General features: G+C 61.4%; 381 protein-coding genes, 2 tRNA genes, 2 pseudogenes and 1 riboswitch (1 of these 386 only partly in view). Of the genes and pseudogenes, 173 read left to right on the top strand and 212 right to left on the bottom strand.

The window, feature by feature from the left end; translation table 11 throughout:
• The 4 genes from LGH70_RS06220 to LGH70_RS06205 form a co-directional block, all read left to right on the top strand.
• A partial coding sequence (locus LGH70_RS06220; RefSeq protein ID WP_226183717.1) for a tetraacyldisaccharide 4'-kinase occupies positions 1-794 on the top strand: 794 nt, incomplete at its 5' end.
• Positions 787-2,832 carry a putative porin gene (locus LGH70_RS06215; protein WP_226183715.1) on the top strand — a complete coding sequence of 682 codons (2,046 nt, stop codon included), beginning with the start codon at positions 787-789 and terminating at the stop codon, positions 2,830-2,832. The genes LGH70_RS06220 and LGH70_RS06215, both read left to right, overlap by 8 nt.
• A gap of 40 nt (positions 2,833-2,872) precedes the next feature.
• A complete protein-coding gene (locus LGH70_RS06210; protein WP_226183713.1) occupies positions 2,873-3,484 on the top strand; it encodes a MiaE family protein in 612 nt (203 codons plus the stop codon).
• An 83-nt stretch (positions 3,485-3,567) separates the two neighbouring features.
• Entirely contained in the window at positions 3,568-4,029 is a 462-nt protein-coding gene (locus LGH70_RS06205) for a hypothetical protein (protein ID WP_226183711.1), read from the top strand.
• A 115-nt stretch (positions 4,030-4,144) separates the two neighbouring features.
• Here LGH70_RS06205 and LGH70_RS06200 read toward each other — a convergent pair whose 3' ends face one another.
• Entirely contained in the window at positions 4,145-5,998 is a 1,854-nt protein-coding gene (locus LGH70_RS06200; protein ID WP_226183709.1) for a glycoside hydrolase family 2 protein, read from the bottom strand.
• A 238-nt stretch (positions 5,999-6,236) separates the two neighbouring features.
• Complete coding sequence (locus tag LGH70_RS06195) at positions 6,237-7,514, bottom strand: asparagine synthetase B (protein ID WP_226183707.1); 1,278 nt, start codon at positions 7,512-7,514, stop codon at positions 6,237-6,239.
• Positions 7,515-7,750: 236 nt separating this feature from the next.
• Here LGH70_RS06195 and LGH70_RS06190 point away from each other — a divergent pair, with 236 nt between their 5' ends.
• From LGH70_RS06190 to LGH70_RS06180, 3 genes are all read left to right on the top strand, one after another.
• A complete protein-coding gene (locus LGH70_RS06190) occupies positions 7,751-8,989 on the top strand; it encodes an ABC transporter permease (RefSeq protein WP_226183705.1) in 1,239 nt (412 codons plus the stop codon).
• A 38-nt stretch (positions 8,990-9,027) separates the two neighbouring features.
• Complete coding sequence (locus LGH70_RS06185) at positions 9,028-9,447, top strand: hypothetical protein (protein ID WP_226183703.1); 420 nt, start codon at positions 9,028-9,030, stop codon at positions 9,445-9,447.
• Between the two features lie 442 nt (positions 9,448-9,889).
• A complete protein-coding gene (locus LGH70_RS06180; protein ID WP_226183701.1) occupies positions 9,890-10,555 on the top strand; it encodes a hypothetical protein in 666 nt (221 codons plus the stop codon).
• Positions 10,556-10,648: 93 nt separating this feature from the next.
• Here the strand turns inward: LGH70_RS06180 and mtaB are convergent, their stop codons facing one another.
• The 3 genes from mtaB to LGH70_RS23785 all read right to left on the bottom strand — a co-directional run bounded on the left by mtaB (position 10,649) and on the right by LGH70_RS23785 (position 14,379).
• Positions 10,649-11,989, bottom strand: coding sequence for a tRNA (N(6)-L-threonylcarbamoyladenosine(37)-C(2))-methylthiotransferase MtaB (gene mtaB, locus LGH70_RS06175; RefSeq protein ID WP_226183699.1), 1,341 nt, complete (start codon positions 11,987-11,989; stop codon positions 10,649-10,651).
• 85 nt (positions 11,990-12,074) lie between these two features.
• Entirely contained in the window at positions 12,075-12,473 is a 399-nt protein-coding gene (locus tag LGH70_RS06170) for a hypothetical protein (protein WP_226183697.1), read from the bottom strand.
• A gap of 49 nt (positions 12,474-12,522) precedes the next feature.
• On the bottom strand, positions 12,523-14,379 hold the full coding sequence (locus tag LGH70_RS23785; protein ID WP_226183695.1) for an LTA synthase family protein: 1,857 nt from the start codon (positions 14,377-14,379) through the stop codon (positions 12,523-12,525).
• A 277-nt stretch (positions 14,380-14,656) separates the two neighbouring features.
• Here LGH70_RS23785 and LGH70_RS06160 point away from each other — a divergent pair, with 277 nt between their 5' ends.
• The 3 genes from LGH70_RS06160 (at position 14,657) to LGH70_RS06150 (ending at position 18,906) form a co-directional block, all read left to right on the top strand.
• Positions 14,657-16,846, top strand: coding sequence for a glutamine synthetase III family protein (locus LGH70_RS06160; RefSeq protein WP_226183693.1), 2,190 nt, complete (start codon positions 14,657-14,659; stop codon positions 16,844-16,846).
• Positions 16,847-17,343: 497 nt separating this feature from the next.
• Complete coding sequence (locus LGH70_RS06155) at positions 17,344-17,946, top strand: hypothetical protein (protein WP_226183691.1); 603 nt, start codon at positions 17,344-17,346, stop codon at positions 17,944-17,946.
• A gap of 522 nt (positions 17,947-18,468) precedes the next feature.
• Positions 18,469-18,906, top strand: coding sequence for a hypothetical protein (locus LGH70_RS06150; RefSeq protein WP_226183688.1), 438 nt, complete (start codon positions 18,469-18,471; stop codon positions 18,904-18,906).
• 278 nt (positions 18,907-19,184) lie between these two features.
• Here the strand turns inward: LGH70_RS06150 and LGH70_RS06145 are convergent, their stop codons facing one another.
• Entirely contained in the window at positions 19,185-19,685 is a 501-nt protein-coding gene (locus tag LGH70_RS06145; RefSeq protein ID WP_226183686.1) for a DUF6252 domain-containing protein, read from the bottom strand.
• A gap of 157 nt (positions 19,686-19,842) precedes the next feature.
• Between LGH70_RS06145 and LGH70_RS06140 the strand changes: the two genes are divergently transcribed.
• Complete coding sequence (locus LGH70_RS06140; RefSeq protein WP_226183684.1) at positions 19,843-20,277, top strand: hypothetical protein; 435 nt, start codon at positions 19,843-19,845, stop codon at positions 20,275-20,277.
• A 14-nt stretch (positions 20,278-20,291) separates the two neighbouring features.
• On the opposite strand, the gene LGH70_RS06135 is transcribed toward LGH70_RS06140, so the two are convergent.
• Complete coding sequence (locus tag LGH70_RS06135; protein ID WP_226183682.1) at positions 20,292-20,807, bottom strand: hypothetical protein; 516 nt, start codon at positions 20,805-20,807, stop codon at positions 20,292-20,294.
• 184 nt (positions 20,808-20,991) lie between these two features.
• On the opposite strand from LGH70_RS06135, the gene LGH70_RS06130 reads away from it, so the two are divergent.
• On the top strand, positions 20,992-25,680 hold the full coding sequence (locus tag LGH70_RS06130) for a PAS domain-containing protein (protein ID WP_226183681.1): 4,689 nt from the start codon (positions 20,992-20,994) through the stop codon (positions 25,678-25,680).
• A 55-nt stretch (positions 25,681-25,735) separates the two neighbouring features.
• A complete protein-coding gene (locus LGH70_RS06125; RefSeq protein ID WP_226183679.1) occupies positions 25,736-26,707 on the top strand; it encodes an NAD(P)H-quinone oxidoreductase in 972 nt (323 codons plus the stop codon).
• 233 nt (positions 26,708-26,940) lie between these two features.
• Here LGH70_RS06125 and LGH70_RS06120 read toward each other — a convergent pair whose 3' ends face one another.
• Both LGH70_RS06120 and LGH70_RS06115 read right to left on the bottom strand, forming a co-directional pair.
• Entirely contained in the window at positions 26,941-27,558 is a 618-nt protein-coding gene (locus LGH70_RS06120; protein ID WP_226183677.1) for a thioredoxin family protein, read from the bottom strand.
• A gap of 39 nt (positions 27,559-27,597) precedes the next feature.
• On the bottom strand, positions 27,598-28,086 hold the full coding sequence (locus tag LGH70_RS06115; RefSeq protein WP_226183675.1) for a TlpA disulfide reductase family protein: 489 nt from the start codon (positions 28,084-28,086) through the stop codon (positions 27,598-27,600).
• 658 nt (positions 28,087-28,744) lie between these two features.
• Here LGH70_RS06115 and ispG point away from each other — a divergent pair.
• From ispG to LGH70_RS06080, 7 genes are all read left to right on the top strand, one after another.
• Positions 28,745-30,745, top strand: coding sequence for a (E)-4-hydroxy-3-methylbut-2-enyl-diphosphate synthase (gene ispG, locus LGH70_RS06110; protein ID WP_226183673.1), 2,001 nt, complete (start codon positions 28,745-28,747; stop codon positions 30,743-30,745).
• An 80-nt stretch (positions 30,746-30,825) separates the two neighbouring features.
• Positions 30,826-31,200, top strand: coding sequence for a hypothetical protein (locus LGH70_RS06105; protein WP_226183671.1), 375 nt, complete (start codon positions 30,826-30,828; stop codon positions 31,198-31,200).
• Positions 31,200-31,496, top strand: a complete 297-nt coding sequence (locus LGH70_RS06100) for a hypothetical protein (RefSeq protein WP_226183670.1) — start codon at positions 31,200-31,202, stop codon at positions 31,494-31,496. Before LGH70_RS06105 ends, LGH70_RS06100 begins: the two co-directional genes overlap by 1 nt.
• On the top strand, positions 31,462-31,899 hold the full coding sequence (locus tag LGH70_RS06095; protein ID WP_226183668.1) for a contact-dependent growth inhibition system immunity protein: 438 nt from the start codon (positions 31,462-31,464) through the stop codon (positions 31,897-31,899). Before LGH70_RS06100 ends, LGH70_RS06095 begins: the two co-directional genes overlap by 35 nt.
• Before the next feature lie 32 nt (positions 31,900-31,931).
• Positions 31,932-32,594 (top strand): Rossmann-fold NAD(P)-binding domain-containing protein, encoded by a 663-nt coding sequence (locus tag LGH70_RS06090; RefSeq protein WP_226183666.1) that lies wholly within the window; start codon positions 31,932-31,934, stop codon positions 32,592-32,594.
• 119 nt (positions 32,595-32,713) lie between these two features.
• On the top strand, positions 32,714-33,367 hold the full coding sequence (locus tag LGH70_RS06085; protein ID WP_226183665.1) for an HAD family hydrolase: 654 nt from the start codon (positions 32,714-32,716) through the stop codon (positions 33,365-33,367).
• A 93-nt stretch (positions 33,368-33,460) separates the two neighbouring features.
• The gene (locus LGH70_RS06080; RefSeq protein WP_431357417.1) at positions 33,461-33,781 is read left to right on the top strand and encodes a DUF6984 family protein; all 321 of its coding nucleotides are present in this window, start codon (positions 33,461-33,463) and stop codon (positions 33,779-33,781) included.
• Positions 33,782-33,785: 4 nt separating this feature from the next.
• Here LGH70_RS06080 and LGH70_RS06075 read toward each other — a convergent pair whose 3' ends face one another.
• The gene (locus LGH70_RS06075; RefSeq protein ID WP_226183663.1) at positions 33,786-34,247 is read right to left on the bottom strand and encodes a Cif family virulence factor; all 462 of its coding nucleotides are present in this window, start codon (positions 34,245-34,247) and stop codon (positions 33,786-33,788) included.
• 120 nt (positions 34,248-34,367) lie between these two features.
• On the opposite strand from LGH70_RS06075, the gene LGH70_RS06070 reads away from it, so the two are divergent.
• From LGH70_RS06070 to LGH70_RS06050, 5 genes are all read left to right on the top strand, one after another.
• Positions 34,368-35,096 carry a phytanoyl-CoA dioxygenase family protein gene (locus LGH70_RS06070; RefSeq protein ID WP_226183662.1) on the top strand — a complete coding sequence of 243 codons (729 nt, stop codon included), beginning with the start codon at positions 34,368-34,370 and terminating at the stop codon, positions 35,094-35,096.
• A 164-nt stretch (positions 35,097-35,260) separates the two neighbouring features.
• On the top strand, positions 35,261-35,437 hold the full coding sequence (locus LGH70_RS06065; protein WP_167856268.1) for a DUF6728 family protein: 177 nt from the start codon (positions 35,261-35,263) through the stop codon (positions 35,435-35,437).
• A gap of 122 nt (positions 35,438-35,559) precedes the next feature.
• Complete coding sequence (locus tag LGH70_RS06060; RefSeq protein WP_226183661.1) at positions 35,560-35,928, top strand: MmcQ/YjbR family DNA-binding protein; 369 nt, start codon at positions 35,560-35,562, stop codon at positions 35,926-35,928.
• A gap of 137 nt (positions 35,929-36,065) precedes the next feature.
• Positions 36,066-36,509: an Rrf2 family transcriptional regulator gene (locus LGH70_RS06055; protein WP_226183660.1), complete on the top strand. Its 444-nt coding sequence runs from the start codon at positions 36,066-36,068 to the stop codon at positions 36,507-36,509.
• Positions 36,510-36,580: 71 nt separating this feature from the next.
• A complete protein-coding gene (locus LGH70_RS06050) occupies positions 36,581-37,231 on the top strand; it encodes an NAD(P)-dependent oxidoreductase (protein ID WP_226183659.1) in 651 nt (216 codons plus the stop codon).
• A 240-nt stretch (positions 37,232-37,471) separates the two neighbouring features.
• Here the strand turns inward: LGH70_RS06050 and leuS are convergent, their stop codons facing one another.
• On the bottom strand, positions 37,472-40,252 hold the full coding sequence (gene leuS, locus LGH70_RS06045; RefSeq protein WP_226183658.1) for a leucine--tRNA ligase: 2,781 nt from the start codon (positions 40,250-40,252) through the stop codon (positions 37,472-37,474).
• A 407-nt stretch (positions 40,253-40,659) separates the two neighbouring features.
• Between leuS and LGH70_RS06040 the strand changes: the two genes are divergently transcribed.
• Entirely contained in the window at positions 40,660-41,253 is a 594-nt protein-coding gene (locus LGH70_RS06040; RefSeq protein ID WP_226183656.1) for an FMN-dependent NADH-azoreductase, read from the top strand.
• Between the two features lie 125 nt (positions 41,254-41,378).
• On the top strand, positions 41,379-41,912 hold the full coding sequence (locus LGH70_RS06035; RefSeq protein ID WP_226183654.1) for a hypothetical protein: 534 nt from the start codon (positions 41,379-41,381) through the stop codon (positions 41,910-41,912).
• 21 nt (positions 41,913-41,933) lie between these two features.
• Here LGH70_RS06035 and LGH70_RS06030 read toward each other — a convergent pair whose 3' ends face one another.
• Positions 41,934-42,626 carry a spheroidene monooxygenase gene (locus LGH70_RS06030; RefSeq protein ID WP_226183652.1) on the bottom strand — a complete coding sequence of 231 codons (693 nt, stop codon included), beginning with the start codon at positions 42,624-42,626 and terminating at the stop codon, positions 41,934-41,936.
• Positions 42,627-42,738: 112 nt separating this feature from the next.
• Positions 42,739-43,251: a pyridoxamine 5'-phosphate oxidase family protein gene (locus tag LGH70_RS06025; RefSeq protein ID WP_226183650.1), complete on the bottom strand. Its 513-nt coding sequence runs from the start codon at positions 43,249-43,251 to the stop codon at positions 42,739-42,741.
• A gap of 145 nt (positions 43,252-43,396) precedes the next feature.
• Here LGH70_RS06025 and LGH70_RS06020 point away from each other — a divergent pair, with 145 nt between their 5' ends.
• Positions 43,397-44,011 (top strand): acyl carrier protein phosphodiesterase, encoded by a 615-nt coding sequence (locus LGH70_RS06020; protein ID WP_226183648.1) that lies wholly within the window; start codon positions 43,397-43,399, stop codon positions 44,009-44,011.
• A 670-nt stretch (positions 44,012-44,681) separates the two neighbouring features.
• Here LGH70_RS06020 and LGH70_RS06015 read toward each other — a convergent pair.
• Entirely contained in the window at positions 44,682-45,197 is a 516-nt protein-coding gene (locus LGH70_RS06015) for an FKBP-type peptidyl-prolyl cis-trans isomerase (protein WP_226183646.1), read from the bottom strand.
• A 235-nt stretch (positions 45,198-45,432) separates the two neighbouring features.
• On the opposite strand from LGH70_RS06015, the gene LGH70_RS06010 reads away from it, so the two are divergent.
• Positions 45,433-45,924 (top strand): hypothetical protein, encoded by a 492-nt coding sequence (locus LGH70_RS06010; RefSeq protein WP_226183645.1) that lies wholly within the window; start codon positions 45,433-45,435, stop codon positions 45,922-45,924.
• 41 nt (positions 45,925-45,965) lie between these two features.
• Here the strand turns inward: LGH70_RS06010 and LGH70_RS06005 are convergent, their stop codons facing one another.
• Positions 45,966-47,951 carry an AAA domain-containing protein gene (locus LGH70_RS06005; RefSeq protein WP_226183642.1) on the bottom strand — a complete coding sequence of 662 codons (1,986 nt, stop codon included), beginning with the start codon at positions 47,949-47,951 and terminating at the stop codon, positions 45,966-45,968.
• Positions 47,952-48,057: 106 nt separating this feature from the next.
• Between LGH70_RS06005 and LGH70_RS06000 the strand changes: the two genes are divergently transcribed.
• A complete protein-coding gene (locus tag LGH70_RS06000; protein ID WP_226183640.1) occupies positions 48,058-48,612 on the top strand; it encodes a hypothetical protein in 555 nt (184 codons plus the stop codon).
• A 10-nt stretch (positions 48,613-48,622) separates the two neighbouring features.
• Here the strand turns inward: LGH70_RS06000 and LGH70_RS05995 are convergent, their stop codons facing one another.
• Both LGH70_RS05995 and LGH70_RS05990 read right to left on the bottom strand, forming a co-directional pair.
• Positions 48,623-49,222 (bottom strand): hypothetical protein, encoded by a 600-nt coding sequence (locus tag LGH70_RS05995; RefSeq protein ID WP_226183639.1) that lies wholly within the window; start codon positions 49,220-49,222, stop codon positions 48,623-48,625.
• 258 nt (positions 49,223-49,480) lie between these two features.
• Positions 49,481-50,101, bottom strand: a complete 621-nt coding sequence (locus LGH70_RS05990; protein WP_226183637.1) for a hypothetical protein — start codon at positions 50,099-50,101, stop codon at positions 49,481-49,483.
• A 304-nt stretch (positions 50,102-50,405) separates the two neighbouring features.
• Between LGH70_RS05990 and LGH70_RS05985 the strand changes: the two genes are divergently transcribed.
• Positions 50,406-51,341: an alpha/beta fold hydrolase gene (locus LGH70_RS05985; RefSeq protein WP_226183635.1), complete on the top strand. Its 936-nt coding sequence runs from the start codon at positions 50,406-50,408 to the stop codon at positions 51,339-51,341.
• A gap of 69 nt (positions 51,342-51,410) precedes the next feature.
• Here the strand turns inward: LGH70_RS05985 and LGH70_RS05980 are convergent, their stop codons facing one another.
• The 11 genes from LGH70_RS05980 to LGH70_RS05930 all read right to left on the bottom strand — a co-directional run bounded on the left by LGH70_RS05980 (position 51,411) and on the right by LGH70_RS05930 (position 60,071).
• Positions 51,411-51,782, bottom strand: coding sequence for a hypothetical protein (locus LGH70_RS05980; RefSeq protein ID WP_226183633.1), 372 nt, complete (start codon positions 51,780-51,782; stop codon positions 51,411-51,413).
• Between the two features lie 142 nt (positions 51,783-51,924).
• Positions 51,925-52,701 carry an ethanolamine ammonia-lyase subunit EutC gene (eutC, locus tag LGH70_RS05975; RefSeq protein WP_226183631.1) on the bottom strand — a complete coding sequence of 259 codons (777 nt, stop codon included), beginning with the start codon at positions 52,699-52,701 and terminating at the stop codon, positions 51,925-51,927.
• 125 nt (positions 52,702-52,826) lie between these two features.
• On the bottom strand, positions 52,827-53,249 hold the full coding sequence (locus tag LGH70_RS05970; protein WP_226183629.1) for a DUF1810 domain-containing protein: 423 nt from the start codon (positions 53,247-53,249) through the stop codon (positions 52,827-52,829).
• 92 nt (positions 53,250-53,341) lie between these two features.
• Complete coding sequence (locus LGH70_RS05965) at positions 53,342-53,857, bottom strand: hypothetical protein (protein ID WP_226183627.1); 516 nt, start codon at positions 53,855-53,857, stop codon at positions 53,342-53,344.
• Positions 53,858-53,882: 25 nt separating this feature from the next.
• Positions 53,883-54,365 (bottom strand): cupin domain-containing protein, encoded by a 483-nt coding sequence (locus LGH70_RS05960; protein WP_226183625.1) that lies wholly within the window; start codon positions 54,363-54,365, stop codon positions 53,883-53,885.
• Between the two features lie 50 nt (positions 54,366-54,415).
• Entirely contained in the window at positions 54,416-55,798 is a 1,383-nt protein-coding gene (locus LGH70_RS05955) for an ethanolamine ammonia-lyase subunit EutB (RefSeq protein ID WP_226183623.1), read from the bottom strand.
• A 172-nt stretch (positions 55,799-55,970) separates the two neighbouring features.
• Complete coding sequence (eat, locus tag LGH70_RS05950; protein ID WP_226183621.1) at positions 55,971-57,311, bottom strand: ethanolamine permease; 1,341 nt, start codon at positions 57,309-57,311, stop codon at positions 55,971-55,973.
• Positions 57,312-57,365: 54 nt separating this feature from the next.
• Positions 57,366-57,866 (bottom strand): PPC domain-containing DNA-binding protein, encoded by a 501-nt coding sequence (locus tag LGH70_RS05945; protein WP_226183619.1) that lies wholly within the window; start codon positions 57,864-57,866, stop codon positions 57,366-57,368.
• Between the two features lie 133 nt (positions 57,867-57,999).
• Positions 58,000-58,863 carry an aldo/keto reductase gene (locus LGH70_RS05940; RefSeq protein ID WP_226183617.1) on the bottom strand — a complete coding sequence of 288 codons (864 nt, stop codon included), beginning with the start codon at positions 58,861-58,863 and terminating at the stop codon, positions 58,000-58,002.
• A 159-nt stretch (positions 58,864-59,022) separates the two neighbouring features.
• Positions 59,023-59,373 (bottom strand): hypothetical protein, encoded by a 351-nt coding sequence (locus LGH70_RS05935; RefSeq protein WP_226183615.1) that lies wholly within the window; start codon positions 59,371-59,373, stop codon positions 59,023-59,025.
• 182 nt (positions 59,374-59,555) lie between these two features.
• On the bottom strand, positions 59,556-60,071 hold the full coding sequence (locus tag LGH70_RS05930; protein ID WP_226183614.1) for a hypothetical protein: 516 nt from the start codon (positions 60,069-60,071) through the stop codon (positions 59,556-59,558).
• A 150-nt stretch (positions 60,072-60,221) separates the two neighbouring features.
• On the opposite strand from LGH70_RS05930, the gene LGH70_RS05925 reads away from it, so the two are divergent.
• A complete protein-coding gene (locus tag LGH70_RS05925) occupies positions 60,222-60,713 on the top strand; it encodes a hypothetical protein (RefSeq protein ID WP_226183612.1) in 492 nt (163 codons plus the stop codon).
• A 188-nt stretch (positions 60,714-60,901) separates the two neighbouring features.
• Here the strand turns inward: LGH70_RS05925 and LGH70_RS05920 are convergent, their stop codons facing one another.
• Positions 60,902-63,202 carry an efflux RND transporter permease subunit gene (locus tag LGH70_RS05920; RefSeq protein ID WP_226183610.1) on the bottom strand — a complete coding sequence of 767 codons (2,301 nt, stop codon included), beginning with the start codon at positions 63,200-63,202 and terminating at the stop codon, positions 60,902-60,904.
• A gap of 159 nt (positions 63,203-63,361) precedes the next feature.
• Here LGH70_RS05920 and LGH70_RS05915 point away from each other — a divergent pair, with 159 nt between their 5' ends.
• From LGH70_RS05915 to LGH70_RS05895, 5 genes are all read left to right on the top strand, one after another.
• Entirely contained in the window at positions 63,362-63,613 is a 252-nt protein-coding gene (locus LGH70_RS05915; RefSeq protein WP_226183608.1) for a hypothetical protein, read from the top strand.
• 233 nt (positions 63,614-63,846) lie between these two features.
• Entirely contained in the window at positions 63,847-64,407 is a 561-nt protein-coding gene (locus LGH70_RS05910; protein ID WP_226183606.1) for a hypothetical protein, read from the top strand.
• 156 nt (positions 64,408-64,563) lie between these two features.
• Positions 64,564-65,034, top strand: coding sequence for a nuclear transport factor 2 family protein (locus tag LGH70_RS05905; RefSeq protein ID WP_226183605.1), 471 nt, complete (start codon positions 64,564-64,566; stop codon positions 65,032-65,034).
• A 23-nt stretch (positions 65,035-65,057) separates the two neighbouring features.
• Entirely contained in the window at positions 65,058-65,852 is a 795-nt protein-coding gene (locus LGH70_RS05900; RefSeq protein WP_226183603.1) for a thymidylate synthase, read from the top strand.
• A gap of 526 nt (positions 65,853-66,378) precedes the next feature.
• Positions 66,379-66,558, top strand: coding sequence for a hypothetical protein (locus LGH70_RS05895; RefSeq protein ID WP_226183601.1), 180 nt, complete (start codon positions 66,379-66,381; stop codon positions 66,556-66,558).
• Here the strand turns inward: LGH70_RS05895 and LGH70_RS05890 are convergent.
• The 3 genes from LGH70_RS05890 to LGH70_RS05880 form a co-directional block, all read right to left on the bottom strand.
• A complete protein-coding gene (locus LGH70_RS05890; RefSeq protein WP_226183599.1) occupies positions 66,555-67,367 on the bottom strand; it encodes an aminotransferase class IV in 813 nt (270 codons plus the stop codon). The two genes, LGH70_RS05895 and LGH70_RS05890, sit on opposite strands and share 4 nt — an antisense overlap.
• A 158-nt stretch (positions 67,368-67,525) precedes the next feature.
• Positions 67,526-68,656 carry a DNA-processing protein DprA gene (gene dprA, locus LGH70_RS05885; RefSeq protein WP_226183597.1) on the bottom strand — a complete coding sequence of 377 codons (1,131 nt, stop codon included), beginning with the start codon at positions 68,654-68,656 and terminating at the stop codon, positions 67,526-67,528.
• A gap of 172 nt (positions 68,657-68,828) precedes the next feature.
• Positions 68,829-69,191: a MerR family transcriptional regulator gene (locus LGH70_RS05880; RefSeq protein ID WP_100336180.1), complete on the bottom strand. Its 363-nt coding sequence runs from the start codon at positions 69,189-69,191 to the stop codon at positions 68,829-68,831.
• Positions 69,192-69,455: 264 nt separating this feature from the next.
• Between LGH70_RS05880 and alaS the strand changes: the two genes are divergently transcribed.
• The 4 genes from alaS to LGH70_RS05860 all read left to right on the top strand — a co-directional run bounded on the left by alaS (position 69,456) and on the right by LGH70_RS05860 (position 74,485).
• Positions 69,456-72,140 carry an alanine--tRNA ligase gene (gene alaS, locus LGH70_RS05875; protein WP_226183595.1) on the top strand — a complete coding sequence of 895 codons (2,685 nt, stop codon included), beginning with the start codon at positions 69,456-69,458 and terminating at the stop codon, positions 72,138-72,140.
• 89 nt (positions 72,141-72,229) lie between these two features.
• On the top strand, positions 72,230-72,454 hold the full coding sequence (locus tag LGH70_RS05870; RefSeq protein WP_226183593.1) for a hypothetical protein: 225 nt from the start codon (positions 72,230-72,232) through the stop codon (positions 72,452-72,454).
• Between the two features lie 123 nt (positions 72,455-72,577).
• Positions 72,578-73,468 (top strand): energy transducer TonB, encoded by an 891-nt coding sequence (locus tag LGH70_RS05865; protein WP_226183591.1) that lies wholly within the window; start codon positions 72,578-72,580, stop codon positions 73,466-73,468.
• 45 nt (positions 73,469-73,513) lie between these two features.
• Positions 73,514-74,485, top strand: a complete 972-nt coding sequence (locus tag LGH70_RS05860) for an LIC11966 family surface protein (RefSeq protein ID WP_226183589.1) — start codon at positions 73,514-73,516, stop codon at positions 74,483-74,485.
• A 152-nt stretch (positions 74,486-74,637) separates the two neighbouring features.
• Here the strand turns inward: LGH70_RS05860 and LGH70_RS05855 are convergent, their stop codons facing one another.
• On the bottom strand, positions 74,638-75,057 hold the full coding sequence (locus LGH70_RS05855; protein ID WP_226183587.1) for a spore germination protein GerW family protein: 420 nt from the start codon (positions 75,055-75,057) through the stop codon (positions 74,638-74,640).
• Between the two features lie 427 nt (positions 75,058-75,484).
• On the opposite strand from LGH70_RS05855, the gene gatB reads away from it, so the two are divergent.
• Together gatB and LGH70_RS05845 are read left to right on the top strand one after the other, a co-directional pair.
• Positions 75,485-76,942: an Asp-tRNA(Asn)/Glu-tRNA(Gln) amidotransferase subunit GatB gene (gene gatB, locus LGH70_RS05850; protein ID WP_226183585.1), complete on the top strand. Its 1,458-nt coding sequence runs from the start codon at positions 75,485-75,487 to the stop codon at positions 76,940-76,942.
• 144 nt (positions 76,943-77,086) lie between these two features.
• Positions 77,087-78,223 carry a TlpA disulfide reductase family protein gene (locus LGH70_RS05845; protein ID WP_226183583.1) on the top strand — a complete coding sequence of 379 codons (1,137 nt, stop codon included), beginning with the start codon at positions 77,087-77,089 and terminating at the stop codon, positions 78,221-78,223.
• A 140-nt stretch (positions 78,224-78,363) separates the two neighbouring features.
• On the opposite strand, the gene LGH70_RS05840 is transcribed toward LGH70_RS05845, so the two are convergent.
• The 4 genes from LGH70_RS05840 to LGH70_RS05825 all read right to left on the bottom strand — a co-directional run bounded on the left by LGH70_RS05840 (position 78,364) and on the right by LGH70_RS05825 (position 82,950).
• A complete protein-coding gene (locus LGH70_RS05840) occupies positions 78,364-79,203 on the bottom strand; it encodes a hypothetical protein (RefSeq protein ID WP_226183581.1) in 840 nt (279 codons plus the stop codon).
• Positions 79,204-79,273: 70 nt separating this feature from the next.
• Positions 79,274-79,792, bottom strand: a complete 519-nt coding sequence (locus LGH70_RS05835) for an acyl-CoA thioesterase (RefSeq protein ID WP_226183743.1) — start codon at positions 79,790-79,792, stop codon at positions 79,274-79,276.
• A 172-nt stretch (positions 79,793-79,964) separates the two neighbouring features.
• Complete coding sequence (locus LGH70_RS05830) at positions 79,965-82,142, bottom strand: M43 family zinc metalloprotease (RefSeq protein WP_226183579.1); 2,178 nt, start codon at positions 82,140-82,142, stop codon at positions 79,965-79,967.
• Between the two features lie 154 nt (positions 82,143-82,296).
• Positions 82,297-82,950 carry a protein-L-isoaspartate(D-aspartate) O-methyltransferase gene (locus tag LGH70_RS05825; RefSeq protein WP_226183577.1) on the bottom strand — a complete coding sequence of 218 codons (654 nt, stop codon included), beginning with the start codon at positions 82,948-82,950 and terminating at the stop codon, positions 82,297-82,299.
• Positions 82,951-83,122: 172 nt separating this feature from the next.
• On the opposite strand from LGH70_RS05825, the gene LGH70_RS05820 reads away from it, so the two are divergent.
• From LGH70_RS05820 to LGH70_RS05805, 4 genes are all read left to right on the top strand, one after another.
• Positions 83,123-84,541: a sugar transferase gene (locus tag LGH70_RS05820; RefSeq protein WP_226183575.1), complete on the top strand. Its 1,419-nt coding sequence runs from the start codon at positions 83,123-83,125 to the stop codon at positions 84,539-84,541.
• Positions 84,542-84,814: 273 nt separating this feature from the next.
• On the top strand, positions 84,815-85,405 hold the full coding sequence (locus LGH70_RS05815) for a riboflavin synthase (RefSeq protein WP_226183573.1): 591 nt from the start codon (positions 84,815-84,817) through the stop codon (positions 85,403-85,405).
• Between the two features lie 28 nt (positions 85,406-85,433).
• Complete coding sequence (locus tag LGH70_RS05810; RefSeq protein ID WP_226183570.1) at positions 85,434-86,159, top strand: phosphodiester glycosidase family protein; 726 nt, start codon at positions 85,434-85,436, stop codon at positions 86,157-86,159.
• 69 nt (positions 86,160-86,228) lie between these two features.
• A complete protein-coding gene (locus LGH70_RS05805; protein ID WP_226183568.1) occupies positions 86,229-86,429 on the top strand; it encodes a hypothetical protein in 201 nt (66 codons plus the stop codon).
• 69 nt (positions 86,430-86,498) lie between these two features.
• Here the strand turns inward: LGH70_RS05805 and LGH70_RS05800 are convergent, their stop codons facing one another.
• Complete coding sequence (locus tag LGH70_RS05800; RefSeq protein WP_226183567.1) at positions 86,499-87,083, bottom strand: phosphatase PAP2 family protein; 585 nt, start codon at positions 87,081-87,083, stop codon at positions 86,499-86,501.
• 2 nt (positions 87,084-87,085) lie between these two features.
• A complete protein-coding gene (gene hemF, locus LGH70_RS05795) occupies positions 87,086-88,042 on the bottom strand; it encodes an oxygen-dependent coproporphyrinogen oxidase (protein WP_226183566.1) in 957 nt (318 codons plus the stop codon).
• A gap of 232 nt (positions 88,043-88,274) precedes the next feature.
• Between hemF and LGH70_RS05790 the strand changes: the two genes are divergently transcribed.
• A complete protein-coding gene (locus LGH70_RS05790) occupies positions 88,275-90,389 on the top strand; it encodes an alpha-ketoacid dehydrogenase subunit alpha/beta (protein WP_226183565.1) in 2,115 nt (704 codons plus the stop codon).
• Positions 90,390-90,619: 230 nt separating this feature from the next.
• On the opposite strand, the gene tamL is transcribed toward LGH70_RS05790, so the two are convergent.
• Complete coding sequence (gene tamL / locus LGH70_RS05785; protein ID WP_226183564.1) at positions 90,620-93,139, bottom strand: translocation and assembly module lipoprotein TamL; 2,520 nt, start codon at positions 93,137-93,139, stop codon at positions 90,620-90,622.
• 5 nt (positions 93,140-93,144) lie between these two features.
• On the opposite strand from tamL, the gene LGH70_RS05780 reads away from it, so the two are divergent.
• Positions 93,145-93,888, top strand: a complete 744-nt coding sequence (locus LGH70_RS05780; protein WP_226183563.1) for a TrmH family RNA methyltransferase — start codon at positions 93,145-93,147, stop codon at positions 93,886-93,888.
• Positions 93,889-94,047: 159 nt separating this feature from the next.
• On the opposite strand, the gene LGH70_RS05775 is transcribed toward LGH70_RS05780, so the two are convergent.
• The 8 genes from LGH70_RS05775 to LGH70_RS05740 form a co-directional block, all read right to left on the bottom strand.
• Positions 94,048-95,202, bottom strand: coding sequence for an outer membrane beta-barrel protein (locus LGH70_RS05775; RefSeq protein ID WP_226183562.1), 1,155 nt, complete (start codon positions 95,200-95,202; stop codon positions 94,048-94,050).
• Positions 95,203-95,222: 20 nt separating this feature from the next.
• Positions 95,223-96,098: a hypothetical protein gene (locus LGH70_RS05770; RefSeq protein WP_226183561.1), complete on the bottom strand. Its 876-nt coding sequence runs from the start codon at positions 96,096-96,098 to the stop codon at positions 95,223-95,225.
• Positions 96,079-96,654 (bottom strand): RNA polymerase sigma factor, encoded by a 576-nt coding sequence (locus LGH70_RS05765; protein ID WP_226183559.1) that lies wholly within the window; start codon positions 96,652-96,654, stop codon positions 96,079-96,081. Before LGH70_RS05765 ends, LGH70_RS05770 begins: the two co-directional genes overlap by 20 nt.
• Before the next feature lie 289 nt (positions 96,655-96,943).
• A complete protein-coding gene (locus LGH70_RS05760; protein WP_226183557.1) occupies positions 96,944-100,306 on the bottom strand; it encodes a CHAT domain-containing protein in 3,363 nt (1,120 codons plus the stop codon).
• A 60-nt stretch (positions 100,307-100,366) separates the two neighbouring features.
• A complete protein-coding gene (locus LGH70_RS05755) occupies positions 100,367-103,294 on the bottom strand; it encodes a caspase family protein (RefSeq protein ID WP_226183555.1) in 2,928 nt (975 codons plus the stop codon).
• A gap of 225 nt (positions 103,295-103,519) precedes the next feature.
• On the bottom strand, positions 103,520-103,879 hold the full coding sequence (locus LGH70_RS05750; protein ID WP_226183553.1) for a CoA-binding protein: 360 nt from the start codon (positions 103,877-103,879) through the stop codon (positions 103,520-103,522).
• A gap of 140 nt (positions 103,880-104,019) precedes the next feature.
• Positions 104,020-105,588 carry an NAD(P)/FAD-dependent oxidoreductase gene (locus LGH70_RS05745; protein WP_226183551.1) on the bottom strand — a complete coding sequence of 523 codons (1,569 nt, stop codon included), beginning with the start codon at positions 105,586-105,588 and terminating at the stop codon, positions 104,020-104,022.
• A gap of 149 nt (positions 105,589-105,737) precedes the next feature.
• Positions 105,738-106,145, bottom strand: coding sequence for an acyl-CoA thioesterase (locus LGH70_RS05740; RefSeq protein ID WP_226183549.1), 408 nt, complete (start codon positions 106,143-106,145; stop codon positions 105,738-105,740).
• 178 nt (positions 106,146-106,323) lie between these two features.
• A riboswitch (cobalamin riboswitch) is annotated at positions 106,324-106,522 on the bottom strand.
• Positions 106,523-106,638: 116 nt separating this feature from the next.
• Between LGH70_RS05740 and LGH70_RS05735 the strand changes: the two genes are divergently transcribed.
• A complete protein-coding gene (locus LGH70_RS05735; RefSeq protein ID WP_226183547.1) occupies positions 106,639-107,949 on the top strand; it encodes an MFS transporter in 1,311 nt (436 codons plus the stop codon).
• A 60-nt stretch (positions 107,950-108,009) separates the two neighbouring features.
• Here LGH70_RS05735 and LGH70_RS05730 read toward each other — a convergent pair whose 3' ends face one another.
• The 3 genes from LGH70_RS05730 to LGH70_RS05720 all read right to left on the bottom strand — a co-directional run bounded on the left by LGH70_RS05730 (position 108,010) and on the right by LGH70_RS05720 (position 110,443).
• The gene (locus tag LGH70_RS05730) at positions 108,010-108,279 is read right to left on the bottom strand and encodes a hypothetical protein (protein WP_226183545.1); all 270 of its coding nucleotides are present in this window, start codon (positions 108,277-108,279) and stop codon (positions 108,010-108,012) included.
• An 81-nt stretch (positions 108,280-108,360) separates the two neighbouring features.
• Complete coding sequence (locus LGH70_RS05725; protein WP_226183544.1) at positions 108,361-109,320, bottom strand: tetratricopeptide repeat protein; 960 nt, start codon at positions 109,318-109,320, stop codon at positions 108,361-108,363.
• A gap of 145 nt (positions 109,321-109,465) precedes the next feature.
• Positions 109,466-110,443, bottom strand: coding sequence for a tryptophan 2,3-dioxygenase family protein (locus tag LGH70_RS05720; RefSeq protein WP_226183542.1), 978 nt, complete (start codon positions 110,441-110,443; stop codon positions 109,466-109,468).
• Between the two features lie 206 nt (positions 110,444-110,649).
• Here LGH70_RS05720 and sdaAB point away from each other — a divergent pair, with 206 nt between their 5' ends.
• The 7 genes from sdaAB to LGH70_RS05685 all read left to right on the top strand — a co-directional run bounded on the left by sdaAB (position 110,650) and on the right by LGH70_RS05685 (position 116,859).
• The gene (sdaAB, locus tag LGH70_RS05715) at positions 110,650-111,330 is read left to right on the top strand and encodes an L-serine ammonia-lyase, iron-sulfur-dependent subunit beta (protein ID WP_226183540.1); all 681 of its coding nucleotides are present in this window, start codon (positions 110,650-110,652) and stop codon (positions 111,328-111,330) included.
• A gap of 36 nt (positions 111,331-111,366) precedes the next feature.
• Positions 111,367-112,902: a TolC family protein gene (locus LGH70_RS05710; RefSeq protein WP_226183538.1), complete on the top strand. Its 1,536-nt coding sequence runs from the start codon at positions 111,367-111,369 to the stop codon at positions 112,900-112,902.
• Positions 112,903-113,008: 106 nt separating this feature from the next.
• Positions 113,009-114,394 (top strand): efflux RND transporter periplasmic adaptor subunit, encoded by a 1,386-nt coding sequence (locus tag LGH70_RS05705; protein WP_226183536.1) that lies wholly within the window; start codon positions 113,009-113,011, stop codon positions 114,392-114,394.
• Positions 114,395-114,546: 152 nt separating this feature from the next.
• Entirely contained in the window at positions 114,547-115,536 is a 990-nt protein-coding gene (locus LGH70_RS05700; RefSeq protein WP_226183534.1) for an NAD(P)H-dependent glycerol-3-phosphate dehydrogenase, read from the top strand.
• A 6-nt stretch (positions 115,537-115,542) separates the two neighbouring features.
• Positions 115,543-115,995 (top strand): hypothetical protein, encoded by a 453-nt coding sequence (locus tag LGH70_RS05695; RefSeq protein WP_226183532.1) that lies wholly within the window; start codon positions 115,543-115,545, stop codon positions 115,993-115,995.
• A gap of 38 nt (positions 115,996-116,033) precedes the next feature.
• The gene (locus tag LGH70_RS05690; RefSeq protein WP_226183530.1) at positions 116,034-116,429 is read left to right on the top strand and encodes a DUF4259 domain-containing protein; all 396 of its coding nucleotides are present in this window, start codon (positions 116,034-116,036) and stop codon (positions 116,427-116,429) included.
• Between the two features lies 1 nt (position 116,430).
• Entirely contained in the window at positions 116,431-116,859 is a 429-nt protein-coding gene (locus LGH70_RS05685; protein ID WP_226183528.1) for an EamA family transporter, read from the top strand.
• Positions 116,860-116,868: 9 nt separating this feature from the next.
• Here LGH70_RS05685 and LGH70_RS05680 read toward each other — a convergent pair whose 3' ends face one another.
• The gene (locus LGH70_RS05680; protein ID WP_226183526.1) at positions 116,869-117,303 is read right to left on the bottom strand and encodes a hypothetical protein; all 435 of its coding nucleotides are present in this window, start codon (positions 117,301-117,303) and stop codon (positions 116,869-116,871) included.
• Between the two features lie 295 nt (positions 117,304-117,598).
• Here LGH70_RS05680 and LGH70_RS05675 point away from each other — a divergent pair, with 295 nt between their 5' ends.
• The 3 genes from LGH70_RS05675 (at position 117,599) to LGH70_RS05665 (ending at position 122,079) form a co-directional block, all read left to right on the top strand.
• Positions 117,599-118,753, top strand: a complete 1,155-nt coding sequence (locus LGH70_RS05675; RefSeq protein ID WP_226183524.1) for an MFS transporter — start codon at positions 117,599-117,601, stop codon at positions 118,751-118,753.
• A 254-nt stretch (positions 118,754-119,007) separates the two neighbouring features.
• Positions 119,008-120,702 (top strand): catalase, encoded by a 1,695-nt coding sequence (locus LGH70_RS05670; protein WP_226183522.1) that lies wholly within the window; start codon positions 119,008-119,010, stop codon positions 120,700-120,702.
• A gap of 189 nt (positions 120,703-120,891) precedes the next feature.
• Positions 120,892-122,079: a glycoside hydrolase family 88 protein gene (locus tag LGH70_RS05665; RefSeq protein WP_226183520.1), complete on the top strand. Its 1,188-nt coding sequence runs from the start codon at positions 120,892-120,894 to the stop codon at positions 122,077-122,079.
• Between the two features lie 18 nt (positions 122,080-122,097).
• On the opposite strand, the gene LGH70_RS05660 is transcribed toward LGH70_RS05665, so the two are convergent.
• From LGH70_RS05660 to pdxH, 4 genes are all read right to left on the bottom strand, one after another.
• Positions 122,098-123,618, bottom strand: a complete 1,521-nt coding sequence (locus LGH70_RS05660; protein ID WP_226183518.1) for a hypothetical protein — start codon at positions 123,616-123,618, stop codon at positions 122,098-122,100.
• A 268-nt stretch (positions 123,619-123,886) separates the two neighbouring features.
• Positions 123,887-124,474 (bottom strand): Maf family nucleotide pyrophosphatase, encoded by a 588-nt coding sequence (locus tag LGH70_RS05655; RefSeq protein ID WP_348533736.1) that lies wholly within the window; start codon positions 124,472-124,474, stop codon positions 123,887-123,889.
• Positions 124,452-125,783 (bottom strand): DUF1015 domain-containing protein, encoded by a 1,332-nt coding sequence (locus LGH70_RS05650; RefSeq protein ID WP_226183514.1) that lies wholly within the window; start codon positions 125,781-125,783, stop codon positions 124,452-124,454. The genes LGH70_RS05655 and LGH70_RS05650 overlap by 23 nt, the downstream gene beginning before the upstream one ends.
• 128 nt (positions 125,784-125,911) lie before the next feature.
• Complete coding sequence (gene pdxH, locus LGH70_RS05645) at positions 125,912-126,562, bottom strand: pyridoxamine 5'-phosphate oxidase (RefSeq protein ID WP_226183512.1); 651 nt, start codon at positions 126,560-126,562, stop codon at positions 125,912-125,914.
• A 248-nt stretch (positions 126,563-126,810) separates the two neighbouring features.
• Here pdxH and LGH70_RS05640 point away from each other — a divergent pair, with 248 nt between their 5' ends.
• From LGH70_RS05640 to LGH70_RS05630, 3 genes are all read left to right on the top strand, one after another.
• Positions 126,811-127,377 carry a YqgE/AlgH family protein gene (locus LGH70_RS05640; RefSeq protein ID WP_226183510.1) on the top strand — a complete coding sequence of 189 codons (567 nt, stop codon included), beginning with the start codon at positions 126,811-126,813 and terminating at the stop codon, positions 127,375-127,377.
• Between the two features lie 64 nt (positions 127,378-127,441).
• Entirely contained in the window at positions 127,442-129,886 is a 2,445-nt protein-coding gene (locus LGH70_RS05635; RefSeq protein WP_226183508.1) for a DUF349 domain-containing protein, read from the top strand.
• A 42-nt stretch (positions 129,887-129,928) separates the two neighbouring features.
• A tRNA-Thr gene (locus LGH70_RS05630) sits at positions 129,929-130,001 on the top strand.
• Positions 130,002-130,560: 559 nt separating this feature from the next.
• Here the strand turns inward: LGH70_RS05630 and LGH70_RS05625 are convergent.
• On the bottom strand, positions 130,561-131,649 hold the full coding sequence (locus tag LGH70_RS05625; RefSeq protein ID WP_226183507.1) for a PAS domain-containing sensor histidine kinase: 1,089 nt from the start codon (positions 131,647-131,649) through the stop codon (positions 130,561-130,563).
• A 539-nt stretch (positions 131,650-132,188) separates the two neighbouring features.
• Between LGH70_RS05625 and LGH70_RS05620 the strand changes: the two genes are divergently transcribed.
• Entirely contained in the window at positions 132,189-132,440 is a 252-nt protein-coding gene (locus LGH70_RS05620) for a hypothetical protein (protein ID WP_226183506.1), read from the top strand.
• Positions 132,441-132,997: 557 nt separating this feature from the next.
• The gene (locus tag LGH70_RS05615; protein ID WP_226183505.1) at positions 132,998-133,492 is read left to right on the top strand and encodes an ankyrin repeat domain-containing protein; all 495 of its coding nucleotides are present in this window, start codon (positions 132,998-133,000) and stop codon (positions 133,490-133,492) included.
• An 83-nt stretch (positions 133,493-133,575) separates the two neighbouring features.
• On the opposite strand, the gene LGH70_RS05610 is transcribed toward LGH70_RS05615, so the two are convergent.
• Positions 133,576-133,851: a hypothetical protein gene (locus LGH70_RS05610; RefSeq protein WP_226183504.1), complete on the bottom strand. Its 276-nt coding sequence runs from the start codon at positions 133,849-133,851 to the stop codon at positions 133,576-133,578.
• A 318-nt stretch (positions 133,852-134,169) separates the two neighbouring features.
• Here LGH70_RS05610 and LGH70_RS05605 point away from each other — a divergent pair, with 318 nt between their 5' ends.
• A complete protein-coding gene (locus tag LGH70_RS05605) occupies positions 134,170-134,619 on the top strand; it encodes a LytR/AlgR family response regulator transcription factor (protein WP_226183503.1) in 450 nt (149 codons plus the stop codon).
• Positions 134,620-134,712: 93 nt separating this feature from the next.
• Here LGH70_RS05605 and LGH70_RS05600 read toward each other — a convergent pair whose 3' ends face one another.
• Complete coding sequence (locus LGH70_RS05600) at positions 134,713-138,579, bottom strand: PAS domain-containing protein (protein WP_226183502.1); 3,867 nt, start codon at positions 138,577-138,579, stop codon at positions 134,713-134,715.
• A 184-nt stretch (positions 138,580-138,763) separates the two neighbouring features.
• Here LGH70_RS05600 and LGH70_RS05595 point away from each other — a divergent pair, with 184 nt between their 5' ends.
• Complete coding sequence (locus tag LGH70_RS05595; protein ID WP_226183501.1) at positions 138,764-138,988, top strand: hypothetical protein; 225 nt, start codon at positions 138,764-138,766, stop codon at positions 138,986-138,988.
• A 7-nt stretch (positions 138,989-138,995) separates the two neighbouring features.
• Here LGH70_RS05595 and LGH70_RS05590 read toward each other — a convergent pair whose 3' ends face one another.
• Together LGH70_RS05590 and LGH70_RS05585 are read right to left on the bottom strand one after the other, a co-directional pair.
• Positions 138,996-140,075, bottom strand: a complete 1,080-nt coding sequence (locus LGH70_RS05590; protein ID WP_226183500.1) for a DNA polymerase beta superfamily protein — start codon at positions 140,073-140,075, stop codon at positions 138,996-138,998.
• A gap of 8 nt (positions 140,076-140,083) precedes the next feature.
• Entirely contained in the window at positions 140,084-140,881 is a 798-nt protein-coding gene (locus LGH70_RS05585) for a nucleotidyltransferase domain-containing protein (RefSeq protein WP_226183498.1), read from the bottom strand.
• A gap of 174 nt (positions 140,882-141,055) precedes the next feature.
• Here LGH70_RS05585 and LGH70_RS05580 point away from each other — a divergent pair, with 174 nt between their 5' ends.
• The 4 genes from LGH70_RS05580 to LGH70_RS05565 all read left to right on the top strand — a co-directional run bounded on the left by LGH70_RS05580 (position 141,056) and on the right by LGH70_RS05565 (position 145,905).
• Positions 141,056-141,865, top strand: a complete 810-nt coding sequence (locus tag LGH70_RS05580) for a hypothetical protein (protein ID WP_226183497.1) — start codon at positions 141,056-141,058, stop codon at positions 141,863-141,865.
• Between the two features lie 115 nt (positions 141,866-141,980).
• Positions 141,981-143,723, top strand: a complete 1,743-nt coding sequence (locus LGH70_RS05575; RefSeq protein ID WP_226183495.1) for a M28 family metallopeptidase — start codon at positions 141,981-141,983, stop codon at positions 143,721-143,723.
• Positions 143,724-143,906: 183 nt separating this feature from the next.
• Positions 143,907-144,419 carry an energy transducer TonB gene (locus LGH70_RS05570; RefSeq protein WP_226183493.1) on the top strand — a complete coding sequence of 171 codons (513 nt, stop codon included), beginning with the start codon at positions 143,907-143,909 and terminating at the stop codon, positions 144,417-144,419.
• A 28-nt stretch (positions 144,420-144,447) separates the two neighbouring features.
• Complete coding sequence (locus tag LGH70_RS05565; protein ID WP_226183491.1) at positions 144,448-145,905, top strand: MBL fold metallo-hydrolase; 1,458 nt, start codon at positions 144,448-144,450, stop codon at positions 145,903-145,905.
• Between the two features lie 19 nt (positions 145,906-145,924).
• Here the strand turns inward: LGH70_RS05565 and LGH70_RS05560 are convergent, their stop codons facing one another.
• Positions 145,925-147,226 carry a hypothetical protein gene (locus LGH70_RS05560; RefSeq protein ID WP_226183489.1) on the bottom strand — a complete coding sequence of 434 codons (1,302 nt, stop codon included), beginning with the start codon at positions 147,224-147,226 and terminating at the stop codon, positions 145,925-145,927.
• Between the two features lie 19 nt (positions 147,227-147,245).
• Positions 147,246-149,867 carry a polynucleotide kinase-phosphatase gene (locus tag LGH70_RS05555; protein ID WP_226183487.1) on the bottom strand — a complete coding sequence of 874 codons (2,622 nt, stop codon included), beginning with the start codon at positions 149,865-149,867 and terminating at the stop codon, positions 147,246-147,248.
• A gap of 27 nt (positions 149,868-149,894) precedes the next feature.
• Between LGH70_RS05555 and LGH70_RS05550 the strand changes: the two genes are divergently transcribed.
• Complete coding sequence (locus LGH70_RS05550; RefSeq protein WP_226183486.1) at positions 149,895-150,326, top strand: hypothetical protein; 432 nt, start codon at positions 149,895-149,897, stop codon at positions 150,324-150,326.
• Between the two features lie 42 nt (positions 150,327-150,368).
• A complete protein-coding gene (locus LGH70_RS05545; protein ID WP_226183484.1) occupies positions 150,369-150,920 on the top strand; it encodes a hypothetical protein in 552 nt (183 codons plus the stop codon).
• 4 nt (positions 150,921-150,924) lie between these two features.
• On the opposite strand, the gene LGH70_RS05540 is transcribed toward LGH70_RS05545, so the two are convergent.
• From LGH70_RS05540 to LGH70_RS05530, 3 genes are all read right to left on the bottom strand, one after another.
• Positions 150,925-151,362, bottom strand: coding sequence for a DUF5991 domain-containing protein (locus tag LGH70_RS05540; protein WP_226183482.1), 438 nt, complete (start codon positions 151,360-151,362; stop codon positions 150,925-150,927).
• Positions 151,363-151,457: 95 nt separating this feature from the next.
• Positions 151,458-153,431 (bottom strand): OmpA family protein, encoded by a 1,974-nt coding sequence (locus LGH70_RS05535; RefSeq protein WP_226183480.1) that lies wholly within the window; start codon positions 153,429-153,431, stop codon positions 151,458-151,460.
• A 176-nt stretch (positions 153,432-153,607) separates the two neighbouring features.
• Entirely contained in the window at positions 153,608-154,015 is a 408-nt protein-coding gene (locus LGH70_RS05530) for a winged helix-turn-helix transcriptional regulator (RefSeq protein ID WP_226183479.1), read from the bottom strand.
• A 167-nt stretch (positions 154,016-154,182) separates the two neighbouring features.
• Here LGH70_RS05530 and LGH70_RS05525 point away from each other — a divergent pair, with 167 nt between their 5' ends.
• Positions 154,183-154,563, top strand: a complete 381-nt coding sequence (locus tag LGH70_RS05525) for a DoxX family protein (protein ID WP_226183477.1) — start codon at positions 154,183-154,185, stop codon at positions 154,561-154,563.
• A gap of 151 nt (positions 154,564-154,714) precedes the next feature.
• Positions 154,715-154,972, top strand: coding sequence for a hypothetical protein (locus LGH70_RS05520; RefSeq protein ID WP_226183475.1), 258 nt, complete (start codon positions 154,715-154,717; stop codon positions 154,970-154,972).
• A gap of 41 nt (positions 154,973-155,013) precedes the next feature.
• Here LGH70_RS05520 and LGH70_RS05515 read toward each other — a convergent pair whose 3' ends face one another.
• From LGH70_RS05515 to LGH70_RS05500, 4 genes are all read right to left on the bottom strand, one after another.
• A complete protein-coding gene (locus LGH70_RS05515) occupies positions 155,014-156,420 on the bottom strand; it encodes a 3' terminal RNA ribose 2'-O-methyltransferase Hen1 (protein WP_226183473.1) in 1,407 nt (468 codons plus the stop codon).
• Between the two features lie 237 nt (positions 156,421-156,657).
• The gene (locus LGH70_RS05510; protein ID WP_226183471.1) at positions 156,658-157,365 is read right to left on the bottom strand and encodes a M48 family metallopeptidase; all 708 of its coding nucleotides are present in this window, start codon (positions 157,363-157,365) and stop codon (positions 156,658-156,660) included.
• Between the two features lie 155 nt (positions 157,366-157,520).
• Positions 157,521-163,520 (bottom strand): carboxypeptidase-like regulatory domain-containing protein, encoded by a 6,000-nt coding sequence (locus LGH70_RS23525; RefSeq protein ID WP_262905233.1) that lies wholly within the window; start codon positions 163,518-163,520, stop codon positions 157,521-157,523.
• Between the two features lie 153 nt (positions 163,521-163,673).
• Positions 163,674-164,528, bottom strand: a complete 855-nt coding sequence (locus tag LGH70_RS05500; RefSeq protein ID WP_226183469.1) for a DNA/RNA non-specific endonuclease — start codon at positions 164,526-164,528, stop codon at positions 163,674-163,676.
• A gap of 327 nt (positions 164,529-164,855) precedes the next feature.
• Here LGH70_RS05500 and LGH70_RS05495 point away from each other — a divergent pair, with 327 nt between their 5' ends.
• The 8 genes from LGH70_RS05495 to LGH70_RS05460 all read left to right on the top strand — a co-directional run bounded on the left by LGH70_RS05495 (position 164,856) and on the right by LGH70_RS05460 (position 175,050).
• Entirely contained in the window at positions 164,856-165,560 is a 705-nt protein-coding gene (locus LGH70_RS05495; protein WP_226183467.1) for a hypothetical protein, read from the top strand.
• Positions 165,561-165,636: 76 nt separating this feature from the next.
• The gene (locus tag LGH70_RS05490) at positions 165,637-166,623 is read left to right on the top strand and encodes a PspA/IM30 family protein (RefSeq protein WP_226183465.1); all 987 of its coding nucleotides are present in this window, start codon (positions 165,637-165,639) and stop codon (positions 166,621-166,623) included.
• 311 nt (positions 166,624-166,934) lie between these two features.
• Entirely contained in the window at positions 166,935-168,713 is a 1,779-nt protein-coding gene (locus tag LGH70_RS05485; RefSeq protein WP_226183463.1) for an OmpA family protein, read from the top strand.
• 104 nt (positions 168,714-168,817) lie between these two features.
• Entirely contained in the window at positions 168,818-169,594 is a 777-nt protein-coding gene (locus tag LGH70_RS05480) for an ABC transporter permease (RefSeq protein ID WP_226183461.1), read from the top strand.
• A 158-nt stretch (positions 169,595-169,752) separates the two neighbouring features.
• Positions 169,753-170,577: an ATP-binding cassette domain-containing protein gene (locus LGH70_RS05475; protein WP_226183459.1), complete on the top strand. Its 825-nt coding sequence runs from the start codon at positions 169,753-169,755 to the stop codon at positions 170,575-170,577.
• Positions 170,578-170,711: 134 nt separating this feature from the next.
• On the top strand, positions 170,712-172,079 hold the full coding sequence (locus tag LGH70_RS05470) for a sigma-54-dependent transcriptional regulator (RefSeq protein WP_226183457.1): 1,368 nt from the start codon (positions 170,712-170,714) through the stop codon (positions 172,077-172,079).
• 73 nt (positions 172,080-172,152) lie between these two features.
• Positions 172,153-173,271 carry a porin gene (locus LGH70_RS05465; RefSeq protein ID WP_226183455.1) on the top strand — a complete coding sequence of 373 codons (1,119 nt, stop codon included), beginning with the start codon at positions 172,153-172,155 and terminating at the stop codon, positions 173,269-173,271.
• A gap of 12 nt (positions 173,272-173,283) precedes the next feature.
• Positions 173,284-175,050, top strand: a complete 1,767-nt coding sequence (locus LGH70_RS05460) for a sensor histidine kinase (protein WP_226183453.1) — start codon at positions 173,284-173,286, stop codon at positions 175,048-175,050.
• Between the two features lie 87 nt (positions 175,051-175,137).
• On the opposite strand, the gene LGH70_RS05455 is transcribed toward LGH70_RS05460, so the two are convergent.
• Positions 175,138-176,448 carry a hypothetical protein gene (locus LGH70_RS05455; protein ID WP_226183452.1) on the bottom strand — a complete coding sequence of 437 codons (1,311 nt, stop codon included), beginning with the start codon at positions 176,446-176,448 and terminating at the stop codon, positions 175,138-175,140.
• 314 nt (positions 176,449-176,762) lie between these two features.
• Positions 176,763-177,035: a hypothetical protein gene (locus LGH70_RS05450; protein WP_226183450.1), complete on the bottom strand. Its 273-nt coding sequence runs from the start codon at positions 177,033-177,035 to the stop codon at positions 176,763-176,765.
• A 245-nt stretch (positions 177,036-177,280) separates the two neighbouring features.
• Between LGH70_RS05450 and LGH70_RS05445 the strand changes: the two genes are divergently transcribed.
• On the top strand, positions 177,281-177,826 hold the full coding sequence (locus tag LGH70_RS05445; RefSeq protein WP_226183448.1) for an RNA 2'-phosphotransferase: 546 nt from the start codon (positions 177,281-177,283) through the stop codon (positions 177,824-177,826).
• Positions 177,827-177,832: 6 nt separating this feature from the next.
• Here the strand turns inward: LGH70_RS05445 and LGH70_RS05440 are convergent, their stop codons facing one another.
• A complete protein-coding gene (locus LGH70_RS05440) occupies positions 177,833-178,300 on the bottom strand; it encodes an RES family NAD+ phosphorylase (RefSeq protein ID WP_226183446.1) in 468 nt (155 codons plus the stop codon).
• Positions 178,301-178,389: 89 nt separating this feature from the next.
• Positions 178,390-178,833 (bottom strand): Xre family toxin-antitoxin system antitoxin, encoded by a 444-nt coding sequence (locus LGH70_RS05435; protein WP_226183444.1) that lies wholly within the window; start codon positions 178,831-178,833, stop codon positions 178,390-178,392.
• Between the two features lie 141 nt (positions 178,834-178,974).
• Here LGH70_RS05435 and LGH70_RS05430 point away from each other — a divergent pair, with 141 nt between their 5' ends.
• The 5 genes from LGH70_RS05430 to LGH70_RS05410 all read left to right on the top strand — a co-directional run bounded on the left by LGH70_RS05430 (position 178,975) and on the right by LGH70_RS05410 (position 186,022).
• Positions 178,975-179,667: an HD domain-containing protein gene (locus tag LGH70_RS05430; RefSeq protein ID WP_226183442.1), complete on the top strand. Its 693-nt coding sequence runs from the start codon at positions 178,975-178,977 to the stop codon at positions 179,665-179,667.
• Between the two features lie 60 nt (positions 179,668-179,727).
• Positions 179,728-179,970, top strand: coding sequence for a hypothetical protein (locus tag LGH70_RS05425; protein ID WP_226183441.1), 243 nt, complete (start codon positions 179,728-179,730; stop codon positions 179,968-179,970).
• Positions 179,971-180,083: 113 nt separating this feature from the next.
• A complete protein-coding gene (gene gyrA, locus LGH70_RS05420) occupies positions 180,084-182,672 on the top strand; it encodes a DNA gyrase subunit A (RefSeq protein WP_226183439.1) in 2,589 nt (862 codons plus the stop codon).
• 175 nt (positions 182,673-182,847) lie between these two features.
• Positions 182,848-183,987 carry a tetratricopeptide repeat protein gene (locus LGH70_RS05415; protein WP_226183437.1) on the top strand — a complete coding sequence of 380 codons (1,140 nt, stop codon included), beginning with the start codon at positions 182,848-182,850 and terminating at the stop codon, positions 183,985-183,987.
• A 1,039-nt stretch (positions 183,988-185,026) separates the two neighbouring features.
• Entirely contained in the window at positions 185,027-186,022 is a 996-nt protein-coding gene (locus LGH70_RS05410) for a hypothetical protein (RefSeq protein WP_226183435.1), read from the top strand.
• 82 nt (positions 186,023-186,104) lie between these two features.
• Here the strand turns inward: LGH70_RS05410 and LGH70_RS05405 are convergent, their stop codons facing one another.
• From LGH70_RS05405 to hisG, 12 genes are all read right to left on the bottom strand, one after another.
• A complete protein-coding gene (locus LGH70_RS05405; protein WP_226183433.1) occupies positions 186,105-186,758 on the bottom strand; it encodes a lipid-A-disaccharide synthase N-terminal domain-containing protein in 654 nt (217 codons plus the stop codon).
• Positions 186,755-187,540, bottom strand: coding sequence for a glycosyltransferase (locus tag LGH70_RS05400; protein WP_226183431.1), 786 nt, complete (start codon positions 187,538-187,540; stop codon positions 186,755-186,757). The genes LGH70_RS05405 and LGH70_RS05400 overlap by 4 nt, the downstream gene beginning before the upstream one ends.
• 136 nt (positions 187,541-187,676) lie before the next feature.
• Positions 187,677-188,363, bottom strand: a complete 687-nt coding sequence (hisIE, locus tag LGH70_RS05395) for a bifunctional phosphoribosyl-AMP cyclohydrolase/phosphoribosyl-ATP diphosphatase HisIE (RefSeq protein ID WP_348533738.1) — start codon at positions 188,361-188,363, stop codon at positions 187,677-187,679.
• A 28-nt stretch (positions 188,364-188,391) separates the two neighbouring features.
• On the bottom strand, positions 188,392-189,150 hold the full coding sequence (gene hisF, locus LGH70_RS05390) for an imidazole glycerol phosphate synthase subunit HisF (RefSeq protein WP_226183427.1): 759 nt from the start codon (positions 189,148-189,150) through the stop codon (positions 188,392-188,394).
• A 27-nt stretch (positions 189,151-189,177) separates the two neighbouring features.
• Positions 189,178-189,894 carry a 1-(5-phosphoribosyl)-5-[(5-phosphoribosylamino)methylideneamino]imidazole-4-carboxamide isomerase gene (hisA, locus tag LGH70_RS05385; protein ID WP_226183426.1) on the bottom strand — a complete coding sequence of 239 codons (717 nt, stop codon included), beginning with the start codon at positions 189,892-189,894 and terminating at the stop codon, positions 189,178-189,180.
• A 7-nt stretch (positions 189,895-189,901) separates the two neighbouring features.
• The gene (hisH, locus tag LGH70_RS05380; RefSeq protein ID WP_226183424.1) at positions 189,902-190,489 is read right to left on the bottom strand and encodes an imidazole glycerol phosphate synthase subunit HisH; all 588 of its coding nucleotides are present in this window, start codon (positions 190,487-190,489) and stop codon (positions 189,902-189,904) included.
• A 136-nt stretch (positions 190,490-190,625) separates the two neighbouring features.
• Positions 190,626-191,729, bottom strand: coding sequence for a bifunctional histidinol-phosphatase/imidazoleglycerol-phosphate dehydratase HisB (gene hisB / locus LGH70_RS05375; protein ID WP_226183422.1), 1,104 nt, complete (start codon positions 191,727-191,729; stop codon positions 190,626-190,628).
• A gap of 75 nt (positions 191,730-191,804) precedes the next feature.
• The gene (locus LGH70_RS05370) at positions 191,805-192,566 is read right to left on the bottom strand and encodes a tRNA(His) guanylyltransferase Thg1 family protein (protein ID WP_226183420.1); all 762 of its coding nucleotides are present in this window, start codon (positions 192,564-192,566) and stop codon (positions 191,805-191,807) included.
• Entirely contained in the window at positions 192,556-192,915 is a 360-nt protein-coding gene (locus LGH70_RS05365; RefSeq protein ID WP_348533735.1) for an AAA family ATPase, read from the bottom strand. Before LGH70_RS05365 ends, LGH70_RS05370 begins: the two co-directional genes overlap by 11 nt.
• A gap of 101 nt (positions 192,916-193,016) precedes the next feature.
• A complete protein-coding gene (gene hisC / locus LGH70_RS05360) occupies positions 193,017-194,069 on the bottom strand; it encodes a histidinol-phosphate transaminase (RefSeq protein ID WP_226183416.1) in 1,053 nt (350 codons plus the stop codon).
• Between the two features lie 84 nt (positions 194,070-194,153).
• Complete coding sequence (gene hisD / locus LGH70_RS05355) at positions 194,154-195,449, bottom strand: histidinol dehydrogenase (RefSeq protein ID WP_226183739.1); 1,296 nt, start codon at positions 195,447-195,449, stop codon at positions 194,154-194,156.
• Between the two features lie 131 nt (positions 195,450-195,580).
• Positions 195,581-196,432 carry an ATP phosphoribosyltransferase gene (gene hisG / locus LGH70_RS05350; protein ID WP_226183414.1) on the bottom strand — a complete coding sequence of 284 codons (852 nt, stop codon included), beginning with the start codon at positions 196,430-196,432 and terminating at the stop codon, positions 195,581-195,583.
• 502 nt (positions 196,433-196,934) lie between these two features.
• Between hisG and LGH70_RS05345 the strand changes: the two genes are divergently transcribed.
• The gene (locus tag LGH70_RS05345) at positions 196,935-197,882 is read left to right on the top strand and encodes a DUF2911 domain-containing protein (protein WP_226183412.1); all 948 of its coding nucleotides are present in this window, start codon (positions 196,935-196,937) and stop codon (positions 197,880-197,882) included.
• 101 nt (positions 197,883-197,983) lie between these two features.
• On the opposite strand, the gene LGH70_RS05340 is transcribed toward LGH70_RS05345, so the two are convergent.
• The 6 genes from LGH70_RS05340 to mnmA form a co-directional block, all read right to left on the bottom strand.
• On the bottom strand, positions 197,984-200,527 hold the full coding sequence (locus LGH70_RS05340) for a TonB-dependent receptor (protein ID WP_226183410.1): 2,544 nt from the start codon (positions 200,525-200,527) through the stop codon (positions 197,984-197,986).
• Positions 200,527-201,234 (bottom strand): ribulose-phosphate 3-epimerase, encoded by a 708-nt coding sequence (gene rpe, locus LGH70_RS05335; RefSeq protein ID WP_226183408.1) that lies wholly within the window; start codon positions 201,232-201,234, stop codon positions 200,527-200,529. The genes LGH70_RS05340 and rpe overlap by 1 nt, the downstream gene beginning before the upstream one ends.
• A gap of 203 nt (positions 201,235-201,437) precedes the next feature.
• The gene (locus LGH70_RS05330; protein WP_226183406.1) at positions 201,438-201,761 is read right to left on the bottom strand and encodes a hypothetical protein; all 324 of its coding nucleotides are present in this window, start codon (positions 201,759-201,761) and stop codon (positions 201,438-201,440) included.
• 171 nt (positions 201,762-201,932) lie between these two features.
• Positions 201,933-203,636 carry a S8 family serine peptidase gene (locus tag LGH70_RS05325; RefSeq protein WP_226183404.1) on the bottom strand — a complete coding sequence of 568 codons (1,704 nt, stop codon included), beginning with the start codon at positions 203,634-203,636 and terminating at the stop codon, positions 201,933-201,935.
• A gap of 195 nt (positions 203,637-203,831) precedes the next feature.
• Entirely contained in the window at positions 203,832-204,614 is a 783-nt protein-coding gene (locus LGH70_RS05320; protein WP_226183402.1) for a hypothetical protein, read from the bottom strand.
• A complete protein-coding gene (gene mnmA, locus LGH70_RS05315) occupies positions 204,611-205,771 on the bottom strand; it encodes a tRNA 2-thiouridine(34) synthase MnmA (RefSeq protein WP_226183401.1) in 1,161 nt (386 codons plus the stop codon). Before mnmA ends, LGH70_RS05320 begins: the two co-directional genes overlap by 4 nt.
• A gap of 277 nt (positions 205,772-206,048) precedes the next feature.
• Between mnmA and LGH70_RS05310 the strand changes: the two genes are divergently transcribed.
• The gene (locus LGH70_RS05310; RefSeq protein WP_226183400.1) at positions 206,049-206,675 is read left to right on the top strand and encodes a beta/alpha barrel domain-containing protein; all 627 of its coding nucleotides are present in this window, start codon (positions 206,049-206,051) and stop codon (positions 206,673-206,675) included.
• A gap of 21 nt (positions 206,676-206,696) precedes the next feature.
• On the opposite strand, the gene LGH70_RS05305 is transcribed toward LGH70_RS05310, so the two are convergent.
• From LGH70_RS05305 to LGH70_RS05265, 9 genes are all read right to left on the bottom strand, one after another.
• Positions 206,697-207,533 (bottom strand): maleylpyruvate isomerase family mycothiol-dependent enzyme, encoded by an 837-nt coding sequence (locus tag LGH70_RS05305; RefSeq protein ID WP_226183399.1) that lies wholly within the window; start codon positions 207,531-207,533, stop codon positions 206,697-206,699.
• A 23-nt stretch (positions 207,534-207,556) separates the two neighbouring features.
• Positions 207,557-208,219: a tRNA (guanosine(46)-N7)-methyltransferase TrmB gene (gene trmB, locus LGH70_RS05300; protein ID WP_226183398.1), complete on the bottom strand. Its 663-nt coding sequence runs from the start codon at positions 208,217-208,219 to the stop codon at positions 207,557-207,559.
• A gap of 9 nt (positions 208,220-208,228) precedes the next feature.
• Positions 208,229-209,539 carry a bifunctional folylpolyglutamate synthase/dihydrofolate synthase gene (locus LGH70_RS05295; RefSeq protein ID WP_226183397.1) on the bottom strand — a complete coding sequence of 437 codons (1,311 nt, stop codon included), beginning with the start codon at positions 209,537-209,539 and terminating at the stop codon, positions 208,229-208,231.
• A gap of 111 nt (positions 209,540-209,650) precedes the next feature.
• A complete protein-coding gene (locus tag LGH70_RS05290; RefSeq protein ID WP_226183396.1) occupies positions 209,651-210,535 on the bottom strand; it encodes a hypothetical protein in 885 nt (294 codons plus the stop codon).
• A gap of 117 nt (positions 210,536-210,652) precedes the next feature.
• Positions 210,653-211,066 carry an ExbD/TolR family protein gene (locus LGH70_RS05285; RefSeq protein WP_226183395.1) on the bottom strand — a complete coding sequence of 138 codons (414 nt, stop codon included), beginning with the start codon at positions 211,064-211,066 and terminating at the stop codon, positions 210,653-210,655.
• Between the two features lie 119 nt (positions 211,067-211,185).
• Positions 211,186-211,899 (bottom strand): MotA/TolQ/ExbB proton channel family protein, encoded by a 714-nt coding sequence (locus LGH70_RS05280; RefSeq protein WP_226183393.1) that lies wholly within the window; start codon positions 211,897-211,899, stop codon positions 211,186-211,188.
• A 1-nt stretch (position 211,900) separates the two neighbouring features.
• On the bottom strand, positions 211,901-213,064 hold the full coding sequence (locus LGH70_RS05275; RefSeq protein ID WP_226183391.1) for an HU domain-containing protein: 1,164 nt from the start codon (positions 213,062-213,064) through the stop codon (positions 211,901-211,903).
• A gap of 156 nt (positions 213,065-213,220) precedes the next feature.
• Positions 213,221-214,921 (bottom strand): porin family protein, encoded by a 1,701-nt coding sequence (locus LGH70_RS05270; RefSeq protein ID WP_226183389.1) that lies wholly within the window; start codon positions 214,919-214,921, stop codon positions 213,221-213,223.
• Between the two features lie 94 nt (positions 214,922-215,015).
• Positions 215,016-218,234 (bottom strand): tetratricopeptide repeat protein, encoded by a 3,219-nt coding sequence (locus LGH70_RS05265; RefSeq protein ID WP_226183387.1) that lies wholly within the window; start codon positions 218,232-218,234, stop codon positions 215,016-215,018.
• A 183-nt stretch (positions 218,235-218,417) separates the two neighbouring features.
• Here LGH70_RS05265 and LGH70_RS05260 point away from each other — a divergent pair, with 183 nt between their 5' ends.
• On the top strand, positions 218,418-219,170 hold the full coding sequence (locus LGH70_RS05260) for a hypothetical protein (protein WP_226183385.1): 753 nt from the start codon (positions 218,418-218,420) through the stop codon (positions 219,168-219,170).
• Positions 219,171-219,176: 6 nt separating this feature from the next.
• Here the strand turns inward: LGH70_RS05260 and LGH70_RS05255 are convergent, their stop codons facing one another.
• From LGH70_RS05255 to holA, 5 genes are all read right to left on the bottom strand, one after another.
• A complete protein-coding gene (locus tag LGH70_RS05255) occupies positions 219,177-220,904 on the bottom strand; it encodes an ATP-binding protein (RefSeq protein ID WP_226183383.1) in 1,728 nt (575 codons plus the stop codon).
• Positions 220,901-221,230 (bottom strand): circadian clock KaiB family protein, encoded by a 330-nt coding sequence (locus tag LGH70_RS05250; RefSeq protein WP_226183381.1) that lies wholly within the window; start codon positions 221,228-221,230, stop codon positions 220,901-220,903. Before LGH70_RS05250 ends, LGH70_RS05255 begins: the two co-directional genes overlap by 4 nt.
• On the bottom strand, positions 221,231-221,563 hold the full coding sequence (gene kaiB / locus LGH70_RS05245; RefSeq protein WP_226183379.1) for a circadian clock protein KaiB: 333 nt from the start codon (positions 221,561-221,563) through the stop codon (positions 221,231-221,233).
• A gap of 1 nt (position 221,564) precedes the next feature.
• Positions 221,565-223,316, bottom strand: coding sequence for a circadian clock protein KaiC (kaiC, locus tag LGH70_RS05240; RefSeq protein WP_226183377.1), 1,752 nt, complete (start codon positions 223,314-223,316; stop codon positions 221,565-221,567).
• 191 nt (positions 223,317-223,507) lie between these two features.
• The gene (gene holA / locus LGH70_RS05235; protein WP_226183375.1) at positions 223,508-224,560 is read right to left on the bottom strand and encodes a DNA polymerase III subunit delta; all 1,053 of its coding nucleotides are present in this window, start codon (positions 224,558-224,560) and stop codon (positions 223,508-223,510) included.
• Between the two features lie 179 nt (positions 224,561-224,739).
• Between holA and tyrS the strand changes: the two genes are divergently transcribed.
• Positions 224,740-226,044, top strand: coding sequence for a tyrosine--tRNA ligase (gene tyrS / locus LGH70_RS05230; RefSeq protein WP_226183373.1), 1,305 nt, complete (start codon positions 224,740-224,742; stop codon positions 226,042-226,044).
• A gap of 223 nt (positions 226,045-226,267) precedes the next feature.
• Here tyrS and LGH70_RS23780 read toward each other — a convergent pair.
• Both LGH70_RS23780 and LGH70_RS05220 read right to left on the bottom strand, forming a co-directional pair.
• A pseudogene (locus LGH70_RS23780) lies at positions 226,268-226,438 on the bottom strand (histone H1); the annotation flags it as partial.
• Positions 226,439-226,684: 246 nt separating this feature from the next.
• Positions 226,685-227,929 carry an aminotransferase class I/II-fold pyridoxal phosphate-dependent enzyme gene (locus LGH70_RS05220; RefSeq protein ID WP_226183369.1) on the bottom strand — a complete coding sequence of 415 codons (1,245 nt, stop codon included), beginning with the start codon at positions 227,927-227,929 and terminating at the stop codon, positions 226,685-226,687.
• Between the two features lie 353 nt (positions 227,930-228,282).
• On the opposite strand from LGH70_RS05220, the gene accC reads away from it, so the two are divergent.
• The gene (gene accC / locus LGH70_RS05215) at positions 228,283-229,788 is read left to right on the top strand and encodes an acetyl-CoA carboxylase biotin carboxylase subunit (RefSeq protein WP_226183367.1); all 1,506 of its coding nucleotides are present in this window, start codon (positions 228,283-228,285) and stop codon (positions 229,786-229,788) included.
• A 244-nt stretch (positions 229,789-230,032) separates the two neighbouring features.
• Here the strand turns inward: accC and LGH70_RS05210 are convergent, their stop codons facing one another.
• Positions 230,033-230,449, bottom strand: coding sequence for a hypothetical protein (locus LGH70_RS05210; protein WP_226183365.1), 417 nt, complete (start codon positions 230,447-230,449; stop codon positions 230,033-230,035).
• A 992-nt stretch (positions 230,450-231,441) separates the two neighbouring features.
• Between LGH70_RS05210 and LGH70_RS05205 the strand changes: the two genes are divergently transcribed.
• Positions 231,442-232,077, top strand: coding sequence for a helix-turn-helix domain-containing protein (locus LGH70_RS05205; RefSeq protein WP_226183363.1), 636 nt, complete (start codon positions 231,442-231,444; stop codon positions 232,075-232,077).
• An 86-nt stretch (positions 232,078-232,163) separates the two neighbouring features.
• Positions 232,164-232,574 carry a hypothetical protein gene (locus tag LGH70_RS05200; protein WP_226183361.1) on the top strand — a complete coding sequence of 137 codons (411 nt, stop codon included), beginning with the start codon at positions 232,164-232,166 and terminating at the stop codon, positions 232,572-232,574.
• A 176-nt stretch (positions 232,575-232,750) separates the two neighbouring features.
• On the opposite strand, the gene LGH70_RS05195 is transcribed toward LGH70_RS05200, so the two are convergent.
• The 6 genes from LGH70_RS05195 to LGH70_RS05170 all read right to left on the bottom strand — a co-directional run bounded on the left by LGH70_RS05195 (position 232,751) and on the right by LGH70_RS05170 (position 240,769).
• A complete protein-coding gene (locus LGH70_RS05195; protein WP_226183359.1) occupies positions 232,751-233,155 on the bottom strand; it encodes a M67 family metallopeptidase in 405 nt (134 codons plus the stop codon).
• Positions 233,152-234,087, bottom strand: coding sequence for a hypothetical protein (locus LGH70_RS05190; RefSeq protein WP_226183357.1), 936 nt, complete (start codon positions 234,085-234,087; stop codon positions 233,152-233,154). Before LGH70_RS05190 ends, LGH70_RS05195 begins: the two co-directional genes overlap by 4 nt.
• Positions 234,088-234,114: 27 nt before the next feature.
• On the bottom strand, positions 234,115-235,770 hold the full coding sequence (locus tag LGH70_RS05185) for a hypothetical protein (RefSeq protein WP_226183355.1): 1,656 nt from the start codon (positions 235,768-235,770) through the stop codon (positions 234,115-234,117).
• Between the two features lie 374 nt (positions 235,771-236,144).
• Entirely contained in the window at positions 236,145-238,580 is a 2,436-nt protein-coding gene (locus LGH70_RS05180) for an ABC transporter permease (RefSeq protein ID WP_226183353.1), read from the bottom strand.
• Positions 238,581-238,655: 75 nt separating this feature from the next.
• Positions 238,656-239,333 carry an ABC transporter ATP-binding protein gene (locus LGH70_RS05175; protein ID WP_226183351.1) on the bottom strand — a complete coding sequence of 226 codons (678 nt, stop codon included), beginning with the start codon at positions 239,331-239,333 and terminating at the stop codon, positions 238,656-238,658.
• Between the two features lie 182 nt (positions 239,334-239,515).
• Positions 239,516-240,769: an efflux RND transporter periplasmic adaptor subunit gene (locus LGH70_RS05170; RefSeq protein WP_226183349.1), complete on the bottom strand. Its 1,254-nt coding sequence runs from the start codon at positions 240,767-240,769 to the stop codon at positions 239,516-239,518.
• 336 nt (positions 240,770-241,105) lie between these two features.
• Between LGH70_RS05170 and LGH70_RS05165 the strand changes: the two genes are divergently transcribed.
• Together LGH70_RS05165 and LGH70_RS05160 are read left to right on the top strand one after the other, a co-directional pair.
• Positions 241,106-242,455 carry a sigma-54-dependent transcriptional regulator gene (locus LGH70_RS05165; protein WP_226183347.1) on the top strand — a complete coding sequence of 450 codons (1,350 nt, stop codon included), beginning with the start codon at positions 241,106-241,108 and terminating at the stop codon, positions 242,453-242,455.
• Positions 242,445-243,776 (top strand): sensor histidine kinase, encoded by a 1,332-nt coding sequence (locus LGH70_RS05160; protein WP_226183345.1) that lies wholly within the window; start codon positions 242,445-242,447, stop codon positions 243,774-243,776. The genes LGH70_RS05165 and LGH70_RS05160 overlap by 11 nt, the downstream gene beginning before the upstream one ends.
• Positions 243,777-243,851: 75 nt before the next feature.
• On the opposite strand, the gene LGH70_RS05155 is transcribed toward LGH70_RS05160, so the two are convergent.
• From LGH70_RS05155 to rpsO, 7 genes are all read right to left on the bottom strand, one after another.
• Positions 243,852-244,301, bottom strand: coding sequence for a DUF4265 domain-containing protein (locus LGH70_RS05155; RefSeq protein ID WP_226183343.1), 450 nt, complete (start codon positions 244,299-244,301; stop codon positions 243,852-243,854).
• Between the two features lie 53 nt (positions 244,302-244,354).
• Positions 244,355-245,074: a bacillithiol biosynthesis deacetylase BshB1 gene (gene bshB1, locus LGH70_RS05150; protein WP_226183341.1), complete on the bottom strand. Its 720-nt coding sequence runs from the start codon at positions 245,072-245,074 to the stop codon at positions 244,355-244,357.
• 162 nt (positions 245,075-245,236) lie between these two features.
• A complete protein-coding gene (locus tag LGH70_RS05145) occupies positions 245,237-246,346 on the bottom strand; it encodes a peptidoglycan DD-metalloendopeptidase family protein (RefSeq protein WP_226183339.1) in 1,110 nt (369 codons plus the stop codon).
• Positions 246,347-246,485: 139 nt separating this feature from the next.
• Positions 246,486-247,430 (bottom strand): thioredoxin-disulfide reductase, encoded by a 945-nt coding sequence (gene trxB / locus LGH70_RS05140; RefSeq protein WP_226183336.1) that lies wholly within the window; start codon positions 247,428-247,430, stop codon positions 246,486-246,488.
• A 259-nt stretch (positions 247,431-247,689) separates the two neighbouring features.
• Positions 247,690-248,553 carry a sigma-70 family RNA polymerase sigma factor gene (locus LGH70_RS05135; protein WP_073111364.1) on the bottom strand — a complete coding sequence of 288 codons (864 nt, stop codon included), beginning with the start codon at positions 248,551-248,553 and terminating at the stop codon, positions 247,690-247,692.
• 116 nt (positions 248,554-248,669) lie between these two features.
• Positions 248,670-250,835, bottom strand: a complete 2,166-nt coding sequence (gene pnp / locus LGH70_RS05130) for a polyribonucleotide nucleotidyltransferase (protein WP_226183334.1) — start codon at positions 250,833-250,835, stop codon at positions 248,670-248,672.
• Between the two features lie 194 nt (positions 250,836-251,029).
• Positions 251,030-251,305 carry a 30S ribosomal protein S15 gene (gene rpsO / locus LGH70_RS05125; protein WP_226183332.1) on the bottom strand — a complete coding sequence of 92 codons (276 nt, stop codon included), beginning with the start codon at positions 251,303-251,305 and terminating at the stop codon, positions 251,030-251,032.
• 34 nt (positions 251,306-251,339) lie between these two features.
• Here rpsO and LGH70_RS05120 point away from each other — a divergent pair, with 34 nt between their 5' ends.
• Positions 251,340-251,483 carry a hypothetical protein gene (locus tag LGH70_RS05120; RefSeq protein ID WP_226183330.1) on the top strand — a complete coding sequence of 48 codons (144 nt, stop codon included), beginning with the start codon at positions 251,340-251,342 and terminating at the stop codon, positions 251,481-251,483.
• On the opposite strand, the gene LGH70_RS05115 is transcribed toward LGH70_RS05120, so the two are convergent.
• Both LGH70_RS05115 and LGH70_RS05110 read right to left on the bottom strand, forming a co-directional pair.
• Positions 251,480-252,913, bottom strand: coding sequence for an LptF/LptG family permease (locus LGH70_RS05115; protein WP_226183328.1), 1,434 nt, complete (start codon positions 252,911-252,913; stop codon positions 251,480-251,482). The two genes, LGH70_RS05120 and LGH70_RS05115, sit on opposite strands and share 4 nt — an antisense overlap.
• Before the next feature lie 110 nt (positions 252,914-253,023).
• Complete coding sequence (locus LGH70_RS05110; protein WP_226183326.1) at positions 253,024-253,437, bottom strand: START-like domain-containing protein; 414 nt, start codon at positions 253,435-253,437, stop codon at positions 253,024-253,026.
• 137 nt (positions 253,438-253,574) lie between these two features.
• Between LGH70_RS05110 and LGH70_RS05105 the strand changes: the two genes are divergently transcribed.
• Positions 253,575-253,648, top strand: a tRNA-Met gene (locus LGH70_RS05105).
• Between the two features lie 40 nt (positions 253,649-253,688).
• Here the strand turns inward: LGH70_RS05105 and LGH70_RS05100 are convergent.
• From LGH70_RS05100 to LGH70_RS05065, 8 genes are all read right to left on the bottom strand, one after another.
• The gene (locus LGH70_RS05100; RefSeq protein ID WP_226183324.1) at positions 253,689-254,243 is read right to left on the bottom strand and encodes a hypothetical protein; all 555 of its coding nucleotides are present in this window, start codon (positions 254,241-254,243) and stop codon (positions 253,689-253,691) included.
• 237 nt (positions 254,244-254,480) lie between these two features.
• On the bottom strand, positions 254,481-254,825 hold the full coding sequence (gene rplT / locus LGH70_RS05095) for a 50S ribosomal protein L20 (protein WP_135499478.1): 345 nt from the start codon (positions 254,823-254,825) through the stop codon (positions 254,481-254,483).
• 90 nt (positions 254,826-254,915) lie between these two features.
• Entirely contained in the window at positions 254,916-255,110 is a 195-nt protein-coding gene (gene rpmI / locus LGH70_RS05090; protein ID WP_226183322.1) for a 50S ribosomal protein L35, read from the bottom strand.
• A 46-nt stretch (positions 255,111-255,156) separates the two neighbouring features.
• Positions 255,157-255,795 (bottom strand): translation initiation factor IF-3, encoded by a 639-nt coding sequence (infC, locus tag LGH70_RS05085; RefSeq protein WP_226183737.1) that lies wholly within the window; start codon positions 255,793-255,795, stop codon positions 255,157-255,159.
• Between the two features lie 328 nt (positions 255,796-256,123).
• Positions 256,124-258,064: a threonine--tRNA ligase gene (gene thrS, locus LGH70_RS05080; protein WP_226183320.1), complete on the bottom strand. Its 1,941-nt coding sequence runs from the start codon at positions 258,062-258,064 to the stop codon at positions 256,124-256,126.
• 139 nt (positions 258,065-258,203) lie between these two features.
• On the bottom strand, positions 258,204-259,328 hold the full coding sequence (locus tag LGH70_RS05075; RefSeq protein WP_226183318.1) for a tetratricopeptide repeat protein: 1,125 nt from the start codon (positions 259,326-259,328) through the stop codon (positions 258,204-258,206).
• Between the two features lie 62 nt (positions 259,329-259,390).
• Positions 259,391-260,197, bottom strand: coding sequence for a tetratricopeptide repeat protein (locus LGH70_RS05070; protein WP_226183316.1), 807 nt, complete (start codon positions 260,195-260,197; stop codon positions 259,391-259,393).
• A 156-nt stretch (positions 260,198-260,353) separates the two neighbouring features.
• The gene (locus LGH70_RS05065) at positions 260,354-263,095 is read right to left on the bottom strand and encodes a DNA gyrase/topoisomerase IV subunit A (RefSeq protein WP_348533737.1); all 2,742 of its coding nucleotides are present in this window, start codon (positions 263,093-263,095) and stop codon (positions 260,354-260,356) included.
• A 798-nt stretch (positions 263,096-263,893) separates the two neighbouring features.
• Between LGH70_RS05065 and LGH70_RS05060 the strand changes: the two genes are divergently transcribed.
• Together LGH70_RS05060 and LGH70_RS05055 are read left to right on the top strand one after the other, a co-directional pair.
• Complete coding sequence (locus LGH70_RS05060; RefSeq protein WP_226183314.1) at positions 263,894-264,091, top strand: hypothetical protein; 198 nt, start codon at positions 263,894-263,896, stop codon at positions 264,089-264,091.
• Positions 264,092-264,281: 190 nt separating this feature from the next.
• Positions 264,282-265,202, top strand: a complete 921-nt coding sequence (locus tag LGH70_RS05055) for a pirin family protein (RefSeq protein ID WP_226183311.1) — start codon at positions 264,282-264,284, stop codon at positions 265,200-265,202.
• Between the two features lie 80 nt (positions 265,203-265,282).
• On the opposite strand, the gene LGH70_RS05050 is transcribed toward LGH70_RS05055, so the two are convergent.
• Both LGH70_RS05050 and LGH70_RS05045 read right to left on the bottom strand, forming a co-directional pair.
• Positions 265,283-265,471, bottom strand: coding sequence for a hypothetical protein (locus tag LGH70_RS05050; protein WP_226183309.1), 189 nt, complete (start codon positions 265,469-265,471; stop codon positions 265,283-265,285).
• Positions 265,472-265,991: 520 nt separating this feature from the next.
• Positions 265,992-267,917 (bottom strand): DNA topoisomerase IV subunit B, encoded by a 1,926-nt coding sequence (locus LGH70_RS05045; protein WP_226183307.1) that lies wholly within the window; start codon positions 267,915-267,917, stop codon positions 265,992-265,994.
• Positions 267,918-268,113: 196 nt separating this feature from the next.
• Between LGH70_RS05045 and LGH70_RS05040 the strand changes: the two genes are divergently transcribed.
• From LGH70_RS05040 to LGH70_RS05020, 5 genes are all read left to right on the top strand, one after another.
• Positions 268,114-269,310: an AI-2E family transporter gene (locus LGH70_RS05040; RefSeq protein ID WP_226183305.1), complete on the top strand. Its 1,197-nt coding sequence runs from the start codon at positions 268,114-268,116 to the stop codon at positions 269,308-269,310.
• A 209-nt stretch (positions 269,311-269,519) separates the two neighbouring features.
• The gene (locus tag LGH70_RS05035) at positions 269,520-269,990 is read left to right on the top strand and encodes a ferritin-like domain-containing protein (RefSeq protein WP_226183303.1); all 471 of its coding nucleotides are present in this window, start codon (positions 269,520-269,522) and stop codon (positions 269,988-269,990) included.
• 222 nt (positions 269,991-270,212) lie between these two features.
• On the top strand, positions 270,213-271,733 hold the full coding sequence (locus LGH70_RS05030; RefSeq protein ID WP_226183301.1) for an exonuclease domain-containing protein: 1,521 nt from the start codon (positions 270,213-270,215) through the stop codon (positions 271,731-271,733).
• 159 nt (positions 271,734-271,892) lie between these two features.
• The gene (locus LGH70_RS05025) at positions 271,893-272,303 is read left to right on the top strand and encodes a hypothetical protein (RefSeq protein ID WP_226183299.1); all 411 of its coding nucleotides are present in this window, start codon (positions 271,893-271,895) and stop codon (positions 272,301-272,303) included.
• Positions 272,304-272,545: 242 nt separating this feature from the next.
• Positions 272,546-272,971, top strand: a complete 426-nt coding sequence (locus LGH70_RS05020; protein ID WP_226183297.1) for a hypothetical protein — start codon at positions 272,546-272,548, stop codon at positions 272,969-272,971.
• Between the two features lie 69 nt (positions 272,972-273,040).
• Here LGH70_RS05020 and LGH70_RS05015 read toward each other — a convergent pair whose 3' ends face one another.
• Positions 273,041-274,657: a hypothetical protein gene (locus LGH70_RS05015; RefSeq protein ID WP_226183294.1), complete on the bottom strand. Its 1,617-nt coding sequence runs from the start codon at positions 274,655-274,657 to the stop codon at positions 273,041-273,043.
• Positions 274,658-274,809: 152 nt separating this feature from the next.
• On the opposite strand from LGH70_RS05015, the gene LGH70_RS05010 reads away from it, so the two are divergent.
• Positions 274,810-276,399 carry a hypothetical protein gene (locus tag LGH70_RS05010; protein ID WP_226183292.1) on the top strand — a complete coding sequence of 530 codons (1,590 nt, stop codon included), beginning with the start codon at positions 274,810-274,812 and terminating at the stop codon, positions 276,397-276,399.
• A gap of 65 nt (positions 276,400-276,464) precedes the next feature.
• On the opposite strand, the gene LGH70_RS05005 is transcribed toward LGH70_RS05010, so the two are convergent.
• Positions 276,465-277,586, bottom strand: a complete 1,122-nt coding sequence (locus tag LGH70_RS05005) for a DNA topoisomerase IB (protein WP_226183290.1) — start codon at positions 277,584-277,586, stop codon at positions 276,465-276,467.
• Between the two features lie 386 nt (positions 277,587-277,972).
• Between LGH70_RS05005 and LGH70_RS05000 the strand changes: the two genes are divergently transcribed.
• Positions 277,973-278,791, top strand: coding sequence for a M48 family metalloprotease (locus LGH70_RS05000; RefSeq protein WP_226183288.1), 819 nt, complete (start codon positions 277,973-277,975; stop codon positions 278,789-278,791).
• Positions 278,792-278,943: 152 nt separating this feature from the next.
• On the top strand, positions 278,944-280,113 hold the full coding sequence (locus LGH70_RS04995) for an App1 family protein phosphatidate phosphatase (protein WP_226183286.1): 1,170 nt from the start codon (positions 278,944-278,946) through the stop codon (positions 280,111-280,113).
• Between the two features lie 267 nt (positions 280,114-280,380).
• On the opposite strand, the gene LGH70_RS04990 is transcribed toward LGH70_RS04995, so the two are convergent.
• Both LGH70_RS04990 and mtgA read right to left on the bottom strand, forming a co-directional pair.
• The gene (locus LGH70_RS04990) at positions 280,381-280,815 is read right to left on the bottom strand and encodes a YybH family protein (RefSeq protein ID WP_226183284.1); all 435 of its coding nucleotides are present in this window, start codon (positions 280,813-280,815) and stop codon (positions 280,381-280,383) included.
• Positions 280,816-280,846: 31 nt separating this feature from the next.
• Positions 280,847-281,590: a monofunctional biosynthetic peptidoglycan transglycosylase gene (gene mtgA / locus LGH70_RS04985; RefSeq protein ID WP_226183282.1), complete on the bottom strand. Its 744-nt coding sequence runs from the start codon at positions 281,588-281,590 to the stop codon at positions 280,847-280,849.
• 135 nt (positions 281,591-281,725) lie between these two features.
• Between mtgA and LGH70_RS04980 the strand changes: the two genes are divergently transcribed.
• On the top strand, positions 281,726-282,361 hold the full coding sequence (locus LGH70_RS04980) for an LON peptidase substrate-binding domain-containing protein (RefSeq protein WP_226183280.1): 636 nt from the start codon (positions 281,726-281,728) through the stop codon (positions 282,359-282,361).
• Between the two features lie 127 nt (positions 282,362-282,488).
• Positions 282,489-283,757, top strand: a complete 1,269-nt coding sequence (locus LGH70_RS04975) for a metallophosphoesterase (RefSeq protein ID WP_226183278.1) — start codon at positions 282,489-282,491, stop codon at positions 283,755-283,757.
• Here the strand turns inward: LGH70_RS04975 and LGH70_RS04970 are convergent.
• On the bottom strand, positions 283,711-284,601 hold the full coding sequence (locus tag LGH70_RS04970; protein WP_226183276.1) for a diacylglycerol/lipid kinase family protein: 891 nt from the start codon (positions 284,599-284,601) through the stop codon (positions 283,711-283,713). The two genes, LGH70_RS04975 and LGH70_RS04970, sit on opposite strands and share 47 nt — an antisense overlap.
• A gap of 123 nt (positions 284,602-284,724) precedes the next feature.
• Positions 284,725-285,537 (bottom strand): M48 family metallopeptidase, encoded by an 813-nt coding sequence (locus LGH70_RS04965; protein WP_226183274.1) that lies wholly within the window; start codon positions 285,535-285,537, stop codon positions 284,725-284,727.
• A gap of 188 nt (positions 285,538-285,725) precedes the next feature.
• Here LGH70_RS04965 and LGH70_RS04960 point away from each other — a divergent pair, with 188 nt between their 5' ends.
• The gene (locus tag LGH70_RS04960; RefSeq protein WP_226183272.1) at positions 285,726-285,920 is read left to right on the top strand and encodes a hypothetical protein; all 195 of its coding nucleotides are present in this window, start codon (positions 285,726-285,728) and stop codon (positions 285,918-285,920) included.
• Positions 285,921-286,005: 85 nt separating this feature from the next.
• Here LGH70_RS04960 and LGH70_RS04955 read toward each other — a convergent pair whose 3' ends face one another.
• Positions 286,006-286,815 (bottom strand): murein L,D-transpeptidase catalytic domain family protein, encoded by an 810-nt coding sequence (locus LGH70_RS04955; protein WP_226183270.1) that lies wholly within the window; start codon positions 286,813-286,815, stop codon positions 286,006-286,008.
• A gap of 297 nt (positions 286,816-287,112) precedes the next feature.
• Between LGH70_RS04955 and LGH70_RS04950 the strand changes: the two genes are divergently transcribed.
• The gene (locus LGH70_RS04950; RefSeq protein ID WP_226183268.1) at positions 287,113-287,355 is read left to right on the top strand and encodes a hypothetical protein; all 243 of its coding nucleotides are present in this window, start codon (positions 287,113-287,115) and stop codon (positions 287,353-287,355) included.
• 98 nt (positions 287,356-287,453) lie between these two features.
• Here LGH70_RS04950 and LGH70_RS04945 read toward each other — a convergent pair whose 3' ends face one another.
• Positions 287,454-287,855 carry a hypothetical protein gene (locus LGH70_RS04945; RefSeq protein WP_226183266.1) on the bottom strand — a complete coding sequence of 134 codons (402 nt, stop codon included), beginning with the start codon at positions 287,853-287,855 and terminating at the stop codon, positions 287,454-287,456.
• Between the two features lie 240 nt (positions 287,856-288,095).
• On the bottom strand, positions 288,096-288,557 hold the full coding sequence (locus LGH70_RS04940; protein ID WP_226183264.1) for a DUF4199 family protein: 462 nt from the start codon (positions 288,555-288,557) through the stop codon (positions 288,096-288,098).
• 322 nt (positions 288,558-288,879) lie between these two features.
• On the opposite strand from LGH70_RS04940, the gene LGH70_RS04935 reads away from it, so the two are divergent.
• Positions 288,880-290,502, top strand: coding sequence for an ABC-F family ATP-binding cassette domain-containing protein (locus tag LGH70_RS04935; RefSeq protein ID WP_226183262.1), 1,623 nt, complete (start codon positions 288,880-288,882; stop codon positions 290,500-290,502).
• A 17-nt stretch (positions 290,503-290,519) separates the two neighbouring features.
• Complete coding sequence (locus LGH70_RS04930) at positions 290,520-291,317, top strand: hypothetical protein (RefSeq protein WP_226183260.1); 798 nt, start codon at positions 290,520-290,522, stop codon at positions 291,315-291,317.
• A gap of 86 nt (positions 291,318-291,403) precedes the next feature.
• Here LGH70_RS04930 and LGH70_RS04925 read toward each other — a convergent pair whose 3' ends face one another.
• Positions 291,404-291,574 (bottom strand): lmo0937 family membrane protein, encoded by a 171-nt coding sequence (locus tag LGH70_RS04925; protein WP_226183258.1) that lies wholly within the window; start codon positions 291,572-291,574, stop codon positions 291,404-291,406.
• A 364-nt stretch (positions 291,575-291,938) separates the two neighbouring features.
• On the opposite strand from LGH70_RS04925, the gene LGH70_RS04920 reads away from it, so the two are divergent.
• The 3 genes from LGH70_RS04920 (at position 291,939) to LGH70_RS04910 (ending at position 294,772) form a co-directional block, all read left to right on the top strand.
• Entirely contained in the window at positions 291,939-292,829 is an 891-nt protein-coding gene (locus LGH70_RS04920; RefSeq protein ID WP_226183256.1) for a 3-hydroxyacyl-CoA dehydrogenase family protein, read from the top strand.
• A 384-nt stretch (positions 292,830-293,213) separates the two neighbouring features.
• Complete coding sequence (gene msrA, locus LGH70_RS04915; protein ID WP_226183254.1) at positions 293,214-293,753, top strand: peptide-methionine (S)-S-oxide reductase MsrA; 540 nt, start codon at positions 293,214-293,216, stop codon at positions 293,751-293,753.
• 80 nt (positions 293,754-293,833) lie between these two features.
• Positions 293,834-294,772, top strand: a complete 939-nt coding sequence (locus LGH70_RS04910) for an isoaspartyl peptidase/L-asparaginase family protein (RefSeq protein WP_226183252.1) — start codon at positions 293,834-293,836, stop codon at positions 294,770-294,772.
• Between the two features lie 34 nt (positions 294,773-294,806).
• Here LGH70_RS04910 and LGH70_RS04905 read toward each other — a convergent pair whose 3' ends face one another.
• Together LGH70_RS04905 and LGH70_RS04900 are read right to left on the bottom strand one after the other, a co-directional pair.
• Entirely contained in the window at positions 294,807-295,352 is a 546-nt protein-coding gene (locus tag LGH70_RS04905; protein WP_226183250.1) for a hypothetical protein, read from the bottom strand.
• 12 nt (positions 295,353-295,364) lie between these two features.
• On the bottom strand, positions 295,365-296,183 hold the full coding sequence (locus LGH70_RS04900) for a 2,3,4,5-tetrahydropyridine-2,6-dicarboxylate N-succinyltransferase (protein ID WP_226183248.1): 819 nt from the start codon (positions 296,181-296,183) through the stop codon (positions 295,365-295,367).
• Positions 296,184-296,237: 54 nt separating this feature from the next.
• Between LGH70_RS04900 and LGH70_RS04895 the strand changes: the two genes are divergently transcribed.
• The 4 genes from LGH70_RS04895 to mnmE all read left to right on the top strand — a co-directional run bounded on the left by LGH70_RS04895 (position 296,238) and on the right by mnmE (position 300,819).
• On the top strand, positions 296,238-297,386 hold the full coding sequence (locus LGH70_RS04895) for a glycosyltransferase family protein (RefSeq protein ID WP_226183246.1): 1,149 nt from the start codon (positions 296,238-296,240) through the stop codon (positions 297,384-297,386).
• Between the two features lie 112 nt (positions 297,387-297,498).
• Entirely contained in the window at positions 297,499-298,500 is a 1,002-nt protein-coding gene (locus LGH70_RS04890) for a 3-oxoacyl-ACP synthase III family protein (RefSeq protein WP_226183733.1), read from the top strand.
• Between the two features lie 165 nt (positions 298,501-298,665).
• Positions 298,666-299,325 (top strand): metal-dependent transcriptional regulator, encoded by a 660-nt coding sequence (locus tag LGH70_RS04885; RefSeq protein ID WP_226183244.1) that lies wholly within the window; start codon positions 298,666-298,668, stop codon positions 299,323-299,325.
• A 102-nt stretch (positions 299,326-299,427) separates the two neighbouring features.
• The gene (gene mnmE, locus LGH70_RS04880; RefSeq protein ID WP_226183242.1) at positions 299,428-300,819 is read left to right on the top strand and encodes a tRNA uridine-5-carboxymethylaminomethyl(34) synthesis GTPase MnmE; all 1,392 of its coding nucleotides are present in this window, start codon (positions 299,428-299,430) and stop codon (positions 300,817-300,819) included.
• 8 nt (positions 300,820-300,827) lie between these two features.
• Here mnmE and LGH70_RS04875 read toward each other — a convergent pair whose 3' ends face one another.
• A complete protein-coding gene (locus tag LGH70_RS04875) occupies positions 300,828-301,724 on the bottom strand; it encodes an aldo/keto reductase (RefSeq protein WP_226183240.1) in 897 nt (298 codons plus the stop codon).
• A gap of 315 nt (positions 301,725-302,039) precedes the next feature.
• Here LGH70_RS04875 and LGH70_RS04870 point away from each other — a divergent pair, with 315 nt between their 5' ends.
• Positions 302,040-303,329 (top strand): citrate synthase, encoded by a 1,290-nt coding sequence (locus LGH70_RS04870; RefSeq protein ID WP_226183238.1) that lies wholly within the window; start codon positions 302,040-302,042, stop codon positions 303,327-303,329.
• Positions 303,330-303,405: 76 nt separating this feature from the next.
• Here LGH70_RS04870 and LGH70_RS04865 read toward each other — a convergent pair whose 3' ends face one another.
• The 7 genes from LGH70_RS04865 to lepA form a co-directional block, all read right to left on the bottom strand.
• Positions 303,406-303,765 carry a hypothetical protein gene (locus LGH70_RS04865; RefSeq protein WP_226183236.1) on the bottom strand — a complete coding sequence of 120 codons (360 nt, stop codon included), beginning with the start codon at positions 303,763-303,765 and terminating at the stop codon, positions 303,406-303,408.
• 256 nt (positions 303,766-304,021) lie between these two features.
• Positions 304,022-304,387: a hypothetical protein gene (locus LGH70_RS04860; protein ID WP_226183235.1), complete on the bottom strand. Its 366-nt coding sequence runs from the start codon at positions 304,385-304,387 to the stop codon at positions 304,022-304,024.
• A 301-nt stretch (positions 304,388-304,688) separates the two neighbouring features.
• The gene (locus tag LGH70_RS04855; RefSeq protein ID WP_226183233.1) at positions 304,689-306,647 is read right to left on the bottom strand and encodes an OmpA family protein; all 1,959 of its coding nucleotides are present in this window, start codon (positions 306,645-306,647) and stop codon (positions 304,689-304,691) included.
• Positions 306,648-306,658: 11 nt separating this feature from the next.
• Positions 306,659-307,309: a 7-carboxy-7-deazaguanine synthase QueE gene (locus tag LGH70_RS04850; protein ID WP_431357416.1), complete on the bottom strand. Its 651-nt coding sequence runs from the start codon at positions 307,307-307,309 to the stop codon at positions 306,659-306,661.
• 138 nt (positions 307,310-307,447) lie between these two features.
• Entirely contained in the window at positions 307,448-308,362 is a 915-nt protein-coding gene (locus LGH70_RS04845) for a bifunctional 5,10-methylenetetrahydrofolate dehydrogenase/5,10-methenyltetrahydrofolate cyclohydrolase (RefSeq protein ID WP_226183231.1), read from the bottom strand.
• Between the two features lie 15 nt (positions 308,363-308,377).
• The gene (locus LGH70_RS04840) at positions 308,378-308,575 is read right to left on the bottom strand and encodes a hypothetical protein (protein WP_226183229.1); all 198 of its coding nucleotides are present in this window, start codon (positions 308,573-308,575) and stop codon (positions 308,378-308,380) included.
• A gap of 106 nt (positions 308,576-308,681) precedes the next feature.
• Entirely contained in the window at positions 308,682-310,469 is a 1,788-nt protein-coding gene (gene lepA, locus LGH70_RS04835) for a translation elongation factor 4 (RefSeq protein ID WP_226183729.1), read from the bottom strand.
• Between the two features lie 133 nt (positions 310,470-310,602).
• On the opposite strand from lepA, the gene LGH70_RS04830 reads away from it, so the two are divergent.
• The 9 genes from LGH70_RS04830 to LGH70_RS04790 all read left to right on the top strand — a co-directional run bounded on the left by LGH70_RS04830 (position 310,603) and on the right by LGH70_RS04790 (position 320,256).
• Entirely contained in the window at positions 310,603-311,445 is an 843-nt protein-coding gene (locus LGH70_RS04830; RefSeq protein WP_226183227.1) for a hypothetical protein, read from the top strand.
• Positions 311,446-311,513: 68 nt separating this feature from the next.
• A complete protein-coding gene (locus LGH70_RS04825) occupies positions 311,514-311,924 on the top strand; it encodes a GlcG/HbpS family heme-binding protein (RefSeq protein WP_226183225.1) in 411 nt (136 codons plus the stop codon).
• A 169-nt stretch (positions 311,925-312,093) separates the two neighbouring features.
• Complete coding sequence (locus LGH70_RS04820; RefSeq protein WP_226183224.1) at positions 312,094-312,447, top strand: hypothetical protein; 354 nt, start codon at positions 312,094-312,096, stop codon at positions 312,445-312,447.
• A gap of 195 nt (positions 312,448-312,642) precedes the next feature.
• Positions 312,643-313,509 (top strand): carboxypeptidase-like regulatory domain-containing protein, encoded by an 867-nt coding sequence (locus LGH70_RS04815; protein ID WP_226183222.1) that lies wholly within the window; start codon positions 312,643-312,645, stop codon positions 313,507-313,509.
• A 179-nt stretch (positions 313,510-313,688) separates the two neighbouring features.
• On the top strand, positions 313,689-314,555 hold the full coding sequence (locus LGH70_RS04810) for a carboxypeptidase-like regulatory domain-containing protein (protein ID WP_226183220.1): 867 nt from the start codon (positions 313,689-313,691) through the stop codon (positions 314,553-314,555).
• 519 nt (positions 314,556-315,074) lie between these two features.
• Positions 315,075-315,458 carry a hypothetical protein gene (locus LGH70_RS04805; protein WP_226183218.1) on the top strand — a complete coding sequence of 128 codons (384 nt, stop codon included), beginning with the start codon at positions 315,075-315,077 and terminating at the stop codon, positions 315,456-315,458.
• A 92-nt stretch (positions 315,459-315,550) separates the two neighbouring features.
• Positions 315,551-319,015, top strand: coding sequence for a methylmalonyl-CoA mutase family protein (locus LGH70_RS04800; RefSeq protein WP_226183216.1), 3,465 nt, complete (start codon positions 315,551-315,553; stop codon positions 319,013-319,015).
• A gap of 108 nt (positions 319,016-319,123) precedes the next feature.
• Entirely contained in the window at positions 319,124-319,528 is a 405-nt protein-coding gene (locus LGH70_RS04795; RefSeq protein ID WP_226183214.1) for a hypothetical protein, read from the top strand.
• Between the two features lie 170 nt (positions 319,529-319,698).
• Complete coding sequence (locus LGH70_RS04790; protein ID WP_226183211.1) at positions 319,699-320,256, top strand: transposase; 558 nt, start codon at positions 319,699-319,701, stop codon at positions 320,254-320,256.
• Positions 320,257-320,447: 191 nt separating this feature from the next.
• On the opposite strand, the gene LGH70_RS04785 is transcribed toward LGH70_RS04790, so the two are convergent.
• A complete protein-coding gene (locus LGH70_RS04785) occupies positions 320,448-321,128 on the bottom strand; it encodes a hypothetical protein (RefSeq protein WP_226183209.1) in 681 nt (226 codons plus the stop codon).
• A gap of 547 nt (positions 321,129-321,675) precedes the next feature.
• Here LGH70_RS04785 and LGH70_RS04780 point away from each other — a divergent pair.
• The 3 genes from LGH70_RS04780 (at position 321,676) to LGH70_RS04770 (ending at position 325,529) form a co-directional block, all read left to right on the top strand.
• Positions 321,676-323,505, top strand: coding sequence for a peptidoglycan D,D-transpeptidase FtsI family protein (locus LGH70_RS04780; RefSeq protein WP_226183207.1), 1,830 nt, complete (start codon positions 321,676-321,678; stop codon positions 323,503-323,505).
• 46 nt (positions 323,506-323,551) lie between these two features.
• Complete coding sequence (locus tag LGH70_RS04775) at positions 323,552-324,361, top strand: HEAT repeat domain-containing protein (protein WP_226183205.1); 810 nt, start codon at positions 323,552-323,554, stop codon at positions 324,359-324,361.
• Between the two features lie 229 nt (positions 324,362-324,590).
• Positions 324,591-325,529, top strand: coding sequence for a hypothetical protein (locus LGH70_RS04770; protein WP_226183203.1), 939 nt, complete (start codon positions 324,591-324,593; stop codon positions 325,527-325,529).
• An 89-nt stretch (positions 325,530-325,618) separates the two neighbouring features.
• Here the strand turns inward: LGH70_RS04770 and LGH70_RS04765 are convergent, their stop codons facing one another.
• Positions 325,619-326,545, bottom strand: coding sequence for a DUF389 domain-containing protein (locus LGH70_RS04765; protein ID WP_226183201.1), 927 nt, complete (start codon positions 326,543-326,545; stop codon positions 325,619-325,621).
• A 322-nt stretch (positions 326,546-326,867) separates the two neighbouring features.
• Between LGH70_RS04765 and LGH70_RS04760 the strand changes: the two genes are divergently transcribed.
• From LGH70_RS04760 to LGH70_RS04735, 6 genes are all read left to right on the top strand, one after another.
• Positions 326,868-327,647: an isocitrate lyase/PEP mutase family protein gene (locus tag LGH70_RS04760; RefSeq protein WP_226183199.1), complete on the top strand. Its 780-nt coding sequence runs from the start codon at positions 326,868-326,870 to the stop codon at positions 327,645-327,647.
• Between the two features lie 8 nt (positions 327,648-327,655).
• Positions 327,656-328,723, top strand: coding sequence for a bifunctional transcriptional activator/DNA repair enzyme AdaA (locus LGH70_RS04755; protein ID WP_226183197.1), 1,068 nt, complete (start codon positions 327,656-327,658; stop codon positions 328,721-328,723).
• Positions 328,724-328,778: 55 nt separating this feature from the next.
• Positions 328,779-329,231, top strand: coding sequence for a DinB family protein (locus tag LGH70_RS04750; RefSeq protein WP_226183195.1), 453 nt, complete (start codon positions 328,779-328,781; stop codon positions 329,229-329,231).
• Positions 329,232-329,284: 53 nt separating this feature from the next.
• The gene (locus LGH70_RS04745) at positions 329,285-330,376 is read left to right on the top strand and encodes an OmpA family protein (RefSeq protein WP_226183193.1); all 1,092 of its coding nucleotides are present in this window, start codon (positions 329,285-329,287) and stop codon (positions 330,374-330,376) included.
• A 52-nt stretch (positions 330,377-330,428) separates the two neighbouring features.
• Positions 330,429-331,250 (top strand): polysaccharide deacetylase family protein, encoded by an 822-nt coding sequence (locus LGH70_RS04740; protein ID WP_226183191.1) that lies wholly within the window; start codon positions 330,429-330,431, stop codon positions 331,248-331,250.
• 95 nt (positions 331,251-331,345) lie between these two features.
• Complete coding sequence (locus LGH70_RS04735) at positions 331,346-331,831, top strand: hypothetical protein (RefSeq protein WP_226183190.1); 486 nt, start codon at positions 331,346-331,348, stop codon at positions 331,829-331,831.
• 179 nt (positions 331,832-332,010) lie between these two features.
• Here LGH70_RS04735 and LGH70_RS04730 read toward each other — a convergent pair whose 3' ends face one another.
• Positions 332,011-332,421, bottom strand: coding sequence for a hypothetical protein (locus LGH70_RS04730; RefSeq protein ID WP_226183188.1), 411 nt, complete (start codon positions 332,419-332,421; stop codon positions 332,011-332,013).
• 275 nt (positions 332,422-332,696) lie between these two features.
• Between LGH70_RS04730 and LGH70_RS23520 the strand changes: the two genes are divergently transcribed.
• The 5 genes from LGH70_RS23520 to LGH70_RS04710 all read left to right on the top strand — a co-directional run bounded on the left by LGH70_RS23520 (position 332,697) and on the right by LGH70_RS04710 (position 338,207).
• A complete protein-coding gene (locus LGH70_RS23520) occupies positions 332,697-332,831 on the top strand; it encodes a hypothetical protein (protein ID WP_262905229.1) in 135 nt (44 codons plus the stop codon).
• A 255-nt stretch (positions 332,832-333,086) separates the two neighbouring features.
• Positions 333,087-333,716 (top strand): BamJ family beta-barrel-assembly machinery protein, encoded by a 630-nt coding sequence (bamJ, locus tag LGH70_RS04725; protein ID WP_226183186.1) that lies wholly within the window; start codon positions 333,087-333,089, stop codon positions 333,714-333,716.
• A 96-nt stretch (positions 333,717-333,812) separates the two neighbouring features.
• Positions 333,813-334,373 (top strand): hypothetical protein, encoded by a 561-nt coding sequence (locus LGH70_RS04720; RefSeq protein WP_226183184.1) that lies wholly within the window; start codon positions 333,813-333,815, stop codon positions 334,371-334,373.
• A gap of 114 nt (positions 334,374-334,487) precedes the next feature.
• Positions 334,488-336,431, top strand: a complete 1,944-nt coding sequence (locus tag LGH70_RS04715; RefSeq protein WP_226183182.1) for a KUP/HAK/KT family potassium transporter — start codon at positions 334,488-334,490, stop codon at positions 336,429-336,431.
• Positions 336,432-336,635: 204 nt separating this feature from the next.
• Entirely contained in the window at positions 336,636-338,207 is a 1,572-nt protein-coding gene (locus LGH70_RS04710) for a S8 family peptidase (RefSeq protein ID WP_226183180.1), read from the top strand.
• Positions 338,208-338,321: 114 nt separating this feature from the next.
• Here the strand turns inward: LGH70_RS04710 and LGH70_RS04705 are convergent, their stop codons facing one another.
• Positions 338,322-340,121 carry a M61 family metallopeptidase gene (locus LGH70_RS04705; protein ID WP_226183177.1) on the bottom strand — a complete coding sequence of 600 codons (1,800 nt, stop codon included), beginning with the start codon at positions 340,119-340,121 and terminating at the stop codon, positions 338,322-338,324.
• Between the two features lie 232 nt (positions 340,122-340,353).
• On the opposite strand from LGH70_RS04705, the gene LGH70_RS04700 reads away from it, so the two are divergent.
• The 3 genes from LGH70_RS04700 (at position 340,354) to LGH70_RS04690 (ending at position 342,733) form a co-directional block, all read left to right on the top strand.
• Positions 340,354-341,037: a C40 family peptidase gene (locus LGH70_RS04700; RefSeq protein WP_226183175.1), complete on the top strand. Its 684-nt coding sequence runs from the start codon at positions 340,354-340,356 to the stop codon at positions 341,035-341,037.
• Positions 341,038-341,729: 692 nt separating this feature from the next.
• On the top strand, positions 341,730-342,170 hold the full coding sequence (locus tag LGH70_RS04695) for a DUF2147 domain-containing protein (protein ID WP_226183173.1): 441 nt from the start codon (positions 341,730-341,732) through the stop codon (positions 342,168-342,170).
• A gap of 122 nt (positions 342,171-342,292) precedes the next feature.
• Entirely contained in the window at positions 342,293-342,733 is a 441-nt protein-coding gene (locus LGH70_RS04690) for a DUF2147 domain-containing protein (protein WP_226183171.1), read from the top strand.
• Positions 342,734-342,743: 10 nt separating this feature from the next.
• Here the strand turns inward: LGH70_RS04690 and LGH70_RS04685 are convergent, their stop codons facing one another.
• Positions 342,744-343,211: a hypothetical protein gene (locus LGH70_RS04685; RefSeq protein WP_226183169.1), complete on the bottom strand. Its 468-nt coding sequence runs from the start codon at positions 343,209-343,211 to the stop codon at positions 342,744-342,746.
• 116 nt (positions 343,212-343,327) lie between these two features.
• Here LGH70_RS04685 and LGH70_RS04680 point away from each other — a divergent pair, with 116 nt between their 5' ends.
• Positions 343,328-343,957, top strand: coding sequence for a hypothetical protein (locus tag LGH70_RS04680; RefSeq protein ID WP_226183167.1), 630 nt, complete (start codon positions 343,328-343,330; stop codon positions 343,955-343,957).
• 72 nt (positions 343,958-344,029) lie between these two features.
• Here the strand turns inward: LGH70_RS04680 and LGH70_RS04675 are convergent, their stop codons facing one another.
• Positions 344,030-346,039, bottom strand: coding sequence for a M1 family metallopeptidase (locus LGH70_RS04675; RefSeq protein ID WP_226183165.1), 2,010 nt, complete (start codon positions 346,037-346,039; stop codon positions 344,030-344,032).
• A gap of 154 nt (positions 346,040-346,193) precedes the next feature.
• Here LGH70_RS04675 and LGH70_RS04670 point away from each other — a divergent pair, with 154 nt between their 5' ends.
• Complete coding sequence (locus LGH70_RS04670; protein ID WP_226183164.1) at positions 346,194-348,401, top strand: T9SS type B sorting domain-containing protein; 2,208 nt, start codon at positions 346,194-346,196, stop codon at positions 348,399-348,401.
• Positions 348,402-348,481: 80 nt separating this feature from the next.
• Here LGH70_RS04670 and LGH70_RS04665 read toward each other — a convergent pair whose 3' ends face one another.
• The 3 genes from LGH70_RS04665 to LGH70_RS04655 all read right to left on the bottom strand — a co-directional run bounded on the left by LGH70_RS04665 (position 348,482) and on the right by LGH70_RS04655 (position 349,852).
• The gene (locus LGH70_RS04665) at positions 348,482-349,129 is read right to left on the bottom strand and encodes a cytochrome c oxidase subunit 3 (protein ID WP_226183163.1); all 648 of its coding nucleotides are present in this window, start codon (positions 349,127-349,129) and stop codon (positions 348,482-348,484) included.
• A gap of 134 nt (positions 349,130-349,263) precedes the next feature.
• Entirely contained in the window at positions 349,264-349,608 is a 345-nt protein-coding gene (locus LGH70_RS04660) for a hypothetical protein (RefSeq protein ID WP_226183162.1), read from the bottom strand.
• A complete protein-coding gene (locus LGH70_RS04655) occupies positions 349,601-349,852 on the bottom strand; it encodes a hypothetical protein (RefSeq protein ID WP_226183161.1) in 252 nt (83 codons plus the stop codon). The genes LGH70_RS04660 and LGH70_RS04655 overlap by 8 nt, the downstream gene beginning before the upstream one ends.
• A gap of 179 nt (positions 349,853-350,031) precedes the next feature.
• Here LGH70_RS04655 and LGH70_RS04650 point away from each other — a divergent pair, with 179 nt between their 5' ends.
• The 4 genes from LGH70_RS04650 to LGH70_RS04635 all read left to right on the top strand — a co-directional run bounded on the left by LGH70_RS04650 (position 350,032) and on the right by LGH70_RS04635 (position 354,330).
• Complete coding sequence (locus LGH70_RS04650; RefSeq protein WP_226183160.1) at positions 350,032-350,814, top strand: TapB family protein; 783 nt, start codon at positions 350,032-350,034, stop codon at positions 350,812-350,814.
• A 62-nt stretch (positions 350,815-350,876) separates the two neighbouring features.
• Positions 350,877-351,389: a DUF4920 domain-containing protein gene (locus tag LGH70_RS04645; RefSeq protein WP_226183159.1), complete on the top strand. Its 513-nt coding sequence runs from the start codon at positions 350,877-350,879 to the stop codon at positions 351,387-351,389.
• A 182-nt stretch (positions 351,390-351,571) separates the two neighbouring features.
• Positions 351,572-353,731: an NAD-dependent DNA ligase LigA gene (gene ligA, locus LGH70_RS04640; protein WP_226183158.1), complete on the top strand. Its 2,160-nt coding sequence runs from the start codon at positions 351,572-351,574 to the stop codon at positions 353,729-353,731.
• A gap of 173 nt (positions 353,732-353,904) precedes the next feature.
• Positions 353,905-354,330, top strand: a complete 426-nt coding sequence (locus tag LGH70_RS04635) for a rhodanese-like domain-containing protein (protein WP_226183157.1) — start codon at positions 353,905-353,907, stop codon at positions 354,328-354,330.
• 174 nt (positions 354,331-354,504) lie between these two features.
• Here LGH70_RS04635 and LGH70_RS04630 read toward each other — a convergent pair whose 3' ends face one another.
• Positions 354,505-355,446: a polysaccharide deacetylase family protein gene (locus LGH70_RS04630; protein ID WP_226183156.1), complete on the bottom strand. Its 942-nt coding sequence runs from the start codon at positions 355,444-355,446 to the stop codon at positions 354,505-354,507.
• Positions 355,447-355,578: 132 nt separating this feature from the next.
• On the opposite strand from LGH70_RS04630, the gene dapA reads away from it, so the two are divergent.
• On the top strand, positions 355,579-356,448 hold the full coding sequence (dapA, locus tag LGH70_RS04625; protein ID WP_226183155.1) for a 4-hydroxy-tetrahydrodipicolinate synthase: 870 nt from the start codon (positions 355,579-355,581) through the stop codon (positions 356,446-356,448).
• Positions 356,449-356,570: 122 nt separating this feature from the next.
• Here dapA and LGH70_RS04620 read toward each other — a convergent pair whose 3' ends face one another.
• The 4 genes from LGH70_RS04620 to LGH70_RS04605 all read right to left on the bottom strand — a co-directional run bounded on the left by LGH70_RS04620 (position 356,571) and on the right by LGH70_RS04605 (position 359,529).
• Positions 356,571-356,993, bottom strand: a complete 423-nt coding sequence (locus LGH70_RS04620; RefSeq protein WP_226183154.1) for a DUF3592 domain-containing protein — start codon at positions 356,991-356,993, stop codon at positions 356,571-356,573.
• 103 nt (positions 356,994-357,096) lie between these two features.
• Complete coding sequence (locus LGH70_RS04615; protein ID WP_226183153.1) at positions 357,097-357,576, bottom strand: hypothetical protein; 480 nt, start codon at positions 357,574-357,576, stop codon at positions 357,097-357,099.
• A gap of 5 nt (positions 357,577-357,581) precedes the next feature.
• Positions 357,582-358,316, bottom strand: coding sequence for a (Fe-S)-binding protein (locus LGH70_RS04610; protein WP_226183152.1), 735 nt, complete (start codon positions 358,314-358,316; stop codon positions 357,582-357,584).
• 364 nt (positions 358,317-358,680) lie between these two features.
• A complete protein-coding gene (locus tag LGH70_RS04605; RefSeq protein ID WP_226183151.1) occupies positions 358,681-359,529 on the bottom strand; it encodes a hydroxymethylglutaryl-CoA lyase in 849 nt (282 codons plus the stop codon).
• Between the two features lie 105 nt (positions 359,530-359,634).
• On the opposite strand from LGH70_RS04605, the gene LGH70_RS04600 reads away from it, so the two are divergent.
• Positions 359,635-360,987 carry a peptidoglycan DD-metalloendopeptidase family protein gene (locus tag LGH70_RS04600; RefSeq protein WP_226183150.1) on the top strand — a complete coding sequence of 451 codons (1,353 nt, stop codon included), beginning with the start codon at positions 359,635-359,637 and terminating at the stop codon, positions 360,985-360,987.
• A 300-nt stretch (positions 360,988-361,287) separates the two neighbouring features.
• On the opposite strand, the gene LGH70_RS04595 is transcribed toward LGH70_RS04600, so the two are convergent.
• The 3 genes from LGH70_RS04595 to LGH70_RS04585 all read right to left on the bottom strand — a co-directional run bounded on the left by LGH70_RS04595 (position 361,288) and on the right by LGH70_RS04585 (position 364,521).
• Positions 361,288-361,884 carry a hypothetical protein gene (locus LGH70_RS04595; RefSeq protein ID WP_226183149.1) on the bottom strand — a complete coding sequence of 199 codons (597 nt, stop codon included), beginning with the start codon at positions 361,882-361,884 and terminating at the stop codon, positions 361,288-361,290.
• 172 nt (positions 361,885-362,056) lie between these two features.
• Positions 362,057-362,770 carry a hypothetical protein gene (locus tag LGH70_RS04590; RefSeq protein WP_226183148.1) on the bottom strand — a complete coding sequence of 238 codons (714 nt, stop codon included), beginning with the start codon at positions 362,768-362,770 and terminating at the stop codon, positions 362,057-362,059.
• A complete protein-coding gene (locus tag LGH70_RS04585; RefSeq protein ID WP_226183147.1) occupies positions 362,767-364,521 on the bottom strand; it encodes a S8 family serine peptidase in 1,755 nt (584 codons plus the stop codon). The genes LGH70_RS04590 and LGH70_RS04585 overlap by 4 nt, the downstream gene beginning before the upstream one ends.
• A gap of 240 nt (positions 364,522-364,761) precedes the next feature.
• Here LGH70_RS04585 and LGH70_RS04580 point away from each other — a divergent pair, with 240 nt between their 5' ends.
• Entirely contained in the window at positions 364,762-365,595 is an 834-nt protein-coding gene (locus LGH70_RS04580; protein WP_226183146.1) for an OmpA/MotB family protein, read from the top strand.
• 111 nt (positions 365,596-365,706) lie between these two features.
• Here the strand turns inward: LGH70_RS04580 and LGH70_RS04575 are convergent, their stop codons facing one another.
• The 6 genes from LGH70_RS04575 to surE all read right to left on the bottom strand — a co-directional run bounded on the left by LGH70_RS04575 (position 365,707) and on the right by surE (position 371,908).
• The gene (locus LGH70_RS04575; RefSeq protein ID WP_226183145.1) at positions 365,707-366,183 is read right to left on the bottom strand and encodes a 2'-5' RNA ligase family protein; all 477 of its coding nucleotides are present in this window, start codon (positions 366,181-366,183) and stop codon (positions 365,707-365,709) included.
• 286 nt (positions 366,184-366,469) lie between these two features.
• Positions 366,470-367,864, bottom strand: a complete 1,395-nt coding sequence (locus LGH70_RS04570; protein ID WP_226183144.1) for a M20/M25/M40 family metallo-hydrolase — start codon at positions 367,862-367,864, stop codon at positions 366,470-366,472.
• A 112-nt stretch (positions 367,865-367,976) separates the two neighbouring features.
• Positions 367,977-369,188 carry a hypothetical protein gene (locus LGH70_RS04565; protein WP_226183143.1) on the bottom strand — a complete coding sequence of 404 codons (1,212 nt, stop codon included), beginning with the start codon at positions 369,186-369,188 and terminating at the stop codon, positions 367,977-367,979.
• The gene (locus tag LGH70_RS04560; RefSeq protein WP_226183142.1) at positions 369,185-369,760 is read right to left on the bottom strand and encodes a phosphoglycerate mutase family protein; all 576 of its coding nucleotides are present in this window, start codon (positions 369,758-369,760) and stop codon (positions 369,185-369,187) included. Before LGH70_RS04560 ends, LGH70_RS04565 begins: the two co-directional genes overlap by 4 nt.
• Before the next feature lie 11 nt (positions 369,761-369,771).
• Complete coding sequence (locus LGH70_RS04555) at positions 369,772-370,773, bottom strand: DUF1028 domain-containing protein (protein ID WP_226183141.1); 1,002 nt, start codon at positions 370,771-370,773, stop codon at positions 369,772-369,774.
• Between the two features lie 250 nt (positions 370,774-371,023).
• Positions 371,024-371,908, bottom strand: coding sequence for a 5'/3'-nucleotidase SurE (gene surE / locus LGH70_RS04550; protein WP_226183140.1), 885 nt, complete (start codon positions 371,906-371,908; stop codon positions 371,024-371,026).
• A gap of 131 nt (positions 371,909-372,039) precedes the next feature.
• On the opposite strand from surE, the gene LGH70_RS04545 reads away from it, so the two are divergent.
• The 5 genes from LGH70_RS04545 to LGH70_RS04525 all read left to right on the top strand — a co-directional run bounded on the left by LGH70_RS04545 (position 372,040) and on the right by LGH70_RS04525 (position 377,068).
• Positions 372,040-372,690 carry a hypothetical protein gene (locus LGH70_RS04545; RefSeq protein ID WP_226183139.1) on the top strand — a complete coding sequence of 217 codons (651 nt, stop codon included), beginning with the start codon at positions 372,040-372,042 and terminating at the stop codon, positions 372,688-372,690.
• A gap of 118 nt (positions 372,691-372,808) precedes the next feature.
• Positions 372,809-373,243, top strand: a complete 435-nt coding sequence (locus LGH70_RS04540) for a DoxX family protein (protein ID WP_226183138.1) — start codon at positions 372,809-372,811, stop codon at positions 373,241-373,243.
• Between the two features lie 74 nt (positions 373,244-373,317).
• On the top strand, positions 373,318-375,078 hold the full coding sequence (locus LGH70_RS04535; RefSeq protein WP_226183137.1) for a M14 family metallopeptidase: 1,761 nt from the start codon (positions 373,318-373,320) through the stop codon (positions 375,076-375,078).
• 173 nt (positions 375,079-375,251) lie between these two features.
• Complete coding sequence (locus LGH70_RS04530) at positions 375,252-376,145, top strand: ABC transporter ATP-binding protein (RefSeq protein ID WP_226183136.1); 894 nt, start codon at positions 375,252-375,254, stop codon at positions 376,143-376,145.
• 161 nt (positions 376,146-376,306) lie between these two features.
• The gene (locus LGH70_RS04525) at positions 376,307-377,068 is read left to right on the top strand and encodes an ABC transporter permease (RefSeq protein WP_226183135.1); all 762 of its coding nucleotides are present in this window, start codon (positions 376,307-376,309) and stop codon (positions 377,066-377,068) included.
• Positions 377,069-377,195: 127 nt separating this feature from the next.
• Here the strand turns inward: LGH70_RS04525 and LGH70_RS04520 are convergent, their stop codons facing one another.
• From LGH70_RS04520 to LGH70_RS04450, 15 genes are all read right to left on the bottom strand, one after another.
• Positions 377,196-377,975, bottom strand: coding sequence for a hypothetical protein (locus LGH70_RS04520; protein WP_226183134.1), 780 nt, complete (start codon positions 377,973-377,975; stop codon positions 377,196-377,198).
• Positions 377,976-378,916: 941 nt separating this feature from the next.
• Entirely contained in the window at positions 378,917-380,164 is a 1,248-nt protein-coding gene (locus LGH70_RS04515; RefSeq protein WP_226183133.1) for a bifunctional 3,4-dihydroxy-2-butanone-4-phosphate synthase/GTP cyclohydrolase II, read from the bottom strand.
• Between the two features lie 234 nt (positions 380,165-380,398).
• Complete coding sequence (locus LGH70_RS04510) at positions 380,399-381,568, bottom strand: glycosyltransferase (protein ID WP_226183132.1); 1,170 nt, start codon at positions 381,566-381,568, stop codon at positions 380,399-380,401.
• Between the two features lie 14 nt (positions 381,569-381,582).
• Complete coding sequence (locus LGH70_RS04505; protein ID WP_226183131.1) at positions 381,583-382,782, bottom strand: glycosyltransferase family 4 protein; 1,200 nt, start codon at positions 382,780-382,782, stop codon at positions 381,583-381,585.
• Positions 382,783-383,197: 415 nt separating this feature from the next.
• Positions 383,198-383,746, bottom strand: coding sequence for a hypothetical protein (locus LGH70_RS04500; protein ID WP_226183130.1), 549 nt, complete (start codon positions 383,744-383,746; stop codon positions 383,198-383,200).
• Between the two features lie 334 nt (positions 383,747-384,080).
• Positions 384,081-384,560, bottom strand: a complete 480-nt coding sequence (locus LGH70_RS04495) for a hypothetical protein (RefSeq protein WP_226183129.1) — start codon at positions 384,558-384,560, stop codon at positions 384,081-384,083.
• 125 nt (positions 384,561-384,685) lie between these two features.
• Positions 384,686-385,291, bottom strand: coding sequence for a hypothetical protein (locus LGH70_RS04490; RefSeq protein WP_226183128.1), 606 nt, complete (start codon positions 385,289-385,291; stop codon positions 384,686-384,688).
• 48 nt (positions 385,292-385,339) lie between these two features.
• A complete protein-coding gene (locus LGH70_RS04485) occupies positions 385,340-385,639 on the bottom strand; it encodes a hypothetical protein (RefSeq protein WP_226183127.1) in 300 nt (99 codons plus the stop codon).
• Positions 385,640-385,687: 48 nt separating this feature from the next.
• Positions 385,688-385,951 (bottom strand): hypothetical protein, encoded by a 264-nt coding sequence (locus tag LGH70_RS04480; protein ID WP_226183125.1) that lies wholly within the window; start codon positions 385,949-385,951, stop codon positions 385,688-385,690.
• A 385-nt stretch (positions 385,952-386,336) separates the two neighbouring features.
• The gene (locus LGH70_RS04475; protein WP_226183123.1) at positions 386,337-387,356 is read right to left on the bottom strand and encodes a potassium channel family protein; all 1,020 of its coding nucleotides are present in this window, start codon (positions 387,354-387,356) and stop codon (positions 386,337-386,339) included.
• Between the two features lie 218 nt (positions 387,357-387,574).
• Positions 387,575-389,677: a DNA primase gene (gene dnaG / locus LGH70_RS04470; protein WP_226183121.1), complete on the bottom strand. Its 2,103-nt coding sequence runs from the start codon at positions 389,675-389,677 to the stop codon at positions 387,575-387,577.
• Positions 389,678-390,142: 465 nt separating this feature from the next.
• Entirely contained in the window at positions 390,143-391,003 is an 861-nt protein-coding gene (locus LGH70_RS04465; protein WP_226183119.1) for a DUF4097 family beta strand repeat-containing protein, read from the bottom strand.
• Positions 391,003-391,869 carry a DUF4097 family beta strand repeat-containing protein gene (locus tag LGH70_RS04460; RefSeq protein WP_226183117.1) on the bottom strand — a complete coding sequence of 289 codons (867 nt, stop codon included), beginning with the start codon at positions 391,867-391,869 and terminating at the stop codon, positions 391,003-391,005. The genes LGH70_RS04465 and LGH70_RS04460 overlap by 1 nt, the downstream gene beginning before the upstream one ends.
• Positions 391,817-392,734: a zf-HC2 domain-containing protein gene (locus LGH70_RS04455; RefSeq protein ID WP_226183116.1), complete on the bottom strand. Its 918-nt coding sequence runs from the start codon at positions 392,732-392,734 to the stop codon at positions 391,817-391,819. Before LGH70_RS04455 ends, LGH70_RS04460 begins: the two co-directional genes overlap by 53 nt.
• Before the next feature lie 10 nt (positions 392,735-392,744).
• A complete protein-coding gene (locus tag LGH70_RS04450; RefSeq protein WP_226183727.1) occupies positions 392,745-393,269 on the bottom strand; it encodes an RNA polymerase sigma factor in 525 nt (174 codons plus the stop codon).
• A gap of 352 nt (positions 393,270-393,621) precedes the next feature.
• On the opposite strand from LGH70_RS04450, the gene LGH70_RS04445 reads away from it, so the two are divergent.
• On the top strand, positions 393,622-394,725 hold the full coding sequence (locus LGH70_RS04445; RefSeq protein ID WP_226183114.1) for an Mrp/NBP35 family ATP-binding protein: 1,104 nt from the start codon (positions 393,622-393,624) through the stop codon (positions 394,723-394,725).
• A 132-nt stretch (positions 394,726-394,857) separates the two neighbouring features.
• On the top strand, positions 394,858-395,190 hold the full coding sequence (locus LGH70_RS04440; protein WP_226183112.1) for a NifU family protein: 333 nt from the start codon (positions 394,858-394,860) through the stop codon (positions 395,188-395,190).
• A 115-nt stretch (positions 395,191-395,305) separates the two neighbouring features.
• Here LGH70_RS04440 and LGH70_RS04435 read toward each other — a convergent pair whose 3' ends face one another.
• Positions 395,306-395,800: a hypothetical protein gene (locus LGH70_RS04435; protein WP_226183110.1), complete on the bottom strand. Its 495-nt coding sequence runs from the start codon at positions 395,798-395,800 to the stop codon at positions 395,306-395,308.
• Positions 395,801-396,074: 274 nt separating this feature from the next.
• Between LGH70_RS04435 and fahA the strand changes: the two genes are divergently transcribed.
• The 3 genes from fahA (at position 396,075) to LGH70_RS04420 (ending at position 399,659) form a co-directional block, all read left to right on the top strand.
• Positions 396,075-397,358: a fumarylacetoacetase gene (gene fahA / locus LGH70_RS04430; RefSeq protein ID WP_226183108.1), complete on the top strand. Its 1,284-nt coding sequence runs from the start codon at positions 396,075-396,077 to the stop codon at positions 397,356-397,358.
• Positions 397,359-397,952: 594 nt separating this feature from the next.
• A complete protein-coding gene (locus LGH70_RS04425; RefSeq protein ID WP_226183106.1) occupies positions 397,953-399,092 on the top strand; it encodes a zinc-dependent alcohol dehydrogenase in 1,140 nt (379 codons plus the stop codon).
• Between the two features lie 27 nt (positions 399,093-399,119).
• On the top strand, positions 399,120-399,659 hold the full coding sequence (locus LGH70_RS04420; RefSeq protein WP_226183104.1) for a hypothetical protein: 540 nt from the start codon (positions 399,120-399,122) through the stop codon (positions 399,657-399,659).
• A gap of 120 nt (positions 399,660-399,779) precedes the next feature.
• Here LGH70_RS04420 and cobC read toward each other — a convergent pair whose 3' ends face one another.
• From cobC to LGH70_RS04365, 12 genes and pseudogenes are all read right to left on the bottom strand, one after another.
• Positions 399,780-400,379 (bottom strand): alpha-ribazole phosphatase family protein, encoded by a 600-nt coding sequence (cobC, locus tag LGH70_RS04415; protein WP_226183102.1) that lies wholly within the window; start codon positions 400,377-400,379, stop codon positions 399,780-399,782.
• Between the two features lie 164 nt (positions 400,380-400,543).
• Positions 400,544-402,460, bottom strand: a complete 1,917-nt coding sequence (gene acs, locus LGH70_RS04410; protein ID WP_226183100.1) for an acetate--CoA ligase — start codon at positions 402,458-402,460, stop codon at positions 400,544-400,546.
• Positions 402,461-402,534: 74 nt separating this feature from the next.
• Complete coding sequence (locus LGH70_RS04405) at positions 402,535-402,918, bottom strand: response regulator transcription factor (protein WP_226183098.1); 384 nt, start codon at positions 402,916-402,918, stop codon at positions 402,535-402,537.
• A 49-nt stretch (positions 402,919-402,967) separates the two neighbouring features.
• A complete protein-coding gene (locus tag LGH70_RS04400) occupies positions 402,968-405,733 on the bottom strand; it encodes a sensor histidine kinase (RefSeq protein ID WP_226183096.1) in 2,766 nt (921 codons plus the stop codon).
• 109 nt (positions 405,734-405,842) lie between these two features.
• Positions 405,843-406,058 carry a hypothetical protein gene (locus tag LGH70_RS04395; protein WP_226183094.1) on the bottom strand — a complete coding sequence of 72 codons (216 nt, stop codon included), beginning with the start codon at positions 406,056-406,058 and terminating at the stop codon, positions 405,843-405,845.
• A 97-nt stretch (positions 406,059-406,155) separates the two neighbouring features.
• Positions 406,156-407,679: an MFS transporter gene (locus tag LGH70_RS04390; protein ID WP_226183092.1), complete on the bottom strand. Its 1,524-nt coding sequence runs from the start codon at positions 407,677-407,679 to the stop codon at positions 406,156-406,158.
• Between the two features lie 63 nt (positions 407,680-407,742).
• Positions 407,743-409,392: a hypothetical protein gene (locus tag LGH70_RS04385; RefSeq protein ID WP_226183725.1), complete on the bottom strand. Its 1,650-nt coding sequence runs from the start codon at positions 409,390-409,392 to the stop codon at positions 407,743-407,745.
• Positions 409,393-409,457: 65 nt separating this feature from the next.
• Positions 409,458-409,772, bottom strand: a complete 315-nt coding sequence (locus tag LGH70_RS04380) for a terminase gpP N-terminus-related DNA-binding protein (RefSeq protein WP_226183090.1) — start codon at positions 409,770-409,772, stop codon at positions 409,458-409,460.
• A 12-nt stretch (positions 409,773-409,784) separates the two neighbouring features.
• Positions 409,785-409,880: pseudogene (locus LGH70_RS23910) on the bottom strand (transposase-like zinc-binding domain-containing protein); the annotation flags it as partial.
• Positions 409,881-409,998: 118 nt separating this feature from the next.
• Positions 409,999-410,928, bottom strand: coding sequence for a M28 family peptidase (locus LGH70_RS04375; RefSeq protein ID WP_226183088.1), 930 nt, complete (start codon positions 410,926-410,928; stop codon positions 409,999-410,001).
• 153 nt (positions 410,929-411,081) lie between these two features.
• Complete coding sequence (locus tag LGH70_RS04370; RefSeq protein ID WP_226183086.1) at positions 411,082-412,017, bottom strand: NAD(+)/NADH kinase; 936 nt, start codon at positions 412,015-412,017, stop codon at positions 411,082-411,084.
• A complete protein-coding gene (locus tag LGH70_RS04365; protein WP_226183084.1) occupies positions 412,014-413,063 on the bottom strand; it encodes an SPFH domain-containing protein in 1,050 nt (349 codons plus the stop codon). Before LGH70_RS04365 ends, LGH70_RS04370 begins: the two co-directional genes overlap by 4 nt.
• 300 nt (positions 413,064-413,363) lie before the next feature.
• Between LGH70_RS04365 and LGH70_RS04360 the strand changes: the two genes are divergently transcribed.
• Positions 413,364-414,287, top strand: coding sequence for a flavin reductase family protein (locus tag LGH70_RS04360; RefSeq protein ID WP_226183082.1), 924 nt, complete (start codon positions 413,364-413,366; stop codon positions 414,285-414,287).
• Positions 414,288-414,382: 95 nt separating this feature from the next.
• Here LGH70_RS04360 and LGH70_RS04355 read toward each other — a convergent pair whose 3' ends face one another.
• From LGH70_RS04355 to tsaE, 4 genes are all read right to left on the bottom strand, one after another.
• A complete protein-coding gene (locus tag LGH70_RS04355; RefSeq protein ID WP_226183081.1) occupies positions 414,383-415,228 on the bottom strand; it encodes a GNAT family N-acetyltransferase in 846 nt (281 codons plus the stop codon).
• A gap of 74 nt (positions 415,229-415,302) precedes the next feature.
• Positions 415,303-415,839: a hypothetical protein gene (locus LGH70_RS04350; RefSeq protein WP_226183079.1), complete on the bottom strand. Its 537-nt coding sequence runs from the start codon at positions 415,837-415,839 to the stop codon at positions 415,303-415,305.
• 62 nt (positions 415,840-415,901) lie between these two features.
• Positions 415,902-417,128 carry an alanine dehydrogenase gene (locus tag LGH70_RS04345; RefSeq protein ID WP_226183077.1) on the bottom strand — a complete coding sequence of 409 codons (1,227 nt, stop codon included), beginning with the start codon at positions 417,126-417,128 and terminating at the stop codon, positions 415,902-415,904.
• Positions 417,129-417,150: 22 nt separating this feature from the next.
• Positions 417,151-417,585 carry a tRNA (adenosine(37)-N6)-threonylcarbamoyltransferase complex ATPase subunit type 1 TsaE gene (tsaE, locus tag LGH70_RS04340; RefSeq protein ID WP_226183075.1) on the bottom strand — a complete coding sequence of 145 codons (435 nt, stop codon included), beginning with the start codon at positions 417,583-417,585 and terminating at the stop codon, positions 417,151-417,153.
• A 112-nt stretch (positions 417,586-417,697) separates the two neighbouring features.
• Here tsaE and LGH70_RS04335 point away from each other — a divergent pair, with 112 nt between their 5' ends.
• From LGH70_RS04335 to LGH70_RS04325, 3 genes are all read left to right on the top strand, one after another.
• Positions 417,698-418,858 carry a serine hydrolase domain-containing protein gene (locus LGH70_RS04335; protein WP_226183073.1) on the top strand — a complete coding sequence of 387 codons (1,161 nt, stop codon included), beginning with the start codon at positions 417,698-417,700 and terminating at the stop codon, positions 418,856-418,858.
• A gap of 137 nt (positions 418,859-418,995) precedes the next feature.
• A complete protein-coding gene (locus LGH70_RS04330) occupies positions 418,996-419,427 on the top strand; it encodes a MarR family winged helix-turn-helix transcriptional regulator (protein ID WP_226183071.1) in 432 nt (143 codons plus the stop codon).
• A gap of 266 nt (positions 419,428-419,693) precedes the next feature.
• A complete protein-coding gene (locus LGH70_RS04325; RefSeq protein WP_226183069.1) occupies positions 419,694-422,210 on the top strand; it encodes a TonB-dependent receptor domain-containing protein in 2,517 nt (838 codons plus the stop codon).
• A 112-nt stretch (positions 422,211-422,322) separates the two neighbouring features.
• Here LGH70_RS04325 and LGH70_RS04320 read toward each other — a convergent pair whose 3' ends face one another.
• The 3 genes from LGH70_RS04320 to LGH70_RS04310 form a co-directional block, all read right to left on the bottom strand.
• The gene (locus LGH70_RS04320) at positions 422,323-423,024 is read right to left on the bottom strand and encodes a LytR/AlgR family response regulator transcription factor (RefSeq protein ID WP_226183067.1); all 702 of its coding nucleotides are present in this window, start codon (positions 423,022-423,024) and stop codon (positions 422,323-422,325) included.
• A 182-nt stretch (positions 423,025-423,206) separates the two neighbouring features.
• A complete protein-coding gene (locus LGH70_RS04315; RefSeq protein WP_226183065.1) occupies positions 423,207-424,316 on the bottom strand; it encodes a sensor histidine kinase in 1,110 nt (369 codons plus the stop codon).
• Between the two features lie 6 nt (positions 424,317-424,322).
• Positions 424,323-424,835, bottom strand: the final stretch of a protein-coding gene (locus LGH70_RS04310; protein WP_226183063.1) for a sensor histidine kinase. It continues 597 nt past the right edge of the window; only the last 513 of its 1,110 coding nucleotides appear in the window; the start codon falls outside the window, past its right edge; it ends in the stop codon at positions 424,323-424,325.

Here is a 424,835-nt window from a genome sequence, read left to right as displayed (position 1 = left end):
TCGCCGATGCCGCGGCCACAGCCGCTACCATCGGCGACGAGCCCCTGCAGCACTACCAGGATTTTCGGGGCCAGGTGCCGGTCGTGGTGTGTGAAAACCGCCGCACCGGCCTCGAAACCCTGCTGCACGAAGCTCCCGAGGTGACGGCCGTAGTCCTCGACGATGCCTACCAGCACCGGCGCGTGCGGCCCACCCTGAATGTGCTGCTGACCGAGCAGCAGCGGCCTTTCTACCACGACTACGTATTGCCGGCCGGGCGTTTGCGCGAAAGCCGCGGCGGGGCCCGGCGGGCCGATGTGGTCATCGTCACGAAGTGTGAACCGGAGCTGACGGAGGCCGAGCAGGCGGCAATGACAGCGCAAGTGCGGCGCTACGCCCGGCCCCGGGTGCCGGTGCTGTTTTCCGCCTATGCCTACGGGGCGCCGGTGCCGGTGGGCGGCGCTGCAACGCCTGAGAGCCCTGAAATCGTGCTGCTGACGGGCATTGCCCAGCCGGGTCCGTTGCGCGACTACCTGACCCGGGCCGGCTACCATATTGCGCACCACGCCGCCTTTGCCGACCACCACGCATTTACCGCGGCTGATATTGCCACTCTCACTGGGCAATTACGGCCCGGGCAAAGCGTTTTTACCACGCAAAAAGATGCGGTCCGCCTGCTCGAGCCCGCGCTGCGGGCGGCAGTAGCGCCGCTGCCGGTTTTCTACATTCCCATCCAGGTTCAGTTTCTGGCCGATGGCGCTGCCCAATTGCAGCAGTTGGTTTCTCCTTTATTTCAGCCCCACGCTGTTGTCTGATCTGCTCGTTCCGCTGTTTCGTTTCCCCTGCTCCCTGCGCCGCGTTGTTTTCGGGCTGGTGCTCGGCTGCTGCCTGCTGCTGCCCGTCCTGGGCCGGGGCCAGGTGCTCGACGATTCGACCAAGGTGCTGTATGGCGCCAAAACTACCCGCGTGCTGCGCGAGGCCGATATTCTGCGCGAGCAGTACGAGGGCCGCATCATCGATACGACCCTGACCAACCAGATGCAGGCCCGCTACTGGTTTCACGACAGCACGTTTCAGCAGGACCTGGGCAACATCGGCACGGCCTCGCGCCGCCTGCTCTGGGAGCCCAACGTGGAGCTGGGCACCCGCTTTGGCCGCAACGCCTTCGATAAGTACGTGCGCAACTCGGCTACCATTCCCTACTACGATACCCGCTCGCCCTACACGTTTTTCCGCTTTATTCAGAGTGGGGCCGGCGAGCAGGTCTTTGAGTTGTCCTATACCCGCAGCCTGGGCAAAAACCTGAACGTGGGCCTGGCCTACGAGCGGTTTGCCTCCAATAAGGCTCTGCAGTCTGCCAGTGAGCGGGAGGGGCAGGCCGAGCACTCCAACGTGCTGCTGTTTGCCCGCTACCAAACCAAAGACGACCGGTACCACGCCTTATTCAACATCAGCACGGCCCGGCACCGCGTGGCCGAGCAGGGCGGCATCCGCTACCAGCCCGCCGACCGGCAGGCAGACGGCACCTTTAACCCGCGCAGCCTGTTCGACTACGCCCTGGAACGCGTGAACCTGACCCGGGCCCTGAACGTGGACGACCGGGACGAGGTGCGTCTGGTGCACACCTACCGGCTGCTGGGCAAAGGCCTGACGGCCTACCATATCTTCGACTGGAAGCGGCAGTTCAACAAGTACAGCGACGAGCAGCTCGTCACCGACCCGCTCACCCAGCGGCTGCAGTTCTACCCCGATACGCTGCTGAGCGCCTCCCTGACCAACGACCGGGCCGAGTACCAGCAGGTCGAAAACACGGTGGGCCTCATGGGCCACACGCCCGCCGTGGAATACCGCCTCTACGGCCGCTACCGCGACTCCGAACTGCGGGCCAAGAGCTTCCTGGGCACTACCAATACGGTGTCGCCGACCTACAGCATGCAGTACTCCAACGTCTACTTGGGGGGGACGGCCGGGTTTCGCTACCGCAAGCTGATTGCCATCGAAGCGGCCGGTGAGGTGCTGGCCCTGCAAACCGGACCCGAAACCAAGGAGCTTAGTGAGTTCTGGGGCCGGGTTTCGGCCCGCCTGGGCCCCGTGAGCGGCGAATATCTGATTACCTCTTACTCGCCTACGCTCACCCAGCAGCGCTTCGAGGGCAACCACTACGCCTGGAACCACAGCGGCGGGGAAGGCGCCAGCGGCCCACCCGAGTTCAGGAACACGCTGGTAAACCAAATCACGGGGCGGGTAGCCCAGAAGCTGGGCCGTCACTACGTGGATGCGTCCGTCAGCGGGGTTACGATCAACGACCTGGTGTACTACTCCCAGGACTCGGTGGCTACCGCCCGGGGGTATCGGGAGGCTTTCCGGCGCGACGGTATTCCCCTGCAGCTAAACGAGGCCAAGCTGCTGCTGATTGGCTCCCTGCGCCACCGCTTCAACCTGGGTAAGTTCTTCTTCGACAACCAGGCTACTGCCACCAGCGGCGGCTCGGGCGAGGGACTGCGCATTCCCGGGCTGGTGGCCAACGGCAAGGTCTACTACCAGAACTACCTGTTTAAAAAGGCGCTGTTCGGGCAAATCGGGGCTGAAGTGTACTACCAGTCGCGCTTTAAGGGCTACGGCTACAGCCCCAGCAACCAGCAGTTCTACGTGCAGGACCGCTTCACGAGCCGCAACTTCGCGGTAGCCGATGTGTTTCTGATTACCGATATTAAAACGGTTTCCGTCTTTCTGAAAGTGGCCTACGTCAATCAGGGCTTCTACAGCTTCGGCAACGGCTACTTCCCGACGCCCTTCTACACGGGCCTGCCCCGGCGGTTTCAGTTCGGCATCCGCTGGCAGTTTTTCGACTAACTCTCTTCCGCAAAACGCCCTCCGCGAGGCGGGAAATGCTATGGACGCATCCGAATCCAAGGAAAAAACCATCCTCAAGCTCAAGCTCAATACCGACCCGCGCTGGGTGGATATTGCCAGCAAAAACATCGAGGATATCCTCGTCGACCACGCCTATTGTGAGCAGAAGGCGGCCAGCACCGGCATTTCGCTGATCGTGAAGTACCCCGAGAAAACGCGCCTCGTCGACGAGCTGACCGCCCTGGTAGCCGAGGAGTGGGCCCACTTCGAGCGGGTACTGCTCGAGCTGCGCAAGCGCGGGTTTGAACTGGGGCCCCAGCGGCGCGACGAGTACGTGGTGCAGCTCATGACCCACGTGCGCCGCGGCGACCACCGCGACCGGCAACTGATGGATATGCTGCTGGTAAGTGCCTTAATAGAAGCGCGTAGCTGCGAGCGGTTCAAGCTTTTGTGGAAGCACATTCCCGACCCCGAGCTGAGCAAGTTTTACTACGAGCTGATGGTCTCGGAAGCGGCGCATTTCGTGAGCTACGTGGATCTGGCCAAGGAATACCGCGACCCCAAAGAGGTGGATGCCCGCCTGCAGGAGCTGCTTAAAATAGAGGGCGACATTATCACCAATCTGCCGGTGCGGGACGACCGGATGCACTAGCGGAAAGTATGGCCGGAATATTGGTAATGAAAAATCAGACACTCCTCTTAGGCTTTTGACTAAAACGTTTTACTTTACCAACTATGAAAGCAGTATACGCATTGCTACTTCTGGTTTTTGCCGCCGTTTCGTCTTTTGCACAGGCGCCGCCCGCTCAGGTCGACTTCTGCGGGCAGCAGTATGAGGTGCCGGCCGGAGCCACGCTGGTGTCGCCCTACGAGGTGCGCGCCGAAAAATTCGACATCGTCCTGATGTACCTGAACCCGGCCGATCTGCGCAACGGGGCCCCGGCCGACTACACCAAGCAGCGCGTCAAGAAGGTGAAGGGCAAGGAGCTGCAGGAAATATCCTGCTTTATTCAGGGGGCGCCCGCCAAAGCCTTTAAGTATGGCTACGCGACGGAAAAGGGCATGGCCTACGAACTGCTGGCCTACGGCGTCACCAAGGGGCAGCCGGTCATGATTCAGCTTACGCTAGACGTGGACCCCTACAACAACGTGGAAATCCCCGAATTTGCCCGTCAGTTCGTCCACTTCGATAAGTAAGGCCGAAAGCCAGCGGAGAGGTTAGCTTGTCGGAAAGCCGCAACGAAAAGAAGCCCGGTTCCTGCTGCTGTAGCAGGAACCGGGCTTCTTTTCTGTTCAGTGCCCGTAGGTGAGGCTATTGAGCCGGTGGGGTTTCTCTCTGGCGCGAGTTCAACAGGCCCGGCGGCACCGACAGCTCGCCCGTGTGCGAATCAATGATGCCGTTGCGCTCGTCCTCGATATTGGTGGCCTGGGTGTACACGTCGCCGGCAATGGGCCGGGCCCGCAGCTCCCGCTTGAACTGCCGGATCCGCTCGGTGCGCTCTTCGCCGGCCTGAGGGCCGCCATAGTCGGCAAAGCCGAAACCGCCCCATTCGCTAACAATCAGGGGCTTTTGGCGGCGGTAGAAGAAAGGGTCGCCGATAACTAGCGGGAAGGCAGCCACGCCTATAAGCTCACCCGCCACGAGCCGGTCGAGCAGGTTTTGCCAGTGGGGCAGGTCGGGCGTGTAGAGGTGGGCCGTGAGCAGGTCGGACTTCAGACGCCCCTCGGCGGAAATATGCTGCCATCCGTCGTTGTCGACCACCAGAAACTGCGGGTGCTCGATCTGCATGAAGTGGTAGGTTTCCGTGATGTAGCGGCGCGTATCGGGGTTGGTGGCAATATCCTGGCAGCCCCAGTCCTCATTATACAGGCTCCAGATGACCACCGAGGGGTGAGACTCAATCAGGGCCAGCATGCGCAGCAGCTCTTCCTGGTGGTTCTGGCGGCTGCGCGGACTCGACGCGTGGGGGCTGGGCACTTCCACCCAGAGCAGCAGGCCCAGCTCGTCGGCCAGGTTGTAGATGCGCGGATCGACGCCGGCAATGTGCACGCGCACCAGGTTGCAGCCCAGCTGCTGCATAGCGTGCATGTGGCGCTGCATTTCCTCGTAGGTGGCCGTGCCGGGCTGATACAGAATCCCGTCGAGGTAGGTGGGCTCGTTGTTCAGATACACGTGCCGGCCCCGCGACTCAATCTTGCGCAGACCAAAGTGAGTTTCAATCTGGGCCACGTAGCCTTCCGCATCAATGAGCTGCGCCACGAGCTGGTACAGGTTGGGCGTTTCCGGCGACCACAGCCGGGCATCGGGCATCTCCAGCACTACCCGCTGTTGCTTCTGGCCCGCTTCGAGGCGCAGCGAAAAATCGGAAGCGTAGAGCGGCGGCGCCCCGTTTTTGCGGCCCCGCTCATACACCTGCAGGCGCAAGGTGTAGCACCCTGGGTCGTGGATGCGGGTGGTGAGGTTGAAGCGCACCAGCTTGTCTTCCACCACACTATCGACGCCCACGCGGGAGCGGAGGCGGTTGCGCTCCACCATTTCCAACCACACGCTGCGCACGGCCCCCGTAAACGTCTGGTACCAGATACCACCGCGCTTGTAGATGTGCGACTCCTGCTTGCCGCGGGTGGTTTCCGCGTCCATCGTGTCGGCAATGCGCACGGTCAGGCGGTTTACCCGGTGCAGGTTTTCTTCGCGCAGTTCGTAGGAAAACGACGTGTATTCGCCGTAGTGCACGTCTTCGCCCTCAATGGTGCGCAGTTGCCGGCCGTTCAGCCACACCCGCGTCTCGTAGCCGCAGGCCCCGAAGGTGAGTTGAAACATGGAGCGTAGCAGGGGCTCCTCAATTTCGGGCAGGGTGAATTCCCGCTCGTACCAGGCCACCACCTTGTCGTGCCACACCGAGGGCTGGTTCTGGCCCTTGGCCTGGGCCATATGGGTTTCGATGGAGCCGGGCCACTGGGCTTTGTGCTCGTAGGTATAGCCCAGGTGCCAGCCGTCGCGCAGGCCGCTGTCGTCGGGGTCGAGGGCAAAATTCCACTCGCCGTCGAGCAGCACGTGGTTATTTAGGCGTAGCACCGCCCGCGGCAGCGGGTTGGGCATTTCCTCAATGGGCTTGGTTTCCTCCTGGCTGGCCGACAGGCCATAGTTGATGTGCTCTAGGTTCATGCGAGGGGCGTTGGTAGAAGAAGAGTCGGGCAGGTGCCGCACCGACCAAGGTAGGGTTCTATACGAAGAGCGTACGCAGTTGCCGCGGGCAATGGCTTATTTCGAGCTGAACAATGCGCTTTCGGCTGAAAAAGTAAGGGGTAAAGCAGCGCGGGCAACGGACCGCCACCAACTGGACGCAACAAAAAAAGCCCGACCACACTGGGTCGGGCTGGAGCGGCGGGCAAAAACGCCGGGCTTAGGTTTTCTGCTTCTTCTTCTTGGCGGCCGGAAACAGGATATTGTTCAGAATCAGGCGGTAGCCGGGCGAGTTGGGGTGCAGGGCCAGGTCGGTGGGCTCTTCTTCCACTAAGTGCTGGTAGTCTTCCGGGTCGTGGCCGCCATAGAACGTCCAGGTGCCCTTGCCCAGCGTGCCGTGCATGTAGCGCACCTCGCCCGAGGCCTTGTTGTCGCCCATCACCACCACATCCGACTTAATAAGCGGCTTGCGGAAAGCCGTGGTCTGGCCCATAAAGCCCTTGACGGTTTTCTCGTGGTTCTGGGTCAGCATGGTAGGCACCGGGTCGTACTTGGCCGAGAAGGTGAAGAGCTGAAAGTAGTCGTTGTCTTCGTACACACCCCGCTCACCGGGCTGCATGTCGATGTTGGAATACTCGTACTGGTAGGGGTCGCGCACGATCTGGAAGTCCTTGAAAGCCAGGGTGCGGTTGAAGTTAAACTTGGATTGGGCCGTGGGGTCGGCCGGGTCACCGTCGTACATGCTTTCCACCATGTCCAGGCCCAGGCCGGCCAGGGCAATATCGTAGGTGTCGGTGGCCGAGCACATGGCAAACTGGAAGCCACCGCCGGCAATAAACTCCTGCATGCGGGTCACCACCGCGCCCTTCATCTGACTCACTTTAGTGAAGCCGTGGCGCTTGGCTGCCGCTTCCGACTCGCGCTGCTGCTGCTGGTACCAGGGCCGGTTGCGGTAGGAGGCGAAAAACTTGCCGTACTGGCCCGTGAAGTCCTCGTGGTGCAGGTGCAGCCAGTCGTACTTGGGCAGCACGCCGTTGAGCACGTCGTCGTCGTAGATTTCGGTGTAGGGAATCTCGGCGTAGGTCAGCACCAGCGTCACGGCATCGTCCCAGGGCTGCTTGCCCTTGGGCGTGTACACCGCAATTTTGGGCGCCTTCTCCAGCTTCATGATGTCCATGTTGGCGTTGGGGTCGGCTATTTCGGCCAAGATGCTGCCGTACTGGGCCTCAGAAATCACCTGGTAGGAAATGCCGCGCACGGCCAGCTCATTTTCCAGGCCCTGGGCATTTTCGCAGGCAAAGCTGCCGCCGCGGTAGTTCAGCAGCCAGTCGACCTCCACCTGCCGGGCCAGCAGCCAGTAGGCAATGCCGTAGGCTTTCAGGTGCTCTTTCTGCCCCTGATCCATCGGGATAAAGACGTGATTGGCCAGCGCAGCAGCCGGCGCACTAAGCCAGGTGGCCAGCAGTAGTAAAAAAGGCAGAAGTCGCTTCAGGTCCATCGGGTTCTGCTAAGTCGGGGAGGAGGGTACAACAACCGTACAACAAACCGACGCGGAGAATTCCGTTTGGGTTGCCAGGTCGGGCCGGCCGGGCCTAAACAAATGTAGCGAAACCGGCCGGTGTTTGCCGGAAAGTGGTTAGCTTGCGGAACCAGCCAATGGCCCTAAATCCGCGTTTACGCCCGATTTGACCCTTTTTGGCGCTTTGCCCTCGGTCGATTATTATCGTTGTCGCTATGCACCTGCTCGAAAACATCAAGGAGGCTTTCCGCTCTATTCACAGCAACCTGCTGCGCACCGTGCTGACGGCCCTGATTGTGAGTATCGGCATCATGTCGCTAGTGGGTATCCTCACCGCCATCGACGCCATCAAGTTCTCCCTGAACCAAACCTTTGCCAGCCTCGGGGCCAACTCCTTCGAAATCAAAGCCAAGGGCTACACCAACCGCGTCCGGCGCGGGGGCGTGCAGGGCAAAACCTACCCGGCCATTACCTACCTGCAGGCCAAGCAGTACAAGGAGCAAATTGGGGAAGAAGGGCAGGTGGGCATTTCCGCCTTCATTGCCGGGGCGGCCGAGGTGAAGGCCAACGGCCAGAAAACCAACCCGAACATGAGCGTGGTGGCCGGCGACGAAAACTACCTGCAGATTCAGAACTATAACCTCTCGCGCGGCCGGGCTTTTTCGGCTATTGAGCTCGAAAACGGCTCGAATGTGGCCATCGTGGGTAAGGAAATCACCGACAAGCTCTTTCCCAACCTGAGCCCGGTCGACCGTTACATCTACCTGCTGGGCCGCCGCTTTCAGGTGGTGGGCGAGCTGGAGAAAAGCGGCAGTACGATGGGCGGCGGCGGCGCCGACCGGACGGTACTGATTCCGCTGGAAACCGGCAACCAGATGCCCCGGCAGCGCGCCCTGACCTACGACGTGAAAACGGCCACCCTGCAGCCCGAAAACCTGACCTATCTCACCGGCATGGCTACCGGCGTGATGCGGGCCGTGCGCCACGACCAGCTGGGCCAGGAAGACAGCTTCGACGTGGAGCGCAGCGACTCGCTGGCCGGCAAGCTCGATTCGCTGTCGGGCAACCTGCGCATGGGCGGCGGCCTGGTGGGCTTTATTACGCTGCTCGGCGCCAGCATTGCCCTAATGAACATCATGATGGTGTCGGTCACGGAGCGGACCCGCGAAATCGGTATCCGCAAGGCCCTGGGCGCTACCTCCCGCCAAATCCGCCAGCAGTTTCTGATTGAGGCCATCGTTATCTGCGTGCTGGGCGGCCTGCTGGGCATCATCCTGGGCGTGACGATGGGCAACTCTATTTCCCTCTTTATTGGCGAAGGGGCCTTCCTCGTGCCCTGGTTCTGGATGAGCATGGGCCTGGCCATCTGCATTGCCGTGGGCCTGGCCTCGGGCTACTACCCGGCCAGCAAAGCCGCCGGCCTCGACCCGATTGAGTCGTTGCGCTACGAGTAGTTTCAGGGGAGAATTCCCTTTCTCAAAGCCGTCAGCTAATGCTCGGATTCTCCTTCCTGCTTTCCTTCCTGAGTCGGGGCCTCAACAGCCATAGTCAACGCCGGGCCGATGACGCGCAGCTTCGCCAGGAACTGCTGGCACATCAGCGTCGCCAACTGTTGCATGCTTCTATTCCGGAGGTGTACGCCGTCCAGGAGCAGTTCGGGGCCCGGTTTGAGGAACTTCGGTATCTACTCATCCAACACGATCCTGCCTTCCTTGGGCCTGTTGCTGCCGCTTCTCCTCTGTACGCGGAGCTAACTCGGACCCTGTTATATCAGCTGGACAAAGCCACGACTCAACTGCTCGTAGTGGAATTGGTGCAACGGGAAATCGGCTTGTGGTTTGGCCGCCATTACGCTGCGCAGAGCGGGGTAGGGGCCTTGGCAACGGCAATTGACGACTGGCGTCAGCAATAAATACTAACGCCCAGAACAAGGTAATTAAACTCCTGGGTTGAGTTTTCCTTCTAGCCTGTCCCGCTGAAAGAAGCCTAATAGTACCTAGCTGGGGCCGAAGAAGGGCCAGCTACAATAAGTCAACCCAGGTTGTCTATGTTCAGATCAGAGAGTGAAGTCGTACCGGCGACAGAACCACTACTGCGCCAAGATCTTCTGGTTGGATACGGCTAGGCGGGCCAAAGTTAATCTGCCGGGATGCGCTATGGCCTGCTGCGTTTGCGGTCGGAACTCCCAACAGCTTTGCGTTGCTACTCGATGAAGCCTACGTATTCCCCTACACGCGGCCGCAGTCCCGCACCATCTCATCAGCTTTCCTGGAAGACAGGTGGGAAAGAAAAAGCAAACAGAATAAGGAGGTAAAATATATTTTGTATACATTTGAGTAATAAAACATTTGGATATGGTAAGTACAGGAACAGTTGGGCAGCGCTTCACGCGGCTTATTGCTCATTTGGGGATATCAAAAAACGCTTTTGCCTCGTCGCTGGATAAGACCGCAACGGTTATTCAGCACATTGTGGATGAGCGTAATAAGCCGGGATTTGATCTTTTGTGCAAGGTCTTTGAAGTATATCCAAATGTGTCAAAGGATTGGCTCCTGCAGGGCACCGGACCTATGCTAACTACTGAGGCGCTAGTTGAAGCGGAGATTCCGAAAGCACGGGCCACAGCCAGCTTAAGAGCCGAAGGGCTGCGCCCAGCCGTCACTACCGTTGCCGCTCCGGCAGCTGAAGCAGAAGCTGGCCCGGTCGCTGAAATTCCGCCAGTACAAGCCCCCGAACCGGCAACTGTCCACTCACCTTCTGCCGCTGTAATACAATCTGTTTTGCCAGAACCAGTAGCTGCACCCGTCGTAGCCGCCGCTCCGGCCCCGCAGGCAGAAGCAACTGCTCCCGCTCCAGCCGCGGCTCAGCCCCAGCCCGACTCCAGCTGGCAGACGGCTTTATACACCCAACAAATGGCGCATCAGTTAGCCATGGCGGAACTACGGAACCAGCACTTGCAGGAGCAGCAGCGGATGATGCAGCAAATGATGGATCTGATGAAACAACAAATGTTTAAATAGTTTTTTAATCATTTGGGTATATCAAAAAGGCCTCGTCAATCCACTTGACGAGGCCTTTTTCTTTGGGCAAGCTGCTGGGTAGCGCTAAAAATATCAGTGCTGAAAAACTTCCACCCCGACTTCCTCGGCTTCCATCAAGTTCTGTGCATTAACAGCAGTGAGACGCAACTGCTTCAATTCGCCTACCAGCAACGGGTCGTACTTGGCCACCACCCGGATGTAGTTGGGGGTGAAGCCTTCCATTTGGCCGTTGGTTACGTCGTCTTCGAAGAGCACCGCGGTTTCAAGGCCCAGGTGTTGCTCGTAGAAAAAGCGCTTCTTCTTCTCGGATAAGCCTCGCAGCTGTGTGGTCCGCTCGTGACGGTGGCGGTCCTGCACGCGGCCGGGCAGGGAGGGAGCCAGCGTGTTTTCACGTTCCGAGTACGGGAAAACGTGCAGATAGCTGATATCCAGCTCATTCAGAAACTGGTAGGTTTCCAGGAAATCAGCCTCGGTTTCGCCGGGAAAGCCCACGATAACGTCGACGCCGATGCAGGCGTGGGGCATTACTTCCTTAATCAGGGCTACGCGCTCCTGGTACAGCTCGCGGCGGTAGCGGCGGCGCATCAGGCCCAGAATCTTGTTGGAGCCCGACTGCAGCGGAATGTGGAAGTGGGGCATAAACCGCTTGGAGCGGGCTACGAAGCGGATAATGTCGTCGGTGAGCAGGTTGGGCTCACAGCTGCTGATGCGGAACCGCTCGATGCCCTCCACCTCGTCCAGGGCCTGTACCAGGTCGTGGAAGTCTTCCAGTCGCTCCCGGTCGGGGCCCTGCAGGCCGAAGTCGCCCAGGTTCACGCCCGTCAGCACGATTTCCTTTACGCCAGTTTGGGCCAGCTGTTGCACCCGCTCCACTACGCTCTGTACGCTGCCCGAGCGGCTTTTGCCCCGGGCCAGTGGAATAGTGCAGAACGAGCAGGAATAGTCGCAGCCGTCCTGCACCTTGAGAAAGGTGCGGGTACGGTCGCCGTAGCTGTGGGCCGCGTGAAACTCGGTGGCCGCCGAAATCGGGGAGGCATAGACCTGGCCCGGCTGGCCCGCCGCCGGCTTTTCGAAACCCGCCAGAATATCGACGAGCTGAAATTTCTCGGCAGCTCCCAGCACGGCATGCACTCCCGGAATTTCGGCAATTTCCTGGGGCTTGAGCTGGGCGTAGCAGCCCACGATAGTCACGAAAGCCTCGGGATTGTGCTTCAAGGCCTCCTTTACCACCTTGCGACACTTCCGGTCGGCGTGGTCGGTGACGGAGCAGGTGTTGATGACGTAGATATCGGCCGCGTCCTCGAAAGGTACTTTGCTGAAGCCCCGCTCCTCAAACTGACGGCCGATGGCCGACGTTTCGGAGAAGTTGAGCTTGCAGCCCAGCGTATAAAAGGCAACTTTTCTGGTTTCCATAAGCAAGACCACAAAGATACAGCTTCGGAAGTTCAGGCGTTTGCCCGATCAGGAAATTAAGCGCCGGCGGAGTCGAAAAAGCCGGCTAAACTTTTTTGGATGACGTCCTGGGCCTAGGCCGCTGGGGCACGAGCTGCAGGCGCTGCTGGACCAAGTGCTTGAGGCCGGCCAAATCGGCTTTATTCAGCTCCTCGGCCGTAATGAAGGAGTGCAGCTCGCTGAAGTCATCCTTCAGGAATACGGCCGGCAGCCGCTCCTGGGCCAGCCACGGGTACACGGCGCTGAATTCGTCCCGGTGCAAAAACTGCGACTCCAACGGTAGGGAGTCGATAAAACTCTTCCACTCCGGCCGCATGCGCGTGCCATAGGTGATGGCGCACAAAGAGCAGGGATAGGTGGTGGGAGAAATCATTTTGTGCGCCAGATCCAGCAGGCCATTCAGTAGGCCGGCATCGGCGTTGTACACAAAAATAAGTTGCGGCATGGCCCTACCTACGAAAAGACTCCGGAAAGAAGATTGACCAGCCGGAAAGTTATTTGCGCATAAACTCGCCAAACGACACCTGCTCATACGCCTGCCCCTGCCGCAGCTGCTCACCAGTCACCGCCGAATCCTGGGCAATAACGCGGCGCGGCACATTATCGTAGGTCACGGTGCCGGCCGGGGTCACCATGCCGAAACCGTCGGTGAAGCAGTAGAAGGCGAAGGGCTGTCGCAGGGGCCGCAGCAAATCGTGACTCCAGGTATAGCCGGCGCTGGGCAGTTGCAGCTGGTGGAGCAGGGTAGCGGCCAGGTCGGTCTGGGAGCCTATCCGGTCGATAACGCGGCCCCGCGCCTTGGCCCGCAGCGCCCCGCCGGCCAGCACCAGCGGAATCCGGAATTTGCGGACACTCTCGTTGGGGTCGTTGCCGGGCAGCGTATGGCCGTGGTCGGCCACCACCACCAGCAGGGTATTGTCCCACCAGGGCTGCTGCCGGGCCGTCTGCAGGAAGCGGCCCAGGGCCCAGTCGGCATAGTAGACCGAGTTGCGGAACAGGGCCGTTTCGTCGGTGCCCGCGAACTTGTGCTTAATGGGAATCTCAAACGGCTCGTGGCTGCTCAGGGTGAAAGCCGTGACGAAAAAGGGGCTGGGCTGAGTTTTCAAATCCTGCAGCACCCTATCGAACAGTACGTGGTCCTGGGCGCCCCATTTCGAGTTCTGCTGGCTGATCGGGAAATCGGCCCGCTCGGTAAAGGCGTCGTAGCCGGCCGCCACGAGGTAGCTTTTCATGTTGGCAAACGACAGCTCACCCCCATAATAATAGTGCGAACGGTAGCCGACCTTCTCCAGCGAGCGGCACAGGTGGGGGAGCTGCTCGGTTTTGCGCGGGTACTTAATAATGCTGGTGGCCGGTTGGCTGGGGTAACCGCTGAGCAGGGCTACCAAGCCCTTCTGGCTCCGGTCGCCGGCCGCGTAGATATTGTTGAACAGCACGCCGGTACGGGCCAGGCTGTCGAGGTTGGGCGTTACGTCGGGCTCGCCGCCCGTGCTGGCCACGAATTTGCCCGTGAAGCTTTCCAGAATAACAAAGAGGACGTTGGGCCGCGTGGTGCGCAACAGGCGGGTAGTATCGGGCTGGGCGCTGGCCGGCACGTAGAGCTGGCGCACCAGGCGCGTGGCCGCCGAGTCGGCCATGAACTGGTAGGGGTTGGGCCCGGTGTTGTCAGTCAGTAAGGCCGAGTTGGCCATGTTCCAGGGGACATTCAGCGCGGCGTGGTTGGCGAAGGGCACCGTGGAGAAATACACGTCGCTCTGGTTGATGGGAATCTGCTGCAGCCCGCCGCGCAGGGGCACGATGAGCAAGGCCAGATACAGCACGCCGGCCAGCACGGCCCGGGGCCGGCCAAAGTGCGCGGGCAGGGGCGGAATGGGGCCTACTATCTTTTTATAGAGCCACCAGCCCAGTGCCAGCAGGCCCGCCAGAATACCAGTCAATAACAGAAGCGGCGCACTGCCGGCGGAGGCCGCCATTTCGTCCGGCGAGTTCAGATACTGCAGCGGAGTGGCATCGAGCCGGAAGCCCCAGGCCCGGTAGATGTCCAGGTCGACGACAGTGGCCACGGCCACGACCACGCCGAGCACGGCGGTGTAAAACTTGAACAGGCGCTGCGGAAAGAAGCGGGCGGGCAGGGCGCTGCCCAGGGCAAACAGGGCGAAGGGCAGCACGCTCAGGTAGGCCGTAGCCGAGGCGTCGAGCCGTAGGCCGTAGCCAAAAATGCGCGCAATACTGCCGGCGGGCAGAGCGGCTGCTTTAGAAAAGTGGTAGAGCAAAAAAGCACCCTTCGCAACGACGAAGAACACCAGCCAGAACAAAAAGTAGCGGGGCTGAAACGCAAAGCGGTTTTTCACGGGGTAAAGGTAGCGCGAAAGCCTGTGGTGGCCGAACCTCCGGTTGAATTCCTGCGTGCAGCAGAAAAATTCGAACAGGGTTAATTTTTGCCTTGTTTTCGAGAAAAACACTATGAACTGAGCCTGTTGTCCTCCTGGTAGAGGGGTGTTTGTCGGCAAAAGAGGTGATTTGTCGAAAAAACACTGAAAATTGAGAAGGGGTATTTGCAAATGCCGGATAAGTGCCCTTACATTTGTCCCAGTCAGTTACCCATTGTTGATTCCTGTTTAGCAGTACATGGCAATTCTCCGCTTTAAAGCTCTTGAGTTAGTTGACCAGCGTAAAACGCTGATCGTGCCTTCGTCCGATGAGCGCCGTTCCGACAGCTTCGGTAAAAACGTGTTCAACCTGGACGCGATGCGCGCTACCATGCCGGGTGAATATTTCAAGAAGCTCCAAGCCGCTATCAAGCAAGGCTCGCCCGTGGAGCGTTCCGTGGCTGATGCCGTGGCTTCGGCCATGAAAACCTGGGCTATGGCCAAGGGCGCTACGCACTACACGCACTGGTTTCAGCCCCTGACCGGCTCAACGGCCGAGAAGCATGACTCTTTCTTTGACCTGAACTCCGACGGCCGCCCGGTTGAGAACTTTAAAGGTTCGGCGCTGGTGCAGCAGGAGCCCGATGCCTCCAGCTTCCCCAACGGCGGCATCCGCAATACCTTCGAAGCCCGCGGCTACACGGCCTGGGACCCAACTTCGCCCGCTTTCATCATCGAAACGGCCGGTGCCAAAACCCTGTGCATTCCCACGATTTTCGTGGCTTACACCGGTGAAGCCCTCGACTACAAAGCCCCGCTGCTCAAGTCGCTGGCGGCGCTGGAGCAAGCCGCCGTGGACGTGTGCCAGTACTTCGACAAGGACGTAAACCGCGTGAGCACTACGCTGGGTATCGAGCAGGAGTACTTCATCGTCGACAAGGCATTGTTTGACGCCCGCCCTGACCTGGTGATGACCGGCCGCACGCTGTTTGGCCACGCTCCGGCCAAAGGCCAGCAGCTGGAAGACCACTACTTCGGCTCGATTCCGAGCCGGGTGCACGCCTTCATGCTGGAGTTTGAGGAAGATGCCAACCGCCTCGGCATTCCGCTGCGCACCCGCCACAACGAGGTGGCGCCTAACCAGTACGAGTGCGCCCCCACTTTCGAGGACGCCAACTTGGCCGTCGACCACAACCAGCTGCTCATGGACATCATGGACCGCGTGGCCGAAAAGCACAACCTGAAGGTGCTGCTGCACGAGAAGCCGTTCTCGGGTGTCAATGGCTCGGGCAAGCATAATAACTGGGCCATGAGCACCGACACGGGTGTGAACCTGCTGGCTCCCGGCCGTCGGCCGAAGGAAAACCTGCAGTTTCTGGCCTTCTTTATCACGACCATCAAAGCCGTGCACCGCTACGGCGACCTGCTGCGCGCCAGCATTGCCTCGGCCTCGAACGACCACCGCCTCGGTGCCAACGAAGCCCCGCCGGCCATCATGTCGGTGTTCGTAGGCTCGCAGCTGAACTCGGTACTCGATGAGCTGGAGCGCACGGCCAAGCTGCCGCTCGACAAAGGCGACAACATCTACCTCAAGCTCGGCATCGACAAGATTCCGGCCATTCTGCTCGACAACACCGACCGTAACCGCACCTCGCCCTTTGCCTTCACCGGCAACAAGTTCGAGTTCCGGGCCGTGGGTTCGTCAGCCAACTGCTCCTCGTCGATGACGGTGCTCAACACAATTGTGGCCGAGCAGCTCATCGAGTTCAAGACCTCGGTAGACGAGCTGATTGAGCAGGGCAAGAAAAAGGAAGTGGCTATTGTGGAGGTGCTGCGCGAGTACGTTATCAGCTCCAAGAACATCCGCTTCGAAGGCAACGGCTACTCCGACGAGTGGAAGGAAGAAGCCGAGCGCCGCGGGTTGTCGAACATCCCGACCACGCCTCAGGCCCTCGACGCCCTGGTGCGTGAGGACGCCGCCGAGCTGTTCACCCGCCACAACATCTTCTCGCACGTGGAGCTGCACGCCCGCCACGACATCTTGCTGGAAGATTACATGAAGAAAATCCAGATTGAGAGCCGCGTAATGGGTGATCTGGCCGTGAACCATATCATTCCCACGGCGGTTGCCTACCAGACCAAGCTGATTACCAACGTGCGCGGCCTGCGCGAGCTGGGCCTCGACGACGAGCTGTCACAAGTGACGGTAGATACGATTAAAGCTATTTCGCGCCACATCAGCACCATCAAAACCCAGGTGGATGAGATGGTGAATGCCCGCAAGGTGGCCAACAAGATTGAAGATACCCGGGAGCGTGCCATTGCGTACTGCGACACGGTAAAAGTACATTTCGACACCATCCGCCGCTCCGTCGACAAGCTGGAGCTGATGGTGGCCGATGAGGACTGGCCTTTGGTAAAGTACCGCGAACTTTTGTTCCGGCACTAAGTCCAGAGGGCAGAATCAGACCGGAGTTGGGTGGGAATTTTCTCCGGCTTCTGATTTCACTAAAAGGCGTTCCGGGTGGGGCGCCTTTTTTTGTGTTTATAGCCGAACTGGGTTTAACACAAAAGGCCTATGCAATGCGCATAGGCCTTTTGTGTGTTTTGTTATTTGCCGCTGCCTCGGCTGCCAGATTCCTCGGCTTTCGCTAAGAGGGCAAACTAGGGCATGTAGTGCCCTGATAATGTCGGTCTACTAGTGGGAAAGAAGTTCATGAAACTCATGCCTGTCTGCGTTTTCTGAACTTTGATTTCATGAACCAGTTTCGTGAACCTTGTTGTAAGTCAATTGGCAACAATTGACCCCTCATGAGTGGCCATGAACAGTGGTTCAGAAAATAGGAGGGTATTTTGCGATTTTACTGTGCTCCGCCCATTCGTAGACTGAATGGTTGCTCTCTACCGGCTCTTCTCCTTACGTACTTTTGCCTTGTCCTTATGTGCATGCGACTCTTTGATTGGGTGATAGATCATCTGTATTGGTTGCTCGCCGCTGCCTTAGTGAGTAGTCTGGGGGTGTGGCTATGGGAACCTACCGAAAACCAAGTACTCAAGAAAAGAGTCGTAGCAGCTATTGCACCAGCCGATACCATCGCTCCAGGGGATAGCCTAACGATAAACATGGCCCGCGTAGCCAACTTTCCTTGGGATACGCTGTACGTGTTTTGCGGACGGGGGGCGTCGGCATTGATTTCACAAGCTATTGGACAGCCCTGGAGGGGCAGAACCGTTGGTGAGGATGACAACCTTCTCGTATTCCTCCACCAAGGTGAGGTAGCTGATTTTGTCATCTTTCGCGGCTTTAACTACCAGCAAGAGCCCCATTTCGTTAAATTCATTGGTCATTTCAATGCCGGCGAATTGTTTACGCCTGCCACGGCAACCTTCATAGCCAAGCGTGATGAACAAGCGCCACACTTTATTGATTTGTACTCGGCGAATCGAGAAGCTAACTCTGCTTACCGACCAGCATATGGCCGGTATTTAGCGCAGTACAGAGAAGCAGTCAGGCTCGGCACCCCATTTCCTCATGGGGCTGAATACTAAGCGCTATGGTGGTCAATGCTCAACAGGTATGACCAAACGGCACTTGCGAAACTGAACTAGGGCGTAGTATAGCGGTTCACGAATAGGGTCGTTCTAGCAAAAGGAGCCATGAATCTCATGTGACGTCAGCGGCAGGCCATGCAATTTCCCACTTCATGTCTTCGATAAAGATTGGAATCTCCGCCCGGTCTTCAAACCACCAATTATACGTCGGCCAATCATCGGGCTTTGGGTTTGGGTGATGGACGAGCACGGAATAGCCGCCGGTATCTGCTGTATCATCGAGTATCTCCACAATCCAGCCAGGGTGTTCGCCCCGAAGGATGGTGCCTCTCTGACTAAAGAAATACGGTTGCTTAGCAGGTTCCATCCTCTAATATAGCTGTTCAGTCAAACGGTCGTCTTAGCAAGGTAAGGTGTTCAGAAAAAGTTTTCCTTCGAACATACCGAGCTGAAGCGTCCATGCAACCTATCCGCTGCACGGGCACTCTTAGTACTATACAGCCTCAAAATCTATGACTTATGAAGTACACACTCCTGTTTTGCCTGTTATCAGCTACGTTAGGCTCTTGTCAAAAAGAAGAGATGCTGGCGGCACAGACCTCGGCCTATCCCCAAACGTGGCAGTTGGTCAAATCCACGTCTAGCTGGACCAACACAGTTCAAACCGGCGCGGCTCTACCCTGGCAGGAAACATATGTTTTCCAGGCCGATAGCACCTTCACCAAGACGCGCAATCAAAATGGGGAATCTATGAATGCCCGCGGCACATTTTCCGTGCGCACCTCCGCGAGTGGGCAGTATTCTATCCTCACCTACACTGCAGCCAGCAACTTGCTTGGCACTTGCACTCCAACCCAGTTCAAGGAGTATCTGGTTGTCAAACAAGCTGATACGTTGGTCAATACCTGGGAAGCGTGTGATGGTCCTCGCCTTGAGTATAAGAGAGTCGCCCAGTAAGGCCGATGGTGCGCACGTAGTTGAGCTTGCTATGATGGGTTGCTTATGACCACCGACATAAGCGCGTTCGAAGTAGAGTTTTTCAGAATGCTTTTTTGCCCATGATAAAGGCCCCGGAAACACTGTTTTCGGGGCCTTTCTGGGACTGGTAATTCGAGCGCCTGATTCGGCCCGGAGCTTGCCTCTTCTCTGTTCTTTTCGTGAGTAGGAACGAAGGATTACTCTAGGACTTAATTCCTTTTATACAACCTAAGTGACAGTAGATCAGGCATAAGATCTTACAGCCGCACCACAAACTTGCCGTTACTCAGGGACTTGGTATTGCCCGTGTCCCGGTCGATGCCGGTGAAGGTGAACGTGCCGGTCACCTGGGAGGCCGTGACTTCCTGCACCACGATGGTGCCCGCGCCGATGACAGTGCCGTTGCCGATTGGATTAGCCCCGGCGTAGTACACGGCCGTGGCCACGCTGTTATTTAGCACGCTGTAGGAAGCTCCGGCCACCGACGTCGGACTAAAAGGGTAGGTGCCTACCGCCTTGGGAATGCGCAGCGAAATGTAATTGCTGGCCACCGCTCCGAGGTTGTAATAAGCGCCCACCTCATAAGCATCGGTGCTGGTCTGGAGCTGCATGCTGTTGGCCGTCAGGTTGCTGTTGTCTACCGTCCAGCTGATGCCGGGCTTAGCGGGAGCGGGGGTATCGTCTTTGGAAGACGAACAGGCCACGGACGCAACCAGGAGTAGCGCGGAGGCCGCGCGGGCGAGAAAAGGATATGGCATGCGGAATAGGGAAGTGATTCAGAAAAACAGGTAGTGACAAGAACCAAGCCGCCGTGCTACTGCCGGATACGTACCGCAACCGAACCAGGCGAACTTAAGGCGGCAAAGCGTACCCAACGATTTTCCCAGTATCTTCGGTACAAGCCAGCGAAGTTTTATGGACGCGGATAAAAGCGAAATACAAGTGGATATAAGCCCGGCTGCGGCACCGGTGTCGGTCCGGATGGGCCGGCGGGAGAAACTCAGCAGCACGCTCGTGGCCGGCGCGGCTACCACGGCCACCAAGCTGATGCCCCTGCTGGAGCTGGTCGAGCGAATCCGGCCGCATCTGGAAAACGATTCGGTCTTCAGCTCCCGCCGGGAGAAGATGAAAGCGCAGGTGCTCATCATTCAGGGCCAGCTCAAGGCCGACCAGCCCCGGCGCGAAGCCCTGACGCAAGCCTTCAAAACCCTGGGGGAGTTTGTGGTGGAAGAGTCGCGGGAGGTGAGCAAGGACGAGGTGAAGGAGTCGGCCAAGCGCCTGGTGCTGGTAGCCCTAAAAACCGCTCCCGACCTGCTGCGGGCCGCGCATACGGCCGGCCTTTTTTCCTGAGTGAACAGGCTGCCTCAGACCTGGGAAGCGGGTGGCGGGGTGAGCTGGGCCGGTAGTACCGTGTCGTTGGGCAGCACCTCGGCCCCGCTGCCGGCGTCGGGCACCAGGGTTTTCCAGGCGGCCTGCTTCAGCTCGTCGAGGCGGCGCAGCGTTTCAGAAACGGTGGGGTGGGTGCGCACTTTGTCGAAGAAGCCCGTAGAGACGCCCACCTTCACCAGCCGCTCCAGCACGAACGGCAGGATCCAGCCCACGACGTTGGTGGCCAGCACCCCCCGCAGGCCGATGCGCACCAGCAGGCGGGCGGCCATCCGCTCCAACAGCAGGGCTTTGGCGGCCGGCAGGGCTTTGTCCGCCAGAAAGTCGGCGACGAGCTGCACGTTGCCCTTCTGGACTTCCGCCCGCAGAATATCCTGGATGGAGTCGAGGGCTTTTTTGGCCAGCTGCTGAAACAGGCGGCCCGTTTGCCAGGCAGCCATGCCCGTGGCGCGGGCGGCGTTAAACAAAGGAGGGAGGAAGAGGGGCTTTTTCATGGCGATACGGCGTGTTTACTGCTACGCACTGGTGCAAAGAAAGGCTAAAACGCCCGACTCCGGGCCGCCAGCACGTAGATCTGGGGCGGCTGCCATAATATTACGCGCAGAACTCTTCGCCGCTGCTAAGGTTACGTATACTGCCTCGCGCCCCGGGGTTTACTGTGGCTTGTTATTCCCGCTTATGCTTGCCCACCCCGATTATCAGGCCCTGTTTGAAGCCTTACCGGATGTTCACCTGGCCCTGACGCCGGAGCTGCTTGTCGTTGCCGCCTCGGCGGGGGCCGCCCGCATAGCTGGCTGCCCGCTGGCGGCCATGCTGGGCAAGCCGGCTGCGGATGTGTTTGTGGCGCAGGCCGGCCCGGCATCGGCGTTAGTCGCGGCCCAGCTGCGCGCCGCCTTACCGCCGGGCCAGCCGCGGCTGGAAGTGTACGAAACGACCAGCGGCGGCTGGCACCATCGCGCCTGGTCCGTGCTGAGTCCGGCAGGCGACCTGCGCTACTATATGTACCGGGCGGCCCCGCAGTCCACGGGTTCTGCCGGGCCTGCGGCCGCCCAACCCGTGCCGGAGCAGCCCCGGGGTGAGGCCAGCGGCCAGCCGTCGTCCCGGGCCGGAACCATACTGAACCCTGGGCAGCAGCAGGAGCAGCAGCGCCTGTCCGACCAGGGCCGGCACCTGCAGCAGATTCTAAGCCAGGTGCCGGCCCATATTGCCACCTTGCTCGGCCCCGACCACGTGTATGGCTTCCTCAATGAGAAGGGCAACCAGCTGTTTGGGGGCAAAGTGCAACTGGGCATGCCGGCAGCCCTGGCCGTGCCCGAGCTGGTGACCAACGGCTACATCAAGCTGGTCGATGAAATCTACCGGACCGGCAAGCCCTTTGAGTTGTCGGAAATGCCCATGGTGCAGCCCCCCGCGGCCGATGGCTCGGTGGAAACCTTGTATTTCGACGGCGTGCTGCGGCCCCTGACCGGCGAGCAGGGCCAGACCCAGGGCGTTCTGGTGTTCGGCATCGACGTGACGGAGCGGGTGCTGGCCAAGCAGCGCACGGCCGAGCTGATGGCCGAAATTCGGGAACAGGACGCGCAGTTCCGGAGCATGGTGGAGGCGTTGCCGCTGTTTGTGTATATCACCGACGTCGAGGGCAACATGCTCTACATCAACCCCCAGCGCTACGAATACACCGGCCAGGGCCCCGACCCGGAGTTTCGGCACTGGCAGCAGGCCCTGCACCCCGACGACCGGGGCCGGATGCTGCGGGAATTTGCCCGCGGGCGGGAGCTGCAGCAGGCCTGGTCGGGCGAGTTTCGGCTGCGCCGCCACGATGGCGCCTACCGCTGGCAGCTGCTGCGCGCCGTGCCCATGCTGCGTCCCACCGATGGCGCCGTGATCCGCTGGTACGGCTCGAGCGTGGATATCGACGACCAGAAGCAGTTTCAGCAGCAGCTGGAGGCTAAGGACGAGCAGCTGCAGCGCATTCTGAACAACCTGCCCGCCATCATCAACACGATGGAAGGCCCCGAGCACCGCTACGCCTTTATGTCGGAGCAGTTCCGCCAGGTGCTGGGCGGGCGCGGCCAGCTCGGCGACCGGGTGGTGGATGCCCAGCCGGAAGTAGCCGAGCAGGGCTTCGTCCGGGTGCTGGATGAGGTCTACCGCACGGGGGAGCCTTACAGGGCCAACGAGCAGCGCGTCGACGTGACCAATGCGCTGAGTGGAAGGCTGGAAACGCACTATTACAATTTCTCCTACCAGCTGCTGCCGCCCCTGGAAGGCCAGCCCGACACGCGCGGCATCCTGTCTTTTGCCGTCGATGTCACCGAGCAGGTCGTTACGCGCCAGCGGGCCGAGGCGCTGCTGACGGAAATCGGGCGCAGCAACGAGCGGCTGCGGCGCATGACGGAGGCCCTGCCAGTCATGACCTTTATCAACGACGCAACCGGGCGCACCGAATACAGCAGTCCGCAGTGGTGGCAATACGCCGGCTACCCCGAAAATACCGACGTGAACGAGGCCTGGGCCACCGTAGTTCACCCCGACGACCGGGCCCGGGCCACGGCTGAATATGCGGCGGCCCTGGCCCAAAAGCGGGGCTGGAGCATGGAAGTACGCCTGCGCCGCCACGACGGCCAGTACCGCTGGCACCTGAGCCACACCGTGCCCGCCAACACCGTCGACGGTCTGAAATGGTACGGTTCCACGGTGGATATTCACGAGCAGAAGCGCCTGAGCCAGGAGCTGGCCGCCAGTACGGCCCACTTCAGCCAGCTGCTCGAAGCCCTGCCCCACCTCACCTGGACGGCCCGGCCCGGCGATGGGCAAATCACCTACGCCAACCGCAGCTTCCAGCGCTACACGGGTATTGGGGCCGCGCAGCTACCGGACCTCGACTGGCGGCAGCTGATTCACCCGGCCGATGTGGGCGGCTTTGCCAACCTGCCCGCGCTGTTGCAGCCCGGGGAGGCAGTGCAGGCCGAACACCGCCTGCGTGGCACCGACGGCACCTACCGCTGGTTTTTGGCCAGCCTCCTGCCCCTGCGCGACGCGGCCGGCCATATTACCCAGTGGCTGGGGACCAATACCGATATCAACGACCAGAAGCGCGTCCAACAGCAGCTGCGGCGTAAAGACCAGCACTTAAGCCAGATTCTGGGCCAGGCCCCGGCTATTCTGGCCACGCTGGAAGGCCCTGATCATCGCTACACGTTCTTCAACGACAGTCATAATGAGTTGATGGACAAGCGGGTGGTGCTCGGTGAGCCTCTGGCTCAGCTGCTGCCTGAGCTGCAGGAGCAGGGCTTTGTGGCCTTACTCGACCAGGTGTACCAGACCGGCGAAACCTACGTGGGCCACGAGCTGCCGCTACTGCCCGTGGGCGCTCTGCCCGGCCAGCCCGGCCGCTTTTTGGATGTGACTTTTCAGGCCCTGCGCGACGAGCAAGGACACATTTCCGGGGTGCTGGCCTTTGCCGTCGATACCACCGAGCGGGTGCGGGCCCGCCAGAGCGCGGGGGCTTTGGCCGTCGAAGTCAGCCGGCGCGACATGCGCCTGCGCCGCATGACCGAGGCCCTGCCGGCCGTGTCCTTCATTTGCGCCGCCGATGGCAGCATCGAGTACCTCAGCCCGCAGTGGTACCACTACACCGGCCAGACCATTGAGCTTTCCGGCAAGGATATTTTCACCACCCTGGTGCACCCCGACGACCAAGCCGCGTTGCGCCGCGACCTGCGCGAGGTGTTTCTGCAGGGCCGCACCTGGGCCTTCGAGTACCGGCTGCGGCGCCACGACGGGGAGTACCGCTGGCAAATCAGCCGGGGCGTGCCTGAGTTTGATGCCCAGGGGCAGCCCCTGCGCTGGTACGGCACGATGGTCGACAACCACGAGCAAAAGGAGCTGCAGGACGAGCTGCGCCGCAGCGAGGAGAAGTTCCGGTTTATGGCCGACTCGACGCCCGTCATCATCTGGACGGCCACGCCCGCCGGCCAGATTGACTACTGCAACCGGCCGTTTTACGACTACACCGGCCTGCAGCCCCACGACCTGGAAGGCCCTGGCTGGCTGCAGGCCGTGCATCCCGACGACCGGGCCGGCACGGCGGCCGTTTGGCAGCACAGCCTGGAAACCGGCCAGAACTACGAGCAGCAGCACCGCCTGCGCCGCTATGATGGTCTCTACCACTGGCAGCTGGTGCGCGCCTTGCCCTTGCGCGATGCCGAAGGGCATATCGTGAAATGGTACGGCTCCAGTGTGGACGTGCAAAACCAGCGCGAGATGCAGGAGCAGCTGCGCCGCAGTGAGGAGCAGTTCCGCTTTATGGCCGAAAGTATTCCGCAGGTGGTCTGGACGGCCCAGCCTGATGGACAGCTCGACTACCTGAACCAGCGCTGGACCGAGTGGACCGGCATGCCCGTGGAGCAGGCCCTGCGCTTCGGCTGGGCCGAGCTGGTGCCCCCGGACGATGCGGCGCAGGTAGTGGAAAACTACGTTTCCAGCTTCCGCGCGGGTACCAACTACGAGCAGGAAAGCCGGCTGCTCACGGTGCAGGACGGGCGCTACCGCTGGTTTTTGCACCGCGGCACGCCCATGCGCAACGCCCAGGGCCAGGTGGTGAAGTGGTTTGGTACCAGCACCGACATCGACGACTTCAAGCAAGTGCAGCAGCAGCTGGAGGCCCGGAACGAGCAGCTGGCCCGCACCAATGCCGACCTGGATAATTTCGTGTACACGGCCTCTCACGACCTGAAGCAGCCCATCAACAACATGGCCGGCATCTTCGAGGAGCTCACGCGCACGGCTTACTTCCGCGACCCGGACGCCATTAAGCTCATCACCATGTTTGAGCGCGCCCTGCAGCAGATTCACCAAACCATTCACGACCTCTCCGACGTGGTGCAGCTGCAGCGCCGCCACGCCCAGGTGCCCGCCGAAGAAGTGGCCCTGGAACCCCTCATTCAGGAAATACTCGGGAGCATGCAGGAGCAGAGCGTGGCCCTGGGCGCCCGGTTTGAGCTTGATTTCCGGGCGGTGCCCACCGTGCGCTTCGTACGGGCCAACCTGCAGAGTGTGCTCTATAACCTGCTCAGTAACTCCCTGAAGTATGCCGACCCGGGCCGCCCGCCGCGGGTGCAGGTGCGCACCAGCCTGGAAGGCGGCACGCCCGTGCTGACCGTAACCGACAACGGCCAGGGCATCGATTTGGAGCGGCACGGTAAAGAGCTGTTTCAGCTGTTCCGGCGTTTTCACGAGCACGTGGAGGGTTCCGGCATGGGTCTGTACCTGGTCAACCGCATGGTGCAGCTCAACGGGGCCTGGCTCAAGGTCGACAGTGAAGTCGGCGTGGGCTCTACCTTCCGGATTTACTGCCGAGGCTAATGCAGGACCCTGCCGTGGTAGCTCACTTTTTCCGCTTATTCCGCAACTCTTGCCTATGAACGCCATTGTCATCACCCAGCCCGGCGGCCCCGAGGTGCTCCAGCCGCAGCAAAAGCCCCGGCCCGAACCCGCGCCCCACGAAGTGCTGATTCGGGTGCAGGCTGCCGGCATCAACCGCCCCGATGTACTGCTGCGCCAGGGTAAGTACGGCGGCGCGGAAGACGTGACGGGCTTGGTGCCCGGCCTGGAGCTGGCCGGCACCGTGGAAGCCTGCGGCACGGCCGTTACCCGCTGGCAGCCCGGCGACGCGGTGTGCGCCCTGCTCACGGCCGGCGCCTACGCCGACTACGCCGTAGTCGATGCCCGCCACTGCCTGCCCGTGCCCGAGGGCTGGACGATGACCGAGGCCGCGTCGTTGCCCGAAACCGTGTTTACTGTGTGGCACAACGTGTTTCAGCGGGGGCAGCTGCAACCGGGCGAAACGCTGCTGGTGCACGGCGGCAGCAGCGGCATAGGCATCACCGCCATTCAGCTGGCTGCCGCCCTGGGCTCACAGGTGGTAGCCACGGCTGGCAGCGCCGAGAAGTGCCGGGCCTGCGAGGAGCTGGGGGCCACGCGCTGTATTAACTATAAAGAGCAGGATTTTGAGGCCGCGCTGCGCGACACTGGGGCCGACGTGATTCTGGATATGATAGGCGGCGACTATACTCCCAAAAACCTCAACCTGCTGCGCGACGACGGCCGTCTGGTGTTTATCAACGCCATGCGCGGGGCCAAGGCCGAGTTCAACGCCCTGGAAATCATGCGCCGCCGCCTCAGCATTACGGGCAGTACCCTGCGTCCCCGCAGCGCCGAGTTCAAGGCCGCGCTGGCCGCCGAGGTCGAGCAACACGTGTGGCCGTTGCTGGCCGCCGGCAAGTTCCGGCCCGTTATTTACCGCACCTTCCCGCTGGCCGAAGCCGCCGCCGCCCACCAGCTCATGGAAAGCAGTGAGCATATCGGCAAAATCGTGTTAATGTGCTACTAATTAATGTGCTCAGGTGCTAATGCTCGTGTCATTGCGAGGCGTGAGCCGAAGCAATCCGTCCTCTGCGTAGGTAGTCACGACCTTTTACCAAAAAGCCCTTTATTCCAGCTGGAGTAAAGGGCTTTTCAGTGAAGGAAACTCGGCACATTTCAGAGGACGGATTGCCGCGCTTCGCTCGCAATGACACGAGCATTAGCACTTGAGCACATTCCCCACATTAGCACATTAAGCAGCTAGGCTTTCTTCCACTTGATGGTGCAGCCGATGGCTTTTGTGGAGCTGGTGGCGGCGGGCTTGCCAGCCAGGATGTCGGTCATGGCTTGCTCTACGTATTTGGTTTTCACCAGCTTGGCATCTTCCGAGTTGTCGTCGATGGCCCCGATGTAGGATACCACCATGTCGGCGCCCCGCTTGCTAACCACGTACAGGTGGGGCGTGCGGGTGGCGCCGTAGGTGCGGGCTACCTGCTGGGTTTCATCCTGCAGGTAGGCAAAGGGGTACTTTTTGCTGGCGGCGCGGGCCTTCATTTCGGCGTAGGAGTCGCCGGGCACGGTGGCGGGGTCGTTGGGGTTGATGGCCACCACGGGGTAGCCCTGGGGCGCGTATTTCTGATGCAGCTCGATGATGCGGCTTTCATAGGCTTTGGCGTAGGGACAGGTGTTGCAGGTAAACACCACGATGTAGCCCTTGGCGGCCTTGTTGTCGGCCAACGACATCATCTTGCCGTCAATGTTTTTCAGCTTGAAATCCGCGACTTTGTCGCCAACCTGGTAGCCGGCCGGGCCGTCCGTGAAGTTACTCAGCAGCACCAGGGCCAGCAGGGCGGGGAAGAAGGAGAGAAGCTTTTTCATGGTGGAACAAGAAAGGTGGAAAGATGCGTTTGGGGGTTGCTACAGCAGAAATTTATTGATTTCCGCGCTTAGTTCAGCTTGGGTAAACTCTTTCTCGAAAGTGGCCCGCTTGCTTTTCTTGCCGTTCCATATCACCGTAAACGGTAGGGCGCCCGACCATTTCGGGTCCACCTGCTCCATATAGGTGTTGGGGTCGGTTTCGTTCAGCAGCACCACTTCCGACTTAAGGCCGCGCTTGAGCACGAAGGGCTTCACCTTTTTATCCAGTTGGGAGGCGTAGTCCATGCTGACGAGCAGCACCTTCACTTTTTTGCCGGCGTGGGTCGTGTTCAGCTGCTCAAACAGGGGCAGCTCTTTCACGCAGGGCGCGCACCAGGTAGCCCAGAAGTTGACCACGTAGGTCGTGTCGTTTTGCCGGCTCAGGCGCTTTTGCAGCTCCGGCAATTTGATGACCGACACCCGCTGGGCGTGGCCCGGGGCCGCAACCAACAGGCCCGCGGCCAGGAACAGAATCGGGAAGAGCTTCATGCAGAGGTAAGTGATTTTTAGAAAGACAGCTGCCGCGGCAGAAAGTTGCGGCCCGACACTGCTACGCCTCCGAAAACGAAGTATTCCTAAGGCAAGATATAGCGCAAGTTGATACTGCTCCCAGCACTTCGCGGATCATACCCCGCCCAGGCCGTACCCCAGGTAAACTGACGCCTAAGGCCCAACTGGCTTGTTAGCCATTCTTCGTACGTAGCGGCCAAGCAAAGCTCTTGCTGCTCACTCCAAGCTTCCCATGTCCGAAAAGCCGTTGCAGGAGCAGTAAAGCCGAAAGAAATAGTATGAAGTTGATGGTGGAGGTAAACAAGGTTAAAGTGTACTTCCCACTGATCTATAGATACTTTTTGGATCATATAGTGAGTATAACCGTTGCTCATATCCTGGTATTCTACTGTGAACGGAGCAAAAAGAAGCGGTAGTTCGCTTCTGCTAGTAGCAGGCGAGAGGCTATGTTGCGCAGATACTTGCAAAATGCCGGTAGCAGTATCGAGTCGTAAGTTCATCTTTGGCGAGTTAGCTAGAAAAGCTGATTGTCTTGCCCAAATCCCAACCAAGCGCCGCGTACAAACCTTGCGTACCTTTGCCGTCGGCAACTTTACGCACACCTGCGTAGTTTCTGCTTCGCCTACTTATCTGCCGCATGAGCCTGACTTCCGCCTCCAAGATCTACTGCCCCAGCATCACTGAATACAAGCGCCGCCTTTCGCGGGAAGTGAAAATCGGCGACCTGCCCCTGGGCGGCCTCAACCCCATCCGGGTGCAGAGCATGACCACCGTGGACACGATGGACACCCTGGGCTCGGTGGAGCAGACCCTGCGCATGGTAGAAGCCGGCTGCGAGTACGTGCGCATCACGGCGCCCAGCGTGAAGGAGGCCCAGAACCTGCTGGAAATCAAGAAGGAGCTGCGGAAGCGGGGCTGCTCGGTACCCCTCATTGCCGACATTCACTTCACGCCCAACGCTGCCGAACTGGCCGCCCGCATCGTGGAGAAAGTGCGCGTGAACCCCGGCAACTACGCCGACAAAAAGAAGTTCGACGTCATCGAGTACACCGACAGCAGCTACGCGGCCGAGGTGGAGCGCATCCGGGAGCGGTTCCGGCCCCTGGTCCAGATCTGCAAGCAGTACGGCACGGCCATGCGCATCGGCACCAACCACGGCTCCCTGTCCGACCGGATTCTGAGCCGCTACGGGGATACTCCGTTGGGCATGGTGGAGTCGGCCCTGGAGTTTCTGCGCCTCTGCGAGGAGGAAAACTACTACGACGTGGTGCTCAGCATGAAGGCCTCCAACACCCAGGTGATGGTGCAGGCCTACCGGTTGCTGGTCCAGAAGCTCGATGAGGAAGGCCTGCAGCCCTACCCGCTGCACCTGGGCGTGACCGAAGCCGGCGAGGCCGAAGACGGCCGCATCAAAAGTGCCGTGGGCATCGGCACGCTGCTCGAAGACGGCCTCGGCGACACCGTGCGCGTAAGTCTCACCGAGGCTCCCGAGGCCGAAGCGCCCGTCGCCAAAGCCCTGATTGACCGCTACACCACCCGCGCCGCCGCGGCACAGCCTATTGCCGAAGCCCCGGAAGTGCCCATCGACCCGTTCCAGTACCACCGCCGCATCACGCGCGAGGTGCTGAACCTGGGCGGGCAGAACGTGCCCCGGGTGATGGTGGATATTTCGCGCCTCTCGTCGGTGGAATATGCCGATCTGCGCGCCGTGGGCCACTTATATTCAGCCTTTCTCGACAAGTTTCAGATGAACGACCTGGGCGCCGACTACCTCTACAGCGGCCAGCGCCCGGTGCCCTTTATGCTGCCCAACGGCCTGAAGGAAGTGGTGGACTACTCGGCCTGGCTCGATGCTGGCACCCGCGCCGACCATTTTCCGGTGCTTACCCAGGCTGAATACGCCGCGTCTGGCGCCCGGCACCCCGAGCTGAACTTCGTGTTCCACAACCTGGCTTCCCTCACCGCCCCGGCCCTCGACCAGCTGCGTCAGGATGCCACGGCCGTCGTTATTCTCTACACCGACAATGCCCACGCCATGCCCGAAATCCGCCGGGCGTTTTTCGAGCTGCTGGCCCACGGCATCACCAACCCGGTTATCATCAACCGCCAGTACCCCGCGCTGACGCCCGAGCAAACCCAGCTCTACGCCGCCACCGATGTGGGTGGCCTGCTGCTCGATGGCCTCGGCGACGGGGTGGTGCTGAGCACCGAACTGCTGCCCGAGCGTCCGAAAGAGCATTGGCTCACGACGTTGGACCAGCTCAACCAGCTCAGCTTCGGCATTCTGCAGGCGGCCCGCACCCGCATGTCCAAGACCGAGTACATCAGCTGCCCCAGCTGCGGCCGCACCCTGTTTGACTTGCAGGAAACCACCGCCATGATCCGCAAGCGCACCGACCATTTGAAGGGCGTCAAAATCGGCATCATGGGCTGCATCGTGAACGGGCCCGGCGAAATGGCCGACGCCGACTACGGCTACGTGGGCGTGGGCAAGGGCAAAATTGCCCTCTACCGCGGCCAGGAAGTCATCAAGAAGTCCGTACCCGAAGAACAGGCCGTCGACCAGCTCATCGAGCTTATGCGCGAAGACGGAAGATGGGTGGAAAAAGAGCTGGTGGAAGAGCCGGTGGGGGCGTAGTAGGCAACCCGTTTGTCATGCTGAGCGCAGCCGAAGCATCTCTACCGCTGTGCTAACTCTAACCATGCTTCTCCCGACTGATGCCGCTTCCTGCTATTTCTGATACGCTGCATGATAAGGTCGTAGAGCGGTTTTCTTTTGATTTATTCCGCAAACGTCTGGTAGTCCTTATCTGGAGCAAGCAAGGCAGTGAGCCAATCACCTGGTTGCAGCTTACTATTTCCGGAATCCAGAATATCGAAGAAATTCAGCAAATGCAGGCGGAGGTTGATAGTACCCTCACCAAAAAAAACCGGGCGGCGCTGGGCTACCGCATCGACACATTTGCTTACCAGGAACAACTCGTTTCCAGGCCGGGAGCTATGCATTTGCTTTTGTATATCGACCATTTGCCTCCCATGCGGCTAGATTGTGCGAAGTTTACCCTACAGCACATTTCTCCTTCCGCAACTTGATGCTTGATTTTTATCTGCTGGCTGACAGCCAGTCGAAGTCGGGGCTGAATCATGACCTTAAATACCTCGGTGGTATTCAGGATGATTTATTCTTTCAGTTGCAGCAAGAAGGTATTGTCGAACCGTGGCTTGACTATTACCGCGACTTCCGTTGGGGCAGTGAAATTGTGAATAAGATGTTGCTGAAGCTTCTGCAAAAGTCTGCTGCTTCACAAAGGCCCGCGCGGCTAGATTTTATAGCTATTCTGCAAAAGGCTGCTGATGCGAGAAGTGGGATTGTGGCCAAGGCTGATTGAAATAAATTACATTAACCTACATGAAACACTTAATGAGCTAGAAGGTAGGAGCTTCCTAGCTGAAGCTCCTACCGAATTAATCCGTAAATGTATTGCATATAAAAAGTTGCCAATCGGTGACTTGTCAGTCGAGCAGCTACGTCTATTAATTGGGCAGAATATAGGGTTGCCCTATCTGCTGCCTTTGGCTATAAATATGCTTGCCGTTGACCCATTGTTAGAAGGGGACTTTTATGAGGGTGACTTATTAATGAGTGTATTACGAGTTGACAAGGATTATTGGAAAGAAGATATACGCAACAAAAAAGCTGTAAAGGCTATTCTCGAATTGCATAAATTCAGACTACAAAACGAAGGAATACGAGAATTATGGCAAGCTATTAAGGTATTTGAGGTGGCATAAAACATCCGCCCCGCTCACCCGTCTGCTTCCCCATGAAGATCAACGCAATTCTGACCGGGGCCACGGGCATGGTAGGCGAGGGGGTGCTGCACGAAGCCCTCAACCATCCCGACGTAGAGCAGGTGCTCAGCATCAGCCGCAAGCCCTCGGGCGTAACCCACCCCAAGCTGCGCGAAATCATTCACCACAACTTCCACGACCTGACGCCCATTCAGGACCAGCTGACGGGCTATAATGCCTGCTTTTTCTGCCTGGGCGTGTCGTCGGTGGGCATGAAGGAGCCCGAATACCGCCGCCTCACCTACGATTTAACCCTGCACTTCGCCCGGACGCTGCTGCCTCGCAACCCCGGCCTCACGTTCTGTTACGTTTCGGGCGCCGGCACCGACAGCTCGGCTCGGGGCCGCAGCATGTGGGCCCGCGTGAAGGGGCAAACGGAAAACGAGCTGCTGGGCCTGGGTTTCAAGCAGGCCTTTATGTTCCGGCCCGGCTTCCTGCGTGCCACGCCGGGGCAGCAGCACGTGCTGTCGTACTACAAATACTTCGGCTGGCTCTACCCCGTGCTGCGGACGCTGACGTCCAAATACGTGTCTACGCTGGCCGAGCTGGGACAGGCCATGCTGCATGTAACCCAGCACGGCTACCCCAAACCCGTGCTGGAAGTGCCGGATATCGTAGCGGCGGCCAACAAGTAAGCCGGCCGGAAAGCAGCACTACGGTTTTTTCAAGGGCCAAGGTTGGCAGAGCCCGCAGCAGAAAGTCGCTTAGCCCCGCCGGCGATGCGCTACCTTTGCCGGCCTACCTACTTTCTCGCATGATTCAAACCGTCATCTTCGACATGGACGGCGTGCTGGTTGACACCGAGCCGCTGCACCACGACGCCTTTTTCCGCCACTTCGCCGAGCTGGGCATTCCCATGACGCGTGAGGAGTACGCCACCTTCCTGGGCTCGTCTACCCGCAACGTGTACCAGCACCTGAAGGCGCAGTTCGGGCTGCTGCAGGACGTGGAAACCCTGATTCAGCGCAAGCGGGAGCTGTTCGGCAAGTCGTTCGACGAATCCCGGGAGCTGGACCTGCTGCCCGGTGCCCGACCCCTGATTGAGGACCTGCACGCGGCGGGCGTGCCGCTGCAGCTGGCGTCCTCGGCCTCCAAGGAAACCATTGCCCGCGTCTTCACGCGCTTTGGCCTGTACCCGTACTTCGACAATCTGGTCAGCGGCGAGGATTTCCCTAAGTCCAAGCCCGACCCGGCCATTTTCCTGCACGCGGCCCAGCTGGCTGGCATCTCGCCCGCGCACTGCCTGGTCATCGAAGACTCGGCCAACGGCGTCACGGCTGCCAAAGCCGCCGGCATGTACTGCGTGGGCTACAGCAGTGAGCATTCCGAGGGCCAGGACCTGCACCATGCCGACCAGGTGGTGGCGCACCTGGGCCAGCTCAGCGCCAAGCAGATTCTGGCACTGTAAGCGTCGCCCAGGCGGTGCCCGACTCAGTGGCTCAGCCCTCACATTTCCGGCGGCTTTGCGTATGAGTAGGCATCAGAAAGGAAGAATTTCCCCATGGTCAACCGCGTGCTAAAACTGCCCGAGCTGGGCCTGCTCATCTTCTTGCTGCGGGATAAGCCCAATAAGGACTACCTGCTGGCCAAGCTTTATGCCATTGAGGTGACGGAGCTGGATGCCGAAATCAGCGGCAGCCTGCGCTTCAGCAACTCCCGAACCGACCGTCGGCTGGGCGAGAAAATTGCCGCCACCCGCTTCCTGGACGAAGACGGCGTGCCGGTGTTCGTGTCGCTCTACCTCGACCAGCAGGGCGAGCTATACGAGCTGGACTGCTGGAAAGTAGACGATACGCCTCTGCGGCGCATTCCGGCATTTTGAGGCGCTACTGGCAGCCTTCCTTGCGGCGCGTGTCGATGATGTGCGCGATTTTCCAGCCCCCGGCCAGCTTCACCAGCTGAAACGAGTTGTAGCCGCAGTGGCTGAACTTGGGCCCCACATAAAACTGGTAGGGCGTCCAGACGCTGGCCAGGTTGGCGTCGATGAGCACCTGCTCGAAGGTGATACGCTCGTCGTACACCTCCTTGTGCGGTGTGCCGACGGCCTTCAGAAACTCGTTGACTTGCTCGGTGCCCACCTGCATGGCTCCGTTGCGGCTCACGATGGTGTGCAGCACCACGCCCGGCGCCAGGGTGCTGCGGATCATTGCGCTGTCGGTTTTGCGCATGCCGTCGAAGAAGGTGGTAATGGTCTTCTTCACGGCCGCCGTTTCCGCGGGGCTGGTTTGGGCCCGGGCCGCCGGGCTGCCGGCCGCGAGCAGCAAAAAGGTGAGGAGAGCTTTGGGCATACGAAGTGGGAGAGAGTCAAACAAAGTGGTGGCTAACGACGCGGGCCTTGCCGTGAAGTTGCAAACGAAATCCGGTGTAGCTTTCCGCCTTCAAGCTAGTTATACACTGCCCCTTCGTTGATGCCCGCCCCCTTTGATACTGCCGCTGCCGACTTGCAGACCCAGGGCTTTGCGCTGCTGCCCGGCGTGTTGCGCCCCGCCGAAACGCACGCGCTGACCGCGGCCATAGCGGCGGCACCGGCCACTGGCGCCGGATTTCGGCACAGCAAAGAGCTGTTCGCCATTCGCAACGTGGTAGGCGAAGTTCCAGCCCTATGGCCCATTCTGGCGGCCTCTGAGCTGCCGCAGCTACTGGCCGTGCTGTTTCCGCAGGGCTGCCACCTGGTCAAATCTATCTACTTCGACAAGCCGGCCCACTCCAATTGGTTTGTGGCCTGGCATCAGGATCTGATGATCAGCGTGGATGGCAAAGCTGATCTGCCCGGGTTCGGCCCCTGGACTCACAAGGCCGAAGGCGTGGCCGTGCAGCCCCCGCGCTTCGTGCTGGAGGATATCTGCACTATTCGCCTGCACCTCGACGACTGCGACGCCCAGAATGGGGCGCTGCACGTGGTGCCGGCCTCCCACCGCCAAGGACCGATTCCGGGCCCGGCGCTGCCCCGCCACACCCCGGCTGCGGTGACGTGCCCGGTGCCGGCGGGCGGCGCCATGCTGATGAAGCCCTTGCTGCTGCACGCCTCGAGCCGGAGCACCAGTGAGCGGCAGCGCCGGGTTCTGCATCTTGAATTCTCTTCCCTGGACTTGCCGGCGGGCCTGCACTGGCGTGAGCGGCTGAGCCTGAGCTGTTAATCTGGGCTTTAATGCCCGGGCAGCGGCGGCCGGCCTTTGTGGTTGCCAGCCAGACCGAGCTGCGCACCTCCGGCTTACCCCCAAAGTTTCCCGAATCTATTTACCTTTCGGCCAAATCATTCTGCCCCGCCGGGTGTTTTGATTCTGTACCAAAAGCCACTGATATGGACGGCCGCAACCTGTTTAACTTCGGTCCTGCACTCGGATATTTCTTCCGTAAAAACGACCCCAACCGCAAAACCAACTTCAACCTGCGTACCATGCACTTCATCAATAAGCTGAGCATGGCTATGTTCCTGGTTGGCCTGTGCGTGGTGCTCTACCGCCTCTTTATGCGGTAAGCCCGGCGCAGCCGATAGATAGAAAGACCGGCAAGCTGAACCTGGGCGCTGCTGCCGCACTCGTAGGGTGGCAAAACGCGTTATCCAGGCTCCGCTTGCCGTTTTTTGCGTAAGCTTGCCGTATGAACATCGAAGATTTCCGCGACTATTGCCTGCTCAAGGCCGGCGTAACCGAAGAAACCCCTTTCGGACCCGAAACCCTGGTGTTTAAAGTCGGCGGCAAAGTCTTTGCCCTCACCGACATCGACACCTTCGGCAGCATCAACCTGAAGTGTGACCCGGAGCGGGCCGTAGACCTGCGCGAGCAGCACGACTACGTATTGCCCGGCTACCACATGAACAAGAAGCATTGGAACACGGTACTGGTCGGCACCGGCATTCCCGGCGGCCAGCTGCGCGAGCTGATCGACCATTCCTACGATTTAGTACGGGCCTCGCTGCCGAAAAAGCTCCGCGAGGAACTCACGGAAGCCGAGCGAGGAGAAGAGTAAGCAGCCGCACAAGAGCGGGGTGGCCCGGGCTACGTCGCTTTTATTTTAAACCATATTGTAACCGTATTGGTTACACATGTATCTTTGCAATACTTACTAAGCTCAGACGTCTTCTGAGTGTTCTTGATACTTTCTTCATGCAGATCAGCAGCCGCTTTTCCGTCGCCGTCCACGTGCTTTCCCTGCTGGCCCTGCAGCAGGAGGGTGACGTGCTGCTGACGTCGGAGCGTATGGCCGGCAGCGTAAACACCAACCCGGTCGTGATTCGCCGCATTCTGGGGCAGCTCAAAAAAGCCGGTCTGGTGGAAGTGCGGCCCGCCTCGGGCGGTACCTTCCTGGTTCGGCCGCCGGCCGCTATTTCCCTGCTGGACGTGTACTGCGCGGTGGAAGTGGTGGAGGAAGGTCAGCTGTTCAGCATCCACGATAAGCCTAACCCGGCCTGCCCGGTGGGCCGCAACATTCAGTCGGCGCTGGACGCGACGCTGCAACGCGCCCAAACGGCGCTGGAACAGGTGCTGGCCGGCGCTACCCTGCAGCAGGTCACCACCGACATTCAGTTGAAAGCCGGGTTTACTGGCTGATTTTTTTTGCCTTGAATTGTAACAATAATGGTTACAATGGGTTGTTCATTTTCATTTTACCCTATTAACTCATGAAAATTGCCCTCATCGGAGCCACCGGATTTGTTGGCTCGAAACTGCTCCACGAAGCCCTGACCCGCGGCCACCATGTTACGGCCATCGTGCGCGACCCGGCCAAGCTTGCCGCCCCGCACGAGAATCTGACCGTCGTCACCGGCGACGCGAATAAAGTAGACGAGCTGGCCGCCCAGCTGGCGGGGCACGACGTGGTTATCAACGCCTTCAGCGCCGGCTGGACCAACCCCAACCTCTACCACGACTTTCTGCAGGGCGCCAGGGATATTGAAGCGGCCACCGAAAAGTCGGGGGTGAAGCGCCTGATTGCCATTGGCGGGGCCGGCAGCCTCTACCTTGGCGGGCAGCAGCTGGTAGACGGCCCCGAGTTTCCCGAGGCCATCAAGCCCGGAGCCTCCGCCGCCCGCGACTACCTTAACCTGCTGAAACAGAATACGTCCCTGGACTGGACTTTCTTCAGCCCCGCCATCGAGATGCACCAGGGCGTAACCACGGGCCGCACCGGCCACTACCGCCTGGGCCTGGAAAATCCGGTGTTTGATGAGCAAGGCAAGTGCGTGCTGTCGGGCGAGGACCTGGCCGTGGTGATTCTGGACGAGGTGGAGAAGCCCAAGCACAGTCGCCAGCGCTTCACCGCCGCGTATTAAGACTTTCCTGTCCTTGCGAGGCCAAAGGCCGTGGCAATCCGTCTTCTGCGAAGGTAGTCCTGCCCTTTAGCCAGAAAGCCCTAATGTCTGCCCAGGCGTTAGGGCTTTTCACAGTAGAGGGCTGAGCACATTTCAGCGGACGGATGGCTTCGTTCCTCGCAATGACATACGCAGATATAAACATGCGAAAAGGCCCGCTGGAGCTATCCAACGGGCCTTTTCAATTGATCCAAATTGTGTCTACACTACCACGTTCACCATGCGGCCGGGTACGACGATGAACTTCTTGGCTTCCTTGCCCTCGGCAAAGCGGGCCAGGAAACCGGATTCGCGCACGGCGGCTTCGATTTCGGCGGCAGTGGCGCCGGCGGCAAACTGCTGGGTTTCGCGCACCTTGCCGTTGATGGCCACCGGGTAGTTCACGGTGTCTTCCACGAGGTATTCCTCCCGGAACTCGGGATACGTGGCCGAGCTGATGGAGCCGGCTGCGTGGCCCAGCTTGGTCCAGAGCTCTTCGGCCAGGTGGGGCGCGTAGGGCGAAATCAGGATGGCGAGGGGCTCCAGAATGACGCGCTTGTGCGTGTCGAGGCTGGTCAGCTCGTTCACCGTTATCATCAGGGCGCTGACGGTGGTGTTGAACGAGAACTTCTCGATGTCCTCTTCCACTTTCTTGATGGCCTTGTGCAGGGCCTTCAGCTCGGCGGGCGAAGCATCTTCGTCGGTTACGGCGAAGTCGCCATCCTGGGGGTGGTAGAGGCGCCAGAGCTTCTTCAGAAAGCCCGCCACGCCGCTCATGCCGTTGGTATTCCAAGGCTTGTACTGCTCCAGAGGGCCCAGGAACATTTCGTAGAGGCGCAGCGCATCGGCACCATACTGATTAACCAGTATATCAGGACTTACTACGTTGAATTTGCCCTTTGACATCTTCTCGACTTCCCAACCGCATACATAGCGGACATCGTCTTCAAGAATAAATTCTGCCGTAGCATAATCCGGTCGCCACTTTTTAAAGGCTTCAGTGTCCAGGATATCGTTGTTAACGATGTTCACATCCACGTGCAGGGCGGTGGTTTCGTGCTGGTCTTTCTTGCCCAGGGTTACGAACGTGTTGGTGCCGTTGATGCGGTACACGAAGTTGGAGCGGCCCAGAATCATGCCCTGGTTGATGAGCTTCTGGAAGGGCTCGGCTGCCGTTACCAGGCCCAGGTCTTTGAGGAACAGGTGCCAGAAGCGGGAGTAGAGCAGGTGGCCCGTAGCATGCTCTGCGCCACCGAGATATAAGTCCACGCTCTGCCAGTATTGCTCGGCTTCCTGGCCCACGAAACGCTCGTTGTTCGTGGGGTCCATGTAGCGCAGGAAGTACCAGCTGGAGCCGGCCCAGCCGGGCATCGTGCTCAGCTCGTACTCGTACTGGCCTTTGTACTTCCAGTCCTTGGCGCGGCCCAGGGGCGGCTCGCCGGTTTCGGTGGGCTTGTACTCATCGATTTCGGGCAGCACCAGGGGCAGATCTTCCTCGGCTACGCCGTAGGCCACGCCGTCCTTATAGTAAATCGGGATGGGCTCGCCCCAGTAGCGCTGCCGGCCGAAGATGGCGTCGCGGATGCGGAAGTTGGTTTTGCCCTTGCCGATGCCCCGCGCTTCCAGCTCCTGAATCAGCTTCTGGGTAGCCTCCTTGTAGCCCAGACCGTTGATCAGCTCGGAGTTGATGTAGCGGCCTTCCTTGGTCGGGTCGGCTTGCTCCTCAATGTTTTGCGCATCGGTTACCGGCACGATGGGCAGGCCAAAGTGCTTGGCAAAGACGTAGTCGCGCTGGTCGCCCGAGGGCACGGCCATCACAGCGCCGGTGCCGTAGCCGGCCAGCACGTAGTCGGCAATCCAGATCTGGATCGGCTCGCCGCTGAACGGATTGACGCCGTAGCTACCGGTAAAAGCCCCCGACACGGTTTTGGTGTCGGCCATCCGGTCGCGCTCCGAACGGCGCTTGGTGGCATCGATGTACTCCTGAATGTGGGCCTGCTGCTCGGGCGTGGTCAATTCCGCCACCAACTCGTGCTCAGGGGCCAGTACCAGGAAGGTCGCGCCGTAAATAGTATCAACGCGGGTGGTATACACCTTGATCTGGGCCTGGTCGTGGCCCTGCACCTGGAAGGTAACCTCGGCGCCGATGGACTTGCCAATCCAGTTACGCTGCATCTCCTTCACGGCTTCGGGCCAGTCGATGTGGTCCAGGCCCTGGAGCAGGCGGTCGGCGTAGGCGGTGATGCGCAGATTCCACTGGGGCATCAGGCGCCGCTCCACGGGGAAGCCGCCCCGCTCGGAGAGGCCGTCCTTTACTTCGTCGTTTGAGAGCACCGTGCCCAGGCCGGGGCACCAGTTCACGTAGGTATCCTGCTGATAGGCCAGGCGGTAGGGGTGCACGGCCTGCAGCTTCTGCTTTTCCGTGAACGTCTGCCACTGGCCGGCGGTAAAGCTGTGGCGCTCCTCCTCGTCGCCGGCGGCCCGGATACCCTCGCTGCCGTTTTCGGCAAACTTGGCCAGCAGGGTCTTCAGCGGCTCAGCGCGGTCGGTGTCGAGGTTGTACCAGCTATTGAACAGCTTGAGGAAAATCCACTGCGTCCACTTATAGTACGAGGGGTCGGAAGTGCGTACCTCCCGGCTCCAGTCGTAGCTGAAGCCCAGGGAGCTGAGCTGCTCGATGTAGCGGGCAATATTCTCGCGGGTGGTTTTTTCGGGGTGCTGGCCGGTCTGGATGGCGTACTGCTCGGCGGGCAGGCCGAAGGAGTCGAAACCCATGGGGTGCAGCACGTTATAGCCCTGCAGGCGCTTGTAGCGCGTCACGATATCGGAGGCAATGTAGCCCAGCGGGTGGCCCACGTGCAGGCCCGCCCCGCTGGGGTACGGGAACATGTCGAGCACGTAGTACTTGGGCTTCTCCGAGTGGTTGTCGGCCTTGAAGGTGCTATTTTCTTTCCAGTGGGCTTGCCACTTCTTCTCAATATCCTGGGGATGATAGCCGGGCATGGGCGTCTGCTTAGTTGGATTGCTCTGAACTGGCGAAATTAAGCGGAAATGCCGGGAAAGGGTAATTCTCGATAAGATTGGGCCGGGGCCGGGTATTTTGTCTTGCCCTCAAAGGAATTTTCAGGCGGAGAAAAGCAGGAGCCGTAAATCTGCTGACGAAACAGTTTAATTTATTATTTATATATTTATATAAAATAGATGCTGATTCAGGCTGCGCACGGCAGCCCGGGCAGCCTGCCGGAGCGTCTGGCCGCCCCACCTGCGGGAGGGGCTGGGGCGTTTAGAGGCAGCAGGCAATAGGGGCGAACAGGCAATACGTGTTGAATAGGGTAATGCTATACCAATTTACGAGCGCACCACTACGTACGCTCAATCGGCTGCCTGTCCTTCACCAAACCCCTTGTTGTATGAACGTCCTAGTGGTAAACTCAAGTGGCCGCACCGACCAATCGGTTAGCCGTAAGCTGGTGGCCGAGCTGGTGGCTGAACTCGTGGCCCAGCATCCCGGCCTGCGTATTGCCTACCGGGATGTAGCGGCCGGAATTCCGTGCGTAGATGATGTGATGATCAGCGGGTTGTATATTCCGCAGGAGCAGCGCACGGCCGAGCAGCGGCAGGCGCTCCGCTTGTCGGATCAGCTGGTCGGGGAGGTGCAGGCCGCGGATATTCTCGTTATCGGGGCCCCAATATATAATTTCGGTATTCCGGCGGCTCTCAAAGCCTGGTTCGACCAGATTGTGCGCGCCGGCCTGACGTTCGCCTTCCTGGAAAATGGCTATACGGGGCTGCTGCACGGCAAAAAGGTGTATCTGGTCGTGACTTCGGGGGCCGTGGAAATCGGGAGCAGCCTGGACCATGCCACCCCTTACCTGCGGCTGCTGCTGGGCTTTATCGGCCTCACCGACGTGGAGATTATCAGTGCGGCCCAGCTGAGCTTGTTCGGGGAGCTGCCTATTGGCGCGGCCGAAGACGTTATCCGGCATATTCACGCCCTGGCCTGAGCGAAAATCAGCCTCAGCCGGGTGGTTGGGAGGCATCCGGGTAGAAATAAAAGATGCGGCAAATTGTACTGTAGATTTTATATTGCCGACTTCCGGCATTTTGTTCTACTTTCTATTTGTCTTTTATGAAGCTCTTCTCCTCTCTAACTGGTCTGCTTCTGCTGACGGCCGCGCCGCTGCTGGCTCAGCAGGCACCCGCCAGCCTTCAGGCCCTAGATGAAACCTACGGGTACCGGGGCGCCCGTTTTGAGAGTGACACCAGCGCCTTCCGGGACCTGGCCCTGGCCGAAAAAGCCGGGCAGACGCGCTACTACCGCCGCAAGACCGAGCCCAAAACCCTGGGTGAGGGGCAAGTATCCGACGTTACCTACGGCTTTTACCAGGGCAAGCTCAGCGTGATTTTGCTCAAAACCCAGGGGCTGGACAACAGCCGGGCTATGCTGGCGGCGTTGCAGCAGAAGGCTGGCTCTGGTACCCGCAGCAGCGCCTTTGCCCAGCGCTACGCCTGGAACGGCAAGAAAGTGCACATGAGCTACGAGGAAAACGCCATGAGCAACGACGCCGTGGTGGTGCTGACCTGCAAGAAGCTGAAAGAAAAGGAAATGAAGCAGGCGTTGAAAACCCAGCCAACCACCCGGACTGCCCCCATCGGGAGCTAACCTCAGCCCTGGGCGCCGGGCTTACACCAAGCCTTCCAGCGGATTGCGGCCATCCAGCGTGCCCTGGCTGCGAAGCACCGTAAAGCGGGCGAACAGCTCCTCGCCGTACCATTTTTCTTGCCGGGTGCGCTGAATAACGCCTTTGTGGGCGGCTCCGCGGTAGGCATACTGCTGCATGCTGGCCGCCGACTCCCACACGCTGAAGGTAGCCTGCCGTACCACCGGAATTTCGCCCAGCCCAATGGCGGCCCGCACGCCCTGGGCCTGGGCAAAAGCCGCGCTGGTGGCCGGCACGGCGCGCCAAAACTGTGGGGCTTTCCAGAGCTTGATGGAGGCGCGGGTAAGTACCGCTACCGGCCCCTCGGCTGTGGCAGTCTGGGTTTGGTAATCGAAGGGATTCTGGCCGTCCCAGAGGCCGTGGGCTTTGAGCGGGGCCAGGTGCAGGGTCCAGGTTTCGGCGCTGTGCTGCTGGTAGTTGAGCCAAAGCGGGTGAGCAGCAAAGAAGCTTGCGGCGGCGGCTGGGGTTTCCCACACGGCCATCAGGGCGTAGCGCTGGAAGTTGGGCTTTAGGCCGAAATCGTAGCCACTGCCCAGCATCTTGAAAAAACGCAGGCCCGGTACCCGCTGCAGCTGGCGCGGCGCGGTGCCCATCTGGGCCAGCCCCCAGCGGGTAGTGCCGGGTCGCAGAGTGAAAATAGTGAGCGTGGTCAGCAAGAAAAGGACGGAATAAGCAGGTGGAGAAGGCCGCGCCAAAGGGGGGCTGGCAAAACAACAAAAAAGGGCCGGAATTGCTTCCGGCCCTTCTCGCACTGGCAAGTAGCCAAGCTTACTTCACGTTCACCTTGGCGTGCTCGTTCACGTCGTCGGAGGTGGCCCGCTCCCCGGTAGCCAGGGCCTTCACGTAGGCCGCTACCTGGGTGAGCGTGCTGCTGGGCGTATCCCAGTACTCGCCCTTCTCGATTTCCACTTTCAGGATGTAGATGTTCGGGTCGTCCTTGCCTTTGGCAAACCAGGCGCGCATCGGCTCACTCCAGAGCTTGTCGATTTCGGCCTGGTCGCGGTAGGCGTTGGCGCGGCCCGACACGGACACGTACACGTTGTCTTCGGGTGTGGCGTAGCTCAGGTTTACGTGGCTGTCTTTCTTCACCTCGTAAACTTTAGCCGAATCTTTATCGGTGAGAAACACCAGGGCGCTGCTGCCGTCGGGTTTCTGGGTATACATGGGGCGGCTGCGCAGGCTGCCGTCTTCGTCCTGGGTCGTGAGCATGGCGATGCGCACGTCTTTGATTTTATCGAGCAGCTTGGACAGGTCGTTGGTAACGGGCGATTGATCAGGCATGGGTAGAGGGGTGTTTGGGGAAGAACGGAAAGAATAGAAGCCGCCATACTAGCCAGCGGCTTGTTTGTCTGTACGGTCCGGTAGCCCCCCGGGTTAGCTTAACCAGTGGGCTACTCCCCGGATTTTGCCGTACTTCCCCTCACGCATGAACTTTCTCGCCCACCTGCTGCTTTCCGGCACTCCCGCCGCCACGCCCGACTACGAGGACATTGTCGTCGGCAACTTTGCCGCCGAGGCCGTACGGGGCCGGGCCCAGGTGCTGGCCTACCCCGAAGCGGTGCAGCGCGGCATCCGCCTGCACCGCTTCATCGACTCCTTCACCGATTCGCACCCGGTGGTGCGCCGCAGCACGGCCCGCCTGCGCGCAGCCGGCCTGGGCAAGTGGGCCGGCGTAGTGGCCGACGTAGGCTACGACCACCTGCTCGCCCGCGACTTCACCCAGTTTCACCCCGCCGAATCCTTGCCCGCCTTTGCCCAGCGCCAGTACGCCCTGCTGCAGGCCCGCCGAGAGGAGCTGCCCGAGCGCCTGCAGCACATGTTTCAGTACATGCGCCGCGACGACTGGCTGACCGGCTATGCCCGGCCGGAGGGCCTGGAGCGGGCCTTGCACGGGCTAAGCCGCCGCGTGCCGAGTGCGGGGGTGCTGGTGACCGGGGCGACGGCGTTTCTCCAGGAGCTAGAGGCGTACGAGGCCGATTTCCGGGAGTTCTGGCCGGAACTGCGGGCGGGGGTGGAAAGTCGTATTATGTTCGACGGGTAGCATGAATAATGTAGTACTCTGCTTTTTACTGGTCTGCTTGATAGGGGAGTTGATACTACCAACATAGCTTTGCTAGACTTGTAGTTTAGCGTCTTTCCACGAAAGGCAAGACCATTTGGGCAGTGTTAATTTTTGAACATTATTATTGCTTCTCAATTCATATACTCCACCAAATTCGACGAGTGCGTGCAAAACAGCAATCATAAGATAAGCATATGGCTTACTAATTAAGTTAGGTGTCGATACTTCATAACCGTCTGAATTAACAATGATTATATTTATATATGCGCTTGGGAATCTACTTTCAATTGTGCCTTCTGCTTGATTGTAAATTAAATCTAAACCTGTATTACTAATTGCTTTCACTATAGCTTCTTGAACGTTTGGTAAAGCATCCTGAAAAAAACTGTTCCAAAACCGTACATATCTCAAAAATGTAATTGCTTCTAAATTCCTTATAAGCTTCTGAACCAGTTTAGCAGTTACATCGGTTTGCTAATCGTAAGCTTAAGTGGCTGCATAAAGCTTGCAGCAAGTAATATAAGTTTAATATTACTTGTACAACTAATTGAATCTGTAGCATTGTATGCCAGTGAAAAGCAAGGGTTAGGCCTGATAATAGAAACGGGGCCATACGGCCCCGTTTCTATTATCAGCAAATAGCCAAATCTTAGTGGTGGTGGCCGCCTTCGCCGTGTACGTGGCCGTGGGCCAGCTCTTCCGGCGTGGCTTCGCGCACGTCGGCTACTTTGCCGTCGAAGTGCATCACCATACCGGCCAGGGGGTGGTTGAAGTCCATCTTCACGGTTTCAGCGCCGATTTCGACGATTTTGCCCTGCATGTGGTTGCCCTGGTTGTCAGACATCGGCAGGAAGTTGCCTTCCTGCAGCATCTCCTCGTCGATTTTGCCGTCGATTTCGAAGACGTTTTTCGGAATGTCAACGACGGCCTGCTGGTCGTAGTCGCCGTAGGCCTGCTCGGGGGTGAGGCTGAAGGTGAAGGCGTCGCCGGGGTTTTTGCCGCTGAGCTGGGTTTCAAACTCTTCGGGCAAGCCGCTCTGGCCGAACAGAAACACCATCGGTGCGTCGGCCTCGGCCGATTCTACCAGTACTTTCTCTTGGTTTTCGTCGGTCACGCTCAAGTCGTAGGTGATGGTGACGACTTTATTGGGGCTGATCTGGGCCATACTCGGGGTGGATTAGGTATCCGGGTTGGGTGAAAAAACGGTTTCGGGCGGCTAGTTACGGAAATGACCGGTAAAAAGCGGCGCTGATTGCAAGTGTAAATACTCGCAGCGGTGGGCCAGGGTTTTGCACGGGGAAAGTTCTTGGCGAGCGTAGCACGCCTCCGGGCTGGCCGGGCCAGTAGATTCTGGCTATACTTGTGCCCTGTATCACTTACGTATACCTACCGATTACTTTATGAGTGCCCTCTCAAGCATGGTCATGCTGGCTGCTACAGTATTACTGCTTAACCAATGCCGCTCAACCGCTTCCAGTCCTGAAACCACACTCTACAAAGACGACAGCTCTGATCCGGATCCGCGGGTGCCTTACCAGGGGGTGGAAATGGCCCCGGTAGCAGCGCAGCCCACCCAGTATATAGCCAGGCTGACCTGCAAGCGTGATTCAACGCAGGCACTTTATCTGCAGATGCACCTCAATCCCCAGCAGCATTCCCTGCAAAAACTAGCTTTGGTGTATGTCGGCACTAACCCGAAACACCGCCTGAAACAAGTTGGCGAAGGAACCGGCCATTACGATGCCAAGACGGAGCGCTATTATTTCACGACGTTTTACCAGACAATCTCCGAATTGCCGGGTGGTATGTACTACAATAGCGACGTTCGGCCGATTCACGGGTGGGTTTCCCCGCACTCCAATACCGCCGCACTCCAACCGCTCAAGCTCTAGAGGCAGAAGCCACCAGAGCTTAAGCGGTTGAAGCATCTCTATTACTGCAGCTCCCAGGCCGTGCGGTAGGCGCCGATGCTTTCCACGTAGTCCAGGAAGGCTTTATAGAAGGGGTGGGAGCCCAGGGTGCTGGAGTCGCCGACGATGAGCAGCTTGCGCCGGGCCCGGGTCATGCCCACGTTCATGCGGCGAATGTCACTGAGGAAGCCGATTTCACTCTGGGCGTTGCTGCGCGTGAGGCTGATGGCAATAATATCCCGCTCCTGGCCCTGAAACGAGTCGACGGTGCCGATACTGAGCATGCGGTGCTCCATGAGGCCCACCAGCTCGTCGTTGTCTTCCACTGCGTCTTTCAAATAGTTGATCTGGGCGCGGTAGGGGGCAATGACGCCGATGGTCAGCAAGTCGTCGGTGTGGTCGGCCGGGTCGTATACTTCCAGCAGCTGGGAGAGGCGCTTGAGCAGCAGGTCGGCTTCCTCGGGGTTGGCAATGGAGCGGCTTTCCTCGATGCCCAGCTCCTGGAAGCCGAAGCCGGCCGTGTCCAGAAACTCCACCGGCAAATCGGGGGCAAAGCGCAGGTCGTAGGCGGGCAAATCGGCGCGGGCCACGCTGGGTGCGGCTTTCAGGCGGCCTTCGTAGAACTGGCCGGAGCTGAACTCCATGATCTGCTCGTGCATCCGGTACTGCACTTCCAGCATCCGGGCCGAGTTGGGCTGGCGCTTGATGCACTTCTCGAACAGCGTTTCGCGCAGTCCGTCCCGGGCGGCCTGGTCACTTTTCACCGTGGGGGGCAGCTGCTGATGGTCGCCGGCCAGCACCACGCGGTTGCCCTTGGTTATCGGAATCCAGCAGCCGGGTTCCAGGGCCTGGGCCGCCTCGTCGATAAACACGGTTTCGTAGGTCAGGTGGCGAATGGCGCGGTTCGAAGCGCCCACCAGGGTACAGGTGATGACCTGCACTTTCTCCAGCAAGTCCTCGGTGATGTAGCGTTCCAGGTTGTCGGAATCCTGCAGCATCTGGTGGGCCATTTCCTTGAGCAGGCGGCGCTGTTCGCGCTCCTCCCAGCCGAAGTGGCGCTTGAACTTGCCGGCCTGCTCACGGTACTGCTCGGCGGTCTGGCGCATGCTTTTCAGCTCCCCATAACTCTTGTGCTCCATAATCTGGGCGTCGAGCGTGTGGTGCAGCAGCAAATCCGACACGCGCGAGGGGTTGCCCATGCGAATCACGTTGACGCCCCGCTCGGCCAGCTTTTCGGTCAAGAGGTCCACGGCGGTATTCGAGGGCGCGCACACCAGCACCCGCCGCTCCCGGCGGATGGTTTCCAGGATGGCCTGCACCAGGGTGGTGGTTTTGCCGGTGCCGGGCGGGCCGTGAATAATGGCTACGTCCTTGGCCGCCAGCACGTGGCGCACGGCCGCCAGCTGCGACTCATTCAGGGGCGAAGGGTAGTAGAGTGTGGCTTCGGCCTCGTCGCGGTAGCGGGCGGGGCGGGCGCCCAGCAGCACGTCGCGCAGCTCGGCCAGGCGACTTTCGTAGGCGCCCATCACCTTGCCCAGGGCGTGCTCCATCTCCCGGTAGCTCACCTCGTCGAAGGTCAGATCCACGCCCAGCTTGCTGGCATCGTCGACCCAGTCGGGCAGGTCTTCCTTGTTGGTAGCCAGCAGGATCTTGTTGCGCTTCACGCTGGTAATCACGCCCGATAGGGTAGGGCGGTCGGAGGCGGCGCGGCCGGGGATGTTGCCAAACAAAGCCGCGTTTTTGCCGACCTGAAACAGGTGCAGGCCGCCTTGGCCCGCGGGCCGCTCGATTTCGAGCACCAGCTTGCCGCCGAAGCCGATTTCTTCCTTGGTGATTTTCACCGGGTACCAGGTCAGGCCGCGCTTCTGCCGCTCGCCGATGGTCGCCTGGGCACTCTTGATTTTAAACTGTTCCAGGTCCTCTTTCTGCTCGAGCTTCATGAGGGCCTGCACCTTACGCAGCTCTTTTTCTAGGGCGTAAGGGTCGGTATAGGTAGGTTGTTCAGACAAAAGGGTAGTCGTTTATGAAGTCCGTTATAACAACGGAAACGGCAAAATGGTGGCCGAAGGTCGGGGAGAAAATTAACTTTAGCGGCCGGAATGATATCCTTACCCTATGAAGCATTCTATTTCTGTTTTGCTGACAATAGCAATGACCTTGTCAGCCTGTATGCATATACCCACTGCTTCACATTCCTCTGAAACGCTTGCAACCTGCTATTTCCAGGAGTTCGGGCAACCTATGTCGCTCGGCTATGCAGAATTCGCCAAGATTATGGCTGACTTCGAAAGAAGCACATATGCGTTGGACGTTCTGGTCGTCATCGTAAGACCTGGCAGGGAGGGCCCTAAGCTCAAACGGTTGATTCAAAGTGAATCTGGTTACGCACTCATTACTGCAATAGGTAATCAACAAGATAGTATGCGGACTCAATGCAATGCTGAGTGTCAAGCGGTACTTGCCCACACTGCTAAAGGCTATTTTAGCTTGAATGATGATAGTGAAACAGCGCATGCCCCATATATAAGTCTGTTAATAAGGCGCTCCGGCAAAACGGAGAGTACCTATTATTTCAACACATATGGTCTTTCCTGCCGGAATGATACAATGAACCAAAAAATGGTCTCAGGATACGCGGCAGCGCAGTATCTGCTTGATTTACAGTGGTAAATTCAGCTAATCAGTCATAGTTCAGCACCTTGGTATAATACTGCTTCACTTTGCCGTCAGGGCCGAAAAACAGCAGGTAGCGCACGGTTTTGTTGTCCGTAGACAGCACGTCGCGCACCCGGGCCCCGCCTTCCAGATTAGTGCTCACCTCGGCCAGCAGCATGTTCTTGCCCAGCCGGGAGAAGATAACCACGCTGCAGTCCTTCTGGGCGCCGGAAGCGGCCGTCATTTTGGCTACTACGGGCGAGTAGGACGGCTTGTAGGCGGCCCGCTCATCCATGCGAAAGAGGGAATCCAGCAGCTGCACCTGCGGAAAGGTCTGCGGGAAACGCCACTCGGTGCGCAGCGCGTCGCTGAACGTGACCAGGTCCTGAAATACGAGGCTGTCGAAAACGGCCACGCAGGGCCGGCGGTACTCCTCAAACTCGGGGCTGCGCAGAATGTGCTGGTAGGCCGTCTGGTAGTACTGGGCCGGCGTGGGCGTGGGGGCCGCTGCCGCGGGCCGGATTCGGGGTCGGGCCTTAGTCCGGGACCGGCCGCGGGACTGGGCATCACTATGAAAAGGCAGGATAAGCAGGCTTATTCCCAGAATCCAGGCAAAAAACTTCATCGACTTGCAGCGGGCAGACTGTTGGATTGAGTTGGGCTGCCCGGAGCCAAGATAAAGCATTCTGCCAAGCCCCGCTGCCCGGCGGGCTATTTCGCCCCGGCTGCGTCCCATAGCCGCGCCAGTTCCCTAGCTTCTTCGCGTAGCGGCCGCTCGCGCAACACCAGATTGGCCCGGGCTTGGCACCAGCTAGCACCTAGCGGCGCAGCTGGCAGAAAAGGAGCGGGGTGGAGTAGCTTCTGCTAGTATTTTCAAAAGGCACTACTCTGTAAAGCGCCGAACCCGGGCTCGTTTTCCGAGTGGTCCCCCGCAAAGGGTACTGACGAAAAACTCGCGGGCAATAACGTAGCTGCGCCCGATAAGCAGCAGCCGATACGGACCCTCTGGAGTAAGTCCTTGCGCCCGGGGCTCATGCCCATAGGTTTCCACGCCGTACTGCGCGCAGATGGCGGCCACGGCCTGAGCCACCGGGATAGGCACGCCGCTGAGAATGATGCCGCCCGTGCGCGTCAGGTCGAGCCGGATGTTATGGGCCACCAGCCGCTGCCACCACATGGTCCAGGAGGCCGCCGGAAAGTCATACCACTCGCTGGCCTGAGTCCGCAGCTCCTGGCGGATAGCGGCCAGCAGGGCGGTGGGGTTTTCAAGGTTGCGCCGGGTAGCACGGGCCAGCAGGGTGGCGGCGGGGCCTTGCACGCCCCACAGGAGCGGATGCTCGTGGTGGAAGGATACAGCGGCGCGCCCACTGCGTTGGAGCCGGCCGCTGAGCTTACCCCGAAAATCAACACGGTGGACTTCGGTATCGGTGGTCAGCTCTAGGAAGGTGCTTTGGGAATAGCGGATCTGGCCGAAGGGGTAAAGCTGAGTGAATTGCGCCATCATGCCGGGAAGCTAGTAGGTTTCCTCGGGTTAGAGCGGTGAGTGGCGGTTCGTTGCTCAGCCTGGGGGCAGTAGGAGCAAGCTGCCGTAGCGGAGTAGAGCCGGCAGGATGCATAATGGATACCGGGATAAACTCTGGGTGCAGAGCGGCGTATGGGAAATTATGTCTTTCGACTCCTGCGCTGCGCGGGAGTCGGGTGGGTAAAAGTCCTGCGGCCCGGGCCGCTGGGCTGCCCGCCTTTTCTGTTCTCCCTCCCGTTGCTCCGTGGCCTCACCACCTGCCCGGTAGCCTGTTTTTTCCTATTCTATGGCACTGCACTACCGCCGCGGCGGCTCCGGCCCGGCCCTTCTCCTGGTTCACGGCATCGGCGGCAGCTGGCGCTCCTGGAATACGATTTTCGCGGCCCTGGCCGCCCACTACGACGTAATTGCCGTGGATTTGCCCGGGCACGGAGCCTCGCCGCCCCTGGCCGGGGAGCATACCACCGGCACCCTGGCCGACGCGCTGACCGACTTTCTCACCGAGCACCACCTGCGGGGCATCGACGCGGTGGGCAGCTCGATGGGGGCCCGGCTGGTGCTGGAGCTGGCCCGTCGCGGCGGCGTGCTGGGCGCGGTGGTGGCCCTGGACCCCGGTGGGTTCTGGGAAGACTGGGAAGTGCCGTTCTTCTATCATTCCGTGGCTGTTTCCCAGCAGCTGGTCGTGGCGCTGCAGCCCGTTATGCCCGCCCTGATGAACTCAGCGGTGGGCCGCACGGTGCTGCTGCCGCAGTTTTCGGCCCGGCCCTGGGCCGTTGATGCCGACCAGGCCCAGGATGAAATGTACACCTTCGCGCACACGCCCGTGTTTGGGGAGCTGCTAGACCAGCTGGCCCACGGCGAAAAGCAGCAGCCGGCACCGGCCGGCAGCATCCCGGCTCCCCTGGTTATTGGCTGGGGCCGGCAGGATCGGGTGTGCCTGCCCCGGCAGGCGGGGCGGGCCCTGACTGCGTTTCCGGATGCCCAGCTCTACTGGTTCGACCACTGCGGCCACTTTCCGCAGTGGGACCAGCCCGCCGAGACTACCCGGCTTATTCTGGCCGTGCTTCGGCGGCAACCATTCCGCCAGCGGGATATTGCCCGCCGTGTCGAAGCGGCTGCCGTACCTGCGCGAGTGCCAAAAATAGCCGCCCTGGTGGCAGGGGGGGCTGTGCTGGCCGCTGGAGCGTGGCTGCTGCAACGCTGGGTAGAACCCCGCCGCTAATTTGCTGCCTAACGGCGCCGGTAAAGATGCTTTGCTATGGCGTAGCGGAGCGGTCGGGTAGGGCGGTGCTCAGGCAAAAAAGTCGCTCGAATCGGTTTGGCTGAAGTACTTGTTCAGGCGGCCCAAATCGGCGAAGATGGGCAGGATGATGCGCATGAACTCCCGCACCGTGGCTTCCGAGTCGGCGTAGAGCAGCAGACGGGCGTCGGTGGAGAAGTCCTGCAGGTGCTCCAGCAGCTCGGGGGCCTCTTCCTCCAGAATGGTGCTGATGTGCTCTTCCCACGACGGGCCGCCGCCGCCGAAGCCATATTTCTCGAACAGGTAGAAATAGCCCTCCAGGGCCGGGTCGGCCTCCACGTCGGCCGTAATGCCGAACTGGGCATCCTCCACGCGCATTTCCGGCGGAATCGAGAAAATCTTGAAGGGGAAGGTGCTTTCCATGAGTAAGGCTAAAGCGCAAAGCTACGTCCAATCCTGTAACGCGAAGTTCTACTGCGCGAGGTGGGGAACGATACGGATGGCGCTACATGCCCCTGCCGGGCGGCGCGGCCGTCAGCGACGACCCGCGAAGCTCCGCTTCGCGCTACTCTTCCAGCAGTCCGGTTTCGTCTTTCAGGGCCACGCCCGAGAGCTGCCGCCGCAGGGCCTCCTGCACCAGCAGAAACAGCTTTTCGGCCGCGGCCGCGTAGCCCAGGCCTTCGGGACGGATGTTGGACACGCAGTTGCGGGCCTCGTCGGTGAGGCCGGGGTGGGGGGCGTAGGTGAAGTAGGCGCCCAGACTGTCGGGGGCGCTCAGGCCGGGCCGCTCGCCCAGCAGAATCAGGGCCAGTCGGGCATGCAGCACCGCCCCGATTTCGTCGCTGAGGGCCACGCGGGCCTGCTCGGCCAGCACCAGCGGGGCCAGGCTACAGCCCGCCTGCCGCAGCCTGGGGAGCAACAGCTGCAGCAGGGGCACCGCGTGCTGGTTCAGGGCCGTAGCCGATAACCCATCGGCCAGAATAATAGCAATATCAGCCGCTGCGGGGGCCATTTCCTGCAATTCTAGCCGGGACTCATCCCTGAGCTTACGGCCCAGATCAGGGCGCCGCAGGTAGATCTGGCGGTTGTCGGCCTGGCTTTTTACGTGACAAACCGGGAGCTGCAGCGCCGACAGCTCCGCCAGTAGCCGCCCGGTTTCCAGCTCGGAGTATACCGCGTCGCGGGCGTGGGCATGGGCCAGCCGGAAGGCCAGAGCCTCGCGCAGGGGCACGCTCGTACCGGTACGGCCCAGGGCAATGCGGGCGGCGGTAAAGGCGCGCAGGCCCACCCAGGGGTCGGGCGGCGGATTGGGCGGGGGCAAAGCCGGGCTGTTCTCGGTCATGGCTGGTAGGTGGGGATGTAGAAACGCATAGTTGCGTCTCGTCGGTGAACGACTGAACCCGCGCTGTCACAACATCAGCAACGATTGAGACGCAACTATTCGTCTCTACATCGTTTAGGCGGTTTTTACCCCAGCTGCTGCAGGGTTTTGGCGTCCTGGGTGCCGCCGAAAAACTTGTCCAGCACCCGCTGAAATACCGGGTCGGCGTTATCTAGGGCCGCAAACAGTGTCATGGACGACCTGAGCTTCACATCGTCGGGGCTGCCCAGGATGCGGGTGGCATCGGAGCCGGGCAGCGCCAGCAGGGCCTCGCTGATTTCCCGCAGCCGCGGCCCCAGCACCGGGTGCGCCAGGTAAGCCTCAGCTTCGGCCCGGTCCCGGATGGCGTAGAACTTCGACGTTTCGCTGAAGCCCAGACCCTGAATCTGGGGAAAGATATACCACATCCAGTGGCTGGTTTTGCGGCCCCGCCGGATTTCGGCCAGGGCCGTGGCGTAGTCGGTTTGCTGAGCGCTGAGGAAACGCTGTAAATCGGGAGCTTGGGACATAGCGGGGCTTTTACGGGGAGAATAGAGCGTAAACTGTGTACGCAAAACCGGCCCGGCTAGCCATTCTGCCGCGGCCCGCGGCTTGCCCCGCGCTACAGCTCGTTTTCCAGCAGGTCCTTTTTCAGACTGGCGGTTTTGAGCTTTTTATGATGCAGCACGTAGCGCACGTCGGCCTTGTTGTCGATGGAAAGCTGGATGTGGTAGTAGTTGATATGCTCCAGAATGGCAAAACCATTGGCCAGGAATGCCCAGCCAAACAAGTCGGGCATGGCCCGAAAGTGCCCGGCTAGCTGCAGCTGCGCATAAAAGACCACCGGCATCAGGAGGATCAGCACCACATTAATGCGCCTGGCCCGCCGGAACAAGAGCAGGTTGGCCGGGGCATCAAAGGGCCGGTTGGTGAGGCGGTAGAGCTTGAGCTTCCAGTAGTGCTGGCCTTGCAGCAGAATGAAAATGCAGACGGCCACGCCGTATTCCAGGAAGAGAATAGCGGGGAGAGGGTTCCGGAAGAACAGGTAAGCCGCCAGCAGCGGAAACGTGAAAAAAGCGTGTGCTCTTTCCAGAGGATAATACGTGCTTAGCCGTTTAATCAGGGCCTGTTTGCTCATGTCGGCAGGTTGTCAGGTAGTACGCTTAGGCCTTGGTGAACTGCTCGATAAGACCCGCCAGGTGCGGAAACTCGGCGCTCAGGGCTGCCCGCTGGGCCAGCTCGAAATCCGCGAAGTCGAAGCCCGGGGCCACGGTGCAGCTCACCAGGGCGTAGCCGGTTTGGGACTGAAGGCGGGCGGCAAACCAGGTGTGGGCCGGCACCACGGCCTGCGGTACTTCGCCCCGGCTGAAATCCGGGCCCAGGACGATGGTGGTGGGCTGCCCGTCGGCTATACAGACGATTTCCAGCGCCTGACCCTGGTGAAAAAACCACAGCTCATCCGACTTGATGCGGTGAAGGTGCGACTTGTCCTCGTTTTCCAGCAGGTAGTAAATGGCGGTGCTGACGCTGCGGTGCTGCCCCGAATTCGTCGTCAGGCTGTCGGCTGAGCGGTAGGTTTCGCGGAAGTAGCCGCCCTCGGGGTGGGGCAGCAGGTGCAGCTGGTCGATGGTGTCTTGGGCGGTCATGGCGGCGGAGCGGGGTAGAATTCAGGCAATATAGCGCCCTCGGGCCCAGACTACCGCCAGCTTTGGGCTCCCAGCAGCGGGTGTTCGGACCGGGCGGGCAGCAGCCGGCCCTGCTCGTCAACGATTCCCTGCTGCTGCAGCCAGGCCGCAAACTCGGGGGCGGGCCGCAAGCCCAGCACCTGGCGCACGTAGAGCGCGTCGTGGAAGGAGGTGGACTGGTAGCCCAGCATGATGTCGTCGGCGCCGGGAATGCCCATAATGTAGGTGCAGCCGGCCACGCCCAGCAGGGTGAGCAGCGTGTCCATGTCGTCCTGGTCGGCCTCGGCGTGGTTGGTGTAGCACACGTCTACGCCCATGGGCAGGCCCAGCAGCTTGCCGCAGAAATGGTCTTCCAGCCCGGCCCGGATAATCTGCTTGCCGTCGTAGAGGTATTCGGGGCCGATAAAGCCCACTACGGAATTGACCAGCAGGGGCCGGAAGCGGCGGGCCACGGCGTAGGCCCGGGCCTCGCAGGTTTGCTGGTCGAGGCCGTGGTGGGTGTGGGCCGACAGGGCGCTGCCCTGCCCGGTTTCGAAGTACATGACGTGCTGGCCCAGGGTGCCGCGCTGCAGGCTCAGGGTGGCCTCGTGGGCTTCCCGCAGCAGGGCCAGGCTCACCCCGAAGCTGGCATTAGTGGCCTCCGTGCCGCCGATGGACTGAAACGTGAGGTCGACCGGGGCGCCTTGGTTGATGAGCGCCAGGGTGGTCGTCACGTGGCTGAGCACGCAGGTCTGGGTTGGTATCTGGTACTGTTCGCGCACCGCGTCGAGCATGTCGAGCAGCTGGCGCACCACCCGCGGGTTGTCGGTAGCCGGGTTGATGCCCAGTACCGCGTCGCCGCTGCCGTAGAGCAGGCCATCGACGAGACTGGCGGCAATGCCCCGGGCGTCGTCGGTGGGGTGGTTGGGCTGCAGGCGGGTGCTCAGGTGGCCGCGCAGGCCCAGCGTGTTGCGAAACTGGGTGATGACCTCGCACTTGCGGGCCACGGCAATCAGCTCCTGGTTGCGCAGCAGCTTGCTCACGGCCGCCACCATTTCCGGCGTCAGGCCCGGGGCCAGCTGCTGCAGCGCCTGCGCATCGGCCGTTTCCGAGAGTAGCCAGTCGCGCAGCTGGCCCACGGTGAAGTGCCCCACGGGCGCAAAGGCCACCGCGTCGTGGGTGTCCAGAATCAGGCGGCTGACTTCGTCCTGCTCGTAGGGCACCAGGGCTTCCTGCAGAAAAGTGCGCAGGGGCACATCGGCCAGGGCGAGCTGGGCGGCCACCCGCTCCTCGTAGGTTTCGGCGGCCACCCCGGCCAGCACGTCGCCCGCACGCAGGGGCGAGGCCCGGGCCAGCAGGGTTTTTAGGTCGGGGAAGCGGTAGGTCCGCTGGCGAATAGTGTGCTGGTAGGGCATGGCGGCAGCGGGTTTCAGTGATTGGGCTCTGGCGGTAGTCGCCTCACCCCCAACCCCCTCTCCAAAGGGAGAGGGGCTCTAGCTCTAGCTGTAGATTCTAGCTCTTGGTTGATGATTTGAATTTCTCTGTTTTCAGAAGCTGCATTTTATGAAGATGCGGCGGTAAGTTGCACTACTCCGCTGGGGCCAGCAGCGCATCTTCCGGCAGCGGGCGGCGGTGCCGGCCCAGCAGTACATAAAGGCCCAGCGCGGCGCCCAGGCCCGCGAAGAAGAGCAGACTCAGTAGCCCGTTGTAATAGATGATGGCGGCTAGGCTCACCAGCGTAAGAGCCAGCGCCAGCAGCGGAAAATAGGGGTAAAAGGGCGCAGTGAAAGGCCGCTCCAGGTGAGGCTCCCGGCGGCGCAGGGCAAACAGGCTGAGCAGGCTGATGGCGTACATCACCACCGCCCCCAGCACCGAGAGCGTGATTACCTGGGCCGTGGTGCCGGTAAGCAGGGCCACTGCGCCCACCCCGCCACCAGCCGCCAGGGCCCAGTGCGGCGTCCGAAACCGGGAATTGACCCGGGCCAGCATCCCGGGCAGGTAGCCGCTGCGGGCCAGGGCAAATACCTGCCGCGAGTAGCCGATGATGGTGCCGTGAAACGAAGCCACCAGGCCAAACAGGCCGATGCTGGCAAATAGCTGCGTCCAGCGGCTGTGGCGGCCCAGCACGATACCCAGCGCCTCGGGCAGGGGGTAGTCGATGGTGCTCAGCCGGCGCCAGTCGGCCACGCCGCCCGTGAGCACCATTACACCCAAGGCCAGCAGCACCAGGGTGCCCAGGCCGTAGAGGTAGCCCCGGGGAATGGTTTTGCGCGGATTTTCGACTTCCTCGGCCACCATGGCTACGCCCTCAATAGCCAGATAAAACCAGATGGCAAATGGCAGGGCCGCAAACACGCCCGCCGCCCCCAGGGGCATCGGGTGGGCCAGAAAGTTGCTGACCCGAAAGTGCGGCGCTACCAGGCTCATATACAGCATCAGCTCGGCCACGGCCAGCAGCGTTACCACCAAAGAAAACCACGCTGCCTCCTTGATGCCCAGCAGGTTGATGCCGATAAAGACGACGTAGCACGCCAGCGCCGAGCCCAGAACCGGCACCTGGGGGTGCAGGAAATGGCCGTAGCTGCCCAGAGCCAGGGCAATGGCCGGCGGGGCAAACAGAAATTCTACCAGCGTGGCATAGCCGGCCACCAGGCCGCCCAGGGGCCCAAAGGCGCGGTAGGAATAGGCAAACGGCCCGCCCGCGTGCGGAATGGCCGTGGTCAGCTCGGTGAAGCTGAAAATAAACGTGACGTAGAGCACCGTTACCAGCAGCGTGGCCACCAGAAAGCCTACCGGCCCGGCCACCTGCCAGCCGTAGTTCCAGCCGAAATACTCGCCCGAAATCACCAGGCCCACGGCCAGGGCCCACAGGTGCAGGGGCCGCAGCACTTTCTTCAGGGCCGGAGCCGCAGGAGCAGAAGTCTTCATAGGCACGGCTGCTAGTGGTAGTCCAGCGGCCTAATGTAGACGATAACCGCCGTGCTACCAACTCATTACCGTGGCTCCGTTCCGCTCGTCCACTTCCCGCACCAGCCGCTGCGGATGCTGGGTAACGGTAATTTCTACCGAGCCGGTACTTACTTCCAAAGCGAGAATGTGGCCGCCATAGGCCGCGAAGGTCTTGTCGGTCACGACGCCGTGCAGGTGCAGGGCGGGCTTGCCCTCCTTCCAGGCAATGCTGCCGGTGAGGCTGGCCAGCTCCGTGTCGCGGAAGGATTTGGGGTCGTAGGTCTTGGTTTGCCCGTTCCAGAAGCCGAACGTGGGATGCACGAAGCCCAGGCCCGTCAGGCTGGCCCCGGCAATCTTTTCCCGGGTGGCCAGCTGCTCCAGCTCCTGCAGGACGTTGTCGCCCTGGCGCAGCACCAGCAAAAAGCCGGTGGGCGTACGGACGTATTTCGGGGACGGGGCGGCCGTCTGGGCCCGGGCGCCGGGGGGAGTAAGGGCGGCACCCAGGGTCAGTCCGAGGGCAAGGAAGTGGTTCATGGATAAGGTGTTAGTGGATAGTAAAGTAAGGTGCGGCGGCAGACTAGGCACAAGAAAACCCGGCCCGCACGAAGCACTGCTGGAGTACTCCGTACGGGCCGGGTGGGCAAGAGGGTTGGCCGGGGCCGCCGGCTTAGCTACCGAAGTTTTCCAGCGCGGCCATATCCTCGGCCGAGAGTTGAATGTCGGCCGCTTTCACGTTTTCTTCCAGGTGCTTTACTTTCGAGGTGCCCGGAATCAGCAGGATATTGGGGGAGCGGTGCAGCAGCCAGCTTAGGGCCACCTGCTGCTTGGTAGCGCCGTGCTTCTCGCCAATCTGGGTGAGCTTGCTCAGGGCCTGCTCGTTGCCGCCGGCCAGCGGGTACCACGGAATAAAGGCCAGGCCGTTCTGCTCGCAGAACTCCAGCTCGGCCTCCCACTTGCGGTTGTCCACGCTGTACATGTTCTGCACCGACACTACTTTCACGTACTGCTGGGCCTGCTGAATCTGCTCCACGGTTACTTCCGAGAGGCCGATGTGCTTGATCAGGCCGTCTTCCTGGGCCTTTTGCAGGAATTCCAGGGTCTTCTCAAACGGCACTTCGGGGTCGACGCGGTGGAGCTGGTAGAGGTCAATCTGGTCGAGCTTAAGACGCTGCAGGCTGCCTTCCAAAGCCTGTTTCAGGTGCTCGGGGCTGGCGTCGATGGGCCACTGGTTGGGCCCGGTGCGCAGCAGGCCGCCCTTGGTGCCGATAATCAGGCCCTTAGCGTAGGGGTGCAGGGCCTCGGCAATCAGCTCCTCCGACACGTTGGGGCCGTAGCTGTCGGCCGTGTCGATGAAGTTGATGCCCAATTCCACGGCGCGCTGCAGCACCCGGATGGATTCGGCGTGGTCCTGGGGCGGACCCCAGATACCGTCGCCGGTGATGCGCATGGCACCGTAGCCCATGCGGTTAATGGTCAGGTCGCCGCCCAGGGCGAAAGTTTTGGCGGGTGCGGTTGTGGTGTCGTTAGCCATACTGGGGATAGAAAAGGTAAACACGGAATACGTTCTACGCCGGCAGACGAGTTGCCCGGCGAAATACTGTACGTGATAACCGGTAAAAGCTGCAAAAGTCCCGCGGCGCAACCGGCGGGGCTGTATAGCGCAATGGCTTAAGACCTGATAAAAAGCGTGTTACGCGGAAAAATTGCGGCCGCAGCCGGCGCACCGGTAGAGCGTAGTGCCAGCGTAGTACAGGCGCCGCCAAAAGCCGGGCCGGGCCAGGAGCTGCGGGTCGGGGGCGCCGCAGCGGGGGCAGCGCAGCACGGTAAGGCTGGTGCGCTGGGCCTCGAAGTGCACTACCAGCTCCCGGGCGGCATCCGCATCGGCTTCCTCAATCAGCAGTTGGTACCAGATACCGTCGCCGAAGGGAAAGGAAGGCGGCCCGCAGGTTTTGACCAGGGAGTTGATTTCCGCCGCCAACAGCTCATTATACAGCTGCACCGCCTCCGCGTAGGTCAGGTATTGAGCGGCGGGAATAAGCATAGGCAGTGAAGAAAAAAAGTCTGGCCGTCATCCTGAGCTTGCGAAGGACCTTGTCACGAAAGACCTAAGCCGGTTCTGGTGTGATAAGGTCCTTCGCAAGCTCAGGATGATACTTAATTACGATGGCGCACGAACTGGCTGGCTCTACTCGGCATGCTTTCTAAAGGAGCGTAATAATCAACTTACCGGCGCACGGCACGGCGGGCGGGGCGCACCTGTCCGCGCAGCTTGAAGATATACCAGAGCAGGGCAATGCAGAGGGCGGCCAGCCCGGCGGCAATCAGCTCCCGGCTGGTGCGGGCACCCTCGGCCTCGGTGGCAGCGGCCTGGGCCTCCAGCAGCTTCTTTTCGCGCTGCTTGTCCCGGATCTGCAGGTTCTGAATCTGGTTTTCCAGGTCGTAGAACCGCTCCCGGGTCATCGACTGGTCACCCTGGGCCACGGTTACCTGGCGCTCGGCCTGGGTTTTTTCGGCCACGATGGTCGCCGTGCGCCGAATGGACGACTCCTTCAGGGCCTTTACAATCTCGGTGTCCTTGCGGATAATGCCCTTGAGCGCATCCACCACTTCCTGGAGGTCTTTTTTCGAAGGCTTGTTGGCCAGAAAGGCGTTGCGCTGGGCGCTGGCCTCCTCATACTGGCGAATCAGCGCTTCGCGCTCCTGAATCAGGGGCGTTATGAGGTCGGGTTGGGTGGGCACAGGGGCAGTAGGGGCCTGAGCATAAACGGTACTTAAGGTCAGACTCGCTGAGAGCAGTAAAAAAGAAAACCGGAGCAAAACGAATGGATGGTTCAAGGCAAAAGAGGGTAGGAGTCGGAGGAAAGGTCTTTTTTTCTGTAAATCGAGCTAATGAAACGTATATTTTACTCATTAAGTCTGACGTTAATGCTCGGTATTCCCACTTGTGGATGGGCGCAATCAGATTCTGGAACGGATGCCAACCCCAGAATTATGGGGTCTAATAATATTCCCCAAAGCTACTACGATAAGGCCCGGCAGGTAGTACCACCCGCCACGGGAGTGACTTTGAGCGCAGACTCTACCTACGGGGTAACGCAAAAGAACCCCGTTTGCGTGGGTGATAAAACGAATCCTAAAAGTCGGAACGTCTTCAGTTTTCTGAACACTTTGCGAGGCCCGCAAGGTCAGGAAATCAGTTACCGACGCATGGGTAGCTGCTGCCCATTCAAAACCCCCAACGGTATTGCCAACGGTATGGCCGTTCTCAATGCGTACGAAGTAACCTGGATAAATAATCCGAAGCCGATGGTCGTCTACATCAATAACTACGATGAGGGGCCGATGTCCACTCCTTTTGGGCTCATCCTGGCCAAGCCTTAGCCTTCATAATGACCGAGGCTGAAATGTGTGGAGCATACTTAACTGAAAAGCCCTTTCCTGTTGCTAACGGGCAAGGGCTTTCTGGTGAAAGAGCGTATCGTACTGCGCAGAGGACAGATTGCCGCGCTTCGCTCGCAATGACACGGGTTAGCACATTCCCCATATTAGCACATCAGCACATTAGAAAACTATTCCGTGAGCAGAGGCACGGGCTGGCGGATTTCCTGGGGCTTGTGCTTGTAGAAGTACAGAATGAGAATGGGCAGCAAGGTCAGCTCGGCCACCACGCCGAAGAGCAGGGTCAGGCCGATGAGCAGGCCCACGTAGAAGGTACCGTCGAAGGAGGAGAAAATGAGGGTGCTGAAGCCGCCGACCAGAATCAGGGAAGTCACGATGACGGCTTTGCCGGCCATCAGGTAGGTTTTGCGCACGGCCTTGAACAGGCTGGGCTCCTGCAGCAGCGTCAGCTTGAGCTTGCTGATGAAGTGAATCGTGTCGTCGACGGCAATACCGAAGGCAATGGTGAAAATGATGCTGGTGCTCACCTTCATGCTCACCCCGGCCAGACCCATCACGCCGGCCACCACCAGAATCGGCACCAGGTTCGGGATGAGCACCACGATGGTCATGCGCACGCTGCGGAACAGGAAGAGCACGATGAGCGTGACCATCACAATGTCGATGCTCATACCCGTAATCATGTTGAGCGTGAGGTTTTCGTTGTTTTTGTCGATGAGGTTGGCCGAGCCCGTCAGGCGCGTTTGCAGCACTTTCGGGTCGGTGTTCTGGCTCAGAAACCGGCGCAAATCGGCGTTCAGGGCCTCGGCCCGCACGCTGCCCACGTCGGGCATGCGGCCGGTGAGGCGGCCCTCGGTGCCGTCGGGCAGCACCAGGGCCCGGAACTCGGGCTTCTTGCGAAACAGCTTCACGCGGCGCACCAGCTGGGTTAGCTCGGCCTCGGAGGCGGGCAGGCGGTACTCCTCCAGCAGGCCGCCGTTCAGGGCTTTGCGCACCGATTTGATGATGGTCACGGGCGAGGCCACGAAATTCAGCCCGTAGGTTTGCTGCAGGTACCCCTCGATTTCCTCGGTTTCGCGCAGCACCTGCAAATCGTAGATGCTGCGGCCCGTGGCCGGCTGCAACGCCAGCTCAAAGGGTCGCACCCCGGCGAAGTTCTGCTCGAAAAACACGAAGTCCAGCTTCACCGGGTCGTTTTTCGACAGGTCGTCGAGCAAAGACGAGTTGATGCGGATGCGGGAGGCCGAGGCCACCGAGCCAATCAGAATCAGGGCGCTCAGGCCCACTACCAGCCGCCGGTGGGCCAGCACGTTGCGAAACATGCGGCCCAGCACCCCGTCCCAGCTGTGGCCTTCCTGGCGCGGCACCCGCAGCTGGGGCTTGCGCAGGAGCACGAGCATGGCCGGCAGCAGGGTAAAGGAGAGAATAAAGGTGAGCAGCACCGAAATGCCGGTAAACAGCCCGAAGTTGTAAATCGGCCGGATAGTGCTGGTCATCAGGGTGAAAAAGCCGATGCTGGTGGTCAAAGCCGACAAGCCCGAGCCGAAGCCCGATTCCTTCAGGGCAATCAGCAACGAATCCTTTTTGCTGGCTCCGTAGCCCAGCTCGGTGCTGTAGCGCGTGATGATGTGAATCGTGTCGGACATGCCTACCACGAAGAGCATGATGGGCAGCAGGGCCGTCATCAAGTCGATGCTGACCCCGCAGGCGCTCATCAGCCCCAGGCCCCAGATAATGGCCCCCATGACCACCACCAGCGGCAGCACCACGCCCCACCAGGTGCGAAACGTGAACCAGAGCAGCACCGTGACCAGCACCACCGACAAGCTCATGAACACGACCAGTTCCCACTGCAGCCGGTCGACAAACACCGACTGGGCCACCATCTTGCCGGCCATGTGGTACTCGGTTTCGGCGATGCCCTGGCGGCTGAGCTCGGTACGCACGGCCGCCAGCAGGGAGTCGCCGGGGGGCTTGCTCAGGTTGGGCGTGGTCTGAAACAGGATGGTCACCGAGCGCGCGTCGCGGGCAATCAGGTTGTCGACCAGGCCCGGCGTGCGGTACACCAGCACCGAGTCCTGGGCGCGGCGGGCCGGTTCCTGGGGGTGCAGATACGGAATGTTGAACACGCCGAAACCCTCGACCACGGGGTTGGCGGCGTTGGTGGGCGAGGTGACGTGCACCACGTGGCGGCGCTGCTGGATAAAGCGCGTGAGCGAATCGACCTTGGTTAGAAACCCGGGCTCGAACACCGAGCGGCCGGCCGGGGCCTCCACGCCCAGCAGCACGTAGTCGTTGTCGTTGCCGTAGCGGGCCGAGTACTGCTCGTAGTAGTCCAGGTCCGGGTCGCCGGCGGGGTAGAAGTCGTTGAAATTGTAGTTGAACCGCAGCTGGGCCACGAAATAGACGCTCACGGCCGTCATCAGGGCCAGGCCGAGCAGGGTGAGGTAACTGAGTTTGCGAAGCGGCATTCGGTGGGCTAGGGCCGCCGCCCCGGGGCGGCGGCAACATCAGGAAAAAGCTGCCTCGGTTGGCGTCGGACTTTGCCGCCGCTTTTGTACTTTAGAGGCACCAGGGAGCCAACCACGCCCCGCCGGCTTTTGTTTCCTCACTTCCTAAGATATCTATCCATGAAAAACGTCCTGCTCGCCCTGACTTTGTTTGCCTTCGTTGGCACCGCTTCCGCCCACGACGGCAAAGACGAAAAAGGCAAAAAAGGCAAGAAAGAAGCCTGCTCCACGGAAATGAAAGCCCAGTGCGCCAGCACCGGCAGCACGGCCACCACGCCTTCCTGCTGCATGAAAAAAGGCGCGAAAACGGCCTCAGTAAAGCCCGCCGAAACCACGCCGGCCGCCATTACGCCCGTGACCAAGTCGCTGTGAGAAGCTGCCTGAAGCTCAGTTGTTGAAAAAGCCGCCTTTACGGGCGGCTTTTTTATTTTTCCGTCTGTCATCCTAAGCTTGCGAAGGACCTTCCTCCATGCTATGATGAGTAACGTTCAGTGAGCTAAGTATGCAGTGCCAGAGGGTGAACTTCGTTACATTGAATTGGCCCTGGGGAGGCTGATATTTTACTTAGCTGGCCACCCGAGTTTTGCTTTTTTGCTATTACACGCATGCGCCGTTTATTCTCACTAGTGCTGGTACTTGTGCTCAGTGCTCCTGCCTGGGCGCAGAACGGTTTGAACCGCTGGGACGCGCGGCCAGTACCGATACCCAAGCCAGCCGTTTCTGCTGCTCAGCGAAGTAAGCAATTGGCCCAGGCAAAATCTTCCCGGGACTCTTTGGGTAGAGTTCAGATGCTGCGCCGTGATTCGCTACGAATTGCCGCCAGAGCCGCCGCTGCGCCGGTATTGCAGCGCGGCATCGGTCAGCGCCTGAAAGCTAAAAATGCTATGCCGGAAGACAACAAATACTATGAGTATATAAGAACGTCTATCCGTTATCCGGTAATGGCCTTGCGCTATTTGGTAGAAGGAGACATTACTATGGAGCTAACTATTGATGCCACTGGGCAGGTAACTGCGGTGAAAGAACTAGCAAATACAATTCCGCCGGGTGCCGCCGACCGGGATGTAATGGTGCAGCAGGTTCGGCTGCTGCTGGCGCAGCTGCACTTTGAGCCAGCTTCCACAACGACGGAAGAAGAAATTACGGTTCGTTATGCTTTCCAGTAGACACAACTTTCTGTATGTGAGGGTAGCGCTAAATCAACGCGTAAAATCCGGCTCTGGCTATCAATCTGAAAGTTTCCGCGTTGAATAAATTGTCTGGGTAGAAGAGGAAAATCCTTCGCAAGCTCAGGATGACAGACGGAAAATAACCACTTAACAATGCGCCCCATCCTCACGCTTCTCCTAATCATATTCCCCCTCACCGCCACTGTGGCCCAGCGCGGCGCACCCCGGCCGCCCGATCCCAAAGTAGCCCAGGAGCTGCTGCAGCTGGAGCGGCGCTGGAATGAGGCCATCGTCAGCCGCGACACGGCCTTTATCAGTCGCCTGCTGGCACCCGACTTTCTCTACATTGCCGCTGATGGCAGTGTGAACGACAAGAAAACCATGCTGCTGGCCGTCAGCAACCCCAATTCGGTGGTGAATCCCTTTCAGAGCGAGGACGTGCGGGTGCGGCAGTACGGCAAAAACATGGTGATTCTCACCGGCTGGTTTCTGCAAACCGGCACCTGGCTCGGGCAGCCCTTTTCCCTGCGCCTGCGCTATACCGACGTGTACGTGAAGCTGAACGGGCGCTGGCAGGCCGTGTCGGCCCAGGCGGCGGTGCTGCCCGTGGGGCGTAAATCCTAAAGGAAGGTTCGTACTTTCGCCCCATGCAGCAGTACCTCGACCTCGTCCGCCACATTCTCGACCACGGCACCCAGAAAACCGACCGTACCGGCACCGGCACGCTCAGCATTTTCGGCCACCAGATGCGCTTCGACCTGCAGCAGGGCTTCCCGCTGGTCACCACCAAAAAAGTCCACCTGAAAAGCATCATCCACGAACTGCTGTGGTTTTTGCAGGGCGACACCAACATCAAGTACCTGACGGATAACGGGGTTAAAATCTGGGACGAGTGGGCCGATGCCAACGGCGACTTGGGCCCGGTGTATGGCAAGCAGTGGCGCAACTGGCCCCGGCCCGACGGCACCCACATCGACCAGATTTCCGAAGTCGTGCGCCAGCTCACGGTTTCGCCCGACTCGCGCCGCATTCTAGTGTCGGCCTGGAACGTGGCCGAGCTGGACCAGATGCACCTGATGCCCTGCCACGCCCTGTTTCAGTTCTACGTGGCCGACGGCCGGCTCAGCTGCCAGCTCTACCAGCGCTCCGCCGACGTATTTTTGGGCGTGCCCTTCAACATTGCCTCCTACGCCCTGCTCACGCTGATGATGGCTCAGGTCACGGGTCTGCAGCCCGGCGAGTTCATCTGGACCGGCGGCGACACCCACCTCTATTCCAACCACCTGGAGCAGGCCCGCCTGCAGCTCACCCGCGCCCCGCGCCCGTTGCCGCAGATGCGTATCAACCCGGCGGTGAAAGACATTTTCGGCTTTCAGTACGACGATTTCACGCTTGAAAACTACGACCCGCACCCTGCCATCAAAGCCCCGGTAGCAGTATAGCGCACTATTCAGACGCCTGGTCTGGGCTTTGTTAGCAACATCCTCGGCTTTCCAGTCCGGGCCTTAGCTGCTTATAATCCATTTCGTGCGAGCCGCTGCTGGCTACCGGTGGGCGCCTGCAACAGGGCCGTAGCACGCTCGACAACCGCGTGCAGCGGCTATATTCTGTTGTCATAGAGTCGCTTAGCCAGGTGTATGGTGCCACGGCCGGGGGAGAAGCGGGCTTGGGTATATTGTACTTAGTATGGGCGAATTCAGGGGAGAAAAATGACGGCCGGCGGCCAGCTTATTGTAAATGTTCTTTTATAGCTGGTTAACACGGTTTGATACTAGGTATTAGCACCGAAGCACAAGAGTTGATCAGCGAGTGATTTTGTAAATTTCCAATGGGAAGGGAATTTTATAGTTCAGTATTCGTTTAGATAAAATTCAATCGTATTTATAAAATCCAAAAGGGTGTAGATTGCGTACGTATTTGCGCTACCCGCCCTGCCATTCTTCAGTGCCCACATCTTCAGTGCCTGCTTTGACTTTACCCGTGCTGCCCCGCAAGCACCGCGCCTGGATTGCGCTCTACGCCCTGGAGGGCTGTGAGCAGGACCGGGCCGAAATCCTGCGCATAAACGACGTTACCGAAGCCGACCTCGCCGAGTTTGAGGAAAGCTGGCTGCGTCTGCGCTGCCGGAGCCTCGCGCCCAACCGTTAAGCTTCCTGCTCCCAGCCGAGCAGCGCCGTGAGCAGCGGGTGCTGGGCCGGGAATTCTGCCTGTTTAATTCTGAGAACCGGCCGGATAGCTGCCACATTCGCCGTAAATACGGCTTCGGCCTGTAGTACATTTTCGCGGGTAAACAGCCCTTCCACGCAGCGTAGCTGCTGGTGCTGGGCCGCGCGCAGCAGATGAGCGCGCCGCACGCCGGCCACGCAGCCCGTTTCCAGCGCCGGCGTATACAGCGTTCCTGCTTGTAGCCAGAAAACCGCCGCGGCCCCCGCCTCGGCAACATGCCCGGCCGCCGAGCACAGAATAATTTCGTCGAGGCCGCGCTGCTGCCGCTCGTGCGCGGCCCGCACGTAGAGCCAGGCCTGCGGACCCTTGCAAAAGCTCAGCGGCGAGTGAATAGCCTGGACTTCCTGGGCAAAACCGGCGTTTTGAATGGGCGAGGAATCCACTACGAAGGCTTCGGCCGTGGCTAGCCATTCTACCGAGTCGGTGAGGGGCGTGTAGCGGCCACCACCGCCGCGCCAGAGTTGCACCCGCAGGCGGGCCTCTGCCAGGTTATTGGCTTGTGCCAGCTGTACCAGAGTGTTTTCCAGGGCCCCAGCCGAGGCCAAGGACTTGGGCAAAGTCAGGTAGAGCGCGCGGGCGGCCCGCTGCATGCGGGCGTGGTGGTGCAGGGCATAGCGCAGGCGCCCGTGGGCCACGACCAGCGTTTCAAAAAAACCATCCCCAAACGCCAGCCCCCGGTTGGGCAAAGACAGGCTGGCGGAGGGCAGCAGCGTATTATTGAGCAGTAGCATGGGCCGCAAGGTAGAGCCATATTTCAACCCTTCGCATAAAAAAGGCCGTCCCAGCTAGGACGGCCTTTTTTATGTGAAGGGTCTGGATACGCTTGCAGCACCTGAATGCGGCGGACTGGCCCTGAACTGTCCGAGCTACTGCCTGTCTGCCCGCACGCCTACAGCAGCACGAACTTCTTGCCCGGCAGCGCCTTTACCACGCCCCGAAATTCGAGACCTAGCAGCAGTGTGGCCACTTTATTGACCGGCAGCTGGGTTTTCCAGCTCAGGTTGTCCATCTGCTCTTCCTTGCTGGCCAGCAACACTTCCAGCAGCTGAAACTCCTCGGCGGTAAAGTCGGCCGGGGCGTAGACGGGCGTGGGCTTGAACTTGCCGCTCTGGTGCAGGGCCGCGTCCCAGTTGAGTAGCTGCTCCAGGTCGGACGGCTCGCCATACAGCGCGGCTTTGTTGGCCTTGATCAGGTCGTTGCAGCCCTCGGAGGCCACCGAGCCCAGGTTGCCGGGAATGGCCAGCACGTCTTTGTTGTAGCTCAGGGCAATTTCGGCCGTTATCAGCGCCCCGCCCTTGCGGGCCGCTTCTACCACCACGGTACCGTCGGAGAGGCCGGCAATGATGCGGTTGCGCGCCGGGAAGTTGTAGCGGTCGGGCTGGGTGCCAAAGGCGAATTCGGTGAGCAGGCCGCCCTGGGTCAGCATTTTCTCGGCCGTTTTGCGGTGGGCGGCCGGGTAGAGCACGTCCAGGCCGGTGGCCATAACGCCCACCGTTTCCAGCCCTTCCTGCAAGGCGGCGCGGTGGGCGGCAATGTCGATGCCGTAGGCCAGGCCGCTAATCACCAGCGGGCGGTGCTCGGCAAAGCCTTTTACTAGCCGCTCGGTTTGCTCGCGGCCGTAGTCGGTAGCCTTGCGGGTGCCCACGATGCCGATGGTTTTGTCCTGGTTCAGGTCGGCCGTGCCTTGGTAGTAAAGCAGCACGGGGGCGTCAGGAATGGTTTTGAGCCGCTTCGGGTACTGCCGGCTGGTGTAGAAAAGCAGCTGCACCCCGCCTTTTTCGGCCTTGCGCAGCGTGTCTTCAGCCTTTTTCAGGGCCGCCGTCCGTTCCCCGCCCGTGAGCGTGGCCACGGTGGTGGGGCCCACACCGGGAATCTTGCGCAGCTTGCCTGGCGGCAGCATCAGCACGTTTTTGGCCGAGCCCCCGTAGCTCATCAGCTGCCGCGTGAGCTGCGGCCCGATGCCGGGAAAGAGGGTGAGAGCAACTTCGTGGAAGAGTAATTCGTCGGTAGAAATAGGCATGCTAGACGTATAATGAAAGTAAAATAGATAGTCGGGTAATCATTGGCTGTCATCCTGAGCCTGCGAAGGACCCTATCACGCTAGCATGAGTCGTTATTACGCTAGTCGTGCTCATCCTAAAAGGTGATTCGCAAACTCAGGATGACACCCGAAAAAAGAGGCTGCACCTACGTTAGCCCTGCTGCGCCTTACCAATGGCGTCGAGCTCCTTTTTCATAGTTACCAGAAAGCCGCGCACCTTTTCCAGGCTCTGAATCACGTCGATTTTTTCCTTGAGCTGGGGGCCTTTCTGCTTGAGCATGTCGCGGGCGCCGGGAATGGTGTAGCCGCGCTCCTTCACCAGGTGGTAGATGGTGCGGAAAATATCCACGTCCTGGGGCGTGTAGAGGCGGTTGCCCTTCTTGCTTTTGCGCGGGCGCAGCTCCTCAAACTCGGTTTCCCAGAAGCGAATCAGCGACGGGGCCACGTTGAACTGGGCCGCCACCTCGCCGATGGTGAAATACTGCTTCTCGATGTCGCGCTCTTTATAAGGCATTTTGTAGAACTCAGAACTGAGAGATAAGACGGTAGAAGGGAGCTGGAAAGAGCAGAACTGTAGCTGAAATAGTGCTGGGAACAAGTCTAAGCTCTAACTTCTGATTTCTCACTTCTATAAAGTCGGCTAACTTTGCCGGAACGGCCTTTCCGCTGGAAAGGCGAAAAGTAACCAAATTCCCGGCTGCCGCCAATTCCACCGGTTCAGCCGTTTCGTTCACCGCATCTTTAGCCTCGCCGGGCCGCAGCCGGGCGTCATCCGCTTATGTCACTTCCCACCGCCAGCCACGTCCGCCAGCAGTTCCTGGATTTCTTCGCTTCCAAAGGCCACCACATTGTGCCCTCGGCGCCCATCGTGGTGAAGGACGACCCGACGTTGTTGTTTATCAACTCGGGCATGGCCCCGTTCAAGGATTATTTCCTGGGCAACAAGCCCGCGCCCTACAAGCGCATTGCCGACACCCAGAAGTGTCTGCGCGTATCGGGCAAGCACAACGACCTGGAAGAGGTAGGCTACGACACCTACCACCACACCATGTTCGAAATGCTGGGTAACTGGTCGTTTGGCGACTATTTCAAGAAGGACGCCATTGCCTGGGCCTGGGAGCTGCTCACCGAGGTGTATAAGCTGGAAAAGGACCGCCTCTACGTGACCTACTTCGAGGGTGACGAGAAGGACGGCACGTCCGCCGACGCCGAAACCCAGGATTTGTGGCGCCAATACACCACCGACGACCGGATTTTGCCCGGCAACAAGAAGGATAACTTCTGGGAAATGGGCGACACCGGCCCCTGCGGCCCCTGCACCGAAATCCACATCGATTTGCGCTCCGCGGAGGAACGGGCCCAGAAACCCGGCCGCGAGCTGGTGAATGCCGACCACCCGCAGGTAGTCGAAATCTGGAACAACGTGTTTATGGAGTTCCAGCGCCTGGCCGACAAGTCCCTCATCAAGCTGCCCGAGCAGAGCGTGGATACCGGTATGGGCTTCGAGCGCCTGATGATGGCCGTGTCGGGGGTGAAGTCGAACTACGATACCGACGTATTCCAGCCCCTGATTCAGTTCATTGCCGCCGAGGCCGGGGTGCAATACCACGGCACCTCGCCCGCCACCGTGAACGACCAGCCCGCCACGGAAAACGAGAAAACCGACATTGCCATCCGGGTTATTGCCGACCATATCCGCACGATTTCCTTCACCATTGCCGACGGCCAGCTGCCCTCCAACGTGAAGGCCGGTTACGTGATTCGCCGCATTCTGCGCCGAGCCGTACGCTACGCGTTTTCGTCCCTGGGCCAGAAGCAGCCCTTCCTCTATAAGCTCGTGCCCGTGCTGGCCGACCAGATGAAGGACATTTTCCCCGAATTGAAGCAGCAGACGGCTTTCGTGCAGCGCGTGGTCGAGGAAGAGGAAGTAGCTTTCTTGAAAACGCTCGAAAACGGCCTGCGCCGCCTCGATGCTCTGGAAGAAACTGCCCGCCAGAACAGCAACCGCATCGACGGCAAAACGGCCTTCGAGCTCTCCGATACTTTCGGCTTTCCGCTCGACCTGACCGCTCTGATTGCCCGCGAAAAGGGCCTCACGGTGGATGAGGAAGGCTTCCAGAAGGAGCTGGCCCAGCAGAAAAACCGTAGCCGCAACGCCCAGGAAACCGAGCAGAGCGACTGGACGGTGGTACTGGAATCGGAGGAGCAGCCCGCTTTCGTGGGCTACGACCAGGACGAGGCCCCGGCCAAAATCCTGCGCTACCGCAAAATCGACAAGAAGGGCAAAACCGAGTACCAAGTGGTGCTCGACCAAACGCCGTTCTACGCCGAATCGGGCGGGCAGATCGGCGACACGGGCTACCTGCATTCGCCCCTGAGCAAGGTGCGCGTGATTGACACCCGGAAGGAAAACGACCTGATTGTGCACACCGTGCTGGAGTTGCCCCAGGATTTGGACGCTGACTTTTCGGCCAAAATCGACCACGCCCGCCGCGAGCTGATTCGTAAAAACCACACGGCGACGCACTTGCTCCAGGCCGCTCTGCGCGACATCATCGGCTCGCACGTGCAGCAGAAAGGCTCGTTGGTGAACGAGAAGCTGCTGCGCTTCGACTTCTCGCATTTTACCAAGGTCACCGACGACCAGCTGCGCCAGATTGAGCGGATGGTCAACGAGCGGATTCGCCAGCAGATTCCCTTGGATGAGCGCCGCAACGTGCCCATTGCCGAGGCCAAAAACCTGGGCGCTATGGCGTTGTTCGGCGAAAAGTACGGCGAGTTCGTGCGCGTCATCACCTTCGATAAGGACTACTCGGTAGAGCTCTGCGGCGGCACCCACGTGCGGGGTACCGGCGAAATCGGCTTCTTCAAAATCACCTCCGAAAGCGCCGTGGGTGCGGGTGTACGCCGCATCGAGGCCGTCACCGGCGAAACGGCCGAAGCCTACGTGGACCAGCAGATTGATTTGCTCAACCAAGTGCGCGAGGCCCTGGGCAACCCCCAGCATTTGCTGCCCAGCCTGCAGAAGCAGACCGAGGAAATTGCCGGCCTGCGCAAGCAGATCGAGCAGTTTGAGCAGCAGAGCATTAACCAGCAAAAAGACCAGTTGGTGGCCCAGGTGAAGCCGCTGAATGGCATCAACTTCCTGGCTGCCCAGGTGCAGGTGGGCTCGGCTGACGGCCTCAAAACCCTGGCCTACAACCTGCGCCAGACCGTGGAAAACCTCGTGCTGGTGCTCGGAGCCGACATCGAAGGCAAGCCCCAACTGGCCGTGATGCTCGACGACGACATTGCCAAGGCTGGCAAGCTCAATGCCTCCACGCTGGTGCGGGAGCTGGCTAAGGACATTCAGGGTGGGGGCGGCGGCCAGCCGTTCTTCGCCACGGCCGGCGGCAAAAACGTAGCCGGCCTGGGTGCCGCCATTGCCAAAGCCGAGGAGCTGATAAGCAAGACGCTGGCGTAAGGCTGCCCGGGTTGGAGACTGGAAAAACGCTGGCTGCTCCGGCCCGCCAAAAACGATGAAAAGGCCCGGCTGCTGCCGGGCCTTTTTGCGTGGTAGCTACCAGGCCGCTCTACCGCCCGACCCCGGCCCGACGAAGCTCCCGTCCCGACCGACTGGCCAGCCTCTGGTTCCGCCACCGCTGGCTGGCCCAGCGCCCTACCGCACTGGCCCTGGAACTGAGTTCCCGCTGCTACCTACTGCGCCTGCAGGCCGAAGCTCTGGAAACCGAAGCGGCGGCCTTGCAGGCTTTGCTGCTCCTGCCGGCGGCCGCATAAGACTGTCCGGCCGCTAGGAGCGGCGGCAAAGCCGGCAACTATTTGTGCTGACCCCGGCGCTGCTGAGAAGATATATGAAATAGAATACGCTTACTTTTACCCGTTTTACATCCCCTTCTTTCTATGCGCTTACCCTTACTATTAGCTTCTCTGGTTCTGTGTGGTGTTAGTCAACAAGCTCTGGCCCAGGCGCCGGAGGCCAAGCCCCTGGCGGTAGTGCAGCGGACTACCATTTACTTTGATGCGAACGGCGGCATCCTGCCGTCCGAAGCTGGCGCCCACCACCGTGAGGAAATCACCTTCCGGGACAGCGTCAGCGGTACGGTGCGCATCTTTTTTCCCTCGGGCAAAATCCGGCGCATTATTCCCTACGCCCACATTCAGCAGGGCATTCAGCACGGCGTAGAAACCAACTGGCTCGAAACCGGGCAGATGCAGGCCCGGGAGGAATATGTGGCCGGCAAGCTCCATGGCGAGCGGCTGGTGTATTACCCCAGCGGCACGCTCAAGCGCCGCGAAACCTACGTGAAGGGCTTCCGCACGGCCGGTGAGCTGTTTGGCCCCGACGGGCAGCCCCGGACGTTTGCCGAGGCCCAGGCCGCGCCGGTATATCCCGGCGGGCAGCCCGCTTTGGCCAAGGACCTGTACGGCAAGATGCGCTACCCGGTCAGTGCGTTGCGCAACCGGAAGGAGGGAACCGTGCTGGTTGCCTTTACCGTGGCTAAAAGCGGGGTGGTGCAGAATGCCCACGTGCTCAAGTCGGATTCGGAGCTGCTGAACGAGACGGCCGTGGCGTCGGTCATGAAGCTCAAGCCCTTTCAGCCCGGCATGGAAGACGGCGAGCCGGTGGAAACCGAGTTTACGTTCCCCATCGTCTTCAAGATTTCCTACTACTCCCGCAATCCGGACGCACTGGAGGCCCTCAGCCAGAGCCTGCAAGGCCCGTATCAGCAGATCATTATGCGTCCGGCCCCCAGCTCACCCAACTTCGGGCCCGGTCCGGCCCGGCGCTAAGCCCAACCACTAGTCATTTCTCACACCGTATCAACCGTTTGCTTTATGCGCATTTCTACCCTGTTACTGGCCGGAAGCCTGCTGACCGGCCTCACCACTATTAAAGCCTCGGCCCAGACCTTTACTGACCCGGGCGCCTACAACAACTTTATCATCGGCGAGCAGCGGGCCATGCTCAAGAAAAACCTGCGCTATATCAGCAAGGCTGCCCACAGCGACAACGAGAAGAAAGTGGATGCCAAGCGGATGGAGCTGGTGAAGCAAACCGAGATTTCCCTGGCCAAGCTGGCCAAGCTGCCCGCCTTCGAGGACGACAAAGGCTTCAAGGACCAGACCACGGAAGCTTTTTACCAACAGCTGAAAGTGTACTCCGAGGACTACAAAGCCGTGGACATGATGGCCGGTACCCGCACGGGCAGCGTGGAAAACATGGAGCGCTACCTGCACGCCCAGGAAGTGGCCGAGGGCAAGCTCCAGGCTGTGAATGACAGCGTAAACGCGGCCCAGCAGCGCTTCGCCAAGCGCCACAAGATGACGGTGGGCGAAGACCCCGAGGGCAAGCGCCTGTCGCAGTACATGAAGCAGGTGTCGGAAGTCAATACTTATCAGCACCAGGTGTTCCTGGCCCAATTCCGCACCGAAAAAGCCAGCGCCATGCTCGCCGACGCCATGCGCCAGCAAAACGCGGCCGACTTCGAAGCGGCCCGCGTGCAGCTGCAGGCCGATACACAGGCGGCCCTCGACCAGTTGGCCGCCGTACCCGCTTTCCGGGGCAAGGATGCCCAGTACCGCGACGCGGCCCGCAACCTGGTGAAGACCTACAACAGCATGTGCGCCGACCAGTTTGTGAAGCTCAAGGACCTGATTGAGCGCAAAGACAAGCTCAGCAAGGCCGATGTGGACCTCTACAACAAGTGCATCAGCTTCTATAACACCCAGAACCAGAAGGTGGTAAACGCCTACAACCAGGCCAGTAGCACCTTTATGGCCACCTACGTGCCGGTCTTCAGCGACTAATTGAGCCTTACCAGCACAGGTTTAGCCTAAACCGGGTCGGAAGGATTTTCGACCCGGTTTTTTGTGCTGTGAGGGGCCGTTAAAAATAGGTTTATATCTGATTAACGTTATGAAAAACAGCGTATTATAAATATCAACGGCCGTGGAGGTGCTTACTGCCCCCGGTTCTTGAGTAGCTTGGGTACAGACCGTAACAGCAGCAGGGCCACCATGCCGCTCACCGCCACCAGGGGCACCACCGAGGGCCGGATACGTCGGAAGCGGCTGCGCCCCTCCGTCAGCTCGATGTAGCCCACCGGAACAATGTTGACGCCACCCCCGCCGCCGCTGCCGCCTGCCGCATGGGGCCCGGTGCCACTACCGCCCCCGAAGCCGTACGTGGCCCGCGCCACGGGAACTACCGTCACGCCGTCGTGGGTGATGGGCTCGCCGTACACCGTGCGGGCCGTGACTGAGGCGCTCAGCACCTGGGCCAGGCGCTCGGCCAGCGAGGGGGTGGAGTTGGAGGCCGCGGCGGCGGTGGGCAACTCGGTTAGTATTTTTCCAGTGGGAGCGGGGGTGGTCGGAGCCATGAGTTGAGAAGATAAGGAGGTGAGAAAGTAGTGTGCCGGCAGGCATACGGCCGCAGCAGACGGGCCGCCTGGAACGCCCCGCCGGTCTGCTGCCCAACTGGCGAACCAACGGCAGTAATTGGGGGCCAAAGTTGCCCTGGCTCCCGGGCGCCGGGCATGAGCAGAATCAGCCGGCCAGCTGATTCTGCTCAGTAAACGGGCTTGCCGGCCTGAGTTGATGCCCGTAGATGCCGCCCGCTGGTTTGGTGCCGTGGTGTACCGCCGGGGTATTGAACTCTTTTTTCGCCTGAGGTACCCTGGATTTCAGAAGACGGCAAGACCAAAAAAAAGGGGCCCCGGAGCCGGTTGGCGAATAAAAACCGCGGCAGCAAGTAACTTAGCGCTTGCATTGGGGTGAAACCCGCCCCAACGGCTCAATTTGATTGATATGGACGACGCAATAAAAGCCAAATACCAGCCCGTCATCGGCCTGGAAGTACACGCCCAGCTGCTGACGCAGAGCAAGATGTACTCCTCGGATGAGAATGAGTACGGTGCTCTGCCCAACAACAACCTGTCGGTAATTACGCTGGGCCACCCCGGCACCCTGCCCAAGGTGAACCGCACGGCCGTGGAGTACGCCATGAAAATGGGCCTGGCCACCAACTGCCACATCACCCGCGACAACCTGTTTGCGCGCAAAAACTACTTCTATCCCGACCTGCCCAAGGGCTACCAGATAACCCAGGACAAAACCCCGATCTGCACGGCCGGCCACGTCCCGATTCGCCTCGCCGACGGCACGACCAAGAGCATCGGCGTGACGCGCATTCACATGGAGGAAGACGCGGGCAAGAGCATGCACCTGGCCGGGGAAGTCGAAACGCTGGTGGATTTGAATCGCGCCGGCGTGCCCCTGATTGAAATCGTGTCGGAGCCCGACATCCGCAACGCCGACGAAGCCTACGCTTACCTGAGTGAAATCAAGAAGCTGGTGGTGTATCTGGGCGTGTGCGACGGCAACATGGAGGAAGGCTCCCTGCGCTGCGACGCCAACATTTCGGTGATGCTCAAGGGCGCCGAGAAGTTTGGCACCAAGGTGGAGGTCAAAAACATGAACTCCTTCCGCAACGTGCAGCGCGCCATCGAGTACGAAATCGAGCGGCAGATTGCCGTGCTCGAAGCCGGTGGCACGCTCGACAGCGAAACCCGTGGCTTCGACGCCGCTACGGGCACGACCAGCGGGCAGCGCTCGAAGGAAACCCTGAACGACTACCGCTATTTCCCCGAGCCCGATTTGCCCCCGCTCATCATCAGCGACGAGTGGCTGCACGAGGTGCAGGCCTCGCTGCCGGCTCTGCCCCAGCAGCTCTACGCCCGCTTCACCGGCGAGCTGGGGCTCTCGGATTACGACGCCTCGGTGCTCACCGACCAGAAGGAAGTGGCTCTGTTCTTCGACGAGCTTTCGCGCCTGACTGCCAACGCCAAGGCGGCCGCCAACTGGGTGCAGGGACCGGTGAAGTCGTTCCTGAACGAGCGCGCCCTGACCATGCAGGACTTCCCGCTCACACCTCAACACCTGGCCGACATCATTCAACTCATTGATGAGAACAAGGTCGGTCACTCGGTAGCAGCCAAGCAGTTATTTCCGTATCTACTAGACAACCCCACGCAAACCGCCGCCGCTGCGGCCGAAGCCCAAGGCCTGCTGCAGCAGTCGGATGCCGGCGCGCTGGAGGCCATGATTCAGCAGGTGCTGGATGCCAACCCGGCCAAAGTGGAAGAGTACCGCGGCGGTAAAAAGTCGCTGACCGGCATGTTCATGGGCGAGCTGATGAAGCTCACCGGCGGCAAGGCCGACCCCAAGCTGGCCAACCAGCTGCTGCGCCAGAAGCTCGACGCGTAACGCCTATCTTCATCCCAACCAGACGGCACTTCACGCGTTGAGGACTCGGCGCTGAACTAAATAAGCCCCCGACTGCTTGTTTTCACAAAAGCGGAAAGCGTTTCGCGCCGGCCGCTTGTAGCGTAACTAAGAATGATTGAGAAAATGAAAAGTATTCTTCTGGTAACCACCCTGTTGGGCATGGCCAATGCCTGCAGCAAGTCGACGACGCCAACGACGGGCAGCGCTGCGGCGGGCACCGGCTACCAGGTTAGTGGCCAGCTGACCAATGCCCCGGCGGGTACCAAAGTATACCTGGCGGAGCTGGGTGAAACCCAGTTTGTGTCGCGCGATACGGCCACCGTCGACGAGCAGGGGCGCTTCACGATGAAGGGCACCGTGCCGGAAGCGGGCCTCTACCAGGTAAAGGTGAACGATGCCAACCAAGTGCTGGTGGCCCTGGACAACGCTACCAACCTGCAGCTGTCCGGCGACGCCAAGAAGCTGAGTGAGGGCTACGTGGTGAAAGGCTCCCGCGACTCGGAAACCCTGCAGCAGCTGGGCAAAGCCATGCTGCAGTCGAAGCACGATATGGCCATGCTGGAGATGCGCTACAACAATAGCGCCCAGGCTGGCGCTTCCGACTCGATGAAGATCATCGAGGCCAAGTTCTACGCCGCCCAGGCCTACAATACAGGCGTTCTGAAGCAGCTGATTCGCCAGAACCCGAACTCGGTGGTGTCGGCGTTTGCCGTGAGCAACCTGCTGAACCCCGAAGAGCAGTTCGCCTTCATCGACTCCATGTCGACCCAGTTCAAGAAGACGATGCCCGACTCGCGCTACACCAAGGCGCTGGCCGCCAAGCTCGACCCGCTGCGGGCCACGGCCGTGGGCTCGGCCGCACCTGAAATTAGCCTGCCCTCACCCGACGGCAAGGCCGTGACGTTGTCCTCCCTGCGCGGCAAGTACGTGCTGATTGACTTCTGGGCCTCTTGGTGCGGCCCCTGCCGCAAGGAAAATCCCAACGTGGTGCGCGCCTACAACAAGTACAAAGGCAAGGGCTTCGAGATTTACAGCGTCTCGTTTGACCAGGACCGGGAAAAGTGGCTCAAAGCCATCAAAGCCGACGGCCTGGTTTGGACCCACGTATCGGACCTGCGCGGCTGGGAAAGTGCCGCCGGCCAGACCTACGGCGTGAAGTCCATTCCCCAGTCGATCCTGCTCGACCCCCAGGGCCGTATCGTCGCCAAAAACCTGCGCGGCGAGGCTCTGGACGCCAAGCTGGCTTCGGTACTGAAGTAGATTCGTCTGGTTGTTGGCCTGGTTTCAATGCCTGCTAAAAGCAAAAAAGGCTCGTCATATGACGAGCCTTTTTTATTTGGGTTGATTGGCTAACAGGTAAGTCAGTAGAAGCAAGCCAACAGCCACAACCAACCACCACTCTAACTCAAAAACATGCGCTGCATGGCCTGCCAGAGCAGCTTTTTGCGGCTGTTGTCTTCTTCCAGCAGCTCGATTTCGGCGGCGGGCAGGTAGGCCGCGTCGCCGGCCAGCAGCACCGGCTCGTAGAGCTGGGTGGTGCGGATGGCCACGTCGAGCAGGTTTTTGCCAAAGCCGATAATCTGCCGGGCCGCCAGTTTTTGCCGGATGGTTTTCAGCTCCACGGGCAGCGGCGACTCGACGTTGATGAGCACCACATCCTCCATAATCAGGCGGATGGCCTTGAGCAGGTTGTTCAGGAACACGTTTTTGGGCAGCCGTTGGAAGCGTACCGGGTCCATGCGCACCAGAATAACCAGCCCGTTGGGGTTGCTGCCCAGCGTGGAGTAGGGCGTGGCATTCAGCGGCGGGGCCGTCCGGACCGGCGGGGCCTCAGCGGGGCGGGGCGGGGCAGCCGCTGGCGGAGGTGTGGGCGCTACGGCAGGCGCCACCGGCGGCCGGGGAGCCGGGGGCTGCTGCAGGTTCAGATTGGCCAGAGAAGGCAGCTTGCCGGCCGTTGCCGCGGATGGCAGCACGGGTGTAGCAGCGGCAACCGCAACGGGCGCGGGCGGCGCGGCGGGAGCCAGCCGCGCCGGGGGAGGCGCTGGTAATGGCGGTGCCACGCTGACCGTAGCCGGCACAGCCGCTGGCGGTGCTACGGCAACCGGTGCTTCTGCGGGGGCGGTAGCCAGCGGCGTGGCTACTGCCGGGCCGGGAGTAGCCGCTACTCCCGGCTCGGGCACGACGTACAGCGAGACGTTGGTATAGAAGCTCTGAAAAAATGCCAGCGACGCCTGATCCATAGTGGTGCTTTGCTTTCTGGGGCTGAAAAAGTAGTCGGTGGGTGCGTCGGCAGTTGCCAGGCATCCTCCGTTATTCCATGTCGAACAAGGCCTTCAGCTCGTTGGCTTCCTGGGGCTTCATGCGCCCCCCGAGCACGAGACGCAGCTGGCGGCGGCGCAGGGCCCCGTCGTAGAGGCGGATTTCCTCCTCGGTTTCGGCCACGGCCTCGGGCACGTCAATCGGGCGGCCCGACTGGTCGACGGCCACGAAGGTGAAAAAGGCCTCGTTGGTTTTCATCTTCGTGCCGCTGGGAATGTCCTCGGCCCACACGTCGATGTGTACTTCCATGCTGGAGTTGAAGGAGCGCGTCACCTGGGCCTGCAGGGTTACCACGTTGCCCAGCGCGATACTGTCGCGGAACGACACGTTGTCGACCGAGGCCGTGACGACGATGCGGTTGGAGTGCTTTTGCGCCGAAATAGCCGCGGCAATGTCCATCAGGTGCATCATACGGCCGCCCATCAGGTTGTTGAGCGTGTTGGTGTCGTTGGGCAGCACCAACTCGGTCATAATCACGAAGGAGTCTTTAACGGGCTTTTGTTTGCGCATCATACAGGGAGTTTCGGGTAAAAAGAAGCGGCCGCAAAGATAGGCAGGCCCCGACGCAATGAGGACCTGCCCCGCAGAATTACTGGGGTGTTTTTCAAAAACTGCCGGCCAGCAAAAAGCCCCGACGCACAGCAGGCGTCGGGGCTTTTGGGTAAAAACGAAACCGGAAGGACTACTGAACCAGTACTTTGGTCGTGAAGGTCTGCCCGTCGATGAGCAGGCGCACCACGTAGAGGCCGGGGGCTAGGGGCGGCTGTCCGGGCTGCGTCAGGGCCAGCTGCTGCTCGCCGGCTCCGTACTGGCGGGGCGCGGTGGCCCGCACCTGCCGGCCCACTACGTCGGTCAGCACCAGCTGTACCAGCCGGGGAGTGGTCAGGCGGAAGTGTACGGCCGTGGCCACCGTCAGGGGGCTGGGATACACATGAATGCCGGCCTGCTCGGCGCTGCGGGCGGCCAGAATGGTGGCGTTGCCGATGCGCAGGTTGTCGATAAAGAGCGTGTTGCCGCCGTTGCTTACCATTTGCAGGCGCACCTGGAAACGCCCGTTCTTGTACTGGTCCGGAATGCTGACCGTCAGCGGCTGCCATTCCTCCAGCGAATCGGGGCTGAAGCCGCCGTAGAACTGGCTGCCCTTGGTACTGAGGTTGGCCGCAAAGTAGGTCGCTCCGTTGGTCCAGCTCACGCCGCAGTCGGCGCTGAACTGCACGCGCAGCTGGTCGTTGGCCGTGGCTGAGCGGCGGGCGTAGGCGCGGTCGAACACCAGGAAAGCCGGGCCGCTGATGCTGCTCAGATTCAGGTTGGGAGAAGTCAGGCTGGTAGTCGTGCCGGTGGGCAGCAGGGAGTTGCGAATCTGCAGATACGCGGTGCCCTGGCTGGCGACGGCGCTGGTTTGCCGCTCCCAGCGGGCCAACGCCTGGGTGCCAGTAGAGGTGGACGTCCAGTTACGCAAATCCGGGGCGGGGAAATTGGCCGGGAAGCCCGGTGTTTCAAACGACTCGGCTACCGGCCCCTGCAGCCCCGAGGTGGGGCCCTGCACCTGAATCAGCTGGGGGCGGGTGCTGGTGGTGCTGCCGCCGGGCGTCGTGAGGGTGAGCGTGGCACTATAGACGCCGCCGCTGGGGTAGATAACTGTGGGTTGGCGCAGGGTAGAGGAGGCGGGCTGGCCGCCGGGAAACTGCCACTGGTACTGCGTGGTGGAGGCCGTCAGGTCGGCGTTGTAGGAGTAGTCGGAGAAGGTAACCGTGCCGCCTTCACACACCACCGTCGAGGACGGCTGGAAGGCTACGATAGGTGCGCAGGGCGCGGCCAGGTAGCCTTCGTTGGTGCCCGTGCTGAGCAGGTTGGCCGCCGAGGTGAGCGTGCTGCGGCAGGTGAGCAGTAGGGAGGCGCGCATCACCGTTTTCTGGCCCGTGGTGAACATTTTGGCGCAGCTGGAATAGTCCATGTAGTTCTGCACGTTGGCCAGCACGCCGCAGGGGCTGCTGGTCAGTGGGCAGCCTGAGCCCCCGGCTGGGGCGCCCACGCCCACGGTATTGGGCGTATCGGCAATGCCGTCGTCGATGCCGCAGTTGCTGGCCGCCCCGGGCGTGTTGGAGCCGCCCCAGGTGTGGGGCAGGCCGAAGTAATGCCCGACTTCGTGGGTGAGGGAGCGGACGCAGAAGTTGCTGCCGCAGGAGCGTCCGACGCTGGCAAACTGTTGATTACGAATTACAATGCCATCGGCCGAGCCCCCGGAGCAGGGCAGGTAGGCGTAGCCCCCGGCGCCGTTGGCCGCGTCGCACACCCAGATGTTGAGGTAGCGGTTCTGGTCCCAGGTAATAAGGCTTTTCACCCGGTCGTCGCCGATGCTGGTCTGGGTGGAAAAAGTGCGGGTGATGCCCGTGGTGCAGTTGCCGTTGGGGTCGCGCTGGGCCAGCCGGAACTTGAAGCCAATGTTGGCATAGCGCGGCTGGAAGGCGGCAATGACGTCCACCGTATCGGGGTTGGTTTTGCTGTAGTCCTCGTTCAGAATGCGGATGGCGTCCTGCACCTGCGCGTCGCTGATGTTATTGGCGCCGCCGGTGTGAATAACGTGCACCACGACGGGCACCGTCACGTCGGGCTGGGCCAGCAGGCGGGCCTGGTCCTGAGCCGAGAGGGAAGTGGCCTGCAACAGAAAGTTGCGGTAGTTGCGCTCCGAGCCGGGGTTGCGGGCAAAGGCGGCCTGCTGGACGCTGTCGAAGGCGCACCGGAAGCCGTAGGTGTGCTCCGGATGCGGGCGTTTCAGCGGGTCGTTCTGCTGGGCCAGGGCGGGCCGGACAGTGGCCAGCGCGAGGGTGAGCAGACCAACGGAAAGTAGTTGTTTGAGCATAAGGAAAGCGGGGAGCGGGGAAAGGAGGTGATGGTTGGTAACCTGTTGGGCTTGGGTGGGGCGGCTAGGCACGCAACGCGCGTAGCCAGCCGCCCCACCCAACTGATAAGCAGGAAAGTTAGCTCCTTTGTTTTGCCCGGACCGCCTGCCCGCGCTATTTCTGCCAGCCCGCCTGGCCTAGCAGGGGCACAAAGCGGAATTCCTCGAACTCCTCGCGCACGAATTCGTCCTCACTCTCGCGCACCACGCGCATCATGCGCTGGGTGTTTTCGTCGCCCACGGGAATCACCAGCGCCCCGCCCACGCGCAGCTGCCGCAGCAACGTGCGCGGAATCGTGGGCGAGCCGGCCGTCACCAGAATCTTGTCGAAGGGCGCCTGGGCGGGCAGGCCCATCGAGCCGTCGCCGCAGTAGAGGTGGGCCCGCAGGTTGAAGGCGGCCAGGCGGCGGCGCGTACTCTCAAACAAAACTTGGTTGTACTCGATGCTGAACACCTCGGGCGTGAGCTGCAGCAGCACGGCGCACTGGTAGCCCGAGCCCGTTCCGATTTCGAGCACCCGGTCGGTGGGGCGCAAGTGCAGCAGCTCGGTCTGGTAGGCCACGGTGTAGGGCTGCGAAATGGTCTGGCCCTGCCCGATGGGAAAGGCTTTGTCCTGGTAGGCGTGCTGCTGAAAGGCGGGCTCGAAAAACAAGTGGCGCGGCACAGTAGCCAGGGCCGTCAGCACCCGCTCGTCCCGAATGCCTTTGCGGCGCAGTTCTTCAACCAGGGTGCGGCGCAGGCCCCGGTGGCGGTACGTGTCAGCGTGCATGGAATGGAGGGGTTGGGCCAATGTCGGGAGTACGGGTTAATGCCCTACCTTTGCGCGGCTCAGAAAGAGGAGCCAAGGCCCTTTCGGAGCTTTATCTGCCGCCAAATTACGGCATCGTGCCCATATAACCCATTTGTTTGCCGGTTTCGGCCGGTTTGCCTTACGTATTCCCTTGACTCGTACCTTTCAAAAGCTCAAGCTCATTGCCGCCGACTTTGTGGCGGCCCTGCTGGCCTGGATGTGTTTTTTTCTGCTGCGCAAATACCTGCTCAGCGAGATTAACGAGGGCTACCGCTTCACCGGCGGTGAGCTGTTTACCCTCACGGGCTCGGCCTTGATGATTGCCTTGTTCTGGACGGTACTCTACACACTGATTGGCGAATACCGCGACATTTTCCGTAAGTCGCGCCTGGCCGAGATTATCCGGCTGGCCCGTATTTCGGTGCTGGGGGCCTTAGTTATCTTCTTTGCCCTGCTGCTCGACGACCAGGGCGTGAGTTCCTACCGGCTGTACTACAAGACGATTACGGCCTACTTCCTGCTGCACTTCTTCATTACGGCCGTGCTGCGTACCTGGGCCATTACCACGGTGCAGCGGCTGGTGCGGCGCGGCGTTATTTCTTTTAATACGCTGCTGGTGGGCTCCAATATGCTGGCCCGCGAAACGTTTCACGAGCTGGCCCGCACCGGCAAGCACCTGGGCCTGAAGCTGGTGGGTTTCGTGCCCGTGGGCGACACCGTGGATGACGAGCTGGCCGCCGAGCTGCCCGCCCGCGGCTCCTACACCCGCCTGCCCGCCCTGATCCGGGCCCTGAAAATCGAGCAGGTCGTCATTGCCATCGAGCCCAGTGAACACCGCATGATTCAGGAGATTCTCTCGCTGCTGGAAGGTACGCCGGCCCGCGTCAGCATCCTGCCCGACTTGTACCAGATGCTGCTGGGCTCGGTGAAGGTAAACCACCTGTTTGGCACGCCCCTCATCGAAATCAAGCACGATTTGCTGCCGCCCTGGCAGGAAGTCACCAAGCGCGGCCTCGATATTCTGGGGTCGTTGCTGTTTCTGCTGCTGGCCTGGCCCGTGTACGCCTTCACGGCCGTCATGGTGCGCCTATCGAGTCCGGGGCCCATCTTTTACGCCCAGGAGCGCATCGGCAAAAATGCCCAGCCCTTCCGCATCTACAAGTTCCGCTCGATGTATATCGACGCCGAAAAGCAGGGCCCCGCGTTGTCCTCCGACCACGACCCGCGCATCACGCCCTGGGGCCGCTTCATGCGCAAAGTGCGCCTCGACGAGCTGCCCCAGTTCTGGAACGTGGTGAAGGGCGACATGAGCTTGGTGGGCCCGCGCCCCGAGCGCCGCTTCTACATCGACCAGATTGTGAAAGTAGCCCCGCACTACCGCCATTTGCACCGCGTGCGGCCCGGTATTACGAGCCTGGGCCAGGTGAAATACGGCTATGCCGAAACCGTAGATCAGATGGTCGAGCGGCTTAAATTCGACATTCTCTACATCGAAAACATGAGCCTGGCCATGGACTTCCGGGTGATGCTCTACACCCTGAAAATCATCGTCGAAGGCCGGGGAAAATAAGATGCTCAGGTGCTAATGCGGTTTGAATGGGCTAAATGGGGGTGAATGTGCGGAATGTGCCCTTGCGAGACACCGCCGAAGCCATCCGTCCTCTGCGCAGGTAGTCCCACTCTTTTACCACAAAGCCCATTTCGCTGTTATACCCACAAGCTTATCGTGAAAGAGGGCTGAGCGCATTTTAGAGAACGGATGGCTTCGGCTTCGTACCTCGTAAGGACACGATGGGCTTTAGCACATTCCCCACATTCAACCACATTAGCCCATTACCACCCCATGTTTACCGGAATTGTAGAAGCGCTGGGCACCATTACCGACGTGAAAACGGAAGGCACCAACCGCCATTTCACCGTAGCCGGGCCCTTTGCCCACGAGCTGCAGATTGACCAGAGCGTGGCCCACGACGGCGTATGCCTGACCGTGGTAGCCGTGGACGCGGCCGCTGGCACCCACGTCGTGACGGCCATCGACGAGACGCTGCAGAAAACTAACCTGGGCAGCTGGGCCCCCGGCCGCCGCATAAATCTGGAGCGCTGCCTCGCGGCCAACGGCCGCTTCGACGGCCACATCGTGCAGGGCCACGTGGACTTGACGGCCGTGTGCGAGAGTGTGACCGACCAGAACGGCAGCTGGCTCTACCGCTTCCGCCACGAGCCCGGCCCGAGCCGCGTGACGGTGGAAAAGGGCTCGATCTGCATCAACGGCACCAGCCTGACCTGCTTCGACTCGACCGACGAGAGCTTCGCCGTGGCCATCATTCCCTACACCTACGAGCACACCACTTTTCGGCAGCTGCAAGCCGGTGATTTGGTGAACCTGGAGTTCGATATCGTGGGTAAGTACGTGGCCAAGATGCTGGGCCGCTAGGCTTACTTCTTCTGCTACTGTGGTTCCAATGAAGCTTATCTGGGGAGTGGTGGTTGCCAGTCTGGCCCTGCTCGGCTTGTGGTGGAAAACCAGGCCCGCGCCGGAGCCCGGGGCGTTTGTCAGCTACCGGGTAGATGCGCGCCGCCAAAACCTGCGCCTTTACTGGCAGGACGACACGGGCCAGCCGCTGCGCAGTATCCAGCGCCTCAAAGAGTGGCTTGGTGGTCAGCACCAGCGGTTGGTTTTTGCCACCAACGCCGGCATGTTCCGGGAGGGTAATGCCCCGCTCGGGCTTTTCATTCAGGAGGGCAAACTACGGACGCCGTTGGATACCATGGCCGGCAGCGGCAACTTCTACCTGAAGCCCAACGGCGTGTTTTTCACGACTACGGATGGCCGGGCCGCAGTGTGCACAACCGAGGGCTTCGTCTTCTCACCCCGCATCCGGTACGCCACACAGTCGGGTCCCATGTTGGTGCTAGCGGGGCAGATTCACCCGGCCTTCCGACCAGAATCCACGAATCTGAACGTACGGAACGGAGTGGGTATTTTGCCCGATGGGCAGGTGGTCTTTGCCATGTCCAAAGAGCCGGTCAGCCTGTATGCCTTTGCCGCCTATTTCCAGCAGCTGGGCTGCCGCAATGCGTTGTACCTGGACGGCTTTGTTTCGCGGACCTACCTGCCCGAAAAGCACTGGCAGCAAACCGATGGCGACTTCGGGGTAATGATAGGCGTGAGCGAACCGGAACGATGAAATAAGGGGGCAATAGCACTTTTATGCGCCTTTTGCGTAGAGGCAAGAAGACTTAACTTCCTCACTGCTATGTCAAAACGCGAGTTAATAGAACCCACCCCTGGCGACAAGCGCTACGTGCGCCGCAACGACAAAGGCCAGTTTACCAGCAATGTCGATTTGAACCGCTCCCTGTCGGGCGACGACCGTACCAACTCCAAAGTCACCAGCAAGCCCAGGCAGGGCGACCGGGGCGACGGCCACACCGGCAACCGCAAGCCGGCCAAATAGCTATAAGGCGGAAGCCACCAAAAAGCCCCCGTTGCGCGTGCAGCGGGGGCTTTTTGGTTGTAAGGCAAGCTAATCCAGCGTGGTAGCAGAAGGCCACCAGCGCGCCGCGCCGGCCTGGTAGAGCCGGAAGCAGGCCCAGGCCGCCAGGCTGCCCAACGTGGCCCCGGCCAGCACGTCGGAAGGGTAGTGGGCGCCCAGGTACATGCGGCTATACGACACCAGCGCGGCCCAGATAAGTATCAGGACTTTGGCCAGCCGGTAGCGCCGGGGCAACACCAGACACAGAAATACGGCCAGGGCAAAGGCATTGGCCGCGTGCGACGAGAGAAAGCCAAACTGTCCGCCGCAGCCGTTGGCCAGGTTCAGCGTGGCCGAGAGCCGCGGGTCGTGGCAGGGGCGCAGCCGGGCAAAGTAGGGCTTGAAAAAGCGGCTCGAAATGCCGTCGGCCAGGGCCACGCTCAACCCCAGCAGGGGTAGCAGCAGCGTAGCGCGCCGGCGAAACAGGTAGCTCAGCACGACCAGAATCACCAGGTAGGCCGGAAACCACACGAAGCGCTCCGAGAAGAAAATCATCCACGCGTCCAGCGTGCGGGAGTGGTTGTTGTTGGCGGCCAGCAACAGCCAGCGGTCCAGATCTTGCAGGTTCTCAATCAAGGCTAGCTACGGTTTTCGACCCACTGAACCCCTTTGCGCAGCCATTGCTGAGTGGCTTCCTCGGCCGAGCCGGGCGCGGGGCGCTGGTCGTAGTGCCACTCGCAGCGCGGGGGCAGGCTCATCAGAATGCTTTCGGTGCGGCCCCCGGTTTCCAGGCCGAAGCGCGTGCCCCGGTCGAAGGCCAGGTTGAACTCGGCGTAGCGGGCCCGGCGCAGCATGTGCCACTGCACCTGCGCCTCGCCAAACGGCAGGTCGCGGTTCTGGCGCATCAGCTCGGTGTAGGTAGGCCCAAACACGTTGCCCACGGCCTGGATAAAGGCAAACAGCTCCTCGCGGGTACCATCTTTGCCCACGGTAAGGCGGTCGAAGAAGATGCCGCCCACGCCGCGGGTTTCTTGGCGGTGGGGCAGGAAAAAGTAGTCGTCGGCCCACTGCCGGAAGCGGGGGTAATACGCCGGGTTGTGCTGGTCGCACACGGCCTTGAGCTGCTCGTGAAACCAGCGGGCCTGCTGCTCATCCACATAAATCGGGGTCAAATCGATGCCGCCGCCAAACCAGGCCTCGCCGTTGCCGGCCTCGAAGTAGCGCACGTTCATGTGCGAAATCGGCACCATGGGGCTGCGCGGGTGCTGCACCACACTCACGCCGGTGGCAAAGTAATTCGGGTTGGGCATGAGCAGCACGCGGGCAGCCTGCTCGCTCATCTCGCCCCACACGGCCGAGAAGTTTACGCCGCCTTTTTCCAGCACCTGCCCGCCCTGAATCACGCGCGACAGGCCGCCGCCGCCGCTGCCGTGCTGCCAGGCATCCGACTGGAACGTGGCCCCGCCGTCAGCGGCTTCCAGCTGCTCACACAGGCGCCGTTGGAAGTCGCGCAGCCACGCGGCCACGGCGTCGCGGAAAGTAGGAGCCCCCGGCCCGGTAGAGAGCGGGAGCGAAGAAACAGCAGAAGCGTCCATAGCAGAAAAGTGGATTGCGCGGCCAGCAAAGCACTGTGGCAAACCCGAAGCAGGAAAAAAGGCAGCAAGCTGCCCGGAAAAGAAGCGGCAAAGTTACGGGATTCGCGGCTTTCTTACCGGTACGGTCCAGGCTTAGTCGGGGGATACGGCTGGAATGCCGAAGCGGCGGGCCAAGTTCGGTCCCGCATCTGGATTTGATGCCGTACTTTCGCCTTCGTATTCCTAGCCCTCCATGCCGAATTCAACTGCTCCCACCCTGGAACCCGAATTTATCACCCCGCTCACCGCGACCCAGCCCAGCCTGGCGACGCTGCTGCGGGCGTATTCACTGATGCGCACGGCCGATGAGCTGGCCCGCCTCTACGAGGAAAACAAGGCCGTGACGGCCAAGTACGTGCACGCCACGGCCCGCGGCCACGAAGCCATTCAGCTGGCCGCCGCCTTCCACTTGCGGCCTACCGACTACGTGACGCCCTACTACCGCGACGACGCCATGCTGCTGGGCCTGGGCCTGGAGCCCTACGAGCTGATGTTGCAGCTCATGGCCAAGCGCGACGACCCGTTCAGCGGCGGCCGTACTTATTATAGCCATCCTTCGCTGCGGCGGGCCGGGTTTCCGGTTATTCCCCACCAAAGCTCGGCTACGGGCATGCAGGCCATTCCGGCCACCGGCATGGCCCATGGCATTCACTACCTCGAAAGCCAGGGCCTGATGCCGTCGGCCGACGAGCAGCCGGTGGTGGTGTGCTCCATCGGCGACGGGGCCATGACTGAAGGCGAGGTGGCCGAGGCCCTGCAGATGGCCGTGCTACATCAATTGCCCATTATTTACCTGGTGCAGGACAACGACTGGGGCATTTCGGCTACCGGCCGCGAGATGCGCGCCATGGACGCCTACGAGTTTGCCGCCGGTTTCAAGGGCTTGCAGCGCCTGCGCCTGAACGGGGCCGACTTCCCCGATTCTTACGCCGGCATGGCCACGGCCTTCGACTACGTGCGGCGCACTCGCGGCCCCATTCTGGTGCACGCCAAATGCCCGCTGCTGGGCCACCACACCAGCGGCGTGCGGCGCGAGTGGTACCGCGGCGACAACCTGGCCGAACACACGACCAATGACCCGCTGCCGCGCCTGCACGAGCAATTACTGGCGCTGGGCAGCACCGAAGCCGAGCTGGAGGAGCTGGGCCAGCAGGCCCGGGCCCGCGTCGAAAATGACTACCAGCGCGCTTTGGCCGCTCCCAACCCCGACCCGGCTACGTTTGCCGACCACGAGTTTGCCCCCGCCGCCGTGACCGAAGAAGCCGGGGAGCGGAGCCCGGCCGGGGCCGACAAAGCCCTGATGGTGGATGCGGCCCTGCACGCCGTGGATGATATTCTGCGCGAGTTTCCCGAGGCCCTGTTCTACGGCCAGGACGTGGGCGGCGAGCTGGGCGGCGTGTTCCGCGAAGCGGCGCTGCTGGCCAAAAAGTACGGCGACGCCCGCGTGTTCAACACCCCGATTCAGGAGGCCTACATCATGGGCTCCACGGCCGGCATGAGTGCCGTGGGCGCCAAGGCCATTGTCGAAATTCAGTTTGCCGACTACATCTGGCCCGGCCTGAACCAGCTGGTGGAGGAGCTGAGCAAATCGTGCTACCTCTCCAACGGCAAGTTTCCGGTGCAGGCCCTGATTCGGGTACCCATCGGAGCCTACGGCGGGGGCGGACCCTACCACTCGGGCTCCATCGAAAGCACGCTGCTCACGATTCGGGGCATCAAAGTGGTGTACCCCAGCAATGCCGCCGACATGAAGGGCCTATTGCGCGCCGCCTTCCTGGACCCCAACCCGGTGGTGCTGCTGGAGCACAAGGGCCTGTATTGGAGCAAAGTACCGGGCACCGAGGACGCCAAAACCGTGGAGCCGGCCACGGGCTACGTTATTCCGCTGGGCCAGGCCGCCGTTGCCCAGGAAGCCGACCCGGAACAACTGCGCCAGGGAGCTACCTGCGTGGTCATTACCTACGGCATGGGGGTGCACTGGGCCAAAACGGCCAGCCGGCAGTTTGCCGGGCAGGTTGAAATCCTGGATTTGCGCACCCTCAACCCGCTCGATTTCGAGGCTGTGCAGGCCGCCGTGCGGCGCCACGGCAAAGCCCTAGTCCTTACCGAGGAGCCCCTGATGAACTCCTTTGCCGAGTCCCTAGCCGGCCGCATTCAGCGTACCTGCTTCCAGCAGCTCGACGCACCGGTGTTTACCCTGGGGGCCGCCAACCTGCCCGCCATTGCCCTGAACGTGGAGCTGGAAAAGCAGATGCTGCCCAGCGCCGAAAAAGTAGCCGCCGCCCTGGCCGAGCTGCTGGAGTATTAAGGGAATGTGGTTGAATGTGGAGAATGTGAGTAATGTGTCCTTGCAAGGCGAAGACGGAAGCATTTCATCCTCTGCGCAGGTCGCCCAGACCTTTTACCAGAAAGCCCTTTACTACTGCGGTAGTAAAGGGCTTTGCGCATTAGTAAGCTCGGTACATTTCGAAGGGCGGATTACTTCAGCCTCGCAAGGCCACATTCTCCACATTCTCCGCATTCAACCACATCAGCACTTTAAAAAGGGTAGCCGATGCCGAGGTTGAAGGCGGTTTGGTTGGGGGATTTGCCGAACTGGAAGTTGGGCAGCACGTACTTTTTGCCCGGGGCCGTGGGGTCGTAAACTTTGGTGGCTACGTCGAGGCGCAGGATCAGGAAGGTGAAGTCGAAGCGGATGCCGATGCCCGAGCCCACGGCAAACTGCCGGTAGAACCGGTTGAGGCGGAACACGGCTTCTTCGCGCTTGGCATCCTGCTCCTGCAGGGTCCACACGTTGCCGAAGTCGGTAAACAACGCCCCGTTGATAAAGCTGTAGATGGGAAACCGGTACTCCAGGTTGCCCTCAATCAGCACTTCGCCGGGCTGCTCCAGGTCGTAGTCGCGCACGGGCAGGCCAGTGGTTTCGTCGATGCGGTTCGTGCCGTCGTCGTTGAGCTTGTAGGTGGTGTAGGAGCCCGTGCCCAGTCGGCGCGGACGCCAGGCCCGCACGCTGGAGCTACCCCCGGCAAAGAAGTACTTGTCGTAGGGAATCGTGTAGAGGCCGTCGGTTTTGGTCAGGGCGTGGGCCAAGCCGGTATTGAGGCGGTACACAAAATAGGAGTGCGGGCCCAGCTTATGGTAGCGGCGGTAGTCGGCGCTGATTTTGGCAAAATCGTAGACGGCCAGCTTGATGCTGTTCTGGTAGAGCGGGCGGGTCAGGCCGCCGATTTCCGCAAACAGGCGCAGGTAGCGGGCGTCGCGGGTTTGGGTGAAGTCGTTGGAGTTGTAGAGCGAGGTGGCGTTGAAGCTGGGAATAAACAGGCTCGTGAAGCTGCGGAACAGGGGCGAGCCTTGCGTCACAAACAGCCGTTCCAGCTCGTCCTCGAAGTTCGGGTCTTTCGTGGGGGTGTAAATCACGCTCAGATCGAAGGGCGTCAGAACGTACTGGTGAAAGGCGGAGCGCTGCCAGATATAGTCGTAGGTGGCTTCCAGGTTGGTGCGCGTGTACTCCGGGCGCCGCACGTAAGTGTAGCTGGTGCTGATGCGGGTTTTGGGGTTGTAGCGCGTCAGGAAGCGGTTGGTGTTCCAGGGCACCAGAAACTGCGGAATCACCAGGTTGGCGTTGGCCCCGAGCTGGGTGGTAAGCACGCTCCGGTCTTCGGTGCGGCTCAGCTGCCCCTCAAAGCCCGAGCGCAGGCCCAGTTCCAGCACTTCGGCTCCGCCCAGAATATTGCGCACCTTCAGCCGGAAGTTGATAAACGGACCCGGCAGGCCGGCCACGTAGGTACCGCCGAATTCGGTGGTTTCCTGGTACTTTTTGGTGGGCGAGGCATTCACGGTGGCAATCAACTGCCCGCGGTTGCTGATACTGTCGCCGTTGGTAGGCCGCACCTTGTTGTAGCTCACCGTATTAAACCGGAACATATCCAGGTCGCTGAGCTGGCGCTGGGTCAGCAGCGTATTCTGCAGGCTGTACCGGTCGCCGGGGCGCACCGTGAGCTTACGGTCGAGCACGCGGGTGCTGAAGCGGTGCTTGTAGGCCAGGTAGTACACCGAGTCGCGCACGAGCGTGTCGCGCTTCACCCCGAAGCGGGTGACGCCGGCATCGGTAATAAAGCGCACCCGGCGTACGGTATACACCTGGTGCGGCTCGCCGGGGGCGGGGTTGGCAATGATGGTGCGCAGCCGCACGGTGGCGGGGGCAAAGCTCGTGTCGGCTTCGAGGGTAATGTACTGCTGGCGAAAATCGTAATAGCCCGCGTTTTTCAGCAGCGTTTCCAGCCGGCTGCGCTCCTGCCCGATGACGTTTTCGTTGTAGCGCTCATTCATCCGCAGCAGCGAGGCCGGCTGCCCGGCCAGCACCACCCGCGCCACGGCCGAGTCGGCAATGTCGTAATCGAGCTGGGTGTAGTGGAAAGGCTGATTTTCGGTGATGCGGTAGGTCACCGTCACCCGCCGGTTGTGCACCGTATCGGGCTTGGCGAAGAGGTGGGCCAGGGAAAAGCGGCGGTCCACCACCGTGTCCGTGGCCGACACCTTGCTGCGGAAAAAGCCCTCCGACTTCAGGAACGTGCCAATCTGCTCCACGGTGGTGGCCGTGAGCGTGGAGTCGTAAATCACCGGCGGCTCGCCCAGGCGCATGATGGCGTTGCCCTTGTCGAGGGCCAGCTGCAGGCGGCGGGTGCGCTTCTCGCGGCGCACCAGCAGCTTGCCCACTTTTACCGAGTCGGGGCGGGCCGCCTGGGTGCGCTCGTCAAACTCGGTGCGGATGCGCTGGAGCTTGGCCTGGAGGCGTTCCTTGTTGTAAAAGCGGTTTCCGAGCTGGTAGATTGTTAGCTTTGGCAGCGGAAAGCGGCTGTTGGGCTTTTGCTGGTAGAGGGCCTCGATGCGCTCGGCATCGGCTTCCTTCACGCCTTCCAGCCGCACTCGGCTGAGCAGCTTCTGCTTAGGCTCCAGCAGCCGCAGCGGCGAGCAGCCGGCCAGGAGCAGCAAGGCTCCGGCCAGCGCCGTGCGGGGTATCCATCCTATCGTAGGCCGCCCTGGGCGGTTCGTAAACAAAGAATATGGTTTCAAAAGCAGTAGCGAAATACGTGCACGCGCTGCACCTGAAGAAATACCGGCTCCGCCACAACGCCTTTCTGGTGGAAGGCGGCAAAAGCGTGGTGGAGCTGCTAAGTTCCGGGCTTCTAACGGAGCGGGTGTTCCTGACGGCTGAGTTTGCCGCAAAAATACCGACCCTGCCCGCGAAGGTACCGGTTGAAATCGTGACGGAGGAAGAATTAACCAAACTTGGTACCCTAGCCAACAACACCACGGCCCTGGCCATTGCCCGCCTGCCCGACGAAACGCCGCTGCTGCCGGCCCCCAACCGCCTGCTGCTGGCCCTGGATGAAGTGCGTGACCCGGGCAACTTGGGCACCCTCATCCGCCTGGCCGACTGGTACGGCCTGCACGGGGTGGTGTGCTCCGAAACCTGCGCCGACCCCTGGGCCCCTAAAACCATTGCCGCCACCATGGGCTCGTTTACGCGCGTGGCTGTGTGGCAGCGCGAGCTGCCCGAGTGGCTCGACGCCTTGCCCGCCGCGCTGCCCCGTTACGGCGCCCACCTCGAAGGCGACAATGTGCACCGCCTCACGCTGCGCCCCGGTGGGGTGCTGATTATGGGCAGCGAGTCGCACGGGCCGCGCCCCGAGGTGCTGGCGCGCCTGACCCAGCGCCTCTACATTCCCGGCGCCGGTGGGGCCGAAAGCCTGAACGTGGCCGTATCGGCGGCTATTCTGCTCGATAATTTCCACCGGGAGCTGTAGGGGCGTAGTAACCGACAGTATCAGATTCTCATGTCGAGCAGCGTGCTGCCTCTGGCGGGTAAATGAGATGAGCAGGCGTAGCCTGACGGTCAGCTAAAGAGCACAACGGCCCGGCAGAAATTTTCCGCCGGGCCGTTGTGCTTGCTTACAATCAGCAGCTTAGTCGATAAGGGAGAAGCCGAAGCTGATGGTCTGGGCCTGGGGGCCGCGGTTGTTTTTGAACAGCTCGTTCATGTTGTACTTCACGAACAGGTCGATGCCGCGGACGCCGATGAGGCCCTGCACGCCGTACTGAAAGTCTTCCAGGTTGAAGTTGCCCCGGTCTTTGTCTTTGCGGGTGTTGCCTTCGGCTTCGTACTTAATCTTGGTGTGGCTGGCTAAGCGGTAGCCGGCAAAGCCGCCCGCCCCGATGCGGAACGCATCACGCCCGCTTTTGTCCTGGAAGTCGAGCTTCATCAGCAGCGGCATGTTGATGACGGTGGTAGCCAGCTTGCTTTTCTCCAGGTTCAGGTCCGGCTCCTGCACGATGAAGGTGCGGGTGTCGGTGGGAAACAGGCGGCGGTTTTTGTCGAACATGTAGTTGTTGAAGGCCAGTTCGGGACCCAGCATCAGATACAGCGGGCTGCGGCGGCCACCCAGCCGCACGTCGTAGTGCCAGTTCAGGCTGACGTAGCGCGAGCCGGTGGGCTTCAGGTCGAATTGCTCCTCGGCCAGCCCCGAGCGGTTGGTCAGCGCGTTCAGGCCCAGATCCACGGAGAAGTCGCTGTGCACGGCGCGGTTGGCGCGCTCCTCACGCTTAGCCAGGCGGGCCGCCGTACGCAGCGAGTCACCGTGGTGCGTCTTGTCGCGGCCGATGTTGATAGAAACCTCGTCGTCTTCCTTCTTGTCGCCATTCTTGGCGCCTTCCTTCACCGTCACGCTGAATACCTGCCCGAACTTATAGCCCTTCACGGCCACTTTCGAGGTGGGCTCTTCGTTGCGCACCGTTATCCGGATCTGCTCGGGGGCCTGGGTGCCGGGCCGGTCCTTGGCGGGGTAAAACTCCATGGTCACGGGGCTGTTGCCGGCGTTTTTGCTGGCCAGCTCGGCCTGCTGAATGTAGCGGTCCAGCAGGGCCATCAGCGTGTCGAGGCGGTAGGTGCGCAGCTCACGCAGCTGTTCCTTGTTCTTGGTATAGAGCGTCATGGTGGCCTGGTTGGGCAATTTCACCACGATGGTATCGTCGTTGACGGGCTGGCTGGCCGCCTGGGAGCGGGAGGGAGCGGCCAGAACTGTCAGCAGCAGCAGCGCCAACAGGGAGGATAAACGTTTCATGACTGTAGGAGTTGAAAATCTCAGAGTTGGATGACTTTGGTGGCCGAGTGATTGAACACGTTGACCTGAACGGTTACCGTTTCCGGCAACTCGACTTTGGGCAGCTTCACGCGGCCGTCTTTCACGGCCGTTTTCGCCTTGTGGAACAGGTTTTTCAGGTGAGAATCCGACTTGTAGCCAGGCTGCGCGTCCGCGGCGGCTACTACTACCGGCGTATCGGTGCCGCGGTGCACTTCTACTTCGATAGCGCCCGTGGGGGCGGGTGAGGCGGGTGAGGAAGCTACGGCCGCTACTTCCTGAGCTGCCCGGTGCTCCGGAAGCACCGCAACCGGCGAGGGAGCAGGCGGGCCCACTGCCAGGGCTGGTACCGGCGCCGGGCGGTTGGCGGTAGCTTTGGTAGGAGTGGCCTGCGCCACTACCGTTTGCTTACCCGAAGAAGCCCCTGGGCTCGTAAGCGGCTGCCGATCTGCTGTGCGGGTGAGCGGCTCAGCGGCAGCAGCAGGAGCCTTGGCCGGAGCGGCAGCCACGGCCGAAGCAGTGGTTGGGTCTTCTAAGCGGCTAGATGGAAACGCCGTATCGGCGGTTGCCTGGGTGGCAGCAGATTTTTTTGCGGGGCCAGCGGCGGCCGGACCGGTGGGGTTCACAGCAGTGGCCGCGCCCGTGGTGGTAGCCAGCGTGCCGCTTACAGAGCCCACGTTGTTGGTGCGCAGCAGCCAGCCGCCGCCCGCCACAATAAGCAGGGCAATCATGGCCGCGGCGGCGTAGAGCCACAGGGCCGGGCGCTTTTTGGCCGGATGGATTTCCTCTTCCAGCTGGTCCCAGAGGTAGGCCGGGGGCGCGGGAGCGTGGTGCTGAAGCTGGTCGCGGAACAGCTTATCAATATCTTCCGGTTGCATAATATTCTTTCGGTGAGGAGGTGGAAGCGCTCAGGCTGGCGGCTGCCAGGCGGCGCTGCAGCATGGCGCGGGCCTTGCTGAGCTGCGATTTGGAAGTACCCTCGGAAATGCCCAGCAGCTCGGCAATTTCGGGGTGGGAATAGCCTTCCAGGGCATACAGGTTGAACACGGTGCGGTAGCCGGCCGGCAGGTCGGCCAGCAGGGCCAGCAGGTCGGCCGCGTTCAGGTTGCTTTCGGCTTCGGCGGCCGTGGCCGGCACGTCGGTTACCATATCGTCGATGGCCAGGTGCAGGGGCTCCTTGCGGCGCAGCTGACCCAGGGCCTCGTTCACCATAATCCGGCGAATCCAGCCCTCGAAGCTGCCCTCGTGCCGGTACTGGTCCAGGGCCCGGAATACTTTGGCGAACCCGCCCAGCATAGCTTCCTCCGCGTCTTCGCGGCGGCGCAGATACCGGATGCACACGCCCAGCATCATGCCCGCAAACCGCTCGTAGAGCAGCTTCTGGGCACGGCCACTGCCTTGGCGGCACGCAGCAATCAGGTCGGCGTCAGTCACAGGAAAGCGGGGTAGAGTCGAACGATAGAAGGGGCTTTGGCGGGGTAGATGCGGCCGGGGCGGCCGGGGTTGCCTGAGCCAGCGCATTTTGGGTAGATTTTTCTGTCTACTACCAAATACGATAAATAAAATTCTGATTTTAAGTGATTTACACCGTGTATTTGGCTGTTGTCTTAGTGCCGCTGAGAAATGAGTGTGCACAAAAATGCCACTTCCCGGCGGAACGGTCTACTCCACAACAGGGAGAAACTGCTCTGCCGGAAAGTGGTGCTACGGTACTACCTGGGGCTCAGCGCCAGTACAGCAGGTAGTCGGTGGCCTGGCCGTAGTGCTGGTAGGCGCCCCAGGTAGAGCCGCCCCCGTTATAAATGGCGTTGCGTGCGGCGGCAATGGCCTGCCCCAGCGTGGCGTGCTTTTCCTTTTTATCGGCATAGCCGGGCGCTACTCCTTCCAGCAGACTCTCGGCGCTTTGCTTGACCAGCACCTGGGCGTAAAACTCGCGGGCGAAAGTCAAGGCCTGCTCGTCGTTCACGGGCCAGCCCGTGCCGAGGTAGTTGCGCACGCCCCGCTCGAAAAAAGCTTCGGCAATGCCCGCCAGGCTGCCATTCAGACTATCGGCCACGAAAGCGGGCTGCTTGCGCACCACCGAGGAAAAGCAGGCATTGGCAAACACCAGGCGGGGTACGTGCCGGGCCCGGAAGATCTCGCGGGCGGTTAGCACCCGGCCCTGGCCAAACACCCAGCCTTGCTGCGTGGGGTCTTTGGGGTCGAAGACGCCGTGGCCGGCGAAGTGAATAACATCAAAGCTGCCGTTCAGAATCAGGGCCATAATCTCCAGAAAGTCGCACTCGGCTTCGCCAATCCGCTCCACCACGTCCAGCTTGATGGCCGCATTGGACTGGGCGTTCATGTAGGCTTTCACGGTGCTCAGAATATCCACCACGGCCCGGCCTTCGCGCCGGGCACCGGGCAGCTGCAGATGCGGCTCGGGGGCCGGATCGGCAATAATGAGAATGCGCAGGCTGTGGTTGCGCGGCGGCGGAATGCCGGGCTTGGGTGAGAGCATTGTGCGAAACTGGCGAGCCAGCTGCATTTCCCGGCTCAAGGATTTGCGGGTGCTGTGGGGCGTACCCTCGGTGGCCAGCCGGTTTTGCATCTGGGCAAAGCAGGCCATTTCCCAGGGCAGCCCGGCCGTGTTGCTATCCAGCACGAAAGTCAGGGGCTCGTCGAAATAATCCTGAAAATCGAGCGGAAACAGCAGCGTCGACATCAGCTCGCCGTAGGTTTCCTGTTCGCGCAGCATCTGGGACTCCATCAGGCGGCCGGGCAGCGTGCTGGGAAAGTAGGGTTGCACGTCCAGTTCCCGCACCGGAATAACAGCCCCGTCAATCAGGGCGGTGAAGCGGTAGCGCGTGCCTTCCTGCTCGATAGTAATGCGCGGCCCCCATTTGCGCTCGGGCAGGTCGCCGGGCGGGTCGTCTTTGGGCGGTTTGGGCGGCCTGGCGGCCCGTGGGGCTGCCGCGGGGAGGCACTGGCCGCCCTGAAAGTCAAGCTCCAGGCCCGGCACCAGCGTATTGCCAGTGGCCCGGGCCTGCTCAAAAAACTCGACCTGGCATTTGCACTGGGCCTCGTCGCGGGCCAGCAGGGTGATGTCCAGGGCCTGCACGTCGGTAGTGGTGGGGCCGCAGCGGTCCAGGCCCTCGGCTACCCCCTGGATAAAGCTGAGTAGGGCCCCGGTTTCGCTCAGGCTGCCCCGCCCGCCCCGGCCCCGGGTGCCCAGCACCACGGCCGTAAACCGGCGGATTCCCAGCGAGGCGGCCATAAAGCTGGCATTGCTCATCAGAAAACGCAGGTCGTGGTGGGAGTAGCGGCCTTCCTCGCCCATGCCCAGCAGCAGCATAGCCCGGGCCTTAACCTTCTGGTCCATGCCTGCCGTGGCCGGGCGCGGCAGGTAGAAGGCTTTGCCCAGCTCCCCACTGAGCAGGCCCCGGTCGATGGCACGCCCAATCCAGGAGTCCAGGGCCACGTCCAGCTCCAGAAACCGGTTGGTCAGCGGGGCGCCCACGTAGCGGCCTATCATCAGCAGGTCGGTATCGACCTCACAAATGTTCTGCTGCAGGACCCGCAGCGTAATTTTCTTGTGCTGCTCGGTGGTCCGGCCGGTGTCCCGGGTCAGCGTGTCGAGGCGCTGGGTGGGGTTGGCCTCGCCGGCGGCGGCGCGCACCAGGGTTTCCTCGGCGGCCAGGTATTCCTCCCGCGTGTCCGGCGGCCCGGGGTGGCTCCGGCCTGGGCTGTGGCGCTCCGCCAGGTACTCGAGGGCAGAGCCGGCTATATCCTCGCCGATGGGGCGGTGCCAGAACTTTTCGCGCTGGGCGAAGGTGCGCGTCACGATGGGGCGGGCCGGCAGGGTAGCGGTGCGCTGGTTGCGGAAGATTTCGTCGACGGATTTCAGCACCAGAGGGTTGGCGAGCAGGCTGCCGTGGGTTTCGTCGATGTAGTAGGTGGGCAGCACGGGCTCGGCCGGGGCAGCCGGCGGGCCGCCTTGGGCCGAAACCGGCCGGAAAGCCACCCGCCCGTCGCCGTTCATGGTTTCCTGGTAGCGGAATTCGCCCGGCGAAACGGTTTCCAGCTTGAAAATAGTGGCTTGGTTGCAGCCCATGACGGCAACCATGCTGGCCGGGTCGAGAGAGGCGGGCTGGTCTTTGTCGCGCAGGTTTTTGTGGAAGTCTTGGGCCTTTTTCAGCAGGTGCTTGCGCACCGGCAGCGGTACCCAGGTGCCCCGCTCGTAGATTTCCTGGGCGGCACCTTCCAGCGCGTGGCGGGGCGGCAGCAGCTCGTAGGTGGCCGGAAACGAGTTGAGAATGCGCAGCACCTGGGGCAGGCTGTTGGCCAGATCGAGCTTGTCGAGCCAGCGCACCATCTTATCGGTGCCGGATAGCAGCTGCACGGCCCAGTAGGTACCCTCGTTGGGCGTGCCCACCAGCACGAGGCGGTTGACCTGAGCGGCCCCGTAGCCCGGGTACCACCGGGTGGGGTGCAGCTGCACGAAGCGCCGGGCCAGCAGCCCGCCCGAGCCGTGGGCCACCAGGCGCAGCGGGCCCGCGCTCAGGTGCTGCTTATCCAGAAAGGCGGCCAGCGCATTGGCCCCGGTGTCCATGCTCTGGCGCCAGTCGTAGGCAAAGATGTGCACGTCCCAGTAGCGGGCCAGCGTCAGCACGGCCCGGGTATAGAGCCGCAGACTCGGCCCAGTCACGGTTACCTGCGGCAGCGGGTCGGGCCGGTCGGTTTCCTTGCCCTTGTCCACGTCGTGGTACACTTTCAACCCCTGCAGGCCCTGGGTAATGGCCTGCAGGTCAAGCCAGACCGGCTTGCCGTTGACGCTCAGCTCCGAGCCCATAAAGTCCGGGATGAGCACCAGGCTGCCCCGGACAGCGTGCCCCGGTACCCCCGGCTCCAACGGCTTCAGCAGCTCATTCTTGTGGATAAGCTCCAGCAGGATCTTGTACTCCCTTTTGCCATAATACGCCCATAATCTGTCGCGCTTGGCCTGCAGATCGGGGGGCAGGTTGTGCTCCGCCGGTGTTTCGGCCAGCTGGCACAGGTCGAGCAGGAGCTGGGGCCAGGCCGGATTGATAGGGGTAGCAGGCATCATAATAAGAATAAGGGGTTCACAGGCGTCCGGGGGCCGAAGCCGCCGGCCCGGGGCTTGGCGCTACAGGGCCTGAGGCTGGCGCAACGACTGCAGCAGTAGAAAGTCCTGGGCCTCGTCGGTGCAGTCGATGGTGGGGTGCTGCTCGTAGGGAATACCGACAAACGCGTCGTTGACCTGCTGCATAAACTGCCGGTGGGTGCACTCCAGGGCCGACTGCTCCTGCAGCAGCGGCAACACCTTGCTGGTAAACAAGCCGTGCCCGTCGACCTCGTAGGCAAATTCGACGGCCTTGCACGCCGTAAAGTTGATGGCCCGCAGAAACTCCTTCTGCCCGCCCGCGCCCGGAGCGCTGCGCGTAGCGCGCCGGGCCGGGCGGGGGTGGCGCTGCAGAAACGTGGTCTGGGCTTTTTCGGGCAGGCGCATGTAGCGGCGCCGGGCCTCCTTATCCGGCTTGGCGCCCAGCATCGGCGGCTTGCGCGTATTGCTTTCCGAGTGGCAGCAGTCCATGAAGCAGGTCACGTTGACGCCGGCCGGAATCTGTTCGAACAGGGCCCGCAGATCATCGTCCAGAATCAGGCCCCCATCGGCGTAATCATAGGCGCAGAGGGCCTCATCCAGCGTATCGTGCGGGTTGCCGTCGGCCTGCTCGTCGGCGTCCCGGTCTTCAATCTGGGTGCCGTGGCCGGCATATTGCAGCACCACGATGTCGCCGGCCTCACTACTGGTTATCAGCTCCGTGAGCCGGTCCAGAATCGTGTCGCGGGTGGCCTGGCTGTTCACCAGCAGTTGGGTTTCAAATTCTACGTCCGCCAGCCAGCTTTCCCAGCTGCGGGCATCGGCCACGCAGCCGTTGAGCGGCGCATCGGGGTAGTTGTCGATGCCGATGCACAAGGCGCGCCGCCGCGGTGCCGCCGCGGTTTTTTCCGACGTGTTCAGCTTCCCGTTACTTTGCTTACTGTTTTTATCGGCCTTATGATGGCCATTCGAAGTTCCGGCCGCCATTGGCTGGGCGCTGCCGTTGCCCGCCGCAGGTGCATGGCCTCCGGGCCCGGCTGCATGCCCAAATGAGCCGGCCGCATCAATGGCACCAGTGGTTTGCTGTTGGGCCAGCTGCTCCTGGGCCAGCAGCAGCAGTGCGGGCGGCAGGGCTATGGGCTCCTGCCAGGGGTCGGCTGGGGCCTGGGCCGAGCGGCTGCGCGGGAAGCCCACAATATCATCCTGGTTGAGTACGCGCCGGGCCACGCTTTCCATCGTGGCCGCGTCGTCGTCGAAGCCGCCGTGGGTGGTGCTGGTGCTGGAGCTGCGCCGGCTGGGCTCGGTCGTCTGCGACCAGATAATCTGCACCGCCGGGTTGGGCTGGCCTTCCAGGCCCAGCAGGCGGCGCAACTCAGCATCGTTGCGCAAGGACATGTCCAGCCCCAGAATCGGCGTGTCCCGCTCCGATTCGAGGGCGTGGTGCAGCAGGTACAGCAACGATTTGCGGTAGATGCCGCCGCAGGTGTCGTCGCGCTCCAGCCGGTCTTCCATCGTGTAGAAGGTCAGCTGTTTGATGTTGTTGCCTACGTGTGGCATCAGCCGCCGCTTAAACTCATCGACCCGGATGGCCGGGGCCAGCAGGTGCAGACTGCGGAAGGCAGGCACGCCCAGCTGCCAGGCCAGGGGCAGGAAGTGCGCGTGGAAGATAGAGCCGGCGCTGTGCCCCACGGCGTGCAGCTGAATGTTTCCATTAGCCAGTTCCGTGGCATGACGCTGGCAGAAGCCCAGCAGCTGCCGGGCAGCAAAGTCGGCTCCGCCATCGGGGGCGGCGGCCCACTCGGCGCTGTCTTTCATATTTTTCCAGATGGGCCGGCCCGGCGCCCGCACCGCTTTTTCCACCACCTGGTCGGTCAGGTCGGCCAGGTCGCGGGTGGCCCCGCGGCGGCGCTGCCCGCGCAGCAGGGCCCCCAGGGTGCCGGCCAGCCCGGTTTCCCACACGAAGTAGATGGGGTACACGTGGTTTTGCACCCACCACGGAATGTAGCGGGCCGCGCTGTCGAGGCCGGTGCGCTCGGCTACCAGGCCGCCGTGCGCATAAAAGAGCACCTGCAGGGGGCGGTGAGCTTCCTGGGCTTCCCGCAGGGCTCGTTCCAGCTTCGCGTCAAACAGGGCTTCCACGTCGGCGGCCCGGGTGCTGAACTCGCCATTCTCGGAGAAAGCGCCCTGATCGAGGTTGATAACGTGGCGGCGGAATAGCTCAACGGTTTCCGGGGGAAAAGGCGCCGGGCCGAAAACGCCGCGCGCCCCCGTTGCCTGGGTCAGCATGGCTACTTCCTGCGGGTTCATCTGCTCTTCGGCTGGCTCCGACTCCTGGGCGGTAAAGCTCATGGCCTCGCGGGCAGCGGCCGGCGCGGAGTGGGACTGCAGCAGCGCCAGGAGGCCCTCGCTCGTGCCATCGACGGCGGCCGGGGCGGGCAGGGCGTGCGTCCCAAGTCGGGCCAGGATGGTCTTCACGTCGGCCACTGTTTTGTCGTAGTCGATGCCGGAGCCGGGGCAGGTTTTGGTCGACATTTCCCGGTGGAAGTGCAGGGCTTTGGCTCCCAGATTAAACCGGCGCAGGATGTGGGCCACCACGTGCAGGGCCGCTTCCCGCTGCCGCCCGCCAAACGGGTCCTTGCCTTTGTCAAAGTCCCCGACCATTTCGAACATAAAGGGGCCGAGCTGGCCGTTGCCATTGTGCCCCGAAGCGCTGGCCGGGGCCTGGTTCCAGTTGCGCCCGGTCCAGATGGAGCCGTCGGGCCCGATGGTGACGTGCTGGGCAATGTCGCTCCAGCCGTTGGTCTGGGTGTGGAAGCGCCACATGGCCTCAATGCTGGCCTCACCGCGGTACTGGCTGTGGTTGGGGCGCCAGGTGTGGTGCATGTGCACGGCATTGATGCGGCGGGTGAAGGGGAAGCGGTCCACCAGAGCGGCAAACTCGTCCAGCGTCAGTTTTTTAAAACGACCGGCCATGGCTATAAGGAATAAAGGATACGACAACAGGCCCCGCACGGGCTCTGCCTACTGAAGATAACGAATTATATATTTTTGCTAAATAATTGAATCAAAATAATATATTGTAAAAACTATGTTATTTGATATTGCTAGTACCGCCGACGATTCAGCGCAAAAAAAGCGGCCTTGTGTACAAGGCCGCTCTTCACGGAAGCACCGCGAAAATTGCTGTGAACCAGGATGTTAATACTGCCCGATGCTCAGCATCACCAGGGTGCAGGCTTCTTCGGTCCGGATGCCGCGCTGCTGGGCCAGGCGCTCCAGCTCCTCATTTTCGGTGCCGGGGTTGAAGATGATGCGCTTCGGCTGCAGGTCCAGAATGTAGTCGTACCAGGCGGGCTGGTTCTGGGGGCCCACGTAAAGCGTGATGGTATCAATGTCGCCGTCCTGGGGCCGGTCGGTGTGAATATCGAGGCCGGCTACCTGGCCTTTGCGGATGCCGACGGGCACCACCGCGTGGCCGTGCTGCTTGAGCTGGTGCACGGCGCGGTAAGAATAACGGGCCGGATTGTCGCTGGCACCGAGAACGAGGGTCTTTTTCATGATGGTTTCTAATGGTTCGTTTTTGGTTTTTGGCCGGGTGACCAAGCCAAAGCTGAATAGCTCCTGCCGGGTTGGGTTCACCCGGCTGTAGGCTTAAACGAAAATCAGCGGCAAAAAACCAAAAACGAGCTCCTCAAAAACTAAAAACTGGCCAGCACCGCCTCCGCGCACCGCTCCCCGTCCATAGCCGCCGACACGATGCCACCGGCAAAGCCGGCTCCTTCGCCGCAGGGAAACAACCCCCGGGTTTCGGGGTGCTGCAAGGTGGCCGGGTCGCGCGGAATGCGCACGGGGGCCGAGGTGCGGCTTTCCACGCCCACAATCTGGGCCGCATTGGTGGCGTAACCCGGAATCTTGCGGCCGAAGTTCTCAAAGCCCTGCCGCAGGCGCGCGGCCAGGCCGGGGCCCAGCACCTGCTCCATCGGCACCGACACGAGGCCGGGCTGGTAGGAGGTTTCCAGCAGCTCACCCGAGACTTTGCCTTTCAGAAAGTCGCCCAGGCGCTGGGCCGGGGCCAGCTGGGTGTTGCCGGCCAGCTGGCAGGCGCGCTGCTCGATTTCCTGCTGCAAATGCAGACCCGCCAGGGCGCCGTAGCGTTTCAGGTCCATGTCTTCCAGCTCAATGGCCGTCACGATGCCCGAGTTGGCGTAGCGCGAGTCGCGGCGGCTGGGGCTCATGCCGTTCACCACCACTTCGCCCGGGGCCGTGGCGGCCGGCACGATGAAGCCGCCGGGGCACATGCAGAACGAAAACACGCCCCGCTGCTTGCCCTGCCACTGGGTTTGGTGCACCAGGGAGTAGGACGCGGCCGGCAGCGGGCCCCGGTCGGAGCGGCGGTACTGGGCCTGGTCGATCAGCTCCTGCTGGTGCTCGACGCGCACGCCCAAGGCAAAGGGCTTGGCCTCGATACGGACCCCGCGGCGGTGCAGCAGCTCGTAGATATCCCGGGCCGAGTGGCCGGTGGCCAGAATTACGGCGTCGGCTTCCAGGGCCGTGCCGGCGGCCGTGACCACACCGCGCAGGTGGCTGCCGTCCAGAATCAGGTCGGTGACGCGGGTATCGAAATGCACTTCCCCGCCGGCCTGCAGCACCGAGTCGCGCAGGGCGGCTACTACCAGGGGCAGCTTGTTGGTCCCGATATGGGGGTGGGCGTCCACCAGAATATCGGGGGTGGCGCCGTGCTGCACCAGCAGCTTGAGAATGCGCTGAATGTCGCCGCGCTTGGTGGAGCGGGTGTAGAGCTTGCCGTCGGAATACGTGCCCGCGCCGCCTTCGCCGAAGCAGTAATTGGAGTCGGGATTCACCAGGTGCTCCTTATTAAGGGCCGCCAGGTCGCGGCGGCGGGTGCGCACGTCCTTTCCGCGCTCCAGCACGATGGGCTTGATACCCAGCTCAATGGCCCGCAGCGCCGCAAACAAGCCGGCCGGACCCGCGCCCACGATAAGTACCGAGCGGCGCGCCCGGCTTACATCGGGGTAATGAAACCAGGGGCCAAACAAGTCGGCGGGCGGCGGGGTGCGCCAGATGTCGGCCCGCAGGCGCACCAGGGGCTGGCGGCCCCGGGCGTCGATGCTGCGTTTGCGCAGGTGCACGAAGTCGGCCTGGCCGGGCTGCAGGCCGGCGGCGGCCAGCAGGGCGCGGTAGCGCGCGTATTCGTCGTAGGCCACTTCCGGGGGAAGCAGGGCCTCAATTTCTTGTTTTTCGGACATAACGGGTGAAAGGTGTTTAGCCTTTAGACCTTCTTGTAAAGGAGCTTTTCGAGGGGCAAAGATACGGAACTTCGGGGCCGGTCGGAAAGGCGCCGTAGGTATTCGTCTGTCATCCTGCGCAGAGCCCAGGATGACAGACGAAAAAAAGATTACTCCGCGCTAACGGCCTCGGGCAGAATGCGCACCGGGCGCTTATCGTTGTCGATGGCCACGAAGGTGAACAGGCCCGTTACGGCTTTGGTGCGCTCCTCGGAGTACATCTGCTCCACGAACAGCTCAACGCGCACCTGCAAACTGGTGTTGCCCACGCGCACCACGTTGCCGATCAGCTCCACGAGCGTGCCGCCGGGAATGGGGTGGGTGAAATCAACTTTGTCGGACGACACGGTGACCATCTTGAGGCGCGAAAAGCGGGTGGCCGTAATAAAGGCCACTTCGTCCATCATGTGCAGGGTGGCCCCGCCAAAGAGCGTGTCGTAGTGGTTGGTGGTGTTGGGGAATACCGCTTTGAAAATACGCGTTTCGGCGCGGGCAATTTTCTCGTCGAGCGTGAGCATAGGACTGGGGAAAAGAGGAAAAGAAACGTCCTGCGGCCGACTTCCGGCTACTCGCACTCCTAGAAACCCCCGCGGGAAAAAGGCCGCTTTCGGTGGCCCGCCGGCGCGTAAAAGCGCCCGGCACTGCCGCCCGAAACCCACCAGCACCCGACAAGAGCCCCATAGCGCGGGGGCAGCCTTATCCATGCGGCGCAGGGCAGGTCTCCTGACTTATACCGGCTTTCACCGCCCTTCTCACACCGGTTCTGAGCCGGAGCAATGGGCTGTAGCGTGGTGAAAACCAACTCGGTACTTACAGTAGCGCGTCTGTCCGGGATTTGCACCCGGTTCCCTATTAATTCCGGTATTACCCGAAAACCCTGAGCCGTCTGATCGAAATCAAACCAAGAACAACGGCGGCAAAGGTAGGAGTTTGGGGCCGGCAGCCTACCTTGGCAGCGGCTGCCGCGCAAATTAACAGCGCCCCGGTAGCCTTTCCAGTAGTCCGCTCCCTATGCCCGCACCACTTCCCGCCGCGCCGTCCGCACGCAGCATGGCCTCCCGCATCAAGTCCATCGTCAGCGGCTCCATCGGCAACCTGGTGGAGTGGTACGACTGGTACGTGTACTCGGCTTTCTCCCTGTATTTCGCCCCGGCCTTTTTCCCCAAAGGCAACCTTACAGCCCAACTGCTGAACTCGGCCGCCGTGTTTGCCGTGGGCTTTCTGATGCGGCCGCTAGGCGGCTGGCTGATGGGCACCTACGCCGACCGGCACGGCCGCAAAGCCGCCCTGGTGGTGTCGGTGCTGCTCATGTGCGGGGGCTCGTTGCTGATTGCCCTCACGCCCGGCTACGACCAGATTGGAGTGGCCGCGCCGGTGCTGCTGGTGCTGGCCCGGCTGCTGCAGGGCCTGAGCGTGGGCGGCGAGTACGGCACCTCGGCCACCTACCTGAGCGAAATGGCCGACCGCCAAAACCGGGGCTTTTTCTCCAGCTTTCAGTACGTAACGCTGCTGGGCGGGCAGCTGCTGGCCCTCACGGTGCAGCTGGTGTTACAAAAGGGGCTAAGCGAAGCGGAAATGTACGCCTGGGGCTGGCGCGTGCCGTTTGCAATAGGGGCGGGAGCGGCCCTGGTAGCACTGTATCTGCGCCGGCACATGGAAGAAACCGACTCGTTTGTGGTGCAGCAGCAGCCGGAGCCGGGCACTCAAGTACCCGGCAAGCTGCAAGTGCTGCTGCGCTACCCACTGGAAATCTTTACCGTCGTGGGCCTCACCCTGGGCGGCACCATCGTCTTCTACACCTTTACCACCTACGCCCAGAAGTTTCTGGTGAATACCGCCGGCTTCAGCAAGGCCGATGCGTCCTGGGTTTCCTTTGTTACGCTGGGCATTGCCCTGGTGCTGCAGCCGCTGTTCGGGGCCGTGTCCGATAGGGTAGGCCGGCGGCCGGTGCTGCTGTTTTTCGGAGTGGGCGCCACGCTCGGCACCGTGCCGCTGATGACCCTGCTGGGCCGGGCCACCGACGTGTGGACGGCCCTGGCCCTGCTGGCCGTAGCCATGCTTATCATGAGCGGCTACACCTCCATCAACGCCGTAGTGAAGGCCGAGCTGTTTCCAACCACCATTCGGGCCCTGGGCGTGGGCCTGCCGTATGCCCTGACGGTGGCCATCTTTGGCGGCTCGGCCGAATACGTGGCCCTGCAAGCCAAGCAGTGGGGCGTCGAATCCTGGTTTTACTGGTACGTAACGTTCTGCGCCGCCCTGTCCCTACTGGTTTACTGGCGCATGCCCGACACCCAGAAGTCCAGCCGCATGGACGGTTAAGCCGGGGTAATGTCCTGACAGCAGAAGATTCCGGGGCGCGGATTCACTTACATCTTTTATTCAGGAAGACGAAGGCGAGTCGCCGGTCGGGCCGTTCATACCAATTTGCCCCAGGCTGGCGTGGGCCTTGGTGGCATTGTCAAACTTTTCACTCAGGATGGCGCTGATGGCCTGGGCTACCTCCGGCCCGTTGCGGGCAATGCTGCCGGTCAGCACCTCGTAGTAAAAGGCGGCCAGCGTGTCGGCCGGCCAGAGCTGCCCGATGTTTTGGTGCAGGGAGCGGAGCTGGTCGAGCGAGGTGTCGATGATGTTGCGGTCGGTGGCGTCCATAGCGTTGCGGAGAAGGATGTGCCCTCCGACATACGCACGGCCGCCGGGGCGGGGTTGCCCCTTCACAACCTACGGTTGCGCTTAGCGGCAGTGCTCTTTTATAATGCGGCGCAGCTCTTTCTCGTCCACCGTGGCGTCGCCCCACTTCAGGGCCTGCCGTAAGGATTCGCAGCCGCTGGGGTCTTCCTGCTTGATTTTGGCAATGCCGATCATGCGGTGAAACTGGCCCTTCTCAATAAAGTCGGCCAGCTCCAGGCATTTGTCGTAGTCGGCTACAGCCTGGGGCAGGCTGCCCTGCTGCTCGTAGGCCAGGCCCCGGGCGGCGTAGGCGGCCAGAAAGTGCGCGTTAAGCCGAATGGCCTGGCTGTAGTCGGCAATGGCGCGGGCGTAGTCGCGGCGGGCGTAGGCCAGCTCCCCGCGGCTCAGGTAAGCCACCGAGTCGGCCGGGTTCAGGGCCAGGGCCTGGCTGAAGTAGCGGCGGGCATTGGCTGTATCCTGGCGGGCCATATGGGCTGCGCCCAGCCGGCGGTAAGCACTGGCCTCCTTGGGCTCCAGCTTCAGGGCCTGCTGGGCCGAGGCAATGACGCCGGCCTGGTCGCCAAGCTTTTCCTGCAGGTCGGCCATCCGGGTATAGTACTTCAGAGCACCGCGGTTGCGCACGTCGCGCTGCTGGCCCAGCTGAAAATAGCGCCGGGCCTCGGCCGGCGTGCCGCGCTTGCTCAGGTAAGCACTCAGGCCATAATACACGTCGGCATTGGCCGAGTCGAGCAGCCAGGCGCGGTTGTAGTGCTGCAGGGCCTGCCCGAACTTCTCCTGGTAAAACGCGCCCCAGCCTTCATCCACGTAGTTTTCGGCCGCCGCCGCCCGGGTTTTGTGCTGCTCCACGGCCTGGGCCACAAATGCCTGGTCGGCCTGGCGCTGGGCAGTAGTCTGGGGCCGGCCGGCATAGCGGGGCCGCTCGGGCGCGTCGTCGCCCTGGGCCTGGGCCGGGCACGTAATTGCAAGGCAACCGAAAACAATCAGGAGTATTGCCTTTCTCATAAGAAGTACGACTGCAAGGGTAGAGTACCCGCCTACTACGTTCGGGCTGCGGCGAAGATGCTTCCCGGCCGATTTTTACCGGCTTCCCAGGCCATACTAAAGCAAAAAGGCACCCCGGCTTGATCGTGCCGGGGTGCCTTTTTCGCTAGGCGCGGGCTTCTTCCAGGATGCTTTCCACCCAGTTCTTACCCCAGTCTTCTAGCTCCTGCGCCGTCCAGAGCTGGGGGTAGAAGATGCGCTTCTGGAACTTGGGAGGCAGGTATTTCTTCCAGTTGGTGCCGCCCGTGGCCGCCAGGGCCGTGGGGTCGCGCTCCAGGTAGCGCACCGCCGACTTAAAGTGCATCAGGGGCCAGTTGATGTTCACGTTGGTATCGAGCAGCTTGAGCTGGCGCAGCAGGCGCGGGTGCTGCCGGTCTTCCTCGGGCAGACGCTGCACCACGGTCCACACGTTGCGGTCCTGGTACTCGGCCGCATGCTGGCTGAGCTGCTTGGTGTACTTTTCCTCGAACTGAATCAGGGTCAGAGCCTTGGCACCGGTTTCCTCAACGGTGGCCCCGGCTTTCCAGTAAATGCAGCCCATCAGCTCGTCGTGGGCGGCGGCTTCGCCCAGCAGGCGGCGCTTTTCCTTGTTGAGCAGGTTGTCGAGCGAGGTGGAGGCAATTTCAATCATGCGGTACTGCACGCTCTGAAAGCCCGAGGCGGGCATCAGGGCCATGCGAAACTGCAGAAACTGGCTTTTGTCCATGCCGTCGACCATCACGTCGAACGAGTCAATCAGGTTCTCGAAGTAGCGGTTGATGCGGCCCAGGCGCAAGACCAACTCGCCCACGGTGGGCGCCGTCAGCTGCCCGATCTGCTCGTACTCGCAGAGGCAGAGCTTGAAGTAGAGCTCCGTAATCTGGTGGTACATGATAAAAATCCGCTCGTCGGGAATCTGGGTGAGCGGGCGCTGCAGCGTCAGCAGCGTGTCCAGCTCGATGTAGTCCCAGTAATTGACGTAGTCGGCGTGGTAAAGGCCTTCGAGATAACCGGCTAGGTCCTGGCCGTCGGCCGCGTACTTCTGCTGCAAACGGCGCAGCTGTTCGAGCACGGCGGGCGAGAATTCGTCCTGTGGCAGAGACATGAGATGGGGTGGTTGGGTGCGGGAGAGAAAAAGCCGTCTGGGTGGGAACGGGGGCACAAGGAACAAAAAAGCCACGAATCTGCCAGTTGCAGGCAACCCTTGCCCGGGTCGCGCCATCTACTGAGCCAGAGCCGGCCGCCGTGCCCCTACGTAAGCACGGCCCGCTTGGTTGGTATCCCGCCGGAAACCCCTACTTTTAGCCCACTATGGCCGAAAAGAGCAGTATTTTTGATATGATCGGGCCGGTGATGATCGGGCCGAGCAGTTCGCATACGGCGGGCGTGGTGCGCATTGCCGGCGCCGCCATCCGCATCCTGGGCTCCTTGCCCACGCATGCCACCATTACCTTCTACAATTCCTTTGCCCGCACCTACGAGGGCCACGGCTCCGACCGCGCCATCGTGGCCGGTTTGCTGGGCATGGCTACCGACGACAAGCGCATCCGGGAGGCCTTCGAGCACGCGCGGGAGGCCGGTTTGCAGTACACGTTTCAGAGCGTGGGCAATGCTTCCACGATGCATCCCAACACCATCCGGGTGCAGCTGCGCGACGAGCGCAACGGCCAGAGCGTGGAGGTTATCGGTCAGAGCCGGGGCGGGGGCGTGATTCGCATCGTGGAGGTCGACGGCTTTCCGTCCGACTTCTCGGCCTCGCTGCACACGCTCATCGTCGATGCCGACGACCGCACTGGCTCCATTGCCTTCATTGCCTCCGTCATTGCCCACGACGACTGCAACATCGCCACGATGTTTGTGAGCCGCAAGGGCAAAAACGACGCGGCCCGGCAGTTTATCGAAATGGATTCGGGCATCAAGGAAATTACCCTGGAGTACCTGCGCCAGCTCAGCTGGGTGCATCGAGTAACTTATATTCCTAATATTGAATAATATTTCCGGTTGAAGCCTTCTGCTGCTCTCTTCGCTATGAAAACACCCCGTACCCAGTTTTTGCGCCAGGTGGCCGCCACGGGCGCCGGTGCCCTGCTGCTGAGCGTGGCCACGCTGCCCGCCGCAGCCCAGACCACGCCACCCGCTCAGCCCCCGGCCGGCACCGTGCCCGCCGCCGCGCCCAGCGGCCCCTACAGCCTGCAGCGCGCCATCGACGTGGCCCTGCAGAACAACCTGACAATTCGCCAGCAGCAGCTCACGGTGGAGAATACCGACGCCGTGCTGCGCCAGAGCCGGGCCGCCCTGCTGCCCACGGCCAACGCCTCGGCCTCCCAGACCTGGAACTACGGTACCAACGTCGACCCGCTGACTTTCCAGTTCCAGGACCAGACTACCCGGGCCAACAACTTCTCGGCCGCGGCCAACCTGAACCTGTTTTCCGGCTTTCAGGTGCGCAACACGATTAAGCGCAACCAGCTCGACTACCAGGCCGGGCTGAGCGACATTGAGAAGTCGCGCAACGACATTTCCCTGAACGTGGCCTCCTCGTTTCTGCAGCTGGTACTGGCCCAGGAAATCGTGCGGACCAACGAGGCCCGCGTCAACAGCAGCCAGCAGCAGGTGAGCCGTACCCAGAAGCTGCTCAAAGCCGGCAGCGTGGCCGAAAGCAACCTGCTCGACAGCCAGGCCCAGCTGGCCTCCGACGAACTCAACGTCATTACGGCCCAGAACCAGGTCGCCTTCTACAAGCTTCAGCTCACGCAGCTGCTGAATCTGCCCTCGCCCACGGGCTTCGACATCGAGGTGCCGGCCTTGCCCGACCCCGACGACGAGGTGACGTTTACGGCCAACCCCGACGGAACCTACCAGACGGCCGTGGGCTTGATGCCCGAAATCAAGGCGGCCGACCTGCGCGTGCAAAGCTCTATGCGCACGGTGGAAGTGGCCCGCGGGGCCTATTACCCCCGCCTTTCCTTCGGGGCCAGCATCTTCTCGGGCTACTCTTCGGCCCGCATTGGGCGTAAGCTCACCGGCGACTCCACCATTGTGCCCTCCGGCTTCATCTATCAGCTGACGCCCACCGGGCCGCAGCCGGTGCCGGGCCTGATTGCGGGTATTCTGCAGCCGCGCTTCCAGACCTTGCCCGAAGGCTTTAGCTCGCAGGTAAAGAACAACCTGGGCAAGCAGCTCAGCTTCAACCTTTCCATTCCGATTCTCAACGGCCTGCAGGTGCGCACCAACGTGCAGCGCTCCATCATTGGAGTCAAGCAGAGTGAGCTGCGGGCCGAGCAAACCCGCCTGGAGCTGCGCCAGAGCATTCAGCAGGCCTACGCCGATGCCGTAGCGGCCCAGCGGCGCTACGCAGCGGCCAAGCGCCAGACCGAAGCCCTGAGCACAGCCTACCGCAACGCCGAAATCCGCTTCAACAACGGCCTGCTCAACGGCACGGACTTCAACATTGCCAAAAACAACCTCTACGGAGCCGAATCGAGCATGATTCAGGCCAAGTACGAGTTCATCTTCCGGCGCAAAGTGCTGGATTTCTACGAAGGCCGTGGTCTTAGCTTATAAGCCTGTTTTATGTTAGTGGAAGCCAGTAGCTCGAATTAAATTTTCGAGTTACTGGCTTCTTCCTTTTTTTGCCCCAACTTTCCGCCGTTTCGTCCTTTTATCGACAATGAAAAATAACCGCTTACTGTACATTCTACTGGCTGTCGTCGTGCTGATGCTCGGCGGCTTTATGCTCGCCAAAAAGAAGGGCTGGGTGGGCCAGCCCGCCGGCACCGAAGTAATGACGGCCAAAGCCGCGCCCCAGACCATCGTGGAAAAGGTAAGCGCCTCGGGCAAGATTCAGCCCGAGACGGAGGTGAAAATCTCGCCCGACGTGTCCGGTGAAATCATTGAGCTGTATGTGGCCGAAGGCGACTCGGTGAAGAAAGGCCAGCTCTTGCTGCGCATCCGGCCGGATAACTACCAGGCCAACGTGAACATGCAGTCGGCCTCGGTGAACACCCAGCGCGCCAACGTGGGCCAGACCCAGGCCCGCCTGCAGCAGCTGATTGCCACCGCCAAGCAAACCGAGCTGACCTACCGCCGCAATGCCTCTCTCTACAAGCAGAAGGTAATTTCGCAGGCCGACTACGAAGCCAGCAAAGCCGCCTATGACGCCTCGCAGGAGGAAATCAACTCGGCCCGCCAGAGTATCCGGGCGGCCCAGAGCAACGTAGCCAGCGCCCAGGCCTCGCTCGACGATGCCCGGCGTAACCTCAACAAGACCACCATTTACGCCCCCGTGAGCGGCACGGTGAGCAAACTGAACGTAGAGAAGGGTGAGCGGGTAGTGGGTACCTCGCAGATGTCGGGCACCGAAATCATGCGCATTGCCAACCTGAACTCGATGGAAGTGCGGGTGAACGTGAACGAAAACGACATCATCAACGTGCACCTCGGCGACTCAGTGGAAGTGGAAGTCGACAGCTACGCCAGCAAGGATGAGAAATTCCGGGGCCTGGTAACCAGCATTGCCAACACGGCCAAGGACGCGCTGACGGCCGAAGCCGTGACGGAATTCGAGGTGCGCATCCGCCTCTTGCCCGAGTCGTACCGCCACCTGGTGCGCTCGGTGCAGGGCCGCACCGTGGTGCCGTTCCGCCCCGGCATGACGGCCTCGGTCGACATTATCACCGACCGGAAAAGTAACGTGATGAGCGTGCCGCTGGCCGCCGTGACAACCCGCTCGGACAGCGCCGCCGCCACTGCGGGTAAGCCCGAGGAGAAAGGGGCCGCCGTGCCGGTGAGCACCAAGGCCGCGCCCAAAACCGACATTCAGGAAGTGGTGTTTGTGGTGCGCAACGGCAAAGCGGTGATGACGCCCGTGAAAACCGGCATCAGCGACTTCGCCAACATCGAAATCCGCAGCGGCCTGCAGGCCGGCGACGAAGTAGTAAGCGGGCCGTTCCGGGCCGTGGCCAAAACCCTGAAGGATGGCAATCAGGTGGTAGTGAAAGATGCCAAAACCATCAACAAGGCCGCCCTGAAGGAAGAGCCCGAAGAAGACAAGTAAGCCGGGTAGCAGCGCCGGAAGCTGACCGGCGCAGGCCAAAAGCTAACAGGCGCATTTTCGGCTAGTTGGGAGGCCGGGAGCAGGTTTTGCTTCCGGCCTCTCATTTTTTTTGCCTAAACTCGGCTCCCTGACCCTAAAATTCCCATTTCCCGGTGGACAAAATAGCCATGATTGGCGGCGGCTCCTGGGCCACCGCGCTTACCAAGATTCTGTCGGAAAACGGTGCCCGCGTGGGCTGGTGGATGCGCAGCAAGGACGACGTGCACCACCTGCTGCGCACCCGCCACAATCCGCGCTACCTGTCCTCCGTAGCCTTCGACCTGAACCGCGTATTTCCCTCCACCGACCTGAAGGAGACGGTAGAAGAAGCCGACTGGCTGGTGCTGGCCGTGCCGGCCGCCTTCGTGCAGAGCACCCTGGAGAAGCTGGACCGCGACATGCTCAAAAACAAGCGCGTCATTTCGGCCATCAAGGGCATGGTGCCGAGCAAAAACGTGCTGGTAACCGACTACGTGGCCGAGCGGTTTCGGCTGCCCCACGAGCGGATTGGCGTCGTGGCCGGGCCCTGCCACGCCGAGGAAGTGGCCCTGGAAAAGCAGAGCTACCTGACCATCGGCTCGCCCAGCCTGGAGCTGGCCGAAAACTTCAGCCTGCTCTTGCGCAACCGCTTCGTGAAGGCCTACCCGATGGAAGACCTCGACGGCATCGAGTACTTCGCCGTCATGAAAAACATCATTGCCCTGACCTGCGGCATTGCCCACGGCTTGGGCTACGGCGACAATTTCCAGGCGGTGCTGGTCAGCAATGCGGTGCAGGAGATGCGCCGCTTCGTGCACGCCATGAACCCGCAGCCCCGCGACTTGTCGGCCTCGGCCTACCTGGGTGATTTGCTGGTGACGGCCTACTCGCAGTTTTCGCGCAACCGCACCTTCGGCAACATGATAGGCCGGGGCTACTCGGTGAAGTCGGCGCAGATGGAGATGAACATGGTGGCCGAGGGCTACTACGCCGTCAAGAGCATTCATGAGCTCAACAAGAAGCTGGGCGTGCACATGCCCATTACCGCGGCGGCGTATCATGTGCTCTACGAGAAGATTTCGCCGGCCGTGGAGCTGGAGATTCTCAAGGAGAAGTTCCGGTAGCGGTTTATGTGGAATGTACTGGCCAGTCAAGCTGATGTTGACCACCTAATGCTGGTGTACCGGCGGTTTCATGACAGCTGTTTGAAGGAAATGGCGCTGCAAACCCGGAAGTTTGTAGACGAGCAGCGGAGCATGAATTTTGATAACCGCACATTCGTCCGAATGCTGTTTCAAAACCAGTTTTCGGACGCTTCTACCATTGAAATCCTGTTTGAAGATGTTGTGGACTTCAATTGGGTACAAGATGAGAAGAACTCGGATATTACCGCCAGCATGCTATTCGAAGCAGTTTGCTACTGGCAAGATGAAACTCTGTACTGGGCCGAAGATCTGGACTGGAGCTCAGATTCTGAGGATAGAAATGACTACCGCTGGATTGCCGCCAAACAGGGCCGCTGGCGCGCGGTTGAATATGCATTAGGCCCGGATACAAGATTGTCACAGCCAACCAATTCGTAGCGACTTTACGTTAGCTACTCCTAAAAACTGAAACTACTATGGGTACTTGGGGCTACTACAACTTCGACAACGACGCGGCGGCCGACTTCGCCGAGGATTTCCGTGACAACCATTCTGAAGCCGTGCTCTACGAGGCGCTGGCGACGGCCGCCGAGGAAGAAGGCGCTTTGGAGACGGAAGAGGCCAGTGAGGCCCTGGCCGCGGCCGAAATCGTGGCGGCCATTCTGGGCAAGCCCGCCAAGGAGTTTCCCGTCGACCTGATTCCGGTGATTGTGAAGCTGGATGCCTCGGAAAGTGAGGACCTGCGCGAGCTGGCCATCGGCGCCGTGGAAGCCATCCTGAAAAAGTCGGAGCTGCAGGAGCAGTGGGCCAGCAAGGACGACTACGCCAACTGGCAGCAGCTGCAGCACGGCCTGCTCGAACGCCTGAAATAATATGCCCTGGCTGGCCCTGGCGCTGCTCACGGCTTTCTGCCTGGCGCTCTATAACTTCTTCATCAAGCTGGCCGCCGACCATATTCCGGCAGCCGTAGGGGCCGTCGTGCTCCAAATCGTGGCGGCGGGGCTGGGGGCCGTGTGGCTGCTGCGCCTTAAGCTGCTAGGGCAGCCACTGCCCATTACCTCCAAGGGCCTGGGGCTGGCGGCGCTGGCCGGGCTGGGCGTGGGCCTGGCCGAAATCCTGACGTTCGTGGTCTTCAGCCGCGGCGTTTCCTCCTCCGTCGGCACGCCCGTCATCGTGGGCGGCTCGGTGCTGCTGACGGCCGTGCTGGGCCTGGTGGTGCTGCGCGAGGCGCTGTCGTGGCCCCAGGCGCTGGGGCTGGTTAGCATTGTGCTGGGCATTGCCCTGCTGGCCCGCGGGCACTAGCGGCCCGGGTTATTTCGCCGTCAATATTCCCTGGGGCTGGTTTATTACCTGCAGGCTGCGGTGCAGAGCTGCCGCGAGGTGGCCGTGGTGGCAAGCCAGATACGTGGCCAGCTGGGAGCCTTTATACACGAAGATCTTTGCGTCGGGGTACCAGGGCTGCGCGTCGTTGGGCGGGCAGAAAATGGTAAGAACCAGCTGGTAATTTCCCCGGAAAGAGAGGCTGAGCGAGGCGCCATGGTGCTCCGTATCCTGCCAGCCGCGCACATCCCGTGGGTTGAAGGTCAGGAGCAATGGCAGGCATTCCAGCAGCTGGGAGTTAGTCACGGATTGGCACTTTTCCGATAAGGTGCCTATCAGCTGCATCTGCTTGGCAAGCTCGTTCTGAATTCGCTGGCGGAGCTGCTCCTGGGGCCTGGACTTCTTGAACAGTAACAATTTTTTCATCTACTCGGCTAACTCAGGTACGCATTGGTCACGTCCGGGGGGAAGTGGCCCTCCAAAGCCCGAAGGGAATGAATTCGTTCCCGCCGGTGAAACTTTTTAGCGCGGTTGTTGTGGGCCGCCCCGCCCCGGTGCCCAGCGGGCCGCCCATGGTTGGGTTGCAGGGCCTGCAATTGGCTCCAACAACTCAGCTGCCCTAGGCCAGAAAGGGCCGCCAGATGCCGAGCTATGGGCCTTGTTCGTAGCCTGCTCCGATACTTGCAGTGGCAAGCACACACCGGCTTTGAATCAGAATCTTATGTTGTCAATACTTTCTCCCGCCCGCGTTTCGCCCGCGCGGCACCGCGTGGCCGTCAGCGCCCTGTTTTTCCTCCAGGGCCTGTGCTTTGCCTCCTGGGCTTCCCGCATCCCGAGTATTCAGCAGAAGATGGGCTTGTCGGAGGCCGAGCTGGGTGGGGTTCTCTTTGCCTTGCCCGTGGGCCTGATGCTGTCCTTGCCGCTTTCCGGATGGCTGGTGGCCACGCAGGGCAGCCGCAGAATGGCCTTGGTAGGCGCTATTCTCTACAGCAGCACGCTCGTCAGCATCGGCTGGGCCCAGAATCTGTACCAGCTCGTGGGCTGCCTGTTTCTCTACGGCGTGACCAGCAACCTGATGAATATCTCCGTCAATACCCAGGCGGTGGGAGTAGAAGCCCTGTATCAGCGCCCCATCATGGCCGCTTTTCACGGAGTCTGGAGCCTGGCGGGCTTCACGGGGGCGGCTGTGGGTACTGTGATGCTGGCGCGGGGCATTGACCCGCTGGGCCATTTCGCGCTGGTCTGGGGTGTTATTCTGGTCGGAGTCGTGGTCTGCTGGCCCTTCACGCTGCGCGCAGACCGGGGCGGGGAGGCCAATCAGCCCATTTTCGCCCGGCCCGACAAAGAACTGCTGGTGCTGGGCCTTATTGCCTTTTGCTCCATGATCTGCGAAGGGGCTATGTTCGACTGGAGCGGGATTTACTTTCGCAAGGTGGTGCAGGCCGAAAAAGCCTGGGTGGGCGTGGGCTACACTGCTTTTATGAGCACCATGGCCGGGGGGCGCTTCGTGGCCGACTGGTTCGCCCACCGCTTCGGGGTGCGGGCCGTGCTGCAGGGCTCGGGGCTGCTGACGGCTTCCGGGCTGCTACTGGCCGTGCTGCTGCCGGCCCTGCCCACGGCCGTGCTGGGGTTTTTGCTGGTGGGCTTCGGCGTGTCGGCGGTGGTGCCGCTGGTGTACAGCGCCGCGGGCAGGGCCTCCACGATGTCGCCGGGCGTGGCCCTGGCCGCCGTGTCAACGGTCGGATTTCTGGGCTTCCTCATCGGGCCGCCACTGATTGGGCTGGTCGCCGGCGCCTTCAGCCTGCGGATTTCCTTCGCCATTATTGCCGTCATGGGCCTGTGCATAGCCCTGGTAGCCAGTCGGGCCAAGGTGTAAGATTTGGGCGCCGCTATCCAGCTGGCCTGCCAGGAACCTACGGTTGAGCTGGTTAGCCCGGCTGGCTTCCGACCTGCTTCAGTTCAAACGACTTAGCGCCCGCCGGCACCGGCTGTATTGCCTGGGCCAAGACCTCCGGGCCGCTGGTTGGCTGCCGGCCTGCTGCCCTTGGAAGGAGCCGGAGCGAGAGTCAGCATACAACTTTCTCGCTCTTTTTTGGTATTTTACTACTTCCAATCCATCCCAAAATACCAATGGCACAGAACGAAGAAAAGAACCAGAATGGCACGGCTGGCTCCAATGGCCACCCTGTGTCGGGCGACGGCACGGGCACGGCCGTAACCGGCGCGGGCACCTCGCACGACGGCCGCACGGCCGACGGCGAAAACGCGCAGACGCTGACCACCCGCCAGGGTCACCCGCTCACCAACAACCAGAACATCCGCACCGTGGGCAACCGGGGCGCGGCCACGCTGGAAAACTACGCCTTCATTGAAAAGATCAGCCACTTCGACCGGGAGCGGATTCCGGAGCGGGTGGTGCACGCCCGCGGCGCCGGGGCCCACGGCGTGTTCGAAGCCTATGGCACAGTGGGCGGCGAGCCGATTGCCAAGTATACCCGCGCTAAGTTGTTCCAGGAAAAAGGCAAGCAGACGCCGGTTTTCGTGCGTTTCAGCACCGTAGGTCACGGCGGCCACTCGCCCGAAACCCTGCGCGACCCGCGCGGCTTCGCCGTGAAGTTCTACACCGAAGACGGCAACTGGGACCTAGTGGGCAACAACCTGAAGGTGTTCTTTATCCGCGACGCCATGAAGTTCCCGGACCTGATTCACTCCCAGAAGCCCGACCCGGTCACCAACCGCCAGAGCGGGGAGCGGATTTTTGACTTTATCTGCAATACCCCCGAGGCCATGCACATGGTTTCCTTCCTGTTCTCGCCCTGGGGCATTCCGGCCAACTACCGCCAGATGCAGGGCTCGGGCGTAAATACCTACAAGTGGGTGAATGCCCAGGGCGAGGCCGTGCTGGTGAAATACCACTGGGAGCCGCTGCAGGGCATCAAAAACCTGACGGCCCAGGAAGCCGAGGCCATTCAGGCCAAGAACTTCAACCACGCCACCCAGGATCTGTTCGAGCACATTGCCAAGGGCGAATTCCCCGAGTGGGAGCTGTGCGTGCAGATTATGAGCGACGACGAGCACCCCGAGCTGGACTTCGACCCACTGGACGATACCAAGATCTGGCCCGAGGATCAGTTTCCTTTCCTGCCCGTGGGCAAGATGACGCTGAACCGCAACCCCGAAAACTACTTCGCCGAGGTGGAGCAGTCGGCCTTCGGTACCGGCGTGCTGGTCGACGGCCTCGACTTCTCGGACGACAAGATGCTGCAGGGGCGTACCTTCTCGTACTCCGATACCCAGCGCTACCGCGTGGGTACCAACTACTTGCAGCTACCGATTAACGCGCCCAAGAAGCACGTGGCTACGAACCAGCGCGACGGGCAGATGGCCTACCACGTCGATTCGGCCCCGAACCAGAACCTGCACATCAACTACGAGCCCAGCTCGCTCAATGGTCTGAAAGAAGCGCCCCGCAGCGCCCCCGACCACATGCCCGAGTACAAGGGCCGCCTGATGCGTCAGACCATCGACCGGCAGAACAACTTCAAGCAGGCCGGGGAGCGGTACCGCCTGCACGAGGACTGGGAACGGGACGATTTGATCAACAACATGGTGGGTGCCCTGGCCGATGCCGACCGCCGCGTGAGCGACAAAATGGTGGAGCTCTGCACCAGCTGCGACCCGGATTGGGGCCAGCGCCTGGCCCAGGGGCTGGAGCAGGCCCGCAACGGCAAAACGGCCGAGGGCGGCAACCAGTACAACGAAGCCCGCGGCTCGGAAGCCGTGGCCCAGGCCGAAGCTACGGCCCACGACGCCAAGCCGTACTAGTAACACGCTCGTAAGCGCCTGAGCAAGCGGCTCCCCTGGTAACCGGGGGAGCCGCTTTTTTGGGCTGTTTTCCGGCCCGCAAGGCGCTTGCCAACCCTCCGTAAACGTTTGGGTAGATAGATCGGCAAATACCCGGCAGGACGCTTTACTTGCGGTCAGATTTCATTCACGCCTTTCAACCGTTCTGCCTTGAAACCCTTTGCCTTCCGCACCTCGTGGCTGCCCGCCCTGCTACTGCTGGTTTCCAGCCTTGCTGCTACCGCCCAAAAGCGCAAAGTCGACGTGAAGCAGGAGTTGGCGCGGGCCGGGGAACAGCTGACGCGTCTGCTGAAAACCCACCCCGATCAGACGAAATTCCCGTATTCTACCCGGCCCGACGGTACGCTGAAGGATACCAAGTCGGAGTGGTGGACCAGCGGCTTTTTCGGCGGCACGCTCTGGTATATGTACGAATACACCAAGCAGCCGCAGTGGCAGCAGGCCGCCGACCAGTGGACCATGGCCATGCAGCGGGAACAGCACAATACCGGCACCCACGATTTAGGCTTCATGCTGTACTGCCCGTTTGGCAACGGCTACCGCCTGACCCAGAATCCCGCCTACCAACCCGTATTACTCACGGGCGCTAGGTCCCTGGCCACGCGCTTCAGGCCGGAAGTGGGCCTGATTAAGTCCTGGAACGACTTTGCCGGCTACAACTACCCAGTTATCATCGACAACATGATGAATCTGGAGCTGCTGTGCTGGGCCGCCCGGACCAGCGGCGACTCCACGCTGCGCCGCTTGAGCATCACCCACGCCGATAACACGCTCCGGCACCACTTCCGGCCCGACGGCAGCACCTACCACGTGGTATGCTACGACGAGAAAGGGCAGGTGCTGGCCAAAAAAACGGCCCAGGGTGCCGCCGATAACTCGGCCTGGGCCCGGGGACAGGCCTGGGCAATCTACGGCTACACGATGCTTTACCGCGAAACCCGGCTGGACCGCTACCGCCAGCAGGCCCGCAAAACCGCCGACTTCTTCCTGAGCCACCCCAACCTGCCGGCCGACAAGATTCCGTACTGGGATTTCAACGCCCCCGGCATTCCCGCAGAGGAGCGCGACGCCTCCGCGGCGGCCATTGTGGCCTCGGCCCTGTTGGAGCTGCAGCAGTACAGCCCCGCCGCCGACGCGAAACGCTACCGGCAGGCCGCTGAGCAGATGCTGGTAAGCCTGAGCAGCCCGGCTTATCGGGCCGCGGCAGGCGACAACCACAACTTTCTGATCAAGCATTGCGTGGCCCACAAGCCGGCCAAAACCGAAGTAGATGCCCCGCTGGTTTACGCCGATTATTACTATCTGGAGGCCCTGCTGCGCTACGACCGGCTGAAGTAGCAGCGCTTAGGTTGTGAATTAGTCTGAGGTGTCGTCCAGCTCCGGCTCGGCGAGTTCAGGCATTACTTCCGAGGAATCGACGGGTTCGGCGGGCCGGGCCACGGAGTCGGCAGCTTCCGTTGGGAGTTGCTCCGGCTCTTCCTCCGTGCTAAGCGAATCGAGCAAGGCCTGGTCGACTTCCGGGGTTGCGGCCTGCTGGGCGGGTTGGCTGTTGGCTGGCCCTCGGCGGGAGGAAGCAGCCTGACTAACTGCCGGTTTGCCGCTCAGCCTGGAGGCCAAGTGTAGGACACCCCACACGCCCCAGCCCAGGCCGCCCGCTACGGCGGCTACTACCGCTACCCGGTGCCACTGCAGCTGCCAGCCTGCGGCGGGCCGTGCGGCGGCCGGGGCGGGCCTGGGAAGGCGGGGTGTCGGGGATGATAGGGGGCCGGTGGCGTCCGAAGCAGACGGAAGCCCAGGAGCCGGAGCCGGAGCTGATACCGCACCGGGGCGGGCCTGCAGCTGCTGCATCAGGCTGCCAAGCTGCTCGATGCGGCTGTCCAGTACCTCGTTGCGGGCCGCCGCCTCGGCCTGCGTGCGGCGCACCGTTTCCTGCAGCGAAACTTTTTCATGCATTTCAGCCGCCAGCCGGGCTTGCAGCGCCGCGGCCTCCGGGGCCCTGGCCGAGGCTTGCTGCAACTGCGCCTGCAGCTGAGCAATGAGCTGGTCACGGGCGGCTTCCCGCTCGGCGGCGGCCTGTTGCTGCACCCGCAGCTCGGCGCGCACCTGCTGCCGGATTTGCTCCAGCCGAAGCTTTTCGTCGCGGCTGGCATCTTCCGTATCCGCCTCCTGGTAGCCGTAGGGCCGGTCCAGCGGAATGTCTTCGGCCCCGAGCCACTGCCAGAGCTGCCGGGCCTTGTGTTCCCAGAAGCCCATGGGCGCTACCAGCTCCGAAACTTCTTCGAGCACATCCTCGGTGCGCTCCGGGGCGTCGGTGGCCAGGTCGCGGGCCCAGCTTTGCAGGGCTTCCTCACTTAGCTCAATTTCCGGACGGGTAAGCTGCCAGAGCCGGCGGGGCAGATGCGGGGCCTGGCGTAAGAGTTGGAAAGCGTCGGTGCCGGGCTGCTGGCGCAGCTGGTGCTCTACACCCGGGTCAAACGTCACGGTATCTGCAAACACGACAACACCCGTTACGGCCGCCGCCGGAACGGGCAGGGCGCTCAAATCGGTGCCCAGCCAGGCGGCCAGCACCGGCTGCTGGCGCTGAAATTGTACGAAGGGGCTGGTCGGGGCCGGCTCCGCTAATGGTCGGCCATCCAGGAGCCAGGGCTCATCGAGGCGCGGAATGCTGAGCTGCCCGCGGCCGGGCACAAACAGCAGGGCCGTGATGCTGTGCCGCCGCACAACTACCGCATCCATCGGTTCCTGGCCCACGCTGAAGTTGCCCAGCAGCAAGGTCGTGCCGGGGTGAGCTTCCCGCTGCAGAGCGGCCAGCACCGCGTCATACTGCGCCTGGCTGGCTGGGTCGGCGAAGGGCGCAAACAGGAAGCTATGCAGCATGGGCAACCGGGAAAATGGGAGTTTTACAGCGGGAGCGGAAGGCCCGCAACTGAACCATAAGAAGTACGCAGGCCCGCTCGGCCGGTTATTCGCTTCGTGCCGCACAGCGTTTTCATCCCTGGTTATAGAAAGCCAAGATATGCGCGGTCGGCTACCGTCAGACCTACTCTACACCGCCATAACTGACGCCAGCCCGGCAGGAGCAGAGTCCGGAGCCGCCAGCCTCCGCGTGGCGGTTGCCGCAGCATTACAGACTTAAAGCATTCGTTTAGCTTGACTGTCCCAATGTCGCTATTCCCAGCTTCTCCAGCTCCTCCCATACCCGGTGCACGGGCAGGCCCATCACGTTGAAATAAGAGCCTTCGAGCTTGGTCACGGCCACCATGCCAATCCAGTCCTGGGCGCCGTAGGCCCCGGCTTTGTCGAGGGGCTGGCAGGTGCGCACGTAGAACGCAATTTCGGCGGGCGTAAGGCTGCGGAAGTGTACCCGCGTCTGGTCGGAGAAAACGGTGCGCTGCCCAGTGCCGCTGAGCAGACACACGCCGGTGTATACGTCGTGGGCGCGGCCCTGCAGGCGCGTGAGCATGGCGCGGGCCTCGGCTTCGTCGGCGGGTTTGTTGAGCACGTCGTCATCCAGGCACACGATGGTATCGGCCGTGAGCACCACTTCGTCGGGGGCCAGGTCGGCGCGGTAGGCCTCGGCCTTGTGGGCGGCCAGGTACTCGGCTACTTCGGCGCGGTGCAAATGGGCTGGAAAGCTTTCATCCACTTCCCGCAGGCGCACCTCATAGCGCAAGCCCAGGTCGGTGAGCAGCTGCCGACGGCGTGGGGAGTTAGAGGCCAGAACCAGGCGCAAGGTGGGGAGCGTAGAAGGCATTGTCGTGTTCGTCGTCGCGGATGGAGGTAAACAGAAATCCACCGATGGTTTTGGGGTAGAAAAATGTTGATTTGGGCGGCATAACGGCCCCGGAATGGCACACGCGCTCCACTTCCTCCATCGTTACTTCATTCACGATGAGGGCGGCGCGGGCTTCCTGCCGGTCTACGCGGCTGAGGCACTCGGAGAAGTTGCGCACGTAGGCCACGCCCGGCCAGGTGCGCTGCGCATCGGGCCCCACGATGCCGAGGGCCTTTTCCAGCACAAAGAAGTGCAGCACCGTCAGATCCAGGGCTTTCACCTCCGGTGTGGTGTCCCAGCTCAGCTGCTCGTGCGCCTCGGGGCGCAGGCGCAGCTTGTAGGCCTGCCCGCCGATGTAGAGGCCAAACGCCCAGGGCTTGCCGGCAATCAGCTCGGGCAAATCGTAAATGTCGTCCTTGGGCAGCACGGTGAAGTAGGGCTCCAGGCGGGTCAGAAACTCCGCGTCCGCCATACCGTCGGGCAGCTCCAGCAGCAGGCGGTGGGTGGGCAGAATGCGCAAATCGTCGGCTGCCGCGTTGGTCAGGTACATCAAGTGGAAGTGCCACGGCTCCCGGCCCGAATTCCCGGGCTCGGCCGCTATGCGGGCCTGGCGGTAGGCCAACGAGCCTTCGTAGCGGTGGTGCCCGTCGGCCAGAATAACTTCCCGCTCGCCCAGCACCTGCTGAAACCGCCGGATGATGGCCGCATCCTGAATCACGGCCAGCACGTCGCGGGCACCCTGGTAGTCTTCCTCGGTCTGGTAGAGCGGGTCGGCAATGGCTTCGTCGAGGTAGTGCTCCAGCTCGAAGGCATCGTCGCGGTAGAGGCCGTGGGTGGCGCTGGTCTGAAACTGGGTGCGAGCCAGCAGCTCGGCCCGGTCGTTGACGGCGGCGGGCAGCGTGTTTTCGTGGCGCAGCACCACATTTTCGGCCCAGTCGTAGGCCCGGATATGGCACATAAAGCCCTTGCGGCAATACTCGCGGCTGCTGCCCGGCAGCCGGAAATACTGGTAGTAGACGTAGATGCCCGGCATTTCATCCTGGCGCAGCACGCCCTGCTCTTGCCACTGCGTGAGGCGGGCCAGCGCTTCGCCGGCCGGGTCCTGCCCCCGCGGCACCGACAAATGGATGCTGTTCAGCTCATTCCGATACAGCGCCTCCCGCTGCTTGGCCGATACCACGTCGAACAGGGGCGAAACATAGTCATCAATGTGGGCACTCAGGGCCGCGTTGTAACGCCAGCCGCGGACGGGTTGAATTTCAGCCAAGTGTGGAGAGGGTGAGGTGGTGAAATGGGGAGACAGGGAGATGGTGAAATGGGGAGGTTGAGGTTCTGCTGGCGCCGGTTGCGCGGTTCGAACGACAACTCACTATGTCACCATCTGACCAGTTCACATCAGGGGGCCAGACGGCTCAGCGTCCAGCCTTGGCCGGCCCGCTCGTATACGATTCGGTCGTGGAGGCGGCTGGGGCGGCCCTGCCAGAACTCGACCCGCTCGGGGCGCACGATGTAGCCGCCCCAGTGCGGGGGGCGGGGCAGTGGGTCTTGGCCGGCAAAGCGCTGCTCAACTTCCTTTTCCTGGCCTTCCAGCTCTTCCCGGCCCCTGATAGCCTGGCTCTGGGGCGAAGCCCAGGCCCCGATCTGGCTGCCGCGCGGCCGGCTCTGGAAGTAGGCGTCCGACAAAGCTGCCGGCGCTTTTTCCACCCGGCCTTCCACGCGCACCTGCCGCTCCAGGCCGGGCCAGAAGAAGGTGAGGGCCGCCAGCGGCTGCTCGCTCAGGTCGTGGCCTTTGCGGCTGTCGTAGTTGGTATAAAACAGAAATCCCGCGTCGTCGGGCAGGCCCTTGAGCAGCACCACCCGGGCCGAGGGCTGCCCGGCCGCATTTACCGTCGAGACGGTCATGGCGGTGGGCTCGTCGAGGTGGGCGCTCAGGGCTTCGTCGAGCCACTGCCGGAACTGCTGCACGGCATCGGCCTGCACGTCGGTTTCCGAGAGGGTCCGCTGCGAGTACGTCTGGCGCAGGTCGGCTAATTGTTGATCTGTCATACCGTTAAACTTCCGAAAAAATAGGGCTCAGTGGCTTTAGAGGCGCAAGGTAGTATATTGACCGCACCCTTGGGAACCTAGCGCGGCTCCAATAGCGTAAGGATAAAGCCACCCCCGGCTTTTTCTTCGCCTAACCAGCCGGGCAGCTTGCTTGCTGCTGCCCCGGCCCTGAGCTGCTCCGGACACTTCGACAGAAGCGTCGCTTTACCGGCCTTTCGCGTATCGTTTACTCGTCAACCTCTTCTTTCATGCCTCGGCTCCGCGACAGTAGTTTATTGATTTCGCAGCCCTTTCTGGGCGACCCGAACTTCGAGCGCACAGTGGTGCTGATGTGCCGCCATTCCGAGGAGGAAGGCTCGTTTGGCTTGGTGCTCAACCGCCCCTCCAACCTGCTGCTCGGCGACGTGCTGGAGCTGCCCGGCGGCGATGCCTCGCCGGCGGCCCGCCTGCCCCTGGGCCTGGGCGGCCCCGTCTACCCCGATACGCTGCACTATCTGCACCGCCGCGCCGACATTCCCAACGCCATTGATTTGGGGCAGGACGTGTACTGGGGCGGCGATTTTCAGGTGGTGCTGGGCCTGCTGCTCAGTGGCGAGCTGCAGCCCGATGATATCCGGCTGTACGCGGGGTATTCGGGCTGGACGGCCGGCCAGTTGGAGGAGGAAGTGAAGGAAAATGTTTGGATAGTGCACCCCAATGCTGCCGGGAAAGTATTTACTTTGGATAATGATGCCTTCTGGCAAGCCATTTTGCGTGAAAAAGGGGGGCGCTTCCGGGTCCTGTCCAACTATCCGCTCGACCCCCGCCTAAATTAGCTTTGCTTTCTTCGCTGCCGGGCCACCCATTTCTTTTCCTGCGCCAGGCCTTTTCCTTTGACCTATGTTACCTGAAAACGAGAATTCCGCCCCCAACCACTCCGACGACGCTTCGGAGTCGCCGATGAGCATTCTGGAGCGCCGCCTGGCCGAAATTCAGGCCAAGCAAAGCCCGGCTGATGCGGCCGCTACCCCCCCGGCCGCGCCGGCTACCGCCCCTAACGAGCCGGCTCCCGTGGCCCCGGTGGCCTCCACCACGACCAACGACATAACCGAACGTCCGGCCCAGGGTACTCCGCCCGTCGCCGATACTGCTGCCGGTGCCGGCACTGCCGAGCCCACGGCCGCTGCCACCGAAGCCGCTGCCGAAGCGCAGCACCCAAGCAGCGCTACTGAAGCCCCCGCTGTTTCCGAGCCCTTGGCCCGGGCCGAAAGCCACTATGGCCACGACAATCCCGGCGTGCAGTCGGCCGAGGCAGCTGAAGCAGTAAATACTCCGCTTTCTACTCCATCAGCCACAACCGCCGAAGCAGACGCATTGACGGAAACCGCCGCTATTGTACCCCAGCAAACCGCTTCTCAGCCGGATGCAACTTCTGAAGCTCCCGTTTCGGCTGTGAATGAGCCGGTGGTAGCCCTGGAAACGGCGGCCGACATCGAAAACGCCCCGGCTCCGGTTGCGGCTCTGCCCACTTCGGCCAATGATTCGGCCGCGGAGGCCGCCGAAGCTGCCGCCCACGCCGGCACGGAGGAAGAAGAAGAGTACGTACCGGAAATTCCCGTTCCGGATTTCACCACGCTGGATTTACCGGCCCAGGCTTCCCACTTGCTGGCTTTGCTGCGCCGCCCCGATGCCCGCCAGAACCGCAAGCAGATTTTTGACCTGCACCGCCAGTACGAAACCGGCATCAATGCTGACCGCAACGCAGCCCGGCAGCGCTTCACGGAAGGCGGCGGTGAGGCCGATGATTTTGCCTACAACGGCCCCGAGGGCCACTCTGAGCTAACCAAAGCCCTGCAGGAGTTCCGCGACAGCCGGGCCAAGGATGCCCGCGCCGAGGACGAGCAGCGCGCCAAGAACCTGGCCCACAAGCAGTATTTGCTGTCTCAGTTGCGCCAGCTCGTAGAATCGGCCGAAACCAAGGATAGCTCCATCCGCATCAAGGCTCTGCAAAACGACTGGAAGGCTACCGGCGCGGTGCCCCAGAAAGACGCCCAGGAAATCTGGAACAGCTACCACGCCCTGCTCGATATTTACTACAACAACCGCGGCCTGTTCTTCGAAATGAAGGAGCTGGACCGCCGTCGTAACCTTGAAGCCAAGGAAGCTCTGATTGCGCGCGCTGAGGCGCTGGCCAATCAGCCCAGCATCAATAAGGCGCTGCAGGAGTTGCGCCAGCTGCACGAGGAGTGGAAGCACATCGGTCCGGTATCCAACGAGCAGCGCGACGCCATCTGGAACCGGTTTCTGCTGGCCTCCGAAAAAGTGCACGACCGTAAGAAGGAATTCCTGAACGTGCGCTCGACCCAGGAAAACGCCAACCTGACCCGCAAATCCGCTTTGCTGGAGCAAATCAAGCCGTTTGCCGAGTTCCAGACGGAGCGTGTAAACGAGTGGCGCGCCAAAACCGACGAGCTACAAAAGCTAAAAGAGGAGTGGGATGCCGCCGGCCTCGTGCCCCGCGACAAAGCCGAGCAGCTCAACAAGCAGTTCTGGGCCGCTTACAAAGGCTTCTTCCAGCGTAAAAATCAGTTCTTCAAGTCGCTCGACGAGGAGAAGAATGCCAATCTGCAGCGCAAGCTGGATTTGTGCGACCAGGCTGAAGCTGCCTTGCAAAATCCGAACTGGGAAGAAGGCCGCGAAATCGTGATTCGCCTGCAGAAGGAGTGGAAGCTCATTGGCCGCGTGCCCGAGAAGCAGTCGGACAAGGTGTGGAACCGCTTCCGCACCGCCTGCGACTCTTTCTTCGAGCGTAAAAACGAGGAAGCCAAGCAGCGGGTGCAGCAGGCCCAGCAGGTGTCGCAGGAGCAGGCCACCCACCTCGACCGGGTAGCCGAAGCCGTAGCGGCCCTCTCCGCTGATGCGCCGGGTAGCCTGGAAGGTTTCCGCCAGCACGTGGAAGAGTGGCGGGCCTTTGATAGCGCCAACAACGGCCCGCGTGGCTCGGCCGAGCGGGCCGAGGAGAAATTCCAGACCCTGATGGGCAAATACCTGGATGCCGTACCGGGCCTGGCCTACGCCGAGCGCAATGATCTGCTGTTTCAGCTGCAGGTTGAGCGCCTCAAGTCGAGCCCCGATTCGCAGCAGGCCCTCTACCGTAAGGAGCAGGCGCTGCGCCGGGAAATCAACGAAGTCGAAAACGACATTGCCACGCTACAGACTAACCTTGAGTTCTTTGCGCGCTCGAAAAACGCCAATCAGCTGCGCGAGGAATACCAGGGCCGCATTGATGAAGCGAAAGGCCGGATTGACGGTCTGAAAAAACAACTGAAAATTATTCGGTCGTAGTTTGTGAATTGGGTGTGAAACACTAGTTTTGCACCACAATTCGCCTCCTTAGCTCAGCTGGTAGAGCAACTGACTTGTAATCAGTAGGTCGTTGGTTCGATCCCGACAGGAGGCTCTTTTACATAAACCCCTTGCAAATCCGTTTGCAAGGGGTTTATTGTTGTGTTGCAGCTGCCAGAGTAAAGCGGTGGTGGAATCTAGGCCAAATAGCATTCCTAGTAATATAGGGGATGTATCCCTCATGCCGCTTCATAGAAATAGATATACTGCCAGTACAGAAATTTGCTGTACCAATACAGTGGATCAGTAATGAGGTGAAATAGAGTATTGAGCTATAGTCGTGTTAATGCATTCTAAACCTACCTGAATTAGATATTTATGACTATTGCACAAGGCTAGTTATGTTCTCTTTATTCCGTGCATACAAGTCTTCTTTATACCAGTTGGTTGTTTGCGCCTATTTATAACAGCATTATATTTCTGCGGGCAGTACGAATACATAATTGAAGCCGCATTTACTGCCTACTGGTCCTGCCGATTTAATTTCTGTGTCTGGAAATTATTAGTACTTCAACGCAAAGAGAAAAAGCAGGCTGCTTTTTCATCTTGCTGCTGACAAGTAGGTGTAATTGACCGTTGCTGCTAGGCGGGAATAGGCGTTCTGCGTTTCCTCCTTATGCATCTTGGGTAGGCAGTGCAATGTAAAAAGCACTGCCTTCGCCTTCCCGGCTCGATAACCAAATACGACCCTGGTGAAGCGTCACGATGCTTTTGATAATTGACATTCCCAGGCCGGTGGTTTTTTCGCCCCGCAGGCCCGTGCGACGAGCAGGTGTAAACCTTTCAAACAATACGGCTTGCTGCGCTTCAGCAATGCCGATACCCGTGTCCTGCACCGTAACAAGTATTTGCTCCGGTTGCTGCTCCAGGCTCACAGTTATATGCCCGCCATCGGGTGTAAACTTGATGGCGTTGCTGATCAGATTATTAATTACCTGTTGAAATTTGTTGATGTCCAGCTGAATATAAACAGGCTCGGCAGGGGGTAAGTAGGTAAAATTCAGATTAATCTGGCGCTCGGCGCGCTGGTATTCTTCCAGCAGGGTGCCGAGCCAGGGCACAAGGTTGATTCTCTCCCGTTTGAGTTGGACGCTGGTTGACTCCATAAACTCGTTGTCAACAAAGTCTCGGATTAGGTTGACGCCGTCGGAGCAAGTGCGCTCCATAAGGTGCACCAGCTCCTGCAGCGGGGGCGTCAGATGGCTCTGAACTCCTTTGGCCAGATACCCGGTCAGCTGTTGGAGGAGCACCATGGGCGTGGCCAGATCGTGGGCCAGAATTTCAAGCGTAGCGTTTTTCTTGGTATTAAACTTTTCCGCGTTGATGATACGCTCCTTCTCAGCCGTAACGTCGCGCAGGCTCCCGACCAGGTAGTGCTGCTGAGCCGCTGGCTGCTGTCGGCAGGCCGTCAGGCATAGCCACTGGGTCGTTTCATTGGGGCCCGCCACGCGCAGGTCCACGTTCTCAACCAGCTCATCGGGCGCCGCCTGCTCGAGCCGCCGGCGCACGTACTGGTGGTCGTCGGGGTGGAGGCGGGTTAGCCACAGGGGCAGGTCTTCCTGAACATGCTGGGCAGGATCACCGATAATCCGCTCGTACGCGTCGCTGACGTAGACGAGTTGGTGGCTGGTCAGGTCGTACACAAAGTGTACGGCCTGGCTATTCTCAATGAGTGGGCGAAAGAAGTTTAGATGATCGGACATGCACCAGAGGGGAGGTTGGGGCGGCACTGGGCGGAGGCCACCTAACATAGAACGTTTGCTGCAATACGGATGAGACGATATTTTGATAGGGCCTTTCTGCGCCTTGGTATCACTACGAGCCCGCCGCCGGCCGGGGCCGGAAAACCGTGAGCTGCGGATGCCTTATAGACTAAGCATGGTGGCAGTAGGGTGTAAATAAAGTGCGCTTCGCAGACCGGATTTTCGTAAATGTCACCTTGCTGCAAGCAGCAACACTGCAAGAAGCCTGCAATCGGCCGGCATCGGTTGTGAAAAAGAATACGGGAAAAGATGTACGCTCTGTCAATATACCTGCTTGCCGCTGCGCGCGTAAAGCCGCAAGCTCAGCCATATTCAGCAGTCGTCTGAAATTTCAGCCGCTGCTATTGACAATGTTATTTGTGTAACGAGTTTAAAACTTTTATTTAAATTAATTGAAAACGAAAATCAATATGTTACGTTTGCGGCAGTGTTGGTCACCGGCTAGCGCTATTTTTCATCCACTCTAAAGAAACTGCAGCATGGCATTAGATTTCAGCCAATTCGAAGAGGTCCTTAAGTCAGCTAAAAACAGCGACGTTGTTAAGAAGGATTTGCGCAAGGCGCTGCGGGGCGTTGCCTCCGCCATCAATGCCCTGAATCAGGCCGTAGCCGATATGGAAACGGTGTTGGCCGATGACTATCAGCCCGCTGCCAAAGTGCGCAAGCCCCGCGCAACCAACCCGAATGGCGCCAAGCGTGGCCGTAAGCCCAAAGCTGCCGCTGCTGAGTAGTATACACCGGATTTTGTCCGACACGCATAAAAAAAGCGCCGCTACCGGCGCTTTTTTTATGCGTGTCGGACAAAATCAATTACCGTTTGGGGTGCCGCGGTATCCAACCCCCAAAGGTCAGGTACGGATAGCTCACAACTCGGATAAAAATGTGGGGTTATCTGGGAGCGTGCAGAAATTGCTTTGGGGCAGTTGAGGGTTTGTCACTATTTTTAATTTGGAGTTTAGAACTCTCACTGCTATTGCTGAGGCCTAAAGCAGTAATTAGTCCGAGCATCGCTTCCTGTATTGCGGCGTGCACCAAACGCTGGCAATAAAAGTTAAGTACCAATTTATCAGTGCGCTGTAGGGTGAGGCGTTACGGCTAGCATTACCTGATGTCCCAGGCTGTGTGGCACTACCGCGGCCCCTTTTCCTGCAGCATCGGTTATGCAGGTCGGGCCGACCATGAGCGGCGCCTAAACCGGTAGCGTGCTAAATTTCCCGGTGGAGTAATCATGCGGACCTTTAATTCCGTAGTGGGGGGAGCATATGCGTAAATCACACTCTGAAAACTGATGGATTTTTCTTCTGCCCGCCCCGAAGACTTACTCTTTGATGCCGCCCGGCGCGGCGACGTACCCCACCTGCAGGAGCTGCTGCAGCAGGTGGACGTAAACGTGCAAAATGGCAAAGGCTTTACTCCCCTCATCGTGGCCGCCTACGACGAGCAGCTGGAAGCTACCCGGGCGCTGCTGGCCGCCGGTGCTGATCCTAACGTCCAGGACGTGAGCGGCAATACGGCCCTGATGGGCGTCTGCTTTAAAGGGTATCCCGCCATTGCCACGCTTCTTATTGAGCACGGCGCCCACCTGGATCTGCAGAATGGCAATGGTGGCACGGCCCTGATGTTTGCTACCCTTTTTGGGCGCAATAACCTGGTAAAGCTTGTCCTCGAAGCCGGTGCCGATACCACCATCCGGGATGCGCGGGGCCTTACCGCCCTTGATCTGGCCGTGCAGCAGGGCAATGAAGAAGCCTTCCAGCTGCTCCAGCCCCGGCAGGCCCAGTAAGCCGGCTCCTTCACGGTCCTGCTGGCCTGCCATGCCAATGGTAGTACAAAAAAAGCCTGGCCAAGTGGCCAGGCTTTTTTGCCTTACGCAGCGTTGGTAAGCCGCTCGCGGGTAAGAATGGCCTGTAGGGCCGTCGATTGGTTGACCTCGGGCGGGTAGGGCAGCTGAGCAATCTGCTGAATGGTTAGTTCGCCATCGATGTAGCGTTGCAACTCAAGCAGCAGCGCGGGCTTGGGGCCGGTGCCGCCCATTGACGCTACCGCAATACCCCATTCGGCATGGCGCTGCCGCTTCAGGCGGGCCACTGCTTCCTGCTCGGGCAAGTCAGTTGGTATGGGCTTAAAATAGGGAGTTTCCATCAGCTTACGCGGTTGGTGTTGCTCAGCTATACGACCCCCGAAAAGATTAGGTGGCCCGCTCCGCGTTATTATTTGCCCGTTTTCCGGGTTGGCGTGTCGGGAATGGAAGCTGACTTACAGCCACTTAATTGCATCCAAAGCACGCCCGGCATCCGCACCACGGAATAAAGCCAAGCGGCCTGCTTCCCGATTTTATTATTCTTATATCTTTGTATCCTACCTATTTAGAAAAGGGAAGTAGACTAGAATTCTGTTGGTTACCGGTCTACTTTGCCCGCCAGGTTTCTGGGTTGCCCCGGTACTTTATACTGTTTTATTATGCTGCCACAATCTGCCGCCGAGCCCACCTTGCTAACGTGCGCTATTCTGGATGACGACGAAATCAATCGGCTTACTTTGGAGCACTACGTTGAGCTCAGCGGCTTGCTGCGCGTAGAGGCCTCGTTGTCGGGCAGCGTTGAGGGCCTGAGCTTTTTCAGCACCGGCCGCCGCGTCGATGTCCTGTTTCTAGACGTGGAAATGCCCGATCTGAACGGGCTCGACATGCTCCGCCTGCTGCCCGAGCCGCCCCACGTGGTGCTCACCACGGCCCACGAGAACTTTGCCTGGGAAGCCTTCGAGTTGCGGGTCGCCGACTATCTGGTCAAGCCATTCGACTACGAGCGGTTTCTGCAAGCCGTACACAAAGTGGCCGAGTTGGTGCGCAGCGGAAAGGCTGATGCCACCGTCAATAAATTCGTGCTCCCCGGCTCCGAGACGCTGCGCTAATACCCACCCGGGCTACCGCACCGCATAAGCCCACCCACAGCAAGGCCCCGGACTTTCCTGAAGTCCGGGGCCTTGCTGTGCCCGCAAAAGCTGCTAAGCCGGGTCGGTGGGCATGTTGGAAACGTGGTGCTGTATCTGCCAGAGCAGTTGCGAGAGCAGCTGATGCAGGTGCTGAGCCGCCGCGGTGCGGGCATCGGTGGGGGCCTGGGTCTCTTCCAGGGTGGCAATGTAGGGCAGCAGCTCCTGGGCCATCAGCAGCTTCAGCGAAGGCTTGATGCGGTGCGCCACGGCCGAAACCCGCGGCCAGTCGGCGCTGGTGGCGGCATCCTGCAGGTCCTGCACCATCGCCGGGGTATGAGTCAGGAAGGAGTCGAGAATGCGGCGCAGGAAGGCCGGGTTGCCGCGGGCCATGCGCTGCAGGTCGTCGAGGGCAAACAGGGGCTGGCTGGGGCGGGCATCGGCCCGGTGCAGCACCAGAATCTTCCGCACCAGATCAGTGGCCTCGAAGGGCTTGGCCAGACAGTCGTTCATGCCCGCGGCCAGGTATTTCTCATTGTCGGCCAGAAAGGCGTTGGCCGTCAGGGCAATGATGGGCGTCTGGGACCGGGCCACGTCGGGGTGCTGCCGGATGCGGGCCGTAGCTTCCAGCCCGTTCATGCCCGGCATCTGGATATCCATCAGAATCACGTCGTAGGGGTTGTGCTCGAACAAGGCCAGCGCCGCGCCGCCGTCGGTGGCCGTTTCTACCACCACTTCGTAGCTTTCGAGCACCAGCTGGGCCAGCTGCCGGTTCACGTCGTGGTCTTCCACCAGCAGCACGCGCAGGCCCCGCATGGCGGCGCTGGCCTGGGCCAGATCTTCTTCCTGCCCGGCCGGCGAGGTGGTGTCGAGGGCTTCGGCCGGGGCCTTCTGCAAGCACAGGGTAAAGCCGAAGGAGGTGCCCTGGTCGGGCACGCTGCACATGAGCAGGTGGCCGCCCAGCTGCTCGACCAGGCTGCTGCTGATGGAGAGGCCCAGGCCCGAGCCTCCAAAGCGGCGGCTGGTATCGGCGTAAGCCTGGGTGAAAGTCGAGAAAATGGCCTCCTGCTTATCGGCAGCCACGCCCAGGCCGGTATCGGTTACCAGAAAGCCAATGGTGAGCGTGTCCTCGGTTTCGGCCAGCAGGCGGCCGCTGAGGGTAATGCCGCCGCGCTCCGTGAACTTGAGGCTGTTGCTGAGCAGGTTGAGCAGTACCTGACTCAGGCGCTGCGGGTCGCTGAGCACGGCCGCCCGGGGCAGCGCCACCGGCTCGATGCTGAAGCTCAGGCCCTTGCCGGCCGCCTGGTAGCTCATGGTTTGCCCCACGGTCTGCAGGGTCTGGTTTACGTCGAAGGGAATCTGCTCCAGCTCCAGCTTGCCCGAGGTGATTTTGGCCACATCCAGAATGTCGTTCAGCAGGCCCAGCAGGTGGGTGCCCGAGTTGCGGATAATGGCCACGTATTCCTGCTGCTGCGCACTCAGCGGGGTGCGCGTGAGCAGGCCGGCCATGCCCAGCACGCCGTTCATGGGCGTGCGAATCTCGTGGCTCATGTTGGCCAGGAAGTTTTCCCGGGCCGTAGCCGCGGCTTCCGCCTCGCGCTTGGCGCGCTTCAGCTCCGTAATGTCGGCGCAGACGGTAAGCACCTCCGTGGTGCCGTTGGGCCGCTGCAAGGGGCGTTTCACCACCTGCAGCTGCCGCACCTCGCCCGAGGCCAGCGTGAAGGGCATTTCACCCGACACTTCCTCCCCGGTGGCAATAACCACGTCATTCCAGGCCGTGAGCTGGCGCAGCTCGGCCGCCTCGGGCGTGTCGTCGGAGGTGGCCGTCTGCAGGTGGTGGCTGCGGGTCAGAATATCGGCAAAGCTGACGTTGGTAAACACCGGCCGGCCGGTCGTATCGGTCACGTACAGAAAGTACGGCGACGTGTCGACAATCTGCTGCACGAACTTCTGCTGCTCGGCCAGCTGCTGCTCGGCATGGTGCCGCTCGGTTATATCAAGGCCGTAGGCCACAATCAGGCGCACCGAGCCGTCGGGGTTGAACACGGGCTGCATCATGCGCAGCAGGCGGCGCGGCCCCTCGGGCGTCTGCACCGTTTCCTCGTGCGTCACGCGGCGCCGCTCCCCGATTACCTCGTCGAACATGCGCTTACGCTGCTCGGCCAGCTCCAGGGGCCGCTGGCGGTAGGCGCAGTACTCGAAGTGGTCCTTGCCGATAATCCAGGCCCGCACCTCAGGGTTTTTGATGCCGACCGGATTAACATACAGGTAGCGGTGCTGGGTATCGAAGACGCCAATATCGGCGGGCAGCTCGTTGAGAATGGTTTCGTAGAACTCGCGCTGCTCGGCCAGCTGCTGCTCGGCGCGGTTGCGCTCGGTCACGTCCAGGCCGTGCGAGACCATCATGCGCAGGCTGCCGTTGTCGTTGAAAACGGGGCGGAACCGCCGCAGCATGTGATGAAAGCGGCCGTGCTGGTCTTCCACAGTTTCTTCCCACTCCACGTCCCGGGCTTCGCGGATGGCCTGCTCAAACATCTGCTGCCGCTGCTCGGCCAGAGCGCGGGGCCGCCCGCGGTAGGCCACCGACTCGAAATTGTCCTTGCCGATCATCCACTGGCGGGTGGCCTCGTCGCTGAGCACGGCGGGGTTGGAAAACAGGTAGCGGTGCTGGGCATCAAACACGGCCACACCCACGGGCAGCTCATCCAGAATGGCCTCGTAGAACTCGCGCTGCTCGGCTAGCTGCTGCTCGGCCTGGCGGCGGGCCGTGATGTCGAGGCCGTAGGCTACCAGCAGGCGCAGGCTGCCGTCGGGGTTGAAAATGGGGTGGAAGCGGCGCAGCACGTGAAAAGTACCGGTTGTTTCTTCCACCGTTTCCTCCCACTGCATGTCGCGCCGGTTGGCCACGGCCCACTGGAACATCTGGTGGCGCTGCTCGGCCAGGGCCCGGGGCCGCCCGCGGTGCGCCGTGACTTCAAAGTTGTCCTTGCCGATCATCCACTGGCGGGTGGCCTCGTCGGGCAGCACGTTGGCATTGGCAAACAGGTAGCGGTGCTGGGCATCAAACACCGATACGCCCACGGGCAGCTCTTTCAGGATGGTTTCGTAGAACTCCTGCTGCTCGGCCAGCTGCTGCTCGGCCTGGCGGCGGGCCGTAATATCGACCAGGTACAGGGTGGTGTACTGCTGCTGGGGCACGGGCACTACCCGCAGCAGAAAGTGCTGGTCGCCCACGCTGATTTCCTGCTGCTGGGCATTGGCCGTGGTCAGGGCCGCCGTCACCAATGCCCGGAGCTGGTGGTGCAGGGCCTGCTCCTGGTGCAGGGCTGCTACCAGCGGGGCCGCGGCGGGGTTGGCATATACCAGCTGCCCGTCGTGGGCCAGGCGCAGCACGGGGTTGGGGTTTTGCTCGGCAATAAGCGAAACCGTGCGCAGCTGGGCCTCGCGCTGGTGGCGCTCGGTCACGTCGCGGTAGCACACCAGGCGGCCGGCCATCACGCTGTCGAGCACCAGGTAGTCGCGCTCCAGCACGCGGCCGTCGGCCAGCACCAGCTCCTCGTTCAGCACCGACTGGCCCTGGGCCCGAATGGCGGCGGCCCGGGCCAGGTAGGCTTCCGGGTCCTGAAACTTGTGGCGGATGCGGGCGGCTACTTCCATGCCCGCCAGCGGCGTGGCCTGGGCCGACACGTCTTCAAGGCCAAACAGCTCGCAGTAGCGCTGGTTGACCAGCTCCACCATGCCGTTGTCGTCGACGAGCATAAAGCCCAGGCGCAGGTTCTGCACCAGCGAGGCCAGGCGGGTGTGGGTGCGCTGCGCAGTGGCCTGGCTCTGGGCCAGCTGTTGCTCCAGGGCCGCTACCCGGGCCTCGGCTTGCAGGCGCCGGGTCTGCTCCTGTTGCAGCTGAGCGGCCAAAGAGTCGGGTGAGGCGGGAAGGGCGGGCATGGGGCAGGGCAGAGGATAAGTGACGAATATACACGCCGATGGGCATTACGGCCAAAAAAGGCGGCGCCCGGGGCTGCTAAAAGCATTTACTGGTGCCACTGCCCGCGGGAAGCCGCTGATTGCCAGCCCTGCACAATAATTTTAGGGCAAATACAGTTCTTCTGCTACACCAACCTTTCTTCTGATGACTAAAGTGCTGTTGTTGTTTGGCGTCTTGTTCCTGTTTTTGACGGCCGATGCCCTGGCTGCCCGTCCCACTGCCTACGCCCGGGCCAAAGCCAAAGGCCGGGTGTACGTGCACCGTCCCAATTATAAGGCCTACCGCGGGGCCAAGCGTAAGCGGACCACAAGCTGGTTTCGGCTGCCCAAGCTCACCCACAAAGCCAGCGGCTCGCGCAGCCGGTTTTAGGTAAGCCCTAGCGGGCGGCAGCGGCGTAAAACTGCTGCCGCACCCGGCGCAGCCGCTCCGTGGCCGCCGCCGTATCGGGCACTTCGGGCAGGCCGGACGCTGCAAACGCGGCATCTACCTGCTCGACCAGGGCCTGAGCCTCGGTTACCAGGTAGTCGTACTCGAAGGCGCCGCGCCGGATCTGGAGCAGAAACTCCCGGTCGGGTCGGCGCACGAGCAGCTGCCCGGTCGTGGCTATTTCCAGGGCCGTGCGCAGGAGCCGGAACACGTGCAGCATGTTTTTGGCATCGTAGTTTTTGCCGTGCTGCACCGTGTTTTCGTAGCGCTCCACGTTGCGGCGCGCCACCCAGTCCCAGTACTCCTTGTAGACGCGGCAGTAGGTGGAGTAGCCGTTACGGTTAAATGACAGGTAAGCTACAGGCTCCTCACCCTTGGGCACGGCCGACAGCAGCACGTCGTTGGAAGTGGCCTCGTCGCGCAGCAGACCCCGGTAGCCCAGCGGGGCGGCCGGGGCTGGGTCCACAAACAGGGCGTAGAGGTCGGTCAGGTGGGGCACGTTGGCCAGGCCGCACTGCGCGGCCCGCAGGCCCTGGCGCGCCAGCCATTTGGCCACCGGCATGGCCCCGGCCCCCACGGTTACGTAGCAGAAGTCCAGCACTGCCTTACGGGCCGGCGGCTCCGGGTTGTTGATTTTCTTGTTCAGGCCCTTGGCCTTACGAATCTGGGCTATGGCGTACTCCGCAAAGGTTTGGCGGCAGAGCCGGGACAGAAAATCGGTGGGCTGAAAGGCGGCAAACAGCGGGTGCTGGTAGCGGATGCAGTCGGCCGGGGAGGCCAGGATTTCCAGGGCCGTGGGGTTGTTTTTGAGCAGCAGCTCCACAAAGCGGCGCAGCTCATAGAACACCTCGTCGTTGGTGTCGTTGGCTACCTGGGCTACGTAGTCGAGGCCGTAGAAGTCGCGCTCCGGCAATACAAACACCCCTTTCAGGTCGGTATCGGAGTGAGGCAGGTTGGTGCCGTAGGCGCGGCTGCCACTTACGGTTTCGAAAATAATCAGCTGGTGCTGGCGCAGGTAGGCAATATCCATCAGGTAGGCTAGTAAAAAGCGCCCGGAGTCGGCTGGGAAATGGGAAAGGAAGCGGCAAGCCAGTGCTGAAACAGCGCGTTGAGTTCCGGCGTGGGCGGCGGGCCCGGCAGGGCGGGCAGCGTGTCGCGGAGGGTGCTGCCGACGGCATACTCGGCGTGCAGAAACGCCACCAGGGCCGCCGAGGGCACAACTGCGGCTTTTTCGTCGGCCTGGGATTTTACGCGCAGCAGCTCCTGCACTTCCGCCGCCAGCTCTGTAGGCAGCAGCACGCACAAGGCATCGAACTGCATGGGTGGCAGGCTGTGGCGCTCGAAAATCCAGCGGACTGCCAGGGCCGGGCGCAGCATATAGAACAAGCGTTTCAGCCGGACCTGCCCGGTGGCGAGGTCGGTTTCCAGGCCTTTGCGGACCAGACCCAGGTAGTGGTGCAGGCCGGCGCGCAGATTGAACGCGCGGGGCAGCAGCGGGGCTAGGCCGGCGGCAAAGTCCGGCACCTGGTGGTAGACGATGGGCGACTGCAGCCACTCAAACAGGGCCGCGTTGGAGGCGCGCAGCAGCCGGAGGGTTTTGCGCAGCTCCCAGCCCCCAAGGTCGAGCAGTGCTTCTACCGGGAAGTTGAGCGTATCGGCCTCGTCGTCGAGCGTGAGGTACCAGGCCGCCGGGTGGCAGTAGATAAAGCGTACGTCGTAGTCGGAGTGGGGCGAGGGGAAGCCCCAGGCGCGGCTGCCGGCCTCGGCCGCGTACAGGATGCGGATGCCGTGGGTGGCTTCGAGCTCAGTGAGGACGGCGGAAATGCGGGCAAGCATAGCAGGCGGGAAATAGCCCGGCCCGAGGCGCGAGCGGCTGAAAGGAACGTTAAAAGTAGCCGAAACCAGCCGGAACAAGTCCAAAGTCGCGCGCAGAATCCGGAAGCTGAACAAAACGGGCACGTATATTTGGCGGCCTGTATTCTCGCCTTGGTTTCGTCAACGATTATTCTCGTGCCTGCCACCCATTACCGCCCCGCCTTTTATTTGCTGCTGAGCGTGCTGGTGGCCTGCTCACCCGATACGCCGGCCCGGCAGGCCGCCCGGCCAGCTACCCCGCCCGCTTCCCCGACTCCTGGGCCGGTATCTTCGGCGCCGGCCGATACGCTGGCTACCTACGTCTGGGAGTCGGACGTCTGCCGGTATACCGGCCGCTACAGCCCGGGTCGCTACCGCAAAGCCGAGCTCGATGGCACCTGGGAGGTGCTGAATAACAGCGCGCTGCGGTACTACAACCCCCTGCCTTTTCAGCCGGCCGGGGTGGAGCGGATGAATCTGGACTCGCTGGACGACCACTACCGCCGGGCCCGCCAGCACCTGGCAGGCCTCGCCGTAGTGGGCCGGCCAGTGTGGGAGCAGCTCAAGCAGGCCCGCCAGCGGGAGCTGGAGGAAGAGTACCGGGCCATTCGCCTGGCCATGCAGGCCTTTGCCCGGCCCGAGGTGCTGCTGACCGGCTCGGCAACCTGCCAGCCGCTCGTGCGAGGCCTGGCCACCGGCAACGACAGCCTGACCCGACGCGACTGGCACCGCTACACTCAGGAGCGCCAACAGCAGAACGGCCGCCCCGACGCCATCATGGCCCGCTACCTGGACCAGGCCGCCGATGCCAACTGGCTTACTTACGCCAAAATCGACCTGCTCACGTTTGCCTGGTGGAACTGCGTCAACGAGCAGATGGCCCGCCCCGAGCCCACCGCGGAGCTCTATAAGCAGTTCGACCAGCTGTTTGTACGCATAGACTCGGAGTGCGACGATGTAGACTGAGCAGTCGGAACCCGGCCCTTGCTTCGGGAAATAGGGGCGGGGCGTACGGTGGCTGGCTACTTTGCCTTACATTTCCGGGCCGCAACCCGGCGCGCCCTCACCTGAATTCCGTCTTATGCTTTTTCCTCTGCCAGCAACTCCCTTTTTGCGGCCCCTGGTGCCGGCTGTCGTGCTGACCCTCGCCCTGGCCGGCTGCCACCCCCGCCCCGCTGCCACCACTACGGCGGCTCCGCCCACGGCCGAAACGGCCAGTGCCCCCGCCCCGCCGGCCGCGGCTGCGGTGCCCGCCGGCATCAGCGCGGCCAGCATTGGCAAGTACCTGCAGGCCGTTTCCTCGGATGAGATGCTGGGCCGCAAGCCCTTCACCCAGGGTGAGGAGCGTAGCACCACTTACCTGGCCGAGCAGTTTAAGCGCCTGGGCCTGCAGCCCGGCCCCAACGGCAGCTACTTCCAGGCGGTGCCGCTGGTGGAAATAACCGGCACGCCCGCCGCCACGCTGCAGATCAAGGGCAAAAGTGCGGGGCAGAATCTGAGCTTTCAGTATAAGACTGACTTTGTGACTTTCACCCAGCGCGAGCAGCCCCAGGTCAGCGTTGCCAACTCCGCGCTGGTGTTTGCCGGCTACGGCGTGGTGGCGCCCGAGTACGGCTGGGACGACTACGCGGGCCTCGACGTGAAAGGCAAAACCGTAGTGGTGCTGGTGAATGACCCCGGCAATGCGGGCAACGACACCACCTTCTTCAAGGGCCAGGCCATGACCTACTACGGCCGCTGGACCTACAAATACGAGGAAGCCGCCCGCCACGGGGCCGCCGCCGTGCTCATCGTGCACGACACCCGGCCGGCCGCCTACCCCTGGAGCGTGGTGCTGAGCGGGGCCGTCAGCCCCAAGCTGCGCGCCCAAACCGCCAACAAAGGCGCCGACAAGTGCGCCCTGGAAGGCTGGCTGACCCTGGACGCGGCCAAAAAGCTCTTTGCCGCCGCCGGCCAGAGCTACGACCAACTCTACGCCGCGGCCAACAAGAAAGGCTTCCGGCCCCGGGCGCTGGGCGGCCTCACCCTGACGGGCAGCATCCGGAACCAGCTGCGCCGCCAGACCAGCAAGAACGTGCTGGCCGTGCTGCCCGGCACCACCCGCCCCGACGAGTACATCATCTACTCGGCCCACTGGGACCATTTCGGGGTGGGCAAAGCCATAGCCGGCGACTCTATCTACAACGGGGCCGTGGACGACGGCACCGGCCTGGCCGCCCTGCTCAGCATTGCCGAAGCCTTCCAGCAGGCCCCCGAAAAGCCCCGGCGCAGCATCGTGTTTCTGGCCGTGACGGCCGAGGAGCAGGGGTTGCTGGGCTCGGCCTACTACGCCCAGCACCCGCCGTTTCCGCTGAACAAAACCGTGGCCGACCTGAATATGGACATGCTCTGGCCCTACGGGCCGATGAAGGATCTGACCGTCATCGGCTACGGGCAGTCGGAGCTGGAGGACTACGCCCGGGCTGCGGCCAAGGAGCAGGACCGCTACGTGCTGCCCGACCAGACGCCCGAAACCGGCATGTTCTACCGCTCCGACCACTTCAACTTCGCCCACGTGGGCGTGCCTTCCCTCTACGCCAGCGGCGGCTTCGAGAGCCGCTCCGGCGGCAAGGAGGCCATTGCCCGGCAGCGCCAGAACTACACCACCAACATGTATCACAAGCCCGCCGACCAGTTTGACCCCAGCTGGGACCTGACCGGCATTGCCCAGGACGCCGAGCTGTACCTGCGCGTAGGCCAGAAGCTGGCCGGTGAAACCACGTTTCCGAAGTGGCGCGCAGGCTCGGAGTTCAAAGGGGCCCGGGACAAGAGTATGGGTAAGTAGTGGGCGTTGTTGCTCGCTGGTTGGGGCTGGCGCGAGAATTCCTCCGCAAGCCATCAGCTGCCGCAGTCTATCAAGGAGCCGGTAGAAGTTTCCAGGCTCTCGTCTTGCCAGCAAGGCTGTGCAGCAGCGGTGGCTGACTTTCGCCGGGGCCGGTACGAGCTGCATTCCCGGGAATTTCTCCCGGTGAAGAACAGCTATGTTGACGTGTTAGCGGATGACTATGGTATTCAGTGGCGCTTTGTGGAGGATGACCGGCCGCGCAGCTACTACGGCTGTTACGACTCGGTCATGACGCGGCAGCTGGAGCAGGAGTATGGGACTACGCTCTTCAGCCGGGCGCGCCACAAAGCCGACAGCCTGGACCATACCGGCCGCTGGAACCGGCTGGCTGAATTTCCGGGCGGTACCGAGGCCCAGGTCCGGTTTCTCTACAGTCATATTGATTGGCAGCGGGCTCCCGCGGTTCCAGGAAAACACGCCCGGGTTTACGTGAGCTTTACCATCGACTCGACCGGGCAGGTGCGCAAGCCCTTTGTGCAGCGCGGCCTCGACCCTGCTCACGACCAGGAAGCCCTGCGGGTAGTGCAACAGATGCCGCACTGGACTCCCAGATACCGCCGCGGCCGGGCCTATGCCGAGCGCTGGACGCTGCCCATCGTGTTTAGCGCTAAAATGCATCGGGCCTATGCTCGCTAATGTCTCGAAACACTTTTTTATGCTCGGTTTGGCTAAAACATTACTCCTGACCGGACTCCTGTCGTTGCCGGTTGTAACCTTGGCCAAGCCGGCCAACTACCTGGAACAATGCTGGGCTAGGCAAGGCGCCGGTTTGGGCCCGGGGTACGCGGCCTTGTCGTACCGGGAGCAGGCCCACGAGCTGGAGCACAGCCAGTACCCCTGGCAACCGACTACCTACGCCAAGCGGGGCCGGGCCTGGGTGAGCGGGGCCGGCTTTCTGCGCCAGGATACGCTGGTGCAAGGCGCGAAAACGTATTATTCCAAAACCCAGGTCAGCGCCGACGAGCTGCTGTTGCTGGACTACGGCGACCAGGAGCCGGCCAAAGTCGTGACGCCGGCCCAGCGCACGGCCCAGCTGCTGGCTTCGGCCCGCTACTCGCCGGTGCTGCTGCTGCAGCTGCTGCGGCAGCAGAAGGCGGCGGTCCAGGTATCGGAGGCGGCCGGGGGGGCGGTGCAGCACCAGCTGCGCCTGCCCACGACCATCGTCCGGCTCTTTATCCGCAAGGGCGATAAGCTGGTGGAGCGCGCCGAGGTGCTCAGCCACGACGACCTGTTTGGCGACGTACTCACCACCTATACCTACCGCGACTACACCCGCTTCGGCTCGTTTCGCTACGCCAAGACGGTCAGCATTGACAAAATCAACGGGAAGCTGCACGATACGGTGACGGTTTCGGCCGTGGCTTTAACCGCCGAAGCGCCGGTGCTGCTCCAAAAGCCCGCGGGGTATCAGGTGCGGGCCGAGGCCGGTACGCCCCCGAAACTAACGGTGCAGCACTACCGGCCCAACCTGCATTTTCTGGAGCTGCGGCACACCGACGACCGGGTGCTGCTGGTCGAGTTTCGCGACTTTCTGGTGGTGGCCGAAGCGCCTCTGAGCCCGGAAAACGGCGAGCTTATCATCCGGGAAGCCCAGAAGATTGCGCCCGGCAAGCCCATTCGCTACTTTGTTCTGGGCCACTACCATCCGCACTACCTGGGTGGGGTGCGGGCTTTCGTGCAGCAAGGCGCCACCGTACTCTGCGGCCCCGGCGACGAGGCCTACGTGCGCTACCTGGCCCAGGCCCCGCGCACCCTGCAGCCCGACAGCCTGCAGCGGCGGCCCCGCCCACTACAGGTGCAGGAAATTACTGCCAGTCAGATTATTACCGACGGGCAGTTCAGCATGCAGATTCACTTTATCGGCAGCCAGTCGGCCCATACCAACGACTACCTGATCTACTATTTTCCGACCGAAAAGCTGCTGTTTGAGGACGATTTAGTCTGGATCAAGCGCGACGGAGTGCCCCGCAAGCCCAGTGCCCGCCAGGCCGGCCTCTACCAGGCCATCAAAGACCGGAATCTGCCGGTGGAAACCGTGGTGCAGTCGTGGCCCGTGGCCGAAAGCGGGGTGAAAACCATCATTCCCTTCTCCGACCTGGAGCAGGCCATGCAGGTGAAGTAACGCCGCGTAGGCTAGCGTATTACGGTTCGGAAACGGCCTCAGCGGAATCGGTAACAGCAGGCGCGTAGGTTTCCAGGGGCGACCAAACGGTGTCATTGAGCATCATCGTGGGCTCCGATACCTGGTCGGGGTGCCAGTTGATCTTGACCAGCTGCCGGTCGGCCAGCAGGATACAGGCGCTTTCCACGTTGTCGCCGGCGTTGATATTCATCAGCACTCGGCCGGGTCCGTAGGTGGTGGTTACCGGAGTATGCGTGTACAGGCCATCATTGAACAAGGGGTCGACGATGGTGAAGACATCATTCTGCCAGGTTGCCAGAAGGGTGCTGCCGCGCCAGTTTACCATGAACATCGGCTCCCCATTGAGTACGAAGGCCGAGAGCATCTCCATCTGCTGATAATCGAAAAGGGTCTTGCCCGACCGGATGGCGTTTTCGCGGTCATTGGTAAAGTCCCGGTCCTGAGGCCTGGTCGGGCCCTGCCAGCGCGTGAGCCGGGTCGGGTCGTCAATCTGCTGCCAGTCGCAGGAGCCCAGCATGTGCCCCAGCGAAGACAGCACGAAGTAGCTCCCGTTGTGCTTAATAATGGAATTGGGACAGGTGGCCCGGGCCAGGTAGTAGATGCGCCGCTGCTTATCGTAGAAATACACCTCGCCGCCCCATTCCCCGTTGCACGTCATCCAGGCCAGGTAGCGCTTATCCTCAAAGAGCTTGGGCTGCCGGCTCAGGGGCAGCGGCTGCCGTAGAGGCTCCCAGCGGCCGGTCGGGCTAAAAACGAAATAACGAGTGCCCGAAAGCCCGATCAGCTGGTCGTTAATCAGCCAGTGGTAGCGAAACCGACGGGTGTTTAGCCGGCGCTCCAGCGCTTGGTTACGACGCAGGCTGTCGGTGGTGTAACAGGCAAAGTAGCCCGGCCGGAACAGCGTCAGCAGGTGGCCCTGGTACAGCACGGAAAAGGACAGTGGAAAACGTTCCGGTCCAAACGGGTTGGCCAGGACCACCTGACTTTTAGGTAATCCCAACGCCTTGGGGGCCAAACGAATGGTGTAGTGGATCTTCTGATAAGAGTAACTCCCCTCCTGCAGGGTGAAATAGTCCTTGTACACTATCGGCAAGGCTTCCGGATCTGCATTGTACAGCGACTCCAGCTGCCGAAAGCGGCGCAGCAGAGGCTTAAACTCCGGGTCTGGGATGTAGTAGCGGTTACGCAGCGCATTTAATACGGCGCTTCGCTCGAAAGTGCCGGACAGATACAGATTGAAGCCCACCATTCCCGCCAACAGCAGCGCTAGGATAGCAAAAGGTCGAAAAGGACGATGCATGCGGGAAATACCAGCTCAGCTACAGACGCGGGTCCACGGCCTCACTTTCCAGGGCCAGCACCCCGAACACGCACTGGTGCACCTCGCGCAGCGGGGCCCCGGCCACGAACCGCTCCAGGCCTTCCACACCCAGGGCAAACTCGCGCAGGGCCAGGTTGCGCTTGCCTTTCACGTTCCGCTCGCGCAGGCGCTCCAGGTTGCCGGGCAGCAGGTAGTCGGGGCCGTAGATGATGCGCAGGTACTCCCGGCCCCGGCACTTGAGGGCGGGCTGCACCAGGTTTTTGCGGCCTCCGGGGATAAACTCGTAGGGCTTCACCACCATGCCTTCCCCGCCGGCCGCCGTCAGGTCCGTCCACCACTGGGTGGCGGCTTCCACGTCGGCAATGTCCTGCAGGTGCACCACGCGGTAGGGCGTAGCCCGCAGCAGCGCGTCGTCGGCCAAACTCAGGGCGCGCAGGGTTTCCATGTGCCAGGCGTGGTCTTTGTCGAAGTAGGTGCGGCCCTCGGTAGCCAGCAGATGAAAGGGCGCCAGGCGCAAATCGTCCAGGCTTTCCACGGGCCAGCAGTAGCGGCGGTACGCTTCGGCGTAGTGCTGGGCGGCGCTGTGGCGGGCCGTGGTGCGGGCCAGCAGGGCTTCCACGCCGTCGAGGCCCCGGCTGTTGGCCTGGGTCAGCACGGCGGCTACTTCGGGCAGGGCCGCCGTGGCCGCCGCGGCTACGGCGGCATACTGGTTCCGGATCAGCTCCTGGGCCTTGGCCGACCAGGGCAGCAGCTCGGCGTCGAGGCAGAGCCAGTCGGTGCGGAGCTTGTCCCAGAAGCCGCTGGAAGTCAGGGCCGCTTGCAGGCGGGTCAGGAAAGCCGTTTCCAGGTGGGCGTCGGTGAAGAAGTTGCGGCCGGTGCGGGTGTACACCTTGCCCGCGCCTTCGCCCACCACGCCGAAGCGGCGGCGGGCGGCATCCTCGTCCCGGGCCAGCACCACGACCACGCGGCTGCCCATATGTTTTTCCTCGCACACCACCCGCTCCAGGCCTTGGCGGCGGAAGTAGTCGAAGGCCTCGGCTGGGTGCTCCAGCATATCGGGCAGGGCCGAGGTTTCCGAGGGGCTCATGGTGGGCGGCAGGTAGAGCAGCCACTTCGGGTTGAGGGCAAAGCGCGACATCACCTCCAGGGCGGCCGTGGCGTTTTCCTCCCGAATCGTCACCGAGGGCAATAAACGGGTCTTGATGATCTGCTTGCCCGTCACGTCCCGGATGTCGAGCAGCTCGTCGTGCTGCTGCTGGGCCGTGAGCTGGTTCGGGGCTTCCGATTGGTGGTTGGCTTCGGCCAGGCGTTGCAGGTAATCGAGTGGGCGTACCGGCTCACAGTAGACCTCGGCGGCGGGCACACTCACCAGCTCCCGCTCGGGGTAGCGCAGGGCCGTGAGGCGGCCGCCAAACACGCAGCCGGTATCAATGTCGATGGTGTTGTTGAGCCACTCGGCCTCGGGCACGGGCGTGTGACCGTAGACCACCATGGCCCGGCCGCGGTACTCGGAGGCCCAGTTGTAGCGCACGGGCAAGCCAAACTCGTCGATTTCCCCGGTGGTTTCGCCAAACAGGGCAAAGGCCCGCACCGCGCCCGAGCCCCGGCCCTGCATGTCTTCGCGCAGGCCGGCGTGGGCCACCACCAGCTGGCCGCCGTCCAGCACGTAGTGGCTCACGAGGCCATCCAGAAACTGGCGCACCTGGTTTTTGAACGTGTCCGACTCCCGGGCCAGCTGAGTTACCGTTTCGGCAAAGCCGTGCTTTTCGTTTACCGGCTTGCCGTTCAGGTAGCGCAGCAGCTTGATGTCGTGGTTGCCGGGCACGCATAGGGCCTGCCCGCCGCGCACCATGCTCATTACCAGGCGCAGGACCTGGGGCGAGGCCGGGCCACGGTCCACCAAATCACCCAGAAACAAGGCGCGGCGGCCGGCCGGGGCCGTAACGCGTATTCCCAGGTCGCGCACGTCGTGGGCGGGCGCATCTTCAATGGTGTAGCCCAGCTTGGTCAGCAGCTGCACCAGCTCGGCGTAGCAGCCGTGCACGTCGCCGATGATGTCGAAGGGGCCGGTTTCGGCTTTGCGGTTGTTGTGCAGGGGCTCGCGCACCACGGCCTGCACCGCGTCGATTTCCTCGGGGCCGTGCAGGTGGTAGATGTGGCGGAAGCCCTCGGCTTTCAGCGTTTTGAGGCTGCGGCGCAGCTGCTGGCGCTGCTGGGGCACTACGTGGCGGCCCAGGTGCTGGCGCTCGGTGCGGTGGCGGTTGCGGTCTTCGGCCAGGCGGTCGGGCACGTCCAGAATAATGGCGGCGGGCAGCACGTGGTAGTCACGGGCCAGCTGCACCAGGGTTTTGCGGGCCTCGGGCTGCACGTTGGTGGCGTCGATAACCGTGAGCAGACCGCGCCGCAGGCGCACCCCGACCAGGTAGTGGAGCAGGGCAAAGGCGTCGGGCGTGGCGGCCTGGTCGTTCTCGTCATCGGCCACCAGGGCCCGGCACTGGTCCGACGACACGATTTCGGTGGCCCCGAACAGGCGGCGGGCAAAGGTACTTTTTCCCGCCCCGGAGGTGCCAATGAGCAACACCAGGGACAGTTCGGGGAGCTTGAGGGTAGTGGAGGGCATAGACGAGAGAAACGATAATTTCGCCGGATGATAAAACTGTACCTGGATATTGACGGCGTATTGCTGAACGCTAAGCACACGCGGGCAGCAGCAGGAGTTGATGACTTTGTGGCGTTTGTAACCTCAAACTTTGAGTGCTACTGGCTCACGACGCATTGCAAAGGTAGCAGCGCTTCCGCCCTGAACTACCTTTCGCCGTTTTTAGAGGCTGCCACCGTCAACAAACTCAAAGAACGGGTTTTGCCCACTGATTGGGATACTCTGACAACCGAGGCCATAGATACGCAGTCCAATTTCTACTGGCTCGATGACCAGCCGTTTCAGGCGGAAATAGCGCACTTGCAGGCAGTTGGCGTGGCAGACCGGTTGGTGATTGTTGATCTTAACCAGCCCGCCGAATTAGTGCGGGTACAGAAATGCTTGCAGCAGGTGCTGCAAAAGAACCTTCCTACTACCTGAAGAAACTTCCAGTGCCTTCGGGCAGAGTCTTAAGCTGATGCCATGAAAATCAACCGGCAGTTCAATACGCTTAGTTTAGGCGAGTGCCTCTACTTGCTAGAGCACCACCGCAACTACACGGATTTCAATACCCTCGGCTTATTCAGGGGCATTGTGGAAAGCACCAAGCTCAGCCTCGAAGAAAAACAGCGGCTCCGTGACTTAGTTGTTGCCGCCTTTGCCAAGCCATTCGATTTTTTACAGCTCAAAGACCCCGTTACTTATTTTGCGCTGAGCACGCTGGGTGAGGAGCTGACCGTGGCCGACCAAGCACAAGCCTGGGAGAACATCCGCTTGAGCCAGCAACGAATTCTTGCAAGCAAAAAGCTGCGGCACCGCAGCTTCGGCACCTACTCAAAGCACCTGTGTGGTTACGACGACTGCCATCTGCAGGGCCTGATGATCCGGCAGGGCTCATTATTGTCCTACGGCGGCAAAATCAGGCTCTGCACGGATAAAAACCGCTGGGACGGGATACCGCCCAAAGCGGCAAAGCGGAGACAGGAGCGCAAGACCATGAAAAGGCTCATTGCGACCCGCGCGGAGGACGAATAGCTCCTTACTGCTTCACAAAGCAGAGCTGCCCATCCTGGTACTTTTCGCTCAGCCGGGGTTGCAGCTTGCCCCAGTACGTCAACAACTTGCCTTTAGGATCTTTTCGTAACCGAAACAGCACGTCGCCGGGTTTGAGCTGCTGGTAGCCGGTGCCCTCGAGGCCCCGCACGAAAACGACCTGGGCCTCCTGGGCCGAGCCGGTTGCCCGCACCTGCAGCTGCATGAACGTCTGCTGACCCTCAACACCCAGCGTGCCGGCCAGACTAGTACCCTGTGGCTGCAGCTGCAGCTTCCATGCCATGACCATGCTGTAGTCGGCCAGGGCCTTCACCGGCTTTTCCGCATACGTGAAGGTACCGGCCCAACCCGGTAGCCCCTGGGCCGCCGGGTTCAAAATTGCCAAGGGAAACCAGACGACCAGACGCAGCAGCAAGGGGAGCATAAGCAGCAGTAGGAAAGGTGGAAAACTCTAAAACGGCAAAACGGCAAAACCGGCCGACTTTTTCCGGATTAGAGCGGGTGCCGCCCACGCAACACTTAGTGCACGCTCGTCACGCGCACTTCCACCCGGCGGTTGAGCTTACGCGTGGCTTCGCGGGCGTTGCTGGCCCGGGGCTCGGCCCCGCCCAGCCCGCTACCCGTGATGCGCGGGGCTCCGATGCCGCGCTCCACCAGGTAGGTCTTCACGGCGGCCACCCGCTCCTGGCTCAGCACCACGTTTTTCTGCGGGTCGCCCTGGTTGTCGGTGTGGCCCCGCAGCTCGATGGTCAGTGTGGGGTTTCGGGTCAGCAGGCTGATAAGCTGGTCGAGGGCGGGGAAGGACGAGGGCAGCAAGTCGGCTTTGCCCTGGGTAAACTGCACGTTTTCCAGGGGCAGCGTGGTGCCCACGGCCAGCGGGAACAGCAGAATATCCTGCACGTAGGGCCCGGTGCGGGTGGTAAAGGCGCTGTCGGCGGCCAGGTAGCCGGCCAGCTGCACGTGGGCCGCGTAGGAGCGGCCCGGCTCGGCCGCAAACGTAAAGCTGCCGTCGGCAGCCAGCGGCACGGTGGTAGGTGTGCCCCCGGCCTGCAGCTGCAGCTGGGCCTGGGGCAGGGGCTGGAACGTAACGGCATCGAGCACCCGGCCGCGCCAGGTGGCTGTGGTGGGCACAGGCGCAGCCGGGGCCGCCGCTACCGGGGCCGCTACCCGAAACAGGTTGCAGCCGGCCAGGTCGGTATACACGCCCCGGCGCACGTAGTGGGCCTCGCGGCGGGCCATATCCACCTCATACAGCGCCTTGGGTCCGGCCAGGTACAGGCGGCGGCGCCCTGAGGCATCGTTCTGAAAGAGCAGGTCGCTGTAGCCGCCGCGCTTGGGCAGGCCCGAGAGCTGCACTCGCTCCGGGCCGGGCTGGCGGGTGTTCAGGTTCACGCTCAGAATGGAGCCGTCGGTGCTGTAGACCTGGTAGAGCGTGTGGGCGTCGTCGAGGCAGAAGTTGCCGTGGGAGCCGGTGCCGTCCAGGCCGATGGCCGGGTAATAGGGCGCTTTCTGCATGGGGTCGGTGGTCCAGAGCACCGTCACCTGCCCGTCGCGGGGGCTGACTTTCACCAGCTGTCCGGCGTCGGAGGTCATGAAGTACAGGTCGCCGTATTCGTCGGTAGCGGCCGAAATCCAGACGTTTTCGGGGCCCTGGGGTGGCAGTTGCCAGCTCGTGTAGCGGCCCTGGCGGGTGCTGGGGTCGTAGCGGTATATGCGCTCCAGGGTGTCGGTCGGGGCCTTGGTCACCGAGTACAGGCAGTTGTCGAAGCCTTTGGCCAGGGCGTAGGACTGGAAAGGCAGCACCTGCCGGTGAATGCGGGGCGGCTCGGCGGGGGCGGAAACGTTGAACTCGTGAATGGTGCGGCAGTCGTCTTCCCACCGCTCGTTGCGAAAGCGCAGGGCCGCAATGCCGTACATCTTGTCGTCGCAGCGCTGCTCGTCGTAGCGGCGGCTGGGCGGGGTGCCGGTAAAGGTGAAGGAGGCCAGGAGCTGCCGGCCGGGCGTCAGGTAGCGGCCGTCCTGGTCGGTGGTGGCCCGGTATTCCAGCCGGTACTCATAGCCGCCGCGCCACAGCCGGCGGCCTTCCACGCGGGTGCGGGTGGGACCGGGAGCCGGGGCGAAGGTGTAGGCGTAGCGCACTTCCTGGTGGCTGCCCGCGTCGTGCTGGTCGAGGTGCAGCACCTGGGCCCGGGGCAGGCGCCGGATGCGGCGCCAGAGCGAATCGGGCTGGCCCGCCGTCAGTAGGTTGGCCTCGTCCTGAAGCCCGGCGGGCAGGGGCTTGATGGTGAGCGTGACAACGGCTGGCGCGGGCCGCCGGGTGCTGGCATACCAGGTTACTTCCGTGCGGTCTTCGCTGCGGTGGCGCTGCCAGGTTTCGGGGTAGGTAAGCCGGATCTGCGCTTTCGTATTGGTATGGACACTCAGCGCCGAAGGCTGCTGCGCAGACAGCTGTAGCCAGCAAACGGCCAGGAGTAGCGTCAGCAAAACCTTCATAAGCAGAGAAAGCGGGAATAGGAAAGCACAAAAGTACGCAAGCTTGCCGCACTTTGCCCGCCGGGGTCTGGCAATAATCCTCTTTCCTGTTCTGCGGTAGGGATTTGCGGCCACACGCAGCCCCGAATTATTTTACTGGCTTGCCCGGTCCGGCACGCCCTGAGCCTGCCGCAGCGCTACGCCAGCACCTCTTCGGCAACCGCAGTGGGCGGGGCTGGCAACGGGGCCGGGCGCATGATGTGGGCGCGGTGCTGCTGGCCCCAGGCGTGCAGGGCCTCGATGACGGGAAACAGGGTATGGCCGTACTCGGCCAGCGTGTAGGTCACGGCCACGGGCACGGCGTCGGCCTGCACCTGGCGGGTCAGCAGCCCGTTCATTTCCAGCTCCTTGAGTTCCTTGCTCAGCATTTTGGCGGTAATGCCCGTCACCTCGCGCTGGAGTTGCTTGAAGCGTTTTGGCCCCCCGCTCAGCCCCAGAATAATGGGCAGCTTCCACTTGCCGCCGAGCAGGTCGAGGGAGTCGCGCACGGAGCGCATGGCGCCGGTGCACTCGTGGTGCGAAGGCAGGGGCTGGGGTATCGGCATGGGGTAAAGGTCGCTAGAAATCAGCTGGGTAGCTCCGAGGATACCGGTATCCTTTGGGTAACCACTATCCGGAATATACCCGGTTGGGCGCCACCTTTGCCGGCACCAGCCCGCCACCGCCGGCCGGCTACAGCGTTGTTTTTCACTGCCTACGACTTTTTACGCCGATGACCCTTAACAAGAAAACCGTATTTGCCGGCCTGCTCACGGCCGTGCCCGCCCTGATGATCCTGGCCAGCGGCATCATGAAGCTGGTGGGTGGGCCCGACATTGAAAAGGTGCTTGCCGAAGTCGGCGTACCGCATCTGCGCCTGGCGCTGGGAGCTATGGAGCTGCTCTTCACGGCCCTGTTTCTCTTTCCCCAAACCATGAAGCTGGGCCTGCTGCTGCTCACCAGCTACTTTGCCGGCGCCATTGCCACCGACCTCTCGCACGGCCGCAGCCCGGTAGCACCCATCCTTATTCTGACTCTGGTCTGGGTGGCGGCCTTCGTGCGCGACCGGTCGGCGTTTTTGACCGTTTCCACCCCCGCAGCCGGCGCACAATAGCCCCGGCCAGTCGCTACATCGGGTTTGCCACAGAGTTGAGAGGCTTGCCACGGGTGAGTAAAAGCGGAACGATGCCCCGCCGGATAATCTGGCGGGGCATCTGCCAGCGGGAATTGCCGTAGAAACACGGTACCTGTTTATTTCCTGCGCCATGCCCCTGCACCCCGACTTAGATAAGAAGCTGAGCAAGACCTTCGAGCCGAAAACCAGCATCGACGACGTGTTCAAAGGCTACGACATCACCTTCGTTACCAACGAGTACGGCGAGCCGGTAACGCTGTTTTTCGGCAAGCGCCGGCCCGATGGACTCATTGCCGGTGAGCGGTACACGCGCACCATCAAGCGGGAGCCCGACGGCGTAACGGTCAAGTCGAGCCACTGGGACCTGCGCGGTAAAATCCTCCGCTGACGTTGCCGGTAGCCCGGCCAGAAACCGGGCCCGGTCCGGGGCTACCGCTCAAACACGGCCAGCTGCGACGGAGTCCCGAACTCCCCGGCTTCCGGACCCAGCGGCTCAATGCGTACCCGGTAGCCGTGGCGTTCGGCCACACCCGCGGCCCAGGCCGAGAATTGCTCCCGGCTCCATTCGAAGCGGTGGTCCTGGTGGCGAAACTCGCCGGCCGAGAGGCTTTCGTAGCGCTGATTGTAGTCGGCGTTGGGCGTCGTCACGAGCACGGCCCCGGGCTGGGCGCGGGCAAAAACCACCTGCTCAAACGCGGCCAGCCGGCTTTCGTCGAGATGCTCGATAACTTCCACGACTGCCGCCGCGTCGTAGCCGGCCAGGCGCGGGTCGTGGTAGAGCAGGGAGCCCTGGGTGAGGGTGAGCCGCTCGCGCTGGCGCGGGGGCATCTCGGCCACGTGCAGGCGCTGCTGGGCCCGCTGCAGTTCGCGCACCGACACGTCGAGGCCCAAAATATGCTCTACCTGCGGCTGAGCCAGCAGGCGGCGCACCAGCTTGCCTTCCCCGCAGCCCAGATCTAGCACGCGCCGGGCCCCGAGGCGGCGGATTTCCTCGGCCACCCGGTCCAGGCGCTGGTCGTGCAGGCTCTGCTTGGCCTGGGCAGGTTCGGGCGCGTCTGCCTCGGTGGCGGCCGCCAGCACCAGCGGACTCACTGGCTCATCCCCGTCGAGCAGGCGCTCCAGCGTGGGGTTCACGAATTCGGCCAGGTTGCGCAGGTAGCGGCGGGTGATAAACTCCCGGTCGGGGTGCTGGGGCAGCCAGGCCGCGCCGCGGTGCAGCAGCTTGTCGGCCTCGGCCTCGTTTACCCAGTAGTGCTTGTCGTTGTCGAGCACCGGAATGAGCACGTAGAGGTGGCTGAGCAGGTCACGCAGGCGCAGGGCCGGGTGGCGCAGCTGCAGGGTAAAGTAGCGGCTCTCGCCCCACTCGGGCACCGTGGGGTCGAGCGGGTAAGCCTGGGTGTCGATTTCGTAGCCCAGGGGCGCAAACAGGCGGCGCAGCTGCTCGGCGTTGGCGGCCGGCACCACGGCCACGGTGGCTTCCAGGGGCAAAAGCACCTCGGGCAGCTCGGGCCGGTCCTTGCAGGTGCCGTTCATGGCCGTGTTGAAGGCTTTGGAAAGAGCCGTGCTCAGAAACGAGGAGGCCGCGTAGGGCCGGTCGTTCACGTATTGTTCCAGGGCAAAGCCTTCCCCGGCCGGGCCCCGGTGGTTGCGCACCAGCCCGATGGGGTCAATATCAAGCAGCAGGGCCGCCGTGCAGCGCTCGGCCGTGGCTTCGGGGTAAAAGATGTGGGCCTGCCCGTAGGCAATGTCGATGGTTTGCAGACGGGCCGGGTTCTTGTGCAGCAAATAGCCCAGGTCGGTGGCGGGCTGGTGGGTCGTGGTGATAGTAAGCAGCATCGGCGGGGCTAAGAATAGGCGGAAAGGTATTCAGGAATTAGCGGAATCCGCCGGAGGATCATGCAGTCATGCCGGCCAACGGGAGGCATCGCGCATGCATTAGCGTTGTTATGCTTCGACTGCGCTCGGCAGGATTGTTCTTGCGGTTGCGTGTAGTTATAGTTTGCAACGGCAGCGCGCGGGATGTCTCGCTGCGGCTCGACATGACGTTCTAACTTGAGCAACGAGGAACCAAGCTCAGCCGCAGGGCTTCAGGTGTACCGAGCGCAGGGCCTGCTTGGCCGGGCGCCAGTCAGGCATAAACTGGTCCATCAGCCCCCAGAAGCGGGCGTTGTGCAGCCGCTCGTGCAGGTGCACCAGCTCGTGCACCACCACGTATTCCAGGCAGTGCGGGGGCTGCTTGATCAGCTCCAGGTTCAGCCAGATGCGCCGGGCCCGGATGCTGCAGGTGCCCCAGCGGGTGCGCATCTGCTTGATGGCGTACACGTTGGCCCGCGCGCCCACGACCGGCTCCCAGCGGGCCGCCAAGACCGGCAGCTGCTCTTTGAGGCGGGCGCGGTACCAGGTGCTGAGGGCCTTTTCGCGCTGCTCCCGGGTGCTGTTTTCGGCAATAAATAAATCCAGGTAGCCGTCCTGGGTAAGCTGCACCCGGCCGGTAGCCGGGCCGCTGAGCACGCGTAGCGGGTAGCCCTGGCCCTGGTAGAGGTGGGTTTCCCCGGTGACGAACTGCAGGGCTACCGGCTGCTCGCGGGCCGCAAACTGCTCCTGGTGCTTGCGAATCCAGGCGCGGCGGGTGGTAATGAAGGCGTGAATGGCGGCATCGGCCGTGCGCAGCGGGGCCGCCACCCGCACCCGCCCGTCGGGGGCGTACACGGTCAGGCGCAGGCTGCGGATATTCTTGCGGACGACTTCGATGCGCAGGTCGTCGATAAGCAGGTGGGGCATGCGAAAAAACGGGCTCTGGAAGAAAAGCAAGCCGGCCTAAGGAGCCGGCCACGGAAGCCCAACCCTAAAGGTACGGCGGCAACTCCGGCCCAGAAAACGTTCTGGAACCAGCTTTGCCGCCGTACCAGGCATGCGCAACGTTCTATTCTTACTTATTACTCGACCCGCACCTGCTTGCTGGCGCTGCGGCCGAAATTGGTGGGAAAGTACATCAGCTCCGCTTTGGCCGGGTTCAGCAGGTAGCGGCCCCGGTAGCGCGGCTGCAAGACTACCCGGAAGGTATGCACCCCGATGGGCAGCCGGTCGATAAAGATGCCGGCCTGGTGGCGCAGGTACTCGCGGTGCACCTCGAAATAGTTGCCGGGCTTGTGTTCCCCGTAGGAGCAGCCGGCCGGAATGGGCACTTCCAGCAGCACGTACCGGGCCTCGGCCTTCACGTCCACCGTCACGACCAGCTCGACCGGCTGCCCGGCCCGCAGAATCACCCGCTGCCCCGATTGCCCGGCCAGCTCGGTTTTCACCGTGAAGGGCGCGGCCGCCGGCTGCGGGGCCGGGTTCCAGCGCGTCTGGTAGGCCGTGGCGTACACGGGCAGCTGGCCCTGCTTGCGCAAGGTGAGCGGCCCGGCCCCGGCCGGCAAGGTCAACTCCTGCGGAAACTGGCCGATATCCTTACTGGTCGCGCCGCTGAGCTGCACCCGGGCCAGCAGGGCCGGCTGGCCCGCCGCCAGCAGGTCGGGGCCGATGGTTTCCAGTACCTGAGCCGCTTCGTAGGTGCTGGCCCAGTAGTCGGTGCGGCGCAGCGTGAGCAGGTAGTTGCGCAGGCGGGTCAGCTCGGCCTCGTGGCCGCCCTGGGCGCGCAGCAGGCGGTAGGCCAGCAATGTGGTGCCCACCGGGCCGCGCAGCACGTAGCGGTAGTAGGAGCCGGGGCGTAGCGTATCAGCATAAAACGCGCCGCCCAGCTGGGTGGTCAGGCGGTAGCGCCGCAGCGTGTCGAGCTGGTAGGCAAGGCCCAGCTTCTGGCGCAGCTCGGTCAGGGCCAGGTAGCGGTCCAGTGGCTGGCGGCCGGTGGTGGCGCGCTCCAGGCGGGTCACGTAGGTGCGGAAGTCAGCTGGCACGCCCAGCTGGTGCAGCACGTGCAGCAGCCGGATCTGGTCGTCGTCGGAGCGGTAGTGCCAGCGGGCGGGCAGCGTGGTGGGTCCCGTGGGCACGGCGGCTAGGCTGTGGTCCAGCTCCCGGAGCAGATACTGCTGCACCTTGTCGCGCTCAAAGCGCACCTTGTACCCGGCTTTGTCGGCGGCCAGCAAGGCTTCCAGCACGTGGGTGGTAGCCCAGGGACTTACTTCCGAGGTGGGCCAGGTACCCCAGAGACCTTCGGGCTGGTGGCGGCCCTGGAGCAATTTGCGAATCAGAAAGTTGATGCTCCGCTCGCCCTTGAAGGGCTGCTGCTGCACCGTCCGGATCTGCTGTTCCAGCAGCAGGGCCTTGAGCTTGGAGGCGGCCTGCTCGTTGCAGAGGTAGGCGTAGGCCTGCACATGCTGAATTTCGGAGAGCAGCACGGGCAGGGCGTCACTTTCCAGGCGCACCGTCACGGGGCCCAGCCGCGAGTCGAAGGGCAGGGTCAGGGTCGTGTCGTTGGCGCTGAGAATAGCAAAGGTGCCCACCCGCTCGCGCGTGCCGGCCGGCAGCACCGGAATCGGGCGCTGTTCCCCGTCGGCGTAGCCGCTGGCCTGCTGCAGGCCGAAGCTGACCAGCACCGAGTCCTGACCCGACGGGGCCGTGATAGTGAGCGTGTCGAGCGTGGAGGTAATGACCTGGCGCGCCTGACCAAGGCCCGGCTGGCCCGCCACGCTGAAGCGGGTGGTAACCTGGGCCGTGTCGGGGCCGTAGTTCAGGATTTTACCCAGCACCTGAGCCCGGTCGCCCTCCACCAGAAAGCGGGGCACGGCCAGCTCGGCCAGCAGGGCCTTGAAGGAGCGCAGCAGGCTGGAGGCGCTGCCCACGCGGCCGTGGTCGTCGGAGCCCAGCACGAAGGTGTCCCAGCCGGTCACGTCGTCGGGCAGGGTCACTTCGGTGCGGGCCTGGCCGCGGCTGTCGGTGATGAGCATGGGGCGCCACCAGGCATAGTCGCGGAAGTTGCGGCGCAGGGCCAGGTGCGGGTCACGGCCGGCCGGGTCGTTGCCGGCCCGGCTGGCCGCGCTGGTAATGAACAGCACGCCATTAGCCGCCCGGGCCCCATATGTTGCTACTGCCGCCGTACCCTTGAGCAGCTTCGCCGCGGCAATATCGGCCGGGGCCAGATCCTCCAAACGGCCGTTGAAAGGTAGCCCGTCGAGCATAATCAGGGGCTGCTCAGCAGCCGGCAAACTCGCCACGCCCCGAATCGTGACGCTGCCGGTTTGGGCCGGCGCTCCGGTAATGCTGACCCCGGCCACCCGGCCCTGCAGGGCGTTGACGGTAGAAACAGCGTAGGTTAATGACTGACGGGTTTGCGTGCCATAGCCGGTTACCACCACCTCCGAGAGCTGCTTGGTATCGATGGTCAGCCCCACGTTGATTTCACTGCGGTCAGTGGGTTTTTCGGTCTGAACGTAGCCGATGGAGCTAAACTGCAGGGTGCCGCCGTCCTGGGGCACCTGCAGCAGGTAAGTGCCGTCGGCATTAGTGGAAACGCCAATAGTAGTGCCCTTCAGCAGCACCGTTACGCCGGGCAGGCCTTCCCCGCTGTTCCGGTCGGTAACTTGCCCACTGATGGTGCGCCAGCCCGGCTGGGGCTCGGTATACTGCACCACGGCAATCGTGCGTCGGGCCTGCCGCAACTCATCTGCCGGTGTCGCGGGGCCTGGGTCCAGGTGGGTGGCGAGCAGGCGCAGGATGCGGCGGCTGAGCTGGCCGGCCGGCTGCCGGTCGGTGGGGCGCAGCTGCACGTAGGTCACGCCGTTGGCCTGCACTACCAGGTCTTCGGCCGGGGCCAGGCAGGTGCTGTCGGCCAGCAGCACGGCCACGCGGTAGCGTCCCGGGGCCAGGGCGTGCAGGCGGCCGGAGCCGGGCTGCAGCCGCTGAAAAGCCGGTTGGCCGGGCCGGGTCAGCAGCAGGTAGGCGGCCGTCGGAAACTGGTAATCCGGCCGGGCATCGGCGGGGCGCGGCGGCAGGCGTATTTCCAGGCGGCCCTGGCCCGGCGGTGTCTGCTGGGGCGTATCGAAGATGTAGCGGCGGCGCGGCGGGGCGGTCCATGGCGAATAGGCGGGCTGATACCGGGCCCTAAAGGCGGCTTCGGTCAGGGCAAAATCCCCGAAGGGCAGGGTGGCCTGCCCCGTTAAGCTGCTCAGATACAGCCGGCGGCCGCCCTCGAGGCTGCGCATTTTCAGCAGGCCCGGCGCAAAGTCGTAGCGAAACAGGGGCTCAAACAGGAAGCGCCGGCGCAGCCCGTCGGCGCGCCGCAAGAGCAGCGAATCGGGGCGGAACGGGCCGCTGACGCCGTAGCTGCCGTGTAGGCTGGTCGTGACGGGCCGCAGCAGATTGCCCTGCCGCACGCTGGTGGCCGCGGAAAAGGGATTGTCGATGAACAGCACCGAGCGGGTCAGGGCCAGTTCCTCGGCCGGCGTGAGGGTGGTGGGGCGGGCCTCCACGGTCAGCTCCTGGCAGGGCCGGTTCACGTCGATGCTGAGCGTGAGCTTGTGCAGGTGGCGCAGGTTCACGTCGTGCAGGGTCACCAGGCGGTTCACGGTACGGATGCTGAGCGTGTGCCGGCCCGGTTCGGCTACCAGGGCGTAGGGTTCCTGCTGGTTGAGCTGGTGCACGTAGGCCGGCACCCCGTCGATGTACACGGCCACCGGGGCCTGCACCCGGCCCGAATCGACCACGAACGGTGCTACCTGGGTCAGGCCTCCGGGCGCCGGCTGGTACTCGTAGAAAGCGCCCGACTCGGGGTACAGAAACCGGTAGAATTGCAGCGAGTCGAGGCCCAGCTGCCGGCGCCACTGCGGCCAGGCCAGCTGCTGCTCGGCCGCGGCGCGCGGGGTGTTGTCGAACGTGGCGCGCAGCCCGAACCGTCGCCGCGACACCCGGCCCACCACGGGCGGCTCGAAGCTGGGCAGCTCCGGGGTGGGTTTGGCCTGCCCAAACTTGCTGGTGGTGGCGTAGGCCGTCAGGTCGGCATTCGGCACGGGCCGGCCCCCACCGTCGGTAACGGTGAACTGCAGCTGAATCTTCTGGCCCGGATAGGCCACGGCCGGCTGCTCGGTGCGCACCACGAGCTGGCGCTGGGGCAACGCCACGGTGTACTCGGCCACCCGCAGCTGCCCGCCCCAGAAGTAATGCACCGACACCGCCCACGGCTCCTTGCCCGGCGCGGCGCCGGCCAGCTGCCAGGCCGGGCCGTAGCCGCGGTGCACCAGCTTGCTGCCCCGGTACACGTAGTACCAGAAGCTCAGGCGGCGCGGGTTTTCCACGGCCAGAAAAATCGAGTCGTGGGTGCGGTCGGAGCGCAGGGCCAGGCCGCTGTTGTCGGCCGTCAGCTCCAGTTCGGCCGTGCGCTGGTCGGCATCGGTCAGCGCGTAGGAGCCGGCCCGCGGGTCGAGGGCCACCGTGCGGGGCAGCATCACCGGGCCCGAAAACAGCTCCTGGTCGTCTGATTCGCCCTTGGTGAGGGTGAGCGTGGCTGCGTGGGGCACCGACCGGCCCAGGTGCTGATAGGTCAGGCGCACCGAATCGGCCACCAGCTCCAGCATCAGCTGGCCCGCGTCGCGGCGGTAGGGCACGGTCAGGGTTTCGGTGCGCCGCTCGTTGTCGGCGTTCAGAAAGGTGGCCTGCACCCGGTAGTCAAAATCAGCGGGCGGGAAAATGGCGGGCGGTAGGTTCAGGCGGGTTTCGCCGGTGGCATCCAGGGCCTGGCTGCGGGTCCAGAGCGTATCGGGCACGAATACCTGGCGCGCGACAAACGCCCCTACTGCCGCGCTGGGCACCACGCTGAGCCGCACGCGGGCGTCGAGCAGGTTAAGCTCGTTGCTGTCGGTGCCGCGCAGAAACACGGCCTGGGGCTGGCCCTGGCGGTGCTCTTTTTGGGCCGCGCGCAGCACGTAGCGGGTGCTTTTCAACTCGTAGTCTTCCAGCTGAAAGTGACTGGCGGCCAGGGTTTGTCCCCGGCGGTTGGCGAGCCGAAAGCCTACCCGGGTATTGGCGCGCAGGCCCAGCGTGTCGCCCAGGGGCAGGGCGTAGTGGTAGGAGCCGGGCCGCTGGGGCCGCAGCAGGGCTATTTTCTTTTCGGGGTGCCCCGGGCCGCCGCCCAGCCACAGCGTGAGGGGCTGGCGGCTGGGCCGGCCGCTGGAGCGCCGCAGCAGGCGCACCTTGAAGCGCAGCGTGTCGGCCGTGGGCCGGTACTTGGGCTTGCTCAGGGCCACGTAGCTGCGCCAGCGGTTTTCCTCGGTTTCTTCCCGCCGGGTTTGGCGCTGCTCCCGCACGTCGGCGCTGAACGGGGAGCGGACCAAACCCACCAGCCCCGTGGGAATGTAGGAAGCCTGCTTCAGGTCATGGCCCAGGTTCCAGAAAGGCGTGGTCAGGTAGCCCAGGGGAAAGCCGAACACGAGGCGGCGGCCGAGTTGCCCCAGCGTGCGGGCCTGCGGGCTGGGAAGCTGCTGCTGGATGAAATGAAAGGTCGTGTGGCCAGCCTGCGTCACGGCTACCAGGCCGCTGCGGCCACCTTTGGCCAGGCGGTAGGTGCGGGTGGCCGCGTCGAAAGGCACCGGGCGGCCCCGCAGGCTCACCTGGGCATCTTTGAGCAGGCGGCCCAAGGAGTCGCGCACCACCAGGGTTAGGTCCACCTGGTTGTCGAGCAGGGCCAGCTCCCGGCTGGTTTCGCTGCGCAGCCAGTACACCAGCTGCGGGCCCTCGGTGTGCGCCACCAAATAGTAGCCCAGCGGCAGGGGCCGGCGGCGGCCCGCATCCAGCACGGCATCCGTGGGAAACGAATCGACGGGCTGGGTGAAGAAGTCGGAGCGGGCCGCCGAGAGGTCGTGCTCGTAGAGGTGGCGGGCCTGTGCATCGGTCAGGCGAAACACCTTGGTCAGGTAGCTCGTCTGCCGGGCCCGCACCAGGCGCTGCTGGGCGGGGGCCGACAAAGCCAGCAATAGAAGGAACAGGAATAGTAGCGAATGGCGCATAGGCGGCGGGAATAAGAAGCTTGCTTTAGTAGCTGGATGCTACCAGGCCGCGTATTCCACACCGGTCCTCGTAAAATTTCGGGCTGCTTGCACAATACCGTGGTAGTGCCTGGTCATTTGACCTGAGCCACGCAGGCTCGGCGGCGTTGTGCGCTACTGCGTGGGGCCAGTATCCACGCGGGCTTCCAGCGTGGCCTGCACCGGGGCCGGCACCTGCGACATGACATCGTAGCCCGTGGCCTGCTCAATGGCGTCCACCGTGGTCCGGTACGAGCCCCAGGCGGTATCGAGGGCGTTGTCGTTGGGCGTGTCCACGGCAATAACCCGGGTGCTGGCCGACACGCGGCGCACGTCGTCACTGCCCTGGGGCAGCACCACAATTACTTTCCAGAGGCGCCGGGGTACGGTCACGCGGCCATCGGCCAGGGTTTCTTTATACCCATTTGAGCCAGTGCCGCCTTTGCCGTAATTACCCATAAGGATATATAGCTCATTGCCCTGATCCACCAGGGTGCGGCAGTAGCTTTCCAGACCAGCCCAGGGGCGCTGGTTGTTGTTGGGAGCCTGGGGCACCATGTTGGTCATCAGGAAGGTGGCCGAATTGTCGGCTATAGTCTTGGTGCGGTCGGCCGAGGGGCAGTTGTGGCCCCGGTCGAAGCCCGAGCCGGTGTAGCTGCCGGTGCTGACCTGGTACCAGCCGGCAGGCAACCCCGTATCGGCGCGGAAGTCATCCTGGCGGGCCGCCGAACCCAGCCATTCCGAGCTGAGGTGCCAGCTTACCCAATTGGGAATACCCCGGTCGCGGTGGTAGGAAACGGCAAACTGCGTTTTCAGCAGCAGATAATTCGTCGGCTGGCCTGGGTCGGCCGTGGCGCCGCTGGGGTTGCCCAGAGTCAGGTGCTCGGGCAAAGAAGCCGCGGGCGCTACGTCTTCTTGTTCTGAGGAACAGGCGCCCATCAGCAGGCTTAGCGCCAGCCAGGCGGCAGCGGTGGTTCGGGTAATGAGCATGCGTGCAATAGGGGAAATAGAGGGAGTGGAATTGCAAAGAACGGAACTGGAGGCCAAAGCCGGTCCCGCCCCGCCCTTAGGGCCCTGGGACGAGGCGTGGGGCGGGACCGGCCAGGAGCCCGGGTGTGGCCCAGGAGTATGCTGATATGGAAATAGACCCTACCAAAATGAAAGGGTTTGTAGCCCATTCTCGGCGGCGTTAACCGAGGTTGTGATTTTTGATAATTGATAATCAGTTAGTTGACTAGGTGCCTGAGTGTGTTGGCGGCGTGCGGCACTGGTCTTGGCAAAAGGCCCACATCACCAATCACCTAACACCTCCGCTCCATGGACCTTTTCGACAACCTCGCCAAAGCTGCTAAAGACTTCTTCGTCGAAGGCGACGATGCCAGCGCCCCGGGTAAGGCCGGTAAAGGCTCCGTACCGGCCACTGCCCCGGTGCCGCAGCAGCTGCCGGTGGCGCCCGGGCCCGGCACCTTCGCCCTGAGTCAGCCCAGCGTCACGCAGCCCGAACAGCGCCACCTCGACCACATTGCCACGCTGCTAACCGGCGACGGCAAGGACTTCGTGGCCTACACCAAAATGGTAAAGAGCATGGCTGCCAGCGGGCTGGCCGGGCCGGTGCTCTACCAGACGGCCTTTCACGCCTTTGCCGCCGTCACGGGCCTCGACGCGGCCACGCTGCTGACCTCGGCCGAGCAGCTGGACCACAAGCTGCAGGCCGACCGCAACAAGGTGCTGGAGCGGCACCAGGAAAAAATGGGCGAGCTGAAGATTCCCAACGCCCCGCCCAGCGCCATCGTGCAACTCACGGGCCAAGAGCAGCAGCTGCAGGCCGACCTGGCGGCGCTGACCAAGCAGCTGGAAGCCAAAAGCCAGCAGCTGCAGGCCACCCAGCAGCAGCTGGTTGCCGAGCGGCAAAAGGCCCAGGCCGCACTGGCGTCCTACGAGCTGGCCAACGCCACGGCCGCCGCCGACTTGAAAGCCCACCGCCAGGCGGCCCAGAGCTTTCTGCTGGGCCTGGGGAAATAAGCAGGGCACTCCGCTGCTCCGAAGTTCTGACTCCTGACTCCTGACCTCACACTGCACAACCTAATCATTTACCCATATGAACACACTTCTTTCACCCGGGCAATCCAATGAACTGCCCAAATGGCAACAGCCCGAAAAGGTAGCGGGCTGGGTTTTTCTGGCCGCGGCGGCTGGGGCCGGCATCTACTTCTGGGGCGAAATCGTGCCGTATCTGGTCGAAATCGTCTTCGATACCGTGAAGCTCGGCATCGGGCTGGGGGCGCTGTTCGTGCTGTTTCTCATCGTGACCAGCAAGCGCATCAAGGCCGGGCTCTGGTACGCCGGGCAGCGCATCTTCCGTACCATGGCCGGCATCTTCGTCGAGACGGACCCCATCGGCATCATGCAGGACTACATCCGCAACACGGAGAAGGAAGCCCAGAACATGGAGTCGGAAGTGGGCCACATCGAAGGGGCCCACGAGCTGGTGAAGCGCAAGATGGACGGCAACAAGCAGCAGCTGCAGGAGTACCTGCGCCTGGCCGACTCGGCGGCCCGCAAGGGCGAAAAGGACTTTGCCGAATCGTACGCCTCCCGGGCCGCCCAGCTGGAAGACTACAACAACCGCCTGCAGCCCATGCTGACCACCACGGCCAACGTGACGCTGGTGATGCGCCAGATTCTGAAGGCCGCCCTGCGCCAGATCGACAACTCCAAGTTCAAGGTCAACCTGCTCAAGGACGAGTACGAGCTGGTGAAGCGCACCAGCTCGGGCATGCGGGCCGCCATGAACATCCTGCGCGGCGACCCGGACAAGAAGTACTTCTTCGATATGGCCACCGACCGCGTGGCCCAGGACATGGCCCAGCAGCTGGGCCAGATCAAGCAGGCCATGCGCTATTCGCAGGAGTTCGTGAAGGAAATGGACATCCAGAACGGGGTGATGAGCGAGAAGGGGCAGCGCCTGCTGGAGAAATACCAGAAGGGCGACTTCAACACCCTGCTCAACGAAATGCCCAGCACGCTGGGCACCACGGCCACCGCCAAAGCCACCAACGATGCCTATTCTAATCTGCTTGATTAACGCCCTGCTCGCCACAGCGGTGCACTGCCTGCTGGGCTAAGGGTCCGGCCAATTCCCCTCCCTTTTTCAAATTCTGCGCATCAAGCGGCGTGGGTGCCCGAAGGGCGGGATGGTTCAATCGTTGAACGACGGCGGCGGGCATTTAGAATTCCTGTCTGGGAGTTGGCTGCAAACAGCACTTTCCTGCCCGCCCGAATTACTTTCTCTGACGGCGCGGCTGGCAAACCACCCCGGCCTGCGGCTACCCCTCCCTGAAGGAAGGAGGGGAACTCGAATAGCCAAAAACAAACAACCAAAAACCAATACCCAACATGACAACGCGTGGTAAAATCGTGATTGGCGCCCTGATTGTGGCGCTGCTCTACTTCGGCATCAACAAGCTCATCGGCAGTGGGGTCGTCTTTAAAAAGGCGGCTACCGAGTCGGTGCTGCTCAACTCCATTGAGCTGCCGACCCAGACGGCGGGCAGCCGCACCAACATTGCCGTGCCGCTGGCCCCGCTGCCGGGCAGTACGCCCACCGAAAAGGGCGCCCCGGTCACTTGGGAAGTAATGGCCTGGAACTCGCAGATGGCCGGCATGCTGGCCAACGGCGGGCCCCGCACCACCGAGGGCTCCAGCATGGCCGCCAACGGCATCAACCTGCAGATCGTGCGCCAGGACGACGTGGCCAAAATGCAGGCCGACCTGGTGAAAAACGCCCTGGACATGCAGAACAACCCTGAAACACCCGGCTTGATTGTGAGCATCATGGGCGACGGGCTGCCGGCCTTCTCGGCGGTGCAGAGCCAGCTGGAAAAAGCCGGCACGGGCTTGCAGATTCTGCCCTACAGCTGCGGCAAGTCGTTTGGCGAGGATAAGCTGATGGGCCCCAAGGAGTGGCTCGACAACCCCAAGGCGGCCCTGGGCAAGACCATTGCCTGCTACCTGCGCGACGGGGACCAGAACATTGCCCTGAAGTGGTGCGCCGACAATGGCCTGAAGGTAAACCCCGACGAAACCACCTACGACCCCGAAGCCGTGAACTTTATGGCCGCCCCCGATTTCCTGGCCGCCGCCGAGAAGTACATCACCGGCAAGCCCGAGCAGCGCACCAAGGTGGTGAAGGGCAAGGATACCGGCGTGAAAGTAGACGTGCCCGCCGATGCCGTCGCCACCTGGACGCCCGGCGACGTGAACATTGCCAAGCAGAAAGGCGGCCTGGTCAACATCGTCTCGACCAAGGACTACTCCAACCAGATGCCCAACATCATGGTCACCACCAAGCTCTGGTACGACGCCCACCCCCGGGAAGTGGAAGGCATCATGACGGCTCTGGCCGTGGCCGGTGACCAGGTGAAAAGCCACCCCGAGGCCCTGAGCCGCGCCGCCGATATTTCGGCCGAGGTCTACGGCGACAAGGACAAGCCCGGCGCTTACTGGCTGCGCTATTATAAAGGAGTGAGCGAGGCCGACCGCACGGGTGAAGTCGTGGAGCTGGGCGGGAGCAAGGCCTTCAACTTCAGTGACAACCTGGCGTTGTTTGGCCTCGAAGAAGGCGGCACCAACGTCTACGCCTCGGTGTACAAAACCTTCGGCGACGTGCAGAGCAAGCTTTACCCCAAAGAGCTGCCCAGCTACGTGCCCCTGGATCAGATGCTGGATTTGACCCTGCTCAAGAAAATGCAGAGCCAGTACAGGGGCAAGGCCATTGCCCCGGCCGACAAGCAGCAATTTGCCGCCGACGATGAAATCCGCCGGAGCGTGAGCAAGCGGGCCTGGAACATCGAGTTCGAAACCGGCAAGAGCACCTTCACGCCGGCCGCCGAGCAGGATTTGAACCAGCTCTTCGACGACCTGGTAGTGGCCGGCCGCCTCAAAGTTGCCGTGCACGGCCATACCGACAACCAGGGCGACCCGCAGAAAAACCAGCAGCTTTCCGAAGACCGGGCCCTGGCCGTGCAGCAGTGGCTGAGCCGCAAAAGCTCCAGCGCCTTCCCCGCGGGCCGCGTGCAGATCTACGCCCACGGCGCCACCGAGCCCCTGGCCAGCAACACCGCCCCCGACGGCCGCGCCAAAAACCGGCGGGTAGAAATCGTGCTGGGCAATTAAGTGGTGAACCCCACCCCCAACTCCTCCCAGCGGGGAGGGGTTGGGGTGGAGTACTTCGGCCGCGCCGCCAGAACAGCAAACTCACTAAATCACCACCTCACAGTATGAAAGAGCTATTTGCCCCGAATGCGCAGCCCAGCCGCCCGGTGTTTGCCACCATGGTGGGCGCCCAGCTGCTGGTACTGGTGCTGCTCTGGGCGTTTTACCCGCTGCAGTTGTTTCCCAGCCTGGGCGACGTGCTGCGGGCCTTAAGTGACCTAGTCACCAGCCAGGGCCTGATTCAGGAGCTGTGGGCCAGCATGACCACGGCCCTGCAGGCCCTGACCATCGGTACGGCGCTGGCCCTGGCTATTTCCTACCTCACGGCCCTGCCGTTTTTCCGGCCCATTGCCTACGCGGCCACCAAGATGCGCTACCTCACGCTCACTGGCCTCACGTTTTTCATGGCCCTGCTGCTGAGCACCGGCCACCAGGTCAAGCTCTCAGTGCTGGTCTTTGCCACCACCGTGTACTTGGTCACGGGTATGACCAGCGTGATTCTGACCACCACCCGGGAGGAAATGGACCACGCCCGCACCCTGGGCCTGGGCGAGTGGCGCAGCTTTTGGGAGGTAGTCGTGCTGGGCAAGCTGGATCTGATGCTCGAAGTCGTGCGCCAGAACTTCGCCATCATCTGGACCATGATTACCCTGGTCGAAACCCTCTACCAGTCGGAAGGCGGCATTGGGCTGCTGCTCTACAAGCAGAACCGCTACCTGCACCTCGACGGGGTACTGGCCATTCAGCTGGTGATTCTGGCCACTGGTGCCGCGCAGGACTACGTGTTCGGACTGCTGCGCCGGGTGTTCTTCCCGCATGCCGCCCTGACTGCCGCCAGCTAGGGAGCTAGACGCTTGTTGTTTATTTTTCAAACAATTGATATATACAACAAATTCATTTTCGCCTTTGTTGTCTATTTTTTGTGAATTGCAAAATAAACAACAAAGCGAATTCATTTCCGCCGAACGATAAACTCACCATTTCCCCAACTCACCGCCGCATGACTCCTTACTTTCACAAAGAACCCGTTTTGACTCTGGAAGGCGTTTCCATGAGCTACCAGGGCGAAGTGGTGCTGCGCGACATCAGCGCCCAGGTGCTGAACGTGGTGCGGCCCAATATGACTCAGGGCCAGGTTGTGGGCTTCTACGGCCGCTCGGGCATCGGCAAGTCGGTGCTCTGCCGCATCATTGCGGGCCTTACTGCGCCAGCCACCGGCACGGTGCGGGTCGGGGAGGAGCAGCACCCCGTGCAGCCCGGTGACGTGGGCCTGGTGCAGCAGCGCTACCCCTTGTTCAACCACCGCACCCTGGCCGACAACCTGCTGCTGGCCGCCGCCCGCAAGCACGAGCCCGAAGCCGCCAAGCGCGAAGTAGCCGCTTATCTGGAGCGGTTCCGGCTCGACCAGCACGGCAAGAAATTCCCGGCCCAGCTCTCGGGCGGGCAGCGCCAACGGGCCGCTATTGCCCAGCAGCTCTTGTGTTCCGACCACCTGATCCTGCTCGACGAGCCCTTCTCCGGCCTCGACGTGGCCATGATTGACGAGGTGAAGAAAATCATCCTGGAAGTCACCACGATGGATGAGCTGAACACGGTCGTCATCGTTTCTCACGACATTGCCACCACCACCGCCCTGTCCGACACGCTCTGGCTGATGGGCTACGAGCGGGACACTGCCGGCCAGCTGCTACCCGGGGCCACCATCAGCAAAAACCACCAGTACGACCTGGCCGGCATGGGCCTGGCCTGGCACCCCAACGTGGAAGCCGAGCCGGAATTCAACCGGTTTGTGGAGCAGCTGAAGGATGAAATCCGGGCGGCCTGAAATTGCCCTACTTTTGAACGCAGTAGCGCGAACGTTGTAGTTCGCGTACCAGAACGATACTCGTTGCACTGACGCGGGGTACTCGAACTGCACAGTTCGCGCTACACCAACTACCCCTTCTCACTACTCTCCCCATGCCTACCGGTACCCTGCTCATCATCGACGACGAAACCCGCCTGCGCCAGCTGCTGAGCCGGGTGCTGGAGCTGGAAGGCTACACGGTGCTGCAGGCCCCCGATGCCCGCCGCGGCCTGGAGATGCTGCAGCAGCACGCCGACGAGGTGCTGGTTGTCCTCTCGGATGTGCGCCTGCCCGATGCCCACGGCGTGGAGCTTATCCCGAAGCTGCGGGCCAAATACCCCGAGGTGGAAATCGTGCTGATGACGGCCTTTGGCACCATTCCCGACGGGGTGCAGGCCATGAAGCAGGGCGCGTTCGACTACCTGACCAAAGGCGACTCCGACGACCAGCTGGTGGTCATTGTGGAGCGGGCCGCCGACAAGGCCCGCCTGCAGCGCCGGGTGGCCGAGCTGGAGCGGCGCGTGAACCAGCAGCACAGCTTCGAAACGATGATAGGGGAGTCGGCGGCCCTGCGGGCCTCCCAGCACCTGGCCCGGCAGGTGGCGGCCACCGACAGCACCGTGCTGCTGGAAGGCCCCACGGGCTCGGGCAAGGAGCTGTTTGCCCAGGCCATTCACCAGGCCAGCCCGCGCCGCAGCAAGCCCTTCGTGGCCGTCAACTGCTCGGCATTTCCCAAGGATTTGCTCGAATCCGAGCTGTTTGGCTACAAGAAGGGCGCTTTCACCGGGGCCCTGACCGACAAAAAAGGCCTGCTGGAAGAAGCCCACGGCGGTACGCTGTTCCTGGACGAAATCGGGGAGCTGGAGCTGGGCGTGCAGGCCAAGTTTCTGCGCGTGCTCGAAACCCAGACCTTCACCAAGCTCGGGGCTACCACGCCCACCCAGATCAACGTGCGCCTGGTGGCTGCTACCAACCGCAACCTCAAGCTTGAAGCCAGTGAGGGCCGCTTCCGACCCGATCTGTACTACCGCCTCTCCGTCTTTACTCTCGACATTCCCCCGCTTAAAGCCCGACCCACGGATGTGCCCGTGCTGGCCGCGCACTTTCTGCAGTACTTCGCCGCCCGCCTCAAAAAGCGCCTGCCCGGGCTGGATGCCGAGTGCCAGCGCCTGCTGCAGGCCTACAGCTGGCCGGGCAATGTGCGGGAGCTGAAAAACGTGCTGGAGCGGGCTGCCATTCTTACGCCCGACAACGAGCTGGTGGGAGCGGGGCTGCTGCCCACCGAGTTTTATACCCAGCCCGGCACCGGCGCCGCCGCCCCCGACGACCCCCACGACCGGAGCCTGCGCGCGGTGGAGGCCCGCCACATCCGCCAGGTTATGGCCGACGTGGACGGCAACAAGACCGAAGCCGCCCGGCAGCTCGGCATCGGCCTGACCACGCTTTACCGCAAGCTGCAGGAGTACGGCCTCTCGGCCTGATCTTCCCTCATTTCCTACCTTCAATGCCCAGCCCGCCCGCTTTTTCCAAGTGGTGCCCTGGCGCCCTGCACCCATGAAATTCTCCCTGCTTTTTCTCTCGGCCTTCTTCTGCGCTACCGTAGCCCGGGCCCAGCAGCCCACTGCTGCCCCGGATTCGGCGGGCCCCGCGGCCGCGCCGTCCCTGCTGCCGGCCGGCCTCACGTTCTACGGCTTTGCCGACGCCTACTACGGCTACGACTTTACCGGCAAGTCGGCGCAGCGGCCCGGGTTTCTCTACGCGCACAACCGCGCCAACGAGTTTGCCCTGAACAACGCCGTGCTGGGCCTGCGCTACGAGGAAGCCCGGGTGCGCGGCGCTTTTGCCTTGCACACCGGTACCTACGTGGAGGCCAACTACGCCCCCGAGCCCGCCGTGCTGCGCAACATCTACGAAGCCTACGCCGGCTTTCGGCCCACGGCCAAGTCCTGGCTGGACCTGGGCGTTTTCAGCTCCCATATCGGCTTTGAGTCGGCCCTGAGCAAGGACAACTGGACGCTGACCCGCTCCCTGATGGCCGAAAACTCGCCGTATTACGAGGCCGGCGCCCGGTTCACCTACGAGCTTTCCCCGCAGCTCACGGCCACGGCCCTGGTACTCAATGGCTGGCAGCAGATCCGGGACGTGAACCGGGCCAAGAGCCTGGGCACCCAGCTGCAGTGGAAGCCCACCGAGCGGCTGCTGCTCAACTCCAGCACGTACTACGGCAACGACCAGCTCCCGGGGAACACCCGCCGCCGGCGCTACTTTCACGACTTCTACCTGAGCTACGCCGCTACGCCCAAGCTGTCCGTCGCCGGGGTGTTCGACCTGGGCGCGCAACAGGCAGAAACCCGGCGCCGGCACGATGTATGGCACGCCGGCGCGGCTTTCGTGCGCTACACTTATTCTGCGCAGTGGATTCTGGCGGGGCGGGTGGAGTACTATTCGGCCGGGCACGGCGTGCTGATCAGCTCCGTCATGCCCTCGGCTACCGACCCCAATACCGATGTGCAAGGCGCTTCGCTCAACCTGGATTATGCCCCCAGCCGCCACCTGACGGCCCGGCTGGAAGGGCGGGTACTGCGCAGCGGAACCGGCTTGTTTGTGGATTCGGATAATTTGCCGGCCAAAACCTACGGCAACCTTACCACCAGCCTTGCCCTGAGCTTTTAACGCTCAATTGCTATGACCTTAAAAAACCGAATCCGGCTGAGCGTGCTCACCATGCTGCTGCTGCTGCTGCTAGTGGGCATCTACAGCTACAGCGTGCTCCACGGCCTGGACCGCCGCGCCCGGCACGTGCGCCGGGCCAATCTGCACTCGGTGGCGCTGGGCCAGCAGATGCTCTGGGCCCTGAGCGGCCTGAGTCAGCAGCCGGCGCGGCCCATGGCCCTGGCCGAGTTTCGCCGGGCCCTGACCCGGGAAGGCGCCAACATTACCGAGCCCGGGGAGGCCGGGCTGGTCGACAGCCTGACCCAGAACCTGGCCGACTATCAGCGCCTGCTCGACAATGCCGCCCCGCTGGCGGCCCGCCAGACCGAATTGCTCCAGCTGCAGGCCCAGACCAACCGCCTGCTGACGATGAATCTGGCGGCCTCGGTGCAGCAGGGCGAGGCGGCGGCCCGGGCCGTGCGGGCCGCCAAAACCACGCTGCTCGTCATTCTGGTGCTGAGTACCGTGCTCGGGGTTAGTCTGGTGCTGCGGCTGCCGCGCATCGTGGTGCGGCCCCTGCGCCGGCTCAGCGCCGATATTGCCCTGGCCACCGACCCGGACACGGGGGCGCCGCTGCCCATTGAGCGCCAGGATGAAGTCGGTAACGTGGCCCAGGCCTTTAATCGGGTGCTGGGCCAGATGCAGGATTTGCGCACGGCCAGCCGCGCCGAGCTGATTATGCAGCGCAACCGCATGGAAAGCATCGTGCAGGGCCTCGACGAAGGTCTGCTGCTCATCGACCAGAACCGCCGCATCATTCTGGTGAATCCCGTGGCCAGTGAGCTGCTGGGCCAGCCCGCCGAGGCCCTGATTGGGCGGCTGGCCGCCGAAGTAGCCGAGCACAATGAGTTTCTGCAAACCCTGCTCACGGCCGAAGCCAGCGCCCCGCCGCACGAAACGGCCCAGCCGCCGGAATACACCGTGATGCGCCACGGCCAGGAAGCCTACTACCGGCTGTCGGTAAACCCGATTCTGTCTTACAACGACGTAACGGCCCAGACCGAGTTTGTGGGCCACATCCTCTCGCTGCGCAACATCTCCGACTTCAAGAAGCTGGATCAGGTCAAGTCCAACTTCCTGGCCACCGTCTCGCACGAGCTCAAAACCCCGCTGGCCAGCATCAACCTGAGCTTGAAGCTGCTCCAGGACGAGCGCACCGACACGGCCGAGCGCCAGCGCATTGCCGGCGGCATCCGCCTCGAAACCCAGCGCCTGCTGCGCATGGTGGGCGAATTGATTGACGTGTCGCGCCTCGACGCGGGCGTGGGCATCAAGCTCAACCCCGAGCCCGTGGCCCTGGCCCTGGTAATGGACTACGCCGACGACACCATCATGGCCCAGCTCGAGGACAAGCAGCTGGCCCTGCGCTACGAGTTGCCCGACGACTTACCCGCCGTGAAGGCCGATCTGGAGAAAACCACCTGGGTTGTTATCAATCTGATGGCCAACGCTATTCGCTACTCGCCGGCCGGAGAGTGCATCATTATCAGCGCCGAGCAGCGCGGGGCCCAGGTGCAGGTCAGCGTGCGGGACTGTGGGCCGGGTATCGCGCCGGAGTACCACGAGCGAATTTTCAAGCGCTTTGCCCATATTCCCAGCAAAGAGGGTGTGAAAAGCGGCTCGGGGCTGGGCCTGAGCATCTCCCGCGAGTTCATCACCTCCCAGGGCGGCGACTTGTGGGTGGAAAGCCAGCCCGGCCGCGGCAGCATTTTCCACTTTACCCTGCCGGTGATGGGTTGAGGGGCTGTGGCCCGGTCCATAAAAAAGGCCCCGAAACAGCGCTGTTTCGGGGCCTTTTTTATGCATACTGTCGGCTTCAGCCAGGGGCTAAAACGACACCTGATACTGGGCTACCACGGCGCTGCGGCGCGAGTCCACCACGTTTTCGTTGTTGCGCGTCACGTAGAAGGGCCGGTTCTGGTAGCTGAGCGTGAGCTTGGAGGAGTGGCCGGCCAGCAGCCAGTTCACGCCAGCATCGAAGAAGTGCAGGTCGTCGGCCAGGCGCTTGTAGTGCGAGTACTGGTAGCTGGCGTAGGGCATAAAGGTGGTTTCGCCCACCAGGTTGTCGCGCAGCTTGTAGCCGAGCTGGGTGTAGAACACGTTGCCGGTGCCGTACTGCGGAAATGCGTTGCCGAAGGCGCCCAGCAGCGCGTTGTTGGTGTAAGTGGCCGTCGTGGCCCGGGCATTGGTGGCCGGGTTCATCGGACCGTTGTTGCGCAGGTAGCCGGGGCCGTAGTCCAGGTGCATGCCCACGGCGTAGAAGTTCACACTCGGGGCGCCCTTGGCCGTGTCGGTGGGTGCGTCGTAATACACATCCACGGCGTACTGCTTCATGGCCTGGGTCAGGGTGTCGCGGCCGTTGTCGGCTTTATACCACATGGCCTGGGGCTGCACAATGGCGCCCGCGCCCACGTTGAACACGTTTTTCTTGCCCAGATACGTGCCGGCGTTGTAGGCCGTCAGGTTGCTTTCCTGGTCTTTGAACTGCCACATCAGGTAGGCCTGGTACTGGGGCTTGGCCGGGCGGCGCGAAAAGTTGGCGTTGCCGTTGAGCGCCGCCGCGCCGGCCGTGCCTTTCGTGACGTCCAGCACGTTGGACAGGGCCACGCGGTAGTCGAGCTTGCTGAGCTTGCCCTTGGCATAGATGCTGAGCTTGCGGCCGAACTGGTCGTTCACGTCGTTGGTCGTTTCGGCGACCAGGGGCAAATCGAGGCCCATGATGCTGCCCGTGGCCGAGGCCGTGAAGCGCGACAACCCGTTCCAGGCGCCCAGGCCCGTGCCCAAGGAGAGCTTGTTTTTGACCACCGCGTATTCGGCCACGGCGTCGTGCAGGAAGAAGCCCGCTTTGCGGTCGGAGAGGTAGCTGAAGTTGTTGATGCCGATCTGGGAGTAGATAAACACCCGGTCGGTCAGCTGCCCGAAAAACTGCATGCGGAAGCGCCGGATACCGATGTCGTAGGTTTCGGCCTTGTAGAATCCGTCGACCTGCGTGCCGGGGTTGCTCTGGTTGTAGCGCGCCCAGACCTGGTTGAGCAGGGTCATTTTGATGTAATGGCTGCCGTCGGGGTTAAGGGTGAGCTTGCCGTCCTTGAAAGTTTGTGCCTGCGTGTGCAGGGCGCCTGCCAGCAATGCGGGCAAAAGCAACCCGCCACGCCACCGGAACTGTGTCATGCGTACTTATTGAGTGAAAAAAAGAGAGGTCAGCGAAGCGCCCGCCCCGGGCCCGGCCGCAGAATTAGCAGTGGCCAAGCCCGGGGCGGGCGGAGAAAAAGGGTAGTCCGGTTTGGGCTGAGTTGCCGAAGCCATCCTGCGCCGGTCATTGCTACCAGCAAAAGTACAGCAACCCCATAAAATGCAACAGGGCGCCCCCGTGGGAAGCGCCCTGTTGTAAGCGAATAAAAGGCAGAAGGTTTTGGCCGTAAGCCAGAAGCGCCGCCTTTTTTAAACAAAAATTAGTTGAGCCACACCGTGTGCAGCAGCTTAAAGCGGTGCGGGGCATAGGCGTTGTAGTACGGCGCCTCAGCCTCAAACCCCAGCACGTGTACCAGCGGCAGGCCCTCCAGGTGCGACTCAACCACGCGCACGGGATACAGCTGGCCTTCCTCGGGCCAGTCGCCCACGTGGTTGAGGGGGCGGCTGCTGGCGTCGATGCAGCGGGCGTAGTCTACGAATGGGGCGTGGGCAGTGGCTTCAGCCAGGGTCAGGTTAGCAACTTCGTGAGCCATGGAGCGAAAGTAAGGAACCACCAGGGAGCAGTTCGATGGAAAATAGCGGCCCGGGGCAACAGAGCCCCGCAAGCTGGTAAACAGATTCCGGCCGTCCTAAACAACGCTGCGCACGTTGTTCGGATTCCGAAGATAGAAAATAACTTCAGTTTACAAGCACAAAGCGGCGGAAACCGGCCACTATCTTTCCGACCGTATTCCGGCCGCTTTTTCGTTGCTTGCGCCTCCATTACCATTGCCCACCCATGGAAACAGCCCAGATTACCCGGATAAGCAAATTTTTGAGCCTACACCTGCGCCACCAGCCCCAGGCCCTGGGCCTCGAGCTGGAGGAAGGCGGCTGGGTCAAGGTAGAAGAGCTGCTGCGGGGCTGCGCCGGCCAGGGCCTGCCCATTACCCGCGCGCAGCTCGAGCAGGTAGTAGCCGATAACGACAAGCAGCGCTTTGCCTTCGACGCCTCCGGTACCCGCATTCGGGCCCAGCAGGGCCACAGCGTGGAAGTGGACTTACTTCTGGTGCCGGCCGTGCCGCCCGCCGTGCTCTACCACGGCACCGTCGCGGCCGCTTTGCCCGCCATTCGCCAGCAGGGCCTGCAGAAAATGCAGCGGCACCACGTGCACCTCTCGCCGGATGAAGCCACTGCCCAGCGCGTGGGCCAGCGGCGCGGCCAGCCCGTTATTCTGACCGTCGATGCCGCCGCCATGCGGCAGCAAGGGTGTGTATTCTACGAGTCCGGTAATGGTGTCTGGCTGACGGAGCAGGTGCCCGCCCAGTATCTGCGGGAGCTGTAAGCCGGCTTATTTGCCGCCCAGGTCCGGCTTCAGCCGCGTATCGAAGGGGTGGGGCTCCAGGGCTACCATCTTCAGCTGGCTGTGGGAGGGGTGCAGCGGGTTGAGCAGGTAGTTCCATTCGGTGGGCGCGTGGGCCGAGGGTACTTTCATAATCCAGAACTCCGCCTGCTCGATCCAGCTGCGCGTGAGCTGGGCTAGCTCCAGCGGGTAGGGCAGCTGCTGCCAGTTGGGCGGCAGCTGCTCCACGGCTACTTCTTTGATGGGCGTATCGGCGGGTACTTCCAGGGTCAGGGCGAAATAGTTGCGCGGCAGCGAGGGCGAATTGGCCAGCACTTCCAGCTTGGCCAGCGACAAATGCTCGGACGTGTAAAGAATCTGGGTGCCTTTTTCGTGCCAGCGGCCCGAGTAGTAGAGGCCGCCCTGGCCGGTGAGGTCCTGAATGTAGGGGTGTTTGCCGAGCCGGTAAAGGCGCATGAGGAAGCGGATTCAGCGAAAGAAAAGCAGGGGGGAAGCCCCTGCGAAACCAGGGGCAGGGTAGTACAGCGGGAGCCCGCCGGCGTTGTTTAGGAGTAGATGCCGTACTCAATCCGGCCCAGGATTTCGCGCACCTGTTCCCGCCCGATGGCCGAGGACAGCAGCTCCTTGGGCCGCACGCCGCCCAGGGCTGGGTTGGGCGTTTCCAGCCAGTGGTGGAAGTCATCCTGATCCTCGAATACGTCCAGGCCCTTGGCCAGCACGGCCGAGAGCTGAATGGTTTTCTCCGCCTCGTCCAGCGTCAGGGCCCGCTTGGCCTGCTCGCGCCGGGCCAGCGTGCTTTCCGACACGCCCAGCACCACGCTGATTTCCTTGTTGGAAAAGCCCAGCCGCTGCTGCAATGCCCGCAGGGCCTGCACCGAAAGGCCTTTCAGGGCCACGGCCAGCAGGTCCAGCTCGTTGTGCACCAGCTGCGGGATGACGGCGCCACCGCCCATCAAATCAACCATGGTGGCTACGGGGGTTTTACGCATGATAGTCATTTGCTCTTTTTTTACTCGTCATTTGACGGCAATATACGCAATAACTCGGGAGCCGGTCTAAAAATTCAAAAGCCGGTGCTGCTGGCCTAAGCTGCAGCGAACTTGCTAATTTGCCGCCTGAATTTCTTTCCTATGCCTGCTGCGCTAAGTACCGAACAGATTATTTCCCGAACGGCCGATTTCGTCCGCGACAAATTCCTGGGCGAGGGCTCGGGCCACGACTGGGAGCACATCCGCCGGGTGTGGCACACGAGCCGGGCCCTGGCGGCCACCCTGCCCGCCGCCGACCCGCTGGTGACCGAGCTGGCCGCCTTGCTGCACGACGTGGCCGACTGGAAGTTTCACGCCGGCGATGAGGAAGCTGGCCCCCGCGCCGCCCGCACCTGGCTGCTGGGCCTGCGCGTGGACGAAGCCATAATCCGGCGCGTCGAGACGATTATCCGCGAGATTTCCTTTAAGGGGCTGGGTGTACCTACGCCCATGAGCACGCCGGAGGGCGAAGTGGTGCAGGATGCCGACCGCCTCGATGCCATCGGCGCCATTGGCGTGGCCCGGGCCTTTGCCTACGGCGGGCATAAGGGCCGGCCCCTGCACGATCCGGCCATCGCGCCCGTGGTGCACGACTCCTTTGAAAGCTATAAGAAAAACACGGCGCCCACGCTGAACCACTTCTACGAAAAGCTGCTGCACCTGCGCGAGCGGCTGCACACGCCCGCCGCCCGCCAGCTGGCTCAGGAGCGCCATCAGTTTCTGGAAACCTTCCTGACGCAGTTTCTGCGCGAGTGGGAGGGAGCGGACCTAGCCGAGCTGAACACCCCGGCATAAATTTTCAGGCGTGCTACCCCGGAAGAAGGGTGGTGGCCCCCGAATTTCTACCTTTGACCCATGAAGTTTCGCCTGTTTGCATTGCGCTTTCTTGTGCCGCTGGCTCTCTTGCTGGGAGCTGCCTCCTGCCGTACCTGCCCCATGGCCTCCTGCCACACGCGCAAGGTGCACTTTCACAACGGGGCCCGCTACCGGGGCCAGCCGCTTTGGAAAAAACAGAACCCGGCCGTGGGCGAAAAAATCAAGACCTACAATCCCAAGTCCGGCACGCATAAGGCCGATAAGAGCAAGCCAAAAGAATAGGCTGTATTAGGCAAAACGGGCCTTTTTTCGTATCTTGCGGGCTTCTCGCAGTACTCATTCACTGGTGCCGAAAGCTCCTCTTTCCAGGGGCCTAGGCCGACTTAGATTTCCCTATGGCGGAAGGCGAAAAGATCATTCCGATTAACATTGAAGACGAGATGCGTGGCGCCTACATCGATTATTCGATGTCGGTCATCATCTCCCGGGCTCTGCCCGACGTGCGCGACGGCCTGAAGCCCGTGCACCGCCGCGTGCTCTACGGTATGTCGGAGCTGGGCGTATCCTACAACAAAGCCTATAAAAAGAGTGCCCGTATCGTGGGTGAGGTGCTGGGTAAGTACCACCCCCACGGCGACTCGAGCGTGTACGACACGATGGTGCGCATGGCCCAGGACTGGAGCCTGCGCTACCCGCTGGTCGACGGGCAGGGGAACTTCGGCTCTATCGACGGCGACTCGCCGGCGGCCATGCGTTACACGGAAGCCCGCCTCAAGCGCCTCTCCGATGAAATGCTGGGCGACCTGGACAAGGACACCGTTGATTTCCAGCCCAACTTCGACGACTCCCTGGAAGAGCCCAGCGTGATGCCCTCGAAGTTTCCGAACCTGCTGATGAACGGCACAACGGGTATTGCCGTGGGTATGGCTACCAACATGGCGCCCCACAACCTGACGGAAGTGGTTAGCGGCATCATTGCCTACCTCGACAACTCGGAAATCACCATTGCCGAGCTTATGGAGCATATCACCGCCCCGGACTTTCCCACGGGCGGTACCATCTACGGCTACGAGGGCGTGAAGCAGGCGTTCGAAACGGGTCGGGGCCGCATCGTGATGCGCGCCAAGGCCCACTACGAAACCCTGCCCAGCGGCAAGGAGCAGATCGTCATCACCGAAATTCCCTATATGGTGAATAAGGCCTCGATGATCGAAAAAACCGCTGCTTTGATCAACGAGAAGAAGATCGAAGGCATCAGCGACCTGCGCGACGAGTCGGACCGCGACGGTATGCGCATCGTGTATGACCTGAAGCGCGACGCTATGCCCAACGTGGTGCTCAACCAGCTCTACCGCTACACCCAGCTGCAAAGCTCGTTCGGCGTCAACAACGTGTGCCTGGTGAAAGGCCGCCCAATGACGCTCAACCTCAAGGAGCTGATTCACTACTTCGTCGAGCACCGCGCCGACGTGGTGGTGCGCCGCACGCGCTACGAGCTGGCCGAAGCCCAGAAGCGGGCCCACATCCTGGAAGGTCTGCTCATCGCCCTCGACCACCTCGACGAGGTAATTGCCCTGATCCGTGGCTCCCGCGACGGCGACGTAGCCCGGGCCCAGCTCGTGGAGCGTTTCGCGTTGAGCGAAATCCAGGCCCGTGCCATTCTGGACATGCGTCTGCAGCGCCTCACCGGCCTGGAGCGCGACAAGATCGTGGCCGAATACGAGGAGCTGATGCGCCTGATTGACCACCTGAAAGCCGTGCTGGCTTCGGATGTGCTCCAGCGTCAGATCATCAAGGACGAGCTGCTCGATATTCGGGAGCGCTACGGCGATAAGCGCCGCACGATGATCGAATACGCCGGCGGTGACTTCTCGATGGAAGACATGATTGCCGACGAGAGCATGGTTATCACCATCTCCCGCGAAGGCTACATCAAGCGCACCGCGCTGGATGAGTACCGTACCCAGGGCCGGGGTGGCGTGGGTGCCCGGGGCGCGGCTTCCAAGCAGGACGACTTCACGGAGCACCTGTTTGTAGCTACTACCCACGAGTACCTGCTGTTCTTCACCGAGCTGGGCCGCGTATTCTGGCTGAAAGTATACGAGGTACCGGAAGGAGGGAAGAACGCCAAAGGCCGCCCGATTCAGAATCTCATCGAGATTCCGCGCGAAGATGCCGTGCGCTCGGTGCTGAACGTGCGTGGTCTGCGCGACCCGGACTACCTGGAAAATACCTTCCTGATGTTCTGCACCGAGCAGGGCACCGTGAAGAAAACGCCCCTGGAAGCCTATTCACGGCCCCGGACGGCCGGTATCAACGCCATTACCATCAACGAGGGCGACCGGCTGCTCGACGTGCAGCTCACCACCGGCACCAGCGAGATTGTCGTGGCGCTGCGCTCGGGTCGGGCGGTTCGTTTTCCTGAAGGCAAAGTGCGCTCCATGGGCCGCAATGCCGCCGGGGTGCGCGGCATCAGCCTGGCTGATGCCAACGACCGGGTGGTAGGCATGGTCTGCATTTCGGACCCAGCCTCGCAGGAGTTGCTGGTCGTATCCGAAAACGGCTTCGGCAAGCGCAGCTCGCTCGACGAGTACCGCGTTACCAACCGGGGCGGTAAGGGGGTTCGGGCCATGAAGATTACCGATAAAACCGGCGCGCTGGTTGCCATCAAGGACGTCCAGGACTCGGATGATCTGATGATTATCAACAAGTCCGGTATTACCATTCGCTTGCGGATGAGCGACCTGCGCACCATTGGTCGGGCTACGCAGGGCGTGCGGCTGCTGAAAATCAGCGCCGGCGACGAGATTTCGTCGGTAGCCAAGGTAGCCGCCGATGACAAGGATACGGACGCTCTGGAAGGTGAAGCCGGCCCGAACGGCAGCCCGGAAGCAGGAGAGGGCCCGGCCCTGGACGCTACCGGTGCCTCCGAAGATGCCGATGTAGCCGCCCTGACAGATCCGGATACGCTCAGCGCAAACTAAGTAAGTTAAGAAAGGCTTGAGTACTTTCGGGCACGGTATTCGTTTTGAATGCCCGACTGAAAGTGCTCAAGCTTTTTCCTTTCCCCGCCGCCGGTTAGCTGAACCAAGTGTTTCTTCCGGTGGTTTCTTTTCCAATTCCTTCCACTCATCCACCATTATTCTTCAGCAAGAACCCATGAAGAAGATTTTTCTGACGCTCGTAGCGGCGGCGGCCCTGCACACTGCTTCGGCCCAAAACTCGGCTGTTACGAATGCTATTCTAAACCAGCGCAGCGGCCTGCTCGACAAAGCCCAGGCGGATATTGACAAGGCCATTGTCAACGAGAAAACCTCGGGCAAAGCCAAAACCTGGTACACGCGGGGCGAGATTTACGAGCAGATGGCGGCCAGCCCCATTTATGGCAAATCTCTGAAGCCCGGCGAGGGCACGAAAGTGGCCTATGAGTCGTATAACAAGACAGTAGAGCTGGACAGCAAGACCGGCGAGTTTGGCAAGCTGGCTGTGCAGAAGCTGGATAACCTCTACGGCCTGGCCCTGAACGCCGGCGTGGAGAGCTACAATGGCAAAAACTATGACGCTGCCCTGGATTCGTACCGCATGGCGCAGCAGATTCGTCCGCAGGACACGACGGCTTTCCTGTACGCGGCCTATGCGGCCGAGGCGAAGCAGGATTTTGCCACGGCCAAGGATACCTACAACAAGCTGCTGGCCATGAACTACAAGTCGCCGGGCTTGTATGGCCGGATGCTGCAGATTGCCCGCCAGGAAAAGAACGATGCGGAAGCTATGAAAGTAGTGCAGCAGGCACTGGTAGCTTATCCCACCAACAAAGCCTTCATGCTGGAGGAACTGAATATGTACCTGAGCTCAGGTCGTGGGCAGGAAGCAATTGGTAAGCTGGAGAAAGCCATTGCGGCCGATCCGACCAATGGCAACCTGTACGCCGTTCTTGGTTCGCTCTACGATCAGAGCAAGCAGTCTGATAAAGCTCTGGCGGCGTACCGCAAAGCCGTGGAGGTAGATCCAAACAACTTTGACGCTCAATTCAACCTGGGCGTGTATAACTACAACAAGGCCGCCGATATGTACACCAAAGCCAGCAAGATGGATTTGGCCGCGTATCAGAAGTCGGGTAAAAAACTGGAAGCAGACGGCAAGAAGTACTTCCAGGAGTCGCTGCCGTATTTCGAGAAGGCGCTGCAGATTCAGCCCAATGACCGGGCCGTTATTTCTTCGCTGCAGAAAGTGTACGTTCGCCTGGGCCGCACTGCGGACGCCGAGAAGATGAACACCAAGCTTCAGGCTCTGAAATAGCACCTGCGCAAGTAGGGGATATTAAAATACGCCCGAATGTGATTCGGGCGTATTTTTAAATACTTTACTTAACATAATATAAATTATAAGACAATCGTATCTGTTTAGTCTGCCCATTGACCTACTTCAAGATGAACTTATAGTAATTCTGAGTGGCCCGTTGGACGTAGTGGTTGCAGAGCAGTTATCTACCTCACCCAGTCAGTCTAGAATATGTACGGATTTGACGTGCTCCATACCATGAAGAAATATGCTGCTGTTGGCTCCAGCTATGTACGCGCTGGGCACGGCGGTCGAATTCTAGCCGCCGTGACGGCGCTCAGCGGCACAGGACGCAAAATCAGGCTACCATCTCCTACAAAATCTCGCAGTCGCTCATCGAACCCTTATTGTACAGAGTTGAGGCTGCTGAGCTGAACCAAAGGCAAAATTTGCGGAGCAGCTTAGCGTAGTCTGCAAAAAGACGGATTCACGGCGGTACCTGACAAAGCTTCAACATATGTACTGTATGTGCACAAAGAAGCAAGCTCAAAGTTCTAGTGAAAGAGGCCGTTGGATTATGTCGCAATCATATCGTGTCTCTTGTTGTAAAGCTATCCTGTAGGACCTTGAGCAGATCATACAAATGGATGCTAGTGTGAGTAGCTCAGCATAAAGCAGTGATGTAATCAACCAAAATTCCCACTAGCCTCTCTCCTGCTATCATAGTTTACTTCTGCAGAGGCCTGTTCAAAAATGAGTGTACAGGGCATTAGGTTGGCGATAGACTGTCTGGAGGACAATAGAAAGCGCAGTCTATTTAGCCAGGCCGCCCCTGTCGTCCGCCCGGCCTTATGTATGATTGGTATTTTTTATACTTGATAGTAGATTGAGTGCTGTTAACATTATGGATATAGGCAAAATAGATAAGCAAGTCGATAGAAGTAAAAAAAAGTATAAAAAAGCTTAATTATTATGGGCTTTTTTATACTTTGTACTACTTTTATGTGCTTATGTTTATTATACTTGCTGTAGATTGTATTTAACACCACTTCAGTATATGCCTAAAACCATAGACTATCCACGCACCAGCTATATGAGTGCTTGGGAAATAGCAGAAGTAGTAGATGACACGGGTGGCAAATGTGCTATTGAAACCTGTGCCCGCAAACTGAATAGAAAGGTTAGTGGCTCTTTTAAAGCCATCATTGGCTCAGCCGTTAAGTTTGGCCTGGTAACCAGCAAGCGGGAATTGCTAACTACCACCAATCTATTTCGGCGCATCAAGCACGCGTATGACAAGCAGGAAGAAAAGGTGTTTCACAGGGAGGCCTTCCTGCATCCACCCTTATTCACACAGATCTGCCGTAAGTTCCGAAACAGAGAGCTACCGGTGCATATGTTTGACGTAATGCTGATCCGGGAGTTCGGGGTAGAGGAAATTAATGCCCAGGTAGTCTCCAAGGCCTTCGTGGACGGTGCGCGCATGGTGGGCGTCATGGATGAGCGCAATGTGGTGGCGGATATAGACCAACTGGCAGCCCAACAAACTCCCCGGCGGGAACTAGCCAGCACGGAACTCCCCCAGAACTTATTCCGGGCTCCTACTACTCCTTCGCTTATACCAGACACCCCGGCTGGTATAAAGCCCGAGCCGACCTTTGTACCACCAGTAACATCAGCTAAGACGCATGATGCTGTATCCAGTCTGTTTGGCCTAGATACAGACGGCCTGGACGGCGAAGAGGCCTCAGAAGATACAACTGCAGCTTCAGGCCCTACTGTGTATTCGGGAGGGCCGGCTCATGTATTCGGAAGCTTCCCGCCACCCGAAGCAACGACGGGTGCTGGTCAGACGCTGCCGGTTGCTCAGCCGCGGGCAATGGAAACTACGCCAACAAGTGCGGGGCCAACAGCACCAACCCAGCTACAGGAAGGCTACTTCATCCACATCAGCGGCCCTGGAATCGACACCCAGCTCACTGTCCAGGACGTTGATGACCTGCAGATCGTAAGCATTCTACTGGAGAAAGTACGGAAACAACTCAGCCGCTGACAGATTGACGCACCCTCCTACTACAGTCAAACTACGACTCTCATTGGCTTATTTACTTTTTATGTTAAGCAGATAAATACCCTTAGACCCGCGTTGCATTGACATCCTGGTCCTGTTGCTCCCGGCGCAGGAGCAGGATGTTGCGCGTATACACGACCGTACCGAAGACATTTCCCAGCATAAGAACAGCATCAAGACGCAGTATGGCATACGTCAGGATGAGCACGGAGCCCGCCAGACTCACGATCCAGAAGCCCAGGGGCAGCACCGACGTACCCTGCCGTTCGGAGTAGAGCCACTGGTATACAAACCGCAGCAAGAACACCGCCTGCCCTACCGCTCCCAGCATCAGCCACCCCCCGGGAATGGCCGTGTGCAGCATAGCCCGCAGACTAAAGTGCGGGGAGCCGACGCTAAACCAGGCCAGCATGGCCAAAGGAAAGCCATAGGCCGCCAGGCGGAACCACCGACCGAGCGTGCGCCATTCGCCCAGCAGCTGCAGGTTTCGGATGTAGATGCCATAGCTCAACAGTTGCGCCCCCAGAATGATGGGGTCGTGGCGCAGCATGCCGTAGAGAATCATCAGCAACGAGGACAGCAGGCTTATTTTCCAGAACAGCGTGGGCACCAGTACCCGCCGGGCCCGCTCGCTCTGAATCCACTGCAGCACGATACGGCTGGAAAATAACAGCTGGGCCGCCAGGCCGATACCCAAGGCCAGCGTCTGGGTGCTCATCGGGGGCCCGCCTCGGGGGCATCAACAACCCGGGATTCGGCCCGCAGCACCTCCCCGACTTCGTAGTTCTTCCAGCGGCTGCGGATCCAGCGGAAGCCGAAGGTATCGACCAGGGGCTTCCAGGCACGGTTCCAGAGCGTGTACTTCGCCGTGCCGGCAAAGCGGGGAAAGTGCTGCACCTCCACTTGGTGCACCCGCCCCCCCTGCAGCTGCACCAGGGCGCCCAGGAAGCGGTGCATGCCGTGAAACAGCGGCAGCCGCCGGGCATATTCCATCTTGAGCATCTTCAGGGGACAGCCCGTGTCCTGAATTCCGTCGTTGATGAGCGTACGGCGCACGGTATTGGCCAGCTTCGAGGACAGCTTCTTGACGAAGGAATCCTGGCGCTTGGCCCGGATTCCGTTGACCATATCGTATTCGGGGAAGAACGCCAGGAAACGCAGAAAGTCCAGCGGGGTGGTTTGAATATCGGAGTCGATGTAGCCCACCAGGGTGCTGTGGCAATGGTCGATGCCGGCCTTGATGGCCGTGCTCAGGCCCTGATTGCGCGAGAGGGAAACAAACTCGTAGCGCACGTCCTGCCCGCAGATGCCCCGCAGTAGGGCCAGGGACCCGTCGGTGCTGCCATCGTTAATAAAGAGAACCGTAGTGGGCAGCGGAGTCTGGGACAGAAACCGGTTCATCTCGACCACAAACTGCGGCAGGCTTTCTTCCTCATTATAGACGGGCACCAGCACGGTCAGGCTTTGGGTGCTCAGATACGACGACGGCAGGGACGGCATAGGGTACAAGGGCTAGGAGGCGCAAAGTAGCAACAAAAACCGCCGTGCGTTTCCCCACGGCGGCACTGCCTGCCTAGTACGCAGGAAAAACAGGTTTCGGCTACTCCCGCAGAGCCCGGGGTACAGCCTGCCGGCCTTACTCCGGCCGGCGCGTCCCGGCGGAAATGGTGCTGTGGCGCTGGCGCAGCACGGCTACCACCTCCTCCAGGGTAAGGCCCGCGGCCGTGAGCAGCACCAGCAGGTGGTAGAGCAAATCGGCGGCTTCGCCGGGCAACCCGGCGCGGTTGCCGGCCACGGCATCAATGACAGTTTCGACGGCCTCCTCTCCCACTTTCTGGGCTATTTTGGGCATACCCTTGCGAAACAGCGAGGCGGTGTAAGACTTGGGGTCTTCCTCGGGATGCGTATAGCGGCGCTGCACCAGGCGCTCTAGCTCGGCCAGAAAGCCTACCGGCGGCGTGGGCAGGGCCCTCTGCTCGGGCTGCTCGAAGCAGCTGGTAGTGCCCCGGTGGCAGGTGGGCCCGTCGGGAATGGCCCGGATGAGCACCGCGTCGTTGTCACAGTCGGGGTGCAGGCTCACGACCTGCAGGAAGTTGCCGGAGGTTTCCCCCTTGGTCCAGAGCCGGCTTTTGGAGCGGGAGTAAAACGTCACCCGGCTTTCCGTGCGGGTCTTTTCCCAGGCTTCCTCATTCACGTAGCCCAGCATGAGCACCTGCCCCGTCGCGGCATCCTGCACCACGGCGGGAATGAGTCCGTCGGGCATTTTCTTAAAGTCGAGTTCCATTCTAGTAGTGCTTGGTGCTTCTGTGCTGTTATGTAGGATAATCAGGGCGTACAACCAGGGACAAGGCCTACAGCCGCATGGGAATCCCCTGGGCCTGCAGATGCTCTTTCAGCTCCCGGATACCGATTTCCCCGAAGTGAAAGATACTGGCGGCCAGGCCGGCGTGGGCCTGGGCCTGCTGGAACACCTGGGTGAAATGCTCCATGCGCCCGGCGCCCCCACTGGCCACCACGGGAACAGACACGGCCCGGGCCACGGCCCCGGTGATGTCCAGGGCAAAGCCGTCCTTGGTGCCGTCGTTGCTCATGGAGGTCAGCAGCAGCTCCCCGGCCCCGCGGTCGGCGGCTTCGCGGCACCAGGCCACGGCATCCCGCTCGGTGTTGTGCGTGCCAGCCCGGGTATAAATCTGCCAGCCGGCCTGGGGAGTGTAGCGCGCATCGGCGGCCACCACGATGCACTGGCTGCCGAAGCGGCGGGCCAACTCATCAATCAGCTCGGGCCGGTGCAGGGCCGCCGAGTTGATGCTCACCTTGTCGGCTCCATTCAGCAGGAGCACCTCCACGTCGGCTACGGTACCGATGCCGCCCCCCACCGTGAAGGGTATATCCAACTCCCGGGCCACGTCGCGCACCAAATGAATAAGCGTGGTGCGCTTCTGATTCGTAGCCGTGATATCGAGAAACACCAGCTCGTCGGCTCCTTCCTGGGCATAGCGGGCGGCCAGGGCCACCGGGTCGCCGGCGTCGCGCAGGCCCTCGAACTGCACACCCTTCACGGTGCGGCCGTCTTTCACGTCGAGGCAGGGAATAATTCGTTTGGTCAGCATAAAAGCGTTGTTCAGATCAGGATGCGGCTACAGAAACGTGCGCAGGTCGGCCAGGGTGATGGTGCCCTCGTAAATGGCTTTACCGATAATGGCTCCGTGCATTCCCACCTCTACCAGCGCCTCCACGTCGGCCAGGGTTGTCACGCCGCCGCTGGCCACTAGCCGGGCCGCCGGCAATTGCGTGCGCAGCTCCCGGTACGTCACCAACGACGGTCCCTGCAGCTTGCCATCCTTGCTGACATCGGTGCACACAAAGGTGGTGGCCCCATCCGTCAGGTAGCCCCGGATAAACTCGGCCACCGTCCGCTCCGACTGCTCGGCCCAGGCATTGATGGAAATATGGTTGTCGCGGAAGTCGGCCCCAATCAGGATGCGGTCCGCCCCGAAGGTTTGGAGCCAATGCTGCACCGTGGCGGGCTCGCGCACGGCAATGCTGCCGGCCGTAATCTGGGCGGCCCCGGCGTCGAAGGCCTGCCGCACGGCCTGCTCGCTCTGCAAACCACCGCCGAAGTCAATAACCAGGCTGGTGTGGCGGGCAATGCTTTCCAGCACCGGCAGGTTTACGGGCTGGCGGGCCCGGGCCCCATCCAGATCCACCAGGTGCAGGCGGCGCACCCCGGCGGCTTCGAAGCGCTGGGCTACCGCCAGTGGGTCGGCATCATAGGTGGTCTGCTGGGCAAAGTCGCCCTCGGTCAGGCGCACGCACTGGCCCCCGATAAGGTCGATAGCGGGAATTATTTCCATGGGAGAATTAAAGCTTCAGGAAGTTTTCGAGAATGCGCGTGCCCACCGGCCCGCTCTTCTCGGTGTGAAACTGCACGGCGTAGAAGTTCCGGTGCTGCACGGCGGCACTAAAAGGCAGCGGGTACTCGGCCTCGGCAATAGTGTAGTCGCCCACCGGGGCGTAGTAGCTGTGCACGAAGTAAACGTAGTCCTGCTCGCGTAAGCCCTCGAACAAGGGCGACCGTAGCCGCTGCAGATTGTTCCAGCCCATATGCGGTACCTTGAACTCGGCCGCAGCCGGGAAGCGCTTCACCTCGAAGGGCAGAATGCCCAGCATGGTCGCATCGTTTTCCTCGCTGTGCGTACCCAGCAGCTGCATGCCCAGGCAGATACCCAGGAAAGGCTGGGTAAGCGTGGGCAGCACTTCGTGCAACCCCTGGGCCCGCAGCTCCTGCATGGCCGACGCGGCTTCGCCTTCGCCGGGAAACAGGATCTTGTCGGCCCGCCGAATTACTTCCGCATCGGCCGTCAGGGTGGCTTCTACGCCCAGGCGCTCCAGGGCATACAGCACCGACTGTACGTTGCCGCCCTTATAATCAATTACCGCTATTTCCATTTGTGGATGACGCGCTTTTACTCATTTGTGTATACAAGAAACCAGCCCGCAATTCTCCCTTTTCTGTATTGCCTGCTGATTTCCCAGGAAACCCAGACACAAGCTTTATCCAAATGTTAAAACATTTGGATAAAGCCTAGAGAATACCCTTGGTACTTGGTATTTCCATTTTGCCGGCGTCCCGTACCAACGCCATCTTGATGGCCTTGGCCACAGCCTTGAAAATGGCTTCGATCTTATGGTGCTCGTTCTGCCCTTCGCACTTAATGTTGAGGTTGCAGCGGGCCGCGTCGGAGAAGCTCTTGAAGAAATGGTAGAACATTTCGCAGGGCATATCCCCCACCCGTTCGCGCTTAAACTCGGCATTCCACACTATCCAGGGGCGGCCCGAGAAATCGATGGCGGCCTGGGCCAGCACGTCGTCCATGGGCAGCAGGAACCCGTAGCGGGCCAGGCCGCGCTTGTCGCCCAGGGCCTGGGAGAAGGCTTCGCCCAGGGCAATGGCCGTGTCTTCAATGGTGTGGTGCTCGTCGATGTGCAAATCGCCCTGCACCTGGATCTTCATATCGACCCCCGAGTGCTTGCTGAGCTGGTCGAGCATGTGGTCGAAGAAGCCCAGCCCGGTGTGCATGTCGGGCCGGCCGGCGCCATCGAGGTTGAGCTCAATGCGGATCTTGGTTTCGTTCGTGTCGCGCTGCACCACGGCAGTGCGGGCGGGCAGGCGCAGGAACTGATAGATGGCTTCCCAGCTCGTGGTACTCAGGGCGGCCCGCTCGTCGGCTTCCTCCCGAATGAGGATGGACTGGCAGCCCAGATTCTGGGCCAGCTCCACATCGGTAAGCCGGTCGCCGATGACGAAGGAGTGCGGAAGGTCGTAGGCGCCTTCTGCCAGGTACTGCTGCAGCATGCCGATGCCGGGCTTGCGGGTCGGCAGGTTGTCGTGGGGGAAGCTACGGTCGATGTGCTCCCGCACGAACGCTACTCCTTCCGAGCGCAGAATATCGAGCATCATGGTGTGGGCCGGCCAGAAGGTTTCCTCGGGGAAGCTCTTGGTGCCTAGTCCATCCTGGTTGCTGACCAGCACCAGCTCATAGTCCAGCTCCCGGGCAATGCGGGCCAGACCGGTAATGGCGCCGGGTACAAACTGGAATTTCTCTCGCGACAGGGAATCCACCTGAAAGTCCGTCGGGGGCTCAATCAGGATAGTACCGTCGCGGTCAATAAAAAGAACTTTCTTCATGAGTATAAAAAGGATGAGCCGAAGCTGCGGCGTCGAAGCCGTAAAAAGTGTAAGGTATTTATTACCGGAAGCGAATTACACTTCTCCCAGCAAAGTGCGAATGAAGTTGCTGTATGCGTCCCCCAACGGTAACTCGGTATCAACGCAGAGCTGATGGCGGGTGGTTTCCACCGGCTGCTGGCTAACTGGGTTGAAGCCCGGCTTCCGATATTCGGTCCAGTACAGACCGGCTCCGCGCTTTTGCCAGCTCGGCAAGATGTTGAAGTTTATGCCGGCGTTAAACAGAAGGTCATGCTTGGCGGCCGAGCGCAGTCCTTTGACCTGGGCCGTAGCCTCGGCCACCGACTGTCCCTGCTTGCGAAGCAGCCAGTAGCAATGTGCGTTTAGCGAGTTACGACCCGCATCTTCCTGCCGCCAGCGGAAGTAATCCACCACATCCAAGACGCGGGGCAATTGGGATATGCGGCAGTCGAAAATGCCAGGGCTGCCCAGGGCCAGGGAAAAGGCGGCCGACGCCTCCCCAGCCAGCAGGGATGTGTACTTACGCAGCTTCCGGCCAAAAGAGTGTTCCTGCGGGTGCAGCAGCAGGGAAATTTCGTCGCTCTGGGTATAGCCATACACCATGCGGAAGCCCGACGTGAGTAGCTGCTGGGTGGTATGGATCATCAAATCGCGCATCCGCTCATCGAAAGGCGCTTCAAAGACATGTACTTCCTTGGTCAGGCGGGTGAAGCCACGCCCATCCAGCCGCGCTACGAGGTAGAGCCCGGGTAGCGCACAGTGGTCGTGGGCCGTTTCGAAAACGCGCAGGCGGGTGTCCAGGTCATCAAATTTCATGCTGCCAGGGGCTTAGGTCAAAAGTATGGTTGGCACTGGCGCGCACAAAGAACAGTTCATCGAAACCTTCGGAGTATTGGGGCAATTCGAGGCGGTTGCGCGTGGCCCGGATTCCTACGGGCGGTACCTGCCGCTCGGCAGTTCGCTGCTCATTGCGAACCAGTGCTTCAGCGGCCGTCGCGTGAAAGTAATAGCCCGTAACTCTAAACCCGGCTTGGAGGGCCGGCTCGATGTAAACTGCCCGCTCGGCGCGCGAGGGATTCGTGTTATCAATGACGCAGCGCATCTGCGTTTCCAGACACAGGTCCAGCATCCGCCGCTCCCGATTCCGGGTCCGCAGCAAATCCATACTGATGCGGACGTGGGAATGGAAAAAAAGCTGCTGGTAAAATGTTGACTTACCCGTGGCCTGGATTCCGCAGAAAACAATAAGCTGCATGTTCCGAATCCTTAGGCGGTATATTCTCGCAGCGCTGCTACCAGCTGCTCGTTCTCGACCGGGGTGCCCACCGTCAGGCGCAGCGTACCAGCGCAGCCGGGCTGACTCGTGCGGTTCCGCACCACGATGCCTTTACCGAGCAAGTAGTCATACACGGCCGTGGCATCGGGCCGAAAGCGCACGAGCAGGAAGTTGGCGTCGGATGGGAACAGCTGCTCCACGATGTCAACCCTGGTGAGCTGTTCCAGCAGCCAGGTGCGGCCTTCGAGCAGTTGCTTCCGCATCTGCTCGAAGTGCGGGGCATCGGCCAGGGCCGCCAGCGCGTGCTGCTGCGTAGCTTCTGACACATTATACGGCGGCTTGATCTTGTTGAGGTAGCCGATGAGTTCGGGCGAGGCGAAGGCCATACCCAGGCGAAGGCCGGCTAAGCCCCAGGCCTTGGAGAAGGTTTGCAGCACCACCAGATTGGGAAACTCCGCCAGGCGGGTCGTCCAGCTCGGAGCCGCGGCAAAATCGGCGTAGGCTTCGTCCACGACGACCAGCCCGCGGAAGCCGCGCAGCACCTGTTCCACCGCGGCGGCGTGCAGCAGGTTGCCGGTCGGGTTATTGGGCGAGCAGATAAACACGAGCTTGGCCTCGGAGGCAAGGATTTGCTGGACGCTTTCGGCCGAGAGCTGGAAGTCAGCCGTCAGCGGCAGGCGTTCCAGACGTACGTCGTTCAGGTTGGCAGCCACTTCGTACATCCCGTAGGTAGGCGGCAGAATCAGGATGCGGTCCTGGCCGGGCGTGCAGGTCAGGCGCACGAGCAGGTCGATGGCCTCGTCGGAGCCGTTGCCCAGGAAGATCTGGGCGGGCTCCACTCCTTTCAGCTTGGCCAGTTCGGCTTTCACGGCGCGCTGCTGCGGGTCGGGGTAGCGGTTGAACAGCTCGGGGCCGGCGCTGCCCAGGCTGTTTTCATTGGCGTCGAGCATGACGCGGGCTTCGCCCTGGAATTCGTCGCGGGCCGAAGAGTACGGCTGCATGGCCCGGATATTGGGGCGGATAAGGGTTTCAAGCGCAAACATGAACCGGAGAAAAAGCTGCTACTCTCTCTAGTATATATAAGAGGCAGCAAATGACAGATACGATGACAGGCAGGAGTCCCGCGCTCAGGCGTCGCCCAGCAGACTCTCCAGGCGCAGGGTTACGGCCCGGGCGTGGGCGCGCAGGCCTTCGGCTTCGGCCATGGTTTCCACCACCGGCCCCACGTTCTGCAGGCCCTCAGCGGTGATGCGCTGGAACGTAATTTTCTTCAGGAACGAATCCAGCGACACGCCGCTGTAGTTGCGGGCGTAGCCGTTGGTGGGCAGCGTGTGGTTGGTACCCGAGGCATAGTCGCCGGCGGCTTCCGGGGTGAGGTGGCCCAGAAACACCGAGCCGGCGCTGGTCACGCCCTCGGACAGCTCCTCGGCGTTGCGCACGGCCAGAATCAGGTGCTCGGGGGCGTACTGGTTCGAGAAGAACAGCATTTCCTCCGGCGTGCGCAGCAGCACGGCCCGGCTTTCGCGCAACGCCAGGGCGGCCACTTCCCGGCGGGGCAGCTCGGCCAGCTGGCGCTCTACTTCCGCGGTTACCTGCGGGAGCAGCTCCACCGAGTCGGTCAGCAACACCACCTGCGAATCGGGGCCGTGCTCGGCCTGGGATAACAAGTCGGCGGCCACGAAAGCGGGGGTAGCCGTTTTGTCGGCAATAACCAGCACTTCCGAGGGGCCGGCGGGCAGGTCGATGGCCACGCCGCGCTGCACGGCCAGCTGCTTGGCAGCCGTCACGTAGCGGTTGCCGGGCCCGAAGATCTTGTCCACGGCCGGCACGCTGTCCGTACCGCCAGCCAGAGCCGCCACGGCCTGGGCGCCCCCGGCTTTGATAATGGTGCTGATGCCCAGCAGCTGGGCCGTAAACAGAATCACCGGGTTTACCGAGCCGTCCTTTTGCGGGGGCGTGCACAGCACCACTTCCGGGCAGCCGGCCAGGCGGGCCGGCACGCCCAGCATAAGCAGGGTGCTGAACAGCGGCGCCGTGCCCCCGGGAATATACAGGCCCACGCGCTGCACCGGCACCGACTTGCGCCAGCACATCACGCCCGGCATCGTTTCGACCCGTACGGGTTCTTCGCGCTGGGTCAGGTGAAACTTCCACAGGTTGGCGTGGGCCTGCCGGATGGCCGTCTGCAGCGCGGCGGGCACCAGGGCCACGGCGGCGGTTACTTCCTCGGGCGTCACGCGCAGCTCCGTAAGCTGGGCGCCATCGAGTTCCTGGGCATAGTGGCGCAGGGCTTCGTCGCCGCGCCGACGCACGTCGTCGAAGATCTGACGGACGCGCTCCTCGACCTGCTGGGCTTCAGCGGCGGCGGGCCGCTGCTGAAGGGCGGCCCACTCGGCCGGACTGGGATACTGATATACTTGCATCATTTCTAATGTGAGAAATGCGGAGAATGTGAGAAATGTGGGAGAATGACGAATAAGGAAATATGCTCATGCACTCTTAAAATCCTTACTCGCTCAATATTCACCTTTCTCACACTCCCGCACAGTAACAATTAAGATATCATCTTCTCGATGGGCAGCACCAGAATTCCCTCGGCACCCACGGCCTTGAGCTGACCGGTGATGTGCCAGAAGTCGTCCTCATTCACCACTGACTGCACCGACACCCAGCCTTCCTCGGCCAGGGGCGTCACGGTGGGCGACTTGATACCTGGCAGCAGGGCTTTCACCGCGTCCAGGGACGCTACCGGGGCATTGAGCAGAATATACTTGTTGCGGCGCGCCCGGCGCACCGACTGCATCCGGAACTGCAGCTGCTCGAGGAGCTCCTGCTTTTCGGCGCTCAGGTTTTGGTTAGCAATGAGCACGGCTTCGGAGCGGAACACAGTTTCGACTTCGCGCAGGCCATTGCCCAGCAGCGTGGAGCCCGAGGAAACAATGTCGCAGATAGCGTCGGCCAGGCCGATGCTGGGGGCAATTTCCACCGAGCCGCTAATCGTGTGCAGATTGGCCTGCACGCCTTCGCCAGCCAGGTAGCGGCCCAGAATCTGCGGGTACGAGGTAGCAATGTTCTTGCCCTGCAAATCGGCCACGGAGTTGTAGCCCTCGGAGCGCAGAATGGCCAAGGACAGGCGGCACTTGCTGAAACCCAGCTTTTCAACTTCCAGATCCGGAAAACCGGCTTCTACCAGCACGTTCTGGCCCACGATGCCCAGGTCGGCCACGCCATCCTGCACGTAGCCGGGAATGTCGTCGTCGCGCAGAAACAGGATTTCCAGGGGAAAATTGGTGGCTTCGGTCTTGAGCTTGTACGAGCTGCTGAGAAAGGAAATACCGCACTCACGAATGAGATTGAGCGAATCCTCGCTCAGGCGGCCCGACTTCTGAATGGCCAGACGAATCATAGGGAATTGGATTGGGGAAGAATACCGCGGAACCAAACCCGACCGGGAGTTCACGCTGGGCATTCGGGAGGAGACGAAAAGAAGGGAAAAAGCCGGGCCAGGGCACCGAAACGGCAATGGCGGGCGGGGCCGCCTTTCTTAGGCGGCCAGGCACTCGGCGTACGAGGTGCCCAACGGGGTCAATATGCTTGTATACTTCCTCTCTTAAGAGGAATGGTGCCCGTGCAGATGATGATGCGCCGCGCGCAGCCAGCCAGTAGCCTCGCCCGTGTGGGCGGCCTGGGAGCTGAGGGTGCACAGGAAAAGCGCGGCGAAGGGCATAAAGGCGAATTGCTGGGCAAAAGTACACGCGCAGGGTTCGAAACAAAATTATTCCGGCAAAAAATATTCGGAACCCTGAACTTTGCGGTTGCCTGCTGAGCTAACCGGGTTTTTGGCACTATTGTTTCGGAATACTCCGTTCTTTGGTTTTGCTCCCGCCGCCCTCTGCCTATTGCTGCTTATGATTCTGCCTCGTTCTTTCGCATCCGCTACCTGTCGCTTACGCCTGCTGCTGGCCCTGCTGGCCGCCGGAACCCTCTCCTCGGCCCAGGCCCAAATGGCCGATTCCGTGCTGACGGGCCCCGCCCCCATGGCCACGCCCCGGCCGCCGGAGCTTCCCCTGCCCCAGGCCAGCCCCCACGCCGTCGTGCTGCAAACCATCGGCCTGACTGATGTTACCGTCGACTACCATACCCCGGCGGTGCGGGGCCGCGCCGTGTGGGGCCAGCTGGTGCCCTACGGGCAGGTGTGGCGCGCGGGGGCCAATGAAAACACGATAGTGTCTTTTTCCGACCCGGTTTCCCTCAACGGGCAGGCCATACCGGCCGGGAAGTACTCCTTTTATATTCTGCCGAAATCAGACCAGGACTGGGAGTTGATTCTCAACCGGGTAATCAACCACTGGGGCGCCGAGAACTACGATGCCAAAGCCGACCAGGTGCGCCTGCCGGTAGTCCCTGAAACGGGCCCCATGCACGAGAATCTGGTGTATTGGTTTTCGGAGGTGAAGCCCAGCAGCGGCCGTTTGAACCTGTCCTGGGAAAAGCGCACTGTGAGCGTGCTTATCGAAGCCGATGTGCACGCCAAGGCCCTGGCCGGCATTCAGAAAGTGCTGGCCGCCCACCCCGAAAACTGGCAGCTGCTGGCTCAGGCCGCCGATTATCTGGTGCAGAATAACATTCAGGCCGAGCTGGCTCTGCAGTACATCAACGAGTCGCTGCGGCTGAAGGAAGCTTACACCAACACTTGGATCAAGGCCCGGCTGCTGGCCTCCAAGCAGGACTACGGCACGGCCATCGTCTACGGCCGGCGCGCCCTGAAGCTGGGTGAGCGGGACGACCCCAACTTTAAGACCTCGCAGCCCAACATGCGCATCACGCTCACGGAGTGGCAGAGCAAGGCGTATTGATGAGAGCTTAAAATCTAGGCGTTGTGCAAACAAAAGGCCCGCAAGCACTGCTTGCGGGCCTTTTGTTGCGACCTACTAATCGAAATACTGAGCTGCTACGGCTAAAACCGGGCAATGACGCGCAGGTTGATAACGCGCTGGGAAAGGTAGTTGGGCACGGCGTAAGTGCGGCCGTTAATGTCCTGCACGTAGCTGTAGCCGGCCACGTTATTGGCCCCCAGCACGTTCAGGATTTCCAGGCCCAGCCACAGGCTTTCCAGGTGACCGGGCTTGCGGGTTTCCGTGGCGTTGTTGAGCGAAATGACCTTGGAAAAACCTAGGTCCACGCGCTTATAGGACCGCGTGAGCTTGGTGGTGCCCCGCTCCTCGGGCAGGTTAGGCGGGCTAAACGGCAGACCGGTACCGAAGACCAGGTTCACGTATCCCTTCACCGAAGGATTGCCCGGCAATTGGTCCTGGAAAAAGATGCCGAAGTTCAGGCGCTGGTCGGAAGGACGGCGGATAAAGCCCTGGGCGGCCTTGCCGATGGTGTCGCCGGTGGCATTGTAGAGCGTGATGGAGTCGCCTACGATGTTTTCGCGGGTGGTCAGCACGCCCAGGCTAAACCAGGACTCGACGCCTTTCACGAACTCGCCGCTCACGCGCGTATCGAGACCGGCGGCGTAGGCCTTGGCGTTGTTCTTGGCGAAGTAGCGCAGGCGCACGTTGTCGATGTCGTAGGGAATGACGTCGGTCAGGTACTTGTAGTACACTTCACTGGTAAACACGAACGGGCGGTTCCACTGGCGGAAGCGCAGCTCGTTGCCGGCAATAAAGTGGACGGAACGCTGGGCCCGCAGCTCCGGATTCAGGGCCGCCGACTGCACCACCACCGACTGGGGCGTGGCCTGGGTGCCGCGGCTCTGGTCGCGCAGCTCGCGGTAAAACGGCGGCTGGTAGTAGAGGCCCGTGGCAAACTTGAACGACAGATTGGGGTTGCGCCGCGTAATAAATGAGTACTGCACCCGCGGGCTCACCGTCAACTGCCCGTTCACCGACCAATAGTTGGCCCGCACCCCGTAGGTTAGCGTCTTGAGCGAGTCCAGCTCGATGGTGTGCTGGGCGTAGCCCTGGTAGCGGGTGCTGGCCAAACTCAGATCCGACACCAGCCGGGTGCGGCGGTAGTCGGGCACGAAGTCGGCCGAATCCACGAAGCTGTACTCGTTGAGCTGGTCTTCGATTTTTTCCCGCCCGGCCTTCACGCCCCAGCGCACGGTGTGCCGGCTGCCGGGCGTCCAGCGGGCCCGGGCTTCCAGCGTGGCCACGCGGGCCAGCAGGTTGTTGCGCGAGTGGTCGAAGCGCGAGCCCACGTCGCGCTGCCGCACGGGCTGGTTGAAGTCGTCGGAGTTCGGGTCGCGGTTGATTTCGGCAAAGCTGTAGGCGGCCTCAATGTCGCGGTACTCAAACTCGCGGGAAATAAAGGCGCCGGCCAACAGCTCGCCCTGCAGGTTGCTGGTAAAGTTGTGGCGCAGGTTCAGCCCGCCCTGGTAGGTATCGTACTGCATCCGCTCCCGCCCGTCGTAGGCAATAAAAAGGCGGGTAAATTGGTTGGTCGACGTGCTGAATGTGGCCTGGCCCGACTCGGGGTTGAAGCGAAAGTCATTGTGGGCAAACGTCGTCAGCAAACCCAGGCTGGTCCGCTCGGGGTTGTCCTTGGGGCCCAGCGCGGCACTAATGTAAGCCTGCCCGTCGTAGAAGGTCGGGTTGTAGCCGCCCTGCTGCTGTTTTAAGGAGCGCAGCACGTAGGTGGCATTCTTGTAGCGAATACCGGCCAGGTAGCTGATGCGCTTGTTGGGCGAAGTAGCCTCCACGTGCATAGTACCGCCCACCAGGCTGGCCGTGGCCGAACCGCCAAATTTCTGGGGCTTCTTGTACTCAATGCTCAGCACCGAGGAAAGCCGGTCGCCGTACTTGGGCTGCCAGCCGCCGGAGGAAAACTGGATGCGGTCCACCAAGTCGGGGTTCACGAAGCTGAGGCCCTCCTGCTGGGCCGAGGTCACCAGAAACGGCCGGTACACCTCGATACCGTTGACGTAGACCAGGTTTTCGTCGTAGTTGCCGCCCCGCACAGTGTAAGTGCTGGTCAGCTCGTTGTTGGCCACCACGCCGGGCAGCGTGGTCAGAATCTTGTTGAAGTCGCCGAAAGCCGAGGGCAGCTCTTTCACCGAGCGCGGGTCGATGCGAATCACGCTGACCTGCTCGCGGGTGTCGGCCTCATCGTTGCGGGCCCGCACGGTCACGTTTTTCAGGGCCCGCGGGTCCAGGGCCAGGGTGATGGTCAGCTCCCGGGTTTCCGAGAGGTTCAGCACGATGCGCTGGGGCTGGTAGCCCAGACGGCGCGCTATCAGCGTGGGCGCCTTACCGCTGAGGGGGCGCACCACGCTCAAAGCGAAACGGCCTTTGTCGTCGGTATTAGTGCCGCCCGGCTGCCCTTCCACCCCAATGCTGACCTGCTCCAGCGGCGTGCCGCTGGCGTCGGTAATAGTGCCGGTAATGAGCACGCGAGCGGTTTGTTGGGCCTGCGCGCCGGGCAGTTGGGCCACCAGCAGGACTGCACTCAGCAGGCTGGCCCGCAGGGTGGTCTGGAAAACGTACGAGTGCTGCATTAGCGGGACTGCTGCGCTTCGGACTCTACCTGGGCATTGAGCTGCTGGCGCATCTCGGCCAGCGTGGCCACCGGGTCGGGCGAGTTGAACACGAAGCTGCCGGCCACCAGCACGTCGGCGCCGGCTTCGACCAGCGCGGCGGCATTCTGCAAACTCACGCCGCCGTCAATCTCAATCAGGGCCTCGGAGTTATAATCCACGATCAGCTCCTTCAGGGCCGCTACTTTGCGCAGGGTGTTGGGAATAAACGACTGCCCGCCAAAGCCGGGGTTTACCGACATAATGCACACCAGATCCAGATCGGCAATGATATCTTCGAGCACACTCACGGGCGTATGCGGATTCAGGGCCACGCCGGCGCGGCAGCCCAGGGCCTTGATCTGCTGCACCACGCGGTGCAGGTGCGGGCAGGCCTCGTAGTGCACCGTAATGTTGGCCGCGCCCGCGTCGCGGAAGGCCGCCAGGTAGTGCTGGGGCTCTTCGATCATTAGGTGTACGTCCAGAGGCTGCTGGGCGTGGCGGTGAATAGCCTGCAGCACCGGAATGCCGAAGGAAATATTGGGCACGAAGCGCCCGTCCATCACGTCGCAGTGCAGCCAGTCGGCGGCGCTGGCGGCCAGGCGCTCGGTTTCAGATTGAAGGTTGGCAAAATCGGCGGCCAGCAGCGAGGGAGCCAGCAACGGGGCGATACGACGGGTCGAATTCATAGTGCGAAGGTAACGCTTTGAGGAGCAGGTTTTGGTATACCACCGGGCAGGGAAATATGCACTTTCGGTGATACCAACCCCAGTCCTGCTATGCCAGGGGCAAAAAAAGCAGACCGCAGCCCGGCAGAAGTTCTGCCGGGCTGCGGTCTGTAAGGAAGCGGGCCGTCTGGGGAGAGCCAGCCCTGCCCGTGGGAACACAGGGGTTATTTATCCGTTTTTTTCCAGGCCTGCCAGTCCAGCCCGCCGTCTTCACGCTTGCGCAGAAACACGGTCTGGTCGTCCTTCTGGGTTTTGCCGAAGGTTACATCACCCCGGCAGTCGAGGCATTTGACGGAAGTATACTTGAACTTGTCCTGGGCCACGCGCGAGGTCAGGTCCAGGTTGTCGGAGGCGCACAGGCCGCAGGCCAGCACGTCGGGGAAACTGAGCCGGTCGTATTCCGCCACGACTTCGTGAAAGTTCGTGCCCTGCACCGTGAAGTGAAACTGGCGGCGCCCGATGCGCTTCGTGACCATTAATTGCAACATAAGTAGGGAGTTGTTAAGGGAGATATTTTCAGACAGAAAGTTACTAATATTTTTGGCCTTATTCAACCAAAACCACCGATTAATAAAGAACGTCACAAACAAAAACGGCCTGCCATTCCCACAGCAGGCCGTTCAAACAGTAAATTCAACTAATTTAATTAGCAACAAGAATCACAGCTTCTCGAAACGCACGGTGCGCTGGCTGGTTCCCGCGCCAATGGTGCAGGTATACACGCCCTTGCCCAGGGCGCCGGGCTTGAGCTGCACCTGCGCGGCCGTGGTAGCGGCCAGCTGCTGGGTGGCCACCAGGGCGCCCCGGGTGTCATAGATGCGCACGCTCAGGGGGCGGCCCTGCAAGTCGGGCGTCAGCTGCACGTACAGCTCATCGGTACGGCTGGGGTTGGGATACACCACCAACTCGGGCCGGGCCGCCTTGGCCGGGTCCGTGGCCAGCGGCGTGCCGGGGTTGGCCAGGGCGTAGGCCTGCACGAAGTTGGGAATACCGTAGCCCTGCAGCGCGTTCGGGGCACTGCCCTGGGAGCCGGAGCGCTGCAGAAAGCTGATGACCTGCTGAGCGGTCAGGTTGCGGTTGGCCTGCCAGAAGCCGGCGGCCATCCCGGCCGTAATAGGGCACGAGAATGAGGTACCGTTGCCGCGGGTGGCTGCGCCCGAGGGTGTGAGAATAGCGGACTGCACGCCCATGGCCACCACGTTGGGCTTGATGCGCCCGTCGGCCGTGGGCCCTACCGAGCTGAAGCCAGCCAGCTGCCGCGACGCATCCACGGCGCCCACGGTCAGGATGGAGTCGGCATCGGCCGGGGCCGTAATGTAGCGCCAGCCGCTGGCGCCCTCGTTGCCGGCGCTGTTCACCACCAGGATACCCACGCGGGCTGCCGTGGCGGCGGCCCGCGTGGAAATAGCCGTGCGGCCGTTTAAATCCGAGTAGGCGTAGTCGATGGAGGGATAATCGAAGGTATTGTAGCCCAACGACGAGCTGATGATATCCACGCCCACCGAATCGGCGTACTCGGCCGCAATCAGCCAGTTCATTTCCTCCACCGGGTGCTCGGAGTTGATATCCTCGGTGATGCAGAGGTGATACGTGGCCTTGGGCGCCGTACCGATAAAGAAGCTGGCCTGGTTGGCGGCCATAGTAGACAGGCAGTTGGTGCCGTGGTCGTTGCGCAGGTACACGTCCGGGGCTTTATCCACGAAGTTGAACGTGGAAGCCAGCCGGCCCTCGTCAAACAAGGGCTGGAAGGCCGGAATCTGGTTGACGCCCGGGAAGCCGGCATCGAAAACGGCAATCTGCATGCCTTCCCCGCGGAAGTTGGCGCTGTGCATGGTCACGGCCCCCAGCATGTTGGCCTGCTCGTAGGCCGAGCCGTAGTCGGCGGGGGCGCCGGCCCGTTGCTGGGGCTCCACGGTGGGCTGCGGGTTCTGCTTGCGGGCCCCGGCCTGGGCCCGGTTCAGCGTCACGACGCTGCGCACGAAGGGCAGGCCCTGAATACTGGCCAGCGTGGTGGAGTCGCAGGCCACCACGGCGGCATTAAACCAGCGCGAGGTGTACCAGAGCTGGGCTTTGGGCACGGCCTTGAGCTGCGTCACGTAGCTGGGGTTCACCGGCAGGTCGCGGGGCTGCACGCTGATGTTCTGCCGGGTGCGCCGCTGAATGGAGCGGGCCGAGAGAAACGCCTGGGGCTGGGCGGGGCTGTAGGGCGAGTTGGCTTTGTCGCGGAAGTACACCAGGTGCTTGCGCACGGTAGACGAGGCGCGTACCGGCGCGCCGGGAGCATCGGGCTCAGTAGGCGCGGCCTGACCAGATAAGGAGCCCAGGCCCAGGCCCGAGAGCAGCAGCAGAGTAGAAAAGCGCATTCGAGAAGCGGGGATTCGGTGGAAAGTTAACCTGCGGGAAGATACGTAAATACGGGCTTTCCGGCCTTGCCGACACCGGAGTCCCACGCCCCTCCAGCTGGCGCCCGCAACGGGCAAACAAAAGGCGGCAGGTGAAGTACACCTGCCGCCCGAATTACGTTGCATTTCATCGGCTGAAAACGCCTTTTTCCCGGCTTACAGCTTGCCTTGCTCAATCAATATCTCGTGCCGGGCCTGGCCCTTGTAGATACGGGTGTTGGACTTGCCGCAGGTACCGGTCTGGGGGTCGCAGTAGTCGAAGCGCCGCCGCACGCGGTATACCGGCCCTACGCCCTTGGCATACACCTGCTGGTAGGTCGAGCGGTTCACCTCGTCGTCGAAACCGTACTTGTTGGGATTGCCCACAATCAGGGCCGTAGTCAGCGTCTGGTCGTAGCGGTAGGTTTTGCCACCGGCCATAATCTGAAAAGGCTCCCCTATATTCTGGTAGCGCCGGTTATCGTAGCGTCGGTCTCCAGTATCAAGCGCTTCGGTCGTATCGCCGAGCATAAAGGCATACATATCCCAAGTCCGGTCCTGCTGCACTGGAAATACCAGCTCCACGGTGCGCCGGTTGTTCTTGGTCAGCACCAGCGACCGGCTGGCAACCGAAACAACCATTACGCTGTCGTCGCGCCACGTATCGGTGGGCAAGGTCCGCCGGGCCCGCACCACGCGGTATGCCGGCTTGCCCGTGGCATCACTAACCTGGTCGGTAACTGTTTCGCGGAACTGATAGCTGCTGGGCGTGCGCTGGAAGGCGTTCCACAGCGTATCAGCTACGGCGTATACCCGGTAGCTGCCAATTTCCAGAGGGAAATATTCCTTGCCCGACTCGGGGCCCGGCACGGTATCGTTCTGGCAGCCAGCCAAAGCCAGAGCCGCCACCGGGGCCAGCCAGGCCAGGCATTTCAGCGGGGCGCAACGGAGTGTGCTCATACAGTAGCGGGGGTTGACAAGGTGCGTTCCGGAACTTCGGCAATAGTGTGGCGCTCAATCCAGCCGCCGCCCAGCACGTCGGTGCCGTCGTAGAACACGGCAGCCTGGCCGGGGGTAATGGCGTGCACCGCTTCCTCGAAGTACACCCGGATTTTGTCGCCGACCTGCTCCAGAAACGCCGGGGAGCCGTTGTGGTTATAGCGCACTTTCACCGTGGCAGGCACCAGGCCGCTACCTTCCAGGGAAGCATACTTGCCCATGTTCAGCTTGCCCACGTAGGTGGTGGTGCTGGCCAGCTCGTCGAAGTTGCCGAGCACAACCTGGTTGGTTTCGGGCCGGATTTCGGTGACGTAGGCCGGGAAGCCCAGGGCAATACCCAGGCCCTTGCGCTGCCCGATGGTGTAGAACGGGTAGCCCTCGTGGTGGCCCAGCACCGTGCCGTCGCGCATGATGAACTCGCCCCCGGCCACGCGTGCTTCCAGCCCTTCCACGCGGCGGCGCAGAAAGCCCCGGTAGTCGTTGTCGGGGATAAAGCAGATTTCGTAGCTCTCGGGCTTGTTGACCAGCTCGGTGAAGCCGCGGCGGCGGGCCTCATCGTAGATTTCGGTTTTGCGCATGCCGCCCAGCGGGAAGATGGTACGGGCCAGACTTTCCTGCGACACGCCCCAGAGCGCGTACGACTGGTCCTTGTTCTCGTCCAGGCCCTTGCTGATGATGTAGCGGCCGTTTTCGTGGCGGATGTTGGCGTAGTGACCGGTGGCAATAAACTGGCAGCCGAGCTGGTCGGCGCGGCGCAGCAGGGCATCCCACTTGATGTGGGTGTTGCAAAGCACGCACGGGTTGGGCGTGCGGCCGGCCAGGTATTCCTCCGTGAAGTTGTCGATAACGAAGTCGCCGAACTCGTCGCGGATGTCGATGATATAATGCGGGAAGCCCAGCTCCACGGCAATCTGGCGGGCGTCGTTGATGGAGTCCAGCGAGCAGCAGCCGGTTTCCTTCTTGCTGCCGCCGGCCGAGGCATAATCCCACGTCTTCATGGTCATGCCCACCACTTCGTAGCCCTGCTCGTGCAGCAGCACGGCCGCCACGGAGCTGTCGATGCCGCCGCTCATAGCGACCAGCACTCGTCCTTTCGATTCGGAAGTATTCGTATTCATATTGGTTGAAAGCCAAGAGTGCGGCCGAAAGTTTCCGGCGCCCATTCCGCAAAGGTAGCAAGTCCGCAGTTGCCGACCAGTACGGGCCGGGCAAATGGCTTTCTGCTAAGGAATAAGCCGGAAAACATAGCCCGGCAAGCCACCATTCCGGGCGCGCTGCCCGAGTGGTTTTGCGTGCGCCCGGCGGCGCCGGTAGTTACGCAATGAGTTTTTATGCCGAATATTACCGCGGCATCTTTCTTTTCTCCTGTTCGCTTCTGCTTACCTCGCTTTTTCCATGCCTCTTATTACTTCCGTGCTCGTTCGCGGCATCAATAACTTGTCGGACGCGCGCTATTGCGCGGGAATGGGTGCCGATTACCTCACGTTTCGCCTCGACCCGTCCCTGCCCGGCCACCTGGAGCCGGCCCTGGTGCAGGAGCTCAGCGGCTGGGTAGCCGGCGTGCAGCTCATTGGCGAGTTTGACTCGCTCTCGATTCCGGAAATAAATGCGCTGGCTACTACCTGCGGCCTGCACTACGTGCTGATGCACCGCCGCCGCACGCCCGAGGAACTGGCCCAGCTCACGGTGCCCGCCCTGAAGCTGATCAAGTGGATTCCGGACATGCTGGCCGAGGACGTGGAAAAGCGCTTCCGCGACCAGCAGGCCCACGTAGCGGGCTTCGTGCTGGCCCATGCTCCCGACGAAGGACTTTCAGCCATGCAGCGGGCCCAGCTCACCCAGCAGGCGCGCACCTACAAGCTGTGGCTGGGCACCAGCTTCGCCGCGCCCCAGCCGGTGCGGCAGTTCGTGGAGGAAGTGCAGCCCACGGGCATCGTGCTGGAAGGCGGCCAGGAAATCAAGCCCGGCCTGCGCGACTTCACTGAGCTGGAAACCATTTTCGAGCAGCTCGAAGAAGAGTAGCCGGCAGGCCTCCCGTCCGGCTTAGCCCATCACGGTAATCAACCCGAAAAACGGCTCCCAGAGCCGCGGCTCCCCGGTGCACGTTATCCAGGTATCTGCCTGGGGTCGGGGCAGACTTTTGGTAAACAGCCGCCAGGCCACGGCGCCTTCTATCGTAAGGCTAGCGGCCACGGGCCCGCTATACTGCTGGCCCAGGAGCCAGCCCTGGGCCGCCCGCTGCAGGTACCACGTGTCGCCGGCATCTCCGGTGACGGTAAAGGAAATGGTCTGCCCGGGAGGCGCGGCCACGTCCCGGTAGTGGTGCGGCAGGGCCCGCAGGCAGGTGGCCAGAAATGGGTGGTACAGCTCCCGGGTCAGCAGGGGCGCTTCCTGGCCCACGGCCTGCCGGATCTGCTGCTGGTGGTGCCACTTCTCGGTGTAGTCGCGGGCCACGTGAAACCAGTTGGCCGACGTGGTTTCGCCGGCCCAGGCCACGGCAAAGGTAGCCGGCGCCGCCGGGTCGAGGCCGGCCAGGTAGCGGTGGTACTCGGGGCCCGACACCGCCAGCAGCCAGCGGATAACGGCCGGGCTCAGCCGCTGCCCCGCTCCCACCCATTCGGCATTGAGCTGATCCAGGAACGCCACGATTTCCGAATATGAGGCGCCGGCCGGCTGCACGCCGAAATACCCGTCGCGCAGCATAGACAAGCTGCGCAGGTTGCCATCCAGCAGGTGCAGGGCCACGTCGCGCACCCGCCAGCGCGGGGCCAGCGTGGGCCGCTCCCACTGCTCGGGGGGCAGGGCAGCCAGCACGTCGAGCAGCAGCTGGTCCAGCTTCGAAAACAGGTGCACGGTGTGAAGCGGAGGCAGCGGCTGCATAGCGGGACGGTCAGGGGAAAAGGTTAGCTGAGCTGAAACTGCAGGTACTTGATAGGAATGCCCTGGGCCCGGAAACGCTTCTCGTAGTGGGTCTGGATGTCCTCGGCGTGGGGCAGCAGCTCGGCCGTGGCGTAGAGGTCCTTGGTATGGGCCCGCACCGTGGCGCCGGGCCGCTGCTGCACGGTTTCGAGGGAGTAGTCGAACAGGGGTTCGTCGTCGGTTTTGAGGTGCACCAGGCCGCCGGTCTGCAGAATCTGCTGGTAGCGGTCCAGAAACCGCGGGGCGGTGAGGCGGCGCTTGGCGTCGCCCAGCCGGGGGCGCGGATCGGGAAAGGTAATCCAGATTTCGCTCAGCTCCCCGGGGCCGAAATGGTCGAGCAGATCCAGGGCCCGCATGCGTACGAAGCCCACGTTGGTGAGCCCCTGCGCCTCGGCCTTGGTGCTGCCAATCCAGATCCGGTCGCCTTTGATGTCGAGGCCCAGAAAATTGCGCTCGGGGTAGCGGGCGGCCAGGCCCACGGTATAGTCGCCCTTGCCGCAGCCCACTTCCAGGGTAATGGGGTTATCGTTCCGGAAGAAATCCGCTTTCCAGCGGCCCACCAGCTGCTGGTAGGTGGCTTTGCCGGGCTCTACAATATCGGTTCGCTCGGCATTTTCCGAGAAGCGCTTCAGTTTAATTCGACCCATGTCGGTTGGTTACGCGGAATACAATTCGTCAATTTCAGCCACCACAAAGGTGCTGCCCCCAATAAATACCACGTCGTCGGTGGAAGCCGCCGCGCGGGCTGCCGCTACGGCCGCGGGCACCGGGCCATACACGGTGCCGTGCAAACCAACAGCGGCGGCGCGCTCAGCCAGCTCTTGCGCCGGCAAGGCCCGCGGGATGTTGGCCTGGCAAAAGTAATAGGTTGCCGCCGTTGGCAACAACGACAGCATCTTGGTCACGTCCTTGTCGTTGACGGTGCCCAGCACGAAGTGCAGCTGCCGGTAGGGCAAGCGCGCCAGCTGGGCCGTGATAAAGCGGATACCGGCCTCGTTGTGGCCCGTGTCGCAAATCACCAGCGGCCGGCGGCCCAGAATACTCCAGCGGCCCCGGAAGCCGGTGAGACGGCGCACATCGCGCAGACCTTCCCGCACGGCAGCTTCGGGAATAGTCCAGCCCTGCCGCCGCAGCTCTTCCAGCACGGCCAGCACCCCGGGCAGGTTCAGGCGCTGGTAGTCGCCGACCAGACCGACTTCCAGCGGGTCATTGGCAGCAGTGCCGGCGCGGGTGATGCGCAGCAGCTGACTTTCCGCGTCGGGAGCCGGCGGCTGGGCCAGCTCGGCTTGGTACTCGGTATCGGCAAACTGCAGCGGCGCCCCGACTTCCCGGGCTTTGTGCTCGAACACGGCCTGTACCGCGGGCTGGGTCTGGCTGATAATGGCGGGCACGCCGGCTTTGATGATGCCCGCTTTTTCGGCCGCAATCAGGGGCAGCGTGTCGCCCAGCAGGTTCTGGTGGTCGAAGCTGATGTTGGTAATCAGCGACACCAGGGGCGTAATGATGTTGGTTGAATCGAGCCGCCCGCCCAGCCCTACTTCCACTACGGCAATATCGACCTGCTGCTCGGCAAAGTAGGAATAGGCCAGGGCCACGCACATCTCGAAAAACGACGGCTGAATCTGCTCGAACAGGGGCCGCCACCGCGCTACCCACTGCACCAGATACGCCGGGTCCAGGTCCTGGCCGTTGAGCTTGATGCGCTCGGTGAATTCGCGCAGGTGCGGCGACGTATACAGCCCGACGTTGTAGCCGGCGGCCTGCAGCACGGCCGCCAGCAGGTTGGAGCTGCTGCCCTTGCCGTTGGTGCCGGCCACGTGAATCGCCTTGAACCGCCGCTCAGGATTTCCCATCGCCTCGGCCAGGGCCAACGTGTTGCCCAGGCCAGCTTTGAACCCGGCAGCTCCCACCCGTTGGAACATCGGGAGCTGGTCGTAGAGGTAGGCAAGGGTTTCAGCGTAAGTCATGCGAAGAAGATGCGGAGTGTAAACAAGGCTGACGGCAATCAGGGTGCAAAAGAAACCCGCCGACCGGAATAATCCGACCGGCGGGCCCAAAGGTGCTGCGAAAACCGGCAGCTAGCGTACCGTAATCTTAAACGTGTAGTAGCCGGTGGCACCGCCTGCCGCGGAGCTGGTGCGGCGGAAGTCGGCGTTTTCCAGCGCGTCGCGGCAGACCTTCTCCTGGGCCGGCGTCACGTTGCCCGACACCTTGGTTACGGATTCTACTTCACCATCAGCGTTGATGCGGATTTTAAAGCGCACAAAGCCCGAGGTATTATCCAGGGCCGGAGCTTCGGGCTTCGAGACGAAAGCCCACCCAGCCATTTCCAATCCACCCGAGCCGGGGCTGCTGCCGCTGCCGCCGCTGCCGGGCTGGCCGTACAAGGCCTTGGCGTCGAGCGAGCCGTTGGGGTTGCCCTGGTCGCCGACCGAGCCGGGCTTGTCGCCGTTGTTGTTGCCGGTGGCCGCGTTGCTAGTGCCATTTTCGCCGTTACCGCCGCCGTTGGCACTGCCTTTGGGCGTGTAGAGCGTACGAGGCTTTTCCACGGGCTTCGGCACTTCCTTTACTTCCTCCTTCTTGGGCGCGGGCTTCTCCACGGGCGGCACGCTCACGGGGCTTTCCTCGGCCTCACTGGTCACGATTTTATCCTCGGAGGCCTGCTGGGGCACGGGCTCGGCGGCCTGCTGCACGGGGCGGGGCTCGGGGTCGGGCGAGGAAGCCGGCGGGCGGCTGTCCTCGCGGTTCGGCGACTCGTTGGCCAGCGCCTTGCTCTGCACGTCGCCCGAGCCGGCTTCGTCGATGCCGTAGTTCAGCTCCACCCCGTCGCCGCCCAGACCCAGCAGCGGCGGGTCGGGGCCTTTGAAGACGGTGAAGACGAACAGGGCTATCAGCAGCGCGTGGACGACCACCGTGCCGATAATTGCCTCGCGGCGGTGCTGTTCGCGGTATTCTACTGCCATGGCTTCAACTCGGTAGAAACGCGTTACGGCGCGAAAGAGGCCGCGCCGTAAGCAAATACATGAATTCTGATTTGTTAAACGAGACGCAAGGAGTGCTTGTTCCCGGTACCCGCCAGCTTAGGCCTTGCCGCCCGACTGCTGGGCCTGGGTGGCCATCACCATCTTTACCTTGAGGCGGTTACCGATTTCGAGGATATCGACCAGCTTCTGCACGTTCAGCGACGAGTCGACGCGCAGCACTACGGTGGGTGCTTCCAGGCCAGCAATGCGCTGCTGCAAGGCCGTTTCCAGGGAGGCGGCCGTCACGGGCTGCCGGTCCAGGAAGTACTGCCCGGCGGCGTCCACCGAGATGTTGATGGTTTCCTTCATGACGGCCTTGCCCGAGCGGGCATTGGGCAGCATGAGCTTTATGACGTTGGGGTTGACCATGGTACTCACGATCAGGAAGAACAGCATCAAAAAGAACATGATGTCGTTCATCGAACTGGTCTCGACGTGCGAGGAGAGCTTACGGCGCCGGCTGAGGTCCATATTGTCTAATGTGGGGAATGTGTTAATGTGGGAAATGTGAGAAATAAGAGAATGGGCATTTACTGAATCACACCCCAAAGCACATTACTCACATTTCCCACATTCAACCACATTAAGAATTAATTGTCCTGAAGAATGTCCATGAACTCGATGGCGGAATTTTCCATGCGGAAAATCAGACGCTCGACCATGATGCTAAGCCAGTGGTAGCCTACGTGGGCAATAATACCAACGATGAGGCCGGCGGCCGAGGTAACCATCTTGGTGTAGAGGCCACCCGAAATCTGGGCAATGCCGAAGTCGCCGGTGGTGGAAATGGCGTAGAAAATCTTGATTACCCCAATGATGGTGCCCACAAAGCCGAGCATGGGAGCAATACCGGCAATAATGCCCAGGATGCTGATGTTCTTCTCGAGGCGGGCAATTTCAATTTTACCGACGTTCTCCACGCTGCTCTCAATGTCCTTCAGCGGCAGACCGATACGGCGGATGCCTTTCTCCACCATGCGAGCCAGCGGCGAGGGATTCTGAGCGCAGAGCATTTTGGCCCCCTGCAGATCCCCTTTTACCATCAGCCCCCGGATACCGGACATAAAAGAATCCGGGTTGACGGCGGCGCGCCGGATGGTCAGGTAGCGCTCGATGATGATGTAGATGGAAACGAACGAGAGCAGAAAGAGCGGAACCATGATCCAGCCCCCTTTCAGAATCAGGTCAATCAGGGAGAGGTCTCCCGCGGCGGCGGCGGCATCGGCAGCCTGGTTTGCGGCAACGGCGGCGGTATCGGTGACGGTGGTAGCGGCAGAGGTAACCTGTAACAGGAAAGAGGTCATGCTAGTAATTGAGAACCCAGAGAGAAGAGCCTAAATGCTTGCGCAGCACCGGCAGTTGTTTTTGCGCCTCGGCTTTGCTGGCGAAGTCGATGGCCGAGAGCCGGAACTTACGGCTGCCGGGCGCCGGCAGCACGATGCGGGCGTTGCGGTGGCCGTGGTTGACCAGGGCCTTGCGGCCTTTCTCGGCGTGGGCCAGCGTGGTATAAGCCCCCACAATGACGTAGGAACGGCCCGTGCGGCTTTTAATTGTCGTGCCACCGGCCGCTACGGCCGCGGAAGCAACTGCTGGTTTGGCTACGGACGGGGCAGCAGCAGGCTTGGTTGCAGCTGGAGCCTTCACTACGGGCTTAGCGGCTGCTTTGCGCGCTACAGCTTTGGTAGTAACCTTGGCGGCTGGCGCCACCGTGGCTACAGCGGCTTCCGGGGCTTCAATTACCGGCGTGCTGACCGGGGCGGCCTCATTCCAGTCGTCGTTGGCCAGGGCGGCCTGCTGGCGCGCCTCGGCGGGCGAAGCTACTTCTTCCGCGGGCGTGGTTTGCACCGCGGTCTGCTCCTGGGCGGAGGAGATTTTCCAGCCATCGGGCAGGTAGCCCAGGCGGGAAGCAAACTGGTAGTTGGCCGACAGAATCAGACCGGCAATAACCAGGGTAGCGGCAATTCGGAAAGTTTTCATCGCGCGGCGGGAACGACTGACGGCTAAAAGTGGAGCGGCCTGCTGCCGGTCGCGGGCCAACAGGGCATCGGTGGCCCGGATGGGGCGCGAGACCAGCTCGGGCAGGCCGTAGCTGGCCGTGAGCAGGTTCTGGCTGCCGGTATATTCGAAATCGAGGCCGCGGCCGGCGGCCTGGCGGAAGATACCGATACCGGGCAGCTCGGTGCGCTGGTTGGCTTCGAGCTCGGCCTGCAGCCGCCCAACGGCTTCGCGCACGAGCAGGCGGGCCTGAGTTGTGGTCAGGTTCAGGGAGCGGCTCAGGGCGTCAACCAGCAGTCCGTCGTTGCGGGTGAGCGACTGGTTGAAGGCTACGCGCTTGGCCGGCGGGGCCAGCGTGTGGCGCACCGGATGCACCTGGGCCGGGGCGTAATCGGCAATAAGCCCCCCGAAATCGGGAATGATAACGCAGTCATGGTCGCGCAGCAGGGTGCGGATGTGGTCGGAGAGCTGCATTGGCGGCAAGGATTAGGTGACGTGACTCCGGGCGGAACCGGCCAGCATGCAAAAGACCTCCGGACCGTGAGCAGCCCCGCTTGCGCGGCACTGCGGGCGACCTGGAGGCCTTGGGCTACTGGCTGAACGGCGACTCGGGCATCAACTCAATTATGTTCAAAAATCATACGTTACGCCCGCCAGTACGTTGAATCCTTTCACCGGATAGTTCAGGAAACGCTCGTACTTACGGCCCAGCAAGTTATTGCCTAGAGCAAATATGGACAGATTTTCCATAATACGGTAATCAGCCCGCAAGTTCAGGTCGATGACCGTGTCGGTGGGGCGCACGACCTGGCCCAGCTGCCGGCCGTCGACGAGGCGACGCACGTAGCCCGAACCGTAGCTGGAGCTATAGGTATATAACTCGGCACCCAGCAGCAGCTTATCGTACATATTGTAGCTACCGAACAAGGTCGACTGGAAGGCCGGGCGGTGGAAGGCTTCGGCCAGGGTGCGGGTTTTGTAGCCGTTATAATCCGCCTTGAAACCAACGCGCACCTGCTCGGCGGCATTGTAGAGAATCTCGCCGTGCACGTTGATCAGCTGCGTAGCCTTGCCATCGTAGACGAGGTCGAACTTGGTGGAGTCGCGGCGGTTGTTGTTGTAGAAGTACAGGTTCCTGTCGTTGCTCAGCGTCACCTTGGCATTCACCGACAGGGCCCGGGCCGGCGTCGAGTTGAAGCCGAAGTACACCGTCGGGCCGCGGTGGGTGTCGGCCACGCGCTGGTTGGGGGCCAGCCAGGGGTTTTCGGTGGTCAGGTCATACATCGTCACGCGCTGCAGCCCGCCGCCCAGGCCGGCAAATACCACGAACTTGTCTTCCGTCACGGTGTAGCCCAGGCGCACGGCCGGGTAGACGTTGAACTGCGGGGCCCGCCGGATGGTGTCGCCGGTGTAGCCCACCGTGGCGCCGATGGACAACGCCAGGCGGTCCAGGCTCAGCTCGTAGGCCGGCGTGATCTGTACGAACGGCCGGCTCACCTTCAGCGAGTCTTTGTAGGAAACCAGCGACAGGTCGCCAAGTACCGATACGCGGCTTTTCTCGCCGAGCGTGTAGCCCGAGCGCAGGGAGGCGTTGAAGTTGCTTTCGCTGGCCTGGAAGTTGTCTTTCCAGTAGTTGAAGCCCACGCCGAAATCATACTGCAGGGGCGCGTCGGCGGCCTGGTTGCGGGCAAATAGCTTCACAGCGGCCCGGCTGAAGACCTGCTTGAGGCTGTCGGTGGGCGGCGGCAGGCGGCGGGTTTCGCGGTTGTAGCCGTAGAAGTTGTACCGCTCCCGGCCCAGGTCCAGCTTGGCGCCCAGCGTCATAGGCCCGTTGTAAGTTTCGCCACTCAGACCCAGGCTGGTTTGGCTGGAGCCCGAGTTTTTCTTGTCTACCGGGCCATTGGCCGAGGAAATGTGACTGAAGTCGAGGCCGTAGGAGGCCGTTTCGCTGCGCGTGTTGTGCAGGTAGGCCTTGCCGTAGAACGTGCCGTAGTTGCCGATGGCGCCCTTCAGGAAGTTGCCGCTCTGCGGGGCCAGCTCTTCCTGCTGAATGGACAGCACCCGGATGGAGGGGTTCAGCCGGTCGGCGGGCAGCTTGAAATCCGGGTAGGTATAGGTTACCTGGCCGGCCTGCTTGGCAGGGGCTTCGATCTTGATTTTCTCGAAGTTGCGGGTGGCTTCGGGCAGCTGGTTTACGCGCTCCTTGACAATCTCAATTTCGGCGTCTTCAATCTTGCCGCCGGTTTTGCCGGTCTTCTGGGCCCACGCCAGCGAAGGCGCAGCCGCGAGCAGCACGGCCAGGGGCAGCAGTTTGGAGCAGTGAAGGGTCATATGGTAGGGTCTTGGAGCCGACCGGACAGTTTAGAAACGTCCGGTCGGCTCAAAATTGACTTTCGGAATACATGAAAAACGCCACCGCAGCGTGCTACTCGCTGGTGCCGGCATCGGGGGCCGCCGTCGAATCGGCGGGAGCCGTCTCGGTGGGCTGCAGGGTGCTGCGGGTCGAGGTCTTGCCCTTGGGGGCGGGCGTTTTGGGGGCCGGCGTGGTTTTGCCAGTGGGTGCCTTGGCCGGCGGGGTCTTGGCGGGCGGCGTGGTTTTACCCCCGCCGGTGGTGCCACTCCCCGACTCGGCTGACAAGGCACTCAGCCGCTGCTTGGCGCCTTCAATGACCTCGGCCACCGGGAATTTATTCTCGATGATGGAGTTCAGCGTGGCCTTGGCCTGGAAGGTTTCACCCTGGGCCGTATAGATGTCGGCAATCAGCAAGAAGCCCCGGCCCTGCCACAGCTCGTAGTTCGAGGTGTTGGTTTTGTAGGCCGCGTCCAGTGCCTCGGGGTACTTTTTCTGCTGAAACAGCACATCGGCCAGCAGGTACTGGGCTTCGGCCCCGGTTTCGTCGGTGGCGGCCGCGGCGGCCGTCAGCTCGGGCGTGGCCAGGTCGAAGTTGCCGGCCTTGTAGCTGGCTTTGCCCAAGTAGAGGTTGGCCGCGTTGGTGGCGTTCAGCGAGGCCCCGCCTACGCTGCGCAGCTCCTCGGCCACGCGGCGGGTGCCGGCGTAGTCGCCGCTTTCGTAGTAGCTCTTCATCAGTCCGATGCCGGCGTTGGCCACCTCGCGCTTGTTCTGCGACACTTCCCGCAGGCGAGTGTAGAACTTGATGGCCTCGGGGTAGTTTTTGGCTTCAAACTCCAGATCAGCCACCCGGCCGATGGCGCGGTTCAGGAATTCGCTCTTGCCTTCCGTCACGACGGCGCGCATCCGGGCCAGGCCGTCGGCTTTCTTGCCGGTCTTGATGTAGGAATCGGCCAGGAAATAGCGCCCATCCGGCGAGAGGGCACTGCTGGGGTACTGCTTCAGGTAGGATTCGAGGCGGGTAATGGCCTGGGGGTACTTCTCGGCCAGGTACAAGGATTTAGCAGCCTCAAACTCGACGCTTTCGGTGGCCTTGCTTTCCGGGTTCTGGGCCTTAAACTGGGCCAGGTACTGGTCAAACTCCTCCGTTTTGCCCGTGGCCGACAGGCTTTCCTGCATGCTGTAGAGCGCCGTGCTGGCGGCCTTGGTGCGCGGATGCTGGTCGAGCACCTGCTTGAAGTCGGCAATGGCCTTGTCGTGCTGGTTCAGGTTGGCGTAGGCCACGCCGCGCTTCTGCAGGGCCTGCGGAATCAGCTGGCTGTTGGGCCGGTTCACGATCAGCTTGGTGAAGCCGTCCACGGCGGGCTGAAAGTCGCCGGCCTCGAAGTCGAACTGGGCCTGCTGGTACACCGCATCGTCGGCGTAGCGCGACGAGGGGGCGGTTTTGAGCAGGGTGCTCAGGGTTTTGGTGGCTTCCTCGCGCCGGCCCATCAACCCCAGCGTCACGCTTTTCTGGTAGTAGGCGTAGTCCTTGTCGGCGGCGTTGGCCGCAATAACCTTGTCGTAGAGTTCCAGCGCCTGGGCGTAGCTTTTGGCCACGTAGTAGGTGTCGGCCACCCGCAGGGTCACGTCGTAGTAGTTCGGGTCAGTGGGCTTGGCAATCGGGTCGTTCAGATACGCCTGAAACTGGGTCCGGGCCGGGGCATACTGCTGGGTGTTGTAGTAGGCGTAGCCCAGGCCGTAGCGGGCTTTCTGGTCGAAGTCGGTTTCGGCCGCCGAACCGCTGCGGGCCGTGCGGGCCGCGGCGGTATAGGCCTGAATGGCTTCCGGATACTTCTGCCCCACCGAGTAGATTTCGCCCTTGAGCACCTGGGCGGCGGCGCGCAGCGCATCATCCTGCGGGTATTTCAGCGACTTATCGACCAGCGGCAGGGCCTGGCTGTACTGGTTGTTGTTGTAGAGGGTGGCGGCCTGCAGGTAGGTCACGCGCTGGTAGGTGGCGTTCAGCTTGCTGCTGCGGTCGTCGAGGCCTTCCAGGTAGCTGATGGCCTGGGTGTAGTCGCTCGAATTCAGGAAGCTCGCACTCAGAATGTCGTCGGCGGCAGCGCTGTTCTTGGAGCGCGGAAACTTCTTGTTGAAGTCCTTCAGGGCCGCAATTACCTCCTGCGTGTTGCCCAGCTCGTAGTTGATCTGGGCGTACTTGATGGTGGCGTTTTCGGTGATGTTCTTGTCGAACGTGGTTTTGCGGGCCGCGTCAAACGAGTTCAGGGCCTGCTGCTTCTGGTTGGTCTGCAGGTAGCTCAGGCCCAGATGGTAGGCCGCGTTCTGACCCAGGGAGTCGCGCTGGGCGGCCACGCCCTTCAGACTACCGATGGCGCCCTTGTAGTCGCCCATCTTGTAGTTCGAGTAGCCGATTTTGTATTGCACCTTGGGCTCGATCTTCTTGCGGCCGGCGGCATACTTGTCGAAGTACTCGGCGGCCTGCTTGAAGTCCTGCTTCTGGTAGAAGGCGTCGCCCACCAGCAATTGGATTTCGTCGGCGCCCTGGGGCGGCGGGGTCTGGGCCAGGGCCTTGGTGCCGTAGCCAATCAGGCCGTCGAAGTCGCCTTCCTTGTAGTAGATCTGGCTCATGATGGCCGGCACCACGAGGCGGTAGGCATCATTCTGCTCGGCCACGCCCAGGTCCTGGCGGGCTGCGGCATAGTCGCCGCTACGGAAGGCCAGGTAGCCGGCGTAGTAGCTGCTGGCGTAGCGGTACTCGTGGTTTCCCTGCTTGTTGCGGTCGAAGAGCAGCTTGGCCTTGTCGAACTCCTTTTGGGAGAAGTAGCTGTAGGCCAGCTTAAACTCCGACTCGGCCCGCTGCTCGTTGCTCAGGTTGTCGGCGCCGACGCGCTGCAGGTAGTCGATGCTCTTGGCGTAGTCTTTCTTGTCAAAGTAGAGCTTGCCCAGCTCAAAAAAGGCCTGGGCGGCTTTCGGGTGGGCCGGGTTGTTGGCCGCAAACGCCAGCACCTGCCCCTCGGCGTCGGGGTGAAATAGGTAGAGGCCCGACACGGCCCGGTAGTATTCCGCGTCGGTGGTCCGGTCGCGGGTTTCGCCGGTGCGGCGCTGGGTGAGCTCTAAGTAGCGTTGGAAGGCCTGCTGGGCGGCGCCGTACTTGCCGCGGTCAAAGAGTTCGAGTCCTTCCTGAAAGTGTCGTTCGTCGGCGGTGAAAACCTGCGTTTGCTGGGCCGTAGCAGCCAGCGGGGCCGCGGCGCTGAGCGAAGCAGCCAGCGCAATCCGGGGAAATATCTTCATTAACGGGGCGTTACGGGAAAAGGGCGCTGCCGGCCCGGTATTGGCCAAAAGTAGCGAAAAAACGCAATGGGTTGCTTTCTGGTTGGCCTTTTAGGCTTGGTAACGCGGCAAGCTAGCGGTTTGGTGTGAGACGATGCTACCGGCTACCTTACCACCTGCTCCCACTTCCCCTAACCTTTCCGTATGCGGCTTCCGAACCAGCTCGTTGGCTTGGCCCTGCTTTTCCTGGCGGCCGGCTGCTCAGCGCCACAGCCATATCCGAACAACCCGGCCGTTTCTGATGCCCAGGGCACGCCGCGGGATTCAACCAGTTTTTATTTCCGCGCGAATGACTCACTTCCAGCCGACGATGACAGTGAGAATTGTAGCCGCTCCCTCTTAGCTGCCTCAAAGTATATGGTCTATTTTGAGAGGCCGGTGCTATCAAATTACTATCTCCACGCTGATGTGTACCGTTTCCTCTGGCTCCGGGCATTTGACCGCCCCGTGCTGCTTACACTCTACCGGGACTCCACTGGGACGACACTGCGGACTCAAATTCTGCGCCGGCATCTGGGGTACAAACCAGGGACGATTCCATTTCCTAAATCCCCGGCCGGAGCCGCCATGCCGCACGTAAGCACAGCCATTATCAGCGCAAACCAGCAGGCGGCGCAGAAACGGCGCACATTGCGGGCAGTAGCCGAAGAAACCATTACTCCCGTTAGCCCGGGGCAGTGGCAACACTTGGAAAACCTGGTGCAGCAGGCCGACTTTTGGCAGATGCCGCCCTGTCGCCGAAGGATAGTATTGGATGGCGCAAGCTGGCTGCTGGAAGGCCACACACGGGCGGGCTATCATACAGTTCTGCGCACTAGTCCAGCAGAAGGTGGCTTCCGCGCTGCCTGCGAGTACCTGCTCGACTTAAGCTCGGCCCGAAACGAAAAGCGGTACTAAAGCAGCCTACCGCCGGAAATACACGCTGAACGTGGAGCCCACTCCTACCTGGCTTTCCACTTCAATACGTCCGCCGGCGTTGTCCACGATTTTCTTGACCATGTAGAGCCCGATGCCGGAGCCCTCCACGTGGTCGTGCAGGCGCTGGAACATGCCGAACAGCTTCGGGCCGTTCTGGGCCAGGTCCAGGCCCAGGCCGTTGTCCTGCACGCGCAGCACGGTATAGTCGCCGGCCGCGTGGCAGCGGATGCTGATCTGGGGCACCCGCTCGGGGGCGCGGTATTTCAGGGCGTTGCTGAGCAGGTTATACACGATGCTGCGCAGGTTTTTCTCCGAGAAGGAAATCGTCGGGCAGCTTTCCACGTCCGTTTCCACCGTGGCCCCGGTGGCCTGCAACAGCGGAGTCAGGTCGAGCTGTACTTCGGTAATAAGGCGGCCCAGCTCGACGGTGGCGGCCGAGTGGCCGTGCTCTTTCTGCAGCTTGGTTACCTCGGTCAGATGCTCGATGGTGCGCTTGAAGCGGTCCACCGAGTCCTGCATCATGGTCAGAATCTGGGGCACCTGCTGGTCTTCGGCGGCGGGTGGGCCGGGCAGTTCCAGCAGCAGCGCGTGCAGCAGCCCCTCGATGTTGCTGATGGGTGCCTTCAAATCGTGGGAGGCGGTGTAGATGAAGTTGTCCAGGTCCACGTTGGCCCGCAGCAGCTGGGCGTTGTTGTCCTGCAGCTGGCGCTGGGCCTGGTCGATGCGCTCCAGGGCCAGCTTGTGCTCGTGAATATCGGTGAAGGTGCCAATCCACTGCACAATCTGGCCCTGGGCGTTGCGCGAGGGCAGGGCCCGGCCCAGCATCCAGCGGTAGTCCCCGGCGTGGTTGCGGAAGCGGTACTCCATTTCGAAAGGCTCGCCCGTGCGCAGGCATTGCTCCCACCGGTCGTTGTTGGCGGCCATATCGGCCGGGAAAATATGCTCCTGCCACTGGCTGTGCAGCGGCGTGCCGTCGTCGGGCCCGGTGAAGTCAAACCAGCGGTGGTTGAGGTAGGTCGTCACGCCGTAGGCATCCGCCGTCCAGGCAATCTGCGGAATACCCTCCAGCATGCGGCTGGCTTCGGCCGCCACCCGCTCGATGGCCCGGCGGGCCTGCTGCTGCTGGTTCAGCTCCTCATTTTTGCGGGCAATAACGGCGTTCTGCTCGGCTACCTGGGCCTGAATAACCCGGATTTCCTCCTGGGCCGACAAGTCGGTGGCAATGACGGCCAGCACCGGCGACTCGTGGAAGTTGAGCACGTTCATCGACAGGGACAAGGGCCGCAGCGAGCCGTCCTGGGCGCGCAGCGGCAGTTCGCCCTTGCCTTTGCCGGCGGCCCAGCAGCGGGCCAGCAGCACGTGCCAGTACGGGTGGAATTCCAGCGGGATGAAGGCCTCGAACACCCCCCCGATAACCTCCTCCAGCGACCGGTTCAGCCAGCCGGCCAGGCACACGTTGCCGTAGAGAATGGTGCCGTCCTCGCTGAGCAGCATGGCGCCCTCGTTCATCTGCTCAATCAGGGTGCGGTAGCCGTGGTCGGCGCCTTCCAGCGTGAAGATGCGCGGCCCGTCGGCGCTCTGAATAGCCAGGGCATCGACGGCACCGGTGCGCACGGCCTCAATCAGCTCTTCGGCTTCCTCGAGGCGGTAGCGCAGCTCCTCGTTCTCGCGGGCCAGCTCGGCCGCGCTCTTTTCCGGCTGACTACTACTCATAGGCTGGTCCCGCTGGTAGGTAGCGTAGGCGTAATGCCCAGGGCCTTGAGCACCCGCTCCCGGTCCGAAAGGTCGCCCACGAGGCGGCGCACCAGTCCGGGGCTGCGCTTAATCAGGGTGGGCGCGCCAATGAGCTGCTCGCGCTGGGCCAGCTCGGGCTGCTGGTACATATCAATGATGAGCAGCTCGTAGCGGCCCTTCAGGTACTGCTCGCAAATATCCTTGATGTTGCGTACGGCCCGGGTCGAGTTGGGAGTAGCGCCCGTGATGTACAGATGCAGCACGTACTCGGCACCGGCCGGCTCCGACCGTTCTTCTGCTTCCATCTAGTGCTGGGGTTTGCCGGCAATGGGCCGGATATCCAGTCCCACCAGCACGCGCTCCTCATTCGACAGGTCGCCGATGATCTTGCGGATGGGTTCGGGCACTTTGCGCACCAGGGTCGGAATGGCCAGGATCTGGTCGCCCTCGGCCAGCTGCGGGTCTTTGAGCAGGTCCACGACTTCCAGCGCGTAGCGGCCTTTCAGATGCTGCTCGCAGTACTTCTTCAGGTTGGTCAGCGCCAGTACCGATTTCGGGGTTTGGCCGGCTACGTACAGGCGCAGCTCCCAGTATTCCTCGTCCATGGCTAGGGCCGTTGTGGTCGGTGTGATGTGCATTCTAAGCTTGTGACGGGCGGGAACCGGCGTTTTGTTGGTACGGCAGAGGGTCGGCAAGCTGGGCTTTCCCCTGGGCCTGGGCCTGCTGGCGGGCCAGCTCCTCGTTGTTGATCTGGCGCAGTTCCTCCTCCACCGATTCGAACTCGGTGCGCATATTGCCAATGGTGGCCTCCAGCACCCGGCGGCGGCGCTCCAGCTCCCGGTCTTTGCGTTCCTGCTCCTGCTGAGCGGCTACCAGCTGGGCCTGCTCCTGCAGCTGCTGGGTCAGGCGGCCGGCCCCGGTCACGATGCCGGCGGGACCAATGACCACGTCGAGCAGGTGCAGGCCCCGGTCGGTGACCAGGAACTCGCGCACCTTGTTGGAGTGGCTCATGCCGCGCGACTTCAGAATGCTGATGCCGCGGTTTCGCTCGCCCACGCCTTCCAAGTCGCGCACGCTGATCCAGGTATCGACCAACGACGAGACGCCTTCCTCGGTCAGTTCCTGCTGGATGTTGCGTCCGCTGATCAGGGAGGTGAACAGGGCCGTGATGTTGTTCACTTTCAGAAAGTCGATGAGGCGAATCAGCATGCTTTTCACCTCGCTCAGGTTGCCCACCGAAATCAGGTTGCTGATCGGGTCGATGACGACGGCCGCGGGCTTGAAGTCGCGGATGATCTTGTGGATGCTGACCAGGTGGCGCTCCAGGCCGTTGAGCGTGGGCCGGGTGGCCTCAATCTTGAGCAGCCCATTGGCCACGTACGGCGCCAAATCGATGCTGACCGACTGCATGTTGCGCACCAGCTGCTGGGGCGACTCCTCGAAGGCCAGAAACAGGCACCGCTGGTTGTTGCGGCAGGTTTCGGCGGCGAAGGTGGCCGCCAGCGTGGTTTTGGCCGTGCCGGCCGTGCCGGTAATCAGCACGCTGCTGCCCTGGTAAAAGCCCCGGCGGCCAAACATATCATCGAGGGCGGGAATGCCCGACGACACGATTTTGTCGGACACGTCGTGGTTGAGCTGCAGGGAGGTAACGGGCAGCACCGAAATACCTTCCTCCGTAATCAGGTACGGGTACTCGTTGGTGCCGTGGGTGCTGCCGCGGTATTTGACGATACGCAGGCGGCGGGTGGTAATCTGGTCGATAACGCGGTTGTCGAGCAGAATGACGCAGTCGGACACGTACTCTTCCAGGCCCTGCCGCGTGAGGGAGCCCTCGCCCCGCTCGGCCGTAATAACCGTAGTGACGCCCTTGTCCTTGAGCCAGTGGAACAGGCGCCGGATTTCGGAGCGCAGCACGGCCTGGTTGGGAAAGCCCGAAAACAGGGCCTCGATGGTGTCGAGTACCACGCGCTTGGCCCCGATGGAGTCGATGGCGTGGCCCAGGCGGATAAAGAGGCCCTCCAGGTCGTACTCGCCGGTTTCCTCAATCTCGGAGCGGTCGATGTGGACTTGGTCGACGCGGAGCTTTTTTTCGGCCTGCAGGCGGGGCAAGTCGAAGCCCAGGGACGTGACGTTGGCCGCCAGCTCGGCCGCCGATTCCTCGAAGGTCATCAGCACGCCGGGCTCGTTGTAGTGCTCAATGCCGCGCACCAGAAACTCGATGCCCATCAGGGTTTTGCCGCAGCCGGGGCTACCGCAGATCAGGGTCGGGCGGCCCAGGGGCAGGCCGCCCTCCGTTATTTCGTCCAGGCCGTCGATGCCCGAGGGAGCTTTGGGCAGCTTGGGCAATGCTGGGGGCTGGGGAGAGGCAGGAGTAATGGGGGTTTCTAACATGCAACTATATTTTCAGCATAGGAAATGCCTGACCCAAGGTACGGCTTTCTACCGTTTTCTACGGTCCAGCTTGGGCTAAACCAGACCAGGAGGCGGATAAGTTTCCTGAGCAGAAAGCTGCCATACGCCATTCAGCTCACCGCGGCCGTTGGCTTCAGCTACGTACGTGCCGGGCGCCGCGGCGGCCGGATTTAGCCGCCCGTGACGGCGCTCAGCGGCACGGGGTGCAGAATCAGGAACACCAGCTCCCGCAGAATCTCCCCGTCGCTCATCGAGCCGCTTTCCACGCCCTTGCTTTGCAGGTCGGCCCGGCGGATGAGGTGAATAATGGCCCGGGTGCGGCCGAAGTCGTACACGCGCAGGGCCTGGCTGTACTCCTTCTGGGCGAAGCTGTTCATGATGCCCAGCTTCTTGAAGTCGGCGTCGGAGGGGTTGCCGCGCTGGTGCAGCACCAGCAGCTTGGTAAAGAAGCCGAAGAGCAGCGTCAGGTTCGGAATCAGCGGGTTGGCCTTGGGGTTGGCCTCGAAGTACATCAGGATGCGGTTGGCCTTGAGCACGTCGCGCTGCACCAGGGCCTTCTGCAGCTCGAAGATGTTGTAGTCCTTGCTGATGCCCACCAGGCGCTGCACCAGGTCCTCGTCGATACCGTGGCCGGGCAGCACGTTGAGCAGCAGCTTGTCGATTTCGTTGGTCAGGCGGCCCAGCTCAGTGCCGATGTACTCGGCCAGCAGGGCCGTAGCCTGGCCCGTAATCTGCTGCTTTTTGCCGCGCACGTAGCTCGTAATCCAGGCGGGCACCTGGTTGTCGTAGATTTTCTTGCTGGTCATCACCACCGCCTTTTCGGCCAGCAGCTTGCCCAGCTTCTTGCGCGCATCCAGGGTTTTGTGCTTGTAGCAGAACACGAGCACCGTGGTAGTGAGCGGGTTTTTGAGGTAGGCCTCCAGAAACGGAAATGACTTTTCCGCCTCCAGATCGGCCACGGCTTGGGCTTCCTTGACGATGACCACCGAGCGTTCGGCCATCATCGGGAAGCGCCGGGCCTGGCCCAGAATGGTGGCCACGTCGGTATCCTTGCCGTAGAGCACCACCTGGTTGAAGCCCCGGTCGTGCTCGGGCAGCACGTGTTTTTCCAGGATATCGGCAATGTGGTCCACGTAGTACGGCTCCTCCCCTTGCAGAAAGTACACGGGCGCGTATTGCCGTTGGCGCAGCTGCTGCAGAATTTCGTCGGGCGTGGAAAGCAAGGCAGTGAGTTGGTGAGATAGTGAAATAGTGAGTTGTCGTGGTAGCGGCTCCTCTTTTTCTCCGCGCAAATGTACCACCGTACTTTTACCTTTGCAGCCTTCCTCCCGGTGAGAAGCGCGGCCGGCTCCGGCCTATTGCCAAAAAACTCACCATCTCACCATTTCACCACTTCACCACTTTGGACTTACTAGAAGAGCTCCGCTGGCGCGGGATGTTTCACGACATGATGCCCGGCACCGATGAGCACCTGCGCCAGAACGCGCCCATCACCGGCTACATCGGCTTCGACCCCACGGCTTCGTCCCTGCACATCGGCAACCTGGCCACCATCATGCTGCTGGTACACCTGCAGCGGGCCGGCCACCGCCCCCTGGCCCTGGTGGGCGGCGCCACCGGCATGATTGGCGACCCCAGCGGCAAGTCGGCCGAGCGCAACCTGCTCGACGAGGAGGCCCTGCGCCGCAACCAGGCCGGCATCCGGGCCCAGCTGGAGAAATTTCTGGTGTTCGATGACTCGCCCACCGGGGCCAAAGTGGTCAACAACTACGACTGGTTCAAGGACTTCGGCTTCCTGCAGTTTCTGCGCGAAGTAGGCAAGCACCTGACGGTAAACTACATGATGGCCAAGGACTCGGTGAAGCGGCGCATCAGCGGCAACGAGGACTCGGGCGCCGAGGGCCTGAGCTACACCGAGTTCAGCTACCAGCTGCTGCAGGGCTACGACTTCTTCCACCTCTACAAGGAGCTGGGCACGACCCTGCAGATGGGCGCCAGTGACCAGTGGGGCAACATCACGACCGGCACGGAGCTGATCCGGCGCATGAGCAATGGTGAGGGCAAGGCCTACGCCCTGACGGGCCAGCTCATCACCAAGGCCGACGGCACCAAGTACGGCAAGAGCGAAACCGGCACCGTATGGCTCGACCCCACGATGACCTCGCCCTACCAGTTCTACCAGTTCTTCCTGCGGGCCGAAGACGTGGATGCGCCCCGCCTGATTCGCGTGTTTACGCTGCTGACGGAAGAGGAAATCAAGGCTATTGAGGCCGAGCACGCTCAAAACCCCGGCCTGAAAACCCTGCAGAAGGCCTTGGCGAAAGATGTGACCATCCGGGTGCACTCGGAGGCCGCCTACGAAGCGGCTGTAGCGGCCTCCGAAGTACTATTCGGCAAGGGTGGGGACCTTACCACGCTCAGCGAGCAGACGCTGCGTGATGCCTTTGCCGGCTTACCCCACCTGCAGGTACCCCGCACCGACGCAGCCGACCTGAACGTGGCCGTGCTGCTCAGCGACGCCACCGAAAAGCAGATTCTGTCCTCGCGGGGCGAAGTCCGCAAGCTGGTGCAATCCAATGGCCTGAGCGTAAATGGAACGAAGCTCACCTCTTCCGAAACGCCGGTGGCCGACTTAGCGTTGCTGCACGACAAATACCTGGTGGTGAAAAAAGGCAAGAAAGAGTACTTCCTCGTGGAATTGGTGTAACCCCCGATTCAGCACCACAAACAAAAAGGCCCCGCCAGAATTGGCGGGGCCTTTTTGTTGATCCAGGAATCGACTACCCAATCCGGTTTGATCCGAATAATTCGTCTAATCCGTGGTTCAGAAACTACTTCTTCTTGGCAGGAGCAGCTTTCTTGGCAGCTGGGGCAGCAGCCTTTTTGGCTGGAGCAGCCTTGGCAGCACCAGCACCAGCGGCGTCGCCGGCGCTGTTCTTGGTGTTCTGCACTTCCGTGCGGATGGTCTGAGCCAGGTTCTTCAGCTCCTGCATGCCTTTGCGCACACGGGTACCGGCGGCAGAGTTCTGCTTGTCATAGAACTTCTCGAAGTCCGATTCCAGGGAGAGTACGAGGTCCTTCAGTTGGCTGTAATTGCTCATGAGAAAAAGGTTGAGGGTGTGGGTTTAATGTTTTTGAACGGGCCTAATATACAGGGATTTCAAATACAAGCAATAGTTCCGATTTTTTTTCAAAACCCCCATAGCAGCTTACCAAGCTATTTTTTACCCTGCTCAAACCCCGTTTCCAGAATATACACCTACAGTAATATTCACGGAATAGCACAAAAACAGAAGGGCGCCTTTCTTACGAAAAGCGCCCTTCCCTGCTGTTTTCAGCCGCTGGCCCTAGCTGGCGGGCATGGGCTCGGTTTTGGAATAAAGGCCCTTGCTGAGCTTGTCGGCCACCACTTCGAAGGCCGTGATGGTCTGGCGCACGTCGTCCAGGGAGTGCACGGCCGTCGGAATCAGGCGGAGCATGATAACGCCCTTGGGAACCACCGGATAAACCACGATAGAGCAGAAAATACCGTGATTTTCGCGCAAATCGAAGGTTATTTGGGTAGCGTCGGAAATCTGGCCGCTCAAAAACACGGGTGTTACCGGCGAGGTCGTGGTGCCGATATTGAAGCCTTTTTCGCGCAATCCACTCTGCAGGGCCCGTACTACGGTCCAGAGGTTGTCTTTCAGCTCGGGCTGGGTGCGCAGCAGCTCCAAACGCTTGATTGCGCCCACTACGAGCGGCATGGGCAAGGATTTGGCGAAAATCTGGCTCCGCATGTTGTAGCGCAAATATTCAATTACGCTTTCGGGCCCCGCGACGAAGGCACCGATGCTGGCCATGCTCTTGGCGAAGGTCGAAAAATAAAGGTCGATACCGTCCTGTACGCCCTGTTCTTCGCCCGTTCCGGCGCCCGTAGCGCCCATCGTGCCGAAGCCGTGGGCGTCGTCGACGAACAGGCGGAACTCGTATTTCTCCTTCATGGCGACCACGCCGCGCAGGTTGCCCTGGTTGCCCGACATGCCGAATACGCCCTCGGTAATAACCAGAATGCCGCCGCCGGTTTCGTCGGTGATGCGCTTGGCGCGCTCCAGCTGCTTCTCCAGGCTCTCCATGTCGTTGTGCACGTACACGAAGCGCTTGCCCGCGTGCAGGCGCACCCCGTCGATGATGCAGGCGTGCGACTCGGCGTCGTACACAATCACGTCGTGGCGGCCCACCATGGCGTCGATGATGGACACCACACCCTGGTAGCCGAAGTTGAGCAGCATGCAATCCGGCTTCTGCACGAAGTCGGCCAGCTCACTTTCCAGCTGCTCGTGCAGGTTGGAGTTGCCGCTCATCATGCGCGCGCCCATGGGCAGGGCCATGCCGTACTGGGCGGCGGCCTCGGCGTCGGCCCGGCGTACTTCGGGGTGGTTGGCCAGGCCCAGGTAGTTATTTAAGCTCCAGGTAAGAACCTCTTTGCCGCGAAAAATCATACGGGGCTCGATTTCGCCTTCCAGCTTGGGGAAAGTGAAGTAGCCGTGGGCGTAATGCGAATGGCTGCCCAGTGGGCCGCGGTTCGCGGCAATCTTTTCGAAAAGATCCACGAGGGAATGGGTTAAATGTGAAAAGGAAACAGGCGGTTGGCTGGGGGCTCAACCATCCGATAAAGTACAAAGTTATGGCAATCTGCAAAAGTAGCCCCTGCGCGCCTGGCTTCCAACTCCGTGAATTTTGCCTGGTGCGTTTTACGGACTAGGCAGAATGGCGTTTCTTTGGGTGCAAATTGATTTTTGCTCCTTTGTTTACTTTGTCATCCTGAGCCCTGCGAAGGACCTTACCACGCTAGAACGAGTCGTTGGTATGCTTGTCGTTCGTATCCTAATAAGGTCCTTCGCAAGGCTCAGGATGACAAACGAAAAGTAAATCTCCTCTACGCCTTTCCCCTCCCACCACCTACATGAAAGAAATTAAGAAGCTGCTGGTCGCCAACCGCGGCGAAATTGCCCTGCGCGTGCTGCGCTCGGCCAAGGAAATGGGCCTGCAGACCGTGGCCATCTACTCCGAAGCCGACCGCAATGCCCTGCACGTGCGCTACGCCGACGAGGCCGTGTGCGTGGGCGGGCCGCAGTCGTCGGAAAGCTACTTGCGCGGCGACGCTATCCTGGAAGTGTGCCGCCGCCTGGGCGTGGACGCCATTCATCCCGGCTACGGCTTTTTGTCGGAAAACGCGGAGTTTGCCCGCATGGTAACAGAAGCCGGAATCATTTTCGTAGGTCCCTCGCCCGAGGCCATGAACATCATGGGCGACAAGCTCTCGGCCAAGCAGGCCGTCAAAGCCTATAACATCCCGCTGGTACCCGGCACCGACGAGGCTATTTCCGACGTGGAGGAAGCCAAGCGCATTGCCTCGGAAGTAGGCTTCCCCATCCTGATCAAGGCTTCGGCCGGCGGCGGCGGCAAGGGCATGCGCATCGTGAACAACGCCGCCGAGTTTGAGGAGCAGATGCAGCTGGCGATTAACGAGGCCACGTCTGCGTTTGGCGACGGCTCGGTCTTCATCGAAAAGTTCGTGACTGGCCCGCGCCACATTGAGATTCAGGTATTGGGCGACGAGCACGGCAACATCGTGCATCTGTTTGAGCGCGAGTGCTCGATTCAGCGCCGCCACCAGAAGGTCATTGAAGAAGCGCCTTCCTCGGTACTGACGCCCGAGTTGCGCGCCGAAATGGGCCGCTGCGCCGTGGACGTGGCCCGGGCCTGCAACTACACCGGGGCCGGCACCGTGGAGTTTCTGCTCGACGAGCACCGCAACTTCTATTTCCTGGAGATGAACACCCGCCTGCAGGTGGAGCACCCCGTCACGGAGCAGATTACCGGCCTCGACCTGGTGAAAGAGCAGATCCGGGTGGCCCAGGGCCTGCCCCTGCCCTTCACGCAGGACGAGCTGACCATCACCGGTCACGCCCTGGAGCTGCGCGTGTACGCCGAGGACCCGCAGAACAACTTCCTGCCCGACATCGGGACGCTGACTACCTACGTGCGCCCCCAGGGCCCGGGCGTGCGGGTGGATGACGGCTTCGAACAGGGCATGGACATCCCGATTTACTACGACCCGATGATTGCCAAGCTCGTCACCTTCGGCAAGGACCGCACTGAGGCCATCGAGCGGATGCTGCGCGCCATCGACGAGTACCAGATTACCGGCATCCAGACCACCCTGCCCTTCGGCCGCTACGTGCTCCGGCACCCGGCCTTCGTCAGCGGCGACTTCGACACGAACTTCGTGCGCGACCATTTCACCCCCGCCGACCTCGACGCGAAGCCCGACGAAACCACCGCCAAACTCGCCGCCGTGCTTACGGCCATGCTAATGACGGAAAAGAAAGCCCCCGTAGCGGCTAGTGGTGCCCCAGCTACGGCTACGGGCTCCAACTGGAAGCGCAACCGGCTGGGCGTACGCTAGAGGAGTTGACTTTCTTGATTCGAAAGCCCGGCTGGTTGGTCGGACCTTTACCCAGATTTGATAAAGCGTTCCGGCCAACCAGCCGGAACGCTTTTTTTAGGATTGTTGGCAGGCTCGCAGAAAGCAGGATCAATAACCCGTGAAGTGGCACCCACCGCTTTTTAATGAATACCACCGTTTCACTAAACTTTAGTGAGGCGGTCTTTTAGCCAAAAGAAAATAACCATTCTGCTTTAAGCAGGCCTTACCACATCAGGGCCTTGTCGAGTGTCCAATTGAATACCGCCACCCGAGCAGCGGGCACATTGGTGTACAGGAGGAAGGCGCAGCCACCGGGCAGCACTTCCACCCGGGAATACAGGCCCTTCTTCTGCCGTTTTGGAAGGCGTAACTGCGCATTACTTCCGCATAGCAAGGTAATGGTACTCCGATCCGCATAGCGGAACATACGGATAGTGCCTTCCTCGTACCATTCAGGCGTGGTAGCCACGTAGCCATTAGGCAGCATCAATTGTCTTGGAGTCGTGTTAGTACAGCCGCAATCCAAGGAAATTGGCGTTAAGTCCGGGGGAAATGAGGGCGCGGCTTGCCCGAACACAAATGAGGCCCAGTAGCACGCGAATCCTGTTACGACCTCTTGAATTTTAAGGGGAATGGCCATCTATTAGGCTAGTGTCGGAACTAAGATAGCACAGTAGGTAATTTTTACCCTCGTTTCGGTAGAACCACCCTTTTTGTGAACTCTAAATGTGGGGCACGACGGTGAGGTGTTTTTCTGCGAAGGCAGTGGCTTGCGCAGCCGTGTCAAAGGGCCACTTGGTCCCGTTGTCGTAGCTCGACACGATGTACTGACCCTGATGAAAGTATAAGCAAGGGGAAGCGTCTGTGGACAAAGGGCCGCCCTGGGTCGAGCCGGGTAATGCCAAGCCTAATCGTCCGAGGCTGACGTACGGCATGACCTTTCGCAACACGGTGGACCGGCAGCAGCAATCCACCAACTCTGCGGCCTGCTGCGGGTGGAAATGAGCGGGGAACTCCAGTAGGCGCTTCCGGACACGGGCCCACTCTTGGCGTTGTGGCGCATACTGCAACCTGACCCGTACAGGACGGCTGGTGCCGACGGCCTTTTTGGAACTCTTGAACATGACGCTAATTAAGGCTCCTTTTCCTGAACTGCTACCCATGTATGTCTATTGGCATGGCAAAGTAGTCCTACAGCCCAGATTGAGTTCAAGAAACTCGTTCACCTTTCAAAGTTCACCAAACTCCGTTGTGCGATGAGTTTCGTGAACTCCCCACCGTCGCCCCCAGCGCGAGTATAGGTGCAGCCGTGACCAGCCATAACGTAAAGGCAATACCTCTACTACCGCGCCAGCGGCAACCCGAACCGCGCCGGCAGAAGAAATCCGGGCGGCTTGTCGTTCTACCGGTGGAGGCACAGCCTCCCAAGAATGATTGGAACGGGTTACGGCTGCGTCTAAACTCGCGCCAGTAGCGGGCCCTGCGCCAGTTCTATCGTTTCACGACAAGACGCGAGGTTGCGTCTCTACCCACCCGGTCGGATTCCGTGAGGGTTGCTTCTATTTTTTTGACGAACCCTCAGAAGCATTGAGGGTTCGTCTTATTTTTAGGAGCAACCCTCACAGAATCCGTATGGCCCGCAAATCCTTACCATCCAATAGCCTTTCGGCCGCCGTGCGGCGGCACTTTGGCCTGACCCAGGAAGAGCTAGGGCGCTTTTTGGGCGTAACCGGGACAGTAGTGGCACACGCCGAAGCGGGCCGCAGCACGCTGTCGGCCCCGGCCCAGCGGCGACTGCGGCCCCTGGCCCTGCTGCTGCCCGCCCCCGACGGGCTGGGACCGGCCTACCCCACGCCGCCGGCCGCCGAAGAAGCGCCGGCCGCCCTGGGCCCGCGGGAAGCCGCGCCCCTGCTGGCGCGCCTGCGCCGGGTGCGCTACCTGGCCGACAAAACCCGCTTCGAGCTGGACAACCGCCGGCTGCTGCACCAGGCCCGGGAGCGCCGCACCTGGGGCCTCACGGTGCTGGCCGGGCTGCTGGCCCCCGCGCCCGATACGGCTCCGGCCCCGGCCATCCTGGCCCCCGACCCGGCCCTGAGCCCCGAAGCCGACCGCCGCTGGGTGGCGCGCCTGCAAGCCGACACCCAGGCGGCACCCCTGCCCCTGTCGGCTACGCAAGCTGCCCTGCTGGCCCTGCGCCTGCGCCTGCTCGAAGCCGAAGCCGCCGCCCTCACCGAGCTGCTGGCCGGGGCTGGCTTCGAGGCAAAATAAAATGACAGCCCCGTTGGGCATCGTATTCAAAAAACACTATACTCACTCAGGTTTATCTATTCACTTTTTTTCCTGTCCCAGTTTTTATGGCTTATTCTCTTTCTCAACTCGCCACCACCGCCGACTGCGACCAGGTGCTGGCTTACATCTCCGACGAGCTGCGGGTGCTCAACCAGCGCCGCAGCGAGTTTACCTACCAGCGCGACACGGCCACCAGCACCTCCGCGGAGCTGCAAGCCGAGCTGACGGCCCTCAACGCCGAAATCGACTATCTCACGCCTCTCATTCCCACGCTACCGGCCAGCAAAAAGCGGAAGGAGCGCGAAAACGAGCTGCGCCGCAGCACCGACCGGCGCGACGAGCTGGTGGCGCGCCAGGGCGAGCGGGGTGCCGTGTCGCTGCTCATCCGTGAGCTGGAACTGGCTCAGGCGGAGGTGCAAATCACCGAAACAAAGGCGCTGGAAGCCGGCGTTACGGCCTTCCGCGCTACTCTCTAGAATTACGCTATATCCCCTATCGCAGCAAAGAAACAGCCGCCCCGAGCGTATCGGGGCGGCTGTTTTGATGAGGGCTACCCGCTTCAACCCGGGGGCCGGGCGCTACTATTCCCACCGGTCAGCACGACCCTGACGGCTCAGGGGACCGGAACTTCCTCGCCTTACGACGCCGGGCCCTAGGCTGCCAGCGCCAGGGCTTCGGCGTGAATGTGCGGCCCCTCGGCCCAGTACCAGCACCCGACCAGTCCATCCGCGGCTTGCGGGACCACGACCAGCCAGGGCCACCGGCTGGCCGGCAGCGCGGCGGCATCGGGCCCGGATAGCTCTAGGCCGGAGCAGTGGCTGTGCACCAGGCCCAGCACCCGGCCGCCCGTGGCAGCCAAGTGCCGCAGCTGCGCTTCCAGGGCGTATTCTTCCACCCAGAACTCGCCGGGGCCACCCAGGTTGGGCAGGCGCCGGAAGCTGAGCTGCTCGTTGTGGGCCACCAGCAGGCCGCAGATTTCCCGGCCCGGCGAATCCTGCATGGCCAGCACCAGCAGGCGGCGCAGCGCGGCGGGCAGGGCGGGCCGGGCCGGGCTCATACCAGCAGGGCCAGCACCAGGGTGTAGCCCCCGAAGGCAACCAGGGCCGAGCCCACAATCAGGATGGCCCCGAACACGACCAGGAACCCGTTGCCGGTAGCCACCCCGTAGATGGCAATGGCCAGCCCCACCAGCGCAATACCGACGAGAATGGCCGTTACCGGGTCTTCGCCGCGCAGGCCGCGGGGCCCCAGCTCACTTACCCGTCGCGCGTGCTGGTAGAGCAGGTTTTTGGTCATGGCCAGCCCGCTTACGGCCCCGGCGTAGATGTCCACGGGGAGCCGGTCTTTTATGGTTACCAGCTCGGGGCGGTGATGACAGTCGCGGGGCGTGTAGAGCCGGCCCGGGGTGATGAAGGACTTGCCGTCCCAGCCCCCGAAAAACTCCCCGGCCGACACCCGGCCCAGCTGGCCCGCCTGCCGGGTAGTGGCCACGGACACCTGCTCACTGGCCCCGTCCACGCTCTTGCGGTGGATCAGCATGTGCTCGTCCTGAACGGAAAACGTCATGTCCAGCTTTTCCAGGGCGGTTAGGGCTTCTGTGAACAGGTCGGCCGCGGCCGGGCCGTATTTTTCCCGGGCCCGGTCGCCTTCTTTCTCCAACAGGGCCCTGATGTCGCCCTGGGCCAGCACTTTGGCGGCTTTTTCCACCTCCTGGTAGAGCTGCCCACCGTCGCGCAGGCTGTTCAAGGCATCCAGGCCGTGCTTAATCATCACGCGGCCCTTTAGCTCCACGTCGAAGGCGCGGTCGGTGGCGGCCACGGCCAGGTCGGGGCAGTTGGCCCGGTCGGCGGGGTCCAGCTGCTGAAAGCGCTCCAGCAGCTTGTGGTAGTCCCGGAAGACGGCTACCGTGTGCAGGGCATCGGCGAGCTGCCGCTCGGCGTGGGCCGCGTCGTGCAGCAGGTCAAAGCAGGAAGTGGATTCGAAGGTCATGGTTTCAGGGGTTAAGAGTTCGGGAGCCTACGCAAACACGCCCGGCAGCTGGCCCAGGAAGAACATGCGCTTAAGCACGGCCTCGGTGCGGACATATTCGACATCGGGCATCAGGTAGGTGAAAGGAAACCGGGCGAAAGGCCGGGCCAGGTGGCGCAGGCCGTCGGTATGGGCCCGTTGACGAAAGTCGCGCAGCTCGGCATCCGGCTCCCAGGGCAGCGTCAGGCTGGCAGCCAGATTGACGGCCCAGGTGGCGGCTTCCGGCGGCCCGAGGTCGGCGTTTTCCGGGGTTAGCACGGTGCCGTCGGTGGTCAGCACCACGCGGTCGGCCACGCCGCGGGCCTGCCCACTGAGCAGCAGCAGGTCGCCGCGCAGGTCGGCGTGGGGCTGCAGGGCTACCTCATCCAGGGAGTCGAGCAGCAGCCGGCCGTACACCCAGGCGTCCTCGTCCCGGTCGCGCCCATCGCGCTTCACCCGCAGCGACACCTTGCGGGCCACGCCCACCGAGCGGTCGAAGCCGCCCTGGTTCCACTTGTGACGGATGACGCGCTCCACCACGTACTCATCGTGAATCACCCCGTAGTCGGAGGCGCCGATAAAGTGCTCCACGTCCTCAATGATGCCCTGGCAGCCCGGCACCACGTCGAAGGCAGCGCACAGGGCCTGCCGCGAGCCGCGCTGCACCGGAAACACCCGAACCTCGAACTGAGGCAGCTCGGGTACGCCGATAAAGCCGGTATTGCGGCCAATGAGGGAAATGGTGGGCGTCAGGGGAATGTCGGCGTGGGGCGCCAGGTGGGAGGCCAGCAGCGGCTCGAGCGGGGCCAGTAGCTCTTCGTAGAGCGCCCTGGCATCCCCGGCCCCAGGGTTGACCGTAACTTCGGCCTGCCGCAGGTCCAGCAGGATATCCACCGACTTCTGGGGCTTGTGTGCCGTCCAGCGCAGGCGGGCTTTGAGCGTCACTTCCACCGTGCCGAGCACGCGCTGCACCTGCAGGGGCACCTCCAGCTCCACCGGGTTGAGCACGGTATTGACCAGGCTCCCGGCAAAGGCGCCCGGCAGAAACTGCGGGTGGGTGGCCACGGGCGTTGGGTCGCCGGCAGCCTCCGCCACGGGCAGAGCCACCGGGGCCGGATTGCCGGCGGGCAGATTGGCGGACAGCGTAGCGCTGACGGGCCCCAGCGGGTTGAAGCCGCCGGGAAACTGAGGCACCGGCCCACCCGGCGGGTTGAGCTTGCGCGACTCCACCAGCAGGGCCAGGTCGGCGCGAAACAGGATGGTTACGCTCCCGGGCTCGGCAAAGCTCATGCTCACCGGCCGGGGGCTGTAGCCGATGCCGTAGGCCTTGGTGGGCTCGGGCACGAAGGTGGCCCAGAACGGGTCGGTCAGCTCGTCGCGCAGCTGCTCAAGGGCCGTGGTGAGGACGGCCCCGCGCCGGCGCGCAATGATGCTGACCGAGTCGGCGTCGATGCGCTCGGCGTAGCTGCGCAGGCAGTACGAGGCGGCTACCTGCACGGCGCTGTTGAAGCCGCCGGTAACCCGGTTGACGTGGACCTCGCGCGGGTTGTAGCGGTCCGCCAGGGCCAGGGAGGATGCCCAGCTGTCGGCGACTAGTTTGCGGGCGGTAGGCCTGACAGTGGAGCTGTACACGGCAGCTACGTCGGCGGCACTGAACGTTTCCATGCGTCCCTCCTCCTTGAGGGTGGGTGATATAGAAGATGGCAGCAACGTCTGCAAGCGCCGGGCGGACGGCCACGCGCACTATGCTGAGTCTGCCAGTCTAAGTTCTCTATATCCAACGCCGCGTAAATCAGTGGCAACACTGATTATATCGCAATACCTAAATATTAACAGGAGCGGTAATAGCCCGGCCCACGGCTACGCTGATGTGGTTGCCTCTTAGTCACCGGCACAGGGCACTTGCCAAGCCGACAGCCCACCAGGCTGGCTGTGGCGCTCTTGGTAAGCCCAACAGCCGCCCCGATATGCTCGGGGCGGCTGTTGGGCGGGCAGGCCGGTGCGCGACCTGTAGCGCGCAGACCTTGGCGCGGCGGCCCCTACTCCGTGCGCAGGCTCCGCACGGGGTTGGCGCGGGCCACGCTCACGGTCTGGGACACGATGGTAACCAAGGCAATAAGCACGGCGGCCAGGCCCGCCAGCGGAAACACCCACCAGGGCATCTCAATGCGGTAGGCAAAGTTCTGGAGCCAGCGGTGCATCAGGTACCAGGACAGCGGCAGGGCCAGCAGGGCCGCCACGCCCACCAGCCTGAGAAAGTCGCTGGACAGCAGCACGACGATGGTGGACGTGCTGGCCCCGAGCACCTTGCGGATGCCGATTTCCTTTACCCGCTGGGTAATGGCAAAGGCCGAGAGGCCAAACAGGCCCAGGCAGGCAATGAAGATGGCAATGCCGGCAAAGAGGGCAAACAGGGTGCTCTGGCGCTGCTCGGCCTCGTAAAGCCGGTTGTAGCTTTCATCCAGAAAGGTGTAGGCAAAGGGCTGCTCGGGCAGAAACTGCTTCCAGGTGCTTTCCAGGTGGGCCAGCGCGGCCGGTACGTTGGCGCCGGCAATCTTGACCGTGAGCAGGTTGTAGGACGAGCGGGAGGTGACAGTGCTCAGGAACATGACCAGGGGCACGATGGGCTGGTGCAGGGACTCGAAGTGGAAATCCTCGACTACGCCCACCACCCGGCCCATGACCCCGCCGTAGCGGAAGGCCTGGCCCACGGCCGCAGCCGGCGAATCCCAGCCCACCATGCGCACGGCGCTGGCGTTGAGAATGAAGCCGGTGGTGTCGGTCGGGAAAGCCGGGGAGAAATTGCGCCCCGCCGCCAGCCTGATGCCGTAGGTGGGCAGAAACTGGTCGTCGATGCTCACGAACTTGATGCTGGCCGCCGTGGGCCGCAGCGAGTCGCCGACCACGGCGGCCGCGTCGGAGGCGTCGAGCAGGCGGCCGGTGGGAATCCGCGAGGAGCGGCCGGCATTCAGCACGCTGGCCTGCTGCTGCAGGGCCTGGCGGAAGGCTTCGTACTGCGGGGTCAGCGTGGGCGGGTAGGTCATGGTCAGCAGCTGCTCGCGGTTGTAGCCCAGGGGCGTTTGCTGCAGGTAGCGCACCTGCAGCAGCACGATGGCCGTGCCCACCAGCAGCCCGATAGACACCACGAACTGCACCACTACCAGGGCCCGGCGGAAGGTGAGGCCGCCGCTGTTTTTAAGAAAACCCTTCAGGATGTGCTGGGGCTGAAACGAGGACATGTACAAGGCCGGGTACAGCCCCGACAGCACGCCCACCACCAGCGGCAGCACCAGCAACCCGGCCAGCACCGGGCCCCGCAAGAGCAACTCGGGGCTGAGCGTGGTGCCCGCCAGCCGGCTTAGCCAGGGCAGGGCCAGCAGGGCGCAGCCCACGGCCAGCGCCGTAGCCAGGGCCGTTATCAGCACCGACTCGCCCAGAAACTGCAGGATGATTTCGGAGCGCCGGGCCCCGATTACCTTGCGCACGCCCACTTCCTTGGCGCGCAGCGCGGCCCGGGCCGTGGAGAGGTTCATGTAGTTGATGCAGGCAATGAGCAGCACGAACAGGGCAATGATGCTGAAGATGTACACCCGGGTGATGTCGCCGTTGGCCTCCAGCTCATCGGCGCGGTGCGAGGTCAGATGCACGTCGGTCAGGCGCTGCAGCTGCAGGCTTGTCATCTTGGAAGGCGGCACGAAGTCGGCGGCGCGCTTGGGCTGGGGCATGTGCCGGTCGAGGAAGGCCGGAAACTGGGCTTCGAGCTGGGCCGCGTCGTAGGTGGCGGGTAGCTGCAGGTAGGTATGAAAGGAATTGCTGCTCCAGCTCGTGCGCATGGCCTCTTCGCCGTAGAGCGAGGGGTCATTCAGGGTGGTGTAGGAAATGAGCATGGCCGGGTGCAGGTGGGAGTTTTCGGGCAGGCCCTGGTACACGCCGGTTACCTTGCAGAGCAGGTTGCCATCGAGCTTGAGCTCCTTGTTGAGCGGGTCGGCGGTGCCGAAATACTTGCGGGCCGTGCGCTGCTCCAGCATAATGGTGCGCGGCTCCTGCAGAGCCGTGCGGGCGTCGCCGCTGAGCACGCGCACCCCAAACAAGTCCAGGAAGTTGCCGTCGGCAAAAGCCAGGCTGTCCTGGGTCAGGATTTTGTCCTCGTAGCGGGCCACGATGGAACCGCCGGACAGGATGATGGCCATCTTCTCAATCTGCGGGAAGTCGGACTTGAGCAGGGGCCCAATTACCGGCGCCACGGCGCTCAGCTGCAAGGTCGTGGCCCCGTTGGGGTCGTAAAAGTCGCGGGTGACGCGGTAGATGCGCGAGGCCGTGGGCGGACTCCGGTCGTAGCTGGTTTCGTGCAGGATGTAGGCCAGAATCAGCAGGCAGCAGGTCAGGCCCATGGTCAGCCCGAAGAGGTTGATGGCCGAAATCAGCTTGTGCTTGAGCAGATTGCGCAGCGTGACGGTGATGTAATGACGGAGCATAACCAGGAGGAAAAAGGCTGGGGAGGTTGTGGAAAGAAAGCTGGCTTGCAGCCGCAGCATGACGGGCCAGAAAACCTAAGTCAGGATGGTTTCGGTGACGGTCTGGCCGTCGAGCATGCGCACGATGCGGTGGCTGTAGCGGGCGTCGTGCTCGGAGTGGGTCACCATCACGATGGTCGTGCCCTGCTCGTTAAGCTCGGAGAGCAGGTCCATGACCTCGTTGCCGTTGCTGGAGTCGAGGTTGCCGGTGGGCTCATCGGCCAGGATCAGGCGGGGCCGGTTCACCACGGCCCGGGCCACGGCCACGCGCTGCTGCTGCCCGCCCGAGAGCTGCTGGGGGTAGTGGTGGCGCCGGTGCATGATGCGCATCTTATCGAGCACCTCCTCCACCCGCGTTTTCCGCTCGGCGGCCGACACGCCGGTGTAGATCAGGGGCAGCTCCACGTTTTCGTACACGGTCAGCTCGTCAATCAGGTTGAAGCTCTGAAACACGAAGCCGATGGCGTGCTTGCGCAGCTCGGCCCGGCGCCGCTCGTTGAAGCCCACCGTTTCGGTATTGTCGAAGACGAAGCTGCCCGAGTTGGGGTCGTCGAGCAACCCCAGGATGTTGAGCAGCGTGCTTTTGCCGCAGCCCGAGGGGCCCATCACGGCCACAAACTCGCCCTCGCGCACTTCCAGGTTCAGGGCGTGCAGCACCACGGTTTCCACTTCTTCGGTGCGGTAGGTTTTCTCCAGGTTGGTAATCTTAATCATCGGAATCGGGGCTGGTAAGCGTGAGACGAAGGAAGTTGCGAACTAGAAAGCAGAAAAAAGGCAGAACACGCGAGGCTGCGCCGCCCCCGGCCTGGGGCCACTCACTCACCACAGCACTGGCCCGGAAAGCGGGGCTGGCCGCGCGGCTTCGACGCGTTCTGCGCAAGCGGGAATCGGCAGGTTTAGCGCTTGAGCACCAGCTCCTGCATAGTACCGAAGTTGTCGTAGCCGGAGGTAATGACCTGTTCGCCGGGGCGCAGGCCGCCGAGCACCTCATAATAATCGGGGTTCTGGCGGCCCAGACGCACCTCGGCCCGGTAGGCCGTCTTGCCATCGGCCGTGAGCTTATAGACCCAGTTGCCGCCGGTTTGCTGGTAGAAGCCGCCCTTGGCCAGCAGCACGGCCTGGGTTTCGTCGCCCAGGGTCAGGCGCACCTGCAGGGTCTGGCCCCGCCGCACGGCTTTGGGAGCCGCCCCCACAAAGCTCATATCGACCTGAAACCGGCCACCCGTGACCTGGGTGTAGACCTTGCGAATCCGGAGCGGGTAGCGCTGCCCGGCTACGGTGCACTCGCCTTCCAGACCCGGCACGATGCGCGAAATATAGTGTTCGTCGATGTCGGCCCGCACCTTGTAGCCGCTTACCGCGTCGAGCTGGCCCAGGCGCTGCCCCTTGTTGATGCTCTGCCCGATTTCGGCGTCGAGCGAGGTAAGCTGCCCGTCGATGGGGGCCCGCACCACCAGGTCGCCCACCTTGCGGCGCATCAAATCCAGGGCGTTCTGCATGCGGGTGTAAGAGCGGGCGGCCTGGCTCTGCTCCTGCCGCGTGGCCGACGAATCCTGGCCCAGAATGTGGCGGCTTAAACCCAGGCGGCGCTGCTGGTAGCGGTAGGCCTGCTCGGCCTGCTTGAACTCCTGCTGGGCAATGACTTTCTGCTCGTAGAGGTTTTTGTTGAGCAGATACACCCGTTCGGCCTCGTGGTAGGCATTGTCGGCGTCGGCCAGCTGATTGAGGCGGGCGTTGGTGTTCTGCTGGGCCGCGTTGCGCGAAATCTGCATCTGGGTGAGCAGGTTGAGCACCGCCGTTTCCTGGTTGACCAGACTCAGCTCCAGGTCGGCGTTGGAGAGGCGCAGCACCGGCTGGCCCTTTTTCATCAGGGCCCCGTCCTCCACGAACTTCTCCTCCACCCGCCCGCCTTCCTGGGCATCGAGGAAGATGCTGGTTTCGGGCAGCACCACGCCGCTCACGGGAATAAACTCCTGGAAGCTGCCGCGCCGCACCACGCTGATGCTGAGCCGGGCGGGGTCCACGGTGAGCTGACTGGGCCCGGCCCCGTAGTAATAAGCGGCCCCGGCCAGCAGCAGCACGAGCAGCGCGCCGCCTAGCAGGAGCAGTTTGCGGGAGGTCCATTTCGGAGGGGTAATAGCGCGGTCCACGGCGGCAAAAGTTTTTGGGGGTGGCCGAAAAAATTTCCGGCCACTGCTGCCCAATCAGGTGCCATCGGCGTGCCGAAACGGCAAGTGCATTATTTTCAACACCTTACCAATTAGGCGTTTCCAGCCGGTGTTCGGTTTTGATACAGTGCCTGTACGGTCCTGATACACCCCTCTCCCGCCTGTCATTGACCCCGGCAAGCCGGCGGGTAGGCCGCGCCTGGTCCGGGCTATTATTGCCGCCAAAAATTACCGTGCTTTGCTCATAATCAGGTGCTGCTCCCCGGCCCCGCCGCCGGCCCGGCCCGTGGCCAACTACCTGACAACCTTCCCCCTGCCATGAACCTCCGCTCCTGCTCCGTGCTGGTCCTCGACGACGACCCCGACATTCTGACGGCGGTGCGCCTGCTGCTGCGGCCCCAGGTGCGCGAGGTAGTGGTGGAGCGCCGCCCCGAGGCCCTGCCCGCCCTGCTGGCCGCCCGCAGCTTCGATGTGATTCTGCTCGACATGAACTACCACAGCGCCGTGAATACCGGCAACGAAGGCTTTTTCTGGCTGCGGCGCATTCAGGAGCTGGGGTCCAGGGCGGCCGTCATCATGATAACGGCCTACGGCGACATCGAGCTGGCTGTGCGTGCCCTTAAGGAAGGCGCCACCAACTTCGTAGTCAAGCCCTGGCACAACGACAAGCTGCTCACGACTATCACCGAGGCCCTGCGCCCTCCCGGCGAGGTCGTGGCTTCCCCAAAGGCCGCTGCCGGCTCCGCCCCGACGCTGTTAGGCACTTCGGCGGCCATGCAGCAAATTTTTCGCACCATCGAGAAAGTGGCCCCCACCGATGCCAACGTGCTGGTGCTGGGCGAAAACGGCACCGGCAAAGACCTGGTGGCCCAGGCCGTGCACCAGGCGTCGCGCCGCGCTAAGATGCCCCTGGTCAAAGTCGATGCCGGGGCCCTGACCGAGTCGCTGTTCGAGAGTGAGCTGTTCGGCCACAAGAAAGGCGCCTTTACCGATGCCCGCGAGGACCGCGCCGGCCGCTTCGAGGCTGCCCACGGCGGCACGCTCTTCCTCGACGAAATCGGCAACCTGGGCTTGGGTCAGCAGGCCAAGCTGCTCACGGCCCTGCAAAACCGGCAAATCACCCGCCTGGGCTCCAACCAGCCCATTGCCGTGGACATCCGCCTGATCTGCGCCACCAACGTGCCCCTGGCCGAGCTGGCCGACGAGCGGCGCTTCCGCAAGGATTTGCTCTACCGCATCAACACCGTAGAGCTGCTGGTGCCTCCGCTGCGCAATCGTCCGGCCGATATTCCGGTGCTGGCCCGCCACTACGCGGCCCAATACGCGGCCAAATACCAGCGGCCCGAGCCCACACTCAGCACGGCGGCCCTGCGCAAGCTGGAGCAGTATGCCTTTCCGGGCAACGTGCGGGAGCTGCAGTACACCATCGAGCGGGCCGTCATTATGGCCGATACGCCGGTGCTGCAGCCCGACGACCTGCTGTTTTCCCAGCTGGAAGCGCCTACGCAACCCGGCGAATCCCTCGACAATCAGACCCTGAGCACGGTGGAGCGCAACGCTATTCTGCGGGTTATTGAAAAACACGGCGGCAACATCACCCGGGCCGCCCAGGAGTTGGGAATCACGCGCACGGCCCTCTACCGCCGCCTCAACAAGCATGCGCTCTAGCCATCTGCTGCGCCTGGCCGCTACCGTGCTGGCCTTGTTCGGTGCCCTGTGTGCGGCAGCCTGGCTGCTGGTGCACGACCGGGGGGCCTGGGCCCTGCTGCCGGCACTGGTGGTGTTCTGGGCCCTGCGCGACCTGTACCAAGGACAGGTGGTGGTGCTCAACGAGCTGGAGGAATTTGCGGCGGCCATCCGCTACCGCGACTTTTCGCGGCAGTACCGCCGGCCGGCCCGGCCCGAACTGGTGGCCCCGTTTGCGTACTTCCAGACCATCAACGATGCCTTCCGGACCCTGAGTAAGGAAAAAGAAACCCAGTACCAGCACCTGCAAAACGTGCTGGAGCTGATTCAAACGGGCATCCTATCCTTTGAATCCGCCACCGGCGAGGTGTGGTGGCTTAATAGCGCGCTCAAGGAACAGCTGCGCCTGCCCCACCTGAAAAACATCCGGGGCCTGGCCCGCCGCTACCCCGAGCTGGCCGCCCAGCTCACCGAGCTGCGCCCGGGCCCCGCCGTGGTAACTACCGTAACGGTGGGCGCCGACGTGGTGCGGCTGCTGCTGGCCGTCAGCGTTTTTCAGGCCGAAGGCAAGCGCTACAAGCTCGTGGCCCTGCAGAATATCGGGGGGGCGCTGGATGAAAGCGAGGCCGACGCCTGGCAGAAGTTGCTGCGCGTGCTTACCCACGAAATCATGAACTCGGTGGCCCCTATTGCCTCCCTGGCCGATACGCTCCAGCAGCGCCTGCACGCCGCCGACTCCACGCCGCCCGACGCCGAGCTGCGCGAGGACCTGGAGCTGGGTATTGCCACCATTAAGCGCCGCAGCGACGGACTCCTGCAATTTGCCACCACTTACCGCAGCCTGAGCAAGATTGCCACGCCCAACCGCCAGCCCCTGCCGGTGTACGAGCTTTTCGAGGCCGTGCATCAGCTGCTACTGCCGAAGCTGCGCGCCGAGAACATTGCCCTGGAAATCGTGCTGCCCGACCTGCAGCTCACCATTTCCGCCGACCGGGTGCTGCTGGAGCAGGTACTGATTAATCTAGTGTTGAACGCCGTGGACGCCGTAGCTGCTCAGTCCGGCCCCTGCATTACGCTCTCCGCCACGGCCACCGCCGGCACCACCGTACTCAGCGTGAGCGACAATGGCCGGGGCATGAGCCCTGAGGTGCTCGACAATATTTTCGTACCCTTCTTCACCACCAAGAAGAACGGCAGCGGCATCGGCCTGAGCTTGTGTCGGCAGATTATGCTGCTCCATCAGGGCAGCATTCAGGTGCGCTCCACGCCCGAGGTCGGCACCGTGATTCTGCTCTCCTTATAGTTATAGCGGATAAATAGCCCGAGGCTTCAGCGTCGTTCCACCCCGGAATTGGAGCAGATGTTTTGCTGCCTTAATTTATTTCCATCCTAAACATGCTTCTTCGTAAGACCAAGAATCATCAGATGATTCACTTGCTAAAAACCGCTTTATTGGAGCGTAGTCGATGGTGACAGGAATATCGAAGGCAAAAAGTACAGTGTCGAAATATCGGTATGGAGTAGCTCCAAGGCTCTGCATTACGCTTATAGTACCTTCAATTGATTTTTTATCAAAAAACACAATTCTAACTACGCTACGCCCTGACGTAATAATGATATCATCGAAATAATGGATACCATCTTCATTCTCTACCGCCACGACATCGTCCAGGGCCAGGTGTTTAGCGAAGAAAGGAATAGAAACTAGCTTATAGCCTTCAGCTACTTTAACAGTATCTACCATCTCAACTTTATACTCCTGGTCTACCTCCTCTAGATACACCAAAGCAACATTGTGGATACTATGGCTTGCTTCTCCATTTGTCATAGGGTTGCTCTACATCAAATCTATAGAAACTACGTGGGGCAGGAAATACGGCACTAAATCAGCGCCGTAATATCGCGCACGCCCACGGGGCGCTGCCGGGTAAAGCCTTCCCCAAACTCGACGCCGATGATGTGGCCGAACTCCCGGGCCCGGGCTTCCATAAACTGCGTGAAGACCGGCGTGGAGAGGTAGGTCACGGGTTCCTGACTGTCAGGGTCGAAGAACTGGGTTTTGTAGGCCTGGATGGACGCCCACTTGCCGGGCCAGAACTCGGAGATATCGACCACGAAGTCGGGGGCAATCTGCCGGTCCTGGATGTAGTGGTACACGGTGCGCGGGCGCCAGGGCTGCTGGGGCTGGCCGTCGGCGTCGAAGGTTTCAATCATGCGCAGGCCGCTCAGAAAGCAGGCTTCCGAGGCCAACTGGGCCCCGCGGCCGTGGTCGGGGTGCCGGTCCTGAATGGCATTGCAGAGCACCACGTCGGGCTGGTAGCGGCGCAGGGCCGCAATAAGCGGCAGCTGATGTTCCCGGTCGTTGCGGAAGAAGCCGTCGGGCAGGCCCAGGTTCTCCCGCGCACTCAGGCCCAGAATACGGCTGGCGGCCTCGGCCTCAGTGGCCCGGGTGGCCGGGGTGCCCCGGGTGCCCAGCTCCCCGCGGGTGAAGTCCACGATACCGATTTTCTTGCCCTGGGCCGCCGCCGCCAGCAAAGTGCCGGCCGCCGACATTTCTACATCATCGGGGTGGGCGCCAAAAGCCAGAATATCGAGTTTCATAGGTGGGTGGAGTGGTGAGGTGGGGTGATGATTTAACCTAAAAGAACGTCATGCTGAGCTTGCCGAAGCATCTCTACCGCAATAGTAATTAGAGTTACTGCTGCGGTAGAGATGCTTCGGCAAGCTCAGCATGACGGACGATTGAACTTTGAAGCAACACTCCTACTTAATCCGCAGAGTTTTGCCGGGGCGCAGCACTTTTACGTTGCCGTTGAGCCGCCGGATTTGGGCCTGCGACACGCCGTACTTCTGGGCTACTTCCGAAATTGTGTCGCCGCTCCGGATGCGGTGGGTGACCACGCGGCGGGCGGCGGAAGCGGCCGAGGCGCTGCGCTGCTTGGCGGCGGCTTTCGCCTTCAGGGCCTTGCTGTAGTAGTCAAACAGGGCCGAGGTAATCTGGAAGTTGTCCTTGAGCAGCTTGTAGTCGGGAAAGTCGTACATGCGCTCCGGGTCGATGGGGTTGCCCTCGTAGCGCACCTCAAAGTGCAGGTGGGAGCCGGTGCTGCGGCCGGTGCTGCCGCCGCGCCCAATCAGCTGCCCGGCTTTCACGAAGGTACCGGGTGCTACCAGGGCCTTGCTCAGATGGCCGTAGAGGGTTTCCACCCCGTTGTAGTGGCGCACCAGCAGGTAGTTGCCGTAGCCGCCGCCGTCCCACTTCGAAATGCGAACCACGCCGTCGAACGCGGCCCGCACCGAGTCGCCGGTGTTCAGATCCAGGTCCACGCCGTAGTGCCAGCGGTAGCCCCGGAAGCCGAAGTCCGACGTCAGCGGGGTCGTGCGCAGGGGCATCTTGGCAAAGCGCTGCTTTTCCGGTTCGATGAGCCGCAGGTTCAGGGTATCCCGGATACGGCGGCCATCGACCCGGTACGGGTTGATGTTGCGCGTATCCCAGATAGCATAATAGCCGGCCACCTTAATCCAGGAGCTGTCAATGAGCACTTCTTCCGACATCTCCACAATCTGCTGCTCGCCCTCGTTCAGCGTGGTCGTATCCTCACTGACGATGGAAAGCTTCTTGGCCGGATTGAAGAAAATCGACTTGGCCTCGTCCGAGTTGTCGTCGGGCAGGTCCTTGGTTTCAATCAGCACCGTGGTATCGGGGCGGACATACCGGATTTTGGGCGACTTGATGCGGAAAAAGTCTTTCTGCTTGCCCGCCGAGCCGGCCTTGGCCCTGGGCTGGGGCACCTTGCGGCGCTGCGCCAGCACCGGCTCCGCCCCCAATCCCAGCAGGATCAGGACCAGCAGCAGAGGCCTCAGCCAGTAGTTCACAAATTTCAACAAGAGCAAAAGGGTGAGATGGTGAAACAGTGAGGTAGTGAGGTAGTGAAATGGTGCGTTGCTGTTCAGGCGGCGTAAACTGCGCCAATGGAACGACAACTCCTCATCTCACCACCTCCCCATCTCACCACTAATGTACTCCCAGCGCGGCCAGGTACCGCTCGGCGTCCAGGGCGGCCATGCAGCCCGAACCGGCGGCCGTCACGGCCTGGCGGTAGGTGAAGTCCTGCACGTCGCCGCAGGCAAAGACGCCATCCACGTTGGTTTTGGCCGAGCCGGGAATCGTTTTCAGGTAGCCCTGCTCGTCGTGGTGCAGGAAGGGCTGGAATATCTTGGAGTTGGGCTCGTGACCAATGGCCACGAAAAAGCCTTCAACGGTCAACTCGCGCGTTTCGTGCGTGAGCAGGTTTTTCACCCGCACGCCCTCCACGGCAAACTGCCCCAGAATCTCGTCGGTGGCCGTATCGAAGAGCACCTCAATCTTAGGATTATCCAGTACGCGCTTCTGCATGATTTTCGAGGCGCGCATCTCGCCTTTGCGCACCAGCATATACACCTTGTTGCACAGATTGGCCAGGTAGGTAGCCTCCTCAGCCGCCGTATCACCGGCGCCCACAATGGCCACGTCCTTGCCGCGGTAGAAGAACCCGTCGCACACGGCGCAGGCCGACACGCCCGAGCCGTTCAGCCGCGCCTCCGACTCCAGGCCCAGCCACTTGGCCGATGCGCCCGTGGCAATAATGACGGCATCAGCGGTAATCTGCTTGTTTTCGTCGATAGTCACGCGGTGCGGATGGCCCGAAAAGTCCACGGCCGTAGCCAGGCCGTAACGGATGTCGGTGCCGAAGCGGGCGGCCTGCTTTTTCAGATCTTCCATCATTTCCGGGCCCATCACGCCGTCGGGGTAGCCGGGGAAGTTTTCTACGTCGTTGGTAATGGTCAGCTGACCACCGGGCTGCAAACCCTGGTACATCACCGGCGCAATGTTGGCCCGGGCGGCATATATAGCGGCCGTATAGCCCGCGGGCCCCGAACCGATAATCAGACACTTCACGTGTTCCGTGGTATTCTCCATGAGGGTAGGTATGGCAATTTGAACTGCAAAAGTAAGCTTCCCGCAGCTTTTCGCCCGCTGGCCGCTAACATTCGTTAGTGCCTAGCCGAAACTGAGCCATAGATGAGAATATGCCTAAACGTCAGGGCACCTGCCCCAGCGGCATACCACGCATGGCCGTTTCCCGGACTACTTTGGATTTTTCGAATTCAGCTCACTGAACTACAAAGAAAAACCCCAACGTTCTGCTGGGGTTTTTCTCGGTGGATAAGTAAAAAACTTATCCCAGGTATGGTTTCAGAGCCTTGCTGCGCGAGGTGTGGCGCAGGCGGCGAATGGCTTTTTCTTTGATCTGGCGAACCCGCTCGCGGGTCAGGTTGAATTTCTCGCCGATTTCTTCCAGCGTGAGGGAATGCTCGCCGTTGAGGCCGAAATACAGCGTAATCACGTCGGCTTCGCGCTTGGTGAGCGTGCTCAGGGCGCGCTGCACTTCCTTGCGGAGCGAGTCGTTCATCAGGCCGGTATCGGGGCTCTCCTCGTCTTCGTTTTCCAGCACGTCCAGCAGACGGTTCTCCTCGCCTTGTACGAAGGGAGCATCTACCGACACGTGGCGGCCCGAAATCTTGAGCGTATCCACTACTTCGGAAGTCGTGAGCTCCAGTACTTCGGCAATTTCTTCGGGCGAGGGCTCCCGCTCGAATTTCTGCTCTAGCTCGGAAAACGACTTGGAAATCTTATTCAGCGAACCGACGCGGTTCAGGGGCAGGCGCACAATACGGGACTGCTCAGCCAAAGCCTGCAGAATCGACTGGCGAATCCACCATACGGCGTAAGAAATGAACTTAAAGCCCCGGGTTTCGTCGAAACGCTTGGCCGCTTTGATCAAACCCAGGTTGCCCTCGTTGATCAAGTCCCCCAGCGACAAGCCCTGGTTCTGGTATTGTTTGGCCACCGACACCACGAAGCGAAGGTTGGCTTTGGTCAGCTTTTCCAGCGCTTGCTGGTCGCCTTCTCGAATGCGTTGCGCCAGCGTTACCTCCTCGTCGGGGGTTAGCAAATCCACCTTGCCAATTTCCTGGAGGTATTTATCCAGCGACTGGCTTTCGCGGTTGGTGATTTGCTTGCTGATCTTTAGCTGTCTCATTGCGGGCGCGGAAGTAGAGTATTTCTGAAAATGTTAAAATCGTGTCCCTTTTACGGGTATCGGCTAATTGTGACCAACATACCGATACCCGCGAAAGTTCTACTGCAGGAAATTGCTTAGGCCTGCGCTTCGCCGTTACTGCTGGCGGCTCGCTCGGGCTTGGGCAGCAATACCTTGCGCGACAAGCGGTATTTACCCGTTTTCTTGTCGATGTCGAGCAGCTTCACGTCGATTTCCTGACCTACTTCCAGTACGCCTTCCAGCGTGGCCAGGCGGTCGTGCGACACCTCAGAAATGTGCAACAGACCGTCTTTGCCCGGCATAATTTCCACGAAGGCACCGTAGGGCTGAATGCTGCGCACTTTGCCTTTGTAGGTCTCGCCTACTTCGGGCGTGGCGGCAATGGCCCGGATGCGGCCGATGGCGGCCTCCATGTCTTCCTGGTTGGAAGCGTAGATGCTCACGTGGCCTTTCTCGTCCTTCTCCTCGATAATAACCGTGGCGTTGGTATCCTTCTGGATCTGCTGAATGACTTTGCCACCGGGTCCGATTACGGCGCCGATGTATTCTTTGTCAATCAGCATCTTGTGCGAGCGGGGCGTATGCGGCTTCAGCTCGGCAGCGGGCTGGCTGATGGTCTTGGCCATTTCGCGCAGAATGTGCAGACGACCCTCACGGGCCTGGTGCAGCGCGGCCGTCATAATTTCGGCGCTCAAGCCCTGGATTTTGATGTCCATCTGGCAAGCGACGATACCTTTCTCGGTGCCGGTCACTTTGAAGTCCATGTCGCCGAGGTGGTCCTCATCGCCCAGGATGTCGGACAGCACGGCGTATTCGCCGGTTTCCTTGTCCTGCACGAGGCCCATGGCAATGCCCGAAACGGCCGCGCGCACGGGAATACCAGCGTCCATCAACGCCATCGAGCCGGCGCAAACCGTCGCCATCGACGACGAGCCGTTCGACTCCAGGATGTCCGACACGATCCGCACGGTGTAGGGGTTCTCGTCGTCCGAAGGCATTACCTTCTTCAACGAGCGCAGCGCCAGGTTGCCGTGGCCGATTTCGCGGCGGCCGGGGCCGCGGTTGGGCTTCACCTCACCGGTCGAGAAGGCCGGGAAGTTGTAGTGCAGCATGAATTTGCTGTAGCCCGAAGTCATGGCCGTGTCGATGATCTGCTCATCGAGCTTGGTGCCCAGGGCCACCGTGGTCAAGGACTGGGTTTCGCCGCGGGTGAACAAAGCCGAACCATGGGCACCAGGCAGGTAATTCACCTCGCTCCAAATGGGGCGGATTTCGGTAAGCTGACGACCATCGAGGCGGGTGCGCTCTTTGATCATCATGTCGCGGATAGCTTTCTTCTCAGCCGAAGAATAGTAGCGACCGAACATTTTCATGTCCAGTTCGGGCTGCTCTTCCAGCAGTTTCTCAGTCAGCGACTTCTTGATGGCACCAAAACCTTCCTTACGGCCGGCTTTGCTGGTATTGCCCGACTGGGCCACCTTGTAGGCATGCTCGTACACACCCTCGTGGATGCGCTTTTTCAGATCGTCGTTTTCTTCGTACTTGGGGTACTCGCGCTTGGTGTGAGATTTCTCCACTGCAGCGGCCAGCTCCAATTGCACGCGCACCTGCTCCTTGATGGCTTCGTGGGCAAAGGCAATGGCTTCCACCATTTCTTCCTCGCTCACTTCGTTCATCTCACCTTCCACCATGGCAACCGAATCAGCGGTGGCGCCTACAATCAGGTCGATGTCGGCGCGGGCAATGTCGGCCGTCAGCGGGTTGATCTGCAGCTTGCCGTCGATGCGGGCCACGCGAACCTCCGAGATGGGGCCGGCGAAGGGAATATCCGAAATCGACAGAGCAGCCGAGGCAGCCAAAGCGGCCAAAGCATCGGGTTGCACGGTCTTATCGGCCGAAATCAGAGTAATCATTACCTGCACCTCGTAGTGATAGTCCTTGGGGAACATCGGGCGCAGGATGCGGTCTACGATGCGGCACACCAGGATTTCGTAGTCCGAGAGGCGGCCTTCACGACGCTGAAACGAGCCGGGAATGTTGCCGGCACCGCCGAACTTCTCTTGGTAATCTACTGACAGGGGCAGAAAATCCACGTCGCCCCGGGCGCTGGGCTGCGACACGACGGTAGCCAGCAGCATGGCGTCGCCGAGGCGCACAACGACGGCGCCATCCGCGAATTTGGCCAGCTTGCCGGTTTCGATGGAAATCTGCCGACCATCGGGCAGGGTAATGCTTTTGGTAATAGCGGTGTAATTGGGCATCTTCTCAGTTTGCTTGAAAAAGCGACAGCGGGCGAGCAGCCTGGAAAAACGAAGTCCGGCATCGGACCTCCTTTTGCTCTGGGTAAGCAGGAATCGTAGGGGCAACAACCCGCTGGCACCGATTCGTTACCAGCTAGGCCAAAAAAAGAGCAGGGAACCTTCGTCAAAAGGCTCCCTGCTCCAATAGGGCGAGGTTACTTGCGGATACCCAGCTCTTTGATAATCGCGCGGTAGCGGTTGATTTCGCGGTGCTGCAGGTAGTCCAGCAGACGGCGACGCTTACCAACGAGCTTCAACAGGCCCAGACGGGTCGAGAAGTCTTTCTTGTTCACCTTCAAGTGCTCGGTCAGGTGGTTGATGCGGTGCGAAAACAGAGCAATTTGCGATTCAGCCGAACCAGTATCGGTTGCGGTTTTGGTCAGGCTATTCTTCGCGAAAATTTCCTGCTTTAATGCGGTAGTGAGTTTCATCGGCAGATAGGTTTTCCCCGTCTTGGATTTAAAAATGAAAAAAGTCACCCCGCACCTCGGGGTGGCTGCAAAGGTACGATTTTTCCCGGTTTATGGTACTTCGTTTTTTGTTTTCCGCTTCCTGCTGGCAACCAAGACTCAAAACGCAGCGCGCAAGGCCCGCCGCCAGCCAAGCTAAGCGGCCCGCTTGTAGCCGCGGAAGGGCAGCTTGATTTTGCGGAACAGCCGACCCCAGATGTCGGTTTCCAGCAGGCCGGAGTCGCGGCGGGCCTGGTTGAGGAAAAACAAGCCCACGGGCAACAGCAGCAGCGTGGCCATCCACACCCCGGCTCCCACGGGCATCACCCCCTCCCGGCCATACTTCTCGCCGATGATGGACAGCACGTAGTACACGATAAAGAAGACGATGGAAATAAGCACTGGCACGCCCAAACCGCCTTTTTTGATGATGGTTCCTAACGGCGCACCAATCAGGAACATGAGCAGCACCGCCACCGACTGAGTGTACTTCTTGTAGATTTCGATGCGGAAGTTGCCGGCTTCTTTGGCCAGGTTACTCATATGCTCAGTGCTTTGGCCTACGTAGGTGCGCAGGTTACGCACCCGGTTTTCGGCCTGGTCGACCAAGGTTGTGTTGAGCACGGGCAATTTCGTGGGGGGCACCTGCCAGCCTTCCACCCGCCGGTTGAGGGCTCGGCCGGTGGTATCGAGTCGGATGTAGGTGTAGTAGGGATTGAGCTGGCGCGGAAACGTGCGCCGCTCGGTCACCAGCTTGTTGTGCAGCGAGTCGGTGAAATGCTCGAGCTCCGGGATGTTCTTCATCATCTTGTTCTCGGCAAACAGCTCCTTTTTGGTCCGCCCCAGGTCGAAAGACGCCAGCGAGAAAGTAATCAGGTTGCGGTCGAACCCCTGGCGGATGAAGCTGGCCCCGGACCGGTCGCGCGAGTCGGGCTGCTCGACGTAGGTGCGGCCGTGGTAGAGCTCCAGGCCCAGGTAGCTACCGCCGAAGCGGGTAAACATGCGGCCCGAGTCGGCCAGAATCACGGTGGAGTTGCCGCGCCCGTTGGTATGGTCGTAGATCATGACGCCCTTGAGCAGGTCGCCGTTTTCGCCTTCCTTCTTGTTTACTTTAATCGTGTAGCCGGGCAGGCCGTTGTAGAACACCCCCTCCCGGATATCCAGGGCCAGCTTCTGCTGGCGCACGTCCCAGAGCAGGCTGAAAGTTTCCAGGTTGGCGCTGGGCACAATACGGTTGTTAAACCAGAAGGCCAGGCCCGTCAGCAGCACGCTCACAATCAGGACCGGGCGCAGGATGCGGAGCAGCGAAATGCCGGAGCTCTTGATGGCCGTCAGCTCGTGGTGCTCCCCCAAGGTGCCATAAGTCATCAGGGACGAGAGCAGCACGGCCAGCGGCAGCGCCGTAGGAATGGTAATCACGCTGAACATCAGAAGCAGCTTGCTAATCACCTGCCAGCCCAGATCCTTGCCGATCAGGTCATCCATGTACTTAAGCAGGGTGACCATGAGCAGAATGAACTGCACCACGGCGAAGGTGAGCAGGAAAGGCCCGGCGAAGGCGCGCAGAATCAGCTTATCGAGTTTTTTCATGGCAGGCACTCCCCTGCCCAGCTACCGGGTGTGGCGGCTGCGGGGGAGCAAAAGACAAACGAAGATACGGCTCGTTTTGCTCTCACTCCCCCAGGTTTATTTTCAATGTTTCAGCCGCCTACCAGCTCACGCAGCTTCAGAATGAGGCTTTCCCACATCTCCTGCAGCTCAATGTCGTCGGTTTCCTCCGAGTAGTCCATCACCCGCAGGTACACTTCCTGGGTTAGCTGCGACTCCTCCAGGCTAAAATCCAGGTAGTTGGCGTCGGGCGTGTGGCGCTTGTTCTGGTCCAGAAACACGTAGCGTACCGAGCGGTTGGTGCGGTGCGAGGTCATCTCGGCGTAGTGGGGCTGGTTGTCCCAGATAAAATTGTAGCGGTGGTCTTCGTCAATGCGCACATCCTGGCAGAACCACTGCGACAGGCCGGAAGCCGACGCCAGGTAGGGGTACAAAATTTTGGGAGAAGCGTTTACGGGAAGTTCGACCGTAAACCGGTGTTTAGAACGGGTAGCAGAAAGAGGCATAAGCAGAACAGAACAAGGAAAATAGGGAGAGCCCACGGCAACGCATGCCATGGGTTCAGCCAATATACACGGCTTTTTTTTTACACAAGGCTTGCGACAGTCGAAATCTTGTCATTACCTTTGCACCACCAAAACAGGGCGGGGTAGCTCAGTTGGTTAGAGCACAGGATTCATAACCCTGAGGTCACGAGTTCAACTCTCGTCCCCGCTACACAAAAAGGCCTTCCTACTGCAGGAAGGCCTTTTGTTTTTTATTCCGGTCTGATGGCACCTCCCAATTGGCACCGTCGAAACTGAACCACCCACACCCACTCGTTTCGCGCCCAGGCAGTTGGATAAATGCTGGTCAGCAGAATGCGGAAGGCTGCTATGGCTGACCGCTGGGGCGAGCAGTGCGGGTCGTGAGGTTCGGCACAGTACCCACGCGTAGACGCGCTTCCTTCAGCGCCGCTGCTTTCACATACCGTTATACCTTCAGCCTGAGCTTCGGCTTCGGTAATAGCCTGTGTCCGCTCGGCCCGAATATGCGTCACTTCCAGAATAATATTTGGCTCCTCGGCCACGAGTAGCCGGGTGCCGGGTGAGCCAAAGGGGCAATCAATCCGAAGCTCCGGGCTGGCGCTCAGCGGCCCCGATGCAAATACTGCGTGCCCCTGCTCCATGCGCAGAAAGCAGTAGTCGTCCGGGGTATCATTCAGGGGCAGTACCGAGGAGAAACGCCGGCGGGTGACGGTTTTACGGTTCTGCCGGAGCGCCTCACGCATGGCAGGATTAAAGGAAATTGTCTGTTCAGCAGAACTATGCATAGCAAGGAAAGAAGCCGGCGAAACAAGGCCGGCACCACAAAGTACATGCTCTAATAGGCTGTATCTGCCGCAGTTATAAGCGCCGGAATAATATGACAGGCCACTCAGATAAAGAAGCCGCCAAAAGTTGATGAGCTAGGTAATCTGCACCCCAAATTCTAACAAAAAAGACCCTTAACCAGTGCTGTTAAGGGCCTTTTTTGTTAGTAGCGTTGCTGGAAAACCAGCAGCGGCTACCTACTTAATTTTCTCCACAATGCCTTTGAAAGCAGCGGGGTGGTTGAGGGCCAGATCGGCCAGAACCTTGCGGTTCAGCTCGATGCCAGCCTTTTTCAGGCCGCCCATCAATTGCGAATACGACAGACCATGCTCGCGGGCACCAGCGTTGATACGCTGAATCCAGAGGGCGCGGAACTCGCGCTTCTTGGTTTTCCGGTCGCGGTACGCGTAGAGAAGACCTTTCTCAACGGCGTTCTTGGCTACGGTCCATACGTTCTTGCGACGGCCGAAATAGCCTTTCGCCAGACGCATTACTTTCTTACGGCGGTGGCGCGAGGCCACGTGGTTTACACTTCTTGGCATAACCTACTCTTTTTTGGCGGCCGGTGACTATTCATTAAAGTCTTCGAGACCGGACGCCGGGTTGAAATTTACTTAAGCTACTCGCTGAACTTAGATGTTCAGCATGTCCTTCACGCGGTTCATGTCCGCGGAGCTAACCAAGGTTACGTGCGTCAGATTACGCTTCTGCTTGGTCGTCTTCTTCGTGAGGATGTGGCTTTTGAAGGCGTGCTTCCGCTTCACCTTGCCCGAGCCGGTGAGCGTGAAACGCTTCTTAGCACCGGATTTCGTCTTTACTTTCGGCATTGTGGTATGAATTGAGAAAAAAGAAAAAGCGGATTGAGGTGCAAGCCTACTCCTGCGCTTCCTTAGGCTGCGCTTCTTTGGGAGCCGGAGCCCCTTCTTTCGCGGCCGGGGCAGCGGGCTTCGGCTTAACCACCGACGGCGCTACTTTAGGAGCCAGGTACAGGAACATGCGCTTGCCTTCGAGCTTGGGCAGCTGCTCTACTTTGGCCAGCTCTTCCAGAGCTTGAGCAAACTTGAGCAGCAGGATTTCACCCCGCTCCTTAAACACGATGGAACGACCCACGAAGTGAACGTACGCCTTGATTTTGGCGCCTTCCTTCAGGAATTCCTGGGCGTGCTTGAGCTTAAAGGCGAAGTCGTGGTCGTCGGTGTTGGGTCCGAAGCGAATTTCCTTCAAAACTACTTTCGTAGCCTTGGCCTTCATTTCGCGGGTGCGCTTCTTCTGCTCGTACTTGAATTTCGAGTAGTCGATAACGCGACACACCGGAGGAGTAGCCGTGGGCGAAATCTCGACGAGGTCGAGGTTCTGCTCCTGGGCCATCCGACGGGCCTGCTCTATTGAATAAATGCCTTGTTCGACGTTTTCGCCGACCAGGCGTACTTCCCGGGCCGTAATCTTCTGATTGATTTTGAACGGCTCCTCTACCTGAGCGCGGGGAATGTAGCGGCGGTTGGGGGTTGCTATGAGTTGGTCCTCCTTCTGAAAGGTGAGCTGATTAACTTTTGAGCTGGTTGAACCATACAATGCCTGCGCTTGGTGGGTTCAATCAGCGGGCGAATATCCGCCTTTTTTTCCAAACCCTCAAAAAAGGCTATATAAAATTGCCCTGTGGGTTCATATTTCCAGTGGCATCGAAGCCGCAGCGCGGCTATCCATCCCGTGAATGGCGCCGAGCCGTCTAAAGCATAAAGCCCTTGTCCGTCGCAACGGGCAAGGGCTTTATGGTACTGAAGCACAAGCGGTACTCGCTAACGGTTTGCTTCTGCACCGTTTGGCAATAACCGGCAGGCCGTTATACGGCCGTCATTTCGGCGACTTGCTCCTGAAAGCTGCGGATGAAGGCTTCCAGCGGCACGCTGCCAATGTCGCCTTCCCCGTGCTTGCGCACCGACACGATGCCGTTTTCCTGCTCCTTCTCCCCTACAATCAGCATGTAAGGGACCTTGGACATCTCGGCGTCCCGGATTTTGCGGCCGATCTTCTCGTCACGGCTATCCAGGGAGCCGCGCAATTCGGCCTGCACCAGCTTGTCGTACACCTGCTGGGCGTAGTCCTGGTACTTTTCCGAAATGGGTAGCACGGCAAACTGCTCGGGCGAGAGCCACAGCGGGAAGTTGCCGGCGCAGTGCTCGATAAGCACAGCCACGAAACGCTCCAGGGAGCCGAACGGAGCACGGTGCAGCATCACGGGGCGCTGGCGGGAGTTGTCGGGGGCCACGTACTCCAGCTCGAACCGCTCGGGCAGGTTGTAGTCCACCTGAATGGTGCCGAGCTGCCACTTGCGGCCCAGCGCGTCGCGCACCATGAAGTCGAGCTTGGGGCCATAGAAGGCGGCTTCACCCAGCTCGGTTACCGTGGGCAGGCCTTTCTCGGCGGCAGCTTCCTGGATGGCGCTTTCGGCCAGGTGCCAGTTTTCATCGGAGCCGATGTACTTGGCCTTGTTTTCCGGGTCGCGCAGGGAAATCTGGGCCGTGTAGTCCTCAAAGCCCAAAGACCGGAACACGTAGAGTACCAGGTCGATAACCTTGATAAACTCTTCCTTTACTTGATCCGGGCGGCAGAAGATGTGGGCATCGTCCTGGGTGAAGCCACGGACCCGCGTGAGGCCGTGTAGCTCCCCACTTTGCTCGTAGCGGTACACCGTACCAAACTCGGCCAGGCGAATCGGTAGGTCGCGGTACGAGCGGGGCTTGGTCTTGTAAATCTCGCAGTGATGCGGGCAGTTCATGGGCTTGAGGAAGAACTCCTCCCCCGGGTTGGGCGTCTTGATGGGCTGGAACGAGTCGGCGCCGTACTTCTCGTAGTGGCCGCTAGTTACGTACAGCTCCTTGGAGCCGATGTGGGGCGTCACCACGGGCAGGTAGCCCGACTTGATCTGGGCCTTGCGCATGAACTGCTCGAGCCGCTCGCGCAGGGCGGTGCCCTTGGGCAGCCACAGCGGCAAACCCGCGCCTACCTTCTCGGAGAAGGCAAACAGCTCCAACTCCTTGCCCAGCTTGCGGTGGTCGCGGCGCTTGGCTTCCTCCAGCTTCTCGAGGTACTCGGTGAGCTCCTTGGCCTTAGGGAAGGTAATGCCGTAAATGCGCGTGAGCTGCTTGTTCTTCTCGTCGCCACGCCAGTAGGCGCCGGCCACGTTGAGCAGCTTCACGGCCTTAATGGGTGAGGTGTCGGGAATGTGGGGGCCGCGGCAGAGGTCGGTGAAGTCGCCCTGCTGGTAGAAGGTGATGCTGCCATCGTCGAGGCGCTCCAGCAAGTCGAGCTTGTAGGGGTCGTTCTTCTCGGTGAAGTAGGCAATGGCGTCGGCCTTGCTTACCTCCCGACGCTCGTAGCGGCTCTTGTTCTTGGCCAGCTCCAGCATCTTCTTCTCGATTTCGGGGAAGTTTTCCGTCGAAATCGTGCGGCCTTCGCCCAGGTCGATGTCGTAGTAGAACCCGTTTTCGATACTGGGGCCGATGCCGAGCTTCACGCCGGGATACAGCGCCTCGAGGGCTTCGGCCAGCAGGTGGGCCGAGGAATGCCAGAAGGTAGCCTTGCCGTCGGTGTCGTTCCAGGTCAGGATTTCGAGCTTGGCACTGTGGTCAATCGGGCGGTTCAGGTCGCGAACCTCCCCGTTTACGCGGACGGCCAAGGAGTTGCGGGCCAGACCTTCGCTGATGCTGGCGGCCACGTCGTAGCCGGTAGCGCCGGCCTCAAACTGGCGGACAGATCCGTCGGGAAGCGTGATGTCAATCATGAGGGGGAAATAAAGTAGCTATACAAACAGCGTTAGTCCGCAAGTTAGCAGCTTGAGGCGGTTTTTTGCGCGCAAGCATAGAATTGGCTGCATACGGAGCGGTAGCCCTGGCGGACCCGGCCCGGCTGGCGGCGCTGTTTTAGTTGGTCAGCGTTGGGGTGAAGCGCTGGGGCATGGGCGCAATCGGGGCAACCGGCCGGCGGCGGTAGAGCGTGTCGGCGCGCAGCTGGCGGGCTTTTTCCCCGGCCTTCCAGACCTTATAGGTCCAGTGGCGGTTGCCGGGGTTTTCGGCCACGAGCAGCCGGTACTGGGCTAGGGCATCGGCAGTGCGGCCCTGATTTTCGAAGCTCTCGGCCAGCATCTGGCGGGCGTTGGGCAGGCGCGGCGCGCGGCGTACGGCCCGCTGCAAATGCGGAATGGCCGCGGCATACCGGCGCTGCTTGAAAGCAGCCAGGCCCAGGCGGTAATCGGCGCGGTAGAGCGTGGTATCGAGCGTAAGGGCGCGCGAATAGCAGCGCAGGGCGCTGTCGGGCTGGCTTTGGAGCTCAAACTGCCGGCCGTGGTCATACCACAGCAGCCCGTAGGAGGGTGCCAGCTTCAGCCCCCGGCGGGTATACACTACCGCTTCGGCGGGTAGGCCGTAGGCATTCGACAGAAAGGCCAGCTGGTGCAGCGTCTCGGGCTGGCGCGGGTCGCGGGAAATGCTGGCCCGCAGGTATTGCAGCGCCTGAATGGTATCGGTAAGGGCAATATAGGCCACACCTTTATAAAATAGGGCCGCGGCATGGTCGGGCTCCTGCTGCAGGGTGCGGTCAAGCTGGTCGATGGCGTCCTGGTAGTGGCGGGCCGCCAGCTGGGTTTCGCCCACCAGCAGGTTGAGTTCGGGCGAGGAGAAGCCGCGACGGGAAGCCTCCTTAGCTGCTTCCAGGGTGGCTTGCAGGCGGTTTTGGGCGCGCAGGGCGCGGGCTCTGGTAAAGTAGAACTCGCCGGGCGCATCGTCCAGGTCAATGGCTTTGTCGATGTCGGCCAGCGCGGCCGGCACCTGCCCCGCATCCAGGCGAAAGGCGGCGCGCCGGGCGTAGAGCGAGGCTTTGCGGGGCTGGCGGGCAATGGCACCGTCGAGTTCCTGGGCCTGAATCTGGGGGCCGCTCTGCACCGAGGCCAGGTTGACCATCTTCTCGGAACGGCTGGCCGGAGCACTCTCGCAGGCGCTGAGCAGCGTGGCGCTGGTGGCAAAGCCCAGAAGAAGACGGAAAAAGCGCACGGCAGACGAAAGAAAAGAAGGCAACCGGCGCAAAGATACTCGGCGGCCGGTCAACGCCGGTGCTAAAGCGTCTTTTTGACCTTGTGGTGGAGCTGCTTGAGCATTTTCTTATTGAGCTGAATCAGCATTACGCGGCAGCGGCGGCTCATTTCCAGCTCCTCGCTGGTCACGGGCGTCAGCTGGGCAGCTTCCTGCAGCACGCTGCTGGCCCGGGTGCGCTGGCCGTGGTTGAGGTAGACCCGGGCCAGGTCGTAGCAAAACTGAATCTTTTTGGGCTCCAGCTCGTGGGCCTTGCTCAGGGCCTCGATGGCCTTGGGGGTGCTGGCGCTGCCGGGCATACCGCCCAGAAACACCTGGCTGTAGAACCGCTCCAGCAGGTTGTAGTGGTCGACGCGGTAGTGCCAGCGGCCCAGCAGCTGCCAGGCATCGGCCCACTTAGGCGCTTTATCCACGGCTTTGAACACGAAGGGCTTCATTTCCTTGTAGGCCACCAGCCGCCCGCGGGAGCTGAGCAGCGTGGCCTGGTTGACCAGCGCCAGGGCCTCGGCATAATTCGACTCCGCCCCTTCCGACTTCACCACCAGGGCCCGGGTGGAATACAGGCGGGCGGCGGCGAAATAGGCCGCTTTCCGGGTTTCATCGGTGTAGCGCGAGCCGATATGCACGCTCAGCACCGAGGCCTGCCAGAGCGCCTCGTAGTGGCCCGGCGCCTGCTTGAGCACCTGCTCGTACTTGGCCAGCGCCTCCGATTCCTTGTACTGCTGCTGCAGGCTCCGGGCGTCAGCCAGCAGCTTGCTGATGTCGGGCACGGCGGGCTGACTGAACGCCGGGCCGCCCGCCGCCAGCTCTACTCCTACTGTTAACAGCAAGAGTAGCAGCCATTTTTTAGCGCAACGAACCGGGTAAGCAGGCATTCAGAAGAGAGAAACGAACAAAGGCCGCCCGTACTTGAGCGGCCGAATTTGGCCTTGTTTAACCAGAACACAAAAAAAGTACCCCAGCTTCGCAGCCGGGGCACTTTTTCTCTAGAACAACCCGAGCTGGGCTTTGGGGCGTCGCAGAATGGCCTGGGCCCGCTCCACGTCTTCATTGGTTACATCCACCGGGCCCGACATTTCGGGCAGCGGACCGGTTTCCTCGGGGCCAGCCGAGGCCGGGCGCGGAATGGTGGCCGGGCCTTTCTTTTTGGCTACCTGCCGACGCTCCGGCTCGGGGCCTTCGTCGGTGAGCAGGGCCACGGCGTGAATCTTGAAGTAGTTGAGCTTGTTGCCCATGGCCTTCCACCCCTTCACGTCGATGAACTCGTGCAGGGTGATTTTCTCGGTTTCCTTGTCCGACTTCTTGTCGCGCTGCAGCTTCACTTCCACCTGGGGCTCGGCAAAGCAGGTGGCGCAGAGCAGCTTCGAGCCTTTGGTTTCGGAGATGAAGACGAAGCGCTTCTCCAGGGTGCTGGTTTCAATCTTGAAGCGCTTGACGTAGTGCACCTTGGTTTCGCCTTCGGCATATACGGCGCTGAGCACGGTGTCGGGCTCCAGCTTGCGCAGCAGCACGATGTTGGGCACGTCGAAGTGGTAGGCCGGGTCGGGCGACTTCAGCTCGTAGCTGCCATCCTTGTAGACCACCAGCACCGTGTTGTCGGTGTCGAAGGTGCCCAGGTAGCGGCCGTGGCCGGCCGTGTTCAGGCGGCCCACCACCGCGTCGAAGAACACCTCCCGGCCGCCCAGCGTAGAGTCGCCCAGGCTTTTCTGGGTGATTTTCTTGATGGGCTGCTTGGTCACGATGTTGCCCATCGAGCCCTTGCCCTTAATGGCCAGTTCGGCAAAGTCGAAGTCGAACTGCTTGACGCGGGCCGGAGCCTTGTCGGAGAGCTGCACGCTCACGATTTCCGACTCCGAGTTGGGGTTAGCCGTTAAGTACAGGGTTTTGGTGCCCTTGGTGCCCTTGGTCAGGTCGTAGACTTTGTCGCGGGTGATGCCGGTAACCAGGAAGCGCTTGGCAAAGCTGATGCCCGAAGCGCCGTCCAGGTAAATCATGTTGTACACCAGCCGGTCGTCATTCTTATTGTAGACGCCCACGTGCAGGATGTCCTTGCCCACGAAGGTTTTCTCGGCAATGCGGGTCACCACGAAGGTACCGTCGCGGCGGATGGCGATGATGTCGTCCAGGTCGGAGCAGTCGCAGACCGTCACGGCACTTTCGTCCTTTTTCAGGCCGTAGCCCACAAAGCCGTCGGCGTAGTTCACGTAGAGCTTCTGGTTGGCCACGGCTACTTTCTGGGCCGTTACCACATCGAAGGTGCGCAGCTGGGTTTTCCGCTCCCGGCCCGCGCCGTACTTCTTGAGCAGGCCCTCGAAGTAGGCAATGGCGTAGCGCGTGAGGTGGGCCAGGTTGTCGGCCACTTCGGCCAGCTCGGTTTCCAGCTTCTGGATGTACTCGTCGGCCTTGAAGCCGTCGAACTTGGAGATGCGCTTGATACGGATTTCGGTCAGGCGCGTCAGGTCGTCCTCGGTGATGGCGCGACGCAGCACGATGCGCTGGTCGTCGGCCTTGGCTTTCTGGCCCTCGATGCGCACAAACTTGCTCAGGCCCTTCTCAATGGTGTCGAGAATGTCCTGCCAGGTTTCGCACTCCTCGATTTTGCGGTAGATGCGGTTTTCGATGAAGATCTTCTCCAGCGAAGCCGAGTGCCACTTTTCTTCCAGCTCATCCTGTCGGATTTCCAGCTCCCGCTCCAGCAGGCGCACCGTTTTTTGGGTGCTCAGCTTCAGCATGTCCTCCACACCCACGAAGCGCGGCTTATCCTCGATAATGACGCAGGTGTTGGGCGAGATGCTGATTTCGCAGTCGGTGAAGGCGTAGAGCGCGTCCATCGTCAGGTCGGGACTCACGCCGGTGGGCAGGTGCACCTGGATTTCCACCTCGGCGGCCGTATTGTCGACCACCTTCTTAATCTTGATTTTGTTGGCTTCCGAGGCCTTCACGATGCTTTCCATCAGCGCCGTGGTGGTGGTACCGTAGGGAATATCGCGGATGACGAGCATGGTCTTATCGACCTTCTCGATGGTGGCGCGCAGGCGGATTTTGGCCCCGCGCAAGCCGCCGTTGTAGTTGGTTACGTCGCAGAGGCCGCCGGTGCTGAAGTCCGGAAACAGCTGGATGTCCTTGCCCCGCAACACGTCGATGGAGGCCTTGCACAACTCGCGGAAGTTGTGGGGCATAATCTTGGTGCTGAGGCCCACGGCAATGCCTTCCACGCCCTGAGCGAGCAGCAAGGGGAATTTCACGGGCAGCGTGGTGGGCTCGCGCTTGCGGCCGTCGTAGCTCATCTGCCACTCGGTAATGTCGGGGTTGAAGACGACGTCGAGGGCAAACTTCGAGAGGCGGGCTTCGATGTAACGCGGGGCGGCCGCGCCGTCGCCGGTACGGATGTCGCCCCAGTTGCCCTGGGTTTCGATCAGCAGATCCTTCTGGCCCAGATTCACCATGGCGTCGCCGATGCTGGCGTCGCCGTGGGGATGGTACTGCATGGTCTGGCCGATGACGTTGGCGACCTTGTTGAAGCGGCCGTCGTCCATTTCCTTCATGGCGTGCAGAATGCGGCGCTGCACGGGCTTGAGGCCGTCCTCAATGGCGGGTACGGCGCGCTCCAGAATCACGTAGGAAGCGTAGTCCAGAAACCAGTTCTGGTACATGCCGGCCACGGTGGCCACGTCGTGAATGGTTTCGCCGGGGGCAAACTTGGGCTCTTCCTCGGTTTCCTCAGTCACGGGCACGGACTCCGTCACTGCCTGCACATCTTCCGACGACTCGGCCAGCAGCAGCTCGCCGGTTTCACTGACGACGAATTCCGGCGCATCCTCGCCCGTGGGCGCGGCACCATCGGCCGGCGTGTCAGACCCAAACTCAAAGGAGTCGCCGGCGCCAAACAGGTTGGGCTGCTCTTCGTTGCTGGGGTCTTGGGGGTTCTTCTCTTCTGACACAGTGGGGTGTGGCGCTTGCCACGGTTAATGTTCTTGTACCTCTCTTCGGGCCTTGCAGCCGGAAGGCTTTTCACTTACAAAACCAGACCTCAACAAAGTCCGGGCAAAAAATGTGTAGGAGTTAGGACATGGGCGCAGGGTAAAAGCTACAAAGAAAACCGGAAGCACCCTGAGCCGCTGGTCCGGAACTCCCGGAATATCAAAAGTACCGTTAGCGGCGCAGAACGCAATATTTCTAATGCCGAGCAGGCACATAAAGTTCCTAATTTTATTAGCCATGCGCAAGCCCAAACAAAAGTTTATGACGGGTCCGTACCGAGCTTACGAGACCCATAGCCTGATTCAGCCGATCTTTTCGCGCCAACCTTTTTAGCATCCAAGAACCCGTATATGAGCAAATCTGCTTACCAGCAGCCGGCACTAGGCTCCGTACTATCCTTCCCGATCATAGAAGAAGTTTTAATTAGACCAGATGGAATTGCAGGATGCAGTCCAGCGTGCCATTCTGGTAGAGCCACCTCTTTCATTCAAACCAGCACGGACTAGCTCCCAGGGCCACACCCGCCAGCATCACTGGTACAGGTTTTGAAAAACAGAAAAAGCCGTAAAGAGATTCTCGTTACGCTTTTCTCTACTTTCCAGAAGGCCGCCCTCATCAACCGCCGGCAGAACCGGGCGTTTGAGAGCGGCAACCTGGCTACCACCGCGCCCCAGGTGCAGGCCGAGCTGGCGGAAGTTAACGCCTCTATACTTGCCGTGCAGGCCTGCAAAGTCGCTCTCTAAGCAATTCCCGGCATTACTTCTATTGCTATTTCGACGCTGCTGCCGCTTGCCGGGGGCGGCGTTTTGCATTTGGGAGTTGGTTTTTCGTCCTTTAGCCGCCTCAGGCCCGAACGATAGTAAGGCCACGCCCCACCGGCCGGGGCGCCCGGCCCCGCCTTTACCCCTCTTGACTTCTTAACCGCTTTGCACTATGCTCGACTTAGTTATTAATGCCCGCCAGGCTTCCATCAGTGCCGGCTTCGATGTGAAACGGATTTTGCCCTTTCGGGAGCGGCGCATGGTGGGGCCCTTCATCTTCATGGACCACGCCGGGCCGGTGAGCGTGCCGGCCACCCAGCTGCAAAGTCTCGACGTGCTGCCCCACCCCCACATCGGGCTGAGCACGGTGAGCTACCTGTTCGGCGGCCAGGTCACGCACCGCGACAGTCTAGGCGTGGAGCAGATTATCCGGCCGGGCGAGGTGAACTGGATGACAGCCGGCAGCGGCATTGCCCACTCCGAGCGGTTTGAGGACCCGGCCACCCTGGCCGGCGGGCAGCTGGAAATGATTCAGACCTGGGTGGCCCTGCCCGAGGCCGCCGAGGAAGCGGCCCCGAGCTTCACCAACTACCAGCCCCATGAGCTGCCTATCTTCACCGAGCCCGGCGTGTGGATGCGCCTGATTGCGGGCAGTGCCTACGGCCTGCGCAACGACGTGCAGACCCACTCGCCCCTGTTCTACTTGCATGTGGTGCTGCAGCCCGGCACGCGGTTTGGGCTGCCCCAGGGCCACCAGGAGCGTGGGGCCTACGTAGCCAAGGGCCAGGTAGAGGTTGCGGGCCACTTTTACTCGGCGGGGCAGCTGCTGGTGTTTACCCCCGGCCAGGACCCCGTACTCATTGCCCGCGAAGCCACCACGCTTATGCTGTTAGGCGGCGAGCAACTGGGGCCCCGCTTTATCTGGTGGAACTTCGTGTCGTCGCGCAAGGAGCGCATCGAGCAGGCCAAGGCCGACTGGGCCGCCGGCCGCATTGCCCTACCCCCCACCGACAACCACGAGTTTATTCCCCTGCCCCAGGATAAGTCGCGGCCCGCGTCGTCGGCCTCCGCGGCGCCCGAGCCGCTGTCGTAACGGATAGCGGGCGGCAAAACCCGAAACGGCCACTCCCGACGTGTCGGGAGTGGCCGTTTCGGGTTGTATACCCCCGGGATTTAGCGGGAGCTGAACAACGACAAAATACCTGGGTGAGGACCGGGGGTCCGGGCCTGGCGACTTGCCAGCAGCAGACCCAGGAGCGCCAGTAGCAGCAGCCAGCCCATGGCGCGCTGCCGCCAGGGCGAAGAACCATTCGGGGCTGAGGGCGCGGAACCCGACGAGAAAGAAGGTAGTGATGAGGCCATAGGTGCGGAGAATAAGGAGCGGACAGAACCCTCATACGGGCTGCTACAAATAAAGTCGCAAACCACATACGACGGTATCACATAGTGATGTGACTTACCGAAATAAATCAAGCCGCAGCTCACTCCAACTCCCAGGTTTTGGTCGCACTCTGCCGCTGCGTATTTCCTTGTCCTCAAGACTAGTACTCCCGGAAACATCCCTGCCACTCTCACTCCCGCCGCCCTTCGCACGAAGAAACCACTCCTGACCGACCCGCGCCTGCGCAAATGGCCCGAAACGAAGGCTCCCTCCACCGGGTGCTGGTACGCTTAAAGCCGGCTCCTTTCTAATTCCCATTCAAGCCTACCCCGACTGGCGGCCAACTGTTCCGGCGTTGACCAGTCGCATGTGGCCCGCTATAATTGAAGCCTCACTAAAGCCGGTGCACCCGCAATAAAAAGCCCCACCCGATGCATTCGGGTGGGGCTTTGGGTCGGTATCAGACCGATGCCGGGGCGCGAATACGCGCCTTTACAGCCTTTAGGCGAAGGCCATGTCTTCCTCGGCTACTTCCTCAACGGGCAGCACATCGGAGGTCACCAGGTCTTTTTCCAGGCGCAGGTTGTCGATGATGAATTCCTGGCGGGCCGGGGTGTTTTTGCCCATGTAATAGGTCAGCACCTGCTGAATCGAGCGGTCGGACTGCAGGATGACGGGCTCCAGCTTGATGTTGTCGCCGATAAACTTACCGAACTCGTCGGGGCTGATTTCGCCCAGGCCCTTGAAACGGGTGATTTCGGGGTTGCGGCCCAGCTTGCGCATGGCCTCCTGCTTTTCCTGCTCGCTGTAGCAGTAGATAGTGGTCTTCTTGTTGCGCACCCGGAACAGGGGCGTTTCCAGGATAAACACGTGGCCGTTGCGGACTAAATCGGGGAAGAACTGCAGGAAGAAGGTGAGCAGCAGCAGGCGAATGTGCATGCCGTCCACGTCGGCGTCGGTGGCGATGACCACGCGGTTGTAGCGCAGTCCCTCGATGCCTTCCTCGATGTTGAGGGCGTGCTGGAGCAGGTTCAGCTCCTCGTTCTCGTATACGATTTTCTTCTTGAGCCCAAAGCAGTTCAGGGGCTTGCCGCGCAGCGAGAAGACGGCCTCCGTCTCCACGTTGCGGCTCTTGGTGATGGAGCCCGAGGCCGAGTCGCCCTCGGTGATGAAGAGCGTGGTCTGGGCTTCGGCGTCCTGCTTGCCTTCGCCGAAGTGGAAGCGGCAGTCGCGCAGCTTGCGGTTGTGCAGGTTGGCTTTCTTGGCGCGCTGGTTGGCCAGTTTTTTCACGCCCGCCATGTCCTTACGCTCCCGCTCGCTCTGCTCGATGCGCTTTTTGAGGGCCTCCTTTACATCGGGGTGCCGGTGCAGGTAGTTATCCAGGTGCTCCTTGATGAAGTCCAGGATAAAGCCGCGCACGGTGGGCCCATCCTCGCCCATATTAATGGAACCGAGCTTGGTTTTGGTCTGCGACTCGAACACGGGCTCCTGCACCCGCACCGAAATGGCGGCAATAATGCTGGCCCGGATATCGGTGGCGTCGTATTCCTTGCCGTAATGCTCGCGCACGGTTTTGACCACGGCCTCGCGGAAGGCCGCCAGGTGGGTACCGCCCTGGGTGGTGTACTGCCCGTTCACGAAGGAGTAGTACTCTTCGCCGTAGTCGTTGCCGTGGGTCAGGGCCAGCTCGATGTCGGGGGCCTTGAGGTGGATGATAGGGTAACGGATGCTGTCGGCGTCGGCTTTGCGGGCCAGCAGGTCGAGCAGGCCGTTTTCGGAGTAGTACTTCTGGCCGTTGAAGTTGATGGTCAGCCCCGCGTTGAGGTAGACGTAGTTCCAGATCTGATTTTCGAGGTATTCCGGGATGAAGCGGTAGTTCTTGAAAATCGTGTCGTCGGGCTGAAACACCATCAGCGTACCGTTGCGCTGGCTGGTTTTCACCGGCTTGGGGTCCTGCTTGAGGTTGCCACGCTCAAACTCGGCCGACTTCATCTGGCCTTCGCGCACGCTCTGCACCAGAAAGTAATTGCTGAGGGCGTTAACCGCTTTGGTACCGACCCCGTTTAAGCCCACAGACTTCTGGAAAACCTTGGAGTCGTACTTGCCGCCCGTATTGATTTTACTGACCACATCCACCACCTTGCCCAGCGGAATGCCGCGCCCGTAGTCGCGCACCTGCACCCGGCTGTCGGAAATCTTGATGTCGATGGTGCGGCCGTGGCCCATAACGTGCTCATCAATGGAGTTATCAATAACTTCCTTGACCAACACGTAAATGCCGTCATCGTAGGCGGAACCGTCGCCGAGCTTACCGATATACATGCCAGGGCGCAGCCGGATATGCTCGCGCCAGTCCAGGGAACGGATGCTGTCCTCGGTGTAGCCGTGGTCGGGAATCGCAGCGATGGGTAGTTCTTCGTCAGCCATTGTACTTTACGCAAATCAAATTTGAGGTAAAATAACGCAGAAAATTGAGGTTTTCCGCGCCTTGTTTTCGCTACTAAAGTTAGCAAAACCATTCTTCACAACCTAAGACCCGCCCGCAAGGTTCACCCCAAAAGCTGCTTTTTACCATTTTCAGCAGGCTTCCCCTTCTCCCACACTCTCCAACCTAATTAGCAATATGCTTCCTCCCGTTACTCAACATAACTTGCCTCCCTCGGGCCACAAGCCCCAGCCGGAGGTAAAGCAGCGCCCTATTGTGCAGTTCACCTACATACTACTGGCCGGCGTGCTGCTGGTGTATTCCCTCAAGGTGCTGGACGACGTGCTGCTGCCCCTGGCTTTCGCGGCCGTGTTTACGCTGCTGCTGCTGCCCATCTGCCGGTGGCTGGAGCGGCACGGCATCGGCCGCATCTGGGCCATTATCCTGTGTTTGCTGCTGCTCATCGTCATTTTCGCGGGCATCGTGCTGGCCTTCGGCTCCCAGCTCACCCAGTTCAAGGACGAGCTGCCCAAGCTGCAGGTCAAGACCATGGAGTTCTTCAACCAGGCCCAGGAGTGGGCCCACCAGCGCTTCGGCTACAAGCCCATGAGCATCGAGGAAGTGAAAGAATCGACGGTGAAGGCCCTGAAAAAATCGGGCGGCACCTACCTGGGCACCACCCTAAACATGACCACCAACGCCTTCAGCAACCTGGCCCAGGTGCTGATCTATATTTTCTGCTTGCTGCTCTACCGCGACCATCTGCGGCAGTTCATGTTCCGTTTCGTGGCTCCCGACAAGCGTACGGCCGTGCTGCACACCGTCGACAGCATTCAGACCGTGGTGCAGGCCTACATTTCGGGCCTGTTCAAGGTTATCGTCATCGTGGCCATTCTCAACGGCATCGGGCTGGTGGCCCTGGGCGTTAAGTTTGCCATCTTCTTCGCCATTTTCGCCTCGGTGCTGGCCGTTATTCCCTACATCGGCATTCTGATCGGGGCTACCCTGCCGGCCCTGATTACACTGGTCGAAACCGGCTCCCCGCTGCAGGCGCTGGGCGTTATCGGCGTGTTCGTGTTCGTGCAGTTTCTGGAGGGCAACTTCATTACCCCCATGATTACCGGCTCCCAGGTCAGCATCAACCCGCTGGCCGCCATCCTGGCCCTGATTCTGGGCAACGAGCTGTGGGGTACGCCCGGTATGATTCTGAGCATTCCGATTATGGCCGTCATCAAGGTAGTGCTGGATGCGAGCAAAACCACCGAGCCCTGGGGCTTCCTGCTCGGCGACACGGCCGAGGGCGAGGACTCGACCAAGCCCGGCAACGAAAACAAGGACAAGGAGCTGAGCCTGTGGCAGCGCCTGCTGGGCCGCAAGGCCAAGCAGGCCAGCTAAGGCCCCCGTTCCCGACGAATACTCCGCCCCCGTCAGCAGCTGCTGGCGAGGGCTTTTTTTGGCCAACCAATTGCCTGTTACCGCTATAAACTAAATTTTATAAGCGCCCGGGAGTAACCCTACTGTTGCGTTGGGGGTATAAAAGCCCAGTCGACGGCACCCCGTTAACTGTTCTGTACTCTTCGTTCCACCTAAACTTTTCTTGTCTTATGGCAATTATCACCGGAGAAACCGCCCGCGCATACAACGACCTCGTCGAAATCAATAAAACGGCCGCCAAAGGCTACCAGGAAGCCGCCGAAGGCGTGAGCAGCCCCGATCTGAAGTCGAAGCTGAGCCAGCTGAGCCAGCAACGCTCCCAGTTCGTGTCGCAGCTCTCGCAGCAGGCCCAGCAGCTCGGTATCAATGCCCAGGACGGTAATACCGTGGAAGGCGTGGTAGCGGATGCCGCCGCCGCCGTACACCGCGGCTGGATCAACATCAAATCGGCCATTACGGGCCAGGACGACTCGGCCATTCTGGGCGAGTGCGAAACCGGTGACGCTACGGCCCTGGCCGCGTACGAAACGGCGCTGAAGTCGCAGGAAATTCCGGCCCAGGCCCGCACCATTATCGAGCAGCAGCACAGCGAGATTCTGACCGCCAAAAACTGGGTAACCCAGCAGAAAGGCACCCGCTAGGCTTCTCTAGCCTTTGATTCTTTGAAAAAGCCCACCCGTAACGGTGGGCTTTTTTTGTGGGGCCAGACCCTGCGCCGGTATTTGCCGGAATAGGGTAGCTTGCCGCCGTAGCCTCGCTTGGCCGGACGACTCCGCACAATCTTCCCGGCTTGCAACCTTCACAGGTGCTATCTTTGTTACCAATCTTATTAGCACCATCGTTTACCTGAATCCGCGCCGCTTTTGTACGCCATCATTGACCTTGAAACCACCGGGGGGCAGCCTACCCAGGACCGCATCACGGAGGTAGCCATATTTATTCACGACGGCGAAAAGGTCGTTGATCAGTACAGTACGCTCCTGAATCCGGGCCGGCCTATTCCCTTTTTCATTACCCAGCTCACCGGCATCACCGACGATATGGTGCGCGACGCGCCCAAGTTTCACGAGGTAGCCCGCAAGATTGTGGAGCTGACGGAAGGCTGCGTTTTCGTGGCTCACAACGTGCGTTTCGACTATTCCTTCATGAAGAAGGAGTTTGCCGACCTGGGCTACAACTACTCGCGCAAAACCCTGTGTACGGTGCGCCTGAGCCGCTCCCTGATTCCGGGCCAGCCCAGCTACAGCCTGGGCAAGCTGTGTCAGAACATCGGGATTCCGCTTGAAGGCCGGCACCGCGCGGCCGGCGACGCGGCGGCCACGACTATCCTGTTCGACCGGCTGCTCAAAATCAGCCAGCAGGATGAAGCCCTGCGCAACCCCGCCATTTCGGCTGCCGACACGCTGGCTACGGTAGACGCGCTGGCACCCTCGGGCCGCCCGCCGAAAAGTGCCACGCCTGATGCTGCCTCAGCCGCGGCCAAGCCCACCAAGCAGCCCAGCCCGAAGCGCATTGCGGCCGTGCAGGAAGCCATCCGGACGGCCCTGCTGCCACCTAATATTACCCCCGAAAAAGTTGCCTCTCTGCCCCAGGAAGCCGGTGTGTACTACTTCCACAACGAGCAGGGCGAGGTTATTTACGTCGGCAAGAGCATCAACATCTACAAGCGCATTCAGCAGCACTTTGCCGTCGACTACAAGTCGCGCAAGTCGCTGGAGTTCAAGAACAGTATTTCTGATATCACCTGGGAACTGACGGGTTCGGAGCTGGTGGCTTTGCTCTATGAGTCGGCGGAAATAAAGCGTATGAAGCCGCTCTATAACCGAGCCCAGCGCCGCTCGGTGTTTCCGGCCGGCATCTTTCTGCGCACCGATGAGAACGGCTACAAGCGCCTGTACTACGGCAAAGCCGATGACCACGCCGAGTCGCACCCCCTGATAGCGCTGGGCAACCAGTACAAGGCCAAGGGATTTCTGTTTCACAAGGTGGCCAAGTTCAACCTGTGCCAGAAGCTGTGCGACCTCTACAAAACCACGGGCTCCTGCTTCGACTACCAGGTGCACCGCTGCCAGGGAGCCTGTCTGGGCCTGGAAGCACCCGAGGAGTACAACAAGCGCGTGGAAGAGGCCATCGAGAGCTTCACCTACGAACACGGCTCCTTCGTGGTCATTGGCAAAGGCCGCCGCGAGGACGAGCAGACGGTGGTGGTAGTAGAGCACGGCCGCTACCTGGGCTTCGGCTACATCGGCACCGACTTCACGGCCCGCAAGCTCAATGACTTCAAAGAAATCATCACGCGGTATAACGATAACAAGGATGTGCAGCAGATCATCCGGCAGTATCTGCGCACCAAGCACAAAGACAAAGTAAAGATATTCAAGTAGCCCGGCCCGGTTTTCAGCAGCAGGCCTGCCGCAGTTGCGGCAGGCCTGCTGCTTTTCAGGGACTGAAGATTTACCCGTCGAGCCTGGCAGTTTATCTATTATTCCCTATATTCATTACCCGCTTATCCGCTCTCTCCCCTCCCGTAAACTGTTGATGCTATGCAAACATTGTTTACTTCCCCTTTCCTGCGTATTCACCACGATGGCTACGCGCACGCGCTGGAGCTGGAATGGCTCGACTTTGCTAACAGCATGCAGCTGCGCACCGGCATGGATACGGGCCTGCAACTGGCCGAGCAGTACCACGTCCGGGCCTGGATTGGCAACCTCAAGCACATGCACGTTATCCGGCCCATAGACCAGGAATGGATTAACACCAACTGGTTTCCCCGCTTTTCCAGGCTCGATATTCTGCACATGGCCGTAGTCGAGTCCGATGACGTGCTCAACCGCCAGGGCGTGACCCACGTGATGCACAATGCCACGGGGCTCGCCCCGCTTAGCACGGCCTACTTTAAGAGCGTGGAAGAGGCCCGGCACTGGGTGCGCACCTACGCCTACGCCATTTAGCGCCGGGCCACCAAGCAGTGCGGCACTGCTAGCCCGCCGAGCCTACTCCGCAATCCTTCAACACCTTACTACAGGCCAGCTTATCCGGCAACCGTCAGGAAGAATAATCAGCGCAAAATAAAACGGAAACAGAGGTGCTTTCAGGCCGAATAACTCGTAATATAGGAACCCGCTCTGTTTCCCGCCTACCCCGCACCATTGCATTTGCTGACCTCTAAGTCCTGCTTTCGCACGGTGTCGCTATGGCTAATCTGCTCTATCCCAATAATGCCTCGCTGTATTACCACAACGAGCTGGCCAGCGTGGTAGAACACGCCGACGGGTACGCCCGCATCGACTGGAACCCGGTGCCCATTCGCAGCAGCTCCCTGCGGGCCGTGTATGAGCAGGTGCTGAAGCTGCTGCGCCAGCAGGGCTTTACCAAGGTGCTGTCGGACCACCAGCTGCTACCGCCCATTCTGCCCGCCGATCAGGAGTGGCTCTCCCACGACTGGGCCCCGCGGGCCGTGGCCCTGGCTGGCTACCGGTGCTGTGCCCTGGTGCAGGCCCACGACGTCATCAGCCAGATTTCCCTCCGCCAGATCGTGCGGGAGTTGGGCCCTATCCCTCTGACTGTGCGCTACTTCGAGGACAGCAGTGCCGCCGAGTGCTGGTTGCGCTCCTGCTAAGCACTCGGCTTAGAAACTGCCGGGCAGGCAAGCCGCAGGGACGGCAATTGAAGTTGAGCCAGGCAGATTTTAAAACAGACGGTGGCGGAGCAGCCAGCCCGCCGCGTCGAATTCGGTGGCGGCCGGCACGTAGGCTTCCACCTTCACGGGCTTGGGCGCCGTGATGGTGTTGCCGTCGCCGCTGTTGTAGATCATCACATTGGCGGGCTTGTCGGCATCCTCGGGGGTGATTGTGACGTGTACTACGTCCTGCCCCGCCCCATCATAAATACCGATTTCAAAGCGGTGGTCGGGCAGGCCGCGCAGCTCAAACACGTCGTTGCCGCCCAGCCCGAACACTTTAATGGAGCGCGTCTGCTCGTAGGAGAAAACACGCTGCCCCGTGAGACTGTCGGGGCGGCCGGCGTGCAGGCTATACTGACTGATGCGCACCTTGCCCGCTCCATTTGGCTCGATGACGAACCGCTCGGGCTGGTCGGTGCCGGGTATTTCAATTTCGCGGGCCAGCAGCTCGTAGAACTTGGCGGCCACGGCCTTCAGTTGGTTGCGGCGGCCGCGCAGGTTTTCGTCGAACTCGCCGCCGGCCTGGGCATACACTTCCTTGGGCCACAGGGCCAGCGCATCCCGAATCACCTTGTCGGAGAGGCTGCGCTGCATGGAATCGGCGACCTGCTCAAAATCCTGGGCCGTGAGGTATACCAGCAACGACTTATCCATGGGACGGGCCGCGCGGTTGAGGCCTTCCACATCTCCCAGGCGGATTTTCTGGTGGAAGCTCTGGTAGTTGGATTTCACCCACCCAATAACATGCGTAAGCAACCCGTCGTCGAACTTAAAAAAGGCGTGGTCCCGGTCGCGGGGAATGGCGCGGTAGACGGTAGCGCCCCCCGCGGCCGGAAAGCTGGCCCAGCGCCACTGGTCTTCGCGCCGGCTCCAGTCGCCGAGCCACATATCGAACAGCCGGGCCCGCAGATACCAGCGGGCATCGATGCGGTGCTGGGGGTTGTACATCAGCGTAGTAAACACCTTACGGGAGCTTTCTACCCGGGCCGAGCGGCCGAAGCTGCTCACGCCGCGCTGGTCGCCTTCGGGCCGTTCCTCGAACAGGTAGAGCGCATTGGCAAAGCTCTGGCGAAACTCCCCCATTGCCGGGTCGTCGGCCACATACACCAGACGCGGGTTGGTATGATACACGCCGGCGGCCTGGGCCAGGGGCGCCACGATATAGGCCCCATAGGGGTTAATGACGCTGGTCTGATCTTTCATCAGGCGGCCAATGGGCCCGTCGCGCAGGCCTTCGGGCAGAGCTTTGGTAGCATCCTTGTCCACGGAGCGCAGCACGTACTGGCCCCCGTTGCGGTCGAGCAGGCGCAGGTTTTTGGTTTGAAAGCTGCCGCCTTCCCGCACGGGCGTCAGGCCGCCGGGCACGGCCGTACGCAGGTTGAACACGGGTGCTTCCACGGGCGTGGCCCACAGCTGCCGGTAGTGCTTGCCCCAGAAAAACCGGTGAATGGGTCCGCGCAGGTACTGCGTGCCGGCAGCCACGCGCACCGTCGAATCGGGGCTGACAACCGGCGGCGCCCCCACCGACGGCGCGGCCGGGGCTGAGCACGAGCTTAAGAGCAGGACGCCGCTCAGGGTACTGCCCAGCACAGCAGGACACCAGACACATTGGAAAAAGGACACGCAGCAGGAGAAGAAAAGCGAAAAAAATGACGGGCCGGGGCCAGTCCCGCCCTTATAGCGCAAACCAAAGCCCAGCGGTTGTGCTTGCTTTACCGTCCACCTTTCCGGCCCGGCGCCGTTGAAGGACTCAAGCCGCGCTTTTCACTGCCCCAATGACGACCCGTTTCTTTTGTTTTCTGACTCTGCTCCTCTTCTCCTCCTGCGTTCGGCAGAACTACTTTCAGCCCGACGCCCGCCTGCCCGACGCCGGCCCGCTGAGCCCCGACAGTGCCCGCGTGACGGTGGGCCGCCACTACCAGCACGGTGGCCTCTACTACCTGCTAATGGGCAAGCACTACCGGCAGGTGTGGGCCACACCCGTTACCCTGCCGGTGTTTGATATGAGCAAAACAGTGCCCGGCGGCTTGCAGGCGGGCAAAATGGGCGGCGGCTTTCAAAGCACCAGCATGACGCTGGAAGGCAGCCGGGGCCGGGAGTACGCCCTGCGCACCCTCGACAAAGATCCGTACAAAACCCTGCCCAAGGTAGCCCGCAAAACGTTTGCGTTGAACGTGGTGCGCGATGCGACTTCGGCGGCCAACCCGTTCGGAGCCTTTGTGGTACCGCCCCTGGCCGAAGCGGCGGGCGTGCTGCACAGCAACCCGCGCCCCTACTACGTACCGCTCACCGAAACCCGGCTGGGGCCCTCGTCCAATCTGTTTCAGGGCAAGGTGGTGATGCTGGAAGAAAAGTACGACGGCCCGGAAAACCTGACGCCCGCCTTTGGCGCGGCCCGCGACCTGAAAGACAGCGACGACGTGCTGGCGGCCCGCTACGCCAACCCCAGCCACCAGTTCGACCAGCTGGCCTTTGCCCGGGCCCGGCTCCTGGATATCTGGCTCGGCGACTGGGACCGGCACGAAGGCCAGTGGCAGTGGGCCGTGTATGAGCAGGGCGGCCAAACCCGCTACCGGGCCGTGCCCAAAGACCGGGACCAGGTATTTTACCGGTTCGGCGACGGGCTGGTGCCGTGGCTGGCCAGCCGGCGCTGGGCCGTGCGCAAGTTTCGCACTTTCAAGCCCGAGTATGAAGACATCGAAGGCTTGGTAAAAAATGCCCGTTTTATCGATGAGCGGGCCTTATCGGAAGTCACGCGCCAGCAGTTTCAGCAGCTGGCCCGCGACCTGCAGCAGCGCCTCACCGACGAGGTGATCGACCAAGCCCTGCGCCGGTTTCCGAAGCCGGTGTATGTTCTGGAGGGTCCCCGCACGGCGGCCGCGCTACGGGCCCGCCGAGCCGCTCTGCCCAAGGCGGCCGACACGTTTTACCGCCTACTGGCCCGCGAGGTAACCGTACCCGGCACCGACCAGGCCGAACGGTTTGTGGTCGACCGGGCCTCCGACACCGCCACGGTGGTGAGCGTGTACCGGGTGCTCGACAAAGACGATAAGGCGCGGACTGATACGCTGCTGTACCGGCGCAGCTTCCATCCCGCCGAAACCCGCCGCATCGTGTTGCACGGCCTGGGCGGCGAAGACCGGTTTGAGGTGCGCGGCGCAGTAAGGCAAGGCATCCGGGTCGACATCTACGGCGGCCCCAATGCTGATGAAGTAGTGAATACCTCCCGCTTACGCCGTGGCGGTAAGATGACGCACTTTTATGACACGAAGCGCGGCAACACCATCATCGAGCGGGGCCACGACTTCAAGGACCATACTGAAAAGGGCGTGAAGATGCACGCCTACGACCGGGAAGGCTACTAAACTCCACTACACAAAAAAGCCCTACCAAGCATCTGGCAGGGCTTTTCGGGTTGTAAACCGGGTAGCTAGCTGGCTTTATCTACTTCCGCCAGCATGTCGAGCACCATGTGCTCGGTGGGCGTCAGCAGGTCATTTTCCTTAGGGTCGGCATTGTGGCGGCGCAGGTATTCAATCAGCTTGTCGGAGTTGAACAGCTCCACCACCTGCGGGTGGATGTAGTACTTGCTGCACACGGTGGGCGTATTGCCCAGACCCGAGGCCACGTCCTTCACGGCCCGTTTCAGCACTTTTTCCTTGGGCAGATCCGGTTCCTGATCCAGCACGCTTTCCAGGCACTCTACCATTTTCACGGTGCCGCCCCAGGTGCGAAAATCCTTGGCCGAGAGGTTTAGGCCGCTTACTGTGCGCAGGTACTCGTTCACGTCGCCCGATTCCAGCTCCTGGCGGTGGCCGTCGGCGGCGTAGTACTGGAACAGGTGCTGCCCCGGAATTTCCTTGCACTTCTGCACCAGCCGGGCCAGCTTCCGGTTGTGCAGGCTCACATCGTGGGCCACGCCCTTCTTGCCCACAAACGAGAAGCTGACCTCGTCGCCGGCCACCTGCACGTGCCGGTCGCGCAGGGTGGTCAGGCCGTAGCTCTTGTTCTTCTTGGCGTACTCCTTGTTGCCGACCCGGATAAAGGACTGATCCATGAGGGTGAGCACCAGGGCCACCACTTTGTCGCGGTCCAGCTTGGGGCGCTTCAAATCCTGGGCCATGCGCTGGCGCAGCTCGGGCAGCTTTTCGCCGAAAGCCCGCAAACGGCTAAATTTGGTCAGGCTGCGGGCCTGGTCCCAGGCCGGGTGGTAGATGTACTGCTTGCGGCCCTTCGCGTCGCGGCCCGTTACCTGCAGGTGGGCATTGGCCGAGGGCGCAATCCAGACGTCGGTCCAGGCCGGCGGAATGACGAAGCTGTTGATGCGGGCCAGGGTTTTTTCGTCGGTTATTTTCTCGCCTTTGGCATCGAGGTAGCTAAAAGTGCCGGTGCGGCCGGCTTTGCGCGTAATGCCGGCTTTGGTGTCGGGCAGGTAGCGCAGGCCGGCCAGCTCGGCCTGGCGGGCGGGGTCTTTGTAGAGGATGTGGGCTTCTTCCTGAGGCGCCAGGTGTTTCTTCTTGACTTTGGGGCGGGGTGCAGCAGTAGCGGGCATAGCGAATGGAACTGGGGCCCGCAGACGTTGGCGGGCTCCCTGCTCTCTACGCAGAATGCCGCCCAAGGTAAGTCCGACTGTTTGGCCGGCCCGGCGGGTTAGTAGCGGCAGGCTTGCGGCTATTTCTGCCGATGCCCATCATCTCAGGATTTCTTTAGGCCTAAAATCACGGCGGGAACAGCTACAACCGCAGCTGCCGGCTTGCCCGGCACTCCCCTATCATTCAGCGCGCAACGCCGGCCGTTCTTGTAGTATTAGGGGCCTAAATCGGCCGTATGACAACACAAACCCGGCTTCGGGCGTATCGGAGCCTGGCTATTCTGGCATTGTTTTTTCTTTTGCCCCAGCCTCTCCCGTTCTTTTTCTCCGTTAACCTTTCTTTCTCCATGCAGCGCGCATTCCTCAAATCCTTCCTCCTGTTTTCGCTGGTCGCCTCCCTGGGCCTCACCAGCTCCTGCTCCAAAGACGGCGAAAATATCCTGTTGTTTTCGGTGGAAGACGACAAAGCCCTCGGCGACAAAGTAGCGGCCCAGACGGACTCCATGTTCCGGGCCGACCCGGCCAAAAACGGCCGCCTGCTGGAACGCGCCAGCAACCCCCAGGCTTACGCCGCCCTGCAGGTGGTAGTAGACCGGATTCTGAACTCGGGTAAGCTGGCCCACCGCGACGACTTCACCTGGGACGTGAAGATTGTGCAGAAGGATGACATTCAGAATGCCTTTGCCACGCCCGGCGGCCACATCTACGTGTATACCGGCCTGATTAAATACCTGGACCGCGAAGCTGAGCTGGCGGGCGTTCTGGGCCACGAAATTGCCCACGCCGACCGTCGTCACACCTCCCAACTGCTGCAGAAGCAGTACGGTATCGACATCCTGCTGAGCCTGCTGCTGGGCGACAACCCCAACCAGCTGGCCCAAGTGGCCGTGGGTTTGGGCTCCCTGCAGTTCAGCCGCGAGTATGAGCGCGACGCCGACGACTACTCCGTTATCTACCTCAGCGGCACGCCCTACACCTGCGACGGCGCGGCCGGCTTCTTCATCAAGTCGCAGCAGGAAGGCGCGGCCAGCACGCCCGAGTTTTTCAGCACCCACCCTAACCCCGAAAACCGCGTGACGGCCATTCAGGCCAAAGCCCAGGAGCTGAAGTGCCAAGGCAAATCCACGGCGGACCAGAATCTGATTGCGCTGAAAAGCGTGCTGTAGCCGCCTCGCGCTACTCTACTACTTCAAAAGCCAGCTACCTGAGTAGCTGGCTTTTTTGTTGTTGCAGGCGCCAAAGCCGGGGCAGCCGATAACTTTTCGGGTACCTCTCCGCGTAAGGACAAGCCACGCTTTGTGCTTTCTTTACGCGACCTATGGCTCCTTTACTCAACAAACTCGGCGACTGGGCCGAAAAAGCCGACGACCTGATTCTGCGTGCTCGCACTCGCCTGGGCCTACTCGACCCGCTTCAGATTGTCTCCTACCGCAGCTACGGCACGCCCACGCGCCTCTACGTGAAAGGCCGCCTGCTCACCGACAAAGGCATCGGGGAACCCGACCCCAGCGACTCGCGCTGGCACAACCTGCTGAACATGTACCGGCGCTTCGAGAGCAACGAAATTGCCGGGGCCCAGCTGCTGGTGCGCCCCGCCGACGGCTCCGAGCACGTCGTCGTGACCGATGAGGAAGGCTACTTCTCGCTGAATCTGGAACCCGCTACGCTGCCCGAGCCCGTCGACTTTATGTGGTACCCGGTGGAAGTGCTGCTGCAGGGTCTGCCAGCGCACCTCACGATGCCGAGTGGCTTGGCGTCCCAGGCCCCGGTGCTCATTCCGCCGGCCGATGCCGAGTACGGCATCATCAGCGACCTGGACGACACCGTGATTCAGACCTCGGCCACGGATATTCTGCGCATGGCCCGCACGGTGCTGCTACGCAATGCCCGCTCCCGCCTGCCCTTCAAGGGTGTGGCCGAGTTCTACCGCGCCCTGCAGCTTGGCCGCAACGGCAAGCGCAACAACCCATTCTTCTACGTGAGCAGCAGCCCCTGGAACCTCTACGACCTGCTGGAAGACTTCCTGACGCTGAACCAGATTCCGCCCGGCCCCTTGCTGCTCCGCGACTTTGCCGTGGTGCGCAAGTCGGCCCAGGACACGTCGGAGCACCACGGGCACAAGCTCAAGGAAATCGATAACATCCTGCTCACCTACCCCAAGTTGCAGTTCGTGCTCATCGGCGACAGTGGGCAGGAAGATGCCAACATCTACCGCGAAGTGGTACGCAAGCACCCCGGCCGCATCCTGGCTATCTACATCCGCGACGTGCTGCGCCCCGACCGTGCCGCTCTGGTGGAAAAAGTATCGGAAGAGCTGCGCGGCGACAAAGTGGAAATGCTGCTGGTGCAGGATACCGTGCAGGCCGCCGAGCACGCTGCCAAAGCCGGCCTGATTTTCACCGAAGCCATCCCGGCCGTGGAAGAGGAAAAAGAGAAAGACGAGTCAACCCCCGAAGACCCCGGCGAAGCCCAGGAACAAGGCGCGTAAGGTTAAGGTGAAGAATATGGTTGAATGTGCTGAGGCGCTAATGCTCATCATGTCCTTGCGAGCATTCTGCGCATGAAGCTCAGACGCGGCCATCCGTCCTCTGCGCAGTATGACATGACCTTTTATCAGAAAGCCCTTTCCTGCTCGTGCGGGAAAGGGCTTTTCAGTTTAGAAGACTCCCTGCATTTCAGAGGGCGGAGTGTTTCGTGCTTCGTCCTCGCAAGGACAGAGAATTAGCACATCTACACATTCTACCACATGAGCACATTAACTCGAATGGTCGGCGACGATAACCCACTGGCCGTTGATGCGGCGGAATACCAGCAGAAAGTGGCCTTCCAGGTCGCCGGCGGCGGGGCGCGCCAGGTGCCAGCGGCCCACGACATGGGCCGTTTCGGGGCCGTCGGGGGTGATGCGCAGGTTGGAGAACGTGAGCTGGCCCATTGCCGCGGCATCGGGGTAACTGCGGCGGTAGTTGTCGAGGGTGGGCTGCCAGCCGTAGGTCAGGCCGCGCTTGCCGATGAAAACCAGGGAATCGGAGGGCCAGTAGCCCTGCATGAAGCCGGCAACGTCGCCGCGGTTCCAAGCGGCGGTCTGGGTGGCCAGCACCTGCTGAATGGTAGCGTGCGTCTGGGCGGGGCGCATCGTCGCGCAGGCACTCAGGGCTAAACCGGCCGCAAGGGCCAACATCAGGTTTTTCATACGAAAGCAAGCCGCCGTGGCAGCCAATAGGTTACTCGGCAATTAACTCCCGCACGTAGGTCGTGCCACCCAGGCGGCGCATGTTGCGCATCACGCGGCGCTGCTTGGCGCGGGCCGCCGGGCCGGGGTTGCTGGCCCGAAACCGCAGCGGGTTGGGCAGCACGCCGGCCAGCAGCGCGGCCTCGGCCTGGGTTACCTGGCTGGCCGGCTTATGAAAATAGCGCTGGGAGGCGGCTTCTACCCCAAAGGTACAGTCGCCCATTTCGGCCACGCTCAGATACATTTCCATGATGCGGCGCTTGTCCCAGAGCAGCTCGATGAGCATCGTAAAATAGGCTTCGGCCGCTTTGCGCACGTAGCTGCGGCCGTGCCACAGAAACACGTTTTTGGCTACCTGCTGCGAAATTGTGCTGCCGCCCACTAGCTTCCTGCCGTCCCGCATGTTGGTTTTCACCGCATTCTGCAGGGCGTTGAAATCGAAGCCGTGGTGCTTGAGAAACAGCTGATCTTCGGCCGCAATCAGGGCCAGCGGCACGTGGGGCGACACCTCATCCAGCTCCTTGAAGTCGTAGCTGATCTGGCGTTCCTGCTCCCGGATGCCGTAGTAACCCTTGCCGATGGGGGCGTGGGCGCGGCGCTCCAGCATCAGCCACGTGGCCGGGGGCGCCACCCAGCGGTACACGAGCACCCAGGCCACCGACGCCAGAAACAATGCGGCTACTACCTGCAGGCCGACCCGCCAGGTTTGCTGCCAATACCGTTGATAATTCGCCACCAGATGCTGAAAAGATACTACCCGATAATGATGCCTTGCCGGGCGCCAGCCGCAAAAATAGCGGAATTGTAGCCGCGCCGCCGTACCCGGCCGGCTTTTGCCCGTACTTTTTGTCGTCGTCTCTGTTGTGTCTGTATGTCGCGTCTTCTTGCTCTGTTTCCCCTGAACCTCGTGGTTTTTCCCGGCGAAAAACTCAACCTCCACATTTTCGAGCCTCGCTACCGCCAGCTCGTGCACGACTGCCTGGAGAAGGATATCACCTTCGGCATTCCGCCGTATCTGAACGAAGGCGTCAGTGATTTGGGCACCGAAATGCGCCTGCTCAGCGTCGATAAGAACTACGACAACGGCGAAATGGACATTCGTACCAAAGCCGTCGGCGTGTTCCGCATCCGGGAGTTCTACCGGCAGGCGCCGGGCAAGCTCTACGCGGCCGGCACCATCGACGAGGTGGAAGATGACCCTGAGCAGGACGGCGCGCTCAAAGCTCGTATTACCGAATACGTGCAGCAGCTCTACACCGCCCTGGGGTTACGCAAGCTCTTCGTGGATCTGCCGCCCACCTACCGCATCTACGACATTGCTCACAACCTGGGCCTGTCCACCGAGCAGGAATACCTGCTGCTGTCGGCCACCAGTGAGCAGGAGCGGCAGGAAATCGTGCTGGAGCACCTGGAGCGGGTGTTGCCCGTTATCATCGAGGCCGAGCGGCTTAAAGACCGGGCGCGGCTCAACGGCCACTTCAAAAACCTGACGCCCCCGAATTTTTAGCCGCCGACCGGCCCCCTTAGTTTTCGAGTTTAGCGGCTGCCCCACCCTGAAACGAGACTTTGGGGCCGGTTTCAGGCTGAAACCCTCGTAGTACCGTACAAATCAGGGCAATCCTACCCTTCGCCGCTTGCCGACCGTTCCGACTCTTCTGCTCTACCTGTTCGTCGCGCTGCTGGCGGCCGTATCCTCGTGGCTGATTTTGCGCTACCGGCAGGAGCGGCGCTACCGCCGGCGGCCCTTCATCGGGCCCACCGAAACCGACTGGGCCGCTCACGAGCCCGCGGATGGCAACGCCCTGCGCTACCGGCTGGCCCTGGTTGGCGACCTGGGCGCGGTGGCTACCGACGGCTCCGACCCGGTCCTGAACCTACTGCAGCACTGGCTGGGCGAGGCCGGAGAGGCCAGCGGCGTGGTGTTGCTCGGCGACAATGTGTATCCCACCGGCATTCCGGCCCCCGCTCACCCCGGCCGGGCCGCTGCCGAGCAGCGCCTGAACGCGCAGCTGGAGGCGTTTCGCAACTACCCCGGGCGCGTTATTTTCCTGAGCGGCAACCACGACTGGAACAAGGGTCGGCCCGACGGCTACCAGTACCTGTTGCGTCAGGAGGCTTACGTACTCGACAATTTGCCCGGCGCCCAGTATTTACCGCCCAAAGGCTGCCCCGGTCCCGTTACGCAGCAGTTGGCTGAGGGCTTGCTGCTGGTAGTGCTCAATACGCAGTGGTGGGTGCAGAACGGCCCCCGGCCGCTGGGCCCGGAGTATGGTTGCACCTCTTCGTCGGCCAAGGAGCCGTTTCAGCAGCTGCAGGAAATACTGGAACTCAACCGCCATCAGCAGATAGTCGTGGCCGGCCACCATCCGCTGTATTCCAATGCCATGCACGGCGGCAAGTTCACGACCAAGCAGCATCTGTTTCCGCTGACGGCCGCCCATAAAAAGGCCTACCTGCCCCTGCCCGTGCTGGGCTCCCTGTTTCCGGTGTACCGGCAGTTGGTGGGCGCGGCCGAAGACATGGCCCACCCGCCCTACCGCAAGATGCGCCGCCGCCTGCTGCGGGTACTGCACCAGTTTCCCAATATCATCTACGCCGCCGGCCACGACCACAACCTGCAGTATTTTCACTACCACGAGGGCCATTATCTGGTCAGTGGGGCGGGCAGCAAAACGGCTTTCGTGCAGCACGGCGGCAAGGCCAGCTTCGTGCACGAGCACAAAGGCTTCTTTGGGCTCGACTTCTACCAGAACGGGGAAGTATGGCTGCGGACTTTGGAACCCGGAGCCACAGTCGAAGCGCCGGTGGGCCAGGAGGTTTTCCGCAAAAAGCTGATCGGCAGCCCACCTAGCGCGGCTACGACTGCCGCGGCAGCAGCATCCGCAGGCTCCGGGGCTGAATAGTTACTTCCACGGGCAAAGTCATCTGCAGCGGCTCGCCGTCTACCTGTACCAGGGCCTCCTTCTGACCGGGCACTTCCAGCGTAGCCCGGCGGCACCGCAGCCGCTTAGTATACACCGACTCATCGAAGTTTTCGGTATAGAGCTGGTAGAGAATACCCAGGGCCGCCGTGCCGGGAAAGGGCTCAATCAGGCAGATTTCAAACTCTCCGTCGTCGAGCTGGCTGTCGGGGTTGATGACGACGTTGCTGCCGAAGGTATTGGCATTGGCCACCGTAACCATGAAAGCCGGACCCTCAAACGTCTCCCGGTCCGTGACGATGCGGTAGGTAGCGGGCTCGTAATTCAGGTACTCCTGCAGGGCAATGCGCACATAAGCACCCGGCCCGCGGGTGTCGCCCGAGCAGAACCGCTCCACGACCAGGGCATTAAAGCCTAGATCGGCCAGGTGAGCACAGAACGTAGTGCCTACCCGCAGCGTGTCGATGGCCCGGATGTGGTGGTCCCAGAGCAGGTGCAGCGCCTCGGCCTGCTCCTGCGGAATGCCCAGGTCCTTCGACAGGCCATTGCCCGAGCCCAGCGGCAGAATACCCAGCGGCACCTGTGTTCCGGCCAGAGCCGCGGCCACCAGGCTCACAGTTCCGTCGCCACCGGCGGCAAACACAGCGTCGTAGCGATGGTGCTGCAAGTGCTGCTGTAGCTTCTCCAGGTCATCTTCGCCGGTGGTATGATAAAACTTCGCTTCACGGCCCCGTTCCGAACAAAAAAGCGCAACCTCGTCTTCCAACGACGACTTATCGATGTCACCGGAAATCGGGTTCAGCACAAAAAGTAAATGGCGTAGCATGGGCGGAATGAATGAGCAAAAAGCAGTTTCGGGGCAAATGCGCCCGTCTTTCCTACGGCAATAAACACACTGTGGCCGAGCTTACGCCCGGCCACAGCAGGAAAATCTGATACGTGAGTCCCGTTATTCCTTCAGGCCGGATGGCAGGCCCTGGGGAAAGTCAGCGGCAATTTCTTTCTGTATTTCCCCAATCCGGTTACCGGGGTTGGGGTGCGTGCTCATAAACTCGGGCGTGCGGCTGCCCCCGCCCCCGGCCTGCTCCAAAATCTGCATTACCTGCACCATTGCCTCGGGGTTGTAGCCCGCCTGTGACGTAAAATCCACTGCCAGCCGGTCTGACTCCAACTCATCTTCCCGGCCGAAGCGCATGGTAATCAGCTTGGACACCATCGCCGTAGCGGCGGCGGCGGCAGCAGTGCTGGGCCGCTCCGGGTCGTAGATGGCAATGGCGGCGGCGCCGGTCAGCCCCTGGGTAAGGCTCGACTTGGCTACCTGCTCGGCCGAGTGCCGCCCCACCACGTGCCCGATTTCGTGGGCCAGCACGCCGGCCACCTGGCCTTCCGTGCGCAGGTTTTTCAACAGGCCCGCGGTAATAAAAATCTGCCCGCCCGGCAAGGCGAAGGCGTTAATCGTGTTTTCGTCGGCCAGCAAGTGAAACTGAAACTTGTAAGGCGTCTGGCCGGCTTTAGTGCTGCGCACCAGCTGCTGGCCGATTTCCTCGACGCGGGCGGCCGCTTGGCGGTCGGGGTGCAGGCCGCCGTACTGCTGGGCCATTTCGGGCGCGGCCTGCAGGCCCAGGGCAATTTCCTGATCCGTGGTCATATCCACGTGCTGCACTTCGCCGGTCACCTCGTTGGTAGAGCGCTTGCAATAGTAGGTTATCAATGAAAACCCGGCAATGACCAGGGCAATCAGGTATCGGAGTCCTCCTCTCATGGTGGTGTGGCTGTGGAAAGTGGGCGGATGAAAAGCAGCTGCTTTGAGCTGTTTCGCTTGTAACGCGTAGCCCGAAGTAGGGTTGTGCTTGGGGCCTATACCCAAATATCAGGTATCTGCGTATCAGGCCTAGACCGCTCCCGGCTGGTGAGCAGTTTTCTTTCCGAACCTTAATCTTTCTTCGAATAATGAACCAGAAACGCACATTCGGCTCCATCCTGACCATTTTGGGCATTATCGGCATCATCGCCGGTGCGCTGGGCTTCCTGCAAATTGGCGGTCTTGGTCTGAGCAAGATGAACTCCCTGGTACCCTTTGCCGTGGGTCTGATCTTCTTTTTTGCCGGCATCAACCTGGTAAAAACGACCAGCGACCGAGCCTAGCTACTTTTTCTGACAAGGCATACAAGCGAAAACCCAGCCTTGCGGCTGGGTTTTTCTATGAGCGACAAACTACTATTAAAGCCCTTTAGAGGCTGGCCAACCCCTGCGTGCGCGCAAACGCCGTCAGCGCGGGGTCAAGCTGCAGAAACGACGAGGTGTACTTGATGCCGGAGGGCGCGTGCGCATAAATCACCGAGCCGCCTTTAATGGCGCGGATAATGCTGCTGGCCTGGTCGGTGGGTAGTGCGGGGCAGCCCTGGCTGCGGCCCAAACGCCCGTGCTGGCGCACGAAGGATTCGCTCACGTAGTCGGCCCCGTGCACTACCACGGCCCGGCTGGCAGCGTTGCTGTTATAGCGCGGCTCAAGGCCCTGCAGCTTCAGCGAGAGGCCGTGCTTACCATTATACGTGTTGCTGGTCAGATAGAAGCCGATGCTGCTCTGTTCCGACCCATTCACGTTGGAAAAAGCATTGGCAAACTCCTCGCCCGTGTTTTTGCCGTGCGCTACCAAGGTGTGATACAGCACTTTCTGCTGCTTCACATCCAATACCCACAGGCGCTTGAGGCGGCTGGAGCGGCTGAAGTCGATAACCGTGATCAAGGGCTTGTTCACCGATGCCAGGCCACGCTGCTGCAGGTTGTAATAGCCCACCAAGGCCTCGCGAAACACCAAGAACGACATACCGCTGGTTGGTAAGCCGCTTTGCGTGTACACTTTTAGGGCGTGCTGCTCGAAGGCAGCGGTATAGAAAGCTTTGCGGGCCGCCGCATTGGCGGTCGTGGTGAGCTTGCGAGGGTCGCCGGGGTTTTCGGCGGCCGTGGAACCCGAAAAGGGACCCAGAAACGTAAGTGTAGTCAGTAGTAAGCCGGTGAAGGCAGTCCGTGTGAAGCGCATGGGCTGAGTAAGGCCTAGAATGACGAATATTACAGAATGACAGAAGCTTGGGTCTACAAATCTAGTACTTTAGCACTTTAGTACCACCCTATCATGCCGCACCTAACGCGCTTTTTTTGCCGGCAGTTCCCAGCACGCCCTATGTCAGTCCCTCGGTTTGTCTCCTTGTCATTTTGCATTTTTCTACTAACAACTTGTGGTCATTCGCTACCCGAGCTGCCTGGCTTTGATGCGGCTGCTTGGCGCCGTGATACCTACGCCTGCCAAAATACGCGCCAAAAGCAGCTTCGGGCGCTAGTGCAGAGCCGGGAATTAATTTACGGCACCCGCGCCGACGACATAGATGCGCTATTCGGCCGCCCCGATGAGGAAGAGCTCAGCGCCCAAACCGAGAAAGTTTATTTCTATTACCTGGAGCCTGGCTCGCAGTGCGAGCCTAGTCATCAGCGCTCCGGGGCCAACAAGCTGGTTTTGCGCTTTGGGCCGCTGGGCACCGTTACGGAGGTCTTATTTGAGCGGCCACCCGCCGCCGGGCAGTAAGCGCGCATGCTGCCAGCATCGGTAACTTCCGAACAAGCCACAAAAAAGGGGATACCAGTTCTGGTATCCCCTTTTTTGTGGCCGGATGACTTAGGCAGTTAGCCGATACCGCCTTCGTTGCTGGCCGGCTGCGGCACCGAATCGTGCTGCTGCTGGTCGCGGTACACGCTCAGCTGCGACGGCGTCAGGATGCGGCTGCATTCGGCTTCGTACTGCGCTTCGAGCTCGGCAATCTTGGCGTGCTGCTGCTGCGCATTGTCTTTGTACTGCCACTGAATCTCGTCGAGACGGGCCAGCTTGATACGGTTAGCCGCCCGCAGCCGAATGTACTGGGCTTCGTTCAGATGCAGCTGGTTGCACATCTGACGAGTCAGGTCGGCTACGCGGGCTTCCGATACGTCTTCGGAGCCGGGCATTTCGGCGTGCTTATCTTTTTTTTGAGCTGAGGCAGCACTTACTAAGCTCAGCAATAAGGTCAAGGTGAGCAATAGGGATTTCATAGGAGCGGTGGTAAAAGGTATATGGTAGTGAAAGGGGCAAAAAGAGCTGTTTAAAGCCGCTGATTGAGTTTCAGATTTTTACAGGCTATATATTATCCAAATATATATTCCTTTTGTCAAAATCACAACCGCATTACTAACATATTTTTCAACGCGCTAAGTTCCGCTGTAAGTATGCCACGGACGTAAAAAAGGCGGCTTCGTCTACCGAAACCGCCTTTTTATCAGAAGCAAAGAGCGCTACTCAATTCCCTCAATGGGCTTGTGGTCGGGGCTCTTGAAATATTGCATGGCCACAAGCGAGATAATCATGCCCGACATGATGCTTTGCAGCAGAATGGCCAGGAAGGCGATGGTTACCGAAAGGTCGAAGCCAAACAGGTCGCGCGCCCGCAGCTGGTCCATAATGGTAGGGTTCATCACGGTGTAGGCCACGAAGAACAGGCCGAAAATGGTGGAGGCTATAATCGAGGTGATAATACCTGTGCCGAAGCCGTGCAGGTAAGGCATCCGGTCGTGGCGCACCCGCTTATAGTGCGAAATGGCCATGCAGATACCAATGGCCAGCACCACACCATTCAGAAAGCTGAACTCGACCCGGTCGGTGAGATGCAGCAGGGAGGCCAGCAGAAAATACAGAATCATGCCGCCAGCCGTAAACAGGCCATATCGAAGCCCGTTGCGTTCGGGAGTTAGGTTCACACTATTCATACTACATGAAGGGTAAAAGGTGTATGATGAAGTCCACAAATGCTTCGGAACTGCAACCGGCCCACGGCTGTTGAGGAAGCCGGCCCTGTATCCGGTCTGAAGCACTTGTGTAGGATATACTTGTTTCAGGGTAAGGATGTTGTGAAGGCGCTTGTTTTTTCCGGCTCCACCCGGCATTGCGGGTCTGGCAGCACCGGCATTGGCCCGGGAAATATTATGCCCCGCGCATTTTGTCTATTTTCGCACTCCGATTGTCTTTTTCACCGGCCTTGCCCGCCGGCTCTTACCTGAGTTTCCTCGCTTTTTCCCTCATATGATCAGTACCTCCAACGTTAGCCTGCGCTACGGTAAGCGCATCCTTTTCGAAGACGTAACCATTAAATTTCTGCCCGGCAACGTGTACGGCCTTATCGGGGCAAACGGGGCCGGCAAGTCTACTTTCCTGAAAATTCTGTCGGGTGAAATCGAGCCCAACACCGGCTCGGTGGATATGCCCGCCGGGGCCCGCCTGTCGGTGCTGCGCCAGGATCAGTTTGCCTACGACCAGTACCCAGTGCTCCAGACCGTAATTATGGGCCACACCAAGCTGTGGAAGGTAATGGAGGAAAAAGATGCCCTTTATGCCAAGCCCGATTTCTCGGATGCTGACGGGGAGCGGGCCGCCCAGCTCGAAGGCGACTTTGCCGACCTCGAAGGCTGGAATGCCGACTACGAAGCGGCCGAGCTGCTCTCCGGCCTGGGTATCGGCGAAGACAAGCACTTCACGCTGATGGGCGACCTGGGCGGCTCCGACAAGGTGCGGGTACTGCTGGCCCAGGCCCTGTTCGGCAACCCCGACGTGCTGCTGCTCGACGAACCAACCAACGGCCTCGACGCCGAAACCGTGCTGTGGCTGGAGAATTTCCTCGACAACTTCCAGAACACGGTCATTGTGGTCAGCCACGACCGGCACTTCCTGGACGCCGTGTGTAACTACATGGCCGACCTGGACTTCTCGAAAATCACGATGTATCCCGGCAACTACTCCTTCTGGTACGAAAGCTCGCAGCTGGTGCTGAAGCAGCGCCAGGAAGTGAACAAGAAAACCGAGGACAAGCGCAAGGAACTGGAGGAATTCGTGCGCCGCTTCTCGGCCAATGCCTCCAAGTCTAAGCAGGCTACCTCGCGCCAGAAGCTGCTGCAGAAGCTCACGCTGGAAGAAATCAAGCCCAGCTCGCGCAAGTACCCCTACATTGCCTTCAAGCCCGAGCGCGAAGCCGGCAACCAGCTGCTCACCATCGAAAACCTGAGCAAGTTGGTCGACGAACAGGTCGTGTTTCGCAACGTGGCCTTCTCGCTCGATAAGAAAGACAAAGTGGCCATCATCAGCCGCGACGACCGGGCCGCTTCCCTCCTGTTCGACATCCTGTTCGAGCAGATTAAAGCCGACTCGGGCGACTTCAAGTGGGGCACCACTATTACGCCGTCGTACTTCCCGCGCGAAAACGCTGAGTTCTTCGACACCGACCTGAACCTGGTGGATTGGCTGCGGCAGTACTCTACCGAGAAGGACGAAAGCTTCATCCGGGGCTTTCTGGGCCGCATGCTGTTCTCGGGCGAAGAGTCGCAGAAGAAGTCGAACGTGCTGAGCGGGGGCGAGAAAGTGCGCTGCATGCTCTCCAAAATCATGATGGAAGCCGGCAACGTGCTGGTGCTCGACGACCCGACGAACCACCTCGACCTGGAAAGCATTACGGCCCTGAACAACTCCCTGCGCGACTACCAGGGCACCTTGCTGTTCTCCTCCCACGACTTGCAGTTCGTGGAAACCGTGGCCAACCGCATTATCGAGCTCACGCCCGACGGCATCATCGACCGGCGCATGACCTACGAAGAATACCTGGCCGACGACCAGATCAAGGCTCTGCGCCAGCGCAAATACCAACTTGTGTCTTAATTGCGTTATCTTCTTCTATGAAAAGAATCCTGATGTTGACGGCGCTGAGCGGCGCGCTGCTGGGCCTGGCTCCCACCGCGCAGGCCCAGACTGATACCACCCGTACTACGGTAAAGCCCCAGCTGAATACGGCCCCGCCCGGCACCACGACCCCGCGTCCGACCCAGACGCAGCCCGCGGAGCGGCCCGCCGTGCCCGTGCCAGCCCCTCCGCCCGTGAATGCGCCCCTGCCCCCGGGTCAGCCCAGCACCAACTCTCCTTCAGGGCTGGAGTTTCCGGCCGGTAGCCGGGCTTCCGAGCAGCCCAAGCCGCTCCGTAAGTTTTTCCTGTATTCCAACTTCGGCCTGGGCTACAACTCCAACGGCGACGTGAGCCAGTTCAACCTGAGCCTGGCCCCGGCCATTGGTTACCGCGTCACCGAACGGTTTGCCATCGGCCCCGGCATTTCCTACTCCTACACCAACTACGGGTTTTCGCAGTTCCTGCAGCAGAATGGCTACCCCAAGAACATCTCGTCTAATAACCTGGGCGGCAAGCTCTTCGCCCAGTATATTGTGCTGCAGGACATCGGCATTTTCCTACACGCCGAGTACGAAGTAACCCGGGCCGAATATCCCGACGTGGATGCCTCCGGCACGCAGCTGATTACGCGGAGCACCGTGGTTCAGACGCCCCTGGCCGGGGCGGGCTACCGCCAGCGGCTCGGCGACCGGGCCGCGGCCGACATCAGCCTGCTCTACAACTTTAACGACGGTATCAACGACATTTATGGTCAGCCCGTTATTCGCTTCAGCTTCCTGTTCGATCTGAAATAAGGCGTCGGCATTGGGCACAAAAAAGCGGCTCTCCCGATCGGGAGAGCCGCTTTCTGTTTTTCAGACTATTGGCAGGTAGGTGTCAGTTAGACAACCCGGCCGCCACGAATAACGCGCAGCAGGATGGCAATGATGGCAATGACCAGCAGAACGTGAATCAGGCTGTTGCCCCGGATGCCTTCACCAAGGATGCCGAAGAAGCCGAGGGCCCAGATGATGATCAGAATGACGGCGATGATATACAGCAGATTTCCCATGGTGGTTGGTGGTTGGGTTTGGAAGGAAAGTGAAAGAAGGAAAAAACAAATCAGCGTAGCGGCAGTTATGCAAAGTTGGAAGTTGCCAGTAAGGTGATTTGCGGATTTGTACGCGGGGCTTTGCAAAAGGATATATCGTGTTTAAAAAATTTAATTATCCGTGGTTCAGCTTACTCGTAAAAACCCGCTTTGCAGCCCCCTGACGCAGGTTTTAAATCCCGCAGGTTTTTTGCAACTCACCGGGCAAGCGGGGCTTTCGGGCTTGGGCTGCTAGGTATTTCAGAGTAGCTTTGCGGGCCATAGCCGGCTGTTTTGAGCCCTTTCAACTCCCTTTTTTCTCTCCCACCCTCCTTTTCCGCTTTTCATGATGAATGTCGCCGTTATTGGCTCGGGCACCATGGGCAATGGTATTGCCCACGTTTTCGCCCAGCATGGTTTCCAGGTTTCGTTAATTGATATCAGTCAGCCGGCCCTGGACAAGGCGCTGGGCACCATCGGCAAAAACCTGGACCGGCAGGTGAGCAAAAGCACCCTCACGGAGGATGAGAAAACGGCGACCCTGGGCCGCATCCGCACCTTTACCAGCATTGCCGAAGGCGTGCAGAACGTGGAGCTGGTGGTGGAAGCCGCCACCGAAAACGTGGACCTCAAGCTGCAGATCTTCCGCGACCTGGACCAGCACGCCCCCGCCGGCGCCATCTTGGCGTCGAATACCTCCTCGATTTCCATTACCAAGATTGCCGCCGTCACCAAGCGTGCCGACAAGATCATCGGCATGCACTTCATGAACCCGGTGCCGGTGATGAAGCTGGTGGAAGTAATCCGGGGCTACGCGACGTCGGATGAGGTGACGAGCCGCATTATGGAGATTTCGCGGCAGCTGGGCAAAACGCCCACTGAGGTGAACGACTACCCCGGCTTCGTGGCCAACCGCATCCTGATGCCCATGATCAACGAGGCCATCATTACCCTGTTCGAGGGCGTGGCCGGCGTGGAGGAAATCGATACGGTTATGAAGCTCGGTATGGCTCACCCGATGGGCCCACTGCAGCTGGCCGACTTTATTGGTCTGGACGTGTGCCTGGCCATTCTGCGAGTGCTGCACGAGGGCCTGGGCAACCCCAAATATGCCCCCTGCCCGCTGCTGGTAAACATGGTGATGGCCGGCCGCCTGGGCGTGAAGTCGGGCGAGGGCTTCTACACCTGGGGCCACGGTACCAAGGACCTCATCGTGGCCGACCGGTTTAAGAAATAAAGCTAGTAGCCGCTTATTCTAATAAAAGCCCTTCCTGATTGCTCAGGAAGGGCTTTTTGTATTGAAAAAAAGCTCCGCTTCTCGAAGCAAATCATGTCCGGTGTTACAGAAATGCCCCGCTTCTCGAAGCAAGGGCCTTTGCGGGTTCGTGCAGGCGCTTGCTTCGAGAAGCGGCAGGCTTCAATAGCTGCTGGAGTTGCCCGCTTCTCGAAGCAGATCCTTGTAGTTGATCCTAGTGCCTGCTGCTTCGAGAAGCGGGCCGGGCCCGGACGCTTGGGCAAGGCCTGCTTCCTGAAGCGCGTATAAAGTGCGGCCTGAAACCTTCGGCGGGGGAATTCGCTTATACAGTATTGCCTATTGAGTTGGACTTTTGATATAACCATAATGGAACAAGCCACATTTGGCGGCGGGTGCTTTTGGTGCACCGAAGCCGTATTTCAGAATCTGAATGGAGTACAGAAGGTGGTGTCGGGCTACACGGGCGGCCGCATCGCCAATCCCACTTACAAGGAAGTGTGCAGCGGCCTGACCGGCCACAACGAGGTGATTCAGATTACCTACGACCCGCAGGTGATTAGCTTCGAGGAGCTGCTGGAGGTATTCTGGAAAACTCACGACCCGACGACGCTCAACCAGCAGGGCAACGACGTGGGCACGCAGTACCGCTCCGGAATTTATTTTCACAACGAGGAGCAGCAGCACCTGGCCGAAAAGTACAAGCAGAAGCTCACCGAGGCCGGGGCTTTCGACAAGGGCATCACGACCGAAATCGTGCCGCTGAAAGAGTTCTATCCCGCTGAGGATTACCACCAGAACTACTACAACCTGAACGGCTCCCAGCCCTATTGCCAGTTCGTGGTGAAGAGCAAAGTTGATAAGGTGAAAGCCGTGTTTGGCGACAAGCTTAAGAAGTCGGTAGCGTAGCGCTTCCGGCAAGCTCAACATAACAAAAGCACGGCCCGCGCCGTGCTTTTGTTGTTTCCACCCTTTTCAAATTGAGTTTTATGGCAAAGTCTCCGTCGAAGCCTAGATATGTCATCGTCATTCACGGGGGCGCCGTGCAAACCGACCCCAGCACCATTCCGCCCGAAAAAGAGGCGGCCCTGAAGGAAGGCCTGGAGGAAGCCCTGCAGGCTGGCTGGGAAATCCTGAACCGCGGCGGCACGGCCCTCGATGCGGTGGAAGCCGCCGTGATGAGCATGGAAGACAACGAGCTGTTCAACGCCGGTCGGGGCGGCATGTTCAACCTCAATGGCGAAGTTGAAACCGAGTCGTCGATTATGGATGGCGCCACCCTGCGCGGCGGGGCCGTGAGCGGGCTGAAGCTGGTGAAGAACCCCGTGCGCCTGGCCCGCCTGGTGATGGAGAAGTGTAAGCATACCTTTCTCACGGCCGAGGGCGCCCACGAATTTGCCCTTTCCCAGGGCCTCACGCTGCAGGACCCGAGCTACTTCAAAACCGACGAGCAGCGCGAGGAGTGGCTGGAAATCATTCAGGACGCGGAGAAAAAGTACGCCAACGGCCATGACACCGTAGGGGCCGTGGCCCTTGACCAGCACGGCAACGTAGCCGTGGCCACCTCCACCGGCGGTATCGAGGGCAAGCTGCGGGGCCGCGTGGGCGACAGTTGCATCTACGGGGGCGGTAGCTACGCCAACAACGAGGTGTGTGCCGCCTCCTGCACCGGCGACGGCGAAATCATTATGCTCGGAGCCCTGGCCCACGAGGTGTATGCCCTACGCAAGTACAAGGGCCTGAGCATTCGAAAAGCGTCCCGCGAGGCTATTGGCCTCTACGCCGACAAGCTGCAGGGCGACCGAGGCATCATTGCCGTAGACCCCGACGGCAACATTGCCCTGGAATCGAACACCAACGTGTTTCGGCGCGCCTACCGCAGCGGGGAGGATGAGCCGTTCGTGGATATCTGGATGGACAATAAGTAGCATACAAGGCTCTTTCCAGCAACAAAAAAGCCCGCTAATTAGCGGGCTTTTTTGTTGCCATGGCGGCTAAGTCAGCCTCCATAATTTCTAATCGGCTGAGGTATTCTGCGGCATACTCCCACGGATCTATATTCCGTATCTGAGCTTTTTCAGCTATGAAACGCTGCCGCCGGAAAGCATGTATTGCCAGAGCCAGCATGGCTTTATCAGCCTTACCAGCAATTTTATACTGCCCAAAAATAGTAGCTATTACTGCTTTATCGACCTCATTGTTGAAGTTCTGCTCTTCCGAATTAATTGCGTCAAGTTGACCCAGATCAGAAAGCTTCAGGTATTCTACACTGAAGCCCCACTCTTCAATGAGTTGTCGAAGAAACGTAGTGCATTTCTCTCCGGCTTCACGCTCCCGGTACCAATTCTCTAAATTGAACAGAGTATCTGCCCCGGAATCATTACCGAAGGGTGAAAAGTCATCCGTACAGTCGTAATAGAACTCGGCCTTGGCGTACTCTACGAAAAACGGGTGACTGGTTTCAGGTGCTAAACCTATGTCTTCGTCATCGAAATAATACTTGCCCATACAACCGACTAACTACACGGCCACATTATGCTCGCGCAGCGTGTCGTTCAGGCTGGTTTTCAAATCGGTGCTGGCTTTGCGCTGACCGATGATCAGGGCACAGGGCACGTGGTACTCGCCGGCCGCGAACTTCTTGGCGTAGGAGCCGGGAATAACCACCGAGCGGGCCGGCACGTAGCCTTTATACTCCTTGGGCTCGGGGCCCGTCACGTCAATAATCTTGGTGCTGCCCGTGATGGTAACGCCCGCGCCGATAACGGCTTCCTTACCAATGTGGCAGCCTTCGACCAGAATGCTGCGCGAACCAATGAAGGCGCCGTCTTCGATGATAACCGGAGCCGCCTGCACGGGCTCCAGCACGCCGCCGATGCCCACACCGCCGCTCAGATGCACACCCGCGCCAATCTGGGCGCAGGAGCCCACCGTTGCCCAGGTGTCGACCATCGTCCCCTCACCTACCCAAGCGCCGATATTCACGTAGCTGGGCATCATAATCACGCCCGAAGCCAGGTAGGCACCATAGCGGGCCACGGCGGGCGGCACCACGCGCACACCTTGGCCGGCATAGTCGGTCTTGAGGCGCATTTTGTCGCGGAACTCAAACGGGCCCACCTCAATGGTTTCCATCTGCTGGATGGGGAAATACAGGATAACGGCCTTTTTAACCCAGTCATTCACCTGCCACTGACCGTCGGCGGTGGGCTCGGCCACACGCATACGGCCCTTGTCAAGCTCCTCAATAATGTGGTGAATGGCATCGGTTGTGGTAGACTGCTGAAGAAGGCTACGGTCGTCCCAGGCAGCTTCTATAATGGAGCGGAGGTTATTCATGCGAAAGAGTTGTAGAAAATGATTGGTGCAAAACTAGCATCTTTGGCCGCAACGATGCAGCCGACTATTTTTCTCCTAGCGTCCGTTCTGAAGCCTCTGGACGACACGCGCATGTATGGCAAGTTTGGCCGCACGCTGGCAGGCCGCCCCGGCGAGGCCCACGCGGTGCACATTGCCGGGCGCTGGTCGGCCACGCCGGCCGATACGCCTCCGGGCCTGCATTTTCACCCCTTGCTGCGGGGCAGCCGCCTGAGCTGGCAGCGCCTGGGGGCCCAGTGGCGCTACTGGCAGCTGCTGCGCCGGGTGCAGCCCGACGTGGTGGTGGTGCACGCCCCGGAGCTGCTGCCGCTCACGCTGCTGTGGAAGCAACTGGGCCGCAGCCGGCAGTTTCTCTACGACGTGCGGGAAAACTACGCCCTGAATATCCGGACCCAGCGCGTGTATCCGGCGTGGCTGCGGGGGCTGCTGGCCCGCCTGGTACGGGGCCTCGAAGCCCGGGCGGCGCGGCAGGCGGCGGGTATTGTACTGGCCGAGCGTAGCTACGCCGAGGAACTGCCCTTTGCCCTGCCGGCCCGCACGGTGGTGTTGGAAAACAAATTTCAGCCCGGCCCCGGTCCTGCCGGGCCGGGCCGGGCTCGTACGCTGCCGGCCTCCGATGAGCCGCTGAACCTGCTGTACTCGGGCACGCTCTCGGAGCTGAACGGCGTGTTTGAAGCGCTGGAGTTTACCCGCCGACTGCGGCAGGTGTGGCCTCTGGCGCATCTTACCCTTATCGGCTTCTGCCAGCGCCCCGAGCAGCTGGTGCGCCTGCGCGCAGCCCTTGCCGCGGCCCCCGGCAGCGCTACGCTCATCGGCGGCGATACGCTGGTGCCGCACGCCCGTATCGTGGCCGAAATTGAGCGTAGCCACCTGGGCCTGCTACCCTACTTTCCCCACGAAAGCACCTGGCGCTGTGTGCCCACCAAGCTTTTCGAGTACCTGGCCAACCAGCTGCCCGTGCTGATTCCCGACAACCCCTACTGGACGCCCATTGTGGCCCGGCACCAAGCGGGGCTGGTCGTACGCTTCGATAAAACTTTCGAGCCCCGAGAGCTGGTCGAGCAACTCAGGGCCAACCGCTTTTACCCGGCAGGAGTGCCGCAGGAAGCTTTTTGGCAGTCGGAAGCCGCAAAATTGTGGAACCTGCTGGATACAATCCGGTAACTGTCGACCTTTACCGGCCGTTAGCGGAAATGCGCGGCTGATTTTACTATCTTCGCCTCCTTTTTTTCCGCTCCGTTTTCCCTGAGTATTCCCAATTCTTGATATGAGCACATTGCGTCAATCTGAAATTGCCGGCGTCGGCCATTACGTCCCTTCCCGCGTCGTCACCAATGCCGACATCACCGAACTCATGGAAACCACCGACGAGTGGATTCAGGAGCGCACCGGTATCAAGGAGCGGCGTTGGTTCGAGGAAGGCAAAGACACTACCGCCAACATGGGCGCCAACGCGGCCCGCAAGGCCCTGGAAATGGCCGGCCTGGAGCCCGACGACGTGCAGATGATTGTGTTTGCCACCCTGTCGCCCGACTATTTCTTCCCCGGCTCGGGCGTGTTGTTGCAGCGCGAATTGGGCATCAAGGCCCCGATTCCGGCCTTCGACGTGCGCAACCAGTGCTCGGGCTTCGTGTATGCCCTGAGCATGGCCGACCAGTTTGTGAAAACCGGCATGTATGACACCGTGCTGGTCGTCGGCTCCGAAATTCACTCTTCGGGCCTCGACATCAGTACCCGTGGCCGGGGCGTGTCGGTTATTTTCGGGGATGGCGCCGGCGCTGTGGTGCTGCGCCCCAGCACCCGTGAGGGCCACGGCATTCTGAGCACCCACCTGCACTCCCAGGGCGAGCATGCCGAGGAGCTGATCGTGCGCGAGCCGGGCTCCAACCGCAACAAGCGCGTGGAATACGTGGTGGCCAACGAGCTGGAAATGTACCCCTATATGAACGGCCAGAACGTGTTCAAGCACGCTGTGGTACGCTTCCCGCAGGTTATCAAGGAAGCCCTCGACCAGAACGGCATGCAGCCTACCGACATCGACATGCTGATTCCGCACCAGGCCAACCTGCGCATTACCCAGTATGTGCAGCAGAAAATGGGCTTGACGGACGACAAGATCTACAGCAACATTCAGCGCTACGGCAACACCACGGCCGCCTCCGTACCCATTGCCCTGAGCGAAGCCGTGGCCGAAGGCAAAATCAAGCGCGGAGACGTGGTGTGTCTGGCCGCCTTTGGCTCGGGCTTCACTTGGGCATCGGCTTTGATTAAATGGTAAGACCAAGCCACGGCTGTTCATAAGCCAGCATATAGGCTACGACCAAGCAACCACGGGGTGGCAGACCAGCAGCGTCTGTCACCTCGTTTTGTTTGCTGCCCCGGCTCCGGTAGTACCCGGACTTGAATGGAGAATTTCTAATTTTGGGCTCTAACGCTCCCTACTTTGCCCAGCTACACCGAGGAAAACTACTTAAAGGCCATTTTTAAGCTGGCCGAAGCCGAGCCGGGCTCGGAGGTCAGCACCAACCGCATTGCTGAAGTCCTGCAGACCCGCGCCGCCTCCGTCACCGATATGCTGCGGCGCCTGGGGGAAAAAGGACTGCTCAACTATACCCGCTACCGGGGCGTCTCGCTCACGCCGGAGGGCCGGAGCCTGGCCCTGCTCACCATTCGCAAGCACCGGCTCTGGGAAGTTTTTCTGGTGCAGAAGCTGGGCTTCAACTGGGATGAGGTGCACGAAGTGGCCGAAGAAATGGAACACATTCAGTCGCCGCTGCTGGTGCGCCGCCTCGACGAGTTTCTGGGCTTCCCGCAAACCGACCCGCACGGCGACCCTATCCCGACGGAGGAAGGCGCCATTCTGCGGCCCCAAAACCGTTTGGTAGCCGACCTGCAGCCGGGCGACTTCGGGACGGTGGTAGCCGTCAAAAACACGTCGGCGCCGTTTCTGCAGTACCTCGATAAGGTAGGGCTGGGCCTGGGCACCTACCTTGAAGTACTGGACAAAGTAAGCTTTGACAATTCTCTGGAAATCAAAGTTAACAAGCAGAAGATCACGTTGATTTCCGCCGAGGTAAGCCGCAATTTATTCGTGACTGGCTAAGCGAAACACGCCGGTATCAGCTGCCGACCTTAAGGTTAGCAAAGCAGGCCGGGGCCAAGTTGCGTACCTTTGCGGCTTCACCTTTCGGCTTCTTTTCTTCCCGTGGCTCTTCCGCTTCCTCCCGCCCTTTCCGATACCATTGTTGCCCTGTCGACGCCCCCCGGCGCCGGCGCCATTGCCATGCTGCGCCTGTCGGGCCCCGAGGCCATAGCCCTGGCCGATGGAGTGTTTGCGGGCAAGCAGCTGCGGGAGCAGCCCAGCCACACCCTGCACTTCGGTACCATCCGCGACGGGAGCCGTATCCTGGATGAGGTGGTAGTATCATTGTTCCGGGGCCCCAACTCCTACACCCGCGAGGATGTGGTGGAAATCAGCTGCCACGGCTCCGACTACATCGTGGAGCAGATTCTGACCCTGCTCACCCGCCGCGGGGCCCGCCTAGCCGAAGCCGGGGAGTTTACCAAGCGCGCCTTCCTGCACGGGGCTTTCGATTTGGCCCAGGCCGAAGCCGTAGCCGACCTGATTGCCGCCGACTCGGCCCTCTCGCACCAGGTAGCCCTGCAGCAGATGCGGGGCGGCTTTTCGCAGGAGTTGCGCGAGCTGCGCGGCCGTTTGGTGCAGTTTGCGGCCCTGCTGGAGTTGGAGCTGGACTTCGGCGAGGAGGACGTGGAGTTTGCCGACCGTACGGGGCTGGTCCAGCTGCTCAACGAAGTACAGACCCTGGTGCGCCGCCTGCTCCGCTCCTTTGAGCTGGGCAACGTTATCAAGAACGGGGTTACGACCGTCATTGCCGGTCGGCCCAACGCGGGGAAGTCGACCCTGCTCAACGCCTTGCTCAACGAGGAGCGCGCCATCGTTTCGGCCGTGGCCGGCACCACCCGCGACCTGATTGAGGACGAGGTCAGCATTGAGGGCATCCGCTTCCGCTTCGTGGATACGGCTGGCCTGCGCGACACCGCCGACGTGGTGGAATCCATCGGCGTGGAGCGCACCAAGAAGCGCGTAACGCAGGCCGCTTTGCTGATCTATCTGTTTGATATTACGAGTACAACACCCCAGGAGCTTGAAGCGGAGATTGAAGCCCTGACCCCCGGCCGTATCATCCCGGTACTGGCCGTGGGCAACAAGCTCGACGTAGCTTCTGACCCGGAAATCGACGCCTTCCGCAACCAGCCCGACGTGCTGCTGATTGCCGCCGCCCGCGGCGACGGCCTCGACGAGCTGCGGGCGGCTCTGCTGCAGAAAGTACGCGGCGCCGGCCTCGACCGCACCGGCCAGAGCACCATCGTGACCAACCTGCGCCATGCCCGCAGCCTGGAGCAAACCAACCAGGCCCTCGACGCCGTGCTGCTGGGAATTCAGGCCGGCACCGGCACTGAGCTGCTGGCCGCCGACCTACGTCAGGCCCTGGCCGCCCTGGGTGAAATCACCGGGGAAATTTCTTCCGACGACCTGCTGACCAGCATTTTTACCCAGTTCTGCATCGGCAAATAGCCCGCAGGCTAGCGGTGCTGCTCGTAGTGGTTGGCGGGCAAGGCTCGGCGGAGTATTTCCAATTCGGCAGCAGGCAAGGACCGGTGTAGCGCGGCGCTAATAGCATCATCGAGTTGCTGTTCAGTGCGGATTCCGAGCACGGCAGAGGCAACAACGGGCTGCTTCAACACGAATTCAACCGCTACTTCCGCCGGCGTAGAGGTGCTGCCCGCAACTTGCTTCACCACTTCAGCAGCCCGCTGTACTTCTGCTGCCGAGTAACTCAGATATGGCTTGGCAGGCTTGCTCAGCAGCAGGCCCTGGGCATAGCTACCCCGCGCCAGCACGCTGATCTGATGCTCGTGCAGCAAGGCCAAGCAGCTTTCTTCGGGGCGCCGGTCCAGCAGGCTGTACTGCATCATCACGCTGGCAATGTTCGACTTGCGGACGTACTCGCGAATGACGTTGGGCCGAATCGAGGAAATACCATAGGCCCTGATTTTACCCTGTTCCTTGAGCCGTTCAAACGCCTCTATCGTCTCGTCTATCGGGTCGTCGAGGGTGCCGCCGTGGAGCTGATAGAGGTCAATGTAGTCGGTTTGCAGGCGGCGCAGGCTGTCCTCTGCGGCCTGCAGAATATAGGCTTTGGTGGGGTTCCAGTCCCAGCCGCTACCGTCGGGCCGCCACTGGTTGCCCACTTTTGTGGCCAGTGCTACCTGCCGCCGCCGCCCGTGCAAGGCTTTGCCCACTGTTTCTTCGTTCAGGCCCTTATTGTACAGGTCGGCGGTGTCAAACAGGGTAATACCTGCGTCCAGGGCTCGGTGCAGCAGCGCCGCGTTGGCCGTGTGGTCGGTGCCCAACGACATGCAGCCGAAGCTGATGTCACTGACCTGCACCGCTGAATTTCCCAACTGATTGTAGTTCATGCCGTATAGTTTGCTACCTGATTTTCAGGAAGGTCTTTCTCCACTATCCTACCGTTTTCGGTTACTTCAGGTTGAGCTGCCGCTGGCATCGGCCACCCAAAAACCGGACTCTTTCGATGTAGAGCAAGTAACTTTTCCTGAATAGTAGAAACTAACCCATCTTGGGCGTAATTTGCGCGGCGGCCCGCTCAGAGCCGTCTTGTATCCAAACAACACCCTGGGGCAAGCTGTAGTATAGTGTTTCTCTCCCGCACGTTCCGGCCCGCCGGTTTATTCTTTAGTTTCGCCCCGCAACCACCTCTCTAACCCAGTCCTATGGCAGAGTCTGCTGAACTGATCCTCGACGGAAAGTCCTACTCCTTCCCCGTCACCGAGGGCACCGAACACGAAAAGGCAATTGATATTGCCAAGCTGCGTGACCAGACCGGTTACATCACTATCGATTCGGGCTACAAAAACACGGGAGCTACCAAAAGCGCCATTACGTTCCTCGACGGCGAGGAAGGCATTCTGCGCTACCGCGGCTACCCCATCGAGCAGCTGGCCGAGCAGTCCAGCTTCATCGAAGTGGCCTATTTGCTGATTTACGGCAAGCTGCCCACGACTTCCGAGCTGCAGGAGTTCAGCAACCAGATTACCAAGCACACGCTGGTGCACGAGGACGTGCGCAAGATTTTCGACGGTTTCCCCTCGGCGGCCCACCCCATGGCCATCCTGTCCTCGCTGATCTGCGCCCTGACGGCTTTCTACCCCGAGAGCGTATCGCCGGATCTGAACAAGGAGGAAATCGACCTGAACGTTATCCGCCTGATGGCCAAGCTGCCCACGATTGCTGCCTGGACCTACAAGAATCAGATGGGTCACCCGCTGAACTACCCCCGGAACGACCTTGACTACGCGTCGAACTTCCTGTACATGATGTTCAGCTTCCCCACCGAGAAGTACGACATCGACCCCCGCATCGTGTCGGCCCTGAACAAGCTGCTCATCCTGCATGCCGACCACGAGCAGAACTGCTCTACCTCGACTGTGCGCCTGGTAGGCTCGGCCAACGCTTCGCTGTACGGCTCGGTTTCGGCCGGTATCAACGCCCTGTGGGGCCCGCTGCACGGCGGTGCCAACCAGGAAGTGCTGGAGATGCTGCAGGCCATTCAGAAGGACGGCGGCGACACGAGCAAGTTCATTGCTAAGGCCAAGGACAAAAACGACTCGTTCCGTCTGATGGGCTTCGGTCACCGCGTTTATAAGAACTTCGACCCCCGCGCCAAAATCATCAAGAAGGCTGCCGATGATGTTCTGTCGGCACTGGGCATCAACGACCCCCTGCTGAAGATTGCCCAGGAGCTGGAGCAGGCTGCTCTTACGGATCAGTACTTCATTGAGCGTAAGCTGTATCCGAACGTGGACTTCTACTCCGGCATCATCTACCGTGCCATCGGCATTCCGACCGAGATGTTCACGGTTATGTTTGCCCTGGGCCGCCTGCCCGGCTGGATTGCTCAGTGGAAAGAGATGCGCGAAAACAAAGAGCCCATCGGCCGTCCCCGTCAGGTGTATACCGGGGAGCTGGAGCGTGACTACGTCGGCATCGAGCAGCGCTCGTAATCCTTCCTGCTTTGAATCAAAAAAGGACCCGCTAGCCAGCGGGTCCTTTTTTGTTGGTAAGAGTATTGGCAAGTGCCTACCGGCCATTAAACGCCGTTACCCCCAGCTTGGACTGCGTGTAGGCGGCCATCTGGCGGGGCCACAGAATGGAAGCCAGGTCCCATTCGTAGCGCATCTGTACGTCGGCCATCTGCTCGTCCAGGGCGGGGCTGCCGGCGTAGCGGGCTTTGATGTCGGCAACCTCGCCGAGCATGCGCAGATTGAGCTGCTTGACTTTCAGGTATTGCCCTTCGTCCAGCTTGGTAGTCTCCGACATGCGACGCGTGAGCGTAGCCGCACGGCCTTTCAGAGTAGCGTCGTCGCCACTGCCGGCCTGCGACACGATGGGCAACATCAGGCCTGCCAGCAGCAGGGTAAGGAAATAAAGCTTTTTCATGACGGTGAAGGTGGGGTTGAGAAATGGACGCAACGAACGGTTGGAAACAACGGACTCTAATCAGCTGCAAATCAGCCAGCCCAGGCAACTTTGACTATACCATGAATATATCCTTTAAAATTGATTTTACCCAATATTTTAGCAATATTGTCTAAGTGCATAATTCTCGGCGGTCCTGAGGGCGTTTCCCCAGCCGGGGTGCTTTGCACTCCCCACAAAAAAGCCTGCAGTAAGCAGGCTTTTTTGTGGGATGATACTAGCGGGTGCCGCCCAGGGCTGTCATGCTGGCACGCGACTGCTGATACACAGCCAGCTGCGTGGGCCGCAGCACCGAGGCCAACTCGGTTTCGTAGCGTACCTGCGCACTGGCCAGCTGCTGGTCCAGAATGGCGGGGTCGGCGGCGAAGCGGGTTTTCAGATCGTCCATTTCCGTCAGCATGCGCAGGTTAAGCTGCTTTACTTTCAGATACTGGCCCTCATCGAGGTGGGCTTTCTCGGCCATTGTACGGGTTAGCGAGGTAGCCCGGGCCTGCACGGCGGCCGGGCCATCCGTGTCATTGGAAGCCAGAGCGGCACTTTGTGCGCTCAGGGCAACCAACGCAAGAAAATAAACCTTTTTCATAACGGTGAAAGTGTGATAAGTGATGGAAGGAATTGAGCAAGTGAAACATCCAGTTTGAAGAATGAGAGGAGCAGATTAGTAGGTTGCTCATCTTCCTCTGTGTTCTGGAAGTGTACTCAAACATAAACCATATTATTTAATAATACAAAGAATATTTATGACTATTTTATTCAATTACTTTCATATAAATTCCCTAATACATTCATTATCAGACACGTAATAATCCTAGCAAAAAGATATACTACAATAAAAAAACCTGGCAGCAGCGCTACCAGGTTCGTTCTTATTCTCTCGCACGGCCCTACAGAATTTTCAACTCGATCCGGCGGTTTTGCTGACGATGCGCCTCTGAGTCGTTGGGAGCCAGGGGCTTGGTTTCGCCATACCCCTTGTACCGCAGCCGGGTGGCTTTCACGCCATGCTCAATCAAATAGTTGTACACTGCCCGCGCCCGGTTCTGCGACAGGGTGATATTATCGGCATCGGCCCCTACGTCATCTGTGTGGCCGGAAACTTCCACCTGCACTTCCTGGTACTGCCGCATAAACTGAATTAAGCGGTTCAGCTCGGTGCGCGAAGTTGGCTTAAGATCAAACTGATTCGTGTCGAAAAACAGGTTGTTGAGTACAATGCTGCGCCCGGCCCGCAACGGTTCCAGGTAGATATCCAGCGTTAGGGGGTCGAAGGTGCGCTTATCCGAATAGTCAAAGCTCAGGCTTTTCATCAGGTACTTGTCGGCTACGGCGTACATGGCGTACTGCCGGCCTTCGTTGAGCACTACGGTATAGTCGCCGTCTTCAGAGTCGGAAGTCACGTACTGGGTTAGCTCGTCGGTCAGCAGGTCGAAGAGCTGCACGTCGGCCTTAATGGGCTTCTTGGTAACGGCGTCGAAGACCCGGCCCTGGGTATAGGTGCTGGTTTCGCGGGCTTTCACCGGTTGGGGCACTTCGAACGCGAAAAGCTCCACGGGCCGGTCACGCTCGGTCTTTACGCCCACTTCCGGCGCGCGCGACCGGGAGCAGAAGCCCCGGCGGTTGTCCGAGGAAATAAACAGCGAAGCCTCGTTCTCGAACGTATTGAGCGGGTAGCCCAGGTTCTGTGGGTCGCTCCACTTCGTGGCACCCTTGCCCGCCTGCAGTTCGCAACGAAACACGTCCAGACCGCCCATGCCCACCAGCCCATCGGTAACGTAGTAGAGCGTGGTGCCGCTGGCGTGAATGAAGGGGGCCATGTCCTTGCCGGGCGTATTCACCGGCTCGCCCAGATTCCGGGCCAGGCTCCAAGTACCGTCCTCCTGCAGGGTCGTCACGTAGAGGTCTTCCTGCCCCTTGCCGCCGCGCCGGGTGGAGGTAAAATACAAGGTGCGCCCGTCGGCCGACAGTGTAGGCTGAGAATCCCATTCCGCCGAGTTGACGTTGCGGCCCAGGTTCTGGGGCTTACTCCAGGCATTGCCGGTGCGCCGCGAAATGTACAGGTCGCAGTTGCCGACGGCATTGGGCCGGTCGCAGGAGGCGAAAACCAGCGTCTTCCCGTCGCCCGAAATCGAGCCGGCTCCCTCGTTATAGCTCGTATTGATAGCCGGGGAAATGGACACCGGGTTGCCCAGTGAGCCGTCCTTGTTCTGCTTGGCAATAAAGAGGTCTTCGTTGCTTTCCACCTTGGGCCGGGCCGTGTACACCAAAAACCGGTTATCGGCCGTCAGGGCCGGGAAATACTGATACCGGAAGGTATTCATGGGCTCTGCCAGGCGCGTGGGCTCAAGACCGACCGGGGTGGCCATGGCTTTTACTGCGTATTCGCAGTTGAGCAGCTGGCGCTGGGCCCGAAACACAGTCCGCTGTCCTTTCGGTGCGGTTTTAATAAACCGTTTGTAGTTGTCGGCGGCCGTGGTATAGTCCCCGAAGCTCATGGCCAGATCGGCCAGGGTGTAATACTCCAGGGTGCGGGCAGGGTTCAGGGGCAGCTTGGATAGGCCATCCCGGTAGGCTTCGAAAGCCCCCCGGTTTTCGCCCATGGCCTTCAGCAACGAGCCTTTCAGCACGTAGGGCTCACCTAGGGAGGGAAATTTCTGGTTCAGGGTATTCAGCGTCTCAATAGCCTTGTCAAACTGCCTGTCGCGCGCTTGGCTCTGGGCCTTGTCGTACAGGTTTTTGGCTTTGGTATTGTTGGTCGACAGCTTATTCTGAGCTACAGCTGATGAAGGTGGTAGAATACCCAGACCAAATAGCAGCAAAAGGGGAATGTGTAGCAAGGGGCGCATAGGGCCGGAAGCTACGGAATATCAAGGTATTTATGCGTCTGCAACGACACTTGCCAGCGAGGATTCTCTTTCACGTAATCAACTATCAGCGGCATCATCTGCGGGGCTTTGCTCCACTCGGGCTGTAAGTACAGGCGCGTGTGCTCCCCCACCAGCGCGGCGTGCTGCTCGGCCCACTGAAAGTCGCTTTTGTTGAATACGATAATCTTTAGCTCGTGGGCCTGCCGCAATACTTCAGGCAACGGAGCCTTAAACTTCTTGGGCGAGACGCAGATCCAGTCCCATTGCCCTGAAAGTGGATACGCCCCCGAGGTTTCAATCCAGTTCTGGCAGCCCGCTTCGTGCAGCGCCGTAGTCAGCTGGGTTAAGTCGTACATGAGGGGCTCGCCACCGGTAATTACGACGTTGCGGCCGGGATGCGCCGTAGCGGCCGCCACCATCTCTGCAATGGCCACGCGCGGGTGCGCCTCAGCGTCCCAAGACTCTTTCACGTCGCACCACACGCAGCCTACGTCGCAACCGCCCAGGCGCAGGAAGTAGGCGGCGCGGCCCGTGTTGTAGCCCTCGCCCTGAATGGTGTAAAACTGCTCCATCAGGGGCAGCGCGGCCACCGCCGGCTCTGCGGCCAGGGGTGCCGACGTTATTGGAAGTACGTGCAGCAAAACGAAAGAAAACAAGTAAGTCCGGCTGCGGCCCAAGGCACCGAAACGCTTGGCAGCGCTGGCCCTGGGCCGCAACCGGACCTCAAAAGTACGATAACCGCCTGTATTTCGAAAGGTTGCGGAACTATTTAGTCTACCCTAGCGCGGGTACACCTCCCCTTTGGCCGCCCGCAACGTGTTCAGCAGCAGCATGGCAATGGTCATGGGACCCACGCCGCCGGGTACGGGCGTAATGTAGCTGGCCTTGGGAGCCACATGTTCGAAGTCGACATCTCCCCTCAGCGCCCAGCCCGCCTTCTTGGTGGCGTCTTCCACGCGGGTGGTGCCCACGTCGATAACCACAGCTCCGGGGCTTACCATATCGGCCGTTACGAAGCCCGGCCGGCCCAGTGCCGCCACCACAATGTCGGCAGTGCGGGTAATTTCCGCCAGATTCTTGGTGCGCGAGTGACATAAAGTAACCGTGCAGTTACCGGGCTCCAAATTCTTAGCCAGCAGAATACTAACTGGTGTCCCAACAATATTGCTCCGCCCGATTACCACGCAGTGCTTGCCATCCGTCACCAACTCGTAGCGCCGCAACAGCTCCACGATGCCCGAGGGCGTGGCGGGCAGCAAAGCGGGCAGCCCGGCAACCATCCGGCCGATATTCATCGGGTGGAAGCCATCCACATCCTTCTCGGGACGAATGGCCTCAATCACCTTGTTGGTATCGATGTGCTTGGGCAACGGGAGCTGCACGATGAAGCCGTCGATGCTTTCGTTCTGGTTCAACTCGGCCACCTTAGCCAGCAACTCGGCCTCGGTGATGTCGTCTTCGTAGCGCAGCAGCGTGCTGTCGAAGCCCACCCGCTCGCAGGCCAGAACCTTGTTGCGGACGTAGGTTTCGGAGCCGCCGTCGTGGCCGACTAGGATGGCGGCCAAATGGGGGACTTTCTGGCCGTCGGCTTTGCGCTGGGCTACTTCGGCGGCAATTTCCACTTTGATGTCTTCGGCAGTCTGCTTGCCGTCGATGAGGCGGTAGGTGGCGGGGGCTTCAGGAGCAGTGGTCATGCTGGGTCGGGTTGGTTATACTAATCCTTGATCGGGGTTCGGGGTCGTTGGATGCGTCTCTTCGTGGCGGGCAATGGCAGCGGTTCCTTCGAGAAGCAGGGCTTGCTCCATCTGGGCCCAGTCGTCCCTCCACCGGAACTTGCGCTCCTGGCCTTTGATGATTTTTTCGAGCTGAGCCCGGCTCGTACAGTTCTTGGTGAGGCTATTAGACATCTGTTAGGGGATAATCATACGACGCCTTTGCAAGAATTGTATGAGGTGAAAAATGAGGGACAGGTACGCGCAAAAAAAACGCGGCTCGGGGGCCGCGCTTTTGTAATCAATCCAGTTTGAGGACGGCCAAAAAGGCCTCCTGAGGTATTTCGACGGAACCGACTGAACGCATCCGTTTCTTACCTTCTTTCTGCTTTTCAAGCAGCTTGCGCTTGCGCGAAATATCCCCGCCGTAGCACTTGGCAATTACGTTTTTACGCAGGGCCTTGACGGTTTCGCGGGCAATGATTTTCTGACCGATGGAAGCCTGAATGGCAATATCGAACATCTGGCGCGGGAGCAGCTCACGCAGCTTTTCGCAGATGCGCTTGCCCCACTCGTAGCTTTTGGAACGGTGCACGATGGCCGACAAAGCGTCGACTTTCTCACCGTTGAGCATGATGTCGAGCTTCACCATGTCGGACTCGCGGAAGCCGATCAGCTCGTAGTCGAGCGAGGCGTAGCCGCGACTGATGGTCTTGAGCTTGTCGAAGAAGTCGAATACGATTTCGCCCAGGGGCAGCTCAAAGTTCATTTCTACCCGCTCAGACGTCAGGTAACTCTGGCCCTTGATGATGCCGCGCTTTTCCATGCACAGCGTGATGATGGCGCCTACGTACTCCGAAGCCGTGATGATCTGGGCTTTGATGTAGGGCTCCTCGATGTGCTTAATCAGGTTGGGCTCCGGCATTTCCGAAGGCGCGTTGATGGTCAGCAGCTGGTCTTTGGTGCCGGTGGCGTGAAACTGCACGCTGGGCACGGTGGTAATGACCGTCATGTTGAACTCGCGCTCCAGGCGCTCCTGCACGATTTCCATGTGGAGCATACCCAGAAAGCCGCAGCGGAAGCCAAAGCCCAGGGCCGCCGAGGTTTCGGGCTCCCACACCAGGGAGGCGTCGTTGAGCTGCAGCTTTTCCATGCTGGAGCGCAGCTCCTCGTACTCGGTGGTGTCGACGGGGTAGATGCCGGCGAATACCATGGGCTTCACGTCCTCGAAGCCGACAATGGCCTCCTCGGTGGGGCGGGCCGTGTGCGTAATCGTGTCGCCGACCTTTACTTCGCGGGCTTCTTTGATGCCCGAAATCAGGTAGCCCACGTTGCCGGCACTCATTTCCTGGCGGGGCTCCTGGTTCAGGCCCAGAATACCGATTTCATCGGCCCCGTATTCCTTGCCGGTAGCCATAAAGCGGAGCTTGTCGCCCTTGCGCATGGTGCCGTTCTTGATGCGGAACAGGACTTCAATACCGCGGTAGGAGTTGAAGACCGAGTCAAAAATCAGGGCCTGCAGGGGGGCTTCCGGGTCGCCTTTCGGGGCCGGGATACGGTCGCAGATGGCGTTGAGAATATCCTCGATGCCGATGCCGGTTTTGCCCGAGGCGTGGAGAATATCCTCAATGTCGCAGCCAATCAGGTCCACGATTTCGTCGGAGACTTCCTCGGGCATGGCGTGCGGCAGGTCAATCTTGTTGAGCACCGGGATGATTTCCAGGTTCGAGCCGATGGCCAGATACAGGTTGGAAATCGTCTGGGCCTCAATACCCTGTGAGGCATCCACAATCAGCAGAGCGCCTTCGCAGGCGGCAATGGAGCGGGATACTTCGTAGCTGAAGTCGACGTGACCGGGCGTGTCAATCAGGTTGAGCGTGTACATCTCCCCTTTGTAGGGGTATTGCATCTGGATGGCGTGGCTCTTGATGGTGATGCCCCGCTCCCGCTCCAGGTCCATGTTATCGAGCAGTTGGGCCTGCATGTCGCGCTTCGACACGGTGCTGGTAAATTCCAGGAGCCGGTCGGCCAGCGTGCTTTTGCCGTGGTCGATGTGGGCGATGATGCAGAAATTGCGAATGTTCTTCACTAGTGGCGTATTTTCAAAGACGAAGGTAGGCAAAACCGCCCGCAAATGCTATTCGGCGCCTCGGCCCGCCGGCTTGTAGTCAACCCCAGACTCCCTACTTTTAGTCCACCCCAGCCCTTTTTATTTTCCTGATATGTCTGCTCCGGCTCCGGCGGCCACCTACGGCACTTCCACCAAAACCACCCTTACGGCGCTGAACAGCACCATTCTGTATGTACTGGCCTACCTGCTGGTTAATGGCCTCCACCAGTTCAGCACCGTAGCCATGGCCCAGCGCCTGAGCATTCCCGGTGTGTGGCGGCTCAGTGCCATCCGGTTCCGCATCAGCGACCCGGAATGGTGGCGCTCGGCCGTACTGGCTGTGTATGGCGTGGGCCCGGCCGTGTGCGCCGTAGTTGGCGTCGGGGCGGCGCTTTGGTTCTGGAAACGGGAGCGGGGCAAGCGCGGCCTGCGCAAGCTGCTGCTGGTGTGGGTAGCCTTTCACGCCTGCAACCACGTGCTGGGGGCCATGGTCGGCGACACGTTTACGGAATCGGGTTTCTGGTACGTGCCCAGCTGGCTGTTTCTGGCCGGCAATATTCCCAATATACTCGTGGCCGTGCTCTGCGGCCTGCTGCAGATGGTGGCCGGCTACTTCGCCGCCGTGGGCTTTCTGCAAACCCACGACTCCATTACCCTGATGCAGTACCAGCACCGCCGCACCCTGATTGGGGCAACCATTCTGGTGCCCTGGGTGGCGGGCAGCGGGGTGCTGGCCCTGCTCAAGCTGCCCGACCTGAGCCCCAACGAGCAGTTGCACTTTCTAACCATGGGCCTCTTGCTGCTGCCCCTGGCCCTGGCCTGCTCCAACGAGCTGTTCGAGTTTACGGTGAAAGCGCCCCAGAAAACCCAGCTGGCCAGTGGCTGGCTGGCCCTGCTGTTGCTGCTGGCCCTGGGGTGGTGGCTGGCGCTTGGCGGCGGGGGCCAGTCTTTTTAAAGGACCTGGCTACAACCTTCCGCGCTTCCCCCGGTTGCTTAGGCTCACCTCTACCCTTCTGTTTCGTTATGAGCATTCTTCTCGAACAAGCCCAGAGCGCCGTGCGCGCCGCCCAGCAAAAAGCCCTAGAAATCGGCGTTAAAATGAATATTGCCGTGGTCGATGCCGGGGCCAACCTCACGGCTTTTGCCCGCATGGACGGCGCCTGGCTGGGCTCGTTGGACATTTCTATCAAGAAGGCCAAAACGGCCCGCTTTTTCGACATGCCCACCGGTGACCTGGGCAAGGCGTCGCAGCCCGGCGGCCCGCTCTTCAATATCGAGCACTCCAACGGCGGCCTGATTACCTTCCCCGGGGGCATCCCGATTACCGACAGCAACGGCCGTGTGATTGGCGCTATCGGCGTATCGGGCAGCACCGTGGAAGACGACCACACCGTGGCCACGGCCGGTGTAGCCGCCGTGCGCGACGTGCGCTAACGCACTCTTTCGGCCTTTTCCGGCAGCCGGACTACCGCAGGGTGGTCCGGCTGTCTTGGTTTTCGGCGCCGGGCTCAACCGGAACAAAGGCCTGGGCCGCGCGTACTTTCTGGTACGCTTCGGCTGCCTTCACGCGGCTTTTTTCCACTCTGAAACCACCCTTTTAGATATGAGCGTCCAACTGAACTCCGCCGCCGTCACCTATGCCAAACAGCTGATTCGGGACGGCAAGATCAAGAACGATGAGGGCCATTGGGGCGCGCATAACCCCGATTCCGGCGCCGAAAACAAGTTCTTGGAGCAGCACGAAATGGCTGAATACGCCCGGTGGCACTTGGGCCAGGATACCAGCAAGGGCGAAGACACCAAGGGCCGCTACAAATTCCCCTTCGGCGACTTTAAAACCGTGCACCGCGACGGGCTGATTGCGGCCAAGGAGCGGGCCGCCCAGCAGGGCTACCACGACATTGAAAAGGCCGCCGACGAGCTGCTGCAGGCCCTGGAGAAGAAAGCGGCGAAGTAAGATGCGTGAGTAGCAGCCTATAGGCCAAAGGCTGGTTTGCCCTGGGGCAGACCAGCCTTTTTTGCGCTTGTCAGTCTGATAAAGGACCCGGCAGGCCTCCTGACGTCAATTCAGCGGAGCTAACAGTGTGCCTTGGCACGCAACTTTTACTAGGCTTATTGGCCTCTACCCGGAAAGGTTCTCTCTTGCCCCCTTATGCCTTGTTTGCTGCTCCGCTGGCCCCTGCTGCTGGCTCTGTTCATTTCCTGCGGTGCCCGGGCCCAGTCCGCGGCTACCGGCAAAGTCCTGACTGCCGCGGGCACTCCGGTACCCTTCGCCTCCGTGGGCATCAAAGGCCAGCCGCTGGGAACGGTAGCCGACAACCAAGGCCTGTTCCCACTGGCCTCGTTGGCCCGGGCCCAACCCACCGATACCGTCGTAATTTCCTGCATCGGCTACGAGTCCCGGCCGCTCCTGCTTGGCCAGCTGCGGCAGCAGCCGGACGTAGTGCTGGCTCCGGCCCCGGCCCAGATTCGTGAGGTACGGGTGCGCCATTCCAAGCTGACGCCCGCCACGCTGGGGCGCACCCAAACCAGCGGCTCTGCTCACTGGAATACCAGTATCCGGGACATTTCCGCTGCCGACGGCAACCGCGGCTGGGAGGTGGGCACGGCCCTGCCCATTACCCGCAACAGCTACGTGGACAGCTTTCATTTCTATGTTGAGCAGAATGATTTTGGGCCAATTCTCCTCCGCTTTGTGCTCTATACAATGCAGCGGGGCCAGCCCGGTACCTTGCTGCTGACCGATGACGTGCAGTTTATCATCCCCGCCCAGCAAACCGGCTGGATCGACGTGGACTTGCAGCAGTATGGCATTCACCTCGCCAAAGGTCAGACCGTAGCCGCTGGCATCCAGTGGCTACAGGGCCAGCAACTCAGCCCCGACAAAGTGCGCTTCGGTGGCCCCGGCGCTTTTCCCTCGCCTACCCACCGGGCCCTTACCCGGGATAAAAGCCAGGCCCCCTGGCGGAGCTTCCCCATCAACGTGAGCATGTATCTGGCCGTCCAGAAGTACAAATAAACCGCCCAGTGCGCCTTGCCCGGCGTTATACTCCTGAGCAGTGAATCCAGGCGGCCCCTTTTTGCGCTATATGGAGCGCGTCTTACAAGCCCGACAAGCTTTTCGCGCCACTGTGCGGGAAAGTTCCGGCCGCAGGTACATTTGTCGCCCCTAATCTCACCCTCCCACCCGCCCCGCCAATGCTGCCTCGCCTGCTGGCTAGCCTAGTGCTTCTGCTCCTTTCCTGCCTCCCCACCCGGGCCCAAACCATAGCCGTCACGGGCCAGGTACTCAATGCCACCACCCAGGAGCCGGTGCCCTTTGCCATTCTCGGGGTGCGGGGCAAAGCCATCGGCACGGCCGCCGACGAGCAGGGCCGCTACCTGCTGCGCCTGCCGCCCGACCTGCGCGATACGCTTATTGTATCCTGCGTGGGTTTCGAGCCCCGCCTAGTGCCGCCGGCCCAGCTCGTGGCCGGACAGCGCGTGTTTCAGCTTCAGCCCCAGCAGCAGGTACTTCGGGGCGTCACCATCCAAAGCCGCAAAATGAAGCCCGGCAAACTGGGCCGCACCGCCGAGAAGGCCGACGTGCGCTGGATGGGCGGCAGCTCGGGCAAAACCACCGTCGATGACGAGTGGGGCTGGGAAATCGGCACCCTGCTCACCCCCGAGCGCCGCTCCTACCTCGAAGAATTCCACGTCTACTTCACCGACAACAAGTACGAGCTGCTGCGCTTTCGCCTCAACCTCTATACCGTTAAAGACAGCCGCCCCGATAAGCTCATCAGCACCCAGGACGTGCAGCTTATCTGCCCGCCCACCCGCCAGGGCTGGCTCCGGCTCGATTTGCGCCCCTACAATATTGTCCTTGACGCCGCCCAGCCCGTAGCGGCCACCCTCCAATGGCTGCAAAGCGAGAAGAAAGACCCCGAAGACAAGTACTTCTCCATCCCCGTCATCCGCCAGAAGCAGCCCGGCATGGTGGAGCGCGAAAACGGCCACGCCGCCTGGACCATCCACAACCTGCTGCCCAGCCTCTACTTCACCGTCCTGACCGAGCAGAAGTAGCGGGCGGACCTGTAACCTGGTATGATAGGTCGTCTCCTAGTATAAGAAGTCGGCTGTCATCCTGAGCCCAGCGAAGGACCTTCCTCACCTACCCCCTACGGCCACTACCAACGCCGCCAGAATTCGTCATCGAGTGCTATTGCGCCTCTGTTCAGTCCCGTGACACCCTCATTAAAGCTCTTGTCAGGCTCGGTGAACCTCATGTCACCTCCTCCAAGGTTCATGTCAGGCCCGCCAAGGTTTATGTCACAGTATTTCAACCTCATGCCACTTCTGTCAAGGTTCATGTCACCTTATTTCAACCTCCTGCCACCCTCGTTGAGGTTCATGCCACCGGGTGCAACGCTCTTGTCAAGTCCGTTAAAGCCCATGTCACCCCGCCACCAGCCCTTGCCGCCTCGGCCGCAGCTAATGACACTTGGGCAACTAGCCTCAACGGGGCGGCATATCGGCACCGAGTGCCTTACCTACCCAAGTGCTTATATATTTATTGCGGAGTACTACCCATAAACTTACAGCATGTCTACACCCAGTTTTACACTCTGGCTCGAATTCGAACATGTTGACTTCTCAACCAGATGGGACCAGGCAACCGAAACATTCGTGACGGGTGGTGACTGGGATAGAGAAAATGAGGCTTGCAACATCCACGTAACCCTACCGGATGGCCCGCATTACGGCATTACTGTCTGGACCTACCAGTTTTTACAGACTGCCATTAAACTATCCAAGGAACAGAATGAAGACCTGAATGGCCTCTATCAGCGTCCGCCTGACTTGTTCGTGCGGGAATTGACGCGGCAGTGCCTAGAAGCCACTATTACCGATTTACTGCGCCGCGGACCGCTTGAGCAAGTACTCAACCCCAGTGTGCTGGCCAAGGAGCAACCAGAAGACTCTTGAAGTTACTATATCCACCAAAAAGCCCCCGCTCCCACCGCCGGGGCTTTTTTCGTACCTTCGCTCACCCAAATTCCACCCCATTCCCCCGCGCTATGCAAGCAGCTCCCGCCGCTCCCTATAAGCCGAAAAACCACATCCGCATCGTCACCGCCGCCGCGCTGTTCGACGGCCACGACGCGGCCATCAACATCATGCGCCGCATCATCCAGAGCAGTGGCGCCGAAGTCATCCACCTGGGCCACAACCGCTCGGTGCAGGAAATCGTGGACTGCGCCATCCAGGAAGATGCTCAGGCTATTGCCATTACCTCCTACCAGGGCGGCCACAACGAGTACTTCAAGTACATGCACGACCTGCTCAAGGAGCGCGGCGCGGGCCACATCCGCCTCTTCGGCGGCGGCGGCGGCGTGATCCTGCCCACCGAAATTGAAGACCTGCATGCCTACGGCATCGAGCAGATCTACTCCCCCGACGCCGGCCGCGCCATGGGCCTGCAGGGCATGATCAACGACCTTCTCCAGCGCTGCGACTTCCCCACCGGCCAGAACCTGAACGGCGAAGCCTCCCATGTCAAAGAGAAAGACGCCCGCAGCATCGGCCGCCTGATTTCGGCCGCCGAAAACTTCCCCGAGGAGTTCGAGCGGGTGAAAGCGCAGTTGGTTAATAGCTTCCAGCAAGCCGAAAACGGCACTGAAAGCAAAAAACCAAAAACCACCAACCAAACTCCAATATTAGGTATCACCGGCACCGGCGGCGCCGGTAAATCTTCCCTCGTCGATGAGCTGGTGCGCCGCTTCCTGATGGACTTCCCCGAGAAGACCATTGCCATCATTTCCGTCGACCCCAGCAAGCGCAAGACCGGCGGGGCCCTGCTCGGCGACCGGATCCGGATGAACTCCATCAACTCGCCCCGGGTGTATATGCGCAGCCTGGCCACCCGCCAGAGCAACCTGGCCCTGAGCAAATACGTGCAGGACGCCGTCGACGTAGTGCGCGCCGCCGAGTTCGACCTGATTATCCTCGAAACCTCCGGCATCGGGCAAAGCGACACCGAAATCATCGAGCACTCCGACGCCAGCCTCTACGTGATGACGCCCGAGTACGGGGCGGCCACCCAGCTGGAGAAAATCGACATGCTCGACTTCGCCGACGTCATTGCCCTCAACAAGTTCGATAAGCGCGGCGCCCTCGACGCCCTGCGCGACGTGCGCAAGCAGTACCAGCGCAACCACGGCCACTGGGACAAGCCCCTGGACGAGATGCCCGTCTTCGGCACCATCGCCTCGCAGTTCAACGACCCGGGCATGAACCGCCTCTACCGGGCCATTCTGAGCATGGTCGAAGCTAAAACCGGTGTACCCTTCGCTTCCCAATTGGCCACGACCAAGGAAGACTCCGAGAAAATCTATATCATTCCGCCGCACCGCACGCGGTACTTGTCTGAAATCGCCGAAACCAACCGCCAATATGACCAGTGGGTTCTTAAACAAGCTGACGCCGCTCAGCAGCTCTACGGCATCCGACAAGCCATCGGAGCCGTCCAAAGTGTCGGAAACCCCGCTGGCGGACCTGGCGCCGGGAACAGCGGCAGTGGACCCGATGCCGGAAGCCTCGTGGCCGGCCTGGAGAGGACCTTCGAGGAGGTCAAACTCCGGCTGGACGGCCAGAACTGGAAACTCCTGGAAACCTGGCCGCAAAAAGTAGCCGCCTACAAGGCCCCGGAGTTCGTCTTCAAGGTGCGCGACAAGGAAATCCGCATCCAGACCCACACCACCAGCCTCTCCAACCAGCAGATTCCCAAAGTCAGCCTGCCGCGCTACTCGGCCTGGGGTGACCTCTTGCGCTGGCAGCTCCAGGAAAACGTGCCCGGCGAATTCCCCTACACCGCCGGCGTGTTTCCCTTCAAGCGCGAGGGCGAAGACCCCACCCGCATGTTTGCCGGCGAAGGCGGCCCCGAGCGCACCAATCGCCGCTTCCACTACGTGAGCATGGGCCTGCCCGCCAAGCGCCTGTCCACGGCCTTCGACTCGGTGACGCTCTACGGCGAGGACCCCGACCACCGGCCCGACATCTACGGCAAAATCGGCAACGCCGGCGTCAGCATCTGCTGCCTCGACGACGCCAAGAAGCTCTACTCGGGCTTCAACCTGGCCAACCCCAGCACCTCGGTGTCGATGACCATCAACGGCCCCGCGGCTACCCTGGCCGCCTTCTTCATGAACGCCGCCATCGACCAGCAGTGTGAGCTATACATTAAAGAGCAGGGCCTGGAAGCGGAAGTAGATACCAAAATCAACCAGATCTACGCCGACAAGGGCCTCAACCGTCCCCGCTACCAGGGCGAGCTGCCCCAGGGCAACGACGGCCTGGGCCTCATGCTGCTCGGCGTGACCGGCGACCAGGTGCTGCCGGCCGACGTCTACCATACCATCAAAACCCGCACCCTCTCGCAGGTGCGCGGCACCGTGCAGGCCGACATCCTGAAGGAAGACCAGGCCCAGAACACCTGCATCTTCTCCACCGAGTTTGCCCTGCGCCTGATGGGCGACGTGCAGGAGTACTTCATCAAGGAGAAGGTCCGCAACTTCTACTCGGTGTCCATTTCCGGTTACCACATTGCCGAAGCCGGCGCCAACCCCCTCACCCAGCTGGCCCTCACGCTGAGTAACGGCTTCACCTTCGTGGAGTACTACGTGAGCCGGGGCATGAGCGTGAACGACTTCGCCCCCAACCTCTCGTTCTTCTTCTCCAACGGCATCGACCCCGAGTACGCCGTCATTGGCCGCGTGGCGCGCCGCATCTGGGCCAAGGCCATGAAGCTCAAGTACGGCGCCGACGCCCGGAGCCAGATGCTCAAGTACCACATCCAGACCAGCGGCCGGAGCCTGCACGCCCAGGAAATCGACTTCAACGATATCCGCACCACCCTGCAGGCCCTCTACGCCATCTACGACAACTGCAACTCGTTGCACACCAACGCCTACGACGAGGCCATTACCACCCCCACCGAGGAATCGGTGCGCCGGGCCATGGCCATTCAGCTCATCATCAACCGGGAGCTGGGCTTGGCCAAAAACGAAAACCCGCTGCAAGGCTCCTTCATCATCGAGGAGCTCACCGACCTGGTGGAAGAGGCCGTGCTCATGGAGTTTGACCGCATCACCGAGCGGGGCGGCGTGCTGGGCGCCATGGAAACCATGTACCAGCGCGGCAAGATTCAGGAGGAAAGCATGCACTACGAGATGCTCAAGCACACAGGCGAGTATCCCATCATCGGCGTGAACACCTTCCTCTCCTCCAAAGGCTCGCCCACAGTGGTGCCTGCCGAGGTTATCCGGGCCACCGACGAGGAAAAACAGTATCAGATCGAGATGCTCAACATCCTGCACACCCGCAACGCCGACCAGACCGCCAGCCGCCTCAAGCAGCTCCAGCAAGTCGCCATTGCCAACGGCAACCTCTTCGCCGAGTTGATGGAAACGGTGAAGTTCTGCTCCCTGGGACAGATTACGAATGCGCTGTTTGAAGTTGGCGGGCAGTATAGAAGGAATATGTAACTCGGCTTTTCGGACTGAATTAAAAGGGCGCTACTCCAAAGAAGTAGCGCCCTCTTTTATTAGAGTTGCAGCAACGCAAACTCTGAATTTTATATTCCTCACTAATCCATGAGCAACAATAATAACTCTCCTTCCTGGGCTGGAGCAGTAATTTTTACAGTAGCTGCCTTGTTCATGATATACCAAACCTTGCCAAACCTTGCATTGTGGATCGAGAGTACTACAGTACAAGCTAAGGTTATAACCCTAGATAAGAACCATATAGAATTTGAATACAATAATACTTACAACGACAATACATATTATTTTTCTAGACAATGGGAAAACAGTACCGAATATGAAACAGCAGCTAAGCAAAAGAATATCGATGTTCGATTCTCAGAATACTTTCCGACTGATGTGCTGATAGAGTGCTTAGATAAACGTAAACCGTTAGCAATACTTTTGATAGTAAATGCAGTCATCTTATTTACAATATTCAAAGTATTCAAAGGTCTACTTAGACCGAAATAAAATCTAGTCTGGGCCATTCGGGCTGCTTTTTACTGCACGGCACTACCGGATGTAGAGACGCATATTTGCGTCTCAATCGTTGCTGACGTTATTTACCTTGAATTATACCCCGGCGTCCTCGTTCAACGCCGAGACGCAAGTATGCGTCTCTACATCGTTCTATATAATATATGGCTACCGAATTATACCATGACAAATACCGCGTGGCCTCGACCCGGCTGCGGGGCTACGACTACGGGCAGAACGGGGCCTACTTCGTCACCATCTGCACCCAGCACCGCACCCGCTACTTCGGCGACATCCTCGTGCCCGACCACGACTGGGACCGAGCCGCCCTGCACCCTACGCCCGTAGCCACTCTGGTTACCGCCGCCTGGCAGCATATACCGACCCGCTTCCCCTTCGTGCTGCTGGATGCTTTTATCCTTATGCCCGACCACCTGCACGGCCTGCTGCTGTTCGATAAACCCACCGAACCCACCCCGCCCCTGCACTACGAAAACCGCTTCACGCCCCAGCGCGACAATCTGGCGGCCATCCTGCGCGGCTTCAAAGCCGGCACCACCGCCCAGGCCCGCCGCGCCAACCTGCCCCTCACCTGGCAGCCCCGCTACCACGACCGGGTTGTGCGCAGCCCCGAGGAGCTAGACAAAATCCGCCACTACATCCTCACCAACCCCACCCGCTGGCAGCACGAGCAAACTGCCGAAGAAGGCCTGTTCCGCTAGGTTTTGGAACAACAACACCCGAACAATGTAGAGACGCATACTTGCGTCTCCCCGTTGAACGATAACGCGTGGGTATAATGCGGAATAAACAACGATTAAGACGCAAGTATGCGTCTCTACATCTGCCAAACGCAAGAACGGCCCGCTCCATATCAGAAGCGGGCCGTTCTTGCATTGCCCTTCAATTCCGCCTACACCGGCCTCGCCACCTTCTCACTAGTTCCACCCGTCGTCACCAGCTTGCGCGCCTGCGCGTACCCCTCATACAGCTCCCGGTTCAATAGCTTGAAGGCTTTCATGTCCGAATCCAGCTGCCGCACCTCCCCCATCAGCTCGTCCAGCAAATCTTCCAGCGCGGCCCCGGCCACCACCCGCTCGTTGATGGTCTTGCGCGTAGCCGGCTGAGCCGTTTGAAAGGCTGCCAGTGCGTCGCGCAGGGGCTGCAAGGTCGCCGGCTTCAGGCCCTGCTTGCCCAGCTCCGGCACCACCGCGGGGCGGGCCGCGCTATCCAGCACCGACTGCACCACCGCCCCAAACGCCAGGGGCCGCAGCTTCCGCAGCTGCTTGCTGCTCAGCGTCACCGAGGCCAGCAGGTCGTTGTCGCCGAGGCGGGTGGCAATCCGCTCCAGCGGCCCCAGCAGCGCCGGCAGCAGCTCCAGCAGCGTCTTTTTAGCCGTTTGGGCGTCCTGCGCAAGGGTTTTGGTGCGCTTGACGGCGCTGCCTTGGGCCTGCGCCACCAGGGCGTATGTGCTGGCTAACTCCTGGGCCTGCTGCTCAGCCGCCTCACTGGCCGCTATGGCCTCTTTATTCTTCGTCACAAAATCCACCACTTGCCCACACATTACTAACTGATCTTCTTTAAACTTCTTCATATGACTGCTTATAACTGGCAGAACCGCTCTGCCCGGCGTGGTAAGCGCCTGCTCACCAGCTACAAAGTAGCCGACTTGCTCAACAATACCAACCCCACCCCCTACCTGCCTTGCTGCTCTGAAAATCCTATTTGCCGAAGGCAAAACGCTCCTTCCTTAACCGAAAACACCCTCTCCCTTCCGCAATACACCAGTTTCCAAACACGAAACACTAGTTGCCGAAGGCAAAACACCTCTGCCCCAATCGAAAACACTGCTTAACTAGTGCAAAACACTATTTACCCGACCTAAGACTCTCCTTCCCTTATCGAAAACACGATTCACCCAAGGCAAAACACCCTTACCCCATAGCATACATGCCTTACTAACCTACCGTGAGCGTCCCACCTCGCCGTGGCTGCCCCTCTCCTCGGGAGAGGGGGCCGGGGGGGTGAGGCGCCCGTCCGCAAGGTAAGGCGCACGGCTTAGCTCCCCGCCAAACCGCCAAAACCGCCCCGTTCAGCGAAAAGCCCCGCCCCGAAGCCCGACAATTGTCTAGCTTTACCCCATGCGCATTGCTTACACTAGGTGGAAAAACGGTCTGCTGGCCCTGCTGGCCGCCCTGGCCGCCTGCTCCACCCCCGACTCCCCCACCGGCGCCCCCACCAAAGACCCCACCACCGGCGAAGTGTATACCCCGCGCCGCGTGGTCATTGCCGACACCCTCTACCGGGGCCGCATCCTCGACCGCAACGACTCGGTGCTGGTCGCCACCCGCCTGCAATACTTGCTCAAGCTGCCCACGCGCCCCCCGCTCGATACCCTGGCCCTGGGCCTGCTGCTGGGCTGGGACTCGACCACCGTACGCCGCCGCATTGCCGAGGCCCTGCCGTACCCCGGGGCCCGCCCCGGCTACCCCGTCCAGCTGCGCCTGACTAAAAAAGAAGCCGAGCGCATCCGCCGCGACAGCAGCGCCACCGTGCCCCGCCTCACGCTGGTGCAGCGGGAGGCCCGCACCTACACTACGCCCGCCGGAGCCGCCGTACTGGGCTACCGGAGTGCCGAGGCCCAACCCTTCTTCCGCCAGGCCCAGCGCTACCGGCGCGGCCGCTTTTACCGCCTGCGCAACGGCGGCGTGGAGGCCTACTACAACGGCCTGCTCACGGGCCGCCACGGCTACCTGCACCCGCTTCTGGATAAGAAAGGCCAGCAGCACGGCACCTGGGCCAAGGATACCACCTTCCAGCAGGGCCAGGACCTGCACCTAACCATCGACGCTAAGCTGCAGGCCTACGCCGAGAAGCTGATGGGCAACCGCCGCGGCTACCTCGTGGCCCTCGACCCGCGCACCGGCGAAATTCTGGCTTACGTGTCGGCCCCGGTGTACCCCGTCGCCACCCTTACCGCCCCCGACCAGGCCGGGGTGCGGGCCGAGCTGCTGGAGCACGAGAACATGCCCCTGCTCAACCGGCCCGCCATGCTGGCCAACCCGCCCGGCTCGGTGTTTAAGCTGGTGAATGCCGCCATTGCCCTGCAAATGCAGGCCATTACCCCCGCCACCGGCTTCCACTGCGACCAGTCGCTGGTGAGCTGCGTGCACTACCACAAGCCGGCCAAGAGCCTGACCGCGGGCCTGAAGTACAGCTGCAACCCCTACTTCTACCAGGTGATGCAGAACGTCATCAACCAGGTACCCGACAGCCTGGTGGCCGACACCGTCGCGGCCCGCCATGCCAATCTGGCCCAGTGGCGGCGCTACGCCCGCTCCTTCGGCCTCGACTCGGCGCTGGGCGTGGATTTGCCCCGGGAAGCACCCGGCTTTCTGCCCACCCCGGCTTACTACGACAAAGCCCGCCGCACCCGCAACTGGACCTACCGCTCCATCTACTCGCTAAGCATTGGGCAGGGCGAAATCAACCTGACGGGCCTGCAAATGGCGAATATGGCCGCCATTGTTGCTAACCGCGGCTGGTACTACGCCCCCCACCTGGTGCGCGGTATTGGTCAGAACGGCCCGCTGGCGCGCTTCAGCCAGAAGCACCGCACCCTCATCGACAGCACCCATTTCGCTGCTCTGATACCCGGCATGGTAGCCGTCATGCAGCGCGGCGGCACTGCCGACGCCTCCAGCCTGGCCGACGTGGGCATCACCGTCGCGGGCAAAACTGGCACCGTGGAAAACGACGAGGGCGACGATCATGCGGCCTTCGTCGGCTTCGCCCCGGCCGACAACCCCAAAATAGCCGTGGCCGTGTACCTCGAAAACGCGGGCTTCGGGGCTACCGCCGCCGCACCCTGCGCCGTGATGGTGATGGAAAAGCACCTGCGCGGCTACATTGCCCCCAAGCGCAAACGCTGGGAAAAGCGCATTCAAAACCGGGCGAAAAACGGGTATTAGGCCGCCCGCACACCACATACATCTTTCAGTTTCAACGACGCGGCAAATGAGCTCCAGCCCGAAGGAAATAGTCAACTTTATCTTTACTGAACTCAACCAAGGCCAGGAAGAAGATGGGATTCTTCGTCTGCTGTCAAAAGAATTCAACTTACCACTGGATGAGGCGGGATGGGCCGTAGAAATGGCGAAGACGGGCTATTTCAGGGCGTCATTCATTCATCAGGGACAAACATATCCAAGGTCAAACATTGATAAAGACGTTTTCCTGACGCATGCCATTGAGTTGCGCCTCCAGCAGTTGCGGACCCAAAAGCCCCGACCGGTTCTCACTGATGATGAGCTTATAACCAGCTTCAACGGAGGAGATATAGAACTCAAAAGAACTGCCTTGTGGGAAATAGGCAAAAGAAAGCTACCGGCAACCGCAGCCCTGGTGCGCCAAGCCTTGCAGATGAATGACTTGCCGCTCAGAATTTATGCCTTGCAGACTATCCGTAATAACCGTCTGCTCGAATTGACAGAAGAAGTAATTGCGCTCTATTTGACGAGCAGCCACCACTCTATTTCCTCGAATGCGACCAGCATATTCATTGAATTCAGGGTGCAATCCGCCATCAAGCCGCTACTTGCCAAGTTGGACAGCCCGGAGTCCATGCTACAGTATGATGCTATTCGAGCCCTAGGAAAATTAAAAGCGAAGGAAGCGCGACCACAGCTGGAAGCGCTGCTGCCGAATACTACTATTCCCGCTACCTACGATACCGAAGGCATGCTCAGCAGCCAGGCGGCCATAACGTTAGGCGAAGCAGCCCGCCAAGCTATAAAAGAGCTCGGCTTCAGCTTTAGGTTTTGGTAATAACGCATTGTGCATGAGCCCCAAACTGGCGCAAGTTTGACGCAGATTGTGCTAGACCTCACGGTGAAAGCTTCTCACGCCGCTCGGAAAAATCCGGGCGGCGTTTTCGTTGGTAGTCTACAGCCGACGCTCTTATTGTTTATCTATATAGATTTGCCACGATACACCCTGTGTCCTCCACCGCAGGGTAAACGCTCCTTTCTTCCCCTATTTCTTTCTACTTATGCGTATGAAACCTCTGTTTGCCTGGTCCCTGCTGCCGTTCACAGCCCTGCTGGTAGCGGCCGGCTCTGCTTCGGCTCCTGCTACGGCCCCGGTGGCCAACTTCACCCAGGGCGTCATCACCACCCGCGTATCGTTGCCCGGCAACCCCTACGACAAAATGCTGAGCAAAATTGACCCGGCCAAGGGCAACGTGCAGGCCCAGATGCAGCAGCTGGCCAGCAGCCTCACCCCGGCCGAGCAGCAGCAGTTTCAGGCCGAAGCCGCCAAGCTCAGCCCGGCCATGACTATCGGGGCCATGATGCTGCCGCGCAAGGGCACGCTCTACTGCCGGGGCCAGGAAGCCCGCGCCACCACCGATGCCCTGACCTACCACCTGGAAAACTACTTCAACCACGCCACCAGCAAAGGCCTGCTGCTGATGTCGTCGCAGTCGTCGCCGCAAACCGTGAACTACACCTACGACGCGGCCACGGTGAAGAAAACCTGGCAGAGCATTGTGGTAACGGCCGTGGACTACACCTCCAAGACCACCACCGAAACGGCAGTGGTGGCCGGCTACCCCAGCCAGAAAACCACCTATACCCTCAAGCCCGGCGCGGCCGAAACCACTACCAACGAACCCGGCCAGCTGCCCACCAAGCCCGTGGCCCTGGACGTGTGGACCTCGGCCCAGATTCCGCAGAGCCTGAACTTTGCCCACCCCGTGTACGTGGCCCAGGCCCACGGCATCACCCGCCTGATCGTCTACTTCGACAAGGAGCGCAAGCAGCGCATGGTGTATGAGTTTGCCAGCGTGCAGCCCCGCACGGTAACGGACCAGGAACTGAAAATCAAAACCGTAGCCCCCATCCTGGACTACGCCAAAGATGAAATGCAGGTCGGCATGCAGATGCTGGCCCTGATGATGGGCGGCGGCCCCCGCCAGTCCGGCACCGACGAGTAAGCCCCCCGCGCCGGCTAGTCACCAAACGGCCCGCTGCTACCAGCTAGCAGCGGGCCGTTTGCATGCCGAGCTCGTAGTGCCTTGCCGCTTTAAAGTAGCGTGCGGCGCTTGTGCACGAAGAGCTGCTTTAGGCCGAAAATGAGCAGGCCGCAGGCCACGATACCAACCCAGTCGAGCCCGAAGCGCTGGGCGGCGGCCCAGGTCAGGGAGTTCTGGCTGGTGGCCAGCCCGGCCCCAATCAGGGCGGCGGCGGGAATAATGGCCTGGGCAATGAGAGGACCCGCCATAAAGCTGCGCCGAAACGCGGCCAGCATAATGACACCGGCCAGCGCCCCGGCCCCGGACACGAGCAGCGCCTTGGCACTGGGCTTCATCAGGCTTTGCACCTCGGGGTTGCGGGCCAGCTCGGCGGCCGAGCTTTCGCCCAGCCACAGCAGCAGCAGCATGGTGGCCCAGGCCGCTGCCACCAGCACCGTGTAGCCCACCACCGTGGACAGCAGCCCGTACCATATCACCGGCCAGCGCCGCAGAATGATTCCCAGCGGCAGCTTGGCAATGGGGTCGAAGCCGGGCGCCACCACGGCGGCGGCCGTGAAGGCCACAGCCTGCGGCACCGGCTCCGACACCAGCCCTACCGCGCAGATCAGGCCGGCCAGAAACATCAGGTAGAGGTAGTTGGGGGTAAGGCGGGACTGGTAGCGCAGGCCGCTTTCCATTTCCTCCCAGATGGCCTCATCCTTGTCGCCGACGATGAGCTTCTCCTGGGCCGGAATCACCAGGCTGGTCAACTCCGAGGTAGCCACCGAAATATCCTGCTCCGGCACCAGGGCCCGCAGCCGCCGCAGCACCTCGTCGGCACCCCGGTTGAGGACCTGCACGGTCAGCACGTCGCCAGGCGGCTTTTGCGAGGCCCCGCGGTGCAGGGCTACGGATACTACCTCTTCCTGCGCGGCAAGCTCCTGGCAAAGCGCCGCGGTATGGACTGGGGGAACGACAATGGAAAAGCTACGGTGCATGCGCAAAAGCAAAGGGCGAAACATACCAGCCCCGCTCCTGTGCTCAAGGCCGCAGCCATGCTCCCAGACTGGTGGCCGTCCAGCTTCCTACGCTCCCCCGGCCCCGAAGTTATAGTGTGGCGGCCCGTAACTGATTCGGAACTAGCCCCCTTCCAGCTCCCGAACAGCAGCTGGTTCAGCCACAAGGCGTCTTTTGTGCCAACTAATCTGTGTAGACACACGAATGAATAGCCGGAAATTCTCGGCCGACAGACTAAAAAAATGCCTGTTCATTTAGCGGTTGCACCAGCTTGGCGGCCGGGCTTCCTTTGCGCAAAAAACGATGAGCACTACCGTCTTTCACCGCTTCCGGCAGCTTCATTACCAGCCCGCGCCCCTGCTGCTGCCCACCATCTGGGATGCCCGCAGCGCGGCCGTTAGCCAGGCCCAGGGCTTCGGGGCCGTGGGCACTTCCAGCGCGGCCATAGCTGGCATGCTAGGCTACGCCGACGGGGAGCAGCTGCCCTTTGCCGAGCTGCGCTACATCGTGGGCCGCATCTGCGCCAGCACCACCCTGCCCGTGTCCGTGGATCTGGAAGGCGGCTACAGCCGCAACCCGGCCCAGATTGCCCGGCATATAGCCGAGTTGGGGGCCCTGGGCGTGGCGGGCATCAATCTGGAAGACTCCGTGAGTGAGCAGGGGCAGCGCCGGCAGCTGCCACCAGAGGAGTTTGCCGCCACGCTGCGCACCATCCGGGCGCTGCTGGCCGAGCAGCAGCTCGACGTGTTCCTGAACGTGCGCACCGACACCTACCTGCTGGGGCAGGCCGCCCCGCTGACGGCCACGTGCCAGCGCCTGTGCCACTACGAAGCGGCCGGGGCCGACGGACTTTTTGTGCCCGGCCTGACGGACCTCACCGAAACCCACGACCTTTGCCGGGCTACCCGGCTCCCGGTGAATGTAATGGCCCTGCCCGCGCTGCCTGGTTTTGGGGCACTGGCCGCGGCCGGCGTGCGGCGCATTAGCATGGGCAGCTTCCTGTTTGAGGCCCTGACGGTCCGGCAACAGCAGCTGGGCCACCAGATTCAGCACGACCAAGCCTTCACGTCCTTATTTGCCTGATGCGCCCCATGGAACTGTCTGCCCCCTCTGCCGCCGAATGCTACCGGGCCCTACTGGCCAAAGACGCCGCCTATGAAGGCCGCTTTGTGGCGGCCGTGAAGACAACCGGCATCTTCTGCCGGCCCACCTGCCCGGCCCGCAAGCCCAAGCCCCAGAACGTCGAGTTTTTTGCCACCACCAAAGAAGCTCTGCTGCGCGGCTACCGGGCCTGCAAAGTCTGTGAGCCCCTGGCCGCGCGGGATGCTGCCCCGGTATTTATCCGGGAGCTGCTGGACCAGCTAAGCCGGCAGCCCACGGCCCGGATAACCGACTATGACCTGCGCCAGCGGGGCCTGGAGCCGGCCACGGTGCGCCGCTGGTTTCGGCGCCAGCACGGCCTCACCTTTCAGGCCTACCAACGGCTCAACCGCATCAACAGGGCGTTTAAGAAGCTGCAGAGCGGTGCAACCGTAACGGCGGCCGCCTTCGACAGCGGCTACGAGTCGCTGAGTGGCTTTCAGGATTCGTTTAAGGCCGTCTTTGGCGTGGCCCCCACCCGGAGCCGGCAGCAGCAGGTCATCAACCTGACCCGCCTCGAAACGCCCCTGGGCACCATGCTGGCCTGCGCTACCAGGCAGGGCATCTGCCTGCTGGAATTCACTGACCGACGTATGCTGGAAACCGAGCTCAAGGACCTGGCCCGCCGCCTCAATGCCACCATCGTGCAGAGCGAGAACCCACACTTTGCCCAGCTGCGGGCCGAGCTGGCCGAGTATTTCGCGGGTCGGCGCCGGCAGTTTTCAGTGCCGCTGCACACGCCCGGCACCGCGTTTCAGCAGGCCGTGTGGCAAGAGCTGACCCGGATTGACTACGGCACCACCCGCTCGTATGGGCAGCAGGCCGTGGCCGTGGGCCGCCCCAGCGCCGTGCGGGCCGTGGCCGCCGCCAACGGCATGAACCGCGTCGCCATTCTGGTGCCCTGCCACCGCGTGGTCGGGGCCGGGGGGCAGCTCACGGGCTACGCCGGCGGCCTGTGGCGCAAGCAGTGGCTGCTGGAGCTGGAGCAGCCGCCGGCCCCCAATGAGCAGGCACCATAGCGTCGAAGCGGCAGCTATTTTTGCTGTTCCTTCTTTCACTCCCCAAGTTCTGTTTATGCTGATCGAAACCCTGCGCCAGCTATTTGCCCGCGACCTGAACCGCCTCCACCACGAAATCGGGCAGTACCAGGATGAGCGCAACCTCTGGCGAACCGACGCCGGCATTGCCAACCCGGCCGGCAACCTGTGCCTGCACCTGGTGGGCAACCTGAACACCTACATCGGGGCCGAACTGGGCGGTGAGGCCTACACGCGCAACCGGGAGCAGGAATTCGCGCTACAGCACGTTCCCCGCCAGGAGTTGCTGGAGAAAGTCACGGACACAGCCCGGCGCGTCGACCAGGCTTTGCAAGGGCTGCCCGCCACGGCCCTGACCCAGGAGTATCCGCAGCTGGTATTCGAAGCGCCCATGACTACCGGGTACTTTCTGATGCACCTGGCCACGCATCTTACCTATCATCTGGGCCAGATCAACTACCATCGGCGCCTGCTCGACACCCGGGTCTGAAGCAGCGGAGCGCTGCTATTGGGTTCATGGCCTAACCCGGCTTACTTAGCGGGATGAAACGCCGCATTTGGTTTGGCCTCGTGGCTCTGCTGCTGGCAGGCTCCGGGCACGCCCAATCCCTGACGGGCACTTGGCAGGGAGTAGAAACCGACACCGGGGAGCCGGGCGCCAGCTGGCCGGCCGTGCTCCGGCTGCAGAAAGGCAAGGGCGCCGGCCTGTTTGGCGTGCTCTACCAGGAAGTGGGCGGGCAGCCCTCAACCTCGGTTACGTTTCAGGTGCTGGGCACGCCCCAAGCCAACGCCCTGCGCCTGGAACACGTGCGCAAGCTCAACGAAACCGGCCGCTCGCCCTTCACTTACTGGTGCGAGGGCGCTATCAGCCTCACCTACGACCCCAGTCAGGAAAAGCTCACCGGCCGCGCCGCCTACCAGCCCGTGGGTGACTGCGACGCGGGTACCTTTACTTTTTACCGGGTCAGGCTGAAGTCGGCCCCGACGGTAGCGGCCGGGGCCGAAACCACCATTCGCGTTACGGGCCGCAACGTGCTCTGGTACGCCGATGCCGAGCTGAAGCAGCCCGTCACGACGGGCAACACCTACCGCACCCGCCTGAGCAAAACCACCACCTTCTACCTCGCCCAGGGCTATTACCCCACCCGCCAGAGTCCGGTGGTACCCATCACCATCCAGGTGAGCGGCACCGCGCCCGAAACCCGGCCAGCCCCGGTAGCACCCCTTGAGCCTGCCACCGCCCAGCTCGAAGTGGCCCCGCCCGTTTCTGCCGCGCCGCCCATCAGTACGGCCCCGCTCATTACGGCCACGCCGGTGGTGCTGCCCACGGTTCTGTTTCGCCTGGGCACGGCCGAGCTGCTGCCCGAGGGAGTGCCGGCCCTGCGCCAGCTGGCCACCGAGCTGCAGGCCCGGCCCGAGCTGCGCCTGCGCATTGCCGGCCACACCGACAAAATTGGCGAGCCGCAGAAAAACCTGGTATTGTCGGAGCAGCGGGCCGAGGCCGTGAAAAGCTACCTAGTGAAAGCCGGGGTGGCAGCCGAGCGCCTCAGCACCACCGGCCACGGCGACACCCGCCCGCTGTTTCCCTCCCCCGATGCCCGCAACCGGCGCGTGGAAGTAGAGGCCCTACCGTAGATTCAGTAGCTTGCACCCGGCTTTTTTTAAGGATTCTTATCCACCCTATTCCATGCCCACTATCAGCTTTCCGGTTCTGAGCGTCGCGCTGCTCCTAGCCGTCGGCACCGCCAGCCACGCCCAAACCACTGCCGCTACCTGGAACAACAAGCAGTGCGCGGTGGTACTCACCTACGACGACGCCATCGACGCGGACCTGGACCAGGCCATTCCGGCCCTCGACTCGGTGAAGCTGCGTGGCACGTTCTACCTCATTGGCTCGTCGGCGGTGGTGGCCAAGCGCCTGCCCGAGTGGCGCCGGGCGGCCCAGCGCGGCCACGAGCTCGGCAACCACGCCCTGATGCACCCCTGCGACGGGAGCCTGCCCGGCCGCGGCTTCGTGACGCCCGACAACGACCTGAGCAAATATACCGTGAGCCGGGCCGTGAGCGAAGTTCGGGCCAACAACGTGCTGCTCAACGCTATTGACGGCAAAACGGCGCGCACCTTCGCCTACCCCTGCGGCGACCTGACCATCGGCGGGGTGAAGTTCTACGACCAGCTCCGGCCCGACTTCGTGGCGGCCCGCGGCGTGACCAGCGGCCTGCAAACCGCCACCCAGGTCGACCTGACCAACATCAACAGCTACATGATCAACGGCCAGTCCGGCGACTACCTGATCAATCTGGTGAAGCAGGCCCAGGAGTCGCACACGCTGCTGGTGTTTCTGTTTCACGGCGTGGGCGGCGGCCACTCGCTGAATGTGGACCTGAAAGCCCACCGCCAGCTGCTGCGCTACCTCAAAGCCCACGAAAAGGAAATCTGGGTGGCCCCGATGGTGGAGGTAGCCGAAAAAATCCGCAGCAGCCCGCCGGCCGCCGCGCCCCGCAAGTAGGTGCCGCCATGCTTAAGTAGTCCGCTTAAAACCGCCGGCAACTACTCTACTGGCTACCGAATCCAACTCTTTTCTTTCCAGTGTTCACCGCCTGCATGAAGCCCAACTCCCCCATGCTTAATGTCCGTAGCCTGCTCTGGTCCTTGCTGCTCACCCTACCGGTTGGCGCCTGCGACACCTTGTTTGGGAGGGAAATATCCCGGCTGCCGGTCAACGCCATCAGCACCGAGGGCCATGAAGTGCTCCGGGAAACCACGCTGCAGCTGCAAAAAGACGAATCTGTGGCTTTATGGTCAGATATGGACATGGAATACGAGGGCGAGGCGCCGGTCCGCTTTCAGGTGCTCATCCTTAAGAACGGCGCCCAGTTCCGGCAGCTCGAAATAGACCCCACGGAGAAGAACGTCAGCGTGGCCGAGGTCAAAACGTCTATTAATGGCAAGACGTCGTGGAGCTTCTCGGGCAAAAACGGGGAAGTATCGATTCCCGAAACGGCGAAATACACCTTTAAAGCCCGGCTGGTAGCGGCCAGCAACCCCACCCTACAGATTAAGAAAGCCGAGCTGGTTCTTAAGCAATAAGGCTGCCGGCCCCAACTAGTTCACACGAAACGGCCCGCCCCATCCATCTGGAGGCGGGCCGTTTCGTGTGAACTAGTTGGGGCCGGTACTTACTGAGCGGGAGCGGGCGGCGCCGGCTTCTGCCGCCGGGCCTTCTCCTGCTGATAAAACGCCAGCTCCTGCTGGTAGGGCGAATCATCTCAGCCCGGACGCGCCGCGGCGGCTTGGCAGGCAGCTTCTACCACGGCTTCGTATTTGGCAGCCGGGAAAAAGGACTGCACCGAATCGGCCAGCAGCGACTTGTTGCTTTTTTCCAGAGATGCTTCCAGGGCCTGAATTTCGGCAGCGCCTTTGCCTTTCAGCTTTTTAGGAGCCGTGCGCTGCCGCGACACCTGCTGGCCGTGGTAGGTGAAGGGCGTTACGTAGTGCCCGGGCGTGCCAGCCGCTGCCGGAGTAGCGGCCGTGGTGGTATCGGCCGCTTTAGCAGCCTTCTGCTGGGCCGCAACCCGCGACGCCAGCCGGGCGGCGTTGATGCCCTCCATAATCAGATGCACCTGCGCCTGGGCGGAGGAGACGGCGAGAAACAGGACCAGGGTAAAAAAGTATTTCATGCAGCAGCTAGGTGGGCAAAAATGAACGGATAAGAACGGCGCTAGCTACGGAATAAACCGGCAGGCCCGGCCCCGAAAGCAGCGTCGCCTTTCCGCCTTGGCTTTACGCCGCCGGCTTTTGGCCGCGCTGCCGGCACATGGCCCCGGCCACTGGCACTAGGGAAGGTGAAGCTGATGAGGCAACAAATTAGTTATGCTTGCATAACAATTCTTTAACCGACACGTATTATCTTTGCATCCAACAAGCTGAATTGCTTCTACATACATTTTTTGCCATGAAAAAGACCACCGCCCTTTCGTCCCTGCTGTTGCTCAGTGGCCTCGGGTCCCTGGGCTACCTGACTGCTCAACTGAAAAACCTCAACCTGCATTTTGACCTGCGGGGCGAAGACCAGTGCTACTACTGCTAAGCCTGCCGCTTGGCCTAATTTTACGACGAAGCTCCGCCCCGGCGGGGCTTTGTTGTTTTAGAGCCTCAAAGAATCCCACCGTCAGAATCAGGGGGTTATCGGGAAAGAAATAAAAAAACCACATCCATTCGGGCCGGTTTTCGGTACTTCACAGTTCGGCGGCCCGTGCGGGGCGGCCGGTATCCTTTCCACCCTCCTCCCTGCGGGGCCGGCGTTGCGCACGGCTCCCCGGGAACCTGTAACACGCACTGGTTTATGAACCTTAACAGCCTCCAGGAGCAAATCAGCTACATCATCGGGCGCGATTTGGCCCGCAACTTCGCCCAGCAGGGCCTGCAGCTCGACATCGACGTGCTGGCCGCCAGCCTTAAGGAAGGCCTGGCCGGAGAACCCAGCCGCCTTTCGCAGGAACAGATGCGCAGTGCCATGGAGCAGCTGCAGGCCCAGATGGGCGGCCCCGAAGAAGAAGACCACCAAGATTCATCTGATATGAGCAACAACAAGCAAGCCGGCGAAGACTTCCTAGCCGAAAACAAGAATAAGCCCGGCATCGTGACCCTGCCCAGCGGCCTGCAGTACGAAGTCCTGACCGAAGGCAGCGGCAAGAAGCCCGGCCCCAGCAGCTCCGTCACCACCCACTACCACGGCACACTGCTCAACGGTACCGTATTCGACAGCAGCTACCAGCGCGGCCAGCCCGCCACGTTTGGCGTCAACCAGGTTATTGCCGGCTGGACAGAAGCTCTGCAGCTGATGCCCGAAGGCTCGAAGTGGCGCCTCTATATTCCCTCCGATATGGCCTACGGCAAGCGCGGTGCCGGCCGCGACATCGGCCCCGACTCGGCCCTGATTTTCGACGTGGAGCTGCTCAAGGTAAACAACTGAAGCGCGCCCTCGGCGTCTGGTCCTGCTCGTGCCACCCAGCCCCGCTGGGTGAGCACCAGCACGGCCGGACCCCGGAGTGCTTCCCCACTGGCTCCTATGCCCAGCAACGAACAACTCCCGGCTGAACCTCTACCCCTGCCGCCTGAGCCGGCCCCGGTTTCCTTGCCCCCACCGCCGCCCACGTTGCGCAGCGAGAATGGCCGCCTGGAGCTGACAGCCGACAGCCTCACAGTAAACGGGCAGCGCTACGGCCTGCTGGAGCTGGAGGGTGTCGACGTGCAGCCGGTGCGCTGGCTGCTCTGGTTTATGCTGGGCGGCCTGGTGCTGGCCGGTTTCACGCTGGCCTTTCTGCAAAACTGGGTGCGCACCATGCCCGCCATGTTCGGCATGGCCACGGGTGCCCTGCTGCTGGCTTACGGCAACCGGGGCTCTAACCGACTGCGCCTGCACCGGCTGGGCCGCGAGGCCGTGTATTACTCCTTTCCTGGGGCGTCGGAGCAGTGGCTGAAGCTGGCCGCTGAAACCAATCGGCGCATCCGCCAGCGCCACGATGAGGCGGCGCAGGCCGCCGCCGCTATTCTGCAGGCCGAAATTGAGGCTGCCCAGGCCGAAGCCGACCAAGCCGCAGATTCGGATGAGCTTTCTACCCCATCTTAAGTAGTTGATTTCGGGGCAATAATGCCGGTGCCGGCTTCACTGCTTGGTTTAGCCGGTTTGCCCTACCTTTGCCCGCTTTTATTTTTGCGGCAAGCTTCTCCTTTCCCCCTTCTCATGGACGCCAAACATCGGCACACCGCCATTTCTACGGCGGGCTTACTGATTGCCCTCGGTATTATCTACGGTGATATTGGAACCTCACCGCTCTATGTAATGAAGGCCATTGTGCCCGAGCTTATCGACCCGCGGCTGGTGCTGGGTGGCATTTCCTGCGTCCTCTGGACGCTCACGCTGCAAACCACCGTGAAGTACGTAATCCTGACCCTGAACGCGGATAACAACGGGGAAGGCGGCATTTTCTCCCTCTACGCCCTGGTGCGCCGCCGGGCCGCCTGGCTCACGGTGCCGGCCATTATCGGCGGGGCTGCCCTGCTGGCCGACGGAGTTATTACCCCCCCCATTTCCGTTTCCTCCGCTATTGAGGGCCTCAAGCAGGTGTATCCGCACCTGAGCCAGGACATAATCGTCTACATCGTCATTGCCATCATTGCGGGCATGTTTTTCCTGCAAAGCTTTGGTACTCAGATAGTGGGCAAGGCATTCGGGCCGATTATGTTTCTGTGGTTTGCCATGCTGGGCGTGCTGGGCGTGAGCTGGATTGTGCAGAACCCGGAAATCCTGAAGGCCGTGAACCCCTACTACGCCTACGAGCTGCTGGTGCACTACCCCGGCGGATTCTGGCTGCTGGGCGCCGTGTTCCTGTGCACTACCGGCGCCGAAGCACTGTACTCCGATCTGGGCCACTGCGGCAAAGGCAACATCCGCATCAGCTGGGTGTTCGTCAAATCCTGCCTGGTGCTCAACTACTTCGGGCAGGGCGCCTGGCTGTTGGCTAACCAGGGCCAGCAGCTGGCAGGCCGCAACCCGTTCTATGAGCTGATGCCCGACTGGTTTCTGCTCATCGGCATTGGCATTGCCACCATTGCCGCCATCATTGCCTCCCAGGCCCTGATTACGGGCTCGTTTACGCTGGTAGCCGAAGCCATTCGCCTCAATATGTGGCCCAAAGTGAAGCTCAACTACCCCACCGACGTGAAGGGCCAGCTCTACGTGCCCAGCATGAACCGCCTGCTGCTGCTGGGCTGCATCGGGGTAGTCTTGTACTTCCGCGAGTCGAGCAACATGGAAGCAGCCTACGGGCTGGCCATTACCCTGACCATGCTCATGACCACGCTGCTGCTCACCGTGTGGCTGCGCACCAAGCGCGTGCCGCTGGTAGTGGTTATTCTGTTTGCGGCCGTCTACGGGCTGATTGAAGGCTCCTTTCTGGTGGCCAACCTGATTAAGTTTCCCCACGGCGGCTGGGTTTCCCTGGCCATTGGCGCTACCCTGATTGGAGTGATGTACGTGTGGCTGCGGGCTTACTACATCAAGCGCCGCCTGACGGAGTTCGTCAAGATTGACCCCTACATGGATGCGCTGAAGGAGCTCAGCAACGACGAATCGGTGCCCAAGTACGCTACGCACCTCGTGTTTATGACCTCGGCTGAGCGGGCTTCGGAAATCGAAAGCAAGATCATCTACTCCATCTTTCAGAAGCGCCCCAAGCGGGCCGATATCTACTGGTTTGTGCACGTGGATACCACCGACGAGCCGTATACCATGGAGTACAAAGTGGTGGAGCTGGCCCCCGACGATGCCTTCCGCATCACCTTCCGCCTGGGCTTCCGCGTGGAGCAGCGCATCAACCTGTACTTCCGCAAAGTGGTGGAAGACCTGGTGCGCAACCGCGAAGTGGATATCACCTCCCGCTACGAGTCCTTGAGCAAGCAGCACGTTACCGGCGACTTCCGCTTCGTGGTGCTGGAGAAATTCCTGTCGGTGGAAAACGACTTCCCGCTGGTGGAAAAGCTGGTGATGCAGGCTTACTTCTACATCAAGCAGTTCATTGCGTCGGAAGACAAGTACTTCGGCCTGGATACGTCTTCGGTGAAGGTGGAAAAGGTGCCGCTGGTCATCACCCCCGTGCGCGACGTGGCCCTGAAACGGGTAATGTAGCCTTTTGCTTACCGGGCCAAACTGCCCGGCTTGTTCCTGGAAAAGCCCCGCTGGTAGCTAGCGGGGCTTTTTGCATTTTCCAGGGACCGAGGCTACGAGTGGGAAGCCATAAAAGTTATGCTTGCAGCGTATTGGTTTTCCGATATGTTTTTCTTCCATTAGCCTATTGCTCAGTTCTTTTCTACCCCAAACACCCACAACACTATGCGTATTCCTACCCTTTCCGCCGCGCTCTGCGCGGTGCTGCTGGCCGGCTGTCAGCAGGAAGCTGAGGAGCGGCAGCTGCCCCAGCCCACCGCCGACCCCAAGGAGGCCCTCAGCCCCCAGCAACTCGATGAGCAGATCATCAGCACGCTCAACAAAACGGGCGTATTCGACTGGAACAAGGCTACCCCGCACTTCGTGTGGAGCGCCCTGACCCGGTCCGACTTCGTGCTGTCGGTGGGCTACCAGCCCGCGGACTACCGCGCGGCCCTGCCCGATAATGCGGCCGCTGACCCGGCCTGGCAGGCGGCCCGCCAGCAGGTGCTGGAGCTGATTCTGGCCGAGGAGCGCAAAACCCGCCCCGATCTGACCCTGACGGACCTGATTGCCTACCAGGAAAACGTGCTGCCCGTACTCGACGTGACGGTGCGGGAACTGAGCACGATTCAGCTGCTGCGCGCCTCCAAGCTAGTGCGCTACGCCGAGCCCATGGGCTACGAGCCCAACCGGCCCGCCGCTCCTACTGCCAACAAAGGCGCCGCGGTGCTGAGCAGCAGCGGCTGCGGCAGCAACACAGCCACCGCCGGCCTGGTAGCCGGCTCCGACTACACCGTACTCAGCAATGGCAGCAAGTCCAGCTGGAACCAGGCCGACCAGTACCACGGCATCCGGGCCAGCTGGAGCCAGAGTACGGGGCAGGGCACCAAGATTGTCATTATTGACTCGGGCTCTTCCGATGCCCAGGAAAACCTGGGGGCCGCCTTCAACCAGGGTCTGAGCAGCGGCCGCACCGTAGAGCGCCTCGTGACGCTGCCCCGCAACTCCATCTTCGGCATTCCTTATGGCGACGCCGAAACCCCGAATGATGGCTGCGGCCACGGCACCAGCATGGCCGGCGCCGCTGCCGCACCCCGCGGCACCGATGGCGCCTCCGTGGGCGTGGCCTACAACGCCAGTCTGATAACCGTGCGGGCCTCGGAAGACGTGTTTATTGACGGCAGCCGGGAAGTCAAAGGAGTGTCCGATGCCTACATTCTGGCCGGCAACCGGGCCGATGTGCGCATCATCTCCATGAGCATGGGCCGCCTAACCAGCTCCTCGCAAATGGCCGACGCCATCCGCTACGCCTACGGCAAAGGCAAGCTCATCTTCTGCGCCGCCGGCACCTCGTTCGACTGGACGGCCGGCATCGTGGGCGTTATCTACCCCGCTTCCCTGGCTGAGGCCGTGGCCGTAACAGGCGTGAAAGACAACCTGACCACCCGCTGCGACGAGTGCCACACCGGCGCCGATGTGGAGTTTACCGTCGTGATGCAGCGCACCAGTAACGACCGGCGCCCCCTGTCGCTGGCCATGAGCGGCGACGCGCCCAGCACCGTGGGCGGCTCCTCGGTAGCCACGGCCAGCATGGCCGGCATGGCCGCCGTGGTTTGGGCGCGCTACCCCAACGAAAGCCGCACCCAAATTATGAGCCGCCTGGTAGCCAGCAGCAGCAACCGCAACGCCCGCAGCAGCAGCTTTGGCTGGGGCCGGGTGAACGTGGCGGCCGCCGTAGGCGCGCTGCCCCTGTAAACGGGCTGAGCTGAAACAACAAGGCCGCGGAGAGTTTCTCCGCGGCCTTGTTGTTTTCCTGCCTTGCCTTAACTCAGCAGAACATACTTTTTGAGGTCTAGCCTTACAATTCTCTTATTTCGTGCGGAGCCACTTGCTGTACACCGTTTGCTGCTGCGCCGAGGGGTTCGGCAGCTTCTCGATGCGGTAGCGCTGGTTGCTGCCCGCCAGCAGCGGCAGGGTCACTTCCTTGAGCTGTCCGTCGCGCGACACAATCATGGAAACCGGCGTTCCGGCCGGCACGCCCACCAGCAGCTTGTTGGGGTCGTCGGTGAGGCGGGCGCCGTTGATGGCCAGGATTTCATCGGCTACGCTCAGGCCGCCCTGCCAGGCACTGCCGTTGCGTACCACGCTGGTCACCGTGAACTTGCCGCCCGCCGTGCTGACGTTAGCGCCCAGCGTAGCATCGGTGGTAACGGGTGTGGTCGTGAGCGTGAGGCCGGCGTAGCCCAGGGCCGTGCTGTAGGGCAGGGTTTCGGTGCCGTACACGTTCTTGCGGAAGAAGTCGTCGAAGCGGCGGCCGGCTACTTTGGCTACGGCATCCTGGTACTCATCGTCGGTGAAGCCGCGGCCCAGTTTCTTGTAGTACTGGTCATAGAGGTAGCGCATCACGTCGTCGAGGCTTTTCTGGCCCTTGGTTTCGTTGATGATCATCAGATCCAGCACTGCCCCGATTACCTCGCCTTTGTCATAGTAGCTGATGCCCGTGTTCTGCGAGTTTTCGTTGGGCCGGTAGTACTTGATCCAGGCATCAAAGCTCGACTCGGCAGCGGCCTGCTGCTTGTTGCCGGGCGTATTCTCGACGCGGCCAATGCCGTTGCTCAGGTCGGCTAAATAGCCCTCGGGCGTCACGAAGCCGGCCCGCTGCACAATCAGGTTGCTGAAGTACTCGGTGCCGCCTTCGCTCACCCACAGCATGCGCGTGTAATTTTCCGCGTCGTAGTTAAACGGCCCCAGGGCCACGGGCCGGATGCGCTTCACGTTCCAGAGGTGGAAATACTCGTGGGCCACCAGGCCCAGAAACCCTTTCCAGCCCGCCTCCGAGCTGTAGGCATTGCGCGAAACCGACAGCGTGGTGGAGAACAGGTGCTCCAGGCCGCCGGTGCCCCGGTCGATGTTGTGAATGATGAAGACGTAGCGGTCCAACGGGTTCTGGCCCACCACACGGTGCGCTTCCTCGCAGGTGCGCTTCATATCCGAGAGCAGCCGGGCCTCATCGTATTGCGGGTTGCCAAACATGGCAATGGTGTGAGGCGTGCCGTTCACATCGAAGCTCAGCACCTTGTGGGTGCCGATTTCGATGGGTGAGTCGGCCAGCTCATCGTAGTTGGCCGAGCGGTAGGTGAACGTGCCACCGGCGGGCTTCAGGCTGGTGGTTACCTGTGTCCAGCCCGGAGCGGGCTGCACCGTCAGGGTGCTGGGCAGCTGCTGGCCTTCGGCCGGGTACATAAACACGCTGGTGCCGTTCAGGTAGCCGTGGGCCGCGTCGATAAAGCTGGTGCGCACGCTCAGCTCGAAGGCATACACGCGGTAGCGCACCGTGAAATCCTTGGCCCGGGGGTGGTACACGCGCCAGGTATTCTTGGTAATTTTCTCGGTCCGCAGCGCTTCGTTGCCGGCTTTGGCCTCGAAGCCCTCCACGTTTTTGGCAAATTCCCGGACCAGGTACGAGCCCGGTGCCCACACCGGCATCTTTACGTCGGTGTACTGCTTGCTGAAGCCCCCCAGGGCCATTTCGACTTCAAAGTAGTGGGTTTGGGGCGCCGGCATCGACAAGGTGTAGCGCAGCGTGGACGCCGCCCGGGCCGGGGCAAACTGACTCAGCAGCAGCACGGCCACTACGGCCAGCAGCCGGCGGAAACAGGATTGGAACATGAAAAGGAACGGTTGAAATGAAAAAGACGGTGGGAACTTACCCCGACACGGGAAAGCAGGCGGGGTTGCAAGATACTGGTGAAATCAAGGCGCCGCCGCGGTTTTGCGCCCACCGGCCCCAAATTAAGCAGGAACCCCCGCCCAAGCTCCGCCGTTAGGGCTCCGAGCCCCACCCATTCCGCGGGGTTTCGTTTAAAGCACTATGCGTTACGTCTGGCTTACCTTTCTTCTCTTGGTTACAGGAATCTTGGCCTTTTTCGGCTGGCAACGCTTCCGGGCCCCTGCCGCCCCCAACCGGGTGGCCATCGTCACCGGCTTGCCGGCCCGGTCGGTATCCAATACCACGCCGGGCGCACTAGCAGCGGCTCCCGCGGCCACCGCCCTGCCCCAGGCCGACAGCCTCATTGAGTTTGCCATGCGGCAGCTGGGCTCGCCCTACACCTACGCCGGCACCACGCCCACCGGCGGCTTCGACTGCTCGGGCTTTCTGATGTACGTATACGGGCACTTTGGCGTGAGCGTACCCCACTCCACGGCCCTGCTCATCGATACGGGCCGGCCGGTAGCCCGGGAAGAGGCCCGCCGTGGCGACATGGTCATTTTTACCGGCACGGCCGCTACTTCCACCACGCCAGGGCACGCGGGTATCATCATTTCGCACCCGGGCGAACCGCTGCGTTTTATTCATTCGTCATCGGCCCGCCGCGCTTCGGGGGTGAAAGTAAGCCAGGTAGAAGGCACTGACTACGAGCGGCGCTTCATGGGTATCCGCCGGGTGCTGGGCGTAGAAGAAAGTAAGCCGGCGGCCGAGAAGTCGACGGTGAAAACCAAGGTGACGACCAAATCTGCTGACGCGCCTGCTACGAAGGTGAAGACCAAGGTAAAAACCGCCGCCGGCTCATCGGGCGGCCGGTAGGTAGTTCCGTACCGGCTAACCGCCGGTATTTGGCCGGCTGCCCACCAGCCCTGATTTGTTCACGAAGGGATATAAAAAACGATACCCGGTCCGCCTATGCAGAACCTCACAGAGAGGCTGCTGGGCGAACCGGGTATCTAATCCTTCAAATCTTACCAAGCGACGAGTCTGGGGTACAGCCCCGTCATCCTTTGAGTAAGACCTTGCCAGAATGCGGGAACCCGCCCTGAAGGGCTAACAGAGGTTCCGCGCGAAAGCTGTTGTTAAGCGCGTTCGGCGGTGAAGCGAACTACATTCGACAGGCTTGGCAGGATTTGTTTGGGACTACTAGACATTTTGTACCTCCTTTCTTTAGATCCGACATCCCCCATCGGCGCTACTCAGCACCTTAGAGCTGCTTGGATGGGGTCGTAGCACTCACTACTGGCTGGTAAAGTTAAAAGCCCTTGGGATGGTTCAAAATAAAAACACCTTTTTTTGCGCCGCCCGCCCCTGTTTCAGGCCATTCACCTGACCATCAGCACGTTTTTTTCTTGTACCCGCCTGTTGCCGGGGACTAGTTCGCGGGCAATCCGGTATTGGCCTCAAACTTGCAATTCAGGTTTCCAAACCGAAAAAACTTGCGCATGCAGCGTAATTCATAGTTTTCTCCTATCTTTTTCCCGTCAACACCCCACTCACCCCTTTTTTCCATGAAAAAAACCTTGTTCCTCTGTCTGGCAATGCTGCTGGGCCTCACGGGTATCGCTTCGGCTCAGAAACTCTCGCCCCTGGGCATCTGGACCAACGAAGAGAAGAAAGCCACGTTCGAAATCTATCAGCAAGGCGATAAGCTTTTCGGCAAGATTGTGTCGCTGACCGTGCCCAACGACCCCGCTACCGGCAAGCCCAAGCTCGACTCGCAGAACCCCGACGCCAAGCTGCGCAACCGCCCACGTCTGGGCCTGGTGTTCATGAAGGACTTCAAGAAAGACAGCGAGAATAAGTGGGACGACGGCACCATCTACAACCCCGAGGATGGCAAAACCTACTCCTGCTACATGAAGGTGCTCAACGCCAACACCATGGAAGTGAAAGGCTATATCGGCTTCTCGCTGATTGGCAAATCGCAGACCTGGACGCGGGTACGCTAAGCCCGGCCGCTTCTTTGCAAGACCAGCGACGCCCCCATCGGGGCGTCGCTTTTTTTGTGCTACCTTCCTTGCGGCAACCTTTCTCCGCGTCCGGTGGTTGAGACTAGCCACTGCCTTCCACCTTGAAAACCATTCTGCTCAGTCTGCTGCTTTCCCTGGCCTGCTCTTTCGGAGCCGTGGCCCAAGCGGTAGTTCCCCTGGGAGTCTGGGCCGACGACACGGGCGAAACGCACATCGAGATATACCGCTGCGGCGAGAAGCTGTGCGGGCGGGTGGTATGGCTGCGCGAACCGCAGGAGGCCAACACCGGCCGTCCTAAAGCCGATCTGCATAATCCCGACCCCGGCAAGCGTACCCAGCCGCTGCACAACTTGACGGTGCTGCACAGCCTGCGCTACAACCCGGCCGCTGAGCGGTGGGAAGATGGCGAAATCTACGACCCGCACAACGGCCACACCTACTCCTGCTACCTGAGCCAGGTGGCCAACGACAAGCTCGAGGTGAAAGGCTACATTGGTTTTGCCCTGATTGGCCGCTCTCATTACTGGACCCGGGTGCGGTAGGCCAGCGGGCTTAAAATACCTCCTCGATGCGGTAGGGCTTGCCGCGGAAGCTGAATGTGTCGCCGACGCGGCTCTGGGCCATGGCCTGGTATAGGGGCGAAAACGCGGAAATGGCGAAGTATGGCTCTCCCTCGACCTTGATTTCCCCCAGACTCACGGCAATGTAAAACCGTTGCGTGTCGGTAACCACGACGGTGCCCACGCCGGGCTGGTCCTTGGGTGAGCGGGCCTCGGGCACCCGCTGCAGGGCCTGCAGCCCGGTCAGGGCCTCATCGAGCTGGCGGGCATATAAGTCGCGCTGCAGCTGGCAGGCTTCCCGGAATGATTCGAACGTATCCTCGGGCGTGCCCTGGCTTTCCTGGGCGCTTTCCTGCACTTCGAGCATGGCCTTGCGGGCATTATCGGCTTTCTGCTGCTGCACGCGGCGGCATTCGGAGAGTAGCTGCTGTTTCAGAACGGTACGTTGTTTGGTAGTCATAGCAAGGTGGACAGTAGATAGAAGAGGAAAAGACGGGCTTTTGCGCGCCCGGGCTGCAACTCAATCAAAAACTATTTCGGGTGCCCAGTGTTTCTTCTCAAAATCAGTTCTCTCCCTTGCTTTCCTTTCTAAAGAAGATATTCGCTGCTGGCGGCGCCTCCAATGCCACCAGCTGGCAGCCATTGCTGCGCACGCCCGCCCAGGCGCGGGCGCACCAGCAGTGGGTAGATCAGCAAGTGTATCTGAACTGGATGGGGCCCTTTTTCAAAGCGTACCACTTTCAGAAAACGGGGGTGTGCGCCAAGCAGCTGCGCGTGCAGCTCCTGCTGGAGCAGGGCCGGCAGGGCGCGGTGTTTTTTTACGACCCCAGCATCGGCCCCGGCAACTTCCGCCACCTGTTCGACTTTATCCGGGACCAAGTGCTGCTGCTGGGCTACAACGCCTCGGTGTCGGACCGGCGACTGGTGAAGCATGAGCGCTACACGGAAAGCATCGAGAAGCATTTTCTGAAGCCCCACCCCCACGACTGCACGGCCACGGGCCGCTGCAACCAGCGCTTCGGCAACGTGACCGTGGATCTGGTCAGCATCAATGGGCAGCCCGGCTTCATCCGGTTTTTCGCCAACCCCTACCACGATGCTATTTTCACGGCGGCCGCGTCGTTTGATGAGCTGATGGAAAAGGCATTCAACATGCCCGCTGCGCCCCCCGAGGTGCAGCAGCGCATAGCTCAGTACTACAAGTAGCCGGCAAACACACGACAAAAAAAGCCCCGCCGAAGTATCGGCGGGGCTTTTTTGGGTTAAAGCGCCGAATGTTTACTCGCGCACGAACCGGGCAAACGACACATCACCCTCCGGGGTGGTGAGCCGCAGGTGGTAGAGGCCCGGCGTGAGCGTACGGGTATTGAGCGAGGGTTGGGCAGCACCCACCGTCTGGAGCAGCACCACACGGCCCGTCATGTCGGTGATTTCGGCCTGGGCCGTGCGCATCGACAGGTTGGCCAGCTGCAGCGTTTCCCGGCACGGGTTGGGGTACACCGTCAGAGCCGCCATAGCGGCAGCATTTTTCGTAGACAGCGTGTTGTCGCGGATGGCGACGCTGCTGCCGTTGAGCACCCACTGGTTGGGGTCGAGCTGAATGCTGGTTACGGTGCCGGCCACGGGCAGGCTGAAGTTGGACACCAGCTGGCTTTGGCGCAGCCGGATAATCTGACTGGTGCCGCCGCTGTAGTTGATTTTATAGTCCAGCTCCGTGTCGAAGAAAGGCGTTACCGACGGCATCGAGGCAGTTTCCGTTGACCGGACGTACAAGGTGGTTCCCACTTGGTTCCAGCGCACAGCAAACGAGGGGTAGCCTTCGCCCCGCACCCACTGCTGGAAGAAGTAGCCGAGGGGTTGCTGCGCCTCGACCTCAAAAATCCGCTGCATATCTATCGTGCGGGCCGTGCTGCCGGCAAAGCGCGACTGGTAGGTGCTCAGGGCCCGGAAGAACTTCTCGTCGTCGTTGAGCAGGTAGCGCAGCATGTGAATCACGGTAGCGCCCTTCTTGTAGCTGAGCCGGCTGCTGAAAATACGGCCCACGTTGGTCGTGTCAGCATCGGCAACGAGTACGCTGCCGCCGGGGCTTTGCAGGGCGTTGGCATGGGCGTTGTCCATCCAGGTGCGGGCATTGGCCGGGGAGGCAAAGTCGCTGAGCGAAATGTACTCGCCGTAGGAGGCAAAGCTTTCATTAAGCCAGATATCCTTCCAGGAGGCGCAGGTTACGTTGTCGCCGAACCACTGGTGAAACAGCTCGTGGGCCGTGAGCGTGAAGTTGAAGCCGTCTTGGGTGGTCATGGTCTGGTGCTCCATACCGCCGCCGATGGGCGCCATGGCGTGTCCGTATTTCTCCTTGGCAAAGGGATAGAGCCCCACCAGGTTGGAAAAATTCTCGATAAAGCCCGCCGTGCGGTCCAGCTCGGTGCGGTAGTAGTTCAGAGCCGCCGTGTTGTAGACGTAGTTGACGACCGGAATGCGCACTCCGGAGCCGGGACTTGCATAGGTGGTGTACTCGATGTAGGGCGACACGGCCACCGAAATCAGGTAGTAGGCAATGGGGTAGCGCGACTTCCACTCGTAGCGGCTCTTGCCGTTGGGGCGCGGCGTTACCTGGGTCAGCACGCCGTTGGAGCCGACTTTGTTCAGACTGGAAGTCGTGACCCACACGTCGGAGGAGTCGGCTTTGTCGGTGAGCACCTGCTTGCAGGGCCACCACTCGTAGGCGTTGAAAGGCTCACTCAGGCTCCAGGTTACGTTGGCCCCGAAATCCTGGTCTACATCGGTATCCAGGGCGTTGCCGATGGCGGCCGAGTTGCCGTTGGGCGCCGTGCCGCGGTAGTAGATGTAGGCGTTGAACAACGTGTTGGCGGGCACTGCCTCGGCCAGCTTCACGGTCACGTCGCCGGCCGCGCGGCGGGTGCCCGCCACTTTCTTGCTGTTCACCACCACCGAGTCGATAATCAGCGTGGGATAGAGCTCGAAAGCCAGGGAGTCGAGAGCCTGGGTCCGGTTCAGGGCCAGCATGCGCACCGAGCCGCCCACGGTGCGGACGTTATTTTCCAGGGCAATGTCGAGCTTGTAGTACTTCACGTCGTAGCGCTCCATCTTCTGGCGGTGGCGTACGGTGGCCGCTGGTTGACGCTGGGCGGTGTTCTGGTGCACCTGAGCGCAGCTGCGGGCCGCCGTGCCGTCCAGGTCGGCGGGCTGGGCGCGGTAAGCCGGAATCTGGGCCTGGGCCGCGCCAGTTACCAGGCAGCCGGCCAGCAGAGAGTAGAGAGTTTTACGCATGCAATAGGAAGGATAAAGGGACACGAGGAAAGGAGCAATAATGCCCGGGGGAATTGAGTTGGCTAAGATACGCACTGCGTCACAAACCTCTGCCCAACACTAGAGTTACGCAGGCAGGTTTTGTATCTTTCAACTGTATTTGCCCTACACTCCTATGCATCGACTTCTACCCTCTGTTTTTTTGGTGCTGCTGCTTCTGCTCGGGGCCGCCGTGCCGGGGCGCGCCACGCACATCGTGGGCGGCGAGCTGGACTTGCAGTACCAGTCCGGCAGCCGCTACCGCATCAACCTGAACCTGTACTTCGACGCGGTGTATGGCAACCCCGGCGCCCTGGACAACGAGCTGACGATTAGCATTTTCGAGAAAGGCACCGACCGGCGGATGCAGAACCTGTCGTTGCCCCTGGTGGCGAATACCAACGTCAACTACTCCAATATTGCCTGCACCCTGCCCGTGCTAAGTACCCGCCGCATTCAGTACTCCAATCTGATTGAGCTGCCGGCTTCTACCTACACCAACCCAACGGGCTACTACGCGGCCGTGGAGCGCTGCTGCCGCAACAACAGCATCCGTAACATCCGGACACCGGGCAACGCGGGCCAGACCTACTACCTGGAGTTTCCGGCCGTCGTGCGCAACGGCCGGCCGTTTATCAACTCTACGCCCCGCATCTTCCCGCCCCTGAGCGACTACGCCTGCCGCGGCGACCTGTTCTACTACGATTTTGGGGGCCAGGATATCGACGGCGATTCGCTGGTGTATGAGCTCTCGACGCCTCTGAACGGCCACTCCACCTCGGGCATGCCCAAGCCCAACCAGGCCGAGCCCCAGCCCTACCTGCCCATTCAGTGGCAGCCCGGCCTGAGCGTGCTCAACCAGATTCCGGGCGACCCGGCCCTGACGGTGGACCGCGCCACGGGCCGCCTGCAGGTGAGGCCCAACCAGCTGGGCCTGTTCGTGTTCGGCATCAAGTGCTCGGAATACCGCAACGGCGAGAAAATCAGTGAGGTGCGCCGCGACTTTCAGTTGCAGGTAATCGACTGCCCGCGCAATACGCCCCCGGCCATGAGCCTGTTTGTGACCGGCAACTCCAAGCCCTACGAGCCGGGTAAAGACGTGCTGAAGCTGGAGCCCGGCTCGAGCCGCTGCGTCACGCTGCGCTTCACCGACCCCGACCCCGTATCCAGCCTGAGCTTGTCGTTGCGCCCGGTGAACTTCTCGACGCCCCTGCCCAGCTTTTCTGTCTTGCAGGGCACCGTCCGCACCCCAGGCGCCCCCGATACGCTCGTTTCGCAGCTCTGTTTTGGTTCTTGCTTCGACACCAAGGGCAAGGTGTACCTGCTCGACGTAATCGTGGCCGACAACGGCTGCAGCCTGCCCAAGCGCGACACCGTGCGCCTGGCCTTTATCGGCGTGCCCGACCCCAACGCGCCGCCCCTGGTGGCCACCACTGCCGGCCCCGGCCTGCCTTTGCGGGCGCGCATCGGCGACTTAATCACCTTTCAGGTAACCGGCCAGGACCCCGACACTGACCCCGTAACGCTGGAAATGCGCGGCCGGGGCTTCGCGCCGGCCAGCGTGGGAGCCGCGCTGGTGCAGAATTCGACCGGACCCCAGGTCAGCGGCACCTTCACCTGGCGCGTGCCGTGCCCCACCACCGATAAGTTTCTGTACGAGTTTGAGTTTGCTGCCGCCGCTAACCCCTGCAGTGAGCGGCAGGCCTCGCCCCCGCTGCTGGTCCCGATTCAGATTGACTACACCAACGCGCCGCCCTCACTGGCTCTGGCCCTGGCCGACTCGGTCACGGTGATTACCCGCCAGCTCGGGGAGCCCTTCCGCATGACGATGGAGGGCTTGGACACGGATATTGACCTGCTGACGCTGACCGCCACAGCCGGCGGCCTGGACCTGGCGGCGGCCGGCATGCGCTTCACGGCCCAGAATGGCGCCGGCAAAGCCAGCGGCGTACTCGAATGGACGCCCAACTGCGCCGTGGCGGCCCAGGACAAAGTCGAGGTAACATTCCGGCTGCAGGAAACCACCTGCCGCCCGGTGCCCAAAACCCGCACCCTGCGCTTTGCGGTGGTAAAGCCGGCGGCCCAGCCCTTCCTGCCGGCCAACATCTTCACGCCCAACAACGACCAGAACCACGACTTCTTTGAGCTGCCCAACCTACCGCCCGACTTCTGCGACTCGCGGCTGGCCAACATCAAAATCTTCAGCCGCTGGGGCAACCTGGTGTATCAGACCACCAACCGCACCTTTAAGTGGGACGGCGGCGGGCTGCCGGCCGGGGTATACTTCCTGCTGATTGAATTCACGGATAAAAGCTACAAAGGCACCGTGACCATTGCGCCGTAGCGGAATTATCACTCACAAAAAAGCCCCGACTCGCTAAACGAGCCGGGGCTTTTTTATGGGCCAAGCCTTTCGGGTGTGCCCTAGTACAGGAACAGAAACACGGCGAACAGAGCCACCCACAGGGCATCGATAAAGTGCCAGTAGATGTTCAGCATGCGCAACTGCCGGTGCCGGTACGGGTCGCGGATAAATACCAAAGAGCGTACCGCGTCCCGGGAGGCGTGCATGCTGCGCAGCATCAGGGCCAGCAGCAGCAGCATGCCGCCCAGCAGATGAGCCACGTGCAGGGCCGAAATCAGGTAGATATAGGTACCGCTGGCTTCGCCCGTGAAGAAGATGCCCTGGTTCATCAGCTCACGCCAGCCCAGCACCTGCAGTCCGGCGAAGATGCTGCCCAGCAGCAGCGTGGCGCCCAGGCAGCGCGAAAGACTCCGGATATCATCGGAGCTGTAGATGCGCCGGGCCTGGCTGAGCGTGTAGCTGCTGACCAGTAGCACGATGGTACTCAGGGAGAAATAGCGGGGCAGCGGGTGCGCCCCGGTGGGCAGGCCGTTCAACGTGCGCGTCTGAATGTAGGCGGCCAGCAGGATAACGAACAGCACCGTGATACCGACCATTGCCAGGTACAGCAGCATCAGCAGGGGTGGCACCCGCTCGATGCGGGTGAAGGCGGAAGTCGGCCGGCCGGCCCCTACTTTGTCTTTGCGTTCTTTGTCGGAATTCATCATTGGGTGCGAGGAAGCAGCGTACGTTCTGGAAACCAATCCAAGAGCCATAAGTTCCGTTCCCGACCTGGCCGGAGGTGCTGGTGGCTACAGAGCAAGATACGTAAAATGCCATTCCTCGGGCACCGTTATTTGGCTTAATCCGCCCGAAAAAAAGACCCTATCTTTCCCAGCACCGCATTGATGGTAATCTTGGCCGTGCGGCCCGCTCCAAACGTGACGTGGGTTTTGCCGGCCACCCGCAAATCCAGAATCAGACCCAGCTGCCGGGCCAGGTCGTTGAGCTGCTGCAGGGGGTCGGGGGCATTGGCGGGCTTAGCCTTTTTTTCGCCGGGGGGCTTGGGCGGACCGCTGGTGAGCTTGTCGAGCACGCGCTGGCTGGGCAGGTTCACAATCAGGTACGAGCCGGAGCCCGCAATCTGAATGTCGTCGCCGTCCATGGTGATAACCAGGCGCGCCTCAATGTCGAGGCCACTAGCCAAGGGGTTCGGGCTTGGGGGCAGGCAACTGCACTGGAGCCGCGGCGGTATTTTCGCCGCGGGTGCGGATGCGCAACGAGCCGTTCAGGCGCCAGGTGGCAGGGGCCGCGCCGGGATTCTGGGCGTTGGGCACCTGCAGCTCCATCTGGTCGAAGGCAAAGCTCAGCTCGACGCCGCCGGAAAGCTTGGAGAGCAGCGAAGCCGCCGTATCGGCCCAGGTGCCGGATGATTGGGAAGAAGTAGCCATAATAGCGGGAAGGAAATGGAAAAAAGGGAAAGAGGGATGCTACCCGGCAAACGTGACCGGGGCGCGCAAGTTACAGGCTTGGGCTTAGCTTGGCAGGCCGTTTGCCAGAGTGGGCGCAAATCTAAATAAAGTGGGCTTCGTATGTTGCCCAGGCTCCGCTCCTACTGTTCACCTTCCCTATGCTCCACCGTCCCTCTTTCCGGCTGCTCTCCACCCTTCTGCTGACCGCGCTGCCCGTAGCCGCCCTCCAGGCCCAGAATGCCGCCCCCGCCGCAACCGGTATCGACTGCCACCATCCCTTCGGCCTGACCGACAACAACGAGCGGGTGTACCGCCTCACCGACGCGGCCGGTAAGCCCACCGGTGAGCTGCGCATGCGCGTGGTGAGCCTGAGCTCGGAGATGAACAAGAAAAAAACCGTGGAGACGCACCTGGTGCTGCTCAAAAGTGGCCTCTACGACGCCAAAAGCCGCCTGCTGAACATGCAGGACCTCACGATTTCCTGCCGCCAGGACACCAGCTTCGTCGATGGTATGAGTGAGCTGAAGCCCGAAAGCCTCCGCTCGTTCCGGGACCGGAAACTGGTGTACGCACCCGTGGCCCTGGCCTGGCCGCACCAGCCCACGGTGGGCAGCACCTTGCCCACCGGCGGCAGCGAAGTGCAGGTCAGCAGCTCGGTGGTGGATATTGCCAAGGTGCGCAGCTTTTCGCGGCAGCGCAAGGTCGTGAGCGGCCCCGCGCCCGTGACCACGCCGGCCGGCACGTTCTCCTGCTACAAGGTGGAATCGGAGCACGAAGACGCCACCCAAGCCCGCAAAGACATGGTGATGCGCACCACTTATAAGGTCGTCGACTACTACTCGCCCAGCGTGGGCATCGTGAAAACGGAGGTCTACGACAAGAAAGGCAAGCTGGCCCAGACCCGCATGCTGGCAACTATCAACAGCGGGCAAAAGCAGTAGGCTTACTCAAAAACCAGTAGATTAGGGGCCACATCGTTGGCCCCTTTTTCTTGTCTGTTCCCATGACGTATAAGTCCTTCGCCCTGCTGCTTGGCCTGGCCGCTGTTGCCGCCTGCCAGTCGTCGCCCTCCGCTACCGAAACCGCCAAGACCAATGCCGCCGCGCCGGCTATGGCCACCAGTACCGGCAAAACCTACGGCGCGGCCATTACTGCCGCCGGGGCACGCCCCATGAGCGAGCTGCGTCAGGTGCTGGGCACCCAGGATTCGGCCCAGGTGAAGCTGGTAGGCACGGCCCAGGAAGTGTGTCAGGCCAAGGGCTGCTGGCTCACGATGACCACTGCCGATGGCCGCCCGATGCGGGTGCGCTTCAAGGATTACGCCTTTTTCGTGCCCAAAGACATCAGCGGCAAAACCGTGGTGGTAAACGGCTGGGCCCACCGGGAAGAAGTGCCGGTGGAGGATTTGCGCCACTACGCCAAGGACGCCGGCAAGTCGGACAAGGAAGTGGCCGCTATTACCCAGCCCGAGGAGCAGCTCAACTTCGAGGCCGACGGCGTGCTGGTGCAGGACTAACCCGGCTGGCCCGCGCTAGAAAGCTTAGGCACAAGGCCCTCCGACCGGGGGCCTTTCTTTTTTGCCGTCTTCCGCCGCCTCGGGTGGCCGAAACCGGTCCGGCCCCCGTATTTTTAGCCGGCTGAATCGTTGTCCTTTTTGCGCTTCCGACTCTTATCCACCTCTGGGTTCAGCCCCGATGTATGTCCGACACCACTGCCATCCAGGAGAAAATCACGGCCCTCACCGAGCGGCTGCACCACCTCAACCACCAATATTATCAGCAGGATACCTCCGAAGTCTCGGACCAGGAGTTTGACCAGATGCTGGCCGAGCTGCAAGAGCTGGAAAAGCAGTACCCCGAGCTGGCTCTGCCCAATTCGCCCACCCAGCGCGTGGGCGGCACCATCACCAAGCAATTCCCGACGGCCCAACATAAGTACCCCATGCTGAGCCTGGGCAACACCTACTCCGAAGCCGACCTGCGCGACTTCGACGAGCGGGTGCGCAAAGGCCTGGAGGGCGCCGAGTTTGCCTACGTCTGCGAAATGAAGTTCGACGGCGTGGCCATGAGCCTGACCTACGAAAACGGCCAGCTCACCCAGGGCGTGACGCGCGGCGACGGTACCCGCGGCGACGTAGTGACCAGCAACGTGCGCACCATTAAGAACCTGCCGCTGCACCTGCGTGCCGCCGGCCCGGCCCAGCCCGCCGAGTTTGAGGTGCGCGGCGAAATCTTCATGCCCCTGCCCGTATTCGACGACCTGAACAAGGAGCGGGAGCAGAACGGCGAAGCTCTGCTGGCCAACCCGCGCAACGCGGCCAGCGGCACGCTCAAGCTCCAGGACTCGGCCGTGGTGGCCGCGCGCCGCCTGCGCTTTTTTGCCTACAGCTTCCTCAGCCCCGCCCGCGGCGTATTTCCCACGCACAGCGCCTCGCTGGAAGCCCTGAAAGCCTGGGGCCTGCCCGTGTCGGACACCTGGCGCCTGTGCCGGTCGATGGCCGAAGTGCTCGACTTTATTCACCACTGGGAGAAAAAGCGCTTTGAGCTGCCCGTGGCTACCGACGGCATCGTGATTAAAGTGGACGACTTCCGCCAGCAGGAAGTGTTGGGCTTCACGGCTAAAAGTCCGCGCTGGGCCATTGCCTACAAGTACCCGGCCGAAGCCGGCCGCACCCGCCTGAACGAAATTCAGTACCAAGTGGGCCGCACCGGGGCCGTGACACCGGTAGCCATGCTCACGCCCGTGCCTCTGGCCGGTACCATCGTCAAGCGCGCCTCGGTGCACAACGCCAACCAGATTGCCGCCCTCGATTTGCGCCTGGGCGACATGGTATTCGTGGAGAAAGGCGGGGAAATCATTCCCAAAATCACTGGCGTCGACCTTACCGCCCGCCCCGCCGACAGCCAGCCCATCCGCTACCCCACCGAGTGCCCGGCCTGCGGCACGCCACTCATCCGGCCCGAAGGTGAAGCCCACTTCCGCTGCCCCAACGACACGGGCTGCGCCCCCCAGCTCAAGGCTAAGCTGGAGCATTATGTGTCGCGCAAGGCCCTGAACATCGACGGCCTGGGGGCCGAAACCGTGGCCCGCTTCTTCGACCTGGGCCTGGTGCGCACCCCGGCCGATATCTACGACCTCACGGCCGAGAAACTGACGGGCCTGGAGCGCCTGGGCGAAAAGTCTATCCAGAACCTGCTCACGGGTGTGGAGGCCAGCAAGCAAGTGCCCTTCGACCGGGTGCTCTTTGGCCTGGGCATCCGCTACGTAGGCGAAACCGTGGCCGAGAAGCTGGCCGCCCACTACCGTAGCATCGACGCCCTTTTGCAGGCCTCGGCCGCCGAGCTGGCCGCCGTGCCCGAGGTCGGCAACGTCATTGCCGTGAGCCTGGCCGCCTGGAGCCAGGAAGAAGCCAACCGGCAGATTATTGAGCGGCTGCGGGCCGCGGGCGTGCAGCTGGCCCTAACGGGCGAGGCGCCTAAGGCCGTCAGTGACCGGCTGGCGGGCCTCACGTTCGTGCTGTCGGGGGTGTTTGAGCAGCACAGCCGCGAGGAGCTGCAGCAGCTGATCGTGCTGAACGGGGGCAAGATTACCGGCTCCATCAGCAAGAAGCTCAGCTACCTGGTGGCCGGCGACAAAATGGGCCCCGCCAAGCGCGAAAAGGCCACGGAGCTGAAAGTGCCCATCATTACGGAAACCGACTTGCTGGCCATGATTCCGAACGAAGTAGAAAACGACGAGGCGGAAGATATTTTAGCCCCACAAAACCCTGATTCCAGCGCGGAAACAGCTTCCAAAGAGACTTTTCGGGCACCCTCGGGCACTGCAAACGATTTAGGTCAGCAAGGTTCCTTATTTTAGCGGCCGAAACCACTGTTCCGGTGGTATTGGCCCCAACCGTGAGCCGGACCGCGCCTTGCTGCAGGGCCGGTCAATTCCCACCCCGGCTCACGGTTGTAGCGCCCCCAAGCGGCCCGCTTTTTGCCCGCGGCAGCCTGCCCTCTTTCCCCTTCCCGACTTTACTTCCGTTGCTCATGTTTCGCACTGTCTTTTCGGTCGCCTTGCTCAGCGCGCTGCTTAGTGCCCCTTCGGCCTTCGCCCAAACCACTGTTCCGGCTGCCCCCGCCGCTCCGGCTTCGGCCGTTCCCAGCCGCCCCATCACGCCCCCGGCCGAAACCCAGAAGCTGCTCAAGAAGCGGGATGTCGTCGTACTCGACGTGCGCACGCCCGAGGAATTTGCCACCGGCCACCTGACCGGAGCCCAGAACCTGAACTTCCGCGACCCGAACTTCCCCTCCCTGCTGGCTGGGCTGGACACGACTAAAACCTACGTGCTTTACTGCGCCTCCGGCAACCGCAGCGGCAAGGCCACGGTGCTGATGCAGGAAAAGGGCTTCCGCAAGCTGGTCAACGCCGGCGCGTTTAAGGAACTGAAAGCCGCAGGAATAAAGACGGAGTAGAGCTGCTGTCATTGCGAGCTTGCGAAGTAATCCATCTTCTGAAATGTGCCGTGCCTTCTAAAGTGAAAAGCCCTTTCCCGCACGAGCAGGAAAGGGCTTTCTGGTACAAGAGTGTTTATCACCAGCAGCAGAGGACGCGGATTGCTTCGTGCCTCGCAAGAACAGGCGGAAGCTTTAGAAACTCTGCACGATGCTGTTGTGCAGGGTACGGGGCTTCCAGTAGCCGCTGGCAATGATGCGGCGGATGGTGAACAAGGGGTCCTGCTGGTCGCGCTTTTCGGCCAGCACGAAGGCTGCCACCATGCCGCGCTGCTTGAGCTGCGGGATGGCCTCGGGGTTCCACAGGCCGAAGGGGTAGGCGAAATACTTGATTTCCTTACCGGTGATTTCCTCCAGGGTCTTGGTGGGTTTCTCAATCTGGGTTACCCAGTCCTCACCCTGATACTTCTTCACGTTGTGGTGGTCCCAGGTATGGGAGCCGATGACGTTGCCCTCGTCCGAGAGCTGCTTTACCTGCGCCTTGCTCATGTAGTTGGGGCGGCCCAGGCTCACGGTCATCACGAAATACACAGCCTTGAACCCGTACTTGTCGAGCGTAGGGCGGGCCACCGTGAACTGGTCGAGGTCGGTGTCGTCGAAGGTGAGCATGATGGGCTTGCTCGGCAGCTTGGCCCCGGTGGTCAGGTAGGCGTAGAGCTGGTCGGGCAGAATGGTGTGGTAGCCCGAGTCGGCCAGCATCTTGATCTGGTCCTTGAACTGCTGCACCGGCACGATGTAGTCCTTGGCATTTTTCGAGTCCTTGGCGCGCCAGTCGCGAATCTGGTGGTAGCACAGAATCGGAACCTGGGGGCGGGCCGTGATGGTGGCCGCGTCGGCAATTTTATTGGCCGGAATGCTGCTCGGGTCGGGCGCGGGTGTGGCGTTGGCTTCGTCGGTAGCCGTGGCCGTGGTGCCCGACATAGCGGCGGCCGTGGCGGCCGAATCCGAGGCTATGGCTTCGGCCGTGGGGCTGCCGGTTTCGGAAGCCGTGGCAGGCTTGGTGTCGCAGGCGGTGAGAAATGAGCTGGCGGCCAGGGCTGCGGCGGCCGCGAAAAGCGGGGTACGGAACAAAATCATGCGGACAATTGCGGCGGCAGAGTGCCAGACCAGGTACTTTTGGGGAGAAAATGCCGGAAGCCGACCTTGACCAAGAGCATTGTATCTTCGCCGCGGACCTTCCAAGTCACAAAACAACAGCTAATTCCCCGCATGGACAAACTTCGCGGCACGGGCGTTGCGCTCATCACGCCCTTCACCCCCGCCCCCGACCACGCCGTCGACTACCCCGCCCTGCGCCGCCTGCTCGATTTCTGCATCGACGGTGGCGTTGAGTACCTCGTCATCAATGGCACCACGGCCGAGTCGCCCACGACGACGGCCGACGAAAAAGCCGAAATCTTACGCATCGTGAAAGAGCACGTGGCCGGCCGCGTGCCGCTCGTGTACGGCATTGGCGGCAACGACACGGCCGGCCTCGAAACCCTGCTGCGCACCACCGACCTGACCGGCATTACGGCTATTCTCTCGGCCAGCCCGGCCTACAACAAGCCCAGCCAGCAGGGCATCGTGCAGCACTACCTGCGCCTGGCCGATTTGAGCCCGTTGCCTATCATTCTCTACAACGTGCCGGGCCGCACCAGCTCCAACGTGTCGGCGGAAAGCACGCTGCGCCTGGCCCAGCACCCCAACATTATCGGCATCAAGGAAGCCAGTGGCAACCTGGAGCAATGCATGGCTATTGCCGCCCGCAAGCCCGCGGGCTTCATGCTCATCAGCGGCGACGATATGTTGACTACGCCCATGATTTCCTTCGGAGCCGAGGGCGTTATCAGCGTGCTGGGCAACGCCTTTCCCAAGCGCATGAGCGACATGACTCGCCTGGCCCTGGCCGGCAACTACACCGAAGCCACCAAGCTCCTCTTCGAGTTCCTGCCCCTGAACCCGCTGATGTACGAGGAAAGCAACCCGGTCGGCGTCAAAGCGGTGCTCGAAGCCCAAGGCCTGTGCTCAGCCGCCGCCCGCCTGCCCCTGCTCGAAGCCACCGAAGGCCTAAAGCAACGGATTCAGAAGCTGCTGTAAGGTGCTTCGTGTCCTGGCGAGCAACGAAGCAATCCGTCCGCTGAAATGTGCTGAATGCGCTTTACTGAAAAGCCCTTTCCTGCTCGTGCGGGAAAGGGCTTTTTTATTGGGAAAAGATATATCTACCACCATTTCAAGGTAATACCCAGCATAAAACCGCTACCCGCCAATAGCAGTAAGGTCAAGACCAAAGGCGACTCCCACCACCCCCGATTCAAAACGTCTTCCGTCTCGCAGTGCGCCGGCCGCAGCGGGTCGTAGCGGATGACTACTTCATTGCCCACCAGGTAGTCGAACGAATCTTCGGAGTCGGGCGCAACAACCCGCGCCTGCTGGCGCTGGCCCGCTTCGTCGCGGTACTCAATATCCAGCCGCATAATCGGCTTGTTCTTCTGCCGGATTTGCTGGGCTACCAGGATAGTAGCGGCAGCCTGCATTCCGAACTGCCGCAGGTACCGATGGCGTAAATATTTGCGCAGCTCGCTCACGGCCAAGCCGACATTAATCAGCGTGACAAGGCCAAAAAGCAGTTCTTTCTGAATCATACCGAAAAACGAGCGGAGCTACTGACAGCTGTAGAGGTAGTTCTGATGGGCTTTTTTTTCGCGGCAGCCGATGAATTCCGCCTGGTCCTAGCCGCTAGTTAATTCAGCGCTGCCCCAGCCGGCGCCACTGCTCCGGGGCCAGATAGTCGAGTGGGCTGCTGGCGGTGGTGGTCAGTTGGCCAGCCAGCAGGGCTTGCAGTAAATACCCCACCGTTAGAAAATCGGCCGTAGCTACGGCGCGGTGCCATCTGCTGCCCTCGGGATTCGTGGGCCGGGAGTTCAGCACCGGGGCCGGAATGTGGCTACCGTGCGCGGCCAGTAGCTGATTGGTAGCCGCTGCCACTTGCTGCACGGCAGCTAATCGACCGGCATCCGTGAGCGTCTCGTCCAAGCCCAGCTCGATGCACCCCGTAAAGCCCACGCTAGCCTGCAAATACCATTCTTCCCGCAGCTGCAGGAGCCAGGGCGGTAGCGCCGGGCCCCGCCTGGCGAGCACCTCCACGGCATAGCCCAGCCAGACTTCCAAATGGGCGTCGAGGCACCAGAAGCCGTGGCCCTGGTAATTGACGAAGCTGGTCGCCATGAGGCCTACCAGCCGCTGGCCAGCACGTCGGCGACGTGCATGGTCTTGATGGGCTTCTTCTCGCGGCGGATGTAGGCGTCCAGGTGCATCAGGCAGCTGGTGTCGGTGCTGATGAGGTAATCGGCGCCGGTGGCCAGGGCGTGCTCCACTTTCTGCTCGGCCATAGCTACCGAAATGGCTTCAAACTTCACGGCGAAGGTCCCACCAAAGCCGCAGCAGGTTTCGGTTTCGGCCATTTCCAGCCGCTCCAGGCCCTGCACGGCATCCAGCAGCTGACGCGGGGCCTCCCGGATGCCGCACTCCCGCAGGGCCGAGCAGGAGTCGTGGTAGGTGTATTTGCCCGGCAGCTGGGCCCCTGCAATAGCCGACACGCCGAGCACGTCCACGATAAACTCGGTCATCTCGAAGATGCGGCGCTGCACGCTGTGGTACTGCTTCTGCTCGGGCGTGTTCTCAAACAGCTCGGCGTAGGTATTGCGCACCATGCCCACGCAGGAAGCCGACGGACTCACGATGTAGCGGCCGGTGTCGGAGGGAAAGTCGCGCAGAAACTTGGTGGCCACCGAGCAGCTTTCGGCCTTGTAGCCGGCGTTGTAGGCTGGCTGCCCGCAGCAGGTCTGGTTGCCGTTGTAGTGCACCTCGCAGCCCAGCTTTTCCAGCACCTTTACCATGTTCATGGCAGTATCGGGAAAAAGCTGATCCACGAAGCAGGGAATAAACAGGTCGACGGCAGTAGGCATGGCGTGTGGTTGTGGTAGTTGCCAGAGTGGAGAAATCAACAGGCAGGGTCAGGTTCGAAATTATATATCCGAGTAGTCTTCAATCAACTCCCAGGCAGGCAAGTTTTGAAAATCCTTGGAGTATGGCCGTTTGAAAACTTTCGGTCCAAAGCGGTACTGTAAGTAAAAAACTATGAAATTATCCTTCCTGAATTCTATCCTGTATTCGGTTTCATCCGATTCTATCCGATACTCTGTGTCAGCCTCCAAAATGACCTCAATACAGGATAGTTCTATCCACAACGTCAGCTTTGCAACCTGCTCGTTGTAGAATTCAATGCCAATTATGGGCTTCGAGTTAGTAGTATCTGACATGTGTTCCTAATCAGAAATGGAACACCGAGCCTGCCGCCTGCCAGGCCTCGGTAAAGGCTTTGGGGTCGAGGCCGGTTTTCTCCCCGATTTCGGAGAAGTAGGCCACCAGATTTTCCGTGGGCATGTTGCCGGTCAGCTCGTCGGCGGCCATGGGGCAGCCCCCGATGCCGCCCAAAGCCCCGTCGAAGCGGCGGCAGCCGGCCGCATAGGCCGCGTGCACCTTCTCGCGCCAGGTGCCGGGCGTAGTGTGCAGGTGGGCTCCAAACTCGATGGCCGGAAAAGCCGGAATCAGCTGGCGAAACAGCGGCTCGATGGTTTCGGCTGTGGACGCCCCAATGGTATCCGACAGGGCCACGATGCGCACGTCCATATCGGCCAGCTGCTGGGTGAACTCGGCCACGGTTTCGGGGCTCCATGGGTCCCCATACGGGTTGCCAAAGCCCATCGACAGGTAGGTTACCAGCGTCTTGCCCGCCTTCTCGCACACCTCCTGAATGGCGGCCAGCTCGGCCAGGGCTTCGGGAATAGTCTTGTTGGTGTTGCGCAGCTGGAAGGTTTCGGACACCGACAGCGGGAAGCCGATGTACTGAATTTCGGGGTAGGCCGCCGCCGTTTCGGCTCCGCGCAGGTTGGCCACGATGGCCAGCAGCTTGGTGCGGGTCTGGCTTAAATCGAGGCCGGCCAGCACTTCGGCCGTGTCGCGCAGCTGCGGAATGGCCTTGGGCGACACAAAGGAGCCGAAGTCGAGCGTGTCGAAGCCCACGCGCAGCAGGGCGTTGAGGTAGCTGGTTTTGGCAGCCGTCGGAATAAACTCGGTCAGGCCCTGCATGGCGTCGCGGGGGCATTCAATGAGCTTCATAGGAGGAAAGGTTGGGTGGAACGGCAAAAGTAGGAAAGTAGAACCTTCTACCCGGAAATCGGGGTTTCCCTTGTACGTATCCGTTCCTCCTTCTAACCACCGCGAATGCCCCTGGTTTCCCTGCGCCCCCTGTTTCGGCTTTTTCTCCTGTTGCTTCTTACCACTGCCTGCAGCCAACAGCAAACGCTGCAGGGTATTTTCCAGAAAAGCACGCCCCACGAGGCTTATGCGCGCCGCCTGCGCCAGGCTCACCTCGACGAGACGGCCCTGGGCCGCGACTGGCTGGCCGCCGCCGACCGAGCCCTGCGCGACTCGCTGGTCGTGACGCTGCCCTTCCAGGAAACCGGTCTGTTTCGCGCCGACCGGGCCATGGCGGCCTCCTACCGCTACGCCGTGCGGGCCGGCGAGCAGATCAACATCAGCCTCACGCTGGCTCCCGGCACCGATGCCCACGTGTTTCTGGATGCCTACGAGCTGAGCCCCAACCAGCTGCCCAGCCCCGTCGCCTCCGCCGACACCACGGCCCTCTCGTTCAGCTACGCCGCCGAGGACGACCAACAGCACTTGCTGCGCGTGCAGCCCGAGCTGCTGCGCTCGGGACGCTATACCCTGCGCATTCAGCGGGCACCCTCCTTGGGATTTCCGGTGAAGGGCAAGAACGACGTAGCCGTGGGTAGCTTCTGGGGCGCCGACCGTGACCAGGGAGCCCGCCGCCACGAGGGCATCGACATTTTCGCCAAGCGCGGCACGCCCGCCGTGGCTTCCGTGCCCGGCCTGATAACCCGCGTGGGCGACACGCCGCGCGGCGGCAAAGTGGTGTGGCTGGCCGACACCCAGCACGGCCAGCATTTGTACTACGCGCACCTGGACAAACAACTGGTGCAGGCCGGTCAGCTGGTAAAGGCCGGCGACACGCTGGGCTTGGTGGGCAACACCGGCAACGCCCGTACCACCAACCCCCACCTGCACTTTGGGGTGTACCGCTCCGGCCGCGGCGCCGTCGACCCATTCCCGTTCGTGCGCAAAGCCGATGCCCTGCCCGCCGCCCCAAGCACCAAGCCCGAGCGCCTGGGCCAGTGGGTGCGGGTGCGCGCCAAAGCCACCTTACGCCGCAGTCCGGCCGCGAAAGGAGTGGCGGTAGCGGCCATGCCCCGCAACACTCCCTTGTTCGTACTTGGCAGTCAGGCCAGCTGGTACCGGGTCGAGCAGCCCGACGGCCGTATCGGCTACGTGGCCGCCGAGGCGGTGGTGCCCGCCGCCACACCCGCTCTGCGCAATGAGGCCCTAGCTTCGTCCGCCGACCTCTACGCCAACCCCACTGCTGTAGCCGTGCCCCTCGATACGCTACCGGCCCGGGCCCAGGTAGCGGTGCTGGGTGAGTTTCGCGGGTTTCGGCTGGTGCGCAGTGCTTCCGGCGCAATTGGCTGGCTGCCCACCACGCTGGCAACGAAAGGCTAGCTTACTTGTGCTTCACTTTTTATCCGCTCAGCCCCAATATAGCGGCAGCAGGCCGTATTGTTTGCTACGGACTGCTGATAAATACACATGCGGCAAATTCGCTTAATCCGACTACATGTATTTATTCATATTCCAGCCCATACACAAATGATTACAAGATATTTATGAAACGTATTCGACTTGTTTTATTCCTTGCAAATCCCACTTGATACAACTGGCTTTAAAATGGTATGTATCAAGCATAAAAAAGCCCCGCTGCCTGAGCAGCGGGGCTTTTTTATGCTGGGTTGGGTAGCCGGCCTACTCGGCAATAACTACCGCTTTTTGCAGCTTTTTGGCGTAGGCAATACGGCGCTCTTTCCCTCCGACGGTGATGTAGTCGAAGCCCACGGCGCGGGTGTCCTCCTTCACGGCCGACCACGACTGCGCATCAACTTCGGCGGGCTGGGCGGCAGTTTTGGGCACGGCGGGCTGGGTGAACCGGTCTTCGCGGAAGAAGTTATTCATGCCCTTGAGAATGGCAATTTCCTTGTCGCGCACCGTAGCGGCCTGCGGATCTTCCAGTTCCCGCTCGTCGAGCAGGGCCGTAGCGGGCATCACCTCTTTGCGCAGCGTGTCGCCGGCGCTGTTGACGATGATGAACCGGGCTTGGGCATTCAGGATTTTAGGGCCCTGAAGCTGCAGGATAAAGTTATCCTTGGTCTTAGTATTGGAGAAATAATGCGAGGCCCGCACCGTATTGAGCACGGTACGGCTGTTGAGGCGACTGGTCGCCGTGGGTGGCGTGTACACTTTATCCGCATTCTGCGAGGTGCCGACTTCCCGCTCGGTGTTGATACACGAGGTCAGGTGCAGCGACAAAACCGCAAAAGCAGCCGGGAGAACAAGTTTCTTCATTGTGGGGTAATCAACCATCTTCTATTCAGTTCGGCAAAGTACAAAAGTCCCGAGCAGCCTTGCTAACTGGACAGTGGTTCACTGCCAATTTTGTACCAAAGCAGGGTTGTTGGTTGCGTGTACCCAAAAAACGGGCCGAAGGTTGCCTTTTCGCGGCCGGGTATTTTACAAATTAAAGCCAGCCTAATTCCAGTCCCAGCACCCAGCGCGGCAGCTCCGGATACGCCTGCCCGGCCGGGCTCCGAAACACGTCGGAGAGGCGGTAGCGGCCACTCAGGGCGTAGCGGCTGGACCCCAGACGCAGGCCGACCCCGTAGCTCCAGCGGCGCAGGAAATCGAGGCCGTGCTCGGAAACCGTCACGCGCTTGGCGCCCTGGCCTGGCCGGTCCTCGTAGTAGTGCGTGGTGCTGATAACCCAGCCGCCCCAGCCGCCCACGTCCAGGTAGCGGCCAATAACGTTGCCGCGCCGCCCCTGGTTGAGCCGCACGAAGCCTTCGAGCTGGGCTTGAGGCAGAGCCAGGTATTCACGGTGATGCTGAGCGGCGTTGGGCACGAGCTTCTGCGCGTTCTGGGCCAGGTGGTAGGCCACCCGGGTGTAGCGCAGATCCAGCCCCACCGCCAGCCGCTGCGACACCCGGAACTTGTTGCGCAGGCCCAGGGCGAATTCCGCGGAGCTGCCGTAGCGCAGCGCGGCTCCCGGCCCCGCGGCTGGCCCCGCCACCAGGCCGTAACCCAGGTAGAAGTGGTTGTAGTATGCCCGGTTGGGCCCAAACACGCTGCGCACCGTATCGGCCCCGGGTTGCTCCTGGAGCAGAATACGCTGAGCCTGGATGGGCACAATTACGGCCGTCAAAGCCGCCGTCAGCAGTAGTAGGCGTCGTCTCATGGCCTGGAATAGCTTTGGGTAATGCCCCGGTAGCACACCCGCACCGTGTCGCCGGACTGCAGGGTACGCAACGGAATCTGCAGCACGGCCCGCTGCGTTACTTCGCGCACTTCGTAGGAGCGCAGCACGCCGCGCCGGTCGGCCACGTGCCAGTAGAGGTAGCCGGGGCGCACCAGCGGCACCAGTGGCTCGGGCTCCTGGCTGGGTTGACTCTGGGTGAGCTGCCGCTCGCCCTGCTGCTTAAGCGGCGGCGCCAGCTCCTCCCGTCCCACGGCCGGCACCTTCCGGGCCGACCCCACCAGCGCCACGGAATCGGAATAGAGCGGCAGCACCTGGGCCGGAATAACGGCCGCCTCGGACCGGATCAGCACGGCCAGCACGGTATCCTGGCGAATAAAGTCGACGGTAGGCGGCGCGGCCCCAGCAGTACTTTTGGGGTCCAGAAACGCGCTGGCGCGGGGCAAGCCATAGCCGTGGGCGTAGTCGAAATACGGGTATAAGTCGGCACTGGCCTGGAGCTGCTTAAACAGCTGCATTACGGTCAGGCTGCGGTTGTGCTGCCAGGCGCAGGCCGCAAAGCCCACCAGCAGCGGACTGGAAAAGGACGTGCCCTGGGTGCGCACGTAGCCACCCGGCGCGGCGGCCAGCACCGTCCCGAAGGCAATAACGTTGGGCTTGAGGCGCTGGTCGGCGCTGGGGCCGTAGCTGCTGAAGTCGATATGCAGGTAAGTGTCCGGGTCGAGGCCCCCCACGGTCAGTACCGAGTCGGCGTCGGCGGGCGTGCCGATGGTATGCCAGTCGGGGTCTTCCCCGTCGTTGCCGGCGGCATTTATCACCAAGATTCCTTTGCGCACGGCCATTTCGGCGGCCCTCGAAACCAGGCTGGTGTGCCCGTTCATCTGCTCGGGGAAGTAGCGCCGGTCGGTATAGCCCAGCGAGGAGTTGATGATGTCGGCCCCGTTGCGGTCGGCCCACTCGGCGGCGGCCAGCCAGGCTTCTTCCTCGGCGTAAATTTCACGGGTCAGCCGCTCGGTGCGGGCCAGCAGAAACTCGGCCTGGGGCGCCAGCCCCAGCGGCGTACCGTCGGGCAGCCGGCCGGCAATGCACGAAAAAACCTCGGTGCCGTGGGTGCCGCCCACAAACACGTTGGGGCTGCGGCGCACGAAATCGTAGGTGGCCACCACGCGCTTTTCGCGGTGCACCTGCTCGAAAGCCGGATGGCGCACGGCGCCCACGAAACCTACGTCGAAGATGGCAATGCGTAGCCCCTGCCCGGCCAGCCCCGCCTGCTGAAACAGCGGCCCGCCCAGACTGGCCGTCTGCCGGCGGGCCAGCTGCCGGTCGTCGGCCGAAATGGTAGGCGTACCCCGCTCAGCCGTGCCGGGCTGCCCGGCGGCCAATCCCGGGCGTCTCTCCCACTGCTCCACGCTGGCCACGCCCGGTAATTGGCGCAGGTGCGCGACCTGAGCGGGCGTGGCGTGGCAGGCCACGGCGTTAAACCAACGACTGACCAGCGTCACGGAATCGACTGTGGCCCTGATCTGGCGCAGAAAGTCGGCCCGCACGGGAAAGTCGGTGCTGTCGGCGGCGGGCAGGCGCTGGCGCCGACGGCGGGCCTGGGCCGCCGGGGAAAAGTACGTGGCGGGGTCGAACCGCACCCCGGCCTTATGGCGCAGGCGCACCCAGTAGCGGGCCACGGGCGCGGCCGGTGGCGTGGGCGCGGCTTGCAGCGCCGGACCGCCCAGCAGCAAACAGCAGGCAGCAACTTGGCCCCAGCGGGCAGCAGACCAACGAATACCCTTCAACAAAGCAATATGGGATGGGAGATGGAAGCGGAAGGTACGACGAGCCCGCGAAAATGGGTTTTTTGCCGCCCATTTTCCGTTGCTTGGCCCGGGAAACTCCGTAACGGCTGGCCGGAAGCTCGACAACTCAGGCTCATTCCCTGCCGTTTGAAGGGGCTCAACGCAGTACACCGTATTTAATCATATATGAACCGCTCCTTCCTTCGCCCCACCGTTGCCTTCGCCCTTAGCGCCAGCCTGTTAGTACTGAATACCGGCTGCGTGTCCCAAAAGAAATTCACCACCCTGCAAAGCCAGTACGACGAGCTGACCAAGTCGCGGGAGCAGCTGCAGGCCCAGAAAACGGCCCTGGAGCAGGAAAAAGCCCGCAGTGAAGATGCCCTGCGCTCCAACCTGCTCAACAAGAACCAGCAGGTGAATCAGCTCAACGACAACCTTAGCGGCGCCCAGCAGGCCAACACCCGCCTTTCCGCCGACCTGCGCTCCAAGGAAGAGCGCATTGCCGAAATGCAGCGCATTCTGGACCAGAAAGATGCCGCCGTGAAGGCGCTGCGCCAGAAAGTAGGCGACGCCCTACTCGGCTTCAACGCCCAGGACCTCACGGTGAACGTGAAAAACGGCAAGGTGTACGTGTCGTTATCGGAACAGCTGCTGTTCAAGTCGGGCTCGACGAAAGTGGACCCCAAGGGCCAGGAAGCCCTGAAAAAGCTGGCTACGGCCCTGCAAGGCAATCAGGACGTGAACGTGCTGGTAGAAGGCCATACCGACAACGTGCCGATTACCAAAGGCACCCTGGGCATGAAGGATAACTGGGACCTGAGCGTGTTGCGCGCCACAGAAATCACCCGCATCCTGACCGACTCGGGCCTGAGCCCGGCCCAGGTGACGCCCTCCGGCCGCTCGCAGTACGTGCCGGTAGCCGCCAACACCACGCCGGCCGAAAAGTCGCTGAACCGCCGCACCGAAATCATCCTGACGCCCAAGCTCGACGAGCTGTTCCAGATTCTGGAGGCCAATTAGAACCAAGGATTACGGCGGATTGGTCTGATTGTGTGAATGGTCCGCTGCCGGATTTCTTGCCAGCACTGTTTGAAAAAGGCGCTGCTTCTGGGAAGCAGCGCCTTTTTGCTTTTAGCCCGGCAGCTCAAATTCCTGCACGTTGCGCCACTGCTGGCCGTCGTGGCGAAAAAGCACGAAGCTGCGCACCTCGAACGTAGCCTGGTAGTGCCGGGTGGCAAACAGGCGGCGCAATTCGGGTACGGCGCTGGCGGGCAGGTCGCGGGTAGCCAGGGTCATGTGGGGCGTGAAGGGGCGGTTTTCGCGGGGTATTTCGGGCAGGTGGGCGGCGCACCACGCCGTAAGAGCCGCGTGAAACTGTTGCACGGCGTCGGGGCGGCTCACCTGCACATACAGGGTGCGGTTGCCAAACCACCGGAAATCCTGCAGCCCCACCGAAAAGCGGGCCTGGGTCTGAGCGAATTCGGCTAGGGCCGTACGCAGCTGGGCCTCATAGGCATCGGGCTGGCGCAACGGTGGAATCAGGGTGATATGCGGGGGCAGGCGCACCGCATTGCGGCTGCCGGTGAGCTGGTGCACCTCTTGTTTCATGGCCCAGACGTCCGCGAAAACCGGCTCAGGGGCGAGTATGGCGACAAGGAACATATGCTAAATGTGCTACCGTGTTGAATGTGTGAAGCGGGCTACTGCGTGTCCTTGCGAGCCGTAAGTCGAAGCCATCCGCCCGCTGAAATGTGCTGCACCCTCACAAGTAAAAAGCCCTTTCCCGTATGCTAACGGAAAAGGGCTTTCTGGGTATAAGGTTGCTTAGTCCTTCGCGGCGGCCGGATGGCTCCGCGCCGCTCGCAAGGACACACAGGCATCAGCGCATTAAAGCTTACAAGCCGTACTTGCTCAGCAAATAAATCAGGGAGGCCATGCTGGCGCCGCCCAGTTCCAGCTCGCGGCGGTTCACCTTGTCGAAGGTGTCGGCGGCGGTGTGGTGAATGTCGAAGTAGCGCTGGTCGTCGCAGTCGTAGCCGATGAGGGCTTTGGTCTGGTCTTTCAGCGGCTCGATGTCGGTGCCGGAGTGGCCGGCTTTGAATTCGGTGCTGCCGTAGGGCCGGAACAGCGGCTGCCACTGCTGAACCTTCTTAACCGTGGCGGCCGGGGCCTCGATGTTGAAGCCGCGGGGCGTGAATCCGCCCCCGTCCGACTCGATGGCCGCCAGGTGCTTTTCGCCGGCCGCCTTGGCCAGCTCCGCGTATTTGTTGCCGCCGCGCACCCCATTTTCCTCGTTCATGAACATCACGGCCCGCACGGTGCGCTCGGGCTTCAGGCCCGACGCCTTCAGCAGGCGCAGCGCCTCAATGCTCTGCACGCAGCCCGTGCCGTCGTCGTGGGCACCCTGGGCCAGGTCCCAGGAGTCGAGGTGGCCGCCCACCACGATGACCTCGTTGGGGTACTTGGAGCCCTTGATTTCGCCTACCACGTTGTAGCTTTTCACTTCGGGCAGGGTTTCACAGGCCATTTCCAGCTCGAAGGTGAGGCCGGGGCTGGCTTTGAGCAGCTGGCTGAGCTGGTCGGCGCCGTTGGTGCTCAGGGCCGCGGCCGGAATCTTGCTTACCTTCTCGTCGTAGCGCATGGTGCCGGTGTGGGGAAAGTCGTCGTGGGCCAGCGTGAGGGAGCGGACCAGGGCCCCGACGGCCCCGCGCTTGGCGGCTTCGATGGCCCCGTTGCGGCGCTGGTCGCCGGCTTCCCCGTAGGCCTGGCCGGTTTCGATGTAGGTCGGGTTCATGGGCCGGTTGAAGAACACGAACTTGCCGCGGACCTTGTCGTCGGGCAGGGCGGCCAGCTCGGCCCAGCTTTTCACTTCCACTACCTGCGCCTTGAGCTTGCCGTTGGTGCCCACCGAGCCACCCAGGGCGCAGACGCTCATGTCGATGCCCTTGCCTTTGTCGCCCTTGATTTCGGCTTTTTCCTTGGCCCCGCGCACCCAGTGGGGCACCATCACCTCCTGCAGATACACCCGGTCGAGCCCGAGCTTTTCCATGGTGGTTTTGCTCCACTGCACGGCCTGCTCGGCCTGGGGCGAGCCGCTGAGGCGCCCCCCAATAGTGCCCGTGAGGTAGCGCAGATTTTCGTAGCTCTGCCCGTTGAGCAGGGCCTCATTGTAGATTTTGCGCAGGTTCAGGGAGTCCGATTTGAGGCTGGCCGCCGTCTGGGCCTGAGCCGATAACGTGAAGAAGCCCAGGCCGGCCAGGAGCAGCCCGCGGCGAAATAATACGCGCATAAGCAACGAAATTCAGCGAAGAGAAAACGGTAGAACAAACCTCCAGCCGCCGAAAAAGGCGTTTGGCGGCGGACTAAGGTAACAGGAAAGATGGGCGGGCTGCGTAAGGCGGCTACTTTTTTGGCAGCAAACCGCGCTCCTGCAGGACCGGGGCCAGCGGCCCGGTGCGGCGCACCAAAGGCACTAGCTCCTCGTAGGGCAGCACTACTTCCAGAAACCGGTCGGCGTGGCCAGCCCCCGGCTCGCCCAGGGTGGCCGCGTCCCGGTCGTCGTAGGTGAAGACCAGGCCCGCCGGCGCCAGCACGAAGCCCCCGACGGGCAGCGGCGGCGCGGCCCCGCCGAGCGGCCCATAGCCGGGCGCGGCGGCCAGGGCCCGTTTCAGGCCCCGTCGGAACAGGGCCAGCAGCCGTTTCTGGTAGCCGGCCACCAGCAGATCTGCCAAGCGCAGGCGCTGGCCGGTGCGCAAATCGAACGTGGTGCCGTCGTACCACTCGTGCGGGTGGTAGTCGGGCCCCTGCTGGAAGCTCGACACGCGCAGGACGGAAAACAGGTTGTGGCCGTTGTAGACCACGTCGCCGACGCCGTGAAACTGGTAGCCGTTGTGCTGCAGCTGCCGGCGGGCCAGCAGGGTATCCAGGTACAGGGGCATCAGCTCGGGGGCAAAGGGCGCGGCCAGGGCCCGGCGCAGGCGCTGCTCGGCCACCGGGTTATTGGGCAGGCTGACCCGCACGTAGAGCTGGTGAAAAAAGGCCGAATCCAGCGGAATGTAGCTCGTATCGCGCCGAACGGTGTAGCGCACCATTTCCCACAGGTCCTGCTCGTAGCGGGCCGCGCCGGCGTAGGTTTCACGCAGCACAAACGGGTACTGGTGCCGGCCGTCGGCATTTTCCCAGGTGCCCTTCAGCTGGGCCGGGGCCTTGGCAGGCAGGCGGAGGCGGCCGGTCAAGTCCCCGGCCGGGGTTTCGCACAGATGTAATGTGCGGGCCCCCGGGCGCGCATCGAGGCGCACTTCCAGCCACCGACCCGACCGGTCGTAGTAAAAAGCGCCGGTGTAGCTGCTATTAGCCGAGTCCAGCTCAATGGTCACGGGCTGCTTGCCGATGGTGCCCCGCAGCCGGCGCGGCCCCGGATACCGCTCGTGCACGAGCTGGTTGGGGCGGGTCGCACTATCCAGGGGCCCCACCAGGCTAAACTTGCGGGCCAGGGTATCGACCACAACGGCCGGCGGCCGGGCCGGGTCGGCGGGCTGGGTCACGCCCTGGGCCACCGACACGCAACTGCCGCTCAGCAGCCCCCCCAGGAGCAGCAGGCGCACTCGGCTCATTTGCTGGCGGGTACTGCCGACGCGGCGCCGTAGGGTTGGGCCTTCGCGGTGGCAGTGCCGGTAGCGGGCAGGGTTACTTCCAGCAGGTTGCTGAACTCGTCGTCGGCCACGGTGGGCACGGGGCGCGGGGCGCCCAGCGCCTCGACCGTTTCCAGAATGGTGTTGGAATGGCCCACGACCAGCACTTTCTTGCCCGCATATTCGGCCTTAATTCGCTCGACCAAGGGGCCAAGCTGCCGGGCATCATACACCTGGGGCGTCAGGTTCAGGGCCGTGGCCAGGGGCGCGGCCGTGGTGCGGGTACGGATGGTGTTGGTGGTGAAAATGGCCACGATAGGCTCCCGGCCCAGCTTTTCGCGCAGGGCCTGGGCCCGCTGCTCCCCGGCCGGGGTCAGAGCCGGGTCGGCGAGGCCGGGCGTGGGGTCTTTTTCGGCGTGGCGCACGATGTAGACCGTAGTAGCCGGAGCAGCGGCGGGCTTGCTGGCCGCGCAGCCCAGCAGCAGGTTGGTGGCCACGAGGAGCAGCGCGGCGAAGGAAGCGGCGCGCCGGGGCAGAGAAAAGGTCGGTTTCATAGGGGAAGATCTTATTTCAGGCTTAGAATCTGTTGCAGCTCGGCGGCCGACACGGTCAGCAGGCCGACTTTGGGCAGCCGCTCGGTGAGGATGCGCCAGTTGGGGTCAGCACGAAAAATGGGCTTCAGCAAAGCCAGGGCGGCGGGCACCTGCTGCTTGTTGGCCAGCGTAATGGCGTGCCAGTACTTCATTTCCAAGTTTTCCGGAAACATCTTCTCAGCCGCCTCATACTCGGCAATGGCCTTGGGCATGTCGTTTTTTTCCACGGCCAGGTCGCCGGCATTCATGTGGTCGTAGGCGCGGGTGAGGCGCAGCAGGCGGGCCAGCTCGGGCAGGGGCGCGGCGTGGTCTTCCACCCGCAGGTCGATGAGCCGGTCGTCCCAGGGTGCGGCTGTGGCCTTGCCGCGCACCACCAGCAGGGCCGCCGACTGCTTGCCGCGAATGTCGCCGCCCGCGGCCTGGGCCGCTTCCAGCGCCGACAGCACCCGCTCGGCGAAGGGCAGTTTGGCGTTCTGCTCGTAGGCCCGGGCCATGGCGGGCCACACCTTGTCGTTGAGCATCATGTTGGCCTGCACCGAAAACTGGCTGCCTTTCTGGTGGCCGGCCAGATCCACGCACTTTTTGCCGGTGTGGGTGGCCACGTTGCCCCGGGCATCCACAATGGCTACCTGGCGCACGTCGCGGCCTTCATCGGTGCTCAGCAGCTCGTCGAGGGCCTGCTGGGCGGTTTTGCCGCTTTTCAGCAACGCCAGGCCGCGGGTGCCGAACGACTTATTGGTAAACGACTGGGTGGCTACCACGCCCACACCGGCCTCGCCCCAGCTCACGGCCGTGCCCACCGAAAACCAGTGGCTCTGCACGGCTACGGCCATGTCGCCGGTGGCCGGGTCGCGGGCCACGATGGAAAAAGTGTGGGCCAGCGGGTCGGAGGCCGTGTAGACCTGCGCAGTAGCGGCCCGGCCCAGGCCCAAAGCCAGCAGGGCCGCCGTGAAAAAGCGAAAATTCGGGAGCATGAAGAAAGGAGCTGTAGCGTGAATCGGGCCGGGAAGATAAAGCACAAACGCATCTGGGCACGCGAGGCTGCTTCGGGCAAGTGGACCGATTGCATCCGTAGATTGTTTGTACCAAAGCAGGCTGTACCAATTGATTTTTGGTACAGCCTGCTTTGGTACAACCACACCGCTGGGCTTTGGGCTGGCATGCACCTAAACGGCACAAGCCCCGAAAGGTGGTTTCGGGGCTCGTGACCATTCGTAGTGCGGCTTACTTCTTCGTGGCCTTCTTGGCGGCCGGCGCGGCTTTGGCTTTCCGGGCGGGCTGCGGCGAGGTCGTTTTTTTCGGCGGCGCGGTCTTCTCCCCTTCCAGGGCCAGCTGCCAGTCCTCGTTCATCTGGGCCAGGCCGTAGAGGGCCGTCAGATCGAACTGGCAGGGCACGATGGAAATGTAGTTGTGGGTCAGGGCAAACTCGTCGGTATCCTCGCCTTTGTCCTCGTTCTCGAATTTGCCGATCAGCCAGTAGTAGGGCCGGTTGTGCGGGTCGTAGCGCAGGTCAAACTCCTCGTTCCACTTGGCCCGGGCTTGGCGGCAGAGCTTGGCGCCGGCAATAGGTGCGGCCTGTTTCTTGGGAAAGTTGACGTTCAGGGCCGTGCCCACGGGAATACCATTGGCCAGCGCCTGGCGCGTGAGGTGCTCCACCCACTCCTCGGTGTGGGAAAAATCAGCCTGGTGACCATAGTCGCACAGGGAGAAGCCGATGGCGGGCAGCCCCTCGATGGCAGCCTCAATGGCGGCCGACATGGTGCCCGAGTACAGCACGTTCACCGAGGAGTTGGAGCCGTGGTTGATGCCCGACACCACCAGATCGGGCCGCCGGTCTTTCAGCACCACGTTCTTGGCCAGCTTCACGCAGTCGGCGGGCGTGCCGCTGCACTCGTAGGCCTCGATGCCCTCGAAAATGGTGCTCGGGTCGAGACGCAGGGAGGTGCCGATGGTGATGGCGTGGCCCATGCCCGACTGGGGCGAGTCGGGCGCGACGACCACTACTTCCCCGATACGGCGCATCACGCGCACCAGCATGGCAATGCCGGGGGCGGTAATGCCGTCGTCGTTGGAAATCAGAATCAGCGGTTTGCGGGCTTTCGTAGGCACGGGCGGCTTGGTTTTAAGGGAAAGAATAGGCGGGCAAAGGTACACAAGGCCCGGGTTTGGGTTGTTAGCAGCAGGTAAAGCTGCTCTATACGTCAACGCGCGGCGCATTGCCGCCGTATTTTCTGCCAACCATGACCAACTACTCCTTTTTCTGCGCGGCCCTGCTCCTCTCGCTGGGCGCCTGCGACTCGCCCTCGGGCCGCACCCCGGCCTCGTCGGCCGGCGCGGAGGCTCCTTTCGCCGGGGGCACCGGCGCCACCGACCCGGCCGCGCTGGAGCCATCTTCGTCGGGGGCCCGCCTCCCCGATTCGCTGCACCTGATCAGCCCGAGCCAGGTGGGGCGCCTGCGCCTGAATATGAAGGAGCAGGAGCTGCTGGCCGTGGTGCCGGCCGGGCAGCTCACCAAAACCTCGTACCAATATAAAGGCGTTACCTACCCGGCCTACCGCCTACGCGACGCCCAGCAGCCCAAGGCCCCGGAAACCATTCTGGAGTTTATCAGCGGCCCCGATTCGGTGTTTACCCTGCGCCGCATCCGGGTGTACGACCCGCAGTACCGCACGGCCGAGGGCATTGGCGTCGGCTCGCCGTTCGGGGCAGCCCGCCAGGTATACGGCCTCACCCGCGTGCGGCAGGACGAGGACGATTTTGTAGCCATATCGGGCCAGATGCGTATAGGCTGGATTCTGGACGAAAAATCGTTGCCCGCCGGCCACGGCACCGACATGAGTACGGCCGACATTCCGCCGGCCACCCGCATTATCGGGGTGCGGGTGCGCTAGCTCATCCGCAGGCATATGGGATTCCACCATAATTCTTGTACTTTGGCAACGATGGTGGTACCGCTATATACCTCTTTCCTCACCTCCCAAGCCCCGTCGACTATCCCTTCCTTGCCATATGGTCTTGTTTGAAAACCGCTACCGCTACCACGATCTGGGCCTTTTGCTGCTTCGCATCGGGATTGGGGTGATGTTCACCATTCATGGCTACCCCAAGCTAATGGGCGGCCCGGCAATGTGGACGCAAGTAGGAGGCGTGATGAAAATGGTCGGCCTCGACTTTGCTCCCGCCGCCTGGGGCCTGGTGGCGGCCCTGGCCGAAGCCGTGGGCGGGCAGCTGCTGGCGCTGGGCCTGTTTTTCCGGGTGGCCTGCGCCTTTCTGCTGGGCACCATGATTATGGCCACGCTCATGCACCTGCTCAGCGGCGACGCCTTTCAGGCCTACTCCCACGCCCTGGAGTCGGCTATTCTGTTTCTGGGCCTGTTGTTCGTGGGCCCCGGCAAGTACAGCCTCGACCAGGTACTGTTTCCGGCCCGGCGCCGCCTGTACTAATACTCCCGCGCGGGCGCCGGGCGTAAACCGGCAGTTTAGCTTTAGCTTCGCGGCTCTTTGCTACTTTCGCCCGCATGCTTGCTTTCCTGCTTTCCACGCTTCTGGCCGTTTCCGGCCCCACTTCTTCGGCGGGAGCCGACTGGCGCACGCCCTTTGAAAAAGGCAACGGCAACACGACTACCACCCACGCCGAGTGCATTGCCTACTACCAGCGTCTCGACGCGGCCTACCCGGAAATAACGCTGCGTGAGGCCGGCACCACCGATATCGGCCTGCCCCTGCACGAGGTGGTGGTTTCCCTCGACGGGGATTTCGACCCGGCCTCGGTGCGGCAGAAAAACCGGCGGGTGGTCTTTATTCAGAACGGCATTCACCCCGGGGAGCCCGAGGGCATCGATGCGGCCATGATGCTGGCCCGCGACTACGTGCAGAAAAAGGAGCTGCGCCGGCAGCTGGCCGATGTAACGCTGGTTATCATCCCGATTTACAATGTGGACGGGGCCCTGAACCGCAACTCCACTACCCGCGCCAACCAGAACGGGCCCGAGAGCTACGGCTTCCGCGGCAATGCCCGCAACCTGGACCTGAACCGCGACTACATCAAGCAGGACTCGCGCAATGCCCGCGCCTTTGCCCAGCTGTTTCAGCGCTGGCAGCCCGACGTGTACGTGGACACCCACACCTCCGACGGGGCCGACTACCAGTACACGATGACCCTCATTGCCACCCAGAAAGACAAGCTGCACCCCGTGCTGGGCCAGTACCTGACGCGCCGCCTGCTGCCGGCCCTGTACGGGGGCATGGACAAGCGCAAGACGCCCCTGACGCCCTACGTGGACTTCGAGGGCCGTACGCCCGACGCCCGCGGCCTGCAGGGCTTCCTGGAGACGCCCCGCTACTCCACCGGCTACACTACCCTGTTCAATACCATCGGGTTTGTGACCGAAACCCACATGCTGAAGGCCTACACCCCGCGCGTGAAGGCCCAGTACGACTTTCTGGATCTGCTGATCCGGGCCGTGCACCAGGATGCGCCGGTCCTGGCCCTGGCCCGCACCCAGGCCAATGCGCAGCTGCAAACCCAGACCCAGTTCCCCCTAGCCTGGGCCCTCGATACCACCGTGGCGGAGAAAGTGAGCTTCCGGGGTTACGAGGGCAAAACCAAGGCCAGTGAGGTGAGCGGGCAGCCCCGCCTGTACTACGACCGGAAAGCGCCCTTCACCCGCAGCATCAACTACTACAACACCTTCCGGCCCACCGTGAGCGTCTCGCGGCCCCAAGCCTACATTATTCCCCAGGCCTGGGGCGAGGTGGTGGACCGCCTGCGCCTGAGCAACGTGCAGCTACGCCGCCTCACCCGCGACACGACCCTGACCACGGAAGTCTACTACATTGCCGACTACAAAACCGGCCAGCGCCCCTACGAGGGCCACTACCTGCACACCAAGGTAGAATTGCGCACCGAGCAGCAGCCCCTCACCTTCCGCCGCGGCGACTACGTGGCCACCCTCGACCAACCCGCCGCCCGCTACCTCATCGAAACCCTGGAACCCCAGGCTACCGACTCGTTCTTCGCCTGGGGCTTTTTCGACGGCATTCTGCAGCAGAAGGAATACTTCTCCGACTACGTGTTTGAGGACGTGGCCGCCGAGCTGCTAAAGCGCGACCCGGCCCTGAAGCAGCGCATGGACAAGCTGCGGGCCGCCAACCCCGCTTTTGCCGCCAGCGGGGCCGCCCAGCTCGACTTTATGTACCGTCAGTCGCCCAACTACGAAAAGTCGCACCTGCGCTACCCCGTGGTGCGCTGGCAGGGCGGCGCTTTGCCGGTGGAGTAGCTATTGAGTTATTACAAAAGCAGAATGTCATCCGAGCTTGCGAGGAACCTCGCCTGCTGACGTTGCCACAGTAATCAGGTTACCATTGCCCACGAGATTCCTCGGCTTCGCCCGGAATGACGTTTTTTTACTACCCTAACAAGTAGCAATCAACACCCCAACAACCAAAGCCCATGTCCATCCTCCAGCTCGATAATCTTTCCAAGCGCTACGGTAGCACGGTGGCCCTGCGCGGGCTGAGTCTGCAGGTGGAGCCGGGCAGCGTGTATGGCTTGCTGGGCCCGAATGGCAGCGGCAAAACCACTACGCTGGGCCTAGCCCTGGGCGTGCTGCGGGCCGATGGCGGCATGATCCGCTGGTTTGGGCAGCCCATGTCCAGCCAGAGCAAGCGCCGCGTGGGAGCTTTGCTCGAAACGCCCAACTTTTTTCCCTACCTCTCGGCCCGGCAGAACCTATTGCTGGCCGCCGACGTGAAGCAGGCCGACCCCAAAACCGTGGACGCGGCCCTGGACCTGGCCGGCCTCACAGCGCGTCAAAAAGACCCGTTTCGCAGCTTTTCGCTGGGCATGAAGCAGCGCCTGGCCCTGGCCTCCACCCTGCTCGGCACCCCGGATGTGCTGGTGCTCGACGAGCCCACCAACGGCCTCGACCCCCAGGGCATTGCCGAAGTGCGGGAGCTGATTCAGCGCCTGGCCGCCCAGGGCAAGACCATCATTATTGCCAGCCACCTGCTCGATGAGATTGAAAAGGTCTGCACCCACGTGGCGGTGCTGCAGCGCGGCGAGCTGCGGGCCGCAGGCCCCGTGAGCAGCATTCTGGCTTCTTCCGACCGGGTGGTCCTGCGCGTGGAGCCCGAGCTGGGCCCATCGTTGCTGCATGCCCTGGGCCAGCTGCCCTGGGTACGGGATGTGCGCCCCGAAACCGGGGGCGGCCACAGCGCCGAGCTGACTCCCGGCCACTCGCCCGCCGAGCTGAACCGTGCCCTCTTCGCCAGCGGCGTGGTGCTGGCCGGCCTGGAAGTACGGCAGCGCAGCCTCGAAGCTCAGTTTCTGGAACTCACGAAATGAGCTGAGATAGTGAACTGGTGAGAGGGCGAGTTGTCGTTCTGCTGGCGCTAATTGCGCGGCTTGCACAGCTCGAACCACAACTCACCACCTCACTATCTCACCATTCTGTGCCCCCAGCCCGACAACTCACCATTTCCCCACCTCACCACCTCCCTACTCTCATGCTTCGCGCCGAACTTCGTAAGATTTTGCCCTACCGGACCGTCTGGGTTATTCTGGGGCTGTATGTGCTGCTGCTGGCGGGCTTCGTGTCGGTGGGGGGCAGCGTAACGGTAAACGGGCAGCAGTTTGGCAACACCCTGTATTCCTTTCCCGAGTTGTGGAGCCGGCTGGCTTACATGGCCAGCTACTTTAACCTGCTGCTGGGCATCGTGCTTATCATTCTCATTACCGACGAATTTCAGTTCCGCACCTTCCGCCAGCAGGTCATCGATGGCCGCTCGGTGGCGGGGCTGGTGCAGGGCAAGCTGGCCGTGTCGGGGCTACTGGCGGGCTTTGGGGTAGTGGGCGTGCTGGCCGTCGGGCTGTTTTTTGGCCTCACCCGCTCGCCCGAAACCATCGGCCGCGCCCCCGAAACCATCGGGGCCGTGCTGCTCTACGGCATTCAGGCCTTGGGCTACCTCTCCGTGGCTGGCCTGGTAGGCTTTCTGCTGCGCAAGGGCGGCCCGGCCTTTCTGGGCTTTTTCCTCTACGCCTGGGTTGTGGAGCCCCTGCTGCGCCTGACCACTCCCGACGAAATTGACCGCTACTTTCCGGTCAAGATTTTCGACAGCCTCACGCCCACCCCCGGTCAGGAACTGCTCAGCACCCTCACCGGCCCCTCCACGGCCTTGCTGCCCACCCAGGCCGCTCCCTTGGCCGTTTTCTACATCGGCCTGTGCTGGCTACTGAGCTATCTACTGCTCCGCAGCCGGGACTTGTAAAGCCGTCAACAGCGTCAGCAACGATCGAGACGCAAGTATGCGTCTCTACAGCAGGCAACGAATAAGCCCCACACAAAAAGAGCCCTGGCAATTTGCCAGGGCTCTTTTTGTCAAACATTGCCGCCGCCTACTTCGCGTCCTTCTGCAGGGAGTTGGCGTAGTTCACGATGAAGGCTAGGTCTTTGGCTTCGGTGAAGTTGAGGCGGTTGTCCTTAGCGTATTTCTCGATTTGCTTGGCCTGCTGCCGGAAGATGGCCAGCAAATCCTTTCTCGGACTGCGCAGCGGCAGCACGTTGCCATTGGGCATGCCCAGGTAGAATTTGTCGTCAATTTCGACATAGGTACCGCTGTAGGCCCCCGCCGCCCCGTACCCACCCGGCCCCATATACGCCCGCTTTTCTATCTGCACTTCGCGGCGTAGCAGCACATTGGGACCGCTGCTGAGCTGCTCGAAAAAGCCCGGCGACTTGAAGTCGCTGTAGTCGTTGTCGTGGTTCCAGCGGTAGGTGCGGTACACCCGCACCAGCTCCGCGTCTACCCGCCCCCGGCGGATCTGCCTTCCAATTCCCGGACCCGAATACCATGGGACGCCGTAATAATATCCCTGGCGGGCATCAAAGAAATCGTACTGTTCGGCACTGCGGCGCTGCTGCTTTTCGCCCTTCACCGCGAAGCTCTCAATGGCTACGGCCGAGAGCGTGCTCATGGTATTGTCGGGGAAAGTAATACGCACTACGTCTTCGCTGTGGTGCAGGGACAGCGCCCCCTGCAGCGTATCGCCATTGGTGAGCAACACTGTGCTGCCCGCAAATTCCTGCACGTAATAGGTGCGCTGCGCGTGCGCGCTGTGCCCCCCCGGAAACAGGCCCGTGAGCAGCAGCAAAAGGAGGTAGCGTGGTACTTTCATAAGGGAAGAAAGATAGAGTAAAAATGGGTTAATGGCACACAAGCCGGGCTTTTTCGGGTGGACGGACTCGTACCTGCTAACCACGCACCCGCCGGCTTACGTTCAATCGGCAGCCCACTCCTGGTACGCGGATCAGGCTCTACTCCGGCGGCCCGGGTGGCTGAGCGGCAGCGGGCGGCAATAGCGCGGCCAGGGCAGCAGCTCCGGCTTCCAGGGCTTCGGCCCGCACCCGCAGTAGGTGCCACTCGGCGGCCCGGCCCGGACCAAACTGCCGGCCCCGCCCCCGTAACCAGTTCCGGAGCGGGGTCTGGTCGTCTTCTGCCCGGGAACTGGCGGGTGCCGGCAGCCCGGCCAATATTGCCGCTGTGGCTTCTAGCCAGCGGCTGGCATACACGGCCCGCGCCGTGAGGGGCCGTATCCTCCCCCAGCAGCTCACAAAACTTGTCTAAAATTTAAGTTTCGTGAACGTTGAACCACTTTCTTAAGCTCCGCCGAGGTTGCAGCGCCACAGTGCTGAGTTGTAAAGCGTGCAGTGAAAGCCGTCTATCTACAGGTGCGTCATTTTTCCCGTATGCATTCCCGCATTATGAACAGGTCTTCCCCATGATGAATGGTATAGATGAAGTCCTGGTCTGAAAAGTTCGTACTGGCGCTATTGCTTGGCTCCAGTTGGCGAAGAGATTCGACATCGACCGTACGTAGGCTAAGGTCTTGTGTAATGGAAGATAGACGCGTTCAACCAAACGCTGGTTTAGGTTAAAATGAGCGGCGTGTGCCGCTTAATGGGCTATAGCTTACGTTGTTTGGCAGGCCGCCAACGATACAAAAAAGCGTTTCAGCCATAAGCTGAAACGCTTTAAAATTTGGGCAAGCCCCCGCCCATCATCGAACAGGGGCTTTATTCCTGGCTAAAGCAGGTTGGGATATTCTTCTTCCCACTGCTACCGCACCGGCACCACCGAGTCGGGGTCGATGTGGGGGGTGCGGTCCTTGGTCAGGATGGTGTGGCCCAGCTTGTCGCGCTTGGTGGTCAGGTAGCGCTCGTTGTGGGCATTGGCGGCAATTTCAATCGGTACCGTGTCCACGATTTCGAGGCCGTAGCCCACCAGGCCGGTACGCTTGCGGGGGTTGTTGGTGAGCAGGCGCATCTTGCTGATGCCCAATTCACGCAGAATCTGGGCGCCCACGCCGTAGTCGCGCTCGTCCATGCCGAAGCCCAGCTCCAGGTTGGCTTCTACCGTGTCGCGGCCCTGCTCCTGCAGCTTGTAGGCCCGCAGCTTGTTGAGCAGCCCAATACCGCGGCCCTCCTGGTTCATGTACACAATCACGCCGCGGCCTTCCTCCTCGATGCGCTGCATGGCGCGGTGCAGCTGGGGGCCACAGTCGCAGCGGCAGGAGCCGAAGATGTCGCCGGTCACGCAGGAGCTGTGCACGCGCACTAGCACGGGCTCGTCGCCGCTGATGTCGCCTTTGACCAGGGCCAGGTGCTGGGCGTTGGTCGAGCGCTGGGTGAAGGCTACCAGCTCGAAGTCGCCGTGCTCGGTGGGCAGCTGCACTTCAATGTCGCGGGTGATGAGGCTTTCCTTCTGCAGGCGGTACTTAATCAGGTCCTGCACCGAAATCAGCTTCAGATTCCAGCGCTTGGCAACTTCCTCCAAGTCGGGCAGACGGGCCATTTCGCCGTCTTCCTTCAGAATCTCAACCAGCACGCCGGCCGGCTCGAAACCCGCCAGGCGCGAGAGGTCGATGGCGGCTTCGGTGTGGCCGGCGCGGCGCAGCACGCCTTCCTTGCGGGCTTTCAGCGGGAAAATATGACCGGGCTTACCCAGCTCTTCGGGCTTGGTGTCGGGGTCAATCAGGGCCAGGATGGTCTTCGAGCGGTCGGAAGCCGAAATGCCGGTCGTCACGCCGTTCTTGAGCAAATCGATGCTCACGGTGAAGGGCGTGGCGTGCAGAGCCGTGTTGCGGCCCACCATCAGCTCCAGGCCCAGCTCTTCGCAGCGCTGCTCGATAAGTGGGGCGCACACCAGACCGCGGCCGTGGGTAGCCATAAAGTTGATGACCTCGGGCGTGGCGCAGCGGGCCGCGCAGATGAAGTCGCCCTCATTTTCGCGGTCTTCGTCGTCCACTACAATTACCACTTTGCCGGCGCGGATATCGGCAATGGCGTCTTCAATAGAGTCAAGCATGGGGATAGAGGGGCAGGGAGAGTAAGGCGCCCGGCAGCATAACCACCAGCGGCGGCGCGAAGTTACGCGGTATCGGCGGGCTTTTCGGCGAAAGGGCGAAATGGAGGGTAGAGACGCCTATTTGCGTCTTCCGCATTACTGATGCCGTTCGTGCCAACGATTGTCGTTCAACGACGAGACGCAACTGAAGCAAGGCGTTAGCCAAACAGGCGTCTCTACCCCATTTTAGTGGCTTTAGGACCCAAACAGCGCCTCCAGCCGGCCAGTGGCGGCGGCCCAGTTGTAGTGCTGGCGCACGAAGGTCAGGCCCCGGGCAGCCAAGGCCGCGGTGGGCTCGGTTTCGGCGAGCAGCCGGGCAATGTGGGTGGCCAGCTCCGGGGCCGACTCCCCCACCAGCAGATCCTGGCCGGGCACGCCGCGCAGGGCGTTGTTGGCCAGGGGCGTCGTTACGCAGGGCAGCTGCATGGCCATGGCTTCGAGCAGCTTATTCTGCAGGCCCGTGCCCACGCGCATGGGCGCCACAAACACCCGCGCCGAAGCGTAGGCCTCCCGAATATCGGGCAGCCAGCCGCTGATAACCACCGACTCCGAGGCCAGGGCCAGTACGCGGGCGGCGGGCGTGGTGCCGGCAATCAGCAGGCGGGCCTGGGGGTGCTGCTGCCGCACCAGGGGCAGGATTTCGAGGGCCAGAAACTCGGCCGCGTCCACGTTGGGGTGGTAGCTCATGTTGCCGCAGAACACCAGGTCGTATTCTTTGGGCGTGCTGGTGGGCCGGAAAAAGTCGGTATCGATGCCGTTGAGCACCACGTGAATCTGCTGGCGCCCCGGGTGGTTGATGAGCTGCCGGTCCTGGTCGGAAATGATGGTATGGTGCTGAAACCAGCCGAATACGGCTGCTTCGTAGCTTAGCAGCCGGCTGGCTTCGAGGCTGATGACGGGCCGCTGCCAGGCTGGGGCCTGCCGGGCGCGGCGGGCCATGCCGGCCGAAAACACGTCCATGTAGTCCAGCGTCATGGCGTATTGGCCGGCGTGGGGCCGCAGGTATTCGGCCATCCGAATGAGCTGGCAATACACATGCTGGGGCCGGAACTCGCGCAGCAGCGCATCGAGGCGGCGCTGGGCGGCCCCGTTGTAGAAGTAGCCCACCTGAAACGGCCGGCCCGTGAGCAGCGCTCGGCTCATATTGGCCGCAATGCTGGGCTTGCGCAGCTCGTGCACGTGCAGGCCTGCGCGGCACAGGGGGCGCACGGCCGCGTAGGCGGCCTCATCCACGGGCTCATCGGTGAGGGCAAACAGGCAGATTTCGTGGTGCCGTGCCAGGTAGCGCAGCTGGTGAAAGGCGCGCAGCTTGTCGCCCTTATCGAGCGGGTACGGAAACCGGGACAGCAGAACGAGCAGCTTCATGGCAGGGGTCGAACTTAGGCGCTTTGGGGCCGCTGAACCCGGCTTTGCGCGATGCTGTAGAGGTCCAGGAAGCTTTCCACCACCCGGCGGTTGTCGTAGAGGCGGGCAATGGTGCGGGCCGCCTCCTGCCCGATATCCTGGTGGCCCAGCTCGCCGTGGTAGTAGCTGCGCAGGCGCTCCAGCCACTGCTGGGGCTCGTCGCAGAGCACGATGTCGAAGCCGTTGCGCACGACAATACCCTCCGAGCCCAGGCCCGTGCTGAGCACGCACTTGCCCAGGGCCATGCCCTCAATAATTTTGATGCGCATGCCCCCACCCGAGAGCAGCGGCACCAGCATCAGGTCGTACTGCTGCATGAACTCGGCCGCCGACTCGACGAAGCCGTGCACGATGACGTTCTTTTTGGCCAAACTTTGCAGCCGGGCGGGCGTGTTTTTGCCGGCAATGTGCAGCTCCAGCTCCGGCAGCTGCTCGTGGGCGTGGGGCCACACCTGCTCCAGAAACCAGTCGAGCCCCTCCAGATTGGGCAGCCAGTCGAGCGAGCCAATCACGAACAGGGTTCTGGGCTTGGGCCGGAGGTGGGGACTAACCTGGAACCGGTTCAAATCGACGCCGGCGGGCACGAACACCACCGGCTCGGGGCAGCCCATGGCCCGCAGGCGGCGCTGGTCGGGCTCGGTAATGGCGGCCACGGCATCGAAGCGGGGCAGAAAGCTTTCCTCGAAGCGCTGCAGCCCCCGGGCCAGGTGCTTCAGATAGAGGCGCTTGAGTGGGTTGCGGGCCCCGGCCGCCAGCATCTGCCAGATGGTGTACTCCACGTTGTGGGCCCGCAGCACCACCGGCAGCTGCGGCGCCGCCCGCTTGATACAATCCACGTACCAGGCCACGAACGTGCCTTCGACCTGCACCACGTCGAACTGCTCGGTGCCCAGCAGCTCCAGCAGCCGGGCCTCCACGGCCGGACTGATAAAGCGCTCCACATTGTAGGGCACCTGGCCCACGAGCAGGTTTTTCAGGGCCTTCACCGCCGAGAGGCTGGTGTCGACGGGCACCGTGACGAGGCGCACGCCGGGCAGGTGGCTCAGCACCGAATCGGGCTGAAAGTGCTTGGGCGTATTGATGGCCAGCACCGTGACCTGGTGGCCCTGGGCCGCTAGCCCGGCCGCTACGTCGTACATGGCAATGGCGCCGCCATCATGGGGTGGAAACGGCACGCGCGGACAGATTTGAAGGATATGCACTACAGGAAACGAACGGTGGAGAGCAGCGCCGGAGCGGAGGGCAAAGCTACGCAGAAGGCGTTGGATGGCGCGTATGTGGGCCGGGCAGGTTTTTGCGGCCTGTTCCTCGGCTCTCATTCTTCAGCTGGCATCCGCTTGCTCAGGAGGCCAAACGAGGGAGCACCGAGGAGGCCAAACGAGGGAGCACCGACGTCAGCGCAACTCCGTTGCTACACCTCGTCCTTACCTAAATCTTCCGAAAGCTGTGAGTACACGAAACTCATAGCTAACCTGAGTTAAATGAACTTTGAAAGGTGAACGGGTTTCTTGAACTCAATCTGGTCCGTAGAGCCACTTTGCCATGCCAGCAGACGTGCATGGACAGCAGTTCAGGAAAAGCAGGGATTAACTATAAAGCAGACAGTTCGTCTATTTGTACGTTTCCTGCTCCCCGGATGCGTAGTGGGATAGTTGCCTCTTTTGCTTTTAGAAGATACTGATACGTCTTGTGGCTGGGGGTAGCACCTGAGAAGGTTAGGTGAACGGGGATGATGAAGAGGTCATTCAACCCGCAATTCCAACAATGGACATTCCGGTCCACAGGGTCAGTGGAAGTCAGTTGAAGCATCTTATTCTTAAAAGGACTTTTGATCTGCCCGTAAGACGTGGGTCCGATCAGCCGATACATCTGATTAGTATAAAACATCAACCCTGTTTCCGACTGGCGTAAGGAAGCGAGTAAATTGGTTGTATCCATTTGGCAAACAGGAAAGAACCGTAGGAAATACCAACCATCTTCTCCACTTACCCTTTGCACGACCAGCAAGCCATTGCCTGAGTACTTGTCGCTCATGCTGATTGCGCAAGACTCTTGCTGCTCACAGGAGGATAGGAACCAGAATAACCCAACCCACAGCAGCTTATTTCTCATACAGTAATCTTTTTTGAGTTCACGCAAACCGGTCCGATTAGCAAAACGAGCATATCAATTAGTGGGGCACGCCGTATTTGCGCCTGGGTAAGAAAGTGCTCAGCCATGGGGTTAAGCTGAACAGATATGATTGATAACCAATAGTAGCACTACCAGCAGAATGACATATGAGGCGTTATACCATACATCTTCTTTGAGGAGAACTTTATAGGGGATTGTGCCTCGATGGAGCACCCAGCGAATGAATGCTCCTGGGTAAGCAAACAAGATTATGATGATCATCTCGCCTATAAACTCTTCCATCTATTCGTAAGGGTTGTCTCCATGTTAATCCAAACGGTCCAATAAGCAAAAGGAGGGTTTAGTCAAGCCGATATAGGAACAGTTGGTCCTCATACGAGTACTGAAAACACACTTTACTGCTCTGTAAGAGCACGTAGGTATCCTGCGGAATCGAAAAAAAGTCTTCCATGTGCTGGATGAACTGACTATAGCGCAGGGCATAGGCATAGTGCATCATGTTGTCGCCGACGACCACGGCCATATGCTGGGGCGAAGCCTCACCCACCTGACGGACGATGGCCAACTGAATGGTTTCCCACCACTCGCCCGGGGCGCTAGCGGATTCTTTGGCGCATAGCAATTCCCCGCCGGAGGCCATGCTGCCAACGATGGGCAAATGCTGCTCTATAAACGAGAAGTAGGGCGCCGGGTGCTGTACTTCAAATTCAGTTGCGCCCAGTTGCGCAATGAGTTCAGAATCGAAAGTTGTAGGAATTATCGAATGCACATCCTCATCCATAGTTCTTGCTGTTTTCAGTCCGAACGTAAATGAGGACATTCAGCCAAACGGTCGGAAGATTAACGAGAAATTGGAACCCCAGTCAACAAGACAGCAATGATTGGGGCATTCATAAGTTACTCTAGTGAGTAAACTGGTAAGAGAAGTCCTAACGGTTTTTTTGTTTACTGGACGGTAATTGGCGTGGACGGGAAAGAGATGGAGAGCTGCTTGCCCGATGGCAACACGCAGTGAAACGACCCGCTGACGGTGCGACTGCCGGGGTCGTACACCGACTGGCCCGTGGCCTGGGTGGCGTCTCCTTTTTCGGTACTCACCCGCACGATGTTGGTCTCGTGGAGGAACTTCAAGCCGGGACTGGCGGTAAAATACGCCCGCAGCCGGCCCTCAACCACTAAGTCGCCTGCTACCACCAGCAGCGGTGCTTGGTCGTATCGGGCTTGTTCGATACGGCCTCGACCCAGCGGGAAAGGCAAGAAGCCGGGCTGTTGGGCGGTGAGGAATACATGCGGCCAGCGCTGCTGGGCGGCCGCTAGCTGACGGGCCTGCCACTGCCGGTGCCAATTCCAGCCGAGGAACCCGACGAGCAGGAGCACGAGTATTCCCAAGGTCCAGGCGACGGCATCCTTTAGAACTTGCGGCGCCCACTCGCTGCGGAAGAAAGCGCGCAACAGGCCCCAGGGAATGAGCACGTATTGCACCAGTCCCAGGACCACGATAAAGAGCAGCGCCAAGAGCCAGAAAAGGACGATGAACAGGCCTTCTATCACTACGGAAAACTGTATTTAGATAAGATCTAACAGGGGCCATTCGCCGGCTTAGCCACCAATCTTGCCCAGAGTCAGGACGCCGAACACCAGCGCTAGAACTCCGCCGATAACGAGCATGAGCGCAGATACGGCGTAGCCCCCGGCTCTTTTTCGCTGTGATGGTATCAGTAGGGAAACCATAAGCAGGGCCAAATTCGCCGCTACGAGGTAACCGAGTAGCGGCAATAAGGAGAATAAGAACACGTCTTTTTGGCCCGATTCCCGGGACGCAATTGCGGACATAACGGTGACGCCGATGACCACCAGGCCCAGGTTCACCAGCACAACATCTTTCATGGCAACGGACATGGCGAAACGGCAGACCTGGGGAAACAAGGGCACACAATGCCCTGGCGGCTATTTATAAGCAATACCATACAGGACCGTCATATTCCCGTACTCCTCATTGACGATCAACACCTTGGTTGCTCCTAGTTTGGCGGCTGCAGCCCGCAGCTTTTTGATGGCCCGTTTGTCACCCATCCCACTGGTAACTCCACCGCCTAATGGCGAACGGCCTTCTACCTCTCCCACTTTCGTCATACCAACCACCTCATTAGCGTCGCGGGTGATCATAATGCTGCCATTGTCTACTTGCAGGGCTTCTGCAATAACAGGCACACTAACGTGGGCACTGGGCGAAACCGGCCACGAACTACACGAAGCGGCAGTGGGCGACGCCAATAGGCTTGTCCATAGGATAGCGGCGAAGTAAGCGTTCTGCATCAGGGTAAACAGAGTTGAAGGGGATGAATATAGCGGCAAGGTAGCAGCACCGAAAGGTACAGCGTGCTGTCTTTTTTACACAGCGCGAAGTTGTCCAGAAAGAGTAGGGCAGTGAAGCACTATGGATAAGTGTTCAGCCAAACGGTGGGTTTCATTAAAAGAGCGGTGGGTGCCGCTCTCCTGCTATGCCGGCCGTTTCTTGACAGGTCGCCAACAAAACTGAAAAAGCGTTTCAGTATATAGCCGACACGCTTTTGAAATTTGGGTAAGGACAAGGCTGCTACACCCGGAACTGCACGACCAGGGCGTGAATCTGCTCTTCCGTGCCCAGCACCAGCAGTACGTCGCCGGGGGCGGGACGCGTGTCGGCGCTGGGGCTCACCAGAAACTCGCCGGTGCTTTGCTTCAGGCCGATGACGGTGGCCCCGGTGCGGGAGCGAATGTCCAGCTCCCGGATGCTGAGCCCCTGCCACTCGCGCTGAATCTCGCGGTAGCTAAGCTCCTCCAGGCGCAGCTTGTTGGGTCCCAGGCCGTTCATCATCTCCAGAAAGCGGATTACCTCGGGGCGCATCACCAGGTTGGCCATGTGGGAGCCCCCGATTTCGTCGGGCATCACCACCGAGTCGGCGCCGGCGCGCAGCAGCTTGCTCTCACTGGATTTGAGGCTGGCGCGGGCAATGATTTTCAGGCTGGGGTTCAGCTCCCGGGCCGTGAGGGCCACGAATACGTTGTCGGCATCCTTGGGCAGGGCCGTTATCAGGGCCCGGGCCCGGTGAATACCGGCCGCCAGCAGGGTTTCGTCGGTGGTGGCGTCGCCGATGACGGTGGGAATCGAGCCGGCCTTGCCGTCGACCTCGTCGCGCAGCAGCTCCTGGTTCTGCTCGACCACCACCACGCGGGCCCCATTGGCGCGCAGCTCGTGGTAAGCCTTGCTGCCGTTGCGCCCGAAGCCGCACACGATGACGTGGTCGTGGTAGCCCCGGATTTCCTGGTCGGTTTTGAACATCTTGAAAATTGAACGCAGCTCGCCGTCAAAGATATACGTCGTGAGCACCGACACGAGGTAGGCAATGACCAGCAGGTTAGAGAAAATGTACACCGACACGAACAGCCGCCCCGCCGCCGACAGCGGGTGCAACTCCCCGAAGCCGACCGTGGAAATGGTAATCATGGTCATGTAGAGCGCATCAAGGAAATTGTAGCCCTCGATGGTCATGAAGCCGATAATACCCGTGGCAAAACCGCCCACCGTAAGCAGCACGGCCCCCACAAAGCGGCTCAGGTTAGCGCGTTTCCACATTCAGTTTGGTTTCTAATCAGTATCTCGTTGAACGCCTGGCCTGGCCGCAGGCGAAGCATCTCGCGGGCCGGGGTTACCAAAGTAACTGTCCTGCTTGATCTGGCGGCCACTTGCCGAGGCGTCTCTCCCGCCAAGGCAAAATCATTTACTGTGGCGGGAGAGATGCTTCGACAAGCGCAGCATGACGTTCTAGTGTAGCTGTTCAGAACTACGCGCTACTACATGGCCCCGCGCGGAATGACGGTGCCGAGCATGTTGCCCAGGTCGTCGTCCATCTTCTTGAGCAGCTTGATGGTGTGCAGGGTTTCGAGCAGGGCCAGCTCATCCATCGGGTGGCGCAGGGCTTCCAGGCGGATGGACAATTCGCGCTGCACGTTCACCTTGTTGAGGCGCAGAATAGCGTTGTCGCAGGCTTGCTGAAGCTGGTCGACTTCCCGGGGCACATAGATCTGGTGGGTGCTCCAGTTGGGGCTCAGCTCATACTTTTCCGTCGCTAGGTCACTGACCAGCATACGGATGTCGCCGCGGCTGTGCTGGATGAAGGTGCGCACCTCGGGCCAGCGGCCTTCCTCCATTTCCTGGCGGCAGAGGTGGAGCAAATCGGCGTAAATCGGGGTTTGCAGGGGCGTTTCCTCCAGCTGCCCGAAGATGTACTGGGCCACGGCCGTGTCTTCCGTCAGCGGCTGGGCGGCGTAGAGCAGCAACAGGCGCACCACTTCCCGCTCGCAGGCCTGCAGCACGTCGGGCACGGGCTCCAGGTCGGTATCGGTGTCGGCGCTGGCCGAGCTACCGCCGGCCGCGGCCAACTCGTCGGGCGAGGCGCCGTACATGGCCATTTCGGCCTCTTCCTCGGGGCTAAGGCCGGTTTGGGGTTGTTGATTACTGGTTTTTGGCGGGGAATACGGCCGGCTGCCCGACTGCCCCGAGCTGCTGCCGGCTCCACTCCCACTGCCACTACTGCTGTTGCTCTGACCTCCGCTCGTGCCGGGCGCGGCGCGTTGCGAATCTTTCTTAACGAGCTTGTTATACTCGGTGATGAGTACCTGCTCGTCGATGGCGAAGGTGGTGCTGGTTTGCTGCAAAAACACCTGCCGCTTGATCGGGTCGGGCACTTTGGCAATGCTCTGCAGCACCTCCCGGATGGCTTCGGCCTTCTTCACCGGGTCGTGGGCCGCCTCCTGCGACACGATACGGGTTTTGAAGGTGATGAAGTCCTGGCTGTTCTTGTCCAGGTACTCCTTGAAGCGCTGGTCGCCGACTTTGCGGATGTAACTGTCCGGGTCGTCGCCGTCGGGGAACAGCACCACGCGCACGTTCAGGGCGCCTTCGAGCAGCATATCGATGCCGCGCAATGAAGCCCGGATGCCGGCCGCGTCGCCATCGTAGAGCACCGTCACGTTGTCGGTGTAGCGCCCGATGAGGCGAATCTGGCTTTCGGTGAGCGACGTGCCCGACGAGGCCACCACGTTCTTGATGCCGCCCTGGTGCAGACTCAGCACGTCGAGGTAACCTTCCACAAGGTAGCACACTTCCTCGGTGCGGATGGCCTGCCGCGCCTGAAACAGCCCGTAGAGCACATCCGACTTATGGTAAATGTCCGACTCGGGCGAGTTGAGGTACTTGGCCGTCTTATCGTTGGCCTTGAGCGTGCGGGCCCCGAAGCCGATAACCCGGCCCGACACGTTGTGAATCGGGAACATAACCCGGCCCCGGAACCGGTCGTAGCGCCGGTTCGGGTCGTCCTCGCGCACGATGGTCAGGCCGGTTTTCTCCAGGTACTTAGCCTCGAAGCCTTCTTTCTGGGCGGCTTTGAGCAAGTCGTCCCACTGGTCGAGCGAGTAGCCCAGCTCGAAGGTCTTGATGGTAGCCTGGTTCAGGCCGCGCTGCACGAGGTAGCTCAGCCCGATGCTCTCCCCTTCCTCGGTTTCGTGGAGCAGCTTCTGGTAGTGGTCCTTGGCCCAGTTGGAGACGATGAACTGGGAGTCCTTCTCGTTCTGGACGAGCTGCTCCTCAGGCGTCTTTTCCTCCTCCTGGATATCAATACCGTACTTTTTTGCCAGGTACTTCAGGGCTTCCACGTAGCTGGTGCCCTCGATGTCCATAATGAACTGCACCACGCCGCCGGCCTTGCCACAGCCGAAGCACTTATACAGGCCCTTAGCCGGCGCCACCGAAAAGGAGGGTGACTTCTCGTGGTGAAACGGGCAGCAGGCCCACATATTCTGACCCTTGCGCTTCAGGGTCACGAAGTCACCCACCACCTCGACGATGTCGGCGTGATGAATGATCTGGTCAACGGTTTCTTTGGGGATACGGGCCAAGGGTACTTGGGGGCAACAGGTTTTCGGAAGCGGAACAGGACAACGAAGGTACGAGATTCGGGGGCCGGAATGGTAGTTTCGTTTAGGTGTAGAGACGCATACTTGCGTCTCAATCGTTGAACAATTGAGCCTGCACATTACAATACTAGAACAACGCCCCACAACGATTAAGCCGCCAGATTGCGGCGCTACTGCCCGCCGAAAACGGAGAAAGGCGGCCCCTGCTCGATGCAGAGGCCGCCTTTCGAAGAGTTGTCAGCCGCGTGTCGCCCAGCCACGACTGACGCTTTCCACCGGATTGCGGGCCCGTCACTCACCAGCGGGCCCCCAAAACGCCCGAGGCCGTTGCAGCGGCGCTCAGAGCGTAGCAGATTGCTGGGCTTCTGTTCTCAATACCGGAAATCAAGGCCGGAAGGTTGCACAAATTCCAAGCTTATTGAAAGATTCCAAGCAACTCAGCCTCGGCTACTTAGCCCGGCGGATAAAGATGTCCCCCATTAATGATTTCATCATGATTTCCGCCCCGCCGCCACTGAGCTTGCCGTAGGTCCAGCCGTCGGCATTGAGGCGGTACACGCCGTTCTGGGTGGTGCGGTTTACCTTGGCCGGGGTCTTGTCGGTTACCAGGTCGAAGTCGCTGTAGATTTCGCCCTGGTCCGACTTAAGCTTGAGCGCGGCTTTGGCCGAGGCGGGCAGCGTCACGTCCACGTCGCCGTTGACGGTGGAGAAGGCCATCGGCGTGCCGCCCGTCACTGATTTGAAGGTGGCTTTGATGGCCCCGTTCACCGTGTTGGCCACCGCCGAGCCCGACACCTGGCGCAGCGTCACGTCGCCGTTCACGTTGCTCACTTCCAGCTCCCCGGTTACGTTTTCCACCAGGATGTCGCCGTCGTTGACGGTGCTGATCTGCAGCGAAAAGCGCTGGGGCACTCTTATAGTCAGGTTGGTGGGCTGCTGCCAGGAGTTCGAGCTGACGGTCACGCGGTTGTCGTTTTCTTCGGCCGTTACGTCGAAGCCGGCTTTGCCGGCAATGCGCCGCAGGCCGCCGCTGCTTTCGCGGGGCTTGTCGTCGTCATCGTCGTCGCGGCCACGGGCCTTGGTGCTGGCGTCGATGAGAACGTCTTTGCCGCTGTAGCCCACCACCGTGATGGAGCCATTCACGGTTTTGACCCGGAGCAGGCCGGGCTTACCGGGCGAGCTGAGCGGCACCACCAGCTGGTCCTTATTCTGGGCCGAAACGACGCAGGCCGTCAGCAAGAGTAAGGCCGTGAGGTAGGTGCGCAGGGCGTGGCAGGTAGGTGCCAGCCGGTATGGAGGGGTTTTCATTAGGGTCTTCGTTTGATGGTGACGTCGCCGTTGAGGGTTTCGAAGCGGAAGCCGTTGCCGCCCTTGCCCAAGCGCACGGCCGTGCCTTTGGAGAGTTTGTACTTGGTGCCGCCGGTGGTGCTTTGCTTGTTCTGCACCACCTGCACCGGCAGACTTTCCACGTTGGGGAAGTCGGTGAGCAGCTCGCCGTGCATGCTTTTGAAGTGCACGTCGGCGGCCACGTCGGCCGGGTAAGTCACCGTTATGTTGCCGTTGATGGTGCTGTAGGAGCAGCTGCCGGTGGGGCTGGTCAGGTAGCTGGCCTCCACGTTGCCGTTGATAGTGCCGGCCTCGGTGGCGCCCTTTACGTTGCGCAGCGTTACGGCCCCGTTGATGTTGCGGGCCTTAAGCAGGCCGCTCATGTCCTGTACCAGAACGTCGCCGTTGTTGATGGTGGAAACGGCCAGGTTCATCTGGGCAGGCACCTTCACCACGTAGTCGAAGGTGAAATGATATTCAATCCGGCGGTTATTGTCGCCGCGGTTGTTGCGGGGCCGCGAGTCGTAGGGGCCGGCCATGTAGGCCACGATGCTGTCGTTGCGCTGTAAAATGCCCAGCACGGCTTCCTTCTTGCCCAGCTCCAGGTCGGCTTCGTTGTCGGCCCGGATGGTGCGGGTGACTTCCAGCACCACTTTGCTGCCGCTGTAGCCTTGCACGCGCACCGGCCCGTCGATGTTGTAGATGGCCAGCGTGCTGCGGCCGGGCTCCCCGGTCAGCGTCAGCTCACGCTTTATTTCCTCTTTGAATTCGCGCTTTTGCGCCTGAGCCTGGCAGCTAGACAGCAGTACCAGCAGCGCTATCAGGCCGGGGTGAATAATCCGTTTCATGGTAGGGTTCCGTAGTTGAGGGCGCGGCGGCGGGCCGGCCGTTGGAAAGGGTTTTGAGGCTTTGTTCAATCTTGCTTTTCACGGCCTCATTCAAGTCGGGCTGCTGGAGCAGGCGGCGCAGGGGCAGCACCGAGCGGCGCTCCTGGAGCTGCACCATCACATCGGCCAGGGCCGACTGCACCAGGGGGGAATCCTGGTGGCGCAGAGCCTGCACCAGCCCCAGGCGCACCTTGGGCTCGTGGGCCAGCTGGGCCAGGGCTTCGAGGGTAGCCAGACGCACATTCACGTTTTCGTCGTGGTTGAGGGTGCTCAGCAGGGCTTCCACCACCTTGTCGTTGGCTCCGCTCAGCTCCTTGGTGTAGCTCACGGCCCGCAGCCGCTCGGTGGCCGAGGGGTTTTCAATCAGGGAGAGCAGCATCACCTGGCGCATCTGCTCCACCTGCGTGGTCAGGGCGGCCAGCTGCTGCTGGTCAGTGGAAGCCGGGGTTTTCTGGGCGCTGTTCAGCCAGTAGCCACCGGCCAGGCCCAGCAGCAGCAGTCCCAGCCCGTAGGCCAGGCGCAGGGCCGGACCCGGCACCAGCAGGGCCCGCAGCTTCGACCAGAAGCCGGCCAGGGAGAACTTCGGGGCAGCCTGTTCTTCCTCCTTATAGGCGGCCAGCATGGAGTAAAAGGCCGGGCGCAGGTTTTCACTGGGCTCGGGCGCGGGCACCGTGCCCAGCGTGTGCCACACCAGGCGCAGAGCCTGCGCTTCCGCCCGGCAGTCGGGGCAGGTGGCCAGGTGCGCTTCCACCCGGGCCTGCTCGGCGGCCGGCAGTTCGTGGCTTATATAGTCCAGTAGCTCGTGCTGAGTTTGTTCGCAGTGCATGTCCATCCCGTCAGTTTTCAATGCGCAGGTAAATTGTTTTGAGCTCATTCATGGCCCGGTGCACCCGCACTTTCACCGCGCCTTCGGTCGTATTCAATACCCGGGCTATTTCCTCGTACTTCAGCTCCTGAAACCGGCTCAGGATCAGAACTTCGCGGTTTTCGGCGCTCAGCCGCCCCAGTGCCCGGTGCAGGGTCGCTACCTCCTGCTCGCGCTGCAGCCCCTCGTCGGCCTGGCTCCCGCCCCCGATTTTCTCGGCGAAGTCGGCCACGTCGGCGTGGTGGGTGCTGTGGCGGTTCTTCTTGATGTGGTCGGCCAGTACGTTGCGGGCCAAATGGTACATCCAGGTGCGGAATTCGCCCTCGCCGGTGTAGGTGTGGCGGTACTTGAGCATGCGGTAAAACACATTCTGCACCAAATCCTCGCTGGTATCCGCGCGGCCCAGCATGTGGTACAAAAAGGAAAACAGCTTGCGGTGATACCGCTCGAAGAGCAGACCCATCCGGTCGACGTCGCCGGCTTTTACCCGGAGCATGAGCGCATTGTCTGTGAGCGAGTCCAACCGGCGACAGAGGGTAGGTGGTGGGAGTATTTGCTTGTGGACACTGCCCCACCAAGTAAAGGTTACAGCAAAGCAGAAATTATTTTTCGGAATAGCGGCCGCCGGTCTTTACGGGTGTCATCCTGAGCCCCTCGAAGGACCTTATGAGGTACGAGCGGCTTATTCCGGCGTGGCAAGGTCCTTCGTCGCCGCTTAATACGCGGAATGCTCAGGATGACACCCGGTGTGGGCGTAGCTCTACTTTAAACTTACTCTTCTCGACCGGGCAACTTCCACCCGCAATTCCGGGTTATCTTTGCAGTCCGCATTCTGCATTTTCCGACCTATGGCTATTACCAAAGAAGACGTCCTCAAGGCCCTGAGCTACGTGGAGGAGCCCGACCTGGGCAAAGACCTCGTGACCCTCAACATGATTGAGGACGTGCATATCGACGGCAAAACCGTCTCGTTTTCCGTCATCCTGACCACCCCCGCCTGCCCCCTCAAGGAGCTGATTCACAATGCCTGCGTGCGCGCCATTCACACGATGGTCGACAAGGACGCCGACGTGAAAGTGAACCTGACCTCGCGCGTGACGACGGCCCGGGCCGCCAATTCGGCTGTGCTCAGCGGCGTCAAAAACATCATTGCCATTGCCTCGGGCAAGGGTGGCGTGGGCAAAAGCACCGTCACGGCCAACCTGGCCATTGCCCTGGCCCGCACCGGCGCCAAAGTAGGCCTGGTAGATGCCGACATTTCCGGTCCCAGCATGCCGCTGATGTTCGGCGTGGAAGACGCCCGCCCCCACGTATTCCAGGGTCCCGACGGCCGCAACCTGATTCAGCCCATCGAGAAGTTCGGCGTTAAGCTCATCAGCATCGGTTTCCTGGCTCCCTCCGACAGCGCCATCGTGTGGCGGGGCCCCATGGCCTCGTCAGCTCTGAAGCAGTTTATTACCGAAGTCGACTGGGGCGAGCTGGACTACCTGCTGCTGGACATGCCCCCCGGAACCTCCGACATTCACCTCACCCTGGTGCAGACCGTGCCCGTAACCGGTGCCCTCATCGTAACCACGCCGCAGAAAGTGGCCCTGGCCGACGCCCAGAAGGGTCTGCAGATGTTCCGCCAGCCCCAGATCAACGTGCCCGTGCTGGGTATTGTGGAGAATATGGCCTGGTTTACGCCCGCCGAGCTGCCCGACAACCGCTACTACATCTTCGGCGAAGGTGGCGGCAAGGCCCTGGCCGAAAAGCACGAAGTGCCGCTGCTGGGCCAGCTCCCGCTGGTGCAGAGCATCCGCGAAAATGGTGACTCGGGCACGCCCGCCATTACCGAGCCCGGCACGCCGGCCGCACTGCTGTTCGAGCATCTGGCCGAGGAACTGGCCCGGCAGGTATCTATCCGGAACGCCGTGGCCCCGCGCACGCAAATCGTGGAAATGAACTCCTAAGCTCGGCCGTAGCAATACCCCGGGCGGGCCCGGCAACTTTGTCGCCGGGCCCTGTGTTACCCTCTGACCGGCCAAAAGCTGTATCTTTACCCATATTCCGCTGATTCTGGCGTCAGTGTCACTTTCGTTTCCATGAATTCATCCGCTGTTCTTGAGCATCCTTTGTTGTCCCGCGTCGAGCAGGCCCTGGACACGATTCGCCCGTACCTGGCAGCCGACGGCGGCAACGTGCGCGTGCTGGGCATCACCGACGAGCTGGTGCTCCAGCTGGAGCTGCTGGGCGCTTGCGGCACCTGCCCCATGTCGCCGATGACGCTGAAAGCCGGCGTCGAGGAATCGGTGAAAAAGGCCGTGCCCGAAATCGTGCGGGTCGAGGCTATCAACGGCACTCCCTTCGCCGAGCAGCCCGCCGGCCAGACCGGCCACCCCGTGTCGCCGGCCCCGGTGCCCACGCCGGAGTTTTAGACTTTGCTTGTTAAGTAGAAAAGCCAGCTTCCCTTGCGGGGAGCTGGCTTTTTTTGTTTTACCCCATTCTGGGAGTAGAACGCCTCCATTATGCAGTCTGTTTTTTTGCAAAAATTCACACTGCTTTCTGTTTTTCAGCAAGCCCATTAAAAACGATACCAAAGGCTAAACCGCTTAGAATTGCGCCCATGAAATAAATGGGTAGCACTCCTATATCGAAGCGGACGCCCGTGAGGCCGATGCCATACCCCCTAGAAAACTCAGCGGGTAAGAATGCAAGCACAAGCGTTGCTGATAGCACCGCGAAAACAATCGGCAACAGATAGGAAAACGTCCGGGTTTTATTAACCACTCCTTTGAAGGCTAGTAATAATAGCCCCAAAAGGAGAATGTAGGAAATTTTCACCGCCGGCCCCATGGCGTCTCCTATTTCCCAAGTAGAGCGTAGGGCATTCGCTATGAAGTTTGAATTGTATTTAACAAGCTTAATTGGCGCAAAAACAAAAATAAGAAAACCGGTACCAAAAACCATTGTTACCCAACTGACCAACAATGCATTAAGTATACCACCAAGCTTGACTTTATTGCGTATTGTTTCAGGGTGCTTCATAATTCTATATTCTATTGTTCTTAAAGATTCTGCTTTCGGTTCTAATAATTAAAATAGTTAATTCTGTTTCGGGCTAAATTCACCTCTGAAATTTACACTTAATTAGTTACTTCCATAAACACAGCGGAACAGCGGCCAAAGTAGCACTCCAAGGTGGCAGCTTCGCTTGATTCCGCCTAACCGCCACCCCGTTCAGCTCCCTCTCCTATCTTTGCCGTGAGCCTTTCTATCCTGATCCTAACGCCCAGGCGCGTGCAACGCGCCCCTACTTCCGATGCCTAACCCGAATAACCCTGCCTTGCACTCCTGGATTGACATTGCCCCGACCAGCGACTTTCCGATTCAGAACCTGCCCTTCGGCATCTTCGAAACCCCGGAGCGCGGCCCGCGGGTGGGCGTGGCCATCGGCGACTACGTGCTGGACCTGTACGCCGTCAGCCAGTTCGGCTTCTTCGAGGACCTCGATATTCCGACCCAGCCCAAGGTGTTCCGGCGCCGGTCGTTGAACCAGTTTATTGCCCTGGGCCGGCCGGTGTGGCGGGCCGTGCGCCAACGCGTATCGGAACTGCTGCGCCATGACAACGGCGAGCTGCGCGACCATGAGGAAGCCATGCGCACCTGCCTGGTGCGCCAGCGCGAGGTGGAAATGCTGCGCCCCGTGAAGCCCGGCAACTACACCGATTTCTACTCCAGCATCGAGCATGCCACCAACGTGGGCATCATGTTCCGGGACCCGGCCAATGCCTTGCTGCCCAACTGGCGTCACATCCCAATTGGCTACCACGGCCGGGCCAGCAGCATCGTGGTCAGCGGCACCGATATCCGCCGGCCCAACGGGCAGCGCAAGGCTCCCGATGCGGCGGCGCCGTCGTTCGGCCCGTCGCAGCAGCTGGACTTTGAGCTGGAAGTAGCCTTCGTGGGCGGCAAAAGCACCGAGCTGGGCCACTCTATTCCGCTGCAGCACGCCGAGGAGCATATTTTCGGACTGGTCTTGTTTAACGACTGGAGCGCGCGCGACATTCAGAGCTGGGAATATGTGCCGCTGGGCCCGTTTCTGGGCAAGAGCTTCGGCAGCAGCGTCTCGCCCTGGGTTGTGACGCTCGACGCGCTGGAACCCTTCCGCACCGCCGGCCCCGTGCAGGAGCCCGAGCCCCTGCTCTACCTGCGCCAGCCTGATGCCCATAACTTCGACCTGAACCTGGAAGTAACGATTCAGCCCACCGGCGGCCCCGAAACTACCGTGTGCCGCTCTAACTTCCGGTATATGTACTGGAGCATGGCCCAGCAGCTTACGCACCAAACCAGCAACGGCTGCAACCTGCAGGTCGGCGACCTGTACGCCAGCGGCACCATCAGCGGCCACACCCCCGACTCGTTCGGCTCGATGCTGGAGCTGGCCTGGAAGGGCACTAAGCCCCTACCCCTGGCCGATGGCTCGGAGCGCAAGTTCCTGCTCGACGGCGACACGGTGACCATGCGCGGCTTTGCCGAGAAAGACGGCGTGCGCATCGGCTTCGGCGAAGTGCGTGGCACGGTACTGCCAGCCGTGGCGCTATAAGACGTTGCGCAGCAACCATAGAAAAAGCCCCGGCTGCTCGTCAGCCGGGGCTTTTTCTATGGTTATAAGTTACTGCTAATGAAGCTCCGGGCCGGATGACGGCGGGGCTGAAGGCGTAGCCGGAGGGGGGGGTGGCACATCCTCATCCAGGCGCTCCAACTCGTAGAGGGCTGTAGCGGGGTCCAGCATGTGGAGGACACCCAGGACGGACTCTTCCAGGCTTTCTAGGCCGTTGCTGGTCGGTTGCAGCGGTTCAGTTGATGGAGTATTCATGGTCGGAGCTAGTAGGATGGAGATGTATCAGCCACTTAATATACTTAACTTCTGCTCAGACCACTACACGTCAGAGCGACTTTCTGCCGGGACTTGCTGGCGAACAGAACACTAACGCCTTGCTTCACGCTCCGTATTTACCCTGACAACAGAGGCGCGCAAATACGTATTTACCGTTAATTGTACTTGGTCACGAAACTTTAGAAATATAGAGTAGTAAGACCTAGCTACCCCGCGCACTGCCGGGACTGGCTCAGGGCTGGTTCGGGAGCTGCGCCGGGCAAACAGATCTATTCTTTTGTACCACCAACCAAAATTCCTATGCTAGCGATGGATTACCGGGGCCCGAAACGGGTCCGTGCCGTGCAGAAGCCCATGCCCGAAATCAAGCATCCCCAGGATGCCATTGTCAAAGTTCTACGCACCTGCATCTGCGGCTCTGACCTTCACCTCTACAACGGCAACGTGCCCGATACGCGCGTAGGTACCACGTTTGGCCACGAGTTTGTGGGCGAGATTGTGGAGGTTGGCTCCGAGGTAACGAAAGTAAAAGTAGGCGACCGGGTTATCGTGCCCTTCAACATTGCCTGTGGCGAGTGCCATTTCTGCCGCCAGGGCATGTATGGCAACTGCCACGAGTCGAACACCGAAGCTTCGGCCGTGGGGGCCATTTTCGGCTACTCGCACACGGCCGGCGGCTACGACGGTGGCCAGGCTGAATACGCCCGCGTGCCCTACGCCAACGTAGGCCCGACCATCATTCCCGAAGGCATGGACCTGGACGATGCCGTGCTGCTGACCGACGTGGTGCCTACGGGCTACCAGGCCGCCGAAATGGCGGGCATTCAGACCGGCGACACGGTGGTGGTGTTTGGGGCCGGCCCGATTGGTATCATGGCGGCCCGCTGCGCCTGGCTTTTCGGAGCCGGCCGGGTTATCATCATCGACCAGGAAGACTACCGCCTTGAATTTGCCCGCAACTACTCGTACTGCGAGGCTTACAACTTCAAGGAAATGAATGACCCGGTGGTGTTCATCAAGAAAACGACTGACTGGATGGGAGCCGACGTGGTTATCGACGCGGTAGGCGCCGAAGCGGCCGGCAACACGATGCAGACCATTACGGGCCGCAAGCTGCTGCTGCAGGCCGGTTCGGCTACGGCTCTGCACTGGGCTATCAACTCGGTTAAGAAAGGTGGGGTGGTGTCGATTGTAGGCGTATATGGCCCTACCGACAACCTGATTCCCATTGGCAACGTGCTGAACAAGGGCCTCACCATCCGGGGCAACCAGGCATCGGTGAAGCGCCTGCTGCCGCGCCTGATTGAGCACGTACAGAACGGGACGCTTAACCCCAAAGGACTGATTACGCACCGGATGCCGCTGGCCGAAGTGGCCGACGGCTACCGCATGTTCTCCGCCAAGCTGGACAACTGCATCAAGACCGTGCTCATTCCTTAATCCGCTAACCCGAAACGCTGACTGACCATGGAAAATAACGTAATAAATACGCCCATCGACCCCAAGCAAATTCCGGGCTGGGGTGTGGATGCTGACCCCAAAAACGACCCCACCTACCCCATGCGGGCCCGCATGAACGTGTCGCAGGACCCGGACAGCAAGCACCGCCCGGCTTCATTGCAGTCCGACAACACCGAGAAGCTGCAGTCGGTGGAGCGGCCCAATATTTCGGCCGTATATGGTACCACCGTGCCTCCGAGCGGCCTGAGCGGTATGATTCGGCGGGCAGCCTTCAACTACAGCGAAAACCGCTACCGCCACTGGCTGCCCTTGGTGCTGGCCGACCGCGTAAACGTGGTGGAAGGCATTATCGAGGACCTGGCTCATGGTAAAGTGCCCAACATCTTTGCTGAGAAGGGCTACCCCGTAGAGATGAAGCACAACCGGACGGCCTTTCTGACCAAGATGGGCATTATTGGTGCCGTTACGGCCGGTGCTGTTGTCTGGCTTAGCTCGGGCAACAAAAAGAAAAAGGAAGTGCGGCGGGCGGCCCGGCCCCGGTACTAGCCTAGCACTTCTGTATTATTGAAAAAGCCCTGCTGGTAGAACTACCGGCAGGGCTTTTTCGTGGCTTATCCGGCCGTGGGCTGCGTCAGGTTGTATACTCAGCTTAGCCAAACGGGTGCCCTACCGGTTCACGTAGTCGAGCAGAAACCGGCCGTGCTCATGACGCAAGCGGGTAACCGAGCCATAGTCGATGTTCAGGCGAAAGGCGTTGGCCAGCGGCAGCTCCAGGCAGTGGCAGATAAGCGTGCGGATAAGGGCGGCGTGGGCAAAGATCAGCACGTCATCGGCGGCAGGGCCGGTCAGTACTTCCGCCAGGAAAGCCACGGCGCGTTGCTGCACCTGCTCAAACGACTCGCCACCGGGCGCGGGCATGGTTACGAAATCGGCTTTCCAGGCAGCCAGTTCCGGGCCGGGCAACTCAGCCCAGGCCTGCAGCTCCCACCTGCCGAAGTGGTATTCCTTCAGCCGCTCATCCAGGCACACGGGCACGGCCACCACGTCTTCGGCCAGAATGCGGCAGCGCGACAACGGGCTGGCGTAGGCCCGCACGGCCCCGGCGCCCAGGCCGGCGGCCAGCACCTGGCAGAGGCGGGCTTTTTCCTGCTCGTACCGCTCACTGAGGCCTACGTCGCTTTGCCCGTAGCAAATGCCCGCCGCCGTGGCCACGCTCGTGTGTCGGATCAGGTAAATATCCATGCTTACTACTAGTGACGAAGCCATGTAGAAACGCAACCTTGCCCCCGCGTTAGGTATTCAAAACCACGCCATTCGGATTGCTTGTACAACGGCAGCAACGATTGAGATGCAAATATGCGTCGCTACAGCCAAGCGCACAGAAAAGCCCGGCCGGTATACGTACCGGCCGGGCTTTTTTTCTGGGGCCACTACTTGCGGCCGTTGATTATCTCATCCACCACGGCCGGGTCCAGCAGCGTGGTTACGTCGCCGATGTTGCTGGTTTCGCCCTCGGCCACCTTGCGCAGAATGCGGCGCATGATTTTGCCCGAGCGGGTTTTGGGCAGCCCCGATACCAGCTGAATCTTGTCGGGCTTGGCAATCTTACCAATTTCGGCCACCACGGTTTCGATGATGCTGGCCTCCACGTGGGGCTTGTCGGCGTCACTGTCGCAGGCGCCGGCGCGGCATATCACGAAGGCATAGATGCCCTGGCCCTTCACATCGTGGGGGTAGCCCACCACGGCGCTTTCCACCACGTTGGCGTTCTGGTTGATGGCGTTTTCGATTTCAGCCGTACCGAAGCGGTGGCCGCTCACGTTTATCACGTCGTCGACGCGCCCGATGATGCGGTAGAGGCCGTTTTCGTCGCGCCGGGCCCCGTCGCCGGTGAAGTAGTAGCCCGGGTAGGGCCCGAAATACGTCTGTTTGGCGCGGTCATGGTCGCCGTAGGTGGTGCGGATGATGCCGGGCCAGGGCTGCTTGATGGCCAGGTAGCCTTCCTGGTCGTTGCCTTCAATTTCCTGGCCTTCCTGGGTGAGCAGCACGGGCTGCACGCCCGGCAGCGGCTGCCCCGCGTGGGCCGGCTTGGTGGGCGACACGCCCGCCAGGGCCGAAATCATCACGCCGCCGGTTTCGGTCTGCCACCACGTGTCGATGACGGGGCAGCGCTCCTTGCCCACGTGGGTGTAGTACCAGTACCAGGCTTCCTCGTTGATGGGCTCCCCCACTGAGCCCAGGATGCGTAGCGAGTCGAGCGAGTAGCTGAGCACGTTGTCCAGGGGCGTGGCCATCAGGCTGCGAATGGCAGTGGGCGCGGTGTAGAACACGGTTACGCCGTGCTTGTCGATAACCTCCCAGAAGCGGCCGGCATCGGGGTAAGTAGGCACGCCCTCGAACATGAGCGTGGAGGCGCCATTGAGCAGCGGCCCGTAGAGCAGATACGAGTGGCCCGTAACCCAGCCAATGTCGGCGGTACACCAGTAAATGTCGTTTTCCTCGACCTGAAACACGTTGCGGAACGTGTAGTCGGCCCACACCATGTAACCGGCGGTGGTGTGCACTACGCCCTTGGGCTTGCCGGTGCTGCCCGAGGTATAGAGGATAAAGAGCAGGTCTTCGGCGTCCATTTCCTCGGCCGGGCAGGTTTTGGCGGCCTCTTCGGCTTCCTGGTGGTACCAGACGTCGCGGCCTTCCTGCATGTGCACGGGCCAGCCCAGGTGCTCGACTACAATCACGCGGCGCACCGAGGGGCAGTGTTCCAGGGCCTCATCCACCACGCGCTTCACCGGAATCTGCTTGGGGCCACGGTTCAGGCCGTCGGAGGTCAAAACCACGGTGGCCTGGGCATCGTTGACGCGGTCGGCAATGGCAGTGCTGCTGAAGCCGGCGAAGATAACCGAGTGCACCGCCCCGATGCGGGCGCAGGCCAGCACGGCAATGGCCAGCTGCGGAATCATGGGCATGTAGAGGCAGACCCGGTCGCCTTTTTCCACGCCGTTGTTCAGCAGCACGTTGGCAAACTGGCACACCTGCTGGTGTAGCTCGCGGTAGGTGTAGCGAATCTGGCGGGTCTTGGGGTCGTTGGGCTCCCAGATGAGGGCCAGCTTGTTGCCGCGGGTGGCCAGGTGGCGGTCCAGGCAGTTTTCGGTGATGTTGAGCTTGGCGCCGCCAAACCACTCGTTGTGGCCGTTTACCATGTCGGCTTTGAGCACCGTGTTCCACTTGCGGCGCCAGGTAAAGGGCTCGGCCACGTCGGCCCAGAACTGCTCGGGGTTGTCGATGCTGCGCTGGTAGGCGTCCTGGTACTCTTCAAACGTGCGGATGCGGGAATGGCTGAGGGGCATAAGACTAGGGAATTAGGGAGGTGGAGAGTTAAAACGGAACAGCGGCCCAAGTGGCCGGGGCAGCAAGGCGGTAGTTAGCCGGAGGCTGGGGCGGCTACCAGCGCCTTTACCTTTTCCATCAGCTGCCGGGTACTGAAAGGCTTGGGAATGTAGAGGTCGGCGCCCACGTCGTAGCCGCGCTGAATGTCGGCTTCCTTGCTTTTGGCACTGAGGAAAATCACCTTGGTGTGCTGCCGATCGGGCCGGCTTTTCACGTGCTGGCACACGTGGTAGCCATCCACGTCGGGCATCATAATATCGAGCAGAATCACGTCGTAGGCGGTGTGGTCGATGGCCTCCAGGGCCTCGGTGCCGTTGCGGGCAATACCCACCTGATAGCCGCTCTTGCGCATCAGGAATTCAAGGGACATGACGATGTTGGGCTCGTCATCGACAATCAGGATCTGGGGGGCGCTCATAACTCAGCGGCGGAAAAAGGGTGGGGAAACGGGGCTCAAAACGGGCGGCTCAGACGGTGGCCGGGGCCGTGGGCAGCTCCAGGGTGAAGCAGGCGCCCTGTTCGGGCTGGCTTTCCACCCAGATGCGGCCCGCGTGCAGCGCCACAATCTTTTTGGTGATGGCCAAGCCCAGGCCCGAGCCTTCCGGCTTGCGGGTCGTCTGGTTTTTGGCCTGGAAGAACTTGTCGAAAATAAGGGTGTGGTATGCCGGGTCGATGCCCTTGCCGTTGTCGCGCACGCTCAGGCGCAGCAGGCTGGCGCTGCTGGCCTCGGCCACCACGGCAATGCGCCCCAGCCCATCGGCCCGGCACGACTTGACGGCGTTGCTGAGCAGGTTCACCAGCACCTGCATCAGCCGGTCCCGGTCGCCGGGCAGGTGAGGCAGGCCGGGCGGCACCACCACGTCGAGCTGAATGTGCTTGGCCCGCACCAGCTGCCCCACCGCGTCGATGGCGTCGTTGACGAGCTCGGCCACGTCGAGCGGGGCACATTCCAGCGTAGCCTGCCCCGATTCGTACTTTTCCAGGTCGAGCACCAGGGTAATCAGGCGGCTCAGCCGTTCGGCTTCCTTGGTGATAGTATGCAGAAAATGGCTCCGCTCCTCTTCCTCAATATCGGGGTTATCGGTCAGGATTTCGGACAGGGCCCGGATGCTGGTCAGGGGGGTGCGCAGCTCGTGGGTCACGGTGTAGAGGAACTCGTCTTTCTGGTGGTCCAGGGCCTGGAGCTGGTCGTAGGCCTGCTGGAGCTGGTCGGTGAGGCGCTGCAGCTGGCGCGACTGTTTCTGGAGCTGGCGGTTGGCTTCGAGCAGCTGCTGGCTTTCCTTCAGAATGCCCACCACGTTGTCGAAGCTGATGTCTTCGGCGGCCACCGAGGTGCGCAGCAGCAGCCGGGCCGACGCCGGACCGATGGAACCGGCCAGCAGCTTTTCGGCGTAGGCCAGCAGCCGCGGATCAGCCTGGGGCGGGCTCTGGTCGTCGGTGCTGTGGGCATCGGGAAACCGCTCCTGGAATGAGCGCAGGGCCTGGTTGGTGCGTTTTTTTCCCAGAAAGCCGGTCAGCAGGGCCCGCACGTCGGGCAGCGGGGCGGCGCTCTGCCAGCCAGCCGGCCCTTCAAACACGGTTCCGGCACGAAACACGTCGACAAAGACATCGGCCTGGTGCTGCTCCAGGGCCGTGGGCAGGCGCAGCAGCGACACGCCCACGTAGAGGCCCACGTTGAAAAACCAGCTCCAGAACAGCCCGTGCGACAGGTAGTCGAGCCCTTCGAGGCCAAAGAGGGCAAACGGCCGCAGCCAGCTCTGCCCCAGCAGCCCCTGGCTCAGCATGGCATCGGGCAGCAGGTCGGGCCCGACCATGGTGGGCAGCACCAGGGTGAAAAACCACAGGATAAAGCCGGCCAGAATACCGGCCGTGGCGCCCTGCCGGGTGCCGCCCTTCCAGTAGAGGCCGCCCAGCACCACCGGCACAAACTGCGCCACCGCCGCAAACGACACCAGCCCAATGTTGACCAGCGGCAGCAGGTGCCCCACAGCGGCGTAGTAGCCGTAGGCCAGCAGCAGCACCAGCACCACGGCCAGGCGGCGGCTGTGCAGGGCCACGCGGCTGAGGTAGGCAAACCAGCGGGCCCCCTCGGCGCGGGCCGCCGGCATGCGCACCAGCAGCGGCATAAGCAGGTGGTTGCTCATCATCACGCTCAGGGCAATGGTTTCGACGATAATCATGGAGGAAGCTGCCGACAGGCCGCCCAGGTAGATGAGCAGGGCCAGCCAGGGGTGGCCGGCCTGCAGGGGTAGTGCCAGCACAAACGTGTCGGCATCGAGGCGACCGGTGCCCTCCAGCAGCCGCCCCCCGAAGGCCAGCGGCAGCACAAACAGGTTGATGATGATCAGGTAGAGCGGAAACAGCCACATGGCCTTGCGCAGGTGGTCCTCGTTCACGTTTTCGACCACCGCCACCTGAAACTGGCGCGGCAGCAGCAGAATGGCGGCCATGCTCAGCACGAGCAGCGTAAACCACTGAGCGCCGCTGGTGCCGGCCCCGTGCAGGGTGAAGAGGCGGCTGAGCTCGGGCAGGGCGGCGGCCCGCGCAAAGATGTCGGCAAACCCATCGAACAGGCCGTAGGTGACGAACAGGCCGGCGGCCAGAAAGGCTACCAGCTTCACCAGGCTTTCCAGGGCCACGGCCAGCACCATGCCCTCGTGCCGCTCGGTGGCTTCCACGGAGCGCACCCCGAAGATGATAGTGAAAAACGCCAGGGCCACGGTGGTGTAGAAGGCCGAGCCGGCCGCCGCCGCGGCATCTCCCACGGGCAGGCCCAGCGAGTTGGCGGGCTGAGTGAGGATGTCGAAGGAAGCGGCAATGGCCTTGATCTGCAGCGAAATATAGGGCACCACGCCCAGCACGCACACCACCGTGACCAGGGCCCCGAGCCAGGCACTTTTGCCGTAGCGGGCCGAAATGAAGTCGGCAATGGAGGTGAGGCGCTGCTGCCGGCAGATCCGGATGATTTTGCGCAGCACCAGCCACGCCATTGGGGCCATCAGCGTAGGCCCCAGGTAAATACCCACGAACTCCAGACCGAAGTACGCCGCCCGTCCCACCGAGCCGTAGTACGTCCAGGCGGTGCAGTACACGGCCATGCTCAGGGCGTACACGTAGGGGTTGCTCACCAGGCTCCGCCGCGCCGAGCCCGCCCGCCGCTCCGCCGCATACGCCACCCCAAACAGCAGGGCGAGGTAGCCGAACGAAAAGCCAATGACAAGCCAGATGGGCATGCGGTGAAATGGTGAGTTTGTGAAACAGAGAGTTTGTGAGAGGATGAAATGGTGGTCATTCCGCGCAGATTGCGCCATCGGAACGTCATCTTACCATGTTACCATCTCACTATTTCGCCTTTACCAGCCAGCCCGTGAGCAGCACCAGCGTGGCCCAGGCCAGCAGCACATACAGGTAGAGCACGGGCACGCCCCCTACCCGCCCGCCGTGGTCGAAGACGGCCAGCAGCGGGAAGTTGAGCAGCACGCCGAACAGCAGGGCCACGAAGAACAGCCGCTGACCGCGCCGCTGCTCGGGACGCTCCGGGGACGAAATGGGGGGCATAGGCAAAACTAGTGGGGCCGGTGAGAAAGGAAGGTGCCAACATAATAAAGTCCGCCGAACCAACGGCCCGACGGACTTTTCTGCGGCAGCCGGAACGTTATTTCACGTCGGCGGGAGCCTCATCCATGAGCTTGACGTTGCGCACGTCCTTCATCAGGGCCTGCCCGATAAACCAGCAGATCAGGGCAATACCCACCGGATAGACCAGGCCCGCCAGGGTGCTGTGCTCCTTGATAAAGGGCGCGTCGGAGGCGGCGGCGCGCAGCGTGAGGGCCGTGGCAATCAGCGGCACGAAGCCCCCGAACACCCCGTTGCCGATGTGGTAGGGCAGCGACAGGGACGTGTAGCGCACTTTGGTCGGGAACAGCTCGACCAGGTAGGCGGCAATGGGGCCGTAGGCCATGGTCACGAACAGCACCAGGCAGAACACGAGGGCCGTCATGGCCGGCAGGTTGGGGTCCAGGGCCTTCATCACGGCGGGCACGGCCTTGCCGGTGGCATCCACGGTGGCGGCGGTTACTTCCGTAATCGGGCCCGCAAACTGCTTGAGGCCCCAGAACAGTGGGAAGGTGAACAGCGCCCCGCAGAGCAGGCCCATCATGATGATTTTCTTGCGGCCAATCCGGTCGGACAAAGAGCCGAAGTACACGAAAAACGGCGTGGCCAGCAGCAGGGCCGCGCACAGCACCAGGCTGGCATCCACCAGGTCTAGTTTCAGGGTGTTCTGCATAAACGAGTAGGCGTAGAACTGCCCCGTGTACCACACCACGCCCTGGCCCATGGTGGCGCCAAACAGCGAAATGAGTACCAGACGACGGTTTACGGGGTTCACGAACGACTCGCGCAGGGGGTTGGTGCTGGTCTTGCCCTCCGACTTGGCCTTGGCAAACAGCGGCGACTCGTGCAGCTTGCGGCGGATGTAGTACGAGGCAATGACCAGCGCCCCCGACAGCAGAAACGGAATCCGCCAGCCCCACTCCTTGAACTCAACTTCGCCCAGCGTTTTGCGCGTTACGATGATAACCAGGATGCTCAGAAACAGGCCGGCCGTGGCCGTAATCTGGATGAAGCTGGTGTAGTAGCCGCGCCGGTTGTCGGGGGAGTGCTCGGCCACGTAGGTAGTGGCGCCGCCGTATTCGCCGCCCAAAGCCAGGCCCTGCAGCAGGCGCAGAATGGTCACGATGACGGGCGCGGCAATGCCGATTTTGTCGTAGCTCGGAATCAGGCCCGTTACGAACGTGGCCCCGCCCATGATGAGCAGCGTGAGCAGGAAGGTGTACTTGCGCCCGATCATGTCGCCGATGCGCCCGAAGAACAGTGCCCCGAACGGCCGCACCACGAAGCCCGCCCCGAATACGGCCAGCGTGCCGAGAATCGTGTCCTCAATCTTGCCGGTCGAGCCGAACAGCACCGGCCCGATGATGGCCGCCAGGGACCCGAAGATGTAGAAATCGTACCATTCAATGACGGTGCCGACGGAGGAAGCCGTAATTACCTGCCAGATTTTGCTGGTGGACACCGCGTTGTTGTCGTGCGCAATGGCATCATCGGCACCGCCGCCGGCCAGGGGCGTGGCTCCGGCGTAGGCGGCCGCATCGCGCTGAGGGAGGTTGTCTTTCATGACTGATTGGTGGTTTTGGGAATAGGGTTGAAAGGCTGCTTCGGGTTATGCGTAGCGCAGGGGCTACAGCGAGACCTGCGTCTGAAGGGTTATTTCCGGCTTGTAGTCCACGTTATTCACGTCCGTGAAGTCGGGCCGGGCGCGGTAGTTGATGGTGAATTTGGCGTTGTGGCCGTCGACGTAGAAGTTGGCGCCGGCATCGAAGATGTTCACGTTGCGCTGCTCGTTGGTGGCTGTGCGCAGGCCCTCGTAGCCGGCCAGCAGGTGCGAGGCGTAGGGCTGCACGCGCAGCTTGGGGCCTAGCAGGTTTTTGGGCAGCAGAAAGCCAGCCTGCACGTAGCCCACGTTGCCGGTGCCGGAGTGCGGCACGGCGTTGCCGCGGCGGGCATCGGCGCCGTAGCCGGGGTTCGAGGCCCCGATGAAGCGCACGTGGTTGGGACCCATGTTGTAGTTGTAGTACACGCCGTAAATCGTGAAGGCCGTGCCGGCCTCCTTGTTAATGGGCGTATCGAAGAATACGTCGGCCGAGAACAGGGCAATGTCGTCTTTCCGGGTTTCGATGCCGGCAATCTGGGCTGGGGTGAAGGCCGTGCCCGTCACCGTCACGACGCTGCTCGTGGGCCTTGACACCATGCCGTCCTTGTTGTAGAAAAAGCCTGCCCCGATGTTGAACACCCGCTTGGTGCCCAGGTAGGTGCCCACGTTGAAGGGCAGCAGATTGGCTTCCTGCTCCAGAAACTCGTAGCTAAAATAGCCCTGGTAGATGTGGCTCGTGCCCTGCGGATTGTACTGGGCCGTGTTGTTGCCGGTGCTGGTTGTCACCTGGTTTGGGGCAGTGCCCGAAACGACGGGCGTGCCGCCCAGGCCCAGGGCATTGCTGAAGGTGCCGGTCTGGTTGGTCAGCATCGACTCGTTCACGCTCAGAGCGTAGTCCAGCTTGCCGATCCGGCCTTTGGCGTACACCCCGATGCCGCGCGCAAACTGGTCGATGGCCTCAATGGTGGGCCAGTTGGTGAGCGGTGCATCCAGGGTAAGGTAGTTGATGGTGCTGGAGCGCGTCATGCGCGAGAGGCCGTTCTGGTAGTGCATACCGGCGCCCAGATTCAGGTATTTATTCACCTTATATTCCACCACGGCCTCGTGCACAAACAGCTGGGGCTTCTTGCCGTCGGTGCCCGGCGCGAAACCGCCGCTCACGGCCGTCTGGTTGTTGATGCCCAAGTGGGTGTAGACCATAAAGCGCGGGTTCAGCTGCGACAGGATGATCAGGCGGGAGCGGCGAATGGCAAAGTCCAGCTGGTCGTCCTGGGGCTTGCCGGGCGCGCGCAGCGTGCCGGTATTGTTCTCGGTGTAGCGGGCCCAGATCTGGTGCCAGGTGATAAAGCGCAGGTACTTGGTGCCATCGGGCGAGAGGTTTACCCGCATCCCGGCCCCGTAGGGCGCCGATTCCGTCGGGACTGCGGCCGGTGTGGCTGCCGTCGTCGGCGATGCCGGAGCCGTGGGGGCCGCCTGGCCCGGCGGCAGCGGAGTGGCGGGAGGCGGGGCGGGCTGACCGGGCGGTGGGGTCGTCACTTGGGCCAGGGCCCCGCTTCCCGAGAGAAGCGCACTCAGTACCAAAGCGTAACGGGCGTTTTGCATGGACGTGGTGGGAATAGTGGTGAGGAAGGGTCGGGGGACGCCGCCCGCCACCACCTGGGCGCCGGACGACAGCACCAAGTAGAAAAAACTCCCGCCGGAAGTCACGCCCGTGCTATACTTCCGCTAACACCTATAGCTTTTCAGCCCTGCCGGAACCGTTCCCACCGAATCAGCATGTACTTATCGCCCAGCTCAGTTATCATCATGCCCGAGCCTTTCAGGTTTTCCGGCTTGGCAAAAAACTCCGCCAGCTCCTTCTGGTTCAAGATTTTGTACGTCGGATGATAGTCGGTCTGGCGCGGGGCCTTCATGCCGTACTTCTTCACCCAGTTCATCACGCTCACGTGGCTCACGCCCAGCAGCCGCTCAATCTCCCGGTAGCTCACGCCTTCCACGTACAGCTGCAAAGCCTTGATAACGTAATAGGTATCAACTTCCCGACCTATCTTTGCCACGGAAAAGTGGTAGCCGCAGTTTTTGCATTTATACCGCTGCCGCCCCCCTACCACGCCGCTTTTGGTGGCTTCCTTCGATTCACATTTGGGGCAGCTGTTCTGGGCCATCTGATAGGTGAGTAAGTCCTTACTAAAAAACTATAGCACTTTAGTAAAGATATATCATTTTAGCAAAAATAACTTTGTAATGCTATTTATCTTTAGCAGCCAAGCCGCACACCTGCCACTACATAGCCAGCACCACGGCCAGCACGGCATCCACGGCCAGGCCCAGGCGGCGCATATCCAGCCGCTCGAGGGTGTCGGTGGGCTCGTGGTAGTGCTTGTTGCGGTAGAAGGCCGTGTCGGTGAGCAGCACGGCCGGGTAGTCGAACTGCCAGTAGTTAAGGTGGTCGGAGAAGTCGATGCCGGGCAGCCAGGCCGGGGCTTTAAAGCGGCGCACGGGCAGGGCGGCCGTCTGCTTGTAGCGGCGGGCAAACTGCCGGCCGAAGCGTCCGTTGCCGAATTTCTGGGCCACCGTCACGTAGTTGCCCCGACTGCCATACACCAGCTTCAGCGGCGCTAGGGGATAATCCTGGCTGTTTTTGCGGTCATCGTAGTAGCCCAGCATTTCCAGGGCCACCATGCCTTTCACCGCCACCTGCTGGTCGTGCAACGATTTGGCGTGCACGTAGCTGCCCATGCTGTTGGTGCGAAAAAACGGCGGCTCTTCCAGTGTGTAGGCCACCAGCTCAATGCGGTACGGAAGCGTGTTTTGCTGCCCCAGTAGCCGGGCCAGCTCCAGCAGCGCGGCCACGCCGGTCCCGTTGTCGTCGGCGCCGGGCTGCTCGCCACACACGTCGTAGTGGGCCCCGATAATGAGGCGCGGGCTATTTTCGGGGCCAAAAGAGCCGATGACGTTGCGGTAAGTGTTGCCCTGCACCTGGTAGGGCTGCTCGCTGAGGCGGGCCCCGGCGGCTTGCAGTTCCCGACGGATGTAGTCGGCGGCCTGATTAAGGCTGGCCAGGTGCTGATAGTTACGCGGCTCAGGCGTGCTGGTAAGGGCCACCAAGTGGTGGCGCAGCCGCACCGTATCGGCGGTGGCCGGGGCCGCCACTGCCGGGCCGGGCCCTGTGGCAATAAGCAAGGCACCAAGGCCGATTTTTAGTAACAGCATAGCAGCAGGATAGAGAGTAACGCCGCCGCCGGAGCGCCGGCAGAAAGGCTGGTACTTTTCCACAAAGCATGCACAACAGGACCAGAGTAGAGGGACATGTTTTGCGAAAGTACATGTCTACCTGGCCGGACCACGACCCGACGCTCTCCCCTCCTACTCCTTTATTACCAGCCGGGCCTTTTCCGGGGCCACGCCAATGGTGGCAATGGCCCCCGAATTGAAGTGTAGAAAGTCGGTTTCCACGCCATCGGAGAAAATCACGCCGTTGGTAGGCATAAACGACTCGATGATGAGCGGCTCATTCTCATCCAGAATACCGGCCGTCAGGCTGGCCTGGGTGCGCTTGCTGCGGAAGGCTTCGCGCACCACGAACATCAGCTCCGTATCGGCAAACGCGGGCTGGGGCGGCGGGGTATCCGCCGGGTCGAGAAACTGCCTCATGCCGGCCGTCATGTTGAAAATAGAGCTGAGCCAGCCCGTGGAGCCCGACTTGGTGGAAACGATGATGCCCGACGAGGAATGGCTTTCCTCCTCGCCCTGGTAGCCGATGCGGTAGCGGGCCGACACGTGCGAGGCGTTGCCGATAAACAGGTCGTTGAAGCCCAGCAGGCGCTGCCCGTCGTTGAGGCGGGCCTCGGCCAGCGAGGCTTCCCGCACCCGGTAGCGGTCGGCCAGCACCCGCTCCACGGCCCGCAGGAAATCCTGGGGCGTGAAGGGCAGCAGCACACCGTCGTAGCGCTCCTGGTCGGGGTTCACGGCAATAATCGGGATGCCGTTCACGTACTTGGCCGTGTTAGCCACCAGCCCATCCTGGCCCACTACCACCACCAGCTGCTTGGGGTTGAAGAGGAAAGAGGGCAGAAAGGCCCGCTCCACCACCTTGTTCTTAAGCACGGACGAGAGCCGGCGCTGCACCAAGGAAAACGACTCCTGAAACCGGGCATTTTCCTCCTCGTACTCGGCAAACTCTCCGCCCAGGCTTTCGATGTAGAACTGGGCCTGGCCTTTGGTGTTGAACCGCTCCACAAGCTGCTCCAGCCGGGTTTTGTTGCGCACCAGAATGGCGTAGTCGATGCCGCTGCTGCTCATCGTCTGTTCTGCGGGTTCTGGGGCCGCTCCTGGGCTTTGTCGGAGTCACTGACCAGGGAGTCGAGCAGGTCGGGCGAGATGTTGAGGTTGCCGATTTTGGAGGCGTTTTCAGCCAGCTCCCGGAAGGCCAGGGCAATATTGAACTTGGGGTCGGGGTTGTTGCTCAGAGCCACCAACAGCTTCCAGTTCATGTCTTTGTAGGGCCGCAGAGTGGTTTCGAGCACGTAGCCGCGGGTGTCGGCCTCGCGGCGCTGGTTTTCGGCGTTTTGCTCAATCAGCAGCTTGCGCTGCTCTTCCACGGCAATGTCGGCCTGCACCTTCATTTCGCGCAGCTTGCGGGTGCTGTCGGCCTTCTGCATCTCGCCCTCGATTTTCTTCTCGGCAATCTGCTTGTTCTTTTCCTCCACCGCAATTTCGGTGTTCAACTCACTTTCCTTGATTCGGCGCTCCTGCTCTACGGCAAAGTTGCGGCGCTCAAACACGGCCTGGTCGGCTTCCTGCTGCAGCTTTTCGCGGGTTTCCGTTTCCAGGGCCCGGCCCATTTCGGGGGTGGCTTTCACGGCCAGAATGTTCACGCCCAGCACCTCGATTCCCAGCAGCCCCACGGCCTTGGAGGCGGCCAGCCCTTCCACGATATGCACCTCAATGGCCTTGGCCGCCCGCATGGCGTCCTTCAGGCCCAGGCTCTGCACGAAGGTAGCCGTGGCCGTCTGGGCCTCGTTGATGATGCGCTGGTGGAGCTTTTCCAGGTCATTTTTCTTGTACACGCCCCGGCTGTCGACGGTGAAGTCGAGCACTTCGGCCAGCTGCTTGGGGTTGCCGGCCTTGTAGGTTATCTGCCCCTGAATCGAGACGGTCTGGTAGTCGTGGGTGGTTTCGTTGAAGATGAAGGGCAGGTCGTTGCTGCCCATCGGAATGGCCACAATCGAGCTGTTGGGCCCGAAATAATAGAACGACAAGCCCCGCCCCTCCTTCGCAATGCGGCCATTCTTGTAGTGAATGGCGTAGGTCATCGAATCGAACTGAATGTGGTTTATTCCGAACATAACAGGCGTGGTGAAGAGGTGGGCGCGACGGTAAAAGTATCCATAGTTGGGAATATTGCCTGGTTGAATGCCTAATTAAGAACGTCCTGCTGAGCTTGCCGAAGCATCTCTACCACTTAGTGGCAGTGTCACTGGTTGTAGAGCCAATGATTACCATTGCAGTAGAGATGCTTCGACAAGCTCAGCAGGACGGCTTTCTTTAGCACGCGGGATGTCTCGCTAAGGCCCGACAGGACGGGCTGACGGCAACTAATTGCGCGCAAACCCTGAACTTCGCCCGCCAAACCCAGCCCCACCCGTATGCCCACCGCCCCTACCCCATTCCGCACCATCGACCCCGCCCTGATTAAGCCCAGCGAGCTGCACCCGTTTCTGGTGGGCGCCGTGGCCCCGCGGCCGGTGGCCTTTGCCAGTACCATCTCGGCCGACGGCAGCGTGAATCTGAGTCCCTACAGCTTCTTCAACTGCTTTGGCTCCAATCCGCCGATTCTGGTGTTTTCGCCCGCCAACCGGGTGCGCGACAACTCGCAGAAGCACACCCTGCAAAATGTGCGCGAAGTGCCCGAAGTCGTGATTCACATCTGTGACTACGCCATGGTCGAGCAGATGTCACTGGCCAGCACCGAGTATGAAAAGGGCGTCAATGAGTTCGTGAAGGCTGGTTTCACGGAAGTGCCGAGCCAGCGCGTAAAGCCGCCCCGCGTGGCCGAAGCCCCCGCCGCCTTCGAGTGCGTGGTGGAGCAGATCATTGAGCTGGGCCAGAACAACGGGGCCGGCAACCTGATTATCTGCCGGGTGGTGCTGGCTCATTTCCGCGAAGACATCGTGCTGCCCTCGGGCCAGGGCATCGACCCGTTCAAGCTCGACGCTATTGCCCGCCTCGGCGGCGACTGGTACTCCCGTGCTTCGGGCAGCAGCCTGTTTGAAGTGCCCAAGCCCAACCGCAACATGGGCATCGGCTACGACCAGCTCCCCGAGCACCTCCGAAATAGCGACCTGCTCAGCGGCAACAACCTGGGCCGGCTGGGCAACATCGAGCGCGAAGCCCTGCCCACGCCCGCGCAAGTAGCTGAGTTCCGGCAGGAGCCGCTGGTAGCCTATACGCTCAATAAATACCGCGAAACGCCCCAGGAGCTAAAAAAACAGTTGATGCTGCTGGGCAAGCAGTTTCTGGAGGAAGGCAAGCTGCTCGAAGCCTGGAAAGTACTGCTGCTGGTGCAGTAGCAGCGACGTAGCGCGAATTTTGTAGTTCGCGTCCCCCGCGCCATTAGCGCCTCGGCAACGATTGTCGTTCTGGTACGCGCACTACAAAGTTCGCGCTACAGCTCAAATGGCCGCGCCATTTCAAACAGCGACAATTCCAGCGGCTCCCATCCGGCGGCCCGCAGAAAGTCGTAGCCCGCGCCTTGGGTTACCATCGGCATCATCAGCGGCGGACCGGGAAAAGCGGCTTCCACGGCTTGTAGCAGCCGGCGGCCCCAACCTTGCCGGCGCAGGGCGTGGGGTACAATGGTGGTCAGAATCAAGGTGCGTTCCGCCTCGGGGCGCAGCAGTACGAAGGCTTTGTCATCGAGGGAAAACGCCTGCGTGGGCGCCGAGGCCGCCATCAGGGATTCGGCGGAAAACATCCAGGGCAGATTGGCCGTGCCTTCCCGCGCCACCAGGTGGGCTACTTCCCGCGGGTCTATTTCGGTAAGCTGCGCCGCGTGTTCAGCCGGGGCCGGTACGCGCCGGAAGGTGAATAGCTCCCGCGTGTTGACGAACCCCAGCCGCTCGTACAGCTTACGGGCCCGCTCGTTGGGCACGAATACTTCCAGCAGCATGCTTCTGTCACCACGGGCCTGGGCTTCGTCGAGGGCCGTTTGCAGCATCTGCTGGCCGTATCGTTTGCCCCGCGCCTCAATCACCAGACCCATGGCCGCCACCCGGCTCGTGTAGCCCCGCCGCGCAATGAGCACCAAACCCACCAGCTGCTCACCCCGAAACCAGAGCTTGCTGGCCTGGGCATCGAGGTGCTCGGAGCGGAAACGCCGCTCGAAGGTTTCGGGCGTGAACACCAGCGGCACGAAGTACTCCTCGAAGGAGCGGTTCATGGCCGTGGTAACCTGGGCCGAGGTGAAATCGAGAACGGGGCGGGCGGTGAGTGGAGCGGAGTTGGGAAGCACGGCAAGAAAGATTAGTAGAGATTAATAGACTGCCAACCCCATCCATCCGTTGCCTGTTCTGGCAGACCTGGCAGCTATATTCCCAGCGTCAGTAGCGCCAGGCCCAGCAGCATTAGCACCCAAAACAGGCCGAAAATACGGAGCAAGGCCCGCTGCCGGCCATTGAACTCGGCTTGTGCCACGGCCTGCACCTCAGGCGACACCAACAGGGCCGCATTAAATGCTTTGTGAGCCGCTACAAGGGGCCAAAAGGCCAATAGCGAAACTAGGCCCCCAGGCTCTGGCAGCAGCGACAGCAAAGCCAGCACAATGTAGGCTGCCGCTAGCAGTCCTGCCGGGTAGGCCACCGGCACTGCGTGGTCGCGCGCAAATTGCTTGACATCCCGCAACAGCGCATAAATCGTAAACACACTCAACAGCGCGCGCAGGGCGGGCAGGTTGTCGGTGTGCTGCCACCGGCCAAAAAAGCGCCACACCTTGTATTGCCACCATACAATATACAGCCCCAGCGTCAGCACGCACAGCACGATAAACTTAGGGGTACTGAGCACGTGCTGCTCCTCCATATAAGGGTCGGCAACGGCAGCAACGGATAGTCCTTGCGGATTCATAAAGCACTACAGATCATGCCCAGAAACCCGGGCGAATTGGTCAACCGAGAAGAACAGGCCGGTTAGTTCCGCACCGCAATCATCAGCCCCAGCTCCTTGTAGCGCATGTTGAATTTCTTGGCAATCGAAGCATTCGTCAACGAGCCTTTGTAGACGTACACGCCGGAGCGGAAATGCTCGTTGGTAAACAGCACCTCATTGATGCCCCCGTGCTGGCTGATTTCCTGCAGAATGGGCGTGAAGATGTTGCTCAGGGCGTTGGTAGCAGTGCGCGGCACGCGGGAGGCAATGTTGGGCACGCAGTAGTGCACCACGTCGTATTTGCGGTACACAGGCTTGCTGTGGCTGGTCATCTCCGAGGTTTCGAAGCAGCCGCCCTGGTCGATGCTCACGTCGATAATGACCGAGCCAGGCGCCATGCTGGCCACCACGCTTTCGGGCACCATAAACGGTATCCGGCCTTCCTCAGCATTCAAAGCGCCAATAACTACGTCGGCGCGGCGGATCTGCTGGTTGAGGACGAAGGTGTCGAGCGTGCTGGTATAAAGTGTGGTGCCCAGGTTCTGCTTGAGGCGGCGCAGCTTATACAAGTGGTTGTCGAACACCTTCACCTCGGCGCCCAGGCCGGTGGCGGCGCGGGCGGCGTATTCGGCCACGGTGCCAGCCCCCAGAATCACGACCTGGGACGGGGGCACACCCGTAATGCCGCCCAGAATCACGCCCTTGCCCTCGTTGGAACGGGCCAGATACTCGGCCGCTACCAGCATCACGGTAGAGCCCGCAATTTCGCTCATGGCCCGCACTACCGGCTTGGCGCCCGAGGGGTCCTTGATCAGCTCGAAGCTGATGGCATTCACCTTTTTGCGCAGAATGGCCGTGATATACTCCGAGGTCAGGGAGCCGAACTGCAAAGCCGAAATCAGCGTCTGGTTCGACTTCAGATAGTCGATTTCCTCCTGGGTAGGCGGGGCCACTTTCAGGATAATATCGGCCTCGTACACCTCCTTGGCCGAGTAGGCAATGGTGGCGCCGGCCTCCGAGTAGTCGTGGTCGGAGTACTTGCTGGGCTCCCCGGCCCCGCTTTCCATCACGACTTCGTGGCCTTCGTTCACGAGGTGCTTCACGGCTTCGGGCGTCAGGCAGATGCGGTTTTCCTGCAGCGAGGTTTCCCGGGGCAAGCCGATAAACAGCTTACGCTTACGCGTTTCCACGGCCAGCATGGATTCCTGCGTGTAGAAAGCGCGGCTCGTGGCCAGCGACTCAAATCCGGGGGGTATTGCTTCGGGCATTGGGCGGATGGGGTTCAGCGGCTCAGCCGAGGATGGGCTCCAGTTGCAGCAGGCGCGACTCGGGGCCAGTAACGGTGAGCGTGACGAGTAGCCTCTTCGGGGGCAAAAGCGCCTCCACGCGGCTTGGCCACTCTATCAGGCAAAGATAGCCAGAATCAAAGTACTCTAGCGCGCCAATATTCAGGGCCTCGTCCGGGTCGTCAATCCGGTAGAAGTCGAAGTGGTAAATGGGCTGGTCGCGCGAGTCGCGGTATTCATTGACCAGGGCGAAGGTGGGGCTGCTCACGTCGTCCTGCACGCCCAGGGCCCGGCACAGGGCTTTGATAAACGTGGTTTTGCCCGCGCCCATCTCGCCCTCAAACACCATAATAGTGTGGTCGTCGAGCAGCCCGGCCACCTGGGCGGCGGCCGCGGGCAGGTCGGCCAGCGTAGAAATCGTAAGTTCGGTCACGGGCATGGTAACAGGGTTTAGCAGCCGCAAGTTTAGCATTCTGCGCCAGCCTGTTCATCTTTGCCCGGCGCAACCCCGCTTTTTGCCGCTCCTGGGCCGCCTCTTATCCTTTTCTATCATGATGCTTTCCCGCGCCCGTTTTCTGCTGTTGCTGCTGCCCTTGCTCAGCTGTTCCCGCCCGCCCCACCCGGCCGGGCCGGCCACTTCGGCGGTGTACTTCCCCGGCCCTGGCAACCGCTGGCAGCACCGCCAGCCCGAGCAGGCCGGCTTCGACAAGGCCCGCCTTGCGGAAGCCATAACCTGGGCCAAGCAGCAGGAAACCACCCAGATGGCCCCGGACTTTTCCACCCAGGCCGAAATATTTGGGCAGCCTCTGGGACCGTTGCCCGCCAGCCGGGCCGCTACCAACGGCCTGATTCTGCGCCACGGCTACATCGTGGCCGAGTGGGGCGACACTGAGCGGGCCGACCCGACCTACAGCGTGGCCAAAAGCGTGCTGTCGACCCTGCTGGGCCTGACCCAGGAGCGGGGTCTGATCAAGGATATTCACGACCCGGTAGCCAACTACATCCAGGACGGGGGCTACGACTCGGCGCACAACCGCAAGGTGACCTGGGAGCACCACGCCCGCCAGACCAGTGAGTGGCAAGGCGAAATGTGGGGTAAAAATGCTGATTTCGTGGGGCGGGAGGCCTTTGGCAAGGGCGAGCGGAAACCCCGCACCCTGCAGGAGCCCGGCTCCTACTACGAGTACAACGACGTGCGCATCAACCGCTTCGCCTTGTCTTTGCTCCAGCTCTGGCGCCGGCCGCTGCCGGAAGTATTCCGCACCGAAATCATGCAGCCCATCGGGGCTTCCAGCTCCTGGCAGTGGGTGCCCTACCAGAACTCCACCGTGCCGATTGACGGCAAGCCCATTGCTTCAGTCAGTGGGGGCACGCGCTGGGGCGGCGGCCTCTGGATCAGCAGCCGCGACGAGGCCCGCTTCGGCTACCTGTTTCTGCGCCAGGGCCAGTGGCAAAACCGCCAGCTCGTGCCCCGCGCCTGGGTTCAGCAGGCCACCACACCCGGCCCCGTGGGCCCCGACTACGGCTACCTCTGGTGGCTGAACACCCAGCGCAAGGCCTGGACCGACGCGCCGGCCACCAGCTTCGCGGCCCTGGGCGCGGGCTCCAACACCATCTGGGTTGACCCCGAGCACGACCTCGTGATTGTGTGGCGCTGGCACAACGGCAGCCCCAATGAGCTGATCAAGCGGGTGCTGGCCGCCGTGCAGTAATGAGTAGCCCAACTCCATCCGTCACCTTCCCTCCCACTCTCTCGGCCATCCTTAGGCGCAACCGAGAAAATATTTCCGTCATGAGGCAACCTTCATGATATATCATACATCTATTCACTACCGCTGGATTTCTTCTCATGCTCTCCAATATTCTCTTTTACTCGCTTGACAAGGCCATCAAGCAATACCGGCGTTTTGCCCAGGCTAACATCGACCGGGCGGGCATTGCCATTACCATCGACCAGTGGCTGGTGCTGCGCGTGATTCTGGAAAACGACGACCTGACCCAGACCGAAATCGGGGACCGGGTTTTCAAGGACCAGGCCTCGGTGGCCCGCATTATCCGCCTGCTCACCGAGCGCAGCCTGCTGGTGGCCGAAGCCCTGCCCCACGACGGGCGCCGCACCCAGCTGCGCGTCACGGCCGAAGGCCAGCGCATCCTGGATGCCGTGCACCCTATCGTGCTCAGCAACCGGCAGATTGCCCTGCGTGGCCTCTCGGAAGAAGATACGGCCCAGCTGCAGCAGCTGCTGGAACGCATTTATCTGAACTGTACGCCTCAGCCCTAAGCTGCCAAGCCGGGAAATGAGGTAAAAAATCAAAAAAAAGTCCTGCCCTGCGCTATATATACGAAACAATTCGTATGTTTACTACGAAATAATTCGTACCCCTCCTCTTCCCCATCCGTCGGCCGCGGACCAGGGGTGGTAGTGCCGCCCAGTGGGTCTTACGCTGGAATATTTTTTCCGCAGGGTAGTCAGCGGCCTTCCGCTGCCGGCTGCCTTCCCCGACGGGCTCGTGATGCCCGCGGTAGCCTTACACCTCACTTCTCAGTATGAAAACTCTGTTACCCGGACGGTTTCCGTACCGCTCTGCTTTCCTGGCGCTGCTTCTGGGCTGGCTGCTCAGCGCGCCGGCCCAGGCCCAAACCCGCGCCACCATCACCGGCCAGCTTACCACGGCCAGCGGCGCGCCCATCGACTACGCCACCGTAACGCTCCACCGCGCCACCGACTCGGTGGTGGTGAAATCGGAGTTCAGCGACGGGCAAGGCACCTTCCGCTTCGAGCAGACGGCGGCGGGCAGCTACCTGGTGTCGGCCTCGCAGGTGGGCTTTGTGCGCACCTGGAGCAAGGCCTTTACCACCGGGGCCGAAACTGTGGCCCTGCCGGTTATGACCCTGGCCGCCAGCGGGGCCACGACGCTGAAGGAAGTGAAAGTAGTGGGCCAGAAGCCGTTGTTTGAGCGCGAAGCCGACCGCACCATTGTAAACGTGGAAGGCTCGACGCTGGCCGCCGGCAACACCTCACTGGACGTGCTCAGCCGCTCGCCGGGCGTGACCGTGGACGGCAACGACAACATCGGGCTGCGCGGGCGCCAGGGCGTGCTGGTGCTTATCGACGGCAAACGCCAGCCCATGACGGGCTCGGAGCTGGCCGATTACCTGCGGGCCTTGCCAGCCGAGCAGCTCAAGAGCATTGAGCTGATAACCAACCCACCGGCCAAATACGAGGCCCAGGGCAGCGCGGGCATCATTGCCATCAACCTGAAGAAAGACCAGCGCGTGGGCACCAACGGCAGCCTGAACAGCAGCTACGGCCACGGCCGCTTCAGCAAGTTTACCTCGGGGCTGACGCTGAACCACCGCACCAAAAAGACCAACACCTTCGGCTCCTATACCTACGCCAACCGCCGCAACTACGGCGCCCTGACCATTCACCGCGACTTTTTCGCGGCTGCCGACCAGGGCCGGCGCTACGACGGCAGCACCGACCAGGACAACTACAGCATTGGCCACAACCAGTCGCACAGCTGGAAGGCCGGGCTCGACTACAACCTCTCGGAAAATACCGTGGTGGGCATGACGGTGAACGGGCTGCAAACCCGCAGCGTACAGGACGGTACCAACCTGACCACGCTGACCGATGCCAGTGGCAACCCGCTGCGGGGCTACAACTCGACCAACGACCGGGAGGCCTCTTTCCCCAATGTGGCCGGCAACCTCAACTTCAAGCACACTTTTAAGGACTCGGTGGGCAACCGGGAGCTGACGGCCGACGCCGACTTTGCCCGCTACGAAACCAACCGCCTGCAGTACCTGGATACGTACTACGACCGGGCGCCCGTCGAGCAGTTTTACAAGCGCTACGGCGACCAGGACGGCCTGCTCACGATTCAGTCCATCAAGGCCGACTACACGCACCCGCTGAGCAAGCAGATGCGCCTGGAAGCCGGGGCCAAGGTTAGCTGGGTGTATTCCGACAACGACGTGGTATTTCGCATCCCGTTGGAGCGGGCCGATAACAGCCTGGATTTGAACACGCTGGTGCGGGACGTGAATACTTCCAACCGGTTTCGCTACGACGAGAACATCAACGCGGCCTACGTCAACATCAACCACACCCTGCCCAAATGGACGCTGCAGGCGGGTCTGCGCGGGGAGCAAACCCGGGGTGTGGGCCGGCAGGACGCGGTGCAGCCCGACATCAACGCCAACTTTACCCGCAACTACTTCCAGCTCTTCCCCAGCGCGGCCCTGAAGCACACCTTCACCGACCGGCACGAAGTCTCGGTGTCGCTCAGCCGCCGCATCGACCGGCCTTCCTACGGGCAGCTCAACCCCTTCCGCTCCTATATCGACGCGACGACCTATGGGGCGGGCAACCCCGAGCTGCGCCCCCAAACCAGCTACAATGTGGAGCTGACCCACACCTACCGGCAGAAGTTCAGCCTGGGCGTGAGCTACAGCCGCACCGACGACCCCATTGTGGGCACTGTGCAGCCCGACACGGTGAACAGCCGCATCGTGAAGTCGACGAGCCAGAACCTGGGCACCCAGCACTACTACGCCCTGACGCTGACGGCCCCGGTGGAGCTGGCCAAGTGGTGGAGTGTGTACAACAACGGCGTGTTCTACTACAGTCGCTTCGTGGGCAGCGTGGCCGGCACCACCTTGGGCGCCAGCAACGCCCGCCCGGCCTTTACGCTGAGCAGCAACAGCACCTTTACTTTCGGCAAGGGCTGGAGCGCCGATTTGAACACTGAATATCAGTCGCGGGAGCTCTACACGTTCTTCGATACCCGGCCGCGGGGCGAGGTGGCGTTTGGCATCCAGAAAAGCCTGTGGGAGCGGAAAGGCAACCTGAAGCTGAACGTGACGGACGTCTTCTACACCGGCGCCATCCGGGCCACCTCCACCTACGACAACTACGTGGAGCGCTTCTACCAGCGCGGCGACTTCCGGGTGGCGACCCTGGCCTTCACCTACCGCTTCGGCAACGACAAGCTGGCTCCTTCGCGCCGCCGCAGCGGTGGGGCCGAGGACGAAAAGCGCCGGGCCGGCGGCTCGTAGGGCATGTTTCTATACCTAATCCGAATCCCGGCCGCGTGTTCCCAGCGAATGCGCGGCCGTATTCTGTATAACTGAACTGATGATGGTTCACTAAAAGAGCTATAAAGTAGCATTAGCTCAACCCAAACCGGGCTAGCAAGGCTTCCTTGTGCTGCTTGCCGATGGGTAGCTTTTCGGGCAGATCATACAGCTCGGCCTCGTTGCCGCTGATGGCCTTGATGGCGTCCATGCGCACGATGTAGGACTTCTGAATGCGGGTGAAACGCTCGGCCGGCAGCTGGTCTTCGACCCGGCTCATGCGCAGGTAGGTGATGATGACGCGGTTTTTGAGGATGATTTTGATGTAATCCTTCATGCCCTCGATGTAGTAGATTTCGTCGAACAGCACCCGCTGCAGGCTGTGGCCCTCCTTGACGAACAGGAACTGCGGGGCGGCCGGCACCGGGGCGGCGGGGCGGCTGTTGATGATAAGCTGGGCCTTGTTCACGGCCTTGAGAAAGCGCGGAAACGAAACGGGCTTCACGATGTAGTCCAGGGCATCGAGCTCGAAGCCTTCAAGGGCGAAGTTGGGGTAGGCCGTGACGAAAACTACGTAGGGCGGGTTGTGCAGCGACTTGATGAACTCGATGCCGTTGACCTGAGGCATATTGATGTCGGAGAAAATCAGGTCGACTTTCTGTTGCTGCAGTATTTCCAGCGCCTCGAACACATGCTCGCAGCTGGCCAGCAGCTTCAGGCCGGGAATCTGGGAAACGTAGCCTTCGAGCAGCTCACGGGCGAAGGGCTCGTCGTCGATAATCAGGCAGTTAATCATTTAGGGTTGGGTAGTTGCTTTGTTTACACTGTAATCCTTGATCTGACGTCCGCTCAGCGAAGGACGTATTATCTTTGAACAGGTCGTAACAACGACGGTCCTTCGCTCTGCTCAGGATGACAGCTGAGGAGGATTAGCACTGCCGGCGAGATGTCGCACTTTATTCGACTGATGTACTTTTTTTAAGCCGGGTGCAGGCGTAGCGTCAGGGCGGCGCGGTAGGTGTTTTCGGGCTCGGGGCCGATGGTCAGCTGGTAGTCTTCCGGCGGGTAGTGCAGGGCCAGGCGCTTTTGCACGTTGGCCACGCCCACGCCGCCGAATTCGCGCGGGGGGCCGCTGGGAGTCAGGCTGTTGCTGACTTCGAAATGCAGCTGCCCGTCTTTCACTTCTAGCCCAATAGTCACCCAGCTAGCCTCCAGGCTACTGTCGACGCCGTGCTTGAAGGCATTTTCGACGAAGGGAAAGAACAGCAGCGGCGTGATACGGAAGTCGGCCACGGGGCCCGCCTGGTGGTAGCGGATGCTGACTTTGGGGCCGTAGCGCAGACGCTCCAGCTCCAGGTAGTCTTCCAGAAACCCGATTTCCCGGCTCAGGGGCACCAGCGCAGCATCCGATTCATAGACGGTGTAGTGCATCAAATCGGTGAGGTGCTGCACCATGGTGGGGGCGCGCTCGTCCTGCCGCACCACCATGGTGTAGATGTTGTTCAGGGTGTTGAACAAAAAGTGCGGGTTGACCTGGGCCTTGAGAAAGCTGACTTCCAGCGTGAGGTTTTCGCGCTGCAGGCGCAGGCTCTGGTTGCTGCTGGTGAGCAGAAACCGCACGAAGCGCACCAGAATCGGGGGTAGCGTGGTCACGGAAAAGTCGCTGATGCCCATGCTCACGGCCCGCCACGAAAACACCCCGCCCCAGAGGCCGTAGTCGATAAGGCGGTGCATGTAGTCGTGGGCGTTTGCCGAAATCAGCCCGTAGCGGTCTAGCAGGGCATAGTAGGCGTAGGAGAGCAGGCCCCAGGCGTAGTAGATGGCCAGTAGCCCCAGGGCCGTGCGCAGCCAGCGGCGCCGCAGCAGCCACCGGGGCAGCACCACCCGGGAGAAAAAGTAGTAGCCCAGCATGGTCGCCACCAGGTCCTTGAGCACGAAGCCCCAGGTCACGAGGGCCGTTTCCTGCCAGTTGCTGAACGCTACGAACTCCGCCAGGACAAACAGGCCCCACCAGAACACCGGCACCAGTACGCGTCGCAGGGCCGGCGCCAACACGGGCAGACGCCCGCCGGAAAAAGTTGTTTCCATACCAGGCTAGTTGAGCGCGAGAGTAAGTCGAACCCGCACCTCCCCCTGAGCCTCGGTGAGCTGCAGCGTGTGCCGCCCGGGATACTGCAGTTGCAGGCGCCGCTGCGCCCCGATGATAACCGGGTCGGTGGCGTAGGGCTGGGCACCGGGCGCGCCGCCGGTGCGGGCCAGGGCCAGGTGCAGCTCGGTGGCGCTGAGCTGCACGGTGCTACGAACGGCCACCGGACCGGCCGGAGCCGATGGCAGGCCCGCAAACAGCCGCTCCAGAAACGGGTGCAGCAGCAGGGGCGCAATCTGCTGGGTGGTAGCCGCGCCGAAAACTTCGTGGAAAATCGTGGTGGCGGCCGGGCTGCGCAGGCGCTCCAGGGCCAGGTAGTCGTCGAGGAACTCCAGCTCCCGGGCCAGGGGCACGCGCTCCGCGTCGGTTTCGTAGAGGGTATAGCGCATCAGATCGGCCAGGTGCAGCACTACGTCGCCGGCCCGGGGGTCACGGCTCCGGGTCATAGCATTCAGGCTGCC

Source organism: Hymenobacter nitidus (assembly GCF_020447315.1).
In the GTDB taxonomy this organism is placed as follows: domain Bacteria; phylum Bacteroidota; class Bacteroidia; order Cytophagales; family Hymenobacteraceae; genus Hymenobacter; species Hymenobacter nitidus.
The sequence above is the reverse complement of the archived record's forward strand: the minus strand, read 5'-3'. Positions and strand labels throughout refer to the sequence as shown.

Excerpts from the sequence above, each read along its gene's own strand:
- LGH70_RS06210 (WP_226183713.1), top strand. The coding sequence starts at position 2,873 with ATGGACGCATCCGAATCCAAGGAAAAAACCATCCTCAAGCTCAAGCTC.
- LGH70_RS06205 (WP_226183711.1), top strand. The coding sequence starts at position 3,568 with ATGAAAGCAGTATACGCATTGCTACTTCTGGTTTTTGCCGCCGTTTCG.
- LGH70_RS06200 (WP_226183709.1), bottom strand. The coding sequence starts at position 5,998 with ATGAACCTAGAGCACATCAACTATGGCCTGTCGGCCAGCCAGGAGGAA.
- LGH70_RS06195 (WP_226183707.1), bottom strand. The coding sequence starts at position 7,514 with ATGGACCTGAAGCGACTTCTGCCTTTTTTACTACTGCTGGCCACCTGG.
- LGH70_RS06190 (WP_226183705.1), top strand. The coding sequence starts at position 7,751 with ATGCACCTGCTCGAAAACATCAAGGAGGCTTTCCGCTCTATTCACAGC.
- LGH70_RS06185 (WP_226183703.1), top strand. The coding sequence starts at position 9,028 with ATGCTCGGATTCTCCTTCCTGCTTTCCTTCCTGAGTCGGGGCCTCAAC.
- LGH70_RS06180 (WP_226183701.1), top strand. The coding sequence starts at position 9,890 with ATGGTAAGTACAGGAACAGTTGGGCAGCGCTTCACGCGGCTTATTGCT.
- mtaB (WP_226183699.1), bottom strand. The coding sequence starts at position 11,989 with ATGGAAACCAGAAAAGTTGCCTTTTATACGCTGGGCTGCAAGCTCAAC.
- LGH70_RS06170 (WP_226183697.1), bottom strand. The coding sequence starts at position 12,473 with ATGCCGCAACTTATTTTTGTGTACAACGCCGATGCCGGCCTACTGAAT.
- LGH70_RS06160 (WP_226183693.1), top strand. The coding sequence starts at position 14,657 with ATGGCAATTCTCCGCTTTAAAGCTCTTGAGTTAGTTGACCAGCGTAAA.
- LGH70_RS06155 (WP_226183691.1), top strand. The coding sequence starts at position 17,344 with ATGCGACTCTTTGATTGGGTGATAGATCATCTGTATTGGTTGCTCGCC.
- LGH70_RS06150 (WP_226183688.1), top strand. The coding sequence starts at position 18,469 with ATGAAGTACACACTCCTGTTTTGCCTGTTATCAGCTACGTTAGGCTCT.
- LGH70_RS06145 (WP_226183686.1), bottom strand. The coding sequence starts at position 19,685 with ATGCCATATCCTTTTCTCGCCCGCGCGGCCTCCGCGCTACTCCTGGTT.
- LGH70_RS06140 (WP_226183684.1), top strand. The coding sequence starts at position 19,843 with ATGGACGCGGATAAAAGCGAAATACAAGTGGATATAAGCCCGGCTGCG.
- LGH70_RS06135 (WP_226183682.1), bottom strand. The coding sequence starts at position 20,807 with ATGAAAAAGCCCCTCTTCCTCCCTCCTTTGTTTAACGCCGCCCGCGCC.
- LGH70_RS06130 (WP_226183681.1), top strand. The coding sequence starts at position 20,992 with ATGCTTGCCCACCCCGATTATCAGGCCCTGTTTGAAGCCTTACCGGAT.
- LGH70_RS06125 (WP_226183679.1), top strand. The coding sequence starts at position 25,736 with ATGAACGCCATTGTCATCACCCAGCCCGGCGGCCCCGAGGTGCTCCAG.
- LGH70_RS06120 (WP_226183677.1), bottom strand. The coding sequence starts at position 27,558 with ATGAAAAAGCTTCTCTCCTTCTTCCCCGCCCTGCTGGCCCTGGTGCTG.
- LGH70_RS06115 (WP_226183675.1), bottom strand. The coding sequence starts at position 28,086 with ATGAAGCTCTTCCCGATTCTGTTCCTGGCCGCGGGCCTGTTGGTTGCG.
- ispG (WP_226183673.1), top strand. The coding sequence starts at position 28,745 with ATGAGCCTGACTTCCGCCTCCAAGATCTACTGCCCCAGCATCACTGAA.
- LGH70_RS06105 (WP_226183671.1), top strand. The coding sequence starts at position 30,826 with ATGCCGCTTCCTGCTATTTCTGATACGCTGCATGATAAGGTCGTAGAG.
- LGH70_RS06100 (WP_226183670.1), top strand. The coding sequence starts at position 31,200 with ATGCTTGATTTTTATCTGCTGGCTGACAGCCAGTCGAAGTCGGGGCTG.
- LGH70_RS06095 (WP_226183668.1), top strand. The coding sequence starts at position 31,462 with ATGCGAGAAGTGGGATTGTGGCCAAGGCTGATTGAAATAAATTACATT.
- LGH70_RS06090 (WP_226183666.1), top strand. The coding sequence starts at position 31,932 with ATGAAGATCAACGCAATTCTGACCGGGGCCACGGGCATGGTAGGCGAG.
- LGH70_RS06085 (WP_226183665.1), top strand. The coding sequence starts at position 32,714 with ATGATTCAAACCGTCATCTTCGACATGGACGGCGTGCTGGTTGACACC.
- LGH70_RS06080 (WP_431357417.1), top strand. The coding sequence starts at position 33,461 with ATGGTCAACCGCGTGCTAAAACTGCCCGAGCTGGGCCTGCTCATCTTC.
- LGH70_RS06075 (WP_226183663.1), bottom strand. The coding sequence starts at position 34,247 with ATGCCCAAAGCTCTCCTCACCTTTTTGCTGCTCGCGGCCGGCAGCCCG.
- LGH70_RS06070 (WP_226183662.1), top strand. The coding sequence starts at position 34,368 with ATGCCCGCCCCCTTTGATACTGCCGCTGCCGACTTGCAGACCCAGGGC.
- LGH70_RS06065 (WP_167856268.1), top strand. The coding sequence starts at position 35,261 with ATGGACGGCCGCAACCTGTTTAACTTCGGTCCTGCACTCGGATATTTC.
- LGH70_RS06060 (WP_226183661.1), top strand. The coding sequence starts at position 35,560 with ATGAACATCGAAGATTTCCGCGACTATTGCCTGCTCAAGGCCGGCGTA.
- LGH70_RS06055 (WP_226183660.1), top strand. The coding sequence starts at position 36,066 with ATGCAGATCAGCAGCCGCTTTTCCGTCGCCGTCCACGTGCTTTCCCTG.
- LGH70_RS06050 (WP_226183659.1), top strand. The coding sequence starts at position 36,581 with ATGAAAATTGCCCTCATCGGAGCCACCGGATTTGTTGGCTCGAAACTG.
- leuS (WP_226183658.1), bottom strand. The coding sequence starts at position 40,252 with ATGCCCGGCTATCATCCCCAGGATATTGAGAAGAAGTGGCAAGCCCAC.
- LGH70_RS06040 (WP_226183656.1), top strand. The coding sequence starts at position 40,660 with ATGAACGTCCTAGTGGTAAACTCAAGTGGCCGCACCGACCAATCGGTT.
- LGH70_RS06035 (WP_226183654.1), top strand. The coding sequence starts at position 41,379 with ATGAAGCTCTTCTCCTCTCTAACTGGTCTGCTTCTGCTGACGGCCGCG.
- LGH70_RS06025 (WP_226183650.1), bottom strand. The coding sequence starts at position 43,251 with ATGCCTGATCAATCGCCCGTTACCAACGACCTGTCCAAGCTGCTCGAT.
- LGH70_RS06020 (WP_226183648.1), top strand. The coding sequence starts at position 43,397 with ATGAACTTTCTCGCCCACCTGCTGCTTTCCGGCACTCCCGCCGCCACG.
- LGH70_RS06015 (WP_226183646.1), bottom strand. The coding sequence starts at position 45,197 with ATGGCCCAGATCAGCCCCAATAAAGTCGTCACCATCACCTACGACTTG.
- LGH70_RS06010 (WP_226183645.1), top strand. The coding sequence starts at position 45,433 with ATGAGTGCCCTCTCAAGCATGGTCATGCTGGCTGCTACAGTATTACTG.
- LGH70_RS06000 (WP_226183640.1), top strand. The coding sequence starts at position 48,058 with ATGAAGCATTCTATTTCTGTTTTGCTGACAATAGCAATGACCTTGTCA.
- LGH70_RS05995 (WP_226183639.1), bottom strand. The coding sequence starts at position 49,222 with ATGAAGTTTTTTGCCTGGATTCTGGGAATAAGCCTGCTTATCCTGCCT.
- LGH70_RS05990 (WP_226183637.1), bottom strand. The coding sequence starts at position 50,101 with ATGATGGCGCAATTCACTCAGCTTTACCCCTTCGGCCAGATCCGCTAT.
- LGH70_RS05985 (WP_226183635.1), top strand. The coding sequence starts at position 50,406 with ATGGCACTGCACTACCGCCGCGGCGGCTCCGGCCCGGCCCTTCTCCTG.
- LGH70_RS05980 (WP_226183633.1), bottom strand. The coding sequence starts at position 51,782 with ATGGAAAGCACCTTCCCCTTCAAGATTTTCTCGATTCCGCCGGAAATG.
- eutC (WP_226183631.1), bottom strand. The coding sequence starts at position 52,701 with ATGACCGAGAACAGCCCGGCTTTGCCCCCGCCCAATCCGCCGCCCGAC.
- LGH70_RS05970 (WP_226183629.1), bottom strand. The coding sequence starts at position 53,249 with ATGTCCCAAGCTCCCGATTTACAGCGTTTCCTCAGCGCTCAGCAAACC.
- LGH70_RS05965 (WP_226183627.1), bottom strand. The coding sequence starts at position 53,857 with ATGAGCAAACAGGCCCTGATTAAACGGCTAAGCACGTATTATCCTCTG.
- LGH70_RS05960 (WP_226183625.1), bottom strand. The coding sequence starts at position 54,365 with ATGACCGCCCAAGACACCATCGACCAGCTGCACCTGCTGCCCCACCCC.
- LGH70_RS05955 (WP_226183623.1), bottom strand. The coding sequence starts at position 55,798 with ATGCCCTACCAGCACACTATTCGCCAGCGGACCTACCGCTTCCCCGAC.
- eat (WP_226183621.1), bottom strand. The coding sequence starts at position 57,311 with ATGAAGACTTCTGCTCCTGCGGCTCCGGCCCTGAAGAAAGTGCTGCGG.
- LGH70_RS05945 (WP_226183619.1), bottom strand. The coding sequence starts at position 57,866 with ATGAACCACTTCCTTGCCCTCGGACTGACCCTGGGTGCCGCCCTTACT.
- LGH70_RS05940 (WP_226183617.1), bottom strand. The coding sequence starts at position 58,863 with ATGGCTAACGACACCACAACCGCACCCGCCAAAACTTTCGCCCTGGGC.
- LGH70_RS05935 (WP_226183615.1), bottom strand. The coding sequence starts at position 59,373 with ATGCTTATTCCCGCCGCTCAATACCTGACCTACGCGGAGGCGGTGCAG.
- LGH70_RS05925 (WP_226183612.1), top strand. The coding sequence starts at position 60,222 with ATGAAACGTATATTTTACTCATTAAGTCTGACGTTAATGCTCGGTATT.
- LGH70_RS05920 (WP_226183610.1), bottom strand. The coding sequence starts at position 63,202 with ATGCCGCTTCGCAAACTCAGTTACCTCACCCTGCTCGGCCTGGCCCTG.
- LGH70_RS05915 (WP_226183608.1), top strand. The coding sequence starts at position 63,362 with ATGAAAAACGTCCTGCTCGCCCTGACTTTGTTTGCCTTCGTTGGCACC.
- LGH70_RS05910 (WP_226183606.1), top strand. The coding sequence starts at position 63,847 with ATGCGCCGTTTATTCTCACTAGTGCTGGTACTTGTGCTCAGTGCTCCT.
- LGH70_RS05905 (WP_226183605.1), top strand. The coding sequence starts at position 64,564 with ATGCGCCCCATCCTCACGCTTCTCCTAATCATATTCCCCCTCACCGCC.
- LGH70_RS05900 (WP_226183603.1), top strand. The coding sequence starts at position 65,058 with ATGCAGCAGTACCTCGACCTCGTCCGCCACATTCTCGACCACGGCACC.
- LGH70_RS05890 (WP_226183599.1), bottom strand. The coding sequence starts at position 67,367 with ATGCTACTGCTCAATAATACGCTGCTGCCCTCCGCCAGCCTGTCTTTG.
- dprA (WP_226183597.1), bottom strand. The coding sequence starts at position 68,656 with ATGCCTATTTCTACCGACGAATTACTCTTCCACGAAGTTGCTCTCACC.
- LGH70_RS05880 (WP_100336180.1), bottom strand. The coding sequence starts at position 69,191 with ATGCCTTATAAAGAGCGCGACATCGAGAAGCAGTATTTCACCATCGGC.
- alaS (WP_226183595.1), top strand. The coding sequence starts at position 69,456 with ATGTCACTTCCCACCGCCAGCCACGTCCGCCAGCAGTTCCTGGATTTC.
- LGH70_RS05865 (WP_226183591.1), top strand. The coding sequence starts at position 72,578 with ATGCGCTTACCCTTACTATTAGCTTCTCTGGTTCTGTGTGGTGTTAGT.
- LGH70_RS05860 (WP_226183589.1), top strand. The coding sequence starts at position 73,514 with ATGCGCATTTCTACCCTGTTACTGGCCGGAAGCCTGCTGACCGGCCTC.
- LGH70_RS05855 (WP_226183587.1), bottom strand. The coding sequence starts at position 75,057 with ATGGCTCCGACCACCCCCGCTCCCACTGGAAAAATACTAACCGAGTTG.
- gatB (WP_226183585.1), top strand. The coding sequence starts at position 75,485 with ATGGACGACGCAATAAAAGCCAAATACCAGCCCGTCATCGGCCTGGAA.
- LGH70_RS05845 (WP_226183583.1), top strand. The coding sequence starts at position 77,087 with ATGAAAAGTATTCTTCTGGTAACCACCCTGTTGGGCATGGCCAATGCC.
- LGH70_RS05840 (WP_226183581.1), bottom strand. The coding sequence starts at position 79,203 with ATGGATCAGGCGTCGCTGGCATTTTTTCAGAGCTTCTATACCAACGTC.
- LGH70_RS05835 (WP_226183743.1), bottom strand. The coding sequence starts at position 79,792 with ATGCGCAAACAAAAGCCCGTTAAAGACTCCTTCGTGATTATGACCGAG.
- LGH70_RS05830 (WP_226183579.1), bottom strand. The coding sequence starts at position 82,142 with ATGCTCAAACAACTACTTTCCGTTGGTCTGCTCACCCTCGCGCTGGCC.
- LGH70_RS05825 (WP_226183577.1), bottom strand. The coding sequence starts at position 82,950 with ATGCACGCTGACACGTACCGCCACCGGGGCCTGCGCCGCACCCTGGTT.
- LGH70_RS05815 (WP_226183573.1), top strand. The coding sequence starts at position 84,815 with ATGTTTACCGGAATTGTAGAAGCGCTGGGCACCATTACCGACGTGAAA.
- LGH70_RS05810 (WP_226183570.1), top strand. The coding sequence starts at position 85,434 with ATGAAGCTTATCTGGGGAGTGGTGGTTGCCAGTCTGGCCCTGCTCGGC.
- LGH70_RS05805 (WP_226183568.1), top strand. The coding sequence starts at position 86,229 with ATGTCAAAACGCGAGTTAATAGAACCCACCCCTGGCGACAAGCGCTAC.
- hemF (WP_226183566.1), bottom strand. The coding sequence starts at position 88,042 with ATGGACGCTTCTGCTGTTTCTTCGCTCCCGCTCTCTACCGGGCCGGGG.
- LGH70_RS05790 (WP_226183565.1), top strand. The coding sequence starts at position 88,275 with ATGCCGAATTCAACTGCTCCCACCCTGGAACCCGAATTTATCACCCCG.
- LGH70_RS05780 (WP_226183563.1), top strand. The coding sequence starts at position 93,145 with ATGGTTTCAAAAGCAGTAGCGAAATACGTGCACGCGCTGCACCTGAAG.
- LGH70_RS05775 (WP_226183562.1), bottom strand. The coding sequence starts at position 95,202 with ATGAAACGTTTATCCTCCCTGTTGGCGCTGCTGCTGCTGACAGTTCTG.
- LGH70_RS05770 (WP_226183561.1), bottom strand. The coding sequence starts at position 96,098 with ATGCAACCGGAAGATATTGATAAGCTGTTCCGCGACCAGCTTCAGCAC.
- LGH70_RS05760 (WP_226183557.1), bottom strand. The coding sequence starts at position 100,306 with ATGATGCCTGCTACCCCTATCAATCCGGCCTGGCCCCAGCTCCTGCTC.
- LGH70_RS05755 (WP_226183555.1), bottom strand. The coding sequence starts at position 103,294 with ATGGCCGGTCGTTTTAAAAAACTGACGCTGGACGAGTTTGCCGCTCTG.
- LGH70_RS05750 (WP_226183553.1), bottom strand. The coding sequence starts at position 103,879 with ATGAAAAAGACCCTCGTTCTCGGTGCCAGCGACAATCCGGCCCGTTAT.
- LGH70_RS05745 (WP_226183551.1), bottom strand. The coding sequence starts at position 105,588 with ATGTCCGAAAAACAAGAAATTGAGGCCCTGCTTCCCCCGGAAGTGGCC.
- LGH70_RS05740 (WP_226183549.1), bottom strand. The coding sequence starts at position 106,145 with ATGCTCACGCTCGACGAGAAAATTGCCCGCGCCGAAACGCGTATTTTC.
- LGH70_RS05735 (WP_226183547.1), top strand. The coding sequence starts at position 106,639 with ATGCCCGCACCACTTCCCGCCGCGCCGTCCGCACGCAGCATGGCCTCC.
- LGH70_RS05730 (WP_226183545.1), bottom strand. The coding sequence starts at position 108,279 with ATGGACGCCACCGACCGCAACATCATCGACACCTCGCTCGACCAGCTC.
- LGH70_RS05725 (WP_226183544.1), bottom strand. The coding sequence starts at position 109,320 with ATGAGAAAGGCAATACTCCTGATTGTTTTCGGTTGCCTTGCAATTACG.
- LGH70_RS05720 (WP_226183542.1), bottom strand. The coding sequence starts at position 110,443 with ATGTCTCTGCCACAGGACGAATTCTCGCCCGCCGTGCTCGAACAGCTG.
- sdaAB (WP_226183540.1), top strand. The coding sequence starts at position 110,650 with ATGGCCGAAAAGAGCAGTATTTTTGATATGATCGGGCCGGTGATGATC.
- LGH70_RS05710 (WP_226183538.1), top strand. The coding sequence starts at position 111,367 with ATGAAAACACCCCGTACCCAGTTTTTGCGCCAGGTGGCCGCCACGGGC.
- LGH70_RS05705 (WP_226183536.1), top strand. The coding sequence starts at position 113,009 with ATGAAAAATAACCGCTTACTGTACATTCTACTGGCTGTCGTCGTGCTG.
- LGH70_RS05695 (WP_226183532.1), top strand. The coding sequence starts at position 115,543 with ATGTGGAATGTACTGGCCAGTCAAGCTGATGTTGACCACCTAATGCTG.
- LGH70_RS05690 (WP_226183530.1), top strand. The coding sequence starts at position 116,034 with ATGGGTACTTGGGGCTACTACAACTTCGACAACGACGCGGCGGCCGAC.
- LGH70_RS05685 (WP_226183528.1), top strand. The coding sequence starts at position 116,431 with ATGCCCTGGCTGGCCCTGGCGCTGCTCACGGCTTTCTGCCTGGCGCTC.
- LGH70_RS05680 (WP_226183526.1), bottom strand. The coding sequence starts at position 117,303 with ATGAAAAAATTGTTACTGTTCAAGAAGTCCAGGCCCCAGGAGCAGCTC.
- LGH70_RS05675 (WP_226183524.1), top strand. The coding sequence starts at position 117,599 with ATGTTGTCAATACTTTCTCCCGCCCGCGTTTCGCCCGCGCGGCACCGC.
- LGH70_RS05670 (WP_226183522.1), top strand. The coding sequence starts at position 119,008 with ATGGCACAGAACGAAGAAAAGAACCAGAATGGCACGGCTGGCTCCAAT.
- LGH70_RS05660 (WP_226183518.1), bottom strand. The coding sequence starts at position 123,618 with ATGCTGCATAGCTTCCTGTTTGCGCCCTTCGCCGACCCAGCCAGCCAG.
- pdxH (WP_226183512.1), bottom strand. The coding sequence starts at position 126,562 with ATGACAGATCAACAATTAGCCGACCTGCGCCAGACGTACTCGCAGCGG.
- LGH70_RS05640 (WP_226183510.1), top strand. The coding sequence starts at position 126,811 with ATGCCTCGGCTCCGCGACAGTAGTTTATTGATTTCGCAGCCCTTTCTG.
- LGH70_RS05635 (WP_226183508.1), top strand. The coding sequence starts at position 127,442 with ATGTTACCTGAAAACGAGAATTCCGCCCCCAACCACTCCGACGACGCT.
- LGH70_RS05625 (WP_226183507.1), bottom strand. The coding sequence starts at position 131,649 with ATGTCCGATCATCTAAACTTCTTTCGCCCACTCATTGAGAATAGCCAG.
- LGH70_RS05620 (WP_226183506.1), top strand. The coding sequence starts at position 132,189 with ATGGCATTAGATTTCAGCCAATTCGAAGAGGTCCTTAAGTCAGCTAAA.
- LGH70_RS05615 (WP_226183505.1), top strand. The coding sequence starts at position 132,998 with ATGGATTTTTCTTCTGCCCGCCCCGAAGACTTACTCTTTGATGCCGCC.
- LGH70_RS05610 (WP_226183504.1), bottom strand. The coding sequence starts at position 133,851 with ATGGAAACTCCCTATTTTAAGCCCATACCAACTGACTTGCCCGAGCAG.
- LGH70_RS05605 (WP_226183503.1), top strand. The coding sequence starts at position 134,170 with ATGCTGCCACAATCTGCCGCCGAGCCCACCTTGCTAACGTGCGCTATT.
- LGH70_RS05600 (WP_226183502.1), bottom strand. The coding sequence starts at position 138,579 with ATGCCCGCCCTTCCCGCCTCACCCGACTCTTTGGCCGCTCAGCTGCAA.
- LGH70_RS05595 (WP_226183501.1), top strand. The coding sequence starts at position 138,764 with ATGACTAAAGTGCTGTTGTTGTTTGGCGTCTTGTTCCTGTTTTTGACG.
- LGH70_RS05590 (WP_226183500.1), bottom strand. The coding sequence starts at position 140,075 with ATGGATATTGCCTACCTGCGCCAGCACCAGCTGATTATTTTCGAAACC.
- LGH70_RS05585 (WP_226183498.1), bottom strand. The coding sequence starts at position 140,881 with ATGCTTGCCCGCATTTCCGCCGTCCTCACTGAGCTCGAAGCCACCCAC.
- LGH70_RS05575 (WP_226183495.1), top strand. The coding sequence starts at position 141,981 with ATGCTTTTTCCTCTGCCAGCAACTCCCTTTTTGCGGCCCCTGGTGCCG.
- LGH70_RS05560 (WP_226183489.1), bottom strand. The coding sequence starts at position 147,226 with ATGCATCGTCCTTTTCGACCTTTTGCTATCCTAGCGCTGCTGTTGGCG.
- LGH70_RS05555 (WP_226183487.1), bottom strand. The coding sequence starts at position 149,867 with ATGCCCTCCACTACCCTCAAGCTCCCCGAACTGTCCCTGGTGTTGCTC.
- LGH70_RS05550 (WP_226183486.1), top strand. The coding sequence starts at position 149,895 with ATGATAAAACTGTACCTGGATATTGACGGCGTATTGCTGAACGCTAAG.
- LGH70_RS05545 (WP_226183484.1), top strand. The coding sequence starts at position 150,369 with ATGAAAATCAACCGGCAGTTCAATACGCTTAGTTTAGGCGAGTGCCTC.
- LGH70_RS05540 (WP_226183482.1), bottom strand. The coding sequence starts at position 151,362 with ATGCTCCCCTTGCTGCTGCGTCTGGTCGTCTGGTTTCCCTTGGCAATT.
- LGH70_RS05535 (WP_226183480.1), bottom strand. The coding sequence starts at position 153,431 with ATGAAGGTTTTGCTGACGCTACTCCTGGCCGTTTGCTGGCTACAGCTG.
- LGH70_RS05530 (WP_226183479.1), bottom strand. The coding sequence starts at position 154,015 with ATGCCGATACCCCAGCCCCTGCCTTCGCACCACGAGTGCACCGGCGCC.
- LGH70_RS05525 (WP_226183477.1), top strand. The coding sequence starts at position 154,183 with ATGACCCTTAACAAGAAAACCGTATTTGCCGGCCTGCTCACGGCCGTG.
- LGH70_RS05520 (WP_226183475.1), top strand. The coding sequence starts at position 154,715 with ATGCCCCTGCACCCCGACTTAGATAAGAAGCTGAGCAAGACCTTCGAG.
- LGH70_RS05515 (WP_226183473.1), bottom strand. The coding sequence starts at position 156,420 with ATGCTGCTTACTATCACCACGACCCACCAGCCCGCCACCGACCTGGGC.
- LGH70_RS05510 (WP_226183471.1), bottom strand. The coding sequence starts at position 157,365 with ATGCCCCACCTGCTTATCGACGACCTGCGCATCGAAGTCGTCCGCAAG.
- LGH70_RS23525 (WP_262905233.1), bottom strand. The coding sequence starts at position 163,520 with ATGCGCCATTCGCTACTATTCCTGTTCCTTCTATTGCTGGCTTTGTCG.
- LGH70_RS05500 (WP_226183469.1), bottom strand. The coding sequence starts at position 164,528 with ATGCTCATTACCCGAACCACCGCTGCCGCCTGGCTGGCGCTAAGCCTG.
- LGH70_RS05495 (WP_226183467.1), top strand. The coding sequence starts at position 164,856 with ATGGACCTTTTCGACAACCTCGCCAAAGCTGCTAAAGACTTCTTCGTC.
- LGH70_RS05490 (WP_226183465.1), top strand. The coding sequence starts at position 165,637 with ATGAACACACTTCTTTCACCCGGGCAATCCAATGAACTGCCCAAATGG.
- LGH70_RS05485 (WP_226183463.1), top strand. The coding sequence starts at position 166,935 with ATGACAACGCGTGGTAAAATCGTGATTGGCGCCCTGATTGTGGCGCTG.
- LGH70_RS05480 (WP_226183461.1), top strand. The coding sequence starts at position 168,818 with ATGAAAGAGCTATTTGCCCCGAATGCGCAGCCCAGCCGCCCGGTGTTT.
- LGH70_RS05475 (WP_226183459.1), top strand. The coding sequence starts at position 169,753 with ATGACTCCTTACTTTCACAAAGAACCCGTTTTGACTCTGGAAGGCGTT.
- LGH70_RS05470 (WP_226183457.1), top strand. The coding sequence starts at position 170,712 with ATGCCTACCGGTACCCTGCTCATCATCGACGACGAAACCCGCCTGCGC.
- LGH70_RS05465 (WP_226183455.1), top strand. The coding sequence starts at position 172,153 with ATGAAATTCTCCCTGCTTTTTCTCTCGGCCTTCTTCTGCGCTACCGTA.
- LGH70_RS05460 (WP_226183453.1), top strand. The coding sequence starts at position 173,284 with ATGACCTTAAAAAACCGAATCCGGCTGAGCGTGCTCACCATGCTGCTG.
- LGH70_RS05450 (WP_226183450.1), bottom strand. The coding sequence starts at position 177,035 with ATGGCTCACGAAGTTGCTAACCTGACCCTGGCTGAAGCCACTGCCCAC.
- LGH70_RS05445 (WP_226183448.1), top strand. The coding sequence starts at position 177,281 with ATGGAAACAGCCCAGATTACCCGGATAAGCAAATTTTTGAGCCTACAC.
- LGH70_RS05440 (WP_226183446.1), bottom strand. The coding sequence starts at position 178,300 with ATGCGCCTTTACCGGCTCGGCAAACACCCCTACATTCAGGACCTCACC.
- LGH70_RS05435 (WP_226183444.1), bottom strand. The coding sequence starts at position 178,833 with ATGCGTAAAACCCCCGTAGCCACCATGGTTGATTTGATGGGCGGTGGC.
- LGH70_RS05430 (WP_226183442.1), top strand. The coding sequence starts at position 178,975 with ATGCCTGCTGCGCTAAGTACCGAACAGATTATTTCCCGAACGGCCGAT.
- LGH70_RS05425 (WP_226183441.1), top strand. The coding sequence starts at position 179,728 with ATGAAGTTTCGCCTGTTTGCATTGCGCTTTCTTGTGCCGCTGGCTCTC.
- gyrA (WP_226183439.1), top strand. The coding sequence starts at position 180,084 with ATGGCGGAAGGCGAAAAGATCATTCCGATTAACATTGAAGACGAGATG.
- LGH70_RS05415 (WP_226183437.1), top strand. The coding sequence starts at position 182,848 with ATGAAGAAGATTTTTCTGACGCTCGTAGCGGCGGCGGCCCTGCACACT.
- LGH70_RS05410 (WP_226183435.1), top strand. The coding sequence starts at position 185,027 with ATGCCTAAAACCATAGACTATCCACGCACCAGCTATATGAGTGCTTGG.
- LGH70_RS05405 (WP_226183433.1), bottom strand. The coding sequence starts at position 186,758 with ATGAGCACCCAGACGCTGGCCTTGGGTATCGGCCTGGCGGCCCAGCTG.
- LGH70_RS05400 (WP_226183431.1), bottom strand. The coding sequence starts at position 187,540 with ATGCCGTCCCTGCCGTCGTCGTATCTGAGCACCCAAAGCCTGACCGTG.
- hisF (WP_226183427.1), bottom strand. The coding sequence starts at position 189,150 with ATGCTGACCAAACGAATTATTCCCTGCCTCGACGTGAAAGACGGCCGC.
- hisA (WP_226183426.1), bottom strand. The coding sequence starts at position 189,894 with ATGGAAATAATTCCCGCTATCGACCTTATCGGGGGCCAGTGCGTGCGC.
- hisH (WP_226183424.1), bottom strand. The coding sequence starts at position 190,489 with ATGGAAATAGCGGTAATTGATTATAAGGGCGGCAACGTACAGTCGGTG.
- hisB (WP_226183422.1), bottom strand. The coding sequence starts at position 191,729 with ATGAAGAAAGTTCTTTTTATTGACCGCGACGGTACTATCCTGATTGAG.
- LGH70_RS05370 (WP_226183420.1), bottom strand. The coding sequence starts at position 192,566 with ATGAAATTTGATGACCTGGACACCCGCCTGCGCGTTTTCGAAACGGCC.
- LGH70_RS05365 (WP_348533735.1), bottom strand. The coding sequence starts at position 192,915 with ATGGATTTGCTGCGGACCCGGAATCGGGAGCGGCGGATGCTGGACCTG.
- hisC (WP_226183416.1), bottom strand. The coding sequence starts at position 194,069 with ATGTTTGCGCTTGAAACCCTTATCCGCCCCAATATCCGGGCCATGCAG.
- hisD (WP_226183739.1), bottom strand. The coding sequence starts at position 195,449 with ATGCAAGTATATCAGTATCCCAGTCCGGCCGAGTGGGCCGCCCTTCAG.
- hisG (WP_226183414.1), bottom strand. The coding sequence starts at position 196,432 with ATGATTCGTCTGGCCATTCAGAAGTCGGGCCGCCTGAGCGAGGATTCG.
- LGH70_RS05345 (WP_226183412.1), top strand. The coding sequence starts at position 196,935 with ATGATTCTGCCTCGTTCTTTCGCATCCGCTACCTGTCGCTTACGCCTG.
- LGH70_RS05340 (WP_226183410.1), bottom strand. The coding sequence starts at position 200,527 with ATGCAGCACTCGTACGTTTTCCAGACCACCCTGCGGGCCAGCCTGCTG.
- rpe (WP_226183408.1), bottom strand. The coding sequence starts at position 201,234 with ATGAATTCGACCCGTCGTATCGCCCCGTTGCTGGCTCCCTCGCTGCTG.
- LGH70_RS05330 (WP_226183406.1), bottom strand. The coding sequence starts at position 201,761 with ATGTTGCAATTAATGGTCACGAAGCGCATCGGGCGCCGCCAGTTTCAC.
- LGH70_RS05325 (WP_226183404.1), bottom strand. The coding sequence starts at position 203,636 with ATGCGCTTTTCTACTCTGCTGCTGCTCTCGGGCCTGGGCCTGGGCTCC.
- LGH70_RS05320 (WP_226183402.1), bottom strand. The coding sequence starts at position 204,614 with ATGAGCACACTCCGTTGCGCCCCGCTGAAATGCCTGGCCTGGCTGGCC.
- mnmA (WP_226183401.1), bottom strand. The coding sequence starts at position 205,771 with ATGAATACGAATACTTCCGAATCGAAAGGACGAGTGCTGGTCGCTATG.
- LGH70_RS05310 (WP_226183400.1), top strand. The coding sequence starts at position 206,049 with ATGCCTCTTATTACTTCCGTGCTCGTTCGCGGCATCAATAACTTGTCG.
- LGH70_RS05305 (WP_226183399.1), bottom strand. The coding sequence starts at position 207,533 with ATGCAGCCGCTGCCTCCGCTTCACACCGTGCACCTGTTTTCGAAGCTG.
- trmB (WP_226183398.1), bottom strand. The coding sequence starts at position 208,219 with ATGGGTCGAATTAAACTGAAGCGCTTCTCGGAAAATGCCGAGCGAACC.
- LGH70_RS05295 (WP_226183397.1), bottom strand. The coding sequence starts at position 209,539 with ATGACTTACGCTGAAACCCTTGCCTACCTCTACGACCAGCTCCCGATG.
- LGH70_RS05290 (WP_226183396.1), bottom strand. The coding sequence starts at position 210,535 with ATGGCAGTAGAATACCGCGAACAGCACCGCCGCGAGGCAATTATCGGC.
- LGH70_RS05285 (WP_226183395.1), bottom strand. The coding sequence starts at position 211,066 with ATGGACCTCAGCCGGCGCCGTAAGCTCTCCTCGCACGTCGAGACCAGT.
- LGH70_RS05280 (WP_226183393.1), bottom strand. The coding sequence starts at position 211,899 with ATGACCTCTTTCCTGTTACAGGTTACCTCTGCCGCTACCACCGTCACC.
- LGH70_RS05275 (WP_226183391.1), bottom strand. The coding sequence starts at position 213,064 with ATGCAGCTCTCCGACCACATCCGCACCCTGCTGCGCGACCATGACTGC.
- LGH70_RS05270 (WP_226183389.1), bottom strand. The coding sequence starts at position 214,921 with ATGACCCTTCACTGCTCCAAACTGCTGCCCCTGGCCGTGCTGCTCGCG.
- LGH70_RS05265 (WP_226183387.1), bottom strand. The coding sequence starts at position 218,234 with ATGAAGATATTTCCCCGGATTGCGCTGGCTGCTTCGCTCAGCGCCGCG.
- LGH70_RS05260 (WP_226183385.1), top strand. The coding sequence starts at position 218,418 with ATGCGGCTTCCGAACCAGCTCGTTGGCTTGGCCCTGCTTTTCCTGGCG.
- LGH70_RS05255 (WP_226183383.1), bottom strand. The coding sequence starts at position 220,904 with ATGAGTAGTAGTCAGCCGGAAAAGAGCGCGGCCGAGCTGGCCCGCGAG.
- LGH70_RS05250 (WP_226183381.1), bottom strand. The coding sequence starts at position 221,230 with ATGGAAGCAGAAGAACGGTCGGAGCCGGCCGGTGCCGAGTACGTGCTG.
- kaiB (WP_226183379.1), bottom strand. The coding sequence starts at position 221,563 with ATGCACATCACACCGACCACAACGGCCCTAGCCATGGACGAGGAATAC.
- kaiC (WP_226183377.1), bottom strand. The coding sequence starts at position 223,316 with ATGTTAGAAACCCCCATTACTCCTGCCTCTCCCCAGCCCCCAGCATTG.
- accC (WP_226183367.1), top strand. The coding sequence starts at position 228,283 with ATGAAAGAAATTAAGAAGCTGCTGGTCGCCAACCGCGGCGAAATTGCC.
- LGH70_RS05210 (WP_226183365.1), bottom strand. The coding sequence starts at position 230,449 with ATGGCCATTCCCCTTAAAATTCAAGAGGTCGTAACAGGATTCGCGTGC.
- LGH70_RS05205 (WP_226183363.1), top strand. The coding sequence starts at position 231,442 with ATGGCCCGCAAATCCTTACCATCCAATAGCCTTTCGGCCGCCGTGCGG.
- LGH70_RS05200 (WP_226183361.1), top strand. The coding sequence starts at position 232,164 with ATGGCTTATTCTCTTTCTCAACTCGCCACCACCGCCGACTGCGACCAG.
- LGH70_RS05195 (WP_226183359.1), bottom strand. The coding sequence starts at position 233,155 with ATGAGCCCGGCCCGGCCCGCCCTGCCCGCCGCGCTGCGCCGCCTGCTG.
- LGH70_RS05190 (WP_226183357.1), bottom strand. The coding sequence starts at position 234,087 with ATGACCTTCGAATCCACTTCCTGCTTTGACCTGCTGCACGACGCGGCC.
- LGH70_RS05185 (WP_226183355.1), bottom strand. The coding sequence starts at position 235,770 with ATGGAAACGTTCAGTGCCGCCGACGTAGCTGCCGTGTACAGCTCCACT.
- LGH70_RS05180 (WP_226183353.1), bottom strand. The coding sequence starts at position 238,580 with ATGCTCCGTCATTACATCACCGTCACGCTGCGCAATCTGCTCAAGCAC.
- LGH70_RS05175 (WP_226183351.1), bottom strand. The coding sequence starts at position 239,333 with ATGATTAAGATTACCAACCTGGAGAAAACCTACCGCACCGAAGAAGTG.
- LGH70_RS05165 (WP_226183347.1), top strand. The coding sequence starts at position 241,106 with ATGAACCTCCGCTCCTGCTCCGTGCTGGTCCTCGACGACGACCCCGAC.
- LGH70_RS05160 (WP_226183345.1), top strand. The coding sequence starts at position 242,445 with ATGCGCTCTAGCCATCTGCTGCGCCTGGCCGCTACCGTGCTGGCCTTG.
- LGH70_RS05155 (WP_226183343.1), bottom strand. The coding sequence starts at position 244,301 with ATGACAAATGGAGAAGCAAGCCATAGTATCCACAATGTTGCTTTGGTG.
- bshB1 (WP_226183341.1), bottom strand. The coding sequence starts at position 245,074 with ATGAAACTCGATATTCTGGCTTTTGGCGCCCACCCCGATGATGTAGAA.
- trxB (WP_226183336.1), bottom strand. The coding sequence starts at position 247,430 with ATGGAGAATACCACGGAACACGTGAAGTGTCTGATTATCGGTTCGGGG.
- LGH70_RS05135 (WP_073111364.1), bottom strand. The coding sequence starts at position 248,553 with ATGAGACAGCTAAAGATCAGCAAGCAAATCACCAACCGCGAAAGCCAG.
- pnp (WP_226183334.1), bottom strand. The coding sequence starts at position 250,835 with ATGCCCAATTACACCGCTATTACCAAAAGCATTACCCTGCCCGATGGT.
- rpsO (WP_226183332.1), bottom strand. The coding sequence starts at position 251,305 with ATGAAACTCACTACCGCATTAAAGCAGGAAATTTTCGCGAAGAATAGC.
- LGH70_RS05120 (WP_226183330.1), top strand. The coding sequence starts at position 251,340 with ATGAAAAAAGTCACCCCGCACCTCGGGGTGGCTGCAAAGGTACGATTT.
- LGH70_RS05115 (WP_226183328.1), bottom strand. The coding sequence starts at position 252,913 with ATGAAAAAACTCGATAAGCTGATTCTGCGCGCCTTCGCCGGGCCTTTC.
- LGH70_RS05110 (WP_226183326.1), bottom strand. The coding sequence starts at position 253,437 with ATGCCTCTTTCTGCTACCCGTTCTAAACACCGGTTTACGGTCGAACTT.
- LGH70_RS05100 (WP_226183324.1), bottom strand. The coding sequence starts at position 254,243 with ATGCATAGTTCTGCTGAACAGACAATTTCCTTTAATCCTGCCATGCGT.
- rplT (WP_135499478.1), bottom strand. The coding sequence starts at position 254,825 with ATGCCAAGAAGTGTAAACCACGTGGCCTCGCGCCACCGCCGTAAGAAA.
- rpmI (WP_226183322.1), bottom strand. The coding sequence starts at position 255,110 with ATGCCGAAAGTAAAGACGAAATCCGGTGCTAAGAAGCGTTTCACGCTC.
- thrS (WP_226183320.1), bottom strand. The coding sequence starts at position 258,064 with ATGATTGACATCACGCTTCCCGACGGATCTGTCCGCCAGTTTGAGGCC.
- LGH70_RS05055 (WP_226183311.1), top strand. The coding sequence starts at position 264,282 with ATGCTCGACTTAGTTATTAATGCCCGCCAGGCTTCCATCAGTGCCGGC.
- LGH70_RS05050 (WP_226183309.1), bottom strand. The coding sequence starts at position 265,471 with ATGGCCTCATCACTACCTTCTTTCTCGTCGGGTTCCGCGCCCTCAGCC.
- LGH70_RS05045 (WP_226183307.1), bottom strand. The coding sequence starts at position 267,917 with ATGGCTGACGAAGAACTACCCATCGCTGCGATTCCCGACCACGGCTAC.
- LGH70_RS05040 (WP_226183305.1), top strand. The coding sequence starts at position 268,114 with ATGCTTCCTCCCGTTACTCAACATAACTTGCCTCCCTCGGGCCACAAG.
- LGH70_RS05035 (WP_226183303.1), top strand. The coding sequence starts at position 269,520 with ATGGCAATTATCACCGGAGAAACCGCCCGCGCATACAACGACCTCGTC.
- LGH70_RS05025 (WP_226183299.1), top strand. The coding sequence starts at position 271,893 with ATGCAAACATTGTTTACTTCCCCTTTCCTGCGTATTCACCACGATGGC.
- LGH70_RS05020 (WP_226183297.1), top strand. The coding sequence starts at position 272,546 with ATGGCTAATCTGCTCTATCCCAATAATGCCTCGCTGTATTACCACAAC.
- LGH70_RS05010 (WP_226183292.1), top strand. The coding sequence starts at position 274,810 with ATGACGACCCGTTTCTTTTGTTTTCTGACTCTGCTCCTCTTCTCCTCC.
- LGH70_RS05005 (WP_226183290.1), bottom strand. The coding sequence starts at position 277,586 with ATGCCCGCTACTGCTGCACCCCGCCCCAAAGTCAAGAAGAAACACCTG.
- LGH70_RS05000 (WP_226183288.1), top strand. The coding sequence starts at position 277,973 with ATGCAGCGCGCATTCCTCAAATCCTTCCTCCTGTTTTCGCTGGTCGCC.
- LGH70_RS04995 (WP_226183286.1), top strand. The coding sequence starts at position 278,944 with ATGGCTCCTTTACTCAACAAACTCGGCGACTGGGCCGAAAAAGCCGAC.
- LGH70_RS04990 (WP_226183284.1), bottom strand. The coding sequence starts at position 280,815 with ATGAAAAACCTGATGTTGGCCCTTGCGGCCGGTTTAGCCCTGAGTGCC.
- LGH70_RS04980 (WP_226183280.1), top strand. The coding sequence starts at position 281,726 with ATGTCGCGTCTTCTTGCTCTGTTTCCCCTGAACCTCGTGGTTTTTCCC.
- LGH70_RS04970 (WP_226183276.1), bottom strand. The coding sequence starts at position 284,601 with ATGCTACGCCATTTACTTTTTGTGCTGAACCCGATTTCCGGTGACATC.
- LGH70_RS04965 (WP_226183274.1), bottom strand. The coding sequence starts at position 285,537 with ATGAGAGGAGGACTCCGATACCTGATTGCCCTGGTCATTGCCGGGTTT.
- LGH70_RS04960 (WP_226183272.1), top strand. The coding sequence starts at position 285,726 with ATGAACCAGAAACGCACATTCGGCTCCATCCTGACCATTTTGGGCATT.
- LGH70_RS04955 (WP_226183270.1), bottom strand. The coding sequence starts at position 286,815 with ATGCGCTTCACACGGACTGCCTTCACCGGCTTACTACTGACTACACTT.
- LGH70_RS04945 (WP_226183266.1), bottom strand. The coding sequence starts at position 287,855 with ATGAAATCCCTATTGCTCACCTTGACCTTATTGCTGAGCTTAGTAAGT.
- LGH70_RS04935 (WP_226183262.1), top strand. The coding sequence starts at position 288,880 with ATGATCAGTACCTCCAACGTTAGCCTGCGCTACGGTAAGCGCATCCTT.
- LGH70_RS04930 (WP_226183260.1), top strand. The coding sequence starts at position 290,520 with ATGAAAAGAATCCTGATGTTGACGGCGCTGAGCGGCGCGCTGCTGGGC.
- LGH70_RS04925 (WP_226183258.1), bottom strand. The coding sequence starts at position 291,574 with ATGGGAAATCTGCTGTATATCATCGCCGTCATTCTGATCATCATCTGG.
- LGH70_RS04920 (WP_226183256.1), top strand. The coding sequence starts at position 291,939 with ATGATGAATGTCGCCGTTATTGGCTCGGGCACCATGGGCAATGGTATT.
- msrA (WP_226183254.1), top strand. The coding sequence starts at position 293,214 with ATGGAACAAGCCACATTTGGCGGCGGGTGCTTTTGGTGCACCGAAGCC.
- LGH70_RS04910 (WP_226183252.1), top strand. The coding sequence starts at position 293,834 with ATGGCAAAGTCTCCGTCGAAGCCTAGATATGTCATCGTCATTCACGGG.
- LGH70_RS04905 (WP_226183250.1), bottom strand. The coding sequence starts at position 295,352 with ATGGGCAAGTATTATTTCGATGACGAAGACATAGGTTTAGCACCTGAA.
- LGH70_RS04900 (WP_226183248.1), bottom strand. The coding sequence starts at position 296,183 with ATGAATAACCTCCGCTCCATTATAGAAGCTGCCTGGGACGACCGTAGC.
- LGH70_RS04895 (WP_226183246.1), top strand. The coding sequence starts at position 296,238 with ATGCAGCCGACTATTTTTCTCCTAGCGTCCGTTCTGAAGCCTCTGGAC.
- LGH70_RS04875 (WP_226183240.1), bottom strand. The coding sequence starts at position 301,724 with ATGAACTACAATCAGTTGGGAAATTCAGCGGTGCAGGTCAGTGACATC.
- LGH70_RS04870 (WP_226183238.1), top strand. The coding sequence starts at position 302,040 with ATGGCAGAGTCTGCTGAACTGATCCTCGACGGAAAGTCCTACTCCTTC.
- LGH70_RS04865 (WP_226183236.1), bottom strand. The coding sequence starts at position 303,765 with ATGAAAAAGCTTTATTTCCTTACCCTGCTGCTGGCAGGCCTGATGTTG.
- LGH70_RS04860 (WP_226183235.1), bottom strand. The coding sequence starts at position 304,387 with ATGAAAAAGGTTTATTTTCTTGCGTTGGTTGCCCTGAGCGCACAAAGT.
- LGH70_RS04855 (WP_226183233.1), bottom strand. The coding sequence starts at position 306,647 with ATGCGCCCCTTGCTACACATTCCCCTTTTGCTGCTATTTGGTCTGGGT.
- LGH70_RS04845 (WP_226183231.1), bottom strand. The coding sequence starts at position 308,362 with ATGACCACTGCTCCTGAAGCCCCCGCCACCTACCGCCTCATCGACGGC.
- LGH70_RS04840 (WP_226183229.1), bottom strand. The coding sequence starts at position 308,575 with ATGTCTAATAGCCTCACCAAGAACTGTACGAGCCGGGCTCAGCTCGAA.
- LGH70_RS04830 (WP_226183227.1), top strand. The coding sequence starts at position 310,603 with ATGTCTGCTCCGGCTCCGGCGGCCACCTACGGCACTTCCACCAAAACC.
- LGH70_RS04825 (WP_226183225.1), top strand. The coding sequence starts at position 311,514 with ATGAGCATTCTTCTCGAACAAGCCCAGAGCGCCGTGCGCGCCGCCCAG.
- LGH70_RS04820 (WP_226183224.1), top strand. The coding sequence starts at position 312,094 with ATGAGCGTCCAACTGAACTCCGCCGCCGTCACCTATGCCAAACAGCTG.
- LGH70_RS04815 (WP_226183222.1), top strand. The coding sequence starts at position 312,643 with ATGCCTTGTTTGCTGCTCCGCTGGCCCCTGCTGCTGGCTCTGTTCATT.
- LGH70_RS04810 (WP_226183220.1), top strand. The coding sequence starts at position 313,689 with ATGCTGCCTCGCCTGCTGGCTAGCCTAGTGCTTCTGCTCCTTTCCTGC.
- LGH70_RS04805 (WP_226183218.1), top strand. The coding sequence starts at position 315,075 with ATGTCTACACCCAGTTTTACACTCTGGCTCGAATTCGAACATGTTGAC.
- LGH70_RS04800 (WP_226183216.1), top strand. The coding sequence starts at position 315,551 with ATGCAAGCAGCTCCCGCCGCTCCCTATAAGCCGAAAAACCACATCCGC.
- LGH70_RS04795 (WP_226183214.1), top strand. The coding sequence starts at position 319,124 with ATGAGCAACAATAATAACTCTCCTTCCTGGGCTGGAGCAGTAATTTTT.
- LGH70_RS04790 (WP_226183211.1), top strand. The coding sequence starts at position 319,699 with ATGGCTACCGAATTATACCATGACAAATACCGCGTGGCCTCGACCCGG.
- LGH70_RS04785 (WP_226183209.1), bottom strand. The coding sequence starts at position 321,128 with ATGAAGAAGTTTAAAGAAGATCAGTTAGTAATGTGTGGGCAAGTGGTG.
- LGH70_RS04780 (WP_226183207.1), top strand. The coding sequence starts at position 321,676 with ATGCGCATTGCTTACACTAGGTGGAAAAACGGTCTGCTGGCCCTGCTG.
- LGH70_RS04775 (WP_226183205.1), top strand. The coding sequence starts at position 323,552 with ATGAGCTCCAGCCCGAAGGAAATAGTCAACTTTATCTTTACTGAACTC.
- LGH70_RS04770 (WP_226183203.1), top strand. The coding sequence starts at position 324,591 with ATGAAACCTCTGTTTGCCTGGTCCCTGCTGCCGTTCACAGCCCTGCTG.
- LGH70_RS04765 (WP_226183201.1), bottom strand. The coding sequence starts at position 326,545 with ATGCACCGTAGCTTTTCCATTGTCGTTCCCCCAGTCCATACCGCGGCG.
- LGH70_RS04760 (WP_226183199.1), top strand. The coding sequence starts at position 326,868 with ATGAGCACTACCGTCTTTCACCGCTTCCGGCAGCTTCATTACCAGCCC.
- LGH70_RS04755 (WP_226183197.1), top strand. The coding sequence starts at position 327,656 with ATGGAACTGTCTGCCCCCTCTGCCGCCGAATGCTACCGGGCCCTACTG.
- LGH70_RS04750 (WP_226183195.1), top strand. The coding sequence starts at position 328,779 with ATGCTGATCGAAACCCTGCGCCAGCTATTTGCCCGCGACCTGAACCGC.
- LGH70_RS04745 (WP_226183193.1), top strand. The coding sequence starts at position 329,285 with ATGAAACGCCGCATTTGGTTTGGCCTCGTGGCTCTGCTGCTGGCAGGC.
- LGH70_RS04740 (WP_226183191.1), top strand. The coding sequence starts at position 330,429 with ATGCCCACTATCAGCTTTCCGGTTCTGAGCGTCGCGCTGCTCCTAGCC.
- LGH70_RS04735 (WP_226183190.1), top strand. The coding sequence starts at position 331,346 with ATGAAGCCCAACTCCCCCATGCTTAATGTCCGTAGCCTGCTCTGGTCC.
- LGH70_RS04730 (WP_226183188.1), bottom strand. The coding sequence starts at position 332,421 with ATGAAATACTTTTTTACCCTGGTCCTGTTTCTCGCCGTCTCCTCCGCC.
- LGH70_RS23520 (WP_262905229.1), top strand. The coding sequence starts at position 332,697 with ATGAAAAAGACCACCGCCCTTTCGTCCCTGCTGTTGCTCAGTGGCCTC.
- bamJ (WP_226183186.1), top strand. The coding sequence starts at position 333,087 with ATGAACCTTAACAGCCTCCAGGAGCAAATCAGCTACATCATCGGGCGC.
- LGH70_RS04720 (WP_226183184.1), top strand. The coding sequence starts at position 333,813 with ATGCCCAGCAACGAACAACTCCCGGCTGAACCTCTACCCCTGCCGCCT.
- LGH70_RS04715 (WP_226183182.1), top strand. The coding sequence starts at position 334,488 with ATGGACGCCAAACATCGGCACACCGCCATTTCTACGGCGGGCTTACTG.
- LGH70_RS04710 (WP_226183180.1), top strand. The coding sequence starts at position 336,636 with ATGCGTATTCCTACCCTTTCCGCCGCGCTCTGCGCGGTGCTGCTGGCC.
- LGH70_RS04705 (WP_226183177.1), bottom strand. The coding sequence starts at position 340,121 with ATGTTCCAATCCTGTTTCCGCCGGCTGCTGGCCGTAGTGGCCGTGCTG.
- LGH70_RS04695 (WP_226183173.1), top strand. The coding sequence starts at position 341,730 with ATGAAAAAAACCTTGTTCCTCTGTCTGGCAATGCTGCTGGGCCTCACG.
- LGH70_RS04685 (WP_226183169.1), bottom strand. The coding sequence starts at position 343,211 with ATGACTACCAAACAACGTACCGTTCTGAAACAGCAGCTACTCTCCGAA.
- LGH70_RS04675 (WP_226183165.1), bottom strand. The coding sequence starts at position 346,039 with ATGCGTAAAACTCTCTACTCTCTGCTGGCCGGCTGCCTGGTAACTGGC.
- LGH70_RS04670 (WP_226183164.1), top strand. The coding sequence starts at position 346,194 with ATGCATCGACTTCTACCCTCTGTTTTTTTGGTGCTGCTGCTTCTGCTC.
- LGH70_RS04665 (WP_226183163.1), bottom strand. The coding sequence starts at position 349,129 with ATGATGAATTCCGACAAAGAACGCAAAGACAAAGTAGGGGCCGGCCGG.
- LGH70_RS04655 (WP_226183161.1), bottom strand. The coding sequence starts at position 349,852 with ATGGCTACTTCTTCCCAATCATCCGGCACCTGGGCCGATACGGCGGCT.
- LGH70_RS04650 (WP_226183160.1), top strand. The coding sequence starts at position 350,032 with ATGCTCCACCGTCCCTCTTTCCGGCTGCTCTCCACCCTTCTGCTGACC.
- LGH70_RS04645 (WP_226183159.1), top strand. The coding sequence starts at position 350,877 with ATGACGTATAAGTCCTTCGCCCTGCTGCTTGGCCTGGCCGCTGTTGCC.
- ligA (WP_226183158.1), top strand. The coding sequence starts at position 351,572 with ATGTCCGACACCACTGCCATCCAGGAGAAAATCACGGCCCTCACCGAG.
- LGH70_RS04635 (WP_226183157.1), top strand. The coding sequence starts at position 353,905 with ATGTTTCGCACTGTCTTTTCGGTCGCCTTGCTCAGCGCGCTGCTTAGT.
- LGH70_RS04630 (WP_226183156.1), bottom strand. The coding sequence starts at position 355,446 with ATGATTTTGTTCCGTACCCCGCTTTTCGCGGCCGCCGCAGCCCTGGCC.
- dapA (WP_226183155.1), top strand. The coding sequence starts at position 355,579 with ATGGACAAACTTCGCGGCACGGGCGTTGCGCTCATCACGCCCTTCACC.
- LGH70_RS04620 (WP_226183154.1), bottom strand. The coding sequence starts at position 356,993 with ATGATTCAGAAAGAACTGCTTTTTGGCCTTGTCACGCTGATTAATGTC.
- LGH70_RS04615 (WP_226183153.1), bottom strand. The coding sequence starts at position 357,576 with ATGGCGACCAGCTTCGTCAATTACCAGGGCCACGGCTTCTGGTGCCTC.
- LGH70_RS04610 (WP_226183152.1), bottom strand. The coding sequence starts at position 358,316 with ATGCCTACTGCCGTCGACCTGTTTATTCCCTGCTTCGTGGATCAGCTT.
- LGH70_RS04605 (WP_226183151.1), bottom strand. The coding sequence starts at position 359,529 with ATGAAGCTCATTGAATGCCCCCGCGACGCCATGCAGGGCCTGACCGAG.
- LGH70_RS04600 (WP_226183150.1), top strand. The coding sequence starts at position 359,635 with ATGCCCCTGGTTTCCCTGCGCCCCCTGTTTCGGCTTTTTCTCCTGTTG.
- LGH70_RS04595 (WP_226183149.1), bottom strand. The coding sequence starts at position 361,884 with ATGAAGAAACTTGTTCTCCCGGCTGCTTTTGCGGTTTTGTCGCTGCAC.
- LGH70_RS04590 (WP_226183148.1), bottom strand. The coding sequence starts at position 362,770 with ATGAGACGACGCCTACTACTGCTGACGGCGGCTTTGACGGCCGTAATT.
- LGH70_RS04580 (WP_226183146.1), top strand. The coding sequence starts at position 364,762 with ATGAACCGCTCCTTCCTTCGCCCCACCGTTGCCTTCGCCCTTAGCGCC.
- LGH70_RS04575 (WP_226183145.1), bottom strand. The coding sequence starts at position 366,183 with ATGAAACAAGAGGTGCACCAGCTCACCGGCAGCCGCAATGCGGTGCGC.
- LGH70_RS04570 (WP_226183144.1), bottom strand. The coding sequence starts at position 367,864 with ATGCGCGTATTATTTCGCCGCGGGCTGCTCCTGGCCGGCCTGGGCTTC.
- LGH70_RS04565 (WP_226183143.1), bottom strand. The coding sequence starts at position 369,188 with ATGAGCCGAGTGCGCCTGCTGCTCCTGGGGGGGCTGCTGAGCGGCAGT.
- LGH70_RS04560 (WP_226183142.1), bottom strand. The coding sequence starts at position 369,760 with ATGAAACCGACCTTTTCTCTGCCCCGGCGCGCCGCTTCCTTCGCCGCG.
- LGH70_RS04555 (WP_226183141.1), bottom strand. The coding sequence starts at position 370,773 with ATGCTCCCGAATTTTCGCTTTTTCACGGCGGCCCTGCTGGCTTTGGGC.
- LGH70_RS04545 (WP_226183139.1), top strand. The coding sequence starts at position 372,040 with ATGACCAACTACTCCTTTTTCTGCGCGGCCCTGCTCCTCTCGCTGGGC.
- LGH70_RS04540 (WP_226183138.1), top strand. The coding sequence starts at position 372,809 with ATGGTCTTGTTTGAAAACCGCTACCGCTACCACGATCTGGGCCTTTTG.
- LGH70_RS04535 (WP_226183137.1), top strand. The coding sequence starts at position 373,318 with ATGCTTGCTTTCCTGCTTTCCACGCTTCTGGCCGTTTCCGGCCCCACT.
- LGH70_RS04530 (WP_226183136.1), top strand. The coding sequence starts at position 375,252 with ATGTCCATCCTCCAGCTCGATAATCTTTCCAAGCGCTACGGTAGCACG.
- LGH70_RS04525 (WP_226183135.1), top strand. The coding sequence starts at position 376,307 with ATGCTTCGCGCCGAACTTCGTAAGATTTTGCCCTACCGGACCGTCTGG.
- LGH70_RS04520 (WP_226183134.1), bottom strand. The coding sequence starts at position 377,975 with ATGAAAGTACCACGCTACCTCCTTTTGCTGCTGCTCACGGGCCTGTTT.
- LGH70_RS04515 (WP_226183133.1), bottom strand. The coding sequence starts at position 380,164 with ATGCTTGACTCTATTGAAGACGCCATTGCCGATATCCGCGCCGGCAAA.
- LGH70_RS04510 (WP_226183132.1), bottom strand. The coding sequence starts at position 381,568 with ATGAAGCTGCTCGTTCTGCTGTCCCGGTTTCCGTACCCGCTCGATAAG.
- LGH70_RS04495 (WP_226183129.1), bottom strand. The coding sequence starts at position 384,560 with ATGTCCTCATTTACGTTCGGACTGAAAACAGCAAGAACTATGGATGAG.
- LGH70_RS04485 (WP_226183127.1), bottom strand. The coding sequence starts at position 385,639 with ATGTCCGTTGCCATGAAAGATGTTGTGCTGGTGAACCTGGGCCTGGTG.
- LGH70_RS04475 (WP_226183123.1), bottom strand. The coding sequence starts at position 387,356 with ATGTGGAAACGCGCTAACCTGAGCCGCTTTGTGGGGGCCGTGCTGCTT.
- LGH70_RS04465 (WP_226183119.1), bottom strand. The coding sequence starts at position 391,003 with ATGAAAACCCCTCCATACCGGCTGGCACCTACCTGCCACGCCCTGCGC.
- LGH70_RS04460 (WP_226183117.1), bottom strand. The coding sequence starts at position 391,869 with ATGAAACGGATTATTCACCCCGGCCTGATAGCGCTGCTGGTACTGCTG.
- LGH70_RS04455 (WP_226183116.1), bottom strand. The coding sequence starts at position 392,734 with ATGCACTGCGAACAAACTCAGCACGAGCTACTGGACTATATAAGCCAC.
- LGH70_RS04450 (WP_226183727.1), bottom strand. The coding sequence starts at position 393,269 with ATGCTCCGGGTAAAAGCCGGCGACGTCGACCGGATGGGTCTGCTCTTC.
- LGH70_RS04445 (WP_226183114.1), top strand. The coding sequence starts at position 393,622 with ATGGCTATTACCAAAGAAGACGTCCTCAAGGCCCTGAGCTACGTGGAG.
- LGH70_RS04440 (WP_226183112.1), top strand. The coding sequence starts at position 394,858 with ATGAATTCATCCGCTGTTCTTGAGCATCCTTTGTTGTCCCGCGTCGAG.
- LGH70_RS04435 (WP_226183110.1), bottom strand. The coding sequence starts at position 395,800 with ATGAAGCACCCTGAAACAATACGCAATAAAGTCAAGCTTGGTGGTATA.
- fahA (WP_226183108.1), top strand. The coding sequence starts at position 396,075 with ATGCCTAACCCGAATAACCCTGCCTTGCACTCCTGGATTGACATTGCC.
- LGH70_RS04425 (WP_226183106.1), top strand. The coding sequence starts at position 397,953 with ATGCTAGCGATGGATTACCGGGGCCCGAAACGGGTCCGTGCCGTGCAG.
- LGH70_RS04420 (WP_226183104.1), top strand. The coding sequence starts at position 399,120 with ATGGAAAATAACGTAATAAATACGCCCATCGACCCCAAGCAAATTCCG.
- cobC (WP_226183102.1), bottom strand. The coding sequence starts at position 400,379 with ATGGCTTCGTCACTAGTAGTAAGCATGGATATTTACCTGATCCGACAC.
- acs (WP_226183100.1), bottom strand. The coding sequence starts at position 402,460 with ATGCCCCTCAGCCATTCCCGCATCCGCACGTTTGAAGAGTACCAGGAC.
- LGH70_RS04405 (WP_226183098.1), bottom strand. The coding sequence starts at position 402,918 with ATGAGCGCCCCCCAGATCCTGATTGTCGATGACGAGCCCAACATCGTC.
- LGH70_RS04400 (WP_226183096.1), bottom strand. The coding sequence starts at position 405,733 with ATGCCCATCTGGCTTGTCATTGGCTTTTCGTTCGGCTACCTCGCCCTG.
- LGH70_RS04395 (WP_226183094.1), bottom strand. The coding sequence starts at position 406,058 with ATGCCCCCCATTTCGTCCCCGGAGCGTCCCGAGCAGCGGCGCGGTCAG.
- LGH70_RS04390 (WP_226183092.1), bottom strand. The coding sequence starts at position 407,679 with ATGAAAGACAACCTCCCTCAGCGCGATGCGGCCGCCTACGCCGGAGCC.
- LGH70_RS04375 (WP_226183088.1), bottom strand. The coding sequence starts at position 410,928 with ATGCTGTTACTAAAAATCGGCCTTGGTGCCTTGCTTATTGCCACAGGG.
- LGH70_RS04370 (WP_226183086.1), bottom strand. The coding sequence starts at position 412,017 with ATGAGCAGCAGCGGCATCGACTACGCCATTCTGGTGCGCAACAAAACC.
- LGH70_RS04365 (WP_226183084.1), bottom strand. The coding sequence starts at position 413,063 with ATGTTCGGAATAAACCACATTCAGTTCGATTCGATGACCTACGCCATT.
- LGH70_RS04360 (WP_226183082.1), top strand. The coding sequence starts at position 413,364 with ATGCCCACCGCCCCTACCCCATTCCGCACCATCGACCCCGCCCTGATT.
- LGH70_RS04350 (WP_226183079.1), bottom strand. The coding sequence starts at position 415,839 with ATGAATCCGCAAGGACTATCCGTTGCTGCCGTTGCCGACCCTTATATG.
- LGH70_RS04345 (WP_226183077.1), bottom strand. The coding sequence starts at position 417,128 with ATGCCCGAAGCAATACCCCCCGGATTTGAGTCGCTGGCCACGAGCCGC.
- tsaE (WP_226183075.1), bottom strand. The coding sequence starts at position 417,585 with ATGCCCGTGACCGAACTTACGATTTCTACGCTGGCCGACCTGCCCGCG.
- LGH70_RS04335 (WP_226183073.1), top strand. The coding sequence starts at position 417,698 with ATGATGCTTTCCCGCGCCCGTTTTCTGCTGTTGCTGCTGCCCTTGCTC.
- LGH70_RS04330 (WP_226183071.1), top strand. The coding sequence starts at position 418,996 with ATGCTCTCCAATATTCTCTTTTACTCGCTTGACAAGGCCATCAAGCAA.
- LGH70_RS04325 (WP_226183069.1), top strand. The coding sequence starts at position 419,694 with ATGAAAACTCTGTTACCCGGACGGTTTCCGTACCGCTCTGCTTTCCTG.
- LGH70_RS04320 (WP_226183067.1), bottom strand. The coding sequence starts at position 423,024 with ATGATTAACTGCCTGATTATCGACGACGAGCCCTTCGCCCGTGAGCTG.
- LGH70_RS04315 (WP_226183065.1), bottom strand. The coding sequence starts at position 424,316 with ATGGAAACAACTTTTTCCGGCGGGCGTCTGCCCGTGTTGGCGCCGGCC.